Raw genomic sequence first — 457,073 nt, 5'->3', positions numbered from 1 at the left:
TTGTTGCGCTAGACCTATTCAAGCTTGCACACAATTTGGAGGTGTCGGCATGGGAATACGTTCCGTGCGGGTGCGAGCCGTGGCAGTGCTCGCCGTGGCGAGCGTGTCGCTCGCGGCCTGCGGCGCCGACGATGCGGGGAAGTCTGACGCCGGCACCGGCCAGGCGCTGACCATCGCCGCGCCCGGGGTGCTGTCGAGTCTCGACTCCGAGCGCTACCAGGGCTTCATCTCGATCGACCTGCTCCCCAACACCGCCGGGACCCTGGTGCGCTTCAAGAAGCCCGAGGCCGGCGCTACCAAACTTCAGACGCCGGACCAGATCGAGCCCGAGTTGGCCGAGTCCTGGACGCTTGACGACGGCGGCAGGAAGATGTCGTTCACGCTGCGCGAGGCCAAGAGCCAGTTCGGCAACCCGATCACCTCGCAAGACGTGAAGTGGTCGGTGGACCGGATGGTGAACAGCACCGGCGTGCCGATCGCCAAGATCCTGATGGGCGTCGGCGGCTGGGACACCGCCAACCCGATCACCGTCACGGACGACAAGAAGTTCACGATCAACGTCGCCAAGCCCAACGCGGTGAGCGTGTCGATCCTGAGCACCTTCTTCATGACCATCTACGACTCGGTGGAGGCCAAGAAGCACGCCACCGCCGACGATCCGTACGCCTACAAGTGGCTCGGGGAGAACACCGCCACCTTCGGGGCGTACCAGGTGCGCTCGTTCGACCCCGGCAAGGAGGTCCGGCTCACCGCCAACGAGAACTACTTCCGCGGGAAGCCCAAGGTCACCGACGTGGTGGTCCGCGCCGTCCCCGACACCTCCAACCGGCTCCAGCTGGCCCAGAGCGGGCAGGTCGACGTCGCCACCGCGATGACGTTCGACCAGCTCTCCTCGCTGGAGGAGAGCGACCAGGCCCGGCTCGAGCGTGTGCTCTACCCGAACATCGACGTGCTGGTGCCCAACCTCAAGGCCAAGCCCTTCGACGACAAGCGGGTCCGCGAGGCCATCTCCTACGCCGTCGACCGCAAGGCGATCGTCGACTCCGCGTACCAGGGCTACTCGGCGCCCTCGAACGACTTCATCCACGACGACTTCGGTGCCCCGGCGGCCAGCCAGCCCTTCGCCCAGAACCTCGACCGGGCCAAGCAACTGCTGGCCGAGGCCGGCCTGCCAAACGGCTTCCCGATGGAGTTGGCCTACAACGCGGCCAACGTCGGAGCGCACAGCGAACAGGTCGCCGTCCTGCTGCGCTCGCAACTGGCCAAGGTGGGCATCCAGGTCAAGCTCAACAACGTCGCCTCCGGCGCGGACTTCGACACCGCCAAGCGTGAAGGCAAGCTGCAGAGCTGGCTGGCCACCAGCACCCCGCTGGTGCCCGACCCCGCCTACTACCTGCAGGTCTTCTACTCCACGGGTGGGCTGACCAACCTGCAGAACTACAGCTCGCCGACCCTCGACGACCTCTCCCGGAAGATCCTGGAAACCCAGCCGGGTCCCGACCGCGACGCGTTGATCAAGCAGGTCAACGACTTCCTGGTGGGTGACATGCCGGCCATCCCGCTGGTCGATTCCCAGAAGTACTACGTCTTCAAGAAGGGCGTGACCGGGTTCGTCAGCTATTCCCAGGGCCACGTCAACTATTACGACATCAGCGGCTCCTGACCTCGCCGGCGTCCCACCGGCGCGGTGATCCCCGGCCCCGGTGGGCAGCACCCCAGGGGCCGGGGACCACGCAGCGACGACGCAGAACGGCAACCCGAGAAGAGCCGGCACTCGAGAAAGCAGGATGTGCACTGATGTACCGCCTAGGAGTCGATGTCGGTGGCACGTTCACGGACGTTCTTCTGATCGAGGAGGCGACCGGGAAGACCCGACGGACCAAGGTGCCCTCGACGCCTCAGGACCAGTCCGTCGGCGTCATCGAGGGCGTAACCCGGGTGCTGACCGACGCCCGGGCCCGCGCCGCGGACGTCCGCCAGTTCCTGCACGGCACGACGGTGGCCACCAACGCCGTCCTGGAACGCCGGGGCGCCCGGGTGGGCCTGGTGGTGACCGTCGGCTACCGGCAGATCCTGCACATCGCCCGCTCGTTCGTTCCCGGCGGCCTGGGCGGCTGGATCGTCTGGGACCGGCCGGCCGAGATGGTCGCGCTCGAAGACGTCCGCGAGGTCCGGGGCCGCATGGACGCCCGAGGCGAGCAGGTCGAGCCCCTCGACGAGGCGGCCGTGCGGGCCGCGGTCCGCCAGCTGGTCGACCAGGGCGTGGACGCCCTCGCCATCGGCTTCGTCAACTCCTACGCCAACCCCGCCCACGAACAGCGGGCCGCCGAGATCGCCGCCGCCGAGGCCCCTGGTGTGCCGGTCTCCACCTCCGCCGGGGTCCTGCCCGAGCTCGGGGAGTACGAGCGGACCCTGACCACCGTCGCCAACGCCTACGTCCGCCCCGGCGTCAGCTCCTACCTGAGCAACCTCAGCGCGAAACTGGTCGCCGAGGGACTCCTGGGCGAGCGTCGCGTGCTGCGCTCCGACGGCGGACTGATGACCTTCGAGCGGGCCGAGGACATCCCGGTCAGTCTGCTGATGAGCGGACCCGCCGGCGGGGTCGCCGCCGCCGTGGCGCTGGGCCCGGCCGCCGGCCACCCGGACCTGCTCACCCTGGACATGGGGGGTACCTCCACCGACGTAGCGCTGATCGAGAACGGCACCCCGGCCATCCGGCGCGAGACGACCGTGGCCGACCTCGCCGTCCGCGCCCCGTCGATCGACGTACAGACCGTGGGCGCCGGCGGCGGCTCCATCGCCCACGTCCCCGAGCTGACCGGTGCGTTGCGGGTGGGCCCGGCCAGCGCGGGTGCCCTGCCCGGTCCGGCGACCTACGGACGCGGCGGCGAATTGCCCACCGTCACCGACGCCAACGTCGTGCTCGGCTACCTGCCGCACGCCCTGCTCGGCGGCGCCATGCCGCTGGACGTGGAGAAGGCCCGCACGGCGGTCGGCACCGTTGCGAGCAGGCTGGGGGTGTCGGTGGAGGCCGCCGCCGCCGCGATCATCGACATCGTCAACGAGAACATGCTCGGCGCGCTGCGGCTGGTCTCGGTGCAGCGCGGCTACGACCCCCGGCGCTTCGCGCTGTTCGGCTTCGGCGGCGCCGGCCCGTTGCACGTCAACGCGCTCGCCAAGCTTCTCGGCTCCTGGCCGGTGGTGATCCCGCAGTCGCCCGGGGTGCTCTGCGCCTACGGTGACGCTTCGACAGGTGTGCGGGCCGAGGCCAACCGGTCCCTGGTGCGCCCTCTCGACGACGTCGACGAGGAACTGCTGCGGCGCGAGTTCACCGACCTCGCCGCCCAGATCGACACCGAGTTCGACCGGGCCGGGGTGCCAGGCGACGCCCGGTCGGTGCGATACGAGGCCGACGTCCGCTACCACGGCCAGGGCTTCGAGGTCTCCGTCGAGGTCGACGCGGGCCGAGGCATGGCTGTGATCCCCGGCCTGCGCAGCGGCTTCGACGAGGCCCACCAGCGCCTGTTCGGCTTCGCACTGGATGAGCGGCACGAGGTCGTCAACATCCGGGCGGTCGGGGTCTCCCACGCCGAACGGATCACCCCGGTCGAGATCGAATCCGGTGACCGCGACGCCGCGCAGGCGATCGTCGGCCGTCAGCAGGTCTACGTCGACGGCGGCTGGCAGGAGGCCACCCTCTACGACCGCACCGCCCTGCGGGCCGGCAACGAGCTGTCCGGGCCGGCGATCGTGGTCGAGATGGATTCCACCAGCCTGGTCCTGCCGGGCTGTGTCGCGCGCGTCGACAGGCTGGGCAACCTGCTCATCCTGCCCGCCGAGCAGGGAGGGAACCGATGAGTGCGGTCATCGTCGAGACAGTACGCCCGGAGCGTGGCGTCGAGGTCGAGACCGCGGTGCTCGACATCGTCGAGAACGCGTTGCGTAACGCCCGTTTCGAGATGGACGCGGTGGTGATGCGTACCGCGATGTCACCGGGCATCCGCGAGCAGCACGACGCCTTCCCGTTGATCGCCGACCGGCGCGGGCGCATGGTCGCCGGACAGTTCGGCTCCTTCATCGACGGCTTTCTCTCCGGATACGACGGCACGGTCGAGGAGGGCGACGTCTTCTTCACCTCCGACCCGTACGCCTGTGACGGCGCCATCAGCCACGCCAACGACTGGCTGGTGCTGCTGCCGATCTACTTCGAGAAGGCGCTGGTCGGCTGGGCGGCGATGTTCGGTCACATGAGCGACGTCGGCGGGAAGGTGCCCGGCAGCCTGCCCACCGACGCGGTGTCCATCCACGAGGAGGGCGTCATCGTCCCGCCGGTGAAGTTGTTCCGCGGCGGCACCCTCGACCAACAGCTCCTGGACACCGTGCTCAACCAGGTGCGCCTGCCGAGCTGGAACCGCGCCGACCTGAACGCGGTCCTGGCCTCCTGCCGCACCGCCGAGACCCGGGTCCGTGAGCTCTGCGAGCGCTTCGGCGCTGACACCTACCTGTCCACCCTGGAGCTGCTGCTGGAGCGCAACCGGCAGGCGATGGCGAAGCTGTTCCGCCAGGTCGTGCCCGAGCAGCCGGTCACCTTCGAGGACTTCGTCGACGACGACGGACGCGGCGAGGGACCGTTCCGCATCCGCTGCTCGCTGTGGCGCGAGGGCGACCGGGTGGTGCTGGACTTCACCGGTACCAGCGAGCAGGCCGAGGGGTCGATCAACTTCCTGCTCAACGAGAACGTCCTACGGATGTTCTTCGGGGTCTACACCATCATGGCCGTGGACCCGATGATCCTCTTCAACGACGGGTTCTACCCCCTGGTCGACGTCCGCATCCCCGAGGGCAGCCTGCTCAAGCCCCGGCGCCCGGCGGCCGTCTCCTGTCGTACCCACGCCCTGGGTCGGCTCTTCGACGTGCTCGCCGGGCTGCTGGGGCAGTGTCAGCCGGACTTCCTCGCCGCCGCCGGGTTCTCCTCCAGCCCGCACCTGATGTACTCCGGCCTGGATCGGCACGGCAAGTGGTTCCAGCTCTACCAGATCGGTTTCGGCGGTGTGCCCGCCCGACCGGTCGGTGACGGGTTCGACGGGCACTCCATGTGGCCCTCGTTCACCAACGTGCCCAACGAGTACCTGGAGGCCTACTACCCGCTGCGTATCGAGTCCTATGAGACGGTCCCCGACTCCGGGGGCATCGGTAGGCACCGGGGCGGCAACGGCATCCGGGTCGGCTACCGGTTCCTGGAACCGGGTGAGGTTTCGATCCACGACGACAGATGGTTCACCAAACCCTGGGGCGTGCTCGGCGGCGAGCCCGGCGAACGCGGCACGAAGATCCTGGAACGCGCCGACGGCTCCCGGCAGGTGGTACCGGCCAAGTGTGACCACGTCGCGGTCCGCCCCGGCGACCTGCTGTACTTCGTCACCTGGGGCGGCGGCGGTTGGGGCGACCCGCTCGAGCGCGACCCGGAGCAGGTCCGCCACGACGTCGAGCGGGGCCTGGTCACCGTCGACGGCGCCCGGCGCTACGGAGTGGTCCTGGTCGACGGCCGGGTCGATGCCGAGCGCACCCGGACCCGGCGCGCGGAACTCGCCGCCGGCCGAGGCGACCTGCCCCGCTTCAACCGGGGCGGCACGGTGGAGGAACTCCGGGCGCGCTGCCTCGCCGAGACCGGACTGACCCCACCCCGGGAACCGGCGGGCGCCGGGGCGCGGCCGGAGCCGGCGCCTCCCGGCCGACGGCCCGGTGCGACGCCGGCCCGCCATCGCGACGCCGGGCCCGCAGGCGGCAGCGACCGGCCCGCCCGCGCCCAGCGACCGGCGCAGTCCCCGCTGGAGGCGCTCGTGCACCACATCGCTCGGCAGGTGACCGTGCGATGAGACCACCCCACTTCCAGACCACCACGGTCCTGGGCAACGGCGGGCACCCGCACGCCAACCAACTCGCAAAGGAGAACTGTCATGGCTGACCTGCAGATGTCCGCGCTGGGCATGATCGAGACCCGGGGCCTGGTCGCGGCGGTCGAGGCCGCCGACGCCATGGTCAAGGCCGCCACCGTCGTCCTGGTGGGCACCGAGTACATCGGCGGTGGCCTGGTCACCGTCGTCGTCCGTGGCGACGTCGGCGCGGTCAAGGCCGCCACCGACGCCGGTGCGGCCAGCGCCTCCCGGCTCGGTGAGGTCGTCTCGGTGCACGTCATCCCGCGCCCGCACAACGAGGTCGAGGCGATCCTGCCGACCGGTTCGAGTCGAGGCGGAACGAAGTCCTGACCGGAGCCCGCGTGCTCATCGAAGGAGCTGAGACATGAGTCGGGTGTGGACTGCAGTCGATATCGAAGACATCGCCCGGTCGGACGGACCGCGCGAAGTCCTGCTGGGCCCGGGCGACCTGATCTCCCCGCACGCCCAGGACATCGCCCAAGGGCTGGGCATCGACGTCCGGCGCGGGTCGGCGGCACCGGCGTCGGCCGCCCCCGCCGGGGCCGGCCCCGGCGGGGGCGAGCCCCAGGGCGGCTGCGACGACGCCGACGGCTGCTCGTGTGGCTGCGAGGCCGCGGAGGAGGCGGAGCGGACCATCCGTACCATCGCCGCCGCGGTCGTGTCGGCCAACCCCGACGCGGACGCCTCCACTGTCGCCACCGAGACGCTGCGGGCGCTCGGCGCCTACGGCGGGCCCGGGGTGGGCAGCCCCGAGCAGGCCCAACCGCTGCCCGGACAGTTGCTGCCCAAGAAGGCCAAGGGCGCCCGCCCTCAGTTCTTCGCTGAGCCGGGTATGGAGGCCCTGGTCTCGACGATGGTGACCCTCACCTCGGAGGTGTGGGTGCTGCGTGAGCGGGTGATGACCCTGGAACAACTGCTGGCCGACCGGCGGGTTGTGGAGGGGGGCGCGGTGGACGGCTTCACGCTCTCCGCCGAGGACGCCGAGACCAGGGACGCCGAGGCGGCGGCGTTCGTCGCCCGGGTGCTGCGGGTCTTCTACGAGTGGCGTGAGGAGATCGTGCGGGAGGAGACCCCGGAGTCCTACCGGGAGGTCATCCGGCGGGCCTTCGCACAGGTGGGGGAGGACAAGTGAAACAGCAGCAGCGACACGGCCTGTTGCCGACGGAGAACCACGACGAACTGGCCCGGGAGACGTTCGTCCGGGCCCTGAAGTCGCACATTTCCACCGAGGTGACCCCGGGGGTACGGGAGCTGTACACGCACCGCGTCCTGCCCAGGTACCAGCAGGAGATGGGCGTCCCGCCCCGGGACCGGGAGACGGTCCGCCGGGCGATGGAGCCCGAGCCGTACTACCAGCTCTGGAGTTCGGTGCGGCGGGCGAGCCAGGACCTGCTCTGGAACGTGGTGGCCGACAGCATCGGCCGGCAACTGGACGACCTGCGGGCCAGGGCGGAACGGACCGGCCGTACCCTCGGCTCGCTGGAGCTGGATCCCGACTTCGTCCTGCCCTGGTATTTCTGGGGCATCGACATCCACGCCATGCCCGGCGGCTACCGGGGCGAGTACGTCCCCGGCGACGTCACCGCCGGGGCGCTCTACGACCGCGGCGTCTACGTCTACGCCATGGGCCAGATGGGCGAGCTCAACGACGACTACGGCCAGTCGGTGGTGAACAACTACCTCAAGACCGTGCACAAGGACTTTCGCCCCAGGCGGATCCTGGAGATCGGCTGCGGAGTCGGCAACTCCACGCTGCCCTACGTCGACGCCTATCCCGAGGCGGAGGTGCACGGCATCGACGTCGGTGCCGCTCTGTTGCGCTACGCCCACGGCCGGGCGGAGTCCCTGGGCCGCAAGGTGCACTTCGCGCAGCGCAACGGCGAGGACACGGGCTTCCCGTCGGGGCACTTCGACCTGGTCGTCTCGCACATCCTGCTGCACGAGATGCCGCCGGAGGCGGTCCGCGCCGTCCTGCGGGAATGCCACCGGCTGCTCGCCCCGGGCGGGATGATGATCCACGCGGATTTCCCGGGCTACGCCGGGTTGGACCCGCTGGTGCAGTTCCTCATCGACTGGGACACCTGGAACAACAACGAGCCGTTCTGGGGCCCGATGCGGGACATGGACCTGGTCCAGGCCGCCCGGGACGCCGGGTTCACCGGCGACTGCACCGAACTGTCCTGCAAGCGGGAGTGCGTCGAGGAGGTCTCCACCCCCACCGGCCGGGTGCTGCAGAGCGGTGAGCGGCGCAGCAGCGGCACCCTCGCGCTGCTCGTGGGCCGGCGCTGACATGGCCCACAACGACGTCGAGTTGCGTACCTTCGCGTTCGTCGACCGACTCCAACCGCAGATGGCCGCCCTGCTCGGCAGCGTGATGTCGGGTGACCCGGTGGTCGAGGGCATGTCCGAGCTCTACCTGGAGATCTCCCCGGGCAGCGACGTGTACGCCCTGGTCGACGCCGCCGTCAAGGCCACCGGGGTGCGCCCCGGCTCCCAGGTCGTCGAGCGGCAGTACGGCATGACCGAGTTGCACTCGATGTCGCAGGACGCGGTGCGCCAGGCCGGTCAGACCATCCTGGACCTGCTCGGGATCACCGAGGCCGACGCGCAGCCGGCGGAGCTGGTTTCGGCGAAGGTCGTCTCCAACATCGACGCCTACCAGGCGCAGCTGGTCAACCGTTCCCGCAAGGGCTCCCTGCTGGTGGCCGGCGAGTCGATGCTGGTGGTCGAGTGTCAGCCCGCCGCCTACATCTCCGCTGTCGGCAACGAGGTGGAGAAGTCCGCCAGTGTGAAGATCATCGACGTCCGGGGCGTGGGCCAGTTCGGCAGGTTGTGGATCTCCGGACTGCACTCGGAGGTGGAGGCGGCGCGCGACGCGGTCCGTCGAGCGTTCGAGACGAAGCCCTGGTCGCACCGACGCTAGAGAAACGAGGTGGTGTCGGCATGCGTGTCGCCCGCGTGATCGGCTCGGTGGTCAGCACCGTCAAGTCGGAGGCGCTGACCGGGGCCAAGCTGCTCGTCGTCGCGCCGCTGGGCGATGCGCCCGCCGGAGAGCCCTACGTCGCCGTCGACACCGTCGGCGCCGGCAGGGGAGAGGTCGTCCTGGTCGCCACGGGTGGCGCCGCGCGGCTGGCGCTGCGGCAACCCGGTCAGGCGCCCGTGGACTCCAGCATCGTCGCGATCGTCGACCGGCTGGAGACCGAGGCGTGGCTCAACTACGTGAAGGACTGACGTGGATCTGTGGGATGCGGGTGCGCTCGGCATGGTCGAGACACAAGGGCTGACCGCCTCGATCGTCGCCGTCGACGTGATGGGCAAGGCGGCCGAGGTACGGCTGATCGGCGTGCAACGCATCGGCGATGGAATTGTCACGGTCTCCCTCGTCGGCGACATGGCCTCGGTCACGTCCGCGGTGGAGAGCGCCCGGCAGGCCGTGGCTGCGATCGGCGGGACTGTCGTGACGACCGTGATCGGTCGACCGGCCGTGCCGACGGACCTGCTGCGCGAGCCCCGGACAGGCGGGGCGCCGAAGCCACCGGCCACCGCTCCACCGTCCGCCGCAGGCGGGGCCGAGTTGGAGCCCGGACCCGCCGCGGCGCCGCCGCCCACCGTGCCCGCCCGCCGATCGGCCGAAAAGGCCGGCGGGAGCCCCACCCGGCGCGCCGCGCGCTCGACCGCCCCGAAACGGCGTCCGCCCGCCGCCGGGCCGTACGAGCCACCACCCGAACCCCCCGCCCCCCGAGCCCGAGGAAAGTGACATGCGCGGATACGTCGGCCCGCCCGGCGGGCAGATCCACTACCGCACCGCCGGCACCGGCGGGCCTGCCCTGGTGCTGTTCCACGAGTCGCCGCAGGCATCGAACGTCTTCGCCCCGGCCCTGCCCGCCCTTGGCCGCACACTGCGCGCCTTCGCCTTCGACACCCCCGGGTACGGGCTGTCCGACCCGCCCCGCGACCCACTGGAGATCCCCGGCTACGCCCGCCTGCTGCTCGACGCCGTCGACGCCCTCGGTATCACCGAGTTCGCCGTCGCCGGACAGCACACCGGAGCCTCGCTGGCCCTGGCGGTCGCCCAACTCGCCGGGCCGGACCGGGTCACTCACGCCATCCTGTCGGGGCTGGTGCTGGACCAGGCCGAGCGGGAGCGCCTCGGCGCCTCCTGGGCGCCGGACAAGCCGATCGACCCGGCCGGCCGGCACCTGCAGGATCTCTGGGCCCGCTACCTCGACATCTGGGAGGGGCCTCCGGAGTTGGTGAACCTCGCGGTGGCCAACATCGCCTCGGTCTTCGAACGGTACAACTGGGCGTACCGGGCCGCGTTCGCCTACGACCCGACCGAGCCGCTGCGCGCCCTGCCCTGCCCGGTGCTGCTGCTGACCGCCGCCCGGGACATGTTGGCCGACGGCGACGCGTTGGCGCAGGCAATCCGTCCGGACGCCGTCGCCGTGCGGCTGACCGACACCACCGGCCAGTTGCCCTGGCGGGTGCCCGAGGAGTTCGCCGCGGTGCTGTCGTCCTTCGTCACCACGGGCCGGCTGGTATCCGACCGGGCAAGCGCGCGATGAGCGGCGAGGTCGACCTGCTGGTGATCGGGGCCGGCACCGCCGGCCTGCCCTGCGCGATCGAGGCGGCGCGGGCCGGGCTCCGCGTCGAGCTGGTCGACGGGGGCACCGACATCGGTGGCACGCTGAGCGTCTCGGCCGGGCACATGAGCGCCGCGGGCACCCGCCGGCAGCGCCAGGCGAGTATCGACGACGACCCGGACCGGCACTACGCCGACGTGCTGCGCATCGGTCATCACCGCGGCGACCCGGCGCTGATCCGGCTGGCGGTCGACGAGGCGGCCGGCGTCGTGGACTGGCTCGACGAGCATGGTTTCCCGTTCGCCCCGGGCACACCTGTGGTCTACCACGGGCACTCCCCGTACTCCCGGCCGCGGACCTACTGGGGGATCGGGCACGGTCGGTCGATCCGAGAGACGCTGCGTCCGCTGCTGGACAAGCAGGTGGCCGCGGGCCGCGTCGCCCTGCGGCTGCGCTCGCGGGCCACCCGGCTGACCAGCGCCGCAGGCACGGTCACCGGCGCGCTCCTGGACACCCCCGAGGGCCCCCGCGAGGTCCGCGCCGGGGTCACGGTGCTGGCCTGCGGCGGGTACGGCGCCAACCCGGAGCTGTTCCGCGCGCTGACCCCGGGCGGCCCTCGGCTGGTGACCAACGCGGTGCCGACCTCCACCGGCGCCGCGATCGAGATGGCCAGGCCCCTGGGGGCCGAGGTCCGCTTCGCTGATCTGCACACGCCCCGGCTCGGCCTGCTCGAACGCCGCTCCCAGCCGGGGCGGGTGGACTTCTGGTCGGAGTTGGCGCACCTCGCACCGGTCGAGCGCCCGCCCCGGGAGATCTGGGTCAACGCGGCCGGGCAACGGTTCGTCGCCGAGGACCTCGACGACGTCACCGGACACGAGCGGGCCGTGCAGGAGCAGCCGGGGGGCGAGTTCTGGATCGTCTGCGACTCCGAAGCCCTGGCGGCGGGGCCGCCTCTGGTACCGGCCTGGGGGCACGAGCGGTTCCGGGTCGAGGCGCAGCGGGGGGACGTGGCCTGGGTCGCCGACGACCTTCCTGGACTGGCCCGCCGGGCGGGCATCGACGCGCAAGGGCTGGTCGACACCGTGCGCTCCTACAACCTCGCGGTGCGGCAAGGGGTGGACCCGCTGGGCCGCCGGGCTCCCGCGCATCCCCTGGTCCGGCCGCCCTACTACGCGCTTCGCTCGGTGGCCGCGCTGCTGTGCAGCTTCGGCGGACTGGATGTGGACACCGAATTGCGGGTCCGGCGGCCCGGTGGCGCAATAGTGCCCGGGCTGCACGCCGTCGGTGAGGCCATCGGCATGGGGGCCACCAGTGGCGCGGCGTTCTGCGGGGGGATGGCGGTGACGCCGGCGCTGGCGTTCGGGCGGCTGCTCGGCCGTCGGCTGGGCGCACGGGCGTGACAGGCGTCGGGGCCGCCCGGGCCACTTCTGTATGCAGGAACGTGGGAATGTGAGCGCGCTGGCGCGCGGCTGATCGGCCCAAACTGCTGTTGACAGCGAGTCCCGACTCCCTGTTGTATACAACGACCACTGAGTGGCTGCTATGAGAGGTGTTCATGTCTAGCGATCTGCACCATGAGGGACCGCTGCACGGCGTACGCGTGGTCGAGTTCGGCTCCCTGCTCGCGGGGCCGTTCTGCAGCCAACTCCTGGCCGACTTCGGCGCCGAGGTCATCAAGTGCGAACCCCCGCGCCAGGGCGACCCGATGCGCGAGTGGGGCCGGGAGAAGCCGTACGGCAAGTCGCTGTGGTGGCCGATCGTGGCGCGCAACAAGAAGTCCATCACCGTGGACCTGCGCACCCCCGAGGGCCAATCGGTGGCCCAGCGGCTGATCGCCCAGTGCGACGTGGTGGTGGAGAACTTCCGGCCCGGCACCATGCAGCGCTGGGGCCTGGGCTACGAGCAGATGTCCGAAACCAATCCCGGGCTGGTCATGGTCCAGGTCTCCGGCTTCGGTCAGAACGGTCCCTACTCCGCCCGCCCCGGCTACGGCTCCGTCGGCGAGGCCATGGGTGGCCTGCGCTACGTCGTCGGCGACCCGCAGACGCCGCCCAGCCGGGTCGGCATCAGCCTCGGCGACTCCCTGGCCGGCACCTTCGCCGCCCTGGGGGCCCTGCTCGCGCTGCGGGTCCGCGACCGCACCGGCCGGGGCCAGATGGTCGACTCGGCGATCTACGAGGCGGTGCTGGCGATGATGGAGTCGCTGCTGCCGGAGTACGCCCTGGCCGGTCACGTGCGCGAACGCACCGGTGCCATCCTGCCCAACATCGCCCCCTCCAACGTCTATCCCACACGCGACGACGGGCTGGTGCTCATCGCGGCCAACCAGGACACCGTCTTCCGGCGGCTGGCCGCAGCCATGGACATGGCCGAACTCGGCACCGACGAGCGCTTCGCCACGCACTCCGCCCGGGGCCGCCACCAGGTCGAACTGGACGCCATCATCGCGACCTGGTCGGCGCAGCACGACACCGAGCACCTGATGGCCACGATGGTCAAGCACGACGTCCCGGTCGGCCGGGTCTACCGCGCCCCGGAGATGCTGGAGGACGAGCACTTCGCCGCCCGGGAAGCCATCGTCCGGGTCGCCCACCCCGAGTTCGGCGAGTTCCCCATGCAGAACGTCGTACCGAGACTGTCGGCGACCCCGGGGCGGATCAAGTGGGCCGGGCCGCGGCTCGGGGAACACACCGACGAGGTGCTCACCGACATCGTCGGGTTGGAGTCCGCCGAGATCGACGCGCTGCGAACCAGCGGCGTCATCTAGGGGTGGACACGGTGGATGACCTCCAGGGCGACTACCGCAGGGCCGGCTTCGGCGGGGACCTGGGTCGCGGATCACGTCGAGCTCTGCTCCTGGTCGACCTCGTCCGGGCCTACCTCGACCCGGCCTCACCGCTCTACGCCGGCGACACCGACCCACCGGCCCTGCGGGCCTGCGCCGCACTGCTCGACACCGCGCGCCGCCACGGCGTGCCGGTGATCCACACCCGGGTGGAACTGAGCCCGGGCGGGGCAGACGGTGGCCTCTTCGCCCGCAAGGTGCCCGCCCTGCGGGTCTTCGAACACGGCAGCGCGTTCGCCGACGCCCCGCCGAGCCTGGCCCCGGCGCCCGGCGAGACGGTGGTGACCAAGCAGTACGCCAGCGCCTTCTTCGGCACCAGCCTGGCCAGCACCCTGCGTGTCCTGGGGGTGGACGCCCTCGTCATCGGCGGCGCGTCGACCAGCGGCTGTGTCCGGGCCAGTGCGGTGGACGCCCTGCAGCACGGCTTCGTCCCCCTCGTCGTCGCCGAGGCATGCCTGGACCGCGACCCGCGACCGCACCAGGCCGCCCTGTTCGACCTCGGCGCCAAGTACGCCGAAGTGCTGGCTCTGGACGAAGCCACGGCGCTGCTCGGACCGGGAGGTTTGTGATGCGGGTCCTCGGCTACGCCCGACGGCGGGTGCTCTTCCTGCCCGTGGGGCTGCTCTCGGTCGTCGTGCTGGCCTTCCTCCTGGTCAACGCGTTGCCGGGCAACCCGGTCGGGGTCATCGCCGGGCCGGCCGCCGGCCCGGAGGAACTGGCCGAGATCGAGCGACGTCTCGGTCTGGACCGGCCACTGTGGGAGCGGTTCGTCGACTACCTCGGCGGCCTGGTCCGCGGCGACCTCGGATCGTCGTACTACACCGACCGGCCGATCCTGTCGGAGATCCTGCGCTTCGCCCCGGCCACCCTGGAGTTGGTGATCCTCTCGCTCATCGTGGCCGCGGTGCTCGGTGTGGGCCTGGGCACCCTGGGCGCCTACCACAAGGGCAGGCTGGCCGACCGGGGCTCCCGATTTGTGGTCACCACCTTCCAGTCGATCCCCGACTTCTTCCTCGCCCTCCTGTTGATCTACCTCTGCTTCTATCTCGCCGGGTGGGCTCCCGCCCCGGTCGGCCGGCTCGGTCTGATGGACGAGCCGCCGCCGGCGGTGACCGGGGCACTGCTGGTCGACTCGCTGATCGCCGGTGACATGACGGTGTTCCGTTCGGCGGTGGCGCACTCGATGCTGCCGGTGCTGACCCTGGGCATCTACTACTCGGCGTACTTCGCCCGCAGCACCTACGCCTCGCTGGTGCCCGCCCTGGAGTCCAAGCAGGTCGAATTCGCCCGGGCCTGCGGTCTGCCCGAGCGGACCGTGCTGGCCTACGCCTTCCGTCAGGCCCGCACCCCGATCCTCACCTACGGCGGCATCCTGCTGGCCGCTCTGCTCGGCGGTGCGGCGATCATCGAGACGATCTTCTCGTGGGGTGGCTTCGGGGAGTGGGCGATCGACTCCATCCTCCAGCTCGACATGCCGGCCGTGCAGGGCTTCATCCTCGCCGCCGGCCTGGGAACCCTGTTGGCCTTCACCGCACTGGACATCCTGGTCGCGGTGCTCGATCCGAGGGTGCGCTATGACTGAAACCTTGGCCGCCGATCCCACCACGGTCACCGCGCCGAAGGGTCGCAAGCCCCGCCGTGGCCGTCGCCGCCTGCGCCTGTGGGTGCCCAGCGGCATCCTCGCCGGCATGCTGGCGGCGGCCTACCTCGCGCCGCTGCCCTACGACCCGGCCGAGCCGCTGCCCGACACCCTCGCCGCACCCGACGGCGAGCACTGGATGGGCACCGACAAGTTCGGCATCGACGTCTTCAGCCGCCTGGTGGCCTCGGCCGGAGTGGACATCCCGCTGGCCCTCGCCGGCATGCTGATCTCGCTGGTGGTCGGCGTACTGCTCGGGCTGGCCGCCCTGCACCGAGGGCCGTGGGGAGAGCGCGTGGTCCGCGCGCTGGACGTCTTCCAGGCCTTCCCCCTGCTGGTCCTGGCCATCGCACTGGTCGCCCTGATGGGCAACAACATCGAGAACGTCGTGGTGGCCATCGCCATCATCAACGTCCCCCGGTTCGTCCGTCTGGTCCGCAGCGAAGGGCTGACCATCCGGGAGAGCCGCTACGTCGAGGCCGCCCACGCCATCGGCGCGACCGGGCCGCGGGTCATGTTCCGTCACGTGCTGCCGAACATGACCGGCATCATCCTGGCCCAGGCGTCGCTGGCGGTGGCCCACTCGATCGTGGTGATCGCCTCGCTGTCCTTCCTCGGCATCGGCATCAACGCCGCCGACGCCAGCTGGGGAGCGATGATCCAGACAGGAGCGCAGAACATGACGACCGGCCAGTGGTGGGTATCGGTCTTCCCCGGACTCGCCATCTTCCTGACCGTGCTCTGCTTCAACGCCATCAGCGACGAGCTGCAGGACTCCTTCGGACGGGCGAGGCAGCGATGAGCGCCCCCCGCCCGGCGCTGAGCCGCCCCACCAACACCGGCCAGGGCGCGGACCGGGAGCCCCGCCTGCTGGAGGTCAGCGGCCTCACCACACGCTTCGACACCCCCGACGGGCTGGTACACGCGGTCAACGGCGTCGACTTCCACGTCGACCGGGCCGAGATCGTCGGTGTGGTCGGCGAAAGCGGATGCGGCAAGTCGGTGACGATCCGGTCGATTCTCGGCCTGGTCCGTCCCCCGGGGCGGGTGGTCGAGGGCACCGCCCGATTCAACGGGGTCGACCTGCTCGGTCTGCGTGCGGCCGAACTGCGCCGGCTGCGCGGCGCCGAGATCGGCTTCATCGCGCAGAACCCGTTCAGCGCGCTGAATCCGGTGATGCGCATCCACCGGCAGTTCGCCAACATCCTCGCTGCGCACGGCATCCGCTCCGACGCCATCGCCCGGGACCGGGCCCGCGACGCGCTGGCCGACGTCGGCATCGCGGGCCCGGACCGGGTCCTCGACGGTTACGCCCACCAGCTCAGCGGCGGGATGGCCCAGCGCGTCGTCATCGCCATGGCCATGCTGCTCAACCCGGCCTTCGTCATCGCCGACGAGCCGACCACGGGCCTCGACCTGACCGTGCAACGGCAGATCCTCGACCTCATCCGGGGCCTGGTCCAGCAGCACGGCCGTTCGATGCTGCTGGTCACCCACGACCTCGGCGTGGTGGCCCAGTACTGCGACCGGGTGGTCGTGATGTATGCCGGCAAGGTGATCGAGCACGGCTCGGTCCGTGACGTGCTCACCAGCCCGCAGCACCCGTACACGCAGGCGCTGGTCCGGGCCGTTCCCCGGCCGGGCCATCCGTTGGTGCACCTCACCGGGAGGCTGCCGGATCTCGTCGACTATCCGGCCGGCTGCCCCTTCCAGGCCCGCTGCCCGCACGCCTTCGAGCCCTGCGGGCAGGTGTTCCCGGAGCCGACGACCTCTGCGTCGGGCCGGACGTACTGGTGTCACCTGTCGCAGGAGAGGGAGGCCGCTCGGTGAGCCTGCTGGAGCTGACCAACGTCAGCAAGGAGTTCTCCGTCGGCGGGACCACCACGGTCTACGCCCTCGACGACGTGTCGCTGACCGTGAACGCCGGCGAGACACTGGCCGTCATCGGCGAGAGCGGGTCGGGCAAGTCGACGTTGGGCCGGCTGGCCCTACGCCTGATCGAGCCGACCCGGGGCTCGGTGCACTTCCAGGGCACCGACATGCTCGCGCTGCCCGCAGCCGGACTGCGCCAGCTGCGCGCCAAGGCGCAGATCATCTTTCAGGAACCGTTCGAGTCGCTGAACCCGCGTATGCGGGTGGCCGACATCGTCGGCGAGCCACTCGCCATCCACCAGCCGAAGACCCCGGCGGCCGACCGCCGGAGCCGGGTCGCCAGGGTCATCGACCAGGTGGGGCTGGCACCCGAGATGGCCCGCCGATTTCCCGGTGAACTCAGCGGGGGACAGCAGCAACGGGTCGGCATCGCGCGGGCCATCGTCACCGAGCCCTCCCTGATCGTCCTCGACGAACCCACCTCCTCGCTCGACCTGTCGGTCCGCGCCCAGATCCTGCAACTCCTGGCCGACCTGCAGACCGAACTCGGCATGGGGTATCTGTTCATCTCCCACGACATCCACACCGTTCGCTACGTCAGCGACCGGATCGCGGTCATGTACCGGGGACGGGTGGTGGAGACCGGCCCGTCGGATCGGGTGTTCGCCGACCCGCAGCACCCCTACACGCGCGCTCTGCTGGCCGCAGCGCTGCCCGTCGACCCCGACCAGGAGCTGCCGCCGGCCCGCCTGGTCGGCGACCCGGTGAGCCCGACGGAGAAGGTGAGCGGCTGCGTCCTCTACGGTCGGTGCCCGGTCGGCGAGGACCGGTGTGTACAAAACGAGGTGCGCCTGACCCCCTTCGACGCCGACCGCGCGGTGGCCTGCATCAAGCCGGGCGCACCCGGGAGCTGACCGGGCCCGGAGGCCCGTCCAGCCTCCGGGCCACCGGGCCCGGAGGCTGGACCGCGGTCGGAACGGCGCGCCCCGAGCGCTCAGAGATCCGGGTTGTCGGACATGGCGTCCAGCAGCACTCGCCGGGCGGCCAGCACGTGCGCGCGCATCGTGCTCGACGCCCATTCGGCGTCGCGGGCGCGGAGGGCTGCCACCAGGTCCCGGTGGTGGGCCATGCTGCGGGCCAGCGCTTCCGGGGTGTAGAGGCGGAACGCCCGAACCACGAGGGGGACCTCCACCACCGCCGAGAGCAGGGAGGTCAGTCGAGGGCTGTCGGCAGCGCCGATGACCAGACCGTGCAGTTCGGCGTTGAGGTCGGCGATGTCGTCCAGATCCTGCGGGGTCATCCGCTGCGCCCGCTGATCCATCTCGTCGCAGAGCAGGCTCAGCCTCGGCAGGCAGTCGGCGTCGATGCGCTGGGCGGCCAGGGCCGCGCCGTAGCTCTCCAGCCGGGCCCGGATCTCGTAGGTGTCCTCCAGATCGCTGAGCGACCACTCGGCCACCCGGGCCCCCCGGTTGGGCTGAAAGACGACCAGGCCCTCGGCGGTGAGCCGGCGCAGGGCCTCCCGGATCGGGGTCCGGCTCACCCCGAACTGCGAGGACAACTCCACCTCGCCCAGCCGCTCCCCCGGGCGGATGGATCCGTTCAGGATCGCGCTCCGCAACGCCTCGTAGGCGTCCTGCCCGGCATTGGTCACCCGTGCCTCCGTGGTCTGAAGCGATGTCGCGACCGGTACCTTGCCGACCGCCTGCCGCTCTGAGATTGTATACAGATGATGGTGCGCGTGGTGGAAGTGTCCCCCCGGGACGGGTTGCAGAACGAGTCCGAGGTCCTCCCGACAGCGAGCAAGATCGAGCTGATCCGGCGCTGCGTCGAGGCCGGAGCGCGGCGGATCGAGGCGGTGTCGTTCGTCCGCGCCGACCGGGTGCCCCAGATGGCCGACGCGGAAGCCGTCATGGCCGAGGTGCCGCGCCGCAGCGACGTATCGTACATCGGTCTGGTGCTCAACCGACGCGGGCTCGACCGTGCCCTCGCCGCCGGGGTGGACGAGGTGAACTGCGTCGTGGTCGCCACCGAGACGTTCAGCCGGCGAAACCAGGGCGCCTCGGTCGACACCATGGTCCAGGCCTGGTCCGACATTGCCGCAGCCGCCCACGCCGCCGGCCGTCGGGCCAGCGTCACCGTCGCTGCGGCGTTCGGCTGCCCTTTCGAGGGCGACGTCGCCCCGTCGACGGTCGGTGAGCTCGTCGCCCGGCTCGCCGAGGGCGAGCCGGACGAGATCGCTCTGGCCGACACCATCGGTGTGGGAGTGCCCGCCCAGGTGCGGCACCTGGTGGCCGCAGCCGGCGCGGCCGCGCCGGGCGTACCGCTGCGCCTGCACCTGCATGACACCCGTAACACCGCAATCGCCAACGCTCTGGCTGCTGTCGAGGCCGGCGTGAGCGTGCTCGACGCGAGCGTCGGCGGCATCGGTGGCTGCCCCTTCGCCCCGGCGGCCACCGGCAACGTCGCCACGGAGGACCTGGTCTACGCCCTGCACCGCTCCGGCCACCAGACCGGCCTCGACCCGCGTGCGGTGATCGAGACGGCGGCCTGGATCGGTGACCGGCTCGGCAAGGCCAGCCTGCCGGGTGCCCTCGGCCGGGCCGGCTGGTTCCCGGACGAGCCGGCCTGAGGTCATCGGGACTGGCTGTGGGCCGGCCCGCCCTTCACTACTCGACGCGGTCGCCGGGCGAGCGCTGTTCCGCTGGAAGTTCGACCAGGTGGACGAGGTCTTCATCCCGGCGCAGGTGCCGCCCGCACCTGTCGCCGTCGCGATTACGGATGAAGCGACCACCCCGGCTGCCCACGGCGCCGGGGCGGAAAGTCAGCCGGGCCGAACCTCACGCCCCGCCCCGCGCGTCACACTGCGTCAGTGAGGTGAACCGGTGACGAGTCCCGAGGTCGACCGGGGTAGGTCCAAGGCCACTTCACCGAGAAGTGAGGAGCATGGGAGATCCACGTGTGAAGAGTCTAGGTACCGTCGACGGGGTGGCGGCCGGCTGATTCGCCAGGCCCCTTGAGCCGGGAGCGGCGTGGCCTGTCGCTTCGGTCTCTCGGGCAACTCGCTCACCGGAGCAAGAGCCATCTCCACAAAGTTGGAGGCAGGGCTCGAAGCTCCGACGGTCGACACAGCCCGCCACCTGGACCGGATCCTTGACGCCGGGGGAGTGCTCGCCGGCTGGTCGATGTGCCGATCGACCAGGCGGCCGAGGCAGGCGAGTTGCGGGCGAGAGTCGCCGCCAGTGATGTCAGCAACGACATGCTCGAACGGATCGAGCAGGGCGTCGACGACCTCGCCAGCTTCTATCCGACGATGGCCCCGGCGGATCTGTTGCCGTTGGCGCGACGGCACCTCTCCTATGTGGTGCGGTTGCTGCACTGACGGGTAACAGTTGCTCAACAGCGTCGGCTGTTGGTTGCCGGCGGTTGGTTGGCGGTGCTGCGGGCCACGGTTCACATCGACCTGCGGCAGCGAAATGCTGCGGCTGCTCAGCTGCGAGCTGCTCGTGACCTTGATTGGCGGCGAACTTGCCGCAGGTGGCGCGGGCGGTACTGGCCGATCTGGATCCGCGCGGTGACGGGGGAGCGCGGCCTCGACCTCGGACTTGCTCTCGTCGCCGCCGGTCAGCCGGACGAAGCGGTTGCGCTCGGGGCGCAGGCCGTGGCATCCGGGCGAGTGGTGCCGTCGAACTGGTGCCGACAGCTCACACCGAAGCGGTCGGCGTTGGTTCCGCGACCCGGGCCTGCGGGCGTCGGTCAGGTGCCGACGCGGCGTGTCTCGTAGGCCCACATCACGATCTCGACGCGGTTGCGGGCGTTGAGCTTGCGCATCAGGGCGGCGATGTGGGTCTTGACGGTGCTGAGGCTGATGGACAGCTCATCGCCGATCTCGCTGTTGGTCCGCCCGCGAGCGGCAGCCAGCAGAACCTGTTCTTCGCGAGCGGTCAGCGGCTCGACAGGCTCAGGTGGCACCGAGCGCGGGCGGCTGTTCGCGAAGGAGGACAGGAGCCTCGCGGTGATGTTCGGTGCGATCAGGGCGTCGCCCCGGGCCGCGGCATGGACGGCCTGGGTGAGCATCTCGGCGCCGGCGTCCTTGAGGAGGAAGCCGCGGGCGCCTGCCTTGAGCGCGCCGTAGACGTACTCATCGAGGTCGAAGGTGGTGATGACGACGACGGCCAGAGGATCGGCGACGTCGGCCCCGGCGAGCCGGCGGGTGGCTTCGATCCCGTCGACCTCGGGCATGCGGATGTCCAGCAGGCACACATCGGGACGCAGCGAACGGGCCATGGAGATCGCCCGGCGGCCGTCGGCGGCGTCGCCGACGACGGCGATGCCCGGTTGGGCGTTCAGGATCATGCAGAGCCCTGCCCTGACGATGTCCTGGTCGTCAGCGACCAGCACGCGGATGGTCATGACGCGCGCGCTGTCCGAGGCAGCGAGGCGTCGACGCTCCAGCCGCCGTCCGCGGCAGGTCCCGCCCGGAGGGTGCCGCCGAGCAGGCTCGCCCGCTCGGCCATGCCGCGCAGCCCGTAGCCGGCGTGCGAAGAGCTGGTCGTGGTCGCCTCGCCGTCATCGCGTACCCGCAGGTGCACCTGGTCGCGGGATGCGGTGACGTCGACGGTGACTCCGGTGGCGCCGCGGGCGTGGCGGGTCGCGTTGGTGACCGCCTCGGCGGCGATCAGGTAGAGCGCGGTGCCGACTGCCGGCTCAACGGCCTCGGCGTCACCGGAGACCTGCACGCGGACGCCCAGCACCTCGCCGCCGGGACGAGCGAGTCGCTCGATGTCCGCCACTCCTCGCCGAGGGGTGAGATCGGCGTCCGTACCGTCGCGCAGCACGCCCACGAGGGCTCGCATCTCCCTGAGCGTCCGGGACGCCTCTTCCTCGATGGTGACCAGGGTGGCCAGCGCGCGCTCCGGATCTGCGGCGGCCAGCGCGCGACCTGCCTGTGCCTGGACGGCGATGGCCGAGACGTGATGGCCGACCGTGTCGTGCAGCTCGCGGGCGAGTTCGTTGCGCTGGTGGAGCCGGACCTGCTCGACGTCGCGCTCGTGGCTTCTGGTGCGGTAGCGCACTGCCGCTCCGAGCGCGGCAGAGCACAGGAAGAAGCCGTAACCGGCGACCTTCTCCGCGGGCGAGGTCGACTCCGCGACGAGGGTGACGGGTAGCCAGATGAGGATGATGCCGAGTCCGAGGGCAGCCTCACGACCTGCTCCCCAGCGCAGCAGGGCGTAGGGCAACACGAGCAGCCCTGCGATGCCCAGCAGACCGGTGGCGTCGATGACCGCGATCCTCGCGATGTCGAAGAGGAGAACGGCTCCGAAGGCAACGCTTACCGCGGCCAGCGGTCGCGTGCGTCGATACAGCAGGCACGCCGCGACCACGACGCTGACACCGACCAGCAGCGGCGCCCATGCCCTGTCGTCGCGCAGCAGCATCTCGACGACCGAGATCACGACAAGAGCCGAGGACAGCGCCCAGTCCCGCCACAGACGCACCGGCGCACCTGTGGGGCGAGGCTCAGCCCAGATCCCAGCAAGCATGCTTCCCCCTTTTCCGAGAACGTAAGGGGGCCGCCCCTCGGGCGGATCAGCCGAAAGTACGGCGAGTTTCCCGCGCCCGGGGCCAGGACAGCCCGAGCCCGCAAGCGGATGTGACGCCCGCCGACGCTGGTCAGTGTGGAGACATCGAGTGAGCCGACCCGGCTGACGCCAGCAGACAGGAGACGTGATGACCAGAACCGACAGACGGGCCGGTGCGCTCCAGGAAGCGCACCTCCCGGTCCAGGCGAAGCTTGCCGCGGCCTGGGCCAGCTTCATGTTCCTCTACATCTACGTCGACTACCTCGCCCTGTACAAGCCCGGCTTCATCGACGACATCCTGGCCGGCGCCGTGCACGAGTTCGACACGGGCCCGACCTTCGTCGCCCTCGCGCTCACACTCATGGCCGTCCCGATCCTCATGATCCTGCTCTCCACGACGCTCCCCGCCCGTGTCAACCGCGCCACCAACCTCGTCGTGGCAACGCTCTACATCCCCGTCACGGCGTACAACGCGGACGGCGAGTCCTGGGCCTACCTCTACTTCTACGGCTTCTCCATCGGGCTCGAACTGCTGCTCCTGGCCTTCATCCTGCGCGCCGCATGGACCTGGCCCCGGGCCATTCGAGCCACCGCCGGCCGCGACCTCGCCGACGTGGCGGGGAATTCTGCCGTCACCGCCGGTTAGGCAGGGGGAACCAACGGGCAGGTCCAGGTCCCTTAATGAGGTATGGGCTTGCTTCGCAGAGCGGAACCCGCCGGCTACGAGGACTTCGTCGCCAGCCGGTACCGCGAGATCGTCCGCTTCGGCGCGCTGCTGACCGGTGACGGCCGGCTGGGCGAGGACCTCGCCCAGGAGGGTCTGATCGCGGCCTACCGGTCGTGGCACCGGTTGGGCGTGCCGGAGGGGCGGCCGGAGGCGTACGTCCGGCAGTGATGGTCCGGGCCACGATGCGGGCCAGGCGCCGGCGCTGGCGCGACGAGGCGCCGACCGGGGAGCTGCCGGACGCGTCCCGTGGTGGGTTCGCGGATCAGTCGGATCTCAGCGTGCAGGTGCTCGCCAGTCTGCGCCGGTTGCCTGCCGACCAGCGGGTGGTGCTGGTGCTGCGGTTCTGGGCCGACGCCTCCGAGGCCGAGGTGGCGCAGACCCTCGGCGTTGCGGTGGGAACGGTCAAGAGCCGCACGTCCCGTGCCCTGGCGGCGTTGCGCGCCAGCGGCCTGTTCGTCGAATCTGCCAAGGAGACGCCGTGAATACCACCCACGTCAGCGAGCTGCTCGACCGCGCGGCCGCCTCCGTGACGCCGGCCGAGACTGATCCCGCCACCCGGCTGGTCCGCCTCGGACGGCGTAGCGTGCAGCGCCGCCGCCGTGCCTGGGGATCCGCTGGGTCCGTCGCCGTCGCCGTCGCCGTCGCGGCCGCGGCCGTCGTGGCCCTGCCCCAGCTAGGTGCGCCCCCGAAGGGGGTCCGAGGCCGCCGGGGCCACGGTGAGCCTGGGTGGCCTGTCGGTCGCCGTCCCGGAGGGCTGGCGCACGAGCGAGGTCCGACCTTTGACCCCTGCACCGCCGAGCCGCGCATCGTCTACCTCGTGGCGGGGTGGGGTCCCCAGGCCACGAGACCGACGGCTGGCCCGCCCGGGGCCTGCAACTCTGAAGGCCAGGCGTGGATAGCTGTCGTGCACCAGGGCGTCGCTCCGCTCGTCAACCCGAACCGGCTGGTGGTCAAGGATGGGCAGCTGCTCCAAGTCGAGCAGTCCGACCAGCACGTGCTCCCGTCCGTCTGGACCTACCGTGCTTTCAGCAACGAGATTCAGGCGACGACGGCCTTCATCTCCGGGGACGACAAGAGCCGCGAGCAGCTGCTCAAGCGCGTCACCTGGCCCGCCGGCCCGCCGGCCCCGGCCTCCGGCGGGAGACCTCGCCCACGTCGCGGATCGCGCGACCGGAATCGAGCACCAGCGCTGCGGCCGGGCGGCACAACTCCTCGGGGTACGTGCGAGAGGCGTAGTGATTCGTGCGCCGACCATTCCTCGACGGTCGATGGTCAGCGGGTCCGTCCCAGTTTGACGCGCGCCTCGGTTGGGAAGTTTCGCGGACACCTCGATGAAGGAGGGTGTATGGAGACGTCCGCTAGCGTCGGACGCAGTTGTCAACAGCCGACAAGGCCATGCGTGGCGGCGCCTGCTGCAGCGCCGACGCCGAGGGGGCGAGCCTGATGGCCCGCGTCGGTCGCTACGGGATCCCAAGGTTCGTGTGGACCCTGATCTGGATCGTCGTCTGCATCTTGATCGTCATACTTCTGGCCCTGCTCATTCACAACTTCGGAGGCGCCTCTCTGTCGCTCAAGCTCGGCCACTTCTACCTGAACGTCGGCGTCAACTGACCTGACACCGCGTCGACACTCCGTCGTCGGTATCGCCCGGGCAGTGCTGGCCATCGCCTTCGGTGACGGCTAGCACTGCCTGACGTGCCACGCGGCATCGGCGCGGCCGATCGTTGTTTGTCGTCTACCGTGCTCGCTGGGGTCGGTTGCTGTGGCCGGCTGGATCTGTTCGGTTGTATCGATCATCTGTATATTGCTGGCGTGACCATGCGGGAACCCACCTTCCTGACCCTCGCCGCGTTGGCCGGTCCGCCGTTGCACGGATACGGCGTGATGCGCCAGGTGGCGATCCTGTCCAAGGGACGCGTGAAGCTGAGCGCCGGCACGCTGTACGCGGCGTTGGACCGCTTGACCGCCGAAGGGCTGATCGCCATCGACCGCGAGGAGACGGTCGATGGTCGGGCGCGGCGCTACTACCGGCTGACCGAACAGGGCGGTGCCGCACTGCGGCAGGAGACTGCCCGGCTACGCAGCAATGCAGAGATCGCCGTCAACCGTCTCGCCGGGTGGACATCGCGGCCCGGTCTCCTTCCGTCCTGATCCCTCTGATCAGCAGTGCTCACGTATCGGCAAGGAGTGCAGATGCCAGAACCAGGCGCTCGGGCGAGGCTCACCTGCCGCTACCGACGGTTGCTGCTGACGTACCCGCGGTCCTACCGACGCCGACGCGGCGCCGAGATCGTGACGACACTGCTGGACGCCGCTCCAGTCGACAGGACCTGGCCGACCCGCGCCGAGGTCGTCGACCTGCTCACCGGTGGTCTCCGATTCCGATTCCGGGTGTGGGGTGCAGCCGGAATAGTCGGCGTGATCTGCGCTGCCACAGTCACGGCCGTGGCGCTCGGCGCGCTCGGCGGCTATCTGGGTTGGCAGACCGCGCAACCCTTGCCGAGCAACTCCGACGCGCTGCGAATGGTTGAGCCGGCGTTACCGCCGGGGATGTCGGCTGTGCCGCAACGGTGGGACTTCATCTACGACGACAACCCCGACTACACCGATCCGCGATGGGTGTACCTGATAGGCGGAACCGACGAGTACCGGGCGGGGAAGGTCTTCTTCCAGTTCACCTACCCCAACGACAGGCCGGTGCGCCAGTTGGTTGACGGGGCAGAGCAACGCATGCGGGCGGCCGGTTGGCGGCCAGCCAAAACGGATCTGTCCGGTTGCTGCCCGGAGTCAGCGGTCTATCGGGATGGGTGGCTGGTGGAGGTTTTCTCTGAGGGCGCCCTCGACGAATCCCACTATGGGTTGCAAGTAGCCGTCAGCCGTACGACGCCCGTCGCCGTGCTCCCACTGACCACGGCTGGGCTACTCGCCGGCGCTGCCGCCGGTTGGTTGATGGCGGCCTGGGCGTTCCGGCGGATCAAGGAAGCCACTCCAACGCGGCGGGCCCTCACGGTAGTCGTAGCCGGCGCAGGACTGCTCGCCCTTCTCCCCGCTACTGCGCTGAGCGCCCTGGCGCTGGTCGCCAGCTACTTTGCCCCGCACCAGCCAGCAGGACCGGCCTGGATCGGGTATACGTTCATGCTCTTCCGGCCGCTGGCCTACCTCGGCGCGGCTGCCGTCGTCGGCGGGCTGCTGATCACCGCAGTGCCTGGCCACAGGCGCCGGCGAGGGCTGGCCGGCTGAGCGAAGCCGCGGCCACCCGCCAGGCACTGCCGTGATGCTCGCCCTCGCCCGGTCCGCCCCACCAGAAGGCCCGGCAGTCCAGACCCATGCGCGTTGCCCTCGGTGACCTGGTCCCGGACGTCGGGAGCGAAGTGGGAGAGGAACGTGTCGATCTCGTCGCGGCCAGGGTGCTGGAAGGGGTAGTCGGTGGAGAAGATCCGACGGTCGACCCGGTCACGGTCAGCGCGTGCTGCAGGAGCGCCGGGTTCAGCATCCCCGACGTCGTGATCCAGATGTTCGTCCGGATGTAGTCGGAGACCGGCTGTCCCAGCCCCTCGGCCGCGGCGAAGAAGTCCTCGTACACCGGGTCGTCCAGCAACAGGTCGCCGGACCGTCCGTAGACCATCGTGCCGACGTGCCCCTCCGCCGCCGCGCGCTCCGGCTCGGGCACGACCCGGTCCGGAGCCGACATCGGCAGCTCGACATCGCGCGCAGCCGACGTGGGTGACGGCTCACGGCCTCGGCGGCCGTCTCGTTCGCTATCCGGCTGAGCCGTACCGCGTCGTCGGGTGCCAGCGACTGGGTGCCGGGCGGTGTCAGCGCGAGCACGAACGGGAGACTGTCGTCGCTGCCCTGAACAGCGGCGGTCAGCGCGGGCGTGATCCAGTGCTCTTCGATCGCGATCAAGTTGCCTATCACCACCCATCCTCCCTCTGCCCGGTACTGGTGCGTCGGCCTCCTCACCCGGCCGAGAAGGCATGACGTCGATGAACGTGATGACGAAGGCCTCCCGGTTGTGGAGTGGAGCTGTCCAGCAACCGCTCCGGCAACCGGGAGGCCTTCTCTCAGCTCGTGGGGCCGGACGCCGCCCCGCCGAGGGTCACCTTGAGGACTCTCTCGTTGCTGTTGTTCGGGGTGCTGTCCTTGTCCCCGCCGGTGCTCGTGGTCAGCCACAGATTGCCGTCGAGGGTCGGTTCGACGGTGCGCAGCCGGAAGTACGTCCCGACGAAGTACTGCTGGACGTTGGTGAGCGTGTCGCCGCTGATCTCCGCACGGTACATCCGGTTGCCACGCAGGCAGGCGATGTAGAGCACGTCCCGGACGATCGCGATGCCGCTGCACGAGGCCTCGGCCACCGGGTACGTCCGGATCGGGGCCCTGAAGCTCGGGTTGGCGCAGTCGCCGGAGGTGCCTTCGCAGGCGGGCCAGCCGTAGTTGCCGCCCTTGACGATGATGTTGGTCTCGTCCATGACGTTGTTGCCGAACTCCTGCTCGAAGAGCCGGCCCTGGGAGTCGAAGGCGAGTCCCTGCGGGTTGCGGTGGCCGTAGCTCCACACGTGGTTGCCGAAGGGGTTGTCCGCCGGCACCGTGCCGTCGGGGTTGAGCCGCAGCACCTTGCCGCCGAGATTGTTGGTGTCCTGGGCCACGTCGGGGTTCTGTCCGTCGCCGGTGGCGGCGTAGAGCTTGCCGTCGGGGCCGAAGCGCAGCCGGCCGCCGTTGTGGTACTTGTTGCGCGGGATCCCGGTGACGAGCACCTGCCTGGTGCCGGTCTGCAGCGTGCCGTCGTAGCGGATGCGCACGATCCGGTTGTCGGTCGTGGTGGTGTGGTAGATGTACAGCCAGCGGTCGGTGGTGAAGGTGGCCGAGACGGCCAGCCCGAGCACGCCGCCCTCGCCGCTGGTGCCGGCCACGTTCGGCACGGTGCCGATGCTGCGTTTGTCGGTGCCGTCCGGGTTCATGGCGACGATGTCGAACAGGTCGCGCCGGCCGTAGAGGACCGTGCCGTCGGGCAGTTGCACAAGGCCCCAGGGCAGGTCCTTCTCGGTGGTGACCACCGTGGCGCCGCACACCGGGCTCGTGCAGCCCGAGCCGGTGTGTGCGGTGACCGCGGCGCTCGTCCCCGAGACATTGCCCTGGGCGTCGCGGGCGGTCACCGTGTACCGGTAGTCGGTGTCGGGCGTCAGCCCGGTGTCGGTGAACGTGGTCGCCGGCGGGTTGCCGCCGGTGCCGGTGGTGGAGCCGACGGCCGTACCGTTGCGCAGGATCGTGTAGCCGGTGACCGCGACGTTGTCGGTGGAGGCCGACCAGGTGAGGGTCACGGCTGTGCCGTTCACCGTCGCGGCCAGGTTGGTCGGCGTGCTGGGCGGAGTCGTGTCCTGCTGGCAGAACGGCGGGGTGACCGAGAGCGTGGAGCTGGCCTGCGAGACGTTGCCGGCGGCGTCGCGGGCGTTGACGTACCAGCCCCAGGTGACACCCTGCACGACGCTGAGCGTGGCGGTCAGCGTCCGTCCCGAGACCGAGGTGACGAGCTGGCCGTCGTGGTAGATGTCGTAGAAGGCGACGCCGACGTTGTCCCGGGACGCGTACCAGGAAAGCGTGACGGACTGGCAGGTCAGCCGGCTGCTGCGCAGGCCGGTCGGCCGGGTGGGCGGGCTGGTGTCGGCGGCGAGCCGGGCCGCCGGCCGGCTGCCGGCCGCCGGCGCGGCCGCCGCGGCGTTTGCGGGTACGCCGGTCAGGACGGTGCCGGCGCAGATCAGCAGGGCGAGCGGTACGCGGTGTCGGAGCTGGTGAGGATTGGTCCGCACGGGTGCTTTCCTTCCCGGGGTTCTTGGTCAGTACGGGTAGCCGGGGACGTTGAGCCGGATGCTGTACAGGCCGGAGTCGTTCGTCCGGCCGGAGGTGATGTAGAGGGTCTGCCGGTCGGGTCCGCCGAACGCCACGTTCGTGGTGCCGGCGCCGCCGGAGCGGATCGTGCCGAGCTGCGCGCCTGAGGGCGAGTAGACGTGGATCAGCCCGTCCGAGCCGGAGGCCCAGTACACGTTGCCGGCGCAGTCGACGGTGACGCCGTCGGGACCGCCGAGGTAGTTGACGAAGACGCTGCGGGCGCCGGTGCTGCCGTCGGGCTGGACGACGTACTTGTAGATCTTGTTCTCGGAGTAGGCACCCACGTAGAGGGTGCCGCCGTCCGGGGAGAGCGCGATGCCGTTGGGTTGCCGCAGCCGGTCGTCCACCAGCGAGACCTGGCCGCCGGAGACGCGGAAGACACTGGTACGTCCGCTCATCTGGTCGGGTCGGTTGCCGCGCTGGAAGTTGGGGTCGGTGAAGTAGACGACACCGTCGGAGCGGACCGTGACGTCGTTCGGTGAGTTGAACGCCCGGCCCTGGTAGTCGGCGGCGACGGTGCTGCGGGTCCGGTCGCTCAGCCGGTACGTGGAGACGTTCCGCTGGTCGTGGGTGGCGGCGATGATCTGCTGGGCGTCGGGGCTGAGTGCCAGGCCGTTGCTGCCGGAGTCGGCGATGAAGGTGTCGAAGGTCGAAGGCGGGGTGAACCGGCGGATCGTGGAGGGCTGCACGTTGTACGGCCCGGTGCCCGCGGCCATGTCGGACATCAGCAGGTAGCCGCCGTCGGCGATCCAGACCGGTCCTTCGAGGAACGAGAACCCGCCCTGGATCTTCGTCGCGGACACGGAGCCGGCCGGCAGCGGCGGGCCGTACCCGGTGCCGGCCGGGCAGACCCCGGGGGGCGCGCCGGGCGGCCCGGCGAGCGGGTAGGTGTGAACGTTCACATGAGCGGCGCGCCGAGGTGCCGGGGGCGCGGCGCCGGCGGGGCCTGGTGCGGTGGTGAGCGCGAGGCACAGGCCGGTGAGTGCGGCGATGGTTGGACGCCAGGTCATCGGGTACTCCAATCGGAGTCGGTGAATGCGAGGCCCGTGGCTGCTGGACCGGCCCCGGCTGCCGACACCTGCTATTGATTGGTATCGATGTATTCGGATGCAGCTTAGGCGAGGAAGCGGCGCCCCGCATCAGTTCCCCACGATCGCCTTCGGCGCATGCCCCGAAAGGCGGCCGATGACGTGACCGGGTTGAGCGCGGACACCCCGTACACCTTCTGCCGATGTTCGACATGACCCGCGCGTCTACTCACGATTCCGTCCCGGTGTCGTACTGCTCCCGCCGCCGGGCTCCTACCCGAGCTTGCTGTCCGCGCGGGCGGCGGCGAGAGCGGCTGCCATCCGGGTCAGGCGTGCGCCCTGGAAGCAGGCCGTCTCGAGGACAGCTCTGGCGTACTCGGGATCCCGGCTGGCGCGGCTCTCCACCTGGCTGACGCCGTACGGGTTTCCGCCGGCGACGTGAGCGGTGTCGTAGTTCAGGTAGCCCGTAGGCAGGATGATCGACCCCCAGTGGTGGAAGGTCTGGTAGAGGCTGAGCAGAGTCGCCTCCTGGCCGCCGTGTTCCTCGTAGCTGGCGGTGAAACCGGTCGCCGGCTTGTCGGCCAGTTCCTCCGCCTGCCATGGGCCGGTCGTGGTGTCGAGAAACTGGCGCAGCTGAGAGCAGATGTTCCCGAAACGGGTCGGCGTGCCGAAGGCGTACCCGTTGGCCCACCGGAGGTCGTCCAGGGTGGCGACCGGAATGTCGCCAGTGGCGTCGAGGTGGGCTCGCCACTGCGGCTTGGCATCAATGACGTGCTCCGGCGCCAACTCTGCCACCCGGCGCAGGCGGACCTCCGCGCCGGCGTCCGCGGCTCCGTCGACAAATGCCTGCGCGAGCCGGTGCACGGTGCCGGTGGCGGAGTAGTAGATGACGGCGATCCTGGCATCGGTATGCATGCTGCCTCCTGGGTCGGCTCGGTACTCGGTCAACCGTGCCGAGCAGGCTTACCGTTCGCTGACCACCCCCTTACCGACGCCGCTGAACGGCTGTTCGTCGAGGTCGAGCTGTGCGCCGCGGCTCATCTCGGCAGCGAGTTCGTCGCTGCCGAGCGCCTCCCGGAGGCGGGCGGTGATGCGCTGGACGTCGTGTTGCTCGCTGGGAGGCAGCGGCGCGCCGGCGGCCTCGCGCAGCGTCCGTGCCGCGGCGAGCAGCCGCGCGGCGGGCCGACTGTCACCGCCGAGGCTGATGGCCCCGGCCAGGCCCTCGAGAGCCAGGGCGACCGCCCGTTGATCACCGGTGGCGCGCGCCGCGTCGAGCGACTCACGGTGGTGGCGCTCGGCGAGGACAGCATCACCGCGGTGCTCCGCGATAAACCCCAACTCGGCCAGCGCGAGCGCGCAGCCCGGCAGGAAGCCGGCACGGCGGTTCCAGTCGAGCAGGTCCCGCTGCCGGGTCTCGGCGGCGTCGAGGTCGCCCCGCCGTCGCGCGATCATTGCCAGGCCCGTGCCGGCGAAGGCGACGGCGGAGGAGCTCGACTGTTCCTGGGCCACCTGTAGCGCGCGGTCGTGACTGACGACGGCCTCGTCGAGGTCGCCTCTCAAAATGGCGAGCCGGCCGATGCATGCCAGCTGCCGGGACACCGACGTCCACAGCCGCAGGTGTTCGGCGATGCGCAACGCCTCCCGGTAGCGCGTGGCGGCGCGATCGTAGTCGCCGTGGATCTCGGCCAGGGTTCCCAACAGGCTCGTCGGATGTACTTGGCCCCAGCGGTCGCCCAGTTGCTCGAACAGCGCCCGGCTGGTCTCGCAGTCACGCTGCGCCGCGGGCAGGTCGCTGCGGAGTACGAGCGCGAGGTCCGCTCGGATGGCGCAGGCGGCAGCGATGCCCCACCGGTCCCCGCCGGCGCGGAACGCCGCCAGCGCCGCGTCGACCAGGACGGCCGCCGCGCCCGGATCTCCGGAGCCGAGCATCATGGAAGCGAACAACCACTGCGCGAACGCCTTCTCCGGCCCCTCGTGGTCCTGGTAGCTCTCCAGGATCCGCTGCCGGGGAGCGGTCGGATCGCCGTCCCGGGTGGCGAGAGCGGTCAGCCACATCTCCGCATGCCGCCGCAGGCCGTCCGGTGCGACGTCGACCTCGCTCCTCGGGACGATGTCCAGCGCCGTTCGCAGTGACCGGCTCACCTCTCCGAACCGACCCCGGAGCAGCCGGTACCAGGACAACGAGGTGGCGAGCGCCAGGCCCACGCGGGCCTGACCGTCAGTGGCGGCGACGTCGAGCGCCGCCCGGAAGTTCGCGTTCTCGGCGTCCAGCTCGCGTAGCGCGCGGCTCTGATCGTGACCACGTAGCCGCCCGGCGGCCTGCTCGGCGAGACGGGCGAAACACGTGACGTAACGGCGACGAGTTGCGGGCAGCTCGGCGGCGCTGTCGAGCTGTTCCAGACCGTAGGCAGCCACCGTCTCCGGCAGCCGAAAGCGTCGCGGACTCTCACCGTGCCGCACCATGACCAGCGACCGGTCGATCAGGCGTGCCAGCACATCGAGGACCTCGTCCGCTGCCACCTGGCCGCCAGCGCACACCTGCTCGGCGGCGGCCAGGGTGGCGCCGTCGGCGAAGACCGCGAGCCGGCGCAGCACCGCGCGTTCGGGAGGCGCCAGCAACTCCCAACTCCAGTCGATCACGGCGCGAAGTCCCTGCTGACGCGGGGGCGCGGTGCGCCGGCCGGATGACAGCAGCCGGAAGCGATCGTCGAGCCGTGCCGCCAGCTCGTCCGGGTCGAGAACGGCCAGACGGGACGCGGCCAGTTCCAGCGCCAGCGGTACGCCGTCGAGACGCCGGCAGATGACGGCGACCGCGTCCGTGTTCCGCTGATCGACGGTGAACCCCGGCTCGGTGGCGCGGGCGCGGGCTACGAAGAGCCGAACCGCCGGAGCCTCGGCGATCTGCCGCGCGCCGGCTCCGGGCTCCGGCAGGGCCAGCGGCGGCACCGGAATGACGACTTCGCCGGGGATCCCGAGCGGTTCGCGGCTTGTCGCCAGGATGCGCAGGTCGGCCGCGGCGCCGAGAAGTTTCTCGGTCAGTTGAGCGACTGACGCCACCACGTGTTCGCAGTTGTCGAGCAGCAACAGCATCCGCCGACCTCGCAGCGCGGCGACCAGCCGGTCCATCGGCTCGCGGGGTGGTCGATCACCGGGCAGGCCGGGCGGACTGTCGTCTCGGATCTCGAGCGTCGCCGCCACCATGTCGACGATCTCGGTGCAGGTCGCGTGGTCGCCGCTGTACGGCCGGCCGGCCAGCTCGACGAGCCACACTCCAGCGGGGAACGTGTCACCCAGCACCCGAGCGGCCTCGATCGCCAACCTGCTCTTTCCCACCCCACCCAGACCGGTCAGGGTCACCAGCCGCTCGTTCGTCAGCCGTTCCCGTACCGCCTCGACGGCCGCGTCGCGCCCGATCAGTCCGCCGTACGGACCCGGCGACAGAGGCGCCGGCAGGTTGGTTCGGGCCGGAGCCGACGCCGGTGCCGGCGGCTGGAGGGCGGGATCCTGGCGCAGGATCGCCCCGTGCAGCTCGACCAACTCTCTGCCGGGATCGACGCCGAGTTCGTCGCGCGCCTGCCGACGGAACTGCTCGTAGGCGAACAGCGCCTCATGCTGCCGTCCCGAGCCGTACAGGGCGCGCAGGTGCGCGGCCCGTAGTCGCTCACGCCACGGGTGGCCTGCGACCAGGTCGGTCAGTTCCCCGGCGAGCAGGTGGTGCTGGCCAAGATCGAGCCGGGCCTCGGCCAGTTCCTCCAGCGCGGTCAGGCGCTGGTCGTTGAGCCGCTCGACCGCCTGGCGGACGAATCGCTCGTCACTGAAGTCGGCGTACGGGGAACCGCGCCACAGCGACAGAGCCTCGGTCAGCGTCGCCGCCCGCACAGCGGGCTCCCGCTGCGCGCCCGAACGTAGCAACAGAGCGGCGAAGCGACCGGCGTCGACCGATTCCGACGACGTCCGCAGCCGGTAGCCGGCCTCACCGGACTCGACCAGCGCACGGCCACCCGCCTCGCCCGCCTCCAGGGCACGCCGCAACTGCGACACCTTGGTCTGGAGCGCCCCGAGCGCGTTGCCCGGCGCCTCGTCACCCCAGAGATCTTCGATCAGCCGGTCGGCGGTCACCGGGCGCCCCTCGTGAACCAGCAGGTCAGCCAGCAGACCACGCACTTTGAGGCCGGGCACGGCGACAGGTGTGCCGTCCGACGTCCACACCGCAACGTCGCCCAGCACTCCGAACCTCATCGCTTCACACTAGCCAGCCGGCTGTCCCGCCCCGCGAAGGTCCGCCGGCCGTCGATCTGCTCGGCGGGAAGCGACGCGGGGTCACCGACGCGTACGTCAGCCGGCCATCAGCCGATGGTAAGGAGCCCCGGGAAGGCTGAACCGAGCCGACACCGGAGGAACGACATGGATCAGCTACAGCGGCGCCGAGCCGCTCACCGCGACAGGCAACTCGCACCGGGGCGGGTGGCCACACCCTGGCTCGCCCTGCTGGCCGGTCCGCTGTCGTTCGGGATTGCCGCACCGGCACTGCTGCTCGACGACCTGGCGCGCGCGACGGGTGGTGGGGAACAGGCCGCGGCCGCCGGTGTGACCGCCTTCGGCTGGGGGATCGCGTTAGGGACGCCGCTGCTGGCGGCGCTGCTCGCCCGTCGCGGCGTACGAGCGGCCCTGACCGTCGCGTCCGCGCTGGTGGCAGCGGGGACGCTCATCCTCGTGCTGATCCCGAGCGTGTCGGCGATGGTGGCCGGTGCGGCGGTGCAGGGACTGGGGTCTGCCGGCCTCACCGTGACCGCGATGAAACTGGCCGACTCGGCCCGGCAGATGGGCGTGGTCGCCGCGTCGCTGGCGGTCGTCGGGGCCACCGGTCCGCTGACCGGCGCACTGATCGCCGACCTCTCCTCGTGGCAGGCGGCGCTGGCGTTGCCGCTGCTGGCGGTGCTCGCCGTGCCCGCGACTCGCCGCGGCACCACCGCACCGGACGCGGCGCCGGCGCCGTTCGACTTCTTCGGGATGACCATCCTGGCCATGCTGGTCACCGCAGCCGTCCTCATTCCGCACCGGCCGCTGGTGGCCGGCCCGGCCACCGTCGTGCTGCTGCCTCTGCTGGTGGCCTGGACCAAGGTCCGCCCGGACGGCTTCCTGCCTGCTGCGGTGGCACGGAACGGCCGGTTCCTCGCGGCGTGCGCGCTGGCCTTCGCGCTGGGAGCGGGGAACTTCGCCCTGCTCTACGCCGCGCCGGACCTGCTGCGACAGCACGCGGGATGGGCAGGCACCCAGAGCGGGCTCGTGCTGCTGGCGCCGTACCTGATCGGCGGCATCTGCTCCGGGTTCCTGGTCGCGGCATCCGTGCGAGTGCCACGCCGCGTCGCGGTCGCCATGTTGCTCCTCACCGGCGCCGCCGCGCTGCTGCTGGCGACGGTCACCACCGCTGTACCGCTGCTGCTTGCGGCGATGACGCTCGGCTCCTTGGCCGCCGCGACCGGCCAAGGCGTACTCGCCCTGCACGCGGCCGGCGTCGTATCCGGCTCCCACCGGGCCGAAGCACTGGGTCTGTTCAACCTCGCCTACCTGCTCAGCGTCGCGATCGGACCAGCCATCGCCGTGGCGCTCTCCCATCCGACCGCCTGATCACCCCACGTTACGTCGCGGTCGGCACTATCGTGACATTCAGGTCCGGCAGGCCGCGCCGTACGATCCGGTCCTCCACGGAGGGAAGTCCACGTGCCTTCAGACGTACATCCGGCCCGGGATGTGTTGATGCCCGCGGCGTTCCTGGGCCACGGCAACCCGATGAACGCCCTCGAGGTCAACCGGTACACCTCCGCGTGGAGAGCCTTCGGCGCCGCGGTGCCGCGTCCCCGCGCGATCCTGGTGGTCAGCGCCCATTGGTACATCAACGCCACGGCCGTCACCGCGATGCCCCGGCCGAGGACCATCCACGACTTCTACGGGTTTCCGCAGGAGCTGTTCGAGGTGCAGTACCCGGCGCCGGGGCTGCCCGAGCTGGCTGAGGAGGTCAGTGACGTCGTCCATCCGACCTGGGTCGGGGCGGACGTCGACAGCTGGGGCATCGACCATGGCACCTGGTCGGTGCTGATGCACGCCTTTCCGGACGCGACGATTCCCGTCGTCCAGCTCAGCATCAACGCCGACAAGCCGATGGACTACCACCTTCAACTCGGCGCCCGGCTCGCTCCACTGCGTCGGCGCGGCGTGCTGATCGTGGCGAGCGGCAACGTCGTGCACAACCTGCGCGGCATGGACTGGACGCTGACCGACGACGGCTTCGACTGGGCGCGACGCTTCGACGAGGACGCCAAGGCCCGGATGTTGACCGATCCGGGCGAGTACGCGACCCTCGACGCCCACGGGGACTTCCGCCGTGCGGTACCGACACCGGATCACTTCATCCCGGCGTTGTATCTCGCCGGTCTGGCCGCCGCCGTGGACACTCCCGACACCGAGGTCCTCGTCGACGGCTACGCCTACGGCTCGTTGTCCATGACGGCCTACACCCTGGGCATGTCCTGTCCACCGGCTGCCGGCCGGGGCGGATCCCCGCAGCCACCGCCCGGGCTGCCGCCGGACGGCTCCAACATCTGAGCACCGGCTGTGTTCGATGGTTCCCCATGTTTGTGCCCGGGTGACCTGGGGCGCGGTCGCCCGGGCACCGCGGGCTACACCGTCGGCCTGGCCTCGTGCAGGATCCGGGCCAGCTCGGCCGGTCGGCTGAGCATCGGCCAGTGCCATGTCGGCAGTTCCTCGTACCGCCACGAATCGCCGGCCATGTGCCGGCACAGCGGCACGGTGGCGGCCATCTCGCGTGCCTGCTCGGCGGTGAAGCTCGACAGCACGCCGAGGCGGGGCAGCTTCTCCCACGCGCCGGTGAGCCGCACCGGGGTGGTGGCAGTCGCCCACGGCTGGGCCACCGACCGCTCATCGAGCAACGCGACGACCGACTCATCCACGTCTGCTGCGCTCGCCGCCAGCCCGGCCCACGGCGGGGGTGGCAGCCGCCAGCCGTCGCCGTGTTCGGCCACCATCGCCGCGTTGCGGTCACGCTCCGAGGGCGGGCTGAAGTCCTCGTTCGCCGCCCCGTCGGGCAGCGGGCCGGTGTCGACGAAGACCAGTTGGGCGATGCGGTCGGTCATGCGGTCGGCAACGGCGGTCGTCACGACCGCGCCGGCGTAGCTGTGCCCGACGAGCACCACGTCGTGCAGGTCCTCGTAGCGCAGCAGGTTGACCACGTCGGTGACGTGGACGTCGAGGTCGGTGTCCGGGCGGGCCAGGTGGGCGCGCTCGCCCAGACCGGTCAGGCTCAGCGGGTACACCTCGTGGCCGTGCCCGCGCAGGGCGGCGGTGACCGGGCGCCAGGCCCATGCGCCGAGCCAGAACCCGGGAACCAGTACGAAGGTCGTCATGCCTGACACGCTACGATCAATACCGGACAGGTTCCGCCCGGATTGGAAGTGGGGATTCGTGACCCGGCCGACCGCGCGCGTACTGGCGTTGCTGGAGATCCTCCAGGCCGGCGGCGGCTTCACCGTCGCCGAACTGGCCGGTCGGCTGGGCGTCGACGAGCGCACGGTCCGCCGCTACGCCGCGCACCTCGCCGACCTGGGCATCCCGGTCGAGGCCCGGCGCGGCCGCTACGGCGGATACCGGCTCGCGCCCGGATACAAGCTGCCGCCACTCATGCTCACCGACGAGGAGGCGGTCGCCGTCATGCTCGGGCTCGTCGCCGCCCGCCGGGCCGGGCTGGTCACCGCCGAAGGCGCGGCCGCCGAGAGCGCGACCGCGAAGATCCGCCGGGTGTTGCCGGCGGTTCTCGCCCGGCGGATCGATTCGCTGCTGGAGACCGTGGACTTCACCGCACGGGTCCGGAAGTCCGCCCCGCCCGGCATCGAGGTGCTGCTGGTGCTCGCGGAAGCGGCCCGGCATCAGCAACCGGTGAACATCACCTACACCACCTGGCGTGGCGAGGCCGGCGAGCGCCGACTCGACCCGTACGGGCTGGTCTTCCACGCCGGCCGGTGGTACGTCACCGGCCACGACCACAACCGCCGGGCCGTACGGACGTTCCGGCTCGACCGCATCGGGACCGCCCGCCCCACCCCGGGCAGGTTCGACATCCCGGCCGGCTTCGATCCCACCACGCAAGTACTCACCGGGCTGGCAGCAGTGCCGTACGCACACGACATCTCCGTGGTGCTGCACACCAGCCCGGAGCAGGCGCAGCGACGGATCCCGCCCTCGGTCGGCACGCTCACCGAGGTTCCCGGCGGAGTGCGCCTCACCGCCCGAGCGGAACGGCTCGACGGCGCGGCACAGATGCTCGCCGGGCTCGGCTGGTCGTTCACGATCGAGCGCCCGGACGAACTCAAGGACGAGATACGCTCCCTGGCCGCCCGGCTGCTCACCGACACCGACGCCTGATCGGGCACTCACCCCGCGTACCGGCCGGATCGCTTCGGGCGCGCTGTCCCTGGCGGCGAGGCAATCGGCGGGGAATGATCGGGGTACACCGCGGGCTGCCCGCAGCAGTCCACGGCGCAGCAGAAGGGCGGGTCGACGCCGATGACTCCGACGCAGCTACGGGCCTACGTCGCTGTCGTCCGGCTGGGATCCGTCAAGCAGGCCGCCGCGCAACTGGAGGTCTCCGAGTCGGCGGTCTCGCTGCTCATCGGCCAGCTCCGGCGGGAGTTCGGAGACCAGTTGTTCACCCGGACGGCGGCGGGGCTGGCCTTCACCCCCGGCGGGCTGCGGCTCGCCAGCCGCGCGGCCGAGATGCTGGGCCTGCAGGACCGTACGGTCCTGGAGGTCAGTTCGGCGGCGCACGGCCGCCGGATGCTGCGGGTCGCCGCGTCCAGCGAGTTCGCCGAGTTCGCCGCGCCGAGACTGATCGAGCTGTTCGCCAGACGCGCCGCCGACCTCGACATCGAGCTGAGCGTCTGCGACCCCGGCTCCTTCGAGTCGCTGCTGCTGACCCGGGCCGCGGACGTCGCGATGGGGCCGCTGCCGCCGGTGGCTGATCCGGCGATCTCCGGCCGGCCGATGATGAACTACCGGCTGGTGACTGTCCTCGGCCCGGACCATCCGCTGGCCGGTGTGCCGGCCTCGCCGGGGCAGCTGCGTGACCAGACCTGGCTGCTCGGCCCTTCGGCCACCGACACCGTGGGCGCTGTCCCGGCGATGCTGCGCCGGCTCGGCGTACCCGAGGAGCGGCAGCAGATCTTCCAGAGCCACGCGGCGGCGCTGGGTGAGGCGCAGCGCGGCCGGGGGATCGCGCCCGCGCTGTCGTTCACCGTCGCGCCGGATCTCCGCAGCGGCCAACTCGTGGCGTTGTCCGGGCCGCACGCCAAGGCCGAGGCGGTGTGGCATTCGCTGGTGCTCGTCACACCCGGCACACCGTCCGTGGCAGCGGAACTGTGCCGCTTCGCGTCGACGCCCCGGGCGATTCAGGCGATGATGCGCGGCGTGGGCGTCGCGGTGAACCGCTTCCGGCCCTCGGTGCACGTGACGCTCTGGAGCTGACCGGCGGCGTCCAGCAGGTCCCGGAACGTCGCGGCCGGCAGCAGCCGGTCACAGTAGGGCAGGGCCGCGGCCATGCCCGCCACCAGGGGAGCGAAGCCGGGGGCGCCGGCCCGTGGGTTCAGCCAGACGATCCGGTGGGCGCGGCGGCTCAGCCGTGCCATCACGGCGGCGAGTTCGTCCGGGGGGTCGCTGTCCCAGCCGTCCGAGCCGATCAGCACCACCGCCCCGCGAACCGCGTCGCCGTGCGGGGACGCGAGCAGTGCCCGCAGGTTCGTCGCGATGCGCGTACCCCCGAACCGGTCGGTCACGGCGGCGCCGGCGTGCGCGATCGCCGCGGACGCCGACGTGTGCCGCAGCGCGACGGTGAGCCGGGTGAGCGTCGTGGCGAAGGCGAACACCTCCGCGTCGGTGCTCACCGCGAAGGCCCGCAGCAGGTGCAGGTACGCGTGGGCCTGGGCCCGCATCGACTCGCTGAGGTCGCACAGCAGCACCACCCGGCGCGGTCGGCGTACCTGTCGCTCGCGGACGACCTCGACGGGCTCCCACGCGGTGCGACGGGCCCGGGCGATAGTCGGACGCAGCGCGACCCGCCGCCCGGCCGGACCGACGGCGTGCCGCCTGGTGCGCCGGGACGGCCAGCGGGCGACGGCCTCGCGCAGGGCGTCGCCGAGCAGCGCGAGCTGGGCGGCGTCGAGGTCCTCGAACGGCCGGTCGGCGAGCCCGGCGAGGGCGCTGGGCCGTCGCTCGGGCAGCCGCACCCCGGCGTCGGAGGGCTCCGCCTCGGCGACGGGCGCCGGCAACGTCGCCCACGGCAGCCCACCACCGTCGCCGGTGGCGTCGGTGTCGGCGGGCACCGGCAGGTGCACGTCGTCACGAGCGGCCGGCGGGGCCGCGGACCGGGTGAGCGGCAGCGGCGGCGCGTCGGCGAAGACAGCGGCGAAGACGCGGTCGAAGGCGGCGAGGTCGGCGTGCCGCCGCACGAAGCTGATCCGGGCGGCCCAGTAGAGCGCGGTCGTCTCACCGGGCGTCCACACGCCGAGCGCCCGGACGAAATCATTGGCCTCGGTGAGCCCGGCGGGTACGCCGGCCCGCCGCAACCGGTCGGCGAACGCCGTCGCGAACGCCGCGCGGTCGACGCCGCGCAGCACACCGCCGCTCACCGGCGGGCGACCCACCAGGCGATCATCCCACCGACGACGACGATCCCGACGAGCACCGGCACGAGGCGCTTGACGACGGCCCCACCGGCGATGTCGAGCAGGTCCAGCGTCTCCGGTTCGGCGTCGGCGTCGGCATCCGGTCGACCGGTGGGCGCCGAGACGGCCATGGGGGTGCCGGCCACGGTGGTCCCGGACGGGGTGGCGTCCGCGTCGGCCGCGAGGGTACGGGGCAGGGCCGTGGAGGCGTCGGGCCCGGTCGCGGCGGACGTGGCGCGGTCGGGCGTGGCGGCGACGGCCGGCGCGGGCTCGGACGCGTCAGGCGCGGTGGCCGCGTGCGGGTCGCCGGTCTCCTCCGCCGCCAGCCTCGCTTCGAGGTTGGCGACGAACTGGGCGAGCAGCTTGCCGGACACCTCCTTGATCATGCCGCTGCCGAACTGGGCCAGCCGCCCCGAGATCTTCAGATCGGTGTCCACGTTGACGACTGTGCGCTGACCGTCCGGCCGCAGCTCGGCGGTGACCAGGGCGGACGCGTTCGCCGCGGACCGCCGGTCGCGGCCCTTCGCCTCGATCACCCCCCGGTAGCGCTCCTCGTCCTTCTCCACGAAGCGTGCGGTGCCGGCGAACTCGGAGACGACCGGGCCGACCTTGACCTTCACCGTGCCCTGGTGGACGTCGCCGTCGACGCCGGTCAACTGGGCGCCCGGCAGGCACGGCGCGACGCCCTCCAGGTCGGTGAGGATCGCCCACGCCTGCGCGATCGGAATGTCGACGGTGAACTCGTTGGTGATCTTCATGCCGGCCTCTCCTGGTGTGCGCCGAGCGCGGCGGCGACGGCGGCGCGGTCGTCGGGGGTCTTGGCGATGGTGCCGATGGTCCGGCCGACGTCGTCGGCGGAGAGGTCGGCGGCGCCGAGCACTGACAGCGCGGCGACCCAGTCGATGGCCTCGGCCATGCCGGGCGCCTTGTCCAGGCCGAGGGCACGTACGTCGCCGACGAAGGCGGTCGCCGTGCGGATCAGCCCTTCGGTGGCGCCCGGCACGGCCCGCCGGACGATCTCGGTGGCCCGGTCCATCTGCGGAAAGTCGATCCAGTGGTACAGGCAGCGGCGGCGCAGCGCGTCGTGCAGGTCGCGGCTGCGGTTGGAGGTGAGCACCACGACCGGCGGCGTGGTCGCGGTGAACGTGCCCAGCTCGGGGATGGTGATCCCGGACTCGCCGAGGAACTCGAACAGCAGCGCCTCGAACTCGTCGTCGGCCCGGTCGATCTCGTCGATCAGCAGCACCGGCGGGACCGGCCCCGGGTGGCGTACCGCCCGCAGGATCGGCCGTTCCTGCAGGAACTCCGCGGCGAACAGGTCGGCGTCGGTGAGCGAGGCGTGCCGGGCCTCGGCCAGCCGGATGGCGAGCAACTGCCGCTGGTAGTTCCATTCGTACAGCGCCTCGCCGGGCGTCAGGCCCTCGTAGCACTGCAGCCGGATCAGCGTCGTGTCCAGCGCCCGCGCCAGCGCCTTGGCCGCCGCGGTCTTGCCGACGCCGGGCTCACCCTCGAGCAGCAGCGGCTTGCCCAGCTCCAGCGCGAGGAAGACGGCCATCGCCATGCCGTCGTCGGCCAGGTAGTCGACGGCGTCGAGCCGGCGCCGCACGGCCAGGGGGTCCTTCACCGCGCCTCGCCCGAGAGCAGCCGCCGGTAGTCCGCGCGGGTGTCCACGTCGATCGGCACCGGCCCGTCCACAGGTATCTCCGTGACCGGGTGGCGGCCGGAGTGCAGCAGCTTCCACACCGCCTTGTCGCCGTGCAGGACACGCAGCTCCGGCAGGACGTCGCGGGCGAACCAGAACGGGTGTCCCAGGCCGTCGGCGTACCGGCACACCGCGAGCGGGGTGGTCGCCGCCGCGACCCGGCGTACGTCGGCGGCCCGTACGCCTGGTTGGTCGCCGAGCAGGAGCACGAGCCCGTCGGCGCGCGGGTCCACCGCCTGCGTCGCGGCGCGGACCGACGATCCGCAACCAGTGCTGAACTCGGCGTTCTCGACGACCTGGACCCCGGTCAGGTCCACCCGTTCGCGGATCAGGTCGGCGGCGCCGCCGAGGGTCACCAGCAACTGGTCGAAGGCGCACGAGCGGGCCAGGTCGAGGGTGGCGTCGAGCAGCGTCCGCCCGCGGTACGGCAGCAGCTGCTTGGCCTCGCCGAGGCGTACCGAGGCCCCGGCGGCCAGAACCAGGCCGGTCACGAACACGGCTACGCCGCCACGTGCCGGTCGAGGCAGCCGGGGCAGCAGAACCAGTGGTCGGTGCCGTCGATCCGCACGTGCGGGGTGTCCGGTCCGATCAGGACCGTCATCCCGCACACCGGGTCGACTGCTTGCTGGGGGAGCGCCGCGGGTGGTGCGGGGGAGGAGGCGAGGCCGTCCACCCGCAGCGCCCGCACCACCTCGGCCATGATCGACAGTGCGATCTCCTGTGGTGAGCGCGCCCCGATCTCCAGCCCGGCCGGGGTCCGGACCCGGGCGCGCTCCGCGTCGGACAGCGCCAGTTCGTCGAGCACCGCCGCCCCGCGCTTTCGGCTGGCGACCAGCGCGATGTGCCCCACCCCGGCGTCCAGGGCGGCGCGGATGGCGTCCTGCTCGCCCCTGCCGAGGCCGGCCACCACGACCGCTGTCGCGCCGGCGTAGTCGCCGGACGTCGCCACCTCGAAGTCGAGGAAGGCCGCCAGGGTGGCCACCGCCGCGCTGATCGGCGTGTCGCCCACCAGACCCAGCACGGGTACCGGTAGCACCGGGCGCAGGAAGATCTCCAGCGCCCCGCCCGAGTGGCACGGGTTGACCACGACCCGTGCCCCCGGCGTGTCGGGAAATGCGGGCGTGCCGTCCGGCAGGACCCGCAGCAGCAGCGCCTTGCCGTCGCGGAGGGTGTCCAGGGCGGCCGCCCGCACCGAGTTCTCGGCGCACACCCCGCCGACGAAACCCTCGATGGTGCCGTCGGGCAGGATCACCGCGTCGTCGCCGGGCCGGGCCGACGTCGGGTCCTGCGCCCGGACCACCGTGGCGTGCACGAACGGCGCGCGCGAGACGGTCAGATCCCGCGTACGGCGGGCGATAGTCGTCATGGCCACCTCCCCTAGATCGGCGGGCGGGCGTTGCCGCGCATCGCGTCCCAGACGCGCGACGGCGTCAACGGCATGTCGGCATGCCGTACGCCGAAGGGTTCGAGCGCGTCGACGATCGCGTTGACGATCGCGGGCGGGGAGCCGACGGTGGCCGACTCGCCCACGCCCTTCGCGCCGATCGGGTGGTGCGGCGACGGGGTGACGGTGAAGCCGGTCTCCCAGTCGGGCACCTCCAGCGCGGTGGGCAGCAGGTAGTCCATCAGCGACGCGCCGAGGCAGTTGCCGTCCTCGTCGAACGCGATCATCTCCATCAGGGCCATGCCGACCCCGTCGGCCAGCCCGCCGTGCACCTGCCCCTCGATGATCATCGGGTTGATCCGGGTGCCGCAGTCGTCGACGGCGATGAACCGCCGCACCTTGACCTGCGCGGTGCCGGGGTCGATGTCCACCACGCAGATGTACGCCCCGTGCGGATACGTCAGGTTCGACGGGTTGTAGCAGATCTGCGCCTCCAACCCGCCCTCGACGCCCTCGGGCAGGTCACCAGCGCCGTGGGCCCGCATCGCGATGTCCTGGATCGTCACGCTCTTACCCGGATCGCCCTTGACCCGGAAGGAACCCTTGTCCCACTCCAGGTCGGCGACCGAGACCTCCAGCATGCCGGAGGCGATGATCCGGGCCTTGTCGCGGACCTTGCGGGCCACCAGGGCCGCCGCGGCGCCGGAGACCGGGGTGGACCGGCTGCCGTACGTGCCGAGGCCGAACGGCGTGTTGTCGGTGTCGCCGTGCAGCACGTCGATGTGGTCCGGCGGAATGCCGATCTCCTCCGCGACGATCTGCGCGAACGTCGTCTCGTGCCCCTGCCCCTGGGACTGCACGCTGAGCCGCACCACCGCCTTGCCGGTCGGGTGCACGCGCAACTCGCAACCGTCGGCCATGCCCAGGCCGAGGATGTCCATGTTCTTGCGCGGCCCGGCGCCGACGGCCTCGGTGAAGAACGCGATACCGATGCCCATCAGCTCGCCCCGGGCCCGCTTCTCCTGCTGCTCGCGCCGCAGGTCGGCGTAGCCGGCCATCTCCATCGCCAGCCGCATCGTCGGCTCGTAGTCGCCGGAGTCGTACACCCAGCCGGTCTTCGTGGTGTACGGGAACTGCTCCGGCCGGATGAAGTTCTTCAGCCGCAGCTCGGCCGGGTCCATGCCCAGTTCGTCGGCGAGGCAGTCGACGATCCGCTCGACGAGGTAGACGGCCTCGGTGATGCGGAACGAACAGGCGTACGCCACACCGCCCGGCGCCTTGTTGGTGAAGACCGCCGTCATCTTGCAGTACGCGGCCTCGATGTCGTAGCTGCCGGTGAAGACGCCGAAGAAACCAGCCGGGTACTTCACCGGCGCGGCGGTGCCGTTGAAGGCGCCGTGGTCGGCGAGGACGTTGGTGCGGATGGCCAGGATCCGGCCGTCCCGGGTCGCCGCGATCTCACCACGCATGATGTAGTCGCGGGCGAAGCCGGTGCTGATCAGGTTCTCGAAGCGGTCCTCCATCCACTTCACCGGCTTCCCGGTGACGATCGACGCGACGATCGCGCAGACGTATCCCGGATAGATCGGCACCTTGTTGCCGAAGCCACCGCCGATGTCCGGCGAGATCACCTGGATCTTGTGCTCGGGGATGCCCGCCACCAGGGCGTAGAGGGTGCGGTGCGCGTGCGGCGCCTGCGTGGTGGACCAGAGGCGCAGCTTGCCCTCGACGGCGTCGAAGTCGGCGACCGCGCCGCACGTCTCCATCGGCGCCGGGTGCACCCGCGGATAGACCAGGTCCTGGGTGACCACGACGTCCGCCCGGGCGAACACCGCCGCGGTGGCCGCCTCGTCGCCGGTCTCCCAGTCGAAGCAGTGGTTGTCGGTCTTGCCCTCCAGGTCGTCGCGGATCACCGGGGCGTCCGGCTCCAGCGCGCGGCGGGCGTCGACGACCGGATCGAGGACGTCGTACTCGACGTCGATCAGCTCCAGCGCGTCCCGCGCCGCGTACGGGTCCTCGGCGACGACGAACGCCACCTCCTGGCCCTGGAAGCGCACCTTGTCGGTGGCGAGCACGGCCTGCACGTCGTTGGAGAGCGTCGGCATCCAGGCCAGACCCTGCTCGGCCAGCATCGCCCCGGTCACTACCGCCTTGACGCCGGGGGATGCCTCGGCGGCGCTCGTGTCGATGCTCAGGATCCGCGCGTGGGCCACCGGCGAGCGGAGGATGGCCAGGTGCAGCAGCCCGGGCAGCCGGACGTCGTCGACGAACCGGCCCCGGCCGCGCACGAAGCGCGGATCCTCCTTCCGCAGCATCCGGCCGTAGCCCACCGGCTTCTGGTCGTTGTCGTGGAAGGTGTCCACGCGCTCGTGCACAGTCGTCATACGACGCTCCCGGCGGGCCGGCCGGCGTTGTCGATCTCGCCGGCTTCGGGTGATTCGGTGGTCTCGGTGACCGCGGCGGCCGCGTTCGCCTCGTGCACGGCGGCCCAGCGCACCGAGCGCACGATGGTGGCGTAGCCGGTGCAGCGGCAGATCTGGCCGGAGATCGCTTCGCGGATCTCCGCCTCGGTCGGGTCCGGGTTGCGGTTGAGCAGCGCCCGAGCGGTCATCATCATGCCGGGCGTGCAGAAGCCGCACTGCAGGCCGTGGCACTGCATGAAGCCCTGCTGGACCGGGTCGAGCTCCGCGCCCTTGGCCAGGCCCTCGACGGTACGCACCTGGTGGCCGCCGGCCATCGCGGCCAGCACGGTGCACGACTTCACCGGTTCGCCGTCGAGCCAGACGACGCAGGTGCCGCAGTTGCTGGTGTCGCAGCCCGAGTGCGTGCCGGTCAGGCCCAGCACGTCGCGCAGGAAGTGCACAAGCAGCAGCCGGCCCTCGATCTCCCGGGTGACCTCGACGTCGTTGACGGTCATGGTGACCTGCATGCTCAGCTCCTCGCCCGTTCCACGGCCCGGCGCAGGGTCCGTCTGGTCAGCTCGTCGGCCAGGTGCCGCTTGTAGTCCGCGCTGCCCCGCTGATCGGTGGCCGGATCGCAGCTGCGCGCGGCGATCGCACCGGCCTGCGCGAAGAGGCTCTCGCTGGGTGTCTGCCCGCGCAGCGCCGCCGAGATCTCCGGGATACCTGTGGTGTTCGGGCCCACGGCGGCCAGCCCGACCCGCGCGTCGGAGATCACGTCGCCGTCGAGCCAGACCGCGGCGCCGGCCGAGACCACCGCCCAGTCGCCGGCCCGGCGCTCCACCTTCTCGTAGGCGCTGCCGCAGCCGGGCCGCACCGGCAGCCGGACCTCGACCAGGATCTCCCCGTCGCCGACGGCCGTCTCGTACGGCCCGACGTGGAACTCCTCCATGGACACCACCCGTTCGGCGCCGCCCGGCCCGCGGATCACGCAGCTCGCGCCCAGGGCGGTGCAGACCGCGGACAGGTCCTCCGACGGGTCCGCCTGGCACAGGGAGCCGCCCAGTGTGCCCCGGTTGCGCACGATCGGATCGGCGATCACCCGTTCGGCGTCGGCGAAGATCGGGAAGGCCGCCGTCAGGGTGGCGGACTCCAGCAGCTCCCGATGCCGGGTCAGCGCACCGATGCGTAGCTCGTCCGGGCCCGCCTCGATGTAGCCGAGCTCGTCGTGGAGATCGTTGATGTCGATGAGATAGTCGAAACTGGCCAGCCGCAGCTTCATCATCGGCAGCAGGCTGTGCCCGCCCGCGATCAGCCGTGACGTGCTGCCCAGCCGTTCCATCAGGCTGATGGCGTGGTCCACACTGGTTGCTCGTTCGTACTCGAACGGGGCCGGCACCTGCATATCGCACCTCCGGAAGTCGTCAATGTGGTGCCGGTGCCCGCGGAAGTCAACGCCGACCTAAGCAAGTCCTTAGGTCGGCGTTGACGGTGCCGCGGCTGCTCACGGATCGTGCGGCAATGCGAGACATCGTCGACGGGTTGAGCGCGTGGCGCGCCGCCGGCGTCCGGTTCGCCGTCGCGACGGTGGTGCGGACCTGGAAGTCGGCGCCCAGACCGCCGGGCGCGGCCATGGCGGTCTGCGCCGACGGTGAGGTCGTCGGCAGCATCTCCGGAGGGTGCGTCGAGGGCGCGGTGTACGAGCTGTGCCGGGAGGCCATACGCACCGGCCAGGTGCGCACCGAGACGTACGGCGTCGGCGACGACGACGCCTTCGAGGTGGGCCTGACCTGCGGCGGCACCATCGAGGTCCTGGTGCAGCCGGACGTCGTGCTGACCGAGCCCGACGCGGTGCTCGCCGCGATCCGCACGGGTACGCCGGTGGCGACGGCGTCCGCCGGAATGGCCCAGATGGTGGTCTGGCCCGACCGGGTGGCCGGCACCCTCGGCGACGCCGACCTGGACCGCGCGGTGACGCAGCAGGCCGAGGGGATGCTGGCCCTCGGCACCACCGGAACCGTGCGACTCGGTACGCGCGGGCAGCAACGGCACGACGAGGTGTCCGTGTTCGTCCAGTCGTACCTGCCGCCACCACGGATGATCGTGTTCGGCGCGATCGACTTCGCCGTCGCGGTGGCCCGGATCGGCCGCTTCCTCGGATACCACGTCACGGTGTGCGACGCCCGGCCGGTGTTCGCCACCCGCAAGCGCTTCCCCGACGCCGACGACCTCGTCGTGCAGTGGCCGCACAGATACCTGGAGTCGACAGCCGTCGACGAGCGCACCGTGCTCTGCGTCCTCACCCACGACCCGAAGTTCGACGTCCCGCTGCTGGAGGTCGCCCTGCGCACCCGGGCCCGCTACATCGGCGCGATGGGCAGCCGCCGCACCCATACCGACCGGCTGCGCCGCCTGCGCGAGGCGGGCGTGGACGAGGCCGCCCTCGCCCGGCTCTCCTCACCGATCGGACTCGACCTGGGGGCGCGGACGCCGGAGGAGACCGCCGTGGCGATCGCCGCCGAGTTCGTCGCCCTGGCCGCCGGAGGGTCCGGCCGGCGGCTGACGGACCTCGACACCCCGATCCACCACCACTGAGCGGACCAGCGGCGAACGTGTCACCCACGGCTCAGGCCGAGCGCCTCGTCCACCCGGTCCAGCACCGTCACGTCGTCGTGGCCGACACCGCGCAGCAGGTCGATCGCGGTCGCCCGGATCTGCCCAACGATCATGGTGACCGGCAGCGGCGGATCGGTCCGCAGCAGGCCCGCGGCGATCCGGACCGCCTCCAGCGCCGCCGCGTCGGCCCGCTGCGCGTGCCGGTCGGCGTCGGCGCCGGTGAGGTCGTGGGCCATGGCCTCACCAGCCGACCGTACGGCGGAGGTCAGCGCGCCGATCGCGGCGGCCAGCTCCGGCGGCGTGGCGGTGTGCCGGCGGGTCAGGGTCACGCCGGCCCGGGCCAGCACCCGGATGTTGCGGGCGGCGTAGTCGAGCTGCCGCAGCGTGGCCTCCACCTCGGCGAGCTTGCCCAGGTGCCGGCGGCGCAGTCCCAGCCGCAGCGTCTCGCCGGTGGCGAGCACGGCGGCCTGCATCTCGGCGACGCAGTCGTCCACCTGCCGCGCCCGGTCCAGCGCGGTGCGGGCGGCGTCCTCGTCGCAGCCACGCAGCGCCGCGTTGACCTGGTCGAGCAGGTCGGCCAGGTCGGTGTAGCTGCGCCGGGCCTGGGCCACCAGTGGTGCCAGCGGGTCACGGGCGGCCATCAGCTGGCTGGCGGCGAGCGCCACGGCGCCGCCGATGAGCGCGTCGACGAAGCGGAACGGCATCAGCGTCCCGTTCGGCGCGGAGACCACGACCAGGTACATCGCCGAGACGGTGGCCTGCACGACCAGGGCACGGCGGGCCCCGATCACCACGAGCGTCGTGGTGGTCAGCAGCAGCACCAGCAGGACCGTCTCGGTGCCCGGGCCCAGCGCGTACACCAGCAGCTCCGCGACGAGCACGGCGGCTGCCACGGCGAGCAGGATCTCGACGGTCTGCCGCAGCCGTCGCCCGCGGGACTCGCCGAGCACGACGAGCGCGGCGGTCGGCGCGAAGAACGGATCCGGGTGACGGATCACCACCGCCGCCACGATCCACGCGACCACAGCGGCGGCGGTCAGCTCGACCACTGTCATCCCGTCGCCGCGTAACCGCGCGACGGCGTCGCGTACCCAGCTCCGCACCGGTCGTACCCCTCTCGCCGGACAGGCCGGGACCCGGCCGCCGATTGATCTTCCGCGAGGAGGCCCACTACCCCGGCTGTGACCTGCTCAATCGCTGACGCCGGTAGCCGGCGCGGCCGACGACCCGCACCTGCCCGGGGTCAGCGGCGGATGAGGCCGAGTTCGGTGGCGGTGGCGACGGCAGCGGTACGCGACTCGACGCCGAGCTTGGCGTAGATGCGGGCCAGGTGGGACTTGACGGTGCCCTCGGTCAGGTGCAGGCGGGCGCCGATGCTGTGGTTCGACAGACCGTCGGCGACCAGGGCGAGGACCTCGGTCTCGCGTCGGGTCAGGGCGGTGCTCGGCGTACGCAGGCGGTTCATCAACCGGTTCGCGACGGTGGGCGCCAGCGTGGTGCGTCCGGCGGCGGCGGTGCGGACAGCGGCGGCCAGGTCCTCGGGCGGGGCGTCCTTGAGGAGGTAGCCGGTGGCGCCCGCCTCGATGGCGGGCAGGGTGTCGGCGTCGGAGTCGTACGTGGTGACGATCAGCACGCGCGGCGCTTCCGGGCCGGCGGTGATCCGGGCGGTCGCCTCGGCGCCGCCCATGCCCTTGCCGAACTGCAGGTCCATCAGCACGACGTCGATGTCGCCCGCGGCGGCGCGGGTGACGGCCTCCTCGGCGGTGGCGGCTTCAGCCACGACGACCAGGTCGGGTTCGGTTTCCAGCACGGCGCGCAGTCCGGCCCGTACGACCGGGTGGTCGTCGGCCAGGAGGAGGCGGATGGGAACGTCGTCGGTCACGGTCGGCCCTCGGGCTCGGTCCTGGTGGTCGGGGCGAGGGGAAGCTCGGCGGTCAGGGCGGTGCCCCGGCCGGGCGCGGACGCGACGGCCAGGGTGCCGCCGAGGGCGGCCATGCGGGCGCGCATGGCCGCCAGGCCGAAGCCGCCGCCGTCGACGTCGGGAGCGGGCAGCTGTTCCGGGTCGAAGCCGCGCCCGTCGTCGACGACGTGCAGGGCGATGCGGTCGCCGAGATAGCTGAGGGTGACCTCGGCCGTCGTGGCCCGGGCGTGGCGGACCGTGTTCGCGACTGTGGACTGGGCGATACGCAGGAGCGCCACCTCGTGGGCGGTCGGCAGCGACACGGGGTCGCCGGTGAGGTGGAAGCGGGCGGTGAGGCGGTGGCGGGCGCTGGTGGTGCTGCACAGGCGTTCCAGGGCCCCGGCCAGGGTGGTGCCTTCCAGGGTGGGCGGGGTGAGCGCGGCGACGAAGCGGCGGGCCTCGGCGAGGTTGTCCACGGCGACCTGACGGGCCGCGTCGACGTGACCGGAGGCGGCGTCGGGCCGGCCGGGCAGGGCGCGCTCGGCGGCGCGCAGCAGCAGCTGGATGCTGGACAGGCCCTGGGCGAGGGTGTCGTGGATCTCGCGGGCCAGGCGCTCGCGCTCGGCGAGTACGCCGGCGGTGTGCTCGGCCCGGGCCAGGTCGGCCCGGGTGGCGGTGAGTTCCTCGATCAGCTGCCGGCGCTGTTCGCTCTCCCGGTACAGGGCCTGGTATCCCCACACCACCCCGACGGCGACGGCGGCGCCGAGCGCGGGACCGATCACCGTGGCCGGGGTGAAGGAGCCGGTGTGGGCGCCGAAACCGGCGACGGCCGCCACGGCGGTGACGATCACGGCGGCCAGGCCGGCGCGGCGCGGCAACAGGTGGAGCTGGAGGAAGTACAGCGGGAACGCCACCCAGATCGCGTCGGGGGACAGGCCCAGCAACACCAGCCACACGGCGCCGACGGCGGCCAGCCACCACGCGGCGGCCCGCCGCGAGCGCCGGATGCGGGGGAGGAGCGGCCCGACGGCGTACGCCAGACCGCACGCCACCGCCACCGCCACGATCGATCCGGCGTGCGGCCGGTCGTCGGCCACCGCCCGGCCGGCGGCCAGGACGAGCAGGCCGATGATCAGCAGGTGCAGGCACCAGGCCAGGGCTCGGGTGGTCGGGGTCAGGGCAGGGGCAGCGGTGCTCACAGTGCGTCCCACGTTACCGAGGCCGGCGCCCCGGGGGCCTCTATCGAAAGTTAGAACCCGGGCCTCGCCTTTCGGCCCGCGAAGTGCTGTCCCACGCCGGACGCGCGCGCCGGCGCCGGCCGCGATCGTGGATGCATACCGTTCCACCGCCCGAAAGGACAGGCCACTGCCGTGTTCGTCGCCTGGAGAGACCTGAAGTTCGCCAAGGGGCGCTTCGCCCTGATGGGGACCGTCATCGTGCTGATCACCCTGCTGGTCGGGCTGCTGTCCGGGCTGACGGCCGGACTGGGCCGGCAGAACATTTCCGCCATCACCGGCCTGCCCGCCGACAGGATCGCCTTCCAGGCGCCCGGCGACGGCCAGGACGTGTCCTACTCCAACTCCACTGTCACCGAGCGGCAGTGGCAGCAGTGGGCCGAGGCCCCCGGCGTGACCGGCGCCGAACCGCTGGGCATCACCACGACCAGGGCCACCGCCGGAAACCGGAGCGTCGGGGTCTCCGCCTTCGGCGTCCGGCCCGGCTCCCGCCTGGCCCCCGACAGCGGCCGGATCGACGACCGCTCGGCGGTGCTGTCCACCAAGGCCGCCGCCGACCTCGGTGTGCGGGCCGGCGACTCCGTCACCCTGGCCGGGCAGCAACTGACAGTGGCGGCCGTACGCGGCGACGCCTCCTTCAGCCACACCCCCGTGGTGTGGATCAGCCTGGACGTGTGGCAGAAGAGCGCGCCTCCCACCGGCACCGGCGACGGCAGCCAGACGGCCACCGTCGTCGCCCTCACCATCACCGCGGACGCCGACCTGGGAGCCACCGACCGGCAGGCGGGCACCAGGACGGTCTCCGTGGCCGACTCGCTGTCCGCGATCGGCTCCTACACCTCCGAGAACGGCTCCCTGCAGCTGATGCGCGGCTTCCTGTTCGCCATCTCCGCCCTCGTCATCGGTGCCTTCTTCACCGTCTGGACCATCCAGCGCAGCGGCGACGTCGCAGTGCTCAAGGCACTCGGCGCCCCCACCGCCAACCTCCTCAAGGACGCCCTCGGACAGGCCGTCGTCCTGCTCACCGGCGGCACCCTGCTCGGCACCGGCATCGCCGCCGCGCTCGGCGCCCTCGTCGCCGGGTCCACGGTGCCGTTCCTCCTCACCCCGGTAACCGTCCTCCTTCCCGCGGCCGTGATCGTCGTCCTCGGCGCCCTCGGCGCCGCTCTGGCCATCCGCCGCATCACCTCCGTCGACCCGCTGACCGCCCTGGGGAGCGCCCGATGAGCCTGAACCTGACCGACGTCACCCTCACCTACCCCGACGGCGAGGGCCGCCTGACCGCCCTCGACCGCGTCACCCTGGACGTACCCAAGGGCAGCCTGACCGCCGTGATCGGCCCCTCCGGCTCCGGCAAGTCCAGCCTCCTCGCGGTCGCCGCAACCCTCATCACCCCCGACTCCGGCACCGTCACCATCGACGGCACCCCCACCACCGGAATGACGCGGGGCGAACTCGCCGACCTGCGCCGCCACAAGATCGGCATCGTCTTCCAGCAGCCCAACCTGCTGCCCTCCCTCACCGCCGCCGAGCAACTCCAGGTGATGGTCCAGATCGACGGCCGCCCACCGGCCGGAGCCCGTACCCGCGCCGTGGAACTCCTCGACGCGGTCGGCCTCGCCGGTCAGGCCGACCGCCGGCCGCACCAGCTCTCCGGCGGCCAGCGCCAGCGCGTCAACATCGCCCGCGCCCTGATGAACGACCCCACAGTCCTGCTCGTCGACGAACCCACCAGCGCGCTCGACCACGAACGCGGCGCCGCCGTCATCGAGCTGATCACCCGCCTCACCCACCAGCAGAGCACCGCCACCGTCCTGGTCACCCACGACCGCACGAACCTCACCGCCGTCGACCAGATCGCCGAGGTCCACGACGGCCGCCTCCACCTTTCGGCGCCGGCCCGCTGAGATACGGGTCGGAGGTGGTGCCTGCTGTACCCGGACTGGGCAGCCCGCTGGATGGTCGCCGTTCCCCCAGCTCAATAGCGTTTCTGGTGCGCGCAGTTCCTGCCGAGCACACGGAGAGAGGCCACCAGAATGGGACAGACCGTCGAACCGGCGGTACGCGTCGAACAACTCACCCGCGTGTACGGCGCCGGCCGCAACCAGGTGACCGCGCTCGCGGGCGTCGACGTCAGCTTCGGCCGGGGAACCTTCACCGCGGTGATGGGACCGTCGGGCTCCGGCAAGAGCACGCTGCTGCAGATCGCGGCCGGGCTCGACCGCCCCACGAACGGCCGGGTGGTCCTCGGCGGCACCGACCTGTCCGGGCTGTCCGAGACGCGCCTGACCGAGCTGCGGCGTACCCGGATCGGGTTCGTCTTCCAGGCGTTCAACCTGATCGGCGCGCTCACCGTCGAGGAGAACATCGTGCTGCCCCTGCGTCTGGCCGGCGTCCGTCCGGACCGGGCCTGGCTGACCCACGTGGTCGAGCGGGTCGGCCTCGCCGACCGGCTGCACCACCGGCCGGCGGCGCTCTCCGGCGGCCAGCAGCAGCGGGTGGCGATCGCCCGGGCGCTGGCCACCCGCCCCGAGGTCATCTTCTCGGACGAGCCCACCGGCGCCCTCGACTCGCGGACCGCGACGGAGGTGCTGACGCTGTTACGCGCGGTCGTGGACGAACACGGGCAGACGGTGGTGATGGTGACCCACGATCCGATCGCCGCGTCGTACGCGGACCGGGTCCTCGTGCTGGCCGACGGCGCGATGGTCGCCGACCTCCCGCAGCTCGGCGCCGTCCGGATCGCCGAGCACCTGGCGTCGCTGGACGGGCGGGTCCTCCGATGACCGGCCTCGCCGCCCGCCTGCTGCGGCACCGCACCGGCCCCGCCGCCGCGACCCTGCTGGCCCTGATCGTCGGCGTGCTGATCCTGGTGGCGATGGGCACGCTCGTCGAATCGGGGCTGCGGTTCCGCCCAGAGCCGCGGCTCTGGGCGAGTGCCGACGTGGTCGTCGCCAACCGCACGATCAGCCACACGTTCCGGGAGTTCGACGGTGACACCACCACGAGCACCGTGGCGCTGCCCGAGGGCGGCACCGTGGACGCCGACCTGGTGGACCGGATCCGCCGGGTGCCGGGCGTCGTGGCCGTCACCGGCGACGACCGGGTGCCGATCGGCTCACCCGCAGCCGTGGGACACGGCTGGGACACGTACGTCTTCACCGGTCGTCGCCTCGCCGCGGGCGCCGCGCCCCGGACCGACGACGAGGTGGTGGCCGACACCCGGCTCGGGGTGTCGCCCGGCGACCCCATCGAGCTGGTCGTCGGCGGAATCAACCGGTCGTACCGGGTGAGCGGAACCGCCGAGACCGGTACGGCGGCGGTGTTCTTCACCGACGCGCAGGCCGCGCGCCTGTCCGCCCACCCGGGCCGGGTGGACGCGATCGGCGTACGGATGGCGCCCGGCGCCGACCTCGGCGCGGTGCGCGAGATCGCGACGGCGGCCGGCGCCACGATGTACGCCGGAAAGGACCGCGGGAAGGCCGAGCAGTCGGAGAACCTGGCCGCCCAGAGCCTGCTGGTCGGGGCCGGGGCGGCCTTCGGCGGGTACGTCGTCCTGTTGATCGTGTTCGTGGTGGCCGGCACCATCGGGCTGTCCGTCCGGCACCGTCGACGTGACCTGGCGTTGCTGCGCGCGGTCGCCGCCACGCCGGGGCAGGTGCGCCGCATGCTGGTCGCCGAGGCCGCGCTGCTCGCCCTGGCCGGCTCCGCGATCGGCGGCCCGGCCGGCCTGCTGGCGGCCCGCTGGGTGCACGGCGAACTGGTCGGGCGCGGGTTCGTGCCGGCCGGCTTCCCGATGGCGGGCGGTCTGTTCGCGGTGCCGGCCGCCATCGGTACGGCCGTCCTGGTGGCGGTGGTCGCCGCGCTGATCGCCGCGCGCCGGGTCACCGCCATCAAGCCGATCGAGGCGCTCGGCGAGATCGCCGTCGAGCCCCGGCGCAGCGGCCCGGCACGGATGATCGCCGGCATGCTGACGCTGATTGCGGCCGGCAGCGCCGGGGCGTTCACGCTCGGCGGCGCCGGGTCGGCCGGGGCGCTGGCCGGCGCGGTCGGCATGCTCTACCTGTTCGTCATCGCGGTGGCGCTGCTCGCACCGATGATCAACGCCTACGCGGCACGCCTGCTCACCCCGGTGCTGCCGCGCATCTGGCGGGCCGGCGGCTACCTGGCCGCAGCCAACCTGCGGGCCAACGCGCAGGGCATGGCCACCGTCCTGACCGCCCTCGTGCTGTCCGTCGGGTTCGGCGGCTCGGTCTGGTTCCTGCAGGACAACCTGGAACGGCAGACCGCCACGCAGAGCAGCGCCGGAACGCTCGCCGAGCGGGTGCTCACCGCTCCGGGCGGACTGCCGGCGGACGCGGCGCGGGAGATCCGCGAGCTGGCCGGGGTGCAGGCGGCCACCGGGGTACGCCGCACCCAGGTCGTGGTGCGGGCGCTCGGCGGCATCGAGCCGGTCGGCGCGCAAGCGGTCGACCCGGAGGGCCTCACGTCGACGATGGACCTCACCGTGCGCAAGGGCACCCTGGCCGACCTGCGCGCCGGTACCGTCGCACTGTCCACGATGCAGGCTTCCTCGTCCGGCTGGGACGTCGGCGACAAGGCGGAACTCTGGCTGGGCGACGGCACCCCGGTCACGTTGGACGTGATCGCGATCTACGACCGTGGCCTGGGCTTCGGCGACGTCACGGTGGCCGCCGAGACGGTCGCCGGGCACACCGCGGCGAACACCGTCGACGAGGTGCTGGTCCGCGGCGGCCCGGACGCCGGCACCGCGTTGGCCACGTGGGCGGCGGCGCGGCCCGGCGCCGAGATTCTCGACGCCGCCACCCGTACGCGCCTGCTCAGCACCGATCTGGCGCTCGGCGCCTGGCTGAACCGGCTGCTGATCGGCGTGATGGTCGGGTACGCGGCGCTGGCGGCGGCCACCACGATGGTGATGGCGGCGCTGGCCCGCCGCCGCGAGCTGGCGTTGCTGCAACTCGTCGGGGTCACCCGCCGTCAGATTCGCGGGATGGTCCGGGCCGAACAGGCCGGGCTGCTCGGCACCGCGGTGCTGATCGGCGCGACGATCGCGGTGCTGACGCTGGCCGCGATCGTCAACGGACTGACCGGCAGCCCGATCCCGTACGTGCCGCCGCTCGGGTGGGCGGCGGTGCTCGGCGGTACGGCACTGCTGGCGCTGGTGAGCACGGTGTGGCCCGTCCGGCGGCTGCTCGGCGCTCCGCCGATCGACAACATCGGCCTGAAGGAGTAGGTCCATCGGGACGTGCGGCAGCCTGATCGTCAGGGCGTCGAACTACAGGTGTCCGCCGGATGCTTCCGCCTTGCGTTCCTCGGCCAGGACGGTGGCGCTGACCTCGTGCACGAACGCCCGGACCTCGTCGAACCGGCCGGGATCGCTGTCGTGGCCGGAGTCGTACCACCAGTCGCGCGCCCAGACGATCAGGTCCGCCCATCGCGGCAGGACGTCGGCGGTCTGCTCGGCGGCCTGCCGCTTGGACAGTTGCCGCCCGTCGCACAGGCGCTGGTAGGCGCGGCAGAGCGTGAGCACCGCGTACGACTGGGCTCCGGGTGGGGTCATGTCGAGCACCCAGTCCGGCCAGTCGCGCACGTGGTCCCGCAGGGCGGCGCGCACGAGGCCGGGTTCGACGGCGGGCAGCAGCCCGCCGGCCGGCGGTCCCAGCAGCGTACGGCCGTAGTCGTGCACGGCGGCCCAGGTCACGACGCGGTGGGTGGTGGCGGGCAGCAGGTGCAACGACTCCCCGGGACTGATCCGGGCGATCACGTGGTCCCGGCCGGGAACGAGGCGTACCGCGTCCAGTGACACGTATTCCACCTCGATCCGGCCGGCCCACAGCGGGTGCCGCCGGTCGAGGTCCGCGTGCAGTTCGGCGAGGACGCCGAGGAGCTTCTCGTCCGGGTCCCTCGCGAGCACCGCGAGCAGGTCGAGGTCGCTGCGGTTCATGTCGAAGTCGCCTGCCACGAGCGACCCGTGCACGTACAGGCCGAGAAGGTCGTCCGTCAGCGTGCGGCGCCACGCCTCGCGGAGGTCGGAGAGAACCGTGTCGGGTGGGACCACCGGGTGATCCTGCACGGTGGATCACCGCGGGGCCACCGATAAAACCGGCCCGCACCGCCGGTCGTGCCTACGTGCTCGGCGGGTTGCGGTGCCGCTCGGCGAGGCCCGACGCGATCTGCCGCTGCGCGTCGTGCCGGTGCTGGTCGGCGCCGGCCTGGCGAACCGCGGCCGGATCCTCGTCCGACGGGCGCCTCGTCCGGTCGCGGCGGGCGACGAAGACGACGAGCGCGAGCACCACCACCACGATCACCGCGAGCGACACCAGCATCGTTCTCATGCCGTCGACGCTACGGCGTACGCGCCAGCCCCGCCGTGGTGACGGTCGGAGGGCTGCTGCGTTCGCCGCAGAACGGCAGGCTCACGTGTCGTGATCGATGACGTCGCGCAGCGAAGCCGGGCCGTTCCGCCGATGACCGACTCCCGGCCCGGCGAATGAACGCCCGGTCTCCCGGGGCGTCATTCGCCGGCTCGTTCGGTCCCTTTTGGCCGCCCCAGCACTGCCTCACCGATGACGGCGCCGGTTCGGATGCCCTCTCCCAGTCCCGCGGTCGTCGCGAAACCTCCACCCATCGGGCAGAAGGACAGCCCTCGATCGGCGCTCACCAGGGCCATGGCCTGGAGCGCGGCACCCACCTCTTTCAACGCGGTCGCATAGACTATGGAGTCGTAGGAACGGGCGGGGCGGGCGTAGTCGAGCACGAACAGCACCATCGCCTGAATCGACGTGTGCGGGATGCCCGTCAATCGATGGGCGAGGCCCAGCCACCGGTCGATCGCCGGCGCGGGTCCTGACGCCGGCGCGAGTTCGTGGCTCACGGCGTCGTATTCATATGCCCCGCGTTCCAGGTCATGGGCCGAAGCCGCGATGACGACGGCGGACAGCCCCGACAGCGCCCCGCCGGTCGGCATCGAACGCCACGCTCGCTCGCTCGCGACGGTACGCTCCAAGCGGCGAATCCGAAGTGACGCATCGAGGACGGCGCTGATCTCCGCGCTCCCGATGGGCGGACCGCCATGGTCGCGCAGCGATGACCTGGCGGAAATCGCCTCCTGGAGCGTCATGCCCTCCTGTGAGCGGTCGTCGTGGCCGAGAGCGATGCGCTCCGCTGTCATCGGGCGCCTGACCGGGTTGTCGATCTCCCAGTGAGTTGTTCCGATCTTGGCACCGTACAGCCCGAAGCTCGTGTCCAGGCGCGTCGCCCCGTGGAAGAGTGAATCGTGAAACTCCCACTCCTCCGAATGCTGGTTCCTCCCGGTGACCAACAGGCCGGCCCGGCTCAGCAGGTCGAGCAGTTCGCTCTCCGGGGCAGAGTCGACCTCGACATCCGCCCGTGCGATCAGACGTGCGGCGAACTCGACGGCCCATGTCGAGGTCAGGACGACGCGATCTGCCGAGTTCCCGCCGGCCAGTTCCGGTCCGTCGGGACCGAAGCGCATGTGGGCCGACGGAAGGGCGCGAACCGGCCGCACGTACGGCGACGGCGGGGAGTGGCGGACCCGGCGGGCGCCCGGTTCATGCCGCGCGAGTACGTGCTGTTCACGGACGACTTCTACGCCGAGGACGCCGCGGGCGTCGAGTTTGGCCAGCTCCTCGCCACCTCGCGAGGTGAGCTCCCGGGCGGACGACAGCCCGCCGACGGCCGCGACGATCTCCCTGCCGACCTCGGGCGGCATGCGGACGGTCATCCGGCGGCCGCTGTGGGTCAACGCGAGGCCGTCGGCGTCCGGTTCGATGCTCCACCCCGCTGCCGGGGCCCAGCGCCTCATGAGGTCGACCCGATGGGCGGAAGGACTGTGCCCGGAGCGGAGGACACCGCCATTCCGTGTAGCCGCGACAGTGTGTCCAGGCGAACGAGACGCCCGGCCTGGATCACGGCTTCGACCTCTCTGCACGCGGATATGTCGACGAGCGGATTCGCGCGGAGCAGAACGACGTCTGCCACCGTGCCATCGCTCAGGGAGCCCAGATCCGGACGACGGAGGGCCTCGGCTGCCCTGCACGTCGCCGCCGCGAGCGCTTCGTGCGGGGAGGCGCCCCAGTCAACCATGGCCTCCAGCTCGGACGGCAGGGAGTCGAAACCCACACCGGCGGCTCCGGCGTCCGTCCCCGCGATGAGGGTGACGCCGGCCGCCAGAGCTCGCTCGAAGCTGCGTCGTGCCTCCGGGAGTTGACTGACGGCCATCTCCACCAGACTTTTGCCTCCCTGCCGGATCCAGAGCTGCGGACGCCTCACTATCGATTGGAGCGCTACAGCGGTGGAGCAGAGGGCGGTGCCTTGTTTCGACATCGCACCGGCAGCGGCCTCCGATATCGCGAAGCCGTGCTCCAAGGTGTCGCAGCCGGCTTCCACGGCCGCGTCGATCGAACGCTCCGAGAAGTTCGCGTGTACGGCTACGGGGATGTCCAGCCAACGGGCCTCGGCGACCGCCTCCCTCAGTTCCTCCGGCCGGAGTTCCATCCGGCGCGCCGCGCTGCGCATCACCAGCTTGATCACATCCGCGCCGTCGGCGGCGTTTCGACGCACGAGCGCGCCGATGGATCCGGCTCCTTCGGACTCGACACCGAGCCAGCTTCCGTGCCCGCCGACTGCGGTGATGACCGGACCGGCGACGAACGGCCTGGCCCCGACGAACAAGTCCCGGGCCCAGGCGTTGCGGATGGAGTACCCGAGGTCACGCGGAGCACCCAGGTCGCGGATCGTCGTGATCCCACTGCGCAGCGCAGTCGCCAGATTCGCGACAGCCGTCAGCGTCATGGTGGTGGCCGAGATGTCCGACCAGCTCGACGCGGTCCGGCCATGAGGATCGCTGGTCGCGTGGACGTGCATGTCGATGAGCCCGGGAACGGCGAACAAACCGGTGCCGTCGAGGTGTGGGAGGTCGGCATCTGCGGTGGTGCGTGTGCTGACTGAACCGGAGATGATCGACAACGAGCCGAGGGTGGTGGTGCCGGAATCCGGATCGATGACGGTGCAGCCGGCAATGGTGAAATCCGCGGTCGGCGTGGCCGTCACGACGATCCTTCGGAGACGCGGGCAGCGCGCACTGCCTCCCCGTGCCATCCCCGCGCGCGCGACAGATTCACGGCCAAGTCCACCAGTTCGTCCGCCTCCCGGCCGCGGCCGGCCATGTGGTGCCAGCGCGCCAGCTCTGCCAGCGCGAGGATCCGGGCGCCCAGGTAGGCGTGCCGGCCGGTGCCCGTATCAACAGGCGACGTCATGGCGTCGGTCGCCTGACGGACGGCAGCGAGCAGCCATGACTCCGGGTCTGGAGCGATGCCCACCAGCGCCTCGAGCGCGTTCGCCTCGTCCTCGGGCACCTCGCGGGAAGCGGCTAGGGCGATTCCCGGCGCGAGGTAGGCGTAGACCGGCTCACGGTGGGCGCCGGTAAGCCGGACGTGGTCGAAGTATCGTCCTGTCGCTTGAAGGGCGGCGCGGGCCGAGTCGTGACGTGCGGCGGCGAACGCCTGGTGCGACAGGATGAAACCGAACTGGCGGAACGCCTTCGAGGCGAGTTCGGTGTCGCCGCCGTCGCGAACCTGACGGAGGAGATCTGTCGCGTGCTCGTACGAGGACCAGGCGCCCGCGACGTCACCGGATGCCAACTGGACGTATCCCATGTTGTGCCACGACTGGGCGGCAGCCATCAGATCTCCGGTGCCGAGGCGCACCTGGATCGCCTCGCGGAAGTCGTTCACGGGCGGATCGTCGTCGAAGTGGTGAAACCGCCATACGCCGATGGAGTGGCAACATTCGGCGAGAGCCGACAGGGCCTCCGAATCACGGAGAAGATGTCTCGCTGTCTCCGCCAGCTTGATTGCCTCCGCCCCTCTGCCCTGCTTCTCCACCGCCCACGCCGTGTTGAGCAGTGCTCGCCCCTCCCCGGCGACATTCGCGGAAGCGGCGCATTCCGAAGCGGTCCGGGAAAACCGTTCCTCTGCCTCGACGTAGCGAGCGGGATCGTCCAGACCTAGCTGAGCTGGCGTGAACAAGGGCGGTCACCTCGACGTCGTCGACTGATTGTTGAGATTGACGCCGATCGTAGCGTTCGGGTGGCTTGTTCACGAGGGTGTGCGACCTGTCGGCAGTTGATGCGCGCCGTGCCTGTGAGGCGCGTTCACCACCCACTTTCGCGTCCGTCATCCTCCTTGCCGCCGCCATCGGCCGAACGGCGCGATGGGCTACACTGGCCCGGAAAGGCGTCGATAGGGACGAGTACCACTGCACGCAGCCAGCAGAGACCCGGGGATGGTGGAAGCCCGGGGGTGTGCGCAGCGGGAAGATCACCCTGGAGCCGTCGGAAGAAAGGCGTCACGCCGAGTAGACCCGACCACAACTTAACGAGAGGGCCGCGCGCTGTGGCCAAGGAGGGTGGTACCGCGGGGCCCGGGCCTCGTCCCTCCACCGAAGTTCGGTAACCGCTTCGTTGGAGGATCCATGTACCGCGCTGTGCCCGCGCAGGCGAGCTTTCCCGATATCGATCACGGCATCCTCAAATTCTGGAGTGATCGTAAGGTCTTCGCCCTCAGCCTGGAAAGATCGCAGGGGCGGCCGGAATGGGTCTTCTACGAGGGTCCCCCAACGGCGAACGGTATGCCAGGGGCGCACCACATCGAAGCCAGAGTGTTCAAGGACGTCTTTCCCCGGTACAAGACGATGAAGGGCTTCCATGTCGCGCGGAAGGCCGGCTGGGACTGCCACGGACTTCCGGTGGAACTGGCTGTCGAGCGCGAACTCGGCTTTTCCGGTAAGCGCGACATCGAGGCCTTCGGTATCGCGGAGTTCAACGCCCGGTGCCGCGAGTCGGTGACCCGGCATACCGACGAGTTCGCCCGGCTGACCGAACGCATGGGCTACTGGGTCGATATGGACGACGCCTACCGGACGATGGACCCGGAATACATCGAGTCGGTGTGGTGGTCGCTGAAGCAGATCTTCGAAAAAGGGCTGCTCGTCGAGGACTTCCGCGTGGCGCCCTGGTGTCCTCGTTGCGGGACGGGGCTGTCCGATCACGAGCTCGCCCAGGGGTACGAGGTGGTCACCGACCCGTCGGTGTTCGTGCGGTTCCCACTCACCTCGGGCCCCCTGGCGGGCCAGGCTTCCCTGCTCGTGTGGACCACGACCCCATGGACGCTGGTCTCCAACGTCGCGGTCGCGGTCAATCCCGACGTCACCTACGTCGTAATGACCGACGGCCAGGAGCAGCTCGTTGTCGCGGAGGCGCTGGCGGGCAGCGCACTCGGTGAGGGATGGACCGTCGTCGGCGACTCCTTCAGTGGCAAGGACATGGAACGCTGGACCTACCGGCGGCCATTCGACCTGGTCCAGGTCGAGGACGCGAACTTCGTCATCCTCGGGACGTACGTGACGACCGAGGACGGCACCGGCCTGGTGCACCAGGCGCCGGCATTCGGCGCTGACGACCTCGCCGCGTGCCGTGCGTATGGTCTTCCGATGGTCAACCCCGTCCGTCCGGACGGCACGTTCCAGTCCGACCTCGCGCTCGTCGGCGGCACGTTCTTCAAGAGTGCCGACGCGGTCCTGGTGGCGGATCTCGCCGAGCGGGGACTGCTCTTCCGCGAGGAGGCGTACGAGCACAGCTACCCGCACTGCTGGCGTTGTCACACGGCGCTGTTGTACTACGCGCAGCCGTCCTGGTACATCCGCACCACGGCCATCCGGGAAGCGCTGCTGCGCGAGAACGAGGCGACGACCTGGCAGCCGCAGAACATCAAGTACGGCCGCTACGGGGACTGGCTGAACAACAACGTCGACTGGGCGTTGTCCCGCAGTCGGTACTGGGGCACGCCGTTGCCTATCTGGCGCTGCCCGGACAACCACCTGACCTGCGTCGGCTCGCTGGCCGAGCTGAGCGAGCTGGCCGGGACCGACCTGTCCGAGCTGGATCCGCACCGTCCCTATATCGATGACGTCACCTTCGACTGCCGATGCGGCGCCACCGCGCGCCGGGTGCCCGAAGTCATCGACGCGTGGTACGACTCGGGCTCGATGCCTTTCGCGCAATTCGGGTATCCGCACAAGAACGTCGAACTCTTCGAGAAGCGGTACCCGGCGAACTTCATCTCGGAGGCGATCGACCAGACCAGGGGATGGTTCTACACCCTCATGGCGGTGGGCACCCTCATCTTCGACAAGTCGGCCTACGAAACGGTCGTCTGCCTGGGCCACATCCTCGCCGAGGACGGCCGCAAGATGTCGAAACACCTGGGGAACATCCTCGAACCCATCCCGCTGATGGACGAGCACGGTGCCGACGCGGTGCGCTGGTTCATGGCCGCTGTCGGTTCCCCGTGGTCGGCCCGGCGCGTCGGGCACAACACGCTTCAGGAAGTCGTCCGCAAGACTCTTCTGACCTACTGGAACACCGTGTCCTTCGGGGCGCTGTACGGCCGTGCCGCCGGCTGGTCGCCGTCGGCGGCAGATCCCGCGCCCCGTAGCCGCCCGCTGCTGGACCGATGGCTGTTGTCGGAGCTCAACAGCCTGGTACGCGACGTGGACGCCGCGATGGAGCGCTTCGACACCCACGAGGCCGGCCGGCTGCTGTCCACGTTCATCGACGATCTTTCCAACTGGTACGTTCGCCGCAGCCGCCGGCGTTTCTGGCACGGCGACCCGGCCGCCCTGGCCACGCTCCACGAGACGTTGTCCACCCTGACGCTCCTCCTCGCGCCGATCACACCGTTTGTGACCGAGCGGGTATGGCAGGACCTGGTGGTTCCGGTCACGCCCGGTGCGGCGGAGTCCGTGCACCTCGCCGCATACCCCACCGGCGACCTGTCCCTGATCGACCCGGAACTGTCGGCGCAGATGCTTCTCGTGCGTCGGCTCGTCGAACTCGGCCGCTCCGCCCGCGCCGACTCCGGCATCAGGACGCGCCAGCCGCTGTCCCGCGCGGTCGTGTCCGCGGCAGGTTTCGCCGACCTGCCGGCGGAACTCCTCGCCGAGATCGCGTCGGAGCTCAATGTCGTCTCGGTGGCACCCATCACGGCCACCAGCGGTTCACTCGTGGACACGACGGTGAAGGCGAACTTCCGTCCCCTGGGCAAGAGGTTCGGCAAGGCGGTCCAAGGCGTCGCCGCGGCGATTATGGCGGCCGAGCCGACCGCCCTCGCCAACGCCCTCCGTACGAGAGGTGAGGCGACCGTCGACGTGGACGGTGAGGCGGTGGTCGTCACGGTGGACGAGGTCGTCATCACCGAGACTCCACGTGCCGGATGGGCGGTCGCCAACGACGCAGGTGCGACGGTGGCGCTGGATCTGGACATCACGCCGGAACTCCGCCTCGCCGGGATCGCGCGGGACGTGATCCGCCAGATCCAGGAGGCCCGCAAGGCCACCGGCCTGGAGGTCGCCGATCGCATCGAACTCCGCTACGAGGCGACCGCTGACACCCTGACGGCGTTGACGGAGCATCAGAAGCTGGTGGCCGACGAGGTGCTCGCGACGGACTTCACCCTCGGGCGGCCGACGTGGGCAGACGCGACGTCCTTCACCGACGAGACGCTCGGCCTGACGTTCTGGCTGCGTAAGGCATGAGGAGCGCCGGGGCCACGAGCACGCCGCCCGTTCGGCCGTGCGTCGTGGCCCCGGCCCTTCGTATCGGCCGGCGGCGGGCCGAGCGGCGGGTCAGCGAACCCCGTGGACGTCCGTGGCCAGAACACTGAACCGCCCGGTGTGGAACACCAGTGCGTCGGTGCGGTCGCCGTGGCCGATGTCCAGCACCGAGCCGAGGAATATGGAGTGGTCACCGCCCTCGTACACGGCGGCGAGCTCGCACTCCACCCAGCCGAGGTTGCCCTCGATGATGGGGGAGCCGGTGTGCTCGCCGGGCCGGAAATCGACGGTACGGAACTCCCGCTCGTCGCGCGGCCGGCTGGGACTGGCGAAGTAGCGCGCCAGTTCTTCCTGTCCTGCGGCGAGGATCGACACCGCGAACATCCCGTTCGTCAGGATTGTGCTGTGCATTGCGGCGGACTGCTTGACGCACACCAACACCATCGCCGGGTCGAGCGAGACCGACGTGAACGCGTTGGCGGTCATGCCGTGCGGGAGTTCCCGCCCGGACGTCACCACCGTGACGCCCGTGGCGAACGCACCCATCACCGCCCGCATGTCGACGTGACGGTCACCGCCGCAGCGGTCGCGGGACACGGGCTTCTGCTTCGCGGCTGTCACCGTTCACCTCTTCCGTCAGCCACCGGGGCCGTCAGCACGTCGCGCATCATCCACAGCGCTCCCTTCCCCGTCAGGTGAGTGGTCGGCGGCATGCGCGCACCGGCCTCGGCTCAGTCGCCGGAGCCGGCATCGATCGCCGACCGGGTGGAACTCCTCGCCACTATCTGCTCGGCGGTCGCTCGTATCGTCAGCCAGCCGACGTTCGCGGGGTCGTCGAAGCCGGCGTCGGGGAAGGTTCCTTCCAGCCGCGCCAACAGCTCCACTGCGAGGAGGGAGTCTCCACCCGCCGCGATGAAATCGTGGTCGACGTCCACCGCATCCGTCTCCAGCAGTTCCCGCCAGAATCCGCTAACTGTTTCGAGTACCTCAGACGAATCCACGTCGCTCTCCTCAGCGAAGCTCCGAAAGCGTGCCCTCGGCGCGCGCAATCGAATTCTTTAAATCGTTCTTCAGGATCTTGCCGTTCTCGGTCACGGGCATCGATCCGACAGCGAACACGCGGCGCGGTATCTGCTTCGGTGGCAGACGCTCGAGCAGGTGCACGCGAATGTCGTCCAGGCTCGTCCGGCCCGGCCGGAGCACCACGACCGCGGCGACGTACTCACCCAGCCGGGGATGCGGGAGTCCGAGCACGGCCGCGGCCTCGACCATCGGGTGCGAGAGGAGGGCGATCTCGACCGGGCGTGCCGAGAGCTTCTCCCCGCCGACGTTGAGGACGTCAGAGACGCGGTCGCTCAGATGCAGGTTGCCCTCCTCGTCGAGATGACCGATGTCTCCGGTCGCCGTCCAGCCGTCCGGAAGGAAGGTTTTCGAGGGCACTGAGTCGTGCAGGTAGGAGCGGCGTCCGCGGAACCGCGGACAGGACATCTCCACGCGGCCGTGGACGCCCGGGCCGACGACGAGCCCCGTCTCCAGGCTCCTGATGCGGATCCGGGTGCCTCGTGCCGGTCTCCCGACGACATCGGGATCCGCGCCCGCTGACGGCATCTCCACCATCGCGGGCCAAGCCTCGGTGGTTCCGTACGCGTTGACCACCCGAACGGACGGCAGCATCCGGCGGATTCGTTCCACATGAGCCGGATTCAGCGGCGCCGAACCGCAGTGGATTACCTCCAGAGACGCGAGCATCTCACGTTGCGACGAGGTGAGCGTCGTGAGATGTGCCAGCATGGCAGGCGTCAGGAACAACAGGGTGACCTGACAGTCGGCGACCGCCTTGCACACGTCATTGGTGTTGAACTCCGGCAGCGCCGCGACCGCCCTGGTGATGGGATGCGTGAGCCCGGGCCCGTCGATGCCCTGGAACGGGGCGTACAACATCATGAGCGCGGCCGCCGTACCGATCGGGAAGGCGTGCAGGATCGGCGGGCCGATGCCGCCGTGAGCGGACGGCGGGCGGGCGTAGACCTCCGTGAAGAGCGCGTGCGGCGTCACGACCGCCTTGGGCAGGCCGGTCGTGCCGGACGTGTAGAGGATGTCGGCCGTCTGCTCGGGGCTGGTCGTCGCCGGCGGGGGAACCCGGTCCCCACAGCGCGGAGGCTCGACCGGAAGAACCTGATACGGATCGCCGCCCGGGCCGTTCCCCACCGGCGACGGGTCCGCAGCGATCCATGCGGAGATGCCGGCGTCCTGGGTGATGAAGTCGCGGACGGACGCCGGAGCTCCCGCCGAGACGGTGACAGTGACCGCGCCCAGCCGTTGCACCGCGAAGTAGGCGACGCACAGATCGATCCAGTGCCTGCGGTCGAACAGCAGACCGACACGCATGCCACTGGTGATCCCTGCCTCGGAAAGGCGCGCGGCCAGCGCCACCGAGTCGTGCAACCACTCCGCGAAGGTGAGACCACGCACGAACGGTTCGACCAGCGCGAGGCGGTCGGGAACCTCCCCGGCGACGCGCTCGAGCAGCCCGAACGTCCCCGTGCAACGGTCCGTCGCGCCACCTGCCCCTCTCGTCGTCACGGTGCCACCCGGGTCGCGACGTATCGGTGGCCGGCGCCCTCCTCGTCCGCGACGTAGGCGGCCGCGAGGTGATGGACGAACGGCCGGAGGCCGAGCGCTGACAGAAGAGCGGGGTCGGTGAAGCCCGTGCGGGTGGTCGAGCTGACGCCCTTGGCGCGAAGAGCGCGAGCGACTTCCGCGCTCAGCCGTCCGCCGTCGACGAGGAAGCCGCGGAACGCCTTCTCGTGGCGATAGCGTCTCCGGTAGGCGGCGAGATCGCCGAAGACCCCGATGGCGAGGGGAGCCAGGACGTCAAGTCGCGGATCCGCCGCGGCGTCCATGGACGCCAGGCGGACTCCTGAACCGTACGAGGCGGGGTCGGCCACAGTGACCAGGACGCGACCGTCCACGCGCGACACGATCAGTAGCCCGTGGGCCGCTCCGTAGCTGTAGAGCAGCTCGGCCGGGTGCACCGCCTCGCGCAACCGCCGGCGATTGGCGCGCACCCGGGTGAGAGCGGTCCAGACCACCGCTGCCCACGGTTCGGGAATCTGCTCCCGGCGACCCTGGGGGGCAGCCGGCTCGCGCAGGGCATCGAGGTCGTCTTGCGAGAACAGCCGCAGCGCCGATGCCCGGAGGCCACCAGTCGAATCCGCTCCGTCGCGAAAATGATCGATTCCGCTCCAGGCATGGTAGCGGCGCACCGGCCCCCACGACGTGCCGTCGGCACCTTCGCGTTCGACCAGGAGACCGAGGCGGATCAACTGCTGTACGGCCGGGTCATCGAACTCCTCGGCGACGACCTGGTGCAGAAGCCGCTCGACGCGGCCCGCGTCCAGGCGCCACGACCGGCCCAGCGCCGGTGCGCTGATCCGGATGGTGTCGGAGCCCTCGTTCTCCATGGTCGTTCCCGCAGCCCACGTGTATGCGGCTCCCATGTCACAGCCCTGCCCAGCAGACAGCACCGACAGCCAACTGTCTGCCGGAGTCCAGCCCGACGACGTCATGGAACCCGGCGAGCACCGCATAGTTGCCGCGCGTCGCCCATCCCAGGTCCGAGCCGTACCCTTCGAGCTCGCCTATCGCGAGTCCTCCGATCCAGAGTTGCTCCATGTACTCGTCGGCAGCGTCCCGCTCGGCGTCGACGGACACTGATACGACGACCGATGCGCCGACGTCGAACTCCGCCCGGCCGTACGCGACCGGAAGAAGGGAGGACAACTCCTCGCCGAGGTCGTGCCGGCTTCTCGGGATCAGCAGGGTCCCGTCCGGGCTGTACCACCCGGGACCCAGTTCGCCGGCGTCGACAACCGCGACGTGGAACCCGACCCCCTTCGCCGCATACCGCCGGCGGCACCGACCCACCGCGCCGAAGAGTTCTGCGGGCGACAGACGTGCCCCGCTCACGACAGGCGGGTAGTGCTCGACCACCGCTCCCATGTTCGACGGGTCGGGAAGCGCCTCGGGCATCGACAGCGTGCGCGGCGACGAGCCGTTCCTCATCGCGTCGCTGACGAGGTCGAAGGCGGCGCCCCATCCGTGCTGCTGCCACGGTGCCCGATCACTGCCGGACGTGGGATATGACCGCCACCCACCCGACTCGAAGACGACGACGGCCTGATCGGTCGGCAGCACCGGCCGGCCTCCGCCATGCCGCGACGCGCCAGGCACCCCGCCGCCGGTGAACGGCGCGTCGGCGATCTGGCGCTCCTCGACGACCGCGGGCACCGGTTCCGCCGGAGTTCCTGGACTAGACAAACGGATGGTCATTGTTCACCCCGCCACCCGAGCGACGGAGGAACGCCTCTACCTCGGACGGGAAGCGCGGAGCGTAAAGCAGCGGGAACGGATTGATCTGGAGATGGAGCAGGGCAGGGACCACCGCGCGAGCGACCACGGCGCCGGCGGCCCATGCCGGGGTGATGTCGCTGTACGCCCAGCGGAACCCCTCTGCGGAGATGGCATCGCCGATCTCGGTCCAGGTACGTCCGCCCGAGGTCGGGCCCTGGGCTTCAGCCACCTGGTCGACGAAGTAGTCGCCCAGGTGGGCGCGCCCGTGCCTCGCCCACCACAGCGCCCGGGTGTTGATGCCCACCGGCCGCTCCTCGGGGTCTCCCCGGCGGAGCAGACGCCAGCCGAGGTGAAAGATGTGCACCGCTTCGATCGCCGCTGAGCGGATCGCATCCGCCGCGTCCGCATGGGCGGCCGACCCGAAGGCCACCTCCGGCAGTCCGTCGCGGGTGCCGACGATGGCGGCCAGCGCGACCTGCAATCCGAAATGGCTGCCGGGCAGCAGCCCGACGACCACGTCAGCCGCACCGCCGAGAATTTCCGCGATGTCGTGAACGGAGTACCGGTCGTCGCCGGGACGGACTCGGGCCGCGCGGCGCCCGGAGTAGACGGCCGCCGCAACGGCGTGCCGTTCCACGACCTCAGTGAGCGCGCGGGTGAGGGCCGTGTCCCAGTCGACCCCGCAGGCGGCGCCGATCGAGGTCATCGGTTTGACGCGGGTCGGATCCGAGTCGTGGACCCGCATCCGCTCGACGTCGGCGGGTACGAACACCTCGCCGGCCGGAGACTGCATCGTCACCCAGGTGTTCTGGGAGTGCGCGTTCCATGCGAACGGGCGGAGCAGCGGCTCTTGCGAGCACTGTTCCGGGCTGAAGGTCGCCCGGTCGTCGAGACGGATGGCCTTCGAGCCGAGCTCGTTCGCGGACGCACGCACAGGTGCGAGGGCTGGCTCGTGCAGCGCGGCGCGCTCGACAGCCTCACCCAGTGCTCTCTCGTCCGCCCGTGCGGGGTCAAGATCCCACGCGACGCCGAGCACGTCGTCGTCCGCCTCGACGACAGAGCCGAAGAGCCCGTCGAAAGGACTCGTGAATCGGACGCATTTCCAATCATCGCGGACGACCGCAGCGGTGAGTGCCATTTTTTGTGGGTCAGCCTTTCCTGCTGGTCTTCCGACCGAAGGTGATGGTGTAGACCGGTGCCTCGTCATCCGAGAGCCCGAGCAACTCCGCCAGCACGTTGTCATTTGTCGCCGGGGTGATCAGCGCGCCGCAGTCGTACGACTCCGCCGCGATGATGAATTTCTGCGCGACTCGACCTACCTCGACGTACAGTTCGCGCAAGGCCCTCTCGTAGGGGAACATTTCCTGGCGGCGGGGGAAGTCGACGATCAGCACGATCGTGGCACTTGCCGTCATGGGTGCCTGCATGCCGCACATCAGATCGGCCATCTCCTGGCGGAAGCTGCCGGAGGTCAGCTGATCGGCTCGCTCGCCGGCGAGGTCGAGAGCCCAGATGCCCGAATCGACGCCGTTGATCGCGTACACGACGGCGGCCATACGCACGCCTGCCAGCGAGCCGGACGGCTCGAAGGGTGCCATGAGCGCGGAGAAGCAGCGGAAGATGGCGGCGACCGTCTCCCGCGACAAGGGCTCCGGCTCGAATTGGCGGGCCGTGCGTCGTCGTACCAGCAGTTCACCGACGCTGACCCCGCCGGTGCCGGCCGTAGTGCCTTCTTCTGCCCAGTTCCACTGCGGCGTCGACGTCGCTGGACGCGTCGGCTGAGCCTGACTGCCGCGTGCCGGATACCGGGCCTCCCGCCTGCTCTCCGAGATCTGCTCGGACCAGTTGAAGTAGTCGAGGCTCGGACGCCACCCGTTCGTGACCCAATCGGTCGAGATCGAATCGAGGTCGTCCGACGGAGACAGTTCGCGGGCCCCGACCTCGGGGGCGTCCGACACGAGTTTCCGGGCGAGTTCGGCGGCGTCGAAGCGGACCGACTGCGCCGACTGGGAGTCTTCGAGAACGGCGGCGTCACGGTCGGGTCGGATGACGAGGAGTGGCGACCATGTCGTGGACATCAATCCCGGCTTTCTGCAGGCTGATCGGCTGCGTGTACGAGAGTCGCTGCGATTGTCGCCTCGACGCGGTGGTCGGTGCCGAGCGCGTCCGCGACCTTTTTGCCGTCGAGGTGCTGGGCATGCCGGACCGCCCAACCGTTCGCGCGGCTCAGGTACTCGGCAGTACCCATGAGGTGGCCCACATCCATGTGCACCGTCCGGAAGGTCCTTGGTTCCCGGTAGCGGTAGCGGTTCCGGGCGAAATAGGAGTTGAAGAATATGAGTGCGTAGGGGCGGTTGTCGTCGGCGATACCCGACAGGTCCGCCAGGTCGCGTGACGAGGCGTCGAGGTGATCCATGCGGTCCAGCGCACCGTCGACGGTCGCGACTTGGTAGACACCGTCGTCGATCCCGTCGACGGCATGCGTGACGACGGAGAACTCCGTCGGATGACGACTACCGCCGGAAGGGCTCGTCTTCCGCAGCAGGTTGGCCGATTCCGCGAACGGCATCCTGGCCTGACGAATCGGTCGGGTCAGCAGGGAGAGCAGCGACGCAAGGCGGTCGTAGTCCAGCGGCTGCGCCGCTACCGCAAGGTTCGTCGCCGCCGAAGCGGTCGCGGGGAACAACTCCGGGGCGGGGTCCGGCAGTGCGTACACCTTCTCCTGGTCGTGCAGCCGGGGCCGGGCCCGATCGACGTCGGGCTGCTGCGCGTTGTACGCGACCATCCGGCGTACGTCCTCCGCGGAGTTGCCGTCAGCCTCGTAGAACTCGAAGGGGTATCCGTAAGTACGCGCGTGATAGTGGGAGGCGGCCCGCCATCCATTCTCGGCCCACGACTCCAGCCACCGCCGCGTCTTGATCGCCTCGGCGTCGTCATCGCGCACCAGGTACTCGTGGGCGACCAGCCACTCGGCGATCAGCTCGGCCCTGCGCACGGAGCCGATCGCCGTCATGATCGGCTCCGACAGGGAATAGATGGTTCCCGGAGCGAAGGCGGCAACGAGCAGACCCGCAGCCGACGCGGGAACCTTGTGTCCGTTCAACCTGTCGTCTCGGCTGATGAGCCACAGGTCACTGGCCGCCGGCTCGATGCGCACAAGAGGGTGCGCGCGATACGTTGCGGAACGGGCGTCGGTGCCGTTTTCTGCGGCAGCCTCAGCTAGCGTCTCCAAAGCAGGGTCCTATCTCTTGTACGCTCCGACCGGTTGACTTTCTGGACAACCTGAATGATTGACATCCTGTCGGCGTTCCCGGATACGGCTGCCCGATGACAGGAAAGCGCGTGCTAACCGGCCGAAAGACGGCCGGTTAGCACGCGACAGTTGGATCACAGGGACGTGAAGCCGCCGGTGCAGCCGCCCTGGATGAGGGCCGTCGAGAAGAGGTCGACCTCCTCGAAGAGACCCTCGATGTTGTCGATGGACGATTCCTCGGCGGTCTCGTTGAGGGAGACCTCTGCGTTTTGCGCGGACATTTCCTGCGCGGTGGTTGTCATCATGCAAAAAGCATTACAGGGCTATTTAGCTATGTCAATGAGTGCAGCTGCGGCGGGCGGAGTCCTGGCTCTTCCGGACATATTTGCGCCTCGACGTCGACGCGACGAGCGAGCGTCCGGCCACCGCCCGGCGCCGGGCGGTGGCCGAAGAAGTGCCAAGGCTGAGGTGCGGTGGGGCGGACGATCGCGGCGTGTGGACGGTCGGCGGGTTTGGCCGCTCAACCCACCTCGGTCTGGACGCGGATCGCCGCTCGCGCGGAGAGTTGCTCCCACTGCTGCGACAGTCCGCGACTGAGGCGGGCCACCAGCGGGAGGCAGTGCGGTGGAAGAGCGTTGATGATGTCGTGGTCGGAGACGAGGCTGAGTTGTTGATGCAGCATGCGCAGCAGGGTGCGCCCGGCCTCGGTGTAGCGCACGGACGGATCCTTGGCGAGGTTCTCCAGCGCCAACGCGGTGACGTCCCGGCTCGGCTCGGGCGTGCCGGGCGGCTCCTTGACCGCGGACAGTGCCCGTGCCGGCGACGGTGAACCCGCCGCACCGTCGTTCTGTTTGCGGCGTATGGTGCGGACCGTGTTCGGTGAGACGCCGGCCAACCGGGCGATTTCCCGCAGCGAAGCATCAGGTCGTTCGGCCAGGAGCGCGACGACAGCTTTCCGGCCGGCGTCGGCGTCTGTCGGCCGGACCCGTCCGTCCCGGCCGGTCCGCTCGGCCGGCATCGGCTGGCCGCTGCGTTGCCTCAATGTGCTGATCGTCTTGGCCGACAGCCCGGTGGCGCGGCCGAGTGACCGGTCCGACCAATGCGCGAACATCTCCAGCAGACGTTCGGCCGCCGCCCGGCGGTCGGCCAGGGTCAGCGGCAGGCCGTGCTTGATGTTGCTCGTGACGCTGCGCAGGAAGGCCATCTGGTCGTCGTCGTCGAGCATCAGCGCGTGAATCGAGTCCGCACCACGGAGCAGTGCCGCCTGCAGACGATGCATCCCGTCGATGACGCGCATGGTGCTGCGCTGCACCAGGATCGGCGGGTGCTGGAGTTCGGACTGGGCCAACAGCTGTACGTGCGTCTCGTCGACCCCGTGCCGGCGGGGGCCCTGACCGGGCAGGAGGGACCGGATCGGTACCGATACGGCCTCCTGCTGGCTTCCTTCGGTCCAGCTCTCCACAACCTGCAGCGGATCGTTGGCGTCGATCAACCTGTCCTCCCCGTGAACAGCTGCTGATGCCTCGCTGACCGGCTCTTCTTGGGCTCAGTCGTCGCCTCTCGTGAGTGGAACCGGTCCGATAAGTCAGAGAACAACTTGTCGGAAATTTCGGGCTCCGGTGATGCCGCTGGTAGTGGGCCGATCCTGAGTGCTCTGGCGGCCCGCGGCATGTGCAACTGTAGCTTCTGACCGCTTGCACAGGTGCCCCGCGGCACCCGGAAATTTCTCGGATTCAATGCGTCGACGCTCTTTTCCCTGCTTGGCGGTCGGTCTCGCTGTGGTGTAGGGCAGGGGGTCACCTACGCGGTCGCGGGTGGCATGCCGTGCGACCCGGTGTCGCGTGCGCAGCTGCGGAACCGCATCACTGCCGCGCCGGGATTCTCGGTGCCTTTCCGTAACTTCCGGGAGTGAGAGGGCCATGGCGACCTGGGCGCCGCCGACCGGTTCGAGAGCGACTGCGGCCTGCTGTCCTCGCGTGCCCGGGCACCCGGGCCGCGAGGCGGTCCACGTCGCTGATCAGTCCTGTACATCCCCTGCCCTCGAGACGAACCGGTGCGGGCGCATGCCGACCCGGCAGCCACGAAGCGCCTCGACGACAACGGTGTCGGAAGGAGCGCTGGTCTCGCGGCCGCTCCGAGGACTGGCCACCATCGCCACCAGGGAAGCCTCACCACCGGGAGTCTCAACCGCAAGTCGTAGGGTCATGCCCGGAAGCGCCGCATGCAGGCGTGCCGCCGTGGTGGGTAGGTGGATCCAGCTGTGGTCGATCTTGACCCAGTCGTCCGTCGTGCGGAACGACACGACGCCGGTCTCCGCGACGAGAGCGTCCGCGCTGAGCTCCGGTCGCAGGACCGCGGTGACGAGAATCGACTCGAACGCACGCAACCACTGCTCCGCCTCGGCGGGAGCGACATAGGCGGTGTCGACGAGCATCAGCACTTCGAGTATGTCGTCGCGGCGGTCCAGGTAGCAGAAGAGGGTGCTCGTGCTGCACTGGTCGCCGCCCAGCCACCGGACGGAGGTCCTGGCCGCTTCCTCCCGTATCCGCGCGGCGTTCGGTGCCTCCGCGGGGAGCGGCACGAACAGTCGGCTGTTGAGCCAGTAGGAGAGATCCAGCGGGAAGCCGCGTCGCTTCTCGACGCGCTCGCGCACCTCCATCAGGCCTCGGTGCGGGAAGCGCCCGGTCAGTGTCGCGTGGTGGATGGCGCCGGCGGATCGCCGCAGCAGCGCGTCGAAGTCGGCGTCGTCGATCGCCACGCAGGTGGGAACGTCCTGGGTGAGGCAACCCACCACGGCAGCCGTGTCCCGACCGGCCCGGTTGCTGACGCACACCTGGAGGTGAGCCCGGCTCAGCCCGCTGACGTGGGCCAGCACGAGGGAGAGGGCCGCGTGGCCGACCGCCGTCTCGCTGACCCCGTGCCGCTTGGCCAGGTGACTCAGGCACCACGCGCCGGCTGACGTCTGCATCACCACGTACCGATAGCGGGGATGCAACGGCTCGACCGGGAGCCGGGGCAGCATGCTCTGAGGCATGCGTGCAAGGCTCCGTTCGTGCCGGAGCAGCGCACGGGCCCCTTCCCGCCGGCCGGCCTCACTGCTCTCCCAGTGGCTGACATCGACGGGGTGGATCGCCGACGGCTCGCCGTCGGAGAAGTCAGCCTGGAGGACGTGGCGGAGGTGCCAGGTCATCCAGTGAGCGCCGAGGTAGTCCGACGCGAGATGGTTGATGGCCAGCAGGACGAAGGCCGGGCCACTCCGATCGGTCAGGATGCCCACGCGAACGGGGAGGTCGTCGGCCCCGAACGGGGTGCCCGCCAGCTCGGCTGCCGATTCGAGAGCCGATGTGAAGGTGGCTGTCACGGCGGTGATCACCGCGACGTGCAGGACTCCCTCGGTTGTGACCCTTTGCTGTGCGGAGGGCGCGTCCGGCTCGAACAGGGTTCGCGCGGACTCGCAGGCCTCGACCATTCCTCTGATGGCGGACGCGACCTCGTCGGCTTTCAGACCCGGCTTGATCCGGTGAGCGAACTTGAGGTTGAGTGAGGCGTTGTTCGGCTGGAGATCCGCCATCAGTTGCGCCATCCTCTGCTGTCCCCAGGTCAGATCGGCGGTTCGCCCGGACGGCGCACGAAAACGAATTTCCAATTTTTCTCCGTCCCGCAGTGACATCTTCTCCGTTGAACAGGACACCGAAAACAATTCGATTCAGAGAGAGGCTTGCGTCGAAGGCTATCGCTGGCATCCGTGCGGGGCAAGGTGGTTGGCGCGGCGATGGAAATGGTGCATGCTCGTCCGGTGACATTGATCCAAGTCGCAGGACTGCGTAAGGTCTTCCGCAAGCCGGAGAAGGCGCCGGGGCTACGCGGTTCCCTCCGGCACCTGCTCCAGCGTAGATTCTCCGAGCACGTCGCTGTGGACGGCATCGATCTGTCTGTGGCACAGGGCGAGGCAGTGGCCTACGTCGGTCCGAACGGCGCCGGCAAGTCCACCACGGTGAAGATGCTTTCCGGGATCCTGGTCCCGACCGCTGGACAGGTCCTCGTCGACGGCTTGGTGCCGTACCGGGCGAGGGTGGAGAACGCGCGACGCGTCGGCGTCGTCTTCGGGCAGCGAACGCAGCTGTGGTGGGACCTGCCCGTACGTGACTCGCTCGAACTGCTGCGGGACATGCACGGTCTGGGCGCCGCGCGGTACCGGGAGACACTGGCCCGCCTCGACGACGTCCTCGGCTTGGCCGACCTTCTCCCGGTGGTCGCCCGTAAGTTGTCGCTGGGGCAACGCATGCGGGCCGACCTCGCCGCGGCGCTGCTCCACGAACCGCGGATCGTCTACCTGGACGAGCCGACGATCGGCTTGGACATCGCGGTGAAGGACCGGGTGCGTTCCTTCGTGCGTCGGCTGGTGGCGGACGGGACGACGGTCATGCTCACCACCCACGACCTCGCCGACATCGAGGACATCTGCCGGCGCATCGTGATCATCGACGCGGGACGTGTGGTGTACGACGGTGACCTGCAGTCGGTGAAGGACACCCATGTCCGCGAGCGGTCGATGTCCTTCGAGCTGGCCGCCGGCTTGGCGGGCGTCGATCGGATCGCCGCGCGACTGCCGGGCGCTCAGGTCCGCGCGGGGTCGGACGACCGCGAGCTCACGGTCACCTTCGACCGGATGACGCTCGGCGCGCGAGAGGTGCTGGCGGCAGTGCTCGCCGAGGCGGAGATCGTCGACATGCACATCGACGAGCCGGCCATCGAGACGGTCGTCCGGAAGGTGTACGCGGGGCAGTTGCGGCCCGAGCCCGGCGGCGGGGTCGATCGGGAGACCGTGTCATGACATTCGTGACCGCCGGTGCGGTGCCGTTGCCGGCTGATACCCGATCACGCCGGATACGTGCCTATCGGAGCATGGCCCGGATGGCGCTGAAGAGCCTTCTCGCCTATCAGACGAGCTTCCTCTTCGGCATGCTGGCCTCGGCGTTCGGCGTCCTGTCCATGCTGTACCTGTGGCGCTCGGCACTCGCCGCCGGCCCTCGGCAAGGATTCGACTGGCCGCAGATGAAGGCGTACCTGCTGGTGGCGTTCGTCGTCGGTTCGCTGGTGTCCAGCTATACCGACTATCGAATGGCCAACCGCATCCAGCAGGGCGACGTGGCCATGGACCTGGTTCGGCCGGTCGACTACCAGTGGTCGCGCCTGGCCGAGAGCGTCGGGTTCGCCGTCTACGAAGCCGGCACGGCGATCGTGGTCGTCCTGGCAGCCGCCGCGATCTTCGGCGGCATGCCGCCGCCGGACCGGGACACCGTGCCGCTGTTCATCCTGTCCGCCTTGCTGGTGCTGCCCCTGCGGTTCGGAATCGTGTACCTGAGCGGTCTGCTCGTCTTCTGGACACAGAACTACGTGGGTGTGCAGGCCGCCCGGATCGCCCTGATCACGCTGTTCTCCGGGGCACTCGTACCGCTGGCCTTCCTGCCCGAGTGGATGCGGGTCATCGCCACGTACCTGCCGTTCGTCGGAATGGCGTCGACCCCGGCGCTGCTCTACACCGGCTCACTGGACGGCAGCGACGCGACGACCGCCGTGCTGGTGCAGGCGGCCTGGGCGGTCGTGCTGTGGTGGCTGGCGCGGTTGATGTGGTCGGCCGCCGCTCGGAAGCTGACGGTCCATGGTGGCTGAAGCACGACGAGCGCTGTGGCTCTACCGCCGTCTGCTCGGTGCCCAGGTGCGCGCCACTCTCCAGTACGAGGCCGACTTCTGGATCATGAGCCTGTCGGCAGTTCTCGTGCAGGCCGTCGGCGTGGTCTTCCTGTGGGCGATCTTCCGGAGCATCCCGGAGATCAACGGCTGGCAGTTCTGGGAAGTCGTGCTCATCTACGCGCTCGTGGTCGTCGCGGAAGGGCTGAGCGTGCTGGTCGCGCAGGGAGCCTGGACTCTCGCGGTGACTGTCAACTTCGGACAGCTGGACGCGATGCTGTTGCGGCCCTATCCACCGGTCCTCCAGGTGCTCAGCTCCGCGGTGGGAATGAACGGACTGGGCAATCTCGTCCTCGGCACCGGTCTGCTGATCGCCGCGGTGCGGCACGTCGACGTCAGTTGGAACGTCGGTCGCGTCGCGCTCGGGCTGCTGCTCGTGGTTGCGGCGGCCGGTGTGAAGATCGGGCTCAACCTCCTCACGAACTGCGCCGCCTTCTGGTTGCGTTCCCCGTACTCCATGTTCGCGTTCTCCATGCACAGCTTCGGGGAACTGGCTCGTTTTCCGGTCACCATCTACGGCCTTGGGGTCCGGATCACCCTTACCGTCGTCCTGCCCTATGCGTTCATGAGCTTCTTCCCCGCCGCGGCTGTCCTCGCGCACGGGCCGGCTCGTTGGCTGGGGCTGCTGACACCGGTCGTCGCCATCTACTGCCTGTGGATCGGGACGACCGTCTTCCGGTACGGGCTCTCACGATATGAAAGCTCCGGTCACTGATGTGCGAACACATCGGCCGCCACGCCGATTCCGTCGTCCAGTCTCTCGGAGCCCTCGGATGAGTCTCGTCGGAGGGCTGCGGGACGTCGTGCCGACTCCACCCGAGCACCGGGTGTGGATCAGCAGGGCCGAGGCGCTGGACACCTTGCGGTGTACGCCCGAGGAACTGGCGCAACTGGTTGCCGCCGGCCTCGTGGAGGAGGACGGCCGACACGACTACTGCGACGTGTGGAACGTGGGCCTGCTCAGCGGCACCGGACGCAGCAGTCCGGAGCGGATCATGATCTTCTTCGCGAGGATGCTGAAGTCGTACGGCGCGGACTGGGTCTCCGCGCGGGCCTACGAGATCGTCGGCTGGGCCCAGTGTCCCCGCGCGGAGCACTGCCCGTCGTCCGAGTGGAGCGCGCCTGTCCTACCGGACGTGCAGTGGCAGCATGAAGAGATCCAGGCCGGCAGGGCGGAGTGGCGCGGCAGGGTCGAACTGACCGGGAACACCGCCACGGTGCGAGACCCGAGGGTGCGGGAGGTCTGGGACGACCTGCTGCGGCGGTACCGCTTCCACTTCACACCCATGACCCTGTCCTCCGATGTCGCCGGCACCAGGCACCGGGGCGTCGGCGACTGCGACTCGCTGTGCCAGGTACTGATGTCTGAACTGCTGGACCGTGGTGTGGCGGCCGAGCAGGAGTCGGGTTACATCTTCGGAGGCGCACGCCTGGGCCTGCATTCCTGGGTACGGCTCGTGGACGCCGACGGGGAGGTCAAGATTCTCGACCCGGCCATGGCCCTGTTGTCCGACCTCTTCTTCACGCCCGAGTACAAGGCGTTCTGCTGCGGGTCCGGCAGTAACCGGGTGCTACGTCGCGCGAGTCGCGAGGGCATGTTCGCGGCTCATCCGTGCGTCACCGAAGACGGCAGGATCTTCTACGAGTTCACGCTCCGGTCGATCCGCCCCGGTCGGGCGCCGGGCCCGCGGTGCAGTGAGGGAGCAGGATGAACGGTCCTGAGGGGGAAGTCGCAGACCATGACGGGACGCGCGGCGGAGCGGGGGCCGCTGCCGTCGGTCGTCCGGTCGTCATCGACGGCCGGTCTCCGCCGCTCACCTCGCACGACCTGCACGCTGACGTTCTCGGCCTGCGACGTCGCGTACCCCGGGGTGCGACCGTGGCCCTGGTGGGGCAGAGTTCCCGCCTGGTCGCCTCAGCCATCGTCGCACTCGAGGGCTGGGCCGCCCGGGTCGAGTTCGTGGGTGACCTGAGTCCGACCGTAGGCTCGGCGGAGGCGGTGGTCCTGCGCGAGGCCGGGGATGATGCCCCAGCTGCCGCCTACGCATCCCACGGCGAACTGTCGGCCGGGGACGCGAGCACCGACGTGCGTACGCTCTGGCGTGTCTTCTCCTCAGGCACGACGGGGACGCCCACCCCGACCGACCACAGTCTCGACTCGCTGACGCGGCGGATTCGCCCGGTACGCCCGGCGCGGAATCCCGGCGACCGCGAGCAGCGGCGGTGGGGTCTCCTGTTCTCTCCTACCCGAATGGCGGGCATCCAGGTCGTCCTCCAGGCGATCCACGGCGACACCCTGGTGGACGCCCACCACGCCGCCGGGCTCGACGAGCGCCTCCAGCTGTTCGCCGGAGCCGGCGTCGACGCACTGTCCGCGACCCCGACGATGTGGCGGATGATTCTGCGCAGCAGGGCCTGTGACGACCTCCGGCTGCAACAGATCACGCTGGGTGGTGAGATCGCGACACAGTCGCTGATCAATGCGTTGCGGCGGCGGTTCGATGCGCGCGTCACGCATGTCTACGCGTCCACCGAGGCCGGTGCCGCCTTCTCGGTGAGCGACGGCAGGGAAGGTTTCCCCCGGCATCTTCTCGAGCCGGCTCCCGGCCGTGTGGCACTGGAGATCCGCGACGGCGTCCTGTTCGTCCGGGCGCCGGGAAGCAGCACGGCGCAGCCGGACGGATTCGTCTGCACGGGCGACCTCGTCGAGCCTCGCGGTGACCGGGTCTACTTCGTCGGCCGGAAGTCGCAGACGGTGAACGTCGGAGGGGACAAGGTCTCGCCGGAGCGGGTCGAGGAGCTGATCCGGCGGCATCCCGCAGTACATGATGCCGTGGTGACGCCCAGGCGCAGCCCGATCACGGGCTGGATCCTGACCGCCCGGGTTGTGCCTTCGCCTCTCGGCAGTGGGCTCGACCCCGACGAACTGCAGTCGGCCCTGCGGTCATTCGTCGCCGACCATCTGCCCCGGTCGCATACTCCCGCCTCGATCACCGCGGTAACCGAGTTCTTCTTGTCGCCCACCGGAAAGGTCAGCAGAGCGTGAACGAGGCGGAATCCCGCGGCGACTGTCCGTACGCGGTAGTGACCGGAACCAGCAGTGGCCTGGGGCGGGCGGTGGCCCGGCGGCTCGGCGGCGACGGATACCGGGTGGTGGGCCTGGCCCGCCGCGAGGTCGAGCCGGAGGAGGTGGGTCCGGGCTATGTCCACGTCCGTGCCGACCTGAGTGATCTGGAGTCCTTGCCTGGCCTGGCACGCGCAATCGTGGAGGCGCACGGCGCCCCCTACGCGCTGGTGAACAACGCCGCTCGCGGCACCGACGGTCTCCTGCCGCTGGTGAAGGACAGAACCATCTGGGAAACAGTGCAACTCGACCTTGTGTCGCCGATGGTTCTGACGAAGCATCTTGTCCGCTCGATGATCTCAGCGGGCCGGGGACGCGTGGTCAACGTCTCCTCGATCGTTGCCTCGACGGGATTCCGCGGTCTGTCCGTCTACGGGGCGGCGAAAGCGGGTTTGGAGGGGTTCACCCGTTCGCTGGCCCGCGACGTAGGGCGGCGCGGCGTGACGGTCAATGCGGTGGCGCCGGGCTTCCTTGACACCGAGATGACCGGCGCCCTGGGGGCGGAGAGCCAGGCGCGCATCAAGGGGCGCAGTCCGATCGGCCGGTTCGCACGTCTCGACGAAGTGGCCGCCGCAGTGACCTACCTTCTTTCCCCGGATGCCGCCGGTGTGACCGGAACGCTGATCACCGTGGACGGCGGCTCCACCGCATGAGGCCCGGACCGGAAATGTGGACGGACAAACACGTAGGGAAGGTGGCGCAGTGCTCGAGCGGGAGCGTGTAGCGGAGATCGTTCTTCGTGAAGTGGTCAAGCTGATCAAAGAGGAAGGGGGCGAGGACGGCGACGTCAGCCTGCAGAGCGGCCTGGCCGACAGCGGCTTGGACAGTCTCGCCTTCGCCGTCCTCGTTACGCGGCTCGAACAGTCGATGGGATTTGATCCCTTCCTCGCGTTGGAGGACGAGATCTTCCCCCGGACGGTGGGGGAGTTGGTGGAGGTCTACGTCGGCAATCAAATGGAGAGCGTCCCACCTCACAGGTGATGACTGCCGCTCCCCGGCAGGTTGGACGACTTCCCAAGGGAGCCCATCGGCGCGCCGTCGTCACGGGCGACGGCCGGGCTACTCGGTGTCGCCGTCGCGGAGGTGGTCCAACTCGGCGAGGTACATCGCCTGCAGGCGGTCGTGGTGCCGGACCAGCAGCCGGACCTCCTCGGCGCTGTAGCCCTCGACGAGCCGTTCCGCCCGCTCGGCGAAACGCTCGTACGGCCGCTCCAGGTCGGCGATCCGTTCCGGCCGTATGGTGACGACGACCCGCCGCCGGTCTGCCGGGTCGCGCTCGGCCGTCACGTAACCGGCCTGCTGGAGCCGGCGGAGCATGCTGGTGACCGCACCGGTGGTGAGGCTGGTCCGCTCGGCGATCTGCCCCGCGGTGGCGGAGCCGATGTCCGCCAGGTAGTCCAGGCACTCCAGGTCGCTCACGGCGAGGCCCAGCCGCTCCGCGATGGCGTACCGGAACACCATGGACAGCCGCGACGTCTCCCGCCCGGCGCGCATGAGGTCGGTGATCGCGGAGGCGCGGGCCGGATCGTGGGACATGCGGGCAATCATGCCTCCGGCACGGTGACCCGGTGCAGCCGAGGTAGCACGCGGGTCAGCACCCAGTGTGGCGCGGCCGCGCCCCCGGTGAGGCGGCGCATCAGCCCGGAGGCGGTGTCGACGGCGCGGAAGGCGTAGTCCGTCATCTCGTCCTGGTAGGCGGCGATCGCCTCCTCCGCCGAGGTGGCGCCCGCCCGCGCCTCGACCAGCCGGCGGCCGAGCAGGGCGGCGTCGCGGAGCGCGGTGTTGCCGCCGTGGGCGCCGAACGGTGGCATGACGTGTACGGCGTCACCCATCATCGTGGCCCGTGGCACCGCCCACCGGTGCGGCCGTCGGCCGGTGGCGAAGAGGTTGAGCACCGTGGCGTCCAGCTCGGCGGTGTCGACCAGGCGCCGGATGAGCGGATGGAAGTCCGTACTCAATCGGTCGGCCAGTTTCCACAGCGCCAGCAGGTTCCCGCGGACGTCGGCCGGCAGTTCCTCCTGCCGGAGCAGCAGGCCCCACATGACGTAGTCGTCGCCGCTGGGCGCGTAGTTGCCCGGGGCCAGGCGTGCGAACGCCGCCTGCGGGCTCTCGCCGAACCGCATGGAGGTGAAGAAGAAGGCGCTGCCGGGCCGGTCGGCGATGGCCAGGACCCCGCTGGTACGCAGTGCGTCGGGGATGACGCTCTCGCCGTTGCGCAGCAGGGGAGAGCGGCCGTAGATGCCCGCCATCGAGGTGTTCGCCGGGTCCGCGTCCGGCATGAGCTGCGGTCGCAGGGCCGAGCCGACGCCGTCCGCGCCCACCACGACGGTTGCCGCGGCGGCCTCGCCGTCGGAGAACCGCAGTCGAAGCCCTGCCGGGCCGCCGCTCTCCACCGCGACGGCGTCCTTGCCGTAGTGGATGCGCCCGTTCAACCCGGACTGCAGGATCGACCGCAGGGTCAGCCGGTCGACCTGGCGGGTCGCGCCCGGCTCGTCCTTGAACGTGATGGTGAAGGCGTCCCGCAGCCGGCTGTTGGTGAAGCGCAGGTGACCGCCGGGCTCGTCGCCGGTGGCCAGCGCCAGGTGGTAGAGCGAGCGGGGCAGGCTCTCGCGAAGCGCCTCCAGCCCGTACCGGTCGAGAATGATCCGGTAACCCTGCCGCCGGATGAAGGGGCCCGGGTCCCGCTCGTAGACGTGCACGTCGATGCCGGCGCGCGTCAGGTACTGGGCGAGGCAGAGGCCGGAGAGGCCGGCGCCGGCGATCGCCACCGAGAAGTTCGTCGATGTGCCCATGCAATTACCTTAATCATTAAGATAATTTGAGCAAGGGTCACTTTGAACAGTCACCTTGGACGGATACTCAAGTTGGTTGTATATTCGGCTCATGGGATCGGCTTCGCGTCCCGCGCTACGGGAACCGTCGTACTTCGTCCTCGCCGCTCTGCTCGGCGGGCCGCTCCACGGCTATGCCGTGATCAAGCGGGTCAAAGAGCTGTCCGACGGGCGGGTGACCCTCGCCGCCGGATCGCTGTACTCCGTGATCGACCGGCTGCTCGGCGAGGGCCTCGTCACCGCCGATGGTGAGGAGATCGTCAACGGGCGTGCCCGTCGCTACTACCGGCTCACCGACGAGGGCTGTCTCGTACTCACCGAAGAGGCCGACCGGCTCGCCCAGGCCGCCCGGGTGGTCATGGACCGCCTGCCGCGCCGGGTCCAATCGCAGGCAAGTGCCCGTCACCCTTCTACCGCGAGGATCAGACCAGCATGAGTTCCGATGTCCTGGAGAAGCGCTACCGGATGCTGCTGCGGGCCTACCCCGCCGACTACCGCCGCGAACGCGCCGACGAGCTGATCGACACGCTGATCGGCGACGAACCCACCACCCGCCGCTGGCCCAGCGCCCGGGAGGCGGCCTCGCTCGTCCGGGGCGGCCTGCGGGTGTACGGCGGCGGCGCCGCGCCCCGGCCCACCGCCGTGCTGTTCTGGCAGGGCATCCACCTCGGCGCCCTCGCGGTGCTGGCGCTGGGTGTCCTCATCGGCCTGGACGACATCGTCGAGGCGTTCCAGTTCGGCGGACTCTCGGACCCTCTGACCGTCCTGCGGAATCAGGGCATCCACGAGATCGTGCTGATCGCCGCGCTGGTGGCGCTCGTCGCGGGCCGCGCCCGTACCGCCGCCGTTCTGGCGGTGACCGCGGCGGTGGTGCCGACCGTGATCTCGCAGTACCTGTTCCTCAACGGCCTGCCGCAGTGGTGGGCGCCGGTCGTCGCCGCGCCGCTGATCGTGCTGGGGCTGCGGCGCCCGGCGGACGTGCCGCCGGCGCCCCGGGCCAACGCCGTCCTGGTCACCGCCGGCATCCTCGCCCTGCATCTCATCCCCGCGGGCGGCCTCCGCATGGCCGACGCCGGTCCGCGGATCGTCGTCGCCGTCATGGTCGTCGCCGGGATTGCCGCATTCCTGTGGGTGGCCACGGCCGACCAGCGGCTGCTGATCGCCGTCGTCCCCACCCTCCTGCTGGGTACGCTCCACCAGTTGGACAACAGCGGGTTGACGGGGGAGTTGCTGCGCCGGCCGGACGCCCTGCCGTCCCTGGTCGTCGCGGTCCTGATGGCTGTCGTCGCGGTCGTGTCGACCCGGCAGCGGCAGCGCACCCGAGCCTGACCAACTCGCGGGTGGTCCACAACGGCGGCCGGCAGGGATCTGTAGCCGACTGTGGCACACGGCCACCGCACGTTCATCGGCGGTCCTCAGACCATCGATGAACGTGCGGTGGCCGTCCTCATGGCTCGCCACACCCAACGCCGAAGTCGAGCGACGCCGGAGTACTACGGCTTGCCTGTCAGTACAAGGTGCCCATCCCGGTAAGATCACCGCTTCGCTTGACTCGCTTATTCACTCCCGTGCCGAGCGTCGGGAACATCACCGGATAAGAGCTGCCCGTGTAGTGCGCCAAGCCAAAGCCGTGCCCAGCCTCATGCGTGGCAACGGAGATGAGGTCGAAACGCCCCGCAGGGACAGTCCCGGAAAGGCCGGTGAACCAGTTCGTGACCCGGTTGTTGAATGCTATGTCGACCTCCACCCTGAGGCCGGAGCCGTCGACCCACGAGTAGGTGGCTCCCAAGATGTCCGGATCAAATCCGGCCCATCCGACTACATTTCCGTTGTCCCTCGTTCCCCACGTGTAGCGGGTGGTTGACCCTCGATAGTCGGCGAAGGCGAACGTGTAGTACGTGCCGCATGCGGAAGAAGTGTCAGTTATGAATTGGAAGCCGTACTTGATGGCTTGAAGCGCGTCCGAGGCCGGCTGCGACCGGCTGTTGTAGGTCCACGGAAACACAGATTGCTGCCATACGCCGCCGCTGAAGTTGTATTCGTAGGAGCTTCCGCAGTACGCAGGCACAGCTGCGAGCCCAGATGACTGAGTCTTCGCTGCCCCGGCTGATTCTGGGTGCTTGGTGGCTGGTTCTGCGCGTTTGGCGAGGATGCGCTTGAGAGCGCCCGCTGTGGCAGTGGATCCAAGCGCGGGCGTCTCGTCGATCTGCAACGCCAGCTGACCGTCGGTCGCCCGATAGACAGAAGCAGCGCTCGGGCCCGTCGAGCCGGGCGTCCGCAGAACCTGCACGATGGCGACCATGCCTGGCTCCGGAACTGCAACCTCGAGACCCTCGGCGACTCGGACGACGGTGTCCGAAGCCAATTGGCAAGAAGTGCCGACCGACTTGATCTCGCTTGGTGACAAGGTTGAGCTGCATGGAATCTCGGCAGCGAACGACGGCGTCGTCGGCATCAAAGCGACCGCAGGCATCAAAGCGGTTAATGCGATTACGGTGCCAACTGACCTACTACGGCCTTCTTTTCGAGCCATGGAACACCCAACCCCCGTTGAGAGACATAGTCTTAAATTTTTGGATGTCTGGACACTGTACGAGGCCGGGTTCCCTTAGTCAAGATTCAGGTCCTTCGCCCGTGCGCGACAACTGGACAGGACGAGGCAGCAGGAAGCTCCTCAGTGCGGAAATTGCGTCTGGTCGATCATGTGTCCACGCAGGAGCTTCGGCGGCACGAGCGACAGAGGGCTGTTCAGCGTGACGCTCCTGATAACCCCGTACGCGATGAGGCCGCCGCCTCCACCTGCCTTCGGGCGGACGGAGGCGGCGGCCTCTTTGGTCGTTTCCGCGCCGGCTGCCGCAGCATGCCCGCGCGCCATCTCCGAGCGGCGGGCGCGTAGCTGGCCGACGTGGGCGGCGACGATCGCAGCCACCCGGCTCCTGCGGCGCGCCAGCTGGCACCACCAGGTTCCGGTCCGGGTCGGCGGTGCCGCCGGTTGAGCTACTGGATCACCGCAGCGCGCTGAAGAAGGCGCGCAGGTCGGCAGCGAGCAGGTCGGGCTCTTCCTGGGCGAAGAAGTGGCCGCCGACGCTGGGCTCGCGCCAGTGGGCGAGGTTGGCGTAGGTGCGTTCGGCGAACGACCGGGGCAGGCCGGCATCCTCCACGCTGACCGTGATACCGGCGGGCACGTCGATGATCGGCAGCGGTGGGGCCAGGTGGTCGTCACGGTAGGGTCGGAAGGACGTGCCGATGCAGTTGGTGACCCAGTACAGCATCACGGTGGTCAGCAGTTCGTCGAAGCCGAACCGGCGCGAGATGTGGCCGCCGCAGTCGCTCCAGCGCTGGTACTTCTCGATGATCCATGCGGCCAGTCCGGACGGCGAGTCGCTCAGTGCGGCCGCAAGGGTGTCGGGCCGTGTCTCCTGGATGATTCCGTAGCCCCAGTCATCCTGGGCCTTCGCGTCGAGCATGGCGACGAACGCCTCCTCGGCTGGGCTGAGGTCGCCCCTGCGGTCCGCCGGCGGGAACTTGATGTGCTGCGAGAAGACCCCGATGACCCGATCTGCGTGACGGGCGCCGAGCCACGTCGACACGCCGGACCCGATGTCGCCACCGTAGGCGCCGAAGCGGTCGTAGCCCAGACGGGTCATCAGCTCAGCCCACACGTCCGCGACAGCCGCCTCGGTCGTCGGGCCCTCGGCGAGTGGTCCGGAGAAGACGAAGCCCGGCAGGCTCGGTATGACGAGGTCGAAGTCTGCGAGCCGGGACACCAGGGGCAGCATCTCCGTGTACGTGCTGGGCCAGCCATGGGTCAGGATCAGCGCCGTGGCGTCGGGCGATGCCGAGCGGACATGAACGAAGTGGACCGGCGCGCCCCGGACCGTGGTGACGAACTGAGGGTGCCGATTGATGGCACGCTCGACCGCACGCCAGTCGAATCCGTCGAGCCAGTACCGCACCAGATCTGCCAGGTACCCAGGGTCGGTGCCGGCGGCCCACGGCTCTCCTGGGGCGGCCGGCGCGAGCCTTGTCCGCGAGAGCCGAGCCCGCAGGTCGTCCAGGACGGCTTCGGGCACATCGATGTGGAAGGGCGTCACCTGATCATGATTCCATCGCAAGGAGTCACTCGGCAGCCGCCCGAATGGGCAGGCCGCAGACTCGATCTCCGATCCGGGCGAGACATCCCCGACACCGAGGTCCTCGTCGACGGCTACGCCTACGGCTCGTTGTCCATGACGGCCTACACCCTGGGCATGTCCTGTCCACCGGCTGCCGGCCGGGGCGGATCCCCGCAGCCACCGCCCGGGCTGCCGCCGGACGGCTCCAACATCTGAGGGAGCGCCGGCTGCTCGGTGGCACCACCGATGAAGCCGACCTGCATCAGCAGCGCGAACACGGTCAGCACCGGGGCGGGCCGGTCCGCGAAGTCCGCTGCGTCAACTCGGTTGTGTGCCGCTGCCCCGGCCTGGCAGCCTGGCTGCCTCGATCTGACGAGAGGCGGCCATGACGCGGACCTTCCTGCAGCCGGACGATCTGCACGACCTCGTGTCGGACCAGTTCGGCTCCGACCGGCGGCTCGCTGCCCTGGACCGGCTGACGGGCGGCACCAAGAAGGGCGTCTACCGGCTCCGGCTGGACGACCGGACAACAGTGATGCTGTACGTGTGGGCCGCGGACGAGAACTACTGGCCCCCGTCACCGACCATCCCGGACGACCCGTTCACCGATGCGTCGGGCGCGGATCTCTTCGCCGCCGGTCACGCGGCGCTCACCGCGGCAGGTGTGCGTGTCCCGCATCTGATGATGATCGACCGGGACGGCCGTCACCTCGAGGCCGACATCGCGCTCGTCGAGGACGCCGGCGCGCGACGGCTGGAGGCGGTGCTGGAACACGATCCGGCCACCGCCGCCAGGCCGCTGTCCGCGCTCGGCGATGCCCTGCGCCGCATGCACACCGCCTTCGGACCGCACTACGGCAAGGTCGCGGCCGTCGCGCGAGGTGAGGCGTCCCAGACGCGGCGCACGGAGGACGTTGTCGTCGACCGAGCGCTCGGCCACCTCGACGCGGCAGCGGCCCGCGACGCCCGGCTGGCCGACGCCCATCACCGGATCGCCGCCCACGTACGCCACCTCAGGAGCGCGGTCACCCCGCGCGTGGAGTACGGGCTGGTGCACGGTGAACTCGGCCCGGATCACGTGCTCGTCACGCCGGCCGGCGAGGCCGTCATGATCGATTTCGAGGGGCTGACGTACTTCGATGTCGAATGGGATCATGCCTGGCTGCAGATGCGCTTCGGCGAGTCGTACCCGGCGCTGCGCCCGGTCGATCTCGATCCCCACCGGCTGGAGCTCTACCGATACGCGCAGACGTTGTCCTTGATCGAAGGGCCACTACGGATCGCGGACACCGACTTCCCGGACCGGAAGTGGATGCTGGACCTGGCCGAGTGGAACATCACCAAGGCGCTCGCCGCGACCTGACGGCAGCCTCAGTCGGCCGCCGGTCTACCAGGGGAGCGGGCCCTCGGCGTCGAAGTAGCCGCCGGTGGGGCCGTCGGGGCCGACCAGTGCCATCCGGACGATGATCTCGGCGCCCTGCTCGACGGTCTGGATCCCGGTGTTCCCGTTCAGGTCGGTCCTGGTGAAACCGGGCTCGACCGCGTTGATCCGCATGTTCGGGAACGCCTTCGCGTACTGCACGGTGATCATGTTGACCGCGGCCTTCGAGGCCGGGTAGGCGACACCGGGGTACGCGTACGCCGGGGTGACCGGGTCGGTGACCCGCGTCAGCGAGGCCAGCCCGCTGCTGAGATTGACGATGACCGGGGCCGCCGAGCGCTGCAGCAGCGGCAGGAACGCGCCTGTGACACGGACGGTGCCGAAGACGTTCGTCTCGAACGTCTCCCGCATCATGTCGGCGGTCACCTCCGCGGCGCCGATCACCCGGTTGCCGGTGCCCCGGCCCTCGACGCCCGCGTTGTTGATCAGGACGTCCAGCCCTCCGTCCGCCTCGACGGCTCGCGCCGCGGCCGCCACTGACGCGCCGTCGGTGACGTCGAGCTGGACGGCCCGGGCACCCAGCAGCTCGGCGGCGCGGCGCCCGCGTCCGGCGTCCCGGCTGCCGACGTAGACGGTGTGGCCGGCGGCGACGAGCCGACGGGCGGTCTCGAAGCCGAGTCCCTTGTTCGCTCCGGTGATCAATGTCGTGGTCATGGCTCCATGCTGCGGCGCGGCGGCGCGGTGACCCAGTCGTCCGGTTTTCCTGGGACTGCCGGTACCAGGCAACGCCCCAGCTCGGCGGCGCACACTGGGGGCATGGCGACGGAGTTCGGGCAGGCGGTGCGCCGCTGGCGCGACCGGGTCCAGCCCGCAGCCGCCGGGCTGCCGGCCGGCGGGCACCGGCGTACGGCCGGCCTGCGTCGGGAAGAGCTGGCGCTGCTGGCCGGGGTCTCCGTGGACTACGTCACCCGGCTCGAACAGGGCCGCGCGTCCCACCCGTCGGGGCAGGTGGTCGAAGCCCTGGCCCGGGCTCTGCGACTGTCGGCGACCGAGCGCGCCCACCTGTTCCGGCTGGCCGGGCTGGCGCCGCCGGGCGCGGAGACGGTGCCCGCGCACCTCACCCCGAGCGTCCAGCGGATGCTGGACCGGCTGGCCGGTACGCCCGTCGCCGTCTACGACGCGTCCTGGACGCTGCTCGTGGCCAACGTGCCATATGCGGCGTTGATGGGGGATCCGTCCGGGTGGCGTGGTCACCAGCGCAACGCGGTCTGGCGGCATTTCCTGGGCCCGGGCACCCGGGCCCGGCACACGCCGCAGTCACTGCGAGCGTTCGAGATGGCGCTGGTCGCCGACCTGCGCGCGGCGGCGGATTGCTACCCGGCCGACCAGCGGCTCCGGCGGCTCATCGCGGAGCTGCGGGCCGGCAGCGACCGGTTTGCGAAACTGTGGAAGTCCGGCGCGGTCGGCCGCCACGAGGCCGCCCGCAAGACCATCGACCACCCGAACGTCGGCCCGCTGACGCTGGACTGCGACGTGCTCACCGTGGCGGGCAGCGACCTGCGCATCATGATCTACACGGCCGAGCCCGGCACCGAGGACGCCGACCGCCTCGCCCTGCTCACGGTGCTTGGCACCCAGGCCCTGGTCGGCTAGCCGCCACTCGCCCGGGACGCCGTGGCATCGTCAGCGCTTGGCGACGGTGAGCAGCACCGCGGCGTCCTCCAGTGCCTCCAGCGTGTGCCGTCGGTCCGGCACGATCAGCAGATCGCCGGGTGCGCCGTCCCAGGACGTCTCGCCGGCGCCGAGCCGGACCCGGCCGTGCAGCACGTGGACGGTGGCCTCGCCGGGGTTCTCGTGCTCGCCGAGCGCCTGGCCGGCGGTCAGCGCGATCATCGTCTGGCGGAGCCTGTGCTCGTGGCCGCCGTAGACGGTGGAGCTGCTGCGGCCGCTGGAGGAGGCGTGCGCGAGCTTGAGCTGTTCGCGGGCCAGTGCGGTCAGGGATGACTTCTGCACGAGGGTCACCTGCTCACGGCATGGTGGCTTTCGGGGCGCCCTTGCCCGGGTCGATCCGGGTCGGACCGGCGGCCGAGGGCCGGATGTCGAAGTCGAAGATCTCGGTGGGCAGGTAGACGGTCGCGCAGGAGTTGGGGATGTCCACCACGCCGGAGAGCCGGCCCTCGATCGGTGCGGCGCCGAGCAGTAGGTACGCCTGTTCCGGCTGGTAGCCGAAGCGGGTCAGGTAGTCGATGGCGTGCAGGCACGCGCGCTGGTAGGCGAGCTGCGAGTCGAGGTACCGCTGTTCGCCGTCGAGGGTGACCGAGAGCCCGGAGAAGGCCAGCCACTGGGAGTACTGCGGCGGCGTGTCACCCGGCATGAAGATCGTGTTCTCGGCGACGCCGTACGTCTGCATGCCGTTCTTGATCAGGTCGACGTGCAGGTCGACGAAGCCGCCCATCTCGATGGCGCCGCAGAAGGTGATCTCTCCGTCGCCCTGGGAGAAGTGCAGGTCGCCGAGGGACAGGTTGGCTCCCGGCACGTACACGGGGTAGAAGACCCGGCTGCCGACGGTGAAGTTCTTGATGTCCTGGTTCCCGCCGTTCTCCCGAGGCGGCGCGGTTCGCGCCGCCTCCGCGGCCACCCGGTCGAAGTCGGCGCCGGTGAGGCTGCCGAGGATCGCGTCCTGCGGCTCGGGGGGCAGGGCCAGGGGCGGCACCCGGTCGGGTGCGGTGGCGATCAGCGCCCCCTCCCGCTGGTTCCAGGTCGCGAGCAGCGACGCGGACGGGGCGGTGCCCATCAGTCCCGGGTGGGCGATCCCGGTGAACGAGACCCCGGGGATGTGCCGGGAGGTGGCCTTGCGGCCGGTGAAGTCCCAGACCGCCTTGTACGCGTCGGGGAACTGTTCGGTGAGGAAGCCGCCGCCGTTGCCGGTGGGGAAGATGCCCGTGTAACCCCAGCCCTGACCGGCCAGCGGACCGGACTCCTGCGGGATCGGGCCCATGTCGAGGATGTCGACCATGAGCAGGTCGCCCGGCTCGGCGCCCTCGACGGCGAACGGGCCGCTGAGCGCGTGGACCCGGGTCAGCGGAGCGTCCCGGATGTCCTCGGCGGAGTCGTCGTTGTGGATCGCGCCGTCGAACCACTCGCGGCAGTGGACGCGGAACGACTGTCCGGGCCGTACCGTCGCCACGGGCGGGATGTCGGGATGCCAGCGGTTGTGCCCGACCTTCTCCTGGTCGGTGAACCTCTTCGTGGAGTCGAGGGGGAACAGCAGTTCAGGCACGGTCTTGAGCCCTTCTCGTGGTCACCATCGGGGCAGTCGGGCGTGGGCCGGGTTCGTCGAGCGGCGCGCCGGGCGACGGCCGGGCACCTGCCCGACCACCTCCGGCTGTTCCGCGCTGCGTTCGGTCCGGTCGATGGCCTCGCGCAGCGCCGCCGGCGTGCGGGTGAGCCGGGGCGCGGAGAACACCCGGGTCGCCGGGCCGTCACATCGGGGGCAGCTCGTCGACGGGCCCGCGGTGCCGACGGGCATCACGACGTCGAAGCTGCCGTCCTGCGGGCAGCGGTACTCGAAGGTGGCCATCGCCGATTCCCGTCCAGCCTTCGTGTGTGCGGTGGCCGTTCCGCAGCGGCTCACCCTGTCTCTCCGATTGTGGCTGATTGCTCAGATAGGCGGCGCAAAACGACGAATCAGGCAAAGGTGGTGCCTTGGTCGCCGGGTTGCCGCCCCGACCGAGGTGTGGGATACGTTGGCGATCATCGATGCGTTGGCGGCATCGTCGGCGTATGGCTGCCGTCTCCTCGTCCTCACTTCTGCGCCGTCTGCGGCCGGGTCTGCCGGCGGCCGTCGTGGTGTCCACGGCGGTGCTCGGCGCCGCCCTGACCGCGGTGCCGCCGGCGGGCGCCGGCGCCGCGTACCCCGCTGTCGCACCGGCGCCCGGCGGGGCCGCGGCGCCCGTCGCGGACCCGACCGGGACCGTCTCGCCGCCCACGTCGACGCCCAGCACGCCCAGCACCACGCCGTTCCCGCCGAGCCCGCCCACGAACCTGACCGCCACCCAGGTGCGGACCACCTCGGTCACCCTCACCTGGACGGCCGCCACGCGCGGCTGCTGCCCGGTCGTCGGGTACGACATCACCTACTACCAGGCGTTCGACGACGTGATCTACAGCCTCAGCCTCGGCGACGTCACCACCACCACGATCACCAACTACATCCAGCCGGGCCGGCAGTACTCGTTCCGGGTGTCGGCCCGCGACGGCGACGGCCGCCGCTCGGCCGCCACCGACGCGCTGACTGTGGTCACCCCGGTGACCGACACCGGCCCGGACACCACCCCGCCGAGCGCGCCGCAGAACCTCACAGTCGGCGAGGTGACCGGCTCCACCGCCACGCTGTCCTGGGCACCGTCGACCGACAACGTCGGCGTGCTCGGGTACAACGTCTACCGGTTCGACGGCTGGTTCACCTCGACGCTCGTCGCCACCGTGCCGGGGACCACGTACACCGGGCCGCTGCCCCCGTCGACGCCGCTGCGCACCCTGTACTACGTGCGGGCCCGGGACGCCGCCGGCAACGTGTCGATCGCCTCCAACACCGTCACCGTGCCCACGACGACCACTCCGCCACCACCGCCGCCCTCGACCTGCCGGGTGACCTACCGGAACCAGTCCGAGTGGGCCGGCGGCTTCGTGGCCACGGTGACGGTCCAGAACACCGGGACGGCGGCGGTCGACGGCTGGATCGTCACGTTCGGCTTCCCCGGCGACCAGCAGATCACCAACGCGTGGAACGCCACGGTCGGGCAGACCGGCGCCACGGTGACCGCCCGCAACGTCGACTGGAACCGCGTCATCGCCCCGGACGGATCCGCGACCTTCGGCTTCCAGGGACGGTGGGGCGCCAGCGACGCGCCGCCGACCGGCTTCTCGCTCAACGGCGCCCCCTGCACAGTCGGCTGAGAGGAAGTCCTGTGACCACACGCCACCGCCGCCGCGCCCTGGCCGGGGCCGTCACGGCCGTCGTCCTCGCCGTCACCACCACGATCGGGGGTACGCCGGCGCCCGTCGCCGCCGCGAACACGCTGAGCATGCGGGGCGCGGACGTCTCGTCGTTGCAGCGCAGCCTGGACCTGGGGGCGAAGTACTACGACGCGGGCGGGGTCGCCCGTGACCCGCTGGACATCCTCAGGTCCGCCGGCGTCAACTACGTCCGGCTGCGCGTCTGGAACAACCCGGCCAGCGGCTACAACAACAAGAGCAAGGTGCTGGTCCAGGCGAGAGCGGCCAAGGCGAAGGGCCTCAAGGTCCTCATCGACTTCCACTACTCCGACACCTGGGCCGACCCCGGCAAGCAGTACAAGCCGGCCGCCTGGGCCGGCCACAGCCTGAACCAGCTGCGCAACGACGTGTACGCCTTCACGTACGACGTCTGCGCCGCCCTGCGCGGGCAGGGCACGCTGCCGGACAGCGTGCAGATCGGCAACGAGATCAACGTCGGGATGCTGTGGAACGAGGGGAAGGTCGTCAACAACGACTTCGCCCCGCTGGCCGGCCTGCTGAAGCAGGGCTACAACGCGGTGAAGGCCTGCGGCGGCGGCATCCCGGTCATGATCCACACCGCCAACGCCGACAGCAACGCCAACGCCCGCTGGTTCTACGACGGCATCCGCGCCCAGGGCGTGCAGTGGGACATGACCGCGCTGTCGTACTACTGCATGTGGCACGGCAGCCTGGCGAACCTCTACAACAACATCGTCGACCTGCGGAACCGCTACGGGAAGCCGGTGGTGATCGTGGAGACCGCGTACCCGTTCACCCGGGACGACGCGGACGGCCAGCCGAACGTCATCGGCGACGTCACCTGCGACGGGATCAGCGCGACCTGGGCCGGGCAGGCCCAGCAGTTCGACTGGGTCCAGAACACCGCCCGCAATGCCGGCGCCATCGGGGTCTTCTACTGGGAGCCGACCTGGTACGCCGTCCCCGGCAACGGCTGGGACCCGGCGAACATCAACGGCACCGGGAACGGCTGGGACAACATGGCCGTCTTCGACTGGTTCGGGCGGGTGAACCCGGGGGTGCGCTGGACGCCGTGACCGGCCGCCGGCCGCACCCCGGGTGGACCCGCCTGCTCATCGCCTGAAGAGGCGGCCTATCGAGTCGCGCCGGCCCCAGGCGATGAACACGAACAGGAAGAACAGCACCACCGGGGTGATGACCAGCGCGCCGCCGTCCAGGATGAACGCCTGGGTGATGGCGGCGCCGACCATGAGCAGCGCCAGCCCGACGGCGGCCAGGCCGGCGAGCCGCGGCACCAGCAGCCCGATGCCACCGGCCAGCTCCACCAGGCCGATGAAGTAGCGGAACCAGGGCGCTGCGCCCATGTCCTCGAAGGACTGGACGGTGTTCGTCTCGCCGAACAGCTTGGGGCCGGCCGAGGCGACGATGAAGAAGACGCCGAGGAAGCCCTGGAGCACCCACAGCGTGCGGTGCAGCCCACGGGTGACGGGCGGGGGAGTGGTGTCGACAACGCTCATGGCTCTCGTCCTCCTGAAGAATCAGCTGGTGCATCCGAACGGATGCACCAGCTGAGACCGGCCGGGACATGTGAACTCATCGGTGATCCGGCGGACCGCTACCAGGCCTTGCCGCGGATCGGGGGTACGTCGAGATCGTGCTCGCCGCCCCGGTGCTCGGCGAGCAGTCGGCGGCGGATCGATCGCCAGGCGACGCGCTCCTGGCGGCGGCCGAGCCTGCGGCAGGGCTGGAACGTGCAGAGCCGGCAGCCGCAGAGGTTGGGCGCGTGCGCCGACACCTCGCGGTGGCAGCGGGTGCGGATCCACTCGGGCGCGGCGAGGAACTCGGCCAGGTCGCAGGCGCCCCGGTGGTGCCGGTGGATGTCGGTGAACCAGCGGCGCAGGTACGGATCCCGCTGCTGCACACGCTCGGGTCGGTGGATGTCGGTACGGGCCATGTGACGACCGCCCTTCCGGCCGCCCGCGCACCATGCGCGGGACTAACGCCTCTCTGGCATGCCGGTCACCTCCCGTCGCCGGTGGACGCCCTCATTCTGCTGATCATGGATCGGGCCAGGCATCCGATTTCCGGGGCCGCCCAATGGGTCGATCAGGCCGTACCATCGCCCGGTGAAGCTGCGCCGCCGGCTCGTCGCCGCGTCTCTGCTGCTGGCGGTGGAGACGATGGCGCTCGCGCTGCTCGTCACCGAGTCCCTGACGGGTGCGATCGCCGCCGCCGGCCTCACCTGCCTGTCGTTGTGGCTGCACCTCGCCCTGCACGAGGGCGGCCACCTCGTCGCGGCGAAGCTGCTGCGCCTGCCGGTCGTCGCGGTCCACATCGCGCCCTTCACCGGATGGCGCAACGAGGTGTCGGTCCGGCCGTCGGCGTCGATGCCGGCGTTGCCGCTGCGGATGGCGCTGTTCCATCTCGGCGGCCCGGTGGCGAACCTGGGCGCCGCCGCGGCGCTCGTCGTCGTGGCGACGCACACGGCAACGGTGTCGACGCGCCTGGCGCTGTTCAGCGCCGCGTTCGTCGGAGCGCTGCTCGGCCTGGGCAATCTCGTTCCGGGGAGTTCGCCCCGCAGTGACGGCCGCAACCTGCTCCGCTGGCTCGGGGCTCCGGCGGCCGCCCGGGCCGGACTGCGGGCGTACTACCACCAGGACGTGCGGCGGCCCGCCGAGGACGGTCCGAAGATCATCGGGAGTCCGCCCGGGCGGTAGCGCGGTCGCGGCTCAGCCGAGCGGGCCGGTCACCGCGGTGACCGTGCCGCCGGGCAGGAAGCCGGACCGGCCGTGCCCGCCGTGCGCCACCGGGCCGGGCAGCGAGACCGCGGCCGCCGCGTACATCCGGGCCGGCCCGGCGGGCGCGCCGCCCTGCCAGGCCAGGTAGCCGGAGACGGTGGCGGGTTCGCCGGGGAAACGGCGGGCCAGCTCCGCGACGTACCGGGACACCGGCTCCGCGCGCGGGTCGAACCGGAGCGCGAGCATCTGCCCGGTCGCGGGGCGCAGCACCGCGGCGGTGAGCAGCCAGGGCGCCAGATAGGTGCCGGCCGCCGCGCCCGGCCCCCGCGCGGCGTCGCGCAGCGCCGCCTCCGCCCCGGCCCAGCCGGTGACCACGAGCGTCGGATGCCGTCCGGACCCCGGGGGTACGACACGCAGTCCGGCGCGGCGCGCGGCGTCGGTGACGGCGGCGACCGCCGCGACGGAGCGGGCCGAGGAGTCGCCCACGACGCCGAGGGCGCCCTCGGCCCGGGGCGCGAGGAAGGCGACTGTGGCGTCGAGGTCCTCGCGGTCACCGGAGGTGAGGGCGTCCGCGGGGCAGCGCGACAGCGGCTGCGGGTCGTCCCGCAGGAGCACGCCGAGGGCCGCGCTGACGCACTCCGGCCCGTCCGGACCGCGCAGGTCGGGACCGGGCGCGTCGGCCGCCCCGGCGTCCAGCCGTATCACGGCCTGGCGTCCGCCGTACGCGACGTGCAGCCGGCTCGGGCCGGGCGGAAGGTGTACGAGGGCCCAGCCGTTGGTGGCACCGGGCAGCCGGACGGCGGGGGAGAGGCGGTCCGCCCGCGTCCCGACCGAGACTCCCTCCGCGCCGACGTGCACGAGGTTCCAGCCGGGCCGCTGCGGCGCCACCACCAGCGGGAGGCCCCGGCCGCCGTTGTCCACTGCGACCAGCAGCGGCGCGCCGGGGCGGCCGGGCGGCGCGGGCAGCGCCACGGCGGTCGCGGTGGCGGCGACGATGACGACCGCGGGCAGCACGACCGCCTGTCCCCGCAGCAACGCCCGGTCCGGCTGCCGTCGGCGTCGCAGGCCGGCGCCCAGGCCCACGGCTCCGGCCACGGCGACCGCAAGGCAGACCCAGCGTGCCGGGCCGGCCCATCCGGGGCCTTCCGGGCCGAGGGCGGCGTGGTCGGTACCGAGCCGCACCGCGCCGGCCGCCGCCTCGGCGGTGACGGCGGCGAGCATCCAGGGCGCCGCCCGGTGGGCGACGCGCCGCCGGGCCGAGTCCGCGCCGAGCACTGTGGCGACGCCGCCCAGCAGCACCGCGGCGGCGAGCCCGTGCCCGGCGGCGGCCGTCGCCTCCGCGACTGTCGCGGTGGGCAGCGCCAGCAGGCCGGCCCCGGCGGACACGAGCAGAGCCAGGGGTACGCCGACCGCGCGCCGCCCGGCGCACCCGGGCAGGGCGAGGCAGGCCGCCGCGAGCACGAGCGTTCCGGCGGCGGGGGCGTCCCCGCCCAGGCCGAGGGTGAGCAGGTGCGCGACGGCGGCGGTCACCGCCGGGGCGGTGAGGCGGCGGGGCGCCGGGGCGGCGAGCGGTCGCAGCAGCACAAGCCCGGCCGTGGTGGCCGTCGCGGCGAGGGCGAGCAGCGCGGCGAACCCGGTGGCGGCCGGCGCGACGCCGCCGCCGTCCGCGGCGTGGGCCGGCCCCGCCGCCAGCAGCGTGGCCGCCACTGCGGCGAGGGCCGCGCCGGTGAGCCGTCCGGCCGATCGGGGTACGCCCCGGCGACCGTCGGCGGTACGCGGTGTCGCGGTGCGGTCGGGCACTCGTGTCTCCTCGGCTGTCACACGGGTCGATCGGCCGGGTCGGCAACCGGGGGATACGTGTTGGCGGCGTACCAGTCGCCGCGGCCCCGCGGCAGCAGGTCGAGCACGTTCCACACCGGGGAGAGCAGGTCGATGCCGCGCTCGGTGCCGTCGACGAAGTTGGCCGGCTGGCTGTAGAAGTGCCGGACGCCGTCGCCGTCGCGGACCAGCACGCTGACCATCGGGCGCTGGTCGCCGTTCGGGTGCTCGGCGCGCAGGTCGGCGTTGAAGTCGGTGCCGTGGCTGGAGAGCAGCCGCAGGCCGGCCCAGCCGCGCCGGGCGCCCCAGGCGCGCAGCTTCTCCGCCGGGGCCTTGCCGACCACCACGAACGCGGTGTGCTGCTGGAGGTGGTGGGCGACGCCGTGGAACCCGTCCACCCACATCGAGCACATCGGGCAGGCGGCGTCGGCGTCCGGGTGGAACATCAGGTGGTAGACGAGGAGCGTGCGGTGCGCGCCGAAGAGCGCGGACAGCCGGACGGGGCGCAACGGGCCGGGCGCGGTCAGGTCGGCCGGTCCCTCGGTGAGCGCGACGTCGGCCACCGGCGCGCCGAGCGGCAGCTCCCGCCGGGCGGCGGCGACCTGTTCGATCTGGTCACACAGGCGGCGTTCGGCCTCGGCGAGGCGCAGCCGCGCGGCCACGTATCCGGCGTCGGCGCCGTCCGGCCACATCGGCAGCGCCGGCGCGCTCGCGTCCTCAGTCATCCTCTCGTCCTTCCTCGACCCGCGCTAACGCCGGCCGTCCGCTATAGGATATAGAAGTGATCAACGGGTAGGTGTCGACAAAGGGGGTACGCGCGTGACGGAGACGACCGCGCCACCAGGGCTGCCGCAGCACGGCCGGTTCGCCACCGCCGACCCCGACGCCGACATCCACGAGTGGCTCGCCGACTGGCGCCGCCAGGCCCCGATGCGTGTGGACGTCGTGCCCCTGGCCGGCCTGCGCGGCTGGCGCCAGGACGCCGACACCGGAGTCCTGGCCCACCGCAGCGGCCGGTTCTTCCGGGTGGAAGGGCTCTCCGTCGAGGTGCCGGGCGCGGCCGTGCCCCGCTGGGACCAGCCGGTGCTGCACCAGCCGGAGGTGGGCATCCTCGGGCTGCTCGCCCGCCGCGACGGCGACACGCTGCGGGTGCTGGTGCAGGCCAAGGCGGAGCCCGGCAACCAGGACGGCCACCAGCTCGCGCCCACCGTCCAGGCCACCCGGAGCAACTGGACCGGCGTCCACGGCGGCCGCCCGGTGCCGTTCCTGCACCACTTCCGCGACCCGGACCCGCGCCGGGTGCTCGTGGACGTCCGCCAGTCCGAGCACGGGTCCTGGTTCCTGCGCAAACGCAACCGCAACATGGTGGTCCTCACCGACGAGGACATCGTGCCGCCGCCCGGGTTCCGCTGGCTCAGCCTCGCCCAGCTGCACCGGCTCCTGCGCCACGACGACCTGGTCAACATGGACATCCGTACCGTGCTCTCGTGCCTGCCGGCGGAGCTGACGGCCCGGGCGGCCGGCCCGGCCGGGGACGCCTTCACGGCCGCGCTGCGCCGCTCCTGCCGGCCCGGGCCGGGCAGCCGGCACCACACCGGCGAGCTGCTGCACTGGATCACCGACGTCCGCAGCCGGACCGAGGTGGACGCCGACCGGACGGCGCTGCGCGGACAGGCGGCGTGGCATCTCGGCGAGGTCTCCCTGCGACACGACAGTGGGCTGTTCTTCGAGGTCATCGGCGTGGACGTGGACGCCGAGGGGCGCGAGGTGGCGAGCTGGTCGCAGCCGATGCTGCGGCCCTGCGGCCAGGGGGTGGTGGCGTTCCTGGCCACCCGTCTCGACGGTGTGCTGCACGTGCTGGCGCACGCCCGGGTCGAACCGGGCTTCGTCGACGTGGTGGAACTGGCGCCGACGGTCCAGTGCACGCCCGCCACGCTCGACTACCTGCCCGCCGCCGCGCGTCCGCCCTTCCTGGACCAGGTGCTCGGCGCGCCGCCGGAGCGGGTCCGGTTCCGCGCGCTCCTCTCCGAGGAGGGCGGACGGCTCTACCGGGCCCGTAGCAGCTATCTGGTGGTGGAGACCGACGACGTCGACCTGGAGAGCGACCAGTACCGCTGGGTGACGCTGCACCAGCTCTCGGAACTGCTGCGGCACAGCAACTACGTGAACGTCTCGGCCCGCAGCCTGATCGCCTGCCTGCGCGGGCTGCTGGACGCCGGCTGAGCGGGCGGACCGGGTCACGCCCGGTCCGCCCGCCGCGACGGCGGTCAGTCGCCGAAGCCGGTCGGGTGGGCGTCGCCGACCGCGTTGAGCAGCACCCCCTGCTCCAGCAGCGCCTTGCAGGCGCAGAGCACCATGGTGAACCCGCCCATCGAGTCGATCGCCTTCGCCACGGCCTGGTCGGCGCTGCCGGCGAAGCCGGTCTCGGTGACCCGGACCAGCGTCGTGTCACCCTCGCCCGGCAGGAACCGCCATTCGAGCTGGGTGGGGGACTCCGGATCCCACTCGGCCAGGATGCGGCTGTTCTTCTCGACGTCCTTGACCGTGACGACGGTGGAGACGCCGTACATCTCCCAGTCCCAGGTGACGGTGGCGCCGGGTTCGAGCCGGCCGCTGCTCTTGGTGAACCAGAACTTCGTGGTCACCGCCGGGTCCGCGAACGCCTCGAAGACCTCGGCGGCGGGCCTGCGGATGAGCATCTGCGCGGTGACGGCAGGCGGTTGAGTCAAACGGTCGCTGTCCACGGGGTAGCCGTGTTCCCTTCTCGTGTCATCGGCACTGCGTACAAACGGTGGCGGGGTCAGGCCCGCCGGCGGTACAGGAACATGGAGAGCGGGGCGAAGACGGCCACCAGCGCCGCGCAGCCGGCCAGCGCCGCGCCTACCTCACCGGCGGTCGCCGTGCCGTGGGCCAGGCCGCGCGCGGCGGTGACCGTCAACGCGAACGGGTTCAGGCCGACCACGGCCTGCAGCCAGCCGGGAAGCGTCTCCTGCGGCACGAAGAAGTTGCTGACGAACGACACCGGGAAGACGATCGCCTGGCAGGCGCTCAGGGCGGCGGTCGGTGACTTCAGGGCGAGCCCGAAGACCACGTACACCCAGGAGAAGGAGAAGACGAAGACCAGGGTGATCAGGATCGTGGCGAGGACGCCGAGCACGCCACCGTCGGGCCGGAAGCCGACCGCGAGCCCGACCGCCACGGCGACCGCGCAGCCGACGACGTAGAGCACGTTGTTGCCGAGCAGGGTGCCGACTATCGCGGCGGGCCGCCAGATGGCCAGCGCGCGGAAGCGGTCGGTCACCTCCCGGGAGTTGTCCAGGTTGACCACCGCGCCGATCCGCATGCTGATCATGATCCCGGTGAACACCACGATGCCCGGGATGTAGAACTGCATGTAGCTCGACGTCGAACCGGCCAGCGCGCCGCCGAACAGGAAGCCGAAGACGAGCGTGAACATGACCGGCACGCCGAGCGCCTCGAGGATCTGCGTCGGGTCGCGGCGTACCTTCTGCACCGCCCGCCACGCGAAGGTCAGCGTGGACGACAGCGCGCCGGGACGTGCCGGCCGCGCCGCGGACGGCGCCGAGGCGCCACGGCCGGTGCCGGTCTCCACCATGCTGCTCACGCCGCCTCCTCGGTCTCGGTCCGCGAGCCGTCCGCCCGGTGCCCGGTGAGGGCGAGGAACACCTGGTCCAGGGTGGCGTGGCCGAAGGCGTACTCGGCCAGGCCGACGCCGGCCCCGGTGAGGGCGGCCAGCGCCCGGGTGGCCTCCTCCTCGGCCGCGACCTGCGCGGTCAGCTCCATCCGGTCGGCGCCGGCGTGCACCGCCGTGCCCAGCGCCTCCGCCAGCATCCGCTCGGCCGTCTCCCGCTGCCCGGCGTCGCGCAACCGCACCCGCAGCACGCTCGCACCGATCGACCGCTTCAGCTCCACCGGCGTGCCCTCGGCGATGACCCGGCCGTGGTCGACGACCGCGATCCGGTCGGCGAGCTGGTCGGCCTCGTCGAGATACTGCGTGGTGAGCAGGACGGTGGCGCCCTCGCCGACCATGCCCCGGACGAGTTCCCACACCTGGTTGCGGCTGTGCGGGTCCAGCCCGGTGGTCGGCTCGTCGAGGAACATCAGGTCGGGTGTCACGATCATGCTGCTGGCGATGTCGAGCCGACGGCGCATGCCGCCGGAGTAGGTCCGCACCAGCCGGGCGGCGGCCTCCTCCAGGCCGAACGTGGCGAGCAGTTCCTCGGCGCGGCGGCGGGCCGCGCTCCAGGAGAAGCCGCGTAGCCGGGAGAGCAGGACGAGATTGTCCCGGCCGGACAGTTCCTCGTCGACCGACGAGTATTGCCCGGTCAGCCCGATCCGGTCGCGGATCGCCCCGGCCTCGCGCACCACGTCGTGGCCGAGCACGCGGACCTCGCCGCTGTCGGGCGGGACGAGCGTGGCGAGGGTGCGGACGATCGTCGTCTTCCCGGCGCCGTTGGGGCCGAGCACGCCGAACACGCTTCCGGCCGACACGCGCAGATCGATCCCGTCGAGCGCGCGCACCTCGCCGTAGGATTTGCGCAATCGTGTGATCTCGATGGCGGGAGTGTCGGTCTGCTGTGCGGACAACCCAGCCGTACGCGACATTGTGTTCACAAACATATAGTAGCAGGACGTTTCGCTCCGGTCACGCCTCTTGATCCGCGCGTCGCGCGCGTTCCGCCACCACGTGATCGTCGCATGGACACCCGTCGGTCGATAGCTATAACATTCTCAAGCAGCAACTTGCCGCCGAGAGTGGAGGAGCGGACGTGTCCACACGCGAGCTGACCGAAATCGACGAGGTAGCGGAGATCTACGACGACGGCGCCTGGGCCGTCGAGGTGCTCGGCGGAAACATCCACTTCGGATGGTGGGAGGACGACGACGACCGCACGCCCTTCCTGGAGGCCATCAACCGGTTCACCGACATCGTCGGCGACCGCCTCGGCCTGCGCCCCGGCGATCGGCTGCTGGACGTCGGCTGCGGCGCCGGCGAGCCGGCCATCCGGCTCGGCCAGCGCAGCGACGCCGACATCACCGGCATCACCAACAGCGCCGAGCACCTCAAGCGGGCCCGGGAACGGGTCAACGAGTCCGGGCTGCGTGGCCAGGTCCGCTTCGAGCTCGGCGACGCCGCCGCACTGAGCTACCCGGACGCCTCCTTCGACAAGGTGCTCGCCTTCGAGTCCCTGGTGCACGCGCAGGACCGCCGGCAGTGGCTCGCCGAGATCCGCCGCGTACTCAAGCCCGGCGGCCGGCTCGTGCTCACCGACCTCGCCGAGGACGCCCCGCTCACCGAGCGGGACCGGCAGATCCTCACCGACTTCACCCTCGCCCCGCCCGGCCCGCCGATGGCCGCGTTCGACCTGGTCCGCGACGCCGGATTCGTGGTGGACGAGTTCCTCAGCTGCGGCGACAAGATCAGCCGTTCGTTCCCCGCGTACCACGAGCGGGTGCAGCAGCGGCGCGACACGCTCGCCGCCGCGCACGGCGCCGAGAAGATCGACGCCTTCCTCGCCGAGATGCCGGCCGTGCTCGACGTCCTGCGCACCAAGGTCGGCTGCGTCGTCATCGCCGCCCACAAGCCGCGCTGACCCGCCCGGCACCGGTGACCGGAAGGAGCAGGCAGATGACCGCCCCCGCCGTCACCGGCTGCCGGATCTGCGGCGGCCCGGTGACCGAGATGCTCGACCTCGGCCGCCAGCCCCTCTCCGACGCGTTCCCCCGCCCGGCCGACCTCGACGGCGAGTTCTTCTACCGCCTCGCGGTGGGCCGGTGCGCCGACTGCACGATGGTCCAGCTCGTCGAGGAGGTGCCGCGCGAGCGGATGTTCCACCACGACTACCCGTACCGCTCGTCGCTGTCGTCGGTGATGCGCGCGCACTTCACCGGCACCGGCCGGGAACTGCTCGCCACCGAGCTGACCCGGCCCGGCGCGTTCTGCGTCGAGCTGGGCTGCAACGACGGGGTGATGCTGCGGACCGTTGCCGCGGCCGGCGTACGCCACCTCGGCTTCGAGCCGTCCGCCGGGGTGGCCGAGCTGGCCCGTGGGCAGGGCGTACGGGTGCGTACCGACTTCTTCGAGGAGGAGACCGCCGCCGACGTGCTCGCCACCGACGGGCCGGCCGACGTCATCTACGCCGCCAACACGATCTGCCACCTGCCCTACCTGGACTCGGTGCTGCGCGGCGCGCGGCTGCTGCTCGCCCCCGGCGGCGTCCTCGTCTTCGAGGACCCGTACCTCGGCGACATCCTCGCCCGGACCGCCTTCGACCAGATCTACGACGAGCACTTCTACTACTTCACCGCCCACTCGGTACGGGCCGCCGCGGCCCGCTTCGGGCTGGAGCTCGTGGACGTGCGGCGGCTCCCGGTGCACGGCGGCGAGGTGCGCTACACGCTCGCCCGCGCCGGGGCGCGTACCCCGTCCCCGGCCGTCGCCGACCTGCTGCGCCAGGAACGGGAGCAGGGAGTGACCGGGGAGGCGGCGCTGCGCCGGTTCGCCGCCGCCGTCGCGCGTACCCGATCCGAGCTGGTCGCGCTGCTGCGCTCGCTGAGGGAGGAGGGCCGCACCGTCGCGGCCTACGGGGCCACCGCGAAGAGCGCCACCGTCACCAACTACTGCGGGCTCGGGCCGGAGCTGATCTCGTACGTCTGCGACACCACCCCGGCCAAGCAGGGCCGGCTCACCCCGGGCGCGCACATCCCGGTCCGCCCGCCCGAGGCATTCGCCGACCCCTACCCGGACTACGCGGTGCTCTTCGCCTGGAACCACGCCGAGGAGATCATGGCGAAGGAGACCGGCTTCCGGGCCGCCGGAGGCCGGTGGATCCACTACGTGCCCACCGTGCGCGTACGGTGACGGCATCGGTGGCGCGCGGCTTCTACCGCGCCGGATACCCGGAGATCTACGACCTGGTGATGCGGCACCGGGGCCGCGACCACATCGCCGAGGCCGCCACGCTCGCCCGGACGGTCCGGCGCCGGAACCCGGCCGCCGCCTCGCTGCTCGACGTGGCCTGCGGCACCGGGCTGCACCTGGAGCACCTGCGGACCCACTTCGCCCCGGTGACCGGCGTGGACCTGTCCGCGGAGATGCTGGCCCGAGCCGGCGCCCGGGTGCCGGACGTGGCCCTGCACGAGGGCGACATGCGCGACCTGGATCTGGCCGACACCTTCGACGTGGTGGTCTGCCTCTTCGCGGTGCCGCACCTGCGCGGCGCCGCCGAACTGGACCGGACCGTCGCACGGCTGGCCGCCCACCTGACGCCGGGCGGCGTGCTGGCGGTCGAGCCCTGGTACACGCCGGAGACGTTCGTCCCCGGCTACGTGGCCCGCGACATGGTGCAGGAGCAGGACCGGGTGGTGGTCCGGCTGTCCCACTCGACGTGGCTCGACGACGCGCGGGACCGGATCCGGATGACAGTGCACCAGGCGTACGCCGACCCGGAGGCCGGCATCCGGCACGACACCGCGACGACCGATCTGACGCTGTTCCGGCCGCAGCACTTCGCCGCCGCGTTCGCCCGGGCCGGGCTCGCCGCCGCGCACGTCACGGCGCCGCCGTTCCGGTGGGGTCTGTGGATCGCCCGGCCCGCAGGTGCGCGGTGACCGGCGACCGGCCACGCGCGGTCGTGCTCGGCGGCACCGGGTTCGTCGGCGCCCATGTCGCGGACGCCTTCGCCGACGCCGGCCACGACGTGCTCACGGTGGCCCGCCGCGCCCCGGCCGGCGACCGGCACCGGTTCACCGCGCTCGACCTCGGCGGCACCGATCCGGGGACGCTGGCGCGGCTGCTGGACGCCGAGGACCCGGTCGCCGTGGTCGACTCCACCGGCAGCAGCTGGGGACTGGACCCCGGCCGGATGGCGGAGCGCTGCACCCGGCTCAGCGCGCTGCTGCTCGACGCGCTGCGCCGCGCCGCCTGCCGCCCCCGGCTGGTCCATCTCGGCTCGGTGCTGGAGCACGGGCCGCAGCCGGCCGATCCGCGCGGTACGTCCGCGCCGGACACCGCGTACGGCCGGGCGAAACTGGCCGCGACCCGGGCCGTACTGGCGGCGGCCGACGCCGGTGAGGTCGACGCGGTGGTGCTGCGGCTGGTGAACGCGCTCGGCCCGGGGCTGCCCGCGACCAGCCTGCTGGGCCGGGTCGCCGCCGCGCTGGCGCCGGCCGCGCGGGCCGGCGTCGCCGCGCGGGTGACGCTCGCCCCGCTGGAGGCCCGGCGTGACTTCGTCGACGTCCGGGACGCCGCCGAGGCCGTGCTGGCCGCCGCCGGGCGCCCGGTGACCGGCCGCGTCCTCGACATCGGCCGCGGCGAGGCGGTGCCGGTGCGGACGCTGGTCCGGCTCCTGGTGCAGGTCAGCGGGGTGCAGGCGACAGTGGTGGAGCGTGCCGGCCCGGCCGGCTGGCGGGCCGGGACCCGGTGGTCGTGCGTCGACCCGGCGCCCGCCGCGGCGGCCCTCGGCTGGCGGCCGCGCCGCGACCTGCGCCGGGCGGTCACCGACTTCTGGCACGACGAGCTGCGCCGCTACTCCGGCGACGGGGAGCCGGCGGCGGCGGGGCCGCCGCGTCAGCGGGCGCCGTAGCGCCGGCGGGGAATCGACAGGTGGCGCGACCGGCGTCACCGGCTCGGCGGTACGGCGTCGGCCGTGCCGCCGCGACGACAGGGAGGGCAGGAGTCATGCGCGTACTGTTCATGCCGGGTCCGGCCATCGGCCACGCGTTCCCGCTGGTACCGCTCGGGTGGGCGTTCCGCGCCGCCGGGCACGAGGTCGTCTTCGTCACCGCCGGCGACGCGCTGGCGGTGGCCCGGGCCGGGCTGCCGGTCCTGGACGCCGTGCCCGGACGCACCACCTCGGACATGCAGGCGCAGTTCATCCGCGACGTGCCGCGCCTCTTCGAGCCCATCGGCGCCGACCCGATCGCGGAGATGGAGGAACGCAAGCCGTACATCGTCTCGGCCTGGGACCCGTTCGTCGACGCCCACGTCGCGCTCGGCGAGTGGGTCCAGCCGGACCTTGTGGTGTACGACCCGATCTTCGCGGTCGGCCCGGTCGTCGCCGCCCGGCTGAAGGTGCCGGCGGTCGCGCACAGCCTCGGGCTGGCCCGGTTCACCCCCGACCTGCTGCGCGAGCTGCCCGGCGCGGTGGCGATGCGCCGGCACGGGGTGACGCTGCCCGAGGGCATCCGGACCGTCGACATCGCCCCGCCCAGCCTGGTCGAGGGCGGACCGGCCGACATCTCCATGCGCTACGTGCCGTACAACGGCGGCGGGGTGCTGCCCGACTGGCTGCGGGAACCGGTCGCCCGGCCCCGGATCGCCGTCACGTTCGGCACGCTCGGCGGGCCGGACCGGTTCGCCGCCGGCATCGCGCGGGTGCTCGCCGCCGCGCCCGGGCTGGACGCCGAGTTCGTGCTGGCGATCGGGGAGTCGGCCGCTCCGCCCGACCTGCCGCCGAACGTGCGGACCACCGGCTGGGTGCCGCTGAACCAGTTGCTGCGCGGCTGCGCCGCCGCGATCCACCACGGCGGCGACGGCACGACGCTGACCTGCGCCGCGCTCGGCGTCCGCCAGCTGGTGCTGCCCGGCTCGCCGGACGAGCTGGTCACCGGCGAGCTGCTGCGCGGCCGGGGGCTGGCGCACGTGCTGGGCTCGGTGGACGAGCTGGACGCCGCCGCGATCGGCCGGCTGCTCACCGACGCGGAGCTGGGCCGGGTGACCGGCGAGGTGCGGGCCGAGATCGCGGCGCTGCCGTCCCCGGCCGAGGTGGTGCCCCGGCTGACCGCGGCGGTGTGAGCCCGGCGGCGGGCGGCTCGTCGCCGCCCGCCGCCGGTTGCGGTCAGCGCAGTTGCGCGTCGGCCACCGCGAAGAGCAGCCCGTGCGGGTTCGCCTTGCCGGTGTCGCCGTGCGGCCAGCTCGTCCGGTCGAAGCTCACGCAGCGCCGGCCGGTGTGCTCGTCGCGGAACGCGCGGTCCTCGGTGAGCCGGCCCGCCGGGTCGACCAGCGCCATGCAGATCCGGGCGTCACCGTCGAGCCCGGTGGGCGCCACGAAGTAGTTCGAGGTGACCACCCGGGAGACCTGGTCGGTCTGGCGGAAGTGCTTCCCGCCCGCCACCGGCCGGAACGTGTCCATCGCGCCCCAGTGCGGCCCACCGAGCGTGGTGTCCACGATCGGCAGCGCGCTGACCAGCGCGGGACAGTCCGGCTCGGCGCCGCCGCGTACGGTCTCCGCGATCGTGTCGATGCGGCACGAGGTCCGGCTGCCGGCGGCCAGGAGCCGGCGGATGTCCAGCACGTACACCATGCCGGACTCGGCGTTGACGGCCGGTGAGTTGTTGCCGCCGAACATCACCGTGTGGAACAGGAAACGGTCGTCCGGGCTCACCATGAGCCAGCTGCCGCCGTCGGCCGCGCTGGTCGGGGTGTCACGCGGGTAGATCCGGCGGAAGGCGGTCGCGTCGTCGAACACCTGCCGCCAGGTCAGCTCCCGCTTGGTGATGTCCGGCGTGTAGTAGACCGCGCCCATCCCGGTGGCCACGAACGCTCCCTTGTGCCGGGGCTGGTGCGTCACCGCGGGCTCCATGGCCAGCAGACCCTCCCGGCTGTACTCGTCGTCGACCCGGGGCCCGTCGGGCAGGTAGGACAGGGAGAGCAGGCGGGGCCGGTTCCGGTCGCTGATGTCGTACGTGCGGACCGTGCGGCGCTGAAGGTTGGGGTCGGTCACCAGGCCGGCGACGACGTGCCGCACCTCGACGAAGTCGCTGGTGACCAGCCGGTTCAGGTCCTCGCGCAGCGCGATGCCGTGCGGGTTGGCGCAGGTCGGCACCGGCAGCGCCGGCTGGTTGGGGCAGGAGACCGGGTCCTCGGCGGTCTTCTTCGCCGCCGGCATCTCGGCCAGCACCCGGCCGTCGGCGCCGAGCCGGACCACCTCGCCGGGGGAGCCGGCGAACCCGTTGCCGACGCGGGTCTGCCCGTCGGAGTAGGTGCAGGGCCCGGCGACGTCGGGCCCGCCCATGTACGACCCGTACGCGGTGCCGTCGCGCAGGACGGTGAACGCGTCCGGCACCGAGCCGCACGGGGTGTCGTGCGGCAGCGTCACGCCGCTGAGCGAGACCCGGGGCAGCCGGCTGACGTCGAAGACGTAGACGGTGTCGCTGAGCAGGCCGCCCGCGTACACCTTGTCGCCCTTGCGCCAGGTGTACTGCATGTGGTGCGGCTCGTTGCCGAAGACCGAGTCGACGGTGACGGTGTTCGCCACCCGGCCGTAGTCGGGGGAGCCGGGGGTGGCGTCCACGACGGCGAGGAAGTCGGGGTCGGGCCTGCCGTCGGGGCCGGGCGCGGCGTCACCGGTCCAGACCAGCAGCCACTGGCGGGCGGGCGCGCCGGGACGTTCGGCGGCCTGAGCCGTGCGGGTGAGGTGGTTGGTGATCCGGTACGGCTGGCCGTCGCTGCCGGTCACCGTCGAGGTGACCCGTCGCACGGACGCCCCGGCCGCGGCCGGGGGTGGCACCAGGCCGCTGCTGACGGCGACGAGCGCGATCACTCCGATGTGGGCGGCACGCCGGAGCGGACCGCGCAGTTGTGGACGGGGCATGGACGTCCTCCTGGTCACGTGCGGGATTGAGGCCGGAACATGCCAGGCGTCGCGGTCGAGGGGGACGGAGAAGTGCCGGGGAGCGGCGCCCGCGGCAGCGAGCCTACTATCCGAATTGCAACTGTCAATTGGCGGGAAGTCGACTGCAGGGAGATCCACTGCGCGCAATTTCCATCGATTGCCGGAGGTGCCGCGGCGGTCGACAGTGGCCGATGTCGGGGCAGGTCAGCTCAGTCCTGAGGGCTTGCCGGGAAAGGCTGTTCGCGCGCCCCGCAGGGTTGGTGCCAAGTCCGCGGCGACGGCGTCGCGGCGACGGTGATTCCGTCCGTTCGGGCCAGTGGCCGGGAGCCGCCGGTACCGACGTCGGTTGACGAACGTGTAGCTAGCCGATGGGGCGGCGACTAGGATGCGGGGTGGTGATGCCGGGGTGAGGCGCCGCGGCGACGACGCTCCCGGGGAGGTCCGCCGCCATGACCGTCGGAGTCTGGAACTACCTGGCCGAGTACGAGAGCGAGCGGGAGGACGTCCTCGGCGCGGTGGACCAGGTCTTCTCCTCCGGCCGGCTGGTGCTCGGTGAGAGCGTGCGCGGCTTCGAGCGGGAGTTCGCCGCCTACCACGGCGTGCCGCACTGCGTCGGGGTGGCCAACGGCACCGACGCCATCTCGCTGGCCCTCTGGGCGCTGGGCGTACGCCCCGGCGACGAGGTGGTCACCGTCGCCAACACGGCCGCGCCGACCGTGCTCGCCATCGACGCGGTGGGCGCGGTGCCGGTCTTCGTCGACGTGGACGAGGCGACCTGCCTGATGCGCGTCGACCGGGTCGCCGACGTGATCACGCCGCGTACCCGGGTGCTGCTCCCGGTGCACCTCTACGGGCAGTGCGTCGAGATGGCGCCGCTGCGGGCGCTCGCCGCCGCGCACGGCCTCGCGGTGCTGGAGGACTGCGCGCAGGCGCACGGCGCGCGCCACCACGGCCGCGTGGCCGGGTCGCTCGGTGACGCCGCCGCCTTCTCCTTCTATCCGACCAAGGTGCTCGGCGCGTACGGCGACGGCGGCGCGACGATCACCGCCGACCCGGACGTGGAGCGGCGCCTGCGCCGGCTGCGGTACTACGGGATGGAGGACCGCTACTACGTCGAGGAGACGCCCGGCCGCAACAGCCGCCTGGACGAGGTGCAGGCGGAGATCCTGCGCCGCAAGCTGCGGCGGCTGGACCGCTACGTCGCCGCCCGCCGCGCGATCGCCCGCCGCTACGACGAGGGGCTCGCCGGCACCGGCCTGGGCCTGCCGGTCACCGCGCCCGGCAACGAGCACGTCTACTACCTCTACGTGGTGCGGCACCCGCGGCGCGACGAGATCCTGGCGGCGCTGCGTCGCCACGGCATCGAGCTGAACGTCAGCTACCGCTGGCCGGTGCACACCATGCGCGGCTTCGCCCACCTCGGCTACACCGAGGGGTCACTGCCGGTGACCGAGCGGCTGGCCGGGGAGATCTTCTCGCTGCCGATGTACCCGTCGCTGGACGAGGGCGCGCAGGCCCGGGTGATCGACGCGCTGCGCACGATTCTGCGGGCCTGGTGACGCTCCGAAGCGGGCACCGCAAGAATTGAGAATCATATAGCAAACTGCGCTCGCGCGGATCTACCATCTCGGCATGGAGCCTTCCACGTTCAGCACCCCGGTCGGCGACTTCGCCGACCTCCGTGACGACTTCCTGCGGCTCACCACCGAGATCGGCTGGTGCACCGTCGCCACTGTGGACGGACGCGACCGGCCGCGCAGCCGGATCATGCACGTCTCCTGGGAGGTCGGCGACGCCGGCCCGACCGGCTGGGTCAGCACCTCCCGCACCCCGGTCAAGACCGCCCACCTGGCCCGCAACCCGTACGTCTCGTGCAGCTACTGGACACCCGCGCACGACGCCGTCTTCGTCGACTGCCGCGCCACCTGGCTGGAGCCGGGCGACACCAAACGCCACGTCTGGGACCTCGTCGCCGCCGAGGCGACCCAGCGCGGCTTCGACCCGTACGCGGTCTGGCCCGACGGCCCCGCCGACGCCGGCTTCGAGGTGCTCCAGTTCGACCCCTGGCGGGTCCAGATCACCCTTCAGGACCTGGCCAACGGCCAGACCATCGGCTCGTCGCGGGTCTGGCACGCCGCCGGGCGGCCCGCGTCCACCGGCGCGCTGCTCTCCCGCTGATCCCGACCGGGCCGCCGCCGCACGACGGACCGGCCCGTCACCGCCGACGCGGCGAGCCGCGCGGCCCGACACCGAGGGAACGCACCATGACCACCACCCTGCGCACACCCGCGTCGGCGCCCGGCCGCCTGCCCGTGCTCGGGCACGGCCTGCAGATGAAACGACGACCCGCCGAGTTCCTGCTCGAACTCCAGTCCGGCGAGCCGGTCGTCACCATCGCGCTCGGCAAGCGCCCGGCGTACGTGGTGAACGACCCGACCCTGATGCGGGAGCTGCTGCGCGACGGCGACACCTTCGTCCGGGGCGGGCCGATGACCGAGCGCTTCCGGTCCATGTTCGGCAACGGCCTGGGCATCTCCGAGGGCGAGTTCCACCGCCGGCAGCGGGCGCTGATCCAGCCCGCCTTCCACCGCAACAAGGTCATCCACTACACCGAGCTGATGAGCCGGACGGTCGCCGGCAAGCTCGACTCCTGGCGCGACGGCCAGCGCCTCGCGGTCGAGAAGGAGATGGACGAGCTGGCCCTCACCAACGTCGTCGAGGTCGTCTTCGCCGGTGACCGAAGCCTGGACCGAGCCCGGTTCATGGCCGCGACCACCACCGTCCTGGGCGGACTGTTCCGCCGGATCACCGACGTGACGGGCGTGCTGACCCGCCTGCCCACCCAGGCCAACCGCGACTACGACGCCGCGGCCGAGTACCTGCGGGCGACCATCCGCCGGGTCATCGCCGAGTACCGCGCGGCCGGCACCGACCACGGCGACCTGCTGTCGATGATGCTCTTCGCCCGCGACGAGGACGGCCGGCCCGCGATGAGCGACGAGCAGGTCCACGACGAGGTGATGACGTTCTTCATCGCCGGCAGCAACACCATCGCCAACACGCTCTGCTGGGCGCTGCACCACGTCGGCGCGGACCCCGAGGTGCAGCGGCGGCTGCACGCCGAGGTCGACCGGGTGCTCGACGGACGGGCCGCCGGCTACGCCGACGTGCCGGCGCTGGAGTACACCCGCCAGGTGCTCTCCGAGACGCTGCGGCTGCGCACCCAGGGCCTGTTCAACAACCGGGTCACCGCCCGCGACGCCGAGCTGGGCGGCTACCTGATCCCGGCCGGCTCGGACGTGCTCTACAGCTTCCACGCCGTGCACCACAACCCGCGCATCTACCCCGAGCCCGAGCTCTTCGACCCGGACCGGTGGCTGCCGGAACGGGCCCGGACGCTGCCCCGCGGCGCGTTCATGCCGTTCGCCACCGGCGTGCACGGCTGCATCGGCGACCAGTTCGCCTGGACCGAGATGATCGTCTCGCTGGCCAGCATCGCCGCCCGCTGGCGGCTGGAGCCGGTGCCCGGCCACGAGCCGAAGCCCGTGCCGGCCATGACCATGCCCGTCGACGCGCTGCCGATGACCGCGCGCCGCCGTACCCGCTGAACGACCGACGCCCGGCCACCGGCCCACACGGACCGGCGGCCGGGCGTCCGGCCGCCGGTCAGAGCTCCCCGGCGATCACGTTGCCCGGCGCGTCCGGGTCGGCGCTGAGGTAGAACTCGTGCGCCGCCCGGCCGTACTCCTCGCTGGTGAGGTAGCCGTCCCGGTCGGTGTCGAGCCGGTCGAAGATCCGTTGCGTGTCCTCCGAGCGCATGCCGCTCTTGCTCTGCGCCGCGAACATCTCCGCGTGGTTGATGCGCCCGTCCCGGTCCGCGTCGGCCACGTCGAACACGGCCAGGCTGAACGGCACCGCCGCGTTCGTCACGAACTCCGGGAACTCCGGCTTGTCGGCCCACGCCACCCACTCGGCGACCGTCACCCGCTTCTCGCCGTCGGGCCCGTCGCTGCCGCGCATCCCGCGCCACATCCGGGCCGCCGCGCCGTGGATCCGCCGCCAGCCCGGCGAGTACGGCGCCACGCCGTACGTGTCGCACCAGATCTGGGCCATCGCGGTGATGTCCAGCCCGTCGATGACGCCGTCCCCGTCGGCGTCGTACGAGGCGAAGACCTTCTCCAGCTTGCGGCGTTGCAGTTCGGTGGTCATCTCGGTCCTTTCGTAGCGATGGATGGGGGTCAGGCCGGGGCGACCGCGCGGACGGTGAGCGCGGTCGAGGTCAGGTCGACCAGTCCGTCCGAGCCGGCGCGTCCCTCGGCGGCGGCGGCCACCTCCGCCCAGAGCGCGTCCCGCCCGGCTGGATCGAGCGCCTCGACCCGGCGGCGTACCGGTGGCGGCGCCACCGCCCGGGTGAACCGCGCGTACTCGGCCGGGTCGTGGAACCGGAACGGGACCGGGTACTCCTCGACTGTCACCTCCCGCAGGCCGGCGTCGGTCAGCCCGGCCGCCAGCGCCTCCGGATCGCACAGGCGGTACGGGCCGGGGGCGTCCGGTGGCCCGGACGGCAGGTCCAGCCGGCGCGCGAGCACGCCGTACCCGAGCGACATCAGCGGCACCCGCGGCGGTGGCGCCCACACCGCCGCGGCGAGCACGCCGCCCGGGACGAGCAGCCGAGCGATCCGGCCGAACGCGGCGCCGGGGTCGACGGCGAACATCAGGCCGAGCCGGCTGAGCACCACGTCGAACGCGTGCGGCGGCAGCTCCACCGTCTCCAGGTCGGCGACGAGGAAGTTGACGTTGCGCCGGCCCTCGGCCCGGCGGCGGGCCACGGCGAGCATGGCGGGGGAGAGGTCGACGCCGGTGACCGTGCCGGCCGGGCCGACGATGTCGGCGGCGCTGAGCGCCGGCTCCCCCGGACCGGTCGCGACGTCCAGGACGCGGTGCCCCGGCCGTACGCCACCCAGGGCCAGCAGCCGCGCGGTGAGCGCCGCGCCGCCCCGCTCGAAGGTCTCCCACTCGCGGGTCCAGCCGTCGCTGACGGCGTCCCAGGTCCGCCGCTGTTCGGCCTTCACCGCGGCGGCATCTGTCGATACGGACATCGCTTTCCCTCCTGTGGTCCGTCAGGTCACCCGCCCGGCCGGGCCGGTTCGCGGTCGGCAGGCCGGTCGCCGGCGTCCTCCGGCTCCCGCAGCACCCAGGCCCGCCGTCGCCCGCCCGGCCCCGGACCGGCCGACGAGGGCGTGCCGCCGGCGGGCCGGTCACGCCGTCCCCGCGCCATCAGCACGAGCAGGACCGCTCCGGTGACCACCGGCGCCAGCAGCAGGGCCAGGCCGGCCGCTCCGCCCGTACCCCCGTGGTGGCCGCCCCCGGCGGACCCGTCCGGCGGCGCGGTGGCCGGCGGGGACGCGGCCGGGGCGGCCCGCGGCGGCGCGCCGAGCCCGGCGGCGACGGTGAACGGGACCACGCCGGTGGCGGTCTGCCCGGTGGCGAGCTGGGCGTGGTAGCCGACCCGGTAGCGCCCGTCACCCACGACCGTCACCGGCACCTCGACGCCGTTGTCGCGGTAGCGCGGCGCGCCCGTCGCGCCGAACGCGCCGCCCGGGCCGATCAACCAGACATGGGTCCGCTCGGCGTCGAGCGGGCCGTTGAAGGTGAGCGTCACCGCCGCCGGCGCCGTGGTCAGCCGGGCGCCGGCCGGCGGGTCGGTGGTCACCAACCGCGCCGGCCGCAGCTGCGCCGCCAGGGTCAGCCCGGCCAGGCCGAGCGCGAGCAGCGTGAGCAGACCCGCCGCCAGCCACCTCAGCCCCGGCCCGCGCCTCACCGGACTTCGGCCACCCGGCGGCAACTGCACCGCATCCGGGCCAGTTCGTCGGCGAGCGGCGTGCGGTGCAGGTACATCGCCACCACCATCGGCAGGAACACCACCGCGTTGTAGAACAGGTGCAGCTCCACCCGGGGCGCCACCAGTTGCAGCAGGCTCGTCGGCACCGGCTGCCCGGCCAGGTTGCTGCCGGTCAGCGACTGCACCAGCAGCAGCAGGTGCTCCAGGTGGTGCCACACCTGGATCAGCAGCGCCGCCATCCACCAGGTCCGGGCGCGGCCGACGAAGCCGCCGCGCAGCAGCCAGAAACCGGCGAGCATGACGAGCGCGTACCCGTAGTGCAGCCACTCGCTCTCCACCAGCCACGGGAACGGCATGCCGAGTACGCCCCGGGCCTCCGGCCGGGACCAGCCGAACACCCAGATCTGCGCGGCCTGCACCAGGTGCTCGGCCCAGTGGGCGATGACGACGACGAGGAAGATCTGCAGGGCCGCCCGGTGCCGGCTGCCGTTCAGATCGAGCCCCGAAGCGCCGGCGTCGCGCTTCTCCGACAGGGTCACTGCGCCTCCTTCAGGAGCGGTTGGACGTGCCGGCGGCCGGCGGCCGGGTGGGAGTTCCCGTACCTGTCGAACCGGCCTCGCCGGAAGATCAGGGCGTCGCTGTCGGCAGCCGTGCGCGCGGCCACCAGCCGGCCCACCACGATCACGTGGTCGCCGCCGTCGTGGCAGCGCCACGGCCGGCACTCCAGCCAGGCCAGCGCCCCGTGCAGCAGCGGCGCGCCGGTCCGCTCGCCCGGCGACCAGCCGACAGTGGCGAACTGCGCGCGCCCGGGCCGCCGGCGCCGGTCGGCGAAGTGCCGGGCCAGGCGCTCCTGCCCCCCGGCCAGGACGGAGATGCCGAACCCGTCCGCGTCGGACAGACAGGCGGACATCAGGCTGTCCCGGCTCACGCAGAGCAGCACCAGCGGCGGGTCCAGCGAGACCGAGGTGAACGAGTTCGCCGTCATCCCGTGCGGCAGCGGACCACCGACCGTCAGCACCGTCACGCCGGTGACGAACTCGCCGAGCACCGTACGCAGCGCGGCGGTGGCCGGCGGCGCGTCCACGGCGCGCTCAGGCACGGCCGGCCACCCCCTCGGCCGCCCGGTACGGCGCCAGCGCCCGCACCAGCGGCGTCGGCACGCGGGTCGGCACCACCTGCCCCGCGACCTCCCGCATGCAGGCGATCCGCTGGTGGCCCCGGGCCACCGGGACCAGCCCGCCCGGGCCGTCGCGCAGGTAGTCGAAGGCCAGGCCGAGCTGCGTCTGGGTCAGCTCGGTCAGGCTCATCCGGATGCGCAGCTCGTCGAACGCGTCGAGCTCGGCGAGGTACTCGCAGTCCACCCGCAGCGTGAACAGCTTCAACCCGGCGCGCAGGTCGTCGACCACCGCCGGTGCGCGCTCGCGCAGGAACATCTCCCGGCAGCGGCCCTGCCAGCGCAGGTAGTTGACGTAGTAGACGTTGCCGACGAGGTTCGTCTCCTCGAACCCGACCACGTGGCGGTACTCGTACCAGGCGGACATGTCACACCCCCGTCGCGGTCAGGACGGCGACGACCACCGGCTGTGGCTCGCCGGTCAGACGGACCGGGCCGGTGGCCACCGTGACCCGGCCGCTGCGCACCAGCACCCACTCGCCGTCGCCGCCGGCCACCGTCAGCGGGGCGTCCACCGGCAACCCCGCCTTGACCAGGCACTCCTTGGCGCACCAGACCCGGGTGGCGGCGACGTCGGCGTCCTCGCCGAGGTCGGCGGCGATCTGCCCGGCCAGCCCGGCGTGCCGGCCGAGCAGGTCGGCCCACACCTCGGCGGGCCGGGGCCGGACCACCTCCAGGTCGCAGGCGAGCGGCCCGGCGCCGGCCACCAGCAGGCTGGCGACGTCGCTGTGGGCGGCGGAGACGTGCCGGCCGTTGACCTCCTCGGGCCGCCCGTCCGGCCGGTACCGCAGCCGTACCGGCCGTCCCACGGCCCGTCCGACGGCGACGGCGGTGACCTCCCGTCGTGCTCCGCCGGTCCGGTCCGGACGCGGTTCCACCACCACCGCCAGGTCGGCGTCGAGCAGCCGGCCCAGCCGCCGCTCCAGCGCCGGTCCGAGCAGCGCCGGCGGCCACGGCAGGGCGGCCGGGCGGTGGCGCACCGCGCGCAGGCGCAGACCGAGCCAGCGTTCCACCACCGTCCCGGCCGCGCCGAGGACTGTCACGTCGTACCGGTAGGTGTCGTCGCGGTGCTCCCGCTCCACCGCCACGAAGCGGACCTGCTCGGTGGCGGCGAGCTTCGGCCCGGCCGGCTCCACCCGGTCCACGGCGATCGGCAGCAGCGTCGCGTCCGGCACGCAGACCTGGATGCCGTGCAGGAAGGCGTCCCGCGCGCCCGCGTCGCCGAGCAGCAGCCGCTGCGGCAGGAACGCGTGGAACCAGCGCATGTCCTCGGTGGTGGCGACGTCCGCCTCGGCCCGCCGGGACGCGACCCGGTGGTAGCGCACCAGCCGGCGGAACCGGTCGCCCTGGAAGAGCAGGTCACCGTAGAGGTCCCGGCCCGGCTCCAGCGGCACCGGCGGCAGCCCGCCGGTCACGCCCGGCGCCTCCCGGTCGCCCTCGTCCGGCTCGAAGCGGACGGTGCCCCGGAAGTGGTCGGCCGCGAAGCCCGTCTCGTCGCTGCGGATCGCCACCTCCACCACGCCCGCCTCGGCCTGCACCGCGGCGATCCGGACGGTGACGCGCCCGCCGCGGGCCACCACCACGGGCCGGGGGAAGCTGACGCCGGTCAGCACGGGCACGCCGGTGGCGCCGGCGAGCGCGGTGGCCACCTGCGCCATCGCCTCCATGCCGAGCACCGCGGGCAGCAGGAGGTTGCCGTCCAGGTCGTGCTCGGCGAGGTACGGGTCGCTCTCGGCCGACAGGTCCGCCTCGACCACCAGCTCCACGCCGTCGTACTGCACCAGCGGACGTTCCAGGAAGCGCAGCAGCGGCAGCTCCCGCCGCTCGTGCCGCAGCGTGTCCAGCCCGTCGGTGCGGCCGGTGACCACCACCGAGGCGGGCAGCCGGGGCAGCGCCAGCACCTGGCGCAGCAGCCGGACGCCCTCGTCCGGCGGGATGGGGGTGATGCCGGCGCGCAGCAGCGACTCGACGGCGGAGAGCCGTTCACCCATGCCGACGCCGGACCAGACCGACCATTCCAGACAGACGGCGCGGCATCCGGTGAAGCGCCGGCCGGCCTCGGCGGTCAGCCGGGCCAGCCAGTCGTTGGCCAGCGCGTAGTGCGCCTCCCCGGGCAGGCCGCCGCGCCCGATCACGCTGCCGAACGTCACCAGCAGCCGCAGCTCGTCCGGCTCTACCGCGGCGAGGACGTTGGCCAGGCCGTCCACCTTCGGCGCCAGCGTGGCGCGCAGGGTGTCCGGGTCCAGCGCGCCGAGGGCGGCCGGCCGGTTGACCCCGGCGCCGTGCAGGACCCCGGCGACCGGGCCCAGGTGCGCGCGTACCTGCGCCACCGCGGCGCGTACCGCCTCCGGGTCGGTGACGTCGGCGCGCACGTACCGCAGGCGCACCCCCGCCTCCCGCATCCGGGTCAGGTTCGCGGCCAGCTCCGGGTCCGCGGCCGGGTCGGCCCGGCCGAGCAGGGCCAGCCGCGCCCCGGTGTCCCGGGCCAGGGCGAGCGCGCACTCGGCGGTGATGCCCTTCCCGCCGCCGGTCACCAGCAGGACGTCGTCCGGCCGCAGCGACGGACCGGCCGGACCCGGGCGTGCCGGGCCGGGCGGCGGCAGCGGCCGCAGCAGGGGGACCCGCCGCCGGCCGTCCGGGCCGAGGTGCGACTCGGCGTACCCGTCGGTGGCCGCCACCTCGCGCACCACCCGGTCCACCAGGTCGTCGGCCGGGGCCGCCTCGACCAGCGTCACGTGCAGACCCGAGCCCTCCAGCCGGGCGGTACGGGCCAGCCCGGCGACGCCCCGGCCGTGCTGGACGACCACCAGGCGGGCACCCGGAGGCTGGGCCACCGCCGCCTGGACGGCGCGCAACGCGAGGTCCAGGTCCACCTCCTCGCCCGGGCAGAGCAGCACGCCGCCGCCGACGCCCGCACCGGCGAGCGCGTCGCGCAGCGCCTCCGCGTACGGGTGCCCGGCCGGCGCGTACCACTGCCAGGCACCCGGGCCGCCGGGGCCGGCGCCGGCCGGCTCCACCGGTTCCTCGACCAGCTCGACTGTGAAACCGCGCACCCACGGGGCGACGCCGTCCACCCGCCGGTCGGCAGGCGGGGCGGCCGGGTCCAGTTCCCGCAGCGCGTCGGCGATCTCCCGCAGCGTGGCGGTGGCGAAGTTCGTCGGCGCCTGCACCGCGGGCAGGCCCAGTTCCCGGGCGGCCTCGTTCACCAGCTGACCCACGGCGATCGAGCTGAGGTGCAGACCGTCGAGGAGCCGGGTGTCCGCGCCGACGCTCTCGGGCGGCAGCTCCGCGCGGGACGCGGCCAGCCGGCGCAGCACCGCCAGCGGGTCGGCCGCCGGTCCGCCTCCGGCCGGGGCCGTCTCGTCGACGGTCACCGGCCCGCCCGCGGCCTGCGGGGTGGCCCCGGTCGGGGACGCCGCCGCCACGGCCACGGCGGGCGCGGCCTCGCACGGGTTGGCGAAGAAGCGCCGCCGCGCGGCCAGGTCGAGCGGACGGATCGGACGGTCGCTGACCAGCGCGGCGTGGTCCACGGGCGCGCCCAGCGTCCAGAGCGCGCCGAGAGTGCCGAGGAACCCGGCGAGCGTCGGCGCGTCCGTGCCGGTGGCGAACACCGGCACGTCGACCAGTTCCCGGGCCATCCGCGCGAGCACCTGGCCGGGACCGACCTCGACCAGCGCGTCCACCCGCCGGCCGGCCTCGGTGACCGCCGCGGCGAAGCGCACCGGCTCGGTGATCTGCCGGCGCAGCAGCGCCGCCAGGTCGGTGCCGGAGGTCAGCTCCGCGCCGGTGACTGTGGAGACCACCGGCCGGCGCGGCGGGGCCAGGCGGACCCCTTCCAGCCAGTCGCCGAACTCGCGGGCGGCCGACGCCATCAGCGGGGAGTGGAACGCGTGCGAGACGGCCAGGTCCGCCCAGTGCACACCGGCGTCGGTGGCCCGCTCGCACACCCGCCGGACCGCGTCGGACGGGCCGGCGACCACCGTCTGCCGCGGCCCGTTGTAGCCGGCCACCACCACCGGTTCGGCGCCGATCAGCCGGGTGGTGGCGGTGTCGTCGGCAGCGATGCCGGCCATCGTGCCCGGTTCCCGGCAGCCGGCCATGACCGCGCCGCGCGCCGCGGCGATCCGCAGCAGCGCCTCCGCGTCGACGGTGCCGGCCCAGTGCAGCGCGGTGATCTCGCCGAGGCTGTGCCCGACCGCCACCCGCGCCTCGACGCCCAGTTCGGTGAGCACCCGCAGGCCGGCCAGGGAACCCGCGGCGATGCGCGGCTGGGCCACCTCGGTGGCCACCGGGTCCGCGTCGGCCGGCAGCGCCGCCAGGCGGTGCACCTCGGCGGCAGCCGGGAAACGCCGGGCCAGCGCGCCTCCGTCGACGCCGCGGCCGGAGCCCTGGCCGGGGAAGAGGAACCCGAGCCGGGCCGGGCGCAGCGTGCGCCGCAACGCCAGCCCGTCGGCGAACAACTCCTCCTCGCCCCGGTCGAGCGCCGCCAGGGCACGCTCGAACCGGTCCACCGCCTCGGCGGGGGAGGCGGCGACCACCGCCAGCCGCATCGGCCGGCCGCGTACCTCGCCGGCCAGAGCGCCGGCCAGGTCGGTCAGCTCGCCGTACGACAGCCGGGCCAGCGGATCCAGCAGCGCGGCCACCCGTTCCCGCAGCGCCACCGGGTCGGCCGCGTCGAGCAGCAGCAGCTCGGCGTCCTGGGTGTGCCGGGCCAGCCGCAGCTGCTGCCGCCGGACACGTTCCGGCACGGCGGACGGGCCGGCCTCCAGCACCAGGTGGGTGTTGATCCCGCCGAAGCCCATCGCGGTGACCCCGGCGCGCAGCGGCGCCCCGTCCGGCCACGGCTCGGCCACCGGCGCGGCGCGCAGCGTACGGTCCGCGGCGGTCAGCTCCGCGCGGGGACGGGCGCACCCGGCGGTGGGCGGGACGATGGCGTGCCGCAACGCCATGGTCGCCTTGATCAGCCCGGCCACCCCGGCGGCGGCCTTGGTGTGCCCGATGAGCGCCTTGATGGAGCCGATGGCGGCCGGATCGGTGGCCCCGGCGTCGCGCCGGGCGGCGGAGAGGGCACGCAGCTCGGTGGCGTCGCCGACGGCGGTGCCGGTGCCGTGCCCCTCGAAGAGCGGGACCGTGCCGATGCCGAAGCCGGCCCGCTGGTACGCCCGGTCCAGCGCCAGCCGGTAGCCCTGCGCCTCCGGCCGGGTCATCCCGCCGCGCCCGTCGGAGGAGACACCCCAGCCGGCGATCGTCGCGTGCACGACGCGCCCCTGCGCCACCGCGTCGTCGTGACGCATCAGCACGACCATGCCGCAGCCCTCGCCCGGCCAGAAGCCCTGCGACCGCTCGTCGTACACCCGCATCTCGTCGCGGGCGAGCGCGCCGGCCTTGGCGAAGCCGACCATCTCGAACGGGTCGATGGACAGGTCCACCCCGCCCGCCACCGCCACGTCGACCTCGCCGTCGGCCAGGGCGCGCGCGGCGGTGACCACGGACAGCAGGCTGGAGGCGCAGGCGGCGTCCACCGTCCAGCCGCCGCCACCGAGGTCGAAGTGGTTGCAGATCCGCCCGGCGATGGTGTTGGAGAGACCACCGGCGAGCGTGTCCTCGTCGATCGGCGGGAACGGGCTCTTGTACCGCTCCTCGGTCAGCGCCAGGAACTCCGCGATCCGCCGGTCGGGCCACCCCTGCTCCTGCAGCCCGGCGGCCAGCACCCGGCGCACGTACGGCCAGCGCAGCCGCAGCACGTTGGCGCGGGAGAACTCGCCGGTGAGGGTGTTGCCGACCACCACGGCGGTACGGTCCCGGGGCAGCCCGGCGCCGTCCGGCCAGCCGGCGTCGGCGAGCGCCTCGCCGGCCACGTCCAGCGCCAGCCAGTGGGTGAGGTCGGTGGAGCGGTAGGTGCTGCCGGCGATCCGGTGCCGGATCCGGTCGAACGTGTACCCCTCGATGACGGCGGCGTGCCGGTTGTAGAAACGGTCCGGGGTGGCCGGGTCGGCGTCCCAGTAGTCCTCCAGGCTCATCCGCTCCGGCGGCAGCCGGCGGAACGCGCGGCGTCCGCTGAGGGCGTTGCGCCACAGGTCGGCCACCGAATCGGCTTCCGGGTAGCGGCAGCTCATGCCGACGACCGCGATTCTGCTCATGTCGTCACTCCTGGGGTTGTGCGATTCGCGGATCAGGCGGGCACGGGCCGCTTGCCGTTGTCCGCGGAGACGGGACCGGCGGTGGCCGGTGTCCCGGGCGTTGCGGGCGAGACGGGTTGGTCCTGCTCGCGGCGCCGCTGCTCGCGGCGCGAGGCGTGCAGCGACCAGAGGAAGGTGCCGCGGACCAGGCAGACGATCGCGGTGGCGAAGAAGAGCCCGTACGTCACCGAGGCGCCGGTCAGCACGCCGTACACCAGCGCCACGCCGCCACCGAACGCGAACTGGGCGGCGGGCCGGCTCGGCGTGGTGCCCGGATCGGTGATCATGTAGTTGGTGAACAGGACGAACGCGGTACCGGTCATGGTGGCCAGCGCGGCCACGATCGACGTGTCCAGCACCAGGCCCCGGACCACCGACTGCACCACGAAGATCGACAGCCAGCCGGCGATCAGCCACATCCGGCGGGTGAGCTTCGCGTTGAGCATCGTGCCCAGGACGAGGATCACGGCCACGATCGCCCAGTCGGCGGGGCCGGAGAGGTTCTCGGTGAAGTGGTACGGCGGCGCGATGGAGACCCACGGGAACAGCAGCAGCACGATCGCGATGCCGAAGTTCGACGGGTTCATGAAGTGCCGCAGCCGCCCGTTGACCGGCGCCCGCAGCAGCCACTTGCCGCTGATCGCCACCAGCACGCCGAAGAGCATCACCAGCACCCGGTCGTTGGTGTAGAGCAGCATGTTCACCGCCAGCGCGGTGATGTGCGCGGGGAAGAGGAACTCGACCAGGTTGCGCACGCCGCCGGCGTACCGGGGGGCGCGGCCCTCACCCCGGGCGCCCACCGCCTCCAGCAGCAGCTCGGCGGCGTACGCGGTGAGCACGGCGTACACCGGCCAGAGCGCGGGCTGCTCGAAGCCGAGGACCGTGTAGCCGAGGATGTTGAGGACGGTGATCGAGATCGCGAAGCGGCGCAGCGCTGTCACTCGCGGGTCGCGTGACTTCGTCATGAACTCGCCTCCTGTGCCTGGGTGCCGAGGGTGAGCGCGTGCCGGCCGGGGGTGAGGGTCACCGTCTGCGCGCGTGGCGCGCCGGTGCGGTCCCGCCAGGCCAGGTCGACCTGGACCGGCCCGGTGACGTCGCCGAGGCCGATGTGCACCTCGAAGCTGCGGCGGCCGGAGTGGCCGCTGCCGCCGTCGACCCGGCCGCGCAGCACACGGCCGTCCGGGGTGCGGACGGTGACGTCCGCGCCGATCACCGGGGAGCCGGTGGCGGCGTCGCCGGCCGGCGGCCGGTTCAGCTTCAGGGACAGCTGCGATCCGGTGCCGGGGCTGTCGTTGCGGTAGAACACCGGCGCGTCCCACTGCCGGGCCACCGCCATGTCCAGCCGGCCGTCGCCGTCGGCGTCGCCGAGCGCGATGCCCCGGGTCGGGATGGGCACCGCCAGGCCGAGCTGGCCGGCGATGTCGGCGTAGGCGCCGCCGGGCATCCGGGCGTGCAGGCGCAGCGGCTGCCCGCCGGCGATGTCGTCGCCCTGCCGGACCCGTGGCCACGCCGAGGTGTGCTCCAGCAGCGTGTCGTTGGCGGTGGCCAGCTCCTGCAGCTGCGCCCACCGGTTCACCTCGCCCTTGACGAAGCCGCTGGTCTGCACGATGTCGGGCCGGCCGCTGTTGGTCAGGTCGGCGATCTTGACGTCCCAGCTCCAGCCGCTCCAGGCGAGGTTGAGCGGGGCGCTGCGGTCGACGAACGGCGCCCGCCCGTCGGCGAGCCGCTGCCGCAGGTCGTCGGTGTCCCGGGCCTGGTTGACGAAGGCGAAGTTGCTCTCCTGGATGCCGAACGAGGTGGTGATGTTGCCGACGTACATGTCGTAGAGGCCGTCGCCGTCCAGGTCGCCGACGTCCACGCCCATGCCCTTGAAGGAGTCGTGCCCGAGGATCTTCGACTTGGGCACGGTGAGCCGGCTGCCCTCGCCCTCGACCAGGGCCAGCCGCACCCGGCCCGGTGTGGAGCGGTTGTGCAGCAGCCGGTCGGGGCCGAAGTCGTTCGCCACGTACAGCTCGGGCAGCAGGTCGCCGTCGAGGTCGGTGGCGGTCGACGCGAGTGCCCAGCCACGGGAGACGTCGTCGTCGAAGAGGTCCGGCACGTCGGCGAAGGTGACGCTGTCGGCGGTCGCGCCGGTCCAGCGCAGGACATGGTCGCGCCCGCCGTTGTACGCGGCCGACATGGACCTGTTCATCGCCACGCCGCCGCTGACCGTGTGGTCGAGCACCGGGCCGTCGGGGAAGTAGTTGCCGACGAACACGTCCTCGTGACCGTCGCCGTCGAAGTCCGCCACGCTCACCGTGTTGGTGTTCCACCGCGGCCCGGTGTAGCCGCCGTCGGCGGCGGCGGGCCGGGGGACCAGCTCGACCGGCTGGAACGCCGCCGCGGACAGACCGGTGGCGTCCGGGCGGGCCAGGAAGATCACCGGTGTCCGGCCCCACCAGTAGACCAGCAGGTCGGTGCGGCCGTCCTCGTTGAAGTCGCCGGGCGCGCAGCCCATCGGCGCCATGTGCGGCCCCATCGGCAGCGGCGCCGGGTCGAGCACGAACGGCTGGTACCGCTCCTGGCGCGCCCCGGGCGTCGGGGTGACCACCACCCGGTCGATCCGCGGGTCGGTGACGCAGAGGTCGTTGGCCAGGCCGTCGCCGTCGATGTCGTTCATGGCGACCCCGGCGCCCACCGACGAGATCCACGCGTCGATGTGCGTGTACTCCTTGTTGACCCGGCGGATGCTCTGCTGCGGCAGACCACCCGGGATCGCGATGGACAGCGGCGTGAACCGGTAGCCCGCGGCCACCCGTCGCCGTTCCTCGTCGGTAGCAGTGGCCGGCTCGGCGATCAGGAACAGGCCGACGATCAGCAGCAGGGCGGTCAGCCCGGCGAGATGACGTCGGCCCCAACCCAGGATCATGGACACCCGGTCAGCACCTCCCCAGCAGTACGAGATGGTCGGCGATCCGCTGACGCCACACCGCGAAGGCGGGCAGCGACGCCGAGTCGGTCAGATCGGTCAGGGCGGCATCGGTGATCGCGGCGGCCTGCTCGATGCTGGTGACGCAGAACGCGCCGACCGCGACAGCGGTGTGCGTCGGCACGTGTCCGGCCCGCATCCGGGCCTTGGCCGCGAACGCGGCGCCCTGGCCGAGCGCCGCCCGGTGCTCGCCGGCCGCCTCGCGCAGCGTTCGCAGTTCCGTCAGATCGGCGCCACCGGCGTAGCTGGCGGCCAGGCCGACCCCGCTCCACAGGTCGGAGTGCCGGTCGGCGGGGAACCGGTGGAGCAGCCGGACCAGTTCGGCCGGGTCGGCGCCGGCGACGAACCACAGCGCCCGGCCGATGCCCTGGTCCACCGCGTGCGGCGCGTAGTGCCGCAGCTCCGCCGGCCAGATGTGCGCCGGGTCGCGGTGCCGTGCGTGGACGTACCGGCCGGTGTGGAAGTAGGCCTGGTGGAAGCCGTAGCCGTCGAGGGCGAGCCAGCGCAGCAGCGGGTCGGGCGGGAGGATGGCCGGCCGGCGCCAGCGGGGCAGCCGGGCCATGGCCCAGCCGGCGCCCACGTGGGCCATGTAGACGTGCGCGTCGCCGCGCCCGGCCAGGAACCGCGCCATGCCCCGGCCGCCGCCGGGGCGGAGGCCGTCCATCAGGGCGTACGCCATCGCGGCGCCCTCGTAGGCGAAGCCGCGCAGCGGCGCCGGCCGGCTTTCCAGCAGTTCCTCGGCGGCCCGGGGCTCCGGCGCCCCGGCGGCGTCACCGAAACCGCCGATGAAACTCTGCCCGGCGCTTTCCAGGGCCTGCCGCGCGGCGTCGTTCTTGACATGGAAGCCGCGTTTGTCAAACAACGCCTCGCGCTTATCCGGCGTCAGGATTCGTTGTCGCAGTGCCAACAATATTCGGGCCATGGCAAGTCCAATTCGCCGTGGGTGTACGCGTGCGGATCCTGCTCGCCTGCAGAGAAGTTCTTCGATTGGCGTGCCCGCTCTGGCCAATACTCGCGGAACGCCTCGGCGACTGTCTTCTCGCAGGTTGCTGTGTTGCCTCAGGTGACCGTCGGCACCGCTTCGGCGGGCGCGCGAAGCCGGGTGCGCGCAAGCCTGGAAGTGGGTCCCGCACCGGCTCCGGCCAGCACGTATCGCCCGCCGCCGAGGGCGCCCGAGCGGCCCGCGTGCGGCAAATCAAGACTCGTTCAAGAGCCGCACAGCACTATTGGTCACGGTTTCCGGGTAGCGATGGAGGGGCCATGGGGCAGTTTTCAGGTGCCGACTGCAAGGAACATGACGGCCGGTCGGCCGCCATTGTCCGGGTGATTGAGCACATGAAAAGAGAGCTCGGCAGGCCGTTGCCGCTGGAAACGCTGGCGCGCCTTGCCCCGTTCAGCCCCTTCTATTTCCATCGCGTGTTCAAGCAGGCCACCTCGATGACACCGGCACGTTTCCTGGCCGCCCTGCGGATGGCCGAGGCGCGGCGGCTGCTGCTGCGTTCCTCGCTCACCGTCACGGCGATCAGCGCCCAGGTCGGGTACTCCAGCGTCGGCACGTTCACCACCCAGTTCCGGCGCTGGGTGAGTCTGCCCCCGGAGCGGTTCCGCCAGCTCGCCCGGCAGTTGGCGGGCGTGTCGGTGGCGGCGCTGCTGCCGGTGATCCGCAGCCGCGCGATAGTCGCCGGCCAGGGCCCCCGGGCGCTGATGCACCTCGACACCGTGGACCTGCCGGGGCTGCTGCTCGCCGCGGTGGCGCCCCACGACGGGGGGCGCAACGAATGGTGGACGGCCGCGCCGCGTCCACTGCCGGCCGCGCTGCCCGCCACCGTGCCGCCGGGCGAGCACCGCGCCCGGGTCCTGCTGCTGCGCCCGGACCGGGACGCCACCTCGGCGCTCGTCGACGGCGCGCCGGACAGCTTCCTGATCGGCGACGCGGACCTGCGGATACCGGCCGAGACGGGCAGCGCCCAGCGCATCACCGTCGCGCGGGCCACGCTCACGGTGCCGGTGCGGCAGGTGCGGGTCACCGATCCGCCGTTGCTCTCCGCCACGCCGCTGCGCTGGCTGCTGGGCGTGTCGCAGGCCGGCTGGCGGGGGCGGACGCCGGTGATGGCCGAGCGGCGCGCGCTCCGAACCGCCTGATGGCCGTGCCGGCCCCGAAGATCGAGCTGCACGTCCACTTCGAAGGGACGGTACGGCCGGAGACGCTGCTGGTCATCGCCCGCCGCAACGGTCAGCGGCTGCCCGCGGAGACGGTCGAGGGTCTGCGTCAGCTCTACGAGTTCACCGACTTCGACCACTTCGTCCGCACCTGGGTGTTGACCACCAACTGCCTGCGTACGGCCGACGACTTCCGGCGCATCGTGGTGGCGTACGCCGCCGAGGCGGCCACGCACGGCGCTGTCTACCTGGAGGGCATCTTCTCGCCGGCCGAGCGGGTGCGCCGGGGCGTCGGCTGGGCGGACATCTTCGAGGGGTACGCCGACGGCGCGGCCGAGGCGTACGAGCGGCACGGCGTACGGGTGCTGTTGACGCCCGACGTGGACCGCGAGCTGGCGCCGGCCGACGCCGAGGAGTGCGCCCGCCAGGCCGTGCGGTACCGGGACCGGGGCGTGGTCGGGTTCGGTCTGGGCGGGCCGGAGCTGGCCGCGCCGGCGAAGGCGTTCGCCCGGGCGGTGGCGATCGCCCGCGACGGCGGTCTGGCGTTCGTCCCGCACGGCGGCGAGGCGGGTGGGCCGGATTCGGTACGCGACCTGCTGGAGCTGGCTCCGGCCCGGATCCGTCACGGCATCCGGGCCGCCGAGGACGACGACCTGCTCGCCGAGCTGCGGGACCGGGGTGTGGTGCTGGACGTGTGCCCCACGTCGAACTTGCGGACCCGGGTGGTGGAGTCCGAGGCCGCGCATCCGTTGCCCCGCCTCGTCGCCGCCGGTCTGCGCTGCTCGGTCGGGACCGACGACCCGGCGATGTTCGGTACCGATCTGGGCCGTGAGCACGAGTTGGCGGCGCGTCTCGGGCTCGGGCCCGAGCGGGCGTACGCCGCCGGGGTGGCCGGGGCGCTCTGCGACGACGCGACGCGTGATCATCTGATGGCGGTGGGCCGGCGGGCCTACGGCTGACCCGTCGGCACCGGCTTGCCGGCCCGGAAGACGAGTGTGGACGTGTCGGTGTCGTCGGGGTCGCCTTCGCAGTCCACGACGACGATCTGGCCGGGGGGCAGTTCGTTGAACAGGATCCGTTCGGACAGGTTGTCTTCGATGTCGCGTTGGATGGTGCGGCGTAGTGGCCGTGCGCCGAGGACGGGGTCGAAGCCCTTCTTCGCGAGGTACTTCTTGGCGTTGTCGGTCAGTTCCAGGCCCATGTCCTTGTTGCGGAGCTGGGTTTCGATGCGCTGGATCATGATGTCGACGATGGAGAGGATCTCGGTCTCGCGCAGCTGGTGGAAGACGATGGTGTCGTCGATCCGGTTGAGGAACTCGGGCCGGAAGTGCTGCTTGAGTTCGTCGTTGACCTTCTGCTTCATCCGGTCGTAGTTCGACTCGGAGTCCTCCGACGCCTGGAAGCCGAGGGAGACGGCTTTGGCGACGTCGCGGGTGCCGAGGTTGGTGGTCAGGATGATGACCGTGTTCTTGAAGTCCACGATCCGGCCCTGACCGTCGGTGAGGCGTCCGTCTTCCAGGATTTGCAGGAGCGTGTTGAACACGTCCGGGTGGGCCTTCTCGATCTCGTCGAAGAGGACCACGGAGAACGGCCGGCGGCGTACCTTCTCGGTCAGCTGCCCGCCCTCGTCGTAGCCGACGTAGCCGGGAGGGGCACCGACGAGGCGGGACACGGTGTACCGGTCGTGGAACTCCGACATGTCCAGCTGGATGAGGGCGTCCTCGCTGCCGAACAGGAACTCCGCCAGGGCCTTGGACAGTTCGGTCTTACCGACGCCGGACGGGCCGGCGAAGATGAACGAGCCGGACGGGCGCTTCGGGTCCTTCAGGCCGGCCCGGGTACGGCGGATCGCCTTCGAGACGGCCTTGACGGCGTCTTCCTGGCCGATGACGCGCTTGTGCAGCTCGTCTTCCATGCGCAGCAGCCGGGAGGTTTCCTCCTCGGTCAGCTTGTAGACCGGGATACCGGTCCAGTTACCGAGGACCTCGGCGATCTGCTCGTCGTCGACCTCGCTGACGACGTCCAGGTCACCGGCCTTCCACTCCTTCTCCCGCTGCGCCTTCTGCCCGAGCAGCTGCTTCTCGGTGTCCCGCAGCTGGGCGGCCCGCTCGAAGTCCTGCGCGTCGATCGCGGACTCCTTGTCGCGGCGCACCTGGGCGATGCGCTCGTCGAAGTCGCGCAGGTCCGGCGGCGCGGTCATCCGGCGGATCCGCATCCGAGCGCCCGCCTCGTCGATCAGGTCGATCGCCTTGTCCGGCAGGAACCGGTCGGAGATGTACCGGTCGGCGAGCGTCGCGGCGGCGACCAGGGCGGCGTCGGTGATGGAGACGCGGTGGTGGGCCTCGTAGCGGTCCCGCAGGCCCTTGAGGATCTCGATGGTGTGGGCCAGCGACGGCTCACCCACCTGGATCGGCTGGAAACGACGCTCCAGAGCGGCGTCCTTCTCCAGGTGCTTGCGGTACTCGTCGAGCGTGGTGGCGCCGATGGTCTGCAGCTCACCACGGGCCAGCATCGGCTTGAGGATGCTGGCGGCGTCGATCGCGCCCTCGGCCGCGCCCGCACCGACGAGCGTGTGGATCTCGTCGATGAACAGGATGATGTCGCCGCGGGTGCGGATCTCCTTGAGCACCTTCTTCAGACGCTCCTCGAAGTCACCGCGGTAGCGGGAACCGGCGACCAGGGCGCCGAGGTCGAGGGTGTAGAGCTGCTTGTCCTTCAGCGTCTCGGGCACCTCGCCCTTGATGATCTTCTGCGACAGCCCTTCAACGACGGCGGTCTTGCCGACGCCGGGCTCGCCGATCAGCACCGGGTTGTTCTTGGTGCGGCGGGACAGCACCTGCATGACCCGCTCGATCTCCTTCTCGCGCCCGATGACCGGGTCGAGCTTGCCCTCGCGGGCGGCCTGGGTCAGGTTGCGGCCGAACTGGTCCAGCACGAGGCTGGTCGACGGCGCGGCCTCACCCGGCGCGGCACCGGCGGCGGCCGGCTCCTTGCCCTGGTAGCCGGAGAGCAGCTGGATGACCTGCTGGCGGACCCGGTTCAGGTCGGCGCCCAGCTTCACCAGGACCTGGGCGGCGACGCCCTCACCCTCGCGGATCAGGCCGAGCAGGATGTGCTCGGTGCCGATGTAGTTGTGGCCCAGCTGCAGCGCCTCGCGCAGCGACAGCTCCAGCACCTTCTTCGCCCGCGGCGTGAACGGGATGTGCCCGCTCGGCGCCTGCTGGCCCTGGCCGATGATCTCCTCGACCTGCTGACGCACACCCTCCAGGGAGATGCCGAGGCTCTCCAGAGCCTTCGCCGCGACACCCTCACCCTCATGGATCAGGCCCAACAGGATGTGCTCCGTACCGATGTAGTTGTGGTTGAGCATCCGGGCCTCTTCCTGGGCCAGGACGACAACCCGTCGCGCTCGGTCGGTGAACCGCTCGAACATGCCCTCGTGCTCCTCACCTGAGTCATCCGGCCACCAGAATACTAAGATTTCATATAGCATTCTGTCTATCCTGGATGCGCGACACGGGCCTCCAGGTGGGCGACATCCCTTTCAGGGTGGGCCTTCGTCGGAACCGGGTCACGCAACCCGGCACGGCCCGCAACTTCTATCAATAGCTTCGCCATATGAAAAAGAACTCCCCGCCGTCGTCGTTCCGCCCGGCGGCCTTTACGCACGTCCCGGGCGGTGATCACGCTGCTCGGGCGGGTTGGCGGCCTGGCCTGCCGAGTTTCCTGAGCAATAGCTGAGTGTGGCGACGTGGTAACCGGATGTGCCAGTCTCGGGCTCACGCTGAGCCTGGGGGGATAGATGATGGAGAGTCGCGCCTGTTACCGGGTCGACCTGTTGGGTCCGCTGCGCGTGCGGCGGAAGGGGCATCCGGTGGAGCCCGGACCGGCCAAGCAGCGGGCGGTGCTCTCGCTTCTGGCGTTACGCCTGGGCGACAGCGTCCCGGTGAGCGAGGTGGAGGAGGCGGTCTGGGGCGGCGTAGTCCCGCCGAGCGCCCGGTCGCTCGTGCACACGTACGTGGCCCGGCTGCGCCAGGTCCTCGAACCGGAGCATCCGCCGCGGCGCCGGGTACGGGTCATCGCCTCGACCGTCACCGGGTACTCGCTGCGCGCCGAGACCGTCGAGACGGACGTCGCGCGGTTCCGCCGCTGTGTCGCCGAGGCCGAGAAGCGGATCGGCGAGGGCTGCCGCGAGGAGGCGTTCCACCTGCTCGGGCAGGCGCTGGACCTGTGGCGCAGCCCGACCCTCGGTGAGCTGCGCTCGCTGCTGCACGACAACATCGAGGTGGAGGCCCTGGGTGCGGCCTGGGTGGCGACCTCGCACAGCTACGTCGGTCTGGGGCTGCGGCTGGGACGCGCTGCGGCGGTGCTCGACACCGCCACCCGGCTGGCCCGGCTGGAACCCCTGCACGAGGCGATCCAGGCCGACTATCTGGCCGTGCTCGGCAGCAGCGGGCACCGGACCGTGGCCCTGCACCGGTACGCCGACATCACCGAGCGGCTCCGTACCGAACTGGGCGTCGACCCGGGGGAGGAACTGCGGGCGGTGCACCGGGCGCTGGTGCGCCCGGCCGGCCGTCCACCGGTGCCCCGGCCGGCGCCGGCGGTGCCGGCCGCAAGGCGCAGGCCCGGCTGCGGGCCGATCTCCGGGCCGCTGCACTGGCGGGCCGGGGACATCGCCGACCTGGCGGCCCTGCTGGCGAAGTACCGCGCGGTGACCGTCACCGGCGCGCCCGGCTGTGGCAAGTCGGCGGTGACCCTGCGCGCCGCCCACCAGGCCGCCCGCGTCTTCACCGGCGGGGTCCTGACGGTGGACACGCTCGATCTCAGTGACCGGCGGCAGCTGGAACGCCGGCTGGCCCGGATGCTCGGGGGCAACGGCGCCGAGGATCCGGTCGAACTGCTGCGCGACCAGCCGACACTCGTGGTGCTGGACAACGCCGAGCACCTGGTCGACGCGTGTGCGGTGGTCGCCGACCGGCTGTTGCTGGCGTGCCCGGACGTGGCGGTGCTGACCGGCTCGCGTCAGCCGCTCGGGCTGCCGTACGAGCGGGTCCAGCGCCTGCATCCGCTCCCGGTGCCGCAGCCGGGCGGATGGCCGTCGGTCCTGTCCAATCCGGCGGTCGCGCTGCTCGCCGAACGGGCGGCCCAGGCCCGCCCCGGGTTCCGCCTCGACCGGCGGGACGCGGAGGTCGCGGTGGAGATCTGCCGCCGGCTCGACGGCCTGCCGCTGGCCCTGGAGATGGCGGCGGCGTGCCTGGCCACCGAGAGTCTGGACGGGGTGCTGCGCAAGCTGGAGGGACCGCTGGACGGACTGCGCCCGCCCGCCGCCGGACCGGAGTCACGCCACACGTCGCTGCGGGCGATGCTCGACCGTAGCGTCCAGCGCCTCGACGTGGCCGAGCGTTGTCTGTTCCAGCGCGTCGCGTTGCTGCCGGGGGTGTTCGACCTGGCGGCCGCCCAGCGGTTCTGGCGGCCCCATCCGTCCGGGCCCACGGACGTGCGGGTGGTGCTCGCCGCCCTGGTGGACAAGTCCCTGGTGATGCCGGTCGGGACGACCGGCGGCCGGTACCGGATGCTCGGCCTGCTGCGCCGGCTGGCGCTGGAGACGGGCACCCCGGGGGCCGTGACGAGTCCCGCCGCCGAACTGCCCCTGCCGCTGTCCCGGCCGTTGCTGCCGGCCGGCGCGGCGGCCGTGCCGGACTGACCGGCGGCCGCCGCGACGGCCCGCTCCCCGCCGGGGGAGCGGGCCGTCGCGTTCTGGAGGCCGATGACACCTGACGATGCTTCAGGCATTGACAGCACGCTTTAAAAACACATAGCTTGAAGTTCGGCGGGACCGGTCGGGTCCGGTCCACCAGCGGCCCTCAGACCGCCGCTGACCCCTGCCGACAGACATTGGAGGTGTCTGGCTTGAGCACCAGAGAGACCTACGAGTCCCTGAACCTCGAACCCAAGCCGATCCGCCCGCACATCCTCGCCGCGGCAACCGTGGTCTTCGGCGAGGACTACTACTCGGGCCGCCGCGAGACGATCAACCTGTCCGGCTTCGTGCAGCTCAACAAGTGGCCCATGCCGGGCTTCGAGCACAAGGTCGACGAGAACGGCTACGCGCAGTTCGCCACCGAGCTGATCAGCGCGCCCGAGGTGGGCATCAAGGGGTTCAGCTACGAGTTGGACGACCGCATCCAGGTCCTGTCCAACCCGTTCCTGCCCAACAGCGGGCACGTGCGGCAGATCGTGCCGGGCAAGAACTTCCCGGCCGAGTTCTACATCCGCCGCTTCGGCATCCTGGAGTCGAGCACGCTGCGGCTCGCCCACCGCAACGTCATCGACATCTACGGCGTGGTCGACAGCGTCCCGCCGTTCAAGAAGCCGCTGACCGGGCCCTACCTGGGCAAGCCGCGCGGTGACGGTCCCTTCGACGTGATGGCCGCGCCGAACGTCGTCAAGGGCACCACGCTGCCGGAGGCGTGGTACCCGGCCAACGACGAGAACCAGCCGGTCGGGATCACGCCGAACCTGTTCTTCGCGCCCAGCGCCGGCCCGTGCATGTCCATGCTGGTCGACCCGTCCATGATCATGCAGACCTCGCTGGAGGGGCAGATCGAGGTCGAGGTCAACGGCAAGACGGTGCGGGTCGACCTGGCCGGGGACTACCGCAAGGCGGCCGGTGCCGAGGTGCTGCTCTTCGGCCCGGACAAGCACGACGAGGGCCCGGGCGTGCTCGCCCAGCTGGCCCGCGTCGCGGTCGTCGGACACAGCCCGGAGCTGGGTGGCCGGGTCATGCTGCGGGCGAGCTGGCCGCGGGTCTCCGGCGGCACGCTGGGCGAGGGCAACGAGGACAGCCTCAGCCGGCTCAAGTTCCCCGGCGACCTGCACATCGACGCCGAGTTCGAGCTGGTCACGCCGCACGAGACGCTCTACGCCGCCAACTCCGTGCACGTCAACGGCAAGATGCGCGGCATGGAGGCCACCGGCACCGAGCTCAAGCTGGACGGCTCGGACACCGCCCTGGTCACCGTGGACGAGCAGCCGAAGGCTCGCCTCACCGGCGTCAACCTGGTGATGCGGGACGCGCTGGTCGGCGAGCACGCCGCGGTGAACGCCTGACCGACGGGTCCGCTTGACGGGCTTGCCGGCCAGAGGTTCTACTAGTAAAACCAATAGCAACGTACCGTCACGATGTCCCTCCCGGCTGCTACGGCGGTCGGGAGGGACGCGCGCTCAGGGGGTACCGCGTGGACCAGCGGCTGCTGCTCATGCACCAGATGATGCTCGGCGACGCGCCCCGGCTGCGGGCGTACGACAGGGCGCTGGAGGAGGCCGTCACCCCCGGCGACGTGGTGGTCGACGTGGGCGCGGGGCTGCTCGCGCTCTCCCTGCTGGCGCTGCGGCACGGCGCCGAGCACGTGTACGCGGTCGAGGCCGACCCGGCCACCGCCGCGGCGGCGGCCCGCATCATCGAGGCCAACGACCTCAAGGGACGGCTCACCCTGGTCACCGGCGACGCCCGTACGGTCCGGCTGCCCCGCAAGGCGGACGTGCTGGTCTCCGAGATGATGGGAAACCTCGGCCCGGAGGAGGAGATGGCCGAGGTGCTGCACGTGATCGCCCGTCGCCACCTGCGCCCCGGCGGCCGGGTGGTGCCCCGGCGGCTGCGGACCTGGCTGGCCGCGGCCGAGTTCGCCGACGAGGGCTGGGGGCTGTGGGGCGGCGACTTCTACGGCTACCGGCTCGACCCGGTGCAGGAGCTCGTGGCCCCGGCGGCCCAGCTGCACTTCTTCCAGCGTCCGCCGAAGCTGCTGACCGAGCCCACAGTGGTGCTCGACCAGGCGCTCGACGGCCGGTCGCCGTCCCGGCAGACGCTGCGGCAGCGGCTGCCGGTCATCGCGCCGGGGAGGCTGCACGCCGTGCTCGGCTTCTTCACCGCCGACTTCACCGACGACGTGACGCTGTCGAACTTCCCGTCGTACCCCGGATGCAACTGGGCGGTCTGGGTGTGGCCGCTGCGGCACACCGACGTGGCCGAGGGCGACGAGCTGTCCGTCGCCCTGCGCCGGCCGGCCCGGCGCGACGTCCGCGCCGTGACCGGCTGGCGGCTGGAGTGCGGCCTGTCCCGGCAGAGGAGGTCCTGATGCCCTTCGCGGTGGGTACCGTCCGCGACATTCCCGTCCGTGGCGCTCTCAAGCTCTGCGGCCTGACCTGGTCCGCGGAGTGCCTCTGGTTCTCCGAGGCGGTCTCCAGCCAGATCGCCTCCCTGGACCCGATCAGCGGCAAGGTGGTCCGCCGGCTCGACTGCCCCGGCGTGCGCACCGACCTGACCACGATCGGCGGGCGGCTGCTGCAGGTGGCGGGCGACGACCGTGTGCTGCGGCTGGTCGATCCCGAGGACGGCGAGCTGCTCGGCGAGTTCGGCAACCCGCGCCCCGGCAACGTGCTGTGCGGGCTGGAGGCGACCCGGCACGGGCTCTGGCTGGGCTACGAGGACCTGCGCCAGGTCGACCTGCGCGACCCGGACGGTTTCGGGCTGATCGACACGTTCCCGGTCCGGCAGCCGATCGCCGGCCTGACCGTCTCCGACAGCTACCTCGTCTACTCCGACCGCGACGCGGCCACCATCAACCTGTACGACGTGGCGGCCCGCCGGGAGGTGGCCGCCTACTCGGTCGCGGGCAACCCGACCGGCATCACCTGGGACGGCCGCCGCATCTGGTACTGCGACTTCACCACCCTGCAGCTCCGGGCGATCGAGGTGCCGGGCATCACGAAGGGTTGACGTCCATGGCGACCACGCGCGCTCTGCTGGCCCGCTCGACCCGGATCGGCGCGGTCGGCGCCGCCCACCTGCTGCCGGTGCTGCCGGCGGCGCTGGTCAAGGCGGTCCGAGGTGACCGGGCGGCGGCCCGCCGGCTGCTGTACCGCCGTCTCACCACGTTGCTGATGCGGCTCGGCCCGACGTTCGTCAAGGCCGGGCAGGTGCTCGGCACCCGGCGCGACGTGCTGCCGGCCGCGCTCTGCGACGAGCTGTCGGTGCTCCAGGACCGGGTCGACCCGATGACCCCCGAGCAGACCAGCCGGGCGCTGGCCGAGGCGTACGGCAGCGAGACGCCCGCGGAGTTCGCGGAGATCGACCCGACGCCGGTGGCCAGCGGCAGCGTGGCCTGCGTCTACCGCGGCCGGATGCCCGACGGCGCCGAGGTGGCGCTCAAGCTGCGCCGTCCCGGCATCGAGTCGACGATGGCCCTCGACCTCGCGCTGATGCGGCACGGCGCCCGGGTGATGGCCCGGCTGCCGATGCTGCGCGGCGTCCCGGTGCGGGAGGTGGTCGAGAACATGTGCGGAGCGGTGTTCGGCCAGCTCGACTTCGCCCGGGAGGCGGAGAACCTGCGCCGGCTCAAGGAGAACCTCGCCGTGGTGCCCCGGGTCCGGGTGCCCGGCGTACGCGACGACGCCTGCCGGCCGCGCTGCCTGGTCATGGAGTTCATGCCGGACCTCGACGTGGACGTGGCGCGGTCGATGTCGGCGGCCGTGCGAAAGCGGTTCGCCGCCTCCGCGATGACAGCGATCTACCACATGCTCTTCGTGGACGGATTCGTCCACTGCGACATGCACCCGGGCAACCTCTACTTCACCCGGGGCGCCCAGGTGGTGGTGCTCGACGCCGGGTTCAGCGTGCAGCTCACCGAGGAGCTGCGCCGGTTGTTCGCGGAGTTCTTCATGAACATGTCGATCGGGCGCGGCCGGTACTGCGCCGAGATCGTGGTGCGCAGCGGCACCGGCCTGCGGCCGGACGCCGACGTGGAGACGTTCCTGGTCCGGATGGCCGACCTGGTGGAGCGCAGCCACGGGCTGCCGGCCCGGGAGTTCAGCCTGATCGCGTTCGCCGCGGAGATGTTCGACCTGCAACGCCGCTACGGCGTGCACGCCGCGCCGGAACTCATCTTCCCGCTGCTGTCGCTGCTGGTGATCGAGGGGACGGTACGCGAGCTCGACCCCGACCTCGACTTCCAGGAGCTGGCCAAGCCGGTGCTGATGCGCGGGCTCTTCGGCCGCCGGGCCGCCGCCTGACCGCTGGCCGAACGGTCCGCCGGGCCTGGCCGGTCGCTTCGACAGCGCGGCCCCACCTGCGCAAACAGCCGACTAAAATATACGATAGCGGAATGGCACAGACTGGCCTCGCCGGCAAGCGCTCCTACCACCAGTACTGCGGGCTCGCGTCCGCGCTCGACGTGCTGGGCGAACGCTGGACGCTGCTGATCATCAGGGAGCTGCTGATGGGTCCCCGGCGCTACAGCGAACTGCTCGCGGACCTGCCCGGCATCGGCACGAACCTGCTCGCCGACCGGCTCAAGTTCCTCGTCGACTCGGGCGTGCTGCGGCAGGTCGACGTGCACGGCACCGGCGGCCGGCTCTCCTACGAGCTGACCCCGACCGGGCAGGCGCTGCGGCCGATGGTGCTCGGGCTCGCGCACTGGGGCCTGGAGTTCGTCGGTGACCTGAACGCCGAGGACACGGTCCGCCCGCACTGGGGCTTCCTCGCCGTGGAGGCGATGTTCCAGTGGGACAAGATCTCCCCGATCGACGAGAGCTACCAGTTCCAGGTCGACGACGAGGTCTTCCGCATCGACGTCGCCGGCGGGGTGCCGCGCGTGGCGAAGGGGCCGTCCGACGACCCGGCGATGGTGGCGACCACCGACGCGGCCACGTTCGTGCGCATCGGCGCCGGGCGGGTCACGCCGCTGATGGCGATGGTCGGCGGGCAGCTCAAGCTGGAGGGCGACATCGACGCGGTGCTGCGCTGCTGCGAGCTGCTCGGCCTGGACGCCGGCGCCGCGCCCGCCGCTCAGACGACCTCCGGTCACTGACCCGCGCCAGGGGGTGACGGGACCGGATCACTATATTATTCTGAACTAGCCTCGGCGTTCGTCGGGGCCCGTCGTCGTCCGGCACGCCGCGCCCGTGCGGCACCTCCCGAGCACTGTGGTCCCACGGGGACGACCGGTCCGCCCTCCGTCGCCCGAGCGCCTGACGGCGTCCGTGCGCGTCGCGGGGGCGACCCCGCGCGGCGCGTACGCCGGCACCGACGACCGGCCGTCAAGCGACAGGAGCCGGCATGACGGACACGGTGCGACACGATCCGGAGGCGCTGCCCAGGGCGGTACGGGACGACTTCCCCCTGCTGGCCCGCCGGGCCGGCGACCTCGTCGCCTACCTGGACAACGCCGCCACCACGCAGAAGCCCCGCGTCGTCCTGGACGCGATGACCGACTACTACACCGGGGCGAACAGCAACGTCGGGCGCGGCTACCACCGGCTCGGCCTGGAGTCCACCGAGCGGTACGAGCAGGCCCGCGAGAGCGTCGCGCGGGCGATCGGCGCGGCGCAGCCGGAGGAGGTGCTCTTCACCGCCGGCACCACCGCCGCGGTCAACCTGGTCGCGGACACCGCCGGGCAACGGGTGGCCGGGCCGGGCCGGCGGGTCGTGGTGACCGGCATGGAGCACAACAGCAACCTGCTGCCGTGGCGCCGGCTCTGCGACCGTACGGGCGCCACGCTCACAGTGGTGCCGGCCGGACCGGACGGGCGGGTCGGGGCCGACCGGTTCGCCGCCGCGCTCGGCCCGGACACCGCGCTGGTGGCGGTCACCCACGTCTCGAACGTGCTCGGCACCGTCAACCCGGTACGGGAGATGACCGCCGCCGCCCGCCGGGCCGGCGCGCTGGTGGTGGTCGACGGCGCCCAGGCCGTACCGCACCGGCCGGTCGACGTGCGCGACCTCGACGCCGACTTCTACTGCTTCTCCGGGCACAAGGCGTACGGGCCGATGGGCGTCGGCGTGCTGCACGGCCGCCGGGACCTGCTCGCCGGGCTGCCCCCGTACCAGGTGGGCGGCGGCACCGTGAAGGGCGTCGCGGCCGACCAGCCGGTCCGCTACCTCGACGGGCCGGCCCGGTGGGAGGCCGGCACGCCGCACGTGGCCGGCGCGGTCGGGCTGGCCGCCGCCCTGGACTACCTGCGCGACCTCGGCTGGGACGCGATCCGCCGGCACGACCGGGCGCTGGTCCGGCACGCCGTCGACGTGCTCGCCGCGATCGACCGGGTGCGGGTGGTCGGTGACCCGGCCGCCGACCCCAGCGGCATCGTCTCGTTCGTGGTCGAGGGCATCCACCCGTACGACGTCGGGGCGCACCTGGACCGGCACGGCGTGGCGGTGCGCTGCGGCGTGCACTGCGCCAGCACCTTCCTCGACGAGATGGGCCTGCTCGGCACGGTCCGGCTCTCCTTCGGCGTCTACAACACCACCGCCGAGATCGACCTCGTCGGCGAGTTGCTCGCCGGCGTACGACCGGGTCCCTGGACCACCGACCACCCCGACGTCCGGTTCCTCTGAGCAGCGCCCGGAAGGGAGCGTCATGAGGTTCGACACCCGGCTGGTGCACGTCGGCCAGCGACCAGTGCCCGGCACCGGCGACGTGGTGCCGCCGATCCACCTCGCCACCACCTACGACCGCACCGCCCAGGACCCGCCGCGCTACTTCTACGCCCGGGGCGAGCAGCCCAACCGGGAGGCGCTGGAGGAGTGCCTCGCCGCGCTGGAGGACGCCCGGCACGCGACCGTGTACACCAGCGGGCAGGCCGCCGCCACGACGGCGCTGTCGCTGGTGCCGCCGGGCCGGCTGGTGCTCGCCTCCGACGACGTGTACGGCGGCACCCACCAGCTGCTCGCCGCCGCCGCCGAGCGCGGCGTGACGGTCCGGCCGGTGGATTTCGCCGACCCGGCCGAGCGGGACCGCGCGCTGTCCGAATGCGGCCCGGAGCTGGCCATGGTGTGGCTGGAGACGCCCACCAACCCGCTGCTCAAGGTCGCCGACATCGCCGCGGTGTCCGACCTCGCGCACCGGCACGGCGCCCTGGTGGTGGTGGACAACACGCTGGCCGGGCCGGTGCTGCAACGACCGCTCGCGCACGGCGCGGACATCACGCTCTACAGCACCACCAAGTCCGTCGCCGGTCATCTCGACGTGCTCGGCGGCGCGCTCGTCTACCAGGACGAGGAGCTGCACCGGCGGTTCCTGGCCTACCGCACGGTGGCCGGCAACGCCCCCGGCGGCTTCGACTGCTACCTCACCCACCGCGGCCTGAAGACGCTGTCCCTGCGCACCGCCCGGCAGGTGGAGAACACCCGCGCGGTGGTGGCGGCGCTGCTGGCCGAGCCGAGCGTCGCGACGGTCAGCTATCCGGGCCTGCCCACGCATCCGCAGCACGCGGTGGCGGCCCGGCAGATGACCGCGCCCGGCGCGCTCGCCGCCTTCGAGTACCGCGGCGACCCGGCCAAGCTGCTCGACCGGGTACGCCTGTTCACCGCCGCGGTCAGCCTCGGCGGCGTCCGCTCCCTGATCGAGTGCCCGGCGCTGATGACCCACCGCCCGGTGCCGCCCGAGGTACGCCGGCGTCTCGGGTTGACCGACCGGCTGATCCGGATCTCACCCGGCATCGAGGACCCGGCCGACCTGGTCGAGGACCTGGTCACCGCGCTGCGTGACGGCGCCTGACCCGCTGACCGGCATTACCGCCCCGCGAAGGAGGAGACATGTCCGCATTCACGACCGGCGGCGCCCCGGTGGTGCTCGACGGAGGACTCGCCACCGAGTTGCAGCGCGCCGGGCTGCCGTACCAGCCCCCGTGGTGGGGCACCGCGGCGCTGCTGGCGGACAGCCGGCGGCGCGTGCTGCGCGACGTCCACGAGCGGTTCCTGACCGCCGGGGCGCAGGTGCTCACGGCGAACACGCTGCGCTGCAACCTGCGGGCGCTGCGCCGCGCCGGACTGGAGGACGCCGGCCTCGGCTGGATGGTGCACGCGGCCGTCGGCGTCGCGCTCGCCGCCCGCAACACGGCCGGCGCGCCCGGCACCCGGATCGCCGCGTCGATGGCTCCGGTGGAGGACTGCTACCGGCCGGACCTGGTGCCGGCCGACGACGAGCTGCGTGAGGAGCACCGCTGGCTGGCCGTGGAGCTGGTCCGGGCCGGGGTGGAGCTGGTGCTGGTGGAGACCATGAACACCGCCCGCGAGGCACGCATCGCGGTGGAGCAGGTACGCGAGGTGGGCGCCCGGGCCTGGGCCGCCTTCGTCTGCGACGACCAGGGCCGGCTGCTGTCCGGCGACTCCCTGGTGGACGCCGCCCGCGCGGTGCGCGCCGCCGGGGCCGAGGTGGTGCTTGTCAACTGCACCGCCCCGGAGGCGACCGAGCGGTGCCTGCGGGCGCTGCGCGACGCCGACGACGGCCCGATCGGCGCGTACCCGAACCTGGAGGACCGCCGCGACGGCGCGCCCGGGCCGCGCCCGCTGCTCGACCCCGCCGAGTTCGGCGACCTGGTCGCCGGCTGGGCGGTGGAGTACCGGCTCGCCGTGGCCGGCGGGTGCTGCGGCGCGTCGCCGGCGCACATCGCCGCGCTGACGGCCCGGCTGAACGCCCCGGTGGCGGCCGTCGACTGACGCCGCCCGCAGGTCCGCCGGCCCGGCGCGGGCCGGGTCAGCCAACGAAGGGAGAACGAGACGGTGAGCGGCTCGACGATCGCACCGCCCGTCGAGGTGGTGCGCAGCCTGCCCGGCCCGGCCGGCTACATGTGCGGCCTGACCTGGGACGGCACCTGGCTCTGGCACTCCGACCAGGACGCCGCGCGGATCTTCGCGATCGACCCGGCGGACGGCGCGGTACGCCGGTCCTTCGCGTACCCGGACGTGCGGGCCGACCTGGGATACGCGGACGGAAAACTGTGCCAGATCGGCGGCCGGCCGAAGCGGATCCTGCTGATCGACCCGGCCACCGGCCAGACCGTCGGGTCGAAGCCGGTACGGCCCTCCAACGGCCGGGTCACCGGCATGGAGACCGGGCCCGAGGGCGTGTGGCTCTGCCTGCGCGCGCCCGCGGTGATCCAGCTACGGGACTTCGAGACCATGACGGTGCAGCGGGAGCACCCGGTCGTGGGGTCGCCCTCGGGCCTCACGTACGCCGAGGGTCACGTGCTCTACGCCGAGTTCGAGGACGGCCTGCTGCACGCGGTCGACGCGGAGTCGGGCCGGCTGGTCGCCACGGTGCGGCTGCCGGGGCATCCGACCGGGCTGGCCTGGGACGGCGAGCTGGTCTGGTACTGCGACTTCGCCGACCGGCGGTTCAAGGCGGTCCGGCTGCCGGACGTGCTCGGCGGCTGACCGGCCCGGTGGGGGCGGCGGCCCGGCCGCCCCCACCCGCCCGGCGTCAGGGCACCCGGTCGCGCGCGTCGAACTGCTCCTGCCGGCGGTCGCGCTCACCGCCGGCGCCGGCGGACGGCGGCCGGCAGCGGCCGGCGCAGCCGCACGAGCAGCCGGAGGCAGCCGGCTCCGTCCGCTGAGGATCTTCGGTGTCCGGCCAACCGCCGGTGTGGCACGCGATCATCGCTTCTCCCTGCTCTGCGGTGGGACGCGCCGGAGAGCCCGGCGCGGTCGGACGGGGCGGGCAGCGGGTCGACTATTTACTTGAGAATCATATGGTAAATTCGCTGGCGGGTGCCAGCTCCTGACAGGAGGGACGCCATGCGCGTCAGCGTGACCGACGACCCCGCGACCACGACGGCCTCCCGCACCGGCGGGCCGCCCGCACCGGCCGACCCGCTGCGCGCCGCTTCCTTCGCGGAGCTGCGGTCGCTGTTCGCGATGGAGCCCGACGCGGTCCACCTCAACACCGGCACCATCGGCGTGATGCCGTACGAGGTGCTGGATGTCAACGACCGGGTGACCCGGGAGTGGAACGGCGGACTGCGCAACGTCTACCCGCCCGGCATGTACCCCGAGCACCGCGCCGCCATCGGCCGGGCGTTCGGCGTCGACCAGGACGAGATGGTGATCTGCCACAACGCCACCGAGGGGGTGGCCCGCGTCATCAACGGGCTCGACCTGCACGAGGGCGACGAGGTCATCACCACCAGCCACGAGTGCTACTCGGTGCTGTCCAACTTCAACCTGCTGCGCAACCGGCACCGGATCACGCTCACCGTGCTGACCCCGCCGGTCGGGCCGGACGTCACCGCCGAGGAGATCGTCGACATGTTCGCCCGGGCGATCACGCCGCGGACGAAGGTGCTGGCGTTCGCCGCCGTCACGCTGTTCACCGGCACCCGGATGCCGGTGCGCCAGCTCTGCGACCTGGCCCAGCAACACGGCCTGACCACAGTGGTCGACGGCGCGCTGCTGCCCGGCCTGTTCGACACCGACCTGCGCGCGCTCGGACCCGACTTCGTCACCTGCTCCGGCTCGAAGTTCCAGTGCGGGCCGCTCGGCACCGGGCTGCTCTACGTCCGCAACAAGGTCCACCCCGAGCACAACCCGCTGCCGCTGCCGACGTTCTGGCCGGTCATCTCCACCTGGTACCCGATGATGGGCGCCCCGCCACCGCGTACCACCACCCGGGTGGAGAGCTACAACATGGGCGACTACCTGCAGAGCGCCGGCAGTGCCAGCATCGCCCGGGGCGCCGCCCTGGCGAAGGCGTGCGAGCTGTGGGACCGCATCGGCCGGGACCGGATCGAGCGGCGCGCGGTGGCGCTCGGCGCGCACACCCGCGCCCGGATCGTCGAGCGGTTCGGCGTCGAGTCGCTGTACTCACCGCTCACCGACGACCGGCTGACCGCGCCGCTGGTGGCGTTCAACCCGTTCCCCGACCGGGCCGACGGCTGGAACATCACCAAATTCGCCCGCCTCGTCGACGAGCTGGAGAGCCGGCACCGGATCTGGACCCGGTGGACCGAGTTCGACGTCGCCGGCTCACCGCACCAGCACTACGCCGCCCGGATCTGCACCCACCTCTACAACACCGCCGAGGAGGTCGACCTCGCCGTCGACGCCATCGCCGACCTCGTCCGGGAGCTGTCATGACCGTCGCCCCGTACCGGCCGGAGCCGGCCACCGCGCGGCGGCGCGGCGGCGTGCTGCGGGTGGTCGCGCCCACCGACGCCGCACCGCTGGACCCCAGCTGCGCCCCCGCGTCGGCGGCCCCGTTCGTCCGGCTGCACACCCGGCAGCTCGTCACCTGGCAGACCGCCCGGGACGTCCGCGACTGGCAGGCCGTCACGCCGGTGCCCGACCTCGCCCTGGAGGTCCCCTCCACCTGGAACGCCGGGCTCGGCGCCAGCCACCGCAGCTACGTGTTCCACATGCGCCCCGGCGTCCGCTGGGACACCCCCGACCGGCGTCCGGTCACCGCGCACGACGTGGTCCGCGGCTTCAAACGGATGTGCAACCCGGTCCGGCCCTCACCGTCACTCGCGTACTTCGCGAGCACCGTGCGCGGCCTCGCCGACTTCGCCACCGCCTGGGCGGCGGAGGCCACCCACCAGGCCGGGGACGCGGCGACGCTGGCCGCGTACCAGAACGCGCACGAGATCCCCGGCGTCTTCGCGCTCGACGACGAGACGCTCGTCATCGAGCTGGCCCGGCCGGCGCTGGACTTCGTGCACATGCTCGCGCTGCCCGCGGCGTCGGCGGTGCCCGTCGAGCACGACGCGTTCGTCCCCGGCAGCCCCGAGGCCGCCGCCCACCTGCGCTCCAACGGGCCGTACCGGGTGCGGCGGCACCGGCCCGGCGAATGGGTCGAACTGGTCCGCAACCCGGCCTGGGAGCCCGCCGCCGACCCGTACCGGCGGGCCGAGGCCGACCGGGTGGAGCTGCGCCTGAGCGACGGCGCCGGCCGCGCCGACGCGGAGCCCACCGACGCGCCGGCCGAGGTGCCGGTCGTGCCCGCAGTCGGCGGGCTGCCGGCCGCCGAGCCGGTCGACGGCGACGGCGCGCTCGGCTGGGCGCTCGACCCGTACCTCCTGCTCAACCTGCGCGACCCGGTCTGGGCCGACCCCCGGGTACGGCAGGCCGTGGCGCTCGCCGTGGACAAGGCCGCGGTGGCCGACCTGTACCGGCGGCACCGCCCCGGCGTGCCGGTACGGGTCGCGGGCTCGCTGATCCCGCCGGGCAACGCCGGGCACGACACGGCCGATCCGTACCCCACCGGTGATCCGGCGCGGGCCCGTGAACTGCTCGCCTCGGCGGGCCACGCCGACGGCACGCCGCTGGTCCTGATCCACCCGCACTCCGGCCTCGGACCCGAGGTGGCGCACGCCTGCGCGAGCGACCTCACCCGGGCCGGCCTGCCGACCCGGGCGGTCGGGCTCGCCGACGCCGCGTACACCGAGGCGCTGCGCGCCCCCGCCACCGCCGGCGGCTGGCAGCTCGCGGTGGCGGCGCGCGTACCCGACTGGCTGGAGCACAACGGGCGGGTCTTCGCGCAGGCGATGCTTCAGGCGACCCCGGTGCCCGGCGGCGCCAACCACGGCGGCTACGCCGCACCCGAGGTGGACGCGCTGATCGAGCGGGCGCTCGACGCGCCGGAGCCGTGGCGGGCCGACGCCGCCTGGCGGGCCGCCGCGGAACGCGCGGTCGCCGACGTGGCGGTGGTGCCGATCCTGCACCGGGCGCCGGTGGCCGCGCCGAGGCGGCCGGACCGGGTCGACGGGATCGCGCCGCTGCCCCCGCAGGGGTACGCCGTGGACCTGACCGCCGCCCGCCCGGAGGTGGCCGGGTGAACCCCCTGGTCCGCGACTACCTGCTGCTCGGCCTGCGCCTCGGCCGGCTGGTCGACGGGCTCGTCGACTGCTACTACGGTGACCCGGCGCTGCGCGACCAGGTCGCCGCCGAACCGCCGCCCGACCCCCGCGAGCTGTCCCGCCAGGCCGGCCGGACGCTCGCCGCCCTCGACGACAGCGACCTCGAACCGGCCCGCCAGCGGTACCTCACCGCCCAGCTCGCCGCGCTGCGCGCGGTCGCCGACCGGCTCGCCGGCACGCCGATGTCCTTCCGGGACGAGGTGCGCGCCTGTTACGACGTCGACGTGACCCGCACCCCGCCGGAGCGGTACGCGGCGGTGCACGACGAGATCGACGCGCTGCTGCCCGGGCCGGGACCGCTCGTGGACCGGGTGGAGGAGTTCTACCGGCGCAACACCGTTCCGCCGGACCGGCTGCACCGCTGCGTGCAGGCGGTCTCCGACGCGCTGCGCGAGCGGACCCGGGACCGGTTCGGCCTGCCCGGGACCGAGCGCGTCGAGTACACGGTGGTCCGGGACGCGCCGTGGAACGCGTACAACAGCTACCTGGGCGGCTTCCGCTCCGCCGTGGCGCTGAACGCGGCGAGCGGCCGGTCGGTGGCCGCGCTGCCGATCATCGTGGCGCACGAGTCGTACCCCGGCCACCACACCGAGCACTGCCTGAAGGAGGCCGGCCTGGTCCGCGACGGCGGCCAGGACGAGCACACCATCGCCCTGGTCGACACACCCCGATGCCTGGTCACCGAGGGCCTGGCCGAGGCGGCGGTCGACGCGGTGCTCGGCCCCGGCTGGGGCGAGTGGACCGCCGGCATCCTGGCCGGGGAGGGCGTCCACGTCGAGGGCGAGCGGGTCGAGCGGATGCGCGGCCTGATCGTGCGCCTGCTGCCGGCCCGCATCGACGCCGCCCTGCTCCTGCACGACGAGGGCGGCGACCGGGCGGAGGCACTTGCCTACCTGCGGCGGTGGATGCTGCTGCCACCCGACCGGGCCGAGCAGATGGTCACGTTCGCCGCCGACCCGCTGTGGCGCGCGTACTCAGTCACCTACTCCGAGGGCGGCCGGCTGGTCGACGCCTGGCTGGCCGCCCGCGAGCCGGACACCAGCCTCGCCGACCGCTTCGACACGCTGCTGCGGGAGCCGCTGCTGCCGTCGCAGCTGCGCGCCGACGTGGCGGGGACCGCAGAGACGACGAAAGGTGTGTGTCGATGAACGGCGGCCAGCCCCGGTACGGGGGAATCCTGCGGCTCTACGGGCCCGGCAGCATGGACCATCTCGATCCGGCCTGCGCCTACTACATGCTCGGCGGGCAGATCATCCGGCTCTTCGCCCGCCAGCTGTTCACCTACCGGCCGGTCGCCGACCTGCGCGACCCGTCGGCCGTCACGCCCGTGCCCGACGTGGCCGAGGCGGTGCCGACAGTGGACAACGGCGGCATCAGCGCCGACCACACCCGCTACACGATCCGGCTGCGCCCCGGCGTGTACTGGGACACCGACCCGCCCCGCGAGGTGACCGCCGGGGACTTCGTGCGCGGCTTCAAGCGGATGGCCAACCCGGTGCTGCAGGCCGGCGGGATCGGCTACTTCACCAGCACCATCCGGGGGATGGCCGAGTACTGCGACGCGTACGCCGCCGCGATCACCTCGGCCGAGCCGGCCGCCGCCGAGCTGGCCGCGTTCCAGAACAACCACGAGATCGCCGGCGTCCGCGCCGTCGACGACCGGACGATCGTCTTCGACCTGATCCGCCCGGCGGTGGACTTCCTGCACATCCTGGCGCTGCAGTGCGCCTCCGCCGCCCCGGTCGAGTACGACGAGGTGCTGCCCGACAGCGCGGAGTTCCGGCGGCGGGTGCGCTCCAACGGGCCGTACCGGATCACCCACTACGCCCACGGCGAGTCGGTGCGGCTGGACCGCAACCCGGTGTGGCGCAAGGCGTCCGACCCGGTGCGCCAGCAGTACCTGGACGGGGTCGAGGTGACCATGGAGATCGCCAGCCCGCAGCAGGTGGGGGAGGTGATCGACAGTGGCCGCGCCGACCTGTCCTGGGCGTCACCGATCACCGAGCCGTACGACGTGGCGCCCACCGACCCGGGCAACGACCTCGGCTACGCGCTCAACCCGTACCTGGTGTTCAACCTGCTCAGCCCGAACGCCGACCGGGCGATGAGCAAGCTCAAGGTGCGTCAGGCCATCGCGTACGCGATAGACAAGGCGGCGATCGCCGAGATCTACCACGGCCTGGAGGCCGGGACGGTGATGTTGTCCGGGCACACGGCGATCCCGCCCGGCAACGACGGGCACGTCGACTTCAACCTGTACCCGACACCGGGGGACCGGGGCGACCCGGAGCGCTGCCGGGCGCTGCTGGCCGAGGCGGGCTACCCGGACGGGCTCACCCTCACCGCCGTGCACCGGGACGTGGACGCCAACCCGGAGGTGGCCCGCTCCTACGCCGCCGACCTGGAGAAGGGCGGTATCAGCGTCCGTCTGGTCTCGCTCGGCCACGCCGAGTACTACCAGTTCCTGCGCGACCCGGCCAACGCCCGCGCCGGCGCCTGGGACATCTCCGCCCCGTCCTGGACGCCCGACTGGTTCGGCCCGAACGGGCGCACCTACGTCCAGCCGATGTTCCAGACCAACACGTCCCGCGGCACCAGCAACTACGGCGGTTACAGCAATCCGGAGGTCGACCGGCTGATCGAGGAGGCGCTCGGCGCCACCGACCGGGCCCGCGCCACCGAACTGTGGCACCAGGTCGACCTGTGCGTCATGCGGGACGCCGCGATCGTGCCGATCCTCGTGCACGCCCCGACCATCCCGCACCGCAAGGGCCGGCGGGTCCGCAACGCGATCGCCATGCCCACGGTGGACCGCTGGTTCGACCTGTCCAACCTCTGGCTGGAGGAGTCCGCATGACCACGGCAGACGCATCGACGGACCTCGGACTGATCCCCGGCGCGGACGGCCCGCGCCGCGGCGGCACGCTCACCCTGGTCGGCGCGGGCGACGTCGACCACCTCGACCCGGCGCTGGCGTACCACACGGTCACCCGGGGGATCGTCCGCGCGTACACCCGGCAGCTGGTCACCTACCCGTCGACCCGCGACCACCGGCGGGCCGGGGACCTGGTGCCGGACCTGGCGGTGGCGGCGGACGGGCCGTACGACGCCGAGGGCCGCCGCTACCGGTTCACGCTGCGCGACGGGCTCCGCTGGGACCTGCCCAACGGACCCCGGCCGTTGACCGCCGCCGACGTGGTACGCGGCATCAAGCGGCTGGCCCACCCGATGGCGCCCAGCCCCGGCCTGCCCTACTACCTGAGCACCGTCGAAGGGCTTGCCGAGTTCCGCGACGACCTGCTCACCCTGCCCCGCGACCTCAACGTGGTGGCGCCCTACCTGGAGGCCGCCGAGGTGCCCGGGCTGCGGGTGCTCGACGACCGGACGGTGGAGCTGACCACCCGCCGCCCCACCTCCGACTTCCTCAACCTCCTGGCGTTGCCGTTCGCCTCCCCGGCGCCGGAGGAGTACCTCTGGTTCGTGCCCGGCAGCCCCGAGCTGGACCAGCGACTCGGCTCGATCGGGCCGTACCGGATCACCGCCTACGAGCCGGACCGGCTGATCACGCTGGAGCGCAGCCGCACCTGGGACCCGGCCACCGACCCGGTCCGTGCCGCCCACGTGGACCGCATCGAGGTGCGGCAGGGGCTGGACGAGAAGACCTGCCACGACATGGTGATCCTCGGTGACGCCGACATGTTGTGGGACATCCAGCCGCTGACCGAGCGGCTGCCGGAGATGTTCGCCGCCGGGGACCCCCGGCTGGAGGTCTGCCCGGCCGGTCTGTTCAGCCCGTACCTGGTGATCAACGTGCTCAGCCCGAACGAGGGCGGTGCGCTGGGCCGCCGGGAGGTCCGGGAGGCGTTGCAGTACGCGATCGACAAGACCGCCGTGGCCGAGGTCTGGGGCGGGCGTCGCCTCAACGACATCGCCGAGCAGATCCTGCCGCCGCTGTGCCGCGCGCACCGGCCGTTCGCGCCGTACGCGGCGAACGACGGCGCCGGCGACCCGGAGCTGGCCCGCCGGCTGCTCGCCGACGCCGGCTACCCCGACGGGCTCACGTTGAAGCTGGTCTACCGGGACCGGGACATCCACCCGGAGACCGCGCGGGTGGTCCGGTCCGCCGCCGCCCGGGCCGGCATCACCCTCGACCTCGTCCCGGCCGGCATCACCGAGCTGTTCGGCACATACCTGGGCCGGGCCGACGGCGCCCGCGAGGGCCGCTGGGACGTGGCGCTGTCCGGCTGGGAGCCGGACTGGCACGGCAACAACGCCCGCGTCTATCTCCAGGCCCTCTTCGACAGCTCCGGCGTCTCCGGCAACGACGACTGGGGGTCGAACTTCGGCCACTACCACAACGAGATCGTCAACGAGCACATCGACGCGGCGCTGAGCTGCGCCGACGAGAGGGCCGCGAACGAGCACTGGCGGGCCGCCGAGCGGGAGGTGCTGCGCGACTGCGCGGTGGTGCCGATCCTCTTCGCCCACCAGTACTGGCTGCGCGGGCACCGGGTGCGCAACTGGCTGCCGTACCCGGTGCTCAACGGCGACCTGACCAACCTGTGGCTGGGGGAGGACTGACGCCCGGGCCGATGAGCGGCGACGACCACCGTCTCACCGTACGTCTCGGCGAGCTGGCCCAGGCCCACGCCGACCGGGCGGCGGCGCGCGCGGGCGTGCCCGCCGTCCGGCTGGACCGGCTGGCCGCCGAGCCGCTGCGCCTGGACGAGGACTTCTGCCGGGAGGTGGCCGACCGCTACGACGCCGCGCCGATGGTCACCGCCGGCACGGCCCGCGGGTACGCCCGGCTGGCCGCGGAGAACCTGCGGCAGTTCCGGCTGATCGGCGAGGCGGGCATCCGGGTGCTGCCGTGGACCGGGCCGGGGCAGCCGTACCGGGACTCGCGGGACCTGGTCGCGCGGGTCCGCGCCACCGGCCTGCTGCACGTCTTCCTCACCCGCCACGGGCACGGACCGGCCGGCGCGGACGGCGACCATCCGCTGCGCGCCCCCGCCGGAGTCCGGGCCGGCGGGGAGGAACTGCTGCACAACGACATCTTCCGGGCGGTGCACGACGTCTTCGGACACGTCCTGTTCGGCAACACGTTCGGGCCGCGCGGCGAGTTCCGGGCCACCCGCTGCCACCTCGCGATGTACCCGCCCGACCTGCACCCGCTGGTCTTCGCCGAGCTGGTCGGCCAGCTCTGCTGGTTCTTCCACGGGCCGCACCTGCGCCGCCCGGACGGGACGCTGCCCCGGCGCGGCGAGCCCGGGTACGTGCCGCCGCCACGGCGTCCGTACCCGCCGCAGAAACAGCTCGTGTACGACCGGCGCACCCTGGACCGGTTCGCCGCGCTGTTCACGTCGCCGGGCTGACCGCCGACATCAGGAAGTCGGGCACCCGCAGCGGCGGCATCACCATCCGGGTGAAGTAGTCGCCCCACTCCCGGGGCAGCGCCGGCACCGGCCGCCCGGCCTCGGTGGCCCGGGCCAGCAGCGACAGCGGGCTCTCGTTGAACCGGAAGTTGTGCACAGTGCCGACGATCTCGCCGTCCTCGACCAGCCGCACGCCGTCGCGGGTGAGGCCGGTCAGCAGCAGCGACGCCGGGTCGACGTCGCGCAGGTACCACAGCGAGGTGAGCAGCAGGCCGCGCCGGGTGGAGCGCACCATCTCGGGCAGCGTCGGCGCGTCCGGCCCGCCCTCCAGCACCAGGTTGTCCACCATCGGGGTGAGCGGCGCGCCGGTCTGCTCGGCGGTGTGCCGGGTCTGCACGAGCGCGGTCAGCACACCCTCGTCGATCCAGCGGGTCGGCCGCAGCGGCAGCCCGTTGTCGACCACTGCGGTCAGGTCGTCGGTGCCCCGGCTGACCGTGAACGGGGCGCAGGGCAGCAGCGGATGGTCCGGGTCGCTGCGCAGCGTCAGCGGCAACGCGGTGAGGCGCTCGCCGAGCGGCAGCCGGCCGTCCGGGCGGCTGAACGCGGTACGCCCGTCCAGCGCGCCGCGCGCCCCGGCGGCCAGGTAGAGGTGGAGCATCAGGTCGGCCACGCAGTTCGGGGTGAGCAGCACCTCGTACCGTCCCGGCGGCAGCTCGACCCGGCGGCCGGGCCGCGCCAGCGTGGCGGACAGCTCGGCGGCGAGCGCCGGCACGTCCAGTCCGGTCAGGTCGGGCGCCGTCACACCGGCCCACGCCGAGTCGTCGCCGTCGCGCACGCTCAGGTCGAACAGGCCGGTGGACTGCGCGTGCCGCAGGCGGGCGCCGGTCGACGCGGCGAGGTAGGTGGTGACCACCCGGTGCTCGGTGTAGCCGTAGAGCCGCCGCTGCCCGGCCGCCGCGAACGCGTCGGCCAGGCCGGGCAGCACGTCTCCGAACGCGTCGACCGAGGTGCCGCCGGGCGGTTCCGCCCAGGACGGCGTCCGCCACGGCTCGGGCAGCCGCGCCGCGTCGGCGGCGGGCGGCGCGTCGCGGGCGGCCCGCTCGGCCGCGCGGACCAGGCCGGGCAGCGCGTCGCCGAGCGCGCCGCCGTGCCCGACCAGCCCGACGTGTACGCCGGCCGCGCCGTCGCGTACCGCCACCGCTGTCACCCGGCGGGACCGGACGCTGCCGTTCGTGGTCAGCGCGTCGCCCGCCCAGCGCAGGTGCGCGGCGGCCGTCTCGTCCGCGATCAGCAGCAGCTCGTCGGCGTCACGCCGGTGCCGCAGCGCCGCTTCCAGGGCGTCCTGGATCCCGCTCACCCGTCCCGCCCTCCGGTGTCGACGACGTCGATGCCACGGAACACCGCGGACGGGCAGCCGTGGCTGGCCGCTGCCGCCTGCACCGGCTGACCCTTGCCGCACATGTCGGCGCCGGAGAGCAGCCACGTGCCCTCCCCGCCCAGCCCGCACAGCGCGGACCAGAACGCGGTGGTCTCCGCCTGGTACGCGGCGCCGGACACCTGCCCGGCCAGCCGCCCGTTGCGGATGCGGTGCCAGCGCTGGGCGGTGAACTGGAACTGCCGCCGCCGCATGTCGATCGACCAGCTGTCCGAGCCGGCCAGGTAGAAGCCGTCCGTCACGCCCGCGATCAGGGCCGCGGTGTCCGGCCCGTCCACCGCCGGGCGCAGCGACACGTTCGGCATCCGGGCCATCGGCGTGTGCCGGTACGACTCGGCGTACGCGCAGCCGGCGGAGCGCGGCAGGCCGGCCCGCGCGGCCGAGGCGCGGTCGTGCTGGAACCCGACGAGCACACCCGCCTCGATCAGCGGCCAGGACTGCGCGGCCACCCCCTCGTCGTCGAACCCGACCGTGGCCAGCCCGTGCGGGGCCGACCGGTCGGCGTCCACGCTCATCAGCGCCGAGCCGTACCGGAGCCGCCCGGCGGCGTCGGGCGTGGCGAAGGTGCCGCCCGCGTACGACATCTCGTGGCCCAGGGCCCGGTCGTACTCGGTGGCGTGCCCGACCGACTCGTGGATGGTGAGCCAGAGCTGCGACGGGTCGATCACCAGGTCGTACCGGCCCGGCCGCACCGCCGGCGCCTGCGTCTTCTCGGCCAGCAGCGCCGGCAGTTCGGCCAGCTCGCCGGCCCAGTCCCAGCCCTCGCCGTGCAGGTACTCCCAGCCGCGGGCCACCGGCGGGCCGACGGTGCGCAGCGTCTGGACGCCGCCGTCGCGCGGGCGCCGGCCCACCGCCAGCACCTGCGGGTGCACCCGGACGCGCTGCTGGGTGACGCGGGTGCCGTCCAGGTCGGCGTAGTACGTGTTCTCCTGGGCGGCGGTGGCGCGGGCCAGCACGTGCGCCACCGACTCGTGTGCCTGCAGCCCGGCGCACCAGTGGCTCAGCAGCTCCACCCGTTCGCTCTCCGGCACCTCGAACGGGTTGATCCGGTACGGCGAGCGCCAGGTCGCCTCCGGGTACGCGGGCTCGGGCGCGAGCGCGACGGGCGCGCCGCCGACGTCGGCGCAGGCCCGGGCCAGCGCCAGCGCGTCGTCGCAGGCGCGTACCGCCGCCTCCGGCGTCAGCTCGGGCGTGGCGGCGAAGCCCCACGCGCCCCGGTGCAGCACCCGTACCGCCAGGCCGGTCTCGGTCTCCTCCTCGCTCGCCCGCAGCGCCCCGTCGTGCACGACGGTGCGCCCGGAGCGGACCCGCTGCACCCGCAGCGCGGCGTATCGCGCGCCCCGCTGCCGGGCCCGGGACAGGGCGGCGTCGGCGAGGCGGGCCAGCGGAAGAGCGAGGAAGGAGTCGTCGATCTCGTCGGGCACACGCGCCTCCGGTCGCCGGGGTGCCGCCGTCCGCGCCGGTGGCGCGGCGGCCCGGGGGTTGCGGTGAGGAGACTAGTGCCGCGTGCCGCCCCGGCACAGGGCCCGCGTGGCGGCCGGGCGGCCGACCAGCGCCGTCGCCGCGCAACAGAGCAATCGGGAAGAAGACCGCTGCCGCGCCGGGGCGCGCTTGAATTGATCGGCGTCGCTCAATAGATTGAGGGCGGGCGCCGCCGAGGTCCGCACGACCGGGCCGCCGGCGGCTGACAGGTTTGTCCCGAGCCGGGCACGTCGGTCGTACGCACCGACTTCTCACAGTGGCGCATCGACGCGCCGCCACCCGAGCGCGTCGCCGCGCCGCCGTCCGTCCGGACGCGCGTCGTCGCGTCGCGCCGCCCGACGCAGAAGGACTTCCCATGACGATTCTCCGTACCCGTTCCGGCCCGGCCCTGGCGGCGGTGACCGCGCTGGCCGCCGTTGTGGCGGCCACCGCGACGGCCCTGCTCGCCGGCCCGGCCACGGCGGCGCAGGGCTGCCGGGTCGACTACACACCCAACCAGTGGCCCGGCGGGTTCACCGCGAGCGTCAAGGTCTCGCCCGGCGACACCGCCGTCTCCGGGTGGACGGTCACCTGGACGTACGCCGGCGACGAGCGCGTCACGAACGGCTGGAACGCCACCGTCAGCCAGTCCGGCGCGACGGTCACCGCCCGCAACATGTCGTACAACGGCAGCATCCCGGCGGGCGGCTCCACCGAGTTCGGCGTGCAGGGCACGTTCAGCGCCGCCGGCGGCGCGCCGGGCGGGTTCACGCTCAACGGCGTGCCGTGCAACGGCGCCGCGCCGTCGCCGACAGTCGTGCCCACCACGGCGGTGCCGACCACCGCCCCGCCGACGACCGCCCCACCCACCACCGCCCCGCCGACCACCGCGCCCCCGACCACCGCGCCGCCCACGACGGCGCCGCCCACCAGCGCGCCGCCGACCACCCCGCCGCCGAGCGGATGCGCCGGGGCGGTGCTCTGCGACGGCTTCGAGAACCAGACCGGCTCGACGCCGTCCGGCGACTGGAGCGTGGTGAGCCCGGACTGCTCCGGCGCCGGCACGGCCACGGTGGACACCACCACCACGCACAGCGGCAGCCGCGCGATCCGGATCAACGGCGCCGCCGGCTACTGCAACCACGTGTTCGTGCGGACCACGAAGAACCTCAGCGCCCTGGGCAGCGTCAGGTACGCCCGGATCTGGGTGCGGCACACCACCGCCCAGCCCACCGACCACACCACGATGATCACCATGTCCGACGCCGCCGACGGCAACCGGGACCTGCGGCTGGGCGGCCAGAACGGCGCCCTGCAGTGGAACCGCGCCTCCGACGACGCCACGCTGCCCGAGCAGAGCCCGGCCGGGGTGGCGCAGAGCGTGCCGCTGCCCACCAACCGCTGGGCCTGCCTGGAGTTCATGGTGGACGGCTCGGCCGGTCAGCTCCGCACCTGGCTGGACGGCGTCGCAGTCACCGGGCTGACCGCCGACGGCGTACCGACGCACGACATCGACGGCCAGTGGTACAACCGCACCTGGCGACCGCAGCTCACCGACCTGAAGCTGGGCTGGGAGAGCTACGGCGGCGGGGCCGACACCCTCTGGTACGACGACGTGGCGATGGGCGCCACCCGCATCGGCTGCTGACGGTCCGCCGGGGCGGCCGGGTCAGCGCTCGGCGGTCATGCGCTGGGTGCCGATCACGGAGAGCAGCCGCAGCGCCTCCTCCGAGGGCGAGCCGGGCGTGGCGGTGTAGATGACCACCTGCTGGTCGCGGTCGGTGATGTCGAGGACGTCGCAGTTCACAGTCACCGGCCCGACCAGCGGGTGCCGGAACGTCTTGCACAGCGTCCGCGCGCCGCCGACGTCGTGGGAGGCCCACAGGCGGGCGAACTCCGCGCTGCCGGCGAGCAGGTCCGCTATCAGCGCGGCCATCTCCGGGTCGTCCGGATAGCGGGCCGCGGCGGCGCGCAGCCGCCCGACCGAGTGGCGGGCGAACTCGCTCGCGTCCGACACGCCGTACATCAGGTGCGGGCCGAGGAACGCCCGACGGACCAGGTTGCGATCCCGCCGGGACACCGCGGAGAAGTCCTCCATGAGCGCCGCCGCGAGGTCGTTCCAGGCGATCACCTCGAACGTCGCCGAGGTCACGAACGCCGCCGCCTGCGGCAGCCGGTGCAGCAGGTCCAGCACGCTCTGCCGTACCTCCCGGGGTGGCCCGGGCGGCGGCGCGGGCGGCTCCCCGGCCAGGTGGTGGAGGTGTTCGCGTTCGGCGTCGGACAGCCGCAGCGCGCGGGCCAGCCCGGCCAGCACCTCCCGCGACGGACGCGGAGCCCGGCCCTGCTCCAGCCGGGTGTAGTACTCGGTCGAGATGAACGCCAGCCGCGCCGCCTCCTCGCGGCGCAGCCCCGGGGTGCGGCGACGCCGCCCGGCGGGCAGGCCCACGTCGGCCGGGGCGATCCGCTCCCGCCTGCTGCGCAGGAACACTGCCAGCTCACGTCGGTCCACGACCCCAGTGTGCCCGTGCACGGCGGCTCGTAGCCAGGTACCGCCGGTGCCTGGATGGGCTCCGCGCCCGGCCGCAGGCTTGCCGCATGGACACCACACGAACCACTGAGGGCCTGCTCGCAGACAAGGTCGCGTTCATCACCGGCGCCGGGCGGGGCATCGGCGCCGCGGCGGCCCGGCTGTTCGCCGCCGAGGGCGCCCGGGTGCTGCTCGCCGCCCGGACCGAGGAACAGTTGAAGGCGGTCACCGAACAGGTCCGGGCCGCCGGCGGCACCGCCGAGTACGTCGTCTGCGACCTGGCCGACGCGGCGAGCGTGCGCGCCGCCGTGGACCGAGTCGTCGAGGTGTACGGCCGCCTCGACGTCGCCTTCAACAACGGCGCGACGATCGTGCCGCCCGGACCGATGGACCAGGTGCGCGAAGAGGACTTCGACCACCTCTACACCGTCAACCTCAAGGGACCGTGGCTCGCCATGGTCGCCGAGGTCGCCGCGATCCGGGCCACCGCCGGCACCGGCGCGATCGTGAACAACTCCAGCGTCGGCAGCCTGATGGGCAACCCCGCGCTGCCCGCGTACGGCGCGATGAAGCGCGCGGTGAACAGCCTCACCGAATCCGCGGCGATCACCTACGGCCCGGAGGGCATCCGGGTCAACGCGCTCGCCCCGGGCAGCACGCTCACCGAGATGATGCGCGCCTGGGACGCGGAGTCACCCGGGATCATCGAGCGGCTCGCCGCCGCCAGCCCGTTGCGCCGGGCCGCCGAACCCGACGAGATCGCCCAGGCCGCCGCGTGGCTGCTCAGCGACCGCGCCTCCTTCGTCACCGGTACGGTGCTGCGGGTCGACGGCGGCGCGCGGGCCTGACCGGCTCAGACGGTGGCGTCCTGGACCGGTCGGGGCGCGACCGTGCCGTCCGTGACCGGCTTGAAGCCCTTGACGACCAGGTAGACGCCGAGCGAGAACTCCCACACCGCGATGGGCAGCGCGGCGACCGCCGCCACCGGGGACAGCCGGTCCCAGGCGCCGAACAGCGTGCCCAGATCGGAGGCGACGAGCAGCGGCGCCCCGGCGAGCCCGAGCACCGGCAGGATGCGCGGCACCAGGCGGGACTGGTAGAGCAGGGAGCCCAGCAGCAGGGCGTTCACGGCCGGGAGGAGCGCCTGGCTGAGCAGGAACACCGAGTCGTAGAAGGCGACGAGTGTCCGGCCGGTGACCAGCGCGTCCGGTTCGGCGCCGGCCCGCCGCAGGGCGACCAGGGTCAGGATGCTCGCGACGCCGATGAAGATGCCGGCGGCCTCCAGCACGCGGGCGGCGACGAAGCCCAGCGCCCGCGCCTCACCCTGCCGCTTGAGCACCGGGTGCAGCGCGATCGCGGTGCCGATGCAGGCGAGGGCGACGATCACCTCCAGGACGCCGCCGACGACGACCGGGGTGTCCGGCGTGCCGCCGAGTATGTAGTCCGCCTCGCGTATCGGGGCGTACAGCGTGAGGGTCGGGATCGAGACGAAGGTGAGCAGGTAGAACCCGCCCGCGACCAGCGACGTCTTGCGCAGTGAGTCCATCGGGGCTGCCCTCCGCCGCTCGGCCGGTGGTCGTTCCCTCACTCTGCGGCGGATGGGCGCGGCGGCGAATCGGCCGCTCGGTCAAACTCCTCGCGCGATGCGCACGGGCCACCGGTAACGGATACCGGTGGCCCGTGGGCGTACGACAGCGCGGCGACGCTAACGGTTCATCATGAGCGCCACCACTACGGCGACGAGCACCAGCGCGGCGAACACCGCCGCCGCGATCTTCGCGGCGCTGTACGGTCGCTCACCGATCACCTCGCCGGTGCGCGCGTTCACCAGCACCTGGTACGAGCGGCCGGCGTGCAGGTACGCGGCGATCCACACCGGCAGCAGGATCAGCTTGTACGACACGTCGGAGTACGTGGTGTCCACTGCGGACACCCGTTGCTCGTCACCGCCGATGTCCGACCGGCAGTCCCCCTCGATGACCGGCGCCATCCGCGCCTTCGCCTCGGTCAGGCCCGCCTCGGGCTCGGTGTCGTACCGCAGCGCCTGGTATCCGGCCAGGTAGTCGCCGTGGTACGCGGCCGCCTCGGTCAGCGGCCACGGCGCCAGCTTGTCCAGCTGCTCGGTGGGCAGGTGGGTGGTGGCGGGCACCAGCACGTCGTCGAAGTCCCGGCTGACGGTGCCGGCGGCCGGATGCCACCGGGTGTGCCGCACCTGCCGGGTCCGCGTCTCCTGCTTGCCGTCGACGGTCACCGTGTACGTCTCGGTGACGTAGTAGTACTCGCCCCGCTGACCCCGGTAGTCCGACACGGTCCGCGCGTCGAACGTCCAGTGCGGCAGGTACGTGCCCTTCAGCGTCTCCGCCTCGCTGACCTTCTTCAGGCTCCCCGGCGCGAACCAGCGGCTGCGGCACCACTGGCCCAGCGCCGTCCGTACGCCGTTGCGGTCCACCGCGAACGGCAGCACCGCCTCCGGCGCGATCAGCTCGCCCGCCGCGGCGTCGGCCACCAGCGGCGTGGCGCAGAACTGGCAGCGCTGCGCCAGCACGTCGCTCTCCGTCCGGGCCCCGCAGCCCGGGCAGACGAACGTGTGCGCCCCGACGCTCGCCACCGGCTTGCGGGGCAGCGACGCGAGATCCGCGTACGCGTGCTCGCGCACCTCGCGGCCCGCGCCGGCGATCTCCTGCCGGTGCCCGCAGTACGGGCAACTGAGCGTCGTCGTGCCCGGCGCGAACTCCACCCTGGCCCCGCAACCCCCGCACCGGTACGAGGGCGGGGAGACAGTCGTGTCGCTCATGCCGGCACCTGCCCGGTGCGGGGACGACTCACCCGCTGACGTGCGTTCATTGCGGCGGCAGCGGCGGCGGGACGCTGGCCAGCACCGACGCCAGCTCCGGCACCTGTCCGGCGGGCTGCCACTGCGCCATCCCGGCACGCCAGACCAGCGTGTCCGGGCCGAGCGCGCCGGCGCCCGCCTGCTCGGCCAGCCCGCCGAGGTCGTACGGGCCCTGCCGCTGGCCACCGACGCCGACGTACCACTGGGCCTGGCCCGGCAGCGGCGGCGGCTCGGCGGCGCCCGGCTGCGCGGCCGACGGCTGCGCGGGGGCCGGCGCCGGCTGCGTGGCCCCGCCGCCGCCGCCCATCGTCCGGGCCATCTGCTGGCCCATCGCCATGCCCAGGCCCAGGCCGATGCCCGCGCCCGCCTCGCCGCCCGGGTTGTTCGCCGCGGCCTCCATCGCGTTCGCGGCCTGGAAGCGGGTGTAGCGGTCCAGGTCGCCGACCGCGCCCATGCTGGTCCGCTTGTCCAGCGCCTGCTCGACCTCCGGCGGCACCGACACGTTCTCGATGACGAACTTGGGGATCGCGATACCGACCTCGGCCAGTTCCTCGGTCAGCACGGCGGCCAGCCGCCGGCCGATCGCGTCCTGGTGCGCGGCGAGGTCCAGCAGCGGCACGCCGGCCGTGGCGAGCGCGCCGCCGAGACGGCCCACGATCAGCTGCCGCAGGTACTCCTGCACCTCCTCGGTGCGGAACTGCGGGTCGGTGCCGACCAGCTCACGCAGCAGCTGCGCCGGGTCGACCACCCGCGCCGCGAAGGCGCCGAACGCCCGCACCCGGACCACGCCGAACTCGGCGTCGCGCAGGATCACCGGGTTCTGGGTGCCCCACTTCATGTCCGTGAACTGCCGGGTGTTGACGAAGTACACCTCGGCCTTGAACGGCGAGTTGAAGCCGTACTTCCAGCCCTTCAGGGTGGACAGGATCGGCAGGTTGCGGGTCTCCAGCGTGTACGTTCCCGGCGGGAAGACGTCGGCGATCTTCCCCTCGTTGACGAACACCGCCGTCTGGGACTCCCGGACGACCAGCTTGGCGCCCATCTTGATCTCGTTCTGATACCGGGGGAACCGCCAGACGATCGTGTCCCGGCTGTCGTCCAGCCACTCGACGATGTCGATGAGCTCGCCCCGGAGCTTGTCCATCAGCCCCATCGCAACCCTTTCCTCGGCGCCGTTCTCCGGCGTCGCGGGCGACGATAGCAACCCCCCGCCACCTGCGAAAAGAGAACAATGGTGCGCTGATCGGCACCTACCGATCGCCGTCGTTCAGCCGGTTTCGCCGCTCATCGATTCCCCGCCCCCGTGACGCCGGGAGGCATCTCGGGACGGATCCTCCCAAGCCGGCGCCGCACGTGGACCCCGGTCGGTGGACCACGCGGCGCGCTGGTTCGGCAGCCGGGGCGGGCCGCCGGTCTCCGGGACCGGCCGTTCGGTCTCCTGCACCAGATAGTGCGGCCGGCGTTTGGTCTCGTAGTAGATCCGGCCGATGTACTCGCCGATCACGCCCAGGATCATCATCTGAATCCCGCCGAGGCCGATCACGCTGACGATGATGGTGGTGTAACCGGGCACGTCGATGCCCTTCTCCACGGCGTCGGCGACCACCCACGCCATGTAGCCCACCGCGATGAGCGTGAGGAAGAGCCCGCCGTAGATCGCCAGGCGCAGCGGCCGGTTGTTGAACGACAGCAGACCGTCGAACGCGTAGTTGAACAGCTTGCCGAACGTCCACCGGCTCCGCCCCGCCTGCCTGCTCTCGTTGCGGTGCGCCACCACCACGGTGCGGAAGCCGATCCACGAGAACAGGCCCTTGGAGAAGCGGTTGTACTCGGGCATCGCCAGGATCGCGTTCACCGCGAGCCGGGACAGCAGGCGGAAGTCACCCGCGCCGTCCAGCAGGCGGACGTCTATCCACCAGTTGACCAGGCGGTAGAACGAGCGTGAGGCGACCATCCGGATGAACCGGTCGCCGCGCCGGTCGCGGCGGGCGATCACCTGGTCGAAGCCCTGGCGGTAGAGCGCGACCATCTCGGGCAGCAGGCGCGGCGGATGCTGCAGGTCGGCGTCCATGATGACGACCGCGTCGCCGGTGGCCCGGTGCAGCCCGGCGAGCATGGCCGCCTCCTTGCCGAAGTTGCGGCTCAGCGACGTGTAGCAGACCGTCGGGTCGGCGGCGGCGAGCCGGCGCAGCGCCGCGAGCGTGCCGTCCTCGCTGCCGTCGTCGACGTACACCACCTCGACGTCCACGTCGGGCAGCTCGGCGAGCGCGGTGCTGAGCATCTCGTGCAGCCGCTCCACCGACTCTTCCTCGTTGAAGCAGGGCACCACCACCGACAGCCGCATCGGCGTCGTCCCGCCCGGCCCGGCGCCCGGGCGCGGGCCTCCGGCGCCGGCGGCGTCAGAGCCGGTAGACGAGCGTGCCATCGAGGTCCTCCCGGGTGATGCCCAATCCGTCGACGGGCCGGTTCTCGATGCCCTCCCACGGCGTGCCCGCCGCGCGGCTCGGCACCGCGACGACCGACCGGACGCCGATGCCGCGCAGGTACGCCACGCTGCCCGCGTCGGGGAACGTCGCCACGGCGACCCGGGTCTGCGCCTGGGTGACCGGCTCGAAACCGCCGAGCCCGTTGGTGATCCGGGGGAACCCGTCGGTGGACCAGAGCATGTAGTTCAGGTCGCCGATCCCGCCGGCGGGCAGCACCAGCATCGGCTCCGGCGCGGTACGCATCGCGGCCGGCGGCGTCGGCACGACCGGGTGCGGCGTGCGGTTGACGCCCTCCAGCGTCACCAGCGCGAGCGGCACCAGCAGGACCAGCGGCGCCACGGCCCGGGACCAGCGGTGGGCCGAGGGCCGGTGCCAGGACTCGGCGAGCGCCGTGACCAGCCCGGCGGCCAGCACCGCCAGCAGCAGGCTGGTCCAGTGCATCATCCGGCCCGGCGTGCGCAGCGCGTCCCAGCCGGGCAGGAGCGTGGACAGCGTCAGATAGCCGGGGTCGCCGTCCCCGCCGAGGGTGGCGCCCAGGCCGAGCAGCACGGTGCCGAGCACGCCGAGCCCCAGCGCGACCCGGTGCCGCACCGGGAACGACGAGACGAACAGCCCCGCCGCGGCCAGCCCGATCAGCGTCATCCCGGGCAGCAGCGCCATCTCCGGCGGCCAGGTCAGCTGCTCCCGGGCGGCGGCGTGCCGTTCCCCCCACAGCCACGAGTCGCCGGGCGCGGTGATGAACCCGATCAGCGGAGGGGAGAACATCTTGGTCCAGTCCAGCGAGCGGACGGCCTGCGGGTTGAGGTCGACGACGCGCAGGTAGACCAGGCCGAGCAGCAGCGTCACGGCGCCGAACACGGCGCCGCCGGCCAGGTCCGCGATCAGCAGCCGGCGGCCGAACGGCGGACGCTCCCGCTTGCGCCACCAGGACCAGCCGTAGCAGCCGGCCGCCACCAGCACGGCGGCCAGCAGGAAGTAGACGAGCGGCAGCCCGATGCCGAAGCCGAGCGTGACCTGCCAGGCGGCGACGAGCCACCCGGCCACCGCCCAGCCGGGACGGCGGCGCTCCGGCCGGTAGCCGTGGCGCAGCGACCAGCCGTGACCCCGGGCCAGCATCGCCAGGGCCAGCGCGATCCCGCCGCTGGACAGGATGTTCAGGTGGCCGGAGTGCGCCAGCCGCCAGGGCGCGTACGCCCACGCGATCCCGGCGACCGCGCCGCCCCAGCGGTTCGCGCCGAGCTGCCGGGCCAGCGCGTACGCCCCGAGGAACGCCAGCGCGTGCAGCAGCACGTAGAGCACGTTGTAGCGGATCACGGCGGCCTCGAAGCCGGAGCCGACCATCCCGAACGGCGCGTAGCCGAGCAGCGTGTCGCTGTAGGCGTAGGTGTAGCGCTCCGGGAAGAACGTGTTCGAGTGCCAGAGGTTGGCCGGGTCGTTGAGCAGGGCGTGCCCCGACCAGGCGACCTGCCACGCCTGCAACGTGGGGTCGCCCAGGTCGCCGGGGATGGTGGTCGCCGGGTGCCGCATCGTCGGCCAGGTCAGCACCACCGCCAGCAGCAGGCTGCCCAGGATCGCCAGCGTCCACTCCGGGTTCGGCCGCCATCGGCGTCTGCCGTCCACAGGCCGTTCGTCGGAGGGGCGGTCGTCCGAGGGCCGGTCGGCGGGAGGCTGCTCGGGGCCGGTGTCCTCAGCGGTCGGCGGGGCGACGGCGGGCCGGATCTTCATGGGATAGATGCTTCACGATGCTGCTGGTCCTGTCGATCCACTGTCCGAAATGTGGTTGAAACTTCCGGCCGCATTACCGGAAAACCGCCTACGCGAACCGGTCGGCGAGCGCCGACAGCCGGTCGACGTACGCCGGCCAGTCGTAGCCCTCGGGGACGTTCCGGTTCTCCTGCCCCAGCCCGATCGCGGCGTCGTGCTGCTCGCGCAGGATGTCGGCGTGCCCCGCGTGCCGGGCCAGGTCGACGCAGACGTGCACGAGGACCTGGTGCAGCGTCACGTCCTGCCGGCCGGGCAGCCACCACGGCACCCGCCCCGGCGCGTCCAGCGGCAGCGTGTCGATCGTCTCGTCCGCGAACGCCGCGACGCGGCGGTACAGGTCGATCAGCCCGTCCTTGGTCTCGTCCTCGCGGGCGTACCAGTCGGCCTGCGGGTCGGCGTCGAACGTCTCGGTGGCGACCAGCTCCGCCGGTGTGGGGAACTCGCGGCCGAACGTCGGCCCGAAGTAGCCGGCCTCGACGTTCAGGCAGTGCTTGAGCACCCCCAGCAGGTTGTTGCCGGTCGCGGTGCGGGGAAGCCGGGCCTCGCGTTCGCTCAGCCCGTCGAGCTTCCAGATCAGATTCTCCCGGATCGCGCGCAGGTAGTGGTGCAGCGCTGCCTTCGGGTCGTACGGCTCACTCATGCCCGACACTCTTCCGCATGGGTCGGACATCGTGGGGGCGCCGTCAGCCGGTCTGGCTGTTGTCCTTGTGCGCGCCCCACCCGTGCCAGCGCTCGATCTCGATCCACGCGCTGACCCGCTTGCGGTCCCGCCGGGGGTAGGGGCGCCCGGTGTAGTGCTGCGAGATCCGGTCGATGTCCGCCAGGCCCTCGTCGTCGCGCAGCTCGACCACCCGCCCGATCAGGCTGACGTGGGTGTACCAGTTCCCCTCGTCCAGCACGGTCAGGGAGACCCGGGGATCGCTGCGCAGGTGTGCCAGCCGGCGGCGGCCCTCGTCCATGTTCACCAGGACGCGGCCGTCCTCCCAGAGGTACCAGGTGGCCGCGGACACCGGCTGGCCGTCGCGGAGCGTGGCGATGACGGCGGGATTCGGCTTGCCCAGCATGGCGACGGCGGGCTCGGGCAGCGGCGGCTTCGACATGGCTCTCACTCTACGTACCCGCCGGGCCCGCCGCTGGTCATGCGGCGGGCGCCGCCCGGACGGGCTCCCCGGCGGCGTCCGCCGGGGAGCCCGTCGCACGCCGGTCAGGCGCGCGCGCTCCACTGCTGGTTGGTGCCGCCGTGGCAGTCCCAGAGGTTGATCCTCGTCCCGTTGGCGGTGCCGTAGCCCGCCGCGTCCAGGCAGCGCCCGGACTGGACGCCGCTGATCGTGCCGTTGGCGTTGAGGTTCCACTGCTGGTTGGGCTGGCCGTTGCAGTCCCAGATGATCACGCTGGTGCCGTTCGCGGTGCCCCGTCCGCTGGCGTCGAGGCACTTGTTGCCGAGCACCTGCAACTGCTTGTCCGAGGTGTAGGTCCAGCGCTGCATGGTGCCGCCCCAGCAGTCGTACAGCTGCACCGCGGTGCCGTTCGTGGTGCTGCCGTTCGGCACGTCCAGGCACCGGCCGGAGCCGGCGCCGACGAGCTGCACGTTCTGGTACGTGCCGCCGCCGCTGCCCGGGGTGCCGATGCTGCCGGACACCGACTGCAACGCCCGGTACCAGACCGCCGCCATCTTGTCGTAGCCGGTGGCGGTCGGGTGGATGCCGTCGATCAGGTCGGCGGTGGTCAGCGCCGAGTACTGGTCGACCAGGTGGACGCGCTTGCCGGCGTTCACCTTCGACTGCACGATGCCGGGCAGCGCGGCGTTGAACGTGCGTACCGCCGCCGCCTGGCCGGAGTTGGCGAGCGGGATGATCTGCGCGACGAACACGTCCGCGTTCGGCGCGGTGTTGGTGATGCGGTCGATGAGCGAGGAGAGCCGGTTCGGCGCGGTGGAGACGTTGTAGTTCTGCAGGATGTCGTTGGTGCCGATGTGCAGCAGCACGGTGCGTGGCTGGTAGGCGTTCAGCCAGCCGGTGATGTTGGCGTCGATCTGGTCGATGCGCCAGCCGGGGTGGCCCTCGTGGTCGTGGTCGCCGAGGTTGCCCGGCCCGTTGAACTGGGAGCCGACCAGGTCGGCCCGGTAGCCGCCGCCGGCCAGCCGCTGCCACAGGCCGATCCGGTAGCCGCCCGGCACCTGGGTGCCCTCGGTGATGGAGTCACCGAGCGGCATCACGCGGGTGCCGCCGTTGGACTCGGCGGCCGCCGGTCCGGTCGCCGTCAGCACACCGGCGGCCAGCACGGCGAGCGCGGCGCCCGCGGTGAGCCATCTCCGCACAGTGGTACGCATGTGTGCTCCTTTCACGGGGTGGTGCAGGTCAGGGACGGGGTGGTCGGCGAGCCGTTGGCGATGAAGCCGAACGTGGTGGAGCCGGACGCGGGCACGGAGCCGTTGTACGCGGCGTTGCTGACGGTCGCGGTGGAGCCGCTGGTGCTCAGCGTGCCGCTCCAGACCTGGCTGATGCTCTGGCCACCGGCCAGGTTCCACCGCACCGACCACCCGTTGAGCGCCGCGGCGCCGGCCGTGACTGTCACCTCGGCCTGGAAGCCGCCCGACCAGGAGTTCGTGGTGCGGTAGGTGGCGGTGCAGGCGCCACCGCCCGGCGGCGGCGTGGTGGGCGGCGCAGTGGTCGGCGGGGGATCGATCGGCGGCGGCGTGGTGGTCGGCGGGTCGGTGGGCGGCGGCGTGCTCCCGGCGGGGGTGAACCGCCAGTGGTCGATGTTGAACAGCGAGCCGCTGCCGCCGGTGAACCGCAGGTAGAGGTCGTGGGTGCCGGTGGCGCCGCTGACCGCGCAGGTCGTGTCGGCCCAGGTCTGCCAGCCGCCGGTGCCGGACACCCGGCAGGTGCCCACCACCGGGCCGCTGGTGCCGTCCAGCCGCAGCTCGATGGTGCCGCCGCTGCCCGCGGAGGCCACCCGGGCGGTGTACGAGGTCGCGCCGGACCCGAAGGCGACGCCCTTGATCTTGAGGTAGTCGCCGTTGTCGATGAAGCCGACGTTCATCCCGCCGCCGCTGGCCGGCTCGGTCTCCACGCCGGACGCCCAGGCGCTCGTCTCGGCCTCCTGCCGGATGTACGGGTTGAGCGTGCCGATCTGCGGTGCGCCGGTGGTGGTCATGTTGATCGTCGGGATCGAGCCGTCAGCGCCGTAGGAGAACTTCTCCACCGCCACCGACCTGGTGAAACCGCCGCCGCCGGGCAGCGCGCCGTTGTGGTAGAAGAAGTACGAGCCGCCCTTGTAGTCGGTGATGCCGGGGTGGTTGGTGAAGCTGCTGCCCTGGGTGGGCATGACGGTGCCGCGGTACGTCCACGGCCCCAGCGGCCCGGGCGCGGTGGAGTAGGCGATGAACTCCGAGCAGCACTTGGCCGCGAAGACCATGTAGTAGAGGCCGTTGCGCTTGTACACCCACGGACCCTCCTCGTAGAGGGTCGGCCGGTTCGCGTCACCGGTCCGTGCGCCGAATCCCGCCGCGGTCAGCGGGATCTGGGTCGGGCTGCCCGAGTACGAGATCATGTCCGCGTTCAGCTTGACGTACCACAGGCGGGGGTTGCCCCAGTACAGGTACGCCTGGCCGTCGTCGTCGATGAACACGGTCGGGTCGATCTCACCGTTGCTCACCAGCGGGCGCCCGATGGCGTCCCGGAACGGCCCGGTGGGGCTGTCCGCCACCGCCACCCCGATGCCCATCTGGCCGGTGGCCCGCACGACCATCGGCACGTACCAGTAGAACTTTCCGTTGCGGTGGACCGCCTGGCCGGCCCACGCGTCCTGCTTGGCCCAGCTGAACGTGGCGAGGCTGAGCGGCGATCCGTGGTCGGTCCAGTTGACCATGTCGTCGGACGAGTAGACCCGCCACTCCTTCATGGTGAACCAGGTCGAGTTGTCCTCGTCGTGGCCGGTGTAGAGGTAGACCCGGTTGTTGTACACGAGCGGGGCCGGGTCGGCCGTGTAGATGGTCTGCACGATCGGGTTGTCCGCCCGGGCGGCGGTCGGGTTCAGTCCGCCGGCGATGGCCGGGGCCAGCCCGAGCAGGGCGAGCAGGGTCACCGCCAGAGCGAGCCATCGTCTGGTCCGGCGGTCGGTTCTCCATAGCGTTGACGTCACAGGTCATCTCCCGGGGTAGGCCGCGCCGCGGCGGATGGTGTGGTCGGCGAGGGTCGGGCCGTCACGCCCGGCTCCACTTCTGGCTGTTCGCGCCGGTGCAGGCGGACAGGACGATCGAGGTGCCGTTGCCGGTCCCGCCGCCGTTCGGGCTCAGGCACAGTCCGGACTGGACGCCGGTGATCGTGCCGTCGGTGTTGACGTTCCACTGCTGGTTGGCGCCGCCGTTGCAGTCCCAGATGATCACCCGGGTGCCGGACGAGGTGCCCTGCCCCTCGGCGTCCAGGCACTTGCTCCCGTACACCTGGAGTTGCCGGCTCGACGTCGCCGTCCACTGCTGGTTGGTCCCGCCGTTGCACTCCCACAACGTCACCTGGGTGCCGTTGGTCTGGGACTGGTTCGGCACGTCGAGGCAGCGGCTGGAGTTGGGGTTGAGCCACGCGCCGCTCGTACCGCCGGGGTTGCCACCCGGGCCGGCGACCACCGACAGGTTGTCGAACTGCGCGGTCTCGCCCTGGCTGGTGCCGAAGCCGACCTGGCCGGAGCCGAAGGTGGAGTCGGTGGCCGTGCCGACGGTGGCGCCGTCGATGGTGGCGGTGATGGTGGTGCCGGCGAAGCCCAGCGCGAGGCTGTGCCAGCGGTTGGTGCCGAGCGCCGCCACGTTCCCGCTGCGCAGCGTGGTGAGCTGCCCGGCGGTGTTGTTGCGCAGGATGGACCACGCGCCGGCGTCGGTGACCCGCAGGAAGTAGGCGTTGTAGCGGCCGATCGGGTCCAGGTTGGTGCTGCCGACGCGGCCCTGGATCTGGGCGTAGCCGGACTGTTCGAGCAGGACGTCGGCGGAGACCGTGTAGTTGCCCCAGCTCAGGTTCCCGCCGTAGGTCGCCGGGTCGGCGAGGGTCTTCCAGGTGATGGGCGCCTGCGCGGACATCTGGCGCAGGCACATGCCGGACCGGCCGCCGCCGCAGCCGACGATCTCGAACGCGCCCTGCATGTCCTGGAGGTACTTCGGGAACCGCCCGCTGGCGTAGCTGTCGAAGTCGTCGCGGTACGGCAGGCCCAGCGAGCCCTGCGCCGGGCTGGTGGCGGTGCCCTTGCCCTGCCCGGTCGTGGTGGTGACGGTGTAGAGGTGGCCGGGCTGGGCGGTGAACGTGAACGACCCGCCCGACGGGGTGACGTCCGCGGTGCGGACGAAGAAGTCGTTCGGGTTTGTCGAGTTCAGGTTCGTGGCCCAGATGTGCGCCTGGCCGGTGGACAGCCCGCCGGTGACGGTCATGGTGACCTGCTGGGCCGCGGTGGCGTCCATGGTCTCGATGACGGTGCTGTAGTCGCCGGTGGTGGGCGAGCGCAGCGACACGTAGCTGCCGTTGTTGCGGTTGCCGCCCAGGTAGCCCGAGGCCGAGTCCAGGTAGCGCCAGCCGGGTGCGGTGAACTGGGTGGTGTGGGCCAGCGCCCAGGTGTTCTTGCCGACCGAGTACCAGCCGGACCAGGGCTGGTTGGCCAGGATCAGCCCGACCGTGGACCAGGGCAGGTTCGGCGTGATGGCGGCGATCAGGTCCCAGTTGAGGTAGGCGACCATCCGGCCGTCGATGTAGCCGCGGTTGATGCCGCGGGCCAGCGGCTTGGCGCCGTCGTTGTAGTCCTGCGAGCCGCCCTCGCTGTTCCACAGCGTCTTGCCGGTGGAGGTGGCTGTCGAGGACACGGTGCAGGTGGTCTGCGCGCTGAGGTAGCCGCACGGGTAGTGGCCGCTGAGCACGTCGATGCTGTTGCGCAGCGTGGCGTTGCCGGCGACGGCGTTGGCCGGGCCCCAGCTACCGGGGTAGTCGTCCCCGTAGATGATCTTCACGCCGCTGTAGCCGTTGGCGTTCAGCGCCTGGCGCAGGCTGATGGTCCAGTTCGCGTCCGTCCGCTTCTCGTTCTGGGCGGCGGTGATGTAGTCCATGGTCAGGTTGTGCTGCCGCGCGCAGCCCAGCCAGTCCACGAAGTAGTTGATCATGTCCTGGGACATGAAGTTGCCGTTGCCGATCCACCCGGGAGCGCCCCACGGCAGGGCTGCCAGCTTGATGGCGGGGTTGCGGGCCTTGGCCTGCTCCATGATCCACCACTGGTAGCCGCGGTTGCAGTTGAGATCGCCCCGGACGTGCTCGTGACTCGGCTCGGACCCGCTGGTGGAGTTGGTGTCGCCGCCCATCTCGACCTTGAGGATCTGCAGCGCGGCGCCGTATCCGGGCTTGAACAGGTAGTCCAGGATCTGCCCGCGCTGCGGCTCCGGATAGTCGATCAGCAGCCGGCTGTTGCCGCCGCCGCCGCTGACCGCGCCGACCCCGTCGAACGTCTGGCCGCCGGAGGCGCCGTTGACGGTGATCGAGGTGGCGGCCTGTGCGGGGCCGGCGGTGAGGATCAGGCCGCCGGCGGCGGCCAGGACGGTGACGGCGAACGCCGCCAGCAGTCGGCGTATCCATCTCGGCTCGGACATGACGAGTCCTTTCGGGAGATGCGGAGTGTGGTCGCCGAGTGGCTCGCCGGTCAGCGGTAGCCGGCGGCGACGATGTCGGCCTGGACGGCGTTCTCGGTCGCGTCGGACGGATAGCCCGCGACCATGGCGCCCTCGTAGAAGGTGCCGGCGCTGAGGTTCGCGCCGCCGCCGGGCTTGCAGCAGTCGCCGCCGCTGCCCAGGATGATCGCGCCCTGCTTACGCATCGGGCTGTAACCGGCCGGCAGCGACCCGTCGTAGAGCGTGTAGAGGCCGCCGGACTGGGCGTTGCTGCCCTTGATGGCGAACCGCGAGGTGCCGTTGTTCTTCAGGGTGGCGGTGACGAACCGGTTGGTGAACGCCCGCTGGTTCGGGTTCCAGGACTGGCTGCCGCCCGGGTAGAGACCCCACTCCAGGTCGGCCTGCACCCAGGGGCCGCTGCCGGAGCAGCCGCCGAACCAGCAACTGGTGCTGAAGTTGATCGCGTCCATCGCCCCCGCCGCGTCGGCGCTGCGGGTGGTCTCGCTGTTGCCGTAGTCGAAGCAGCAGCCGCTGTTGACGTGGGTGCCGCTGGTCACCATGTACATGCCCTCGGGGGCGGAGCCGGTGGGGACGCCGGTCAGGTGGCCGTCCCGCCAGTAGCTGTTCCCAGGGTTGATGTAGAGGGAATACGCCCGGGCGCCGCCGACCGTCAGCGACTCGCTCGTCGCGTTCGCGGGCCGGCTGGAGGTGGAGCCGGGGACCTGCGCGGAGCCCTGGTACCACAGGTCGTTACCGCGTCCCGACTGGTCGAACACGGCGGTGATCACGCAGCTCGTACCGGAGCAGAACGCGTCCTGCGCAGCGGCGTCGGCGTAGCCGCCCGCACTCACCAGCCCGATGTTGCGGGTGGCATTGTCCGAGGATCGGCGGACCTGGTAGAGGTTGCCGCCGTACGCCGAGAACAGCGCCCGGGTGGTGCTGTGCGCCGCGACGCACGGGGTGCCGCCCGCGGCGTAGATGTCGCACGGCCGGCCGCCGGGCGGCGGCGTCGAGGTGGGCGGCGGTGACGACGGTGTGGTCGAGACGTTCCACCGCTGGTTTGCCTGTCCGTTGCAGGTCCACAGGATGATCCTGGTGCCGTTGGCGGTGCCCGCGTTCGTCGCGTCCAGGCACAGCCCGGACTGCTGACCGGTGACGGTGCCGGCCGAGGTGATGTTCCACTGCTGGTTGGCCTGGCCGTTGCAGTCCCAGATGATCACCGTCGTGCCCGGGCTGGTGCCCTGGCCGTTGGCGTCCAGGCATTTGTTGCCGTACACCGTGAGCTGCTTCGCCGACGTGTACGTCCAGCTCTGCGGCGTGCCGCCGGTGCAGTCGTACAGCTGGACCTGGGTGCCGTTCGTGGTGCTGCCGTTGGGGACGTCGACGCAGCGGCCGGACTGCACGCCCACGATGGAGCCGGGCCCGGGGGCGGCCACGGCGCTTCGGGTCTGCGCGGCCACGGCGGCGCCGGCGACGGCCAGGACGAGCACCAGGGCGGAGATGGTCATACGCGGTGGTCCGGATCGGACGGACCGGGGACGGGGGATCACCATGACGGCTCCTCGGATACGCGCGAGCACCCGACCGTCCGGCACGGTGCCTCGCGAGTTGTGGATGGCCGTCGGTGTAAGCGCTAACAGTGGTGTGGCGGCGGCCCCGACATGTCGGTGGTGGTGGCCTGTGGGGTCGTAAATGTTAGCGCGAACATCGACCAAAGTTAATTAGAGCACATCCCGGCGTCCGGCGGGACCTCAGTTGTCCCGGCGGTGCCGGGCCGAGGGCGGCGGCGTGCCACCCACGGCCCGGCTCCCCGTGCGGGGGTTCGGCGGTACGGAGATCAGGGACTGGTGCAGCTGACTCCGCTGGGCGCGGTGGCCCCGTTTCCGGTGGCGGTGAACCCGAACGTGGTCGAGCCGTTCGCGCCGACCGTGCCGTTGTAGTCGGCGTTGCGGACCGACACCGAGCCGGTGGTGCCCGTGTTGACGCCGTTCCAGAGGCTGCTGATCGCCTGGCCGGAGGCCAGGGTCAGGCGTACGGTCCAACCGTTGAGCGTGGTGGCGCCGTTGTTGGCCACGGTGACCTCGGCCTGGAAGCCGCCCGGCCAGGTGTTCACGGTCCGGTAGGTCGCGGTGCAGGCGCCCGGCTCACCCGGCGGCGGGGTCGTGACCGGCGGCGTCGTGGGCGGTGCGGTGGTGACCGGCGGCGTGGTCGGCGGCACGGAGGTCGGCGGCGCCGTGGTCGGCGGCGTGGTGGACGCGAACTGGCTGAAGAACCGCCAAATCTCCCCCGAGGTCCAGGTCCGGGAGTCGTTCGGGCTGGACGACCCGTCGACCGGGCTGGGGGTGTGGTCGCCGTCGAACGCGGCCCACTGCACCGGGTAGCCCTCGCGGCAGCCGGAGTACGTGGTGGTGATGTGGGTGAGGCTGCCCCGGCTCGGCTCGCGCGGACTCTGCGCGGTGCAGCCGTTGTTCCGGACGAACGTGTCGCGCAGCGAGCGGCCCATGGAGATGTTCAGCACGCTGTCGTAGATGCCGTGGATGCCGAAGTAGGCGACCGGCTGGGTGCCGCCGTTGCAGCCGCTCAGGTTCGCGCCGGAGATGACGGTGACCGCGCGGACGACGTTGGGCCGGGCGCAGGCCACCGCGTAGCTCATCGCCCCGCCGTAGCTCCAGCCGAGCGCGAACCGCTGGGACGTGTCGACGCAGAGGTCGTTCTCGATCTGCCGGGAGATGTCGTCGAACAGCGTCAGGTCCCGGCCGTTGGTGTTGGCCCAGCCGTTGTCGATGCCCTGCGGCGCGACGAAGATCGTGCTGTTGTTCGACAGCGGCAGCAGGCCGTAGTAGCCGGCCGAGGCGACGTTGTTGGCCGAGCCGTTCAGCCAGTGGAACCCGAAGATCAGCCGGTACGGGTGGTTGCGGTCGTACCCGTCCGGGATGCGCAGGATGTAGCTGCGGTTCTGCCCGCCGCTGGAGATGGTGCGCGTTCCGCTGGACAGCGTCGGCGCCTTGCCGCAGCCGGCGGTCGCCGCGAGCGTGCCGTTTGTCGACGCCTGCGCCGTCTCGCCGAGGTCGGCGCTGAGCGCGCCGCCGGCCGCCGCCGCGAGGAGCACGGCCGCGGCGGCGACGGAGGAGAGAAGGGATGTTCGTTTCGCCATTGCTGGACTCCTTGCCCTGGGTGGTGGTGCAGGCCGGGCCGTCCGTCGATGCCGACGTCGCCTGCGAAGAGGGCGTGGAGCCGTGCGTGCGGCTGGGCCGAAGTCGTCCGGTGGCCGCCTGCGTCGGCGTGCATCGGCGGAGCGGCCCGGACTGGTCACCGATCGGCCGGACGGCGAGGGGACCCTCGTGCGCCGTGCCGATTGCGGGGGTGACGGGGAGCGTGCCCTTCGCTCCCGTGCCGGAACATAGCAGGTTATCGATAACATGTTCAACCGGTCGGTTCCGGAGAAGGAGCGGGCCGGCCGCCGGGTGAACGCTCACAGCAGCGCCCGGCGGGGGCGCTGCCGCCTGCTCAGGCGTGGTCGGCCAGGGCCGGCAGGTCGCAGCCGGCGAGGGCGTCCGGCTGGGGAACGCGGGCGAGGTCCGCCTCGGCGAGCCCGAGCCGCCGGTACGCGGTGTGCAGCGCCGCGACCACGGCGCCCAGCGCGCCGGAGAGGTCACCGAGTTCCGCGCCGTGCACTGCCGCCTCGGCGGCCGGCACGATCTCGTGCAGCCGGCCGCGTAGCCGGACCAGGTCGGGTGTGAGCGCGTGGGAGACGCCGCCGCCGAGGACGATCACCTCCGGTTCGTAGGCGACCACCGCCGCGGTGAGGACCACCAGCAGCGCCTGCTCGACGTACTGCTTGACCGGCGCCAGTCGCGGGTCGGCCGAGCGGAACACGTCGGCCGCGTTGTCGAACGACAGGCCGAGTTCGCGGGCGCGGGCGAGGATGCCGGACCCGCTGATGATCCGTTCGAGCGGCGCGCCGAGCGGGCCGGCCGGCAGGTGGCCGAACTCGCCCACCAGGCCGCTGCGGCCCCGGAACAGCCGGCGGTCGATGGCGACGCCGGCGCCGAGTCCGGCCCCGATGGTGAGCATCACCGCTGTCTGCGCGTCCCGGGCGGCGCCGAAGCGCAGCTCCCCGAGCAGCGCGTAGTTGGAGTCGTTGTCGACCTCGACCGCGGCGCCCAGGTGCTTCTCCAGCAGCCGCAGGAACAGCGGGTCCTCCACCTGGGGCAGGTTCGGGGCGTTGGAGACGGCGCGGTCTCCCTGCCGGACGGCGCCGGGCAGGCCCACCGCTACGCAGTCGAGCCGCTCCCGGTCGGCGCCGACGGTCCGCATGATCAGGTCGGCCAGCCACTGGGCCAGCCGGGGCGCGTCGTAGTCGGCGGGTGTGGGCACGGTCCGACCGGTCAGCGGCCGGGCGGCGAGATCGGCGACCACCAGCCGGACGTTGGAGCCGCCGACGTCGACGCCGCAGACCACGCCGCGTCCGGCGGCGATCGCGACCTGGGTCGCCCGGCGGCCCCGGTTGGTGGTGGGTGCGCCGTCGGTCTCGGTCAGCAGCCCCTCGTCGAGCAGCTGTTCCACGATCCGCGACACGGTGGCGGGGGAGAGGTCGGTCTCGTGGCCGATGGCCGTGCGGCTCACCGGGCCGTGGGTCAGCACGTGGGCCAGCACTGTGGACCGGTTCGCCGCCCGTGGTGCTCGAGATTCCACGCCCACCTCCGCCGATTTTCTTTCCGCCCGAATGTTAAAGCCACGCCGCTGGATGAGCAACCACCCGGACCATGTGGCCTTCCGGCCCGCACCCGGGCGACGGATCCCACTGAATTCCGAGGTGAGGCCGGTGGTGACGGTTGAACCGAGTGGGTCGAATCTCTGACCAGCGCTCTTGACGGACTGTGATGACCGCGATAATACTTTCACCCTGAACGGAAATAGAGGTTGCCGGCCCCAAGGAGGCGGCGCGTGCCCCCGTACGCGCCGTGCCGGTCGCATCGGACCCCCGTGTCAGTCCGGAATCCCGGTTCCGGACCCCGTTGCTGTGAAGGGAAGAGCAATGATTCTCAGCCGTAGACGTGGCGCCGCCCTCGGCGCGCTCTGCGCCCTGGCGCTCATGGTCGGCGCCTGCTCGAACGAGACCTCCGGGAGCGGCGGCGCGTCGAGCGGCCCGCGTACCGAACCCAGCCTGTCGTTCGTCGGCCCCGGCGGCGAGACGCCGACCGCCGCCGACCAGCTCTCGCTGACCGACGAGGAGCGGCAGAAGGTCAAGGACGGCAACTACTCCGCCGCCTTCGTCTGGCACGAGGGCTCCGCGCTGACCAAGGCCGTCGAGTCCGGCGTCCGCAAGGAGTTCGACCAGCTCGGCATCAAGGTGCTCGCCAGCACCAGCGCCGAGTTCGACGCCGCCCGGCAGGCCAACAACGTGCAGACCGTGCTGGCGCTCAAGCCCGACCTGATCGTCACCATCGCCGTCGACCCGACCGCGGCGGCCGCCGCCTTCAAGCCCGCCGTGGACGCCGGCGTCAAGCTCGTCGTGATGACCACCCCGCCGAAGGACTACAAGTCCGGGCAGCAGATCGTCGGCATCGTCACCGCCGACCTGACCGCGTTCGGCAAGGCCAACGCGGAGATGCTCGGCAAGGCGCTCGGCGGCAAGGGCAAGGTCGGCTACGTCTACCACGACGCCGACTTCTGGTTCACCAACCAGCGGGACAAGGCGTTCAAGGACTGGCTGGGCTACCTCTACCCGGACATCGAGATCGTCGAGGAGGCCGGGTTCTCCGACCCGGCGCGCACCGAGGACATCGCCACCGCGATGCTGACCCGCCACGCCGACCTCAAGGGCGTCTACGTCGCCTGGGCCACCGCCGCCGAGGGCGTGCTCGCCGCGACCCGGCAGCAGGGCCGCACCGACGTCAAGATCGTCACGAACGACCTGGAGGCGAACCTCGCCGCCGACATGGTCAAGGGCGGCAACGTCGCCGGCATCGTCGCCAACGGCTCGACCCGGCTCGGCCAGAACCTGGGCGTCGTCGCCGCGTACGGCCTGCTCGGCAAGAAGGCCCCGGAGCTGGTCGTCGGATCGCCGATGGCCGCGACCAAGGACAACATCGCCGACGCCTGGCGCGACGACTACGGCCAGGAGCCCCCGGCCGAGGTGCTCGGCAACTGACGCCGGGCGGCGAGGTCCGGGGCCCGGCCGAACGGGCCCCGGACCTCGCCGGGCGCGGTCCGGCCCACCGCCGGGTCCGCGAGCACCGCGAGACGAGAGGAAGAAGCACATGGGGTACGTCCAGACAGTCCTCGGACCGGTGCCTCCCGAGTCGCTCGGCCGGGTGCTGAGTCACGAGCACCTCGGCGCGCTGGTGCCCGGGCCGTGGCTGTCCGGCGGCGTCGCCGACGACCGCGCGGACCTCGCCGCCGGGGCGGTACGCGACCTGCCCGAGCTGGGCTTCGGCACGATCGTGGACCTGTCCCCGTACGAGGTGGTCGGTCACGACGTGACGCTGCTGCGTGAGGTGGCACTGCGTACCGGCCTGCACGTGGTCGCCGGATCGGCGATCTACCTGGAGCCGTACTCGCCCGGCTGGGCGCTGCGCGCGAGCGTCGACGAGATGCGGGAACGCTTCGTCGCCGACGCCACCGTCGGTGTCGGGGACACCGGGATCAAGGTCGGCATCTTCGGCGAGCAGGCCACCGGGCTGAACGAGATCACCGCGCACGAGGAGAAGTGCCTGCGTGCCGCCGCCCGCGCCGCCGTCGCCACCGGCCTGGCGCTGAACACGCACACCACGCACGGCACCATGGCGCTGGAGCAGGTCGAGATCCTGCGCGAGGAGAAGATGGACCCCTCCCGCGTCGTCATCGGCCACCTGGACATCAACCCGGACCCGGACTACCTGCGGGCGGTGCTGGCCACCGGCGTCAACATCGCCTTCGACACGCTCGGCAAGCAGTTCTGGGACTTCGTGCTCGCCCCGCTGCCGGAGAACCCGCCGGAGGGCGAGTTCGGCAAGCGGGCGTACCACCGGCCCGACCGTGCCCGGCTCGACATGCTCGCCGGGCTGGTCCGCGACGGCTACGCCGACCGGATCCTGCTCTCGATGGACCTGACCGGCGCGGAAGCGTACCTGAACCCGCGTACGCACGGCCGGCTCGGCTACTCCTACCTCGGCCGGGAGATCGTGCCGGGTCTCACCCGCCTCGGTGTGCCGCCGGAGGCGATCGACCAGATGCTGGCGGCCAACCCGGCCCGACTCCTGACGGTCGGCTGATGGCCGCGCATCCGCGTCCGTCCGGCTACGTCGCCGGCGTCGACCTCGGCGGCACCAAGCTGCGGGCCGCGCTGGCCGACCTCGACGGTCTCGTCGTGAGCGAGCAGGTGCAGCCGACCGACCCCCGGGGCGGCACGGCGGTGGCCGCGCAGATCGACACGCTGCTGCGCCAACTGGCCGACCGGGCCGGCGTCGACTGGTCCGACGTGCGGGCCAGCGCGATCGGCCTGCCCGGCGTGCCCGACCCGGCGACCGGCGCGATCGAGCTGTCGCCGAACGTCTCCGACCTCGAGGCGCTCGACGTGCGGGCCGAGCTGACCCGCCGCCTGGGGCACCCGGTCGTGCTGGACAACGACGTCAACATGGCCGCCGCCGGGGAGCGGTGGCTGGGCAGCGGGCGTACCCACCGGCACTTCGTGTTCGTGGCGGTCGGCACCGGAGTCGGCATGGGCATCGTGCTGAACGGTGAGCTGGTCCGGGGCGCGCGCGGCGCGGCGGGGGAGATCTCCTACCTGCCGCTGGGAACCGACCCGTTCGACCCGGGCAACCAGGTGAAGGGCGCGCTGGAGGAAGCCGTCGCCGGCGCCGCCCTCGCCGCCCGGTACCGGGCGGTGTCCGGCGAGCAGGCGAGCGTGCCCGACGTCTTCGACCGGGCCGCCGCCGGCGATCCGGTCGCGCTGGCGGCCATCGACGAGGAGGCCCGGCTGATCGCCCTGGCGGTCGTCGCGGTCACCGCCGTCCTGGACCCGGAGGCGGTGATCCTGGGCGGCGGCATCGGCTCCCGGACCGAGCTCGTCGAGCCGGTCCGGCGCTGGGTCGCCGCGCTGAGCACGGGCGTCCCGTTGATCAAGACCAGCCTGCTCGGCGACCGGGCCGGCCTGCTCGGCGCCGTCGCGGTCGCCCGCCGGGAGGCCGGCGTCCACGACGGCACGACCACCTCTTTCCAGACAGCGGAGGGACGATAGATGACCCACACCGATGCGGCGGTGAAGACCAGCGCCGCCCCGGCCTGGCGCCGGATCAACTGGCGCGACTACGTGGTCTACATCGGCTTCGCGGTCGTGTTCCTGTTCTTCGCCGTCACCCAGGGCAGCAACGGCTTCCTGACCACGAGCAACCTCACAAACATCGTCATCCAGACCGCGCCCATCACGATCATGGCGGTCGGGCTGGTCTTCGTGCTGGCCGCCGGCGAGATCGACCTGTCGATCGGCTCGGTCGTCGCGCTCTCCGCGCTGGTCGGCGCGGTGACGCTGCGGGAGACCGACAACATGCTGCTCGGGGTGGCCGCCGGTCTCGCCGCCGGCGCGGCGGTCGGCCTGGTCAACGGCGTCTTCGTCACCCTGGTCCGGCTGCCCTCCTTCCTGGTCACGCTCGCCACCATGGGCGCGGTGGCGGGCCTGGCCCGCGAGGTCACCGGCCTGCAGTCGGTGCCGGTCAGCAACGACGCGTTCCTCTCCTTCTTCGGCCAGGGCGAGATCCTCGGCATCCCCGGGCTGGTGCTCTGGTCGGTGGCGGCGGCGGTGGTCGGGTACCTGGTGCTGCGCCAGACCCGGTACGGCGCGCACACGCTCGCCATCGGCGACAACGTGGCAGCGGCCCGGGTCAGCGGCATCAAGGTGATCCGCGTCAAGATCATGGTGCTGATGGGCAGCGCGATGTGCGCCGCCCTGGCCGGCCTGCTGTACGCCGGACGCCTCCAGGGCGCCCGGTACACCCTCGGCGAGGCCGACCTGATGTCCGTGATCGCCGCCGTGATCGTGGGCGGCACCAGCCTCTTCGGCGGCAAGGGCTCGATCGTCGGCGCGGTGCTGGGCAGCCTGCTGATGGGCATGCTCAACAACGGCCTGATCCTGGCCGGCCTGTCCGTGTCCCAGCAGATGATGGCGCGCGGCGCGATCATCCTGGTGGCCGTCTCCCTCTCGCTGCGCGAGCGGCGAAGCTGACCCGGAAGGAAGCAACCGCATGTTTCTGGACCTGCTGCGACGCCGCAATCCGGGCCTGCTCGCCGCCGCCGCGCACCTGCACGACAGCGGTGACCTGCCGGCGAACTCCTACGCGCTGGACCTCGACACGGTCGCGGCGAACGCCGCCGCCATCCGCCGCGAGGCCGACCGCTTCGGTCTGTCGGTCTACGCGATGACCAAGCAGGTCGGGCGCAACCCCGACTTCTGCCGGACGGTCCGCGACGCGGGCATCACCGAGGCGGTCGGCGTCGACCTCCAGTGCGCGCTCGCCGACCGGCACGGCGGGCTCGGCATCGGTCACCTCGGTCACCTGGTGCAGATCCCCCGGCACGAGGCGGCGGTCGCCGCCGCGCTCGCGCCCGCGTACTGGACGGTCTTCAACGACGCCAAGGCCGCCGAGGCGGCGGGCGCGAGCGCGGCGGCCGGGCGGGAGCAGGCGCTGCTCGCCCGGATCGCCGCGCCCGGCGACCGCTTCTACCGGGGCCACGAGGGCGGCTGGGCGGCCGACGAGATCGTCGCGGTCGCCGACCGGCTCGACGCCCTTCCCGGCGCCCGGTTCGCGGGTGTCACCAGCTTCCCGACCCAGTTGTTCGACACGGCCGCCGGACGGGTCGTGCCGACGCCCAACCTCGGCACCCTGCGACGCGCCGCCGCCGCGCTGCGCGCCGCCGGGCGGTCGCACGTCGAGATCAACGCCCCGGGTACGACGTCGGCGGCGATCCTGGCCACGCTGGCCGAGGCCGGCGTGACGCAGGTCGAGCCCGGCCACGGGCTCACCGGCACGACGCCCTGGCACGCGGTGACCGACCTGGTCGAGGAGCCCGCCGTGCTCTACGTCAGCGAGGTGTCGCACCTGTGGGACGGTCGGGCGTACGTCTTCGGTGGCGGCCTCTACGTCGACCCGGTGCTCGGCCTGGGCGGCACCCGGGCGCTGATCGTGCCCCGGGGCGGTGGTCTCGACGACGCGTACCTGGTCGACGTGGAGATGCCCGCGCCGGAGGCGATCGACTACTACGCGATGGCCGACGTCAGCGCGGCGCCGGGGTGCGCCCCGGGTGACACGGTCCTGTTCGGTTTCCGGCCGCAGGCGTTCGTCACCCGGGCGCTGACCGCCGGCGTGACCGGCATCCGGTCCGGCGCGCCGGCCGTGGCCGGGGTGTACGCCGCCGACGGCTCGGCGCCGATCAGGTTGGAGGACACCGCCGCGGGCGACGGCCCCGGCATCCAGGCGGCTCGCCGCGCAGGGAGGGCATGATGAGCACCGTCACCCACAAGGACGACGCGACCCGGGCGGGCGCCCCGGCGCTGCGGTTGCGCGGCATCCGCAAGCAGTTCGGCGGCGTCGTCGCGATCGAGCGTTTCGACCTGGAACTGGCCGCCGGGGAGATCACCGCCCTGGTCGGCGACAACGGCGCCGGCAAGTCCACCCTCGTGAAGATCATCTCCGGCGTGTACCAGCCGACCGAGGGTGAGCTGGAGATGCACGGGCGGCCGGTGACGTTCCGGGACGCCTCCGACGCCCGCCGGCAGGGGGTCGAGGTGGTCTACCAGGACCTGGCCCTGGCCGACTCGCAGCCGGTCTACATGAACATGTTCCTGGGCCGGGAACTCACCCGTGGCCCTCTGCGCCTGCTCGACCGGCGCCGGATGGCCCGGGAGACCCAGGATCTGGTGGACGCGCTGGACGTACGCATCCCCAGCGCGAAGGCGACGATCCGGGACCTGTCCGGCGGCCAGCGGCAGGCGGTGGCGATCTGCCGCGCCACCCACTGGGCCAGCGGCCTGGTGCTGATGGACGAGCCGACAGCGGCGCTGGGCGTGGCCGAGACCGCCAAGGTGGAGGAGCTGATCCTGAAGCTGCGGGAGCGGGGCGCCGCCGTGCTCGTCGTCAGCCACAACCTGGACCAGGTGTTCCGGATCGCGGACCGGGTGGCGGTGCTGCGCCGGGGACGCCAGGTCGGCGTCCGCGGCATCACCGGGACCAGCCGCAACGAGATCGTCTCGATGATCACCGGCGCCTCCGAGGAGACCGCCCGCCCCTGAACCGCGCGGCCGGCCGCGCGCACGATGACCCCGGGTGTCCCTCCCGGGGTCATCGGCGTTCCGCGTCCGGTTCGCGGGGCGGCACTCCATGATCAACGCCGATGGCGGACGGCTCGTGCGTAACGGTCGTGTGAACTTGTGTGAACGCGGCTTCGTGCGTTGTCTCGCAGTTCGGGAGCGTTATCAAGCCGAGTCCATGAGGGCTCAGTGAACGCCGTTCACCCTATTGTTCACTGCTGCTAAATCCGGTAGAACTCCTGATAGGTCCGCTGCTCGGGCCATCTGCCTCGTGCTTCTAGGAGGACTTCTCATGGCTCGTTCACCCCGTCCGGGCGCCTCCTCGCCCGCGCTCTCCCGCCGCGGCGTCCTGCAGCTTGGGGGTGGCGTCGCGCTCCTGCTCGCCACCAGCGCCTGCGCCGCGGACAGCGGCAACAAGTCCACCGACGGCAAGTCCGGCGGCGCCGCCGCCAAGACGCTGCGCATCGCCGTCTCCAGCTACCTGTCGAGCTGGGACCAGGACTTCGTCGGCTTCGACCTGACCGCGCTGATGCTCTACAAGAACGTCTTCCCATACCTGATCGACTACGGCGTCACCAACGCCGGCGGCAGCCAGATCCTCGACACCCAGAACATCACCCCCACGTTCGCCGAGTCCTTCGAGCCCGACGCCGAACAGAAGGTGTGGACGCTCAAGCTGCGCCGCGGCGTGAAGTTCGCCAGCGGCAACGAGATGAAGGCCGCGGACGTGAAGTGGTCGAAGGACCGCGCGTTCGCCGCCCAGGCCAACGTGGCCGGCGTCTACCGCACCATCGGCCTGACCAGCGCCGACCAGGTCAAGGTCGTCGACGACTACACGGTGGAGTTCCACCAGGCCTTCCCCAGCGCGCTCACCCGGCAGATCCAGGCGATCTCGCTGTACGTCTTCGACTCGGTCGAGGCGAAGAAGCGCGCCAGCTCCAGCGACCCCTGGGCCAAGGAGTGGTTCGCGAAGAACCCGCCGACCGGCGGCTACTTCAACGTCGCCAAGGCCACCCAGGGCCAGGAGATCGAACTCAGCGCGAACACCGACTACCCGGGCCCGGACCCGGCCAAGACGCCGACCATCCGGATCTCGGTCGTGCCGGCCGCGTCCAACCAGCGGCTGCAGCTGCAGGCCGGTGACATCGACATCGCGCTGGGCATCAGCCAGCGCGACATCCAGGACCTCAAGAAGGCCCCGGGCATCAAGGTCATCTCGGCCGCCAGCAACCGCCAGGTCGCGATCCAGATGTCGGTGACCGCCGCGCCGTTCAACGACGTGAACGTGCGCAAGGCGCTCGCGTACGCGGTGCCCTACGAGCAGATCATCAACAACGTGTACGGCGGCGACGCCCGCGCGGCCAAGAGCCCGGTCCCGCTGGACATGCCCGGCTACGACGAGAGCGGCTACCCGTTCACCTACGACCTGGACAAGGCGAAGGCCGCCATGGCCGCCGCCGGCCGGTCGTCGCTCGACTCCGAGCTGGTCTTCGAGGCCGACAACGAGGAGCAGCAGAAGATCGCCGTCCAGGTGCAGAGCGAGGCGGCGAAGGCGGGCATCCGGCTCAAGCTGACTCCGCTGGACCCGGCCACCCTGGGTGAGCGGCGGACCAAGAAGAACATCCCGCTGCAGATCACCTCCGGGCAGCTCTGGGTGGACGACGTCGAGTACATGCTGGCGACGAGCTTCGTCAAGGGCGCCAACCTCAACTACTCCAACTACAGCAACCCGGAGATCGAGCAGATCTACGAGAAGTCGCACACCACCGTCGACACGGCCGCCCGCAACGCGCTCTGGAAGCGGGTCCAGGAGATCCTCGCCGCCGACGTGCCGTGGGTGGTCATCTGCCAGCCCAACTTCAACCTGCCCGTCCGGGAGTCCGTCGCCGGCTGGGTGCAGCCGATGGACGGCCTCGCCCGCCTGCGCTACCTGAGCGCGTCGGCCTAGGAACGTCAACCGCCCATGCGAATCTTCCGCTTCGTCGTCAGGCGACTGCTCCAGCTGATCCCCGTTCTGCTCGGAGTGGTCGTCCTGGCGTTCCTCCTGGTCCGGGTGCTGCCGGGCGATCCCGTCCGCAGCATCCTCGGGCAGAACGCCACCGAGGAGGACGCCGCCGCCGCCCGGGCCCGCTTCGGGCTGGACCAGTCGCTGTGGCAGCAGTTCCTCGACTACCTCAGGGGACTGGTCACCGGTGACTTCGGGACCTCCATCCAGAGCGGCAACTCCGTGGGATCGGAGATGGCGCTCCGGGTGGGGCCCACCCTGGAACTCGTCGTCATCGCCGTGAGCATCGCGCTCGTCGTGGCGACGGTCCTGGGCATCTGGTCGGCCAAACGGGCCAACCGGGTCGGTGACCACAGCGTGCGGATGTTCGCCCTGGTCGGCAACTCGATCCCCGAGTTCTGGCTCGGCCTGGTGCTGGTGCTGGTCGGCTACAGCATCCTCGGCTGGTTCCCGGCGCCGAACGGGCGGGTCGACCCGGACACGAACCTGACCCCGCTCACCGGGGCCGATCTCGTCGACGCCGTGCTCACCGCCAACGGCCCGGCGATCGCCTCCGCCGCGGCGTACCTGGTGCTGCCCGTGCTGACCCTGGTGGTCGGCGTGGTCGCGCCGCTGCTGCGCAGCGTCCGGGCCTCCGCGCTGGAGGTGCTGCACTCGGAGTCGTACGCCGCGGCGAAGGCGCACGGGCTGCGCGACCGCACGCTGCACTACGGCTACCTGCTGCGGGCGACGCTGGTCCGGCTGCCGTCACTGGCGGCGCTGGTCTTCGGCACGGCGATCGGCTCCACCGTGCTCGTCGAGTACGTGTACTCGTGGCAGGGCTTCGGCCAGTGGGCCCTGCGCGGCCTGCTCTACCGGGACTACCCGGTGGTTCAGGCGTCGGTGCTGGTCATCGCGTTGTGCTACGTGCTGGTGTTCCTCATCGCCGACGTGGTCCACGCGATCCTCGACCCGAGAGTGAGGCTCTGATGGCCGAGTTGCGCGCCGCCGTCAGCGGCGACTCCGCACAGACGCCGGTGGTCGTCGCCGGCGGCGACCGGGACAGCCGGTTCGCCCGCCGCATGATCATCGTCGGTGCGACCATCCTGTCGGTGGTGGCGCTGGTGGCGGTGTTCGCGCCGCTGCTGAGCCCGTGGGGCGAGACCGAGATCGACCCGGCGAACACCCTGGTGGCGCCGGGCGGCAACCACCTGCTCGGCACCGACGGCAACGGCATGGACATCTGGAGCCGGGTGCTCTACGCCGCCCGGCTCGACCTGGGCATCGCCCTGGCCGCGGTGGCGCTCGCGGTGGTCGTGGGCACGCTGCTCGGCCTGGTCGCCGGCTACTTCGGCGGCTGGCTCGACGACGTGCTGATGCGGGTGGTCGACATCTTCCAGTCGTTCCCCACGTTCATCCTGGCGCTGGCGGTCGCCGCCCTGCTCGGCAACGGCACGATCAACCTGATCATCACGATCGCGGCGGTGAACGCGCCGGCGTACGCCCGGCTGGTCCGCGCCGAGGTGCGGTCGCTGCGGGAACTGCCGTTCGTGGACGCCGCCATCACCTCCGGGGCGTCGCCGGTGGGCGTGCTCTGGCGGCACCTGCTGCCCAACAGCCTCACCCCGGTACGGGTGATCGCGCCGCTGAACTGCGGCTGGGCGATGCTCACCCTGGCCGGGCTCTCCTTCCTCGGCCTGGGCGTGAGCATCCCCGAGGCGGAGTGGGGGGCGATGATCAGCCTGGGCGCCGCGGACGTGGTCGGTGGCCGCTGGTGGACCTCCGTCCCACCCGGCCTGGCCCTGTTCGTCTGCGTCCTCGGGTTCAGCCTGCTCGGCGAAGGCCTGCAGGACCGCGCCAACGCGAAGCGGCGGTGACCATGCTGTCGATCGAGAACCTCTCGGTGACCATCCGGCGACCCGGCCGGCAGGTGGCCGCGCTCAGCGGCGTCACCTTCGCCGTACGCCCCGGTGAGGTCGTCGGCCTGGTCGGGGAGAGCGGCGGCGGCAAGAGCATGGTGGCCCGCGCCATCGTCGGGCTGCTGCCCGGCGGCTCGCACGCCACCGGCCGGGTGCGCTTCGGCGACTCGGACGTGCTGCGCATGGACGACGCCGCGCTCGCCGCACACCGCGGACGCGGCGTGGCGATCTGCTTCCAGAACCCGCGCGGCGCGCTCAGCCCCACCCGCACCATCGGCAAGCAGCTCGTCGACCGGCTCGCCACGCACCAGGACATGTCCGGCGACCGGGCCCGGGAGGCGGCGCGCGAGCTGTTCGAGGCGGTCGGCATCCGCAGCCCGCAGCGGCGGCTCGACGCGTACGCCCACGAGCTGTCCGGCGGCATGGCCCAGCGGGTGATGATCTCGCTGGCCACCGGCTGCGCGCCGGACCTGCTGATCGCCGACGAGCCGACCACCGGCCTGGACGTGACGCTGACCCGGGAGATCCTGCGCCAGTTCCGGCACGCCGCCGACACCGACGGCCGGGGCGTGCTGCTGATCTCCCACGACCTCGCCTCGATCGCCGAGGTCTGCGACCGGGTGGTGGTGCTCTACGCCGGCACGGTGGTGGAGAGCGGCCCGGCCGCGCAGGTGCTGCGGGAGCCCGCGCACCCGTACACCCGGGCGTTGCTGCGGTCGGTGCCGGACGTCGGCGGCCGGCCGGTCGTCGCCACCCCCGGCGCCATGCCCCTGCTCACCGAGGCGCCGGAGAACTGCCCGTTCGTCGCCCGCTGCGCGCACGCCGACCGCACCTGCTCGTCCCGGCGGCCCGGCACCCAGCCGATCCCCGGCGGCCGCGAATGGTCGCTGGCCTGCTTCCACCCGCAGACCCGGCCGCTCGACGCCGACCTGCCGTCCACGCCGCACACACCGGACGCGGGCGGCGCCCAGCCGGTGGCTGCGGACCCGAAGCCCGCCGTGCTGGAAATCGAGGACGCCCACGTCGTCTACCGCAGCCGGTTCGGCTCCGGCGGTCACCACGCGCTGCGTGGCGTCACGCTGCGGCTCGCACCGGGTGAGACGCTGGGCGTGGTGGGCGAGAGCGGCTGCGGCAAGAGCACCCTCGCGAAGCTCGTGATGGGCCTGGTCGCGCCCACGTCCGGCACCGTCACCGTCGCCGGTCAGGCCCTGGTCAAGCAGCCGGGCCGGCCCCGCCCACGCGGCCGGGCGCTGCGCCGGGCCCGCACCCGCGCCCAGCTGGTGTTCCAGGACCCGATCGGCTCGCTGAGCCCGCGCCGTCCCGTCGGCGACTCCATCGCCGAGCCGCTGCGCGCCGCGGGCCTGTCCCCGGCCCAGCGGGAGGAGCGCGTCACCGCCGTGCTGGACCGGATGGAGCTGGACCGGTCGATCCTCCAGCGCTACCCGCACGAGCTGTCCGGCGGCCAGGCCCAGCGCATCGGCATCGCCCGCGCGCTGGTCGGCGAGCCGGACCTGATCGTCTTCGACGAGCCGACCTCGGCCCTGGACGTCACCGTCCAGGCGCAGATCCTCGACGTGATCGCCGACGTGGCCGCCGACGCCGACCGCGCCTCGGTGTTCATCTCCCACGACCTGGCCACGGTGCGCGGTTTCGCCGACCGCGTCGTGGTGCTCTACCTCGGCCGGGTGGTCGAGGAGGGGCCGGTGGACGTCGTCTTCGACACGCCCCGGCACCCGTACACCCGCGCGCTGCTGGGCAGCGCCCCCCGCCTCGGCGGGACGGCCGGGTCCGACGGCGAGGCCGTCGAGCTGGTCAAGGACCTGGAGGAAGCCGACGCCGCAACCGGGTGCCCGTTGGCCGCCCGGTGCCCGTTCGTCACCGACCGGTGCCGATCGGAGCAGCAGGAGCTTCAGTCGTACGGCGAGAGCCGGGCCGCCTGCTGGCGCGTTCCCGAGCTTCCCGCCCTCATCGGAAGGCAGGCTGTCACGCCATGACCCGTCGCCCCATCCGGCTCGCCGTCGACATCGGCGGGACCTTCGTGGACGCCATGGAACTCGACACGCGCACCAACCGGGTCCGCTTCCGCAAGGCGGCGACGACCCCGGCCCGGCCCGCGGACGGTGTCCTCAACGCGATCAGCGCGCTCGGCACCGACCTGTCCGAGGTGGAGCTGTTCATCCACGGCACCACGCTCGGCCTCAACGCGGTGCTGGAGCGTCGCGGTGGCCGTACCGGAATCATCACCAACGAGGGCTTCCGGGACATCTTCCTGATCGGGCGCGGCAACGTGCCCTCCGACCACATGTACGACTTCCAGTACCAGCGGCCGGAGAGCCTGGTGCAGCGCCGCTTCACCGCCGGGGTGCGGGGCCGGCTCGACTACCGCGGCCGGGTGGTGGAGCCGCTGGACCCGGACAGCGTCCGGGCGGCCGCGCGCACGCTCGTGGTGGACCAGCAGGTCACCTCGATCGCCATCTGCTTCCTGCACTCGTTCCTCGACCCGAGCCACGAGCGGGAGGCCGCGCGCCTCATCCACGAGGAGTTCCCCGAGGTCAGCCTGTCGCTGTCGACGGACATCGTGCGCGAGTACCGGGAGTACGAGCGGACCAGCACCACGGTGCTGGAGGCGTACATCCGGCCGATCTTCGAGCGGTACGTCGACGAGCTGGAGTCCGGCCTGGCCGAGCGCGGCTTCGCCGGGCGCTTCCTGATCATGCGCTCCGGCGGCGGCTCGATGACCAGCGCGGTCGCCAAGACCGCCCCCACGCACACCGTGCTGTCCGGGCCGGCCGGCGGCATCGTCGGCGCCGCGTACGTCGCCTCCGAGCTGGGCCGGGACAACGTGCTCACGTTCGACATCGGCGGCACCTCGCTGGACGCCTGCGTGATCGAGCGCGGCAACCCGGTCGCCGCGTACGAGGCCCAGCTGGAGCACTTCCCGCTGCTCATCCCCACGTACGACATCCGCACCATCGGCGCCGGCGGCGGCTCGATCGCCTGGCTCGACCACGGCCTGCTCAAGGTCGGCCCGCAGAGCGCCGGCGCCGACCCCGGCCCGGTCTGCTACGGCCGGGGCGGCACCAAGCCGACTGTCACCGACGCCGCTGTGGTGCTCGGCTACATGGACCCGGAGCGCTTCCTCGCCGGCACCATGGGCCTGCGCGACGCCGAGGCGCGCGCCGCAATCCAGGAGCAACTCGCCGAGCCGCTCGGACTCACCGTGGAGAACGCGGCCGCCGGCGTGTTCGACGTGCTGCTGGCCCGCACCGTCGGCGCGGTCCGCCAGATCACCGTCGAGCGGGGTCACGACCCCCGGCAGTTCGCGCTGCTCGCGTTCGGCGGCGCCGGGCCGCTGCTGGCCCCGCTGCTGGCCCGCGAGATGGGCATCGGCGAGGTCATCGTGCCGTTCGCGCCGTCCGGCTTCTCCGCCTGGGGCATGCTCTCCGCCGACATCGTCAACGACTTCAGCCGTACCGTGATGGCCACGCTCGACGACGCCGACCTGGCGGAGCTGGAGCAGCTGTTCAAGGCCGTCGAGGCCGAGGCGGTCGCGTCGCTGGTGGCGCAGGGCGTGCCGGCCGGCGAGGCGGTGCTGGAGCGGCAGTTCGAGCTGCGCTACCTGGGCCAGGAACACAGCCTGATGGTCACCGTCGGGCGCGAGCTGGACCGCGACGCGATCCGCGCCGCGTTCGACGAGACGCACCGCGCCCGGTACGGCCACACCATGGGCAACCCGCTGCAGATCCTCAACCTGCGGGTGCGCGGCATCGGGCGCACCGACCGTCCCGAGCTGCAGACCCTGCCGCGCGGCGACGGCGACCCGTCGCAGGCGCTGCTGACGCACCGCGACGCCTACGACTTCGGGCAGCACGCGGTGGTGCCGTTCGCGGTCTACGACCGGGCCCGCCTGGAGCCGGGCGACACCTTCGACGGACCGGCGTTGATCGACGAGGGCACCTCCACCACTGTGGTGCCCAGCGGCCAGCGGGTCACCGTCGACGACCACGGATACCTGCTCGTCACCCTGGAGGAAGCCGCATGACCACGCTGGACGGAGCCCAGGTCGAGGTCGTCCGCAGCTATCTGCTGTCGGCCGCGGAGGAGATGCGGGCCACCCTCATCCGTACCTCGTTCAACCCGGTCATCTACGAGGTGCACGACTTCGGCCTGTCGATGTACGACGCCGACCTGCGGCTGGTCGCCGAGGCCACCGGATTGACGTTCTTCCTCGGCGCGAACGACTTCTCGCTGCGCAAGGGCGTGGAGTACGTGGGCCGGGAGAACCTGCACCGCGGCGACGTGGTGCTGCTCAACTACCCGTACTGGAACGCGGCGCACGCGTACGACGCGACGCTGTTCGCCCCGGTGTTCCGGCCGGACGAGGCGGACCCGGACGCGGACGGCGACCTGGTCGGCTTCCTCTGCGTCCGCGCGCACTGGATGGACCTGGGCGCCAAGGACCCGGGCTACGTGCTCGACTCGACCGACATGCACCAGGAGGGGCTGATCTTCCCGGGCACCAAGGTCGTGTCCCGGGGCGAGCCGGTGCGCGAGATCCACGAGCTGATCCGCTTCAACTCGCGGATGCCCGACGCGGTGCTCGGTGACCTGCACGCGCAGATCGCCGCGCTGCGCACCGGCGAGCGCCGGATGCTGGAGATCATCGAGAAGTTCGGCCGGGACACCGTGGACCAGGCGATCGACCGGATCATCGCCGACGGTGAGGCCCGCGCCCGCGCGGCGCTGGCTACGCTGCCGCAGGGCACCTGGACCGCCGAGGACTGGGTGGACGACGACGGCATCACCGACGACCCGGTGAAGATGCGCGTCACCGTCACCATCGACGACGGGCGCTTCATCGTCGACTTCGCCGGCTCGGCCCCGGCCACCCGCGGCCCGATCAACATGCCGTTCGGCGCGACCGAGGCGATCTGCAAGGTCGTGCTGAAGTCGCTGACGTCGCGGGACGAGCCGTCGAACGCCGGCACCGTGGCTCCGCTGGAGGTGCGGGCCGAGCCGGGCAGCCTGTTCCACGCCGTCTACCCGCAGCCCACGTTCACGCTCTGGACCGGCATCGTCGCGGTGGAGCTGATCCTCAAGGCGCTGGCCCAGGGCATGCCGGACCTGCTGCCCGCCTCCTCCGGCGGCGACGTGCCCGGCTTCATGATGGTCGGCCTGCACCCGGACACCGGGAAGATGTTCGCGGTCAGCAACAACGACCTGGTGGGCTGGGGCGGCACCGCGACGCACGACGGCATGGACGCCGCCACGCACGTCTCCGGCAGCACCGGCCGGGGTACCCCGATCGAGGTCATGGAGGCCAAGACCGGGATGTTCTTCGAGCGCTGGGAGATCCGCGCCGACTCCGGTGGCGCGGGCCGGTTCCGGGGCGGCTGCGGCCTGCGCCGCGACATCCGGTTCGTGACGCCCGGTGAGTTCCTGACCGTGATCAAGAAGACCAAGAGCGCGCCGTGGGCGCTGGCCGGCGGCGAGCAGCCGGAGCCGAACCAGGTGGTCGTCTTCCCGGGCACCGACCGCGAGCACCGGGTGAGCACCAAGCGCACCGTGGTGGCCGCGGGCGACCGGGTCACGCTGCTGACCGCCGGTGGCGGCGGGCACGGCGACCCGCGCAGCCGCGACCCGGAGGCGGTACGGCGGGACGTGGCCGAGGGCTACGTCTCCCGGGAAGCGGCCCGGGACGTCTACGGAGTGGACGTCGATGGGTGAGCCGACGGTCGACGGGGCAACCGTCGAGGTCGTCCGCAGCCATCTCGTCTCGGCCGCCGAGGAGATGCGGGCCGCGCTCGTGCGCACCGCGTTCAACCCGGTGATCTACGAGGTGTACGACTTCGGCATCTCCATCTACGACCGGCAGCTGCGGCTGGTCGCGGAGTCCACGGGGCTGTCCCGCTTCCTCGGCGCCAACGACTACTCGCTGCGCAAGGGCGTGGAGTACGTCGGCCGGGAGAACCTGCGCCGCGGCGACGTGGTGCTGCTGAACTACCCGTACTGGAACGCGGCGCACACGTACGACGCGACGATGTTCGCGCCGGTCGTCCTGCCGGACAGCGAGGAGCTGATCGGTTTCCTGTGCATCCGGGCGCACTGGATGGACCTGGGCGCCAAGGACCCCGGGTACGTGCTCGACTCCACGGACATGCACCAGGAGGGGATCATCTTCCCCGGCACGAAGGTGTACGACCGGGGCGAGCCGGTGCGCGAGATCCACGAGCTGATCCGCTTCAACTCGCGGATGCCGGAACTGGTCATCGGTGACCTCAACGCGCAGATCGCCGCGCTGCGTACCGGCGAGCGGCGGGTGACCGAGCTGTACCGCGACTACGGCCCCGCAGTGGTCGACGCGGTGATCGACCGGGTGATCGACGTCGCCGCGCAGCGCGCCGGGGAGGCGGTGGCCGCGCTGCCGCAGGGCAGCTGGACCGCCGAGGACTGGCTCGACGACGACGGCGTCAGCGACGATCCCATCCTCATGCGGGTCACCGTCACCGTAGCCGACGGCGAGTTCACAGTGGACTTCGCCGGCTCGTCGCCGGCGGTGCCCGGGCCGGTGAACCTGCCGCTGGGCGCCACCATCGCCACCTGCCGGGTCGCGTTCAAGGGCGTCACCACGCCGCACGAGCAGACGAACGCCGGGCACTTCGCGCCCCTTCGGGTACGCGCCGAGCCCGGCACGCTGTTCCACGCGCAGTACCCGGCCGCCACGTTCACCCAGTGGACCGGCACCGTCGCGCTGGAGCTGATCCTCAAGGCGCTGGCCCAGGGCATGCCGGACCGGCTGGCCGCCTCCTCCGGCGGCGACGTGCCCGGGTTCATGATGGTCGGCCGGCACCCGGACACCGGCGACATGTTCGCGGTCAGCAACAACGACCCGGTCGGCTGGGGCGGCACGCCCCGGCACGACGGGATCGGGCCGGCGAACCACCTGTGCCAGACCCAGGCGCGCAACACGCCCGTCGAGGTGCTGGAGTCGAAGACGGGCATGTTCTTCGAGCGGGTGGAGATCCGTACCGACTCCGGTGGCGCGGGCCGGTTCCGGGGCGGCTGCGGCCTGCGGCGGGACATCCGGTTCGTGACGCCCGGCGAGTTCCTGACCGTGATCAAGAAGACGAAGAGCGCGCCGTGGGCGCTGGCCGGCGGCGCACAGCCGGAGCCGAACCAGGTGATCGTCTTCCCGGGCACGGACCGGGAGCACCGGGTGAGCACACGGCGTACCGCGGTGGCGGTGGGGGATCGGGTGACGTTGCTGACCGCCGGTGGCGGCGGGCACGGCGACCCGGGGAGTCGGGATCCGGAGGCGGTGCGACGGGACGTGGCCGAGGGCTACGTCTCCGCGCGGGCCGCCCGAGACGTTTATGGAGTGATCGCGTGAGTGCCGCCTATTCGCCCGAGCAGCCGAGCACGCTGCTCGGCAACTGCACAGTGCTCGACGCCCGCGTGGTGGACGGCATGGCGCCGGTGACCGGCGCCGGGGTGTGGGTCCGGGGTGACCGGATCGCCGCCGTCGGGCCGTACGCCGAGGTGGCCGAGCAGGCGCGGGCCGCCGGCCGGCTGACCGAGGTGGACCTCGACGGTGCCTACGTGACGCCCGGCCTGGTCAACATGCACACCCACTTCTCGTTGTCGCTGCCCGGCTCCGCCGGCGAGGGCGTCAAGGGGATGGGCGCGTACGACCTCGCCCACTACATGGCCGACGGGGCGCGGCGCACGCTGCACTCCGGCGTGACCACTGTGCGCTGCGTCGCGGAGAAGGACCACGCGGACTTCGCGCTGCGGCGGGCGATCAACGCCGGGCGGGTCCCCGGTCCGCGCATCTACACCGCGGGCCGGGCGCTGGTGTGCACCGGCGGGCACGGGCACGAGAGCAACGACACGCTCGAGTGCGACGGCCCGGTGGGCTTCCGCCACGGCGTGCGCAGCCAGATCAAGGCCGGCGCGGACCTGATCAAGGTGATGATCTCGGGCGGCATCGCCGGTGAGCACGAGAGCATCCACACGCCCCAGTTGTTCGCCGACGAGATGACGGCGGTGATCGAGACGGCGCACGCGTGGGGCCGCAAGGTGACCGCGCACGCCGGGCCCGCCGACGTGATCGGCGCGGCGGTCGAGCTGGGACTGGACTGCGTGGAGCACGGCTACCAGCTCACCCCGCAGGTCGCGGCGCGGATGGCCGAGCGCGGCACGGCGCTCGTGCCGACGCTGCTGGTGACCCGCTGCAAGGAGTTCTTCGACGAGCTGGGCGTGCCGGAGTGGATGCAGTGCCGCTCGCTCGGCGCCGGCCCCCGGCACCTGGAGAGCTTCGACATGGCGATCGCCGCCGGGGTGGAGGTCCTGCTCGGCAGCGACATGCCCCCGTTCTGGGAGTTCGAGGGCACCACCGCCTCGATCCGGGAGCTGGAGTACATGTCCGAGCGGATCGGCGCCGCGCGGGCCATCCACGCCGGCACGCTCGGCCCGATCCGGTGGCTCGGCGCGGAGTCCGACCTCGGCACCGTCGAGGTCGGCAAGCTGGCCGACCTGATCGCGACGGACGCCGACCCGCTGGCCGACACCTCGGCCTTCCGGGACGTGCGGTGGGTGATGAAGGGCGGGCAGATCGCCCGCGACGACCGCAACCAGGAGGAGACGCGATGACCTTCGCGCAGGCAGGCGCGGCGGAGATCGCCGCCGGCATCGACGACATGTACGACGCGTTCCTCGCCGGGGACCAGCAGCGGTTCGACACGCACCTGGACCCCGAGGTGACCACCTGGGAGACGCACCTGCCGGGACCGCTGCGGACCCGGGCCGAGCTGGACGAGTACCGCGCCCAGCGGGACGCCGCCGGTCAGCGGCCCCGGCTGGCGGTGCTCGCCGCGCGGGGCAAGCGCATCGACGTGTGGGACGACTTCGGCGTGGCCCGGTACGAGCTGGTCGCGCAGCTCGGCCCGGACGACGAGCCGGAGATCACCCGGGTCACCGACGTGGTGCGCCGGGTCGACGGCCGCTGGGTGATCGTGCACCACCACGCCGAGCTGGTCCGGGAACCGGTGGGCGCGGCATGATCCGGCGGCTGGTCGCCGGGCGGACCGGTGAACCGGCGGACGTGCTGTCGGTCGCCGAGCTGCCCGACGACCCGCCGCCCGGCCCCGGCCAGGTGCGCCTCGCCGTCCGTACGGTCGGGCTGAACTTCCTGGACGTCATGCTCTGCCGGGGCGAGTACCCGGTGCGGCCGGATCCGCCGATGACGCCGGGGGTGGAGGCGGCCGGGCGGGTCGTCGCCGCCGGCGACGGGGCCGGGCACCTGCTGGGTCAGGAGGTGCTGGCCTGCCCGGCGCTGCCGCGCGGCGCGCTCGGCACCACAGTCACAGTGGACGCCGCGGTGGTGGTGCCGCGGCCGTCCACCGTCGACCCGGTCACCGCGGCGGCGTTGCCGGTCACCTATCAGACCGCGTGGTTCGCGCTGGAGCGGGCGGGCGTCACCGCCGGGCAGACGGTGCTGGTGCACGCCGGCGCGGGCGGTGTCGGCATCTCCGTCATCCAGCTCGCGGTCGCCCGCGGCGCCCGGGTCCTCGCCACCGCCGGCGGCCCGGTCAAGACGGCGATCTGCCGCGACCAGGGCGCCGAGGTGGCGATCGACTACACGGCGGAGGACTTCGTGGCCGCCGTGCGGGAGGCCACCGGCGGGCGGGGCGTGGACGTCGTGGTGGACCCGGTGGGCGGCGACGTGTTCGCCCGCTCCTGGGAGTGCCTCGCCTTCGAGGGCCGCCTGGTCGCGGTGGGCGCTGCCGGTGGCGCGCCGCCGCCCGTCGATCCGCTGCGGCTGATGGCGGCGAACGCGACGCTGGTGGGCCTGTCCTGGGGCTCGCAGTACCCGTGGCAGCGCCCGTCCGCGGTCGAGGCCGCCTACCAGGAACTGTTCGACATGTGCGCCTCCGGCGCGGTCCGGCCGCCGGTCAGCCGCCTCGTGTCGCTGGACGAGACGCCCGCGGCGCTCACCGAGCTGGCCGAACGCCGGACCACCGGCAAGATCATCGTACGGATCGACGAAGGGGAGGGGCCGTGAGCGACACCGCCGACGGCGACATGGAGATCTACGACCTGAAGGTGACAGTCGACCGGATCGAGGGCCGGTCGGTGTGCGGCATGGCCGTGGGCGACTCCTTCGAGCTGACCAACAGCGCCCACCTGCGGCTGCCCGAGGGCAAGCACTTCTGCGTGTACGCGCTCGCTTCCGTGCTGCCCTTCCTCGCCGCCAAGCAGCGTGACCTGGCGCCTGGGGACTGGCTGGCCCAGGACTCCCACTTCATCTGCCCCGACCCGGAGGAGCGGCTCGTCATGAAGGTGGAACGGACCTGCCGGCGCACGATGAACTCGGCGGACCTGACATGACCGTCGAGATCGGACTCGGCCTGCAGAGCGACAAGCCGGCCGGCGCGTACGCCCGGCTGGCCCGCGCCGCCGAGGCGCACGGCTTCGACGTGCTCACCGTCTTCGGCGACCTGATGTACCAGCCGCCGATCTTCCCGCTGCTGGAGATGGCGCAGGCGACCGAGCGGGTACGCCTCGGCGCGGCCTGCCTGAACCCGTACTCGATGGCGCCGTACGAGATCGCCGGTCAGCTCGCCGCCCTGGACCTGGCCTCGCACGGGCGGGCCTACCTCGGCCTGGCCCGGGGGACCTGGCTGGGTTCGGTCGGCCTGCCGCAGCCGCGGCCGCTGACCACCATCGAGGAGGCCGTCCAGGTCGTCTACCGCCTGCTGCGCGGCGACCGCAGCGGCTTCACCGGAAAGGTCTTCTCGCTGGAGGCCGGCACCGCGCTGCGCTACGACGTGCAGCGGCCCGACCCGCCGCTGCTCCTGGGCGCGTGGGGTCCGCAGGGCGCGGCGCTGGCCGGCCGGATCGCCGACGAGATCAAGGTGGGCGGCAGCGCCAACCCGGACATGGTCCCGGTGATCCGCGAGCGGCTGCGGACCGGCGCGGAGAAGGCCGGGCGCGACGTGGCGGACGTCGGCATCGTGCTCGGCGCGGTGACGGTCGTCGACACCGACGGCGCGGCCGCCCGCGCCAAGGCCCGTACCGAGGTGGCCATGTACCTGGCCGTGGTGGCGGAGCTGGATCCGACCGTCGTGCTCCCCGACGACCTGGTGAAGCGCGTCGGCGACCTGGTCGACGCGGGCGAGGACGAGGCGGCGGGCCGGTTGATCCCGGACGACGTGCTGGACCGGTTCGCCTTCTCCGGCACCCCGGAGCAGGTCGCCGCGCAGGCCCAGGCGCTCATCGACGCGGGCGTGCGCCGGGTCGAGTTCGGTACGCCGCACGGCCTGACCGACGAGCGCGGCGTGGACCTGCTCGGCTCCGCCGTCCTGCCCCTGCTGCGCAGGTGAGCGCGGTGCGGCTCACCGTCGTGGTCGGCCCCGGCCTGGTGGCCGACACCGAACTGCTGGCGTCGCTCGTCGCCACCAGCAGCGCCGAGCTGGACAGCACCGGCACGGTCGTCACCGCCGCCTCGGCCGACGAGCTGCGCTCGCTGCTCGCCGCGGCGCAGGGCCCGACTGTGGTGCTGCCCGGCCCCACCACACCGGCCCGCGCCCTGATCGGCGCGCAGCCGCCGCACGCGGTCTGGTACGACCTCACCGTCGAGACGCCGGTCCCCGGCGCGGTCCACCTGGCCGGCCGGGGACTGTGGGGCGTGACCTGGGCTATCCGGCACGCCGTGCACCGCTTCCGCGCGCCGGCCGATCGGATTGCCTACGGTCCCGGCCCGGAGCAGTGGGGTGACCTGCGGCTGCCGTCGGGCCCGCACACCGGGCCGGCGCCGGTCGCGGTGCTGCTGCACGGCGGATTCTGGCGGTCGGTCTGGGGCGCGGACCTGATGGACGCGCTCGCCGTCGATCTGGCCGCCCGAGGCTACGCGTCCTGGAACCTGGAGTACCGGCGTCCGGACCGGCACGGCTGGGACGCCACCACGGAGGACGTCGAAGCCGGCCTCACCGCGCTGCGGGACATCGCCGCCGACCGGCCGATCGACCTGGAGCGGATCGTGGTGCTGGGCCATTCGGCCGGCGGGCAGCTCGCGCTGCGCGCCGCGGCGGACCTTGCCACGCGTACGGGCGGTCCGCGCGTCGCGCTCGCGGTGTCGCTGGCCGGGGTGCTCGACCTCACCGAGGGCGAGCGGCGCTACCTCGGTGACGGCGCGATCGCCGCGGCGCTGGGCGGCTCACCGGCCACGGCCCCGCGCCGGTACGCCGAGAGCGACCCGATGCTGCGGCTGCCGACAGGGGTGCCCACGCTGCTCGTGCAGGGGACCGCGGACAGTCTCGACCTCGTCGACGCCAACCGGCGTTACGCCGCGGCGGCGGCAGCCGCGGGCGACGAGATCCGCCACCTGGAACAGCCGGGGGACCACTTCGCCGTCATCGACCCGGCGTCGGACATCTGGCGGGACACCATGACGGCAGTGGACGCCCGCCTCGGTCGCTGACGTCGCGCCCGCAACCGAATCGCCCTCCGAGTTCACGTAGGTGAACACGGAGGGCGGTTGGTGGCGCCGGTCAGAACAGCCGGGGCGTGACCACCGAGACCACTGTGGTGACCGAGTCGGTGTCGTTGTACATCTGGTGCGGCACCGACGAGCGCAGGTGCACGCTGTCGCCCGGGCACAGCCGGTGCTCCACGCCCTCGACCTCGTAGAGCAGCTCGCCGGAGATGACGTAGGCGAACTCCTCGCCCCGGTGGCCGTACGCGTTCTCCCGCCGCCCGCCCGGCGCGATGTGCACGAGCATCGGCTCCAGCACCAGGTCCGGCCCCCGGTCCGAGAGCATGCGGTAGGTCTGCTGCCCCGACACGTACTGCGTTGCCGACGTCTCCGCCCTGGTCAGCGTGAAGTGCCGGGGAAGCTGGGAGACGTTGCTGTCGGACGTGCCGTTGCCGGCGTCGAAGAAGTCGGCCACCGACTTGTCGAGGGCCTTGGCGACGCTGCCCAGCGCGGTCAGGCCGATCGAGGAGATGCCGCGCTCGACCTGGGACAGGAAGCCGATCGACAGGCCGGAGCGGGAGGCGAGGCCGCGCAGGGTGAGCCCGCGCTCCTTGCGGTAGCGCCGGATCCGGGCGCCGACCACCCCCACCGGGGTGCTCTCGTCCGCGGGGCCGCCGGAGGCGGCCTGCTCCGACGGCGGCTGACTGTCCATGGACCGCACGGGGACCTCCTGTTGCGGTGGCGGGGGGATCCGCCCGGGATGTTCGATCCTATCGAACATGCCCGCACTTGTGCGAGGGGTGGAGCGCCGGCATTTCCGGTCCGCCGCGGCGGCGAAGCCGTGGTGCCGGCACCGTCGCGTCCAGCGCGATCGTCTGTTCGCAGTCGTACGGCCGGCCATCCGCTGCGGTCCACTGTGCGCGCTCCGGCACGAGTGCCCGTCGCGACTGTGCCTACTTGTCGTCCATAAGGGTCTTCTCGCGCTATGGCGGATTCGCGCCGGACGGGCGCCCTCGATCGGTTTGCTAGAGCTATAACGACGAAATTCGTCGCTTCAAAGCTGTCTACCGACGAGTTGCTGAGATTTCATGGACAATAACTGGCGTGGCTCGTAGAGTCTCGGCATCTTCCGATGATCTGGAGATGACGTGAAGACTGCCGCCACCGCCCAACCCGTTCGTTCCGCCGCCGACCTGCACGCCGCCGCAACAGTGGTGGACGGAAGCACGGTCATCGAGCTGAGCGACGCCCACCTCGACCGGATCCGGCGAGGAGGCGTCACCGCGGTCAACCACACGGTCACCCGGCCGTACGCGGACACCGTCACCGCCCTGCGCGAGGTCAACCGCTGCCGCAGGTGGATCGACGCGCACCCGGACGAGGTGCTGCTCGCCCTGACCGTGGACGACATCCACCGGGCCAAGGCCGAGGGCAAGGAGGCCGTCATCCTCGGCCCGCAGGACACCGAGATGATCGGGGGTGACCTCGACCTGCTCGGCACGTTCCACGACCTGGGCGTCCGCATCCTTCAGCTGACCTACCAGCGGCAGAACCTGCTCGGCGCGGGCTGCGGCGAGGACACCGACTCGGGGCTGACGCACCGGGGCCGCGCCTTCGTCAAGGCGATGAACGAGCTGGGCGTGCTGGTCGACGTCTCGCACAGCGGCGAGCGCACCGGCCTGGACGCGATGGACGCCTCGGACAAGCCGGTCGTCGTCACGCACGCCTTCTGCGACGCGCTGTCGCCGCACATCCGCGCCAAGTCGGACGGATACCTGCGGCGCCTCGCCGAGCAGGGCGGCGTCATGGGCATCACCACCCTGTCGGGGTTCCTGTACCACCCGGAGGACCCGTCCCGTCGTCCGGACCTGACCCGCTTCGTGGAGCACGTCTGCCGAGTGGTGGAGGTGGCCGGCGTCGACCACGTCGCCGTCGCCACCGACTACGACGAGACGTGGACCGAGGAGATGCGGATCGCGCAGCTCAAGAGCATCGCGCAGGCGAACTCGAAGGAGCACCAGAACCTGCTCGGTGACTTCGGATGGGAGGAGCGCCGGGCGATCGGCATGGACGACGCCGCGGACTTCCCCAACATCACCGAGGCGCTTCTGGCCGGCGGATTCTCGCCGGAGGACGTGATCAAGATCCTCGGCGGCAACTGGCTTCGGGTCTATGGGGAGGCATGGAAGCCGGCCGCGCGATGAAGCGCTAATCGTGACACTGCCAAGGAGACTGATGCGTACCCGAATTCTGATGAGAGCGCTGGCGGTGGGCGTCGTGACGACGCTCGCGGCCGGCTGCGGAGGCGGCGAGCCGCCGTCGGGCAAGTCCGGTGGCAACGCCAGCGACGGCCTCACCAGCAACGTCAAGCTCGAGGACGAGACGCAGGCCGCCGGCACGCCGAAGTCCGGTGGCCGCCTGCGGATCATGATCCGGCTGGACGCCAACGAACTCGACCCGCACCGGATGTCGGAGACCTCGGCCTTCGTCATCAACGAGCAGATCTACGAGTCGCTCGTGCAGTCGTACCGGGGCGAGATCAAGCCGGCGATCGCCGAGTCGTGGGAGCTGAGCGCGGACGGCCAGACCGTGACGTTCAAGCTGCGCGACAACGCGTACTTCCACAGCGGCCGCAAGGTGACCGCCGCCGACGTGAAGTACTCGATCGAGCGGATCAAGGACCCGGCCACCCGGGCGCCGCGCGCCCGTAGCTACGAGGGCATCACCTCGGTCGAGGCGCCCGACGAGCGCACCGTCGTGATGAAGCTGGCCAAGCCCAACGCCGCCATCCTGACCCTGCTGTCCACCGCCGCGTCGTCGATCGTCGACCGGACCGTGGTCGAGAAGCAGGGCGACCTCAACGGCAGCGTCGACGGCGGCAGCGGGCCGTTCAAGCTCGCCGCCCGGACCACCGGCCAGGCCATCAAGCTGGACAAGCACGACAAGTACTGGGAGTCCGGGGTTCCGTACCTGGACGGGCTGGACTTCACGTTCAACCCGGACGACAACGCCCGCGCCGCCGCCGTGCGCAGCGGCACCGTGGACTTCCTGTGGCGGCCCGCGCCGGAGTTCATCGACGCGCTCAAGCGCGACGAGAAGCTCAAGTGGTACGGCGGCTCCGGCTCGCTGTCGCTGCACCTGCGGCTGAACACCTCGAAGGCGCCGTACGACAACGTCAAGGTCCGGCAGGCCATCTACCTGGCGCTGGACCGGCAGGAGATCCTGAACGTGGCCAACTCCGGCTTCGGCACCGCGCTCAACGCCGGCTACCTGCCGCCGGACCGCTTCGGCGCGCTGAAGGAGCCGGTGTACGGCAAGCCCGACATCGAGAAGGCCAAGGCGCTGCTGGCCGAGGCGGGTTACCCGAACGGCTTCGACGCCAAGCTCATGGTGATCGCCACCTCGGCGTTCCAGGTGCGCTCGGCGGAGGTGGAGCAGCAGCAGCTCGCCAAGATCGGCATCAAGGTGACGCTGGAGTCGGTCGAGTCCACCATCGCCGACACCAAGACGAAGTCCGGGGACTTCGACATGTACCAGTCCGGCTTCGGCCTGACCTACGACCCGGACGAGCGGTTCACCGCCAGCTTCCTCAAGGGCGGCGGCCTGAACTACGGCAACTGGTCCGACCCGGAGTACGAGGACCTGATCGTCAAGGCCCGCTCCGAGCTGGACAAGGACAAGCGCGCCCAGCTCTACCAGCAGGCCGAGAAGATCCTGGCCGAGCGGGGCCCGGTGGCCATGACCTTCCTGAACGCCGACTTCGACGTCGTGCAGAAGGACGTCATGGGTTACCGGGGTGACCCCACGCCGACCTACCGCTTCTACCGGCACCTCTGGCTCGACCGCTGACGAGTCGCGGAGGGGACGCCGGCCCACGGCGTCCCCTCCGCCGCACCGCGACGAAAGGCAATCCATGACGGCCGTACCCCTGACCCATCGCTACGTCATCGCCGCCCGGCTGAAGGGCTACCTCGGCAAGCACGAGGAGTCCGTGGCGCTGCTCACCGAGGCGCTCGAACTGGAACCGGACAGCCCGCGCCTGCTGCGTTTCCGCGGCCACCGGCGGATCTCCATCAGTGACTACGCCGGCGCGATCGCGGACCTGCGCGCCGCCGCCGACCAGCTCGCCGGCGTCGAGGACGAGTACGAGATGTACCAGCCGGAGGTGGAGAAGGACGTCGTCAGCCTGATCCTCGGCCGGCCCGAGGACGTGCGCCCGCAGCACCTCAGCGACACCGACGCCGCCGCGAACCCGGAGATCCTCGGCCGCTACAACACCACGCTGCACGCCTCCGTCTGGTACCACCTGGGCGTCGCCCAGTACCTCGCCGGTGACCTGGAGGGCTGCCTGCCCAGCTTCGCCGAGTCGGAGAAGGCGTCCCGGCACCAGGAGGGCCTGGTCGCGTCGCAGGACTGGCAGTACATGGCGCTGCGGCGCCTCGGCCGGACCGCCGAGGCCGAGGAGGTGCTCGACCGGTTCCGCACTGTCGACCTGGTCGACGAGCCGCACCTGGTCGGCTACGAGGGCCGGATGAAGCTCTACACCGGCGAGATCGGCCCGGACGAGCTGTGGGCGATGTGCGACGGCAACAGCCTCAAGACCGTCACCCAGGGGTACGGCCTCGGTAACTGGCACTACTACAACGGTGACGTCGACAAGGCGCGTGAGGTGTTCGACGGGGTGCTGAAGACCCGCGTCACGCACGCCTTCGCGTACCTGGCCGTCAAGGCCGAGTACGAGCGCAACCCGGACTTCGCGACCACGAGCAAGGAGAACTGAGATGGCAATCATCCGTGCCGAGATCGGCAAGCGGGACCAGGCCACCAAGGAAGCGATGATCGCCGACCTGACCGACGTGCTGGTCAAGTACGGCTCGCCGCGCGAGAACACCCACGTCCTGCTCTACGAGGTGTCGTACGACAACTGGGCCAAGGGCGGCGTGACGTACAACAACCGGAAGCGTGCGCAGGAGTCCTCGTGACCGGCGCCGCCGCGGGACCGCACATCCTGCTCACGCCCAACCTGTCGGACCTGCTCCCGCAGCTGCGGGAGCGGTTCCCGCAGTGCCGGTTCAGCCCGGTACCGGACGGTGAGCCGGTACGCGACGAGTGGCTCGACGCCGAGGTGATCCTGCGCAGCGCGATGAACGAGGACACCTTCGACGAGCTGCTGGCCAAGTGCGACCGGCTGCGGTGGGTGCAGATCACCGCGGCCGGGTTCGACTGGGTGGGCGGCGAGCTGATGCAGCGCCGCCTCGCCGAGGGGCTGCTCTACACCCGGTCGCCCAACTCCTACAACGTGCCGATCGCCGAGTACGCCATCGGCGCGGTGCTGATGCGCTTCCGCGCGTTCCCGGAGCACCGGGAGGCGCAGGAGCGCCGGGAGTGGGTGCGGATCACCGGCCGGGACTTCATCGGCAGCACGATGCTCGTCTTCGGCACCGGCGGCATCGGCGGCGAGGTGGCCTGGCGGGCCCGCGCGCTCGGCGTCGACGTGATCGGGGTGAACCGCTCCGGCACTCCGGCCGAGGGCTTCGACCGGGTGATCCCGTACGCCGAGCACATGGCCGTGCTGCCGGAGGCCGACTCGGTGGTCCTGGCCATGCCGCTGACCACCGAGAACCGCTACTTCTTCGACGCCGAGCACTTCGCGGCGATGAAGGAGTCGGCGGTGCTGGTGAACGTCGGGCGGGGCGCTCTCGTGGTGGAGGACGCCCTGGTCGACGCGATGCGGTCCGGCCGGATCGCCGGCGCGGTGCTCGACGTGTTCGAGGAGGAGCCGCTGCCGGCCGACCACCGGCTGTGGGACCTGCCGAACACCACCATCACCCCGCACACGTCGTTCCGCGGCACCGGCAACCTCCAGCGGCTCTACGCCGACTTCTGCGTCAACCTGGAGCGTTACCTGGCCGGCGAGCAGCTGGCCGGCCTGAAGCGGCAGCCCGACCTGGGGTACTGAGGCGGCCGAACGAGAGGCGGCCCACCGGATCGATCCGGTGGGCCGCCTTCGTCGTGCCGCACGTCAGTCGAGCAGCGCGCGGGCCGCAGTCAGCACGTCGTGCTCACCGAGCAGGACGTGGTCGGCCGCCGGGCCCAGCGGGACGTAGCTGTCGACGCTGTTGACGCGGGAGATCCGCCCCGGGTAACCGGCGTCGACCAGGGCGGCCACCACCGCCTCGGAGACGCCGCCGCCGGCCCGGGTCTCGTCCACCACCAGCACCCGGGGTACGCCGTCGAGCGCGGCGAGCATGCTCGCGGCCGGCAGCGGCGCGAGCCACTGCAGGTCCACGACGCGGGTGCCGGCGCCCCGCTCGGCGGCCAGCGTCTCGGCCACCCGCAGGCTCATCGGCACGCCGTTGCCGAACGTGACGAGCGCCAGGTCGTCGCCGTCGCGTACGGTCCGGACCTGTCCGAGCGGCGTCTCGGTGGCCGCCCACTCGTCCGGCGGGGCGTACCGGGCCAGCCAGCCGCCGTCGCCGTCGCTGTGCAGGTCACGGGTGTGGTAGAGCGCGATCGGCTCCAGGAACACGCAGACCCGCTTCTCCTGCTCGGCCAGCGCGAGGCACTGCCGCAGCAGCGCCGGCGCGGTGGCCGGGTGGGAGGCGACAGCCAGCGCCAGGCCGGGGATGTCCCGCAGCACCGCCACCGAGTTGTCGTTGTGGAAGTGCCCGCCGAACCCCTTCTGGTACGCCAGCCCGGCGATCCGGACCACCATGCCGTTGCCGTACTGCCCGTCGGAGAAGAACCGCAGCGAGGCGGCCTCGCCGCGCAGCTGGTCCTCGGCGTTGTGCAGGTAGGCGAGGTACTGGATCTCCGGGATCGGCAGCGTGCCGGCCAGCGCGCCGCCGAGCGCCACCCCGAGGATGGTCTGCTCGTCCAGCAGCGTGTCGAACACGCGGTTCGCGCCGAATGCCTTGCGCAGCCCGCGGGTGGCGCCGTAGACGCCGCCCTTGCGCGCCACGTCCTCGCCGAAGACCTGCGCCTGCGGCCAGGTGAGCAGCGCGTCGTGCAGCGCGGCGTTTACCGACTGGGCGAGCGTGAGCGGTCCGCGCGACTCGGGGAGCCGGCCGCCGAACACCTTCTCCCGTCCGGCGCCGGCCCGTCCGGCGGCCGCGCTGACCCGGTCGGTCCGGCGTTCGGTCAGCGGAGCGGTCACCGCAGCCGCGTCGGGCAGCCGCTCGACCCGCCCGAGCATCGCCTCGGCCTGGTCCATGACCAGCTTGCGGGTCTGCTCGTAGCGGGCCAGACTCTCGGCCGGGGCGAGGATGCCGCGCCGGGCCAGCACCGCCGCCGTGGCCAGCAGCGGGTCGCGGGCGTAGTCGGCGAGGATCTCCGACCGGGACCGGTACGCCAGCTCGGCGTCGGAACCGGCGTGGCCCATGAACCGGACCGTGCGCAGGTGCAGCACGGCGGGACGGCGTCCGGCGCGTACCCGATCGGCCACCTCGCCCGCGACGGCGAGCAGCCGCGCGGGGTCGGCGCCGTCGACGGCGGTGTAGTCCAGGGCTGGTAGCGCGGACAGCATCCGGTCCACCCAGCCGTGCGGGGACCGGGTGCTGATGCCGATGCCGTTGTCCTCGCAGACGAACAGCACCGGCATCCCGAGCCCCTGGTGGGCGGCCCACCCGACGGCGTTCAGCGCGCCCGCCGCGGTGGAGTGGTTGGCCGAGGCGTCGCCGAAGCTGCACACCACCACCGCGTCGGCCGGGTAACCGGTGTCGCCGACGCCCCGCTCCAGCGCGAACGCCATGCCCATCGCGCGGGGCAGGTGCGAGGCGATCGTCGAGGTCTGCGGGATGACGTTCAGCGCCCGGTGCCCGAACACTTTGTGCCGGCCGCCGGAGATCGGGTCCCGCCGGGACGCGGCGGCGGAGTGCAGCACGTCGGTGATCGGGGTGGAGCCGGGGACCTGCCCGGCCCGGGCGGCGTAGAAGCCGCCGGACCGGTAGTGCAGCAGCGCCGGATCGGTCGGTCGCAGCGCCAGCGCGACGGCGGCGTTGCTCTCGTGGCCGCTGGATCCGATCGTGTAGAAGCCCTCCCGTTTCGACTGCAGCCAGCGCAGCGCGAGGTCGAGGTGGCGGCTCTGGATCTGGGCGTCGAAGTAGTCGAGCAGCAGGCCGGCGTCGATCTCGACGTCCGGCGACGGGTCGGCGGGCGCCGCGGCGCCCGCCGACCATTCCGACAGTTGACGAACCAGGTGTTCGTCGATGGTTTCCACGTTGCTCCTTGCCGGGGGTGCGAGGGGTCAGCGGCTGGAACGGCCGCGCAGTCGCGGGTCGAGCACGTCGCGGAGGGTGTCGCCCAGCAGGTTGAAGCCCAGCACCGCGATCATGATGCAGACGCCGGGGACGACCGACGGCCAGATCGACATCTCCATGAACGCCTTGCCGCTGGAGAGCATCGACCCCCAGGACGGCTGGGGCGGCTGCACGCCGAGCCCGAGGTAGCCCAGGGACGCCTCGACCAGGATGGCGGTGGCCAGGCTCGTGGTGAACTGCACCGCGATCGGGGCGACCGAGTTGGGCAGGATGTACTTGAAGATCAGCCGGGCGTTGGTGAGCCCGACCGCCTGGCCGGACTCCACGTACGGCTCGCGGCGCACCGACATCGCCGTGCCGCGTACGACCCGGGCGAAGCTCGGGATGAACACGAGGATCAGGGCCAGGATCAGGTTCTCGGTGCCGGGGCCCCGGGCGGCGACGACCGCCAGCGCGAGCAGCAGCGTGGGGAAGGCGAACATGATGTCGGTGGCCGGGGTGATGATCGCGTCGAGGAAGCCCCGGTAGAAGCCGGCGAGCAGTCCGAGCAGGACGCCGATCGCGCCCGCGCAGGTCACCACGATCAGGCTGACCGTCAGCGAGGTGCGTGCGCCGTACAGGGCGCGGCTGAGCAGGTCGCGGCCGGCCTCGTCGGCGCCGAGCAGGAAGTCGCCGCCGGGCGCGGCGAGCCGCTGGTTGGACATGGCGGTCGGGTCGTACGGGGCGATGAGCGGGGCCAGCGCCGCCGCGCCGACCATCAGCACCACGATGACCAGGCCGATGGCGCCCACCCGGTCGCGCCAGATCAGGCGTAGCAACTCCAGGCTGCGGGGGGTCCGGCGAGTGGACGCCGCCTCGGCGGGGCGGCGGTCGGGGGCGGTGTCAGTGACCACTGCGCAACCTCGGATCCAGGTAGGTGTAGATGAGGTCTACGAGGAAGTTGACGACGACGTAGAAGAAGGCCAGGAAGAGCAGGGTGCCCTGGACGACCGGGTAGTCGCGCTGGGAGATGCCGCGGATGACCATCGTCCCCAGGCCCGGCCAGGCGAACACCTGCTCGACGATGACCGTCCCGCCCAGCAGCGCGCCGGCCTGGATGCCCAGCACCGTCACGACCGGGATCAGCGAGTTGCGCAGCGCGTGCCGGGTCATGACCACGCGCTCGCCGAGGCCCTTGGACCGGGCGGTGCGTACGTAGTCCTGGTTGAGCACCTCCAGCATGCTGGAGCGGGTCATCCGCATGCTGATCGCGGCGAGGCTGGAGCCGAGCGTCACGGCGGGGAGGATGAGGTGCTTCAGGGTGCCCCAGAAGCCCTCACCCTCACCCGCGCCCTGGGACGGCAGCCAGCCCAGCGACACCGAGAAGACGTACACCAGCAGGATGCCGAGCCAGAAGTTCGGCAGCGACAGCCCGACCAGCGAGCCGACCCGGGTGGTGGCGTCCAGCAGCCCGTTGCGCTTGGTGGCGCTGAGCACGCCGAGCGGGATGGAGATGAGGATCGAGACCAGCAGCGCCGACACGGCCAGCAGCAGCGTGGACGGAAGGCGCTGCATGATCTCTTCGAGCACCGGCTGGCCGGTGCGCATCGAGGTGCCGAAGTCGCCCTGGACCAGGGCGCCGAGCCACCTCAGGAACTGCTCGTACACGGGCATGTCGAGCCCGAAGTAGCGGCGCATCTCCGCCTCGATCGCGGGGTCGCCGAAGTCCTGACCCATGATCGAGCTGATCACGTCGCCGGGGATCATGCGGATGACCAGGAATGAGATCACCGAGATCCCGAAAAGGACTGGAATAACCGATAAGAGACGGGTCAACGTGATGCGCAGCATTGCGGGTTTCTCCGGTCGGTCAGGTGTCAGCGCCGGGTGTGCCGGGGTCGGCTTCCGCGTCCCAGCCGGCTTCCTCGTCCCCCGTGACGGCGATGTCGCGCGCCCATTCGTGCGCGCGCTTGGCGACCCGTAGCACCATCACCGACCGGCTCTCCATCACCCCGTCGAGGTTGCCCAGCCGCTCCGTCCAGAACCGCCGCATGGCGTTGCTGGAGGCGAAGTAGCCGACGGCGATGATGTCGAACTGGCCGGTCACGTGGTAGACGTACGCGATCTCCGGCATCCCGGCGAGCTTGTCGATGAGCCTTTCTGTGGCACCCGGAGCGCTCTGGATCTCGAACAGCGTGTGCACCGGCCGCCCCATGAAGGCGGCGCTGGGAATCGCGGCGAACTGCAGCTGACCCTCGGTGACAAGCCGTTCCACCCGGCGTCGTACGGATCCCTCGGAGAGGCCGACCTTCGCCGCCAGCGCGACGTTCGTCTGCCGTGGATCCTGAACGAGCTCCCGGATGATGCTGCGATCTTTCTCGATCGAGCTCTTGGATGCCATCTCGCTCCAACTCTTAGTGACGGAATTCGTCGCTGCCGGGAGCCTAGACGACGAACATCGTCTGTGCAACACTCCCGGATGACGAATGGTGGCGTTCGGGAGTCTAACTCAGGGGGATCGATGGCCTTGTTGGAGGTCCGGGACCTGCGCACCGAATTCCGCGGCGCGCGGGGCTCGGTGACGGCGGTGGACGGGGTGTCGTTCACTGTCGACGCAGGGGAGATGGTCGCCCTCGTCGGCGAGTCCGGCTGCGGAAAGTCGGCGACCGCTCAGTCCATCATGGGGCTGATCGTGCCGCCGGCCGGCCAGGTGACCGGTGGCCAGGTGCTCTTCGAGGGGCGGGACCTGCTGAAACTGTCCGCACGGGACCTGCGCGCGGTGCGTGGCAAGGGCATCTCGATGATCTTCCAGGATCCGATGACCTCGCTGAACCCGGTGCTGACCGTGGGCCGGCAGATGACCGAGGCGCTGGAACTGCACCTCGGGATGAGCCGCCGGGCCGCGCGCAAGCGGGCGGTCGAGCTGCTGGACATGGTGCGGATCCCGGCGGCGGAGACCCGGCTCAGCTCGTACCCGCACCAGCTCTCCGGCGGCATGCGCCAGCGCGTCATGATCGCCATGGCGCTCTCCTGCCGGCCGCGGCTGATCCTCGCCGACGAGATCACCACCGCGCTCGACGTCACCATCCAGGCGCAGGTGCTGGACCTGCTGCGGGAACTGGCCCTGGAGACGCGCACCGCGGTCCTGTTCATCACGCACGACCTCGGCGTGGTCGCCGGCATGGCCGAGCGCGTCAACGTCATGTACGCCGGCCAGATCGTCGAGCGCGCCGGGACCGTCGACCTGTTCCACCAGCCGCAGATGCCGTACACCTGGGGTCTGCTCGGCTCGGTGCCCCGCCTCGACCAGGCCCGCGGCGGCAAGCTGCGCCCGATCGCCGGCCGCCCGCCGGAGCTGTCGGAGATCCCACCCGGCTGCCGCTTCGCGCCGCGCTGCGTCCACGCCCGCGACGTCTGCCAGGACCAGGCGCCCGGCCTGACCACCGTCCCGGCCCGCGACCAGCTCACCCGCTGCTGGGGCATGCGCCCGGCGGACCAGGGCGGCTGGCTGACCACCGAGGACCGCTTCGCCGACCAGAGCGCGGAGGTGCGCTGATGACGACCCCTGCCCCCGACACCGCCCCGGACCCGCTGCTGCGCGTGCGTGACCTGGCCGTCGACTTCAAGGTGCCGGTACGCGGCTCGATGCTGCCGGCCCGGCTGCGCGCGGTCTCCGGCGTGGACCTCGACGTCCGGCGCGGCGAGATCATCGGCGTGGTCGGTGAGTCCGGCTGCGGCAAGTCCACCACCGGCCGCGCCATTCTCCAGCTGCTCAAGCCCAGCCAGGGCACCGTCACGTTCGACGGCACCGAACTGACCACGCTGGACCGGCGGCGGATGCGGGCCATGCGCCGGCAGATGCAGATGATCTTCCAGGACCCGTTCGCCTCGCTGAACCCCCGGATGACCGTCGGCGAGCTGATCGAGGAGCCGCTGCTCGTGCACTCCGACCTGCCGGCGGCCGGGCGGCGGGCCAAGGCGCTGCAGACCATGCAGATGGTCGGGCTAAGCGAGAAGTGGCACGACAGGTACCCGCACGAGTTCTCCGGTGGCCAGCGCCAGCGCGTGGGCATCGCGCGCGCCCTGGTCAGCAACCCGCAGTTCATCGTCGCCGACGAGCCGGTCTCCGCGCTCGACGTCTCGGTGCAGGCGCAGATCGTCAACCTGCTGGAGGAACTCCAGGAGGAACTGGGCCTGACCATGATGTTCATCGCCCACGACCTGGCCGTCGTCCGGCACCTCTGCGACCGCATCGCGGTGATGTACCTCGGCTCGGTCGTGGAGGTGGGGGAGTGCGAGGACATGTACGACCGGCCGCGCCACCCTTACACCCAGGCCCTGCTCTCGGCGGTGCCGATCCCCGACCCCCTGGTCGAGACCGAGCGCCGGCGGGTGATCCTCAGCGGTGACGTGCCCAGCCCGCTGAACCCGCCGTCCGGCTGCCGCTTCCGGACCCGCTGCTGGAAGGCGCAGGACATCTGCGCGACCGAGACGCCGAAGCTCACCGGCGCCGGGCACCAGGTCGCCTGCCACTTCCCGGAGAACACCGACCCGCGGGGCGAGCCGCTCGCCGCCGCCGGCGCGGGGCGGTAGACGTGTCCGTTCCGTACCACCGCAACCTGGTCGACGGCGAGTGGGTCGACGGCGAACGCCGGCCGAACCTCAACCCGGCCCGCCCCGGCGAGGTCGTCAGCGAGTACGCGGTCGCCGACCGGGACACCGCCCGCGCGGCGGTCGAAGCGGCCCGCCGGGCCGGTCCCGGATGGGCGAAGCTGCCCGTCGGCGACCGGATGCGGATGCTGGACCGCATCGGCGCCACCATCCTGGACCGCGCCGACGACCTCGCCACGCTGCTCGCCCGCGAGGAGGGCAAGCTGCTCGCCGAGGCCCGCGGCGAGGTCGTCCGTGCCGGCCAGACGTTCCGCTACTACGCCCACCAGCTGCTCCAGCCCACCGGTGAGGTCTACGCCTCCACCCGCCCGAACGTGCACGCCGAGGTCCGCCGCCGTCCACTGGGCGCGGTCGGGATCATCACGCCGTGGAACTACCCGCTGGCGATTCCGGCGTGGAAGGTCGCGCCGGCGCTCGCGTACGGCAACACCGTCGTGCTCAAACCCGCCGAGCTGGTACCCGCCAGCGCCGGGGAGCTCGCCCGGATCATCGCCGACGCCGGTGTCCCGCCCGGCGTGTTCAACCTGGTCGTCGGCGCCGGCTCGGTGGTCGGGGAGGAACTGCTCACCAGCGACGGCCTCGACGGCATCTCGTTCACCGGCGGCACCCGCACCGGCGCGCACGTCGCCCAGCGCTGCATCGCCCACGGCAACAAGCGGTTCCAGCTGGAGATGGGCGGCAAGAACCCGCTCGTAATCTGCGACGACGCCGACCTGGACGTGGCGGTGCGCTGCGCGCTGGACGGCAGCTTCTTCAGCACCGGCCAGCGCTGCACCGCGTCCAGCCGGCTGATCGTGACGGCCGGCATCCACGACCGGTTCGTCGCGGCGCTGGCCGAGGCGACGCAGGCGCTGCGGGTCGGCGACCCGCTCGACCCGGACAGCCAGCTCGGCCCGGTGGTCAGCACCGGCCAGCTCGACCAGAACCTCGACTACGTCCGGATCGGACGCGACGAGGGCGCGGCGGTGGCGGCCGGCGGTACGCACGACGGGCAGTTCATGCGGCCCACCCTGCTCGTCGGCGCGCACAACGACATGCGGGTGGCCCGGGAGGAGATCTTCGGCCCGGTGTCCTGCGTGATCCGCGCCGAGAACCTCGACGAGGCGATCGAGCTGGCCAACGACACCGACTACGGGCTGTCCGCCGGGATCGTCACCACCTCCCTGTCTGCTGCCGAACGGTTCAAGCGCGACGCCCGCGCCGGCATCGTCACCGTCAACCTGCCCACCGCCGGCACCGAACTGCACCTGCCGTTCGGCGGCACCGGGGCGTCCAACCACGGCCCCCGCGAGCAGGGCGGCTACGCCCGCGACTTCTACAGCGTGCCGGTGACCTGCTACACCGGCTGGTAAGGACGGCAATGTCCCCGCAGATCCTGCTCACCGAGCCCATCGCCGAGGCCGGGATGCGGCTGCTGCACGCCGCCGGTGAGGTACGCGTCGCCCACCTCACCGACCCCGCCGCGCTCGCCGCCGGGCCGCTCGCCACCGCCGACGCGCTCGTGGTGCGCTCCTCACCGGTGACCGCCGCGATGCTGGAGGCCGCGCCCCGGCTCAAGGTCGTCGGCCGGCACGGCGCCGGGCTGGACGGCATCGATCTGGCCGCCGCGCAACGGCTCGGCGTCCCCGTCGTCGGCACGCCCGGCGCCAACGCCGAGTCGGTGGCCGAGTTCGTCGTGCTGGCCGCGCTCGCGCTCGCCCGGCAGCTCACCCCCGCCGTGACCACGCTTGCCGCCGGCGGCTTCCCGCCCGGCCGGTCACTGCCCGGCTCGGTCGTCGCCGCCGGACTGACCGGCACCATGCTCACCGGCCGCACGCTGGGACTCGTCGGCCTCGGCGCGATCGGCCGGGGCGTCGCCGCCCGCGCCCGCGGGATGGGCATGACGGTCCTCGGGTACGACGTGGCGGTCACCGAGCCGCCGGACGGCGTACACCTGGTGGACCTGGACCGGCTGCTCGCCGAATCGGACGTGGTCAGCCTGCACGTGCCCCAGACGCCGCAGACCACCGGCCTGATCGGCGCCGCCGCCCTGGCCCGGATGCGGCCGCACGCGCTGCTCGTCAACACCGCGCGGGCCGGCGTGGTCGACGGCGCGGCGGTGCTCGCCGCGCTCGACGCCGGCCGGCTGCGCGGCTACGCGGTCGACGTGTTCGCGCCCGAACCGCCCGCCGCCGACGACCCGATGCTGCACCACCCCCGCGTCCTCGCCACCCCGCACATGGCGGCGATGACCACCGACGCGCTCGACGCGATGGCCGTCGCCGTGGCGCGCGGCGTCCTCGCCCACCTGGAAGGAACCCGTACGTGACACTGACCGTCCCCGCGTCCGCCCTCGACTACTTCGGTGTGGACACGCTCGTCGACGACGACACCCGGGAACTCCAGGCCGCCGTGCGCGGCTTCGTGGACCGGCGGATCCGGCCGGAGATCGCCGGCTGGTACGAGGCGGGCCGGCTGCCGGTACGGGAACTGGCCCGGGAACTCGGTGAGCTCGGCGTGCTCGGGATGCACCTGGAGGGCTACGGCTGCGCCGGCACCTCGGCCGTCGCGTACGGCCTGGCCTGTTTCGAACTGGAGGCGGGCGACTCGGGCCTGCGGTCCCTGGTCTCGGTGCAGGGCTCGCTGGCCATGTACGCGATCTGGCGGTTCGGCTCCGAGGAGCAGAAGCGCGAATGGCTGCCCCGGATGGCCGCCGGGGAGGCGATCGGCTGCTTCGGGCTCACCGAACCGGACTTCGGCTCGGACCCGGCCGGCATGCTCACCCGGGCCCGCCGCGACGGCGGCGACTGGGTGCTCAACGGCACCAAGATGTGGATCACCAACGGCTCGGTGGCCGACGTCGCCGTGGTGTGGGCCCGCACCGACGAGGGCATCCGGGGTTTCGTCGTACCGGCCGGCACGCCCGGGTTCACCGCGCCGGAGATCACCCGCAAGCTCTCCCTGCGCGCCTCGGTGACCTCCGAGCTGGTCCTCGACGACGTCCGGCTGCCCGCCGACGCGATGCTGCCCGGCGCGGCCGGCCTGTCCGGGCCGCTGACCTGCCTCAACGAGGCCCGCTTCGGTATCGTCTTCGGCGCGCTCGGCGCCGCGCACGACTGCCTGCAGACCACCGTCGCGTACGCCCGCAGCCGGCAGATCTTCGACAAGCCGCTCGCCGCGTACCAGGCCACCCAGCTCAAGCTCGCCGACATGGCGCTGGAACTGGGCAAGGGGATGCTGCTGGCGATGCAGATCGGCGCCCTGAAGGACGCCGGCACGCTGGACCACCGGCAGATCAGCCTGGGCAAGCTCAACAGCGTGCGGGAGGCCATCGCCATCGCCCGCGAGTGCCGGACGATCCTCGGCGCGGCCGGCATCACGCTCGACTACCCGGTGCTGCGGCACGCGAACAACCTGGAGTCGGTGCTCACCTACGAGGGCACCTCCGAGGTGCACCAGCTGATCATCGGGCAGACGCTCACCGGTCACGCGGCCTTCCGCTGACCGGCCGCGCCGCCGGTGACCGCGGGCCCGGCCCGTGATCGGGCCGGGCCCGCGGCCTACCGCTTGACCAGGTTGCGCAGCGCGGACAGCAGCGACCGGTGGCTCACCTCGGCGTAGATCTTCTTGTCCGGTCCGAACAGGACCACGTACGGGCACTGCTGGTCGTCGCCGCCCATGGTCTTGTCCAGCAGCCGGCGCCCGGTCGCCACCTCGTACGCCCGCAGGCGGTAGGTGGCCTTGAGCAGCGTCAGCGTGTCCGGCTTCGGGTCGTCGTAGCGGCACTTGCGGATCGTCGTGCCGGTGCTCGTCCGGTCGAGGCAGGCGACCATCTGCACAGCCTTCGGGTCCTCCGACGCCCAGGTCCGTTCCACCCGCTTCGACAGGCCCTCGTCGTAGTAGTAGACCTGGTCGTGGCGGCGGCCCGTGCCCGTGTCGGTGCCGACGAGCAGCGCCACCGGGTGCGGCGCCGCCCCGGCGCGCTTCGGCGACTGCGGGAAGTAGAGGACGCCGTCGCACACGTCGTTCAGGTCGGAGATCTGCGCCGCCGGGAAGTCGCTGGGCTGCGGCCCGCGCGTCGAGGGCTCCACGCTCGCCGTCGCACCCGGAGTTGGCGTCGCGCCGGACGACCGCCAGGGCGCCACCGGCGGCGCGGCCGGCTCCGGCTCGGCCACCTCGCGTGGTGAGGAACCCAGCAGGAACGCGCCGCCGATCAGGCCCGAGCACGCCACCAGCAGCAGCACGCTCAGCGCCGCGACGGCAATGACCAGACCGCGGTTGCGGCCGGTCGACGGCGGACCGGGCGGAGGGTACGGCCCGTACGGCGGGGCCGACCACGCCACCACTGCGGGTGGCTCCGCGTCCCCCGCCGCTCCCTGATCCGATCCGGCCCCCGTGTCGGACATGCGCATTCCCCCGTCGAACCCGTGCGAGCGCGCAACTTATCAGGATCCGCCGCCCGGGGATGCCCGTACTAGATGGTTGCGCTACCTAGATGGCGGCGCTACCGTCGTCCGGTGTGAACGTCGCGTCAGGAGCGGGATGAACCAGGAACGGCGGGCGCAGTGGCTGCGCGGAGTGCTCGACCTCTGCGTGCTCGCGCTGCTGAGCCGGGGCGAGTCCTACGGCTACGAGCTGTCCCAGGCGCTGCGCGCCCACGGGCTGGGCGCGGTACAGGGCGGCACCCTCTACCCGGTGCTGTTGCGGTTGCAGCGCTCCGGCCTGCTCACCGCCCACTGGCGGGAGGGCGGAACCGGCCCCGCGCGCAAGTACTACCGGATCAGCCCGGAGGGCAGCGCGGCGTTGCGGGCGGCCGCGAACGACTGGAGCGCCTTCGCGTCGAGCGTCGGCACGATACTGAGCGAGGAGCCGAAGCGGTGAACCACGACCTCTGGCTCGCCGCCCTCACCGGCGAGCTGCGCCGGCACGGGGTGGGGCCCGACCTGACCGGTCACGTCGTCGCCGAGGCGGCCACCCACCTGCTCGACAGCGGGGAACCGCCCCTGCGGGTCTTCGGCGCGCCGCAGACGTACGCCCAGGCGGTGGTCGACAGCCTCGGCGGCCCCGACGTGCGTCCGCCGCGCCGCCAGCCCGGACCGGTGCGGCTCGCCGCGCGGGGCATCACGAAGCGCTACCGGGGGCGGACCGTCCTGGACCGGGTCGACCTCACCGTCCGGGCGGGCGAGATCGCGGCGGTGGTCGGCGCCAACGGCGCCGGCAAGAGCACGTTCCTGCGGATCTGCGCCGGCCTGCTGAGCCCGGACGCGGGCACCGTCGACGTGCACGGCACACTCGGCTACTGCCCGCAGGACGGCGGCACCGCCGAGTTCCTCAGTCCCGACGAGCACTTCGTGCTGATCGGCGCCGGCCGAGGGCTGGGCCGCACGGCGGCGCGGCGGGCCGGGCGCGCGGAGGCGGCCGGCCTGGAGTGGACGCCGCCGCGGCGCACCCAGGCGCGGCACCTCTCCGGCGGCACGCGGCAGAAGCTCAACCTGGTGCTGGCCCGGCTCGGCGAGCCGGACGTGCTGCTGCTCGACGAGCCCTACCAGGGGTTCGACAGGGGCACCTACCTCGACTTCTGGCACGAGGTGTGGCGGTGGCGCGACGCCGGCAAGGCCGTCGTGGTCGTCACCCACCTGCTCAACCAGCTCGACCGCGTCGACGTCGTGCTCGACCTTTCCGGGGAGCGGAACGCATGAGCCGGACCCTCGTGGTGGCCGAGGCCGCCCTGCGCGAGCTGCTGCGCCGCCGTACCGTGCTGGTCATCCTGCTGTTGATGCCGCTGGCCTTCTACCTGAGCCGCCGCGGCGACTTTCTCGGGCAGTCGATCCGCTTCGTCTGCCTCGGCCTGGGCTGGGCGCTCAGCACCGCCGCGCTGTTCGCGGGCAGCGCGGCGCGGGGCATGGAACCCCGCCTGCGGCTCTCCGGCTACGGCAGCCGGCACCTGGTGCTCGGCCGGCTGCTCGCGCTCTGGACCGTCGGCGTGCTGCTGTCCACGCCGTACTTCCTGCTCGTCCTGGCCGACCAGCGCGACGTCCGGTACGGCGCGATCGCGCTGATCATGGTGCTGACCGTGTTCGTGTCGGCGCCGTTCGGCCTGCTGCTGAGCGCCGTGCTGCCGCGCGAGCTGGAGGGCACGCTGGTGCTGCTGACGGTGGTCGGTCTCCAGATGGTGATGGACCCGGCGGGCAGCGCCACCCGGGCGCTGCCGTTCTGGTTCAGCCGCGAGCTCGCCACGTACGCCGTCGACCACACCGACGGCGGCTACCTCACCCGGGGCCTGACCCACGGGCTGGTCTTCGCTGTCGCGCTCACGGTGCTGGTCGTGGTGGCCGCCGCGGTGCGACTGCGGCAGCGCCGGCACCTGCGCCTGGCCACCTGACCCCCGCGCCCGGCGGACCGGATCGAACCGCGGGGCGTGGCAGGATCGGCCGGGTGCAGATCGGGTTGCTCGGGCCGTTCCAGGTCACCCTCGACGGCGGCGTCCCGGCCGACGTGCCGGGCGCGCGGCTGCGCGGGCTGCTGGCCGCCCTCGCGCTCCAGCCCGGCCGGGTGGTTCCGAAGGCGACGCTCGTCGACTGGATCTGGGGCGAGCACCCGCCCGCCGACGCCGCCAACGCGCTGCAACGCCTCGTCTCCCGGCTGCGCAAGGCGCTGCCGGCGGGCGTCGTCGACGGGTTGCCCGACGGCTACCGGCTCGCCGTCGAGCCCGACGCCGTCGACGCCGTACGGTTCGAACGCCTGCTGCTGCGGGCCCGCGACGGCGACGGGCCGCAGCGGGTACGGCTGCTGCGCGAGGCGCTCGGGCTGTGGCGCGGCGACGCGCTGCGCGACATCGGCCTGCCCGACAGCCCGGCGCTCGACGCGGCGGCCACCCGGCTGGAACGGCTGCGCCTGACCGCAACCGAGGACCGGTACGACGCGGAGACCGGGCCCGACCTGATCCCGGAGCTGACCGACCTGGTGGCCGCCCATCCGGTGCGCGAGCGGCTCGCCATGGCGCTGATGCGCGCGCTCGTCGCGGGCGGCCGGGACACCGAGGCGCTGCTCGTCTACCGGCGCACCGCCGACGCGCTCGCCGACGCCTTGGGCGCCGACCCGTCCCCGGAACTGTCGGCGCTGCACGTCGCGCTGCTGCGCGGCGAGACGGTACGCCGGGAGGACACCCGCCGGACCAACCTGCGCGCCGAGCTGACCAGCTTCGTCGGCCGGGACGCCGACCTCGCTGCGGTCGGTGCGCTGGTGGCCGAACACCGGCTCACCACGCTCACCGGCCCGGGCGGCTCGGGGAAGACCAGGCTGGCCACCGAGACCGGGCGCCGGTTGACCGGCGACCTGCCGGACGGCGTGTGGCTGGTGGAGTTCGCGGCCGTCAGCGCCGACGGGGACGTGGTGCAGGCGACGATCTCCGGGCTCGGCCTGCGGGACGCGCTGCTCGGCGACGCGGGCAGCGCGGAACCGCTCGACCGGCTGGTGGCGGCGATCCGGGACCGGGAGATGCTGCTGATCCTGGACAACTGCGAACACGTCGTCGAGGCGGCGGCGACGCTGGCGTACCGGCTGCTCGGCGAGTGCCGGCGGCTGCGGATCCTGGCCACCAGCCGGGAGCCGCTGGGCATCACCGGGGAGGCGTTGTGGCCGGTCGCGCCGCTGGGCCTGCCCGGCGGCGACGCCGCTGCCACCGAGGTCGAGTCGTCGCCCGCCGTGCGCCTGCTGCGGGACCGGGCCGCCGCCGTCCGCCGCGACCTGGCGTACGACGGCCACACGTCGGTGACCATGGCGCGGATCTGCCGCGCGCTCGACGGCATGCCGCTGGCCATCGAGCTGGCCGCGGCACGGTTGCGCGCCATGTCCGTCGACCAGCTCGCCACCCGGCTCGACGACCGGTTCCGGCTGCTCACCGGCGGCAGCCGGACCGCCCTGCCCCGGCACCGGACGTTGCGCGCGATGGTCGACTGGAGCTGGGAACTGCTCAGCGACGCCGAACGCGCGGTGCTCCGCCGGCTGTCGGTGTTCTCCGGCGGGGCGGGCCTGGACGCGGCCGAGCGGGTCTGCGCCGGCGGTGCCGTCGCGCCGGGCGACGTGCTCGACCTGCTCACCGCGCTGACCGAGAAGTCGCTGCTGGTCGCCGCCGGCGACGTCGCGCCGCGCTACCGGATGCTCGGCACGATCAAGGAGTACGCCGCGCAGCGGCTCGCCGAGGCGGGGGAGGCGGACACCGCGCGCCGCGCGCACCTGGCGTACTTCACCGCGCTGGCCGAGACCGCCGAGCCGCGGCTGCGCCGCGCCGACCAGCTCACCTGGCTCGCCCGGCTGGACGCCGAACACGACAACATCACCGCCGCGATGCGTGGCGCGCTCGCCGCGGGTGAGGGACCCGAGGCGATGCGGCTCGCGGCCGGCGCCGGCTGGTACTGGTGGCTCGGCGGACACCGCACCGAGGGCATGGAACTGATCACCGCGGCCACCGAGGCGCCCGGTGAGGTGCCCGACGACACCCGGGCCGTGGTGTACGGACTGGTGGTGCTGTTCCTCAGCTCCGGGCCGGGCGACGCGCAGCACGCGGCCGAGTGGATCCACAAGGCGTACCGGCTGAGCGGGGAGGGCCGCGGCGGCCACCCGGAGCTGGCCCTGGTCGTGCCGATGGAGCGGATGCTGCGGGAGCCGGACGCGCTGCTGCCCGCCTGGGAGTCGCTGCTCGACCACGACGACCCGTGGGTACGCGCGCTGGCCCGGCTGCACCTGGGCAAGCTGCGGGTCATCCTCGGCATGGAGGCGGCGCAGGCGGAGGCGTGCCTGCGGCAGGCGCTCGCCGAGTTCCGGGCGGTGGGCGAACGCTTCGGGATCTCGTTCGCGCTCAGTGAGCTGGCCGAGCTGATCGCCGTGCGCGGTGACGTCGCCGCCGCCTGCGACTACTACGAGCAGGCGGTCACGGCGGTCACCGAGGTCGGCGCCGTCGAGGACGTGATCCGGATGCGGGCACGGCTGTCCTGGCTGTACCGGCTGGGCGGCGACGAGGCGGCGAGCGCCGACGCGCTGGCCGAGGCGCACCGGCTCGCCGCCGGGGTCGCCTGGCCGGGGGCGCTGGCCGAACTGGCGCTGGTCCGGGCGTACCTGGCCCGCCACGACGGTGACGCGGACGAGGCGTACGCGCAGCTGCGGTCCGTGTCGGCGCTGCTCGGCGACGAGGCGGACCTGGCCAGTGTCCGGGCGGGCACCCAGGATCTGCTGGGTTACCTGGCCGAGGACGTCGAGCTGTCGCGTACCCATCGGGCGGCGGCGTGCCGCGCGGCGCGCGAGGGCGGCTACGCGCCGCTGACCGCGCAGGTGCTCGTCGGTGTCGCGGACCTGGCGGTGCGGCTGGACCGGCCGGACCAGGCGGCGCGGCTGCTCGGCGCCGCCACCGCGGTACGCGGCCAGCCCGACCGCACCCACCCCGACGTGCCCCGGATCGAGGCGGCGGCGCGCGACCGCCTCGGCGACGCGGGGTTCGCCGAGGCGGTCGCGCAGGGCCGGGAGACCGGCTGGGAGCGACTGGTCGAGGTCACGCTCGCTTCGTGAACGTGGACCGCGCCCACAGGTAGCCGACCACCGCGATGCCGGCGCACCAGGCGAGCGCGGGGATCACGTCGCCGGCCGACGGTGCGCCCTCGAGCAGGCCGCGCAGCGTCTCGATGATCGGCGTGAACGGCTGGTACTCGGCGAACTGCCGCACGCCCGGCCCCATCTTGTCGGCGGGCACGATCGCGCTGCTGAAGAACGGCAGCAGGACCAGCGGCACGGAGGCCATGCCCGCCGACTCCGGCGACTTGGCGAACAGGCCCAGCGCGACGGTGAACCAGCTGACCGCGACGCTGAGCAGCACCACCACGCCAGCCGCGCCGAGCCAGTGCAGCGGCTCGGCGGCCGGGCGGAAGCCGAGCAGGAACGCCACCCCGACCAGGGCCGCGACCGCGAGGACGTTCGTCAGCACGGTGGCCACGACGTGGCCGGTCAGCACCGCGCCCCGGGACACGTGCATGACCTTGAACCGGTTGATGATGCCCTTGGTCATGTCGGAGTTCACCGACGTCGCGGTGCCGCCGAGGCCGTAGCAGACCGCCAGCAGCATCAGGCCCGGCGTCGCGTAGTCGACGTAGTCGACGCCGACGGAGAACGCGTCGCCGAGCATGTAGACGAACATCAGCATCACGATGATCGGCATCAGCACGGCGTTGAACACCGAGGTCGGGTTGCGGCGCAGGTGCGTCAGGTTGCGGCGCAGCATGACGACCGAGTGGTTGCTGCTCATTTGGCGGCCACCTCCGGGGTACGGCCGGTCAGGGCCAGGAAGACGTCGTCGAGGTCGGGGGTCTGGACGGACAGGTCGTCGGCGCTGATCGCGTGCGCGTCGAGCCGGTCGAGCAGGGCGCGCAGCGCCGCCGTTCCGCCGTCGGTGGGCACGCGCAGGGCCAGCGCCTCCTCGTCGCGTACCGCCTCGGGCAGCACCAGCGCCGCCGCGTCCAGTTCGGCGCCGGTGCCGAACCGCAACCGCACGTGCGTGCCGGGGATCCGGCGCTTCAGCTCCTCCGGCGTGCCCTGGGCGACCAGCCGGCCCTGGTCGAGCACCGCGATCCGGTCGGCGAGGCGGTCGGCCTCGTCGAGGTACTGGGTGGTGAGGAAGACTGTCACGCCGCCTGCGACCAGCTCCCTGATGATCGACCACATGGTGCGGCGGCTGCGCGGGTCCAGCCCGGTCGTCGGCTCGTCCAGGAAGATGATCCGCGGCTCGCCGACCAGCGTCATCGCGAGGTCCAGTTTGCGGCGCATGCCCCCGGAGTACGTCGACACCAGCTTGTCGGCGGCCTCGACCAGGTCGAACCGTTCCAGCAGTTCGGCGACGACCCGCTTGCCGGTCACCCGGTTGCGCGGCCCGAGGTCGACCATCAGTTGCAGGTTCTCCCGCCCGGTGAGCAGTTCGTCCACCGCCGCGAACTGCCCGGTCACGCCGATCGCCGCGCGTACCGCCCTGGCCTCGGTGACCACGTCATGCCCGGCGACCCGCACCGATCCGGCGTCGGCGCGGATCAGCGTGGTCAGGATGTTCACGGTCGTGGTCTTGCCGGCCCCGTTCGGGCCGAGGAGGGAGAAGATCGTGCCGGCGGGGACGTCCAGGTCGATGCCGTCGAGCACCACCCGGTCCTTGTACGCCTTGCGCAGCCCGGAGACCGCTATCGCTGAACTCGTCATGCGACCACCATGGGCGGCCGTACCGCCACCGCCCTGACACGGCGCTGACACGGCCGCTGACAGCTTGTCGGTGGGGCGGCGTACGGTCCCGCCGTGGATCGGGAGACGTTCCGGGAGGCGCTCGACGCCGCCGACCGGGCTGCTCCCGTCCCGGCGTCGCCGAATCGGCTGGCCCCGGCGCGCCAGGTCGGCGAGCATGTCGGCATGGCCGGTTCGACGGGTGCGAGGCTGCCGCTTCAGGGCGGGCTGCCACCCGGCGAGGCGCTGACCGGCGCGGTGCGGGAGATCGCCTGCGACGAGTCCGGATTCTCCGGCACCAACCTGCTCGACCCGGCCACCCCGGTGATCGTCCACGCCAGCGTCGACCTGGGCCGCGACGAAGCCGCCGAGCTGATCCGTACGCTGCGGTCCGGGTTCCGGTTCTCGCCCGACGAGGTCAAGTCCCGGCAGTTCCTGCGCCGCCGCGAAGCCGCCGAGGCGGTGCAGTGGTTCCTGTCCGCGCTACGCGGCCGGGCCCACGTGCACCTCGTCGACAAGGAGTTCTTCCTCGCCACCCGGGTCGTCGACCTGCTGCTGGCCGAGCCCTCGTACGCGGCGGGCACTCGCCTCGCCGGTGACCGGCGTCCGGCCGCGGCGGCGCTGCACCGGGCCGGGCGGGCGGCCGGGCCCGACTGGGCGGCCTTCCTCGCCGCAGTGGTCGAGATGCTGCGCACCAAGCGGCGGGACCGCGCGGACGACCGTAGCGTCGAGCGGTTCTTCGCCGCGCGCGACGTGCTGCGGCGCCACGTCGACGACACGCGGGCCGGCGCGGTCCTCGACGCGCTCGACCCGGCCCGCGTGGCAGCGGTGCAGGCCCGGTTGTACGCGGGTGACCGGACGATTCCGCCACCGCTGGAACCGCTGCTGCCGGCGCTGGCCGAGACCGTCCTGCACTGGAGCGCCGGCCGGCGGCGGGTGCTGGTGATCCACGACGAGCAGAGCGCGCTCACCGAGGACCGGCTCCGCCGCCTCCAGGCGGCGCTGGCCGCCAGCGACCCGGCCGGCCCGTCGCCGCTGGCCGGACTGGTGATGACCGACTCGCGCGACGACCCGCGCGTCCAGGCCGCCGACCTGCTCGCCGGGGTGGCCCGCCGGATGCCCGGCGTCCCCGGCGACGGGCCGTTGCGCCCGCTGCTGTCCCCGCCCGGCGCGAACGCCGCAGCCGTGCCGGCGGAACAGGAGGCTACGTGATCCTGAGTGGCGTGACGCCTCGCCCCGGGGTGCACTGCGAGACCACCACGCTCGGCGTGCTGACCCGGCACGCGGGCCTGGACCTCTCCGAGCCCATGCTGTTCGGCCTCGGCGAGGGGCTCGGCTTCGTCTACTGGGACGCCAAGAGCATGGACGTGCCGTTCCTCGGCGGGCGCACCAAGCCGCTGTGCGTGACCCGCGCCGCCGCCGACCGCCTCGGCCTGGACCTTCGGGTACGGGAGACGACGTCGGCGGCGAAGGCGTGGCGCGACGTCACCGACGCGCTGGACGCCGGGCAGCCGGTCGGCCTGCAACTGGACTCGTACCACCTGGACTACTTCACCACCCGGGTCCACTTCGGTGGGCACACCGTCGCGATCTATGGCTACGACGACACCCACGCCTACCTGGTCGACACCGCCCAGCAGGGCGGCGCGGTGACCACCACGCTGGACAGCCTGGCCCGGGCCCGTGCCGCGCGGGGGCCGATGACCGCGCGCCACCTGTCGTACACGCTCACCGCGCCCGGCGGTCCGCCGGACCTGGGCACGGCGATCCGCGCGGCGGTTCGCGCCAACGCCGGGGCGTTCCTCGACCCGCCGATCGCCAACCTCGGCCACCGGGGGATCGCCACCGCCGCCGCCCGGGTGACCCGCTGGCTGGACCGCGCCGCCGACCCGGCACGTGACCTGCCGCTCGCCGCGACGCTGATGGAACGCGGCGGCACCGGCGGCGCGCTGTTCCGCGCCATGTACCGGGACTTCCTCGCCGAGGCCGCCACCGTCACCGGCGACGCCCACCTGCGCCGGGCGCAGCTGATGTACGCCGACATCGCGCCGCTGTGGACCGCCGTCGCCGACCACATCGCCACCGCCGGGCGGACCGGCGACGCCGGCCACCTGGCCCGCGCGTCGGCGGTCCTGGCCGACCTGGCCGTACGCGAACGCGAGGCGATGACGGTGCTGGCCGCGGTCGACGCGCGGTAGGCGTCAGCTCAGCTGCTCGGCCAGCGCCACGATGACGCCCGCCGGGCCGCGCAGGTAGCACAGCCGGTAGACGTCCCCGTAGTCCGCCACCTCACCGATCAGCTCACCGCCGTGGGCCCGCAGCCGGGCCACCGTGTCGTCGACGTCGTCGACGGCGAACATGACTGACCGCAGGCCGAGCGTGTTCGGCGGCGCGGCCGGCGGTTCGGCGGCGACGAGTGCCGGCGCCCGGAACCGCGTCAGTTCGAGCTTGCCGTGGCCGTCCGGCGTCCGCATCATCGCGATGTCGACACGCACGCCGTCGATGCCGTTGACCCGGTCCACCCAGGCCCCCTCGACCGGCATCTCGCCCTCCACCTCCATGCCGAGTTCGGTGAAGAAGGCGATCGCGGCCGGCAGGTCGTCCACCACGACGCTGACGTGGTCCATCCGCTGAAGCGTCACGCCCCGAGCATAGGGCGACGTCCGGCCTGGTCAGCTCATGTCGAGCGTGTACGCCGCCTCCCGCACGTCGGTGTCCGGATGGCGGCGCAACCCGATCAGCAGGTCCCGCCACGGCGTCTTCCAGCCGAACTCCGACCCGTGTGCGACGAGCGCCACCGCGAACAGCCCGCCGGCGAGGTCGCCGCGCCCGCCGAGGTGGGCCACCGTGTCGGCGAGTACCGCCGGGTCGGGCCGCTGCCGCAGGTCGCGCAGCCGGTGGCCGACGTGTTCGGCGGTGCGGACCGCTACCACCGGGCGGCCGGCGCAGAGCGCGGCGACCTCGTCCAGGTTGTCCAGCCGGCCGAGGTCGACGAGCAGCCGGGTGGCCGTACCCATGAAGCCCTCCCGGCCGGCGAGCCACCGCGCGGCCGCGACCAGCCCGGCCCGGTCGGCGCCGGCGGGCCGGCTGGCGGACCACAGAGCCGCACCGATCGCGAGCAGCTCGATCCGCCGCCGGGCGGGCCGGTCGGTCACCGGACCGCCCGGATCGTCGTCGGCCGCGTCCCGCTGGACCAGCCGCTCCAGCGCGGCCCGGAAGACCGTGTCACCACCGGCTCGCAGCAGGTTCGCCACCCCGATGCTCGGCGTCGTCTCGTCCGGGTCGGTGAGCCGGTCCACGACCAGGTCGGTGACGCCGGTCAGCCACGGCCACCATTCCCCGAGCGCGGCGAACGCGGCCCGCCGGACCTCCCGGTCCGCGGCCCGGCACGCCGCCACGAGCAGCGCCGCGTAGGCGCGGCGGTGGCGTTCCGAGATCCCGGACGGGTACGCGCCGAGCACCGCCCGCCGCTCCTCGCGGCCGGCGTGCACCGCCGCCCGCAGCACGGTCCAGCTCGCCTCGGGCCCGAGCCGCTGCCGGGCAGCGGAGACGATCGCCGCCCGCACGTCGCGGTGCGTCTCCGGGTCGGCGTACGTGTCGGCGAGCGTCGCCAGCACGTCCACCGGCGCGTAGCGGGCCAGGAGCCGGGCGGCCTCCTTGCGGCTGGTGACCTTCGCGGCGCCGGTCAGCACCCCGCCCAGCAGTTCGGCGAGCCGGGCCGGTGGGACGTGCCGTGCGGCCCGCCCCGCGGCGTACAGCGCGACGCGCGCCCGGTCGCTGTCGGCGTACCGGAGCAGCACCGGGAACGCCTCGTCCGGCCGGTCGGTCCGGACCAGCGCGCCGAGCGCCGCCTCGGCCACCGGCACCTCGGGCGCGTCGAGGTGGCGCAGCACCAGCTCCCGTCCGGCCGGGCCGACCACGGCGGCGGCGTGGACCGCCGCCGCCCGCTGCCACACCCGGTGACCGGAGTCGGCGACGACGCGCGCCTGCAGCGACACGAAGCGTTCCTGCTGGCGGGGGAGCCATCGCCGGGCGTGCGGCGCGGTGTCGGGCACCCACCGCTTTCCCTTCTCCACGAACCGGCCGCGCGGGGGCCGGTCCAGCACCCGGTCGAGCAGGTCGGTGCGGGACGTGCAGATCGTCGTCCACACCTCGTGGATCGCCACCGCCGAGGCGTCGACGTCGAGGACCTCCTCGACGCGCCGTGCGCGGGTATGCGGGTCGGCGAGCCAGAGCGCGACCGCCGTCCGGGCCACCGGGGGCAGCGTGTCCGGCCCGATCGCCCGGCGCAGCAGGTCCTGGAGCTCGGGCAGGCGCCAGGCGCGGCGGCCGAGCGCGTGGGTGAGCGCGAACAGCAGCCCGTACCGCGCGCGTGTCATGCCGGACTCGAGCCGGTCGCGCAGCCGGCCGAACACCACAGTCTCCTGGCCGCGCCGCAGCACCGTGTCGAGCCGGTGCAGGATCGGCACGTTCGCGTCGCTGCTCACCAGGTCGATGGTGAGCAGCGCCCACTCGGCCAGTTCCGGCACGTCGACGTGGTACGTGAGCGTTTCGGCGGCGAGGCGGCTCAACGCGTTGGTGGTGGCCGCCGAGGTGTCCCGGGCGTCGACCACGTCGGTGGTGAGCCCGGTCAGCCCGCCCGCGGTCGTGGCGGTGAGCAGCGGCGCCACAGTGGCGAGCGCGGTGAGCGCGGCCGCGCGTACCGGGTCCTGCTCGTTGCGCAGCCGGCCGAGCCGGACCACCACCTGGGCCACCGTGCGCGGGTCGCGGGAGCGTCGCGCGGCCGCCACCAGCAGCCGCCAGCCGTCCGCCCGTTCGTCCGCGTCGCCCGAGCGCAGCGCCGCGCTCGCCGACGCGGACGCCGCCGGCCACGGCAGGTACGCGCTCCAGAACCGCACCTGCTCCTCCCGCTCGCGGACGGACGGCAGGGTCAGCACCCGGCCCGCCTCGCGCGCCCGCACCGCCGCCGGCAGCACCTCCATCACCTGGGCGCCCGGCAGCAGCGCGGTGGTGTCGGTGTCGGCGAGCGCGGCGTCGTACAGCTCGGCGCGGCGGCTCGGCGCGACCGCGCGCAGCAACGCGGCCAGCGCATGGTCGTGCTCCCGCAGCCGGGCGGCCAGCGGGATCAGGTCGCCGGTGGGCAGCGCGGCGAGGCGGCGTAGCAGCGCCCGGGGCAGCGCGATCCGGGCCAGCCAGGCCGCGCGCCCCGGCGGCGTGAGCAGGCGTACGACCCGGCTCGCGTCGTGCGCGGCGAGCCGCCCGTACGCGATGAGCGGGCCGGGCAGTGAATCCTCGGGCGCGTACCGGTCGAGCAGGTCCAGCGCCCGCGCCGGATCAGCCCGCAGCACCGCGCCGGCGACCTCGCCCCAGATCCGCCCGCGCGACTCGGGCGGGGCCGTGGCCAGCCGCTCGCCGGCCCGTGCGAGCACGATGTCGGCGTGCCGGCGCATCAGCCGTTCCGGGTTCAGCGCGTGTTCCAGGTCGGGCAGCAGGGCGCGTACCGTCTCGGCGCCGCAGGCCGGCAGCAGCGCGGCGGCCTCGTGGTCGCCGAACCGGTCGCGGACCGTGGTGATCAGCGCGTCGGCGAGGACCGGCGCCGGGCGGCGGCGCAGCGCCCGGTAGACCCGCCGGCGGGTGGCCGCCGGCCGGTCGGTCAGGTCGGCGGGCGTCACGCCGGCCCGCACGGCGGCGGTCAGCGCGGTGGCGGCGATCGACGGATCCCTGTCGGACGTCGCGGCCAGGACGGCCGCGGTGTCCCGGGTCGCCAGCGCGGCGAGCAGCGCGAGACGCCGCTCGTAGGGTCCGTGCCGGCGCAGGTCGGCACAGACCTGTGCCCGGTTGGGCGCGGTGCGTGCCCACGCCACGAGGCGCCGCGTCCGGTCGCGGTGGGACAGCGGATCGAGGGCGGTCAGCAGGTCGCGGGCGGGGGTGAGCACGGCGCTCATTGTGCCGGTGCGCGAGTCGCCGTGGGGCCCGTCACGCCCATTCCGCAATTCCTATGGAAATTGTAGATTTTCAGCGTTCTCCCAGGTGACCGGGATTGACATTAATCGGACCGTCGGGGATATTCCTAGCGGCGCGTCGGGGCGCGGGGCGGAGCAGGCGAGGTCTGCGGATTTCACCTGCGTGGCGTGCGGAAAGGTGTTCGTGCTGCCCCTGCTCCGCGGGGTCCGGATGAGGTTGGGAAATGATTAATCGGGCCGTTGAATTCGCCAAGCACAATTCGCCGAATTCTCTGCGCGTCAAGGCCCGGCGGGCGCAGATGGAAGCGCGCAACGCCCGTATGCGACTCACCGTTCCGGTGGCGGCCCGCAGCGAGTTCGCCAACATCTTCCACTGCACCGTCCGCAAGACCGGCAGCCAGTGGATCAAGGCGCTGTTCAGCGATCCGGCCGTCTACCGCCACTGCGGGCTGCTGCCCTACGACCCGCGCTTCTACTCCGGCGGCGCGACCGCGCCGGTGCCCGCCGGCCGCATCGGCCTGGCCATCTTCCTCTCCCACAAGCGGTTCGAGGCGGTGCCCAAGGCCGGCAGCTACCGCGCGTTCTTCGTGATCCGCGACCCGCGCGACGTGGTCGTGTCCAGCTACTTCTCGCTGCGCAACTCGCACGCCCCGATGGGCGACATCCCGCAGGCGCGCAAGGCCCTCCAGGAACTGCCGAAGAAGGAGGGAATGCTCTACGTCATCGACCGGCTGCGCGACAAGAAGCAGTTCGGGCAGATGCGGTCCTGGGCGGTCGCGCCGAGCGACGAGACGTTCCGGCTGTTCCGCTACGAGGACCTGACCGGCGAGCGGCAGGCCGAAGAGGTCGACCAGCTTCTGCGGCACTGTGGGATCACGCTGCCGCCGGCCGAGCTGGAGGCCCTGCTGGCCCGCTACAGCTTCACCAAGATGAAGAAGTCGAAGGAGACCCCCGGGCGGATCTCCCACTACCGCAAGGGCGCGTCCGGCGACTGGCGCAACCACTTCGACGACGACATCTACGCCGCGTACACGGCCGCCGCCGGTGACCTCGCGGAGATCCTCGGCTACCCCGCCCGGGACGACGAGCGGAACGGGCAGGAGTCCGCCGCCCGGTAGTGCGGGCGACAGGGCTGGGTGAGAAGCATGCCGAACCGGGGGATGATCATTGCCTCCCTGGATACCGCCGGGGTGGAGGTAATCGACTTCCACTGGGACTCCGCCGGGCTCCCGGCCTTCGCGGCCTGGATGCTTTCCGCCTGCTCCACCGAGGACGGCAGGGAGGAGGTCGAGTTCATGTTCGACGACTCCCGCCTGATCGAGGGCGCCAACGCGGCGTGGTGGGACTTCGCGTACACGGGCCGGTTGTTCGACGAAGAGGGGTGCTTTCTCGTCTCGGTCGGGCCGGTCGACGGAGAGCCGTCAGCGAGGCCGCACTGGGCCCGGGTGCGGCTGCGCGACGCATGGGACGTCATCGGCAAGGGCGTGGACTGGGGTGTCCTGGGAGGCCCTTCGGGGCGACCCGGCTTCGTCATGATGGCGCTGGACGAGCGTGTGATCGTCGGCGCGACCACCTGGAACGGCTTCATCAGCGTCATGAGGTTGGCAGATCCGACGATGGCCGAGCCGATCCGCCGGGCGATGGGTTTGCGCGACTGAGTCGGAGAGCCAAAACGGCCGTTCCCCGGGCGCCCGACTGCTCGTACCCCGTGGTCGCCGTATGCTCCTGCCGTGGAGCTGCGGTTCACCACGCGCGCGTCCGACTCGGCCTGGATCGACACCGTGTGGACCTGCGTCAGCGACCGGGTCGACGAGATGACCTCGGTGGCGACGCCGTGCTGGGGGCTCGTGTTCTGGCAGCGCGACGGGCGCTCCTACGCGGCCGTCTCCGGCCCCGAGACCGCCACCGGCGCCGCGCCGGTGCCCGAGGGCGCGAGCTTCGTCGGTATCGAGTTCGCGGTCGGCACCTCGCTGCGGCTCGTACCCACGCCTGAGCTTGTGGACAGCGGCGCCGAGCTGCCCGACGTGAGCCGCCGGACGTTCCGCCTCGACGGCGGTTGGTGGGAGACACCCGGCCCGGACGACGCCGAGGCCCTGGTCGAGCGGCTGGTCCGGGCTGGCGTGGTGGTCCGCGACCCGCTCGTCACCGAGACCCTGCGCGGCGGCCGTCCACCGGCGTCACCGCGTACCCTCGAACGCCGCTTCCGGGCCGCGACCGGGCTGACCCGGGGCGCGGTGCGGCAGATCGACCGCGCGCGCCGCGCCGCCGTGCTGCTGGCCGCGGGCGGCCCGCCCGCCGACGCGGTCACCACCTTCGGGTACGTGGACGAGCCGCACCTGGCCCGCGCGCTGCGCCGGTACGTCGGACGGACGGCCGGTGAGCTGCGCGCGGGCGCCGGTGGCGCGATCGCGCTGGACCCGGCTCAGCGGGTCACGTCGTAGATCAGCTTGACGACGCCGTTGGGGTAGGCGGCGCTGTCGCGCAGCCGCAGCGTCTGCCGGTCCCGGTCCGCCCGGGTGAACAGGCCCTTGCCGGCGCCGAGCAGCACCGGGAAGACGAGCAGGTGGTACCGCTCGATCAGGTCCGCCTCGGCGAGACGGCGGGCGAGTTCCGCGCTGCCGTGGATGAAGATGTCGCCGCCGTCGCCCCGCTTGAGCGCGGCCACGTCGGCGGTGGAGCGCAGGATCGTCGTCGGTCCCCAGCCGTCGACCAGCGCGTCGTCGGGCAGGCTGGACGACACCACGTACTTCGGCAGGTCCCGGTAGGCGGCGTGGTCCTCGGAGTCGCGCCAGGTCGGCGCGAACGCCTCGTAGCTGCGCCGCCCGAACATCAGCGCCGTGGTCTGCTCCAGCTCCTCGCCCTTGAGGGAGAACGCCTCGGGCAGGAACTCGACGTCCTTGACGACCCAGCCGCCGCTGCGGTGGTCCTCGCCCGGGCCGCCGCCGGGGGAGTCCACCACGCCATCGAGCGACATGAATCCGGTGTAGACAAGATCACGCATGCGGCAATGCTAGGAACGCCCGCCACCCGGTGTCTTGTACGGAACCGACACGCCCTCAGCAGCCGCACGACGCCCCGGCCGGCGCGGTGAGGTCGTCGGCGGGCCGGCGGACGAGCCCCGCGTCGGTGCGTACCGGGAAGCCCTCCCGCACCCAGTACTCGTATCCGCCGATCATCTCCTTGACCGGCCGGCCGAGCCGGGCGAACTCCAGCGCCGCACGGGTGGCGCCGTCGCAGCCCGGTCCCCAGCAGTAGGTGACCACTGTGGCGTCCGCCGGGATCAGCTCGGCGGCCCGGTCGGCGATCTGCGCGGTGGGCAGGTGGACGGCGCCGGGGATGTGCCCCTGCCGCCACGCCGGGAGGCTGCGCGAGTCGACCACGACCAGGCCGGTCACGCCCGCTTCCAGATCGGCGTGCACGTCGCTGACGTCGGCCTGGAAGGAGAGCCGGGCCGCGTAGTGGGCGACGGCGTCGGCGGGGCGGGCGGCGGGAATGCGCAGGACGTTCGACATGGCACCCATCGTGCCGACCGCCGTCCGGCCGCCCCAGTGGCGTGAGCGCCGCCCTTCGCTAACATCCCGCCATGAACCGTGCCACTGTGGCGGTGCTGGCGTACGAGGGCATGTCGGTGTTCGAGACCGGGATCGTCACCGAGGTCTTCGGCCTGCCCCGCCCGGAGTTCGACGTGCCCTGGTACGAGCTGACCGTCTGCGCGGAGACACCCGGCGCGGTGCGGCTGGTCGGCGGCGCCACGCTGCACACCGACCACGGCCTCGACGTGTTCGCCGGCGCCGGCACGCTGATCGTGCCCGGCGTCGCCGACGTGCACGCCGACCCGTCGCCCCGGCTGACCGCCGCGTTGCGTGCCGCGCACCGGCGGGGCGCCCGGATCGTGTCGATCTGCTCGGGCGCGTTCGCCCTGGCCGGCGCGGGCCTGCTCGACGGCCGCCGGGCCACCACCCACTGGCGGTACGCCGACCTGCTCGCCCGGCGGCACCCGGCGGTACGCGTCGACCCGGACGTGCTGTACGTCGACGACGGGGACGTCCTCACCGGCGCCGGCAGCGCTGCCGGTCTCGACCTCTGCGTCCACCTGGTACGCCGCGACCACGGGCCGACGATCGCCAACGCGGTCGCCCGCCGGCTGGTCGTACCGCCGCACCGCGACGGCGGCCAGGCGCAGTTCGTCGAGGCGCCGGTCCCGGCCGACCCCGGCGACGACCGGCTCGCCGCGAGCATGTCGTGGGCGCTGGCGAACCTGACCGCCGAGATCACCGTGGCCCGGCTGGCCCGGCAGGCGCACATGTCGCCCCGCACGTACCTGCGGCACTTCGCGCGGGCCACCGGCACCACGCCGATCCGCTGGCTGATCGACCGGCGCGTCCAGGCCAGCCTGCCGCTGCTGGAGACGACGAGCGCGCCGATCGAGGAGGTCGCCGCCACTGTGGGGTTCGAGACGGCGGTGACGTTCCGGCACCACTTCACCGCCGCGATGCGGACCTCGCCGTCGGCGTACCGGCGGGCCTTCACCGGGGCGTCAGGCGGCGCTCACGCCCCGGGCAGCGGTACGACGTAGGAGTCGACGCGGGCGATGAGCCCGTCCCGGAACGTGAACAGGTCGTTGAAGGCGAAGCGGAACGGCCCGTGCGCGACGGTGGCGCCCCGGCCCTCGCCGGTGACCACGACGACCGGCCCGTCCTCGATCACGCGCTCGACGTCGAGCCGTGGACTGCCGGTGAACGCGGGGTTCTCGATCTCGCCGTCGAACTCGGCCCGGCCGCGGGTGGTGCGGTGGCCGTGGATGACCCACTCCACGTCGTCGGTGAGGGTGGCGAGGATGCGCTCGTGGTCGCTCGCCCGGAAGCCGGCGAAGTATTCCGCGACCAGGTCACGCTGGGTTGCTCGGGGCACTGTCGTCTCCATCGTCGTGGTGTCGGAGGTGGGCGGCGAGCGCGTCGAGGATCGAGGCGAGCCCGTCCGCGGCCTGATCGGTACGCAACTCGGGCGGAAGCTTGCGCTGGTGCACCGTGAGGTCGGTGCCGTCGCGCGCGGGCCGGAGCGTGACGGTCGTACGCAGGCCGGTGACCGGCTCGTCGAAGACCAGCTCCCGTGGCGGGTCCACGCTGACGTAGACGAACCGGAGCCGCCCGGTCCGGCCGTCCGGCGCGCGTGTGTCGAGGGCGAACTCCCCGCCCGGCCGCAGGTCGACGGTCACCGAGCCCGGCGGCACGCTGGCGTGCGAACCGCCCCAGAACGCGGCGATGCTCGCCGGCGAGGTGAAGGCCGCCCAGACCCGGTCCGGCGCGGCGGGCAGGTGCCGCCGGGCGATCAGCTCGTCGCCGTGCCGTTCGACGCGCGTCCTCACCGGGTCGCCTCCGGGTCGGAGAGGTGCGTCTCCAGCGCGTCGAGACGGTCGTCCCAGGCGCGGCGTTGCTCGTCGATCCACGAGCCGAGCCGGGTGAGCTGGTCGACGCGCAGCCGGCAGGGTCGCCGGGTGCCCTCCCGCCGCTGCTCGACCAGGCCGCACCGGCGCAGCACGCCGACGTGGTGGGAGATCGCCTGCGGCGTCAGGTCGAACGGCTCACCCAGCTCGCCCACGGTGGCCTCCCCGCGCGCGAGGCGGGTCACCAGGGCGCGGCGGACCGGGTCGCCGAGCGCGGCGAAGGCGAGATCGAGGTCCGGATCGGAGCGCATGCCCTCACGCTAGCGCAAATACAGGTTTGCGCAAACAACCATTTGTTTATGCTGGCGCCGGGTCAGAGCGCGCCGCTGCGGACGGCCTCGTAGATGGTGCTGATCGTCGGTGTGAAGCCGAGGCTGCGGGCGAGGCTGATGTCCATCTGCCCCCGCCACGGCTGACGGAGCGGTTCGGCGGAGGAGCCGTAGGAGTAGCCGACGAGCTGGGACATCTCGTAGATGCTCAGGGGCGACTCGTCGGCGATGTTGACGGTGCGGTTGTCGAACGCGCCCGTGAGGGCCAGTGCGAACGCCGTGGCGATGTCGGCGTGGTGGCAGACGCTCAGCCTCTGTGCCGGGTGCCACCCCATGCCGGCCGCGAGTTCGGGCAACGATTCGAGGTGCCCGTCCCGGTCGCCGTAGATGAAGGGAAGGCGCAGGATGCCCCAGGTGAGCCCGCTGGCGCGAAGCAGCTGCTCGGCTTCGATCTTGCTGGCGGGGTAGGCCAGCGTCGGCGCGACGGGGTCGTCCTCACGCCCGGGGTGGGTGCTGTCGGCGCCGTAGACGTGGGAGGTGCTGGCCAGCAGGAACCGGGCCTGCGGCGCGTGCTTCTCGACGGCGGCGATCAGGTTGCGGGTGCCGTCACGGTTGACGGCCCAGATCTGCTCGTCGTCGCGGGTGCGGAAGACGGCGGCCAGGTGGATGACCGCGGTGACGGCTTCCACGGCTGCCGGCAGGGATTCGGGGCTGAGGACGTCACCCTCGACGCGCCGTACGCCGTCGGGCACTGCTTTTCCGGGACGGACGAGGGCGCGGCACTCGATACCCGCCGCGGTGAGTCGCCCGAGCAGGCGGGGGCCGACCAGGCCCGTTCCGCCGGTCACGAGAACGGTCATGACCCGTGCTCCTTCCGGTAGTCGATCAGTCGTCTGGTCGCGCCGCTGAGGACGCGATTCATGGTCTCGATGTCCGCGGGGTCGACCCCGCCGAAGGCGACCTCCGCGATCAACGCCATCGGATCGGGGAGCGAGTTCCACAGGTTCACGCCGGCCGGCGTGATGTGCAGCTGTTTCTGACGCTGGTCGTCCGGGTCGGGCACCTGTTCGATCAGGCCTTTGCGGACGAGCGCCGCGATCACCGCGCTGAGGGTCGCCCGTTCGACCTCCAGTTCGCGGGTGAGGGTGCGCTGGCCGACCGGCCGGCCCTCACTCAGCCGGTACAACACGTACCACTGGGTGTTCCCGAGATCGTAGGGGCGCAGCACGGACTCCATCAGGGCCCGGCTGGCGAGGAAGTATTTCTTCGCCCAGACGCCCGGAGCGGCCAGCTCGTAGGCGTTCATGTCGTTAGGCACCTGACAACATTGTCAGGTGCCTAACGACATGTCAAGAGGTGGCTGCGCGCCGGAACGCCACGGGGCGCCCGGCAGTTGGGGGAGCAGGGGACTGGCACGCCGTTTCGGGCGGCGTGGCATCGGGAACGTCGTCGGGACGGGCACGGGACGGAGGTCGACATGAGGACACCGAGTCGCCGTAGGCGGATGCTTGGCGTACCCCTGCTCGTCACCGCGCTGCTGGCCGGCGCGTGCGGCGACGGCGGTGGGGACGACGGCGGCGCCGCGGACCCGAGCGCGACCTCGGCCACCGCCCCCGCGACGCCGGAGACGTCGCAGTCGTCCGGCGGGCGCGTGACGATCCCGACGTCCGCCTTCGCCGACCTGCCACCGGAGCTGCGCAAGACCGAGGCGCAGCCGATGGAGGTCACCGACGCGCTGCCCGAGTTGTGCGACCAGGAGTTCCGCAGCGGCGGACGGTCGGTCACCGCGAGCGCCGCCATGACGAGCGCCTACAAGAAGCCGACGGATCCGCCGGAGAACGTCCCCTTCGGCACGCTGCACCAGACCGTCTTCGCGTTCGAGGGCACCGGCGCCGCCGACTACCTGCGCCGGGTCCGCGGGGCGATGGAGTCCTGTCGGTCGTTCCAGGAGTCGGGCGGCACCGTCACCGTCCGGTCCGAGCCGATGGCCCGAACCGGCGACGAAGCCCTGCTGGTGACGGTGACGCGACCGGCTACCGGCCTCGACGGCAGCCCGGCCGAAGGGCAGGCCACCAGCCAGATCATCGTGATCCGGGTCGCCGACGCGGTCACCGTCGTGCACGACCAGGGCTGGGAGGGCACCAGCAACGACCCCGGCCTGTCCGACGACATCGCCGCCGCCGCGGTCCGCGGCCTCGACTCCTGGCAGCGCTGAGCGACTGACGGCGGCCGGACGGGGCAAACGGGAGCGGGATCGCCGGGCAGAATGGGCGGGCGACCGCAGCCGCGACGCGATGGGGGCCCGCCATGACCGTACATCCGGACGTCGTCGTCCTCGGAGCCGGCGTGAGCGGGCTCAGCACCGGCATCCGGCTGGCCGAGAGCGGCGCCCGGGTGCTCGTCCGCACGGCGGCGCCGCCTGCCCGCACCACCTCGGCGCTGGCGTCGGCGCTCGTCGGCCCGAACCTGTCGCCACCCGGCGACCCGCAACGCGCCTGGACCGACGAGACGCTGCGGGTGCTCGGCGCCGAGCCCATGCCGGGCGTGGTGTGGCGCGACGGCACGCTCGCCGCCCGGCCGGCCGGGGCGACGCCCCCGTACGCCGAGCAGACGCCGGGCTTCCGGCAGCTCGGCGACGACGAGCGGCCGGCCGGCTTCGGCACCGCGTTCACCGTCCGCCTGCCGCTGGTCGACATGCCGGTCTACCTCGCGTACCTCCTGGAGCGACTCCGCGACGGCGGCGGCGAGGTGCGCCAGGAGCCGGTCGGCTCGCTGGACGAGGCGGCGACGCTGGCCCCGGTGGTGGTCAACTGCGCCGGGCTGGCGGCGCGGGCCCTGACCGGCGACACCGGCCTGTACCCGGTGCGCGGCCCCCGGATCGTGGTGCGCAACCCCGGCCTGGAACGGTTCTTCATGGAGGCGCCGATGGCGCCGGCCTGGGCGTCGATCTTCCCGCACGGCGACCACGTGGTGCTCGGCGGCGGCCAGCGACGCAGCGACGACACCACCCCCGATCCGGCCGAGGAGGCCGACGTCCTCGCCCGGTGCGTCGCGATCGAACCCGCCCTGGCCGCCGCCGAGGTCCTCGAACACACAGTCGGGCTGCGTCCCGGCCGGGCGGCGCCGCGCGTGGCGGCGCAGCGGCGCGGCGACGCGCTCGTCGTGCACAACTACGGCCACGCGGGCAACGGCGTGATGCTGTCCTGGGGCTGCGCCCGCGACGCCGCCGCGCTCGCCCTCGGCGCCGCGCCGTCCGCCTGACGGCACGGTCAGGACACGGCGGTACGCACCAGCTCGGCGAGCTTCTTCTCCACCTCCGGGCTCCACCGCACCAGCGCGAACGACGCCGGCCACATGTCGCCGTCGTCGAGGTTCGCCGCCTCCTGGAAGCCCACCGTCGAGTAGCGGTACTTGAACTTCCCCGCGTCCTGGAAGAACACGACGATCTTGCCGGCGGCGTTGGCGTACGCGGGCATGCCGTACCAGGTCTTCGGCGCCAGCTCCGGTGCGGCGGCGGTGATCGTGGCGTGCACGCGCTCGGCCAGCTTCCGGTCCTCCGGCGCCATCTGCGCGATCCGGTCGAGCACCGCCTGCAGGTCGTCGGCCTTCTTCGCGCCCTTCCTGCCCTCGGCGCGCAGCTCGGCCGCGCGCTCCTTCATCGCGGCGCGTTCCTCGGCAGTGAACCCGTCGGACATCTCGATCCCCCCTCGTGACTCGCGGTCCGCGTGGTGCCGACCGCCTGGCAGCAACGCTATGGCCCGGCGGTGGGCGCCCGCTTCTCGATTCCTGACCACCTGCCGGGACCACGGCGACCCGGCGCGGCACCTACCATCGCCGCCATGGCAACCCGGCTCGTACAGATCAACATGAAGGCACACGACGAGGTCGCGCTCGGTGATTTCTGGGCGAAGGTGCTCGGCTGGGAGATCTCCAGCGAGGAACCCGGCGTGACGAACCTCGAACCCGCGGGCCTCACCTACCCGGACCCCCGCGCCCTCTACGTCGACCTCGTCGTCTCCACCGAGCCCAAGACGGCGAAGAACCGCGTCCACGTCGACCTCGCGACCACCTCGCCCGCGCACCACACGGAGCTGGTCGCGCGCCTGACCGCGCTCGGCGCCACCCCCGCAGACGTGGGCCAGGGCGACGTGCCGTGGACGGTCCTGGCGGACCCGGAGGGCAACGAGTTCTGCGTACGCGAGCCGGACCCGCGGCACGCGGACACCGGGCCGATCGGCGAGGTAGTGGTCGACTGCGCCGACCCGCGCGCCATGGCGGACTTCTGGGGCCGGGCCACCGACTGGACCTTGCACGAGGTGACCGACCGGCAGGCGGTGTTGCGCTCCGCTCAGGGCGTCGGCCCGTACGTGCGGTTCGCCCGCAGCGCCGACGCGAAGACCGGGTGGAACCGCGTCCACCTCGACGTCCGCCCGTACCCGTCGGACGACCTGGACGCCGAGGTCGCCCGCCTGCGGACGCTCGGCGCCGCCGACGCGGACCTGGGCGGGGCCGACATCCCGTGGCGGGTGCTCGTCGACCCGGAGGGCAACGAGTTCTGCGTCCTCACCCCGGGCTGACCCGCTGGCGGCGCCGGGCGGGTACGACCGCCCGCCCGGCGTCGGTCAGGCCGGCCGGTTCTCCGCCCGGAACTCGTGGACCACCTCGATCGGCCCGACGATGTGCCGGTTGAACTCGTCGAGCTCCTCGGCCGGCACCCACAGCTCCAGGATGTCCCGGCCACCCACCTGCCGGACCGGGTAGCGGGCGGCGAACGCGCGCTCGACGTGGAAGCGCGTCACGTAGCCGGCGCCGGACGCCGGCACGTTCCAGTCCCGGGCGATCATGACGGCGTACTGCTCGTTGAGCACCGGGTAGAAGATCGGCTGGTCCGGCAGCCGCGGCGGCCAGGCCCGCCAGCCGGAGGCGCGGACGAGGTCGAGCTCCCGTGGGCCGGTCGGGCGCCACAGCGTCGTCGTCTCCGTCACCACGCACCCCTTCTGCCACGGTCATGGCACCGTACCGGCGGCGCGCCGCGACCGGCCATCGGGTTTCGGCAGCAGAATCGACAGCGGGTGCGATGAGTTCGCGAAGCCTCGGCGGTCCACCCTTCGACATCCCAGACAGACAGGTAGGGAGCACCGCGATGGCCAAAGTCATCTCCACGCTGTTCATCTCGGCCGACGGTGTCGCCGAGATCGACCCCGACTGGCACTTCCCGTACTTCGACGACAACATGGGCCGCGCCGTCACCGAGGACTACGACACCTCCGACGTGCTGCTGATCGGCCGGGAGACGTACGACAGCTTCGCCGGCGCCTGGCCGGACCGGGAGGCCGCCGGCGGTGAGGACGCGCCGTTCGCCAAGCAGCTCGGCGACATGCGCAAGGTCGTCGTGTCCCGCCAGCCGCTGGAGTTCTCCTGGCGCAACTCGGAGCTGATCCAGGGCGACCTGACCGACGCCGTGCGCGCGCTCAAGGCCGACGCCGGCATCAAGGGCATCCTCATTCCCGGCTCGATCTCGGTGGTGCAGCAACTGCTCGCCGCGGGCCTGGTGGACGAGCTGCGGCTGCTGGTGCACCCGGTCGCCGCCCGCAAGGGCCGCCGGCTGTTCGACGAGGGCGACGCGCCGTACCACCTGCGGGTGGCCGCGACGGAGGCGTACCCGACCGGCGTGATCCGGGTGATCTACACCCCGGCGCCGGCGCCGGGCGCGGCCGGGTACGACGACATCAAGGACCAGGTGCCGGCCGGCAGCTGACGATCACGGGGCGGTGGCGGCCCGGCGTGCCGTGAAAGGATCCGCCGGTGCGTCGTGCTCCGCTGCTGCTGATCCCTGCGGCCGTGGCCGCCGTCGCCCACGTCGTCGGCGTCCTGGTGGCCGCACCGCTCTGGCGCGGCGCGGAGGTGCTGAGCCTGGCGCTGCTGCTGGCGTACGCCGTCGCCGCCGGACTGCCCGCCCCGCGCTGGGCGGTGCCGGCGGCGCTCGCACCGCTGATCGTGGACGCGGTCCGCACCATGCCGGCCGGGCCGGGCACCGGGGACTTCGGCTGGACGGTGTACGGCAGCGGCGACAGCGCCGTCGACCGGACGGCCGGCTTCGACGCGGCGCTCGCCGGGAGCTGGGCGGCGCTTGTCGCGGTGGCGGGGCTGCTGGTCGCGTGCCGGGGCCCTGGACGGCGCCGGCACCTGATCGCCGCCGCGGTCGCCGCCGCACCCGTCGTCGGGTACGCGGCAGTCCGGGTCACCGACATCGGCGTCGCCGTCGCCGCCGTCACCCCGGGCCTGGAGATCCGCACCGAGACCACGCTGACCCGGGTGGACGGTTCGGGGTACGACCAGGCCGACGTCGTGCCCGCGCTCGTCCTCGCGGTGCTGCCGCCGCTGGCGCTCGCACTCGCCGCGCTGGCGCTCGCCGTGCTGCTGGCCGGGCGGGGCCGACGGCTCGCCGCGACCGGCGCGGCACTGCTGGCGGTGCTCGCGTTGCCGCTGCTCGACGCGGGCATCGAGGCCGTGCACCTGCCTGTCTCGGCTGACGGCACCGCCCTGTTCGCCTGGTACGCCATCCCGCCCACCTTGGCGATGCCGCAACCGGTGGCGGCGTTGACGGTGGCGGTGGAGTTGGCCGCGTACCTGCTGCTCGTCGCCGGGCTGACCGGCGCGGACCGGGCCGCACCGGCGGCCGGTTGACCTCAGGCGGTCGACTCCAGCTCGTCGAAGGCCATGTTCCACCACGACTCCGGCTCGGCGAACGCGACCGGGTCGACCGGACGCAGGTCGTCGCGGATCGCCGCCGCGCGGGCGGCCCGTTCCCGCCCGCCGGGGTCGGTGGCGATGAGCTGGCCGAGCCGGTAGAGGAACTCCACGAACGCGGCGAACGTGCTGTTCACCGTCTCCAGGTTCGGTGTCTCCAGGTCGAGCAGGATCACCGCGCCGGTGCCCGCGTCCAGGCAGAACAGCAGCGCCGGGTCCTCCGGCGAGGCGCCCAGCACGACGTACGGGCGGGGGCCCTGGTCGCCCAGCTCGATCGACAGCGTGGAGAACAGCTCGACGTCGGGGACCGAGACGTCCACTGTGAACAGGATCGGCACCTCGACCGGAAGCGCGCCGTCGGGCGGGAACACCTCCGGCCCGAGCGGCCCGAGGATCGCGTCGAAACGCTGGTCGGGGAAGTAGATGACGCCCCGCTCACCCCACAGCGCGGTGAGCTGCTCACGGGTGACTGTCACGGCTGCGCCTCGTCCTCGTCCTCGGCTTCGGCCTCGTCGAGCAGGCCCTGCCGGTCGAGGAACGCGTACCACCCGTCGTCGTCGGTGACCAGCTCGGCGTAGCCGGGGCCGAGCACGTAGTAGTGCACGAACGAGTCGAGGTCGGGCGCCAGTTCCTCGAAACTGTCGCCCATGAACCACTCGGTGCCGGTCGGCGGGAAGTACCAGACCGCGCCGGTGGCGCGCTCCAGGAAGATCGGCTCGTCGCTGCGTGTGCCGACGACCAGCCAGCCGCCCTTGTCCTGGCCGATGGGGGAGAAGTCGGGCGCGTAGTCGAGGAAGTACTGGACACCGGGCAGCCGGCCGGTCGAGGCCAGCTCGAACGCGCCGGCCCGCAGCCCGTCGGCCACGAGCAGGAACTCGCGGACGACGTCCGGCAGCTCCGCTGGCACGTCGCCCTCGTCGGCCGGGTCGCCGATCTGCCCGTACGCGAGACTGGCCGGCTCGTCCGCGGCCAGGTCGGCGCGGAGTTCGGCGAGAAGCTGCGCGAGATCGGAAGTCAATCCACTACCTCTATTCGGATCGGGGTTCCGTCCGGCAGATTCTGGATCTGCCCCCAGATCTGGGAGCCGATGTCCGTGTTGGTTCTACCATGCAGCAGCTTGAGGTTGTCGACGGTGTCCGGCCCGCCGAGCTGCAGTTCCCACACGTGGTCGGGGTGGTAGTCGCTGAGCCGTTGACTGAGCCGGTTGGCGAGGTCCTTGTCGTGCGGCCAGTACTTGTCCCAGATCTTCTGGCGGATCCGGTCCTTGTACCCGTCGGTGAGGTTCTTGTCGCGGGCCACCGGGTTGGTGGCCTTGTAGAGCTTGCCGTCGTCGCTGAGCTTCTTCAGCGCGGCCATCTTGCGCCGGAACTGGGCGGTGGCGTGGAAGTCCCGGCGCTGCACCCGGACGACCTTCGTCGGCAGGCTCCGGTTGGGCCCGGTGACCCGGACGATCGGCTTCTCCAGCTTCTCGACCGCCTTGCGGACGATCTTGCCGGCCGCCGGTTTCGCGGCGGCGCCCCGGCCGCGCCTCGGGCTAGGCATCGAGCAGTCTCCCGATGACCTGGTCGATGAGCGCGCCGACGATCTCCCGGGTGATGATCTGGAAGATCGGGATCTCGGCCAGCGAGGCGCCGAACGTGACCACGGCGGTGGCGATCGCCTGGGCGACCTCGAACGCGAGGATGGCGAGCTGCACGATCACCGCGATCTTCAGCGCCAGGACGATCGCCGCGCAGATGATCAGCCCGGCGCCGAGCAGCATCGCCGCGGGCATGCTGTCGTGCAGCACGACCGGCCCGTTCTGCTCGCCGCCCCACCACTTCTGGAACGCCGCGATCGCCGGACCGACGTTCTGCGTCCACACCTGCGCGGCAGCCGCGTCCGCCGCGCCGGCCGCCGCCCCGATCCGGCCGCCGAACTCCAGCCACGCCTGGCCCATCTCGAAGAGCTTCTCCTCGTCGGCGGCCGGCCAGGTGTAGCCGATCCAGCCGAGCGCGGTGACCAGCTCACCCGGTAGTTGCAGTCCCACGGCTCAGCCCAGCCCGCCGGCCAGCGAACGCATGGCGCCCGCGCCGTCCTCGTCGACCCGCTCGTACGAGTCGGCCATCCCGGCGATGTCGGCGCCGGCTGCGGTGAACTCGTCGGCGGCCATGCCGACGCAGTCGAAGATGTAGTTCGCCACCTCGGTGTAGGCGATGCCGATGAGCGACCCGATGTCGTCGGCGCCCCACGGCTCGCCGTAGCCCTGCATCCGTGCCTCGAACGCCTCCAGCTCGCCGGTGAACCGCTTGGCCGCGTCGGTGACGCCCCGCCCGGCGGCCCGGATCAGCGGCGGGTGCACCTCGAAGCCGCCGCCGCTCATCGCTGCCCGCCGCGTGCCATCCGCTCCTGCGCCTCGGTCAGCGCATCGAGGAACGACCCGAGCCGGGGAACGGCGGTGTCCCGTACCTCCTGCAACTGCTCCCGCAACTGCGACATGTCCGCGACCTGCGGATTCTCGCCGGTACGCAGCCCGTCGATCGCCGCGTTCACCGCGCTGACGATGTGCGCGGTCAGCTCCTCGGAGCCGAGCCGCATCAGCCGCGGCTCGACGTGCAGCGCGTGGAGCTTGCCGTCGCGCCCCATCTCGGCGCGTACCTGCCCGTCGGCGGCCTCGCCCACCGCCGGTGTCTCCGCCTCGTCGGCCGGCGGTGGACCCACTGTCCGAAGTGCCGCCATCGTCGCGTCGAGCATGCGCGTGAAGTCGCCGCTCATCGAAGGATCCGCACTCATGAGACCTCCCCAAGGCCAAACGCCACGAGCGTAACCGAGACGGACAAAGCGATTTGTCCCGTGCGCCGCCCGATCCGTCTTGGACACCGGGCGTCCGGGCGGCCACCATCGGCAGGAACACACGGGTACGGGCGACGGGAGCGGAACATGACCGAGGCGGACGTGGTGGTGGTCGGCGGCGGCGTCGTCGGGCTGACGACAGCGCTCACGCTCCAGCGGCGGGGTGCCCGGGTCACCGTGCTGACCGCCCACGACCCGGCCGACACGGTCTCCACCGTGGCCGCCGCCGTCTGGTACCCGAGCCACACCGACGAGGACCCACGGGTGCTGCGCTGGGCCCGGGACACCCACGCCGAGCTGCGCCGCCAGGCGGCCGACGGCGTGCCGGGGGTGGTCGACCGGCCCACCCGGATGTGGTTGCGCCACCGCTACGCCGGGCCGCCCTGGTGGGCCGACGCCTGCGGCGACCTGGTGGTCGAGCCGGCGGAGCCGCCGTACACCGCGCTGCTGCGGTTCACCGCCCCGTCGGTGGAGATGACCCCGTACCTCACCTGGCTGCGGGAGCGCCTGGAGTCGGGCGGCGGCCGGGTCGTCCGCCGTGCGCTGGGCACGCTCGCCGACGCGTACGAGGTCGCGCCGGTCGTGGTCAACGCGACCGGTCTGGCCGCCGGGCGGCTCGCCGCCGACCCGGCCGTGTACCCGGCGCGCGGGCACGTCCTGCTGGTGGCGAACCCCGACCTGACCGTCTCGGTTCGCGACGAGGGCGACCCGGCCGGCATCACGTACGTGCATCCGCGCCGCCACGACGTGGTGCTCGGCGGCACCTACGAGGCGGGGGTGTGGCACACCCGTCCCGACCCGGAGGAGGCGGCGGCGATCCGCCGCCGGTGCGTGGCGCTGGTGCCGCAACTCGCGGACGCGCCGGTGCTGGGGGAGCGGATCGGGCTGCGGCCGGCCCGGCACGGCGGCCCCCGGGTCGAGATCGACCCGGCGGACGGGCGGCTGGTGCACGCGTACGGCCACGGCGGCGCCGGGGTGACGCTGTCCTGGGGCTGCGCGGCCGAGGTCGCCGATCTCGCCCTGAGTGTCTGACCGCGCGGTGCGGGCGGCCCCCCGCCGGAGCGCGCGGGCGGTAGCCTCGGCCCGGTGTCCGCCCGCCGCGCCGCACTGTCCGCCCTCGTCGCCCTGATCGCCGTCCACATCGGCTGCACCCTGGTCGCGCTCGCGGCCTACCGCCACCGGATCGGCGTGGTGACCCACGACGGCGCCAGTTTCCCGGTGGAGCTGCTCGACGCCGTGGTGCCCCTCCGCGACCTGCTGCCCGCCGTGCTCTGGCTGCTGCCGGTCACGCTGCTCGTCACGTTCGCGGCCCTCGGCTGCTGGGCCGCCCGGCGGACCGTCAGTCCCGGCGACGAGCGGCTACCGAGGGCGGCCTGGACCGCCGGCATCGCCGCGGTGCTGCTCAACCCGCTCGCGGCCGTGCGCTACGCGTCGGCCACCGCGAACGGCGGCGAGTACATGCGTACGGTGCAGGTGGAGACCACCCTCCTGGTGCTCGCCGCTGCCGTGGCCACCACGATGAGCGCGCTCGCCGTCGCCGGGTTCGTGCGGCGCTCTGAGACAGCGAGGTCGCCGTCGCGGATGCGGGTGGACGACTGGTCAGCGGGCCCGGCGGGACGAGAGTGACCTGTCCGCTCAGGTGTGTCTCGTCCACGCGACGAACCGGTGGAACAGTTCGTCGGGACGTGGGCCCGGATCGGGGTTGAGTCTCAGCAGGTCGGCGGCGGCGTCGAACAGGCATGTCGCCATGTAGATCGACAGCGCCACCCGGTCCCGCCGGTATTCCAGCAGCAACAACAGGCGCGCGGGCTGGCACGGCCACGGGCCGGCGCAGACCCGGCAGAGCCACAGCGGCCGGATCGCCACGTGCGGCCGGATCGCTCTGGGCGGGCGGCCCGGCGGCGAGGATGTCGGCATACCCCATACGGTGACCGAGGCGTTGACCCGAGTCAAGGAGCCAGGTCAACTGTCTAGCGTCCGGCGTATGGAGCTGGTGGGCGCAGCCGAGATTCGCGTGATGCTGGGCGGCATCAGCAAGCAGCGGGTCTACGTGATCACCAGTAACCGCAACTTCCCGGAGCCGGTGGCCGACCTCGTGCAGGGCAAGGTCTGGTTGAAGTCGGACGTCCAGGAGTGGATCAAGGAGCACCGGCCGGAGCTGGCCGCCGATTGAGCGTCCGGCTCACCGCTCCAGAACGGTGAGCCATTCGGCTGCGCGAGGCCGGTATCCGTGCAGCTCGAAGAGCCCGCGCACGATCGCCGGCACGTGCCCGGCGCCGTACACGACCGCCACGTCGATGCGCTCGGAGGACCGGGTACGGATCAGCTCGGACAACGCGGCGAGCAGCCGCTCGTCGCGTTCGCCGCCGAACGCGCGCTCGGCGTGCTCGGTGAACTCGTGGTCGGCGTACCGCTCGTCGGCGGCCGACGGCAGGTCGTTCACCTCGATCTCCGGTGAGAGCAGACGCCGGGTGCCGCCGAAGAACTGCATCACCGTCACGAACGGGATCACCAGCCACATCTGGAGGCGGTACCGCAGCGGCATCGCCCGCCAGCCCTCGGCGAACTCCGCGGCCGACACGTCCGGGTTGAGCACCTCGACGCCGAGGGACGCGTACGGAATGGGGTCCGTCACCAGGCCGGAGCGCCGGTTGGCCGGCATGGCCCGGTAGGTGAGTGTCAACGCCGAGCCGACCACCGACCGGCCGCTGACGCCCTCGACGACGAGCAGGTCGCATTCGCGGAGTCGCTTCGTGACCGCTGCGTAGAACCCCGGGCTCGCCACGTGGAGCATCGGGAACACCAGGAACTCCAGCCGGCTGCCGGGCCGGCGTAGCCGGAGCACGGCCGAGCGGGTGCCGATGACGCTGTGTTCGATGATCTGCATGCCTGCCCCCCGTGGCTCGGCTGCTCTTGTCGGCAGGGTAGGGCGGCCGGGCAAAGGGTCCCGTGCGCGCGGCGGCGCGGACCGGTCAGGAATCGAGAAGCCCTGGGCGGGCGCCCCGACCTAGCGTTTCCGGCACGGGCCTCCCCGCCGGGGAGGCCACCGCCGGGAGGTAGGCATCAATGGATACGCGCATCCGCCAACTGCACCGCTGGCTCTCTGTCGCCTTCACCGTGACCGTCGTGATCACCTTCGTGGCGCTGGCGCAGAAGGACCCGATCGTGTGGGTCTCCTACGTGCCGCTGCTCCCGCTCGCCCTGCTCCTGATCAGCGGCCTCTACCTGTTCGCGCTGCCGTACCTGCGGCGCCGCCGCGCCGTCGCGCGCCCGCGCTGACCTGGGGGATTACCGGGGCCGGTCAGCGGGCAACACTGGCGGATGGACCAGAAGGTGATGGTGTTCGCCCCGGCCCCGCTGTTGACGGTGACGATCGAGCAGCAGGGCGAAGCGACCGAGCTGCATCTGCACCCGGGCGGGCAGGGCGTGTGGCAGAGCCGGATGATCGCCGCGCTCGGCGTGCCGGTGACCATGTGCGTGGGCCTCGGCGGCGAGGTCGGCGACGCGGTCCGCAAGCTGCTCGACGACGAGGACGTCACGGTACGGATGGTGCGGCGCGAGTCCGGCACCGGCTGGTACGTGCACGACCGGCGGGACGGCGAGCGGACCGAGATCGCCGAGAACCCGGGCGTGCCGATGGTGCGGCACGACATCGACGAGCTGTACACGGTGACGCTCACCGAAGGGCTGCGTGCCCCGGTGAGCGTGCTCAGCGGACCGGCCGACCCGGGTGTGGTGGACCCGGACATCTACCGGCGGCTCGCCGCCGACCTGAGCGCCAACGGCGGAACCGTGGTGGCCGACCTGTCCGGGCCGTACCTGGAGGCGGTGCTCGACGGCGGGGTGAGCGTGCTGAAGGTCAGCCACGAGGAACTGCTCGACGACGGCCTGGCCAAGGACGACAGCGTGGAGGCGCTGCGCGACGCCGGCCGGCGCTGCCAGGATCGGGGCGCGCGGACGGTGCTGATCAGCCGGGCCGGGGAGCCCGCGCTGGCGCTGCCGGAGGACGGCGAGGCGCTGCTGGTGCACGCCCCGCCGCTGGAGCTGGCCGACCACCGGGGCGCCGGTGACTCGATGACCGCCGGGGTGGCGGCGGTGCTGGCCCGGGGCGGCGACATGCGGGAGGCGCTGCACGTCGGGGCCGCCGCGGGCGCGCTGAACGTGACCCGGCACGGGCTGGGCACCGGCCGGGCCGAGGCGGTACGGGAACTGGCCGGCCGGGTGCGGCTGACCCCGCTGGACGGTGACGACGATGACGGCTGACCGGCCGCCCCGGGTGCTGGTGACGAACGACGACGGCGTGCACGCCCCCGGCATCCGCGCGCTGGCCCGGGCCGCGTACGAACGTGGGTTGGACGTGGTGGTCGCCGCGCCGCGGCACGAGGCGAGCGGGATGAGCGCGGCGCTGTCCGCGGTGACCGAGGACGGGCGGCTGGTGTTCGGCGAGACGGAGCTGGACGGCCTGCCCGACGTGCCCGCGTACGCGGTGGCGGCCTCACCGGCGTACATCGCGGTGCTGGCCGGGCTCGGCGTGTTCGGGCCGGTGCCGGACCTGCTGCTGTCCGGCATCAACCGGGGCGCCAACGCCGGCCACGCGGTCCTGCACTCCGGCACCGTCGGCGCGGCGCTGACCGCGGGCAACAACGGCATCCGTGCGCTGGCCGTGTCGCTCGACGTGCTCACCCCGGCGGCGGCGAGCGCGGGCAGCGGTGGCGCGGCGATAGCGGTGCTGGACAGCGTGGACGACGAGTCCCGCCACTGGGCGACCGCCGCCGAGCTGGCCGCGACGCTGCTGCCCTGGCTGGCCGAGGCGGACCCGGGCACGGTGCTCAACCTCAACGTGCCCGACCTGCCGGCCGATCAGGTGGCCGGGCTGCGGCAGGCGACACTCGCGCCGTTCGGTCAGGTGCAGGTGTCGGTCGCCGAGCGTGGCGAGGGGTTCGTGCGTACGGCGGTGGAGGAGAACGCGGTCCGCGCGGTCCCCGGCACCGACATCGCCTGGCTGGCCGACGGGTACGCCGCCGTCACCGCGATCCGGGCGCTCGGGCACCTGCCCGACGTCGAACTGCCGGTCGACCGGTGAGGGACGGCTCCGCCCCGCCACCTCGTGCGGGCGGCGGGGCGGAGAGCGTCACTCGCCGGCGGCGCGCCGCCGGTCGGCCTCGGCGTCGGCGGCGCCCACCGGGGTGCCGTCGCTGTCGCGGTCGGCCCCGGACAGGTCCACGTCGGCGCCGGCCCGGGCGGCGTCGGCAGCCGCGTCGTCGGCGCCGACGACCTCACCGCCGCCGGTCTGTCCGTCGTCGGGGACCAGTTGCCCGGCGGTGGCCAGCCCGATCGGTGCGTACCTGGGGTCGGTCATCTCGTCCTCCTCACCGGTGTTCCTCCGGAAGCGGTACCCCGGTACGGGACGCGGCACACGCGCGGGTCAGCGGTCCCGGTCGAGGAAGTCCAGGGTGACCGCGGCGAACAGCGGCGACTGGTCGATGTCGTAGTGGGTCAGGCCGGGCAGGATCGCCAGCGCGTGCCCGCCCGCCGGGCGGCCCTCGCCGGTCCAGCCGCCGTCGCGCCGGCCACCGTCGAGCAGCTCGAACACCTCCACGAAGTGGCTCGGCGGGGCCATGTCGGCGTCGGCGGCGACCACGAGCGTCGGCACCCGCAGGGCACGCACCTGGTCGGCGAGGTCGAAGTCCTTCCGCATCGCCTCGCCGATCTTGTCGAGCAGCCGGGGGAAGTCCTCCGGACGCGGCGCGACCCGCTGGTACAGCTCGTACATCGGGGTGTCCTTCAGGTACTCGGCCGCCGCGCCGTTGACCTGGCCCTGCTGCGCCAGCATGTCCGGGTAGACGGCGTCGCGGCGGATGTGCGCGGACGCGGCGACCAGCCGGCCGATCTTCTCCGGGTGCCGGAAACCGACGTGCAGGGCGACGCCGCCGCCGAGGGAGAAGCCGACCACGTCCGGCCGGTCCAGCCCGAGGTGGTCGATCAGCGCGGCGACGTCGTCGGCCATCAACGCCATGTCGAGCGGCCGGTCCACGTCGGCGGTGCGGCCGTGCCCCTGCAGGTCCACCACGACGACCTGGTGTTTCGCGGTGAGCACGGGCAGGATCGGCGCGAACATCTCGCCCGAGGTGAGGCCGCCGTGCAGCAGGATCATCGGCCGTCCGCTGCCGTGTGTCTCGTGGTAGAGGCGTACGCCGTTGACGTCGGCGTACCGCCCGGGGGCGTGGGTCTCGTCGCGCTCGGTGGTGGTCATCGGTGCTCCTCGGATGTGCTGACCTGACCACCGGTGGACCGGGCGGACGGGGCGTACTCATCGCCGCGCGCCCGGGGTACTCGCGTTCATGCAGCATGTGGGCTAGTTTCAGCCGGGTGAGCGAGGTGGCGAGCGTTCCCGTCGAGGCACAACTAGAGGCGTACCGGTCGGAGCTGACCGGCTACTGCTACCGGATGCTGGGTTCGGCCTTCGAAGCCGAGGACGCGGTGCAGGACACCTTCGTCCGGGCCTGGCGCAACTTCGACAAGTTCGAGGGGCGGTCCGCGCTGCGGACCTGGCTCTACCGGATCGCCACGAACGTCTGCCTCAGCATGGCCACCAGCGCGCAGCGCCGGGTCCGGCCGATGGACCTCGGCCCGGCGGGCGTCGGCACGGCCACCCATCCCGGCGAGCCGCGCCCGGAGCAGATCTGGGTCGGCCCGGCGCCCGACGACCGGGTGCTGCCCGAGGTCGCCGACCCGGCCGAGGTGGTCGCCGGCCGCGAGTCGGTGCGGCTGGCGTTCGTCGCGGCGTTGCAGCACCTGCCGCCCAAGCAGCGCGCCGTGCTGATCCTGCGCGAGGTGCTCGCCTGGTCCGCCCAGGAGGTCGCCGATCTGCTCGACACGTCGGTGGCGAGCGTCAACAGCGCGCTGCAGCGGGCGCGGGCCACGCTCGCCTCGGCCGACACCGAGGCCGACGCGCGCCGTCCGCTCGACGAGGAGCAGCAGGCGCTGCTCGCCCGCTACGTGCGCGCGTTCGAGGCGTACGACCTGACGGCGCTGACCGCGCTGCTGCACGAGGACGCGACGCTGTCGATGCCGCCGCTGCCGCTGTGGCTGCGCGGCCCCGCGCACATCGCGGACTGGATGGCCGGCACCGGCAGCGGCTGCCGCGGGTCCCGGCTGGTGCCGACGGCCGCCAACGGAATGCCCGCGTTCGGGCACTACCGGCGTGACCCCGACGGCTCAGGACATGTGCCGTGGGCGCTGATCGTCATCGGCGTCTCCGGCGGCCGGATCACGTCGCTCAACAACTTCCTCGACGTCGACCGCCTGTTCCCGCTGTTCGGGCTGCCCGACCGGCTGGAGGAGGGCGCCGGCCAGCCCGAGCAGGCCGGCCAGCTCGCGTAGGTCGTCGCCCGCCCCGCGTACCTCCAGCCCCCAGCCGAAGCGGCGCGCGGTCAGGCGCAGCCGCGCCAGCACCTCGACCGTGACCAGGTCGGGCGCGGCGACAGCGGACACGTCGCACACCACCACGCCCCGGTCTCGGCCGCGCAGCGCCTCGGCCAGTTCGGCGCAGCGGGCGGCGATGTCCGCGCGGGTCGGCGTCCCGCCGGCCAGGGAGAGCATGTGCGTGATCACACGCATTGGACCGGCGTACGTCCCGGCTCTCATCGGTACGCGCGTGCCGAACCGCGTGCAGTTACATCGACGTTAACTGCTATACCAATCATCGGTGCTCGGCTATATGATCCCGGTAGTTCACCCCGAAGCCTCACGAAACCGCAGCTCCCCGCACCCCTCGGGTCGAACTCCGCAAGCCAGGTGCCCCGCATCGTCGTGCCTGGCGACCGCCCGGCGTTGCGGTTCAACCTGCCGGAAAGGTGGGAACGGATGACAGGGATGCCGTCCTTGGTCATCGGCGTCGCGTCCTCGTCGGCCGAGCGACGGCAGCTCGCCCAGCTGCTCGGCGGCACCGAGGCGTTCCTGATCGTCTCCAGCGTCCACCAGGCCCGCCGCTTCCTCGACCTGGTCCGTCGTCCGTCCGGCCCGCCGCCGTCCGGCCCGCCGCCGTCCCGGCCGCAGCCCGCCGGTGAGCCGCCCGCTCCGTCGTCCGGCGCGTCCTCCGTCCCGTCGTCCGGGCTGGAGCTGGGTGTCGACTCCGACCGGCGGGTGCTGCGCTGGCGGGAGCGGGAGGTCGGGTTGACGCCGCTGGAGCACGACCTGCTGGTCTGCCTGGCCGGCACGCCCGGTCAGGTGTGGACGTACGCCCGGCTGCACCGCGCGGTCTGGGGCAACGACCACCTGGGGCGGGGCTCGGACATGCACTCGGTGGTACGCCGCATCCGGCGCAAGCTCGCCCGCCTCAACGTCCCCGCCACCATCCACGCCGTCCGAGGCGTCGGCTTCCGCCTGACCCCACCCTGACCCCGCCCTCCCCCACCCTGACCCCGCCCGGCCCGCGCCCCGCGCCGCTGATCTTGCACTTGCGGCCCCTCGGGTGGGGCTTTTGTGCGCCTTGCCCGGGCGTCAAGTGCAAGATCGCGGGGGAGAGGGGGTGGCGTGGGGCGGCCCGCCCGGTGCGGGGCACCGGGCGGGCCGACTCATGTGTGTTTCGGGTCAGCAGCGGGTGGGGGAGAGGGTGAAGTCCTCCACCGTGGGCGTGCTGCTGTTGATCTTCGTTTGGCGCGTCTGGGGCTTCCAGCCGTCCTTCGCGACGATCAACGTGAGCGGGTTGTTGCGCCGGTCCATCCAGTAGGCGTACCGGCCCTGGGCGTCGGTCGTGAAGGTGTAGGAGTTCGCCCAGGAGTCGACCTGCACGGTCACGCCCGCCAGTGGCGCCGTCGCGCCCTGGCAGCTCTTGCCGGAGACCGTGCCGGACAGCTTGCCCCAGGTGTTCGGCGGCTGCGCGATCATGGTCACCGCCACCGGCTCCACGGTGTACGGCGTGTCCTCCTTGATCGCCACCGACGCCGAGTACGTGCCCGGCTGGTCGACGTTCGCCGTCATCGTGAGGGTGACGGTGACCTTCTCACCGGGCGCCAGCGTGACCTTCGACTTGTCGACGGTCAGCCAGCTCACGTCGGCGGCGGCCTCCGAGCACTCGGAGAAGCCGGGCAGGACCTCGCTGTCCTTGGTGGCCGTGAAGCTGCCCGACGAGCCGCCGATCTTGTAGAACCCGCAGGCCGCGCCACCCCGGTAACGGGGGGTGTTGGCGTTGGGCAGGTTCGCCCACGAGTTGGTCGCCGGGTCGAAGGCGAAGCCGGCGTTGGTGATGGCGCCGCCCTGCGACCCGCCGACGACCAGCAGCTTGCCGTTCGCCACCGCGTACGAGGAGGCCCAGCTGTCGGCCGGCGCGTCCGGGATGGCGGTCCAGGCGTTCGCGGACGGGTCGAAGGCGTACCCGGCCTTCTGCGACGTGGTGCCGTCGTTGCCGCCGGTGCAGTAGACGGTGCCGTCGATCCCGCCGCAGGACAGGAACGCCACCGACTTCGGGTACGCGGGCAGCGTCTCCCAGGCGTCCGCGCCCGGATCGTAGCGGACCACCGAGTTGGACATCGGCGTGCAGCTGGCGGTGGTGCAGCCGCCGATCGCGTACAACTTGCCGCCCGCGACCGCCTGGCCGGCCGCCGAGCGCGGCGCCGGGTTGTCGGCCTTGCGGGTCCAGGTGTTCGCCGCCGGGTCGTACGAGAAGGTGGCGGCGTCCGGTCCGGCGGCACCCCAGCCACCGGTGGCGACGATCTTCCCGTCGAGCACGCCGACCGTCATGGCGTTACGCGCGCCGGGCAGGTCGGCGATGCCGGTCCACGCCTGGGCGATCGGGTCGTACCGGTAGTTCTTGGCGCTCGACGTGGTGCCGTCGCCACCGGCGATGGAGTAGACCTTGCCGTCGACGCTGACGACCCGGTTGTCCATCACGTTCGACGGGTAGCCCGGGATGGTGGTCCACGGGTCCGCCTGCGGGGCCGCCGCCGCGCCGATGCCGGTGGACGACTTGCCGGACGAGCGGGCCGCGAACGACGTCGCGGCGGTCAGCCGCTGGACCGGCGCGCCGGTCGAGCCGAGCAGCGCCTGCTGGGACAACTGGGAACCGTCGGCCCGTTGCAGCACGAACCCGCCGTCGCGTTCGCTGAACTCGGCGTTGACCGGCACCCCGCCGGTGTTCGTCACGGTGAACGTCTTGCTGACCTTCCCGCTGGGCATCCGGACCGTGCCGGTGATCGAGGCCGGCTTCACCGACAGCCGGCCGGCGGCGAGCTGGAAGTTGGCCGCGGTGGCCCAGTCCTCCTCGACCGTGACCTGCTTGGTCTGGCTCACGTAGTTGCCCGCGCCGGCGGTGAACGGGTGCTTGCCGGTCAGCGACGAGAACATCCAGTAGAAGCCGTCGGGCAGTTCGGTGTCATCAGGCGTGGCCACCGTGGTGGCCTTCTCCGCCGGGCGGTCCTTGCTGGTCACCGTGGCGCCGTTGACGTAGCTGTTGTCGTTCTTGTCGCGGACGTGGCCGAGCACCAGGCCGCCGTTCACCGGCTTGCAGACGAGCGTGCTGCCGATGAGGACGTTGTCGACCTGCCACCACCATTCCCAGCTGGCCTCGTAGTAGTGGAAGCGCACCCGCACCTGCGACTGGCCGGCCGCCTGCGGGATCGGCACCTCGGTCACCCGCGGGCCGCGCACGTCGGCCGCCTGCCGCAGCACGTTGCTCCACGTGGTGCCGCCGTCGAGGCTCAGGTCGACGTCCGCGCGGTCGCTGTTGAGCCAGTTGTAGTCCTGGTTGAACCGGATCACCGGCGTGGTCACGCCGGTGAGGTCGACGACCGGGCTGACCAGCGAGGTGTCCTGCTGCCCGCCGCTGCCGTAGTTGTCGCTGTCGATGATGGCGAAGTTGCCGCTGCCGCCGGTCAGGTTGCCGCGCTCACCGGCGTCGGTGAACTCCCAGACCTGGCCGGTGCCGGCGTTGTCCACCACGGTCCAGCCGTCCGGCACGCCCGTGCCGTCGAACGTCTCGTACTCGCCGTCGGAGCTGACGGTGTAGCCGGGGGCGGTGGTGCACGCCTCGGGGTTCGCCTGCACCGCGATGTTGGCGACGGCGTTGCCCGATCCGACGGTGACCTCCTTGGTGGTGGTCAGGTAGCCGGCGTACTGCGGCTCGACAGTGAGCCGGTAGGTCGCCCCGGACGGCAGCGACAGGCTGTAGCGGCCGGTGGTGGGCGTGGTGTAGTCGGAGATCGGCGTGCCCTCGACGCTCACCTTCGCGTACAGCGGCCAGCCGTGCCCGGACCCGTCGGTGACCTGCCCGCTGACCGTCACGCTCGGCACCGCGGTGAGCGCGACGTCCAGCGTGGTGGTCGTGTTCGCGGTGACGGTCGCGGACAGCGTGCGCGTGGCGTACCCGAAGGTGGAGACGACGACCTGGTAGTCGCCGGCCGGCAGCAGCGAGGAGTACGTGCCGTCGGCGCCGGTGGTCAGCGTGCGGTCCGCCGCGCCGGACAGCGTGACGGTGGCGCCGGCGATGCCCGCGCCGGTGGCGGCGTCGGTGACCTTGCCGGCCAGCGTGCCGTTGTCCCCGATCGGGGCGGCGGCGAGCAGCGCGAGCGCGTCCAGCCGGCCCTCGCCGTAGACGTTGTTGTCGTCGGTGGTGCCGCCGCACTGGGTGTCACCCTTGTCGATCGCCGCGTCGTCGAGCAGCGCGCGGGTCGCCGGGACGTCGCCGACCAGGGTGGGCGCCGCCGACCAGAGCAGCGCGATCGCGCCGGCCAGGTGCGGCGCCGCCATCGAGGTGCCGCTGATGCTGGCGTACGAGTTGGTCGGCACGCTGGAGCGCACGTTGACGCCGGGCGCCGAGATGTTCGGCTTGATCTCGCCGTTCTGCCCGGTGCCCCGGGACGAGAAGCTGGCGATGTTGTTGTTGACGTCGTACGCGCCGGCCGAGTAGTTGCTGGCCAGGCTGCCCGGCGAGCCGCTGGTCTGGCAGGACGGGCCGTTGTTGCCGTTGGACCAGACGCCGAAGATGCCGGACGCGGTCCAGGCGTTCGTGACGTCCTCCATGAACGGCTCGTTCGACGGCGTCCTGGTGCCCCACGAGTTGTTGATGATGTTCGGCCGCTTGCTGGCGTCCGGGTTCTGCCCGTTGAGGTCGGTGGGCTCCAGCATCCACTGGCCGGAGGAGACCAGCGCGGCGTCGGACGGGCAGCACCCGTTCGCGGCGATCCACTTGACCTCGGGGGCGACACCGATCTGGTTGGCCCCGTCGGCGCCGGCCATGGTGCCCATGGTGTGCGTGCCGTGGCCGTCGGAGTCGCACGGCGCGGTGGCGCACTCGTCGGCCGCGTCGAACCAGTTGTAGTTGTGGTCGAAGGTGCCGTCACCGTTGTTGCCGCGGTACGAGTTCACCAGCGCCGGGTGGTCGAACTGGACGCCGCTGTCGATGCTGGCCACCGTGATGCCGGCGCCCTTGACGCCGTACTGGGACCAGACGTCGTCGGCGTTGATGTTGGCGATGCCCCACTCCAGCGCGTTCGCCGACTTCTCGTCGGTGCCCGGGATGGTCTCGGGGAGCTTGTACTCGATCGGCGCGTACAGGCCGTCCACCTCGGAGTGGGCGGCGAAGTTCTGCGCCATGGTCAGCGAGCCGTCGGTGACCTTGATGGCGTTGGTGGCCCAGAAGCTCTGGTACTTCGTGCCCGAGCGGTCCAGCTCGGCGCGGATCTTGGCCTGGCTCTCCGCGGCGGTCTTCTTCAGCGCCGCCGCGACGGCGGCGCCGCGCTCGTTCCAGTCCTTGATCGCGGTGGCCTTGCCCAGGTCCGCCTTGCCCGAGAAGTGGATCCAGAAGTCGCCCTCGCTCTTGCCCTCCAGCTGCCGGGTGAGTTCGGGGCGGATCTTGTCGCCGGCCGACGCGCCGGTACCCGTGCCGGCCTGTGCTCCAGTGCCGGTGGCGGCCAGCGCGGTCGCGGCGAGCACCAGGGCGGCGCCCGCGCTCACCAGCCGCCGGGCCGGGCCCCATCTGTGTGGACGTCTCAGCATCGGTGCTGCCTCCTGTTCCGATGACCCGCTGATGATCGAGCCATGGCAGAAGGGCCAGGAGACGCGCTCTCCCGACTGGTCGCACCGGTATTACCAGAACCCCCCAGGCCCCCTAGGTGTCCGTGCGGGTCTACGCCGGTCACCTGAATGGACACTATGATCGACATGAGGGAACGATCAATGACCGTACGTGAGCAACATGTCACCAACAGGCCCCCGGACCGGATGGCTTGTTGACAGTTTTTGTCACGGTGGGGCGCGGTGACGACTGACGGCACGAACGCGGCGAACTCCGGCACCGAGCCGCCGGAGCGGCCCTTCTCGCTCGTCATCGGCGTGACGTTGTCCCCGGCCGAACGGCTGCGGCTGACCGAGCTGCTCGACGGCGTCGCGCCACTGTTGATGGTCGCCGATCTGGACGAGCTGCGCGAGTTGATCACAGCGGACGCGCCGGACCCGGCCGGCGCGCCGGGTCCGCCCGTACCCGAGCCGAAGCCCGCGCCGGACGGCGCGCTGGTGATCGACGCAGCGCGCTCCACCGCCCGGTGGGGCGACCGCGAGACCGCCCTGACCCGGCTGGAGCGCGACCTGCTGACCTGCCTGACCGCCGAGCCGGTACGGGTGTGGAGCTACGCCGAGCTGCACCGGGCGGTCTGGCGCGACGCGCCGACGCACGGCCGGGCCGACGTGCAGTCCCTGGTGAAGCGGTTGCGACGCAAGCTCGACGAGCTGGGCACCGGCGTCACCATCGCGGCGGTACGCGGTGTCGGCCTGCGGCTCACCGACCACCGCCACCCCCGGGTGCGGGGCGACTGACCGCTGCGGCGGCCGGACGGCGGCACGGGTGACCCGATCGGAGGAGCGGGCCTGCCGGTGTGGCCGGAATTGATGGCGACCGGTCGATTACCGGTGCGGCACGTATCGCGAAATGTCTTTGCCTCCTACGGTGGCGTCCGGCACGCGGACGGAGGGACCCGGGAATCACCCGAGGGGGGCCGTCCCGGCGGACAGGGAGAGTCATCTCGATGCGAGTTTGGAGTCGCGCGGTGGCGGTCATCGCCGCCGGCGCGGTCGTGGTGGTGGGCGTACCGGCGCTCGCCGGCACCGTCGTCGTGCGGGACGCCGGCGCGGCCGGCCGGACCGGCGCCCAGGCGACCGGGAGCAGCGCCGCGCTCGGCGCCGCGCGTACCACCGCCACCCGGGCGCTGGTCACCCCCGGGGACACCCGGCTGATGCCGACCACGCCCCGCACCGACACGCCGCGGATCACCAACGGCGAGATCACCGACATCGAGGTGATCGGCAACCGGGTCTTCATCGCCGGCACGTTCACCTCGATCGCGAACGTCGGCGGGTCCGCGATCGCGCAGAAGTCCCTGGCGTCGTACAACCTGGACACCGGCAAGGTGGACACCGCGTTCAAGCCGGTCATCGACGGGGCGGTCACCGCGGTGGAGGCGTCACCGGACGGCTCGTCGCTCTACATCGCCGGCACGTTCAACACGATCAACGGCGTCACGAAGCGCAAGATCGCCCGGCTGAACCCGACCACCGGCGCGCCGATCGCCGCGTTCACCGCCACCGCCAACGCGCGGGCCACCGCGCTCGCGGTGAGCGGCAACGCGGTCTACGTCGGCGGTCAGTTCGCGACCGTCAACGGGGTCAGCCGCAGCGGCCTGGCCGCCCTCAACCCCACCACGGGCGCCGTCGACACCGGCTTCAACCTGCCGCTGACCGGCGGCATCGGCGTCGGCGGCATGCTCACCGTGCAGCAGCTCAAGCTCACCCACGACCGCAGCAAGCTGCTGGTCGTGCACACCGGCCGCCAGATCGCCGGCCAGGACCGCTACGGCGTGGCCCTGATCGGTACGGCCAGCAAGGCGCTGCTGCCCTGGCGTACCCGGCTGTGGGAGGACAACCTCTCCTTCGTCGGCGGCATCCAGCGCGTCTTCGCCGGTGACATCGCGCCGGACGACTCGTACTTCGTGGTCACCAGCGGCTCCGGCGGCGACCGGCCGCCGATCAACGACACCGCCATCGCGTACCCGCTGACCGGGAACGACCACGTCGAGCCGCTCTGGATCTCCCGGCACTTCGACAGCATCTACTCGGTCGCGATCACCGACACCGCCGTCTACGTCGGCGGGCACTTCAGCTGGCAGGAGTCGCCCACGTCGAACGTGCCGTGGCCCGGCCTGGACAACGTCGGCTACGGCACCGGCCAGGGGCTCAGCGGCTACGGCCTCGGCGACCAGGTGGTCCGCCGCGACCACCTCGGCGCGCTGGACCCGCTCACCGGCACCGCGCTGGAGTGGAACCCCGGCTCCAACTCGTACGAGGGCGAGAAGGCGATGATCGCCACCTCGCGCGGCCTGCTCGTCGGCGGTGACGGCAACGTCAAGGGCGGCAAGACCACCGGCCGGGTGGCCTTCTTCGACCTCTCCAAGGAGCCCGCGCCCGCGCCGCTGGACACCACAGTCACCACGCCGATCGAGGGCGCGGTGAAGCCGGCCGGCGAGGAGTTCACCATCAGCGGCCAGGCGCTCGCCCCCGCCGGAGTGGCCCGCGTCCAGCTGGAGATCCAGGACCGCAACAGCGGCAAGTACCTCCAGGCCGACATGACCACCTGGGGCGCGTTCAAGGCGATCAACACGACGCTCGCCGCGCCGAACGCCACCTCCACCACGTGGAGCCTGCCGGTGACGCTGCCGGCCGGCGTCTACCAGTTGCAGGCCAAGACGTTCGACCGCAACGGTGCCGGCGACACCACAAAGGCGGTCAAGAAGATCGAGACGTTCCGCTTCGACGACCTGCCGCCGTCGACCCGGATCAGCTCACCGTCGGCCGGCTTGCTCGCCACGCAGACGTTCGTGGCCTCCGGCACCGCCACCGACGACAAGGGTGTCAACTCGCTGATCTACTCGTTCCGCACGCCGGACAACAGGTACCTGCAGGACGACGGCACCGTCGCCGCCGTCTACAACACGTTCCGCGGCGAGCCGGACGTGATCGGCGCGACGTCCACCACCTGGCAGTACGAGGTCACGCTGCCCACCGAGGGGCAGTGGAAGATGACCGCCACCGCCGTCGACACCACCGGGCAGAGCGACCTGCGCGGCGACACCCGCGACTGGACCGTCTCCGCCAACGGCGTACCGCCCACAGTGGCGATCACCTCGCCGGTGGCGATGACCCCGCCGGGCAACCCGGCGCCGCTCACCGTCGCGCCCGGCGGCACGATCACGTTCGCCGGCACGGCGAACGACGACGACGCGCTCAAGTCGGTGGAGATCTACCTGCGCAACAACACCACCCGCGAGGCGCTGGCCAGCGACGGCACCTGGGGCGCCGACTCGGTCGCCGGCTACCACCGGATCTCCCCGGCCAACCTCGACGCCGCGACGTTCGACTGGTCGTTCACCACCGTGCCGCTGACCCCGGGCGTCTACGACTTCCGGGTACGCGCCACCGACAAGCTCGGCCTGACCACCTCCAGCAACAACATGGGCCGGCTCACCGTCACCGCTCAGGTGCCCGGCGACGCCTTCCCCAACGGGTTGCTCAGCTTCACCGGCACCAACCAGGACATCGACCAGCTGCACCTGGACCTGGCCGGCACCGCCACCGACGACAAGGGCGTACGGGCGGTCCGGATCGCGCTGCGCGACCTGGACACCGGCCGGTACGTGCAGCCAAACGGCACCATGGCCGCCGCGTTCGCCACTGTCGACGCGACGCTCGCCTCGCCCGGCGCGACCAGCACCGCGTTCACGCTCTCGATCGACCTGCCCACCCGGGGCACGTACAGCGTCGAGGCGTGGGCCGTGGACACCGCCGGTCAGCAGGACAACTCGACAAGCGGCGCGACCGCCCGCTACCTGGTCTACCCGGGTGACACCGACCCGACGCTGGAGCCGAGCATCACGCCGGTCGAGGGCCAGGCGTACACCGGCGGCCGGATCGTGATCACCGGCCGGGCCGTGGACGACGGCGGGATGCAGAAGGTCGAGGTGCAGATCGGCAACAGCGCCGGGCAGGGCATGAACTCGGCCGGCACGTTCGGCCGGGCGGGCGCGCCGACCAGCTGGCCGTGGATCGCCACGTTCCTCACCAGCCCGGGCTCGCCGGGGTCGAACTTCGCGTACACGTCGCCGGTGATCCCGGCCGGCACGTACACGGTGACGATCCGCGGCATGGACAACCGGGGGCAGTACCAGCAGCCGCCTCGTACCGTCACGGTGACCGTCACCGACTGACCGGACGGCCTCGCGGGCCGGTCCGCGCCGGGTCTCCCGGCGCCGGGCCGGCCCGTGCCCGTTCTCAGGGGCGGATCAGGCACATCCCGGCGACGGCCGGCCGGTCCATGGTGGCCAGCGCGTCCGGCGCGGCGTCCAGGTCGATGGTGCGGGTGACCAGGTCGGCCGGGCGCAGCACCCCGGCGGTGACCAGCCGCAGCATCTCCGGGTACGCGTGGGCCGGCATGCCGTGGCTGCCGAGCAGCTCCAGCTCGTACGCGATCACCAGGTCCATCGGCAGCGCCGGGCGGCCCTGCGCGGCGGGCAGCAGCCCGACCTGCACGTGCCGGCCGCGCCGGCGCAGGCCCTCGATCGACGCCACGCAGGTGGCGTGAGCGCCCAGCGCGTCCAGCGACAGGTGCGCGCCCCCGCCGGTGGCGTCCCGGATCGCGGCGGCCACCTCGGCGGGACCGCCCAGCGTGCTCGCGTCCACGCAGACAGCGGCGCCGCTGCGGCGGGCCAGTTCCAGCGCGCCGGGCGACACGTCCACCGCCACCACCCGCGCCCCGCTCGCCGCCGCGATCATCACGGCGGACAGGCCGACGCCGCCGCAGCCGTGCACCGCCACCCACTCACCGGCTGCCACCCGGCCCTGCGCGATCACGGCCCGGAACGCGGTGGCGAACCGGCAGCCGAGCGCGGCGGCGGCCGCCTCGTCCAGCTCGTCCGGCAGCCGGACCAGGTTCACGTCGGCGTGCCGTACCGCGACCAGCTCGGCGAACGAGCCCCAGCCGGTGAAGCCCGGCTGCGTCTGCCGCTCGCAGACCTGCTGGTCGCCCGCGAGACACGACGGGCACCGCCCGCACGCGCAGACGAACGGCGCGGTGACCCGGTCGCCGGGCCGCCAGCCGCGTACGTCCGCGCCGGCCGCCACGACGACGCCGGCGAACTCGTGCCCCGGCACGTGCGGCAGGCGGATGTCCGGGTCGTGGCCCTGCCAGCCGTGCCAGTCGCTGCGGCACAACCCGGTAGCGCCGACCCGGACGACCACCCCGTCCGCCGCCGGCGCCGGATCATCCACCCGGCAAACCTCTGGCCGCTCCCCGAACCGCTCGAACACCACAGCACGCATGCCCCCGATCCTCACACCCCCACCCCGCGCCCCCTCCCGCCCCCTCCCCGCTCCCGCGATCTTGCACTTGCGGGCCGGTGGATGTCCTGAATGCCCCATCTGACCGGGCGGAAAGTGCAAGATCGCCGGCGAGGGCCGGTGCCAGCCTCGCCTGCCCGTCCCAGGCGCGTCGGGTCTCCCATGGCCCGAGATCCGTGGTCCGTATCCCGGGAGCAGTCGTAGATCTTGGTACGAGAGCGCCCCCATGGGGGCCGTTTCGTACCAAGATCTACGGGTGGCTCGGGGCGCCGAGGCGAGGGAGGGCGCGCGGGGCGGCTCAAGTCGGCGAACCAGGGAGCTCGGGGCGGGATGGGCTCTCACGCCCGGCCCCTCCCTTCCCGGTGATCAAGGAGTTTGTGTCCTTGTCGGGGCGGTGCCAGTCCGCAAACTCCTTGATCAACGCGCAAGACGCGGGGGAGGGAGCGGGCGGGTGGGGTTACAGGCGGTGGCCCTGGGGGTCTCGGGCGGTGATGCCGTCCAGGCGGGTTCCCGGAGTCAGGGTCTTCGGGTCGAACCAGAAGATCACCACCTGGGGGTCCTCGCTCCACCTGGCCAGCTTCGCGTCGACCTGCCGGCCGTCGACTGTCCCGACGATGCGGGCCGCCGGCCCGACGAAGTAGCCGAACGTCGGTATCGACGTGTCGGTGGGCGCCCGCTGCTGGTCGTACCCGATCTCGTGGAACCCCGCCCGGCGGTCGCTGCCGGTCACGTCGTTCACCAGGAAGTCGGAGGTCAGATGGCCGTCCGGCGCGCGGCGGCCGGCGACCAGGCCGATCGTCACACGCGGCAGTTCCGGCACGTCGATCGGGACCATGAAGAACACGCGCGCGTCGGCGCCGTACCGGATGCCGCTGTCCACGACGGTCCCGAGCGGTTGTAGCGGCGACTGGGTCGGGGCCGGCGCGGCCGTCGGCGTGGGCGCTGGAGGGCCGGCGGACGCGGTGGCGGCCGGCTCCCCGCCCGGGAGGTTCGGCGGGCCGGGCCGCGTCGCCACGGCCTCGACGCCGAACGCCACGGCGAGCACCGCCGTCATCGCCGCCACGGCTGCGCCGGCCCGCCGCCGCCGGCGCAGCCGCCGCCCCCGGCGCATGATGTCGTCGAGGTCCAGGCCGTCGGCCCGCTCGGTCGCCCGCATGGCCCGGCGCAGCTCGTCCATCTCGGTCACCGGCACGTCTCCTGCGGTCGGGGCGCGGACAGGCCGGCGGTACGCAGCTTCTCCAGCGCCCGGGACGAGGTGCTCTTGACGGTGCCGACGGACACGTCGAGTTCGCGGGCCACCTGGGCCTCCGGCAGGTCGAAGTAGTGACGCAGGACGACGACGGCACGTTCCCGCGCGGTGAGCGTGCCGAGCGCGGTGACCAGCCACCGCCGCGTCGCCACCTCCTCGGCCAGGTCGCCACCGCTTCGCTCCGGGAGGTCGTCGCTCGGGTACTCGCGGATCGGCCGCCGCCAGGTGTCGACGAGGTGGTTCACCAGCACCGACCGGGCGTAGCCGTACGGGTCGCCGTTGCGGATCCGGGACCAGGACGCGTACGTGCGCACGAGCGCGGTCTGGGCGGCATCCTCGGCGTGGTGGTGGTTGCCGGTCATGAGGAAGGCGGCGTGCGTCAGCCGCGCGGAGCACGCCCGCGCGAACTCGACGAACTCCGCGTCACCCCGGGACATGCGGGTCCTCTGCACCTCTCACCCCGGTAGGGACGTGCGGGCAGCGGAAAAGGTTGAGTCCCCGCCGCACCAACTTTCGCGACGGGCCACCCGTCCTCATCCCCGTGCCCCCGACCGGGCACCGAGGGGAGTCGAGATGACCAGGACAGTGGACCGGACACGCGGTGGCGCGGCGGTGATCGCGCTGGCGGTGGCGCTGGCCGGCTGCACACCGGCAGTGGCCGACCAGCCCGCAGCCACGCCGTCCGAGCCGGTCGGGCCGTCCGCTGCCGCGCCTGCAGCGTCGGCGGCGGCGCCCGTCCGGCCCCGGCCGGCGCGGATCGGCTATCCCGCCGAGGGCGGCAACCGGTGGCGGTTCGCCGCCGCCGAGCCGGCCACCACAGGGGGTACGGGCCGGCTGCTGCGCTACCGGGTGGCGGTGGAGCGCGACATCACGGGTCTGCCAGCGGCCGACTTCGGGGCGCAGGTCACCGGCATCCTCGCCGGCCCGGGTGGCTGGACGACCGACGGGCGGATCGCCCTGCGTCGCGTCGGCGCCGACGGGCCCGCCGACTTCACCGTCTACCTCGCGACCCCCGGTACGCGCGACTACCTGTGCGGGGACGGGCTGGACCGGTACACGTCCTGCCGCAACGGGAACCGGGTGGTGGTGAACGTGGCCCGCTGGGTACTCGGCGCGCCCGCGTACGGCAGCGACCTCGCCGCGTACCGCCGGTACGTGGTCAACCACGAGGTCGGCCACCGCCTGGGTCACGGGCACGAGCGCTGCCCGGGGCGGGGCCGCCCGGCGCCGGTGATGCAGCAGCAGACGCTCGGCCTGCACGGCTGCACCCCGAACCCGCTGCCGTTCCTGCGCGGCGAGCGGTACGCGGGCCGCTCCGGCGTGTACGACGACCGCCTGCCCCCGCCGGAGGGCGGCCGGCCGGGCTGAGGTCCGGGTCCGCGCGGCCGGGCACGCGCAGCCCGGCCGCGCAGGCGGACCCACGCCGGCGCTCAGAACAGCGTGGCCGGGCCGACCGGCTCCGGCTCCGGCAACGGCGCGAGCCCGGGCACGCGCTCGCGGACCTGGTCGTGGAAGCGGCGGGCCAGCTCGGGCGCGTCGGCGTTGTCCGGCGTGTGCACGAACACCGTCGGCGAGCGGCCCTCCCGCAGCCAGCCGGTGACCACGTCCAGCCACGGCTGCCAGCCCTCGACGGTGCGGGCCGGGTCGTCGCGGCCCAGGTAGCGCACGATCGGCCGGTCGGTCAGCGCCCGGGTACGCAGCGGCAGGCGCGGTTTGCGCGTCCACGCCTCCCGCTCCGCGTCGCTGGTGGGCGGCGTACGGAAGAACGCGGTGGTGTCGAACGGCACCCACTCCGCGCCGTGTCGGTGCAGCGTGGCCTCCAGCGCGCGTACCGCGCCGGGCTCGGTGAAGAAGGCGGGGTGGCGGACCTCGACGGCGTACCTGTGGGTGTCGGGCAGCGTGCGCAGGAACCGGTCGAGGTCGGGCACGTCGCCGGGGCCGAACGAGCCGGGCAGCTGGATCCAGAGCGCGTCCGCCCGGGGACCGAGCGGCTCCATCGCGTGCAGGAACGCCCGTAGTTCCGCCTCGCCGCCGGTGAGCCGGCGCTCGTGCGTGACCGCCTTCGGCAGCTTCGGCAGGAAGCGGAAGGCCGGGCCGGTCTGCTCGGCCCAGGACGCCACCGTCTCCCGGGCCGGGGTCGCGTAGAACGTGGTGTTGCCCTCCACGGCGTCGCACCACCCGGCGTACGCGCGCAGCCGCTCGTGCGCGGGCAGCGGATGCGGCAGGAAGCGGCCGGACCAGGACCTGTGCGTCCACATGGCACAGCCGACGTGCAGGCGCAGCCCGGTCACCGGTAGGGCCAGCTCGTCGAGTCGCCGCGCAGCGCCGCCTCCCGGTTCCATTTCCGGGTGAAGTACAGCGCGAGGCAGCCGAGCCCGGCGAGCACCGGGGCGAGCAGCATGAGCAGCAGTCCGGCGCCGAGCCGGAACCGGTCGCTCTGGATGCCCTCGGCGGTGGTCAGCGCGAACGCCTCCGCGCCGGCGCCGGTGCAGCTCACGAAGTCGGTGCCCATCCAGGCGATGCCGTCGGTGGCCAGCACCGGAGTGAACTGCCGCGGGTCGCCGCGATCGCGCATCACCGCCGCGGTCCCCTCGGGCCGGGCCCCGGTCAGCTCGCTGGACCGCTGCTCGCCGGTGGAGTAGACCCGGCTCTTCGCGGTGCACCGGACGGTGGCGGGGTCGACTGTGGCCGGGGTGGCGAGGATCAGGATGTTGCCGGGGCGTACGCCGGTGTCCCGCACCTTGATCTCGGCGCCGGGGGCGAACTCGGCGGCGGCGGAGAAGGTCGACGCGGCCGCGAACGGACCCGTCTGGGTCAGCAGTGCCAGGCCGAGGAACCCGGCCAGCAGGAACCCGCCCGCGCCGACGAAGATCCACATGGCGACCACGGCGCGGAAGCGCCGCACGAGCGGGCTCACTTGACGCGGTCCATGTCGCAGGCGCCGTCGGTGACCTGCCCCCGGTCGGAGGAGTACACACTGCGCTTGGCACCGCAAGAGGCGAGTGAGAGGGCCCCTGTCGCCAGCGCCGCCGTCAGACCGGTCCTTCTCCGTCGCATCCGTCCTCCTCGCGCTCGCGCCGCGGCGGGCCGGGGCCGCCCGGTCGCCGCGACCACGGTAGCCGGGCCGGTCAGCGACGTCGGATCGGGCCGCGTCAGGGCCGCTCCACCCGTACCGGGTCGCCGCGCACGAGGTCGTCGTGGATCCGCCAGTGGGCGTCGACGCCCGCGCGCCGGGCCGCGTCGTCGTCGGCGGCGATCCGCTGCCGCAGCAGCTCGACCGCGATCCGGCGGTTGAGGTGCAGGTGCCGTTCGGTGTCCACCACCACGGTCCGGCCGGACGGGCGGTGCGTGGCCCGGACGGCGGTGCTGGCCTTGTTGCGGTGCTGACCGCCCGGCCCGCCGGTGCGGCACGGCACGAACTCGACGTCCGCCTCGTGGAACGGCGTGACCACAACGTCGGTCCGGCACGGGCGCGCGGTGACGTACCAGTTCTTGCGCCCGTGGCCCGTCCGGTACGGGCTGGGCGCCTGCCAGCAGAGCGTGCCGGTCCACCCGGCCGCGAACGCCTCCGCCCCGGCGCCGGTGATCCGGACCAGCACCGACCGGTAGGTGCCGGCCCGGTCGCCGGGCACCGTCTCGACCCGCGCGGTACGCAGGCCCCGCCGGGCCGCCTCGGCCTCCAGGCGGGACAGCAGCCGGGCGAGCGCCCACGCGCACTCGGCGGGTCCGCGTCCGGCGGACAGCAGCAGCTCGGTCACCGGCGGCCCTTGCGGCCCACGTCCGGCGTCTTGTAGGTGACGAGCGGAACCGTGGTGGTGACCGGGGTGGCGAGGTCGTGCGTCACCAGGTCGCCGACGACCTGCTCGATGCGCTTGTACGCGGTGGGCGCCTCCTCGAACAGCAACTGCCGGTCGCCGCACACCACTATCGAGCCGACCGGCGTACGCCGCAGTTCCTCGACGGTGTGCTTGGCCCGGCCCCGGCGCAGCGCGTCGGCGCGCGACATCTTGCGCCCGGCGCCGTGCGCCACCGAGTAGCCGGCGTCCGGCCCGGCGTGCGCGGCCACCAGATAGGAGGGCGTGCCACGGGTGCCGGCGATCAGCACGTCCCGCCCGTCGCCCGGCGCCGCGCCCTTGCGGTGCAGGTAGCGCCCGTCGCGGATCTCGACCAGGTTGTGGCACTGGTCGACGACCGGCTCGGTGGGTTCGGCGCCGAGCGCGTACGCGACCCGCGCGGCCAGCAGCCGCCGGTTGAGCGACCCCCACCGCACGGCCGCGTCGTGCCGGGCCAGGTAGGCGTCCGGGTCGGGCGCGGGACCGGCGCCGTGCGTCTCGGTGTGCTCGCGCAGGATCCGTTCGCCCAGCCCACGTGATCCGGAGTGCACCACGAGCACCAGGTCACCGGCGTCCAGCCCGAGCCGCGTGGCGTGCTCCGCCGCGAGGATCGGCCCGACGCGGGCCAGCTCGACGAAGTGGTTGCCGCGCCCGACGGTGCCGAGCCCGTCGAGGTGCCCGGCCGGGATGTCGCCGTCCAGCACCGACCACGCCGGGTCGTCGGCGTCCGGGTCGAGCGCCCGGTCCAGGTCGGGGAACCGGGCCGCGAGCCGTTCCGGTACGACCCGGCGCAGCGCTATCGGGAACACCGCGATGCCGCACCCGATGTCGGAGCCGACCAGGAACGGATACAGCACCGTGGAGGACATCGCCGCGCCGATCGGCGCGCCCTTGCCGGGGTGCAGGTCGGGCATGGCGGCGACGTGCGCCATGCCGTCCAGGGCGGCGACCTGACGGCACTGGTCGAGCGCGGTGGACTCGATCCAGCTGCCGGGGGAGGAGAAGACGGAGACGGTGGCGGGCACGACGGCCCGCCCGGAGGGGTACGCGGACACAGACGCTCGTTTCTGCGGAAAGAGAGAGGCCGGGGAACGGCAGGCGGCGAGGAGGGGCCTGCGGGCGGGGTGTGATCCGTCAGAACGTCATGCCGCTCAGCCTCGCGGAGGTGGCGCGGGCGGGCAACCGACTTTCCCGGCGACCCGTGAGGCGTGCGCGTCGACATCACCCCACCCGATCCATAGACTCCGGTCGTTCTGGTACCACGAGTCCAGGGAGGACCACCGTGTCGAGCGAAACCCGAACGCACGCCGCATTACCCCTGCTGGCCCGCCTCGCCGGGGTGAGCGTGGCCGCCGCGACGATCGTCGCCGCCGCAGGTGTCGCCGCGACCGCGGCGCCCGCCGCCGACCCGGCGCCCACCAAGGGGCCGTGCGCGTACACGCCCACGCCGGACGAGCCGGCCGCCCGTCCGGTGCCGCTGCCGCCGGACCCGCGCCGCACGCCGGACCGGGGCACCGTGCGGGTCACGCTGCGCACCAACCAGGGGCCGATCGGGCTGACGCTGGACCGCGAGCAGGCGCCGTGCACGGTGCAGAGCTTCCTGCACCTGGTCCGTAAGCGCTTCTACGACCGGACGCCCTGCCACCGGCTCACCGCGTACCCGACGCTGACCGTGCTGCAGTGCGGCGACCCGTCCGGCACCGGCGAGGGCGGCCCGGGCTACCGCTACCGCGACGAGCTGCCCACCGACCTGCCGCCCGCGCCGACCGACCCGACCGGCGTACGCCGCCTGTACGCGCGCGGCACGCTGGCCATGGCCAACGCCGGCCCGGACACCAACGGCAGCCAGTTCTTCCTGGTCCAGGCCGACTCGGCGCTGCGCCCCAACTACACGGTGTTCGGTCAGGTCGACGCGGCCGGGCTGGCCACGCTGGACCGGATCTCGGCCGGCGGCATCGCGCCCACCCCGGAGGACCCGGCGCCGGTCGACGGCGCCCCGGCGGTGCCGGTGGAGATCTGCCGCGCCAAGCAGGGCCGCTGACGTGACAGCCCGGCGGGACGGCTGACGAGGCCGCCCGCCGGGCCCGCGTCGCCGCCGGTAGCCTGCGGCGATGACGCATGAGCGGGAGATCACCGAGCCGGTAGACCTGTGCCGGCCGGACGGGCGGCTGAACCCGGACGCGGTCGGCTGGAGCCGCCGGCCGCTGCACCGGGCGAACCTGCGCGGCTGGGGCCGGGCCAAGCGGTGGGAGCACTGGGGCGTGGTCACGCCGACGCACATCCTCGGCCTGGTCGCGTCGTCACTGGACTACGCCGGGGTGCAGAGCCTCTACCTGCTCGACCGGAGCACCGGCCGGGAGACCACGGCGGAGGCGGTGGTGCCGTTCGCCCGGGGCACCGTGCTGCCGCCGGTCAGCGGCGACGGCCCGGTCCGGGCCCGCGGCGGGAACCTCACCATCGCGGTGGACCAGGGCCCCGACGGCAGTACGCTGCGCGCCAGCGCGCCCGGCGTCGAGGTGGACCTGACCGTGCCGTTGCCGCCCGGCCACGAGTCGCTCGGCGTGGTGGTGCCGTGGAGCACCCGCCGGTTCCAGTACACGGTCAAGGACATCGGCCGTCCGGTGCACGGCACGATCACCGTGGACGGCACGGCGTACCCGGTGGGGGAGGGGTCGTACGCGGCGCTCGACCACGGCCGGGGCAAGTGGCGGTACGCGGTGCGGTGGAACTGGGCGGCCGGCAGCGGTCCGGGCCGGTCGATCCAGCTCGGCGGCAAGTGGACCGACGGCACCGGCTCGACCGAGAACGCGGTCTTCGTCGACGGGCGGCTGCACAAGATCGGCGCGGACCTGACCTGGGAGTACGACCGCGCCGACTGGCTGCGGCCGTGGCGGATCACCGGCGACCGGGTGGACGTCACGTTCCACCCGTTCCACGAGCGGGTGGCGCGCACCAACCTGCTCGTGCTGGCCGGGGAGACGCACCAGTGCTTCGGGCACTTCACCGGCTGGGCCGCTACCGACGACGGCGGGCGTGTGGACCTGGACGGCCTGGTCGGCTGGGCCGAGGAGGCCCGCAACCGCTGGTGAGGCCGGTCCCCGTCGGGCGGGCCGTACGCACAGCGTGGGGCGGCCCCGTCCGGGACCGCCCCACGCGCGACTTCGAGGTCAGGCGACCGAGGCCGGGAACCTCTCCCAGACTCGGTGCGCCGCCATCAGCCGCTGCGCCTCGGCGAGCACCTCGGCGCCGGAGCCACCGGTGACCACGCCCGGCGTGCCGGTGACACCGGCCTGGTTCAGCACCTCGGCACCCGCGCCCCAGGCGCCGATCACCTTCGCGTGCCGCCACGCCTCCTCGACCAGCAGCAGCACCCGCGGGTCGACGGTGGCCGAGCCCGCCGCGCCGGCCTTGGCGTCGCGGGCCGGCAGCGCGTCCGGCGCCGGGGCCGGTGCGCCGGCCAGCAGCACCGCGTCGAACTCGACCGAGCGGCCGGTGGCGAACGTGCGCTGCACCGGCAGCCCGTCGACGGTGCCGCCGTGCGCGGCGATCAGCAGCGGCACCATGCCGGCGGCGAACACCTCCCGGCGTACCTCGTGCACGTCGCCCAGGTCGGCCTGGGCGTCGACCACGATGCCGACCATCCGGCCGTCGGCCGGCCACTCCCGGCCCACCTGGGACAGCGCCGGGCTGGGCTGCACCTCGGCGAGCGGCACGGTGGGCTGCGGCACCGGCAGGCCCAGACCGGTCGCGACCTGCTCGCACAGCACCGGGTCGACATTGGCCAGGCACTGCAGCTGCCGCTCCTTGATCGCCTGGTGGTAGCACTTGCCCAGCTCGAACGTGTACGCCCGGATGATGTGCTCCTTCTCCACCGGCGACATGCTCTGCCAGAACAGGCGTACCTGGCTGTAGTGGTCGTCGAAGGAAGCCGGCGCGGCCCGCACCTTCGGCGCCTCGGCCACCGTCACCGGCGTGTCCACGAACGCGTGCTCCCGGTCGCCGGCCGGGAACGGGTTGCCGCCGTCGAGCGAGTTCGGCCGGTACGGCGCCACGCCCGCGTGCACCGCGTGCTGGTGGAAGCCGTCCCGCAGCATGTCGTTGACGTCGGCGTGCGGCCGGTTGATCGGGATCTGGGTGAAGTTCGGCCCGCCCAGGCGGGTGAGCTGCGTGTCCACGTACGAGAAGAGGCGGCCCTGCATCAGCGGGTCGTTCGTGACGTCGATGCCCGGCGGCAGGTGTCCGACGTGGAACGCCACCTGCTCGGTCTCGGCGAAGAAGTTGCGCGGCGTCTTGTTGAGGGTGAGGGTGCCGATCGCCTGCACCGGCGCCAGCTCCTCCGGCACGATCTTCGTCGGGTCGAGCAGGTCGATCCCGGCGAACGTCTCCTCCGGGGTGTCCGGGAAGACCTGGATGCCCAGCTCCCACTCGGGGAACGCGCCGGCCTCGATGGCGTCGTACAGGTCGCGGCGGTGGAAGTCCGGGTCCATGCCGCTGATCATCTGGGCCTCTTCCCAGGTGAGGGAGTGCACGCCGAGCTTCGGCTTCCAGTGGAACTTGGCCAGCACCGTCGCGCCGGCCTCGTCGACCAGGCGGAACGTGTGCACGCCGAAGCCCTCCATGGTCCGGTAGGACCGCGGGATGCCCCGGTCGGACATGTTCCAGATGGTGTGGTGCTGGGCCTCGGTGTGCAGCGAGACGAAGTCCCAGAACGTGTCGTGCGCGCTCTGCGCCTGCGGGATCTCCCGGTCCGGGTGCGGCTTGCCGGCGTGGATGACGTCCGGGAACTTGATCGCGTCCTGGATGAAGAACACCGGCATGTTGTTGCCGACCAGGTCGAACGTGCCCTCGTCGGTGTAGAACTTGGTGGCGAAGCCGCGGGTGTCGCGGACCGTGTCGGCCGACCCGCGCGAGCCCAGCACGGTGGAGAAGCGGACGAAGACCGGCGTCTCGCGCCCCTGCTTGAGGAAACCGGCGCGGGTGACCTTCTCGGCGGCGCCGTTGGCGACGAAGGTGCCGTGCGCGCCAGCGCCCCGGGCGTGCACCACCCGCTCCGGGATCCGCTCGTGGTCGAAGTGGGTGATCTTCTCCCGCAGGTGGTGGTCCTGGAGCAGGACCGGGCCGCGCGGACCGGCCTTGAGCGAGTGGTCGGTGTCGCGCAGCCGGGCGCCGTTGGCGGTGGTGAGGTACGCGCCCTGCTGCCCCTTGGCGATCTTCGGTACGCCGGTCTCGGCGCCGGTCGGGGTCCGGGTGTCCGGCGCGCCCTGCTCGGCCTTGGGCGGCAGCGGCCCGTGCGGCGTGGTCGGCTCCTCCAGCGGTGGTGGCGCGCTGCCGGGAGCGCCCGGCACGTCCGGAGTCAGCGCGTCGCCGACCTTCTCGACGGCGGCTTCGACGACACCCTTGACGATCTGGGCGGGCTTGCTGGATTCCATCAGGACCTGTCCTCCTACAGCTAAATGTCCAGGCCCCTTCGGCCGTACCCCAGCTGAGGGCGGGCAAACCGGAACAATCGCGGAATCACTGGTCAGGACCGGCGTGGCACCGTCACGCCGGTGAGCAGCCAGCGGCCGTCCAGGACGTCAGAGGATCCGCTTCATCGGAGCCGGCTCGCCGCCGCGACGCCGCCACTCGCGCGGGTAGCCCAGCGACACCTCCTCGAACCGCACCCCGTCGTAGTGGGTGGTGCGCGGGATGTGCAGGTGGCCGTAGACGGCGACGGCGGCGCGGTGCCGGACGTGCCAGTCGGCCGTCCGGTCGGTGCCGCACCACTGCGCGAACTCCGGGAACCAGAGCACCTCGGTGGGCTGGCGCACCAGCGGCCAGTGGCTGACCAGCACCGTCGGCAGCGCCGGGTCGGTGGCCTCCAGCCGCCGCCGGGTCGCCTCCAGCCGCGCCGCGCACCAGGACTCCCGATCCGGGTACGGGTCGGGGTGCAGCAGCATCTCGTCGGTGCACACCACACCGGCGTCGTACGCCACGCGCAGCGACTCCTCCTTGGTGGTGGTGCCGGGCGCGCGGAACGAGTAGTCGTAGAGCAGGAACAGCGGCGCCACGGTGACCGGGCCGCCGTCGCCCCGCCACACCGCGTACTCGTCCTCCGGGGTCAGCACGCCCAGCTCGCGGCACATCGCGACGAGGGCGTCGTAGCGGGCCACCCCGCGCAACGTCACCGGGTCGTTGGGGTGGGTCCACAGCTCGTGGTTGCCCGGCGCCCACACCACTGTCGCGAACCGGTCGCGCAGCAGCCGCAGCGTCCGCTCGATGTCGGCGAAGACCTCGCCCACGTCGCCGGCCACGATCAGCCAGTCGTCCGCCGTCTCCGGTCGCAGGCCGTCCACCACCGCGCGGTTCTCCGCGTACGACACATGGAGGTCGCTGACCGCGTACAGCCCACCCGTCACCCGGCCGATCCTGCCAGCGGCGCTTGCGGATGACCAGGCTCGCCGGCCGGGCTCTCGACCCTCGCGGTCACCTCGTCGAGCGCGCGCAGCACCTCGCGGGCGATCGCCGGCTCGGCCGCGGAGTGCCCGGCACCGGGCACGATCCGCAACGTCGCCTCCGGCCACCGGCGGGCCAGGTCGTACGCGGACACCGGCGGGCAGCACAGGTCGTACCGGCCGTTGACGATCACCGCGGGCAGGTGGCGGATCCGGTCCACGCCGTCGAGCAGCTGGCTCTCGGTGAGGAAGCCGCCGTGCACGGCGTAGTGCGACAGGATCCGGGCCACCGGCAGCGCGTGCTCGTCGGCGGTGAAGTGGGCGAGCAGCTCCGGGTCGGGGCGCAGCGACGAGTTGACCGCCTCCCAGCGTCCCCAGGCCCGCGCCCAGACCCGGGCCTGCGCCTCGTCCGGGCCGTGCAGCCGCCTGTGGTACGCGGCCAGCACGTCGTCGCGCTCGCCCGGCGGGACCGGGGCGACGAACCGTTCCCACTCCTCGGGCTGGAGATGCCGCAGTCCGCCCTGGTAGAACCAGTCCCGCTCGGCGCGGCGCAGGAGCAGCACGCCGCGCAGGACCAGGCCGGTGACCCGCTGCGGGTGCGCCTGCGCGTACGCCAGGCCGAGCGTGGTGCCCCACGACCCGCCGAACACCAGCCACGAGCCGATGCCCAGCCGCCGCCGGATCGTCTCCAGGTCGTCCACCAGATGCCAGGTGGTGTTGGCGCGCACCTCGCCGTGCGGGGTGCTGCGGCCGGCCCCCCGCTGGTCGAACAGCACGGCCCGGTAGCGCTCCGGATCGAAGAACCGGCGCGCGGCCGGCACCAGCCCGCCGCCGGGCCCGCCGTGCAGGAACACCACGGGTACGCCGTCCGGCCGGCCCACCTCCTCCACGTACAGGACGTGGCCGTCACCGACCGGGATCCGGTGGGTGGCGTACGGCTCGACCTGCCCGTCTTCAGCAGGCGACGTTGCCGCCGAGGTTGTCCAGCAGCGCGTCGGCGACCCAGCCGGAGACACCTGTGGTGACGTCCCGCAGGTACGTCCACGTGTAGGTGGTCTTGCCGTTGGCGGTGACCCGGTCGCCGCTGGCGAAGCAGTGGAAGTCGACGTTGTGGTTGAGCTGCCCGTACCCGAGCGAGGCGCAGGTGGTGTGCGGGCCGGTGCGGATGTTGACGTTCGTCGCGTTGAACAGCTGGCCGAACTTGCTGTCGACGTTGGAGTGCGAGTGGCTGCACCCGGCGCTCGCCGGTCCGGCCGTACCGGTCACCACGGCGCCCGCCGTGGCGACGGTCAGGACGACGGCGGCGCCGATGGAGGAGATCTTCCGCATACCCGTCAACCCCCGAATAAAGATCGAGATGCACCAGCAGATCGATCCAAATATTTGCATAGAGCAAGGTCGATGGGCAAGATGCGGCGCCACCGGCCCGGCCCGGACCGGTGGCGCCGATCGCTCAGGCGGTAGCCGGCACGCCGTTGTCCGTACCCGTGGTCTCCACCTCGGGCGCCCCGCGCGGAGCCGGCGTGCGGACCGCGAACGCGTCGAAGCTCGGCCCGTCCAGCCGCTCGACGAACGGCTCCACGACGGGCTGCTCCGGCTCGGCCGCGTCCGGTTCGGTCCGCCCGTCCCCGGTCCGCGGCGCTGCGTCGGGCGCGACGGTGACCGCCGGACGCGCCGACACCTGCGGGTACTCGGCGGTCTCCCCGCCGCCCGCAGCCGCCGCCATGACCGCCGCCGCGGCGAGGTCGGCGACCCGCTTGGCCTCCCGCTGCACCCGGGCCCGGGTCTCCTTGGCGTGCTGCTCGGCCAGGTCCGCCGCGCGCCGCGCCTCGTCGAGCCGCCTGCTCTCGGCGGCCAGCTCCCGGCGTACGCCGACCAGCCGCTCCTCCAGCTCCGCGCCGCTGCGCTCGATCGTGCCGATCTCCCGGCGGGTCTCCTCCAGCTTCCGGGAGACCGTCTCCAGCTCCGCCTTGAGCCCGGTCAGCGTCTCCTGCCGCTGCTGGATCTCCCGCTGCACGCCGGCGAGCTGCTCCTGGTGCGCCGTCGTCTCCTCGTCGGCCCGCTCCCGGACCTCCGTGGCGTACTGCTGCGCCTCGGCGACCAGCGCGGCGATGTCCTTCTCCGCGGCGGCGGCCCGGTCGGCCAGCTCCTGCTCGGCGGCGGCCCGCCGCTCGTCCAGCTCCTTGGCCATCGTGGCCTGCCACTGGGCCAGCTCCTGCTGGGCCTTGCTGCGGTTGGCCTGGACCTCCTGCTGGATCTGCGTCCGCGCGGCCTTCACCAGCGCCTCGGACGCCGAACGCGCCTGCTCGACCTGCTGCGCGCTCTGCTCGGTGATCCGCTTCGCCTCCTGCTGGGCCCGGTCGTGCGCGGCCTGCCCCTCGACGCGCAGCTTCTCCGCCAGCTCCCGCACGGCGGCCAGCTCCGCCTGCGCCGCGGCCAGCCGCTCCTCGTCCACCCGCTCCTGCTCGGCCCGGCGCGCGGACAGTTCCTCGTCCAGCTCGCGCCGCTCCCGCGCGGCCTGCTCCTGCGCCGCAGCCAGCAGCTTCTCCGCCTGCGCCTGGAACTCCTCCGCGCGCCGGGTGGCCACGTCGGTGATCTGCCCGGCCTGCTTCTCGGCCAGGTCCAGGATCTGGTCGACCATCGGGCCGAGGTCCCGGAAGGACGCCCGGTCCACCGCCGCCGCCGGACGCTCGCGCAACTCGGCCGCCTCGGCCTGCGCCCGCTGCGCCTGCGCGGTCAGGTCACGCACCTGCGCGTACGCCCGGTCCCGCGCGGCGGTGAGCGCGCTGACCTCGGCGTCGACCTGCTCGACGTACCGGTCCACCTGACGTTTGTCGTAGCCGCGCAGCGCCGGATCGAAGCGCGGGCGCGCGGACACGTCGTCGTGGGGTGCGAACGGATCGTCGCCGTTGGACATGCGCCATCCTCCGTCGGTTCGCCAGCGCCAGGCCGGCGGATGACCGCCCCGCAGGGCACGATGAGGCGCTACGGTACCGCGTCCGCGCGCGCGTCTCGCCCCGCCCCGCCCCTGCCCGGCCGACCGGCGTCGCGGTCAGACCGGGAAGTGCGGGTTCCCCGCCGTCAGACGGATGGTGAAGCCGCCCGCGTCGCGGTGGTGCGTCACGTGGTCGCAACTCTGGTGGCTGATCCAGAGACCCAACCCGCCGTCGGAGCCGTCACCGGCCGGCAACAGTCCGGCGTACGGATCCTTCGGCCCGGGGCCCCGGTCGTTTACGGTGACCACGATCCGGTCGGGCGCGCGCCACAGCCGCATCCGCACCGGCGGCTCGCCGTGCCGCAGCGCGTTGCTCACCACCTCGCTCACCGCGATGACCAGCCCGTCGGCGCTGTCCGGCGCGAGCAGGCCGTCGTCGGCGGCGCGCACCTCCGCCCGGGCCCGGGCCGGCGTCGGGTCGATCAGCTCGACGAGCGGCGTCGTCCGCTGCACCGGGTCCAGCGGCACCGGGCGGGGCTCGGTCAGGTAGCTCATCGGGTCGGTGTAGAGATCGGCCGTCTCGTGCCCGCCGTCCGGCCGCGCCACCCGGGGGTGGGTACGCGCCACGTCCGCCAGCACGTGCGACGGGGTGCTGCGGCGGTCGTAGGCGCAGATGCCCCAGAGCGGGAAGTCGTCGTAGACGTGGTTGATGGCCGACTCGTAGCGGGCCCACCAGTCCCAGGTCGAGCCGAGCAGCACCGGCGGCAGCTGGCCGACCATCCGGATCTGCGCCGCGCCCGCCGCCACGTAAGACGCGAGCAGTTCCCGGTAGGAGCGCAGCGCGACGCTGGGCCGGGCGTAGAGGTCCCCGACCGGCAGGAACGTGACCTCGGCGCCGGTGGGCAGCGCCCGGCGCACCAGCTCCGCGTTGCGCTCGTCCAGATTCACCGCCGTCGGCTCGCCGGCCGCGACCCCGTCCAGCAGGAACGGCAGCGCCACCGCCAGCAGCTCCTCGTCGGAGTCGTAGACGAACGCCTCGTGGAAGTAGCCCACGTGACCGGAGGCCGCGCCGCTCCTCATCCGAGCACCTCCACCCGTACCCCGGTCAGGCCGAGCAGCTCGACCAGCCGGGCCGGGGTCCGGTGCGGGGTGCGCAGCACCGCGACGGCGTCGTAGCGGCGGGCGTGGTCACACAGGTGCAGCAGGCTGCGGTGATCCACGAAACGCAGCTCGGCGGCGTCGAACACGACCCGGCCCGCCACCGGCCGCGGGTCGGCCCGCTCCAGCGCGGCGGCGAAGTCCCGGTGGTTGGTCGGGTCCAGCTCGCCGGCCAGCGCCACCACCGAGTCGCCGTCGCCGGCGTGCAGCCGGAACAGCACGTCCGCGTTCGTCACCGGGTGCAGGCAGGCCAGCTCGGCGATTGCCGCGTCGCCGAGCTGCCGGCGGTCGTAGGCGCAGATCGCCGACATCGGCCGGTGCCGCATCCAGTGGTCGATGCGGTGCTCGTAACGGGCGAAGGCGTCCCGCTGGGCCGGGGTGCGGACCAGGCTCGTCGCCTCGGCCAGCACCCGCAGGCCGGTGTGCCCGGCGGTCAGCGCCTCGGTGGTGGCCCGCACGTACGCCCCGACCTGCCGGTTGGGGTCGACGATCTCGTCGTGCCGGTACGCCTCGCCGACGGGAACCAGCCGTAGCGCGTCCCGCCGGCGCGCGGCGTCGAGACCGGGAACCGAGGCCAGCCAGCCGGTGACAGTGGCACGATCCTCCGGACAGACCACCCAGACCTGCTCACCGGCGGCGAGACCGGCGCTGACCTGCTCGACCGTCAGCGCGCGCAGCGCCGCCGGGTCGTCGTAGGCGAGGCAGCCATGGGTGTAGCCCGGGTACGACACGCTCCCGCTGGTCACCGACTCCGCCTCATCGGCCCAGTCTATGCCGGGCCCACCTGGAGATCGCGCCAGGCCGTGGCCTCCGGCGGCGGGTCGCCCAGCTCGAACTCGGCCCAGTTGTTCCAGTACGCGATCGCGTCCACGTCGTTCTGCTGGCGCAGCCAGGTGACGTGGTCCCGGATCGTGCGCGCCCGGCCCGCGCCGGTGGTGTCGGTGGCGACGCGGGTCAGCCCGTACTCGGGGACCAGCAGCCGGATGCCCGGGTACGCGGCGCGCACCTTGCCGAAGGCCACCCCGAACATCCGCGAGGCGGGCCAGTACGCGGCCGTGTCCCGCGAGTAGCAGTCCACGCCGTAGTGGGTCATGCCCGGATAACCCCAGTCGGTCGGGTTGCCGCGTCCCTCGTCCAGCCAGTAGCGGGTCACGATCGGGCCGTGCCCGAGCACCCACCGCCGGTTGCGGTGCGCGGCCACGATCTGGGTCACCCGGCTCGCCGTCGCCCGGTACGTCGCCGGAGCCACGTCGCCCATCGGCTCGTGGTACCAGGTCAGGTAGATCGGGCGGCTCACGCCGTCGAGCCAGCTCGCCAACTGCTCGACGTCGTCCTTCCAGCTGACGTGCATGACGGCCGACGGCGCGTCGGCGAACTTGCCGGCGTTGAGCGCGGGCAGCTCCGGCAGCGTGTCCGCGTCCGGACCGTCAGTGCCGAAGTCGCGCATGTAACGGATGCCCGGGTAGTCGGCCACCGCCCGCTGGGTCCGCGCGCCCTTCTCGGCGCTCATCCCGACCAGCAGCGGCACGGTCAGCGTGGTGGTGCCCGTGCCGGTGCGGCCGGCGCCGTCACGCGCCGTCGCGGTCAGCGTCACCGTGCCCCGGCCGGCCAGCACGGTGACTGTGAAGCGGCCCGGTTCGGCGCTGCTGGGTGTGACCGTCACCCCCGGCGAGGCGCTGGCGAGCTGGACGGTGAGTGGCACGCTCAGATCCACCCGGACCGGGCTGTCCCAGGTGACGCCGGTGGGGTCGCTGACCCGGCCGGCGAGCGTCAGCAGCCGCGAGTCGGGGTGGTAGGCGTCGACCCGTACGGTGGTCGACTGCCCGGGCAGCAGGACGGTCTGGTCGGGGGTGACGGAACGGACGACGGGTGCGGCCATGAGGCTCTCCTTCGACGTGTTTCGCTGCCGCTCCAGCCGCACGTCCTCGGGTGGCCAGAATGGCTCTGACCTGCGCTTTTACCAGCTTGCGTCGGTTTTGCCGCGATCGTCAGGGCAGCCGCAGATGGCGCGAAACCCGGTCCCGCCACGCTGTCGCGCCCGCATCCTGAACCGAGGTCGGGCACCGTGCGGGGAAGGCGCGTACCGGACTGGCCGGCGCTGTGGCCGATGCTGCGGGACATGGGCGTCGGCGACTCACCGCCGCAGGTCCACCGACGCGCACCGCACCGTACGCCTGCACGACCGGTACGTCGTTCCGGACGGCGACGTGACGGGGTGGGCCGTTCCTTTTTCACGGCGGTGCGCCGCCGGGCCGGCGGCCGGGCGGGCGGCGCGGTTCTACGAGCGGCTCGGTCATCGGGGCGACCCGTGCCCACAGCCGGACCACCCGACGTTCCTCCTCGACCTCACCCCGCAGTGACCCGCCCAAGATCGACACCGGTTCGGGGAGGTGGCTGCATCGGAGGTGGTCTGATGCGGCCAGCTCGCCGAGATGGTGTGGATCTTGGTGGGAGAGTGCGTCAGGGGAGGGGGTGGGAGATGTCTCGGGCGTGGTCGGCCACCGCCGCGCCGACCACCGTCGCGGTCAGCGGCAGCACCTCCAGGCACCGTCGCACCGCCGCCCCCATCAGCGGGTTCGGCACCCGCATGGACAGCGTGCAGTGCGGCACCCAGCGTCCCGGCCGGTAGTGCTCCACCACCTCGACACCGGCCCGGGCCAGCCGGTCGTGCACCTCGGCGTGGTGCGCCAGCAGCTCGGGCGTCGGCGCGAGACCGAGCCAGAGCACCCGGCCGACGAACTGCCCGGCGTGCTGGAACTCCAGCCGCAGCGGCGCGGCCACCACGGTTCCGGCGAGTGCCTCGGCGACGCGGTGCGGGTCCAGGCGGGGCGCCACCGCGAGCGAGACATGCGGGCGGTGCCGCTGCGCCAGCAGTGACCGCAGGCTCGGCACCCCGTCGGACTCCAGCAGGTCCCACAGCACCCGGATCCGCCGGGTGGCGTCGGTGTCGAGATACAGCTCCAGCGCCGCGACCACCCGATCACAGTAGATGTCGGGTCCCGCGACGAGGTTTGCCGGGCACGCTGGGCGGTACTGCCCGGAAAGACGCACGAGACGGCAGGGGAGTGAGGTGCGCGTGGACGCGACGGACGTGCTGATCGAGGCGTACGGGCGGTTGCCCGATCTGGTCGCCGGGGCGCTCGACGGGCTCGACGCGGCCCAGCTGCGGCGGGCGCCGGCCGACGGGGCGAACCCGGTCGGCTGGCTGGTCTGGCACCTGACCCGGATCCAGGACGACCACGTCGCCGACGTGATGGGCGAGCCACAGCTCTGGGCCGGCGGCGACTGGGCGGCGCGGTGCGGTCTGCGGCCCGACCGCGCCGACACCGGCTTCGGGCACGGCCCGGAGCAGATCGCCGCGGTACGCCCGGAGAACGGCGGCGTGCTGCTGGACTACCACCGGGCGGTGGTGGACCGGAGCCTGGACTACCTGCGCGGGCTGCGCCCGGCCGACCTGGACCGGGTGGTGGACGAGAACTGGGATCCGCCGGTGACGCTCGGGGTGCGGCTGGTGAGCGTGCTCGACGACGACTTCCAGCACGTCGGCCAGGCCGCCTACGTGCGCGGGCTCATCCTGGGCTGAGCGCCGCCCGGCCCCGTCCCAGCGGGCCCGTCCGGCCGCTGCCGGGTCACCGCCGCGGCTCACCCGGACCGGGTGAGTTCGCCTCACCCGGGGCGGGGGGATCCTCGCGGCACGGGCGGCGCCGTCAGGCGGGTGGCCGCGACGACCGACGAGGAGGCCCGATGAGCGTCTCGGCCGCGGAACACCTGACCCGGGCCGCCGCCGGCCGGAACCCCGACCTGCCCGAGACCACCTGCGGCACCATTCGCCTGGACCTGCACGACGACGGCCGCACCGAGCACTGGTACCTGACCGTCGACCGTCAGGACGTCCGGGTGGACCGGCTCTCCGCGGACGCCGACCTGGTGGTCCGCGCGGACCGGGAGGTGTTCGACCGGATGGCGGCGGGCCTCCTGCATCCGGCCGCCGCGCTGCTGCGCAACGACATCGCCGTCGAGGGCGACCTCAAGCTGCTGATGGCGCTACGCCGGATCTTCCCCGGGCACCCGGACGCCCGGCATCCCCGGGAGGCGGCCGGGCAGGCGGTGGCCCGATGAAGCAGGAGCTGGTCCACGTCCTCGCCGGAAACGCCTTCGCGGTCAGTGACGCGCAGGGCGACATGGAGATCGACCCCAGCGCGCCGATCGGTCTCTTCTCCTTCGACACCCGGTTCCTGAGCCACTGGGTGCTCACCGTCGACGGCGAGCGGCTGAACGCGTTGTCCCGCGACGACCTGACCTACTTCGAGACCCGTTTCGTGCTGGTGCCCGGCGCAGCCAGCCACTATGTGGACGCCGACGTGTCGGTGATCCGGCACCGCCTCATCGACGAGGCGTACCACGAGAGCATCACGGTGCTCAACCACTCACCCGAGCCCGCCGAGTACACGGTGCGGCTGGAGATGGGCAGCGACTTCGCCGACACGTCGGAGATCCTGCGTCCCGGCCCGCGCCGGCCGACGATCGTCCCCGATCCGGCCGGGCAGCGGTTGTGGATCCGGCACGAGCGCGGGCGGTTCTCCCGGGGGACGTGCGTCTCCAGCTCGGCCCCGGCGCAGGTGGACCGGAGCGGGATGACCTTCCGGATCCGCGTCGAGCCGCAGGGCGCGTGGCACGTCGACCTGCACGTCGAGATGATCATCAAGGGGGCCCGGGGGCGGGACCTGCGGGCGAGCATCGACTCCCATCGGCAGCAGGTCCGGCAGGACATGCGCGACGACCTGCGGCGGTGGCTCGACCAGGCCCCGCAACTGCTCTCCGACCGCCCGGCGCTGACCGCCGCCTACCGGCAGGCGCTGAACGACCTGGCCGCGCTGCGGTACACGCCGCTGGCGTACGTCGACCGGGTGCCGGTCGGCGGGCTGCCCTGGGCGATGACGCTGTACGGGCGGGACGCGCTGATCACCTGCCTCCAGACGCTCCCGTTCACGCCCGAGCTGACCACGGCCACGCTGCACATGCTGGCGATGCTGCAGGGCGGCCGGCTCGACGACCTGCGCGAGGAGGAGCCCGGCAAGATCCTCGCCGAGCTGCGGTACGGCGAGGCGGCCGCGTTCGACGAGCAGCCCACCGCGCTCTACTACGGCGCGGCCGACACCACGCCGCTGTTCGTGATCCTGCTCGACGAGTACGAGCGCTGGACCGGTGACGTCGACCTGATCCACGAGCTACGTCATCCGGCCCGGATGGCGCTGGACTGGCTGACCCGCTACGGCGACCTGTGCGGCGACGGCTACCTGCGTTACCACCCGCGCAACACGGCGAGCGGAGTGGCCAACCAGACCTGGCGCAACTCCCCGGACTCGGTGGTCGACCGGCACGGCGTCGTGCCGCCGTACCCGCGCGCCACCTGTGAGCTTCAGGGGTACGCGTACGACGCGCGGATCCGCGGTGCCCGGCTGGCGCGGGAGTTCTGGGGCGACCCGGGCTACGCCGAGCGCCTGGAGGCCGACGCGGCGCGGCTGCGGGAACGGTTCGATCGCGACTTCTGGCTGCCGCACCGGGGCTACTACGCGCTGGCCCTCACCCCGGACGGCGAGCCCGTCGACGCGCTCACCTCGCATCTCGGCCACCTGCTGTGGAGCGGCATCGTCGAGCCGGAACGCGCCGACTCGCTGGCCGGGCACCTGTGCGGGCCGGACCTGTACTCCGGCTGGGGCATCCGCACCTACGCCGAGGGGCAGTTGCCGTACAACCCGGTGGGCGCGCATCTCGGCGCGGTCTGGCCGTGGGACAACGCGATCGTCGCGGCGGGCCTGCGGCGGTACGGCTACGAGGCGGAGGCGGGCGACATCGCGGCCGGCGTGTTCGCGGCGGCGGAGACGCTCGGCGGCTCGATCCCGGAGGCCTTCGCCGGCTACCCCCGCGGGGTCACCAAGTACCCGGTGCAGATGCCGGATGCCGGGCGGCCGCAGTCGTGGGCCGCGAGCGGCCTGCTGATGCTGCTCTCGACCATGCTGGGGCTGCGCCCCTGCGGAGACAACCTGCTGGTGAACCCGGCGGTCCCGGCCGGGTACGGGCGGATCGAGCTGCTCGACGTGCCGGGCCGGTGGGGACGGGCCGACGCGTACGGCCGGGAGCGCGGCACGAGCCGGCGGCTGCGGGCGGGCGTGGACGCCCGGCGGGCCGCTTGACCCGCCCGGCGTCCGTCAGCCCGAGCCGGTGGGTTCCCGCGAGGCGGGCCGGACCGGCGCCGGCGGGTCGGCCGACGCGGGCGCGGACGGCGGGGACTGCGCCGTCCCGGCCCGGGCGAGCAGCCGGTCCACGCCCACGAACAGCAGTCCCAGCAGCCAGAACGCGAGGGCGAACCCGATCGCGCTCACCGTCACGCCGTCGTAGCCGAGTTGGCCCGCGTCCAGGAACGGGTACGGGTAGCGGTCCACCACCAGTCCGCGTACCAGCGCGAACCCGAGATACGCCAGCGGGAACGCCAGCCACCAGGCGGCGTAGCGCGGGCGCAACCGGCCGCGTCTGTCGAACAGCGCCCAGTCGGCGATCGCCAGCAGCGGCACCACCGTGTGCAGGAACTGGTTGCCCCACCACTCGCCCGGTTGCCGGTCCGGCTGCGCCATGGCGAACGAGCTGGCCGGGTTGGCCAGCACCAGGTGGTAGACCGTACCGGTGATGGTGATGTAGAGGGTGACCGCTCCCTTGAGGACGCTCGGCGGCTCCGGCCGACCGCGCAGCGCGCACCAGGCGGCGTAGCCGGCGAGCACGCCGACAGCCACGTTGCTCTGGATGGTGAAGTACGGCAGCAGGCCGGTCAGCGTGGCCGGGCCGAGCGCGGTGAGCACGATGCCGGCCAGCACGGCGAGCACCTCTGCGAGGCGGAGGAGGATCGCCGGTCGGCGACGCCGGGGGGTCACGGAGGCACAAGTTACCAGCCGGTCGTCAGCCGGTACGCCGCCCGGGCGGGGTGCCATCGGGCCGCTTCGCCTGCCCCGGCGGGAGGACGTCCGCCCCCGGCGGCCCGACCGACGGCTGGACCGGGTGAGCGGACCTGCCGCCGCCCCGCCCGCCGTCGGCCTTCCCCGGCGGGTCGTCGTCGCCCAGCAGCGCGGCGCAGTAGTCCGGCACGCGCTCGCGGCCTTCGGCGGCGGCGACGAGGTCGCTGAACGCGGGTGTCTCCAGAGCGCGTCCCCGGTCCGCCTCGGCGAGGGCCCGGTACGCGACGCAGAGTCCGGGCGGCGCGGACTGCTGCGCCGCCCGGGTAGCCGGTGAGAGGGCCGGCCGGGCGGGGCGGGCCGACGGCACGGGCGGCGCGGCGTCGTCCGGCGTCGCCGCCGGGCGCGCGGCGTGCGGCAGGTTGCCGGTCGCGGCGAGCGCGACGCCGCTGGTGAGGGACGCGGCGAGCGCGGACACGGCCACCCGTACGCCGAAGCGGACGCGGCGGCGACGGCGTGCCCGCCGGGCGTCCCGGAACCCCGCGACGGCTGCCGCCTCCCCGTCGAGTTCGCCCGTGCCGGGCGCGGTCCGGACCGCGTCCAGTACGGCCACCAGCCCCGGCGGAGCGGACGACGTGTCGCCGGGGCGGCCGGCGAGCAGCCGCTCGACGGTTTCCTGGTCCAGGCCGGATGCGTCCATCTCGTGACCCTCAGCGCCGCCACCCGGCCCCGCGTCACACTTCGGCGCGGCGGAACGCCGGTGAGGTCGGTCACCCCGGTGCCGGTCAGGGCCCGCACGGCATCTCCGGTTGCCGATGTCCGGCGGTCGCGGTGAACTGAATTACATGGGTGTCATCAAGGTGGGCACGTCCTCCTGGGCCGACCAGATGCTGGTCCGTTCCGGGTGGTATCCGCGCGGCGTCAACACGCCCGCCGGCCGGCTGGGTTTCTACGCCGAGCGCTTCGGGCTGGTCGAGGTGGACACGTCGTACTACGCGGTGCCGGCGCCGGAGACGACGGCGGGCTGGGCGGCCGCGACGCCGGACGGATTCACCTTCGACGTCAAGGCGTTCCGCCTGTTCACCGGCCACCACACCCCGATCGACGCGCTGCCGAAGGATCTGCGTCCGGCCGGCGGCCCGAACCGGATCCGCTGGCGCGACCTGCCCGCCGGGGCGTACGACGAGTTGTGGGACCGGTTCCACGCGGCGTTGGCGCCGCTCGCGGCGGCCGACCGGCTCGGCGCCGTGCTGTTGCAGTTCCCGCCGTGGCTGGCCCGCGGCGACGCGGCCCGGCGGCGGATCCTGGACGCGGCGCGCCGCTGCCGCCCCTGGCCGGTCACCGTCGAGCTGCGGCACTCCTCCTGGTTCGACGGGGACGCGATGGCCGAGACGGTGACGTTCCTGCGCGAGCACGACCTCGGGTACGCCTGCGTGGACATGCCGCAGGGGCACGTCTCCTCGGTGCCGCCGGTCCTGGTCGCCACCACCGATCTGGCCGTGATCCGGTTCCACGGGCACAGCACGGCCTGGGAGAGCGGCGACAAGCAGGAGCGGTTCCGCTACGCCTACGGCGAGCGGGAGCTGCGGCACTGGTCGGTGCTGCTGCGCGAGCTGGCCGACCAGTGCGCCGAACTGCACGTGCTGATGAACAACTGCTGCGGCGACCAGGCCCAGCGCGACGCCGCCCGCCTGGCTGGCCTGCTCGGCGTCGCCCCGGCCGCCGCGCGCGCCTGAGGTTTTCCCGGCTTCCTCCCGGGTACCGCCGGGTTCGTGGACGACCGCGAAGGGGGATCGGTGGAGAAGCGGCGCGACGAGGACGAGCGGGACCTGCGGGCGACCCGGGAGGCCGAGGAGGCGCACGGCGGCAGCATGGCGCCGAGCCTGGTCGACGACACCGGGCACCCGGTGGCCGAGTCACCGGTGCCGGACAACGAGCCGTCCGCGCTCGGCAGCCCGGACGAGGACGGCACCGGCTCCTGAGCTCTCACTGACGCGTCTCCGGACGCATCCCGGTCGCCTCCTCCAGCGCGTTGTCGCCGAGGTCGCCGTCCGCGCGGTCGTCCGGGAACGTCCGCGCCGACGGGGCCGGGTCCGGCGGCGCGCCCGGCCCGGCCTCCGGCGTCCGGGTGGGTTCGACGGTCCCGAACCCGTGCCGGCCCGTCTTCGGCCCGCCCCGTCCTGCGCCGGCCGCCCGGCGCTCACCGAGCCGTCCCTCGGGCACCGCCGTCTCCTCGCTGCCCTCGTCCATCGGGTCGTCGTCGCCCGCGCCCCACGGCGGGTCGGCGTCGAAGCCGCCGGTGCTGCCCCACGGCGCGGCCGACTCCGGCCCGCGCCCGTCGCCCGTACCCGGGCGGTCCCTGCTGGTCATGGTCACCTCACCTTGGCTGCTGGCCACCGGCGTGGCCGGTCCGGTCCCGGTGCACCGCGCGGCCGGCGACCCACCCCGATGTGGGTCGTCGGCCGCGCGGTGGTCAGCGGGTCGCCCCGACCAGGTGACGGCCGGCCGCGCCCACGGCGGCGACCTTGCCGATGTTCTTCGGCGCGGCCATCAGCCCGCCCGCGCGGTCCAGCATGCCCCGGAACACCTGCCCCGGCTTCTGCTGCTCACCCATGTACGCCGACACCACTACCAGCGCGCCGGTCATCGCCGGCACCGCCCACTGGAGCAGCTTCATCTGCCGCTGGCTGGCGGCGACGTTCGCCGGGGTGTGGTGGTTCGGCTCGGTGGTCCCCTCGACCGGCGGTCCGCCGGCCCGCTCCAGCCGCCTGCCGACCAACCGGCTGTAACCGGTCACCGCCAGCGCGCCGACCGTCAGCGCGGTCTTCACCGCGCTCATCTTCCCCACGCCCGCCTGGCGGGCCATCCGCGGGCTCTCGGTGACCAGCTCACCGACCGCGCCGGCCAGGTGCGCCCCGATCGCCGCCGCGTTGACCGGCGTCCACCGCGCCCACCCGGCCGAGGCCACCGGCAGCCGTTCGGTCGTGTCGTTGATCCGCGCCGCCGCGCCGTTCACGCCCAGCGCCCCCATCAGGGAACCGCCGAACCAGGCCGCCAGGCCCAGGTCGTGCATCGAGCGCAGCGTGGTGTGCCGTTCTGACATCAGATCCCCCTCCGCCGTGTTCGGGCGGTGCGGCATACCCACGATCGGGCGACTCACGCCCGGGCGTGGCTCACCGGCGGGGAGCGTGCCGGCTCGGCTCAGCGGCGGGGGAGCGTGCCCGCGAACGCGGCGATCCGGGCGGCCAGCGGCGCCGACGCGCGTACCCAGGTGAAGTGGTCGAGCGGCGCGCCCGCCTCGGCGACCGTGTAGCGGTGCCGCGTCACCGGCGCGCCGGCCAGCTTCCCGCAGAGGTGGTCGAGCGTCTCGTGCGGCGTGTACTGGTCGTCGTCGACGCTGACCGCGAGCACCGGCGTGCGGATCCGCCGCACGGCGGCCTCCGTGTCCACCCCGTCCAGCGCCGGGAACCGGCCGGTGCGGGCGGTGTGCGCCCAGTCCCGGATCACGCCGGCGGCCTGCCGGCCGCCGAAACCCCAGCCGGGCCAGACGCCGAGCAGCCGCGCCGTCGCGGCGATCCCCTGGGTGTACGGCAGCACGCCCCACCCGCGCAGACCCGGGTACGTCCGCCACCACGGCAGCCCCACCGCCACCAGGGCCAGCCCGTCCACCCGGTCGTCGTCGTCCAGCGCCTGGTGCAGCACCGCCACCTGACCGCCCAGGGAGTGCCCGAGCAGCAGCCGGGTGCGGCCGTCCAGCCGGGGCTTGAGCGCGTCGAGCACGGCGCCGACGTCGGCGGCCATCTCCTGGTAGCCGTACCGGCAGGCGCGCGACGGCGCGGGGGTGCTCTCGCCGGTGCCGCGCAGGTCGGCCACGATCACCGCCAGCCCGGCCTCGCGCAGCGCGGCGGCGAACGGCCGGTAGTAGCGGGCGCGCACACCCATCGCGGGCCAGATCAGCACCACCGGCGCGCCGGGCGGACCGGCCGGCTCCGGGTAGACCTGCACGCCGATGCGCGCGCCGTCGACGTCCACGAACTCCTGGATGTAGTCCCCGCTCACCCGGATCAGGGTACGGCCCGAACCCTACCGGTGGGTAGCAAGGGGTCGCCTCACGCCACCGCCGGTGCGGGCCGGGCCGCGGTCGTCAGCGCGCCGTAGACGGCGACGAGCTGCTCCGCGCAGCGCCTCCAGGAGTACCGGCTGCGGACGCGGTCGAGCGCGGCGGTGGCGTACGCGAACCGGCGCACGTTGTCGCCGAGCAGCCGCCGCAGCGCGGTGCCCAGCGCGCGGGGGTCACGCGGCGGCACCAGGTCGCCGGTGAGCCCGTCCACCACGCTGTCGGCGATGCCGCCCACGTTCGTGCCGATCACCGGCACACCGCAGGCCATGCCCTCCAGCGGGGTGAGCCCGAACGGCTCGTACCAGGGTGCGGCCACGAGCACGTCCGCCGACCGGTACCAGGCGGCCATCTCCTCGCGCGGCACGCCGCCGAGCAGCCGTACCCGGTCGGCCACGCCGCACGAGTCGGCGAGCGCGGACAGCCGGCGGGCGAACGTGTCGGCGGGCAGCAGGTGGGCCGGCGGGCCGCCGACCACCACGCACTCCGCGTCCGGCACCGCTGGTAGCGCCCGGACCACGTCCAGGAAGCCCTTGCGTTCGACCATCCGCCCGACGGTGAGGATGCGCGGGCGGGCCGGGTCGCGGGGCGCGACCGGGCCGTCCGGGCGGAACACCGCCTCGTTGACGCCGGACGGCACGAGGGCCATCCGGGACCGGGGTACGCCCATCCGGACCAGTTCGGCGACCTCGTCGGAGCACTGCACGACGACCCGGTCCACGGCCCTGCCGAGCGCCCGCTCGTAACCGGCGCGCCCCGGTGGACCGGTGTCCGGCACGCCCTGGTGGCGACGCTTGACCGTGCCGAGCGAGTGGTACGTCAACACGGTCGGCACGCCGGTGCGACGGCTCGCGTGCACGGTGGCCAGCCCGCTCGTCCAGAAGTGCGCGTGCGCCACGTCCGGGGTCCAGCCGCCGCGCCGCCAGGTGTCGGCCAGCCGGCCCCCGAACTCGCCCGTGTACGGCAGCAGGTCGGCCTTCGGCACCCGCCGCGCGGGACCGGCCGGCACGTGGCACACCTGATAGCCGTCGGGCGCGTCGACCGCCTCGGGCAGCGCGGGGGAGTCACGACGGGTGTAGACGCGGACGTCGTGGCCGGCGACGGTGAGCGCGGACGCGAGTTCCGCCACATGCGTGTTCTGGCCGCCCGCGTCCTCCGCGCCGGGCGCGGCGAGCGGGCTGGCGTGCTGGGAAATCATCGCGATGCGCATGTTCTCGTCCTCCAGGATCCGGTCCCAGTCGGCGAGTAAGCGGTCCGGACCGGACCGCTTACTCGCCACCTCGCGTGCCCGTGCGCCGAGTCGGTGCGCGGCGTCGGCGCCCTCGGTCAGCCGGCGCGCCGCCTCCACGAGCGTGTCGACGCGGGTGGCCGGCGCCCCGGCTTCCGGTGGGACGGCGTCCACCGCTTCCGTGGGGGCCGGAAGATCGCGTTGATGCCGGGGACGCGCATGGAGGGACCCGTACCCTCGGCTTGCGCCCCTAACCAGGAGATCGTCGACTTCTCCGCGCGCCGCCCGCTCCGCTGTGGAGGCTCGCGGCCCTGGCCAGGGCATCGACGCGTGCCCCGTACCGAAGAACGGGTCCACGGAGGTCCTGTTTCGCCGCCGGGCGTCAGCCCGGCAGCATCCCCGGGCCGAACACCTCGTAGGCGATCCGCTCGCCCGGCACGCCCCGGCGCAGCAGGTTGGCCCGGACCAGGTTCATGAACGCCACCGGGCCGCACAGGTGCGCGGTCACCCCGGCGGGCAGCGCGAGCCGGTCCGGGTCGATCAGTCCGGCGGACACCTCGGCCTTCAGGCCGGGCAGGTCGGCCCCGGCGGCGTCGAGATACCAGAGGTGGAGGGCCAGGTTCGGCAGCCGCTGCTGCAGCGCCGGCAGTTCGTGGCGCAGCGCGTGCGCCTCGGCGGCGCGGTCGGCGTGCGCCAGCGTCACCCGGCGTCCCGGATCCCGGTCGGCCAGGTGGGCCAGCGCCGCCATCGCCGGCGTGAGTCCGATCCCGGCGCTGACCAGCAGCAGCGGCCCGTCGCCGCCGGCCGCGTCAACCTCGCCGAACGCCGGGCTCAGTCGCAGCGTGTCGCCGACCGCCACCCGCTCGTGCAGGTGACCGGAGACCATCCCGTCGGGCGCGCCGCCCTCGCCGCGTACCCGCTTCACGGTGATCCGCCACTGGTCGGCGCCGGGACGGCCGGAGAGGCTGTACTGGCGGATCTGCTGTCCCCGGCCGCCGTCCAGGTCGACGGCGACCGAGACGTACCGGCCGGGGGTGAAGCCGGGCGCGGCGCCGCCGCCGGCCGGCGCGAGGGTGAGCGAGACGACGTCGGCGCTCTCCCGGGTCCGGCCGGTGACCCGCCAGTCCCGCCACACCGGACCGCCCTCCGGTACGCCGGCGCCCGCGTAGAGCCGCGCCTCGCGGGCGATCAGCTCGCAGGCCAGCAGCCAGTAGACCTCGTCCCAGGCGGCGGCCACCTCCGGGGTGACGCCGTCGCCGAGCACCTCGGCGACGGCGGCGAGCAGGTGCCGGCCGACGATCGGGTACTGGGTGGCGGTGATGCCGAGGGAGGCGTGCTTGTGCGCGATCCGGTCCAGGACCGGCCCCCACGGCATGCCGCCGTCGCCGGTCAGGTGCGCCGCGTACGCGACCACCGCCGAGGCGAGCGCGGCCTTCTGCGCGCCGGTGGCCTGGTTGCCCCGGTTGAACAGGTCCAGCAGGTCCGGGTGGGCGTCGAACATCCGCTGGTAGAAGCGGCCGGTGATGGCCTCGCCGTGTGCCCGCACGACGGGCAGGGTGGCGGTCACGATCGCTGCTGAGGATTCCGTGAGCACTACCGAATCTCCTTCCGGGGCTCGAACAGGTCGATCCCCACGAAACAGGATTTCTGGATTCCTCTTTTAGGGTCGAAGGTCCCGGGAGTGCGGTGGCATGGGTCACCGTGAATCTGCCTGTGTCGCCGAGGGCACCGAATGGCTAGGGTCGGTGCGTGAGGCTCAACCGGTCGACAGACATGGCGCTGCGGATCGCCATGCTCACCGCCGCGTCCCCGGTCCGGGCCACAGTCGACGAACTCGCCACCCGGCTCGCGCTGCCCCGCAGCCACGTCGCCAAGGTGGTGCAGCGGCTGCAACGCATCGGCGTCCTGGTCACCATCAGAGGCCGCTCCGGCGGCGTCGCCTTCGCCGAACACGCCGGTGACCTCACCGTCGGCCAGGTGGTCCGCGCCTTCGAGGGCGACGGCGAGGTGGTCAACTGCGCGCAGCCGGTCTGCCCGCTCATCGCGGAGTGCCGGCTGCGCGGCGAGCTGCGCCGCGCCCAGGCCGCCTTCCTCGCCGTGCTCGACGGCGTACGCCTCGGCGACCTGGTCGACGGATCCGCCGGCCCGCTCCTGCTCAGCCTCGGCGCGCCACCGGCCGGTCGCTGATGGCCGTCTCCCATCCGATCTTCGCCCGGCTCTTCGCCCGCGCCAGCGTCGCCATGGACCAGGCCGGCGTGGCCGGGCACCGGGCCCGCCTGGTCGCCGGGCTGCGCGGCCGGGTGGTCGAGGTCGGCGCCGGCAACGGGCGCAACCTCGCGCACTACCCGGCGAGCGTGACCGGCGTGCTCGCCGTCGAGCCGGAACCCCACCTGCGCGCGCTGGCCCACGCCGCCGCGCCGGGCGCCCCGGTCCCGGTCACCGTCGCCGCCGGGCTGGCCGAGGAACTGCCGGTCGCCGACGGCGCCGCCGACGCGGTGGTGGTGTCACTGGTGCTCTGCTCGGTGCCGGACCAGGCGGTCGCGCTGCGCGAGGCGCGGCGGGTGCTGCGGCCCGGCGGCGAGCTGCGCTTCTACGAACACGTGGTGGCCGCCACGCCCGGCCTGCGCCGGGCCCAGCGCCTGGCCGACGCCACGCTCTGGCCGCTGTTCTGCGCCGGCTGCCACACCGCCCGGGACACGGTGGCCGCGATCCGCGCCGCCGGTTTCGAGGTGACCGCGCTGGACCGCTTCCGCTTCCCGCCGACCGGGCTGCCGGCCCCGGCCTCGCCGCACGTGCTCGGCGCCGCGATCCGGGCCTGACGCCGGACCGGGCCGGTTCGTCCCGGCCCGGTCCGGCGTGCTCAGCTCACATTCACCGTGCCGTCCGGGGCACGGACGCAGGAGACGGTACGGGCGCCGGTGGCCGCCGCCCCGGCCAGGCACCGGCCGAGCACCTTGTGCCCGGCGGCGTTCGGGTGCCACGACTCCTGGCAGGTCTGGAAGTACGTGCCGCAGGCGTTGGCGATCCGCTGGATGTCGAGCTTGTCGAACCCGGAGAGACTGGTGACGAACGTGCCGGTCGGGCCGTCCATCAGCCGGATCGGCGTGGCCAGGGCGTTGCCCGGGCTACCGGTCGACTCGCAGAGCCGGGCCCCGTCGAACGCGCGCTGCACGTTCAGGTAGACCAGGTCGTCCTGCGGGAACTCGTTGGCGAGCGTGCCGCGCACCGAGCTGACCAGCGTGCCGAGCCCCTGCGAGAAACGGTGCCCGGGCGCCAGGCTGGCCCGGTGGATCGGGCACCCGGCCGCGTACCGCTCGGCGCCCAGCGCGCGGAACTTGTCCCGGGTGTCGTCCCGGCTGTCCTCGGTCCAGTAGCTCTGCTCCAGCTCGAACGGCAGCGGGTTGGTGTAGTCCTGGAACACCACCCGGTGCTGGCCGTCGGCGTCGATCTCGTCCAGCGTGGTGAGCAGTTGCCGCAGCGCCGTGGTGGTCTCCGCGGTGGCGGCGGCGAACTGCGCGGCGGTGCCCAGGTCGGCGTCGGTGCACGGCTTCTGCTCCACCGGCCCGCCCAGGTACGCCCAGAACTCCCACCAGCCGGTCCAGGCGTCGGCGATGAACCGGTTGGCGCACTTCTCCGCCACGCTGCCGAAGGTGAACGAGCTGTTGTTCGAGCCGAGGCCGACGAGCACCAGGTCGATGTCGTGGGTCCGGGCCACCGACCGGAGCTGGTCGAGCTGGGCGGCCACCTGCCGCCCCTTGGCCCGCGTCGACGAGGCGTTCGCGATGTCGTACGGCTGGCCGCCCGAGCAGGCCAGGTTGAACCGCGCGGAGATGCCGGGCAGGTTCGCCTGGAACAGCGAGGCGTTCGGCGATCGGTGGCAGAAGTAGGCGTTGGCGTTGGCGGCGGACCAGCCGGGGAAGCCCTGGGCCACCCCGTTGACGTCCACCACCGGCGCGTACGCCCCGGCGCCCTCGCCGCTGATGAAGCTGTCTCCCAGCGCCACCGCGGCGGTGGGCAGCGCGGCGGCAGCCGGCTGGGCGGGCGCCGCGGCGGCGGGTAACGCCACCGCGGCGAGCGCCAGCGCCGCCGCGAGCGCGGAACGACGGAACACGGACATGCCCGACCTCCCAGACATCGAAACGTGAAAGATTCTTTGGGATGGCGATCAGATCACGCGCGTGTGACGGGCGTCAATGCCCTGACACCTGCGACGGGTCGCCGGGGAAGACATCGGGCGTGCGGATCGTTGTGCCGCCTGGACGCCCCGTCCGCCCGCCGGACCGCCGTACGCGGCGGCGGCGCGGACCCGGCCGCGAGGCCGATCGCGCAACGCACCGCCCCGGTACCGCCGACCTGTCAGGGCATCCGGCTAGGCTCGCTCCGGCGCGCCGCGCCCGGCGATCATCGTGGGGGAGTCACACGGTGAACGGCACCACACCGCCGAGACCTGGGAGTACGACCAGTTGACCGCACAGCCTGAGACCCTCTACGGGGCCGACGACCTGACGCACCTGGAGGGCCTCGACGCCGTCCGCAAACGCCCCGGCATGTACATCGGCTCGACCGACAGCCGTGGCGTGGGTCACCTCGTCAACGAGATCCTCGACAACTCGACCGACGAGGGTGTCGCGGGTCACGCCACCACTGTCGACGTGATCCTGCACGCCGACGGCTCGGTCCAGGTCGACGACGACGGCCGCGGCATCCCCACCGACGTGCACGCCAAGTCCGGCATCTCCGGCGTCGAGCTGGTGCTCACCCGCCTGCACGCGGGCGGCAAGTTCGGTGGCTCCGGCTACAAGACCTCCGGCGGCCTGCACGGCGTCGGCGCCTCCGCGGTCAACGCCCTGTCCCGCCGCTTCGACGTCACCGTCCGGCGCGGCGGCAAGATCCACGCGATGTCGTTCCGCCACGGCGTGCCGGGCGTCTTCGACGGAGCCGGCCCCGACGCGCCGTTCACCCCCGGTCCCGGCCTGCAGATCGTCGGCGCGATGAAGCGCGGCCAGCGCACCGGCACCTCGATCCGCTGGTGGCACGACCCCCGCTACTTCGAGACCGGCGCCGCGCTCGACACCGAGGCGGTCCGGCTCAAGCTGCGCAACACCGCCTTCCTCGTCCCCGGCGTGGCCTACCGGCTGCGCGACGAGACCGGCGAGGAGCCGGTCGAGGAACGCTTCCACTTCCCCAACGGCCTGACCGACATGGTGGAATACCTCGCCCCGGCCGGCGACCGGCCGGTCTCCGGCACGCTGCTGGTCACCGGCGAGGGCACCTACCGGGAGAACGCCGCCGACGCCAACGGCGTCATGCAGTCCAACGTGCAGCGCCGCGCCGAGGTCGAGGTGGCGTTCCGCTGGGGCACCGGCTACGAGCGCACCGTCGAGTGCTTCACCAACACCATCCGCAACGCCCACGGCGGCACCCACCGCAAGGGCTTCGAGCGGGCGCTGGCGCGTACCCTCGCCGACGCCGCCCGCAACGCCCGCGGCCTGCTCAAGCCCAAGGAGGACGCGCCCACCCTGGACGACGTCCTGGAGGGCATGACCGCCGTGGTGCACGTGCGCATCCCGGAGCCGCAGTTCACCTCGCAGACCAAGGACGAACTGTCCACCGCCGGCATCACCAAGGTGCTCCAGGGCCTGATCGAGGCGCACCTCAAGAGCTGGCTGGACGACCGGCGCACCAAGGCCGAGGCCCGGACGGTGCTCCAGAAGATCGTCGACGCGGCCCGGGTACGGCTCACCCAGAAGCAGCAGAAGGACGCAGCCCGCCGCAAGACCGCGCTGGAGGGCGCGGCCATGCCGGCCAAGCTCGTCGACTGCCGGGCCGCGGGCATCGAGAGAAGCGAACTGTTCATCGTGGAGGGGGACAGCGCCCTCGGGACAGGGCGCCTCGCGCGGTCCTCCGAATACCAGGCGCTGCTGCCGATCCGCGGCAAGATCCTCAACGTGCAGAAGGCCAACCTCCAGCAGGTGCTGGACAACGCCGAGTGCGCCGCGATCGTGCAGGTGCTCGGCGCCGGCTCCGGCCGCACGTTCGATCTGTCCTCCCTGCGCTACGGCCGGGTCCTCATCATGGCCGACGCGGACGTCGACGGCGCGCACATCCGTACCCTGCTGATCACGCTGTTCGCCCGGTACATGCGGCCGCTGATCGAGGCCGGGCGGCTCTTCGCGGCGATGCCGCCCCTGCACAAGATCACCACGAAGGGGCGCAACCCGCAGACCGTCTACACCTACACCCAGGCGGAGATGGAGGCGACGGTCCGCAAGCTGGAGAAGGCCGGCAAGCAGATCGTCACGCCGATCCCGCGCTTCAAGGGCCTCGGTGAGATGGACGCCGACGAGCTGTGGGAGACCACCATGAACCCGGCTACCCGGGCGGTCCGCCGCATCACGCTCGACGACGTCGACGCCGCCGAGCGGATCCTCGAACTGCTCATGGGGGAGAAGGTCGAGCCCCGCCGCAACTGGCTGATCGACTCCGCCGACCGGGTCGACCGCGACGCCATCGACGCCTGACCAACGGGTTCGTCTCGGAAGGAAACCGCACCATGGCACGCCGCAAGGACGACCGCGCGAAGGCGGATCTGGCCGCCTTCGACCAGGCCGGCGCTCGCGTCTTCGACAACCCGCTGGTCACCGAGGTCTCGGACTCCTACCTGGAGTACGCGTTCTCGGTCATCCACTCCCGCGCGCTGCCCGACGCGCGCGACGGGCTCAAGCCGGTGCACCGGCGGATCCTGTGGTCGATGTACGAGCAGGGCCACCGGCCGGACCGCGGCCACGTCAAGAGTGCTCGAATTGTCGGGGATGTGATGGGAAAGTACCATCCGCACGGCGACACCGCGATCTACGACGCGATGGTGCGGCTGGCACAGGACTTCTCGCTCAACGTCCCGCTCATCGACGGGCACGGCAACTTCGGCTCGCCGGACGACGGCCCGGCAGCGGCGCGCTACACCGAGGCCCGGATGTCCCGGGAGGCGATGCTGCTCACCGGCGAGCTGGGTGAGGACACCGTCGACGTCGAGCCGAACTACGACGGCTCGCTGACCCAGCCCACGGTGCTGCCGGCGGCGTTCCCGAACCTGCTCGTCAACGGCGCATCCGGCATCGCGGTCGGCATGGCCACCAACATGATCCCGCACAACCTCGGCGAGGTCGTCCAGGCCGCCCGCTGGCTGATCAACCACCCGGACGCCACGCTCGACAAGCTCATGGAGTTCGTGCCCGGCCCCGACCTGCCCACCGGCGGGCTGCTGCTCGGCCTGGACGAGGTGCGCCGCGCGTACGAGACCGGGCGCGGCGTGGTGCGCATGCGCGGGCGGGTGGAGATCGGCCCGCTGGAGGGCAGCCGCGGCCGGCAGGCCATCACCGTCACCGAGCTGCCGTACGGCGTCGGCGCCGAGAAGGTCATCGCGGCCATCACCAACGAGGTGAACAAGACCAAGCGGCTGACCGGCATCGCCGATGTCAAGGACCTCACCGACCGGGAGAACGGCACCCGGCTGGTGGTGGAGTGCAAGGTCGGCGTGAACCCGCAGGCGCTGCTGGCCGACCTCTACCGGCTCACCCCGTTGGAGCAGTCCTTCGGCGTGAACAACCTGGTGCTCGTGGACGGGCAGCCGCGCACGCTCGGGCTCAAGGAACTGCTCGACGTGTTCCTGGCGCACCGCTACGAGGTGGTGACCCGGCGCAGCGCGTACCGCAAGCGCAAGCGGGAGGAACGCCTGCACCTGGTCGACGGCCTGCTGATCGCCCTGCTCGACATCGACCGGGTGGTCAAGCTGATCCGCGCCAGCGAGGACGCCCAGGCCGCCAAGGACGGCCTGATGCAGAAGTTCAAGCTCTCCGAGATCCAGGCGAGCTACATCCTGGACACTCCGCTGCGCCGCCTGACCAAGTACGACCGGCTGGAGTTGGAGGCCGAGCAGGAGAAGCTGCGCGGCGAGATCGCGGAGCTGTCGAAGATCCTGGACGATGACAAGGTGCTTCGGAAGGTGGTCTCCGACGAGCTGGCCGCGGTGGTCAAGCAGTTCGGCGCGCCGCGGCGCACCACGCTCGTCGACGGCGACCTCAAGGAGGTGCTCGCCGCCTCGGTGCCGGCCGGCCCGCTGGAGGTGGCCGACGACCCGTGCCAGGTGATCCTCTCCGCCACCGGGCTGGTGGCGCGGACCGCGGCCGAGTCGGAGGAGGCCGCCGAGGCGCGCCGGCGCAGCGGCCGGGTCAAGCACGACGCGGTACGCGCGATCGTGCACTCCACCGCGCGGGGCCGGGTGCTGCTGGTGACCAGCGCCGGTCGCGCCTTCAAGATCGACGTGCTGCCGTTGCCGGTGCTGCCGGAGCAGTCCGGCACGGTGTCGCTGCGTGGCGGCATGTCGGCTGCGGAACTGGTGCCGCTGGAGCCGGGCGAGACAGTCGTCGGGCTGGCCCCGCTGGGGCCGTCCGCGCAGGGCTCACCCGGGCTGGCGCTCGGCACCCGGGCCGGCGTGGTCAAGGTGTGCGCGCCGGACTGGCCGGTCCGCTCCGACGAGTTCGAGGTGATCTCGTTGCGGGACGGCGACGAGGTGATCGGCGCGACCTGGCTGACCGACGGCGCCGAGACACTGGCGTTCGTCTCCTCGGAGGCGTCGCTGCTGCGCTTCGCCGCCTCGGTGGTGCGCCCGCAGGGGCTCAAGGGTGGCGGCATGGCCGGCATCAACCTGCCCGCCGGGGCGCGGGCGGTGTTCTTCGGCGCGATCCGCACCGACGACACGGCGCACGGTGAGCCGATGGTGGTCACCTCGACCGGCGCCACGGTGAAGGTGACGCCGTTCAAGGCGTACCCGGCGAAGGGCAGGGCGACCGGCGGCGTACGCGCGCAGCGGTTCCTCAAGGGTGAGGTGGACCTGTCGGTGGCCTGGATCGGCCCGCGGCCGGTGGGCGCGACCGCGACCGGCGACCCGGTGGACCTGCCGCCGGCCGACCCGCGCCGGGACGGCTCCGGTTTCGCCGTGATGCTGGGCCCGACGGTGGTGGGTCACCACATCGATCGCGACTGACGAGCCAGCTGGGGGAGGGCGGCGGGAGACCGCCCCCTCCCGCCCCGACGCGTTGATCAAGGAGTTTGCGGACTCTTCGTGTCCTCTGCAGTCCCTAAACTCCTTGATCACCGAGGTGAGCGCGTCAGCGGGCCGGGCACCCGGAGCTGCTGACGGGATCCGTGCGCTCGTGTGCCCGGCTGCACCCCCATCGCGCGTTGATCAAGGAGTTAGCGGCCTTTTCGCGCTCTCCGCAGTCCCTAAACTCCTTGATCAACGCGCCCGGGCGCTCCGGGGGCAGGGCTGCCCCAGGGTAATGGGGCACATTCCGGGTGTTTTGGCGGAAGACCTCGGCCCTGCACGGTCGATCATGAGGTTAGCGGCGACAAAACGGATACCGAGCGCCGCTAACTTCATGATCAACGAGGCCGGGCCGGGCCGGGCGGAAGGGGAGGAGAGGGGAGGGGTCAGAGTTCGGGGTCGGGGGACTGGCGGGACTCGGGCGTGGTGCCGCGCAGCCGCGCGATCAGGCGCATCCCGTGGTAGATGATCAGGGCGGCCGCCGTGCCCAGCGCGATGCCGTTGAACGACAGGTCACCGGCGGTCAGCGTGTAGTTGGCGGCACCGATGATCACCGCCACCGCCGCGGTGAACAGGTTGATCGGGTCGTGGAAGTCGACCCGGCTCTCGATCCAGATCCGGGCGCCCAGGATGGCGATCAGGCCGTACAGCGCGGTGGTGGCGCCGCCGAGCACGCCGGCCGGGACGGTGAGGATCAGCGCGCCGAACTTCGGGCACAGGCCGAGCAGGATCGCCGTGCCGCCGGCGATCCAGTACGCGGCGGTGGAGTAGACGCGGGTCGCCGCCATCACGCCGATGTTCTCCGCGTACGTGGTGGTGCCGGAACCGCCCCCGGAGCCGGCCAGCACCGTGGCGACGCCGTCACCGAGCAGCGCCCGGCCCATGTCGCGGTCGAGGTTGCGGCCGGTCATCGCGGCGACCGCCTTGACGTGCCCGGCGTTCTCCGCGATCAGCACCAGGATCACCGGGATGACCAGCACGACGGCGCGCGCGTCGAAGCTCGGCGTGTGGAACTCGGGGAAGCCGACCCAGGCGGCCTGCCGCAGCCCGCGTACGGCCTGCTGGTCGAGGTTGCCGGTCAGCGCGGCGAGCACCCAGCCGACCACCACGCCGACGAGGATCGACAGCCGCGCCACGAAGCCGCGGAACAGCACAGTGGTGAGCAGGATCGCGACGAGCGTGACCACGGCGATCAGCGGCTGCGCCTTCACGCCGGTGCCGGCGCCGCCGCCGTCCCAGGCCACCGGCGCCAGGTTGAGGCCGATCAGCATGACGATCGCGCCGGTGACCACGGGCGGCATCAGCGCGTCGATCCAGCGGGAGCCGGCCACCTGTACCACCACGCCGACGAGCGCGAGCGCGACGCCCGCGACGACGATGCCGCCGAGGGCCGCGCCGATGCCGCCGTCGGTCTTCGCGGCGAGCACCGGCGCGATGAACGCGAACGACGAGCCGAGGTACGAGGGCAGCCGGTTGCCGGTGATCAGCAGGAACAGCAGCGTCCCGAGCCCGGAGAAGAGCAGCGTGGTGGCGGGCGGGAAGCCGGTGATCAGCGGGACGGTGAAGGTGGCGCCGAACATGGCGACCACGTGCTGCACGCCCACGCCGACGGTGCGCGGCCAGGAGAGCCGTTCGTCGGGCGCGACCACGTCGCCGGGGCGTACCTGGCGGCCGTCGCCGTGCAGTGTCCACGGGGACCAGCGGGAGGTGGGGGACTGGGTCATCGGTCGCCCTTCGCGTCATCGGGTGACGGGGGCGTGATCGACCCTGGGAGTTGTTTCTAGCACGTGCCCAGCGCGGATGTGGGCCCGCCCCGGGCTCAGGCGACGCCGGTGGGACGGAACTGGACGCTGACGCGGGGGCCGACCGGGCGGGTGGTCTTCGGTACCGCGTGTTCCCAGGTGCGCTGGCAGGAGCCGCCCATCACCACGAGGTCGCCGTGGCCGAGCGGGAACCGCAGGCTGCCGCCGCCTCCGCCGCGAGGGCGGAGCAGCAGTGCGCGCGGGGAGCCGAACGAGACGATCGCCACCATGGTGTCGGTGTGCGCGGAGCGGCCCAGCGTGTCGCCGTGCCAGGCCACGCTGTCGCGCCCGTCGCGGTAGAGGCACATGCCGGCGGTGACGAACGGCTCGCCCAGCTCGGGCGCGTAGTGCCGGGTGAGCGCGTCGCGGGCCGCGGTGAGCACCGGGTGCGGCAGCGGCCGGCCGGCGGGGTACCAGCAGAGCAGCCGGGGCACGTCGACAGCGGTGTCGTACATGGTGCGGCGTTCGGCCCGCCAGGGCACGTCGTGGCGCAGCGTGTCGAGCACCGCGTCGGAGCCCCGGACCCAGCCGGGCAGGTGGTCGACCCAGGCGCCGCGGCTCAGCTCGTGGCGGCGCACTGCCCCGGCGAGCGGGCCCAGGGTCGGGCCCTGCTCGGCCAGGTCGAGCATCGAGGGCTGGTACGCGACGTCGGGCACGCCGCCGATCGTACCCTGTTTAGAACAGGCGTACGACGATCAGCGCCGCAGCATCCGGCGGACCTTGCCCGGGACGGCCTGCTTGATCCGCTCCCGGAGCTGCTGCGAGCGCAGCGCGTCGATGGTCCCGGTGAGCTTGGCGTTCTCGTCGCGCAGCCGCTCGATGCGGGTCAGCAGCTCGGCCGGCGGGGTGGCGGCAGCGGGCCGGACGGCCGGCGGGAACACCGTCTCGCGGACCCGCTGGTCGAAGCGGGCGGCGCTGTCGTCGTCGTCGAACGAGATGCCGAGGTCGTGCTTGCGCAGGAACGCGGTGATGGTCTCGAAGCGGGCCTTGTGGCCCTCGGTGAGCGCGGTGTAGTCGGCCTCGGCGTAGAGGTCGGCGGCGTCCACGTCGGCCGGCACGTCGCGCATGATCCGGTGCGGGATGTCGAAGTAGCGGGCCAGTTCCAGCGTGCGCGAGTCGTGCGCGAACAGGTAGCCGGGCGTACCGGCGACGAGCGCGGTGATGGTGCCGTGGATGCGGGTGCCGAACGCGAAGTCGTACCCGGAGAGGTGGTCCATCCAGGTCCACGGGTCGACGAACATGCGCACCTTGTCCTCGACGAACAGTGGGTGCGAGGTGTGCAGCGGGATGTCGCTGCTCTGGCCGCGGTGCTCGGGCGCGTCGCCGTAGAGCAGGGTGCCGAGCGTCCGCAGGTCCTGGGGCACGTAGCACAGGTTCGGGTAGCGCTCGTGGTGGTGGCGGACCACCGAGGCCATCGAGCGGACGTACGGCGAGATGGTGAGCGCGACCTTCGACTCGGCGGTCAGCTCCGGCTGCTTCTTCGCCAGCTGGAACGTGTCGCCGTGCAGGAACATCGACGGGCAGCCGATCTGCTCCACGTCGGAGAAGCCGAGCGTGTTCAGGTAGCTCGCGGTCACCTCGCCGCGTACGCCGATGCTGTGCGACCGGTCCAGCACGGCCTTGCAGAACGCGCGCACCGGCTCGTCGATCGGCCGCAGGTACTCGCGGTCGCCGTCGACGTTCGTCTGCACGCCGACACCGAGCACCACCACCGGGATCTTCAGCCGTTCGATCAGCCGGGTCAGCGGGGCGAGGCGGTGCACGAAGCTGCGACGGAAGGCGTTCGCCAGCGGTACGACGAACACGTCGTACCGCTCGTTGATCTCGTCGGCGAGGCGCGGGTCGGCCGGGGTGCGGGTCGCGGTGATCTCCGCCGCGGAGGTGGCCAGCAGCTTGTGCGCGGCGTGGCTGAAGACCAGGTTTCCGCTGTTGTCCCCGATCCAGTTGCCGGCGAACGTCTCCTCCGGCGTGAGGACGTCGAACGGGCCCTTGCGGGCGCGGAGCAGGATCCGCTGGTGCATCCGGTTCGCTCACCTTCCGTACGGCACGGCGTGCCGGCGGGCGTCGCCCGCGCGTGCAGGAACGGAAATCCTATCCGCCGTCCCTGGGTGACCCGGCGGCCGTCGGCTCGCCGGGAACGTCCCGGTACTCCGGGGTAGGGTGCCCGGAATGACCAGCGCGCCGACTGTCACCCGTGCCCCGCGCCTGCCGTCGCTGACCGGATTGCGGTGGATCGCCGCGCTGCTGGTCTTCGGTTTCCACGCCGGGACCATGGGGATCGTCGCCGAGCCGCACCTGAAGGCGGTGGTGGACAAGGCGTTCAGCCTCGGCCTGTCCGGCGTCGAGTTCTTCTTCATCCTCAGCGGGTTCGTCCTGGTCTGGTCGTACCGGGACGGGGAGCGGGCGTGGACGTTCCTGCGCCGCCGGCTCGCCAAGATCTACCCGAACCACGTGGTGACGTTCGTGGCGGCGCTGGCGGTCGCGGCCTGGTTCGCCGACCCGGTCCTGCCGTGGGCGGCGATCGGCAACTTCTTCCTGGTCCAGGCGTGGATCCCGCTGAACGGCTACTTCTACAGCGTCAACAACGTGAGCTGGTCGCTCTCCTGCGAGCTGGCGTTCTACCTGTGCCTGCCGCTGGTGGTGCCGTGGCTGCGCCGGGCCCGTACCGGGGTGCTCCGGACCGTGCTGGTCGCGGCGCCGCTGCTCATCCTGGCGCTGTGGCCGGGCCAGCAGCTCGTGCCGGAGGAGCAGCGGTGGTGGTTCACCCAGATCTTCCCGGTGACCCGGTCGCTGGAGTTCTGGATGGGGGTGGCCGCCGCCGAGCTGATGCGCCGCCACCGCTGGCGCGGACCGAACCTCGCGGTCGCCACCGGCCTGTTCGTCACCACCTGGGTGGTCGCCGCGCTGTGGATCCCGGCCGAGTTCTGGGCGGCGCTGCTCGCCGTGGCGTACCTGCTGGTCATCGCCGCGGCGGCGGACGCCGACGTGCGCGGCCGGCCCACCCCCTGGCGGTCCCGGCCGATGATCTGGCTCGGTGAGGTCTCGTTCGCCTTCTACCTGGTGCACGTGCTGGTCATGGTCACCGTGCTGCGGCTGACCGGGGACTGGGGGACCGGCCTGCCCGGCTGGCGGGGGCCGCTGGCGGTGCTCGGCTTCCTGCTGCTCACGCTCGCGCTGGCCGCCGCGCTGCACCGCTGGGTGGAGGTGCCGATGATGCGCCTGCTCGGCCCGTCCCGCCGGGCCCGCGCGGCGTCGCGCGCACCGGCCGTGCCGGCTCCGCGCGGGCCCGCCGAGGGCGCGGCCGCCGACGGCGCCGCGCGGTCCGTCTCCGGTCCGGCCGAGGACATCGAGTACGCCGGGCGGCGTCGCCCGGACTGACACGCGCACACGCCGGCCGGTCGGTCCGCGACACGCCGTGCGGCGGTGCGTCAGTGGGGGTTCGGCGGTAATTTGTACCCGTGCTTCCGATCGCGCTCACCTGCCCCGTGTGGTGGGTGGCGCGCTGGACCGCCCGGATGCTCGCCAGTCTCGCCGTGGTCGTCGCCTGTTCGTTCGGCGCGGTCACGCTGCCGGCCGGCGCCGCCGCGCCAGCCGGCCCGGCGTACGTGAGCACGCCGGCCGCCCCGCGACCGGAATCCGACCGCGCCGCCGAGCGGCAGGCCCGTCCCGACGGCGCACCCGCGCCCGCCGCACGGGCCACCGACACGCTCCCGAACGACCCGCAGCCGGTCCCGGCCGGCCGGATCACCGCGCCGGTCGGCCTGCGGGCCCCGCCCGCCCGCTGATCCGCCCACGGGCCGCGCCCGTCACCGCACCCACCGAACGTCATCCCGCACCCGCCCCTCGCCGGCCCGGCGCCCCCGCGCCGCGCCCCGACCGGCCGTGCGGAGTCTCCCGCCAGGTTCTTCCCGTGAGGTGCCGACCATGTCGCAGACCGCTCTCTACCACTTCCTCACCGCGGTCCCCGAGGCCGCCGCCATCTGGTCCTTCCTGATGCTGCTCGCGTTCGGCCTGCTCGCCGCGCTGGTGGCCCGGCCCGAGCGCGACGGCGTCGCCGAGGCTGCCGCCGATCCGGTGGACCAGGACGCCGCGCGCCGCGACGACCTCGTCCGGTACGCCGAGGAGGTGGCGGTGGCCGCCGCCGGGGCCGCCCAGACGGCCCGTCGCCGCCGGGAACGGTGGCTGGCCGCGCAGGACGAGGCGGAACGCGCCTGGACCGCGTACGACGAGGCGGACAGCGCCGCCCGCCGCCTGGCCGGGGCCGCCGCGCTGGCCGCCCCGCGCACCCCGCGCACCCCGGCGGAGTACGCGGCCCGGGAGCGCTGGCTGCACCACGCCGCCATGACGGCGCACTGGCGCGGCGACCTGTCCGCCCGGCAACTCGCCGACGTGCTGGCGCGCCGCAACGGGTGGGACCCGCGCCGGCACCCGGCCGAGCAGGAGATCGTGCTGGCCCGGGCCGTACGGGACCGGCGCCGGACCGGCTGGGAGAGCGCCGCCGAGCGGGAGCGGCAGGCGTGGCGGGACGCCGAACTGGCCGCCGAGGCCGCCCGTACGCTCGCCGCCGAGGCGTACGCGGCCACCCTGGCGGTGCGGCCCGCCCCGGTGTCCCGCGGCGTGGCGACGATCCCCCTGCCGGTCGGCGCGTCCGTCCGCAACGCCCGCTGGCGTCCGGCCCGGGTCGGCTGAGGCGACCGAATTGTTACCCGGAATGTGGTGAGCCGGCTCACCCCCGGCGCCGAAACGGGCGTGGAGCGCAGAACAGGCCAATGAGCCGCGCCATTGCCGGTCAGGCGCTCGCCGTCTGTCCCCTTTTCGCCTCCCGGGCGCCGTCACCACCGCTTGTCCCATTGAGTGAAGTGAGTAACCGGCTGTTCCGAAATCCGTTACCGGGGATCATGTTTACGCAGGTGGGAGCGCTTGGCAGGGGCAGTACCCGCCGGTAGTGTCGGCGCGTCCGGTGCGGTAACCGATCGCAGAAGGCGACGCCGCGCCGACCCGCCTAATCGTGTCATCACGAACCGGGGAACCATGAGCACCATCGGGGTGAATCCGCGGCCACTGCCGCGGTAGGGCGTACTTCCCGCCCGAATCCGTCAGCTAACCCGGTCGGCGGCCACGGAAGGAGTCCCATCCTCGTGCCCACCCCTCGATCGTCCCCCCGCCTCCACGGCTCCGCGGTACCCGCGCTCGCCTGACGCGACCGGCAAACCGCCCCTGGGCGCCCGGCATCGCGGGCGTACCCGTTCCCCCGGCCCATCCGGCCTGCCAGCACGTGTGAACCCCTCCACGTGCCGGGCCGGCGTGTGCCGATCACGCCCCCCGTGGAGGATTTCGTGAAGCACCACCTGAAGCGTCAGCTGCGGCGGATCGCCACCGAACGCCCGTACCAGATCATCGCCGGATCGGCCGCGGCGCTCGTGCTGGCCGCCGGCGCCGGCACCGCCCTCGCCGCCGGTGAGGACGCCCCGGTCCGGCAGGAGAACACCGCCTCGGTCGCCGAACTCGGCGCACGGCTCGGCGAGCCCGCCAGCCGCGGCGAGGCGCGCATCGTCGTCCCGCCGGCGTCGCCGAGCGCCGAGCCCAGCAAGTCGCCCAGCGCCTCCCCGTCGGCGAAGAAGGCCGCGGCGGACCCGGACGTCACCAAGGCCGCGCCGAAGCCGCCGTCGAGCAAGACGCTGGACTACGACTACCAGGCGCAGATCAACTACTACTACTGCGGCCCGGCCGCCGTGCGCAACGCGCTCAGCGCCACCGGCATCGAGCGCAGCCAGGACGCCCTCGCCGGCCCGCTCGGCACCACCGAGATGGGCACCAACTCGGCCGAGGACACCACGCGCGTGCTCAACCAGCAGGTCAAGGGCAACCCGTACCGGACCCGGATGATTCCCGGCTCGGCCAGCCCGGCCCAGATGGACCGGCTCCAGGCCGACGTGGTCGAGGCGATCAGCAACGGCCGCGGGGTCGTCGCGAACGTCGCCGGCACCGCCACCGACACCAACGGCGGCTGGCACTCGTTCCCGGGCGGCCACTACGTCGCGGTGATCGGTTACAAGGACGACGGCCGGATCGTGCGGATCGCCGACTCGGCCGACCCGTCGCTGCCGTCGTACTGGCTCACCACCATCGACCTGGCGCACTGGATCGCCAGCCGCGGCTACTCCGCCTGACCCTCCGCACCCCCGGAAGGCCGGCACCCCTCCCGGGGCGCCGGCCTTCCCCGTCCCCACCCGCCCTGGCCCGCCGCCCTCTCGGCGCGTCGATCTTGGACTTGTGGCGCCTGGTATGCCCGGCTCGCCCGCTATGGAAGGCACCACAACTCCAAGATCGGCGGCGAGGGCGAGGGCGAGGGCGAGGGCGGGCGGCGTGGGGCGTGGGGGCGGGTCGGTCGGGTTTGGTCTCGCGTGTCCGGGGCGGGCGGTGGCAGACTGCGCCAATGGGTGAAGCGACGGGGAACCGGCACCTGATTCTCCTGCACGGCATGGGCGCCACCGGCGAGGTGTGGCTGCCCTGGGCGCCGCTGCTGGAGCGCCGCTGGCCCGGGCGCTGGCTCGCCCCCGACCTGGCCGGCCACGGCTGGTCGCCGCCGCTCGACGGCTACTCTTTCGACGCCCTGGCCCAGCGCGTCGCGGACGGGCTCGGTCCGCTCCGGCTGGGCCCGCACGACCGGCTGGTGCTGCTCGGGCACTCGCTCGGCGGGGTGGTGGCGCTGGCGCTCGCGGCCCGGCAGCGGGCTCTTCCGGTGGACGCGGTGGTGGGGCTCGGCATCAAGGCGGTCTGGTCCCCGGCCGAGCTGGCGAAGGCGAGCGAGCTGGCCGCCCGGCCGGTCACCTGGTTCGCCACCCGGGACGAGGCGGCCCGCCGCTACCTGCGCGTCTCGGGGCTGGCCGGGCTGTTCGCCCCGGACCACCCGGTGGTGGAGGCGGGGCTGCGGCGGGTCGACGGCCGCTGGCGGCTGGCGATGGACCCGGCCGCGTTCGCGGTCGGCGAGCCTCGGCTGCCCGCCCAGCTGGCCGCGACCGGCGTGCCGGTGCTGCTGGCCCGCGGCGAGCAGGACCCGATGGTGAGCGACGCGCAGCTCAAGGAGCTGGGCGTGCCGGTGGCCACCCTGCCCGGCCTGGGCCACAACGCGCACGTCGAGGACCCGGCCGCCGTGCTCGCCCTGCTCGACGCGTACCTGTAGAGCGGGGCCTACACGACGGCGCGCTGCGCCGGGACCGCCCAGTCGGCCTCCAGCTCGCGGCGGGCGGCGGCGAGGAACGCCTCGGCGTAGGCGTCGGCGGGGAAGTCGCCCAGGTAGCGGGTGCGCGCCGCCCAGCGCTGCGCGGCCTTCGGGTCGGCGTCGAGCAGGTCGGTGATCACCTGGTCCACGTTGGACATGTCGCGCCGCAGCACGTAGCCGGACGCCGCGAGCGGGAACCGCTCGACGAAGTGCTCGCCGTCGGCGCCGGTGTCGGTGAGCGCGTACGGCTTGCCGGAGTAGAGCCAGTCGGAGATGACGCCGGAGACGTCGGAGACCAGCGCGTCGGCGCGGTTGACGCACTCGGTGAGCGTCAGCTCGCGGGCCGCGGCGGCGCCGAACAGGTGCGGGCGGCCGGTCTTGGCCCGGTCGGCGGCGAGCAGCTCGGTGAGCCGGGCGAGCTGGCGGGCCGAGGCCGGGTTCTTGTCGGTGTACGGGTGGGCGCGCAGGATCACCGCCGCCCCGCGGTCGATCAGCCGGCGGATCAGCGTCTCGGCCACCGGCAGCGAGCAGTAGTTGGCGTCGGCGTGGTGCCCGGTCCAGGTCGGGGTGTAGAGGACCGTCGGGTGCGCCGAGGCGGCGACCGGCTCCCGGCGTACCTCGATGGCCTCGACCTGGGGCCGGCCGACCACGACGAACTTGTCGGCGGGGATCTCCACGCCGGCGCGGGCGTACCTGTCGATCGCGGCCTGCCCGGCCACGAAGATCTTGTCGAAGATGGCCGAGACCGGGTTGGCGCTCGGGGCCTTGTCGCTGTCGCCGTGGTGCAGCTGCACGTGGGTGAGCTGGTTGAACCGGATCAGGTGGGCGTTCTTCGCGCCGTGGTTGACGTAGAAGGCGACGCGCAGGCTGGGCACCAGCGCCTCGTCGAGCGCCTTCAGGGTGGGGCAGAGGACCACCGGGGCACGGGTGGCGGCGGCGACGGCCGGCAGGAGCTCCGGCTCGCGCAGCACCACCATGAACGGGCGGCCGATCCGTTCCAGGTACGGCAGCCACATGGTGACCTGGTACTCGGAGCCGGGCGGCGCGGAGAAGTGCAGCACGAACTCGGGCTGGTGGCGGCGCAGCGCGCGGCCGACCGGGCCCCCGCCGGCGGGCGGCCGGAACCGGCGCCGGGCGAGGTCGAGCGCGACCGCCCCGCAGCCGGCGCCGACGAGCAGCGCGGCGGCGAGCGCCGTGAAGGCGGGCAGGGCCAGCGCGGCGGCGAGCGCCACCACGGCGAGCAGCACCAGCAGCGCGTCACCGAGCCGGGCGGCGACCAGCGGCGTCCACGTGCGTACCGGAAGGTTCGCCGCCCGGATCTCCAGCGCGCCGGCCTGCCGCAGCGGGCCGACCAGCAGCACCAGGCCGAGCAGGACCAGCGCGGTGGCCGCGAGGGCCGGGTCGAAGCCGTCGTCGAGGCGCCGGGCGTAGCCGACGAGGATGCCGGCGGCGACGAGCACCGTCTCGGCGAGACCGTCGGCGGACGGCCGGACCCGGCGTTCCCAGGCGGTGGCGGCGAGCGCCGCGACGGCCAGGGCCAGGCCCCAGCCGGTGGCGCCGGTGAGCGCCACGACGAGGAAGGCCAGCACCGCCAGCCCGGTGGTCAGTACTCGGGCGAGCAACTTACGGACCAGGTCACCACGCATCTGGCACGTCCCGTCGGTCTCAGGCGCCGGTGGACAGCTCGGACCGGTCGGCGCCGGGCTGCGCCGGTACGGCGGCGACCTGCTCGCCGGGGGACCGGCGCACGTCGACCACCTGGCCGGTCAGTTCGGAGATCAGCACGTCCAGGGACGCCTGCGCGACCGCCTCGGAGGAGAGCAGCGTGTGCTCCGGCTCCTCGCCGAACGCCCGCGTCCGCATCGGGGTGGCGGTGCGCTCCGGGTTGACGCAGTTGACCCGTACGCCGAACTCGGCCCACTCGTCGGCGAGCGCCTGGGTGAGATTGACCAGCGCGGCCTTGGTGGCCGAGTAGAGCGCGTAGCGGGCCCGGCCCCGGGTGTACGAGCTGGACGTGTAGAGCAGCAGCTGGCCCTTGGTCTGCTGCAGGTACGGCAGCGACTGGCGCGCGATGGTGACCGGGCCGACGAAGTTGACGTGCAGGAGACGGTCCATCGTCTCGGAGTCCATCTCGGCGAGCGCGCCCTTCTCCAGGATGCCGGCGGTGACCACCACGTGGTCGACCCGGCCGGTGGCCTCGAACGCGGTCTTCAGCGCGGCGGTGACGTCCTCGGCGCGCTCGACGTGGGTGCCGGTGGTGGAGCGGCTGAACGGGAAGACCTGCGCGCCGTAGCCGCGGGCCAGCTCGGCGAGGTCGTGGCCGATGCCGTAGCTGCCGCCGAAGACCACGATGGTCCGGCCGGTCAGCTCCTCGGCGTAGCCGCGGTGGGTCAGCCGGGGCGCCTGGGCGGCGGCGAGCTGGAACAGCTTGTCGGCCAGGTGCACGTCGACCGGGTGGGTGACCTTGATGTTCTCGTCCGAGCCGTCGATCACCTTGATCGGCGTGCCGGGCAGGTAGCGCAGCACCACGCCGCAGTCGTCGGTGGCGGCGAAGTCGGGGTCGCCCTCGGCACGGCGGTACGCCTCGCGGATGGTGCCGGAGCGGAACGCCTGCGGGGTCTGGCCGCGGCGCAGCCGGGAGCGGACCGGGATGTCGGTGATGCAGTCGTCCGCGTCGACCTGGATGATCGTGTCGGCGGACGGGATGGCCACGTCGACGGCCGAGTACGTCCAGAGCGCGTTCACGCACTCGCGCACGATCCGGGCGCTGACCAGCGGGCGTACCGCGTCGTGGAAGAGGATGTTGACGTCGCCCTCGCCGACCGCGTCGAGCGCGATCCGGGTGGTGTCGTTGCGGGTCTCGCCGCCCTCGATCACCTTGGTGACCTTGCGGAAGCCGGCGTCGGCGACGATGCGCCGCGCGTCGTCGACGTGACCGGTGGCCATCAGCACGATGATCTCGTCGATCTCCGGCGCGGCCTCGAAGACGGCCAGGGTGTGCTCGATGATCGGCTTACCGGCGATCTTGAGGAGCTGCTTCGGGATGCCCAGCCCGAGGCGCGTGCCGGTCCCCCCGGCGAGGATCACGGCCACCGTACGCGCGGGTCGCCAGGGTGCCGGGCTCGCCGGCGCGGCGTCCGGTGCGGTGGTGTGGTCCTGCGTCATTGCCGTACCTCACTCTGGGTGAAAGGGGATGGATCCGAAAACCTTAACGCGGACGGCGGAGCGCACCGATCCGGGCGATCCCGGGACCGGTGCGCTCCGGCGGGCTACTTCTGGCCCTCGTACGCGTCGCAGACCTCCTTGGTGGGGCCGTCCATCCTCAGGACGCCGCCCTCCAGCCAGATGGTCCGCTCGCAGGTGTCCCGGATCGAGCCGATGGAGTGGCTGACCAGGAACACGGTGCCGGCGCTGTCGCGCAGCTCGCGGACCCGCTGTTCGCTGCGGACCCGGAACTTGCGGTCACCGGTGGCCAGCGCCTCGTCGATGAGCAGCACGTCGTGCTTCTTCGCCGACGAGATGGCGAAGCGCAGCCGGGCGCCCATGCCGGAGGAGTACGTGCGCATCGGCAGCGAGGCGAAGTCGCCGCGCTCGTTGATGCCGGAGAACTCGATGATCTCCGGGGCGATCTTCTTGACCTGGTCCGGTTGCATGCCCATGGCGAGGCAGCCGAGCACCACGTTGCGCTCGCCGGACAGGTCGTTGAGCAGCGCGGCGTTGACGCCCAGCAGGGACGGCTGGCCCTGGGTGTAGACCGCGCCGCGGGCCGGCGGGAGCAGCCCGGCGATGGCCCGCAGCAGCGTCGACTTGCCGGAGCCGTTGCTGCCGATCAGGCCGATCGCCTCACCCTGGTACGCGGTGAAGCTCACGCCCTTGACCGCGTGCACCTCGCGGATGTTCGGCGCCTTGGTGCGCGAGACGATCCGCTTGAGCGCGGAGACCGGTGTGGTGCCGCCGCTCGCGCCCTTGTGGATCCGGTAGATCACGTGCACGTCGTCCACCACGACTGTGGGCACGCGACCCGAGTCGATCACGGGACCGGCGTTCAGCGGCAGGGTCTGCTCAGCCACGGCCGTACTCCTTCTCTCCGCGCCAGAAGTAGACGAACCCGCCGATGCCCATGACGACCGCCCAGAACAGGCCCAGCGCCCAGAGCTTCGGCGGCGAGCTGACCAGATCGGGCTGGTGGGAGTTGAGCAGCGAGAAGCGGGCCAGCTCGATGAAGACCAGCGGCGGGTTCCACTCCAGGAGGCTCGCGGCCCAGTGCGGCAGGTGCTCGCGGAACAGCGCCACCGGGTAGAGCACGCCGGAGGCGTACAGCCAGGTGCGCATCACGAACGGCATGATCTGCTTGAGGTCGGTGATCTTGGAGCCGATCCGGGCCATGATCATGGTGAGGCCGATGTTGAAGACCGTCTGGAGCAGCAGCGTCGGGGCGAGCAGCAGCCAGCGCCAGGTCACCGGCTCGCCGGTGAACAGCACGATCGCGCCCAGCACCACCATCGACATGAGCAGCTGCTGGAGCTGCACCAGCGTGACCGTGATCGGCAGCGCGGCCCGGGGGAACTGGAGCGCCCGGATCAGGCCCAGGTTGCCGGTGATCGCGCTGGTGCCGTTCGACACCGCGGTCTGGGTGAACATGAAGATGAACACGCCGGTGCACAGGTACGCGATGAAGTTCGACACGTTCCGGTTCTGCGACAGGATCACGCCGAAGATCAGGAAGTAGACCGCCGCGTTGGTGAGCGGTGTCAGCACCTGCCAGAGCTGCCCGAGCTGGGTGTTGCTCAGCGAGGACGCGACCTTCGCCCGCGAGTACGCGGTCATGAAGTGCCGGTACGCCCACAACCGGCGGGTGTACTCGCCCAGTGGTGGTCGTTCCCCGGCGACCCGCAACCCGTACCGCCGGGCCAGTTCGGCCCGGCTCAGTCCGGATTCGGGGTCGGCCACCGCGGTGTTGGCCATGATCAGGCGCTCCGATCTTTCGTGCTGATGGGGAGCAGTGCGGTGAACAGATCCAGCGTGGCCCGGCGGGGAGGAGCCGCCTCGCTGCTGCATGGAAGGTAGTCCACCGAACGTCGGGACGCAACCGTACCGTCGTTGCGCTACATTGTTCCACGTGACGACCGAGAAGAGGCGTGCCCCGGCCGGCGCGGCGGTGCTGCGCGGGGAGATCACCAGCGCCATCCGTACCGCCGTGATGCAGGAGTTGGCCGAGGTCGGCTACGGTCGCCTCTCCATCGAGGCGGTGGCCCGCCGGGCCGGTGTGAGCAAGACCGCCATCTACCGCCGCTGGCGGTCCAAGCTCGACCTGGTGCTGGACATGGTCTCCGCCGTGGCGGGCCGCAACATCCCGCTGCTGGACACCGGCAGCCTGCTCGGTGACCTGGAGATCCTGCTGCACGTGATGGCGCGTGCGCTGCGTCACCGGCTGGCCGCGCAGATCATCCCGGACCTGCTGGCCGAGGCGGCCCGCAACCCGCAGATCGCGGAGAAGCTGCAGGCCGCCCTGGACGACTACCAGCAGGCGGTGGGGCGGATCCTGATCGGCCGGGCGGTCGAGCGCGGCGAGCTGTCCCCGGACACCGACCGGCGGGCCGCCGTCGATCTCATCGTGGGGCCGGTGTACTGGCGGATGGCGATCTCCCGGGCCCCGCTGGAGCCCGCCGAGGTGCCCCGGATGGCGGCCGCGATCGTCGCCGCCCTGCGGGTAGCATGCGTGGGGCCTGTGCGCGACGAGGTGGAAGTCTGACCCGGGTCGCCCCCGGAGGGCCGTCGTCGATCATGAACAGAACGTCACATTCAGTCGGACAATCAGCGCGACCCGATTGTTTTCCTGACAGAGCGGTAGCATCCCCCGAAATGTCTCCCATGAACCACGTGTCGACAGGAGGAAGCCCCATGGCCGGGCCGCATCCAGAGTTCATTCCCCCCGCACGGCCGATCATCGGCGAGGCCGAGATCGAGGCGGCCGTCCGGGTGCTGCGGAGCGGCCGGGTCGTGCAGGGCCCCGAGGTCGCGGCGTTCGAGGAGGAGTTCGGCGACCTGGTCGGCGGCCGGCACTGCGTCGCCGTCAACTCCGGCACCTCCGCGCTGCAGCTGACGCTGATGGCGTTCGGCTTCGGCCCGGGCGACGAGATCATCGTGCCCTCGTTCTCCTTCGCCGCGAGCGCCAACGCGGTGCGGCTGGTCGGCGCCGAGCCGGTCTTCGTGGACATCGAGCCGGGCAGCTTCTGCGTCGACCCGGAGGCGGTCGCCGCCGCCGTCACGCCGAAGACCGTCGCGATCATGCCGGTACACCTCTACGGCCACCCGGCCGCGATGGACCGGATCATGACGATCGCGCAGCAGCACGGCCTCGCCGTGGTCGAGGACGCCGCGCAGGCGCACGGCGCCGAGCTGAACGGCACCCCGGTCGGCGCCTTCGGCACCGCCGGCTGCTTCAGCTTCTACCCGACGAAGAACATGCACGCCCTGGAGGGCGGCATGATCAGCACCGCCGACGCCGAGCTGGCCCGTACCCTGCGGCTGCTGCGCAACCAGGGCATGGAGCAGCGGTACGCCAACGAGATCGTCGGCGCCAACATGCGGATGACGGACGTGGCCGCCGCCATCGGCCGGGTGCAGCTCACCCAGCTCGGCGAGTGGACCGAGCAGCGCCGCGCCAACGCCAAGTTCCTCGACTCGGCGATCACCGGCATGGTCACCCCGCCGGTCGCCGACGGCGCCCGGCACGTCTACCACCAGTACACCGTGCGCGTCACCGGCAACCGGGACGCCGCCCAGGCCCGCCTCACCGAGCTGGGCATCGGCAACGCGGTCTACTACCCGACCCCGATCCACCGGCTCAAGCCGTACCTCGTGGACGGCAAGCCGGGCGCGTGGGACCTGCCGGAGACCGAGCGGGCCGCCGCCGAGGTCGTCTCGCTGCCGGTGCACCCGTCGCTGAGCCAGGCCGACCTGGAGCGGATCGCCGAGGGCGCGAACCTGGCCGGCGGTGCCCGGTGAGCGCGAGGAGTGAGTCGGGTTTGCGAGCCCCGCAGTCGCGAACGAAGGACAGCTCAGTGAGTGAAGGTCGCAAGCTGCGCGCCGGTCTGATCGGCCTCGGCGCCATGGGGCGCAACCACGCCCGGGTGCTGTCCAACCTCGACGGCGTCGAGCTGGTCGGCGTGGTCGATCCGGCCGGCGACGTGACCGGGACGCTGCGCGCGCCCGTCGTACCCGAGCTGAGCGACCTGCTCGCCCTCGGCGTCGACTACGCGGTGGTGGCCTGCCCGACGGCGCTGCACGAGCCGATCGGAATGGAGCTGGCCGCCAACGGCGTCTGCGCGCTGATCGAGAAGCCCCTCGCGCAGTCCGTCGACGCGGCGACCCGGCTGGTCGAGGCGTTCGAGGCCGCCGGCCTGGTCGCCGGCGTCGGCCACATCGAGCGCTACAACCCGGCGCTGCAGAGCCTGCGTACCCGCCTGGAGGCCGGTGAGCTGGGCGAGGTGTTCCAGGTCGTCACCCGGCGCCAGGGCCCGTTCCCGCACCGGATCGCCGACGTCGGCGTGGTGATGGACCTGGCCACCCACGACATCGACCTCACCGCGTGGGTGACCGGCCAGGAGTACACCTCGGTCTCCGCCCGCACGGTCTCGCGCAGCGGCCGGCTGCACGAGGACATGGTCGCCGTCGTCGGCCAGCTCGCCGACGGCACCATGGTCAACCACCTGGTCAACTGGCTGAGCCCGCTCAAGGAGCGGTCCACCGTCGTCACCGGCGACAAGGGCTGCTTCGTGGCCGACACGCTCACCGCCGACCTCACCTTCTACGCCAACGCCGCCATCGACACCGAGTGGGAGGCGCTGCGCGCGTTCCGCGGCGTGGCCGAGGGCGACATGGTCCGTTACGCCATCCCGAAGCGGGAGCCGCTGCTGGTCGAGCACGAGCGGTTCCGCGACGCGGTGGAGGGCAAGCAGAGCGACATCGTCACCCTGCGGCAGGGCCTGCGTACCGTCCAGGTCGCCGCCGCCCTGCTGGAGTCCGCGTCCGACGGCCGTACCGTGGCCGTGGGCCCGGCCGCCGCCGACCGGGACGGGCGCGGCCTGCAGCCGACCCCGGCCTGACACCGGCCCGGCCGGGCGTCACCGACGCCCGGCCGGCCCGGTCAGTCGATCCCCAGCAGACGGTCGAAGCCCGGTGCGTTCACCGACCAGTCCCAGGTGGCCGAGGCGTGCTTGGCCGCGGCCTCGCCGGCGGCCCGCCAGACCTGCTCGTCCGCGGTGACCGCACGGACGCGGGCGGCGGCCTCGGCCGGCGTCGCGACCACCCAGTCGGCCGGGAAGACGGTACGCGCACCGTGTTCCCCGCCGGCGAAGAACGGCCAGTCCCGCACCACCGGCACCGCGCCGCTCGCGGCGCCCTCCACCACTGCACAGTGGAAGCTCTCCCGCACCGAGCTGCTGAGCACCACGCCGATGCCGGTCAGCACACCCGGCACGTCGTCGGTGTGGCCGAGCCGGGTCACCGCGCCGGAGGGCGCCAGCTCGGCCAGCTCCGTCTCCAGCGCCGCCGCGTAGTCGCGCGCCGCCCGGCTCATCCCGGTGTCGATGCTCCCGCCGACCAGCAGCAGGCGGTACCGCTCGTCGGCGGCGCGCAGCAGCCGCAGCACCTCGATCGCCCACCGCGGGTCCTTGGCGACCGCGCTGGTGCCCACCAGGCCGAGCGTGAACCGGGCCGCGGAGTCCTTCGGCCGCGCGAACGGGGCCAGGTCCATCGCGTTGCACAACACGTGGGTACGCGGCGCGTGCGCGCCGGTGAGCCCGGGCGCCACCCGGAGCGTGAAGTCACGCAGGTGCTCGGAGACGAAGACCACGTCGTCCACCCGGCTGAAGTCGATCAGGTTCGGCCACCTGCCGAACGCCTCGTAGCTGTGCAGCCGGACCACCACCCGGGTGTCGCCGGGGTCGACCAGGCCGACCATCACAGCGGTCGCCACGGCCCAGTCGACGAACACCGTGTCGGCCCAGTCCAGGTGCGGGCGCAGCCAGGCCTCGACCTGCCTGCCGTACTCGGTGTCGCGCAGCAGCGCCTCGGCGGTCATGCGCCTGGACTGCCGGATCAGCGGCCCGGCCACCGGGTCGTCGTCCAGCCGCACGTAACGCAGCTCCACATCGGGGTGGGCGGCGTAGCGCTCCCGGATCGCCTGCACGAAGTGCGCGCTTCCGTTGAGCAGCAGCAGCACCCGTTGCGGCCGGTCCGTCGGCGGCGGCGCGGCCGGCTGCCGGCGGCCGCGCGGCGTCAGCAGCGCCCGACCCACGGCGCTGCCGTGCAGCGGCGCGAGGAACGCCGCCGGATCGTCCGCCAGCGGCGAGTCGAGCTGGTCGAAGTGGATCACCCGGTGGAACTGGGTGTGCAGCACCCGGTGCAGCCGCCGGGCCGCCGCCTCGCCGTCACCCCGGGCGTACGCCCGGTCCGCCTCGGCCAGGTCGGCCTCGACGGCGGCAGTCAGGTGGGCCGGGGTGCGTCCCTCGGCGATCTCGTCGGCGGCCTCCTGCGCGAGCAGGTCGGCACGGGCGGCCGGGCCCACGCCACCGGCCACCGCGACCAGCGCGGCCCGGGACTCCGCCGCCGGCCAGCCGGCCCGGACCATGCCGGCGCGCAGGCGGCGGGCCAGCGACGACCGCGCGCCGGCCGGCAGCAGCGGCGCGGCCGCCAGGCCGTGGATCAGACGGGCCGCCGCGCGGTGACGCACCACCCGGGGAGCGGTGACGCGACGGAGCACGCCGGCTGCGAGCTTGCTGCCCATCTGGGCTGGGTCCTTCCGATCGCGGAGGCTGGCGCCGCAACGCCGACCCGCGTGGTCGGCGAGCGCGGTTCGTGCATGTTAACGTGGCGCGGTCCCTACTTGCGGCGAGGAAGGTTCGGGTGCCGGCAACTTCAGCACGGGACGTCGTCGTCCTCACGCCCTGGTTCCCGACCCGCGAACTGCCCTTCCGCGGCTCGTTCGTCCAGGCGATGGTCGACGCGACCGCACCGGTTTCCGACCGGATGACCGTCTATCACTGCGACGCCTGGGTGGCCGCCCTCGATCCGGCGGCTGAGCGCCGGGTCAAGGACGCCCACCGCGTCCTGCTCGGCCACGCCCGGCACCGCACCCCGACCGTCGGCGGCGCCGACCTGGTCTACGTCCCGGTGCCGGTGCCCCGCGGGCTGGGGCACGCGGAGATCGCCGACCGGCACGACGAGGCGCTGCGCGCGGCCCTCGGCGGCCGTCCGCTCACCGCACCGGTCGTGCACGCCCACGTCGGGCTGCCCAGCGGCTGGGCGGCGATCCGCAACGCCGGCCCGGACACCCGGGTCTACGTGACCGAGCACGCCAGCTTCCTGGACAAGGTGCTCGAGACCGCCCGCGGCCGGGAGATGTACGACGAGGTGCTCGACCGGTGCGCCGGTTTCCTCGCCGTGGGCGAGGGCGTCCGGGCCCCGCTGGTCGAGGCGTTCCCGCACCACGCGGACCGGATCGGCGCGATCGCCAACCCGATCTCCTTCGACCGGCCCCGCCCGACGCCGATCACCGCGCTGCGCCGGTGGCTGTTCGTCGGCGCGCTCTCCGAGCTCAAAGGCGTACCGCTGCTGCTGGAGGCGTTCGCGCGGTGCCGGCAGGACGACCCGGCACTGACGCTGACGCTGGTGGGGGAGGGCGCGCTGCTGGCGAGCCTGACCGCCCGGGCGGCCGAGCTCGGGGTGGCCGACGCGGTCACGTTCACCGGGGCGGTCCCGCCCGAGCGGGCGCTGGAGCTGATGCGGGAGCACGACCTGCTGGTGCACCCGAGCCGCCGCGAGACGTTCGGGGTGGCGGTCATCGAGGCGATCGCGGCCGGGCTGCCCGTCCTGGTCACCCGCTGCGGCGGTCCGGAGCGGACGCTGGCCGGCATCGAGGACGCCGCCGGTCAGATGATCGACGTGACAGACGACCCGGAGACGATCGTCGCCGGATACCGGCGGCTGCGGTCCCGGTTCCCCGACGACCTCGAACCGGCCCACGCCCGTAAGGCGCTCGCCGACCGGTACGGCTACGCCGCCGTCGCCGAGACGCACCGCCGCCTGTGGTTCTCCGACGAGGCCGACCCGGCGGTCTGACGCCGGGCGCCGCAGCTGATGGAGTGAGATGCACGTCCTTTTCCTGTCCGTCGGGTCGGTCCGGCGGCGCGCGGTCGTGGAGGAGTCCCGCCAGGTGATCGCCGACGGGGGCGCCGCCACCGTGGTGGTCGACAAGATGGGCCCCTGGAGTCGTGAGACGTTCGCCACCGGCGTGCGGGTGATCGACCTGGCCGCCCTGCAACGTCGGCTGCCGGCCGACCGGGTCGAACAGGCGGCGCTGTACAAGGCGCCCCGCAAGCTGCTGCGGACCATCGGCCGCGGTCCGCTGCGGAAGGTGTCGAAGCGGGCCGAGCGCGCGTTCCAGCGGCGCCTCGCCGACCCGGCGCACCGGGCGTTCGTGCGGATGCGCGGCGACCAGCGTGACCGGCTTCTCGCCCGGGCCTGCGCGCGTCCCACGGTGGATGTGCTCGTCGTCACCGATCCGGTGGCGATGCCGTACGCGGTGCGCCTGCTGGAGCGCCGACGCGGTCACGCGAGCCCGAGAGTCTGCTTCAGTTACGACTACTCTGGAGTGGCGACCGATGGCCAGAACCGACCCGACCCGGATTCCGCCCAGGGGGACAATCCATGACGCGCCCGACGCGCCGACCGCGCATCCTGTACCTGTCCTTCTACTTTCCGCCGTCGCGGGCCAGCGGCGTGTACCGGGCCCGGGCCACCGCGAACTACCTGGCCGAGCACGGTTGGGACGTGACCGCCTTCGCGTCGCCGCTGTCGTTCCTGCACCGCGTGATCGGCTCGGTCGACGAGCAGCTGGCCGAGACCGTGCACCCGTCGGTCCAGGTGGAGCGGCCCAACATCAGCCACTTCGCCTGGGAACGTGACCTGCACGCCTACGGCCGGTTCCGGGGCATGTCGCCGATCCTGGCCCGCAACCTCTACAACTTCGGGTTGAAGAAGTTCTTCCCCGAGCACTACCTGTCCTGGGCGCTGGCGTCGGTGCGCAAGGCGCTGCGGATGCACGCCCGGCGGCGCTTCGACGTGGTGCTCGCCACCGGCAACCCGTTCGCCTCGTTCGCCGCCGCCTGGATGATCCACAAGGCCACCGGCGTGCCGTTCGCCGTCGACTACCGCGACGCCTGGACGCTCAACATGTTCACCGAGGAGCCGGGGTACGAGCCGGGCCACCCCGCCTGGCGCTGGGAGCGCCGGATCCTGCGCGACGCCTCCGCCTCGATCTTCGTCAACCAGCCGCTGCTGGCCTGGTACGCCGACCGCTACCCGAACGCCGCGGACCGGATGATGGTGGTCCCCAACGGCTGGGACCCGGATCTGCTGACCCAGCTCGACGCGCCCACGCCGCCGTCCGAGTCGGACCGCGACCGCCCGCTGCGCTTCTCCTTCCTCGGCACCATGAACAGCACCCAGCCGGTGGAGCAGATGGCCGAGGCGTTCCAGATCGCCCGGCGGCATCCCGACCTGGCCGACGCGGAGCTGAACATCCACGGTCACCTCGGCTACTTCAAGCAGGGCAAGACCGACCTCATCGCGCGGCTCGGCCTGGTCGAGGGCGAGCAGGGGCACGCGCTGCCCGAGTACGGCATCCACTACCGGGGCCCGGTCTCCAAGACCGAGGTCGGCAAGGTCTACCAGGACAGCGACGTGCTGGTCTTCCTGGCCGGCGGCGCGCGGTACGTCACCTCCGGGAAGATCTTCGAGTACATGGCGAGCGGCAGCCCGATCGTCTCGGTGCACGCGCCCGGCATCGCCGCGCAGGACGTGCTGGCCGGCTATCCCCTCTGGTTCAACCCGGAGAGCCTCGACGTGCACGACATCGCCGAGTCGATGATCGCCGCCGGCAAGGCGGCCCGGGACATGTCGGCGAAGCAGCGTGCCGAGGCGCGCGCGCACGCCGACACGTTCACCCGGCAGGCGGTCACGGCACCGCTGGAGGCCAGGCTGCGCTCGATGGTGCGGCGCAAGATCGAGGCGGGAAGGATCGCATCGTGACGTTCGACGACGCAGCCGGCAACCAGCCGCCCACCGCGGGCGCGTCCCGCACGCCGCGGGCGCTGCTGCTGGCGTTCAACCACAAACCGCACGAGAAGGTCGTGGCGCTGGCCGAGCGGCTCCTCGACGAGGGCGCCCGGCTGGACGTGGTGGTCCTCAGCGACACCAACTGGGCGGACCTGGCCGGCCGGCCCAACGTGCGGCTGTTCACCCTCGGCGCCGCGGAGAAGCGGCATCCGCTGCTGCGTACCGAACGGATCGTGGTCACCAGCGGGCCCCGGCGAGTGGCCCGCGGGCTGAGCCGGCTGGCCGGCGGCGGCACGGCGAGCGGGCTCAGCCGGCGGCAGGAGCGCCTGAGCCGGGCGTTCCACAAGCGAGTGTTCATGAAGGCGTACTCGAACGTGCGCCCGCTGGTACTGTCCCGGCTGGCCGACAAGCGGCTGTCCGAACTGGACCTGGAGCGCGACCCGGTCGACCTGATCGTGGCCTCCGACGCGCTGTCCATCACGCTCGGCTGGCGGCTGGCCCGCCGATTCCCGAACGTGGTCGCCACCACCTCGCTCGACCCGCCCCCGTTGGCGCAGCTCACCGCGGCGGCCTGACGCCGCCTGCCGCACCACGTGAAGCGGCCCGCCGGCACCGTCGATCGCGACGGCGCCCGGCGGGCCGGTCCGATTTCAGCGGGCGTGCTCGGCGAGCACCCGGACCACGTTCTCGGCCGCGTGGCCGTCACCGTACGGGTTGCCGCGCGCGGCGGCCGGCCGGGGCCGGGTGGCGGTCCGCACCCAGCCGTCGGCGCCCAGCGCGGACGGGTCCGGAACCAGCCGGTTCCAGTCGTCCGCGAGGGTCTCCACCCACTCCGTCTCCGGGCGCAGCGTGGTGCAGGGCCGGTCCAGCAGGTACGCCTCCTTCTGCAGGCCGCCCGAGTCGGTCACCACACCGACGGAGCCGAGCACCGCGGCCACCATGCCGCCGTACGGCAGCGGCCGGCCCACGTGCAGCGCGCCGCCACCCAGCTTGATGCCGTGCTCCTCGGCCCGGGCCAGCAGGCGCGGGTGCGCCAGCAGGGCGACCGGCACCGGCAGCTCGGCGAGCGCGCCCACCAGTGCGGCCAGCCGCTCCGGGTCGTCGGTGTTCTCCGCCCGGTGCAGCGTGGCCAGCAGGTACGGCGCGTCCGGGTCGATGCCGGCCGGCAGCTCGGGGCGCGGCTGGTCACCGGCCAGCACCGCGTCACGCACCCGCAGGCAAACGTCGACCATCACGTCGCCGACCAGCACGGAACGGGCGGCCAGGCCCTCGGCGGACAGGTGGCGCACCGCCTCCTCGGTGGGCGCCAGCAGCAGGTCGGCGCAGTGGTCGGTGAGGACGCGGTTGTGCTCCTCCGGCATCCGGCGGTTGAACGAACGCAGCCCCGCCTCCAGGTGGGCCACCGGCAGGTGCATCTTCACCGCGGACAGCGCGCCGGCCAGCGTGGAGTTGGTGTCGCCGTACACCAGCACCCAGTCGGGTCGTTCGGCCGCGAGCACCGGGTCGAGGGCGGCCAGCGTCTTGCCGGTCTGCACGCCGTGGCTGCCGGAACCGATGCCCAAATGCACGTCCGGGTCGGGGATGCCGAGCCCGGAGAAGAAGACGTCGGAGAGGTCGGCGTCGTAGTGCTGCCCGGTGTGCACGATGACGTGCTCGTGCTCCGTGGCGGCGAACGCCGCGGCGATCGGTGCGAGTTTGACCAGCTGGGGCCGGGCGCCAACGATGCTGACGACCTTCATGTGGGTGATCCCTCCGATTGACTGTCCGTCCGACCGGGGCGGCGTCCGTGGGCGCCCCGCGGAACCGGCTGCGCCGGCCGGTGAGGGGAACCCCCACGCGGGCGATCCAGGCTAACATCGGGGCATTCCGCTTCTGGACGCCGACAAGGCCGGCACGAGCGCGAGGAAATCCCGTCATGGTCGAGTCGTCGGTCGTTCAAGAGCGCCCGCAGGAGCCGGCTGAGCCGCCCGCCGCCCGGCGGCCGCGTCCCCGGCCGCGCCCCGCGCAGCTCGTGCTCGCGGGTCTGGTCGTCGCGTTCGTCGCCGCGCGGCTGAGTATCGCCGCGCGGGCCGAGGCGTTCCGCACCTTCGACACCCGGTCGTACGCCGGGCTGCTCGACGGGCCGAACCCGACCGCGACGCTCTCCTTCACCGGGCACGCGCCGCGACTGTGGGGCACGCCGCTGCTCTACACGCTCGCCGGCAGCGATCCGGCCCGCGCGTGGGCGCAGGCCCTGATCAGCACCGCGGCGTGGGTGGTGCTCGTGCTGGCGCTCTGGACGATGCTGCGCGGCACGACCGCCCGGGTCTGCGCCGGGGTCGCGCTGTTCGTGCTGGCGCTGACCCGCGCGGTCTACGTGTGGGACCACACGCTGACCGCCGAGTCGCTCTCCATCAGCCTCGGCCTGCTCGCGTTCGGCCTGCTGGTGCTCTGGGTACGCCGGCGCTCGTGGCCGCTGCTCGCCGCCACGGTCGTGGTGACCGTGTGGTGGATGTTCGTCCGGCAGGACATGCTGCTGTTCATCGCGCTGGTGCCGGCGGTGCTGGCGGTGCTGGCGTGGCGCAGCCGCCCGCACCGCTGGGCGGCGGTGGTGGCGCTGGTCGCGATCGGCGCCGGGCTGGGCTGGAACGCGGCGCTGCTCGGTCCCACCGACGAGACGTTCGCCAAGTGGAGCGCGTCGGGCCGCTCGCAGACCGACGAGACGTTCCTCTACCGGCTGATGGTCGAGGTGCAGCGCGACCCGGAGATTCGGCAGGTCTACCACCGCGAGCTCGGCATGCCGCGGTGCGTGGCGATCGAGGACCCGAGCCTGGTCCGGCGGTGGAACGTCCGCAAGTTCTCCGAGGCGTACGCGAACTGCCCCGAACTGCAGCGGTGGGCCGAGGAGCACGAGATGGCAATCGGCTTCCGGTACGCGATGGCCGAGCCGGATCACTACCGCGAGATCATGGTCGGCCGGATCCTGCCGATGGCGCTGGGCAGCACCGAGTTGCACACGTACGGCCGCCCGGTGTCGATGCTGCCGGACGCGGTCGAGAGGGTCTGGTACCCGCGCCGCGACCTGGTGCTTCCTCTGCTCGCCGGCGCCGTCGTGGCGACAGTGCTGGCGTGCGTGCTCACCGGCGCGGTCCGCCGGCGGCCGTGGCTCGTCGTGGCCGGCGTGCTCGGTGTGGTGGTGAGCCTGGTCAGTGTGCTCGCCAGCCTCATGCTGTCCGCCGGGGAGTACAGCCGGTTCGGCATCCAGGAGGCGATCTACCTGCGGATCAGCCTGGTGGTGCTGGCCGTGGCGGCGCTCGACGCGGCGCTGACCAGGCCGTGGAGACGCGCCGGGCGCGCGGCCCGGGGGGTGCCGGGCGACGACGCCGCGCAGCCGTAAACTCCTGCCTCATGACCGTTCCGGACACCCGTCCCACCGACCCCGCTGCGGCCACTCCCGGCGACACCTCGCCCGGCGACACGGAGGTCCGCCGGGCGCCGGAGCCGGCGGAGACCGCGACGGACGACGGCGGCCGCACCGAGGCCGGCGACGGGACCGGCGAGCGGCCGGTCCGGCGGTGGAGCCGGTGGGACGGCGTCGTCGCGGCGGTCTACCTGGCCTGGGCGCTCCTGGTGACCGCCCGCGGGTGGCGCAACCCGGACGGACGCCTGCTCGGCAGCCGCCCGGACGACCAGGGATTCAACGAGTGGATGCTGGCGTACGCGGCGCACGCGGTCCGGCACCTGGAGAACCCGTTCTTCACCACCGCGCAGAACGCCCCCGACGGCGTGAACCTGATGACCAACGTCGGCATGCAGCTGCCCGGGATCCTGCTGTCGCCGGTGACGCTGCTGTTCGGCGCCCCGACGGCGTACGTGCTGCTGATGACGCTCAACCTGGTCGGCACCGGCTACGCCTGGTACCACGTGCTGTCCCGGCACGTGGTGCGATCCCGTGCCGCCGCATTCGTCGGCGGCCTGTTCTGCGCGTTCGCGCCGGCGCTGGTGTCGCACAGCAACGGGCACCCGCACATGACCGCGCAGTGGCTGGTGCCGCTGATCGGCTGGCGGGTGCTGGCACTGGCCCGGGGCGGTCGGGTGCTGCGGGACGGGCTGGTGCTCGGCGCGCTGATCGCGGCACAGTTCTTCATCAGCGTGGAGATCCTCTTCCTGCTCGCGCTCGGCTGCCTGCTCGCCGCGCTGGCCCATCTCGCGCTGGCGCCGAAGGTCGCGTTGCGGCGCGCCCCCCGGCTGCTGGGCGGGCTGGGGGTGGCCGGAGCGCTTGTCGCTGTCGTCACCGCGTACCCGCTGTGGATGCAGTTCTTCGGGCCGCAGCACCGGATGGGGCACCCCGGCGGCCCCGACGTCTACGCCCTGAAGCTCGGCTCCTACGTGCGCTACGCGACCGAGTCGATCGCCGGCAGCCCGACCAGCGCCGGCGGCTGGGGCCCGAACACCACCGAGCAGGTCAGCTTCTTCGGCTGGTCGCTGGTGGTGGTGGCGGTCGCCGCCGCGTGGTGGCTACGCAAGGAGATCACCGTCCGGGTGCTGACCCTGGTCGCCGTGGTGTGCGCGCTGCTGTCGATGGGCACCACCTGGACCTGGGGCACCGAGCGGACCACGATCCCGGCGCCGTTCGCGTTGCTGCAGCACCTTCCGGTCTTCGACGCCGTGGTGGTGGCCCGCTTCGGGTTCATCACCACCATGGCCGTGGGTGTCCTGCTGGCGCTGGCTCTGGACCGGGTGGCGAGTCTCGCGCGTGACGGGGACCGGCTGCCGGCCCGGATCGCTGTCGTCGCGGTGGCTGCCGCGCTGGTGCCGATCCTGCCCACCCCGCTGCCGGCCCAGGGCCGTCCCGCGGTGCCGGACTTCGTCACCGCCGGCACCTGGCGTGACCACGTGGCCCCCGGCCGCACCCTGGTGCCGGTGCCGGTGGCGAACATGACCTCGGTCTACTGGGGCTCGGCGGCGCTGGCCGAGTTCGCGGTCCCGCAGGGCTACTTCCTCGCCCCCACGTCCAAGGAGGACCCGACCGGGCGGTGGGGCGTCGAGCCGCAGCCGACGGCGAAGCTGCTCACGCTGGTCGCGGAGGGCAAGCGCGGCACCGACGTGACGCCGGCTGAGGTCGCCCAGGCCCGCGCCGACGCCCGCTACTGGCGGGCGGACGCGGTGGCGCTGCCCAAGCACCGCCGGCAGGAAGACCTGCGCGTGGTGCTCGACGCCCTGTACGGGCCGGGCCGCCAGGTCGACGACGTGTGGCTCTGGGACGTGCGGCCGTTCAGCAACTGAGCGGCGCGCCTCACGGCGACCGGTTCCAGATGATCAGGACGTAGCCGCCGAAGTAGGCGGAGACGATCAGCAGCGGGGCCAGCACGGTGACGGCCCGGGCCCAGCCGGCCCGGGCCAGCGCGACGGCGACCGGCAGCAGGAGCGGGAACGCGGGCAGCAGGAAGCGCGCCTTGGCGTGGTAGTAGCCGGCCGCGCCGAGCGTGGTGAGCAGGATCAGGCCGCTGTAGAGCAGGAGCTGCCAGGGCTGCCGGTCGAGGGCGCTGAGCACGAACAGCGCCAGCGCGATCAGTACCACGAGCGTCACCACGTACATGGTCAGCGCCGTGGGCTGCGCCAGCACGCGCTGCGCCACCCGGACCGTGTCGGCGCCGAAGTCGAAGGTGGTGCCCCAGCCGGCGTCCTGGATGTGGAACCAGCCGTCCGGCCGCCCGGTCTGCCAACCCACCCAGGCCAGGTACCCGACCCAGCCGGCCGGCGCGATCACCAGCGCGGCCCACGGGCGCCAGCCGTCGCGGCGGCGCAACGCCGCGATCAGCGCCGCGAGACAGACCACGGCGAGCAACGCGGAGCCGGTCGGCCGGGTCAGTCCGGCGCACAGGCTGAGCACGGCGGCGAGCAGCCACGAGCGGCGCAGCAGCGCGTACAGGGACCAGGCGGCGAACGCGGTGAAGATCCCCTCGCTGTAGCTCATGTTCTGCACGATGCTGTGCGGCAGCACGCCCCAGAGCACGGCGAGCAGGATGCCGACGCGGCGGTCGTACAGCCGCTCGCCGACCGCGAACAGACCCCAGGCGGCGGCGAGCGCGGCGACGGCGGCGACCGCCAGCGCGGTGGCGCGCGCGCCGAGCGGGGTCAACGGCTCCAGCGCCCCGACCAGGCGGGGATAGAGCGGGAAGAAGGCCATGTCGCTCTGGACCCGGGCGTAGCCGTCGTAGCCGTCGCGCGCGATCCGCAGGTACCACACGCCGTCGGACCCGGTGAGCAGCGCGGCCGGCCGGGCCCCGGTGGCGCGGGCCCAGAGCCAGAGCGTGACCAGCCCGACGGCCCGCACGGCGACGTAGCCGACGAGCGCGGGCAGGGCGTTGCGGAAGGCGGTCGCCAGCCGGTGCCCGAAGGAGGCCCGGTGCTGGGAAACCGTCTCCGCGGGCGGCTGTTGGCCGCGCGTCGGTGCGGTCATGCGTGGTCCTGTCCGAGTGATCTTCGCCCCCGGCGTCGGCGTCCGGGGCGTCGGCGACCGGCGGGAGCGCTGCCCCGGAGCCGGGTGCAGGGTAGCAACGGCGACACCGGCTTCCCGGCACGGCCGGGCATCGGCCTCCCGCGCCGCGCTTGTCGTACACTCGCTCGGGTCGCACGTGCGACAGTGGTTGACACGGAGACGGACGGGCATGGGTTCTGACGGGGCGATCTCTGCGGCGGACCTGGGGGCGGCAGCCGCGGCACGGGGCGCCGTCACGACCGACACCTCGGCCCGGACGGCGGCCGGGCGGTGAGCCGACCGGACGTCACGGTCGTCGTCGCGGTGTACAACACCATGCCGGACCTCACCACCTGCCTCGAGTCGCTCGTCAACCAGACGATCGGGCACGACCGGCTGCAGATCGTCGCGGTCGACGACGGCTCCACCGACGGCAGCGGCGCGGAGCTGGAGCGGTTCGCGGCGGCGTACCCCTCGGTCCTGACGGTGGTGCACCAGCCCAACTCCGGCGGGCCGGCCGCCCCGAGCAACCGGGCGCTGGACCTGGCCACCGGCCGGTACGTGTTCTTCATCGGGGCCGACGACCACCTGGGCCGCGAGGCGCTGGAGCGGCTGGTGTCGGCGGCCGACCGGTGGGGCTCGGACGTGGTGCTCGGCCGCATGGTCGGCGTGAACAAGCGCTACGTGCACCAGGAGATCTACGACCGGACCCGGTCCGACATCGACCTGTTCGACTCGCCGCTGCCGTTCTCGCTGTCGAACACGAAGCTGTTCCGGCGGGACCTGATCGAGCGTCACCACCTGCGCTTCCCGGAGGACATGGCGGTCGGCAGCGACCAGCCGTTCACGTTGGAGGCGTGCCTGCGGGCGGCCCGCATCTCGGTGCTCGCCGACTACGACTACTACTTCGCGGTCAAGCGCCTCAACTCCACGAACATCACCTACCGCAGCGACCATCTCGCCCGGCTGGAGTGTGTGGAGCGCATCGTCCGGTTCGTGGCCGACATGGTGGAGCCGGGGCAGCGGCGCGACGCGGTGCTGCGGCGCCACTTCGCCTGGGAGATCGCGAAGCTGTTCCGCCCCGACTACCTCAAGCTCGACGCCGAGACCCGGGAGCAGGTCCGGTCGCGGGTCGGCAAGCTGGTCCGGGAGTACCTCACCGACGGCATCCGCGACCGGCTCGACGCGGCCACCCGCGTGCTCGTCGGCACGGCCGCGTACGGCCGGCCGGAGGACCTGGTGGCGATCATCCGGCTGACCGCCGCCGACGGCCTGCCCTCGACGGTGGTCCGCGACCAGCGCTGGTTCGCCGCGTTCCCGGGCTTCGGTGAGGCGGGTGGCCTGAGTGACGAATGGTACGAGTTGGAGCCGGCGGCGAGCCGGTGGCTCGCCGCGCTGACCGCGGTTTCGGTACGCTCGGTGACCGGGCCCGACGGTGACCGGCGGGTGCAGATCCTCGCCCGCAGTCCCCGGCCGGATCTCGCCGACCTGGTCGGCGGGGACATGTCCGTGCGGGTGGGCGAGGCGGAGGCCGCCGTGCGGCTGCTGCCGGCCGACCCGATGGGCACGACTGTGGAGGCCACGTTCCGGCTCCCGGATCTGGCGGCCGACCTCGGTCCGGCGGGAACGACCCGGGCGGTCCGGGTCCGGGTGGCGGACAGCGCCGCCGTCCCGGTGCGGGGGTTCCGGCCGCCGCTGATCCACCGGGTGGTGTACCGCGACGGCACCCGACTGCATCTGGTCACGATCAACAACAACCACAAAGGTCACTTGGCGTTCACCGTCTGGCCGGTGACGCTTCGCCGGGTCGCGGCCCGTCTTCGGCGCCGGCTCCCCCGAGGAGGAAAGTAGTTCATGAACATCTGCGTCGTCGCGCTCGGCAAGATCGGTCTGCCGCTGGCCGTGCAGTTCGCGTCCAAGGGGCACCGGGTGATCGGCGCCGACGTCTCCGAGCGGGTCGTCCAGCTGGTGAACGACGGTGCGGTGCCCTTCCCGGGCGAGGCCGACCTGGACGTCAAGCTGAAGGAGACGGTCGCCGCCGGCCTGCTGTCGGCCACCACCGACACCGCCGCCGCGGTCGCCGAGTCGGAGGCGGTCGTCGTGGTCGTGCCGCTGTTCGTGGACGCCGAGGGCGTGCCGGACTTCGGCTGGATGGACGACGCCACCCGGGCCATCGCCCGTGGGCTGAAGCCGGGCACGCTGGTCAGCTACGAGACCACGCTGCCGGTCGGCACCACCCGCAACCGCTGGGCGCCGATGCTCGCCGAGGGTTCCGGCCTCACCGCCGGCACCGACTTCCACCTCGTGTTCAGCCCCGAGCGGGTGCTCACCGGCCGGGTCTTCGCCGACCTGCGCCGCTACCCGAAGCTGGTCGGCGGCATCGACGAGACGTCGGCCGCGCACGGCGTCCGGTTCTACGAGGCGGTGCTCGACTTCGACGAGCGGCCCGACCTGAACCGCCCCAACGGCGTGTGGGACCTCGGCTCGGCCGAGGCGTCCGAGCTGGCCAAGCTCGCCGAGACGACCTACCGGGACGTGAACATCGGCCTGGCGAACCAGTTCGCCCGCTTCGCCGACACCGTGGGCGTGGACGTCACCAAGGTCATCGAGGCGTGCAACACGCAGCCGTACAGCCACATCCACTCGCCGGGCATCGCGGTCGGCGGCCACTGCATCCCGATCTACCCGCGGATGTACCTGTGGAACGACCCGGCCGCCACCGTGGTGCGCTCGGCCCGCGAGGCCAACGCGGCCATGCCGGAGTACGCGGTCGACCTGCTCGCCGCCGCGTACGGCGACCTGACCGGGGTCGGCGTGCTGGTGCTCGGCGCCGCCTACCGCGGTGGCGTCAAGGAGACCGCCTTCTCCGGCGTCTTCCCGACCGTCGAGGCGCTGCGCCGCCGGGGCGCGGTGCCGTACGTGTCGGACCCGATGTACAGCAACGAGGAGCTGGCCGCGCACGGCCTGCCCGGCTACGACGGCGAGCCGCTCGGCGCCGCGGTGATCCAGGCCGACCACGCGGAGTACCGCACGCTGTCCCCGGCCGACCTGCCCGGCGTGACGGTGCTCGTGGACGGCCGGCGGGTCACCGACCCGGAGCGCTGGACCGGCGTGCGCCGGGTGGTCATCGGAGGCTGACCGCACACGCGCGTACCGGGCCCCGGCCGTGATCACGGCCGGGGCCGTCGCGTGTCGCACCAGCCGATCGGCGTCCGCCGTTCACCTGCCGGACACCCCGGCAATACTTGTGTCATGTGACCCGTTTAGGGTCGCAGCGGTCCGAATCGAACCTGGCCGACGTCGGGGCAGACAGGGAGCGTGTCGTTGTTGAGCAGAATTCGCAGCCAGCAGGGTCTCGCCGCGGTGGGCGCGACGCTCCTCGGCTACGCGGTCATGGTCCTCTCCGGAGTACTCGGCCTGGTGGTGCCGTTCGCGGTGGCCGCCGTGGTCGCCTTCGCCGGTGAACTGGCCCTGGCCGGGCGGCACACTCCGACCGCCGAACTGCTCGACAAGGCCGGGCTCGGCGAGACCTTCCGGCAGCTGGTGCGGGACCTGTCGGTGGTCCTGCTGGTGGTCGTCTCGGCCCGCCCCGGCGTGGCCGGCACGATCGCGGTGCTGCTGCTGCCCGCCGCGCTCTGGACCGTTGCGGTAGCCACGAACGCGGTGACGAAGGTGATCGACGGGCGGGTCGACCCCCCGGCGTACACCCGCAACATCGACCTCGGCGCGCTGCGGCGCGTCCCGGTGCCGCCGGCCTGGGCGCGGCGGCTGGCCGGGCTGAACATGCCGCTGCTCAACGTGCTGCTGGTGCCGGCGGCGGTGGCGGCCGCCGCGCTCGACCGGGTCGCCCCGGTGGTGGTCACCGGCCTGGTGACGCTCGCCGCCGGCCTGGTCACCGCCGCGGTGCTGGCGCTGACCGCGCTGCGCGGCCGGGGCAGCCAGCCGGGCGTGCTGCCGGCCGTGCACGACTGGATGGCCCGGGAACGGCCCGAGGTCGCGCTCTACTTCGCCGGCCCGGCCAAGGACGTCTACCAGGCCAACATGTGGCTCGCGCCGGTGGAGGCGACCGGCCGCCGCGCGGTGGTTCTGCTGCGCGCCGCTGACGCGTTCGAGCAGCTCGCCGACACCCGGCTGCCGGTCATCTGCGTGCCGGCCGGCGTCGACTTCATGAACCTCGACCTCAGCTCGCTGCGCGTGGCGCTGTACGCCGCGAACGTCGGCGCCAACATCCACCTGCTGCGGGAACCGGGCGTCAAGCACGTCTTCGTCGGCCACGGCGACAGCGACAAGCAGGCGAGCGTGAATCCGTACAGCAAGGTGTACGACGAGGTCTGGGTGGCCGGGCCGGCCGGGCGGGAGCGGTACGCGCGCGCCGACGTCGGCGTGCTGGACCGCGACATCGTGGAGGTCGGCCGGCCGCAGCTCGCCGGGGTGCACACGTTCGGCTCCGGCGCCGCCGACCACCGCTTCACCGTGCTCTACGCGCCCACCTGGGAGGGCTGGCTCGACGACGACCCGTACCACACCTCGCTGGTGCTGATGGGGGAGCGGATCGTCTCCGGGCTGCTCGCCGCCGGTGACGTGCGGGTGATCTACAAGCCGCACCCGCTGACCGGCAGCCGGTCGGCGAAGGCGCGGGCCGTGCACGAGCGCATCGTGGGCCGGATCAAGGCGGCCGGCGGCGACACCGATCCGTCCTCGCTGGACGGGACCGCGCACCTGGTGGTCACCGGCCGCACGCCGGGGCTGTTCGACTGCTTCAACGTCACCGACCTGCTGGTCAGCGACGTGTCCAGCGTGGTCTCCGACTTCGTGCAGAGCGAGCGGCCGTACGTGGTGGCGAACCCGGCCGGCCTGTCCGAGGACGAGTTCCGCCGGCAGTTCCCGACCGCGCGCGCGGCGTACCTGCTCTCGGCGGACTGCGGCGAGCTGGCGAAGATCCTCGACGTGACGCGGTCCGGCGACGACCCGATGACCGGGGCGCGACGGGAGCTGAAGGAGTACCTGCTCGGCCCGGCCGGGTCGAACCCGATGGACCGCTTCCGGGACGAGATCGGCCGGCTCTGCGGCTGAGGCGTACCGGGAAAGGGGCGACGACCGGCGCGGTCGTCGCCCCTTTCTCGTCGATTCAGCCCTGGTGCGGCGGGTTGTCGACGTCGCGGGAGACGACCTCGCCCTTGGCGTCGACCCAGCCCTTCGGCCGGGCCGGGTTGCCGGCCACCAGCTGGTACGGCTTGACGTCGCGGGTCACCACCGAACCGGCGGCGATCATCGCGTACTCGCCCACCTCGATGCCGCAGACGAGCGTGGCGTTCGCGCCGATCGAGGCGCCACGCCGGATCAGCGTCGGCGTGATCGTCCAGTCCGGATTCTGGGCGCGCGGGCGGAAGTCGTTGGTGAACACGGCGCAGGGACCCACGAACACCTCGTCCTCGATGGTCACGCCCTGGTAGACCGAGACGTTGTTCTGGATCTTCACCAGGTCGCCCACCGTGACGCCCGCGTCGACGTAGACGTTGCGGCCGATCACGCAGCCGGCGCCGACCTGCGCGCTCGACCGGATGTGCGCCAGGTGCCAGACCTTGGTGCCGTCGCCGACCTTGGCGCCGTCCTCCACGTCGGCCGTCGGGTGGACGAAGACGGAGGCGGACCGGTCGTTGCTGTCAGTCATCTCAACTCGCATCGTGGCAGGGCGCGTCGCGCCGTCGGGCGGGCTCGACGCAGCATAACGAGCGCTCACCCGAGCAGTTCGGCCACCGCGTCGGCGGCGGGCCGGTCGGCCGGCAGCGGATGCGCGGCGACGACAGCGTCCACCGGCAGCGCGGCGTACAGGTGCGGGAACAGCGCGCCGCCGCGGGAGGCCTCCCAGCGCAGCGCGTCGCCGAGCCGGGACTCGTCCACCGCGAGCACGGTCAGGCCGGTGACCCCGGCGAAGAACCTCCGCGCCGTCTCCACCACCTGGTCGGCGGCGGACAGGTGGACGTAGCCGTCCTGCCGGTCCATCGCGGTGCCGGCGAACCGCCCGTCCGCCCGTGCCCGCGCCCACTCGTCGTCGGAGAGAATCTTGTAGATCACGCCAGCAGCCTAGAGCGGCCTCGCGTCCCGGCGGCGCGTCTGCCACCATTCGCAGGGCACACGTCGAGCGGAGGGAGGAACGGGTGCGGATCCTCCTGGTCGAGGACGACCGTCGGGTCGCCGCCGCGCTGTCGTCCGCGCTGACCCGGCGCGGCTACCAGGTGGAACACGCCGCCACAGTCGCCGCGGCGCTCTCCGCCGCCCCCTGCGACCTGGTGCTGCTCGACCTGACGCTGCCCGACGGCGACGGCACCGAGGTGTGCCGCGAGCTGCGCCGCCGCAGCAGCCAGCTCGGCATCATCGCGGTGACCGCCCGTGGCGAGGAACGCGACCGGGTGCTGGGCCTGCGGCTGGGCGCCGACGACTACGTGGTCAAGCCGTTCTCGATGGTGGAGTTGCAGGCGCGCATCGAGGCGGTGCTGCGCCGCGCCGCGCACACCGTCCCGGAGCGTCACCTCATCGAGGCCGGGCCGGTGCGCATCGACGTCGGCGGCCGGACGGTGAGCGTGGACGGCCGGGACGTGTCGCTCACCCGCAAGGAGTTCGACATCCTGCTCTCGCTGGCCCGCCAGCCGGGGGTGGCGGTGCCGCGCGAGCGGATCCTGCTCGACGTGTGGGGCACCACCTGGGCCGACCGGCACACCGTGGAGGTGCACGTCGGGTCGCTGCGCGGCAAGCTCGGCGACGCGACGCTGGTGGAGACCGTGCGCGGGGTCGGTTACCGGCTCCGCGGCGCGTGAGGAGGGGCCCGTGCGGCGCCGACTGGTGATCAGCTACCTGCTGCTGATGGTGCTCGTCCTGATCGCCCTGGAGACGCCGCTGGCGTTCACGCTGGCCTCCCGGGAGACCGACCGGGTACGCGCCGACCGCCTCGCCGACGCCACCCGGTTCGCCTCGCTCGCCGGCCCGGCGCTGCGCGGCGGCAGCCCCGGTCCGCTCGACGGGGAACTGGCCGCCTACGACGCCCTCTACGGCATCGGTGCTGCGGTGGTGGACCGGGAGCGCCGTACCGTGGCCGCCTCGTCGGCCTGGGAGCCGGGCGCGGGCACCGGCGCGGCGCTCGACACCGCGCTGTCCGGGCAGCAGTTCAGCGGCCCCGAGTCGGTCTGGCCGTGGGACGGCGGGCCGGTGGTGACGGCCGTGCCGATCAACGACGGCGGCGAGGTGCTCGGCGCGGTGGTGACCACCAGCCCGGCGGACGGGGTGCGCCGCACCGTCAGCGCGTGGTGGCTGCTGCTGGCCGGCATCGGCCTGCTCGCGGTGCTGGCCTGCGTCTCCACCGCGTTCGGGCTGGCCGGCTGGGTGCTGCGCCCGGTCACCGAGCTGGACGCGGTGACCCACGAGATCGCCGAGGGCCGCCGGACCGCGCGGGTGCGCCCCCGGCTCGGCCCACCCGAGCTGCGCCGGCTCGCGACGAGCTTCAACGACATGGCCGACGCGGTCTCCGACGTGATGGACCGGCAGCGCGCCTTCGTCGCGCACGCCAGCCACCAGCTCCGCAACCCGCTCACCGCGCTGCGGCTGCGGGTCGAGGAACTGGGTCCCAGCCTCAGCGACGCGGACGGGCGGGCCGAGCACCGGCTGGCGCTGGAGGAGACCGACCGGCTGGCCACCGTGCTCGACGCGCTGCTGACCCTGGCCCGCGCCGAGCGGGAGGAGAACCAGCGGGTCACCGTGGACGCCGCCGCCACCGCCGCGTCCCGGGTGTCCGCCTGGCTGCCGCTGGCCCGGCACTGCGACGTCGCGCTGCGCCTGGACGCGGACGGCGAGCCGGTGTACGCCCGCACCGTACCCACCGCCATCGACCAGGCGCTGGACGCCCTGATCGACAACGCGGTGAAGTTCAGCGGGGCCGGGGGAGAGGTGACGGTGACGGTCCGCGCCGCCGAGGGCGGTACGACGCTCACCGTCCGGGACACCGGCCCGGGCATGACGGCCAGCCAGCTCGACCAGGCCACCGAACGGTTCTGGCGGGCGCCGGACGTGCAGAACGTGGACGGCGCGGGCCTCGGGCTGACCATCGCGGCGGTGCTCGTGGACGCCTCGGACGGCCGGCTCACCATGCGCCGGGGCGAGCCCCGGGGCCTGGTCGCCGAGTTGTGGTTCCCGGCGCCCGCCGACGATCCGGGTGAGGCCGGCGGGGAGGCCGAGACCGCCGAGCCAGTGGGCCCGCGACACGACGGCGAGCCGGCCACCCGCTGACCGCGCGCGAGCTCAGGGCTTCGCGGCGCGGTACCACTGCGCCGCGCCCGGGTGCAGCGGCAGCGGGGTGGTGACGATCGCCGACCGCTGGCTCATCCGGCCCGCCGCCGGGTGCGCGGCGGCCAGTTCCGCCCGGCGCTCCATCAGCAGCCGGGTCACGTCGCGCACCAGCGCGGCGGGCAGGTCGGCGCGGACGATCAGGTAGTTCGGGTTCGCCACCGTGCTGACCGGCTCCGCCTGGTACATGGAGCGGGGGATGTCCCGGGTCACGTAGACCTGCCCGTACCCGCGGCGCAGCGCCTCGGTCCACTCGCCCAGGTCCACGATCCGCAGCGAGGTCCGCTCGGCCAGGTCGGCGACGCCGCGTACGGGCAGTCCGCCGGAGAAGAAGAACGCGTCGATCCGGTCCTCCCGCAGCGCGGTCATCGAGTCGTCCAGCCCGAGGTGCTCCTGGCGGATCCGGTCGCCGTCGAGCTGGGCCACCTCCAGCAGGCGGGTGGCGGTGATCTCGGTGCCGGACCCGTCGGCGCCCACCGAGACCCGCCGGCCGCGCAGGTCGGCGAGCGTGCGGATCGGGCCGCCGGCGCGGGTGACCAGGTGCAGCAGGTCGTCGTAGACGCGGGCCACGGCGAGCACCGACGGATGCTCGGGTTCACGTGCCGGGAGCACGTCGGCCTGGGTGAAGCCCAGTTCCGCCGCGCCGGACCCGACCAGCCGGACGTTCTGCGCCGAGGCGGCGGTGACCACCACCTCGGCCCGTACCCCGGGCAGCTCCCGGTTGAGCACGGCGGCGAGCGACTGGCCGAAGGCGTGGTAGACGGCGGTCGGGCTGCCGGTGGCGATGCGGATCCGGGTCGGCTCGGCCGGCTCGTCCCGGCATCCGGCCAGGCCGGAGACGAGCAGCAGCACCAGCACGAGCGGGGCGGCGGCGCGCACAGGCCAGTGTCGGCTCACGGGCTGCACTCTGCGCCGTGCACCCGCCGCCGCGCAAGCCCGCCGCCGGGCCGGTCAGCCGGCGGCGGCCAGCTCCGCGCTCTCGGTGATCCGGGTCCGGTGCTCCCCGTTGGGCACGATCACCAGGAAGCAGCCCGCGCCCGGCCGCAACGCCGCCGGCACCTCCAGCAGCGCCGCGCTGCGGACCAGCACCGCGGCCAGGTCACGGTCGGCCAGCCGGATGCCGAGGCAGTGCCGGCGTACGTGCCGGCCGCCGGCGAGCAGCGCCGCCCGCCAGGCCGCCGCCGCCAGCCGGGGCCGCCAGAGCCGCCGCGCCGCCGAGGCGCCCGGGAACGGCCCGCCGAGCAGTTCCCGGCGGCCCTGCCGCCAGCCCGTGGTGAGCAGATTCGCGTACGCCGCCCGGTGCTGCGGCGGCACCGCCAGCCGGTGCAGCTCGTAGCGGCGGCGCAGGCCACCGGTGGTCAGTTCGTGCTGCACCGGCACGTCGAGTCGACCCAGCAGCTGCCGCATCCGGTGCGCCGCGTCCTCGCGGTTGAACTCGGCGATCCCGCCCCGGTGCGGTCCGGGGTCCAGGCGGCGTACGTCGGCGGCCGGCGGCGGCGTGCAGCGCACCATGCAGGCGATCTCGAAGGCGTCGGTCAGGGTCAGCCAGTCCAGCGGCGGGGACGGGCGGGGGCGGTCGAGCAGCGAGGTGGGCTCGGCGAGCATCGGCGCAGCTCCTCGGTCAGAGTCGGGGTACCTCTACCGTTGCCGCCAACGGCCGGGTCGGGAACCGATGCGGCCGAGCCTTGAGCAAAATTTGCGGGAAGCCCGCCGGTCAGAGTTCGGTGACCACCAGGTCGACCTGCCGGGGCCGCCCGGCCGCCCGGGGCGCCTCCTCGACCGTGTACTTCAGCTCCCGCAGCGCCCCCACCAGCGCGTCGGCGGTACGCGGCCGGGCGTCGGCGAGCAGCAGATCCCGTACCAGCCGGCCCTTCGTCGCCTTGTTGAAGTGGCTCACCACCGACCGGGTCGGCGTGCCGTCCACGGTCCGCTCGTGCAGCACCCGCACCGTCACCGTCCGCTCGGCGAGCGCGCCGCGCGGCGTCCAGGTGGCCGCGTACGCGCCGGAGCGCAGGTCCAGCACCGGGCCGCGTCCGGCGGCGGGCTCCAGCACCGGCCCGAGCGCGCCACGCCAGTACGCCGACAGCGCCCCGAGCCCGGGCAGCCGCGCCCCGATCGGGCAGCGGTACGGCGGGATCCGGTCGGGGAGGCGTACCGCGCCCCACAGCCCGGAGCTGATCAGCACCTGGCGGCGGGCCGCCCGCTGCGCCTCGGGCGGCAGCGTGTCCAGGCCCAGCGCCTCGTAGAGCACCCCGGTGTAGAGCCGCCCGGCCGGGGCCGTCGCCGCCTCCCGCAGCCGGGCGTTGCGGCGCAGCTCGCCGCGCTGCCCCGCGGTGAGGCCCAGCGCGGCCAGGGCCGCCGTCTCGTCCGGCCCGGCGCACAGGTCGACGAGCGCGGTCAGCACCGCCTCCCGGGCCGGGTTCAGCTCGGTCAGGGACAGCCGGGACAGGTCCAGCCGGCGGCCGGTGCCGGCCTCGGCCTTCCCCTCCGACGGGGGCAGCAGGATGAGCACCGGCACAGCGTACGGGCCGGGCTCAGCGCCACGGCCGCACGGCACGGTCGGGGTGGTACACGCGACTGCCGCCCACCTCGGCCACCACCGCCGCGTCGGCGCGGTCACCAAGCAGCCGCCGCAGCGTGCGCTCGGCGGGGGAGCCGATGTCCAGCACGTACCCGGGCCGTTGCGCGCGCGCTACCCGCTGCCAGTACGCCGGATAGCGGTTCTGCCCGGGCGTGAGCGCCCCGTCGAGCACGCCGCACGCGACCGTCTCCCCGGTGTTGAAGATCAGCCGGTTGCAGGTCCAGTAGTCCCCGTACACCTCGTGCAGACCGGCGTTCCGCACCGTGTCGGCCAGGCGGCGGGCCGTGCGCTCCTCCTCCCGTACGCCCGGCACGCCGGCCAGGAACGCCACGGTGCCGGCCAGCGTCGCGGCGGTCAGCCCGGCCAGCACCACGGCCGCCGTGGCGCCGCCGAGCCGGGCGGCCGGACCGGCGGTTCTGCGCAGCGCGTGCGCGGCGGCCAGCCAGAGCGGCCACAGCACGGCCGGCAGCGAGATCTGCAGCACCGACAGGTACCGGGAGTTGCCGAGTGGGTCGGTCGCGGCGAGCGGGCTGCGCACGTACGCCAGCAGGGTCAACGCCGCGCCCACTACCAGCGCGAGGATCGCCGCGGCCCGGACCCGCGCGGCGTGGTCGGCGGCCCGGCGGTACGCGACCAGCCCGAGCGCGGCGGCGGCCACCAGCAGCACCGGGTAGAGCACGCCGAACCACTGCGTCCAGCGCGCGCAGCCGTCCATCGGGCACAGGCCGGACGCCAGCGGCACCCCCTCCAGCAGTCCGCCGCGCAGCCGTTCGGCCAGCGACGGCGCGACGCCCTCCTTGGTGCTGATCTCCCGGAACACCGACAGCGAGTCCTGCCCGGCCGGCGCGACGATGTTGTCCTTCACCACCGGCGCGATCCCGGCGGCGAAGCCCGCCACCAGCAGCACGCCCGGCCAGCCGATCAGCTCCCGGGGCATGGCCAGGACCAGCACCACGCCCGCCACCAGCAGGTACGGCGCGATCAGCCAGTCCGACCAGAGCGCCAGCCCGGCGAGCAGCCCGAACGCGCCGGTGGCCAGCCAGCGGTGCCGGACCCGCTCCTCGCCGAGCGCCACCGCGAGCAGCAGCATCGCCAGCACCGCCGGCTTCACCTCCGGACGGCCGCCGACCACTGTGAGCTGGTCGCGGACCACCCGCTCCGAGCCGAGCGCCAGCAGGCCCACCACGACGACCGCCAGCCAGGGGGAGAACAGGCGGCGGGTCAGCCGGTACGCCAGCCACAGGAACACCGCGAAGAGCGCGAGCAGCGGCAGCCGCAGCACCGGCCAGCTCGGCCCGGCCCAGCCGACCAGCGGCGCGGCCAGGTAGGACTCCAGCACGCCCATGTAGCGCTGGCCGTAGAGGAAGACCGGCCGCTCACCGCGCTCGGCGATGTGCAGCGCGGCCAGCCCGAACGTGGCCTCGTCGCTGTTCGACGCGGGCACCGTGAGCAGCGTCAGCACCAGGCGGTAGCCGACTCCGGCCACACCGAGCAGCAACGCCACCAGCGCCGGCGCGTCCGGACGCGGCCGCACCCGGTCCCGCTTCGTCGTCGACACGACCAACGCCCCCGTCGTCGCCCCGACCGCAGTCTGTCACGGCGGAACGCGGCTCCGAGGGCCGATCGGTGTGGATCACTCGCGTGGCCGGGCCCGGCCGGGTGTGGCAGTGTTGCAGCGTGCCACCCACACCACCGGACCAGCTTGCCGTACCGCGACTGCACCGCGCCGCGCGCTTCGAGGACGCCGTGCACGGCCTGGTCGAGCGCCGGTTGCGGCGCACCGGGTGGCAGCCCAACATCATCGCGTACGCGGGCTACGGCGCCCCGGGCTGGGCGCGGGTGCTCTGCCGGGTGCTGCTGGGCCGCCCGGACACCCGGCGGCGGGGCCGCCTGGACAAGGTGCGGGGCTGGCGCAGCTTCGCCACGCTGCCCGCCAAGCACATCCGGGTGACCATCGAGGCCGACGGCGTGCGCCAGGAGGTGACCGCCGACCGCAGCGGGTTCGTCGACACCGTGATCGAGGCCGACTTCACCCCCGGCTGGGGCTGCGTACGCCTCAGCGTCGCCGACGCCGAACCGGTGGAGGCGCTGGTCCGCGTGCTCGACCCGGCCGTCCGGTTCGGCATCCTCTCCGACATCGACGACACCGTCATGGTGACCGCGCTACCCCGGCCGCTGCTGGCCGCGTGGAACACGTTCGTGCTGGACGAGCACGCCCGCACCGCCGTGCCGGGCATGGCGGTGCTGTACGAGCGGCTGGCCACCGCCCACCCGGGCGCGCCGGTGTTCTACCTGTCCACCGGCGCCTGGAACGTCGCGCCGACGCTGACCCGGTTCCTGTCCCGCCACCTCTACCCGGCCGGGCCGCTGCTGCTCACCGACTGGGGGCCGACCGCGGACCGGTGGTTCCGCAGCGGCCGGGAGCACAAGCGGGCCACGCTGGCCCGGCTGTCCCGGGAGTTCCCCGAGGTGCGGTGGCTGCTGATCGGCGACGACGGGCAGCACGACCCGGAGATCTACCGGGAGTTCGCCGCAGCGCACCCGGACCACGTAGCAGGGGTGGCGATCCGGCAGCTGTCGCCGACGCAGTCGGTGCTGGCGGGCAGCCTGCCCGCCCCCGCCGGACGGTCGTCGTCCGGCCCGGTCGGCCAGAAGTGGCTCAGCGCCCCCGACGGCGCCGGCCTCTGGAAGCTCCTCCGAGAAGCCGACCTGGTCTGACCGCCGGCCCCTCCTCTTCGCGTCGATCATGAGGTTGACCGCCTTGTAGAGATCAACAACTGCCGTCAACCTCATGATCGGCGGCCGACTGTCACGGCGTCACCACGATCTTGCCCGTCGCCGTTCCCTTCTCCAGGTACCGGTGCGCCTCGACGATGTCGTTCAACGTGAACACCCGGTCCACCATCGGTTGCAGCACGCCGGTGCGGACACCAGCGGCCAGGAACGCGGCGACGCGCCGGGCGGTCACCGGGTCGACCATGTCCGCAAAACTCATGTAGCGATAGATGGTCAGTGACGGATTCGCCGGGAACGACGCCGGGCGCGGGTCCAGCCAGCCCACCGTGGCCAGGGTGCCGCCGAGCTTCGCAGCCAGCGACAGCTCGGCCAGGCCCGGGCCCATGACAGCGTCCAGGATGATGTCGGCGCCCACCCCACCGGTGTGCCGCCGGGTGGCCTCCCCGATGTCCTCCCGGTCGGTGGCGATCACCGCGGCGGCTCCGGCGGCCAACAGGCTCTCCACTTTGGCGCTCTGCCGGGTGACCGCGATCGGCACGGCGCCGATCTGGTTGGCGATCTGGATCGCGGCCCGCCCGACACCGCCCGACGCCGCGGTGATCAGGACCTGGTCCCCGGGCCGCATCCCGGCTCTGTCCACCAGCGCGCCGTAGGCGGTGAAGTACGACACCCAGAGCGCCGCCGCAGCGACGGGCTCCAGCCCGGCGGGCCGTGGCACGACCCGGTCGGCCGGCAGCACTGTGTACTCGGCGTACGCGCCCCTGGTCTCGAAGTCGGGTATCGCACCGAGGATGACCGGGTCGCCGACGGCCAGCCCGGTCACCCCGGACCCGAGCGCGTCGATCACACCGGTCCCCTCGACGCCCAGCCGCGCGTGCGGCAACGGCACGGGCCGCGGGGACTGCCCGGCCCGGACCATCTGGTCGAGCGGGTTGACCGCGAAGGCCTCGATCCGTACGCGTACCTCGCCGGCCGCGGGCTCGACGACCGGCTCGTCGACGACGCGCAGAACGTCCGGACCGCCGGTCTCGTCGAACACGACTACTCGTGGCATGAATGGCTCCTTGCGTTCCTGAAGGGCTTCGCCGCAAGACGCTACGGAGCCGATAGGAACCCGCTGGTACCTTTCGACTTTGTGCACGACACCCCGGGCCCGGTCTTCCTCGCCGATTGCCCCACCCGCCTGGCCGTCGAGATCATCACCGAGAAGTGGGCGGTGATCGTGCTGTTCGCACTCAGCCTGCAACCCCGGCGCCCCGGCGAGCTGGCCCAACTCATCGGCGGCATCTCCCACAAGGTTCTCACCCAGACCCTGCGCCGCCTGCAGGCATACGGCCTGGTCGAACGCCACGCCTACGCCGAGGCACCCCCACGCGTCGAGTACAGCCTCACTCCACTCGGGCAGACCCTGGTCGAGCCGATCAAGGTTCTGACCGACTGGGCTCGAGACAACGGCGAAGCGATCATCGACTTCCAGGAACAGAACGAGCGCTGAACCAACCCGCCCAACCGAAGACGCTGTCTCAGTGCCGGCCGCCGTGGCTGTTCTGGCGGTACTCGCACTCAGGCAGTTGCGGGTAGGAGCCAGAGAACGCCCAGCGGCGGGACCCGCAGGGAGACCGACGCGGGCAGGCCGTGCCACGGCACGTTCTCCGCGTGCACCTCGCCCAGGTTGCCCACGCCGGAACCGCCGTAGTGGTGGGCGTCGGTGTTCAGCGCCTCGGCCCACGTACCTGCTGCCGGCAGGCCGATCCGGTAGTCGTCCAGCGGCAGCGCGGAGAAGTTCGCCACGCACACCAGCGTCTGCCCGTCCGGCGCGATCCGGATGAACGACACCGCATTGTTCGCCACGTCGTCCCCGGCGATCCAGCGGAAACCGGCCGGGTCGGTGTCCTGCGCCCAGAGCGCCGGGCTGGCCCGGTAGACGCGGTTCAGGTCGGCGACCAGCCGCTGCACACCGGCGCGGGCCGGGTCGTGGGTGAGGTACCAGTCGAGGCCGCGCTCCTCGCTCCACTCCCTGTCGTCGGCCAGCTCGCAGCCCATGAAGAGCAACTGCTTGCCCGGGTGCGCCCACATGTATGCCAGCAGCGCCCGCACCGTGGCCAGCCGCTGCCAGGTGTCGCCGGGCATCTTGCCGGCGAGCGAGCCCTTGCCGTGCACCACCTCGTCGTGGCTGATCGGCAGCACGTAGTTCTCGCTCCACGCGTACGCCAGCGAGAACGTGAGCTGATGGTGGTGGTGCTGCCGGTAGATCGGGTCCTTGGAGGTGTAGAGCAGGGTGTCGTGCATCCAGCCCATGTTCCACTTGAACCCGAAACCGAGCCCGCCCTCGGAGGTGGGCTTCGTGACGCCGGGCCAGGCGGTCGACTCCTCGGCGATCATCAGCACGCCCGGGTGGTGCCGGTAGACGGTGGCGTTGACCTCCTGGAGGAACGCGATCGCCTCCAGGTTCTCCCGGCCGCCGTGCACGTTCGGCGCCCACTGCCCGTCGGAGCGGGAGTAGTCCAGGTAGAGCATCGAGGCCACCGCGTCCACGCGCAGCCCGTCGATGTGGAACTCGTCCAGCCAGTACAGCGCGTTGGCGACCAGGAAGTTGCGGACCTCGTTGCGGCCGAAGTCGAAGACGTACGTGCCCCAGTCGGGGTGCTCGCCGCGACGCGGGTCGGGGTGCTCGTACAGCGGGGTGCCGTCGAAACGGGCGAGGGCCCACTCGTCCTTCGGGAAGTGCGCCGGCACCCAGTCCAGGAGCACGCCGATGCCGGCGGCGTGCAGCCGGTCCACCAGATACCGGAAGTCGTCCGGGTCGCCGAACCGGGCGGTGGGCGCGTAGTAGCCGGTGACCTGGTAACCCCACGAGCCGCCGAACGGGTGCTCCATCACCGGCAGGAACTCCACGTGGGTGAAGCCCATCTCCAGCACGTATGCGGTGAGCTGCTCGGCCAGCTCCCGGTAGCCGAGGCCGGGCCGCCACGAGCCCAGGTGCACCTCGTACACGCTCATCGGCTCCTGGTGCGGCGCCTGCCGCGACCGGCGCGCGAGCCAGTCCGCGTCGCCCCACTCGTACCGTGACTCGTGCACCACCGACGCGGTGGCCGGCGGCACCTCGGTGCGCGCGGCCATCGGGTCGGCCTTGTCCCGCCACCTGCCGTCGGCGCCCAGGATGCGGTACTTGTAGCGGGTGCCCACCGGCAGGCCGGGCACGAAGATCTCCCACACGCCGCTGGACCCGAGCGACCGCATCGGCCAGCCGTCGTCCGGCGCCCAGCCGGTGACGTCGCCGATCAGCCGCACCGCGCGGGCGTTCGGCGCCCAGACGGTGAACGCGACGCCCTCGTCGAAGACCCGGGCGCCGAGCGCCGCCCAGAGCCGCTCGTGCCGGCCCTCGCCGATCAGGTGCAGGTCGAGGTCGCCGAGCGTGGGCGGATAACGGTACGGGTCGTCGTGCGTCGTGCCGTCCACCTCGACCCGGTAGTCGAGCACCTCGCCGGGGAGCACCGCCTCGAAGACACCGGCGTCGTGCACCCGCTTCATCGGGTGCGCCTCGCCGTCGACGAGCAGCGTCACCTCGCCGGCGCCCCGGCGCAGCGTCCGGATCGTGGTGCTCCCGCCGGCCGGGTGCGCGCCGAGCACGGCGTGCGGGTCGTGTACCTCGCCGGTGATCAGCTGGTCCATCGGGCGTCGTCCTTGTCGGCCGGTGCGGTCGGGGCGGTGCCGCCGGAGAGGTCGGCGGGTACGTCTTCGACTGTCAGGTCTGGTGCGGCCGGCTGCTCCGGTTCGGCGGGGGCCGGTGCGGCCGGGCGGCGCACGGTGAGCACGTGCGCCGGTTGCAGGTACGGGTCGAGGCGTACCGCGTTGCGCTGCCCCCAGTCGTACTCGGCGCCGGTCAGCTCGTCGCGCACGGTGAACCGCTCGTGCCAGTCCAGCCCGAGCGCCGGCATGTCGAGCGTGGTGTTGCCCCACTGCACCTCGCGGGAGTCGAACGAGCAGACCACGATCACCGTGTTGCCGGTCTGGAGGTCGTGCTTCGACCAGCACAGCAGCGCCGGGTTGTCGATGTCGTGGAACCGCAGGTTGCGCAGCCGGTGCAGGGCGGGATTGTCCCGGCGTACCCGGTTCAGCGTGGTGATGAACGGCGCCAGCGACCGGCCCTGCGCCAGCGCGGCGTCCCAGTCCCGGGGCCGCAGCTCGTACTTCTCGTTGTCCAGGTACTCCTCGGCGCCCGGCCGGGCCACGTGCTCGAACAGCTCGAACCCGGCGTACATGCCCCAGGAGGGGGAGAGCAGCGCGGCCAGCACCGCCCGGATCTTGAACATCGGCGGGCCGCCGTGCTGCAACGACGAGTGCAGGATGTCCGGCGTGTTCGGCCAGAAGTTCGGCCGCATCCAGTCGACCGAGGCGACCAGCTCCTCGCAGTACTCCCGCATCTCGGCCGCCGTCGTGCGCCAGGTGAAATAGGTGTACGACTGGGTGAAGCCGATCTTGCCGAGCCCGTGCATGATCGCCGGCCGGGTGAACGCCTCGGCCAGGAACAGCACGTCCGGGTCGACCTTCTTGACCTCGGCGATCAGCCAGTGCCAGAAGTCGAACGGCTTGGTGTGCGGGTTGTCCACCCGGAAGATCCGGATGCCCTCGCCGACCCAGTGCAGCACCACCCGCAGCACCTCGGCCCGGATGCCCTCGGGGTCGTTGTCGAAGTTCAGCGGATAGATGTCCTGGTACTTCTTCGGCGGGTTCTCCGCGTACGCGATGCTGCCGTCGGCGCGGGTGGTGAACCACTCCGGATGCTCGGTGACCCACGGGTGATCCGGCGCGCACTGCAACGCCAGGTCCATCGCCACCTCCAGGCCCTGCTCGGCGGCGGCCGCGACGAAGTCGCGGAAGTCTTCAGGCGTACCCAGGTCGGGGTGGATGGCGTCGTGGCCGCCCTCGGCCGCGCCGATGGCCCACGGCGAGCCCACGTCGTCCGGCCCGGCGGTGAGCGCGTTGTTGCGGCCCTTGCGGTTGACCCGGCCGATCGGGTGGATCGGCGGCAGGTAGAGCACGTCGAAACCCATCGCCGCGACACCCGGCAGCCGCTCCATGGCGGTGGCGAACGTGCCGGAACGGGCGGGCGCGTCGACGGTGGCCGGGACCGCGCCCTCGGAGCGGGGGAAGAACTCGTACCAGGCGGAGAAGAGCGCCCGGGGCCGGTCCACCCAGAGCGTGCGCTCCTCGCCGGTGGTGACCAGCTCGCGCACCGGGTGCTCCCAGAGCAGGTCGGCCAGGTCCAGCGCCGCGCTCACCCGCCGCGGCAGGTCCCGCTCGTCGTCGGCCAGGGCCCGCGCGGCTTCGCGTACGCGATCCCGGTCGGCCTTCGGCACCAGCTCCAGCGCGGCGGTCAGCACCCGTACGCCCTCGGCCAGGTCGTTCGCCAGCTCGGCCGGGCCCTGGCCGGCGGCGAGCTTCTTGGTGACCGCGTTCTGCCAGGTTAAGTACGGATCTTGGAACGCCTCCACGGCGAAGCGCCACAGGCCAACCGCGTCCGGGCGGATGGTGGCGTGCCAGCGGTCCTGGCCGGGTTCGCCCGGGCGCATCCGGGTGAACGGGCGGGCCGCGCCGTCCGGGCCGAGCCAGACCACGTTGCACCCGAGCGCGTCGTGGCCCTCGCGGTAGGCCCGCGCCGACACCGGCACGACCTCGCCGACCACCGCCTTGGCCGGGTAGCGACCGCAGGAGACGACGGGGGAGACGTCTTCGATCGGGAACCGTCCAGTCACCCGCTCAACCTACTGCGCGAGATCCTCTCGCGCTCGGCGACTTCACCTGAGCCCTCAACCCGCTCACGAGGGCGTCGAGTTCGTGCCGGTGAGGCACCCGTGCCGTTCCACCGAACGAGCGTGGGCTGCGGTGAGTGGAACGCTATGGGTGTCAAAAGGGCGCTGAGGCACCCATGGCGTTCCACCGAACGGGTGGCGGACTTCCGGCGGCCGGCCCCGTGCCACGAACGGCCTCTTTCCGCGCCTCGGGCACAGGGTCGGCGGGCTGCGGGCGCTCTGGCCCGCCGACGGCGACGTTCAGGTCGACCGCTGGGCGACGAAGACGAACTCCCGGCCGGCGCGGTCGGGCGCGTCCCGCACGTCGAGCACCCGGTAGCCCGCGGCCGCCAGGCTCGCCTCGACCTCGTCCCGGTCGCGGAACCGCAGCGTCGAGTCCGACGTGACGACGGCGCCGTCGGCCGGGAACCGGTACGTGAACCGGAAGGACACGAACGGCAGGTCCACAGCGGTGACCTCGAGACGTCGTTCCACCGGCCCGACGCCCGGCACGTCCCGGGTCACCGGCGCGGTGTCCGCCGCCCACTCCTCCCACGCGCGGCGCTCGGGACGCCGCGTCTCGAACACGAGATGCCCGCCGGGCCGCAGCGCCGCGTGGACGCCCCGCAGGGTGCGCGCCCAGTCGTCGTCGGCGCAGAACACCTGCGCCACGTTGCCGGTCATCACGGCCAGGTCGGCGCGCAGCGGTGGCAGCGTCGTGGCGTCGCCGTGCACCCAGCGCACGCGGCCTTCGCGGTCCTTCGACCGGGCGACGGCGAGGGACGCCCTGGCCGGGTCGACCCCCACGACGGTACGGCCGTGCCGGGCGAGCAGCAGGACCAGGTTCCCGGTGCCGCAGCCGAGGTCGAGCACCACGCGCGCGTCCAGCTCGTCGGCGATCGCGAGGTACGCGTCCAGGTCGCCCCGGTCGCCGTCGAACGCGTCGTAGACCGGCGCGAGCCGAGGATGGGCGAAGATCGCATCCGGCATCCGGGGACTGTATCCGCCGCCGACCGCGAGGGGCGGGCTGTTGAGAAGGGGCCCTTCCTCTACCGCAGGCGTTAAGAAGGGGCCCTTCCTTACACGCCCACGGAGCGGTAGACCTCGAGCGTCTGGCGGGCGATCGCGTCCCAGGAGAAGTGCTCCACGGCCCGCCGCCGCCCCGCCGCCCCGAACGCGGCGATCCGCTCCGGGTCGGCCAGCAGCTCGTTCATGCGCGCGGCCAGGTCGGCCACGAAACGCTCCGGGGCCAGCGGCGTGCCGGAGCCGTCGCCGGCCTGCTCGATCGGCACCAGCAGCCCGGTCTCGCCGTCTGCCACCACCTCCGGGATGCCGCCCGTGGCGGTCGCCACCACCGCCGTCTCGCAGGCCATCGCCTCCAGGTTGACGATGCCCATCGGCTCGTACACGGACGGGCAGACGAAGATCGTGGCGTGGGTGAGCACCTGGATCACCTCGTGCTTGGGCAGCATCGCCGCCACCCAGACGACCCCCGACCGCTTCGCGCGCAGCTCGGCGGCCAGCTCCTCGACCTCCGCGCCGATCTCCGGCGTGTCAGGTGCGCCGGCCAGCAGCACCAGCTGGACGTCGGCGGGCAGCTCGCGGGCGGCGCGCAGCAGGTACGGCAGGCCCTTCTGCTTGGTGATCCGCCCGACGTAGACCACGCTGGGCCGGGACGGGTCGATGCCGAGCCGGTCGAGCACGTCGGTCTTCCGGTCCGGGGCGTACTGCGCCGTGTCGATGCCGTTGTAGACCACGCGGACCCGGTCCGGGTTAACCGCCGGGTACGCGGTGAGCACGTCGCGGCGCATCCCCGCGCTCACCGCGATGATCGCGTCGGCCGCCTCGAACGCGGTCCGCTCGCACCAGGAGGAGAGCGCGTACCCGCCGCCGAGCTGCTCGGCCTTCCACGGGCGCAGCGGCTCCAGACTGTGCGCGGTCACCACGTGCGGCACCCCGTGCAGCAGCTTCGCGGTGTGCCCGGCCAGGTTCGCGTACCAGGTGTGGCTGTGCACCACGTCGGTGCCGGCCGTGCCGGCGGCCATCTCCAGGTCGACGCCCATGACCCGCAGCGCGGCGTTCGCGCCGGCCAACGCGGCCGGCTCGGCGTACGCGGTGACGCCGGGCTCGTCGCGCGGCGCGCCGAAGCAGTGCACCCGCACGTCGGCGAGCCGGCGCAGCTCGCGGGCGAGGTATTCCACGTGCACGCCGGCGCCGCCGTACACCTCCGGCGGGTACTCGCGGGTGAGCAGGTCGACGCGCATCGGTGCCATGCCCGCACCCTAGTGCAGAGCGGCGTGTCGCACGCGGTGCGCAAGTGTGGGCGTCCGAGTGGTGAAGTCGGTTCCGGGTCGTTAGCGTCTGAGCATGGCTGCCAAGGTGCTCGCGATCGTCCTGGCCGGCGGGGAGGGCAAGCGCCTGATGCCCCTGACGACCGACCGGGCGAAGCCCGCCGTCCCCTTCGGCGGGATGTACCGCATGGTCGACTTCGTCCTGTCCAACCTGGCGAACGCCGGCTTCCTCAAGATCGTCGTGCTGACCCAGTACAAGTCGCACTCGCTGGACCGGCACATCACCAAGACCTGGCGGATGTCGACGCTGCTCGGCAACTACGTCACGCCGGTGCCGGCGCAGCAGCGCCGCGGCCCGTGGTGGTTCGCCGGCTCGGCCGACGCGATCTACCAGAGCTTCAACCTGATCAACGACGAGCAGCCCGACTACGTGATCGTCTTCGGCGCCGACCACATCTACCGGATGGACCCCCGGCAGATGGTCGACGACCACATCGCCTCCGGCGCCGGGGTGACGGTCGCCGGCATCCGGCAGCCGCTGTCGATGGCCGACCAGTTCGGCGTGATCGAGGTCGGCGAGGACGGCAAGCGCATCCGCGCGTTCCGGGAGAAGCCCACCGACGCGGTGGGGCTGCCCGACGCGCCGGACCAGATCTACGCCTCGATGGGCAACTACGTGTTCACCACGAAGGCGCTGTGCGAGGCGGTCGAGCGCGACGCGGCGGACAAGACCAGCAAGCACGACATGGGCGGCAGCATCATCCCGATGCTGGTCGAGCGCGGCGAGGCGAACGTCTACGACTTCAAGGACAACGAGGTGCCGGGCAGCACCGACCGGGACCGCGGCTACTGGCGGGACGTGGGGACGCTCGACTCGTTCTACGACGCGCACATGGATCTGATCAACGTGCACCCGGTGTTCAACCTCTACAACTTCGAGTGGCCGATCTACACCGAGCAGCCGCCGTACCCGCCGGCCAAGTTCGTGCACGCCTGGGGCGAGCGGGTCGGCCGCGCGGTCAGCTCGATGGTGTCGCCCGGCTCGGTGATCTCCGGCTCGCTGGTGGAGAACTCGATCGTGTCGCCGAAGGTGAAGGTCCACTCCTGGGCGCACGTCGACGGCGCCGTGCTGATGGAGGGCGTCCAGATCGGCCGCCACGCGGTCGTCCGGCGCGCGATCCTGGACAAGAACGTCCACGTTCCGGAGGGCGCCGAGATCGGCGTCGACCTGGAGAAGGACCGCCAGCGCTACACCGTGTCCGACAACGGCATCGTCGTGATCGGCAAGGGCCAGCGCGTCGAGCCCTGAGCAGCACCACCGCAACCCGAGGAGGATCCCGCAGTGGCCCACCCCCGTGCCGGCCAGCCCGCGCAGCCCGACGATCTGGTCGACGTGCCCCGGCTGGTCACCGCCTACTACGCCGAGCACCCGGACCCGGACGACCCGGCGCAGCAGGTCTCCTTCGGCACCTCCGGGCACCGCGGGTCCAGCCTGCGCCACGCGTTCAACTCCGACCACATCCTCGCCGTCACCCAGGCGCTCTGCGACTACCGGCGCGAGCAGGGCCTCGACGGGCCGCTGTTCCTCGGCCGGGACACCCACGCGCTCTCCGCGCCGGCCGAGGCCGACGCGCTGGAGGTGCTCGCCGCCAACGGCGTCACCGTGCTGCGCGACAGCCGCGACGGCTACACCCCGACGCCCGCCGTCTCGCACGCCATCCTCACCCACAACCGGGGCCGCACCAGCGGCCTCGCCGACGGCATCGTGATCACCCCGTCGCACAACCCGCCGTCCGACGGCGGGTTCAAGTACAACCCCACGCACGGCGGGCCCGCCGACACCGACGCCACGAAGTGGATCCAGGACCGCGCGAACGCGATCCTCGCCGCCGGGCTCAAGGAGGTGAGACGCATCCCGTACGCGCGGGCGCGCGCCGCCGACACCACCAGGGGGTACGACTTCCTCGCCCGGTACGTCGACGACCTGCCTGCCGCGCTGGACATCGACGCGATCCGCGACGCCGGGGTGCGCATCGGCGCGGACCCGATGGGCGGGGCGAGCGTGGCGTACTGGGGGGAGATCGCCGACCGGCACCGCCTCGACCTGACGGTGATCAACCCGCTGGTGGACCCGACGTGGCGGTTCATGACGCTCGACGGCGACGGCAAGATCAGGATGGACTGCTCGTCGCCGAACGCGATGGCCTCGCTGATCGCCGCCAGGGACGACTACGCGGTCTCCACCGGCAACGACGCCGACGCCGACCGGCACGGCATCGTCACGCCCGACGGCGGCCTGATGAACCCCAACCACTACCTGGCCGTGGCGATCGGCCACCTGTTCCGTACCCGGGAGCAGTGGGGCCCGGCCGCGGCGGTGGGCAAGACGCTCGTCTCCTCCTCGATGATCGACCGGGTCGCGGCCGACCTCGGCCGCCCGCTGCTGGAGGTCCCGGTCGGGTTCAAGTGGTTCGTGCCCGGCCTGCTCGACGGCGCCGTCGGCTTCGGCGGCGAGGAGAGCGCCGGCGCGTCGTTCCTGCGCCGCGACGGCGGCACCTGGACCACCGACAAGGACGGCATCCTGCTCTGCCTGCTCGCCGCCGAGATCATCGCCACCACCGGGCGTACGCCCAGCGAGCACTGGGCCGAGCTGGCCGACCGCTTCGGCGCGCCCGCGTACGCCCGCATCGACGCCCCGGCCGGGCGCGAGGAGAAGGCGGTCCTGGCCAAGCTGTCGCCGGAGCAGGTCACCGCCACCGAGCTGGCCGGCGAGCCGATCACCGCGATCCTCACCACCGCACCCGGCAACGGCGCCGCGATCGGCGGCCTCAAGGTGACCACCGAGTCGGGCTGGTTCGCCGCCCGCCCGTCCGGCACCGAGGACGTCTACAAGATCTACGCCGAGTCGTTCCAGGGCCCGGAGCACCTGGCCCGGATCCAGGAGGAGGCCAAGGCGCTCGTCGACGGGGTGCTCGGGGCGTCCTGACGGTCACCGGGGCGGGGGCAGCTCCCGGCGGTTGAGCTGCTCCCGCAACCCGTCCGGCAACAGCTCGCGCAGCTGGTCCGGCAGCAGCGGCAGGTCCAGCAGGCTCAACTTGAGCTGGTTGCGCTCCTGGTAGCGGCGCGGGTCGAGGCGGACCACCCGGCCGGCGTCCTTGACGTACCGGATGCGCACCGAGCCCTCGGTCGCCGCCTGCCGGATCAGCAGCCCGTCCATCTCCACCGCCACCGGCGCCGAGTCCGCGCGCAGCTCCAGGTGCACCGTCTCGTGCGCGGAGAGCAGCACCGAGCGGGAGATCCCGGCCATCGGCGCCGACGGCGTCACCACCATCGCCTCCGTGGCCGGTGAGATCAACGGGCCGCCGGCGGCGTAGCTGTACGCGGTCGAGCCGGCCGGCGTGCTCACCACCAACGCGTCGCAGCGGTAGTAGCCGTACCGCTGGCCGTCCACCGCCAGGGTGGCCGTGACGAACCCGGCGCCGGGCTGCCGGACCAGGGCGATGTCGTTGAACGCCACCACGTCGTCGCCGCAGACGTCGCAGGCCAGGCAGGCGTGCGACTCGACTGTGAAGTCGTGCTCCACCAGCCGCTCCAGCGCCCGGGGCAGGTCCGGCGGCTCCACCTCGACCAGGAAGCCGACCCGGCCCAGGTGGACGCCGAGCACCGGCTTCGGGTCGCGTACGGCCATCCGCAGCGCGCCCAGCATGGTGCCGTCGCCGCCGATGCTGATCAGCGCGGCGCAGCGGTCGGCCAGCTCGTCCGCGGCGACCGCCTCCACCGCGGCCGGCACGCGCGTACGGTCCTCGGCGCGTACGGCGAGGGTGATCCGGTGCCGGGCCGCCCAGTCCACGATGATCCGCACCACCTCGGAGACGTCCCGGGTGGGGTGCAGCACCAGCCCCAGCACATCTCCCGCCACCGGTACAGCTCATCACACGGACGGTGGGCGTGGTGGGCGTACAAGCACTCGGTCGAGACCGGATCGCCGTCGCCGTCGCGACGCGGCGTGACCTGCCGGGGGAGCGGTCGTTGAGCCTGTGTGCCGCCGTGGTGGGGCGAGCGGAGCGTGCGCGCTCCCACGGGACGACTCCAGAAAATGAACGGATTCCGCAAGTCATGATGTTGCTTCTCGTCGCGGTGGTTCTGCTGGCCGTCCTGCACTACGTCGTCGCGGTTCGCACGTACGGTCTGCTCACCCCGGACGGGCTCTTCGTCGTCTCGCAGCTGCTGATGGCCCTCGGGACGGTGCAACTGGTCGATCCGGACTCCACCACCGAGACCTTCTACGGCCGGCTCGTGCTCGGCGCGGTGGCGGTGTACCTCCTGGTGAGCATGGTGACGTTCATGTGCCTGCGGGCCGGCCGACGTTCGGTACCGCGCAAGGTGGGCGACCGCGCGCCCTACACGTTCCGTCTGGTGCGCCCGACGGCCAGCGTGCTGATCGTGACGGCGCTGTCGATGGCCGCCACCGCGGCGTACTTCGCCGCCGTGGGCTACAGCGCCTTCGTCGTGGGCCTGCGGGGAGTGCTCACCGGTCAGACGGAGAACGTCAGCACGCTCCGGCTCCAGTCGTACGCGGGAGAGAACTACTTCTTCCCCGGGTACGCGAACCAGTTCCGTAACGTCCTGCTGCCCTCGCTGGCCGTGGTCCTCGCGGTGTGGTTCTTCAACCGGCGGGGCCTGGCGGGCCGGGTCTTCGCGCTCTTCCCGCTCGGCTTGGCGACACTGGCGCTCATCGGCACCGGCCAGCGCGGAGCGTTCTTCCTGTTCCTGCTGACCCTTGTCGTCTACTCGTTCCTCGCGGTCGGGCGCGCGATGTCCCGGTGGGTGCTGCTCGTCCCGGTGCTCGGCGCACCGGTGGTCTTCGTCGCGACGCAGGTGCTGGGTCGCAGCGGCGACGGGGACGGGCATCCGGTCACGGCCGCCGCGCGGGAGCTGTACCGGCGTTTCATGGAGGACAACCAGCTCTCCGGGCTCGCCGCCTTCAACTACACGTCGCAGCTACCTGTCCGCCACGGCGGCGAATGGCTCCGCTCGCTGTCCGGCATCCTGCCCGGCGACCGGGGCAGCAGCCTGGCCAACGAGGTGTTCGCGACGCTCTACGGCTCGACGGTCGGCACGTCGCCACCATCGCTGTGGGGATCCATCCACCACAACTTCGGCACTGTCGGCGTACTGGTGGGCGCGGCGGCCCTCGCCCTGCTGCTGCAGAAGATCACCTTCAACGGACTGCGCCGGCCCAGCTACAACTCCCTGGAACTGATGGGGTACGCCGGCATGACCGTCGTCCTGGGGACCTGGGCTGTCGGTGGTCCGGAGACGCTCCTCAACACCGGGCTCGTCGCCTACCTGGCGCTCTGGTACTGGGGCGGCCGGATCAAGCCGGAGCAGACGGCGCTGTCGGCGCGGGCGCGGCGGGCCGCGTCCGCAGCGCCGGTCGCCCCGGGCCACGAGCCGGTCAGGTGGCAACCGGGACGACCGGTGGCCGGGCCGGAGAGACGCACACCGGTCGGGGCGGAACGATAGCGCGTGCGCGCCGAACAGCCTCGGCGGGCAGGACGCCCCGGCGTCTCCCGGTCGCGTCTGACCGGAGCGCGTCGCGGCGTACTGAGCATCGCCTCGGGCACCGTCGGCGGGCAGGTGCTCCTGCTCGCCGCGGCGCCGGTTCTGGCGCGCCTCTACACGCCGGCGGACTTCGGCGTCTTCACCGTGATCGCAACGCTGGTCGCCACCGTCGGCGCGGTCGCGGCACTGCGCCTGGAGATGGCCGTCCCACTGCCCGCTGAGGACCGGGACGCCGACGCGCTGGTGGCGCTCGGGCTCGTCTGCGCCCTGGTGACCGGCACGTTCGGCACGCTGGCGGTGGCGCTGGCCGGTCGGCCGATCGCCGACGCCTACGATCAGCCCGCCCTGCGCGTCTGGCTCTGGCTGGTCCCGTGGGCGGCGGCCGCGATGGGCTGCCTCCTGGTGCTCAACCAGCTCGCCGTCCGCCACCGCCGTTACGCCGCGATCGGGCGGCGCAACTTCCTTCAGGCCGTCGCCACGCTCGCCGCGCAGGTGCTCTTCGGCGCGGCCGGCGTACGAGCGGGCGGGCTCTCCCTCGGCCTCGCGGCCGGGCAGGTGACCGGTGCGCTGATGCTGGCGCCCGGCGCTCGCCTGCGTGATCCCGCGACACGTGCCGGGTTCCATCCCCGGCGGCTGTGGCGGACCATGCGGCGCTACCGCCGGTTCCCGCTCGTGCTCGCGCCGTCCGGGCTGGTCAACGTGCTGGGAAACCAGCTTCCGGTCCTGCTCATCGCGTTCTGGTACGGCGGCACCGTGGCCGGATGGCTCGGGCTCACCCAGCGGGTCCTGGCGGCGCCGGTGGCCCTGGCGGGCACCGCTGTCGCCCAGGTCTACCTCGGCGAACTCGCCCGGCTGGCACGGGAGGCGCCGCAGCAGGCCCGGGCGATGTTCCTCCGGGCGAGCCGGCAACTGATCATGATCGCGGTTCCGGCGGCGGTCGTCGCGCTCCTGGCGGCGCCCGCGATCTTCCGGTTGGTGTTCGGCGCCCAGTGGGCGAGCAGTGGCGCCTACGCGCAGGCTCTGGCCGTCGGCGTGGCCGCGCAGTTGGTCGCGTCCCCGCTGTCGCAGACGCTGGTCGTGTTCGGCCGGCAGAATCTGCAACTCGCCTGGGACACCGGCCGGGTCGTGGTCGTCGTCGGCGCGGTCGCGGGCACCTGGCTGCTCGGCGGGTCGGCTCTCGCCGCCGTCTGGGCGTTCGGGATCGCCGCCGCCGTGTCCTACACCGCCTGCTGGCTGCTCTCGCTGACGACGGTACGGGCGCACGCGCGCGTCGCGGACCGGCCGGACGCGGGCGCGACGACGCCGAGGCGGGCCCGGGAGCCGGTGTGAACCGCCCACATGACGACAAAAGGTCGGCATCACCGCGTACGCCTCAGGTCGTTGAACACGGGGAGAAACAGTGACCTTTGAGAGGCGAGCCCGAGTTGCATCCGCGACCCCGCGTTCTGATCATCGCGTACGTCTTCCCGCCGTCGGAATCGGTCGGCGCCCGCCGGCCCGGTGAGCTGGCGCGCTTCGCCGCCGCCCAGGGGTGGGACGTCCGCGTCCTGACGGCGACGCCGCCCAGCGCCGGATCATCCGGCGTGCCCGAGAGCGACGTTCTCCGGGTGGCGCCGGTGCCCGACTCGACCTGGGTCGTGTCCTCGGTACGCCGGGCAGAGGCCCAGGCCAGGGTGGGCCGGCGGCCTGCGTTGACCGTCCTGGGGACGCTGGGACGCGAGGTGCTGATCCCGGACGCCTGCGTGAACTGGGTCGTGCCCGCCGTGCGCGCATTCCTGCGCGACCGGGGGGACTGGCGACCCGACGTCGTGATGGTGACCGGCCCGCCGGCGTCGGCGTATCTTGTCGCCGCTGCCATCGCCCGCCGCCTGAAGGTGCCGTGGGTGGCGGACTACCGTGACCTGTGGACGGTCGGCAACGACTACTGGCCGTACGGCCGGACCCGGATACGGCGGAAGCTCGACCACTGGATGGAACGGCGCCTGCTCCGGTCCGCCGCCGCATGCGTCACGATCTCCGAGCCGCTGGCCGACATCATGCGCTCGACGTTCGGGATCGGCACGACTGTGGTCATGAACGGCATCGACCCGCGCCCACCAGGCCCGGTGGGCGGGCCGGCCGAGCAACCAACCACCGTGGACGCGTACGGATCGCCGCCCCTGACGCTGACGCACACCGGGCGGCTCAACCCCGGGAAGCGAGATCCCTCGCCACTGCTGGACGCGGTGGCGCTCCTCGGCCCCGAGGCCCGGCGTGTCCATGTCGTCTTCGCGGGTGAGGACAACGGGGTGGCGCAGGCCGCCACCGAGCGCGCCGGCGTCTCGGACTCGGTGACCAACCTGGGTGAGGTGTCGGCGGAGAAGTCGTGGCGGGTGCAGGCGGAGGCCGACGTCCTGGTGCTGGTGATGTGGAACGACCCGCGCGACGCCGGCACGGTGCCGGGGAAGTTCTTCGACTACCTGCGTGCCCGGCGTCCCATCCTCATGATCGGGCACCCGACCGGAATCGTGGCGGACATCCTGCGCTCCCGTGACGCCGGCGTCGTCCTCAGCGACCCGGCGCGCATCGCCGAGCAGTTGCGGATCTGGCTGGCCGAGAAGGACCGGAACGGACGCCTCGCCGAGATTCCGCCGTCCGCGCTCGACGGGCTGTACCGGGACGACCAGTTGGCGCGCTACCTGGACCTTCTCTCCGACGTTGCCGGCGCACGTCGGGCTCGTACCTGATCGGACCGTGGGCGCCGCGCCGCCGGGCGGCGCCCACGGCTCAGGCCGTCGCGCCCGTCCCCGTCACGCCCGCCGGCAGTTGCCAGCGGGACCGGGCGGCACGCAACTCGGTGACCATTTGCGGCCAGGAGGGCGGCCGGTAGCCGGCCGCGGCGGCGAACGCCTCGGCCGACAGCGACCGGTCGCAGACGAAGCCGTCGTAGGGGACGATGTCGCCCGTCCACCGGTATTCGGACGCCACCAACCGAAGCAGGTCGTACTTGGTGATCGGCGCCGCCGCGACGTGGTAGAGCCCCGCGAGATCGGTACGCGGAAGCACCACGGTGCGCAGGACGCGGGCGAGTTCCACGGTGGTCACGCCGCTGTACACGGCCTTGGTGTAGCCACGCACCGTGCCCACCTGACTGAGGAACCAGTCGACCAGGGAACGGCTCGACGCGAGCTCGTGACCGATGATCGAGGTCCGGAGCGTCAGCGCGTGCGGGCCGCCGACCTCGCCCAGCAGCTTCGACCGCCCGTACAGGTCGGGTGGGTCGGGCAGGTCGGTCTCGACGTAGTTGCCGCGGTCACCCGAGAAGACGCAGTCCGTGCTGACGTGGACGAGACGCGCGCCCGCCGTCTGGCACAGGCGGGCCAGCAGATGGGGGAACAGCGCGTTGAGCCGTACCGTACCGACGGCGTCCTGCACCTCCGGACGCTGTTTGACGACTCCCACGCAGTTGACCACCACGTCCGGCCGTACGCGCTGGAGCAGCGAGTCGACGCCGTCGACGTCGTCCGCGTCCACGCCCGTCTCCACCCGGGCGGCGAGCCCGGGCGGCAGCAGGCCGGTCAGGTCGACGGTCCGGCAGGCGCCGTGCACGGCGATGCCGGGATCCCGGTCGAACTCCCGCAGGAGGGTGTGCCCCAGCATCCCGGTGACACCGAGAACGAGTACGCGTGTCATGGCTTCCTCCTCCGGCCGCGGCCGTCGCCGCGCCGCCGGACGGCGTCGGTCAGCAGATCGGCGAGCACCTGCGCGTTGATCTCTTCACTCATGTGGGCCAGATAGTGGCGCCGGGCGGCGTGGCCCATGTCGCGCAGCCGGTCTGGTGGGGTGGAGCGGGCCTGCCGGATCACCGCCGCCAGCGCGGCGGGATCGCCGGGAGGCGCCGCGAACCCCGCCTCGGCGCCGGTCACGATTCGGGCGGCGTCACCGGGAGCGCACACCAGAGCCGGCTGGCCGCTCGCCAGGATCGCCTGCACCTTCCCCGGGAGGGTGATGTGGAACAGCGGCTCGTCGGCGAGCGAGATCAACTGCAACTGGGCGGCCGCCATGGCGGCCGCGATCCGCTCCGGAGCGATCTGGTCGGCGAAGTGCACCGTGGCGAGCCCGCCGGCCTTGACCCGTTCCCGCAGCGACTCCCGTTCCACTCCGCCACCCACGAGTACGAGGTGTACGTCGGGCAGGTCCCGCAGATGCTCCATCGCCGTGACCGCCACGTCGAGGCGCTGCGCGGCGCCGAGGTTGCCGGCGTACATGACGACGAAGTCGTCCCGGCCGAGGCCGAGCCGGGCCCGGAACGTCGGGTCCGGCTCGGCCGGCTGCATGACCTTCTCGTCGGCCCAGTTGTAGACGACCGACACCTTGTCCGCCGGGATGCCTCGCTCGATCAGCGTCCTCCGTAGGCCGGGGGAGGGGACGGTGATGTGGTCGGCCCAGCGGTGGACGCGGTCGGTCAGCCCGCCGAGAGCGGCGGCCGCCAGCCGTCTGCCCGCGCCCTCGGTGAGGAAGCCGGTGGCGAAGACCGAGTCCGGCCAGAGGTCCATCACCATGAGGACGTACGGGGTCCGCCAGCGCATCCGGGCGGCCATCGCAGCGGTGGCCGCGGTGATGGGGGAGCCGTAGACCAGGCTCGCGTCCGCCGAGCGCAGCAGCCCGCGACCGACGACAGTGGAGGAGGCGGCCCAGCTGAGGTAGTTGGCGGCCCGCCTGACGGTGGACCGGTCGTGGCTCGGGTAGAGGGGGGCGCGCAGCACGCGCAGCCCGTCGAGGTCCTCCACGCTCCGCCGGTGCGCGCGGTAGCCGGCGGGCACGACGCCGGTCGGGTAGTTCGGCACCCCGGTCAGCACGTCCACCGCGAAGTCGCGGTTTTCGAGCGACCGCGCGATGCCCAGCGGGATGCCTGTCGGCTCCGGCGGGAACCACTGCGTGACGAGGGCGATCCGGGTGGCGTCGACGCCACCGCGGTCCAGGTCGGCGCTCATGCCGGAGCGGCGGCGGTCGGCAGGCCGGCCTGGTCGAGCTGCGCGCGCAGCTCCGGCAGGCTGACCAGCAGTTCCATCACTTCCGCGACGTCGAGCCGGCGCGCGTTGTGGGAGTGGTAGTCGACGCGGTGTTCCCGGTTCGTGTCGCCCTCGTCGAAGTACAGGCCGTAGTTCAGGTCGCGGCTGTCCACCGGCACCCGGAGGAAGTCACCGAAGTCCTCGGCGCGGGCCAGGTCCTCGCGGCTGGCCAGCGTCTCGTACAGCTTCTCGCCGTGCCGGATGCCCAGCACGTCGAACTTCGCCGGCACGCCGAACAGGTTGCACAGGGCCACGGCGAGGTCCTCGATCGTGCAGGCGTCCGCCTTGCGGATGAACACGTCACCCGGCTGGCCGTGGTGGAAGGCGTGTTCGACGAGTTCGACCGACTGCTCCAGCGACATCAGGAAGCGGGTCATCGTCGGCTCGGTCACGGTGAGCGGCACGCCGCCGCGGATCTGCTCGACGAACAGCGGGATCACCGAGCCGCGGGAGTACATCACGTTGCCGTACCGGACGCAGCAGACCCGGGTACGGGCACCGGGGTTGTTGCGCGCGTGGGCCTGCGCCACCTTCTCCATCAGCGCCTTGGTCATGCCCATCGCGTTCACCGGGTAGACGGCCTTGTCGGTGCTGAGCAGCACCAGCGCCTCGACGCCGTTGCGCTCGCAGGCGTCCACGACGTTGGCGCTGCCCAGGACGTTGGTCCGGACCGCTTCGAGCGGGAAGAACTCGCAGGAGGGCACCTGCTTGAGAGCCGCCGCGTGGAAGACGTACTCGACTCCCCGGGTGGCCTTCAGCGTGCTGTCGTGGTCGCGGACGTCGCCGACGTAGTAGCGGACCCGGTCGTCCCGGAGCCGGTGCCGCATCGCGTCCTGCTTGGACTCGTCACGGCTGAGCACCCGTACCTCTTCGGCGCCGGCCTTCAGCAGGCGGACGACCATGGTCTGGCCGAACGAGCCGGTGCCGCCGGTGATCAGGAAGCGCCGGCCCGAAAGCGAGGAAGCCACATCTCCTCCAGTCTCCCCCGTGCCTGACGGGAGCTCACATCGCAACTGCACGTTACTTCCTCATAACGAGCCAAAGCTGGAGATAGCGGCAATAAGCGGCGTAATCCGTCGGCTGCTCCCGTCCGGCCGCCACCGGGCGCGTCGCCTGCTCGTTGATCCAACGAGCAGAGGTCGCTGGTGGAAGCTGGGCCGGCTGGGCGAAAGGCAGTTCATGACACGGGTGATGACGGTGGTGGGGACCAGGCCGGAGATAATCCGGCTCTCCCGGGTGATCGCGCGCCTCGACGACACTGTGGAGCACGTGCTCGTGCACACCGGGCAGAACTGGGACAGCACTCTTTCCGACGTCTTCTTCAAGGAACTGCGGATCCGCGAGCCCGATCGTTTCCTGCAGGTAGACACCGCGTCCCTGGGGCGCGTACTCGGTGGCGTGCTGATCGGCATGGAGTCCGCGATCGCCGAGTTGCGCCCGGACGCCCTGCTCGTTCTCGGGGACACCAACAGCAGCATCGGCGCCCTGATGGCGCGGCGGATGAAGGTGCCGGTCTACCACATGGAGGCGGGCAACCGGTGCTTCGACCTGAACGTGCCGGAGGAGACCAACCGTCGCCTCGTCGACCACATCGCCGACTTCAACCTGGTCTACAGCGAACACGCGCGTCGTAACCTCCTGGCCGAGGGCCTGCATCCACGGCGGATCCTGCACACCGGCTCGCCCATGCGGGAGGTGCTGGAGCACTACCGGCCCGCGATCGCGGCGTCCACGGTGCTGAGCCGGCTCGGGCTGAACGCGGGCCGGTACTTCCTCGTCAGCGCGCACCGCGAGGAGAACGTCGACCGCCCGGACCGGCTCGCCCGGCTGCTGGAATGCCTGTACGCGGTCCGGGACGAATGGGGGTTCCCGGTCCTCGTCTCCACGCATCCCCGCACGCGCAACCGGCTGGAGGCGCTGGCGCCGGAGGCGGACCTGCTCGACGGCATCGTCTTCCACGAGCCCTTCGGCCTGCCCGACTACGTCCACCTGCAGACCAGCGCGTACTGCACGCTGTCGGACAGCGGGACGATCAGCGAGGAGGCGGCGATCCTGGGATTCCCCGCCGTCACGCTCCGGGAGTCGATCGAGCGTCCGGAGGCCCTCGACGCCGGAGGCATCATCATGACCGGGCTTGATCCCGCGGGCGTGACCGAGGCGGTCCGGGTGACCGTCCGCCAGCACCAGGCGGAGGGCGTGCCCTGTCCGGCCGACTACCAGGTCACCGACACGTCACGCCGGGTGGTCGACTTCATTCTCTCCACGGTCCGTCGGCACCACGACTGGGCGGGCATCCGTCGCTGACCCCGATACGGCGGGCGGTGCCGGCGCCGCCCGCCGCGGGAGCGCCGGATCAGCGGGCCGGCACACCCTTCACGACCGTCCGCTCGCCGACATCGCGTACCACGCAGGCACCGGCGCCGACGGTGCTGTCCCGGCCGACCCGCAGGCCCTGGAGCACCGCGGCGTTGGTGCCGACGAGCGTCCCCTCGGACAGGTGGCAGTCACCGGAGACGGCGGCGAGCGGGTTGACTGACACGAAGTCGCCGAGGGTGCTGTCGTGCCCGACGGTGACGTTCTGGTTGAGGTGGACGTGCCGGCCGATGGTGACGTTCGTGGTGACACGTGCGCCCGCGAAGGCGACGAACCCCGGGCCGTACCGGTTGTCCGGGCCGATGGTGGCGTCCGGGTGCACGAGGCTGGCGGCCGGAAGGTCATAGGCGTCGATCCTCGCCGCCACCGCCCGGCGGATCCTCGGGTCACCGATGCCGATGACGTGATGAGTCTGCGGCGGTGCCTCGCGCAGCCACGCGACACCGCCGAGGTACGGCACGTCCAGGCGCTGCACCCGCTTGAGGTTCTCCTCCGAGGGGTGGTCGTCGACGAAGCCGATCAGCTGCCAGTCCGGTCCGCCGGCCGCCACCACCGCCCGGGCGATGGTCAGCAGCTCCCGCCCGTGGCCACCGCACCCCACGATCAGCAGGGGCGTCATGCGGCTACGTCCCGATCCGGGCGGACAGGAACTCGCCGATCGCGGCCAGCACCGTGCTGATCTGCGGCTCGGTGAGCGCGCTGCCGCTCGGCAGGGTCAGCCCCTGGACGAACAGGTCGTCGGCGGCGCCACTGAGGACGCTCTCCGCCCCGGCGAAGGCCGGCTGCTGGTGCATCGGCTTCCAGACCGGCCGCGTCTCGATGTCCCGCTTCCGCAGCTGTTCAGCCAGCTCGGCCGCCTGCCATCCGGCGCGGTCGGGGCGTACCCGGATCACTGTCAGCCAGCAGTTCGAGGTGTCGTCGGCCGCACCGACGAGTTCGACGCCCGGAACGGACGCGAACAGCTCGGCGTAGCGGTTCCGCAGACGCCGGCGCCGGCCGATCATGCCGTCGAGCCGTACGAGTTGCGCGCGGCCGAGGGCGGCGAGCAGGTTGCTGAGCCGGTAGTTGTACCCGGTCTCGCGGTGCTCGTAGTGGGGCGTCTGCTCGCGTGCCTGCGTCGCGAGATGCCGGGCGCGGGCCAAAAGGGACAGGTCGTCGGAGACGAGCATGCCACCGCCGGAGGTGGTCATGATCTTGTTGCCGTTGAAGGAGAGCGCGCCGACCCGCCCGAACGAGCCGGCGGGCCGGCCGCGGTGCGTCGCCCCGAGTGCCTCCGCGGCGTCCTCCACCACCGGTACGCCCGCCTCGGCGCAGATCGGAAGCAGCCGGGTGTAGTCGGCGCAACTGCCGAACATGTCCACCGGAACGACAGCGCCCACCCGTTCGCCCCGGCCGCGTAGCCGGTCCAGCGCCTCGGCCAGCAGCAACACGTCGATGTTCCCGGTGCCCGGGTCGCAGTCGACGAAGACCGGCCGTGCGCCGGTGTACCGGACCGCGTTCGCGGTGGCGACGAATGTCAGCGTGGGTACGACCACCGCGTCTCCGGCGCTCACGCCGACGCCGAGCAGGCCCAGGTGCAGCGCGGCGGTGCCGGAACTGACCGCCACCGCGCCCCGCGTGCCGACCCGCGACGCGATCTCCCGCTCGAACTCCTCGAGGTCGGGGCCGATGGGCGCCACCCAGCCGGAACGCAGCGCGGCGATCAGGTAGGACTCCTCCAGCGGACCGACGTCCGGCGCGGACAGGTGGACCAGGCCGCTCATGACAGCCTGCCCGGCCGCACCGTGGTACGCGCGGTGTCTCCCGCCGCCGCTCCGTCCGGCACGGTTCCGAGGAACTCCGGCGCGGTGGCCGAGCCGGCTGCCGAGATGCCCTCCCGCCGCAGCACGGTGCGGACGGTGGCGGCGAGGATCGCGAGGTCCAACCGCAGTGAGCGGTTGTCGACGTACTCCACGTCGAGGGCGAACTTGTCCTCCCAGCTCAGCTCGTTGCGGCCGCTGACCTGGGCCAGGCCGGTGACGCCGGGTCGCACCTCGTGCCGGCGCGCCTGGGCGGGGGTGTAGCGGCCCAGGTACTCCGGCAGCAGGGGGCGCGGGCCGACGAGGCTCATGTCGCCGCGGAGCACGTTCCAGAGCGTGGGCAACTCGTCGAGGCTGGTAGCGCGGAGCCGGCGACCGAACGGCGTCAGCCGGTCGGCGTCGGAGACCAGGCCACGCCGGTGGTCCGGCTCCCGCATGGTCCGGAACTTGACCACCTCGAACAGCGCGCCGTGGCGCCCGGCGCGCCGCTGGCGGAACAGCACCGGGCGGCCCAGCCGGACGGCCACCAGAACGGCGACGGTCGCCAGCACCGGTGCCGTCACCGCGAGCAGAACGACGGCCGCGAGCACGTCGAGGAACCGCTTCGACCGGTCGGACCGGCCGGTCGAGAGCGATCCGTGACGCACATCGGGAAGCGACATGCCCCCACCTCCGCACAGGTACCCGACCACCCGTCCGGGCGCGGCAGGAAGCCGCGATCGGGAACAGGTGGTACCGATCTCTCGGATCAACCGTGCGGGACCGCGCGAGGACACGGGTGCGGGAGATCGACACTTCGCCTGGTCAGGTGGCGGGCGTCAACCCGTCGGCGGCCGGCAGCCAATACCCGGCGTACACCCCGGCCGTGATCTGGTAGCTCATCGTCCCGTTCACCCAGGCGGTCGCGCCGAACGGCGCGGCCGAGCTGCGGGGGAAGGTGAACGTCTTGCTCTCGGTGACCTGCCAGCCCGGCCCGTACATGTGCGCGGTGTAGGTGCCGGGACCGAACGACAGGGTCCGCTGCGGCGTGTAGGTGTGCCGCACGACCGCGCCGAGCAGATATCGCTCGCCTGGCGTCTCAGGAATGAGGAACCCGGCCAAGGCCCCGTTCGTGATCCGGTAGTAGATGCCGCGCCCGAGGATGCGGACGCGTTGGTCGGCGTTCGCCTGGGACTGCCGGGACAGAGTCAGGGATTTCTGCTCCAGCACCGCGCCTGCGGAGGAGAACCGGTAGCCGACGTGCGCCCCACCGGAGAAGATGACGGTGCCGGACACGGCCGGCGCCGGGTAGTCCTCGCGGAACAGGTCGGCCATGGCGGCGAAGACCGGAGCGCGGGTCATCTCGTACGTCTTCAGCAGTTGTCCGATGTGCACAGGGTGGTAGCCCGCGTACGAGGAGGGACAGCCGATCGAGTAGCGGCTGGCCCACTGCGGCGCGCGAAACGTGGTCGGCACGTGCCGGCGCAGCGTGGTGGCGGCGCCGTCGAACAGGGCGGCGGCCCGCTGGTCCGAGGTGTGCCGCCAGTAGTCGTACACGCCGTAGAGCGCGAAGATGTGGCCGTTCAGCACGCGTTCGCCGGTCACTCCCGGCGTCAGCGGGTACTCCTCGAACCACAGGTGCCCGGCGTCGTCCACCCAGCTGGCCCAGGGCAGCCCGGTCTCCGGCGGAAGCAGGAGGCTGGCGAAGGTCCGGTCCGCGGCCTGACGCCACTTCTGCTCCCCGGTGACCGCCGCCAGGCGGGTGAAGAGGCTGAGCAGCTGTCCCTGCGCCATCGCGCTGAACCACGGCGCGTGGATCACCGGCATCTGGGCGCACCGGGGGAAGTCGAACTCGTAGGGGTACCACCAGGCCGAGCGCGACTCGACCCTGCGGTCGATGTTCCGCTGAGCCTGCGCCACCGCCCGGTCGAGGAAGAGCCGGTCGCGGTTGGCGAGATAGGTGCGCAGGTTGCTCAGTCCCCACTGCGCCTGGGCGACGGGATGGTCGTACGTCTGTCCGTTGTACTGGAACAGGCGGACACCGTGCTCGTCGTGCGGGTTCGGATCCACCCGCGGCGCCAGCGCGCTGTCGTTGTACGGCAGGCCGGCGTCCGGGATGAACTGTGGCCGGAACCCGTCGCGCGCATAGCCGCTCACGTCCGCCGCGCCGCGGACCGCCGGGACGCCGGCCGCTTCCGCCGGACCGGCTGTCGAGGCCACGGCGCCCATGGTCAGCGCCAGTGCCAGCAAAGTCTTTCTCATGTGGGAGAACTGGGTGCCCATAAGGTGACGGTAGGGACGAGATCCGCCAGAGCCGTGGAAAATATCGGCTTTCCGACATGCTTCTGCGCGTTGTCGCCCCGCAGTAGAGTGCGCCGGTGCTGCACCTGCGAATCATCGCGCCGGGCGACCGCTCGTCGGCCGTCGTGGACCTGCTCGGCGCCGAGCCCGGCGTGACCCACCTGGTAGTTCTCACCGGGGCCGCCCGCCGGCCCGTCGGCGACCTGATCCTCTGCGACGTGGTCCGGGAGAGCGCGGACCACGTCCTGCGCCGCCTGCAGGACCTCGACGTGGACGTACGCGGCGGGATCGCCGCCGACGACGTCGAGCTGACCCTGTCCGAGGCGGCCGACCGGGCCGCCGAAGAAGCCCCCGGCCACGGGGAGGACGCCGTGGTGTGGGACGAGATCGCCGCGAAGACCGGCGAGCAGACGGTGCTCACCGGCACGTTCCTCGCCCTGATCGTGGTGGCCACCATGATCGCCGGGATCGGCGTGCTGCTGGACCAGCCCATCCTGATCGTCGGCGCGATGGTGGTCGGCCCCGAGTTCGGTCCGCTCGCCGCGCTCTGCGTGGCGTTGCTGCGGCGTCAGCCGCGCGTGGTCGGCCACTCGGTCAAGGCGCTGACGGTCGGTTTCCTCGTCGCCATGGCGGCCACCGCGCTGAGCACCTGGGCGCTCACCGCGGCCGGCCTGGTCGACCGGGAGATGCTGCTCGCGGAACGGCCGATGACCGACTTCATCTGGCGTCCGGACGCGTTGTCCTGGGTGGTGGGCCTGCTCGCCGGCGTGGCCGGCATGCTGTCGCTGACCTCGAAGAAGTCCGGCTCGCTCGTGGGTGTGCTGATCTCGGTGACCACCGTGCCGGCGGCGGCGAACGTGGCCGTCGCGTCCGCGTACGGCGTGTGGCACGAGGCCGCCGGCTCCGCCCTCCAACTGGTGATCAACCTGGCCGCGATCGTGCTCGCCGGGCTGCTCACGCTCGTGGTCCAGCTGTGCTGGTGGCGGCACGTCGCCCGGCGGGCCGCGCACGCGGTGCCCCGGCAGCGGGCAGACCGGCGTCCGGCCCCGGTCAGCGCCAGTCGTCGCCCGCGTCGAGACGACGGCTGAGCAGGGTCGCCAGCGGCACCGACTCGCCGTCCCGGCCGCCCCGGCCGACCACGAGCGGCGGCGGACTGGGCGGCGGGTCCGCCCCGAGCAGCCGCGCCCGCAGGCCCGGCGGCACGGTGAGCAGGTAGAAACGCCCGTCGGTGTCCACCGCGCGGCTGTGCGCCCGGTCCACGTACCAGCCGGTGATCCGCGTGCGGTAGCGACCGCGCCCGTCGTGCCCGGTCGCGGTCAGCCGGCCGGCGCGCAGCCCGCGCCGCAGCGCCTCGGCGGCGAACCGGGCCACCAGCTCCGCGGCCTCCGCCTGCTCGGCCTCGCGTTCGCGGGCGGCGGCCTCCGCGTGCGCCCGCACCGCGTGGCGTCGCCGCTCCCGCCACCGCTCGTCGTCCTCACCGCCCACGACCGCGAGGGTACGCGGAACCGGCCCCGCCCGGCGCACAGGCCGTCGGGCCCGGCGCGCGCACCGCCGAGGCTGCGGCGATCAAGGGGTTTGTGTCAGTCGAACGCCCTGAACAGGCCACGAACTCCTTGGTCGACAACGCGCCTGGTGAGTGGTGTTCGCGGCTCCGGCAGGCGTGACCCGTCCCTTTCCCGGCGCGCTGCCCGGTGTGATCAACTCCAGCTCGCCGAAGTGGTGGTGTCGCGGAGCCTCTGATGCCACCACCTCGGCGAGATCGTGTTGATCAAGGGTTCCATGCCGGTGCCTCGGCCCGTCCCCGCGGCCGTCGCCCTGCCGGGGCGCCTGACCGCGACACGGGCCGGCGCGTCGCTGTTCCCCGCCGGGGCTGCCGGGCTGAGGCGTTCGTGACCTCGGCCCGGCAGCGGGACGTGTCAGGCCAGGCCGGCGCGGCGCAGCGCCTCCGCCATGGCGTCGTTGAGCGGGGCGCCGCCACCGCGCCCGGGCCGCTGCTGCTGGCCACCGCGCGACGTGCCGCCCTGTCCGCCACCGCGTTGCCCGCCGCCGCCCGAGCCGCCGCGCTGGCCGCCCTGCTGGCCACCACCGCGCTGCCCGTTCTGCTGGCCGCCGATGCGTCCCTGGCCGCCGCCGCGTGGCCCGCCGCCCTGACCGCCCCGGTCCCGTCGGCCGTCGCCGCCCGCCGGGCGCCCGCCGCCGGCCGGCGCCTCGTCGTCCAGCCGCAGCGTCAGCGAGATCCGCTTGCGCGGCACGTCCACGTCGAGCACCCGGACCTTCACCACGTCGCCGGACTTCACCACGTCGCGCGGGTCCTTGACGAACGTGTGCGACATGGCCGAGACGTGCACCAGACCGTCCTGGTGCACGCCCACGTCGACGAACGCGCCGAACGCGGCCACGTTCGTGACCACGCCCTCGAGCACCATGCCCGGTGTCAGGTCGCTGATCTTCTCCACGCCCTCGACGAACGTGGCGGTGCGGAACTCGGGGCGCGGGTCGCGGCCCGGCTTCTCCAGCTCGGCCAGGATGTCGGTGACTGTGGGCAGGCCGAACGTATCGTCGACGAAGTCGGTCGCGCGCAGGCCGCGCAGGATCGCCGACTTCCCGATCAGCGCGCGCAGGTCCTGCCCGGTGGAGGAGAGGATGCGGCGCACCACCGGGTACGCCTCGGGGTGCACGCTGGAGGAGTCCAGCGGGTCGTCGCCGCCGGGGATGCGCAGGAAGCCCGCGCACTGCTCGAACGCCTTCGGCCCGAGGCGCGGCACCTTCTTCAGCTCGGCGCGGGTGCGGAACGGCCCGTTGGCGTCGCGGTGCAGCACGATGTTCTCGGCCAGCCCGGCGCCGATGCCGGAGACCCGGGTGAGCAGCGGAGCGGAGGCGGTGTTGACGTCCACGCCGACGGCGTTGACGCAGTCCTCGACCACCGCGTCGAGCGAGCGGGACAGCTTCACCTCGGACAGGTCGTGCTGGTACTGCCCGACGCCGATCGACCGCGGGTCGATCTTCACCAGCTCGGCCAGCGGGTCCTGGAGGCGGCGGGCGATCGACACCGCGCCGCGCAGCGAGACGTCCAGGCCGGGCAGCTCCTGCGAGGCGTACGCGGAGGCGGAGTAGACCGACGCGCCCGCCTCGGAGACCACCACCTTGGTCAGCTTCAGCTCGGGGTGCTGTTTGATCAGGTCGGCGGCGAGCTTGTCGGTCTCCCGGCTGGCGGTGCCGTTGCCGATCGCGACCAGTTCGACGCCGTGCGCGGCGGCGAGCGTGGCGAGCGTGTGCAGCGAGGCGTCCCACTGCCGGCGCGGCTCGTGCGGGTAGATCGTGTCGGTGGCGACCACCTTGCCGGTGGCGTCGACGACCGCCACCTTCACACCGGTGCGCAGGCCCGGGTCCAGACCCATGGTGGGGCGCGCGCCGGCCGGCGCCGCCAGCAGCAGGTCACGCAGGTTGGTGGCGAAGACCCGCACGGCCTCCTCCTCGGCCGCCTGCCACAGCCGCATCCGCAGGTCCGCGCCGAGGTGGATGAGGATCCGGGTACGCCAGGCCCAGCGCACCGTGTCGGCCAGCCACTTGTCGGCGGGCCGTCCCTGGTCGCTGACGCCGAAGCGTCCCGCCACGGCGGCCTCGTACCGGCTGGGGCCCGGGTTCGCGTCGGCGTCCCCGTCGGCCTCCGGATCCATGGTCAGCTCCAGCACGCCCTCCTTCTCGCCCCGGAACATGGCGAGGATGCGGTGCGAGGGCAGCTTCGGGTACGGCTCGGCGAAGTCGAAGTAGTCGGCGAACTTCGCCCCGGCGGTTTCCTGACCCTCGCGTACCCGGGAGACCAGCCGGCCCCGCGACCACATCTGCTCGCGCAGCGTGCCGATCAGGTCGGCGTCCTCGGCGAAGCGCTCGATCAGGATGGCCCGCGCGCCGTCCAGCGCGGCGGCGGCGTCCGCGACGCCCTTGTCCGGGTCGGCGAACCCGGCGGCGACCGCCTTCGGGTCCTGCGCCGGGTCGGCGAGCAGCGTGTCCGCGAGCGGCTCCAGCCCGGCCTCGCGGGCGATCTGCGCGCGGGTGCGCCGCTTCGGCTTGTAGGGCAGGTAGATGTCCTCCAGGCGCGACTTCGAGTCGGCGGCGAGGATCTGCGCCTCCAGCGCCTCGTCGAGCTTGCCCTGGCTGCGGATCGACTCCAGCACCGCCGCGCGCCGCTCGTCCAGCTCGCGCAGGTAGCGCAGGCGCTCCTCCAGTGTGCGCAGCTGCGCGTCGTCGAGCAGGCCGGTGGCCTCCTTGCGGTAGCGGGCGATGAACGGCACTGTGGCGCCGCCGTCGAGCAGCTCGACTGCTGCCCGCACCTGACGTTCGGCGACGCCGAGTTCCTCGGCGATCCGCTGGTGCACTGACTGGGTCACGATTGTCATCCGCCTTCTCGGGTGGTTTCCGCCCTGCATTGTGCCGTTCGCCTCCGACCGGCTGTGCCCGGCCCGCCGTCCGCTGCGCTAGCGTGGCGATCATGGAGGCACCTGCGGATCCGCGGGCCCGGCGGCTCTTCGGGGGCAGCGCCCGGGCACTCGGCGACCTGGCGGCCGGCCCGTTCCGGGCCGACCGGGACCGGATCGTCGGCTCGCCGTTCTTCGCCCGGCTGAACGGCGTCACCCAGGTGATCAGTCCCGGCGGGTCGGGGCTTCTGGTGCACAACCGGCTCACCCACAGCCTGAAGGTCGCCCAGGTGGCCCGGGCGATCGCCGAGCGGCTCATGGCCGACCCGGCGTACCGGGACCTGCTGGACAAGCTCGGCGGCTGCGACCCGGAGGTGGTGGAGGCCGCCGCGCTCGCGCACGACCTCGGCCACCCGCCGTTCGGGCACCTGGGGGAGCGGGTGTTGGACCGGCTGGCCCGGCAGCGGCTCGGGCTGGCCGACGGCTTCGAGGGCAACGCCCAGTCGTACCGGATCGTCACCAGCACCGAGATCCGCGGCGCGGCGACCACCGGGCTGGACCTGACCGCGGCGGTCCGGGCCGCCATGCTGAAGTACCCGTGGACCCGGCTGGACCATCCCGACCCGCACCCCCGGCACCTCGAACCGGCGCCCCGCGGCGCGGCGGCCCCGCCGGAGGACCCGGAGAGCGGGTCGGTGAAGTTCGGCGCTTATCGCACCGAGCTGGACGACCTGCGCCAGGCGCGGGAGCCGTTCGCCGGCCGGATCCCGGACTGGCAGCAGACGCCCGAGGCGTCGGTGATGGACACCGCCGACGACATCGCGTACGCGATCCACGACGTGGAGGACTTCTATCGCGTCGGCGTGCTCCAGCAGGGCGCGGTGGCGGCCGAGCTGATGGCCTGGCAGCGCGAGTGCGGGCACCTGCGGTCGATCACCGCGTCCGCGCTGGAGGCGGCGGGCCGGCGCCCCGGCGCGGCGATCGAGCGGCTGCGCCGGCAACTGCACCGCAAGGACGGCTGGATCGCCGACGACGAGGCGTTCGCCGCCGCAGTCGAACACGTCCGCGAGGAGCTGGTGGAGGGGCTGCTGGCGCTGCCGTTCGACGGCTCGATCGAGGCGGAGCAGTACGTCGCCCGGTTCTCCGCGCGCTGGTCCACCCGCTTCGTGGACGCCATCACCGTCACCCCGGACCCGCACGTCCGCTCCGGGTACGTGCTGCTGGCCAAGGCGCAGTGGCACGAGGTGCAGGTGCTCAAGTTCGTGCACCACCGGTTCGTGCTGGCCCGCCCGGACCTGGCGCTGCACCAGCGCGGCCAGGCCCGGCTGCTGGGCACGCTGGTGGAGGCGCTCTGGGAGTGGCTGCTGGACCCGGACGAGGAGTCCCGGCTGCCGCGCCGGCTGCACGACCTGGTGGAGCTGGCCGAGGCGGAGCTGCACCCGCGTACCCCGGACCGGATCGGCCGGGCCCGGGGCCGGGCGATCGTCGACTTCGTCGCGCAGCTCACCGACGGTCAGGCGGTGGCCATGCTGGACGCGCTGTCGGGCCGTTCCGGCGCGCTCTGGACCGACGCCTTCGTGCTCTGAGCGGGGTCAGAGCGCGAGGTGCGGCAGCGCCGGGTCAGGCGACCGACTGCCACCAGCCGTCCGCCGCCGGCGGCTCGTCCACGACCACCCGCTCACCGGGGCGCGGCACTGCGAGCCGCACGTCGCGCGCCTTCGCCTCGGCCCAGAGCCGGTCCACCGGCTCGGACCAGTCGTGCAGGGCCAGGTTGAACGTGCCCCAGTGCACCGGCACCAGCAGTCCGCCGCGTACGTCGAGGTGGGCGGCGACCGCCTCCTCCGGGAACATGTGGATGTGCGGCCACGCCCTGTCGTACGCGCCGATCTGCATCAGCGTCACGTCGAACGGGCCGTGCTCGGCGCCGATCGCGGCGTACCCGTCGAAGTAGCCGGAGTCGCCGGTGTAGAAGACCTTCCGGTGCGTACCGGTGATCGTCCAGGAGCTCCACAGCGTGCCGTCGCGGCGCAGTCCGCGCCCGGAGAAGTGCTGCGCGGCGGTGGCGGTGAGCGTAAGCCCGCCGGCCCGGTGGCTCTCCGACCAGTCCAGCTCGACGATCCGGTGCTCGGGTACGCCCCAGCGGGCCAGGTGGGCGCCGACGCCGAGCGGCACCACGAACGGTGCGGACTGGAGGTCGGCCAGCGTGCGGACGGTCTCCATGTCGAGGTGGTCGTAGTGGTCGTGTGAGATCAGCACCGCGTCGAGCGGGGGCAGGTCGGTGAGGCGGACCGGCGGCTCGTGGATGCGCCGCGGGCCGACCAGCCCGGACGGGGAGCACCTGTCGCTCCACACCGGGTCGAGCAGCACCCGGTGTCCCTCGATCTCGACGAGCGTGGAGGCGTGGCCGTACCAGACGACGTTCAGCTCGCGGGCCGGGTCGGCGGCCGGTGCGGCGCCGGGGCGCACCAGCGGCACCGGGCTGCCCGGCCGCCGCTTCTGCTTGCCGAAGACCAGCTCCCGGAGCAGGTTGCGGCCCGGGTCGGCGACCATCGTGGCGCTGGCGCCGGCCGGGTTGTGGAAGGTGCCGTCGCGGAAGCGCGGTGACCGGGCCGCCCGTTCCGCCCGGGCGCCGGTGAGCCGTCCGCCGAGCTGCGCCGGTACGTCCCGTGCCGCCCAGGCCAGCCCGGCGACGGCGGCCAGCCCGGCGAGCTTCCACACCCGCCCGCCGCGCGTCCGGTCCGGTTCCTGCCCCGTTGCTTCCCGCATATTCGTCCCTCCGCCGTGTCCCGCCGTACACGGTAACCACAGTCGTCCCGGTCCGCCCGCACGCCGGCCACCCGCGCCACGGTCAGGGCAGCCGGCGGCGTACCGCGGACGCCACAGTCGCCGCGCGTCCGCCCACGGCCCGGACCACCTGGGACACCTCCGGCAGCCACCCGCCGCGGACCGCCTCACCGGCCGGGTTCGGCGTGAACACGATGCCCCGGTGGGCGGCGATCGGCTGCCGGGTCAGCCCGGCCCGGCGCATCAGCGGTCCGACCAGCGCGTCGTACACCCCGGGCAGGGCGGTGAAGCCGAAGCGCATGACCACGTTGAGCCGCCCCACCGACATCTCGCGGCGCGGCCGGTCGAGACAGTGCGCGATGGCCCGCGCCACCCGCTCGGGCGAGGCGATCGGCGGCGGCGGACGGCCGACCCGGCCCAGGTAGTTGGCCGCCTGCCGGTAGACGGGCGTGTCCACGCTGCCCGGGTTGACCAGGCAGATCGCGACGCCCGGCGTCTCCCGTGCCTCCTGCTGGAGCGTGCGGGCCAGCCCCTGCAGGCCCCACTTGGCGGCCACGTAGCCGCTCATGTAGGGCGCGGTGATGTGCCCGAGCACCGAGCCGGTGAGCACGAGCGTGCCGCCGCCGGCGTCGCGGAACCGGAGCAGCGCCTCCCGGGCCACCGCCGCGGCGGCCAGCAGGTCGGTGCGGACCACCTGCTCGAACACCTCGGCCGGCGTCTCGTCGAAACGGCCGTAGGACATCACCGCGGCGGTGTGCACCCAGGCGTCGACGCGGCCGTACTCGGCCTGCGCCGCGTCGGCCAGCGCGGCCACCGCGCCGGGCTCGGTCACGTCCATCGGTACGGCGATCGCCGCCGCGCCCGCGGCCCGGCACTCGTCGCGCACCTCGTCGAGCGTGGCGGGGGAGCGGGCCGCGAGGACCAGCCGGTCCCCGCGGCCCGCCAGCTCCAGGGCGGTCGCCCGGCCGATCCCGCTGGTCGCGCCGGTGACGACCACCGTCCGGGTCACGGCGCGAGCACGACCTTGACGCAGCCGTCCTCCTTCTTCTGGAACATCTCGTACGCCCGCGGCGCGTCGGTCAGCGGCAGCCGGTGGGTCCGCAGGTCCTCGACGCCCAGCGGGTCGTCGTCGCGCTCCAGCAGCGGGATGATCTCGTCGACCCAGCGGCGTACGTGGCACTGGCCCATGCGCAGCTGGATGCCCCTGTCGAACATCTCCATCAGCGGCATCGGGTCCTGCTCGCCGCCGTACACGCCGGAGATCGACACGGTGCCGCCGCGCCGTACCGCCTTGAGCGCGGCGTGCAGCACCACGAGCCGGTCCACGCCGGCCTTGTCGGTCATCGCCTGGGCCAGCTTGTCCGGCAGCAGCCCGGCGGCGGTCTGGGCCATCTTGCCCAGCGGCGCGCCGTGCGCCTCCATGCCGACCGCGTCGATCACCGCGTCCGGGCCGCGCCCGTCGACCAGGTCGATGAGCGTGCCGGGCACGTCGTCGAGCTGGCTGACGTCGAGCACCTCGATGCCGTGCCGGCGGGCCATCTCCAGCCGCTCGGGGACCAGGTCCAGCCCGATCACCCGGCCCGCGCCGAGGTGCCGGCCGATCCGGGCGCTGAACTGCCCGACCGGGCCGAGCCCGAACACGGCGAGCGTGCCGCCGGGCGGGACGTCCGCGTACTTCACCGCCTGCCAGGCGGTGGGCAGGATGTCGGAGAGGTAGAGCCAGCGCTCGTCCGGGCCGGTGTCCGGAATCGTGATCGGGCCGAACTGGGCCTGCGGCACGCGCAGGTACTCGGCCTGGCCGCCGGGGATCGAGCCGTACAGCGAGGTGTAGCCGAACAGGGACGCGCCCTTGCCCTGGCTCTTGACCTGCGTGGTCTCGCACTGGGCGTAGAGCTGCCGCTCGCACATCCAGCACGAGCCGCAGGAGATGTTGAACGGGACGACCACCCGGTCGCCCTTCTTGAGCCGGGTCACCCCGGGCCCGACCTCCTCGACGATGCCCATCGGCTCGTGCCCGAGGACGTCGCCGGGCTTCAGGTACGGCCCGAGCACCTCGTACAGGTGCAGGTCGGAACCGCAGATGGCGGTCGAGGTGATCCGGACGATCGCGTCGGTCGGCTCCTCGATCCGGGGGTCCGGGACGTCCTCGACGCGAACGTCCCGCTTGCCGTGCCAGGTCAGTGCCTTCATGCCTGTATGTCCCCTCTCCGGTGCCGTCCATCGGACTGCTACCCGCGAGAGGCGGCTTGAATCGGCGGCGGCCCCCCGTACGAGCGCGACCGCCGCACCCCTGGATGCGGGGTGCGGCGGTCGCGTGGGTCGTGCCGTGTCCGGTCAGGAGCCGGCGCGCTTGGCGGTCGCCTTCAGGTAGTCCCGGTTGAGGCGGCCGATGGTGTTCAGCGGGATGCCCTTCGGGCAGGCCGCCGCGCACTCGCCGATGTTCGTGCAGCCGCCGAAGCCGGCCTCGTCGTGCGCGTCCACCATGCCGATCACCCGGGTGTAGCGCTCCGGCTGGCCCTGCGGCAGCAGCGAGAGCTGGGTGATCTTCGCGGCGGTGAACAGCATGCCGGAGCCGTTCGGGCAGGCGGCCACGCAGGCGCCGCACCCGATGCAGGCGGCCGACTCGAACGCGGCGTCGGCGTCGGCCTTCGGCACCGGCACCGAGTGCGCCTCCGGTGCGCTGCCGGTCGGCGCGGTGACGTAGCCGCCGGCGGCGATGATCTGGTCGAACGCGTTGCGGTTGACCACCAGGTCCTTGACGACCGGGAAGGCCCGGGCCCGCCACGGCTCGATGTCGATCGTGTCGCCGTCGGAGAACTGCCGCATGTGCAGCTGGCAGGCGGTGGTGCCGCGCTGCGGGCCGTGCGCCTCACCGTTGATCATGAGGCTGCACATGCCGCAGATGCCCTCGCGGCAGTCGTGGTCGAACGCGACCGGCTCCTCGCCGTCGAGGATCAGCCGCTCGTTGAGCACGTCGAGCATCTCCAGGAAGGACATGTCCGGGGACACGTCCTGCACCGGGTAGGTCACCATCCGACCCTTGTCCTCGGGGCCGTGCTGGCGCCAGATGCGCAGGGTCAGGTTCACTTGTAGCTCCGCTGCGTGGGGTGGACGTATTCGAAGGTCAGGTCTTCCTTGTGCAGCACGGGCTCACCGGTGCCGGTGTACTCCCAGGCCGCCACGTACGCGAACCGGTCGTCGTCGCGCTGCGCCTCGCCGTCGGGCGTCTGGTGCTCGGCCCGGAAGTGACCGCCGCAGGACTCCTCGCGGTGCAGCGCGTCGATGCACATCAGCTCGGCCAGCTCGAAGAAGTCGGCCACCCGGCCGGCCTTCTCCAGCGACTGGTTGAGGCCCTCGCCGTCGCCCGGCACGCGCACCCGCTGCCAGAACTGCTCGCGCAGCGCGCGGATCTCGTCGATCGCCTTGCGCAGCCCGGCCTCGGAGCGCTCCATGCCGCAGTGCTCCCACATGATCTGGCCCAGCTCACGGTGGAACGAGTCCACGGTGCGGTCGCCGTTGATCGCGAGCAGCCGCTTGATCCGGTCCTCGACGTCGGTACGCGCCGCAACCGCCTCGGGGTGGCTCGCGTCGACCTTGTCCAGCGGGCCGGAGGAGGCCAGGTAGTTGGCGAGCGTGTTCGGCAGCACGAAGTAGCCGTCCGCGAGGCCCTGCATCAGCGCCGAGGCGCCGAGCCGGTTCGCGCCGTGGTCGGAGAAGTTGGCCTCACCGATCACGAACAGGCCGGGGATGCTCGACTGCAGGTCGTAGTCGACCCAGAGGCCACCCATCGTGTAGTGCACGGCGGGGTAGATCCGCATCGGGACCTCATACGGGTCCTCGCCGGTGATCCGCTCGTACATCTCGAAGAGGTTGCCGTACTTGGCCTCGATGGCCTTGCGGCCGAGCCGGTTGATCGCGTCGGCGAAGTCGAGGTAGACGCCGAGGCCGGTCGGGCCGACGCCGCGTCCCTCGTCGCAGACGTTCTTCGCGGCGCGGGAGGCGATGTCGCGGGGGACCAGGTTGCCGAAGGACGGGTAGATCCGCTCCAGGTAGTAGTCCCGCTCGTCCTCGGGGATCTCCCGGGGGCTGCGCTGGTCGCCCTTGGCCTTGGGCACCCACACCCGGCCGTCGTTGCGCAGCGACTCGCTCATCAGGGTCAGCTTCGACTGGTGGTCGCCGGAGACCGGGATGCAGGTCGGGTGGATCTGCGTGTAGCAGGGGTTGGCGAAGTACGCGCCCTTGCGGTGCGCCCGCCAGGAGGCGGTGACGTTGCAGCCCTTGGCGTTCGTGGAGAGGTAGAAGACGTTGCCGTAGCCGCCGGTGGCGAGCACCACCGCGTCGGCCATCTCGGTGCTGATCTCGCCGGTGACCATGTCGCGGACCACGATGCCGCGCGCCCGGCCGTCGACGATCACCAGTTCGAGCATCTCGTGGCGGGCGTTCATCTCCACGTTGCCCAGGCCGATCTGCCGCTCCAGCGCCTGGTACGCGCCGAGCAGCAGCTGCTGGCCCGTCTGGCCCCGGGCGTAGAAGGTGCGCTGCACCTGCGCGCCGCCGAAGGAGCGGGTGTCCAGCAGGCCGCCGTACTCGCGGGCGAACGGCACGCCCTGCGCCACGCACTGGTCGATGATGTTGACCGACACCTCGGCCAGCCGGTGCACGTTCGACTCGCGGGAGCGGAAGTCACCGCCCTTGACCGTGTCGTAGAAGAGGCGGTGCACCGAGTCGCCGTCGTTGCGGTAGTTCTTGGCGGCGTTGATGCCGCCCTGCGCGGCGATCGAGTGGGCCCGGCGCGGGCTGTCCTGGTAGCAGTAGGACCGCACCTGGTAGCCCTGCTCGGCCAGCGTGGCGGCGGCGGAACCGCCGGCCAGGCCGGTGCCGACCACGATCACCGTCATCTTGCGGCGGTTGGCCGGGTTGACCAGCTTCATCTCGAAGCGGTGGCGCTCCCACCGCGTCTCGATCGGGCCGTCCGGGGCCCGGGTGTCGGCGATCGGGTCGCCTTCGCGGTACAGATCCATGTCAGGACACCAATCCGGTGATCACGGCGAACGGGACCAGCAGGTAGCCGCCGACGAGCGCGACGGCGAAGACGAGCGCGGCGATCCTGGCCCGGCGCTCGCCCTTCGGGGTCTGCTGGCCGAGGCTGCGGAACGCGCTGAACGCGCCGTGGCGCAGGTGGAAGCCGAGGGTCACCAGCGCGAGGGTGTAGAAGAGCGTGACGTACCACCGCTCCGGCGCGAAGTCGGCGACGACGTTGCCGTACGGGTTGGCCGGGTCGCCCTGCGGGTTCAGGTGACCCGTGGTCAGGTCGAGGATGTGGTAGATCACGAAGAGCAGGATGATCACACCACCCCAGCGCATCGTGCGGGCCGCGTAGTTCACGTGGATCTTGCGGCGGTGCGCGTACCGCACCGGGCGGGCGGCCCGGGACCGCATCGCGAGCAGCGTGGCCGCGCCGATGTGCCCCAGCACGGCGACGGTGAGCACGGTGCGCTGGATCCACAGGAACCACGTCGTCGGCAGCAGTGGCGTGCCGATGTCGCGCAGCCAGTGCGCGTAGTGGTCGAACGAGGTCTCGCCCGTGAAGATCTTCAGGTTGCCGAGCATGTGCGCGATCAGGAACAGCACCAGAATGATGCCCGTCACCGCCATGACGGCCTTGAGGCCGACATTGGAGCGGATGGGCGACCGAGTTTTCGTGATTACCACGCGAACGACGCTAGGAGCACTTCGATCAGGCGTCCAATGCATCGAAATCGCAGCGTTGATAGCCGTAGGCTATGTAGATGCAGCTCCATCAGCTTCGGTACTTCGTGGCGGTCGCCGAAGTACGACATTTCACCCAGGCGGCCGATCTTGTCGGCATAACCCAGCCCTCGTTGAGTAAGCAAATTCACGCGCTGGAGGCCGACCTGGGGGCCCCGCTGTTCGAACGGGTAAGGGGCAACATCACCCTCACCGCGGCCGGCGAGGTGCTGCTGCCGCTGGCCAAGCGGATCCTCGCCGACGTGGAGACCGCCACCCGCGAGGTGCAGGAACTGGTGGGGCTGCGCCGGGGCCGGGTCCGGCTCGGCGCCACGCCCAGCCTGGCCACCTCGCTCGCCCCGCCGGTGCTGCGCCGGTTCCGCGACGCGCACCCCACGATCGACCTGCGCGTGGAGGAGGGCGGCTCGCAGGATCTCGTCCGGGACCTGCTCCGCGGCGACCTCGACCTCGCCCTGATCATCATGCCGTCGGCCGGCACCGACCCGGGGCTGCGCGCCGACCCGATCCTGCGCGAGAGCCTGGTGGTCGCCTCGGTCGACCCGCTGCCGGGCGCCTCGGAAGCCGGGGAGCTGCGCATCACCGACCTGCGCGACCAGCCGCTGGTCATGTTCCGCGAGGGCTACGACCTGCGCGACGCCACGCTCCAGGCGTGCCGGGCGGCCGGGTTCGAGCCGACCCTGTCCGTCGACGGCGGAGAGATGGACGCCGTGCTCAGCTTCGTCGAGGCCGGGCTCGGCGTCGCGCTGGTGCCCGGCATCGTGGTGGCCCGCCGCGCCGGCATCCGGGTCACCCGGCTCGTACCGCCCGGGGTCCGCCGGACCATCGCGGTGGCCCGCCGCCGCGACGTGGTCCCCACCCACGCCGGGCGCGAGCTGCGCCGCATCCTCCTGGAGTACGTCCACGACGCCACCGCCGCCGACCAGCTCCCCGCCGGTGTCGAGCCGCTTGCCGCCATTTGACGGATCTCCGACATGTCGCGACGAATGTCCTTGCTCGTCCCGGCCGACCGGAACAGCATGGGAAGGCTGATGCCCAGCATGTGAAGACACGGGAGGTTCGCATGCGCCATCAAGACCCGTCCGGGGCCGCCGGCCCGACACCTGCACTGAGCCGGCGTGCCGTCGTCGCCGGCTCCCTGGCCGCCGCCTCGGTCCCGCTGCTCGGCGGTGGCCCCGCCTGGGCCGCGGCGTCCCCGGCGACCTCGCTCCTGGCGCCGGCGGACCCGGTCATCGACCCGGCCCTGGAGATCGGCCCGCCGGGGCCGGTCGAGCCACTGCCGAATCTGTCCGCGATCCCGGCCCGGGACATGCCCCGGCTGGCCCCGCGCGCGGCCTCCACCCCGGGCGCCGGACGCGTCGGCGGACCGACCCGCCGGTACGCCGGCGCGGCGTCGGTGCCGTTCCAGTTCCGGTACGACGACTTCGAGATCCGGGAACTGCCGATCGGCATCGAGCCGTACCACATGACCTCGCCGGTCCCGCTCGTCGATCCCGGTGTGCACGACTCCACCGGGGTGCGCATGGTGCGCCTCGGCGGCCGGCTCTACGACCACCCGGTCGCGCAGGCGCAGTACGGCCTGCACCTGATGGAGGCCCACCGGATCACCGGGAACCTGACATACCTGGACCGGGCGAAGCGGCAGGCGCAGCGCCTGATCGACCGCCGCACGCTGCGCTCCGGCGCGTGGTTCTATCCGTACCCGTTCGACCACCGGCTGCACGGCGGCCCCGACCTCTACCCGGCGCCCTGGTACTCGATGATGGCCCAGGGGCAGGCGCTGAGCCTGTTCACCCGGCTCTACCAGCGCACCGGCGAGACGAAGTGGAAGGGCGCCGCGGACGCCACCTTCGCCTCGTACCTGCTGCCCGCGGTGGCCGGCCAGCCGTGGGGCGTGTACGTGGTGGACGGTCTGCTGTGGCTGGAGGAGTACCCGCACCCGAAGGCGGTCCGCGGCGACCGCACCTACAACGGGCACATGTTCTCCGCGTACGGCCTGTACGACTACTGGGTGCTCACCCGCAACGCCGACGCCAAGCTGATGCTGCAGGGCGCGATCACCACCTACCGGGACGTGTGGGAGAAGACCCGGGTGCGGCACTGGCGCAGCCGCTACTGCCTGACCCACGGCATCGACGCCGGCCAGTACCACTCCACCCACATGTTCCAGTTCGTCCAGCAGTACGCCATCACCGGTGACACGTACCTGGCCCAGCTCGCCGACCTCTGGTACACCGACTACCCGCCCTACGGCGTGAAGGGCAACATCCGGTTCTCCTCCGGCACGCACACCGCGTACAAGTTCAACAGCGCCGGCACGGTGACCGCGCGGACGAAGATGACGCTGGCCCGCGCCAGCGCCGCGCCCTCCGGCGACCGCGTGAAGATCATGCGGCAGACCGGGATCTGGTACGCGATCACCGCCGGCACCCTGGCCGGCTACTACGTGCAGGAGTACTCGCCCTACCGGTACCAGGTCGGCATCTGCGCCGGGTTCGGCTACAAGCTGCACCGGCCCGGCACGATAGCCGTCGACGCGCCACCGGCGTACTCGATCGACGCCGCCGGGCTGATGAAGTCGGTGCCCACCACCTACCGGGTCGGTGACGCGGTGGCCATCGACGGCCGCTCGGTGCTCAACGGCCGCGAGCACGTCCGCCTCGTGGAGGGGCCGTACGCCGGTCGCTGGCTCGGCTTCGGCGCGGTGATCCGCCGCTGACCGGAACCGCCGCGCCGGCGTCGGCCGGCGCGGCGGCTCAGCGGCCCTCGGCGTCGTCCATGGCCCGGTAGATGCGCTGCTCGGAGACCGGGTACGGGGTGCCGAGGGCCTGGGCGAACACGTTCACCCGCAGCTCCTCGATCATCCAGCGGATCTGGCGGGCCGCCGGGGTCGCGCGCCGCGGCGGGGGCAGCGCGGCGAGCATGTCCTGGTACTCCTTCTGCACCACCGCGATCCGGTCCTGCTGCTGTTTGTCGCGCTGCGGGTTGCCGGGCAGCCGGTCCAGCCGCCGCTCGATCGCGGTCAGGTAGCGCAGCAGGTCGGGCAGGCGCGCGTAGCCGGTCTCGGTGATGAAGCCCTTGTGCACCAGGCCGGTGAGCTGGGCACGGATGTCGGCCAGCGCGGCCACCACCGCCAAGTTGCGGGTCGCGCCGAGCCGCTGCTCCACCGTGTACGCGGCGGCCAGCACCCGGCGGACCCGGTCCATCACCTCGACCACGGTGTCCACCAGGTCGGCCCGCACCTTGTCGCGCAGCGCGGCGAAGCCCTCGGCGTCCCAGGCCGGGCCGCCCGCGTCGCCGATCAGCTTGTCGATCGCCGCGCCGGCCGCGTCCTCGATCAGCTCCGGCACGCTGCCGTGCGGGTTGCGGGACAGCGCCAGCTTCGCCTCGTTGCTCAGCCGTCCCTGGAGGAACTTCGCCGGCGACGGCAGCGTCAGCCGCAGCAGCCGCCGGGTGCCCGCCCAGTGCGCGGCCTCCTGCTCGGCGGCCGAGTCGAACACCTTCACCCCGACGGTGGCGCCCTCGTCCACCAGCGCCGGGTACGCGGTCACCGCGAAGCCGGCGCGGACCTGCTCGATGGTGCGCGGCAGCGCGCCGATCGACCACTCGGTCAGCCCGGAACGGGCCACGTCCGGCGCGGCGGCGGCCACGACCTGCCGTACCTCCTGGCGCAGCTCGCGTTGCAGCGCCGGCAGGTCCTTGCCCTCGGCGACCGGTTTGTCGTCCTCGCCGAGCACCCGGAACGTGACCCGCAGGTGCGGCGGCAGCTTCCCCGGGTCCCAGGCGTCCGGCGGCACTGTCACGCCGGTCATCCGGCGCAGCTGCCGGGTCAGCGCGGCCAGCAGCGGCTCCTCGCCCGGCGTGATCGCGGCCAGCGCGGCGCGCGCGTAGTCGGGCACCGGCACGAAGTTGCGCCGCACCGGCTTGGGCAGCGACCGGATCAGCGCGATCACCAGCTCCTCGCGCAGCCCGGGCACCTGCCAGTCGAAGCTCTCCGCCGGCACCTGGTTGAGCAGCGGCAGCGGGATGTCCACAGTGACGCCGTCGGTCGGCGCGGTCGGGTCGAACGTGTACGTCAGCGGCAGCGTCACGCCGTCGGCCCGCCACTCGTCCGGGAAGTCCTCCTCGTCCACCCCGCCCCGGCCGTCGTTGACGAGCAGCTCGCGGGTGAACGTGAGCAGGTCCGGCTGCTCCCGGCGGGTCTTCTTCCACCACGAGTCGAAGTGCCGGCCGGAGACCACGTCGGCGGGGATGCGCTGGTCGTAGAAGGCGAAGATGGTCTCGTCGTCGACCAGGATGTCGCGGCGCCGGGCCCGGTTCTCCAGCTCCTCGATCTCGGTCAGCAGCTTCTGGTTGTCCCGCCAGAAGTGGTGGTGGGTCTGCCAGTCGCCCTCCACCAGGGCGTGCCTGATGAACAGCTCCCGGCTGAGCACCGGGTCGATCCGCCCGAAGTTCACCTTGCGCGAGGTGACGAGCGGGATGCCGTACAGCGTGACCTTCTCGTAGGCCATCACCGCGGCCTGCTTCTTCTCCCAGTGCGGCTCGCTGTAGCTGCGCTTGACCAGGTGCTGGGCCAGCGGCTCGACCCACTCGGGCTCGACCCGCCCGGCCACCCGCCCCCACAGCCGGGACGTCTCCACCAGCTCGGCGGCCATCACCCAGCGCGGCGGCTTCTTGAACAGCGCCGACCCGGGGAAGATCCCGAACTTCGCGCCCCGCGCGCCCAGGTATTCGTGCTTCTGCGCGTCCTTGAGGCCGAGGTGCGACAGCAGGCCGGGCAGCAGCGACTGGTGCACCTTCGGGGTGTCGATCTCCTCCGGCAGGTCGGCGCCGGCGCCGCGCCGGCCCTCACCCTTGTCCGAGGTTCGCAGCACCTGGCGCAACTGGCTGACGATGTCCTGCCACTCGCGTACCCGGAGGTAGTTGAGGTATTCGGCCTTGCACATCCGGCGGAACGCGCTGGAGGACAGCTCCCGCTGCTTCTCCCGCAGGTAGCGCCAAAGGTTCAGGTACGCGACGAAGTCGGATTCCTTGTCGGCGAACCGGGCGTGCGCCTGGTCGGCCTGGGCCTGCTTGTCGGCCGGGCGTTCGCGCGGGTCCTGGATGGACAGCGCGGCGGCGATCACCACCACCTCGGTGGCGCAGCCGTTGCGTTCGCCCTCCAGGACCATCCGGGCCAGCCGGGGGTCGACCGGGAGCTGTGCCAGCCGCCGGCCCAGCGCGGTGAGCCGTTTCGCCGGGTCGGTCTCGGCCGGGTCGAGCGCGCCCAGCTCGTGCAGCAGGTTCACGCCGTCGGTGATGTTGCGCCGGTCCGGCGGGTCGATGAACGGGAACGCGGCGACGTCGCCGAGCCCGATCGCCGTCATCTGCAGGATGACCGAGGCCAGGTTGGTGCGCAGGATCTCCGGGTCGGTGAACTCGGGGCGGGAGGCGAAGTCCTGCTCGTCGTAGAGGCGGATGCAGATGCCGTCCGAGGTACGCCCGCAGCGGCCCTTGCGCTGGTTGGCGCTGGCCTGCGAGACCGGCTCGATCGGCAGCCGCTGCACCTTCAGCCGGCTGGAGTAGCGGGAGATCCGGGCGGTGCCCGGGTCCACCACGTACTTGATGCCCGGCACGGTCAGCGAGGTCTCCGCGACGTTGGTGGCCAGCACCACCCGGCGGTTGGAGTGCGCGGCGAAGACCCGGTGCTGCTCGGCGGTGGACAGCCGGGCGTACAGCGGCAGGATCTCGGTGCCGAGCAGCGACCGCTTCTTCTGGACCAGCTTGCCCAGCGCGTCGGCGGTGTCGCGGATCTCCCGCTCGCCGCTGAGGAACACCAGGATGTCGCCCGGCCCCTCGGCGGCCAGCTCCTCGACCGCGTCGCCGATGGCCTGGATCTGGTCCCGGACGTTCTCCTCGTCGGCCTCGTCCTCCTCCTCGGCCTCGGTCACCTCGACCAGCGGCCGGTAGCGGACCTCCACCGGATAGGTGCGTCCGGACACCTCGACCACCGGCGCCGGGTTGCCCTCGGCGTCGGCGAAGTGCTTCGCGAACCGGTCGGTCTCGATGGTCGCCGAGGTGATGACCACCTTGAGGTCGGGCCGGCGGGGCAGGAGCTGCCTGAGGTACCCGAGGATGAAGTCGATGTTGAGGCTGCGCTCGTGTGCCTCGTCGATGATCAGCGTGTCGTACTGCCGCAGCATCCGGTCGGTCTGCAACTCGGCCAGCAGGATGCCGTCGGTCATCAGCTTGACCAGGCTGTTCTCGCCCACCTGGTCGGTGAAGCGCACCTTGTAGCCGACCACGTCGCCCAGCTCGGTGCCGAGCTCGTCGGCGATCCGGTCGGCGACCGTACGGGCCGCCAGCCGGCGGGGCTGGGTGTGCCCGATCAGGCCGGTGATCCCGCGCCCCAGCTCCAGGCAGATCTTGGGGAGCTGGGTGGTCTTCCCGGAGCCGGTCTCACCGGCCACGATCACCACCTGGTGGTCGCGGATCGCGGCCGCGATGTCGTCCTTGCGCTCACTCACCGGCAACTGCGCCGGGTAGGTGATCGCCGGCACGGCCGCGCGGCGCGACTCCAGCCGGGCCTCCGCGCGGGTCACCTCGGCCGTGATCTCGGCCAGCGCCGCGTCCCGCCGCTGCGGGTCACGCAGCCGCCGCACGCCGTCGAGCCGCCGCTGGAGGCGGCGCTGGTCGCGGAACATCAGCGGGGCGAGGCGGCGGTGCAGGTCGCGGGCGGTGTCAGGGGCGGCGGGTACGGCTGGCTTCTGCATGTCGTCGCCAAGGATAGGCAGCCGCGCGGCGGACCGCCCCCGGGTTACCGGCGACGGGCGCGCCGTCACCGGCGGGCCGCCCGGCGGGGATAAAGTTGCCGCCGACGGGGGCCGACGGGGCCGACGAGGGGCGGGGATGATCATGCGGGACACCGACCGGGCGCTCGTGCAGGCCGCCACCGCCGTGGCGAAGCTGCGCTGCCGCAGCGACAACCACACCGTCGCCGCCGCCGTACGCAGCACCGACGGCCGGGTGTTCAGCGGCGTCAACGTCTACCACTTCACCGGCGGTCCGTGCGCCGAGGTGGTGGCAATCGGGGCCGCCGCGACCCAGGGCGCCGGCGAGCTGGAGACGATCGTCGCGGTGGGGGACCGGGGCCGGGGCGTCATCCCGCCGTGCGGGCGCTGCCGTCAGGTGCTGCTCGACTACTTCCCGTCGATCCGGGTGATCGTCGGGCCGCCCGACGGGCTGCGCGCGGTCCCGATCGCCGACCTGCTGCCCGAGACGTACGTCTGGTCCGACCAGCAGGTCGAGGTGCCGGCCGGGCCGCGTGCCCCGCTGTGGCCGACCCCGGTGGTGCCGGGTGTCCGGCAGGCCGCGGAGGACTGACCGGCGCTCCGGTCCGGCGCGCTGAGCCGCAACGCTCAGTCGCCGGCGGCGGCCTCCAGCATCGAGCGGGGTACCGGCACCTGCTCGAAGCGGACCTGACCCTCCGGCACCATCCAGCTGCTGACCTGCGCGACGAGCCGGCCCGCGCGGACCGCCGGGTCGTTCGCGTACAGCTCGCGGGCCATCTGCGGGTCCACCGACAGCACCACGAAACCGCGGACGCGTCCGTCGTCGCCGTCCAGGAACGGCCCGGCCGCGAGCACCGCGCCCTGCTCCACCAGCCCGGCCTGGTGCGCCAGGTGGGCGTCCTGGATCCGGTCGAGCGCGTCCTGCGGCAGGTCCGGCGCGTCGTCCGGACGGACCAGGAGCACCACCGTGTGCCTGTCGAATCGCATGCCCTCAGGCTAGGGGTTGCCGGGCATCGACACCGGCGGGTTAGGTGCGCCTTACCAGGTCAGCTAAGGTGAGGCGTACCTAACCGGAAGGCGTGCCACCCCGTGACCACCGTCGCCGTCCGGCCCGCGCGGGCCGGGGCCCCCGCCCGCCGTGGCGCACCCCGCCGCATCGCGGTCACCCTGGCGGCGGCGCTGCTGCTCCTGCTGGCGCTGCTGGCCAGCCTGGCGCTCGGCAGCCGGCACATCCCGGTCGACCAGGTGTGGCACGCGTTGGTGTCACCGGACGGTGGCGACGCGACCACTGTCGTCCGGGACATGCGGCTGCCGCGTACCGTCCTCGGGCTGGTCGTCGGCCTCGCGCTGGCGCTGGCCGGGGTGCTGTTCCAGGCGGTCACCCGCAATCCGCTGGCCGAGCCGCGCATCCTCGGCATCAGCGCCGGGGCCTCGTTCGGCGTGGTGCTGGCCATCGCCGTGTTCGGGGTCGGCACGCTCGCCGGGTACGTCTGGTTCGGCATCGCCGGCGCGCTGCTCACCGGGCTGCTCGTGTTCGCGGTCGCCAACCGCGCCCGCGACGGCGCCAGCCCGGTCACCCTCGCGCTCGTCGGCGCGGCCCTCGACGCCGGTCTCGGCGCCATCGTGTACGCGCTGCTCAGCATCGACGCCCGCACGTTCGAGGAGTACCGCTTCTGGGTGGTCGGCGGGCTGACCGGCCGGGGCGTCGGCGTGGCCGGTCAGGTGCTCCCGTTCGTGGCGGCCGGCGTGCTGCTGGCCCTGCTGGCCGCCCGTGGCCTGGACGCGCTCGCCCTCGGCGACGACGTGGCCCGGGGGCTCGGCCACCGGGTCGCCCTGGTCCGGCTCGCCGCCGGCGGCGGTGGCGTGCTGCTCACCGGCGCCGCGGTGGCCGCAGCCGGGCCGATCGCGTTCGTCGGGCTGGCGGTGCCGCACCTGGCCCGGGCGCTCGTGGGCGCCGACCACAGGTGGACGCTGCTGGTCGCCGCGCTGCTCGGCCCCGCGCTGGTGCTGGCGGCCGACGTGACGGGCCGCCTGGTCGCCCCGCCCGGCGAGATCCCCGCGGGCATCATCACCGCCCTGCTGGGCGCCCCGCTGCTGGCCTACCTGGTCCACCGAGCCAAAACGGTGACGACATGACCACCCCGGTCCCCCGCACAGACTCCCGCGATCTTGCACTTGCCGCCCCGGCGAAAGGGGCGATCCCGGCGCGGTCGGGGCAGCAAGTGCAAGATCAACGACGTGGGCCGCTGGGGGCCGGGCGCGGGGTTCTGCGGGTCGGGGCGGCGGTGGTGGTGCCGTTCCGGTGGCGTCCTGTCGTTCTGGCGCTGGTGCTGTTCGTGCTGCTCTGCCTCGCGGTGGTGGTCAGCCTGTCGCTGGGGACGCCGTACGTGGCCCCCGTCGACGTGGTGCGGTCGCTCTCCGGCGCGGGCACCCCGTACGACCTCGTGGTGCGCGACCTGCGACTGCCTCGCGCGGTCCTCGCGGCCGTGGCCGGGGCGGCCTTCGGCGTGGCCGGCACGCTGATCCAGAGCGTGGCCCGCAACCCCCTGGCCAGCCCTGACGTCATCGGCGTCACCCAGGGCGCCGGGCTGGCCGCCACGATCGCGCTGACCAGCGGGGCGGCGGCGGTGCTGGTGGCGCCGGCGGCGCTGCTCGGCGGCCTGGCCGCGGCGGTGCTGGTGTTCGCGCTCGGCGCCCGGCACGGCCTGGCCGCCCAGCGGTTCGTGCTCGCCGGCGTGGCGGTGGCGTTCGCGTTCCGGGCGCTGATCGAGGTCGTCATGCTCACCGCCGACCCGATCGACGGGCTGCGCGCGCAGATCTGGCTCATCGGCACGCTCGCCGGCAAGGGGTGGAGCGAGGCGGCCTGGATCGCCGGCACGCTCGCCGTGCTGCTGCCGGTGCTGCTCTGGGCCGGCTGGGCGCTGCGCAGCAGCACGCTCGACGACGACACCGCGCGGGGGATCGGCCTGCGGCCGGTGGCCCGGCGCATCGGCCTGGCCGGCACCGGCGTGCTGGCCGCCGCGATGGTCACCGCCCAGGTGGGCGCGGTGGACTTCGTGGCGCTCGTGGCCCCGCAGGTGGCCCGCCGGCTGGCCCGGACCGAGCGACCGCCGCTGCTCTGCGCCGCGCTGCTGGGCGCGTTGCTGCTGGTGCTCGCCGACCTGGGCGCCCGGCGGCTGCTGGCGCCCACCCAACTGCCGGCCGGCGTGCTGACCGCGGCGATCGGCGGGCCGTACCTGATCTTCGTGCTGCTGCGCACCCGAGGGAGGCGCTCGTGACCGCGCTGCTGTCCACCCGCGACCTGGTCGTCGGCTACGAGGGCCGGACCGTGCTGGACGGACTGGACCTCGACCTGCCGGCCGACACGTTCACCGTGATCGTCGGCCCGAACGCCTGCGGCAAGTCGACGCTGCTGCGCACCATGGCCCGGCTGCTCACGCCCCGGCGGGGCGCGGTGCTGCTCGACGGCGCGGCGATCCGGGACCTGCCCACCCGGGACGTGGCCCGGCGACTCGGCGTGCTGCCGCAGAGCCCGCTGGTGCCCGAGGGGATCACCGTGGCCGACCTGGTCGGGCGCGGCCGGCAGCCCTACCAGCGCTGGTGGCGGCAGTGGTCGACCGAGGACGGCCGGGCGGTCGAGGAAGCCATGCGGCTGGCCGACGTCGCCGGGCTGGCCGACCGGGCGGTGGACACGCTCTCCGGCGGCCAGCGCCAGCGGGTGTGGATCGCCATGACGCTGGCCCAGGACACCGACGCGCTGCTGCTGGACGAGCCCACCACGTACCTCGACCTGGCCCACCAGGTGGAGGTGCTGGACCTGCTGCACCGGCTGCGCGCCGAGCGGGGCCGGACCGTGGTGGCCGTGCTGCACGACCTCAACCAGGCGGCCCGGTACGCCGGTCACCTGATCGCCATGCGCGACGGCGCGGTGGTCGCCGCCGGCGAGCCGCGCGAGATCCTCACCGCCGACCTGGTCCGCGACGTGTTCGGGCTGGACTGCGTGGTCGTGCCCTGCCCGGTCAGCGGCGCCCCGCTCGTGGTGCCGGCCCTCACCCAGACCTCGGCCGTTCCGGCCGCCACGCCGGCCACGGCCGGCGTCCCCGTCGGCGACGCCTGAGCGCGCCGACCCGCACCACCGAAAGGAACACCATGCGTCGTCTCGCCGTCGCACTCACCGCCGCGCTCGCCCTCGGCGTCGGTCTCACCGCCTGCGGGGAGAGCGATCCCGTCGGCGGCGCCGGCACCGGGGAGACCCGGGAGATCACCCACGCCATGGGCACCACGAAGGTGCCGGCCGAGCCGAAGCGCGTGGTCGTGCTCGACACCGACAAGATCGACACCGCGCTGTCGCTCGGCGTCACCCCGGTCGGCGCGGCCACCGCCGGTGAGGCGAAGAGCTGGCCCACCTACTTCGGCGCGGACAAGCTCGCCGGCATCACCGAGGTCGGCGTGCTCACCGAGCCGGACCTGGAGGCGATCAACGCGCTCAACCCGGATCTCATCCTGGGCAGCAAGTTCCGCCAGGAGAAGTTCTACGACGAGCTGTCCAAGATCGCCCCGACCGTCTTCACCGAGAAGGTCGGCATCACCTGGAAGGAGAACTTCCTCCTCGACGGCGCGGCGCTGGGCAAGGAGCAGCAGGCCAAGGACCTGCTGGCCGAGTACGAGAAGCGGGCGAAGGACTTCGGCGCGAAGCTCGGCGACGCCGCGTCCCGCAAGGTCTCCATCGTGCGCTTCATGCCGACCGAGATCCGCCTGTACGGGCCGGACTCCTTCTCCGGCATCGTCGTCGGCGACACCGGCCTGGGCCGCCCCGAGCGGCAGATGCTCGCCGGCAAGGAGGACAAGCGGATGGACCGGGTCAGCCCGGAGCGCATCGCCGAGGCCGACGGCGACGTGGTGTTCGTGACCGCGTACGGCGAGAAGGCCGCCGCCGAGCAGGCCAAGGTCACCGGCGGCACGCTGTGGAAGGGCCTGTCCGCGGTCAAGGCCGGCAAGGCGCACGTGGTCTCCGACGAGATCTGGATGACCGGCATCGGCGTGGGCGCCGCCAACAAGATCCTGGACGACCTGGAGAAGTACCTGGCCGCCTGAGCCCCGATCACCGGCGCCCGTCCAGCCCCACCGGGCCGGACGGGCGCTGGTGTGTTTCAGGCGGTCAGCTGCCAGAGCAGGAACGCGTTGAGCGCCACCACGAACGCCGTGATCGCCACCGCCGCCGCAGTGGTGGCCCGCCGGTTGACCAGGCTGCCCATCAGGTCCCGGCGCCGGGTGAACATCACCACCGGGATCAGCGCGAACGGGATGCCGAAGCTCAGCACCACCTGGGACAGCACCAGCGCCCGGGTCGGGTCGACGCCGATCGCGAGCACCGCCAGCGCGGGCAGCAGCGTGATCATCCGGCGGATCAGCAGCGGGATCCGGCGGCGCAGGAAGCCCTGCATGATGATCTCACCGGCGTACGTGCCGACGCTCGTGGAGGCGAGGCCGGACAGGAGCAGCGCGACCGCGAAGCCGACCGCCGCGGCCGTACCGAGCGTGGTGGCGAGCCCGGCGTGCACGCCTTCGAGGGTGTCGGTGCCCGGGATCGACGTGCCGTGGAAGCTGCTCGCCGCCACCAGCAGCATGGCCAGGTTGACCGCCCCGGCGACGCCGAGCGCGATCAGCACGTCGACCCGCAGGCCCTTGGCGATCACCCGCCGCTGCGCCTCGCCCTCGGCGGGCAGGCGGTTCGGCGTCAGCGCCGAGTGCACGTAGATGACGTGCGGCATCACCGTCGCGCCCAGGATGCCGGCGGCGAGCAGCATGCTGTCGGTGCCCTGCATGCGGGGCAGCAGGCCGGCCGCGGCGTCGGACACGTCCGGCTGCGCGGTGACCAGGTTGACCGCGAACGCCAGCACGATCACCCCGAGCAGCACCGCGATGGCGATCTCGAACGTCCGGAAACCTCTGGAGCGCAGCGCCAGGATGGCGAACGAGGCGGCGCCGACGATCAGGCCGCCGGGCAGCAGCGGGACGCCGAACAGCAGGTACAGCGCGACCGCCCCGCCGATCACCTCGGCCAGGTCGGTGGCCATGGCTACCAGTTCGGCCTGCGCCCACATGACCCGGTTCAGCGGCCGGGGCAGGTGCTCCCGGCACAGTTCGGGCAGGCTGCGCCCGGTGGCCAGGCCGAGCTTGGCGGTGAGCGTCTGCACCAGCATGGCGGCCAGGTTCGCCGCCACCACCACCCAGACCAGCAGATAGCCGTACCGGGCCCCGGCGGTGGAGTTGGTGGCGAAGTTGCCGGGGTCGACGTAGGCGACCGCCGCTACGAACGCGGGCCCGAGCAGGATGAGGCGTCCGCGTACCGGGCGCGGGGCGCGGGCGGTCCGCAGTGGGGGTACGACAGGCGAGTCGTTTGTTACCACTGGTGCTCCTCGACGGACGACGGGCGGCGGGACGAGACGACGACCGGCGGGGGCGAGGCGGAGTCAGGCGGGTTGTTCCCGACTACTACTCACATATGCCACTAACCTGAGCACGGAGGGGAAAGCGCACACGAGGGACGGTGTCGCCCCGCCGCGGCGGCTGCTCCGGCCCGGTCGGTCGCCCCGGGCGCAGCACGCCGAACGGCCGTCCCGGGTGCGGGACGGCCGTTCGGTGGGGCGGCGGTGAGCCGGATCGGATCGGTCGGTCAGGCGGCGGTGGACCAGATGGCGCGGAACGCGGCTGCCTCACCGGCCAGCCACTGCTCGATCTGCTCGGGCTTGACGTCGGCGGGCATCCGGTGCGCCTCGCCTCGCCGCACGTCGACCAGGACCGGCTCGGCGTGCGGCAGCACCGCGTCCATGTGCCGGGCCATCAGGTGCAGCGTGGCCAGGGTCGCCTCCTCGCTCGGCGGCGCCTCGTCGAAGTGCAGCCGGATCGCCTCGGCCCGGCCGTCGGCGTACCGCACACCGAACTGCGGGTTGATCTTCACGGGCAGGTCACCCAGCATCGCCAGCGCGTCGCGGGTCTGCGCCAGGTCGACGCCGGCCGGCTCGCCCAGCGACTGCAGCCAGCGGGTCGCGCCCGGCACCAGCGCCTCGTAGAGCGGGCGCCAGCGCGGCTTGACCAGGTCGGCGACCTGCGCGAGGTGGGTGCCGCCGGTGTGGAACGCGACGTCGGCCTTGAGCGCCTTGACGAACTGGCCGTGCGGGTTGAAGCCGTGCCGGCTGGCCCGCTGCCGGCGCAGCCCGCCGACGAAGGTGGCCTTGGTGGGCCCGGTGCGGTCGACGTACCGGGTGAATCCGAGGAGGGTGGCGTAGGGGGTGACAGGGGTCGCGGAGGTGGGCGCAGTCACGAGCATCCTCCCAGGTCAACAGCTCGATTAGTACATACATTCTAATCGACGGGTCTGACAATCGCCCAGGGCACGAAAAGGGCCGCCCGGACATCCCGGGCGGCCCTTTTTCGCGTAGTCCTACAGCTGGCCGACGTCGGTGATCCGGACCGCCGCCGCGCCGATCTCGTCGGAGGCGGCGAGGTCGATCTCGGCGCTGATGCCCCAGTCGTGGTCGCCGTCCGGGTCGTCCAGGATCTGCCGTACGGTCCACTTCTCGCGGCCCTGCTCGATCATCAGCAGCGCCGGCCCGCGCGCGTCCGGCCCCACCCCGATCGCGTCGTACGTCTCGAAGTACGGCTCCAGCGCGTCGGCCCAGGCGTCGGCGTTCCAGCCGTCGCCGGCGTCCAGCTCGCCGAGCAGGTCCCAGCGGCGCAGCGCGGCCAGCTCGACGCGACGGAACATCGCGTTGCGCACCAGCACCCGGAACGCCCGCGCGTTGCGGGTGACAGCCGGCGGCCGGTCGTCCAGCGAGGCGGCGACCTCGGCCACGTCCGACGGGTTGCGCAGCCGCTCCCACTCGTCGATCAGGCTGGAGTCGACCTGGCGGACCAGCTCGCCCAGCCACTCGATGAGGTCGACCAGCTCCTCGGTCTTCGCGTCCTCGGGGACGGTCTGCCGCAGCGTCTTGTACGCGTCGGCGAGATAGCGCAGCACCAGCCCCTCGGAGCGGGACAGCCCGTAGAACTGGACGTACTCGGGGAACGTCATGGCCCGCTCGTACATGTCGCGGACCACCGACTTGGGGGAGAGCTGGTGGTCGGCGACCCAGGGGTGGCCCTGCCGGTACATCTCGTACGCGGACTCCAGCAGCTCCGCCAGCGGCTTGGGCCAGGTCACCTCGTCGAGCAGTTCGAGGCGTGCCTCGTACTCGATGCCTTCGGCCTTCATCGCGGCGACCGCCTCGCCGCGGGCCTTGAACTGCTGCGCGGACAGCACCTGGCGCGGGTCGTCCAGGATCGACTCGATCACACTGAGCACGTCGAGCGCGTACGACGGCGACTCCCGGTCGAGCAGTTCCACTGTGGCCAGCGCCAGCGGTGACAGCGGCTGGTTGAGCGCGAAGTCGAGCTGGAGGTCGACGGTGAGGCGTACCCGGCGGCCGGTCTCGTCCGGCTCGGGCAGCTCCTCGACCACGCCGCCGGCCCGCAGCGCGCGGTAGATGGCGATGGCCCGGCGGATGTGCCGGCGCTGCGCGGCCGGGTCCTCGTGGTTGTCGGTGAGCAGGTGCCGCATCGAGGCGAACGCGTCGCCGGGACGGCCGATCACGTTGAGCAGCATCGAGTGGCTGACCTGGAAGCTGGACGTGAGCGGCTCCGGCTCGGCCTCGACCAGGCGCTGGAACGTCGGCTCACCCCAGCCGATCGAGCCCTCCGGCGGCTTCTTCTTCACCACCTTGCGACGCTTCTTCGGGTCGTCACCGGCCTTCGCGAGGGCCTTCTCGTTCTCGATCACGTGCTCGGGGGCCTGCACCACGACCCGGCCCAGCGTGTCGAACCCGGCCCGTCCGGCCCGGCCGGCGATCTGGTGGAACTCGCGGGCCTTCAGCAGGCGCGTCCGCACCCCGTCGTACTTCGAGAGACCGGTGAACAGCACGGTGCGGATCGGCACGTTGATGCCGACGCCGAGCGTGTCCGTACCGCAGATGACCTTGAGCAGGCCGGCCTGGGCGAGCGTCTCGACCAGGCGGCGGTACTTCGGGAGCATGCCGGCGTGGTGCACGCCGATGCCGTGGCGGACCAGCCGGGACAGCGTCTTGCCGAAGCCGGAGGTGAACCGGAAGTTGCCGATCGCCTGCGCGATCATGTCCTTCTCCGCGCGGGTGCAGACGTTCACGCTCATCAGCGCCTGGGCGCGTTCCAGCGCGGCGGCCTGCGTGAAGTGCACCACGTACACCGGGGCCTGCTTGGTCTCCAGCAGTTCCTCGAGCGTCTCGTGCAGCGGCGTGGTCGCGTACGAGAAGAGGAGCGGGACCGGCCGCTCGGCCGAGCGGACGACGGCGGTCGGCCGCCCGGTGCGCCGGCTCAGGTCGTCGACGAAGCGGGTGGTGTCGCCGAGCGTGGCCGACATCAGCACGAACTGGGCCTGCGGCAGCTCGATCAGCGGCACCTGCCACGCCCAGCCCCGGTCCGGCTCGGCGTAGAAGTGGAACTCGTCCATGACCACCTGGCCGACGTCGGCGCGGCGGCCCTCGCGCAGCGCCAGGTTGGCCAGGATCTCCGCGGTGCAGCAGATGATCGGCGCGTCCGCGTTGACGCTGGCGTCGCCGGTGAGCATGCCGACGTTCTCGGCGCCGAAGACCTCGCAGAGCGCGAAGAACTTCTCCGAGACCAGCGCCTTGATCGGCGCGGTGTAGAAGGTCGTGCGATCGTCGGCCAGCGCGGCGAAGTGCGCCGCGATCGCCACCAGGCTCTTGCCCGAGCCGGTCGGCGTATTCATGATCACGTTCGCGCCGGAGACGATCTCGATGACCGCCTCCTCCTGATGGGGATAGAGATTCAGGCCGCGCTCGGACGCCCAGGAGGCGAACGCGTCGTAGAGGGTGTCGGGATCGGCGGTCTTCGGCAGCGCGGCGGTGAGAGTCATGGCGGCTCCCATCGTGCCTGGATCACACCGCGCCGCGCCAACCGGGTTCAGCGCAACGGGTTCAGCGCCGCCGGTGGATCAGGTCGAAGACCTCCCGGCCGGCGGTCAGCGCGCGGCGTTCGAACTTCGTCACCGGCCGGTGCGCCGGACGCGGCGCGTAGCCGCCGTGTACGTCGACCAGCTCCGGGTCGGCGGTGAGCGTCTCGCGCATCGACCCGGCGTACTCGGCCCAGTCCGTCGCGCAGTGCAACGTGCCGCCCGGCGCCAGCCGGGACCGCAGCAGCGCCACGTGCGCCGGCTGAATGATCCGCCGCTTGTGGTGGCGTGTCTTCGGCCACGGGTCCGGGAAGAAGACGTGCACCGCGTCCAGGCAGCCCTCCGGCATGGCCCGGACCAGGTCCAGCGCGTCGCCCTCGGCCACCCGTACGTTGTCCAGACCGTGGCGTTCCACCAGGTCGAGCAGGTTGGCGATTCCCGGCGTATGGACCTCGACCGCCAGATAGTGTCGGTCCCGGTCGGCCGCCGCCATGGCGGCGGTGGCGTCGCCCATGCCGGAGCCGATCTCCAGCACCAGCGGCGCCCGCCGTCCGAACAGCGCCGCCGGATCGCACGGCCCGTCGAGGGCGGCGATCCTGAGGCCGTACGCGGGCCAGAGCCGGTCCAGCGCGTCGCGCTGCCGGTCGCTCATCCGCCCGCGACGCGGATGGAAGGTGCGGATGCGGGCGGCGGGAAGGTCGGTGAGGGTCACAACGAGCCGAGCCTAGCCCGGATCGGATGTGATGTGCGGCCGGGGGTGAGAGGATTCATCCCGTACGCCGGGAGGGGTCATGGGGTCGTTCAGGGTACGTGAGGCGCTGCTGGTCGCGGTCGCCGCGTGCGCCGCCCCGCTGGTCGGCGCGCTGCCCGCCCAGGCCGCGCCGCGCGCCGCCGAGCCGGTGCCGGAACAGCCCCCGGCCGACGTGATCTTCGTGGAGGTCACCCCGGGCACCGTGTCGCCCGGCTACCTGGTCGGCATCCGGGCGAGCTGCCGGAACAACACCGTGCCAGCGATCGTCACCTCGGACGCGTTCGGCAAGATCCAGGTGCAGCCGCAGCGCGGCCTGCTCACCGCCACGCCGATGGTCCACGAGCGCACCCGGCCCGGCAACTACCGGGTCAAGCTGGAGTGCCCGGGCGGGGAGACCGCCTCCACCATGCTCCAGGTGGTCAAGCAGGGGCAGCCCACCCGGCAGCCGACCCACCCGCCCAGTCACCTGCCCAGCCGCGGCCCGGCGACCGGGTTCGGCGGCACGGCCGGTCCCGGCCTCGGCGGCCTGCTGGTGCCGGTCGGACTGGCAGTGACCATGGTCGGCGCCGGGCTCGGTGTGGCCGCGTCCCGCCGCCACGCCCGTGGCGCCGCCGGACGCTGAGGCCCGCCATGGCCGAGCACTTCGTCCCGCCGCCCGCCGCATCCCGGCGCTCCGGCTGGCCGTTCGTGGCTCTGCCCCCGCCCGCCGCGCCGCCCACGGGCTCGGCCCGGCCGTCCCGGGCCGGGCCGCCCGCCGACGCCGCCCGGTTCTCCAGGGCTGATCCGGCCGCCGCGCCCCGGACCGGCCCGCGCTCGGGGAGTGGGTCTGCCGCCGGGACGGGTCCGTCCGCCGGGACCGGATCGTCTGCCGTGCCGGTCTCCGGGTCGCGGCCGTGGATGCCGCCGCCCGCCGCGTCGCGACCGTGGTATCCGCCGTCGGCCGATCCGCCGGCCCTGCGCCCACGCCCCGCCGGGCCGCCGCCTGTCGAGCCGCCACCGGCATCGCCGGGCGGGCGGGGCCGGGGCCGGGGCTCCTGGTCGAAGCCGCTGGCAGTGGTGCTGGTGCTGGTCGGTGTGTTCGCCACCGGGGCCGGGCTGGGGCGCACAGCCGGGCCGTTCGACTTCGCCGACGCGTCGACCGAGTCGAGCGGATCGGGCGGTTCGGGCGCGGCGGCGGCCCCGGCGAGCGCTGCCGCTCCGGCCCGGAAGCCGGCGAGCCGGCCGGTACGCCTGGCGGTGCCGGCCATCAAGGTCAACGCGCCGGTCACCCCGGTCGGGCAGGCGAAGGACGGCTCGGTGGACGTGCCGCCGCTGACCGAGCACGACCAGACCGGCTGGTACGACAGGGGAGCGGTGCCCGGCGACCCGGGTCGGGCGATCATCGTGGGCCACGTCGACACCAAGAGCGGCCCGGCCGTGTTCTACCGGCTGCGCTCGCTCAAAACCGGCGCGCGGATCCAGGTGACCCGCGCGGACCGCAGCGTGGTGACGTTCAAGGTGGACAGCGTCGAGTACTTCGACAAGGCGAACCTGCCCGCCGCGCGGGTCTACGGCGACTCAGGTCCGGCCGAGCTGCGCCTGATCACCTGCGGCGGCGAGTGGGTCGGCGGCCGCACCGGCTACCAGGACAACGTGATCGTCTTCGCGTCCCTGGCATCCTGACGGGCCACCGCCCCGTCGATCATGAGGTTGGCGGTGACAAAACGGACGTCGAGCGCCGCCAACTTCATGATCGACGGAGAAGGGGGATGGGGAGGGGGAGGGGTCAGGGCTTGGCGGGGACCTGCTGGACGACCTCGAACTCCAGCAGGTTCGCGCCGGTGGCGACCGGCTTGCGCGGCTCGCCGCCCTCGGCGTGCGCGGCCCGGGACGGGCCCTGCGCCCACGCCTGGTACGCCTCCTCGCTCTCCCAGCGGGTGTACACGAAGTAGCGGCTCTCCCCGGCGACCGGGCGCAGCAGCTCGAAGCCGAGGAAGCCGGGGGAGTTCTCCACCGCGCCGGCCCGGGCCGCGAACCGCTTCTCCAGCTCCTCACCGGCGCCGGGCGGGACGTCGATCGCGTTGATCTTCACGACTGCCATACGTCCACCCTAACGAGCCTCGGACTCAGAACGTCTCGACGGCCGGCGTCAGGTCGGCGTCGACCACGACCGGGGCGTGGTCCGAGGGACCCTTGCCCTTGCGGGCCTCCCGGTCCACGTACGCGGAGCGGACCGCGCGGGCGAACGGCGCGCTCGCGTACACCAGGTCGATCCGCATGCCCTTGTTCTGGTGGAACATCCCGGCCCGGTAGTCCCAGTACGTGAACGGGTGCGGCCCCTTCATCGGCGTCGGCACCACGTCCTCCAGCCCGAGGTCACGCAGCGCGGCCAGGGCGGCCCGTTCGGCCGGGGTGACGTGGGTGGAGGTGGCGAACAGCGCGGGGTCCCAGACGTCGGCGTCGGTGGGCGCGACGTTGAAGTCGCCGCAGACGGCCACCGGCAGGGGCCCGGCGACCTCCGGTTCCAGGGCGTCGCGCAGCGCCGCGAACCAGGCCAGCTTGTACGCGTAGTGCGGGTCGTCCGGCGTGCGGCCGTTCGGCACGTACACCGACCAGACCCGCAGCCCGTCGCAGGTGGCCGAGATGGCGCGGGCCTCGGGCTCGGGGAAGCCGGGCTCGCCCGGGAAGCCGACCGCCACGTCGGCGAGCCCGACCCGGGACAGGACGGCGACGCCGTTCCACCGGCCGTCGCTGTGGCTGGCCACGTCGTAGCCCAGCTCGCCCACCTCGGCGACCGGGAACGCCCCGTCGGGGCACTTGGTCTCCTGCAGGCACACGACGTCGGGTTTCGTGGTGGCCAGCCAGTCGAGCAGCCGGGGCAGGCGGGCCTTCACCGAGTTGACGTTCCAGGTCGCCAGGCGCATGGCCCCAGCCTGCCGCATCGCCGCCCGTCCCGCCGCCTCAGCGCTCCGGGGTGTCGCCGGGGCGGGTCTGCTCGGCCAGGAAGCGCTCCAGCTCGGCGCCGAGCTCGTCGGCGGTGGGCAGCGGACCGGTCTCGCCGGCGAGCAGGCTCTTCTCGCCCCGGCCGCGGGCGAACGCGTCGTACTGCTCCTCCAGCGCCTGCACCAGCGTGGCCGCCTCCTCGGTCTGGGTGACCTGGCGGTCGATCTCCACCCGGACCGCCTCGGCGGCGGTGCGCAGGTCCTCGACCGGCAGCAGCAGGCCGGTGCTGCGGGACACGGCGGACAGCAGCGCCTCGGCGGCGGCCGGGTACTCGGCCTGGGCCACGTAGTGCGGCACGTGCGCGGCGAAGCCGAGGGCGTCGCGGCCCTGCTCGCCGAGGCGGTACTCCAGCAGGTGACCGACGCTGGCCGGCACCTGCACCTTCTGCAGCCACGGCTCGTGGCCGGCGATCAGGTCCTTGCGCGTGGCGTGCGCGGTGACGCCGCTGGGCCGGGTGTGCGGCACCGCCATCGGGATCGAGTTGAGCCCGACGGTGAGCCGGACGTCGAGGCGGGCGCAGAGGCCGGCGACGGCGGCCACGAAACGCTCCCACTGCAGGTCCGGCTCGGGGCCGGTGAGCAGCAGGAACGGGGTCTCGTCGTCGTCGCGCAGGAGGTGCAGCTCCAGCGCCGGGGCGTCGTAGTCGGCCCAGTGGTCCTCGACGAACGTCATCACCGGGCGGCGCGAGCGGTAGTCGAAGATCTGGTCGACGTCGAAGCGGGCGATCGTCCGGGCGTCGAGCGAGGTGAGCAGCTGTTCCCGGGCGAGCCGGGTGGCGTTACCGGCGTCGACGAAGCCGGTGAGCGCCTGGATCAGCACCGGCTGGCCGAGCTCGGGCAGCTCGTCGGTGAGTTCGTAGAGCTCGTGTGGATCGAGCACCGGTGGGGTCCTCCCTGTCGACGCGTACGGGGGAGCGCCGAACGTGCGGTCTCCCCGGTTCGGCAAACGTACCGGGGGGTGTGGTCCATTCCGTTACGGACACCTCTGATGCCCGGATGGTGATCACGATTCGGCTACGCCCCGGTCCGGCGGCCGACATCCGGATCGTCCGAACGGACGAGTTAGTCGATCACCGGGCGGGAGCGGGACATCTACGAGGTTCGTGCCGGGAGAGTTTCGGCGCGTGGCCGGCGGGTGATTCGCCGGGTTCCCGAGGTCTGTCGTCGGCTGGGCGCGGCAGGCCGCGAGTGTCCGGCCCGGGTCGGCCGAAGTGTGGCGAGGGCCACTCAACAGGCCTGGGTGATCCCGGTTTGCCCCGCCTAGCCTCGTCGGATGCGTAGCGACGGCACCCTCGACGACCCGTTCGGCCCCGGCCGCCCGGCTGACCGTTCGGACGATACCCCCTCCACCAACCGTTCGACGAGGCTCCAGGGACTCTTCCGGCGTACCCGCTTCTGGGCCCCCATGAACCCCCGGCCCGGCCGGACCAAGCTCGCGGTCGCCACCGGCGCGGCCTGCTGCCTCGGCCTGGTCGGCGTCAGCCAGGCCGGCTTCGGCGCGCCGGAGCGCGCCGCCGCCCCGGCGCCCTCGGCGGAGGTCGCCGAGCGCGCGGAGGCCGACGTCGCCTCCCGCGCGAGCGCCCGCCCGACCACCGCGCCGACCACCGCCGCCCCGTCCGCGACGGCGAGCCCGAAGGCGACCGCCAAGCCCAAGCCGAAGCCGACGAAGACGGTCCGGCAGATCGTCCCGGTCGCCGGCCTGGACCGGACCCAGATGAACAACGCCAAGAAGATCGTGCAGGCCGGCAAGGAGATGGGCGTGCCGCGCCGGGCCCTGGTCATCGCGGTGGCGACCGCGATGCAGGAGAGCACGCTGCTCAACTACGCCAGCGGCGTGCTGCCCGAGTCGCAGAACTACCCGCACCAGGCCATCGGCTGGGACCACGACTCGGTCGGGCTGTTCCAGCAGCGGCCGAGCAGCGGCTGGGGCACCGTCGAGCAGCTCATGGACCCGGAGTACGCGACGAAGGCCTTCCTGTCCGCGCTGGAGGAGATCCCCGGCTGGCAGGACCTGCCGCTGTCGGTGGCCGCCCAGGCGGTGCAGATCTCGGCGTTCCCGGACGCGTACGCCCAGCATGAGTGGCGGGCCGGCGAGGTGGTGGCCGAGATCCTGGGCTGAGCCGGACGAGTGGTTGCCGAAGGGCCGATTCGGGTATCACGGGGCTTGCCGGTCCCAGGTACACATGAAGGGGACCGCGGGACGGAGGACACCATGTCGCTGATGCAACGGATCACCGCCTTCCTGCGGTCGCCGCGGGGCCAGCAGTTGGTCGACCGCGGCCGGCGTGAGATGTCCAAGCCGGAGAACCAGGCCCGGCTGCGGCAGATCGCGACCCGGCTGCAGTCGCGCCGGCGCTGACCCGCGTCACCCCCGCCGCACGAGCCCCCGGAGCCCTTCGTGACCGACCCCGCCCCCGTCGGGGAGCCCGACGCCGTCCCCGCCGCCCCCGCCCCGCCGGTGGACGCGCCCGAGGCGCCACCGGCCAAGCTCTGGGACCGGATGCGGGAGGACCCGCAGTACGCCCCGGAGCACCTGGCCCTGGAGGCGGTACGCCGGCTCGGGCCGGAGGCCGCGCAGTGGGCGGCCCGGGAACGCGCCCTGCGGCCGGACGCGCCGCCCGAGCAGCTGGCGGACCAGGCGGTCCGCAAGTTCGTCAACCACGCCCGGCTCTCCGGCGCGGTCTCCGGCGCCGCCGGGCTGCCCGGCGCGGTGATCGACGTGGGCGTGCTGGCCTGGACCCAGGCCCGGCTGGTGCTGCACGTGGCCGCCGCGTACGGCGCCGACCCGACGCACGTCGACCGGGCCACCGATCTGCTGGTGCTCCAGCGGGTGCACAAGGCCGCCCAGACCGCCCGCCTGGCGCTCGGGGTGGCCGCCGGCCGGGAGCGGGCCGGCGCGTTGTTCGGCTCCGCCGCCGATCGGGCGCTGGGCCGGGTGATGCTCCAGCTCGGTGTCCGGCTGGCCCGGATGGCCGGGGTACGCGCCGCCAAGCGGATGTTCGCCAAGGTCGTGCCGGGCGCCGCGATCGTGCTCGGCACCTGGGCCAACTCGTCGGCCACGAAGGAACTGGCCGACCGTACGCGCGCCCTCTACCGGGCCGGTGGTCCCCGGCCGCTTCCCGGCCCGCGTCAGCCCTGACCCTCCTCGGCCCTGGGTCCGTCCGTCCGGCCCGCGCCGGTCAGCTCGCCCAGCCGGACGAGTTCCAGGCCACCTCGGCCAGCCGGCCCTGCCCGGCCGCGTTCGGGTGGAACCAGTCCAGCGCGTTCACCTGGTCCAGCGTGAAGCGGTGACGGTGCACCGCGCCGCCGTCCCAGCGGCAGCGTGACCCGTACGCCCGGCAGGCGGCGCGCAGTTGTCCGTCGTACGCCTCGATCCGGTCCCGGACGCGGGCCCGGCGGGCCACCGCGGCGGGCGCGGTCGACGTGGCGTCTGCGAGCAGCGCCGGGCAGACGCCACGCGACCAGGCCCGCACGGCGCGGGGCTCGGTGTGCCCGATCTGCCAGAGCCGGTGCAGGTCCGGGATGCTGACCATCAGCACCCGGGCCTTCGGCCGGCCCTCGCGCAACACGCCGAGCGCCGCGTCGACCTGGTCGCGGAACGTGGCGACGGGCGTCATGTCGTCGACGTCGCCCCGGCAGGCGTCGTTCGCGCCGATCAGCACGGTGACCAGGTCGGCCTTGTCGCGTACCGCGGACCGGGCCTGGCCGGTCAGCGCGGACGCGCGGGCCCCGGGCACGGCCCGGTTGTACGCCCGCAGCCCCGGCGCGTCGGCGCGCAGCCGCCGGTAGATGCTCTCCACCCGCAGGCCGTCCCCGGTCGACCAGGAGTTGCGTTCGCAGCTCACCAGCACCAGGCAGGAGCCGTAGCCGGTGGTGACCGAGTCCCCGAGCGCCGTGAGGACCCGGGGCTCGCCGGGGCTGGGTGTGCCGGAGGGCCGGGGCGACGCCTCGCCGGAGCCGTCACAGGCGAGCGCGACGAGCGCCGCCAGGCAGGCCAGCGCGGCGATCCAGCGTCGAGGCATGGGTTCCCCCGTCGGGCGGCGGCAACGGGCGCGTCGACCCTATGCCCCGGCGGGGTCCCGGAAGCGGTTCTGTCGGCTATCAGGCATAGGCCACTGTCGTTCACATCTGTCGGGTCGGCGCAGGCCGGCCGTGCAGCCACCGGTGCAGCAGGCGGGTGATCCGGGGCAGCACCAGGTAGGTCATCAGCGGGGTGAGCACGAGCGTCATCAGCAGCGTCCGCCCGGCCAGCGGCACGTCGGCGAGGAACCGGGCGGTCAGCAGCGTGGCGGCCAGGCTGAGCGGGAAGAACGCCAGCCAGATCGTGACCGCCTGCTTCCAGCGCGGCGGCGCGGCCGGCTCCGGCTCGCCGAACGTCTCGACCACGTGGTCCACCGGCGGGTCGAACCAGCCCTCGATGCCGGTGCGCCGCTCGACCCGGGTGTGCTCGACGATGCCCTGCGCCGAGCTGAGCCACCAGCGCCGCTGCGGCGAGTCCTCCCACCCGCGCAGCGTGTCCGCGTCGGCGAAGCGGTACATCACGTGCCACTCGCCGGAACCGGGGGCGCTACGGACGAAACCGGCGCCGAGGAAGCCCGGGAAGCTCTCCGCGAGCGCCGTACCGGCCCGCATCCACGCCACCACCTCGTCGGTACGCGCGGGGTCGGCGCGCCGGGACACGGCGACGGTCACGGGTACGGCCTGCGTCGTGGTCATGCCATCCTCTCCACCGGCCCGCGGGATCTCCGCCGGAAACCGGCACCCCGAAGTAACGCACCCGCCCGCAGCGCGCATCCGGCGACCGCCCGCCGGGTGTCCCGGATCACCGGCGTTCCCGCCCCGGCCGGTTATCCCCGCCCGTGCCGGGGTAGGCCCCAGGAATGACCCGATCACAACCCCGGCGCGCCCGCGGCACGGTCGGCCACGCGAACAGCGCCCTGAACCTGCGGCTCGTGCTGGCGACGTTCGGTCTGGTCGTGATGACCGTCTTCGCGGTGCTCGCGTTCGCCGCCGGCATCGCCTGGCTGGGCGTGGTCTGCGCGCTGCTCGCCGTGGTGGCGGTGGTCGACCTGGTCGTGATCCAGCGCCGCCGCGCCGCGCGCCGCCGGGAGGAGCCGGGCGTGCGGCACTCGCTGTTCGAGTGACAGGAGGACGACATGCCCATCGCCACCACCAATCCCGCCACCGGACAGGTGCTCAAGACGTACGACGCGATGTCGGACGAGCAGATCGACGCCGCGATCGAGCGGGCCGACCTGGCCTTCCGGCAGTTGCGTGAGACCACCATCGCGCAGCGGGCCCGGTGGCTCACCACCGCCGCCGACCGGCTCGACGCCGAGCGCGACGAGACGGCCCGGCTGATGACCACCGAGATGGGCAAGACGTACGCCGCCGCGAAGGCGGAGGTCACCAAGTGCGCCACCGCGTGCCGCTTCTACGCCGACAACGCGCCGGCGATGCTCGCCGACGAGCCGGCCGACGCCGCCGCGGTCAAGGCCAGGCGGGCGTACGTGCGCTACCAGCCGATCGGCCCGGTGCTCGCGGTGATGCCGTGGAACTTCCCGCTGTGGCAGGTCATGCGCTTCGCCGCCCCGGCCCTGATGGCGGGCAACACCGGCCTGCTCAAGCACGCCTCGAACGTGCCGCAGACCGCGCTCTACCTGGAGGACCTGTTCCGGCGGGCCGGGTTCCCCGAGGGCGCGTTCACCACGCTGCTGGTCGGCTCCGACGCGGTCGACCGGATCCTCAGCGACCCCCGCGTCCGCGCCGCCACGCTCACCGGCAGCGAGCCGGCCGGCCGGTCCATCGCCCAGATCGCCGGCCGGGAGATCAAGAAGACGGTGCTGGAGCTGGGCGGCAGCGACCCGTTCGTGGTGATGCCCTCGGCCGACCTGGACACCGCCGCCGAGGTGGCCACCACCGCCCGCTGCCAGAACAACGGTCAGTCCTGCATCGCCGCGAAGCGGTTCATCGTGCACACCGACGTGTTCGACGCGTTCGCCGAGAAGTTCGCCGCCCGGATGGCGGCGCTGCGCGTCGGCGACCCGATGGACGACGGCACCGACGTCGGCCCGCTGGCCAGCGAGCGTGGCCGCGACGAGGTGCACGCCCAGGTCACCGACGCGGTGGACCAGGGCGCGACGGTGCTCTGCGGCGGTGAGAAGCCGGCCGGGGACGGCTGGTACTACCCGCCGACCGTGGTCACCGACCTGCGCCCGGAGATGCGGATGTGGTCCGAGGAGGTGTTCGGGCCGGTCGGCGGGCTCTACCGGGTCGGCTCGTACGACGAGGCGATCGAAGTGGCCAACGGCACCAGCTTCGGCCTCGGCTCCAACGCCTGGACCAACGACCCGGCCGAGCAGGAGCGCTTCGCCGTCGACCTGGACGCCGGCAACGTGTTCATCAACGGGATGACCACGTCCTATCCGGAGCTGCCGTTCGGCGGCGTGAAGAACTCCGGGTACGGCCGCGAGCTGTCCGCCGCCGGCATGCGCGAGTTCTGCAACACCAAGACCGTGTGGATCGGCGAGGGCCAGGCCGGCGCGGGCGCCGGCGCGCACTCCGAGTAGACGCGATTGGCCGGACGCCGTCACGGGTAGGAGTGCCCACCATGACGGCGTTCGGCTTCCACGCATCCCACGAGCAGATCCACCCGGCCCGGCTGCTGGAGGCGGTGATCCACGCCGAGCGCGCCGGCTTCGACGCGGCCATGTGCTCCGACCACTTCTCGCCGTGGAGCGAGCGGCAGGGCCAGTCCGGGTTCGCCTGGTCCTGGCTCGGGTCCGCGCTCCAGGCCACGAACCTGTCCTTCGGCGTGGTGAACGCGCCCGGCCAGCGCTACCACCCGGCGATCATCGCGCAGGCCATCGGCACGCTCGGCGCCATGTACCCGGGCCGGTTCTGGGCCGCGCTGGGCACCGGCGAGGCGGCGAACGAGCACATCACCGGCGAGGTCTGGCCGCGCAAGGACGTCCGCTCCGCGCGGCTGCGCGAGTGCGTCGACGTGATCCGGGCGCTGCTGGCCGGCGAGGAGGTCAGCCACGACGGCCTCGTCACAGTGGACCGGGCGAAGCTGTGGACCCGGCCGGAGGAGCCGCCCGCGCTGGTCGGCGCCGCGGTCAGCGTCGCCACCGCACGCTGGTGCGCCGAGTGGGCGGACGGGCTGATCACCGTCAACGCGCCGGTCGAGCACCTGCGCCGGATGATCGACGCCTACCGGGGCGCGGGCGGACGCGGCCCGCTGCACCTGCAGGTGCACGTGAGCTGGGCGCCCGAGCAGGCCGAGGCCGAGGCGATCGCGTACGACCAGTGGCGCAGCAACGTGTTCGCCCCGCCGGTCTGCTGGGACCTGGAGACCCCCGAGCACTTCGACGTGGCGAGCGCCGACGTGCCGATGTCGACGGTCGCCGAGACCGTGAACGTCTCCGCCGACCTGGGCCGGCACATCGGCTGGCTGGAGGAGTACGTGGCGCTGGGCTTCGACCAGATCGCGCTGCACCACGTCGGGCAGGAGCAGCGCGCGTTCATCGACACGTTCGGCGCGGAGGTGCTGCCGAAGCTGCGCTCCGCCGCCTGATCACACATCGACGCCGCGGCGCATAGGCTCGACGCTCGTGGATGCTCTGTTCGAGGTCGTGGTCTTCCTGGCCATCGCCACGTTCGGCGCGGCGCTGGCCCGCAAGCTCGGCCTGCTCGCGCCGATCCTGCTCGTGGTGCTCGGTCTCGCGCTGTCCTTCCTGCCGTTCTTCCCGCACGTGCGGCTGGACCCGGACCTGGTGCTGGTGGGCATCCTGCCGCCGCTGCTGTACGTGGCGGCGGTGGAGACGTCGGTGCCGGCGTTCCGGCTCAACCTGCGGCCGATCCTGCTGCTCGCCGTCGGGCTGGTCATCTTCACCGCGTTCGTGGTGGGCACCGTCGTGCACTGGTTCCTGCCCCACCTGCCGTACGCGATCTGCCTGGCGCTGGGCGCGGTGGTGGCGCCGCCGGACGCGGTCGCCGCCACCGCGGTGGCCCGCCGGGTCGGCCTGCCCCGGCGGATCGTCACCATCCTGGAGGGCGAGAGCCTGGTCAACGACGCCACCGCGCTGGTGCTGCTGCGGGTCGCGATCGTCGCGGCGACCGCCACCACCGGCGGCGTCGGGTTCGGCGACGTGGCCCGGGAGGTGGTGGTCGCGGCCGGCGGCGGCGTCCTGGCCGGCCTGCTCGGCGTGGTGGTCTTCGGCTACCTGCACAAACGCGCCACCGACCCGGTGCTGGACAACGCGCTGTCGCTGATCGTGCCGTTCGCCGTGGTGTTCGCCGCCGAGGAGATCCACGCCTCCGGGGTGGTCGCGGTGGTGGTGACCGGCCTCGGCATCGGGCACAAGCTGCCCACGCTCATGTCGGCCGCCTCCCGCCTGCAGGTGACGGCGTTCTGGCGGCTGATCCGGTTCCTCCTCGAAGGACTGGTGTTCCTGCTGGTGGGTCTGCAGCTGCCGGAGGTGGTACGCGACCTGGAGGAGCCGCTCGGCTCGCTCGCCGCGATCACCGCCGCGGTGCTGGCCGCCGTCTTCCTGGCCCGGTTCGTCTGGGTCTTCCCGGCGACCTACCTGGCCCGGCTCGTGCCCCGGATCCGTCACCGTGACCCGGCGCCGCCGGTGCAGTTCCCGGTCGTCATCGGCTGGGCCGGCATGCGGGGCGTGGTGACGCTGGCCGCCGCGCTGGGCCTGCCGCTCACCCTCGCCGGCGACACGCCGTACCCGCGCGCGCTGCTGATCTGGCTGGCGTTCGCGGTGATCGTGGCGACGCTGGTCGGGCAGGGCGCCACGCTGCCGTGGCTGGCCCGGCGGCTGCGGCTGCCGCCGGACGACCCGGTGCAGGACGCGCTGTCCGCCGCCGGGGTGCAGCAGCGGGCGAGCCGGGCGGCCCGGGAACGCCTCGACGAACTGGCCGGGGGCGCGCCGGAAGCGGTGGTGGAGCGCCTGCGCGGGCTGACCACCACCCGGGCCAACCTGGCCTGGGAACGGCTCGGCGGCACCGAACGGGAAACCCCCTCCCAGGCGTACGCGCGCCTGCGACAGGAGATGATCGACGCCGAGCGGGAGGTGTTCCGGGCCGCCCGCGACTCCGGCCAGATCCCGGAGGAGGTGCTCACCCGCGCCTATCGTGACCTGGATCTGGAGGAGTCACTGCTGCGACAGGAGGTCGTCGAATGAGCTGCCGGCACCTGGCCGAGGCGGGCACGGCCGAGCCCGCCACCACCACCGAGTGCCCGGACTGCGTGGCGATCGGCAACCCCGACTGGGTGCACCTGCGCGCCTGCCTGACCTGCGGGCACGTGGGCTGCTGCGACTCGTCGCCGTACCAGCACGCCACGAAGCACTTCGAGTCGGCCGGGCATCCGGTGATGCGGTCGGTCCAGCCGGGGGAGTCGTGGCGCTGGTGCTTCGTGGACGAGGAGATCGGCTGACTCAGCCGACCCGGCGCTCCAGCACCTGCCCGGTCCACGTCGGGCGGCCCGGCCGCTCCACGGTGAACGGCTCGGTGGCGGTGAACCCGCAGCTCTCGTAGAACCGGACGAGCGCCCGGTCGGGGCTGCGGAAGCAGTCCACCCGCAGCAGGCCGACGCCGCGTTCACGGGCCAGCTCCGCCGCGTACGCCAGCAGCGCCGCACCGACCCCGCGCCCCGCGTACGCCCGGTCGGTGACCAGCAGGTTCACGTACAGCTCGGGTTCGGTGGCCGGCGGCACGTAGTTCGTGGCCGCGCCCACCACCAGCGCACCCGCGACCGTCGCGTCGATCTCGGCCAGGTACAGGCCGTCCCCGGCCGCCCACTCCTCGGCCTGGGCGATGCGGCGCGGGTCGATCGACGCCGGCTCGGCGCCCCACTGGTCGGTACGCCCGAGTTCGGTCAGCCAGGCGGTGGCGCTGTCGAGCAGCCGCAGCAGCGTCGGGGCGTCGCCAGGTCCACCGGGGCGGATCGTGATGCTCTGCTGGTCGGTCATCCCGTCATGCTGCTACACGCCGTTCACCCCGGCACACCGGCGGGCCGGGTTTCCGGTGCCCGCCGGTTCGCGATCGCCCGGCGGGCCAGCGCCGGGGCGGCCAGCCCGGCGGCTGCGAAGATCCCGCCGAGCACCAGCCAGCCGACCGGCCCGCCACCGAGCACCAGCAGCGTGAGCAGGCCCCGGCCGAGCGCCTGGGCCAGCCCGGCGAGCAGGCCGTCCGCGCCCTGGTAGGCGCCGATCGCGTCGGGTGGGGCCAGGTCGTAGGCGAGGCCCGCGCCGGCCGCGCCGTGCCACAGGTCGCCCACCGTCCACACCGCCGTCGCGACGAGCAGCAGGACGACCGCCGGGAGCACCGGCAGGGCTGCTGTCGCCGCGTACAGCGGTGTGGCCGCCGCGAGCACGAGCCCGGCCCGGCGCAGCTTCCGCGCGGCCGGCGCGGCCCGCTCGGCGCCCCGGCTCAGCCGGACCGCGAGCAGCACGGTGAGGACCGTGTTCGCCAGCAGCACCGCCGACACCACTGGTGGCGGCGCGCCGGCGCGGTCCACCGTCCACAGCGGCACGACGAGCACGAGCACCGTCACGTGCGTGCTCAGCACCGCCGACGCGCCGCTCACCGCGAGGAACCGTCCGTCCCGCAGCGGCCCGCCACGCCCGCCGCGCCGCGGCGCGCCCGGCGTGCGTCGCCCGCCGTCGGTGGCCGGCTGCGGCGGCAGGCGCAGCAGCAGCGCCGCCGACAGCAGGTAGCTGGCCGCGTTTCCGACGACGAGCACCTGGTAGGCCCGGTGCGTGTCCACCGCGAGCGCGATCCCGGCCAGCGCGGTACCGACGGTGATGCCCAGGTTCGCCACCGCGCGCAGCGTGGCGAAGGCGTGCACCCGGCCGTCCGGGCCGCCCACCGCGGCCACGAGCGCCGCCCGTACCGCCAGGTTGCCGGCCGCGAGCAGCGCCTCCGGCACCGCCAGCGCCAGGAACGCCGGGAACGAGCCGACCAGCAGGTACGCGAGCGCGGCGAGCGCCTGCCCCACCTGGAGGACGGCCCGGAGCGTACGCGGGTCCCACCTGTCCGCCAGCGCGCCCAGCGGCACGCTCGCAGTCAGTCCGCCCAGCCCGGCGACGGTGAGCCCGGCGCCAACCGAGGTGGCGGAGAGGCCCACGTCCCGGGTCAGGTAGAGCGCCCCGCCCGCCAGCCACAGCCCCGCGCCGACCGTGTTGACAAGCGTGGCGTACGCGAGTGTGCGCAGCGGCCCGGGCGGCGGGAGCGGCGAGACGCGCCCCATCAGCGGGGTCCGGCGAGGGCCATGTGATCGACGCTAGGGCCGTTCCCCCGCCCCCGGAGCCCCGCCAGGGGCGACGCCCGTCACACCGCGAGGCGGCGCTGGGCCTCGACCCGGGCCGAGCGTGTCACGACGGCGGCCGGTGGCCCTCCGGAAAGGTGAGGCCTCGAGCGATATGACTCTCAGGCATATTTATGCCCCACAGTCATATCGCTTTTTGGATGTTCCTTGTTCTCGCCACGACACGCCGGGCCGCCACGTCGCGAGGGGCGTCGTCGCGAGGCGGGCCGGGAGCCGTTAACCGGTCGACCGGGGGCGCGGGCCGTGCCACGATCGCGCGATGCCTGCCTCCGTGACCGGCCTGCTGCGCTGGCAGTTCGACCTGACCTGGGCGCTCGCCGAGTACCACTTCGACCGGCTGGAGCCGGCGGATTTCCTCTGGGAGCCGGCCGCGCTGTGCTGGACCATGCGCCCCGGCCCGGGCGGCGGGTGGCGTCCCGACTGGGCCGACAGCGAGCCGGACCCGGTCCCGGCGCCCACGATCGGGTGGCTGACCTGGCACATCGGCTGGTGGTGGTCGGTCGCGACCGACCACGTGCGGCAGCGCCCGGCGCGGGAACGCGACGACATCCGCTGGCCCGGGCCGGGCGCGGAGACGGTCACCTGGCTGCGGGAGCTGCGGACGGAGTGGGCGGGCGCGCTGGCCGAGGCCGACCTGGACCGGCCGTCCGCGTACCCCTGGCCCGCCGACGCCGGGCTCACCGTGGCGCACCTGGCCGCGTGGGTGAACGCCGAGCTGATGAAGAACGTGGCCGAGATCGGGCAGCTCCGGCTGCTGCGCGCGGCGGGGCCGCCGGGCTGAGCCGGGCCGCGCTCAGTGGGCGCCGCCGAGGTTGAGCACCACCACCCCGGCGATGACCAGCCCCGCGCCGACCACCTTCGCCACGCTCAGCGGCTCGCCCAGGAACGCCGCGCCGATCGCCATGATGGCGGCGGTGCCGAGGCCGGACCAGACGGCGTACGCGACGCCGACCGGGATGTCCTTCACCGCCAGCGAGAGCAGCCCGAACGCGGACAGGTACGCCACCGCCAGGCCAAGTGTGGGCCAGAGCCGGGTGAAACCGTCTGTGGCCTTGAGCAGGCTGGTGCCGATCACCTCGGCGGTGATCGCGCCGAGCAGGAAGAGGTACGCCATCGCAGGACCGTACCCGGTCCTGCGATGGCGTCCGGTCAGCTCGGTCAGGAGACCGTGCAGGCCTTCCCGTTCAGGGTGACCAGCCCCGGATCCGGGTTCGGGAACCGGGACGCGGTGCCGTTGAAGCCGAACGTGGTGGACGCGCCCGGTGCCAGCTTCGCGTTCCAGGACAGGTTCTTCGCGGTGACCGTGGCGCCGCTCTGGCCGAGCTGCGCCGACCAGGCGTGGTCCACCTTCTGGTCGCCGAGGAACGCCCACCGCAGGCTCCACCCGTTCACCGCCGTCGTGCCGGTGTTGCGCACCGTCACCTGGGTGGTGAAGCCGGACGGCCAGCTCCCGTGCGTGGTGTAGGTGACCGCGCAGGACGGCGCCGGCACCGCGCCGGCGTCACCCTGGTCGGCCAGGAACGACGCGAGCCACGCCAGCGCCGAGTTCCAGTTGATCGCCACCTCGTTCGTCGCGTACGAGTTGATGTCGTCGACGTAGCAGAACATCGGCGCGCATCCGGCGAGCAGGTTCGCCGCGAACGGGTCCTGCAGCGCCGCGTTCGGGCCACCGGCGAGCGAGCCGGCCGGCGGGCGCGGCAGGTCCGGGTTCAGCTGGTGGCCGAAGATCCGGCTGTGCTGGTTGCGGGCGTGCTGCTCGCCCCACCCGGTCACGTACGACATGTTCAGCGCGTTGCGGCCGAACAGGTAGTCGGCGGCCTGCACCGCGCCGTCCCGGTACTTCGCGTCCCGGCTCAGGTCGAACGCGGTGGCCAGCACGATCGCGTTGTTCACCAGGTTGCTGTTGCTGCCCCAGACGTACGCGTCGGCGCTGCCCGGGAACGGCAGCCCGTACGCCTGGCCGGCGATCGTGGCCAGGTAGCTGTCGGCGGCGGCGGTGATCGACTCGCGGATCCGGGTCTTCTCCGCGGCGGGCAGCGTGTTCGGCACGGTGGCCAGGTCCAGGCGGCCCAGCGCGGCGACGCTCTGCCAGCCGAACGCGCCGTTCGGGGCGAACACGTCGGCGGTGTGCAGCGGCGAGCCGGTGACGTCGGCCAGGTACGCCTTGTCGCCGGTGGTCAGCCACAGCTCGACAGCGGCCCAGTAGAACTCGTCGCTGACGTTGGAATCGTCGTACGCGCCGCCGCCGGTGCCGTCGCTGGCCGAGGCGTAGATCGCCGGGTGCTCCTTGGCCGCCGCGTACGCGGTCTTCGCGGCGGTGCCGCAGCGCGCGGCGAAGGCGGCGTCGTACGGGGCGTACAGGCGCTGGCACTGCGCGGCGACGGCGGCCAGGTTCAGCGTGGCGGCGGTGGACGGCGCGTGCAGCTCGCGCGGCTCCGGGTCGTCCTGGGGCTGCAGCGGCAGGCCGGTCCAGTTCCGGTCGTGGATCTTGTGGTGGACCATCCCGGCCAGCGGCTTGCCGGCCGGCACCTGCATGCGCAGCAGGAACTCCAGCTCCCAGCGGGCCTCGTCGAGCACGTCCGGCACGTCGTTGCCGCGTTCGGGCAGCCGCAGCGTGGAGTCGCCCAGGGCGGCGCCGCCGTCGGCGGTCTCGGCGGTCTTGGTCCGCTCGAAGGTGCTCAGGAGCTGGTAGGTGGCGATGCCGCCGTTGACCACATACTTGCCGTGGTCGCCCGCGTCGTACCAGCCGCCGCGCACGTCCAGCGAGTAGTCGCAGACGCCGGCCTGGCACGGCACGTCGGTGTCGCCCTGGTTCGGCGCGACGCCGAGGTGGCCGGCCGGGCGGGCGTACTCCTCGCCGATCAGGTCGCCGTCGATCTCGATGCCGCTGCGCTGGGCGTAGAAGAACTGCAGCGAGTCGGCGCGCAGCCGGTCGTAGAGCGTGCCGGAGATGTCGAACGGGTGGCTGGTCTCGCCGTCCACGGTCAGCGTGTAGCCGGTGCCCGGCTTGCGGTACGCGGAGAAGTCGACGGTCTGCACGTTCTGCCCGGAGGCGGCGTCGGTGCCGCGCGGCGTGGTCTTCCCGCTGGCGACCACCGCGCCGCTGCCCGACTTCAGCTGCCAGGGCAGCGCGTCGGTGGCCTCGGTGACCACAGTGGCGTGCTTCGGCCCGCCGGGCAGGTAGCCGACCTGGTTGACCCGGACCCGGGGCCCGGTGTCCGGCTCGTACGGCGGCGCCGGCTCCCCGCCGCGCAGCGACACGTTGTCCAGGCAGAACGTCTGCGCCTCGGCGCTGCCGCCGACCTGGAAGATCAGCTGGGCGGTGGGGTTCTCGGCCGGGGAGGTGAACGTGGTGGTGACGCGCTTCGAGGTGCCGGTGGCGGTCGCGTCGACGCTCGCGTACGTGGTGTAGGGGGCGCTGCCGAGCTGCAGCACCGCCTTGACGGCCGCGCCCGGGGTGGCGGAGACGTCGAAGGACAGCTCGTACTCGGCGCCCTGCATCAGCGGCACCGCGTCCTGGCCGATGCCGGCGTCCCACGGGTTGGCGGTGCCGGCCGCGACGGTGGTGCAGAGCCGGCCGTCGACGACAGCGAGGTCGCCGGTGCCGTAGGAGAACCAGGGGGAGACACCGGCGCTGAAGTCGCCGTTGCGGAGTTGTTCGGGGGCGTCCGGCGGCACCTCGGCAAGGGCCGGGCCGGCGGTGAGGCCGGTGAGCGCCAGCGTGGTGGCCGCGAGCGCGGCGAGCCGACGTCGGGATCGGGTCACGGAGGTTCCTTCCGTGCTCGGGGGTGGTGGGGGAGACCGGGAACTGGGAGCGCTCCCAATATCAGGCCGATGTTTCCACCGCGTTCCGTCGCTGTCAATCGATCCGGCCCGATGCTCGGCCGAGCGCCCGCTCGCGGAGGGGTCCGGCGCGCCACGTACGATGTCGGTGATCTCCTACAGACAACCGAGCCCTCGACCTGGCAGGCTGCGACCCATGACCCTGAAGCTTCGTTCCGTCGGAGCGAGCGACCGTGGGCTGATCCGCAGCGGCAACCAGGACGCCCAGCACGCGGGCCCCTGGCTGGTCGCGGTGGCCGACGGCATGGGCGGCATGGCGGCCGGCGACCTGGCCAGCCGCATCGCGATCGACGCGATCGCCCCGCTGGACGTGGAGACGCCGGAGGACGCGCTCGTCGCCGCGCTCCAGGGCGCGATCGAGCTGGCCACCGCGCGGATCCGCCAGGCGGTGGAGGAGGACCCGGAACGTCAGGGCATGGGGACCACGCTCACCGCGCTGCTGTTCGCCCGTACCGGCAGCTGCCTGGCGCTGGCGCACGTCGGTGACTCCCGCGCCTACCTGTTCCGCGAGGGCGTGCTCAAGCAGGTCACCCGCGACGACACGTTCGTGCAGATGCTCGTCGACCAGGGCGTGATCACCGCCGAGCAGGCCAGCAGCCACCCCCGGCGGGCCGTGGTCACCCAGGCGTTGCAGGGCGACCAGGTCTCCCCGTCGTACGCGACGATGGTGCCCCGGGCGGGCGACCGCTGGCTGCTGTGCAGCGACGGCCTCTCCAACGTCGTCCGCGCGGACACGCTCACCGAGGTCCTCAACGAGCAGATGGAGCGGGACGCCTGCGCGGCCCGGCTGATCGACCTGGCGTTGCGGGCCGGCGGCCCGGACAACATCACCGTCGTGATCGCCGACGTCGTCGAGGAGTAGCCCTCACCGGCGGCGCGGAGCGGCCCGGCGGGTCGGCTCGGCGGTGGTCGGGTCCTCCGGCCACGGGTGACGCGGGTAGCGGCCCCGCAGCTCCGCCCGCACCTGCGGATAGCCGGTGCGCCAGAACGACGCCAGGTCGGCGGTGACCGCCACCGGCCGCCCGGCGGGGGAGAGCAGGTGCAGCAGCACCGGCACCCGCCCGTCGGCGATGCGCGGCACGTCCCGCCAGCCGAACGTCTCCTGGAGCTTCACCGCCAGCACCGGCGCGGCCGGATCGGCGTAGTCGACACGTACCCGCGACCCGCTGGGCACCGCGAGCCGTTCCGGGGCCAGCTCGTCCAGCCGGGCGGCCTGCCGCCAGTCCAGCAGCCGGCGCAGCGCCGCCACCACGTCCACCCGGCTCAGGTCGGCCCGGCGGCGGGCGCGGACCAGCTCCGGCCCGAGCCAGTCGGGGGCGCGGTCGAGCAGCGCCGCGTCGGAGACGTCCGGCCAGTCCCCGCCGAGCGCCTGGCGGCAGAACGCCATCCGGCGGCGCAGCCCGGTCGCCTCCGGCGTCCAGCGCAGCAGTCCCGGCCCCTCCTGCCGCAGCCCGTCCAGCAGCGCCGCCGCGACCAGCTCCGGTTCCGGCGCGGTCAGTTGCCGCTCGCGCAGCTCGATCGCGCCGAGCCGGTCCACCTCCCGGGCCACCACGTCGCCGCCGGTCCAGGCCACCTCCCGCCCGGAACGCAGCAGCGCCGCCCCGGCCTCCCGGGCGGTCGCCTCGTCGATCGGCGCGGCCAGCCGTACCCGCGCGGCCGGCGCGCCGGGGGAGCGGTCGGCCACCGCGACGGCCAGCCACGCCGCTCCGGCCAGCCCCGACCCGGGCGTCAGCTCCGCGGCGGTCCCGCCGGCCATCAGGTACGCGGACCCGCCCGGCCGCCGCGTCCGGGCCAGCCGTTCCGGGTACGCGAGCCCGGCGAGCAGCCCCGCCGCCAGATCGTCGGGCAGGCGCTCCCGTTCGGCGCCGTCGGCGGGCAGAGCGGCGCGCAGGCGGCGTACCTCGGTGCGCCAGCGCGCGGTGGCGGCCGGGTCGACGCCGTCGCGCAGCCGCCGCCAGCGGGCGGGCAGGTCGTCCCCCGTCCCGCCCAGCGTGTCCTCGCCGAGGATCGCCACCACCTCGGCGGCCCGGTCCGCGCCGACCCGGGGCGCGCCGTCCAGCAGGGCCCGCGCCAGCCGGGGATGCGTGCCCGCCGCCGCGACCGCCCGGCCGCGCGCGGTGATCCGGCCGTCGTCGTCCACCGCGCCGAGCGTGCCCAGGGTCTCCCGCGCCACGGCCAGCGCGGCCGGTGGCGGCGGATCGGGCAGCGCCAGGCCGGCGCCGTCCGGGGTGCCCCAGGCCGCCAGCTCCAGCGCGAACCCGGTCAGGTCGGCGGTGGCGATCTCCGGCTCGGGCTGCGGGGCGAGCCGCTCGTGTGCCGCCTCGGACCAGCAGCGGTAGACCGCGCCCGGCGCCTCCCGCCCGGCCCGGCCCGCCCGCTGCGTCGCCGCCGCCCGGGACACCGGCACCGTCACCAGCGAACCCAGCCCTCGGGCCAGGTCGGTGCGGGGCACCCGGCTCAGGCCGGCGTCCACCACGACCCGGACGCCCGGCACGGTCAGGCTGCTCTCCGCCACCGCCGTCGCGAGAACCACGCGCCGCCCGGCGGCGGGGGTGAGCGCCGCGTCCTGGGCCGGGCCGGGCAGCCGTCCGTGCAACGGCAGCACCGTGACGTCGCGCAGGTCGGCCAGGCGGCGCGCGACGGCGCCGATCTCACCCGCGCCGGGCAGGAAGACCAGCACGTCGCCGTCGCGTTCGCGCAGCGCCCGGCGGGCCGTGGCGGCCACGTGGTCCAGCAGCGCGGGATCGACCCGGCCACCGCCGGGTGGCGTCACCGGGCGCGGCGGCGGCGCCCACACCCGCTCGACCGGGTGCAGGGCGGCCTCGGCGCGTACCACGGGGGCGGGGTCGCCCGCGCCGAGCAGCGCGGCGAAGCGGTCCGCCTGCGGGGTGGCCGACATCGCCAGCAGCCAGAGGTCCGGGCGCAGCGTGCCGCGCGCCTCGACGCTGAACGCCAGCGCCAGGTCCGCGTCGAGCTGCCGTTCGTGGCATTCGTCGAGCAGCACCGCGTCCACGCCGGGCAGCTCCGGGTCGTGGTGCAGACGGCGCACCAGCAGACCGGTGGTGACCACCTCGATCCGGGTACGCGGCCCGGCCCGGCGCTCGCCGCGCACCGCGTAGCCGATCCGGTCGCCGACCCGTTCGCCGAGCAGCGCGGCCATCCGGTGCGCGGCGGCGCGGGCGGCGACCCGCCGTGGCTGGGCGATCACCACCCGTCCGGCGACGGCGTCGGCGACCGCGAGTGGCGCGGTGGTGGTCTTGCCGGTGCCCGGCGGCGCCACCAGCACGGCGGCGCCCCGGTCGCGCAGCGCCTCGACGAGCGCCGGCAGCACCGGCCGGACCGGCAGGTCGAGGGCGACGTCGGCGAGCACCGACCCACTCTCGCACCCGCCCCCGGCGGGCTGTCGCACCGGCCCCGGTGGGCGGACACGGAACGGCCCGGCCGGCGCACCGCCGACCGGGCCGGGTGGACCGCTGCGCCGGGTCCGCCGACCCGGCCGCCGCCACCTGCTAGTACGTTCCGTCGAGCTGACCGCGCAGCTTGGTCAGGGCCCGGGCCAGCAGCCGGGACACGTGCATCTGCGAGACGCCGATCTGCTCGGCGATCTGCGACTGGGTCAGGTTGCCGTAGAAGCGCAGCGTGAGGATCTTCTGCTCGCGCTGGTCGAGCGTGGCCAGCGCCGGGCCGAGGGCGACGCGCGTCTCGGCCAGCTCGAACTCGCCGTCCTCGCCGCCGAGCAGGTCGCCCAGCTCGGTGGCCCGCTCGCCGTCGCCGGTCGGCGTGGACAGCGACACCGCGTTGTAGGCGCGGGCGCCCTCCAGGCCTTCGAGGACCTCTTCCTCGGTGAGCTTGAGGTGGGCGGCGATGTCGGCGACCGTCGGCGAGCGGCCGAGCGTCTGGAGCAGCGTGCTGTTGGCGTCGGAGATCGCCAGGCGCAGCTCCTGCAACCGGCGGGGGACGCGGATGTCCCAGGTGCGGTCGCGGAAGTGGCGCTTGAGCTCACCGATGATGGTGGGGATCGCGTAGCCGGCGAAGTCGACGCCGCGCGACGGGTCGAACTTGTCGATCGCCTTGATCAGGCCGATCGCGGCGGTCTGCGCCAGGTCGTCGTTCGGTTCGCCGCGGCCGCTGTAGCGGTGGGCCAGGTGGTTCGCCAGCGGCAGCCACGCCTCGATGGCGCGGTCGCGCAGCGCGGGCCGCGAGGGGTGGCCGGCCGGCAGCGCGGCCATGGCGGCGAGCAGGTCGGCGGCGCTGTCGGTGAGCGAGCGGGGGTCGAGCTTCGCGGAGCCGGCCGGCGTGGTCGCCGGGGCGCTGATCGTGTGGGCGGTCATGGGTGGTCCTCCCTGCACCTCGTCCGCGGAAGAAAAAAGACGTGACGCTCAGGTTTAGGTGACGGTAGTACGTTCGGGAGCCACCATAGCCCGATCGTGCTGCCGAAATCTAGCCGAAAGTACGATGTACTTAAGGTGTGGCGGGGTATGGACCTCGTTTTTCCGGGCATAGCGCGCCCCGATCGGTCAACGCGGAATCCGACAGGTGGGCGAAGTGTCGCCTTTCTGTCGTTGTCCCGCCGACGGGACCGCCCGTACCGTCCGTAGCGACACGTCAACGGAGGCACCGTGCTGGATCCCGCCGCGCCGCAACTCGTCATCAACGCCCGGACGCTGCTGTTCAGCTGGCTCCCGGCGGATCCCGGCGTGGTCGAGACCCTGCTGCCCGCCGGTCTGCGTCCGCACCCGCAGCGTCAGGTCTTCGTCAACCAGTACGTGGTCGACGACGAGACACAGACCTCCGGCTTCGGCGCGTACTCGCTCACCTACCTGGGTGTCTCACTGACGGACATGGATCCGCCCGACGGCGGGACGCCGGGTGGCTGGTGGACCCACTACTTCTCCTCCAGCGAGCGGGTCCGGCGGTACGCCGCCGCACGGGGCGCGCCCGCCGCCGCCGGGGAGACGCGCCTGGACCTGCGGGGCGACCGGCTCACCGCCGAGACCCGGGCCGGCGACGGCACGCTGCTGATCCGGGTCACCGCCCGGGTCGGGCACACCGGCACCGAGGTCCACAACGGCCACCACCGCTACCTCACCGGCCGCGACGGCGAGCTGATCGTCACCGACTATCCGTACGTGGCCGAGCCGGTGTCACCGTTCGAGGTCGAGTCGGTGGAGTTCCCGGCGCCGGACCATCCGGTCCACGCGCTGCGGCCGGCCAACCCGCTGCACGTGTGCTGGGGGTTCTACTCGCCCCGGGTCTCGTTCGCCTATCCGGCCCGTCCGAACGTGCCCGACGAGGTGAGCGACCGTCACCAGGTGCCGGCCCGCCGGGCGCGCAGCGGCCTGCCGTCCGGGTCGTAGACCAGCCGGTACGCGGGCAGCGCCCAGAGCCGCGTACGCCAGGGCAGCCGCTCCGGGCGGTGCGGCCGCAACCGGCCCGGCGGACGGGGACCGGCCCGGCCCCCGGCGTGCCAGCGGTCCAGTTCCTCCGCCGCCGTGGTGATCGCGGCCACCGCGTCCGCCGGGTCCAGCAGGTCGTCGTCCTGCGTGCCGCCGGGATCACGGTCCAGGTGCTCGCGCCACAGCCGCAGCCGCAGGTCGCGGGCGAACACCCGGGCTCCGTCGCCCATCCCGGCCGGGTCGGCCGGCGCGCGGGTGTCGCGGGTGTCGTCGAGCACCGCGCAGGACAACTCGCTGTCGTGCGTCCAGGAGCGGCGGTTGAAGTTGTCGCTGCCCACGCTGGCCCACACGTCGTCCACCACGCAGATCTTGGCGTGCACGTAGACCGGCGTGCCGTCGTGGTTCTCCACGTCGAACACGTGCACCCGCTCCGGCGCGGCCCGGTGGCACAGCGACAGCGCCTGCTCCCGGCCGACCATGTTCGGCGGCAGCGCGAGCCGGCCGTCCACGTCCGGGTGCCGGGGCACGACCGCCACCAGGTGCAGGTCCGGATGCTCGTGCAGCGCCTGCGCGAACAGCTCGGCCACCTCGGTCGACCAGAGGTACTGGTCCTCCAGGTAGATCAGCCGCCGGGCCCGGCGTACCGCCTTGGTGTAGCCGCGGGCCACGGTGCGCTCGCCGTCCGGGGCGAACGAGTAGCGGGGCCGCACCGCCGGGTAGGTGCGCAGCACCTGCACGTGGTGCGGCCCGCAGGGCGGCGGGTCGGCGGGCTGTTCGGGCAGCGGGTCGGGGCGCAGGTCGGAGCCGCGCAGCCGGTCCCGCAGGTAGGCCATCGGGTTCTCCGAGTCCAGCGGCATCGGGTCGGTCCACCGCTCCCGGAACGTGGTGTCGAGCGCGCCGACGACCGGCCCGCGCACCGCGAGCTGCACGTCGTGCCAGGGCGGCGTGGGGCCGTACCGGGGGGACATGCCGATCGGCTGCGGGTCGCCGGCGTGGCCGGCGTCGTCGCGGCGGCTGTGGCACAGGTCGATGCCGCCGGCGAACGCGATGTCCCGGCTCGGGTCGCCCGGATGGCGCAGCACCACCAGCTTCTGGTGGTGCGAGCCACCGCGCCGGACCCGCTGGTCGAGCAGCACCTCGCCGCCGGCCGCCCGGATCGCCTCGCTGAGGTCGCGGTTCTCCGCCTCGCTGTAGGACAGCGTGTCGAGGTGGGAGCGCCAGACCAGGCCCTTGACGATCACCCCGCGCTGGGCGGCCCGCGCGAACAACTGCGCCACCGTCGGGCCGTCCGGGCGCATCCGCTCGTCCGGGTCGCCGCGCCAGTCGGTGAAGAACAGATGATCGCCCGCGGTGAGCGATTCCACCTCGCTGACCAGGCGGTCGAAGTACGCGGCTCCGTGAATCAACGGCTCGGCGAGGTTTCCATCGGTCCAGACGGGTAACTCAGACCCCGGGTTGGCGCGTTCCTGTGCGGTGAGGAACCAGTCCCGCAGAGTCACGTTCCACCCCCGAGGTCGACGACGTCCTCACACGGTAGGACCCCCGGCAGGACCCCGCACGGCGAGCAGCAGGTCGCGTGGGTGCCGCGCGCCAGGGGTACGCCGGACCCCTGGATCGCGACACCGAGGAGGCACCGACATGCCCGCCGAGACGACGAACACCGTGACCGACGACCGCGACCAGGCGGTGGAGGGGGAGCGGGGTGCGCTGGTGGCGGTCCTGTTGATGGTGATCCTCGGCGTGGCCGGGATCTTCGCCGTCTCCTGAGACCGCGGCCGGGCGCCCCGGCGGACCGGGGCGCCCGTGGCAGGTCAGGGCCGGTCGCCCTGGCCGTCGCTGTGCGGCACCCGCCCGGTCGGGATCACCCCGAGCCGGCCGGCCTGGAAGTCCTCGACCGCCTGGATCAGCTCGGCGCGGGTGTTCATCACGAATGGGCCGTAGTGTGCCACCGGCTCGCGGATCGGCTGGCCGCCCATCAGGTACAGCTCCAGCGCCGGGGCGTTGGAGTCCTGCGTCCGGTCGGCGGTGATCCGCAGCGCCTCGCCGGGCCCGTGCACGGCGAGCTGGCCGAGGTGGATCGGCCGCCGGTCGGTGCCGACGGTGCCGCGGCCGGCCAGCACGTACACCAGCGCGTTGAAGTCCGACCGCCACGGCAGGCTCAGCTCGGCGCCGGGCTGCAACGTGACGTGCGCGATGGTGATCGGCGTGTGCGTCGAGCCGGGACCCTGGTGCCCGGCGACCTCCCCGGCGATGACCCGGATCAGGCCGCCGCCGTCGGGCGTGGTGAGCAGCGCCGACTCCCGGCCGCGGATGTCCTGGTAGCGGGGCGCGCTCATCTTGGCGATGCTGGGCAGGTTGACCCAGAGCTGCAGGCCGTGGAACAGCCCGCCGCTCATCACCAGGTGCTCCGGCGGCGCCTCGATGTGCAGCAGGCCACTTCCGGCCGTCATCCATTGAGTGTCGCCGTCGGTGATGGTGCCGCCGCCACCGGTCGAGTCCTGGTGGTCCATGATCCCGTCGATCATGTAGGTCACCGTCTCGAAGCCGCGGTGCGGGTGCCAGGAGGTACCCTTCGGCTCGCCCGGCGCGTAGTCGACCTCGCCCATCTGGTCGAGGTGGATGAACGGGTCCAGCTCGGTCATCGGCACGCCGGCGAAGGCCCGGCGGACCGGGAAGCCCTCGCCCTCGTACCCGCTGGGGGCAGTGGTGACCCGGCGGACGGAGCGGTATTCGGTGGCCTCGCCGAGCTTCGGCAGGCGGGGCAGGACGAGGACGTCGTCGACGGTGATCGCGGGCATCGCGGGGCTCCTTACTTGTCGGCCGGGACGGACGACGCGGTGCGGTCGGCGCGCAGGCGCCGGCCGAGCCGCTCGAAGACCCGGGTGAGGCAGGCGACCTCGGCGTCGTCGAGGTCGTCGATCAGGTGGGCGCGCACGGAGCGCAGGTGGTGCGGCGCGGCCTCGCGCAGGGCGAACAGGCCGGCCGCGGTGAGCACTGCCTCGCTGCCGCGCCGGTCGGCCGGACACGCCTCCTTCGCCACCAGTCCGCGCTTGCGCATCGTGGTGATCTGGTAGGTCAGCCGGCTCGGCGAGAACACCAGCCGGTCGGCCAGCTCCCCCATGCGCAGCCGCTGGCCGGGCGCCTCGGAGAGCAGCACCAGCACGTGGTAGTCGGCGAAGCTCAGGTCGCTGTCGGCGCGCAGGTCGTCCTCGAGCCGGGTGAACAGCCGCTGGCTCGACTCGATGTACGCGCGCCAGCAGGCCATCCGCTCGGCGTCCAGGCTCTCCGTCATGGCTCCGAGAGTAGCACTATTTAAAATTTAAACAAGTGGCCCTGGCGTGCGCGGACCAGCGCGCCTTAGGGGGCTTCTTAAAACCTGAACGGGCCGCCCGGCTAGGGTCGGGGAATGGACGATCTCGACCTGCTCGACTGGCGGGAGCGGGTGGCGGCGCTCTACCTGTCCGACCTCGACCTGGCCGGCTTCCGGGCCGCCCGCGACGAGCTGTTCCGCACCCACCCCAGCAGCCCGGTGCCGCCCGCCGAACGGCCCGGCTTCACCGGACTGCGCTGGTACCCGCCCGACCCGTCGGCAGTGGTCGAGGCGCCGCTGCGCGCCGCCTCCGGCGAGCTGCGCATCGACACCGGCGGCCCGGACGGCGTGGTCGCGTACCGGCGGGTGGCCGTCGCCGACACGCCGTGGGGACCGCTCACGCTCTGGTGGATCGAGGCGTACGGGGGTGGGCTCTTCCTGCCCGTGCGTGACGCCACCTGCGGCGACGGGTCGTACGGCGGGGGCCGGTACCTCACCGACACGGTGAAGGGCACGTTCGGCCGCGGCCTGACCGTGCTGCCCGGCGACCGGGTCCGGCTGGACGCCAACTACCTCTACAACCCCAGCTGCGCCTACGACGACAGGTGGGCCTGCCCGCTGGCCCCGCCGGAGAACCGGGTGGACGTGCCGCTGCGCGCCGGCGAGCGCGCGTACCACGAATGAGGGGAGGGCCGCCCGGCCCTCCCCTCATCGCCCTGCCGGTCAGCGGGCGGTGGCGCCCGTCGGTGTCAGGTGCATCCGGCTGAGCAGCTGCTGGGCCTGCCCGGCCATCTCCGCGTCCACCGTCACCGCGTACTGGGCGGCCCGCAGCGAACTGGCCGACGTGAAGTCACGCTGACCGCCGCTCATCGCGTGCGCGACAGCGCCGAACACGGCACCCCAGATCGCGCCGATCACGAGGCCGACCAGGATCACCGCGAGCCAGTTGCCGGCGGTGAAGATGCCGAAGAGCAACCCGATGAACAAACCGAACCAGGCGCCGGTGCCGGCCCCGAGCAGGGCCGCCCGGCCCGTGGTGAGCCGTCCCATCACGGTCTCCACGAGCGTGAGGTCCGTACCGACGATCGAGGTACGTTCCACCGGGAACCGGTTGTCGGCCAGATAGTCCACCACCCGCTGGGCGGACGGATAGTCCGGGTACGAGCCGATTGTGACGGTCGCCGAACCGGTCTGCGGTCCGTGCCCGTCCCCGCTCGGCGGCGTCGGGCGACCGCCCGGGCCGGACGGGAGGTTGTCGCTGCCCGGCATGCCGGGTTGCCAGGCCGTGGTCGGAGTCGAGGGTCTGGTCATGAGCATCCTCCTTCGTCAACCCGCCGCGTTCCCGTCGCCGGGCAGCGGTAACGCACCGGCCCGGACCGATGTGGCGAGGCATGCCGACGCCCCGCGCCGGGTAGCCACACCCGTGCCGACCCGACACATCAGCGAGCACGGCTTCCTCGCCGACGGGCGCAGCGCGGCCCTGGTCGACCGCGACGGCTCGGTCGACTGGTGGTGCCCGCCCCGGTTCGACGCGCCGTCGGTGTTCGGCCGCCTGCTCGACGAGGACGCGGGGCACTGGAGCATCCGCCCGGAGGGGGAGTCGACGAGCACGCGCTCCTACCTGGACGACGCGCTCGTGCTGCGTACCGTCTTCGCCACCGCGACCGGCACGGTGGCCGTCACCGACGCGCTGGCGCTGGAGCCCGGCGCGCGCGGTCACGACATCGGGATGCGCTCGCCGCGGGTGCTGGCCCGGCTGGTGGAAGGGCTCACCGGCGAGGTGACGATGCGCGTCGACTACGCGCCCCGCTTCGAGTACGGCCGCGTCGGCGCCTACCTGACCGAACGCGACGGCGTGATCCGCGCCACCGCCGGCGCCTGCCGCCTGGAGTTGCGCGCCGACGTCCCGCTCACCATCGCCGGGGGAGCCGCCACCGGGCGGTTCACCGCCCGCGCCGGCAGCACGCACCGCTTCACCCTCGGGTACGCCCCGACGTACGCCGGCGCCGAACCGGCGCTGCCCGACGCCGCCGAGGTGATCGCCGAGACGGTGGCCGGGTGGCGGTCCTGGTCGGCGCTGCACGACTACCAGGGCGAGTACCGCGACGAGGTGCGGCGCAGCGCGCTCGCGGTGCAGGGCATGACGTACGCGCCCAGCGGCGCCGTCGTCGCGGCGGCCACCACCTCGGTGCCGGAGCGGCTCGGCGGCGACCGCAACTACGACTACCGCTACGTCTGGCTGCGCGACTTCAGCCTCACCCTCCAGGCGCTCTGGCGGGCCGCCTGCCCGGACGAGGCGGACCGGCAGTTCACCTGGGTGGCGCGGGCGATGGGCCGGATCGGCGACGAGCCGGTGCCGATCATGTACGGCGTCGAGGGGGAGCGGGACCTGACCGAGCACGACCTCGACCACCTCGCCGGGTACGCCGGCAGCCGGCCGGTGCTCGTCGGCAACGACGCCTGGCGGCAGCGGCAGAACGACGTGCTGGGCGAGGTGCTGGATGCGGCCTGGCTGATGCGCTACTACCTCGACCCCATGTCACCGGAGGTGCGTGACCTGCTGCGCACGCTCGCCGACCAGGCCGAGCGCGGCTGGCACCGGCCCGACGCCGGCATGTGGGAGACGCGCGGCCCGCAGCGGCACTACGTCTCCTCCAAGGTGGAGTGCTGGACCGCGCTGGACCGGGCGGTCCGGTTCGGCTCCCGCATCGGCGAGCCGGCCGACGTGGCCCGCTGGGCCGCCGCGCGCGACGAGGTGCGGGCGGCGGTGCTCGCCCGGGGCTGGAACGAGCGGGTCGGCGCGTACACCGGTGCGTTCGGCTCCGACGACCTGGACGCCTCGGTGCTGGTCATGCCGCTGGTCGGCTTCCTGCCGGCGGGCGACCGGCGGATGCGCGCCACGATGGACCTGCTGGAGCGGCGGCTGTCGCGTGACGGGCTGCTGCGCCGCTTCGACGGCGACCCGGCCGGGTTCGTGATCTGCTCGTTCTGGCTGGCCGCCGGCCTGGCCGAGGCGGGGGAACTGGACCGGGCGCGGCGGCTGTTCGAACGCCTTGCGGCCCGCACCAACGACCTCGGCCTGTACGCCGAGCAGATCGACCCGGGCACCGGCGAGCAGATGGGCAACTTCCCGCAGGCGTACTCGCACATCGGCCTGATCACCGCCGCCGGCCGCATCACCGACGCCGCCGCCCGCGCCGCCGCCCCCGCCCGCGCCGCCTCTCCGCGTTGATCATGAAGTTGACGGCGTAGTCGATCTCCCCGAGTGCCGCCAACCTCATGATCGGCGCGGGAAAGAGGGGGGTGGGGGAGGATGAGGGGGTGGATCTGGTGATCATGGCGGACACGCACGTGCCCAAGCGGGCGCGGGATCTTCCGGGGCCGCTGTGGGCGGCCGTGGAGGCCGCGGATGTCGTGGTGCACGCCGGGGACTGGGTGGACGTGGCGCTGCTGGACGCGCTGGAGGCGCGGTCGCGCCGGCTGGTCGCCGTGTACGGCAACAACGACGGGCCGGAGCTGCGCGCCCGGCTGCCCGAGGTGGCCCGGGTCAAGCTGGACGGCCTGCGCGTCGCCGTGGTGCACGAGACCGGCCCGAAGACCCGCCGCGAGGAGCGCTGCGCCGCCGCGTACGGCGACTGCGACCTGCTCGTCTTCGGGCACTCGCACATCCCCTGGGACAGCGTCGCCCCGGGCGGCCTGCGGCTGCTCAACCCCGGCTCGCCGACCGACCGGCGGGCGCAGCCGCACGCCACGTACCTGACCGCGCGGGTGGCGGCGGGGCGGCTCGACCGGGTCGAGCTGCACCGCCTGCCCCCGCGCTGACCGCTCAGCGGCCCCGGCCGGTCTCCGCCTGCAACTCGTCGATCCGCCGGGACGCCTCGGCCTTGGTCATGCCCTCCGGCACCGGCTCGCCCGCCTCCTGCGCCAGCGTGTGCAGGTACGACTCCTGGGCGGCGGTGGGCGGCTCGTCGCCGGTGACCCAGTCGTCCGGGTCCTTGACGGCGGCGTCCGGGTTCACGTTCCTGCCGTTGGTGTTGGCGCGGTCGGCCATGCTCATCACCTCTCCTCGAACAGGTGTTCCACTACCCCCGGGCCGCCGGGTTCATGCCGGCCGCCGCCTACGATCACCTGGTGACGACGGACCGGGCGGGCGTGGTGGTGGTCGGCGCGGGCATCGCCGGAGTGGCGTGCGCGACCGAGTTGGCGCGGGCCGGGATCCCGGTACGGCTGCGCGAGCGCGCTCGGGTCACCGGCGGGCGGATGGCCAGCAAGCGTTTCGACGGCCGCCCGGCCGACCTGGGCGCCGCGTACTTCACCGTCGACGACCCGGACTTCGCCGCCGTGGTGGACCGGTGGCGGGCGGCCGGGCTGGCGCGGGAGTGGACCGACACGCTCGCCGCGTACGGGCCGGGCGGACGCGAGCAGGTCACCGGCCCGATGCGGTGGGCCGCCCCACGCGGGCTGCGCTCGCTCGTCGAACACCTGGCCGGCGACCTTCCGGTGACCCACAACCGGCTGGTGATGACAGTCGAGCCGGGCCCCCGGGCCGACGGCGCCGAGGCCGAGGCGGTGGTGCTCGCCATGCCCGGCCCGCAGGCCGCGCTGCTGCTGGACCCGGCGCTGGCCGAGGCGACCCGGGCGGTGGCCGCGCAGCGGTGGTCGTCCGCGTTGACCGGGGTGCTGCACTTCCCGGCCCGCCGCTGGGCGGACTTCCGGGGCGCGTTCGTCAACGACCACCCGGTGCTCAGCCTGGTCTGCGACGACGGCGACCGGCGCGGCGACGGCGCGCCGGTGCTCGTAGCGCACACCACCGCCGGGTTCGCCGCCCGGCACCTGCTCCAGCCCACCGCCGCCCGCGAGGCGATCGAGCAGGCGGTACGCGACCTGCTCGGGCTGCCCGAGCCGGCGCTGTCGACCCACGTGCACCGCTGGACGTACGCGACCCCGGCCGCGCACGCCGGGGATGCCACGTTCCACCTGGACGACGACGGCATCGGCCTGGCCGGCGACGCGTTCGGCCGCCCGCGCGTGCAGACCGCCTGGCGCTCCGGCCGGGACCTCGGCCGCGCGCTCGCCGCCCGGCTGGGCTGAACCGGGGCGCGCTCAGCCGGTGGCGCCCACCGGCTGCGCCGCCGACCCGGCCCGCGTGTCCTCGCCGGTGCGTTCACCCTCCCGGTCCAGCAACTGCATGACCGGTGTCGCGGCGATCCCGTGCGCCACCACCGAGACCACCACCACGAGACCGACTGTGGCCCAGACCAGCTCCGCCTGCGGGAAGTCGGTCTTGCTGGTGGCGTACGCCAGGTAGTAGAACGAGCCGACGCCGCGGATGCCGAACAGCGAGATCACCCAGTGCTCGGCCGGCTTGCCGGGCGCGCCGCGCAGCGACAGCCACCCGGCCAGCGGCCGGATCACCAGCACCAGGGCCAACCCGGCCAGCGCGGCCGGCCAGGTCAGCGGCGCGAGCAGCCCGCCGATCACCGCGCCGCCGAACAGCAGCAGCAACAGCACGGTGAGCAGCCGCTCCACCTGCTCGGCGAAGTCGTGCAGCACGGAGTGGAACTCGTGGGTGCGCTCGGCGGCCCGGATCGCCCGGGCGGCCACGAACACGGCCAGGAAGCCGTACCCGCCGATCACCTCGACCAGCCCGTACGCGAGGAACGTCGCGGCCAGCGCGAGGAACCCCTCGGAGTGCCGGGCCAGCCGCAGCTTGCTCGGGGCGCGGAAGAACAGCTTGCCGAGCAGCCAGCCGACGAGCAACCCGCCGCCCACCCCGGCGGCGAGCTTGTAGAGCACGTCGACGGCGAACCACTCGCCGAGCCAGCCGGACGGCGCGAGCCCGGTGGTGGCGATCGCGATGGCCGCGTACACGAACGGGAAGGCCAGCCCGTCGTTCAGGCCCGCCTCCGAGGTGAGCGCGAAGCGCACCTCGTCCTCGGAGTCCTCCACGTCGGTCGGTTCGCCCACCTGCACGTCGGAGGCGAGCACCGGGTCGGTGGGCGCGAGCGCCGCGCCGAGCAGCAGCGCCGCGGCCGGCACCAGCCCGGCCCACCACCAGCCGAGCAGCGCCACCGCGGCGATGCACAGCGGCATGGCGATCGCCAGCAGCCGCCACGTCGACGACCAGCGGGCCCAGCTCAACGGACGGTCGATCTTCAGGCCGGCGCCCATCAGCGCGACGATCACGCCGACCTCGGTGAGGTGGGTGGTCAGCTCCGGCCAGCGCAGCGGATCCGGTGTGGGCAGACCGGTGGGCAGCACGAAGACGAGCATGCCGAGCCCGAGGAACGCGATCGGCATCGACAGCGGCCGTCGCTCCAGGACCCGGGGCAGCACCCCGGCCAGCAGCGCACCGACGCCCAGCAGAGCGAACGCGACATCGACCGGTTCCACGGCACCACCCTTCCGACGCCCGGCGGCCGGGCGGTGGAGTCCAGCAGTGCCCCGAAGCGGACCCGGCTAAGCCTGCGCGCGCCCGCCGGTTGACCGCCGCTCAGCCGAGCGAGGCGATGGCGCTGTCGGACAGGGCGTCCAGCAGCGCGGCCGGGTCGTCGTACACCGCGACCGCGCCCGCGCCGGCCAGCTCCGCGCGGCCGGTGCCGCCGCAGGTCAGCCCGATGCAGGGGATGTCGAGCTTGCCGGCGGCGGCGACGTCCCAGACCGAGTCGCCGACGAACACCACCCGCTCGGCGGCCAGCCCCGACTGCTCCAGCGCGGCGACCAGGATGTCCGGCGCCGGCTTGCTCTCCCGCGCGTCGGCCGACGAGGTGACCGAGTCGATCACGTCGTCGGCGTCCAGCGCGGCCCGTAGCGCGGTCACCTCGTGTTCGGCGGCCGAGGTCGCGAGCACCACCCGCAGCCCGCGCTCCGCGCAGGCGCGCAGCAGCTCCCGCGCCCCGGGCAGTGGCGTGAGGCGCTCCCAGTACTCGCCGTAGAGCGCGTCGTGCGCGTCGCGCAGCCGGCCGTCGGCGTCCCGGTCGCGCTCCGCGCCGAGCAGGTGGTCGAGGAGCTTGTCCGAGCCCATGCCGATGGACCTGTGGATCCGCGCCATCGGCACCCGGTGGTCGGCCTGGCGCAGCGCCTCCCACCAGCTCACCGTGTGCAGGTACGTGGTGTCGACCAGGGTGCCGTCCACGTCGAAGAGGACACCGCGGCGCTTGTCGTCGGTCATGTCCGGCTCCTACCCGGCCGGGGCGTCGCCGACGCGCGGTCCGTCCGCCGGGATGAGGATCTCGAACCACACAGTCGATCCGCGTACGGTCGGGTCGGTCCCCCAGGCGTCGCTCAGCTCCTCGATCAGGCCGAGCCCACGGCCCCGGCTGCTGAGCGTGTCGGTCTGGGCGCGGGTCACCTGACCCCGGGTGCCCGAGTCGGCCACCGACACCAGCAGCCGCTCCGCGGACAGGTCGACCTCGACCCGGGCGGCGGTGCCGGCGTGCAGCAGCGCGTTCGTGGTCAGCTCGCTCGTGCACAGCACCGCCGCGCCGATCACCGCCTCGGGCACCTGCCACTCGGTGAGCTGCGCGGTCATCCAGTGCCGGACCCGGCTCGGCGCGGTCGGCTCGGCCGGCACCTCCATGCTCGCCGACCGGCTCGGCCGGACCGCGTACTCCACCGCGAGCACCGCCACGTCGTCCTCGGTGGCGCCCGGCACCGCGGCGGTCGCGACAGCGCACAGCGCGCGCGGGTCCCCGCCGGCCGCTCCGGTCACCGCCGCGCCCAGCCCCGCCATCCCGGCGGCCACGTCCTGCCAGCGGCGCTCCACCACGCCGTCGCTGTAGAGCAGCAGGGTGTCACCGGGGCGGAACGGCACGGTGGCGGTACGCGCCCGCCCGCCCAGGCCCAGCGGAGGAGCGGGCGGCACGTCGACGAACTCGGCCACCGCCGCGTCGGGTCCGGCGCGCCGGATCAGCGGCGCGGGATGCCCGGCGCTGGCCAGCGTGACCAGTTCCCGGTCCGCGTCGACCACGCCGAACACCACTGTGACGAACAGCTCCTGGGTGCCGCCCTCGACGCCGAGGCTGGCGACCAGCCGGTCCAGGCCGTCGAGCACCGCGTCCGGGCGAGGGTCGACCAGGGCGAGCGCGCGCAGCGCGGCGCGCACCTGGCCCATCCGGGCGGCGGCCTGCACGTCGTGCCCGGCCACGTCGCCCAGCACCACCCCGAGCGCGCCGGTGGGCAGCAGGAACGCGTCGTAGAAGTCGCCGCCGGCGGCGTTGCCGTCCACGCCCGGGTCGTACCGGGCGGCGATACGCAGCCGGGGCAGGTCCGGCAGCCGCTCCGGCAGCATGCTGCGTTGCAGCATCTGGGCGGTGCCGTGCTGGGTCTCGAAGCGGCGGGCCCGCTCGGCGGCCTGGCCGACCAGCTCCGCCGACGCGGCGAGCAGCGCCCGTTCCGCGGGGGACCACGGACGCGGCTCCCGGTAACCGATGGTGAGCGAGCCACGGACCACACTCGTGCGCAGCGGCAGCGCCGCCAGCGCGCGGATCTTCTCGTCGTGCCGGTCCGCCGCGACGCCGCGCAGCGGCTGGCCGTCGGCGGTGAACGAGGCCACGCCGCTGCGCGCGGACACCACCGCCGGCAGCGCCGACTCGGCGGACATCCGCCGCCACAGCGGCGGCAGCCGCTCGTCGGCCTCGTCGAGCAGTTCGCCGCGGATGCGGCGGACCAGCCGCCAGGCGCTGCCCTCGTCCACCGCGAACGACACCCGGTCCGCGTCGAAGGAGTGCAGGCAGTAACGCAGCGTCACCCGGGCCACGTCGTCCAGGGTGAGCGTGCCGGACAGCGCCGCCGCGAAGTCGCTCAGGCTCTGCAACTGCTGGGTCAGCTGGGTGGTCTGCGCCGAGACGGTGAGCACGCCGACGATCCGGCCGGTGGAGTCGCGTACCGCGCAGTGCCCGCGGGTGAACACGGCCGGCTCGGCCGGACCCTGCCGGTCGGCGGGCAGCACCGCCTCCCGCTGCAGGAACGGTTCACCGTGCCGGTAGACGCGCTCCAGCGCCTCGCCGGCGCCGGGATCACGCCACACCTCGGCGAACGCCTCGGCCGCCGGCCGGCCCAGCGCGTGCGGGTGCCGGTCGCCGATCAGCTCGGCGTACCCGTCGTTGTAGAAGACGACGAGGTCGTCGCCGAGGAGCAGCGCCATCGGCACCGGGGAGGCGAGCACCACGTCCATCACGGCGCGTACCGCCGGATCCCAGCCCTGCGGTGCGCCCAGCGGCGTGCCGGCCCACGGATGACCGGTCTGCGCGGGCGGCCCGTGGACGACGGGATCGGCGGGCGCTCCCGGTGCGGGGGCGGGCGGTGTGGGAACCCGACCGACGGTGCCTGGCATGACCGCAGCCTAACCGGAGCGTGGCGGGCTGGTTCCGATCATGCGTTCGTGGCGGGTCCCGGCTTCCGGCGGCGCGGACGTTCGGGCAGGTCACGGCCGGTTCGATCACCCATGTCGGGAAATTGGCCCGGTCCGGCTCGGAGTGCTGCCCAGGTCACCGGGTATGCGGGCGGCGCAGTTCACGCGACAGGAGGGACATCATGCCGAAAACCCTCGCGGTCGGGCAGGTCGACATCGGTGCGGCCTGGACCGACTTCTGGAGGTCGGTGCTGCTCTTCGTACCGCGGGCGATCGCGTTCATCGCGATTCTCGTCGTGGGTTGGCTCATCGCTAGAGCCGTACTCAAAATCGTGGACGCGGCACTGGAACGGGTCGGGTTCGACCGCGCCGTGGAACGGGGCGGTATCAAACGGGCCCTGGAACGCACCAAGTACGACGCCAGCGACATCCTGGCCAAACTGGCCTACTACGCGGTCCTGCTGTTCACCCTGCAGTTCGCCTTTGGGGTGTGGGGGCCGAACGCGATCAGCGACCTGATCCGCGGGGTGGTGTCCTGGCTGCCGCGAGCCTTCGTGGCGATCGTGATCGTGGTGATCGCCGCCGCCATCGCCAACGCCGTCCGGGACCTGGTCTCCGGCGCGCTCGGCGGGCTCTCGTACGGCCGGGTGCTGGCCGACGTGACAGCGATCTTCATCCTGGCGCTCGGCATCATCGCCGCGCTGAACCAGGTGGGTATCGCCACCACGGTGACCACACCGGTGCTCGTGGCCTTCCTCGCCACCGTGGCCGGCATCCTGATCGTCGGTGTCGGTGGTGGTCTGGTCAAGCCGATGCAGGACCGCTGGGACGGCTGGCTGCACCGGGCCGCCGAGGAGTCCCGGGCGATCCGGCAGCAGCGGCAGGCGCAGCAGGCCGGCCGGGGCGACTACGAACGCAAGATGGCCGACCGGGGCGGGCAGCCGACGCCGGCCGCGCCGCAGTCGTCGATGTCGGGCGCGGGTACGTACCGCTCCGGCGAGATGGGCGACGAGACGCAGCAGTTCCGCCGGCCGGGAGGCTGACGGCAACGGGTGACGGGGTGTCCGCGGGATGGTGGCGGGCGCCCCGAAACCGTGTCCGGGTCCGGCCGGCTGCCGGTCAGGCCAGGTGACGCGGGTCGAGTCCGCGGGCCAGCAGGCAGACCGCCAGCAGGCGGGTGAGCACCCAGTCCGGCGCGGACCAGTCCACCGGCTCGGCCGGCGGCGTCCAGCCGTGCTCCGCCGCCGCGTCGCGCAGCCCCTCGGCGTATCCGGCGAGCGCCGCCACGGTGAGCGGGTGGCGGTCGCCGTGGAGGCTGTCGCGTACCCCGGCGGCGTGCTGGTCGACCTCGGCGAGCAGCCCGGGGTTCGCGTGGGCCGCGGCGAGGCCGGCGGTGCCGACGGCGGCGGTCAGCGTGGTGAGGGTCGACCGCGCGGCCACTGCCGCGGAGCGGGTCGCGACCCGGTTGTTCGGCACGCGCATGGTGTCCGAGGCTAACGCCGCCCGGTGCGGACCGACCTCGGCCGACCGGCGGACTGCGGGGTCGTCCGGGAGAGCGGCCACGTCGTCCGCGGGGATTGAGTCGCCCGTGCGGGGGCAGAAGTCCGGCACGAGGAGCACGCAGCAGCCCCACGGAGGGACACCATGGGACATCTGGCCGACGGACCGGACCGGGCGCACCGCCGCCCCGACGGGGTGAGTGACGCCACGGTCGAGGCGCTGGGCAGGCTCAGCGAGGCCCTGGAGTGCGTCGAGCGGGCACGCGGGCACCTCTACGAGCTGCATCAGCTGATCGGCCACGCCGATCTGATGCTCGACGACGCCGTGGAGATGTTCCGCCGCGCCGGGCACCCGGGCCTGGCCGAGCGGATCGACCGGGAGCTGCTCGGGCGCAACGTCATCGCCGGGCGGTGGACGTTCCAGATCGTCGAGGACTTCGACGACGGGTACTACGCGCTCTTCCGGGAGCTGGACCGGCAGGCCCGCGACGAGCTGGTCGAGGGCCGGCGGCACCTCTACGAGGCCGAGATGAAGGAACGCCGCCGCAGCCGGGGGATGCCGGGGCACGAGGCGCGCCCCGGCACACGCTGACTCAGTCGGAGGAGCGGGCGTCGGCCGGACGGCGGCGCGCGCCGTCGTCGGCGATGATCACGGTCGCGACCATCAGCGCGACCACCAGGCTGAACAGCCAGGAGCTGTCCTCGGTGAACCGGGCGGAGACCGGAGCCTGGATCGCGGCGAGCAGGAAGCCCAGCCAAGCGAGCTTGCGCTGACGGTTGGAGAGGAAACCGGAGCCCTGTTGCATCCCGAAAGTCTTGCGCGCGACAGGGGGAGTGCCGTCAGCCGTTCGGCCGATTCTGGATGGGCTGTCCGTTTTCCTGGCTGTCCGTACCGCACTTTTTGTCGTATCGGCCGAGCATGAATCCGGCGGCCACGGGCATCGGCGCGGGTGCCCGCAGCCGTCCGGGGATCACATGCTGTCCGGGCCGGTCCGCCCGATCGTCGACGGCCGGTAGGCCCGGTCCGCATCGGTCATCTCGCGCCGCTCGGCCTCCGGGCCGGCGCCCCGGTCCACCGCCTCCGGGCCGTGCCCGAACGCGGCCTCCTCGCCGGCGTCGTTGGCGGTGACGTCGTCGCCCTGGCCGTCCGTGGCCGACCGGGCGATGGCCTGGTCCAGCTCGTGCAGGGGAGTGCGGTCCTCGTCGCGCCACACGTGGCGGTCGTTGTCGGTCATTCCCCTGCGGTACCCGGACCGGATGATCGCAAACGGCCGGGCACGGCGACAGCCGCGGTCCCGGCTCGTTTCGATCCCGATGCCCGGTGGCCCGGAACGCTTCCCGGGCCACCGGGCATCGGCGATGGCGCTACTTGGCGCCGGTGAGGGCCACCAGGGCGTTGGCGGTGCGGAAGTACGGGTTGCGGCCGAGGTCGCCGACGGTGGTGATGTTGAAGGCGTCCTTGAGCAGCTTGGCGTCGCCGTCGCTGACCCCGGCGAGGGCGGACACCGGGGCGTCGACGATCTCGGTGAGGGTCTTGTCCTGGTAGGCCTTGTCGACCAGCTTGGTGAGGTCGGCGGTGACGGGCATGCACACTCCTTCGAGTTCCGGCCAGACAATCCGACCGGTTGCGGACAAACCTGACGGAATTAGATCATGAAGCGATACCAGAGATCCACTGTGGATCCCCGGGCTCACTCCTCCTCGTCGCCGCCCTCGTCGTCGCCGAAGGAGTCGAACACCTCGTCGGCGAGCATCCCGCCGGCGAAGCCGAGCGCGGCGCCGCCGACCACGCCCGCGGCGACGGCGCCCATGCCCGGGCCGCCGTGCCGCTCGTGGTGCTCCTCCTTGTGGTGGCCGTACGCGGCGTGCCCGTAGCCGGGCGCGCCGTAGGCGGGCTGTCCGTAGCCGGGTGCGCCGTAGGCGGGCTGCCCGTAGCCGTGGCCGGCGTGCATGCTCTGGTAGCCGTCGAGGGCCTGGCGGACCCACGCGTCGACCTGAGCGGCCCAGTCGACCTGGTCGGCGTCGGTGTGCGCGACGTGGTAGCGGCCGAAGGAGTCATGGCCGCCGGAGAACAGGCCACCGCGCTTGTCGAACTCCAGCACCACGTCGACGCCGTACTCGTTCGCGACGAAGGTCAGCTCGACCTCGTTGACGGCGTGGGCGTACTGCGGGGCGGCGTAGTACTCGATCTCCTGGTAGAACGGCAGGCTCTGGCGCAGGCCCGAGATGTGCCCGCGTTCCAGGTCGGCGCCCTTGAACTGGAATCCGAGCCGGCCGAAGCCCTCCAGGATGCGTTCCTGCACCGGCAGCGGGTGCACGTACACCGGGTCGAGGTCGCCCTTGTCCACGGCGCCGCGGATCGCCACCTCGGTGCGCAGTCCCATCGTCATGCCGTGCAGGCGCTGCCCGTACAGGTCGGTCACCGGCGTCTCCCACGGCATCGCCACCTGGAACGGCAGCGACATCTGCTGTCCCTCGGACAGGCGCAGACCGCCGGCGACCTGGACCCGGTGGAACTCCACGAGGGCGTCGTACTCCTGCTCGGCGCCCTCCATCTCCACCCGGGTGACCAGCCCGACGGTGATGTGGTCGATCTCCACGTCGTGGCTGCCGCCGGTCAGGTTCACCTGCCCGCCCAGCATCAGCCCCGGGCGGGTACCCGGGTTGGCCAGGACCGTGTCGACAGCGGGGCCGCCCACCCCGAACGCGCCCAGCATCCTCTTGAACACCACGAACATCTCCCTTGACGGCCACCGGACGTGCGGCACCCGGGATCCGGGGAGAGATTCACCTGGAACCCTTGTGCCGCAACGAGATCAACGGCGTCCATAATGGATCACGCCGCGCGGGGAGACTACCAACGCCACCTGAGAGGTAGCTGAAAGCATTCGCTTCGTCACTGTGGGCCATCGGCCGGCGTGGGGCGCCGGAACAGCCGCAGCAGGCGGGCCGCGACCTCGCCGTCGCCCCGGACGACGACGTCGGCGGCATGCAACGGCACGCCACCGAAGATGAGCGAGCGGAAGGTCCCGGCGCCGGCCCGGATCACCAGGTCGGGATCGGCGGCGTCGGCGCGTACCACGTCGACGCGTCCGTCCTCGACGGTGACGAGCAGGCTGTCGCCGTCGAGAAGAAGCTGACACCGTACGGCGAAGTCGCGCGCCGCGGCCGGGTCGAAGGTGGTCTTCATGGCGAGGGCCAGCGCGTCGACGCTCAGCTGCGCCGACGAGGTCAGCGGACCCCGGCTGCCCCACCTGGCCAGCCCCAGCAGGGCGGGTTCGAGGTCCCGCCCCCATTCGGTCAGCTCGTACGCCCGGACGCCCGCCGGTGGCCCGAGACGCCGCCGGCGCACCACTCCCGTCTCCTCCAACTCGGCGAGCCGGGCGGTGAGCATGCTCTGACTGGCGCCGGGCAGGCCGCGCCGCAGGTCGGTGAAGCGCTTCGGTCCGAGCAGCAACTCACGGACGATCAGCAACGCCCATCTGTCGCCGACCAGGTTGAGCGCCCGGGCCAGACCGCAGGGATCGTCGTATGCGCGCGCCATCCGCTGATGGTATCGCTACAGCACTCTCTGGTGCTAAATTCGCACCGTGACGACGTACATCCTGATCCCGGGAGCCGGCGGCGACGCCTGGTACTGGCACCGCCTGGTTCCCCTGCTGGAGCAGCGCGGCCACGAGGCGATCGCCGTCGACCTCCCGGCCGCGGACGACAGCGCGGGACTGCCGGAGTACGCGGAAACAGTGGTCGAGGCGGCCGGTGACCGTGGAGACCTGGTGGTGGTGGCCCAGTCGATGGGCGGCCTGACCGCACCACTGGTCTGCAGTCGGCTGCCGGTCTCACGGCTGGTCCTGGTCAACGCGATGATCCCGGCGCCCGGTGAGACCGGCGGCGACTGGTGGACCAACACCGGGCAGGACCAGGCCCGCCGGGAGTGCGACAGGCGCGAGGGCCGCTCTCCCGACGGGCCGTTCGATCCGCTGGTGTACTTCTTCCACGACGTGCCGCAGGACATCACCGACCAGGCCATGGCGGGTGGGTCACCGCAGTCGGGCACGCCGTTCGCGCAGCCCTGGCCGCTTGATGCGTGGCCCGACGTGCCGACCGAGGTCCTGAGCGGCGGCGCGGACAGGTTCTTCCCGGCCGAATTCCAGACCCGGGTGGCCCATCAGCGGCTCGGCGTCACGCCCGAGCGCCTGCCCGGCGGGCATCTGCTGGCCCTCAGCCGGCCCGAGGCGCTGGCTGCCGCGTTGGACCGCTGAGGGCGGGGGAGGTTGCCTCAGGGGATGGGCCGGTCGACCGCACCGCGCCAGGCGCCCGTCTCCTGACCGCGCCGCTCGATGAACTGCTTGAACCGCTCCAGGTCGCCCTTGGCGCGCCGGTCGACCACGCCGAGCTTGTCGCCGGCCTGCTCGACCGCGCCGTGCGGCTCGAACTCCATCTGCAGCGTGACCCGGGTGTGCCCCTCGTCGAGGCGGTGGAAGGTCACCACGCCCGCCTGCTGGGTGCCCCCGGTGGAGCGCCAGGCCACCCGCTCGTCCGGCAGCTGCTCGGTGATCTCGGCGTCGAACTCGCGCTTCACGCCCGCGATCTCGACGGTCCAGTGGGTCATCGTGTCGGAGAGCTGCCGCACCTCCTGCACGCCGTCCATGAAGTGGGGGAACTCCTCGAACTGGGTCCACTGGTCGTACGCGGTCCGGATCGGGACGTCCACGTCCACGTGCTCGGTAACGCCACTCATGTCGGGGTTCCTCCTGTTCCGCCGGTGTGTGTCTCGTACGGGCCGTGGGCCGGCCCGCTCACCAGCGCGTCGTCTCGTTCCTGTGCCCGAGTGCGGCCCACACCTCGGAGATCGTCTGGTAGTGGGCGTCCGCGGGCAGGGTCTCCAGAGCGGCGACGATGTCCGTCGGCGCCTCGTTCTCCCGCGCGTTCGCCAGCAGCGCCTCCCGGTCGCCGGGCAGGGCGGTCATCGTGATGAACCGCCCCAGACGGCTGCGCGCCTCGACGTCCTCGGAGCTCATGCCCTGCGGCGTGCCGCTGCGCAGCTCCCCGGCCGGCGCCGTGGTGGCCTCCGGCTGGTCCTCGCCGGCGGGCTCCGGGATCCGGAACTCCTCGGCCCGCGAACCGCCGGTGCCGGCGCTCTGGACGAGACCGCTGACCTCGCTGCTCATCTGGTCGTCGACCCTGGGCGAGTGCTTGCTGCTGCCACGTTCCATGCCTTGGGAGATGCCCCGGGGGACCGCCGGTAAACCGGCGCCGGCCGGGAGAGCCGGTCATCCGGGCGGCAACCGGTCGGCCGGCCGCTGCCCGTCCGCCTTCTCGTCGTCGGCCGGGGCGCGCGGCGGCAGCACCGGGTCGTCCGGCTCCTCGACCCCGGCCTGCATCGCCCGCCCGCGCTGCAGCTCGGCGTTGACCTGCACGCCGAGCATCAACGCGCAGTTGGACAGGTAGAGCCACACCAGGAACGCGATGACCGCGCCGAGACTGCCGTAGGTGACGTCGTACGAGCCGAAGTTGGCCACGTACAGGCCGAAGCCGAAGGACGCGAGCACCCAGGCCACGAGCGCCAGCGCGCCGCCCGGGGTGAGCCAGCGGAACCGCGGCTGCTGCACGTTCGGCGCGATCCAGAACAGCAGCGACAGCAGCGTCATGGCGACCACGGCGAGCAGCGGCCACTTCGCCACCGACCACGTGGTGCGGGCCACCGCGCCGGCGTGCAGCAGGTCACCCACCGCGTCGGTGACCGGGCCGCTGACGATCAACCCGGTGGCCACCACCGCGAGCAGCACGATCGTCACCGCGGCCATGCCGATCTGCAACGGGCGCAGGCGGTAGAACGGACGGCCCTCCCGCACCCCGTAGATCGCGTTGGAGGCGCGGGTGAACGCGCCGATGAACCCGGACGCGGACCAGAGCGCGCCGAGCAGACCGAAGCTGAGCAGCACCTTCGCCGAGCCCTGCTGCTCGACCACGTTGCGCACCACACCCACGAACGCGTCGTTGCCGACCACCGAGCCGGCGCCGATCTCCCCGGCCAGGTCGATCACGGTGTCGACGGTGCGCGGGCCGTCGGAGACCAGGCCGACCAGCGCCACCACCACGATCGTGGACGGGAACAGCGCCAGCACCCCGTAGTAGGTGAGCGCCGCCGCCCAGTCGGCGCAGTTGTCGGTGACGAAACCCTTGCCGCTGCGCACCAGCACGCCCCGCCAGGTACGCCAGTTGAGCTGGCGGATCCGGCGGGGGAGACGGGACCGCGTCCGGCCGCCGACCGTCTGTGGTGTCGTCACGGTCATGTCCGCCTCCTCCAGGCTCCGCCACCGGGCGTGGCCGGGCGGTACCCCCGGGGGGAAATCGACAAACCGGGGCGCCGGTTTGCCCGCCGGACGGGAGGGAACCACACCAGGCAGCCGATCGAGACTCCAGGAGGAGGACGAGATGCCCGGGCGCGAGGTACTGCCCAGCACGCTGCGGCGCTCCCCGGCGAAGGCGCAGCGGACCTGGGAGAAGACGCACGACTCGGCGGTCGAGACGTACGGCGAGGGGGAGCGGGCGCACCGCACCGCCTTCGCCGCGGTCAAGCACGAGTTCGAGAAGGTGGGCGACCACTGGGAGCCCAAGGGCCGTAAGGGGCCCAGCGACGAGCAGGCCGAAGGCGGCGGCCCGGCCCGGCGCGCGCCGACGGCCGGCGGGGTGGACGCCAACGCCAGCAAGGACCACCTCATGGAGGTGGCGAAGAAACTGGACGTGCGCGGCCGGTCCCGGATGACCAAGCCGGAACTGGTCAAGGCGATCGAGAAGGCAAACAACAACGCGACCCGCAAGGCCCGCGGGGGTCGCTGACCCCTGGGGGTACGCGTCGAGCCCGGGACCGCCTCGGTCCCGGGCTCGTGTCGTGCCGTCTCACCAGTGGCCGCCGCCCGGCGCCTGAAGGTGCACCGCCTTGACGGTGCTGAACTCGTCCAGCAGTTCCGGGCCGTACCCGAAGCCCTGACCGCTGCCCCGGCGCGGCTGGGCCGCGCCCCCCGGTGCCCCGCCGAACACCGAATTGATCTTCACGGTGCCGACCGGCAGTTCCCGCCAGGCGCGCTGGGCGTGGCTCATCGAGCCGGTCAGCACGGTGGCGGCCAGGCCGTACGGGGAGTCGGCCGCGCAGCGCAGCCCCTCGCTGAACGAGTCGACCACCACCACCGCGGCGACCGGCCCGAACGTCTCCTCGCGGACCAGCGCCATGTCGTGCCGGCACCCCTCGACCACTGTCGCCGGGTAGAACGCGCCCGGCCCCTCCGGCAGCACACCGCCGGCGCGTACCCGGGCGCCGTCGGCGAGCGCGGCCGTCACCTGCCCGTGCACGTGGTCCCGGTGCCGCCGGTCCACCAGCGGGCCGAGCTGCGTTTCCGGGTCACGGCCGGGGCCCACGGTGAGCGCCTCGGCGCGCGCCACGAGCGCGTCCAGGAAGCCCTCGGCGACGTCCCGGTGCACGTAGACGCGTTCCACCGCCACGCAGATCTGACCGGCGTTGGCGAAGCACCCGAGCGCCGCCTGCTCGGCCGCCCAGACCGGGTCGACGTCCGCGTCCACCACCAGCGGGTCGCTGCCGCCGTTCTCCAGCAGCACCTTCGCGCCGGTACGGGCGCCCGCGGCGGCGATCGCCCGGCCGGTCGCAGTGGAACCGACGTGGGCGACGACGTCGACGTCCTGCCCGGACAGCGCGGCCCCCACCTCGCCGCCGCCGCTGAGCAGCGACAGCACCCCGGCCGGCAACGCCGAGTCCAGCGCGCGGGCGAGCAGCCAGCCGGTGGCCGGGGTGCGCTCGCTCGGCTTGTGGACCACCACGTTGCCGGTGACCAGGGCCGCGCCGAGCAGGCCGCACGACACCGCCACCGGGTCGTTCCACGGGGTGATCGCGGCGACCACGCCGCGTGGCTCGGGGGCCATGAAGTCCAGCGCGTCGTGCGCGCCGTGCAGCGTCCGGCCGCCCCGGACCGGCGCCAGTTCGGCGTACTGTCGCAGCGTGCCGATGCCCGCCGCCACCCCGCCCCGCGCGTCCTCCAGGGGCTTGCCCATCTCCGCGGTGGTCGCCTCGGCCAGCTCTCCGGCCGCCGCCTCGACCGCGTCCGCGGCCCGGTGCAGCGCCGCGGCCCGCTCCGCGGTCGGGGTCGCGGCCCATTCCGCCGCCACGCCCCGGGCCGCCTCCACCGCCTTGGCCACCTCGTCGGCGGTCGCCACCGGCGTCCGGGTCACCGGCGACCCGTCCGCCGGATCGTGGACGACAAGCTCGCCGCCCTCGCCGCCGGCACCCCACACTCCACCTATGAGCTGCGCAACCGTGTACATGCGGCCCTGCTTGCCCCGGCCTGGGCCGGGCAAACGCGTTTCGCCCGGTGACCGGCCGGGTAGGCGGATCCGATGACCTCGACCGCCGACGCCGTCGTCATCGGAGCCGGGCACAACGGGCTGGTGGCCGCGAACCTGCTGGTGGACGCCGGCTGGGACGTCACCGTCCTGGAGGCCACCGGGGCGCCCGGTGGGGCCGTCCGCTCCGCGTACGTGACAGCGCCCGGTTACCTCAGCGACCTCTACAGCTCCTTCTACCCGCTCGGGTACGCATCTCCGGTCCTGGACGGGCTGGGCCTGGAACGGCACGGCCTGTCCTGGACGCACGCCCCGGACGTGCTGGCGCACCTGCTTCCGGACGGCCGGGCCGCCGTGGTCAACCGCGACCTGGACACCACAGCGGCCTCGCTGGAGGCGTTCGCGCCCGGCGACGGGGAGCGCTGGCGGCACGCGTACGCCGACTGGCGCCAGGTGGCCGAGCCGATGCTGCAGACCATCACCACCCCGTTCCCGCCGGTACGCGGCGGGCTGGGCCTGCTGCGGCAACTCCGGGTCGGCGGCGCGCTCCGCCTGGCCCGCCGCCTCCTGCTGCCCGTCCGCAAGCTCGGCGCGGAACTGTTTGAGGGCGAGGGCGGCACGGTCCTGCTGGCCGGCTGCGCCCTGCACACCGACCTGTCCCCGGAGGACGCCGGCTCCGGCGTGTACGGCTGGCTGCTCGCCATGCTCGGCCAGCAGGTGGGCTGGCCGGTGCCGGTCGGCGGCGCCCAGCGGATCACCGACGCGCTGGTGGCCCGGCTGGTCGAGCGGGGCGGGCGGATCGAGTACGGCGCCCGGGTCGAGCGGGTGCTCACCGCCCGGGGCCGCGCGATGGGCGTCCGTACCGCCGGGGGAACCGACTGGCGGGCCCGCCGCGCGGTGCTCGCCGACGTGCCCGCGCCGGCGCTCTTCCTCGACCTGGTCGGCGCGGCGGCGCTGCCGCCCCGGATGGTCGAGGACCTGGCGCACTTCAAGTGGGACGGCTCCACGCTCAAGGTCGACTGGGCGCTGTCCGCGCCGGTGCCGTGGAAGAACCGGGAACTGGCCGGCGCCGGCACCGTGCACCTGGGCGCGGACCTCGACGGGCTCACCACGTACGCGGCCGAACTGGCCCGCGGCGAACTGCCCCGGGACCCGTTCCTGCTGGTCGGGCAGATGTCGGTGGCCGACCCGAGCCACTCGCCGCCGGGCACCGAGTCGCTCTGGTCCTACACCCACCTGCCCTTCCGCCGGGACTGGCGGGCCGAGGACGTCGTGGGGCACGTGGAGCGGATGGAGGGGGTTCTCGAGGCGGCGGCGCCCGGCTTCCGGGCGTCGATCGTCGGGCGGCACGTGGCCGGCCCGGCCGACCTGGAGGCCGCCGAGCCGAGCCTGGTGGGCGGCGCGCTCGGCGGTGGCACTGCCGCCGCGTACCAGCAGTTGTTCCTGCGGCCGATCCCCGGCCTGGGCCGCGCCGACACCGCGGTGGACCGGCTCTACCTGGCCAGCGCCTCCGCCCACCCCGGCGGCGGTGTGCACGGCGCGCCGGGGGCGAACGCGGCGCGGGCCGCGCTGGCCCGCGACCGGGCCGTCACCGGCGCGGTGTACGCCCGCACGATCGCCGCCGCCCACCGCGCCGTCTACCGCTGACCGCTGACCAGGTCTGCGCGGCACCACCCTCGCCGCTGCCGTCCTCCGCGCCCTCGCGGGAGTGGGGCCCGGCCCGCGTCAGCGCACCCGCTGCGGCTGACCTCCGCCGACGTCCGCTCGCCCTGGCTGACCTCCGGTCGCACCCATTGCGGCTGACCGCCCGACCCGCCAACCGCAGGACGCCTGGCACCGGAAGCTCGCCCACCGACAGGCGGGGTGCCGCTTCCAGCCCTCGTCTCGCCAAGTGAGATCAGCAGCCCGCATCCCGGGAACTGGTGTAGATCTTGGTACGAAATGGCCCTCATGGGGGCCCTTTCGTACCAAGATCTGCGGGCCGCGCCTGGCGTGGCCGCGGTCTCGTGCCCGCTGACGTACTGACTGCGGTTAGGTGCCTGATCGTCGCGCGGGTGTGTCACGGGAGTGTTCGGCCAGCCTGCTCCTCGCCAGCCGCCACGCCGCACGCCCACGTCCCGCGCGATCTTGCAGTTGGCGCCCGAGGGGTGCCGGTTTTGCCAGGCTTTGCCGGGCACCAAACTGCAAAATCGCGCCTGTGGCGGGGTGGCGGGGTGGCGGGGTGGCGTGGAGCGGTGAGGCATGCGGGGTTGGTTACGCAGCGTGCTTGATTGCGCCTGGGGTGGGGCCGTGGCGCCGGGAGAGCGCCCCAGGTCAACGCGGTGCTGCGCCGGTGGCGGCAGAGCAAAGGTGCGGGGTAGGGGAGGTGGCGGGGCGAGCGCGCCCTCACGCGCCGTGACAGCGGCGTGAGGGCGCGTTGCGGGCGCGCGGCAGGGCAGGGCGGATCAGGAGTCGAGGTTGCGGTGCCGGCTGCGCAACTTGAACGGCATCAACGCGCTCTCGATCTTGGTGGCGGTGGTCATCTTCGAGTCGCCGTCGCGGCGCTCCTCGAAGCGGATCGGCACCTCCAGGATGGTGTGGCCCAGCTTGGTGGCGAGGTAGTGCATCTCCACCTGGAAGCTGTAGCCGTTCGACTGGACCCGGTCGAGCCCGATCGCGCGCAGCGCCTCGGCCTGCCAGATCTTGAAGCCGGCGGTCAGGTCACGGATGCGCACGCGCAGCAGCGTGTGCACGTACAGGTTGGCCCAGCCGCTGAGCGCGCGCCGGTACAGCGGCCAGTTCTCGTCCAGCTCACCGCCGGGCACGTACCGCGAGCCGATGACCACCGAAGCCTGCGTGGACAGCAGCGCGCCGAGCATGCCGGGCAGCGCCTCCGGCGGGTGCGACAGGTCGGCGTCCATCTGGGCGACGAAGTCCGCGCCGTCGTCGAGCGCCCGGCCGATGCCGTCCACGTACGCCCGGCCGAGACCCTCCTTGCCCGGGCGGTGCACCACCGTCACCCGGTCCGGGTGCTCGATGGCCAGCTTGTCGGCGACCTCACCGGTGCCGTCCGGGGAGTTGTCGTCCGCGACCAGCACCTTCAGCCCCGGCAGAGGCAGCGCGAGCAGGCGCTCGACCAGCACCGGGAGGTTGCCCGCCTCGTTGTAGGTCGGAACGACGACGGTCAGGCGCGCATCCCCCCACGGGGAGGGTAACTGCACGGGTTCGATCATCACGGACATCCTCGGTCAGCGGACAGGTTCATCTGAGAGGGTATCCAGTGGGCCGTGCGGCGGCCGCACAGACGCCCCGCCGAGGGATCGATCCCGCTCCGGCTTCTGCCGGGTCGCGATGTCGGACAGCCGGGCCAGCGTCTCCCGGTTGCGAAGATGCAGCACCAGGTCGTTGAGCTTGGTCCGGACCCACCGCAGCGGCCCGGCGGCGAAGTCCTCGCCGATGGTCACCCGGGTCCGGCCGTCCTCCAGCGGCTCCAGAGCGAACGCCACTGTCGCCTCGCCGGCCGGCCACAACCCGGCGCGCAGCACGAGCCGGTGCGGCGCCTGGCACTCCAGCACGGTGGACTTGTCCTGCAGCGAGAACGGCCAGGGCCCGGCCCGGTGGTGCAGGTTGCTGCCGACCCGGGGCCACGTGTCGTCCACGTCCCGCACGTGCACGGTGCCCACCACCCAGTCGCTGTACGTCCACCCGTCCGCGAGCACCTCGAAGACCTGCTCCGGAGGTGCGTCGATCACTTTCTCCACAACCGCCATCACCAACCGGTACCCCGCCCCGGGCCGCCGCTAACGGCGATGCGGGTTAGCTTCTCGGGGGCGGCGGGTATCGCCGGACCGGAACGGTCGTGGCAACGTGTGCGCCGGCACCGGCGGGGCGCGCCTGGCGCCGACGTCGACGTTTACTCCTCGGGGGCTCGGGAACCCGCCGCCCGTGCGACGGGACCAGGAGCGGGATCAGTGCAGGTCAGCCCGGGTTGACCCGGGTGCTGACCGGTTCCCGTCCGGCCTCTACGACGCGGTGCTGCTGGACCGGGACGGCACGCTGATCGAGGACGTGCCGTACAACGGCGACCCGGAGAAGGTACGGCCGGTGCCGGGTGCCCGGGAGGCGCTGGACCGGTTGCGGGCGGCCGGGTTGCGGCTCGCCGTGGTGACGAACCAGTCCGGCCTGGCCCGCGGCTGCTTCACCGCGGACGAGCTGAGGCTGGTCAACGCCCGGGTGGAGGAACTGCTCGGGCCCTTCGACCACTGGGCGATCTGCCCGCACGCGGAAGCCGACGGGTGCGCCTGCCGCAAGCCGGCGCCCGGGCTCGTACACGAGGCAGCCCGCGCGCTCGGCACCACACCGACCCGGTGCGTGCTGATCGGCGACATCGGCGCGGACACGGCCGCCGCCGCGGCGGCCGGCGCTGCCACGATCATGGTGCCCACGCCGGCCACCCGGGCCGCCGAGGTGGCCGCCGCGCCGACCGTCGCCGCCGACCTGCCGGACGCGGTGAGCACAGTGCTGGCCAGGATGCGCCTCACGGCCGCGCCGCAACGCGCGGGCCGTAACCGCCGGGGCACGATCCTCGTCGTCCGCAGCGACGCCGCCGGTGACGTGCTGGTGACCGGTCCCGGCATCCGCGCGGTGGCGGCCGGCGCGCAGCGGGTGGTGCTGCTGTGCGGGCCACGCGGCCGGGCGGCGGCCGAACTGCTGCCCGGCGTGGACGAGATCATCGAAGCGCCGCTGCCGTGGATCGACGCGCCCGCCCCACCCGTCGACCCGGGTGACATGCGCGCGCTCACCGACCGGCTCGCGGCCGTACGCGCCGACGAAGCCGTCGTCTTCACCTCCTTCCACCAGTCCGCGCTGCCGCTGGCGCTGCTGCTGCGCCTGGCCGGGGTGCCCCGGATCAGCGCGATCAGCGACGACTACCCGGGCAGCCTGCTCGACGTGCGCCACCGCGTCCCGGCCGGCGTACCCGAACCGGAACGCGCCCTGTCCCTCGCCGCCGCCGCCGGATTCGCGCTGCCCGGCCACGACGAACCCGCCCTGCGCATCCGCTCCGACCGGCTTCCGCCGCCCGCGGCCGAGGCCGGGGCGCCCGGCTACGTGGTGCTGCATCCCGGGTCCTCGGTGGAGACCCGCGCCTGCCCGGAGGAACTGGCCACGCGAGTGGTCCGGGTGCTCGGCGCGGCCGGTCACCGGGTGGTGGTCACCGGCGGGCCGGACGAGCGGGAGCTGACCGCCCGGGTCGCGGCGGCGGGCGGCGTCGACCTCGGCGGGCGTACCGGGCTGGCTGAGCTGGCCGCTGTGGTCGCCGGGGCCGGCGCGCTGGTGGTCGGCAACACCGGCCCCGCGCACCTGGCCGCCGCGCTCGGCGTGCCGGTGGTGAGCCTGTTCGCGCCCACGGTGCCGTTCGGGCAGTGGGGGCCCTACCGGGTGCCGACAGTGCGCCTCGGCGACGCGGCGGCGCCCTGCCGGGACACCCGCGCCACCGTCTGCCCGGTCCCCGGGCACCCGTGCCTGTCGGCGGTCGAGCCGGGCCGGGTGCTGGAGGCGTTGCGGCTGCTCGGCGTGCCGGCGCCGGTGGCGGGCGGGGTGGTCGGATGAACATCCTGCTGTGGCACGTCCACGGGTCGTGGACGACGTCCTTCGTGCACGGCAAGCACCGCTACCTGGTGCCGGTCACGCCGGACCGGGGCCCGTACGGGCTGGGCCGGGCGCGCACCTACCCGTGGCCGGACAGCGCGGTCGAGGTCACGCCGGAAGACCTGCGCGGCGCCGACGTGGACCTGGTGATCCTGCAGCGCCCGGAGGAACTCGACCTGGCCGCCGAGTGGCTCGGCCGCCGCCCCGGACGCGACGTCCCGGCGATCTACGTCGAGCACAACACGCCGAAAGGCGACGTGCCGAACACCCGCCATCCCATGGCCGACCGCGACGACCTGCTGCTCACCCACGTCACCGCGTTCAACGAGCTGTTCTGGGACAACGGCGGCACCCGCACCACGGTGGTCGACCACGGCGTCGTACCGCCCGCCGTCGAGTGGACCGGCGAACTCGACCGCCTCGCCGTGGTCATCAACGAGCCGGTACGCCGCTGGCGCGTCACCGGCACCGACCTGCTCGCCCGGTTCGCCGCGCTCGCCCCGCTCGACGTCTACGGCATGAAGGTGGCCGGTCTCGCCGCCCACCTCGGACTGCCCGAGGACCGGCTGACCAGCCACGACGACGTACCCCAGCACGCCATGCACGCCGAACTCGCCAAACGGCGCGCCTACCTGCACCTGTGCCGCTGGACCTCACTGGGCCTCAGCCTCGTCGAGGCCATGACCATGGGCATGCCGGTGGTGGCGCTGGCCACCACCGAAGCGGTGGAAGCCGTCCCGCCGGAGGCGGGCGCGCTGTCCACCCGGGTCGACACGCTCGTCGAGGCCGCCCGTGGCCTGCTGGACGACAGGGAGTCCGCCCGCCGGGCGGGCGCCGCGGCGCGGGCCGCCGCCCGGGGCCGCTACGGCCTGGAGCGTTTCCTCGCCGACTGGGACCGGCTGCTGGAGGAGGAAGTATGCGCATCGCGATGATCTCGGAGCACGCCAGCCCGCTCGCCGTCCTCGGCGGGGAGGACGCCGGTGGCCAGAACACGCATGTCGCGGAGCTCTCCGCCGCGCTCGCGGCCGCCGGTCACGACGTACGGGTCTACACCCGGCTCGACGCGGTGGACCTGCCGGTGAGCGTGCGTGCCCCGGACGGGTACGAGGTGGTGCACGTACCGGCCGGGCCGGCCGAGCCGGTGGCCAAGGACGACCTGCTGCCGTACATGCCGGCGTTCGGCAACTGGCTGGCCGACCGGTGGCGCACCGGCGACTGGCAGCCCGAGGTGGTGCACGCGCACTTCTGGATGAGCGGGCTGGCCGGGCTCGCCGCGGCCCGCCGCGCGGGCGTGCCGGTGGTGCAGACCTACCACGCGCTCGGCACCGTCAAGCGCCGCCACCAGGGCGCGCAGGACACCAGCCCGCCGGGCCGGGTCGAGCACGAGCGGAAGCTGGGCCGCTCGGTGGACCGGGTGGTCGCCCAGTGCCAGGACGAGGTCGCCGAGCTGGTCCGGATGGGTGTGCCCCGCTCCCGGATGACAGTCGTGCCGTCGGGGGTGAACCTGTCCACGTTCGCCCCGCTCGGCCCGGTCGCCGACCGTGACGGCGGCCGGGCCCGCATCCTCACCGTCGGCCGGCTGGTCGAGCGCAAGGGCTTCCAGGACGTCATCCGGGCCGTCGCCGAGGTGCCGGACGCCGAGTGCGTGGTGGTCGGCGGCCCGCCGGCCGGACTGCTGGAGACCGACCCGTACGCGCTGCGCCTGCGGACGCTGGCCCGCTCGCTCGGCGTCGCCGACCGGGTACGGCTGGTCGGCGCGGTCCCCCGGGAGGAGATGGGCCGCTGGTACCGGTCCGCCGACGTGCTCGTCGCCGCACCCTGGTACGAGCCGTTCGGGCTCACCCCGCTGGAGGCGATGGCGTGCGGCGTGCCGGTGGTCGGCACCGCGGTCGGTGGGCTCATCGACACGGTGGTGCCCGGCCGCACCGGCGACCTGGTGCCGGCCCGCGATCCGGCGGCGCTCGGCGCGGCGATCCGGGGCCTGCTCGGTGACCGGATCCGCCGGTTCGCCTACGCCACCGCGGCGCTGGAGCGGGCGCGCACCCGCTACTCGTGGGCCACCACCGCCGACCGCCTCACCGAGTTGTACGGCGAGGTGGCCAGCGTCGGCCGTCCCACCCGGGTGGTCGCCTGATGACGGCGACCCCGCCGGCCGCCGGCGGCACGCTGCTGGAGGACCATCTGGCGCTGCTGGCCGCCGCGCTGCTGCCGCTGCGGGAGTCGGAGCGGATGCTGGCCCGCTGGGGTGAGGATCTGGCGCAGCGGCTCGCCGCCGGCGGGCGGCTGCTGGTGGCCGGCAACGGCGGCAGCGCCGCCGAAGCCCAGCACCTCACCGCCGAACTCGTCGGCAAACTCCGCCACGACCGCCAACCCCTGTCCGCCATCGCCCTCCACGCCGAAACCAGCGCCCTCACCGCCATCGCCAACGACTACGGCTACGACGAAACCTTCGCCCGACAGGTACGCGCCCACGGCCGACCCCACGACATCCTCCTGCTTCTCACCACCAGCGGCACCAGCACCAACCTCCTGACCGCCGCCCACGCCGCCCACCAGACCGGCCTGCGCACCTGGGCCTTCACCGGCCCCGCGCCCAACCCCCTCGCCGACCTCTGCCACGAGCACCTGGCGATCGACTCGCCGGACGGGCAGGTGGTGCAGGAACTGCATCTGGTGGCCTCGCACGTGCTCTGCGAGTACGTCGAACGGGCGCTGCCGGCGGCGCTCGCCGCCCCGGCGCCGGCCGAACCGGTGCGTACCGGCGTCGAGGTGGTGCTCGGCGACCCGGACCCGGCGGCGCCCGCCGGACCGGGAGGCCGGGCATGAGGGGGCCGGTGGTGGTGCTCGGGGACACGCTGCTGGACCGCGACGTCGAGGGTCTGGTGAACCGGCTCTGCCCGGACTCCCCGGTGCCGGTGCTGGACGAGACCTCCTCCGTCGACCGTCCCGGCGGCGCCGGCCTGGCCGCGGTGTTCGCGGCCGCTCAGGGCGCCGAGGTCGCGCTGGTCACCGCGGTCGCCGACGACGCCGGCGGGGCCCGGATCGGCACGCTGCTCGCCGCCGCGGGGGTGCGGTTGTACGCGCTGCCGCTGGCCGGCGCCACCCCGGAGAAGGTCCGGCTGCGGGTACGCGGCCGGGTGCTGCTGCGCCACGACCGGGGCGGTACGGCCGGTGTGCCCGGTCAGCCCAGCGACGCCGTGCTGCGGCTGATCGCCGACGCGTCCGCCGTGCTGGTGAGCGACTACGGCCGGGGCGTGGCCGGGCATCCCGCGCTGCGCGCCGCGCTGGCCGCCACCCGGGCGCCGGTGGTCTGGGACCCGCATCCGCGCGGACCGGCAGCCGTACCCGGGGTGCACCTGGCCACCCCGAACGAGCCGGAGGCCCGCGACCTGGCCAAGACGCCGCCGGGCGGGTCCCGCCTCGCGGCCGCGTCCCGCAGCGCGCAGGCGCTGCGCCGCCGCTGGCAGGCGCGCGCGGTAGCGGTGACGCTCGGCGGGGACGGCGCGCTGCTCTGTCACGCCGGATCCACGCCCCTGGTGGTGCCGGCGCCACCGGCCGAGGGGGACACCTGCGGGGCGGGGGACCGCTTCGCGTCCACCGCGACGCTCGCGCTGGCCCGTGGGGCGCTGGTCTCCGAGGCGGTGCAGGAGGCGGTCGCGCAGGCGTCCGCGTACGTGGCCGGGGGTGGCGTGGCCGCCGCGCTGCCGGCCCCGGTACGGGCGGTGGCCCCGGCGGTGGTCACCGGCGGCGGCGACCGGGTCGGCGCCGGGGCGGCCGGTGAGGTGGTGGCCCGGGTACGCGCGGCCGGCGGCACCGTGGTCGCCACCGGCGGCTGCTTCGACCTGCTGCACGCCGGGCACGTGGCGACGCTCCAGGCGGCCCGGCAACTCGGCGACTGCCTGGTGGTCTGCCTCAACTCCGACGCCAGCGTGGCCGGGCTCAAGGGCCCGGAGCGCCCGGTCGTGCCGCAGGGCGACCGGGGCCGGCTGCTCGCCGCGCTCGGCTGCGTCGACGCGGTGCTGATCTTCGACGAGCCGACCCCGGAGGCGGCGCTGTCCTGGCTGCGTCCGGACATCTGGGTCAAGGGCGGCGACTACGCCAGCGGCGGCGGCGCCGAGACGTTGCCCGAGTCGGAGATCCTGGCCCGCTGGGGCGGGCACACGGTGGTGGTGCCGTACCTCGACGGGCGCTCGACCACCGACATGATCGCTGCCGCGCGGGCGGGACGGGGCAGCGGCGGCTGGCCGGCCCCGACGCTCGACCCGGCGGAGGCCGTCGCGCAGACGGTGGTCCGGTCCACGGCGAAGGGAGCACGATGAACGAGCGACGCATCCGATCCGGCGCGGTCGCGCGGGCGGCGGCATGAACGCCCCCGCTCCCGGCGCCGGGCCCGCGGTCCTGGTCACCGGCGGGTCGAGCGGGCTCGGCGCGGCGGTGGTCGCCGCGGTGGCCCGCTCCGGTGGACGCCCGCTGGTGCTGGACCGGCAGCGTCCCGCCGACGGTGTGCCCTGGGCCGAGTGCGACCTGGCCGACACCCGAGCCGCCGAGGCCGCCACGCGCGATCTCGCGGAACGCTCCGGCGGGCTGGACGCCGTGGTCACCGCCGCCGGCATGGACGTGCCGGGGAAGCTGGCCGACATCCCGGCGGAGACCTGGGAACGGATCGTCACTGTGGACCTGCTCGCCACGGCCGCGGTGATCCGGGCCGCGCTGCCCTGGCTGGAGGCGTCCCGCGGCAACATCGTCACGGTGGCCTCGACGCTGGGCGTGAAGGCGGTGAGCGACGCGACGGCGTACTGCGCGGCGAAGTTCGGGGTGGTGGGCTTCACCCGGGCGCTCGCCGCCGAGCTGGCCGGCACTGTGGGCGTGACGCTGCTGATCCCGGGCGGGATGCGGACCGCGTTCTTCGACGAGCGGGACGCGCAGTACCGCCCCGGCCCGGACGCGGTGCTCAACGAGCCGTCCGACACCGCCGCCGCGGTCATGTTCGCGCTCTCCCAGCCGGCCGGCTGCGCGGTACGCGAGATGGTGGTGTGCGCCGCGCAGGAGTCCTCGTACCCGTGATCCTGGTGCTGCGGGCGCTCGGCGTCGGCGACCTGGTCACCGCCGTGCCGGCGTTGCGTGGCCTGCGCGCCGGCCTGCCGGGCCGGGAACTGGTGCTCGCCGCGCCGGACTGGCTGGCGCCGCTGGCGGAGCTGACCGGGGCGGTCGACCGGGTACTGCCCACCACCGGACCGGACCGGATCGCGTGGACCGGACCGCCGCCGGAGGTGGCGGTCAACCTGCACGGCCGGGGGCCGCAGTCGCACCGGGCGCTGGCCGCCGTACGCCCCGGCCGGCTGCTCGCCCACCGCAACCCGGACGCCGGGCACCCGGACGGCCCGGCCTGGGACGACGACGAGCACGAGGTGCGCCGCTGGTGCCGCCTGCTGCACGCGTACGGCCTGCCGGCCGACCCGGGAGACCTCGCGCTGCGCCGTCCGGCGGCGGGCGGCGTACCGGCCGGGTTGACGCTGCTGCACCCGGGCAGCAAGATCCCGGCGAAGCGCTGGCCGGCGCGGCGGTTCGCCGGGCTGGCCCGGGAGCTGACCGCGCGCGGTCACCGGGTGGCGGTGACCGGATCTGCCGGCGAGCGGGCGCTGGCCGAGCGGGTCGCCCGCGACGGGGGGCTGCCGCCGGAGGCGGTGCTGGCCGGCCGGACCGGGCTGGCCGAGCTGGCCGCGCTCGTCGCGGGCGCGCGGCTGGTGGTCAGCGGGGACACCGGCGTGGCGCACCTGGCCACCGGCTACGGCACCGCCTCGG

General features: G+C 72.8%; 417 protein-coding genes, 2 pseudogenes and 1 riboswitch (1 of these 420 running past the window's edge). Of the genes and pseudogenes, 210 read left to right on the top strand and 209 right to left on the bottom strand.

Going from position 1 to position 457,073, the window contains the following annotated elements; genetic code table 11:
* Positions 1-49 precede the first annotated feature (49 nt).
* From O7542_RS17135 to O7542_RS17055, 17 genes are all read left to right on the top strand, one after another.
* Positions 50-1,663 (top strand): ABC transporter substrate-binding protein, encoded by a 1,614-nt coding sequence (locus tag O7542_RS17135; protein WP_083664652.1) that lies wholly within the window; start codon positions 50-52, stop codon positions 1,661-1,663.
* A 134-nt stretch (positions 1,664-1,797) separates the two neighbouring features.
* A complete protein-coding gene (locus tag O7542_RS17130) occupies positions 1,798-3,858 on the top strand; it encodes a hydantoinase/oxoprolinase family protein (RefSeq protein ID WP_281604879.1) in 2,061 nt (686 codons plus the stop codon).
* On the top strand, positions 3,855-5,876 hold the full coding sequence (locus O7542_RS17125; protein WP_281604878.1) for a hydantoinase B/oxoprolinase family protein: 2,022 nt from the start codon (positions 3,855-3,857) through the stop codon (positions 5,874-5,876). Before O7542_RS17130 ends, O7542_RS17125 begins: the two co-directional genes overlap by 4 nt.
* A 90-nt stretch (positions 5,877-5,966) precedes the next feature.
* On the top strand, positions 5,967-6,266 hold the full coding sequence (gene eutM, locus O7542_RS17120) for an ethanolamine utilization microcompartment protein EutM (RefSeq protein WP_104114777.1): 300 nt from the start codon (positions 5,967-5,969) through the stop codon (positions 6,264-6,266).
* Positions 6,267-6,300: 34 nt separating this feature from the next.
* Positions 6,301-7,068, top strand: a complete 768-nt coding sequence (locus O7542_RS17115; protein ID WP_281604877.1) for a hypothetical protein — start codon at positions 6,301-6,303, stop codon at positions 7,066-7,068.
* Entirely contained in the window at positions 7,065-8,225 is a 1,161-nt protein-coding gene (locus O7542_RS17110; protein ID WP_281604876.1) for a class I SAM-dependent methyltransferase, read from the top strand. Before O7542_RS17115 ends, O7542_RS17110 begins: the two co-directional genes overlap by 4 nt.
* A 1-nt stretch (position 8,226) precedes the next feature.
* The gene (locus tag O7542_RS17105) at positions 8,227-8,859 is read left to right on the top strand and encodes a hypothetical protein (RefSeq protein ID WP_043325405.1); all 633 of its coding nucleotides are present in this window, start codon (positions 8,227-8,229) and stop codon (positions 8,857-8,859) included.
* A 20-nt stretch (positions 8,860-8,879) separates the two neighbouring features.
* Complete coding sequence (locus O7542_RS17100; RefSeq protein ID WP_043325403.1) at positions 8,880-9,167, top strand: EutN/CcmL family microcompartment protein; 288 nt, start codon at positions 8,880-8,882, stop codon at positions 9,165-9,167.
* Position 9,168: 1 nt separating this feature from the next.
* Positions 9,169-9,693 carry a BMC domain-containing protein gene (locus O7542_RS17095; RefSeq protein ID WP_281604875.1) on the top strand — a complete coding sequence of 175 codons (525 nt, stop codon included), beginning with the start codon at positions 9,169-9,171 and terminating at the stop codon, positions 9,691-9,693.
* A 1-nt stretch (position 9,694) separates the two neighbouring features.
* Complete coding sequence (locus tag O7542_RS17090) at positions 9,695-10,501, top strand: alpha/beta hydrolase (RefSeq protein WP_051611133.1); 807 nt, start codon at positions 9,695-9,697, stop codon at positions 10,499-10,501.
* Entirely contained in the window at positions 10,498-11,919 is a 1,422-nt protein-coding gene (locus tag O7542_RS17085; protein WP_281604874.1) for an FAD-dependent oxidoreductase, read from the top strand. Before O7542_RS17090 ends, O7542_RS17085 begins: the two co-directional genes overlap by 4 nt.
* A gap of 155 nt (positions 11,920-12,074) precedes the next feature.
* Complete coding sequence (locus tag O7542_RS17080; protein WP_043330443.1) at positions 12,075-13,286, top strand: CoA transferase; 1,212 nt, start codon at positions 12,075-12,077, stop codon at positions 13,284-13,286.
* 11 nt (positions 13,287-13,297) lie between these two features.
* Complete coding sequence (locus tag O7542_RS17075; protein WP_043330441.1) at positions 13,298-13,933, top strand: isochorismatase family protein; 636 nt, start codon at positions 13,298-13,300, stop codon at positions 13,931-13,933.
* Positions 13,933-14,946: an ABC transporter permease gene (locus tag O7542_RS17070; protein ID WP_043325400.1), complete on the top strand. Its 1,014-nt coding sequence runs from the start codon at positions 13,933-13,935 to the stop codon at positions 14,944-14,946. Before O7542_RS17075 ends, O7542_RS17070 begins: the two co-directional genes overlap by 1 nt.
* On the top strand, positions 14,939-15,805 hold the full coding sequence (locus O7542_RS17065; protein WP_073827217.1) for an ABC transporter permease: 867 nt from the start codon (positions 14,939-14,941) through the stop codon (positions 15,803-15,805). The genes O7542_RS17070 and O7542_RS17065 overlap by 8 nt, the downstream gene beginning before the upstream one ends.
* Positions 15,802-16,833, top strand: coding sequence for an ABC transporter ATP-binding protein (locus O7542_RS17060; protein ID WP_281604873.1), 1,032 nt, complete (start codon positions 15,802-15,804; stop codon positions 16,831-16,833). The genes O7542_RS17065 and O7542_RS17060 overlap by 4 nt, the downstream gene beginning before the upstream one ends.
* Positions 16,830-17,789, top strand: coding sequence for an oligopeptide/dipeptide ABC transporter ATP-binding protein (locus O7542_RS17055; protein ID WP_281604872.1), 960 nt, complete (start codon positions 16,830-16,832; stop codon positions 17,787-17,789). Before O7542_RS17060 ends, O7542_RS17055 begins: the two co-directional genes overlap by 4 nt.
* Before the next feature lie 80 nt (positions 17,790-17,869).
* On the opposite strand, the gene O7542_RS17050 is transcribed toward O7542_RS17055, so the two are convergent.
* The gene (locus O7542_RS17050) at positions 17,870-18,526 is read right to left on the bottom strand and encodes a GntR family transcriptional regulator (RefSeq protein ID WP_043325395.1); all 657 of its coding nucleotides are present in this window, start codon (positions 18,524-18,526) and stop codon (positions 17,870-17,872) included.
* Positions 18,527-18,604: 78 nt separating this feature from the next.
* Between O7542_RS17050 and O7542_RS17045 the strand changes: the two genes are divergently transcribed.
* Both O7542_RS17045 and O7542_RS17040 read left to right on the top strand, forming a co-directional pair.
* Positions 18,605-19,504, top strand: coding sequence for a hydroxymethylglutaryl-CoA lyase (locus O7542_RS17045; protein WP_281606481.1), 900 nt, complete (start codon positions 18,605-18,607; stop codon positions 19,502-19,504).
* A gap of 384 nt (positions 19,505-19,888) precedes the next feature.
* Positions 19,889-20,572, top strand: a pseudogene (locus tag O7542_RS17040) (helix-turn-helix transcriptional regulator); the annotation flags it as partial.
* Positions 20,573-20,628: 56 nt separating this feature from the next.
* On the opposite strand, the gene O7542_RS17035 reads toward O7542_RS17040, so the two are convergent.
* Both O7542_RS17035 and O7542_RS17030 read right to left on the bottom strand, forming a co-directional pair.
* Positions 20,629-21,285: a response regulator transcription factor gene (locus O7542_RS17035; RefSeq protein WP_043325390.1), complete on the bottom strand. Its 657-nt coding sequence runs from the start codon at positions 21,283-21,285 to the stop codon at positions 20,629-20,631.
* The gene (locus tag O7542_RS17030) at positions 21,282-22,328 is read right to left on the bottom strand and encodes a histidine kinase (RefSeq protein WP_247301363.1); all 1,047 of its coding nucleotides are present in this window, start codon (positions 22,326-22,328) and stop codon (positions 21,282-21,284) included. The genes O7542_RS17035 and O7542_RS17030 overlap by 4 nt, the downstream gene beginning before the upstream one ends.
* 274 nt (positions 22,329-22,602) lie before the next feature.
* Between O7542_RS17030 and O7542_RS17025 the strand changes: the two genes are divergently transcribed.
* The 6 genes from O7542_RS17025 to O7542_RS17000 all read left to right on the top strand — a co-directional run bounded on the left by O7542_RS17025 (position 22,603) and on the right by O7542_RS17000 (position 26,421).
* Positions 22,603-23,100, top strand: a complete 498-nt coding sequence (locus O7542_RS17025; protein WP_051611129.1) for a DUF6326 family protein — start codon at positions 22,603-22,605, stop codon at positions 23,098-23,100.
* Positions 23,101-23,148: 48 nt separating this feature from the next.
* Complete coding sequence (locus O7542_RS17020) at positions 23,149-23,349, top strand: sigma factor (RefSeq protein ID WP_158629855.1); 201 nt, start codon at positions 23,149-23,151, stop codon at positions 23,347-23,349.
* A 14-nt stretch (positions 23,350-23,363) separates the two neighbouring features.
* A complete protein-coding gene (locus O7542_RS17015; RefSeq protein ID WP_158629854.1) occupies positions 23,364-23,663 on the top strand; it encodes a sigma factor-like helix-turn-helix DNA-binding protein in 300 nt (99 codons plus the stop codon).
* An 892-nt stretch (positions 23,664-24,555) separates the two neighbouring features.
* On the top strand, positions 24,556-24,792 hold the full coding sequence (locus O7542_RS17010) for a hypothetical protein (RefSeq protein WP_124778790.1): 237 nt from the start codon (positions 24,556-24,558) through the stop codon (positions 24,790-24,792).
* A 207-nt stretch (positions 24,793-24,999) separates the two neighbouring features.
* Positions 25,000-25,332, top strand: coding sequence for a PadR family transcriptional regulator (locus O7542_RS17005; protein WP_043330437.1), 333 nt, complete (start codon positions 25,000-25,002; stop codon positions 25,330-25,332).
* Positions 25,333-25,473: 141 nt separating this feature from the next.
* On the top strand, positions 25,474-26,421 hold the full coding sequence (locus O7542_RS17000; RefSeq protein ID WP_043325384.1) for a hypothetical protein: 948 nt from the start codon (positions 25,474-25,476) through the stop codon (positions 26,419-26,421).
* Here the strand turns inward: O7542_RS17000 and O7542_RS16995 are convergent.
* From O7542_RS16995 to O7542_RS16975, 5 genes are all read right to left on the bottom strand, one after another.
* Positions 26,375-26,851 (bottom strand): hypothetical protein, encoded by a 477-nt coding sequence (locus tag O7542_RS16995; RefSeq protein ID WP_281604871.1) that lies wholly within the window; start codon positions 26,849-26,851, stop codon positions 26,375-26,377. The genes O7542_RS17000 and O7542_RS16995 overlap by 47 nt on opposite strands.
* A 394-nt stretch (positions 26,852-27,245) precedes the next feature.
* Complete coding sequence (locus tag O7542_RS16990) at positions 27,246-28,985, bottom strand: PQQ-dependent sugar dehydrogenase (protein ID WP_281604870.1); 1,740 nt, start codon at positions 28,983-28,985, stop codon at positions 27,246-27,248.
* Between the two features lie 27 nt (positions 28,986-29,012).
* Positions 29,013-30,074, bottom strand: coding sequence for an SMP-30/gluconolactonase/LRE family protein (locus O7542_RS16985; RefSeq protein WP_209960860.1), 1,062 nt, complete (start codon positions 30,072-30,074; stop codon positions 29,013-29,015).
* 291 nt (positions 30,075-30,365) lie between these two features.
* Positions 30,366-31,007 (bottom strand): NAD(P)H:quinone oxidoreductase, encoded by a 642-nt coding sequence (gene wrbA, locus O7542_RS16980; protein ID WP_064447314.1) that lies wholly within the window; start codon positions 31,005-31,007, stop codon positions 30,366-30,368.
* A 48-nt stretch (positions 31,008-31,055) separates the two neighbouring features.
* Positions 31,056-34,331 (bottom strand): BTAD domain-containing putative transcriptional regulator, encoded by a 3,276-nt coding sequence (locus O7542_RS16975; protein WP_281604869.1) that lies wholly within the window; start codon positions 34,329-34,331, stop codon positions 31,056-31,058.
* Between the two features lie 165 nt (positions 34,332-34,496).
* Here O7542_RS16975 and O7542_RS16970 point away from each other — a divergent pair, with 165 nt between their 5' ends.
* Entirely contained in the window at positions 34,497-35,720 is a 1,224-nt protein-coding gene (locus tag O7542_RS16970) for an MFS transporter (RefSeq protein ID WP_281604868.1), read from the top strand.
* Positions 35,721-35,849: 129 nt separating this feature from the next.
* Complete coding sequence (ygiD, locus tag O7542_RS16965) at positions 35,850-36,695, top strand: 4,5-DOPA dioxygenase extradiol (protein WP_281604867.1); 846 nt, start codon at positions 35,850-35,852, stop codon at positions 36,693-36,695.
* Positions 36,696-36,769: 74 nt separating this feature from the next.
* On the opposite strand, the gene O7542_RS16960 is transcribed toward ygiD, so the two are convergent.
* On the bottom strand, positions 36,770-37,513 hold the full coding sequence (locus O7542_RS16960; RefSeq protein WP_187692795.1) for an alpha/beta hydrolase: 744 nt from the start codon (positions 37,511-37,513) through the stop codon (positions 36,770-36,772).
* A gap of 58 nt (positions 37,514-37,571) precedes the next feature.
* On the opposite strand from O7542_RS16960, the gene O7542_RS16955 reads away from it, so the two are divergent.
* Both O7542_RS16955 and O7542_RS16950 read left to right on the top strand, forming a co-directional pair.
* Positions 37,572-38,528: a YafY family protein gene (locus tag O7542_RS16955; RefSeq protein ID WP_113973339.1), complete on the top strand. Its 957-nt coding sequence runs from the start codon at positions 37,572-37,574 to the stop codon at positions 38,526-38,528.
* A 141-nt stretch (positions 38,529-38,669) separates the two neighbouring features.
* The gene (locus tag O7542_RS16950) at positions 38,670-39,626 is read left to right on the top strand and encodes a LysR family transcriptional regulator (protein WP_064447319.1); all 957 of its coding nucleotides are present in this window, start codon (positions 38,670-38,672) and stop codon (positions 39,624-39,626) included.
* Here the strand turns inward: O7542_RS16950 and O7542_RS16945 are convergent.
* The 8 genes from O7542_RS16945 to O7542_RS16910 are packed head-to-tail and all read right to left on the bottom strand — an operon-like array spanning position 39,551 to position 47,712.
* The gene (locus tag O7542_RS16945; protein ID WP_281604866.1) at positions 39,551-40,801 is read right to left on the bottom strand and encodes a VWA domain-containing protein; all 1,251 of its coding nucleotides are present in this window, start codon (positions 40,799-40,801) and stop codon (positions 39,551-39,553) included. The genes O7542_RS16950 and O7542_RS16945 overlap by 76 nt on opposite strands.
* Positions 40,783-41,580 carry an SRPBCC domain-containing protein gene (locus O7542_RS16940; protein ID WP_281604865.1) on the bottom strand — a complete coding sequence of 266 codons (798 nt, stop codon included), beginning with the start codon at positions 41,578-41,580 and terminating at the stop codon, positions 40,783-40,785. Before O7542_RS16940 ends, O7542_RS16945 begins: the two co-directional genes overlap by 19 nt.
* Positions 41,577-42,446, bottom strand: a complete 870-nt coding sequence (locus tag O7542_RS16935) for a MoxR family ATPase (protein ID WP_274477858.1) — start codon at positions 42,444-42,446, stop codon at positions 41,577-41,579. The genes O7542_RS16940 and O7542_RS16935 overlap by 4 nt, the downstream gene beginning before the upstream one ends.
* On the bottom strand, positions 42,443-43,015 hold the full coding sequence (locus O7542_RS16930; protein WP_274477859.1) for a nucleotidyltransferase family protein: 573 nt from the start codon (positions 43,013-43,015) through the stop codon (positions 42,443-42,445). Before O7542_RS16930 ends, O7542_RS16935 begins: the two co-directional genes overlap by 4 nt.
* Positions 43,016-43,023: 8 nt before the next feature.
* On the bottom strand, positions 43,024-43,890 hold the full coding sequence (locus O7542_RS16925) for an XdhC family protein (protein WP_187692800.1): 867 nt from the start codon (positions 43,888-43,890) through the stop codon (positions 43,024-43,026).
* A gap of 11 nt (positions 43,891-43,901) precedes the next feature.
* Positions 43,902-46,292 carry an aerobic carbon-monoxide dehydrogenase large subunit gene (locus O7542_RS16920; protein ID WP_281604864.1) on the bottom strand — a complete coding sequence of 797 codons (2,391 nt, stop codon included), beginning with the start codon at positions 46,290-46,292 and terminating at the stop codon, positions 43,902-43,904.
* Entirely contained in the window at positions 46,289-46,837 is a 549-nt protein-coding gene (locus O7542_RS16915) for a (2Fe-2S)-binding protein (protein WP_043325358.1), read from the bottom strand. The genes O7542_RS16920 and O7542_RS16915 overlap by 4 nt, the downstream gene beginning before the upstream one ends.
* 2 nt (positions 46,838-46,839) lie before the next feature.
* Positions 46,840-47,712, bottom strand: coding sequence for a xanthine dehydrogenase family protein subunit M (locus tag O7542_RS16910; RefSeq protein ID WP_187692801.1), 873 nt, complete (start codon positions 47,710-47,712; stop codon positions 46,840-46,842).
* Positions 47,713-47,828: 116 nt separating this feature from the next.
* Here O7542_RS16910 and O7542_RS16905 point away from each other — a divergent pair, with 116 nt between their 5' ends.
* Positions 47,829-48,902 (top strand): XdhC family protein, encoded by a 1,074-nt coding sequence (locus tag O7542_RS16905; RefSeq protein WP_043325354.1) that lies wholly within the window; start codon positions 47,829-47,831, stop codon positions 48,900-48,902.
* 20 nt (positions 48,903-48,922) lie between these two features.
* On the opposite strand, the gene O7542_RS16900 is transcribed toward O7542_RS16905, so the two are convergent.
* The 3 genes from O7542_RS16900 to O7542_RS16890 all read right to left on the bottom strand — a co-directional run bounded on the left by O7542_RS16900 (position 48,923) and on the right by O7542_RS16890 (position 52,022).
* Positions 48,923-50,026 carry an FUSC family protein gene (locus O7542_RS16900; RefSeq protein ID WP_281604863.1) on the bottom strand — a complete coding sequence of 368 codons (1,104 nt, stop codon included), beginning with the start codon at positions 50,024-50,026 and terminating at the stop codon, positions 48,923-48,925.
* A gap of 140 nt (positions 50,027-50,166) precedes the next feature.
* Positions 50,167-50,805: a response regulator transcription factor gene (locus O7542_RS16895; RefSeq protein ID WP_281604862.1), complete on the bottom strand. Its 639-nt coding sequence runs from the start codon at positions 50,803-50,805 to the stop codon at positions 50,167-50,169.
* The gene (locus O7542_RS16890) at positions 50,802-52,022 is read right to left on the bottom strand and encodes a sensor histidine kinase (RefSeq protein ID WP_069087905.1); all 1,221 of its coding nucleotides are present in this window, start codon (positions 52,020-52,022) and stop codon (positions 50,802-50,804) included. Before O7542_RS16890 ends, O7542_RS16895 begins: the two co-directional genes overlap by 4 nt.
* A gap of 171 nt (positions 52,023-52,193) precedes the next feature.
* Here O7542_RS16890 and O7542_RS16885 point away from each other — a divergent pair, with 171 nt between their 5' ends.
* The 4 genes from O7542_RS16885 (at position 52,194) to O7542_RS16870 (ending at position 57,312) form a co-directional block, all read left to right on the top strand.
* A complete protein-coding gene (locus O7542_RS16885; protein ID WP_210885655.1) occupies positions 52,194-53,285 on the top strand; it encodes an ABC transporter permease in 1,092 nt (363 codons plus the stop codon).
* Positions 53,282-53,965 (top strand): ABC transporter ATP-binding protein, encoded by a 684-nt coding sequence (locus O7542_RS16880; protein ID WP_064447330.1) that lies wholly within the window; start codon positions 53,282-53,284, stop codon positions 53,963-53,965. Before O7542_RS16885 ends, O7542_RS16880 begins: the two co-directional genes overlap by 4 nt.
* Before the next feature lie 129 nt (positions 53,966-54,094).
* Positions 54,095-54,844 (top strand): ABC transporter ATP-binding protein, encoded by a 750-nt coding sequence (locus O7542_RS16875; RefSeq protein WP_064447331.1) that lies wholly within the window; start codon positions 54,095-54,097, stop codon positions 54,842-54,844.
* Positions 54,841-57,312 carry an ABC transporter permease gene (locus O7542_RS16870; protein WP_210885653.1) on the top strand — a complete coding sequence of 824 codons (2,472 nt, stop codon included), beginning with the start codon at positions 54,841-54,843 and terminating at the stop codon, positions 57,310-57,312. Before O7542_RS16875 ends, O7542_RS16870 begins: the two co-directional genes overlap by 4 nt.
* Before the next feature lie 42 nt (positions 57,313-57,354).
* Here O7542_RS16870 and O7542_RS16865 read toward each other — a convergent pair whose 3' ends face one another.
* The 5 genes from O7542_RS16865 to O7542_RS16845 form a co-directional block, all read right to left on the bottom strand.
* Positions 57,355-58,137, bottom strand: a complete 783-nt coding sequence (locus O7542_RS16865; protein WP_281604861.1) for an aminoglycoside adenylyltransferase domain-containing protein — start codon at positions 58,135-58,137, stop codon at positions 57,355-57,357.
* A 67-nt stretch (positions 58,138-58,204) separates the two neighbouring features.
* The gene (locus O7542_RS16860) at positions 58,205-58,414 is read right to left on the bottom strand and encodes a hypothetical protein (protein WP_043325343.1); all 210 of its coding nucleotides are present in this window, start codon (positions 58,412-58,414) and stop codon (positions 58,205-58,207) included.
* A 179-nt stretch (positions 58,415-58,593) separates the two neighbouring features.
* Positions 58,594-59,904, bottom strand: a complete 1,311-nt coding sequence (locus O7542_RS16855) for a nitroreductase family protein (RefSeq protein WP_104114727.1) — start codon at positions 59,902-59,904, stop codon at positions 58,594-58,596.
* Positions 59,901-61,151 carry an amidohydrolase family protein gene (locus O7542_RS16850; RefSeq protein ID WP_281604860.1) on the bottom strand — a complete coding sequence of 417 codons (1,251 nt, stop codon included), beginning with the start codon at positions 61,149-61,151 and terminating at the stop codon, positions 59,901-59,903. Before O7542_RS16850 ends, O7542_RS16855 begins: the two co-directional genes overlap by 4 nt.
* Positions 61,148-62,128 carry a hypothetical protein gene (locus O7542_RS16845; protein WP_147265147.1) on the bottom strand — a complete coding sequence of 327 codons (981 nt, stop codon included), beginning with the start codon at positions 62,126-62,128 and terminating at the stop codon, positions 61,148-61,150. Before O7542_RS16845 ends, O7542_RS16850 begins: the two co-directional genes overlap by 4 nt.
* A 445-nt stretch (positions 62,129-62,573) precedes the next feature.
* Between O7542_RS16845 and ileS the strand changes: the two genes are divergently transcribed.
* Positions 62,574-65,693, top strand: a complete 3,120-nt coding sequence (ileS, locus tag O7542_RS16840) for an isoleucine--tRNA ligase (RefSeq protein WP_043325338.1) — start codon at positions 62,574-62,576, stop codon at positions 65,691-65,693.
* 90 nt (positions 65,694-65,783) lie between these two features.
* On the opposite strand, the gene O7542_RS16835 is transcribed toward ileS, so the two are convergent.
* The 11 genes from O7542_RS16835 to O7542_RS16785 form a co-directional block, all read right to left on the bottom strand.
* Positions 65,784-66,308, bottom strand: a complete 525-nt coding sequence (locus O7542_RS16835; protein WP_281604859.1) for a flavin reductase family protein — start codon at positions 66,306-66,308, stop codon at positions 65,784-65,786.
* A 134-nt stretch (positions 66,309-66,442) separates the two neighbouring features.
* Positions 66,443-66,712: a phosphopantetheine-binding protein gene (locus O7542_RS16830; protein WP_069087898.1), complete on the bottom strand. Its 270-nt coding sequence runs from the start codon at positions 66,710-66,712 to the stop codon at positions 66,443-66,445.
* 10 nt (positions 66,713-66,722) lie between these two features.
* A complete protein-coding gene (locus tag O7542_RS16825; RefSeq protein WP_281604858.1) occupies positions 66,723-68,294 on the bottom strand; it encodes a class I adenylate-forming enzyme family protein in 1,572 nt (523 codons plus the stop codon).
* The gene (locus O7542_RS16820) at positions 68,291-69,175 is read right to left on the bottom strand and encodes a hypothetical protein (protein ID WP_281604857.1); all 885 of its coding nucleotides are present in this window, start codon (positions 69,173-69,175) and stop codon (positions 68,291-68,293) included. Before O7542_RS16820 ends, O7542_RS16825 begins: the two co-directional genes overlap by 4 nt.
* Positions 69,176-69,212: 37 nt before the next feature.
* Positions 69,213-70,001: a hypothetical protein gene (locus O7542_RS16815; protein ID WP_281604856.1), complete on the bottom strand. Its 789-nt coding sequence runs from the start codon at positions 69,999-70,001 to the stop codon at positions 69,213-69,215.
* A 22-nt stretch (positions 70,002-70,023) separates the two neighbouring features.
* Positions 70,024-71,202 (bottom strand): YcaO-like family protein, encoded by a 1,179-nt coding sequence (locus O7542_RS16810; protein WP_281604855.1) that lies wholly within the window; start codon positions 71,200-71,202, stop codon positions 70,024-70,026.
* 10 nt (positions 71,203-71,212) lie between these two features.
* Positions 71,213-72,142, bottom strand: a complete 930-nt coding sequence (locus O7542_RS16805) for a nitroreductase family protein (protein ID WP_064447342.1) — start codon at positions 72,140-72,142, stop codon at positions 71,213-71,215.
* Entirely contained in the window at positions 72,142-73,296 is a 1,155-nt protein-coding gene (locus tag O7542_RS16800) for a hypothetical protein (protein WP_281604854.1), read from the bottom strand. The genes O7542_RS16805 and O7542_RS16800 overlap by 1 nt, the downstream gene beginning before the upstream one ends.
* Before the next feature lie 155 nt (positions 73,297-73,451).
* On the bottom strand, positions 73,452-73,622 hold the full coding sequence (locus tag O7542_RS16795; protein ID WP_157539106.1) for a hypothetical protein: 171 nt from the start codon (positions 73,620-73,622) through the stop codon (positions 73,452-73,454).
* A gap of 215 nt (positions 73,623-73,837) precedes the next feature.
* A complete protein-coding gene (locus tag O7542_RS16790) occupies positions 73,838-74,809 on the bottom strand; it encodes a ParB/RepB/Spo0J family partition protein (RefSeq protein ID WP_281604853.1) in 972 nt (323 codons plus the stop codon).
* A 525-nt stretch (positions 74,810-75,334) separates the two neighbouring features.
* Positions 75,335-76,987 (bottom strand): condensation domain-containing protein, encoded by a 1,653-nt coding sequence (locus O7542_RS16785; protein ID WP_281604852.1) that lies wholly within the window; start codon positions 76,985-76,987, stop codon positions 75,335-75,337.
* A gap of 75 nt (positions 76,988-77,062) precedes the next feature.
* Between O7542_RS16785 and O7542_RS16780 the strand changes: the two genes are divergently transcribed.
* From O7542_RS16780 to O7542_RS16750, 7 genes are all read left to right on the top strand, one after another.
* On the top strand, positions 77,063-78,151 hold the full coding sequence (locus O7542_RS16780; protein ID WP_280841839.1) for an ATP-binding cassette domain-containing protein: 1,089 nt from the start codon (positions 77,063-77,065) through the stop codon (positions 78,149-78,151).
* Positions 78,152-78,231: 80 nt separating this feature from the next.
* Positions 78,232-78,990 carry an ABC-2 family transporter protein gene (locus tag O7542_RS16775; protein ID WP_281604851.1) on the top strand — a complete coding sequence of 253 codons (759 nt, stop codon included), beginning with the start codon at positions 78,232-78,234 and terminating at the stop codon, positions 78,988-78,990.
* Positions 78,980-79,783, top strand: coding sequence for an ABC-2 family transporter protein (locus O7542_RS16770; protein WP_064447346.1), 804 nt, complete (start codon positions 78,980-78,982; stop codon positions 79,781-79,783). The genes O7542_RS16775 and O7542_RS16770 overlap by 11 nt, the downstream gene beginning before the upstream one ends.
* 58 nt (positions 79,784-79,841) lie before the next feature.
* Positions 79,842-80,780, top strand: a complete 939-nt coding sequence (locus tag O7542_RS16765) for a hypothetical protein (RefSeq protein ID WP_069087890.1) — start codon at positions 79,842-79,844, stop codon at positions 80,778-80,780.
* A gap of 167 nt (positions 80,781-80,947) precedes the next feature.
* Entirely contained in the window at positions 80,948-82,114 is a 1,167-nt protein-coding gene (locus tag O7542_RS16760) for an AMP-binding protein (protein ID WP_281604850.1), read from the top strand.
* Entirely contained in the window at positions 82,111-82,845 is a 735-nt protein-coding gene (locus O7542_RS16755; protein ID WP_281604849.1) for an SDR family oxidoreductase, read from the top strand. The genes O7542_RS16760 and O7542_RS16755 overlap by 4 nt, the downstream gene beginning before the upstream one ends.
* A 49-nt stretch (positions 82,846-82,894) precedes the next feature.
* Positions 82,895-83,173, top strand: coding sequence for a phosphopantetheine-binding protein (locus tag O7542_RS16750; RefSeq protein ID WP_158559989.1), 279 nt, complete (start codon positions 82,895-82,897; stop codon positions 83,171-83,173).
* A 78-nt stretch (positions 83,174-83,251) separates the two neighbouring features.
* Here the strand turns inward: O7542_RS16750 and O7542_RS16745 are convergent, their stop codons facing one another.
* Complete coding sequence (locus tag O7542_RS16745) at positions 83,252-83,728, bottom strand: MarR family transcriptional regulator (RefSeq protein ID WP_231915556.1); 477 nt, start codon at positions 83,726-83,728, stop codon at positions 83,252-83,254.
* 8 nt (positions 83,729-83,736) lie between these two features.
* Complete coding sequence (locus tag O7542_RS16740; protein ID WP_187692320.1) at positions 83,737-84,984, bottom strand: NAD(P)/FAD-dependent oxidoreductase; 1,248 nt, start codon at positions 84,982-84,984, stop codon at positions 83,737-83,739.
* 91 nt (positions 84,985-85,075) lie between these two features.
* Here O7542_RS16740 and O7542_RS16735 point away from each other — a divergent pair, with 91 nt between their 5' ends.
* Both O7542_RS16735 and O7542_RS16730 read left to right on the top strand, forming a co-directional pair.
* Positions 85,076-85,459 (top strand): PadR family transcriptional regulator, encoded by a 384-nt coding sequence (locus tag O7542_RS16735; RefSeq protein ID WP_043325311.1) that lies wholly within the window; start codon positions 85,076-85,078, stop codon positions 85,457-85,459.
* Entirely contained in the window at positions 85,456-86,352 is an 897-nt protein-coding gene (locus O7542_RS16730; RefSeq protein ID WP_281604848.1) for a hypothetical protein, read from the top strand. The genes O7542_RS16735 and O7542_RS16730 overlap by 4 nt, the downstream gene beginning before the upstream one ends.
* Before the next feature lie 178 nt (positions 86,353-86,530).
* Here the strand turns inward: O7542_RS16730 and O7542_RS16725 are convergent, their stop codons facing one another.
* The 3 genes from O7542_RS16725 to O7542_RS16715 all read right to left on the bottom strand — a co-directional run bounded on the left by O7542_RS16725 (position 86,531) and on the right by O7542_RS16715 (position 89,117).
* Positions 86,531-87,478 (bottom strand): matrixin family metalloprotease, encoded by a 948-nt coding sequence (locus O7542_RS16725; RefSeq protein WP_124778781.1) that lies wholly within the window; start codon positions 87,476-87,478, stop codon positions 86,531-86,533.
* A 219-nt stretch (positions 87,479-87,697) separates the two neighbouring features.
* Positions 87,698-87,952, bottom strand: a complete 255-nt coding sequence (locus O7542_RS16720) for a hypothetical protein (RefSeq protein ID WP_281604847.1) — start codon at positions 87,950-87,952, stop codon at positions 87,698-87,700.
* Positions 87,953-88,028: 76 nt separating this feature from the next.
* Positions 88,029-89,117, bottom strand: coding sequence for an epoxide hydrolase family protein (locus O7542_RS16715; RefSeq protein WP_281604846.1), 1,089 nt, complete (start codon positions 89,115-89,117; stop codon positions 88,029-88,031).
* 406 nt (positions 89,118-89,523) lie between these two features.
* On the opposite strand from O7542_RS16715, the gene O7542_RS16710 reads away from it, so the two are divergent.
* Complete coding sequence (locus O7542_RS16710; RefSeq protein WP_281604845.1) at positions 89,524-90,501, top strand: phosphotransferase; 978 nt, start codon at positions 89,524-89,526, stop codon at positions 90,499-90,501.
* A 24-nt stretch (positions 90,502-90,525) separates the two neighbouring features.
* Here O7542_RS16710 and O7542_RS16705 read toward each other — a convergent pair whose 3' ends face one another.
* Entirely contained in the window at positions 90,526-91,233 is a 708-nt protein-coding gene (locus O7542_RS16705; RefSeq protein ID WP_104114708.1) for an SDR family NAD(P)-dependent oxidoreductase, read from the bottom strand.
* Positions 91,234-91,335: 102 nt separating this feature from the next.
* Here O7542_RS16705 and O7542_RS16700 point away from each other — a divergent pair, with 102 nt between their 5' ends.
* The gene (locus O7542_RS16700) at positions 91,336-92,172 is read left to right on the top strand and encodes a helix-turn-helix transcriptional regulator (protein WP_104114707.1); all 837 of its coding nucleotides are present in this window, start codon (positions 91,336-91,338) and stop codon (positions 92,170-92,172) included.
* A gap of 30 nt (positions 92,173-92,202) precedes the next feature.
* Here the strand turns inward: O7542_RS16700 and O7542_RS16695 are convergent, their stop codons facing one another.
* Genes O7542_RS16695 through O7542_RS16685 form a run of 3 tightly spaced genes read right to left on the bottom strand, consistent with a single transcriptional unit; the run spans position 92,203 to position 94,099 of the window.
* A complete protein-coding gene (locus tag O7542_RS16695; RefSeq protein ID WP_274477883.1) occupies positions 92,203-92,532 on the bottom strand; it encodes a cupin domain-containing protein in 330 nt (109 codons plus the stop codon).
* Positions 92,533-92,545: 13 nt separating this feature from the next.
* The gene (fmdA, locus tag O7542_RS16690; RefSeq protein ID WP_043325299.1) at positions 92,546-93,799 is read right to left on the bottom strand and encodes a formamidase; all 1,254 of its coding nucleotides are present in this window, start codon (positions 93,797-93,799) and stop codon (positions 92,546-92,548) included.
* 21 nt (positions 93,800-93,820) lie between these two features.
* Positions 93,821-94,099 (bottom strand): zinc ribbon domain-containing protein, encoded by a 279-nt coding sequence (locus O7542_RS16685; RefSeq protein ID WP_069087883.1) that lies wholly within the window; start codon positions 94,097-94,099, stop codon positions 93,821-93,823.
* Positions 94,100-94,302: 203 nt separating this feature from the next.
* On the opposite strand from O7542_RS16685, the gene O7542_RS16680 reads away from it, so the two are divergent.
* Together O7542_RS16680 and O7542_RS16675 are read left to right on the top strand one after the other, a co-directional pair.
* Complete coding sequence (locus O7542_RS16680) at positions 94,303-95,478, top strand: cellulose binding domain-containing protein (RefSeq protein ID WP_113973306.1); 1,176 nt, start codon at positions 94,303-94,305, stop codon at positions 95,476-95,478.
* Between the two features lie 11 nt (positions 95,479-95,489).
* Positions 95,490-96,614 carry a glycosyl hydrolase 53 family protein gene (locus tag O7542_RS16675; protein WP_281604844.1) on the top strand — a complete coding sequence of 375 codons (1,125 nt, stop codon included), beginning with the start codon at positions 95,490-95,492 and terminating at the stop codon, positions 96,612-96,614.
* Between the two features lie 36 nt (positions 96,615-96,650).
* Here O7542_RS16675 and O7542_RS16670 read toward each other — a convergent pair whose 3' ends face one another.
* On the bottom strand, positions 96,651-97,055 hold the full coding sequence (locus O7542_RS16670) for a DoxX family protein (protein WP_064447360.1): 405 nt from the start codon (positions 97,053-97,055) through the stop codon (positions 96,651-96,653).
* A gap of 98 nt (positions 97,056-97,153) precedes the next feature.
* A complete protein-coding gene (locus O7542_RS16665; protein WP_281604843.1) occupies positions 97,154-97,492 on the bottom strand; it encodes a hypothetical protein in 339 nt (112 codons plus the stop codon).
* A gap of 172 nt (positions 97,493-97,664) precedes the next feature.
* Between O7542_RS16665 and O7542_RS16660 the strand changes: the two genes are divergently transcribed.
* Positions 97,665-98,255, top strand: a complete 591-nt coding sequence (locus O7542_RS16660) for a hypothetical protein (protein ID WP_223201166.1) — start codon at positions 97,665-97,667, stop codon at positions 98,253-98,255.
* A 12-nt stretch (positions 98,256-98,267) separates the two neighbouring features.
* Here the strand turns inward: O7542_RS16660 and O7542_RS16655 are convergent, their stop codons facing one another.
* Together O7542_RS16655 and O7542_RS16650 are read right to left on the bottom strand one after the other, a co-directional pair.
* Positions 98,268-100,076 (bottom strand): hypothetical protein, encoded by a 1,809-nt coding sequence (locus tag O7542_RS16655; RefSeq protein ID WP_281604842.1) that lies wholly within the window; start codon positions 100,074-100,076, stop codon positions 98,268-98,270.
* A 17-nt stretch (positions 100,077-100,093) separates the two neighbouring features.
* A complete protein-coding gene (locus O7542_RS16650; RefSeq protein ID WP_051611111.1) occupies positions 100,094-100,819 on the bottom strand; it encodes a DUF899 family protein in 726 nt (241 codons plus the stop codon).
* Between the two features lie 94 nt (positions 100,820-100,913).
* Here O7542_RS16650 and O7542_RS16645 point away from each other — a divergent pair, with 94 nt between their 5' ends.
* Entirely contained in the window at positions 100,914-102,317 is a 1,404-nt protein-coding gene (locus tag O7542_RS16645) for an NDP-hexose 2,3-dehydratase family protein (RefSeq protein ID WP_064447364.1), read from the top strand.
* Positions 102,318-102,361: 44 nt separating this feature from the next.
* Here the strand turns inward: O7542_RS16645 and O7542_RS16640 are convergent, their stop codons facing one another.
* From O7542_RS16640 to O7542_RS16630, 3 genes are all read right to left on the bottom strand, one after another.
* The gene (locus tag O7542_RS16640; protein ID WP_176722772.1) at positions 102,362-102,793 is read right to left on the bottom strand and encodes an SRPBCC family protein; all 432 of its coding nucleotides are present in this window, start codon (positions 102,791-102,793) and stop codon (positions 102,362-102,364) included.
* A gap of 101 nt (positions 102,794-102,894) precedes the next feature.
* Positions 102,895-103,710 carry an ABC transporter permease gene (locus O7542_RS16635; protein WP_222948614.1) on the bottom strand — a complete coding sequence of 272 codons (816 nt, stop codon included), beginning with the start codon at positions 103,708-103,710 and terminating at the stop codon, positions 102,895-102,897.
* A 5-nt stretch (positions 103,711-103,715) separates the two neighbouring features.
* Entirely contained in the window at positions 103,716-104,720 is a 1,005-nt protein-coding gene (locus O7542_RS16630; RefSeq protein ID WP_051611109.1) for an ATP-binding cassette domain-containing protein, read from the bottom strand.
* A gap of 164 nt (positions 104,721-104,884) precedes the next feature.
* Between O7542_RS16630 and O7542_RS16625 the strand changes: the two genes are divergently transcribed.
* From O7542_RS16625 to O7542_RS16605, 5 genes are all read left to right on the top strand, one after another.
* Positions 104,885-105,709, top strand: coding sequence for a class I SAM-dependent methyltransferase (locus tag O7542_RS16625; RefSeq protein ID WP_043325280.1), 825 nt, complete (start codon positions 104,885-104,887; stop codon positions 105,707-105,709).
* Between the two features lie 35 nt (positions 105,710-105,744).
* Positions 105,745-106,977, top strand: a complete 1,233-nt coding sequence (locus O7542_RS16620; protein WP_069087877.1) for a class I SAM-dependent methyltransferase — start codon at positions 105,745-105,747, stop codon at positions 106,975-106,977.
* Complete coding sequence (locus O7542_RS16615) at positions 106,974-107,726, top strand: class I SAM-dependent methyltransferase (protein WP_233514704.1); 753 nt, start codon at positions 106,974-106,976, stop codon at positions 107,724-107,726. The genes O7542_RS16620 and O7542_RS16615 overlap by 4 nt, the downstream gene beginning before the upstream one ends.
* A complete protein-coding gene (locus O7542_RS16610) occupies positions 107,723-108,700 on the top strand; it encodes an NAD(P)-dependent oxidoreductase (protein WP_281604841.1) in 978 nt (325 codons plus the stop codon). Before O7542_RS16615 ends, O7542_RS16610 begins: the two co-directional genes overlap by 4 nt.
* 95 nt (positions 108,701-108,795) lie before the next feature.
* Complete coding sequence (locus O7542_RS16605; protein WP_043325278.1) at positions 108,796-109,911, top strand: nucleotide disphospho-sugar-binding domain-containing protein; 1,116 nt, start codon at positions 108,796-108,798, stop codon at positions 109,909-109,911.
* A gap of 43 nt (positions 109,912-109,954) precedes the next feature.
* Here the strand turns inward: O7542_RS16605 and O7542_RS16600 are convergent, their stop codons facing one another.
* Complete coding sequence (locus tag O7542_RS16600; RefSeq protein WP_197494921.1) at positions 109,955-111,709, bottom strand: hypothetical protein; 1,755 nt, start codon at positions 111,707-111,709, stop codon at positions 109,955-109,957.
* 470 nt (positions 111,710-112,179) lie between these two features.
* Between O7542_RS16600 and O7542_RS16595 the strand changes: the two genes are divergently transcribed.
* The 3 genes from O7542_RS16595 to O7542_RS16585 all read left to right on the top strand — a co-directional run bounded on the left by O7542_RS16595 (position 112,180) and on the right by O7542_RS16585 (position 115,338).
* Positions 112,180-113,289, top strand: coding sequence for a DegT/DnrJ/EryC1/StrS family aminotransferase (locus O7542_RS16595; RefSeq protein WP_187692308.1), 1,110 nt, complete (start codon positions 112,180-112,182; stop codon positions 113,287-113,289).
* 73 nt (positions 113,290-113,362) lie between these two features.
* Positions 113,363-113,908, top strand: coding sequence for a pyridoxamine 5'-phosphate oxidase family protein (locus O7542_RS16590; RefSeq protein ID WP_030503323.1), 546 nt, complete (start codon positions 113,363-113,365; stop codon positions 113,906-113,908).
* A gap of 86 nt (positions 113,909-113,994) precedes the next feature.
* A complete protein-coding gene (locus O7542_RS16585) occupies positions 113,995-115,338 on the top strand; it encodes a cytochrome P450 (RefSeq protein ID WP_209960936.1) in 1,344 nt (447 codons plus the stop codon).
* Positions 115,339-115,396: 58 nt separating this feature from the next.
* On the opposite strand, the gene O7542_RS16580 is transcribed toward O7542_RS16585, so the two are convergent.
* The 10 genes from O7542_RS16580 to O7542_RS16535 are packed head-to-tail and all read right to left on the bottom strand — an operon-like array spanning position 115,397 to position 128,815.
* Positions 115,397-115,939 (bottom strand): EF-hand domain-containing protein, encoded by a 543-nt coding sequence (locus O7542_RS16580; protein WP_030503321.1) that lies wholly within the window; start codon positions 115,937-115,939, stop codon positions 115,397-115,399.
* Between the two features lie 29 nt (positions 115,940-115,968).
* The gene (locus O7542_RS16575; protein ID WP_281604840.1) at positions 115,969-116,829 is read right to left on the bottom strand and encodes a class I SAM-dependent methyltransferase; all 861 of its coding nucleotides are present in this window, start codon (positions 116,827-116,829) and stop codon (positions 115,969-115,971) included.
* 26 nt (positions 116,830-116,855) lie between these two features.
* A complete protein-coding gene (locus O7542_RS16570; RefSeq protein ID WP_064447373.1) occupies positions 116,856-117,551 on the bottom strand; it encodes a copper resistance CopC family protein in 696 nt (231 codons plus the stop codon).
* Positions 117,548-118,111, bottom strand: a complete 564-nt coding sequence (locus O7542_RS16565) for a hypothetical protein (protein ID WP_166457153.1) — start codon at positions 118,109-118,111, stop codon at positions 117,548-117,550. Before O7542_RS16565 ends, O7542_RS16570 begins: the two co-directional genes overlap by 4 nt.
* Positions 118,108-118,671 (bottom strand): flavin reductase family protein, encoded by a 564-nt coding sequence (locus tag O7542_RS16560; RefSeq protein WP_233514703.1) that lies wholly within the window; start codon positions 118,669-118,671, stop codon positions 118,108-118,110. The genes O7542_RS16565 and O7542_RS16560 overlap by 4 nt, the downstream gene beginning before the upstream one ends.
* Positions 118,664-119,113: an acyl-CoA thioesterase gene (locus tag O7542_RS16555; protein ID WP_281604839.1), complete on the bottom strand. Its 450-nt coding sequence runs from the start codon at positions 119,111-119,113 to the stop codon at positions 118,664-118,666. Before O7542_RS16555 ends, O7542_RS16560 begins: the two co-directional genes overlap by 8 nt.
* A gap of 1 nt (position 119,114) precedes the next feature.
* Positions 119,115-124,886, bottom strand: a complete 5,772-nt coding sequence (locus O7542_RS16550) for a type I polyketide synthase (protein WP_281604838.1) — start codon at positions 124,884-124,886, stop codon at positions 119,115-119,117.
* Between the two features lie 32 nt (positions 124,887-124,918).
* Positions 124,919-125,890, bottom strand: coding sequence for an enediyne biosynthesis protein (locus O7542_RS16545; RefSeq protein WP_187692304.1), 972 nt, complete (start codon positions 125,888-125,890; stop codon positions 124,919-124,921).
* On the bottom strand, positions 125,887-127,839 hold the full coding sequence (locus O7542_RS16540) for a CRTAC1 family protein (protein ID WP_043325262.1): 1,953 nt from the start codon (positions 127,837-127,839) through the stop codon (positions 125,887-125,889). The genes O7542_RS16545 and O7542_RS16540 overlap by 4 nt, the downstream gene beginning before the upstream one ends.
* A gap of 4 nt (positions 127,840-127,843) precedes the next feature.
* A complete protein-coding gene (locus O7542_RS16535) occupies positions 127,844-128,815 on the bottom strand; it encodes a DUF1702 family protein (RefSeq protein ID WP_113973297.1) in 972 nt (323 codons plus the stop codon).
* Positions 128,816-129,228: 413 nt separating this feature from the next.
* Between O7542_RS16535 and O7542_RS16530 the strand changes: the two genes are divergently transcribed.
* Together O7542_RS16530 and add are read left to right on the top strand one after the other, a co-directional pair.
* Positions 129,229-130,035, top strand: coding sequence for an AraC family transcriptional regulator (locus O7542_RS16530; RefSeq protein WP_223201160.1), 807 nt, complete (start codon positions 129,229-129,231; stop codon positions 130,033-130,035).
* Positions 130,035-131,012, top strand: coding sequence for an adenosine deaminase (gene add, locus O7542_RS16525; protein WP_197494922.1), 978 nt, complete (start codon positions 130,035-130,037; stop codon positions 131,010-131,012). The genes O7542_RS16530 and add overlap by 1 nt, the downstream gene beginning before the upstream one ends.
* Here add and O7542_RS16520 read toward each other — a convergent pair.
* Complete coding sequence (locus tag O7542_RS16520) at positions 131,003-133,486, bottom strand: ATP-dependent Clp protease ATP-binding subunit (RefSeq protein ID WP_281604837.1); 2,484 nt, start codon at positions 133,484-133,486, stop codon at positions 131,003-131,005. The two genes, add and O7542_RS16520, sit on opposite strands and share 10 nt — an antisense overlap.
* 372 nt (positions 133,487-133,858) lie before the next feature.
* Between O7542_RS16520 and O7542_RS16515 the strand changes: the two genes are divergently transcribed.
* The 16 genes from O7542_RS16515 to O7542_RS16440 all read left to right on the top strand — a co-directional run bounded on the left by O7542_RS16515 (position 133,859) and on the right by O7542_RS16440 (position 154,118).
* On the top strand, positions 133,859-135,760 hold the full coding sequence (locus tag O7542_RS16515) for a BTAD domain-containing putative transcriptional regulator (protein WP_223201159.1): 1,902 nt from the start codon (positions 133,859-133,861) through the stop codon (positions 135,758-135,760).
* A gap of 206 nt (positions 135,761-135,966) precedes the next feature.
* The gene (locus O7542_RS16510) at positions 135,967-137,166 is read left to right on the top strand and encodes a DUF6004 family protein (RefSeq protein WP_030499571.1); all 1,200 of its coding nucleotides are present in this window, start codon (positions 135,967-135,969) and stop codon (positions 137,164-137,166) included.
* Between the two features lie 128 nt (positions 137,167-137,294).
* Positions 137,295-138,191 carry a 50S ribosomal protein L11 methyltransferase gene (locus tag O7542_RS16505; protein ID WP_043325252.1) on the top strand — a complete coding sequence of 299 codons (897 nt, stop codon included), beginning with the start codon at positions 137,295-137,297 and terminating at the stop codon, positions 138,189-138,191.
* Positions 138,191-138,832, top strand: a complete 642-nt coding sequence (locus O7542_RS16500) for a hypothetical protein (protein ID WP_043325250.1) — start codon at positions 138,191-138,193, stop codon at positions 138,830-138,832. The genes O7542_RS16505 and O7542_RS16500 overlap by 1 nt, the downstream gene beginning before the upstream one ends.
* Positions 138,833-138,837: 5 nt before the next feature.
* Positions 138,838-140,124 carry an AarF/UbiB family protein gene (locus tag O7542_RS16495; RefSeq protein ID WP_064447380.1) on the top strand — a complete coding sequence of 429 codons (1,287 nt, stop codon included), beginning with the start codon at positions 138,838-138,840 and terminating at the stop codon, positions 140,122-140,124.
* Positions 140,125-140,216: 92 nt separating this feature from the next.
* Entirely contained in the window at positions 140,217-140,921 is a 705-nt protein-coding gene (locus O7542_RS16490) for a crotonobetainyl-CoA--carnitine CoA-transferase (protein WP_043325247.1), read from the top strand.
* Positions 140,922-141,169: 248 nt separating this feature from the next.
* Entirely contained in the window at positions 141,170-142,447 is a 1,278-nt protein-coding gene (locus O7542_RS16485; RefSeq protein ID WP_104115333.1) for a cysteine desulfurase, read from the top strand.
* Between the two features lie 22 nt (positions 142,448-142,469).
* Positions 142,470-143,609: a PLP-dependent aspartate aminotransferase family protein gene (locus tag O7542_RS16480; RefSeq protein WP_064447382.1), complete on the top strand. Its 1,140-nt coding sequence runs from the start codon at positions 142,470-142,472 to the stop codon at positions 143,607-143,609.
* 38 nt (positions 143,610-143,647) lie between these two features.
* The gene (locus O7542_RS16475) at positions 143,648-144,550 is read left to right on the top strand and encodes a homocysteine S-methyltransferase family protein (protein ID WP_064447383.1); all 903 of its coding nucleotides are present in this window, start codon (positions 143,648-143,650) and stop codon (positions 144,548-144,550) included.
* Positions 144,551-144,613: 63 nt separating this feature from the next.
* Positions 144,614-145,267, top strand: a complete 654-nt coding sequence (locus tag O7542_RS16470; RefSeq protein ID WP_030499579.1) for a hypothetical protein — start codon at positions 144,614-144,616, stop codon at positions 145,265-145,267.
* A 360-nt stretch (positions 145,268-145,627) separates the two neighbouring features.
* Positions 145,628-146,965 carry an aminotransferase class V-fold PLP-dependent enzyme gene (locus O7542_RS16465; RefSeq protein ID WP_281604836.1) on the top strand — a complete coding sequence of 446 codons (1,338 nt, stop codon included), beginning with the start codon at positions 145,628-145,630 and terminating at the stop codon, positions 146,963-146,965.
* Entirely contained in the window at positions 146,962-148,662 is a 1,701-nt protein-coding gene (locus O7542_RS16460; RefSeq protein ID WP_281604835.1) for an ABC transporter substrate-binding protein, read from the top strand. The genes O7542_RS16465 and O7542_RS16460 overlap by 4 nt, the downstream gene beginning before the upstream one ends.
* Positions 148,659-149,891, top strand: coding sequence for a DUF885 domain-containing protein (locus tag O7542_RS16455; protein WP_281604834.1), 1,233 nt, complete (start codon positions 148,659-148,661; stop codon positions 149,889-149,891). Before O7542_RS16460 ends, O7542_RS16455 begins: the two co-directional genes overlap by 4 nt.
* Positions 149,888-151,600, top strand: a complete 1,713-nt coding sequence (locus tag O7542_RS16450) for an ABC transporter substrate-binding protein (RefSeq protein WP_043325235.1) — start codon at positions 149,888-149,890, stop codon at positions 151,598-151,600. The genes O7542_RS16455 and O7542_RS16450 overlap by 4 nt, the downstream gene beginning before the upstream one ends.
* Positions 151,597-153,324: an ABC transporter substrate-binding protein gene (locus O7542_RS16445; protein ID WP_210888484.1), complete on the top strand. Its 1,728-nt coding sequence runs from the start codon at positions 151,597-151,599 to the stop codon at positions 153,322-153,324. Before O7542_RS16450 ends, O7542_RS16445 begins: the two co-directional genes overlap by 4 nt.
* A gap of 11 nt (positions 153,325-153,335) precedes the next feature.
* A complete protein-coding gene (locus tag O7542_RS16440; protein WP_064447388.1) occupies positions 153,336-154,118 on the top strand; it encodes a hypothetical protein in 783 nt (260 codons plus the stop codon).
* On the opposite strand, the gene O7542_RS16435 is transcribed toward O7542_RS16440, so the two are convergent.
* Together O7542_RS16435 and O7542_RS16430 are read right to left on the bottom strand one after the other, a co-directional pair.
* On the bottom strand, positions 154,102-155,475 hold the full coding sequence (locus O7542_RS16435; protein ID WP_064447389.1) for a metallopeptidase TldD-related protein: 1,374 nt from the start codon (positions 155,473-155,475) through the stop codon (positions 154,102-154,104). The two genes, O7542_RS16440 and O7542_RS16435, sit on opposite strands and share 17 nt — an antisense overlap.
* Positions 155,472-156,977 carry a TldD/PmbA family protein gene (locus O7542_RS16430; RefSeq protein ID WP_043325233.1) on the bottom strand — a complete coding sequence of 502 codons (1,506 nt, stop codon included), beginning with the start codon at positions 156,975-156,977 and terminating at the stop codon, positions 155,472-155,474. The genes O7542_RS16435 and O7542_RS16430 overlap by 4 nt, the downstream gene beginning before the upstream one ends.
* A 413-nt stretch (positions 156,978-157,390) precedes the next feature.
* Between O7542_RS16430 and O7542_RS16425 the strand changes: the two genes are divergently transcribed.
* Complete coding sequence (locus O7542_RS16425; protein WP_069090017.1) at positions 157,391-158,662, top strand: cellulose-binding domain-containing protein; 1,272 nt, start codon at positions 157,391-157,393, stop codon at positions 158,660-158,662.
* A gap of 21 nt (positions 158,663-158,683) precedes the next feature.
* On the opposite strand, the gene O7542_RS16420 is transcribed toward O7542_RS16425, so the two are convergent.
* A complete protein-coding gene (locus O7542_RS16420; RefSeq protein WP_281604833.1) occupies positions 158,684-159,523 on the bottom strand; it encodes a helix-turn-helix transcriptional regulator in 840 nt (279 codons plus the stop codon).
* An 86-nt stretch (positions 159,524-159,609) separates the two neighbouring features.
* Between O7542_RS16420 and O7542_RS16415 the strand changes: the two genes are divergently transcribed.
* Complete coding sequence (locus tag O7542_RS16415; protein WP_281604832.1) at positions 159,610-160,389, top strand: glucose 1-dehydrogenase; 780 nt, start codon at positions 159,610-159,612, stop codon at positions 160,387-160,389.
* A 5-nt stretch (positions 160,390-160,394) separates the two neighbouring features.
* Here the strand turns inward: O7542_RS16415 and O7542_RS16410 are convergent, their stop codons facing one another.
* The 13 genes from O7542_RS16410 to O7542_RS16350 all read right to left on the bottom strand — a co-directional run bounded on the left by O7542_RS16410 (position 160,395) and on the right by O7542_RS16350 (position 177,950).
* Positions 160,395-161,087, bottom strand: coding sequence for a DUF4386 domain-containing protein (locus O7542_RS16410; protein ID WP_069090016.1), 693 nt, complete (start codon positions 161,085-161,087; stop codon positions 160,395-160,397).
* Between the two features lie 159 nt (positions 161,088-161,246).
* Positions 161,247-162,335, bottom strand: coding sequence for a hypothetical protein (locus O7542_RS16405; RefSeq protein WP_043325226.1), 1,089 nt, complete (start codon positions 162,333-162,335; stop codon positions 161,247-161,249).
* Positions 162,336-162,381: 46 nt separating this feature from the next.
* Entirely contained in the window at positions 162,382-163,527 is a 1,146-nt protein-coding gene (locus tag O7542_RS16400) for an SPFH domain-containing protein (RefSeq protein ID WP_348651580.1), read from the bottom strand.
* A 114-nt stretch (positions 163,528-163,641) separates the two neighbouring features.
* Positions 163,642-164,718 (bottom strand): glycosyltransferase family 2 protein, encoded by a 1,077-nt coding sequence (locus O7542_RS16395; protein WP_240925981.1) that lies wholly within the window; start codon positions 164,716-164,718, stop codon positions 163,642-163,644.
* 55 nt (positions 164,719-164,773) lie between these two features.
* Positions 164,774-166,585, bottom strand: coding sequence for a hypothetical protein (locus O7542_RS16390; RefSeq protein WP_187692477.1), 1,812 nt, complete (start codon positions 166,583-166,585; stop codon positions 164,774-164,776).
* Between the two features lie 88 nt (positions 166,586-166,673).
* Positions 166,674-167,264 (bottom strand): DinB family protein, encoded by a 591-nt coding sequence (locus O7542_RS16385; protein WP_113973288.1) that lies wholly within the window; start codon positions 167,262-167,264, stop codon positions 166,674-166,676.
* Between the two features lie 43 nt (positions 167,265-167,307).
* Positions 167,308-167,724 (bottom strand): PPOX class F420-dependent oxidoreductase, encoded by a 417-nt coding sequence (locus tag O7542_RS16380; protein WP_030499597.1) that lies wholly within the window; start codon positions 167,722-167,724, stop codon positions 167,308-167,310.
* 104 nt (positions 167,725-167,828) lie between these two features.
* On the bottom strand, positions 167,829-168,953 hold the full coding sequence (locus tag O7542_RS16375) for a ricin-type beta-trefoil lectin domain protein (RefSeq protein WP_281604830.1): 1,125 nt from the start codon (positions 168,951-168,953) through the stop codon (positions 167,829-167,831).
* A gap of 11 nt (positions 168,954-168,964) precedes the next feature.
* A complete protein-coding gene (locus O7542_RS16370) occupies positions 168,965-170,704 on the bottom strand; it encodes a family 43 glycosylhydrolase (RefSeq protein ID WP_223201431.1) in 1,740 nt (579 codons plus the stop codon).
* A 124-nt stretch (positions 170,705-170,828) separates the two neighbouring features.
* Positions 170,829-173,237, bottom strand: a complete 2,409-nt coding sequence (locus tag O7542_RS16365; protein ID WP_064447397.1) for a ricin-type beta-trefoil lectin domain protein — start codon at positions 173,235-173,237, stop codon at positions 170,829-170,831.
* 50 nt (positions 173,238-173,287) lie between these two features.
* Complete coding sequence (locus O7542_RS16360) at positions 173,288-174,763, bottom strand: arabinofuranosidase catalytic domain-containing protein (RefSeq protein ID WP_043325214.1); 1,476 nt, start codon at positions 174,761-174,763, stop codon at positions 173,288-173,290.
* A 329-nt stretch (positions 174,764-175,092) separates the two neighbouring features.
* Positions 175,093-176,409 carry a cellulose binding domain-containing protein gene (locus O7542_RS16355; RefSeq protein WP_281604829.1) on the bottom strand — a complete coding sequence of 439 codons (1,317 nt, stop codon included), beginning with the start codon at positions 176,407-176,409 and terminating at the stop codon, positions 175,093-175,095.
* Between the two features lie 353 nt (positions 176,410-176,762).
* Positions 176,763-177,950, bottom strand: coding sequence for an ROK family transcriptional regulator (locus tag O7542_RS16350; protein WP_274477902.1), 1,188 nt, complete (start codon positions 177,948-177,950; stop codon positions 176,763-176,765).
* Positions 177,951-178,293: 343 nt separating this feature from the next.
* On the opposite strand from O7542_RS16350, the gene O7542_RS16345 reads away from it, so the two are divergent.
* From O7542_RS16345 to O7542_RS16255, 19 genes are all read left to right on the top strand, one after another.
* Positions 178,294-179,409, top strand: a complete 1,116-nt coding sequence (locus O7542_RS16345) for a substrate-binding domain-containing protein (protein WP_043325211.1) — start codon at positions 178,294-178,296, stop codon at positions 179,407-179,409.
* Positions 179,410-179,518: 109 nt separating this feature from the next.
* Entirely contained in the window at positions 179,519-180,511 is a 993-nt protein-coding gene (locus tag O7542_RS16340; protein WP_043325210.1) for an aryldialkylphosphatase, read from the top strand.
* A complete protein-coding gene (locus O7542_RS16335) occupies positions 180,511-181,476 on the top strand; it encodes an ROK family protein (RefSeq protein WP_281604828.1) in 966 nt (321 codons plus the stop codon). The genes O7542_RS16340 and O7542_RS16335 overlap by 1 nt, the downstream gene beginning before the upstream one ends.
* Complete coding sequence (locus tag O7542_RS16330; protein WP_064447400.1) at positions 181,477-182,457, top strand: ABC transporter permease; 981 nt, start codon at positions 181,477-181,479, stop codon at positions 182,455-182,457.
* Positions 182,458-182,476: 19 nt separating this feature from the next.
* Positions 182,477-183,733: an alanine racemase gene (locus O7542_RS16325; protein WP_274477905.1), complete on the top strand. Its 1,257-nt coding sequence runs from the start codon at positions 182,477-182,479 to the stop codon at positions 183,731-183,733.
* Positions 183,733-184,521, top strand: coding sequence for an ATP-binding cassette domain-containing protein (locus O7542_RS16320; protein ID WP_043325207.1), 789 nt, complete (start codon positions 183,733-183,735; stop codon positions 184,519-184,521). The genes O7542_RS16325 and O7542_RS16320 overlap by 1 nt, the downstream gene beginning before the upstream one ends.
* A gap of 310 nt (positions 184,522-184,831) precedes the next feature.
* Entirely contained in the window at positions 184,832-186,487 is a 1,656-nt protein-coding gene (locus O7542_RS16315; RefSeq protein ID WP_043325206.1) for an ABC transporter substrate-binding protein, read from the top strand.
* Between the two features lie 15 nt (positions 186,488-186,502).
* Positions 186,503-187,513 (top strand): ABC transporter permease, encoded by a 1,011-nt coding sequence (locus tag O7542_RS16310; protein WP_043325205.1) that lies wholly within the window; start codon positions 186,503-186,505, stop codon positions 187,511-187,513.
* A complete protein-coding gene (locus tag O7542_RS16305) occupies positions 187,513-188,400 on the top strand; it encodes an ABC transporter permease (RefSeq protein WP_064447403.1) in 888 nt (295 codons plus the stop codon). The genes O7542_RS16310 and O7542_RS16305 overlap by 1 nt, the downstream gene beginning before the upstream one ends.
* Positions 188,401-188,402: 2 nt before the next feature.
* Complete coding sequence (locus O7542_RS16300; RefSeq protein ID WP_281604827.1) at positions 188,403-190,436, top strand: dipeptide ABC transporter ATP-binding protein; 2,034 nt, start codon at positions 188,403-188,405, stop codon at positions 190,434-190,436.
* Entirely contained in the window at positions 190,433-192,484 is a 2,052-nt protein-coding gene (locus O7542_RS16295) for a hydantoinase/oxoprolinase family protein (protein ID WP_043325203.1), read from the top strand. Before O7542_RS16300 ends, O7542_RS16295 begins: the two co-directional genes overlap by 4 nt.
* Complete coding sequence (locus tag O7542_RS16290) at positions 192,481-194,169, top strand: hydantoinase B/oxoprolinase family protein (protein WP_043325202.1); 1,689 nt, start codon at positions 192,481-192,483, stop codon at positions 194,167-194,169. Before O7542_RS16295 ends, O7542_RS16290 begins: the two co-directional genes overlap by 4 nt.
* A complete protein-coding gene (locus O7542_RS16285; RefSeq protein ID WP_281604826.1) occupies positions 194,162-195,832 on the top strand; it encodes a hydantoinase B/oxoprolinase family protein in 1,671 nt (556 codons plus the stop codon). Before O7542_RS16290 ends, O7542_RS16285 begins: the two co-directional genes overlap by 8 nt.
* Positions 195,829-197,094 carry an amidohydrolase family protein gene (locus O7542_RS16280; protein ID WP_043325200.1) on the top strand — a complete coding sequence of 422 codons (1,266 nt, stop codon included), beginning with the start codon at positions 195,829-195,831 and terminating at the stop codon, positions 197,092-197,094. Before O7542_RS16285 ends, O7542_RS16280 begins: the two co-directional genes overlap by 4 nt.
* On the top strand, positions 197,091-197,504 hold the full coding sequence (locus O7542_RS16275; protein ID WP_064447407.1) for a nuclear transport factor 2 family protein: 414 nt from the start codon (positions 197,091-197,093) through the stop codon (positions 197,502-197,504). The genes O7542_RS16280 and O7542_RS16275 overlap by 4 nt, the downstream gene beginning before the upstream one ends.
* Positions 197,501-198,505: a zinc-binding dehydrogenase gene (locus O7542_RS16270; RefSeq protein ID WP_210873609.1), complete on the top strand. Its 1,005-nt coding sequence runs from the start codon at positions 197,501-197,503 to the stop codon at positions 198,503-198,505. Before O7542_RS16275 ends, O7542_RS16270 begins: the two co-directional genes overlap by 4 nt.
* The gene (locus O7542_RS16265; protein ID WP_043325197.1) at positions 198,502-198,831 is read left to right on the top strand and encodes a TIGR04076 family protein; all 330 of its coding nucleotides are present in this window, start codon (positions 198,502-198,504) and stop codon (positions 198,829-198,831) included. The genes O7542_RS16270 and O7542_RS16265 overlap by 4 nt, the downstream gene beginning before the upstream one ends.
* A complete protein-coding gene (locus tag O7542_RS16260) occupies positions 198,828-199,826 on the top strand; it encodes an LLM class flavin-dependent oxidoreductase (RefSeq protein ID WP_043325196.1) in 999 nt (332 codons plus the stop codon). The genes O7542_RS16265 and O7542_RS16260 overlap by 4 nt, the downstream gene beginning before the upstream one ends.
* Positions 199,827-199,831: 5 nt before the next feature.
* Positions 199,832-200,923 carry an alpha/beta hydrolase gene (locus tag O7542_RS16255; protein ID WP_223201150.1) on the top strand — a complete coding sequence of 364 codons (1,092 nt, stop codon included), beginning with the start codon at positions 199,832-199,834 and terminating at the stop codon, positions 200,921-200,923.
* A gap of 70 nt (positions 200,924-200,993) precedes the next feature.
* Here O7542_RS16255 and O7542_RS16250 read toward each other — a convergent pair whose 3' ends face one another.
* Positions 200,994-201,629, bottom strand: coding sequence for an XRE family transcriptional regulator (locus tag O7542_RS16250; RefSeq protein ID WP_223201430.1), 636 nt, complete (start codon positions 201,627-201,629; stop codon positions 200,994-200,996).
* A 436-nt stretch (positions 201,630-202,065) separates the two neighbouring features.
* Between O7542_RS16250 and O7542_RS16245 the strand changes: the two genes are divergently transcribed.
* The 5 genes from O7542_RS16245 (at position 202,066) to O7542_RS16225 (ending at position 206,876) form a co-directional block, all read left to right on the top strand.
* Positions 202,066-203,121 carry a membrane dipeptidase gene (locus O7542_RS16245; RefSeq protein WP_043325193.1) on the top strand — a complete coding sequence of 352 codons (1,056 nt, stop codon included), beginning with the start codon at positions 202,066-202,068 and terminating at the stop codon, positions 203,119-203,121.
* A 31-nt stretch (positions 203,122-203,152) separates the two neighbouring features.
* Entirely contained in the window at positions 203,153-204,766 is a 1,614-nt protein-coding gene (locus tag O7542_RS16240) for an ABC transporter substrate-binding protein (protein WP_158559980.1), read from the top strand.
* Positions 204,767-204,830: 64 nt separating this feature from the next.
* On the top strand, positions 204,831-205,697 hold the full coding sequence (locus tag O7542_RS16235; protein ID WP_043325191.1) for a tetratricopeptide repeat protein: 867 nt from the start codon (positions 204,831-204,833) through the stop codon (positions 205,695-205,697).
* Position 205,698: 1 nt separating this feature from the next.
* The gene (locus O7542_RS16230) at positions 205,699-205,899 is read left to right on the top strand and encodes a tautomerase family protein (protein WP_018786431.1); all 201 of its coding nucleotides are present in this window, start codon (positions 205,699-205,701) and stop codon (positions 205,897-205,899) included.
* Positions 205,896-206,876 (top strand): D-2-hydroxyacid dehydrogenase, encoded by a 981-nt coding sequence (locus tag O7542_RS16225; RefSeq protein ID WP_064447412.1) that lies wholly within the window; start codon positions 205,896-205,898, stop codon positions 206,874-206,876. The genes O7542_RS16230 and O7542_RS16225 overlap by 4 nt, the downstream gene beginning before the upstream one ends.
* A gap of 63 nt (positions 206,877-206,939) precedes the next feature.
* Here the strand turns inward: O7542_RS16225 and O7542_RS16220 are convergent, their stop codons facing one another.
* The 4 genes from O7542_RS16220 to O7542_RS16205 are packed head-to-tail and all read right to left on the bottom strand — an operon-like array spanning position 206,940 to position 211,555.
* Positions 206,940-209,135 (bottom strand): thiamine pyrophosphate-dependent enzyme, encoded by a 2,196-nt coding sequence (locus O7542_RS16220; protein ID WP_069090002.1) that lies wholly within the window; start codon positions 209,133-209,135, stop codon positions 206,940-206,942.
* Positions 209,136-209,162: 27 nt separating this feature from the next.
* Positions 209,163-210,068 carry an ABC transporter permease gene (locus tag O7542_RS16215; RefSeq protein ID WP_274477921.1) on the bottom strand — a complete coding sequence of 302 codons (906 nt, stop codon included), beginning with the start codon at positions 210,066-210,068 and terminating at the stop codon, positions 209,163-209,165.
* The gene (nikB, locus tag O7542_RS16210) at positions 210,058-211,005 is read right to left on the bottom strand and encodes a nickel ABC transporter permease (RefSeq protein WP_030499628.1); all 948 of its coding nucleotides are present in this window, start codon (positions 211,003-211,005) and stop codon (positions 210,058-210,060) included. Before nikB ends, O7542_RS16215 begins: the two co-directional genes overlap by 11 nt.
* Positions 211,006-211,024: 19 nt before the next feature.
* The gene (locus tag O7542_RS16205; protein WP_030499629.1) at positions 211,025-211,555 is read right to left on the bottom strand and encodes an Lrp/AsnC family transcriptional regulator; all 531 of its coding nucleotides are present in this window, start codon (positions 211,553-211,555) and stop codon (positions 211,025-211,027) included.
* 120 nt (positions 211,556-211,675) lie between these two features.
* Here O7542_RS16205 and O7542_RS16200 point away from each other — a divergent pair, with 120 nt between their 5' ends.
* The 5 genes from O7542_RS16200 to O7542_RS16180 are packed head-to-tail and all read left to right on the top strand — an operon-like array spanning position 211,676 to position 217,308.
* On the top strand, positions 211,676-212,710 hold the full coding sequence (locus O7542_RS16200) for an ABC transporter ATP-binding protein (protein ID WP_199744090.1): 1,035 nt from the start codon (positions 211,676-211,678) through the stop codon (positions 212,708-212,710).
* Positions 212,710-213,747 carry an oligopeptide/dipeptide ABC transporter ATP-binding protein gene (locus O7542_RS16195; protein ID WP_043325187.1) on the top strand — a complete coding sequence of 346 codons (1,038 nt, stop codon included), beginning with the start codon at positions 212,710-212,712 and terminating at the stop codon, positions 213,745-213,747. The genes O7542_RS16200 and O7542_RS16195 overlap by 1 nt, the downstream gene beginning before the upstream one ends.
* A 2-nt stretch (positions 213,748-213,749) precedes the next feature.
* Complete coding sequence (locus tag O7542_RS16190) at positions 213,750-215,177, top strand: aldehyde dehydrogenase family protein (RefSeq protein WP_281604825.1); 1,428 nt, start codon at positions 213,750-213,752, stop codon at positions 215,175-215,177.
* A gap of 8 nt (positions 215,178-215,185) precedes the next feature.
* Positions 215,186-216,133 carry a hydroxyacid dehydrogenase gene (locus O7542_RS16185; RefSeq protein ID WP_064447416.1) on the top strand — a complete coding sequence of 316 codons (948 nt, stop codon included), beginning with the start codon at positions 215,186-215,188 and terminating at the stop codon, positions 216,131-216,133.
* Positions 216,130-217,308: an acyl-CoA dehydrogenase family protein gene (locus O7542_RS16180; protein WP_113973265.1), complete on the top strand. Its 1,179-nt coding sequence runs from the start codon at positions 216,130-216,132 to the stop codon at positions 217,306-217,308. Before O7542_RS16185 ends, O7542_RS16180 begins: the two co-directional genes overlap by 4 nt.
* Before the next feature lie 56 nt (positions 217,309-217,364).
* Here O7542_RS16180 and O7542_RS16175 read toward each other — a convergent pair whose 3' ends face one another.
* Positions 217,365-218,210, bottom strand: a complete 846-nt coding sequence (locus tag O7542_RS16175; protein ID WP_281604824.1) for a hypothetical protein — start codon at positions 218,208-218,210, stop codon at positions 217,365-217,367.
* A gap of 136 nt (positions 218,211-218,346) precedes the next feature.
* Here O7542_RS16175 and O7542_RS16170 point away from each other — a divergent pair, with 136 nt between their 5' ends.
* The 4 genes from O7542_RS16170 to O7542_RS16155 are packed head-to-tail and all read left to right on the top strand — an operon-like array spanning position 218,347 to position 223,365.
* Entirely contained in the window at positions 218,347-218,685 is a 339-nt protein-coding gene (locus tag O7542_RS16170) for a PadR family transcriptional regulator (RefSeq protein ID WP_174533405.1), read from the top strand.
* Positions 218,682-219,503: an ATP-binding cassette domain-containing protein gene (locus O7542_RS16165; RefSeq protein ID WP_174533404.1), complete on the top strand. Its 822-nt coding sequence runs from the start codon at positions 218,682-218,684 to the stop codon at positions 219,501-219,503. Before O7542_RS16170 ends, O7542_RS16165 begins: the two co-directional genes overlap by 4 nt.
* The gene (locus O7542_RS16160; RefSeq protein ID WP_274477926.1) at positions 219,500-220,186 is read left to right on the top strand and encodes a hypothetical protein; all 687 of its coding nucleotides are present in this window, start codon (positions 219,500-219,502) and stop codon (positions 220,184-220,186) included. Before O7542_RS16165 ends, O7542_RS16160 begins: the two co-directional genes overlap by 4 nt.
* Positions 220,187-220,239: 53 nt before the next feature.
* Positions 220,240-223,365: a BTAD domain-containing putative transcriptional regulator gene (locus O7542_RS16155; protein WP_281604823.1), complete on the top strand. Its 3,126-nt coding sequence runs from the start codon at positions 220,240-220,242 to the stop codon at positions 223,363-223,365.
* Here O7542_RS16155 and O7542_RS16150 read toward each other — a convergent pair.
* On the bottom strand, positions 223,349-224,095 hold the full coding sequence (locus O7542_RS16150; protein WP_281604822.1) for an ABC transporter permease: 747 nt from the start codon (positions 224,093-224,095) through the stop codon (positions 223,349-223,351). The two genes, O7542_RS16155 and O7542_RS16150, sit on opposite strands and share 17 nt — an antisense overlap.
* Positions 224,092-225,033: an ATP-binding cassette domain-containing protein gene (locus O7542_RS16145; protein ID WP_281604821.1), complete on the bottom strand. Its 942-nt coding sequence runs from the start codon at positions 225,031-225,033 to the stop codon at positions 224,092-224,094. The genes O7542_RS16150 and O7542_RS16145 overlap by 4 nt, the downstream gene beginning before the upstream one ends.
* A 93-nt stretch (positions 225,034-225,126) precedes the next feature.
* Here O7542_RS16145 and O7542_RS16140 point away from each other — a divergent pair, with 93 nt between their 5' ends.
* Together O7542_RS16140 and O7542_RS16135 are read left to right on the top strand one after the other, a co-directional pair.
* A complete protein-coding gene (locus O7542_RS16140) occupies positions 225,127-226,263 on the top strand; it encodes a DUF3800 domain-containing protein (RefSeq protein WP_281604820.1) in 1,137 nt (378 codons plus the stop codon).
* Positions 226,264-226,274: 11 nt separating this feature from the next.
* On the top strand, positions 226,275-227,249 hold the full coding sequence (locus tag O7542_RS16135; protein WP_281604819.1) for a BtrH N-terminal domain-containing protein: 975 nt from the start codon (positions 226,275-226,277) through the stop codon (positions 227,247-227,249).
* A 3-nt stretch (positions 227,250-227,252) separates the two neighbouring features.
* Here O7542_RS16135 and O7542_RS16130 read toward each other — a convergent pair whose 3' ends face one another.
* Positions 227,253-227,678: a VOC family protein gene (locus O7542_RS16130; protein WP_166457565.1), complete on the bottom strand. Its 426-nt coding sequence runs from the start codon at positions 227,676-227,678 to the stop codon at positions 227,253-227,255.
* A gap of 45 nt (positions 227,679-227,723) precedes the next feature.
* A complete protein-coding gene (locus tag O7542_RS16125; RefSeq protein ID WP_281604818.1) occupies positions 227,724-230,996 on the bottom strand; it encodes a hypothetical protein in 3,273 nt (1,090 codons plus the stop codon).
* 242 nt (positions 230,997-231,238) lie between these two features.
* Between O7542_RS16125 and O7542_RS16120 the strand changes: the two genes are divergently transcribed.
* From O7542_RS16120 to O7542_RS16110, 3 genes are all read left to right on the top strand, one after another.
* Positions 231,239-232,132 (top strand): sulfotransferase domain-containing protein, encoded by an 894-nt coding sequence (locus O7542_RS16120; protein WP_064447423.1) that lies wholly within the window; start codon positions 231,239-231,241, stop codon positions 232,130-232,132.
* Between the two features lie 27 nt (positions 232,133-232,159).
* Complete coding sequence (locus tag O7542_RS16115; RefSeq protein ID WP_274477933.1) at positions 232,160-232,672, top strand: hypothetical protein; 513 nt, start codon at positions 232,160-232,162, stop codon at positions 232,670-232,672.
* A 72-nt stretch (positions 232,673-232,744) separates the two neighbouring features.
* Positions 232,745-233,455: a helix-turn-helix domain-containing protein gene (locus O7542_RS16110; protein ID WP_043325179.1), complete on the top strand. Its 711-nt coding sequence runs from the start codon at positions 232,745-232,747 to the stop codon at positions 233,453-233,455.
* Here the strand turns inward: O7542_RS16110 and O7542_RS16105 are convergent.
* Both O7542_RS16105 and O7542_RS16100 read right to left on the bottom strand, forming a co-directional pair.
* Positions 233,437-234,015, bottom strand: a complete 579-nt coding sequence (locus O7542_RS16105; protein ID WP_043325178.1) for a dihydrofolate reductase family protein — start codon at positions 234,013-234,015, stop codon at positions 233,437-233,439. The genes O7542_RS16110 and O7542_RS16105 overlap by 19 nt on opposite strands.
* A 55-nt stretch (positions 234,016-234,070) precedes the next feature.
* Complete coding sequence (locus O7542_RS16100; protein ID WP_281604817.1) at positions 234,071-234,535, bottom strand: rhodanese-like domain-containing protein; 465 nt, start codon at positions 234,533-234,535, stop codon at positions 234,071-234,073.
* Between the two features lie 62 nt (positions 234,536-234,597).
* Between O7542_RS16100 and ftrA the strand changes: the two genes are divergently transcribed.
* On the top strand, positions 234,598-235,590 hold the full coding sequence (ftrA, locus tag O7542_RS16095; protein ID WP_281604816.1) for a transcriptional regulator FtrA: 993 nt from the start codon (positions 234,598-234,600) through the stop codon (positions 235,588-235,590).
* Here the strand turns inward: ftrA and O7542_RS16090 are convergent.
* From O7542_RS16090 to O7542_RS16070, 5 genes are all read right to left on the bottom strand, one after another.
* Positions 235,563-235,925: a nuclear transport factor 2 family protein gene (locus O7542_RS16090; protein ID WP_043325175.1), complete on the bottom strand. Its 363-nt coding sequence runs from the start codon at positions 235,923-235,925 to the stop codon at positions 235,563-235,565. The genes ftrA and O7542_RS16090 overlap by 28 nt on opposite strands.
* Positions 235,903-236,379, bottom strand: coding sequence for an SRPBCC domain-containing protein (locus tag O7542_RS16085; protein WP_043325174.1), 477 nt, complete (start codon positions 236,377-236,379; stop codon positions 235,903-235,905). The genes O7542_RS16090 and O7542_RS16085 overlap by 23 nt, the downstream gene beginning before the upstream one ends.
* Entirely contained in the window at positions 236,376-236,708 is a 333-nt protein-coding gene (locus O7542_RS16080; RefSeq protein WP_064447430.1) for a metalloregulator ArsR/SmtB family transcription factor, read from the bottom strand. The genes O7542_RS16085 and O7542_RS16080 overlap by 4 nt, the downstream gene beginning before the upstream one ends.
* Before the next feature lie 62 nt (positions 236,709-236,770).
* Entirely contained in the window at positions 236,771-237,586 is an 816-nt protein-coding gene (locus tag O7542_RS16075; RefSeq protein WP_281604815.1) for an NAD(P)-dependent oxidoreductase, read from the bottom strand.
* Complete coding sequence (locus O7542_RS16070) at positions 237,583-238,032, bottom strand: MarR family transcriptional regulator (RefSeq protein ID WP_043325171.1); 450 nt, start codon at positions 238,030-238,032, stop codon at positions 237,583-237,585. Before O7542_RS16070 ends, O7542_RS16075 begins: the two co-directional genes overlap by 4 nt.
* Positions 238,033-238,230: 198 nt before the next feature.
* On the opposite strand from O7542_RS16070, the gene O7542_RS16065 reads away from it, so the two are divergent.
* The gene (locus O7542_RS16065; RefSeq protein WP_104115274.1) at positions 238,231-238,941 is read left to right on the top strand and encodes a hypothetical protein; all 711 of its coding nucleotides are present in this window, start codon (positions 238,231-238,233) and stop codon (positions 238,939-238,941) included.
* 92 nt (positions 238,942-239,033) lie between these two features.
* Entirely contained in the window at positions 239,034-239,987 is a 954-nt protein-coding gene (locus O7542_RS16060) for an FAD-dependent oxidoreductase (protein ID WP_281604814.1), read from the top strand.
* Positions 239,988-239,995: 8 nt separating this feature from the next.
* Here the strand turns inward: O7542_RS16060 and O7542_RS16055 are convergent, their stop codons facing one another.
* Complete coding sequence (locus O7542_RS16055) at positions 239,996-240,421, bottom strand: hypothetical protein (RefSeq protein WP_187693334.1); 426 nt, start codon at positions 240,419-240,421, stop codon at positions 239,996-239,998.
* Between the two features lie 144 nt (positions 240,422-240,565).
* On the opposite strand from O7542_RS16055, the gene O7542_RS16050 reads away from it, so the two are divergent.
* Positions 240,566-241,303 carry a VOC family protein gene (locus O7542_RS16050; RefSeq protein ID WP_281604813.1) on the top strand — a complete coding sequence of 246 codons (738 nt, stop codon included), beginning with the start codon at positions 240,566-240,568 and terminating at the stop codon, positions 241,301-241,303.
* A 45-nt stretch (positions 241,304-241,348) separates the two neighbouring features.
* On the opposite strand, the gene O7542_RS16045 is transcribed toward O7542_RS16050, so the two are convergent.
* A complete protein-coding gene (locus tag O7542_RS16045; RefSeq protein ID WP_043325166.1) occupies positions 241,349-241,711 on the bottom strand; it encodes a hypothetical protein in 363 nt (120 codons plus the stop codon).
* A gap of 158 nt (positions 241,712-241,869) precedes the next feature.
* On the opposite strand from O7542_RS16045, the gene O7542_RS16040 reads away from it, so the two are divergent.
* Together O7542_RS16040 and O7542_RS16035 are read left to right on the top strand one after the other, a co-directional pair.
* Positions 241,870-242,484, top strand: coding sequence for a dihydrofolate reductase family protein (locus O7542_RS16040; RefSeq protein WP_069089984.1), 615 nt, complete (start codon positions 241,870-241,872; stop codon positions 242,482-242,484).
* Positions 242,485-242,531: 47 nt separating this feature from the next.
* Positions 242,532-243,413 carry a hypothetical protein gene (locus O7542_RS16035; RefSeq protein ID WP_281604812.1) on the top strand — a complete coding sequence of 294 codons (882 nt, stop codon included), beginning with the start codon at positions 242,532-242,534 and terminating at the stop codon, positions 243,411-243,413.
* Between the two features lie 2 nt (positions 243,414-243,415).
* Here O7542_RS16035 and O7542_RS16030 read toward each other — a convergent pair whose 3' ends face one another.
* Genes O7542_RS16030 through O7542_RS16005 form a run of 6 tightly spaced genes read right to left on the bottom strand, consistent with a single transcriptional unit; the run spans position 243,416 to position 246,248 of the window.
* On the bottom strand, positions 243,416-243,952 hold the full coding sequence (locus tag O7542_RS16030) for an SUKH-4 family immunity protein (RefSeq protein WP_013285189.1): 537 nt from the start codon (positions 243,950-243,952) through the stop codon (positions 243,416-243,418).
* Positions 243,949-244,494 (bottom strand): SUKH-4 family immunity protein, encoded by a 546-nt coding sequence (locus tag O7542_RS16025; protein ID WP_069089981.1) that lies wholly within the window; start codon positions 244,492-244,494, stop codon positions 243,949-243,951. The genes O7542_RS16030 and O7542_RS16025 overlap by 4 nt, the downstream gene beginning before the upstream one ends.
* Positions 244,491-245,018 (bottom strand): hypothetical protein, encoded by a 528-nt coding sequence (locus tag O7542_RS16020; RefSeq protein WP_043325163.1) that lies wholly within the window; start codon positions 245,016-245,018, stop codon positions 244,491-244,493. The genes O7542_RS16025 and O7542_RS16020 overlap by 4 nt, the downstream gene beginning before the upstream one ends.
* The gene (locus O7542_RS16015; RefSeq protein WP_043325162.1) at positions 245,011-245,505 is read right to left on the bottom strand and encodes a hypothetical protein; all 495 of its coding nucleotides are present in this window, start codon (positions 245,503-245,505) and stop codon (positions 245,011-245,013) included. Before O7542_RS16015 ends, O7542_RS16020 begins: the two co-directional genes overlap by 8 nt.
* A gap of 3 nt (positions 245,506-245,508) precedes the next feature.
* Complete coding sequence (locus tag O7542_RS16010; protein ID WP_043325161.1) at positions 245,509-245,838, bottom strand: hypothetical protein; 330 nt, start codon at positions 245,836-245,838, stop codon at positions 245,509-245,511.
* A complete protein-coding gene (locus O7542_RS16005) occupies positions 245,835-246,248 on the bottom strand; it encodes a YbaB/EbfC family nucleoid-associated protein (protein WP_281604811.1) in 414 nt (137 codons plus the stop codon). The genes O7542_RS16010 and O7542_RS16005 overlap by 4 nt, the downstream gene beginning before the upstream one ends.
* Before the next feature lie 147 nt (positions 246,249-246,395).
* Here O7542_RS16005 and O7542_RS16000 point away from each other — a divergent pair, with 147 nt between their 5' ends.
* Together O7542_RS16000 and O7542_RS15995 are read left to right on the top strand one after the other, a co-directional pair.
* The gene (locus O7542_RS16000; RefSeq protein WP_140946121.1) at positions 246,396-247,340 is read left to right on the top strand and encodes an FAD-dependent oxidoreductase; all 945 of its coding nucleotides are present in this window, start codon (positions 246,396-246,398) and stop codon (positions 247,338-247,340) included.
* Between the two features lie 54 nt (positions 247,341-247,394).
* A complete protein-coding gene (locus O7542_RS15995; protein ID WP_043325159.1) occupies positions 247,395-247,934 on the top strand; it encodes a hypothetical protein in 540 nt (179 codons plus the stop codon).
* A gap of 9 nt (positions 247,935-247,943) precedes the next feature.
* On the opposite strand, the gene O7542_RS15990 is transcribed toward O7542_RS15995, so the two are convergent.
* Positions 247,944-248,225, bottom strand: coding sequence for a hypothetical protein (locus O7542_RS15990; protein ID WP_043325158.1), 282 nt, complete (start codon positions 248,223-248,225; stop codon positions 247,944-247,946).
* Between the two features lie 67 nt (positions 248,226-248,292).
* Between O7542_RS15990 and O7542_RS15985 the strand changes: the two genes are divergently transcribed.
* Positions 248,293-248,481: a hypothetical protein gene (locus O7542_RS15985; protein WP_043325157.1), complete on the top strand. Its 189-nt coding sequence runs from the start codon at positions 248,293-248,295 to the stop codon at positions 248,479-248,481.
* A gap of 9 nt (positions 248,482-248,490) precedes the next feature.
* Here O7542_RS15985 and O7542_RS15980 read toward each other — a convergent pair whose 3' ends face one another.
* Positions 248,491-249,195 carry a hypothetical protein gene (locus O7542_RS15980; protein WP_210871482.1) on the bottom strand — a complete coding sequence of 235 codons (705 nt, stop codon included), beginning with the start codon at positions 249,193-249,195 and terminating at the stop codon, positions 248,491-248,493.
* Between the two features lie 179 nt (positions 249,196-249,374).
* Here O7542_RS15980 and O7542_RS15975 point away from each other — a divergent pair, with 179 nt between their 5' ends.
* The 3 genes from O7542_RS15975 to O7542_RS15965 are packed head-to-tail and all read left to right on the top strand — an operon-like array spanning position 249,375 to position 251,391.
* Positions 249,375-249,587, top strand: a complete 213-nt coding sequence (locus tag O7542_RS15975; protein WP_043325155.1) for a hypothetical protein — start codon at positions 249,375-249,377, stop codon at positions 249,585-249,587.
* Positions 249,588-249,629: 42 nt separating this feature from the next.
* On the top strand, positions 249,630-250,571 hold the full coding sequence (locus tag O7542_RS15970) for a PfkB family carbohydrate kinase (RefSeq protein ID WP_262419337.1): 942 nt from the start codon (positions 249,630-249,632) through the stop codon (positions 250,569-250,571).
* Positions 250,561-251,391, top strand: coding sequence for a 5'/3'-nucleotidase SurE (locus O7542_RS15965; protein ID WP_069090042.1), 831 nt, complete (start codon positions 250,561-250,563; stop codon positions 251,389-251,391). The genes O7542_RS15970 and O7542_RS15965 overlap by 11 nt, the downstream gene beginning before the upstream one ends.
* A 48-nt stretch (positions 251,392-251,439) precedes the next feature.
* On the opposite strand, the gene O7542_RS15960 is transcribed toward O7542_RS15965, so the two are convergent.
* Positions 251,440-251,667 carry a hypothetical protein gene (locus O7542_RS15960; protein WP_043330397.1) on the bottom strand — a complete coding sequence of 76 codons (228 nt, stop codon included), beginning with the start codon at positions 251,665-251,667 and terminating at the stop codon, positions 251,440-251,442.
* Between the two features lie 66 nt (positions 251,668-251,733).
* A complete protein-coding gene (locus O7542_RS15955) occupies positions 251,734-252,561 on the bottom strand; it encodes an alpha/beta fold hydrolase (protein WP_281604810.1) in 828 nt (275 codons plus the stop codon).
* A gap of 95 nt (positions 252,562-252,656) precedes the next feature.
* Between O7542_RS15955 and O7542_RS15950 the strand changes: the two genes are divergently transcribed.
* Positions 252,657-253,691, top strand: coding sequence for a sigma-70 family RNA polymerase sigma factor (locus O7542_RS15950; RefSeq protein WP_064447444.1), 1,035 nt, complete (start codon positions 252,657-252,659; stop codon positions 253,689-253,691).
* Between the two features lie 30 nt (positions 253,692-253,721).
* Here the strand turns inward: O7542_RS15950 and O7542_RS15945 are convergent.
* Positions 253,722-253,910: pseudogene (locus O7542_RS15945) on the bottom strand (hypothetical protein); the annotation flags it as partial.
* A gap of 273 nt (positions 253,911-254,183) precedes the next feature.
* On the opposite strand from O7542_RS15945, the gene O7542_RS15940 reads away from it, so the two are divergent.
* A complete protein-coding gene (locus tag O7542_RS15940) occupies positions 254,184-254,708 on the top strand; it encodes a winged helix-turn-helix domain-containing protein (protein ID WP_281604809.1) in 525 nt (174 codons plus the stop codon).
* Between the two features lie 192 nt (positions 254,709-254,900).
* Here O7542_RS15940 and O7542_RS15935 read toward each other — a convergent pair whose 3' ends face one another.
* Complete coding sequence (locus tag O7542_RS15935) at positions 254,901-259,301, bottom strand: S8 family serine peptidase (protein WP_281604808.1); 4,401 nt, start codon at positions 259,299-259,301, stop codon at positions 254,901-254,903.
* 261 nt (positions 259,302-259,562) lie between these two features.
* On the opposite strand from O7542_RS15935, the gene O7542_RS15930 reads away from it, so the two are divergent.
* Positions 259,563-260,117 carry a winged helix-turn-helix domain-containing protein gene (locus O7542_RS15930; protein WP_274477943.1) on the top strand — a complete coding sequence of 185 codons (555 nt, stop codon included), beginning with the start codon at positions 259,563-259,565 and terminating at the stop codon, positions 260,115-260,117.
* Between the two features lie 209 nt (positions 260,118-260,326).
* Positions 260,327-263,557, top strand: coding sequence for an Ig-like domain-containing protein (locus O7542_RS15925; RefSeq protein ID WP_274477944.1), 3,231 nt, complete (start codon positions 260,327-260,329; stop codon positions 263,555-263,557).
* Positions 263,558-263,621: 64 nt separating this feature from the next.
* Here the strand turns inward: O7542_RS15925 and O7542_RS15920 are convergent, their stop codons facing one another.
* From O7542_RS15920 to O7542_RS15910, 3 genes are all read right to left on the bottom strand, one after another.
* Entirely contained in the window at positions 263,622-264,668 is a 1,047-nt protein-coding gene (locus tag O7542_RS15920; RefSeq protein ID WP_281604807.1) for a zinc-dependent alcohol dehydrogenase family protein, read from the bottom strand.
* Between the two features lie 475 nt (positions 264,669-265,143).
* Positions 265,144-265,863: a hypothetical protein gene (locus O7542_RS15915; RefSeq protein ID WP_281606480.1), complete on the bottom strand. Its 720-nt coding sequence runs from the start codon at positions 265,861-265,863 to the stop codon at positions 265,144-265,146.
* A gap of 5 nt (positions 265,864-265,868) precedes the next feature.
* Positions 265,869-266,372: a SigE family RNA polymerase sigma factor gene (locus O7542_RS15910; RefSeq protein ID WP_281604806.1), complete on the bottom strand. Its 504-nt coding sequence runs from the start codon at positions 266,370-266,372 to the stop codon at positions 265,869-265,871.
* Between the two features lie 136 nt (positions 266,373-266,508).
* Between O7542_RS15910 and O7542_RS15905 the strand changes: the two genes are divergently transcribed.
* On the top strand, positions 266,509-267,303 hold the full coding sequence (locus O7542_RS15905; RefSeq protein WP_281604805.1) for a DUF3152 domain-containing protein: 795 nt from the start codon (positions 266,509-266,511) through the stop codon (positions 267,301-267,303).
* Between the two features lie 62 nt (positions 267,304-267,365).
* Here the strand turns inward: O7542_RS15905 and O7542_RS15900 are convergent, their stop codons facing one another.
* The 4 genes from O7542_RS15900 to O7542_RS15885 form a co-directional block, all read right to left on the bottom strand.
* Entirely contained in the window at positions 267,366-268,193 is an 828-nt protein-coding gene (locus O7542_RS15900; RefSeq protein WP_274479338.1) for a DUF72 domain-containing protein, read from the bottom strand.
* Between the two features lie 29 nt (positions 268,194-268,222).
* Positions 268,223-268,852, bottom strand: a complete 630-nt coding sequence (locus O7542_RS15895; RefSeq protein ID WP_281604804.1) for a hypothetical protein — start codon at positions 268,850-268,852, stop codon at positions 268,223-268,225.
* A 235-nt stretch (positions 268,853-269,087) separates the two neighbouring features.
* A complete protein-coding gene (gene prfH, locus O7542_RS15890; protein WP_281604803.1) occupies positions 269,088-269,693 on the bottom strand; it encodes a peptide chain release factor H in 606 nt (201 codons plus the stop codon).
* Positions 269,690-270,823 carry an RNA ligase RtcB family protein gene (locus O7542_RS15885; RefSeq protein WP_281604802.1) on the bottom strand — a complete coding sequence of 378 codons (1,134 nt, stop codon included), beginning with the start codon at positions 270,821-270,823 and terminating at the stop codon, positions 269,690-269,692. Before O7542_RS15885 ends, prfH begins: the two co-directional genes overlap by 4 nt.
* Positions 270,824-271,050: 227 nt before the next feature.
* Here O7542_RS15885 and O7542_RS15880 point away from each other — a divergent pair, with 227 nt between their 5' ends.
* Positions 271,051-271,809 (top strand): peptidylprolyl isomerase, encoded by a 759-nt coding sequence (locus O7542_RS15880; RefSeq protein WP_013474698.1) that lies wholly within the window; start codon positions 271,051-271,053, stop codon positions 271,807-271,809.
* Between the two features lie 70 nt (positions 271,810-271,879).
* Positions 271,880-272,857 (top strand): DUF2804 domain-containing protein, encoded by a 978-nt coding sequence (locus O7542_RS15875; protein WP_069089969.1) that lies wholly within the window; start codon positions 271,880-271,882, stop codon positions 272,855-272,857.
* 78 nt (positions 272,858-272,935) lie between these two features.
* Here the strand turns inward: O7542_RS15875 and O7542_RS15870 are convergent, their stop codons facing one another.
* The 9 genes from O7542_RS15870 to O7542_RS15830 form a co-directional block, all read right to left on the bottom strand.
* Positions 272,936-275,197 (bottom strand): catalase, encoded by a 2,262-nt coding sequence (locus O7542_RS15870; protein ID WP_274477954.1) that lies wholly within the window; start codon positions 275,195-275,197, stop codon positions 272,936-272,938.
* Between the two features lie 147 nt (positions 275,198-275,344).
* The gene (locus O7542_RS15865; protein ID WP_281604801.1) at positions 275,345-276,166 is read right to left on the bottom strand and encodes a metallophosphoesterase; all 822 of its coding nucleotides are present in this window, start codon (positions 276,164-276,166) and stop codon (positions 275,345-275,347) included.
* Positions 276,163-277,218: a prolyl aminopeptidase gene (gene pip / locus O7542_RS15860; protein ID WP_281604800.1), complete on the bottom strand. Its 1,056-nt coding sequence runs from the start codon at positions 277,216-277,218 to the stop codon at positions 276,163-276,165. The genes O7542_RS15865 and pip overlap by 4 nt, the downstream gene beginning before the upstream one ends.
* A complete protein-coding gene (locus tag O7542_RS15855; RefSeq protein ID WP_104115104.1) occupies positions 277,157-277,531 on the bottom strand; it encodes a hypothetical protein in 375 nt (124 codons plus the stop codon). Before O7542_RS15855 ends, pip begins: the two co-directional genes overlap by 62 nt.
* A 124-nt stretch (positions 277,532-277,655) precedes the next feature.
* Entirely contained in the window at positions 277,656-279,119 is a 1,464-nt protein-coding gene (locus O7542_RS15850) for a hypothetical protein (protein WP_104115105.1), read from the bottom strand.
* Positions 279,120-279,254: 135 nt separating this feature from the next.
* Entirely contained in the window at positions 279,255-280,217 is a 963-nt protein-coding gene (locus O7542_RS15845; protein ID WP_281604799.1) for a sensor histidine kinase, read from the bottom strand.
* Entirely contained in the window at positions 280,214-281,041 is an 828-nt protein-coding gene (locus tag O7542_RS15840; protein ID WP_281604798.1) for an MEDS domain-containing protein, read from the bottom strand. The genes O7542_RS15845 and O7542_RS15840 overlap by 4 nt, the downstream gene beginning before the upstream one ends.
* 23 nt (positions 281,042-281,064) lie before the next feature.
* Positions 281,065-282,174 (bottom strand): hypothetical protein, encoded by a 1,110-nt coding sequence (locus tag O7542_RS15835; protein WP_043330389.1) that lies wholly within the window; start codon positions 282,172-282,174, stop codon positions 281,065-281,067.
* A gap of 581 nt (positions 282,175-282,755) precedes the next feature.
* Positions 282,756-283,271, bottom strand: coding sequence for a 2'-5' RNA ligase family protein (locus tag O7542_RS15830; RefSeq protein ID WP_043325134.1), 516 nt, complete (start codon positions 283,269-283,271; stop codon positions 282,756-282,758).
* Between the two features lie 100 nt (positions 283,272-283,371).
* On the opposite strand from O7542_RS15830, the gene O7542_RS15825 reads away from it, so the two are divergent.
* The 3 genes from O7542_RS15825 (at position 283,372) to O7542_RS15815 (ending at position 286,489) form a co-directional block, all read left to right on the top strand.
* Positions 283,372-283,878 carry a DinB family protein gene (locus tag O7542_RS15825; RefSeq protein WP_043330388.1) on the top strand — a complete coding sequence of 169 codons (507 nt, stop codon included), beginning with the start codon at positions 283,372-283,374 and terminating at the stop codon, positions 283,876-283,878.
* Positions 283,879-284,039: 161 nt separating this feature from the next.
* A complete protein-coding gene (locus tag O7542_RS15820; RefSeq protein ID WP_043325133.1) occupies positions 284,040-284,414 on the top strand; it encodes an SCP2 sterol-binding domain-containing protein in 375 nt (124 codons plus the stop codon).
* Entirely contained in the window at positions 284,411-286,489 is a 2,079-nt protein-coding gene (locus O7542_RS15815; RefSeq protein WP_281604797.1) for a glycogen debranching N-terminal domain-containing protein, read from the top strand. The genes O7542_RS15820 and O7542_RS15815 overlap by 4 nt, the downstream gene beginning before the upstream one ends.
* A 15-nt stretch (positions 286,490-286,504) precedes the next feature.
* Here O7542_RS15815 and O7542_RS15810 read toward each other — a convergent pair whose 3' ends face one another.
* The gene (locus O7542_RS15810; protein WP_281604796.1) at positions 286,505-287,221 is read right to left on the bottom strand and encodes a Pr6Pr family membrane protein; all 717 of its coding nucleotides are present in this window, start codon (positions 287,219-287,221) and stop codon (positions 286,505-286,507) included.
* A gap of 25 nt (positions 287,222-287,246) precedes the next feature.
* Positions 287,247-287,939, bottom strand: a complete 693-nt coding sequence (locus tag O7542_RS15805; protein WP_281604795.1) for a hypothetical protein — start codon at positions 287,937-287,939, stop codon at positions 287,247-287,249.
* Between the two features lie 145 nt (positions 287,940-288,084).
* On the opposite strand from O7542_RS15805, the gene O7542_RS15800 reads away from it, so the two are divergent.
* Together O7542_RS15800 and O7542_RS15795 are read left to right on the top strand one after the other, a co-directional pair.
* Positions 288,085-288,975 carry a DUF72 domain-containing protein gene (locus tag O7542_RS15800; RefSeq protein WP_187693550.1) on the top strand — a complete coding sequence of 297 codons (891 nt, stop codon included), beginning with the start codon at positions 288,085-288,087 and terminating at the stop codon, positions 288,973-288,975.
* A 36-nt stretch (positions 288,976-289,011) separates the two neighbouring features.
* Entirely contained in the window at positions 289,012-289,221 is a 210-nt protein-coding gene (locus O7542_RS15795; RefSeq protein WP_187693551.1) for a GTPase activator, read from the top strand.
* 4 nt (positions 289,222-289,225) lie between these two features.
* Here O7542_RS15795 and O7542_RS15790 read toward each other — a convergent pair whose 3' ends face one another.
* The 5 genes from O7542_RS15790 to O7542_RS15770 all read right to left on the bottom strand — a co-directional run bounded on the left by O7542_RS15790 (position 289,226) and on the right by O7542_RS15770 (position 294,178).
* On the bottom strand, positions 289,226-289,609 hold the full coding sequence (locus O7542_RS15790; RefSeq protein ID WP_187693552.1) for a hypothetical protein: 384 nt from the start codon (positions 289,607-289,609) through the stop codon (positions 289,226-289,228).
* 103 nt (positions 289,610-289,712) lie between these two features.
* On the bottom strand, positions 289,713-290,342 hold the full coding sequence (locus O7542_RS15785; RefSeq protein ID WP_043330386.1) for a hypothetical protein: 630 nt from the start codon (positions 290,340-290,342) through the stop codon (positions 289,713-289,715).
* A 98-nt stretch (positions 290,343-290,440) separates the two neighbouring features.
* The gene (locus O7542_RS15780; protein WP_113973226.1) at positions 290,441-291,298 is read right to left on the bottom strand and encodes an alpha/beta fold hydrolase; all 858 of its coding nucleotides are present in this window, start codon (positions 291,296-291,298) and stop codon (positions 290,441-290,443) included.
* Between the two features lie 50 nt (positions 291,299-291,348).
* Positions 291,349-292,566: a glycosyltransferase gene (locus tag O7542_RS15775; RefSeq protein ID WP_113973412.1), complete on the bottom strand. Its 1,218-nt coding sequence runs from the start codon at positions 292,564-292,566 to the stop codon at positions 291,349-291,351.
* Between the two features lie 400 nt (positions 292,567-292,966).
* A complete protein-coding gene (locus O7542_RS15770; protein WP_274477965.1) occupies positions 292,967-294,178 on the bottom strand; it encodes a globin domain-containing protein in 1,212 nt (403 codons plus the stop codon).
* Positions 294,179-294,333: 155 nt separating this feature from the next.
* On the opposite strand from O7542_RS15770, the gene O7542_RS15765 reads away from it, so the two are divergent.
* Positions 294,334-294,771 (top strand): Rrf2 family transcriptional regulator, encoded by a 438-nt coding sequence (locus O7542_RS15765; RefSeq protein WP_064447467.1) that lies wholly within the window; start codon positions 294,334-294,336, stop codon positions 294,769-294,771.
* Complete coding sequence (locus O7542_RS15760) at positions 294,771-295,403, top strand: methyltransferase domain-containing protein (protein WP_043325126.1); 633 nt, start codon at positions 294,771-294,773, stop codon at positions 295,401-295,403. The genes O7542_RS15765 and O7542_RS15760 overlap by 1 nt, the downstream gene beginning before the upstream one ends.
* 41 nt (positions 295,404-295,444) lie before the next feature.
* On the opposite strand, the gene O7542_RS15755 is transcribed toward O7542_RS15760, so the two are convergent.
* Positions 295,445-296,701 carry a hypothetical protein gene (locus O7542_RS15755; RefSeq protein WP_043325125.1) on the bottom strand — a complete coding sequence of 419 codons (1,257 nt, stop codon included), beginning with the start codon at positions 296,699-296,701 and terminating at the stop codon, positions 295,445-295,447.
* 289 nt (positions 296,702-296,990) lie between these two features.
* Here O7542_RS15755 and O7542_RS15750 point away from each other — a divergent pair, with 289 nt between their 5' ends.
* Together O7542_RS15750 and O7542_RS15745 are read left to right on the top strand one after the other, a co-directional pair.
* A complete protein-coding gene (locus tag O7542_RS15750; RefSeq protein ID WP_176722910.1) occupies positions 296,991-299,105 on the top strand; it encodes a DNA topoisomerase IV subunit B in 2,115 nt (704 codons plus the stop codon).
* A gap of 32 nt (positions 299,106-299,137) precedes the next feature.
* Positions 299,138-301,627: a DNA topoisomerase IV subunit A gene (locus O7542_RS15745; RefSeq protein WP_281604794.1), complete on the top strand. Its 2,490-nt coding sequence runs from the start codon at positions 299,138-299,140 to the stop codon at positions 301,625-301,627.
* Positions 301,628-302,073: 446 nt separating this feature from the next.
* Here the strand turns inward: O7542_RS15745 and O7542_RS15740 are convergent, their stop codons facing one another.
* The 3 genes from O7542_RS15740 to O7542_RS15730 form a co-directional block, all read right to left on the bottom strand.
* Complete coding sequence (locus O7542_RS15740) at positions 302,074-303,411, bottom strand: solute carrier family 23 protein (RefSeq protein ID WP_043325123.1); 1,338 nt, start codon at positions 303,409-303,411, stop codon at positions 302,074-302,076.
* A 95-nt stretch (positions 303,412-303,506) separates the two neighbouring features.
* Positions 303,507-304,118 carry an alpha-ketoglutarate-dependent dioxygenase AlkB gene (locus tag O7542_RS15735; protein ID WP_281606479.1) on the bottom strand — a complete coding sequence of 204 codons (612 nt, stop codon included), beginning with the start codon at positions 304,116-304,118 and terminating at the stop codon, positions 303,507-303,509.
* Between the two features lie 66 nt (positions 304,119-304,184).
* Complete coding sequence (locus O7542_RS15730; RefSeq protein WP_043325122.1) at positions 304,185-305,510, bottom strand: polysaccharide pyruvyl transferase family protein; 1,326 nt, start codon at positions 305,508-305,510, stop codon at positions 304,185-304,187.
* Positions 305,511-305,658: 148 nt separating this feature from the next.
* Here O7542_RS15730 and O7542_RS15725 point away from each other — a divergent pair, with 148 nt between their 5' ends.
* The 5 genes from O7542_RS15725 (at position 305,659) to O7542_RS15705 (ending at position 310,672) form a co-directional block, all read left to right on the top strand.
* Entirely contained in the window at positions 305,659-306,867 is a 1,209-nt protein-coding gene (locus tag O7542_RS15725) for an acyltransferase (protein WP_210868855.1), read from the top strand.
* A gap of 80 nt (positions 306,868-306,947) precedes the next feature.
* Complete coding sequence (locus O7542_RS15720) at positions 306,948-307,274, top strand: hypothetical protein (RefSeq protein WP_281604793.1); 327 nt, start codon at positions 306,948-306,950, stop codon at positions 307,272-307,274.
* A gap of 139 nt (positions 307,275-307,413) precedes the next feature.
* Complete coding sequence (locus O7542_RS15715) at positions 307,414-308,178, top strand: hypothetical protein (protein WP_043325119.1); 765 nt, start codon at positions 307,414-307,416, stop codon at positions 308,176-308,178.
* 300 nt (positions 308,179-308,478) lie between these two features.
* Positions 308,479-308,619: riboswitch (cyclic di-AMP (ydaO/yuaA leader) on the top strand.
* 206 nt (positions 308,620-308,825) lie between these two features.
* Positions 308,826-309,659, top strand: coding sequence for a C39 family peptidase (locus O7542_RS15710; RefSeq protein ID WP_281604792.1), 834 nt, complete (start codon positions 308,826-308,828; stop codon positions 309,657-309,659).
* Between the two features lie 266 nt (positions 309,660-309,925).
* Positions 309,926-310,672, top strand: a complete 747-nt coding sequence (locus O7542_RS15705; protein ID WP_281604791.1) for an alpha/beta hydrolase — start codon at positions 309,926-309,928, stop codon at positions 310,670-310,672.
* An 8-nt stretch (positions 310,673-310,680) separates the two neighbouring features.
* Here O7542_RS15705 and O7542_RS15700 read toward each other — a convergent pair whose 3' ends face one another.
* The 4 genes from O7542_RS15700 to O7542_RS15685 form a co-directional block, all read right to left on the bottom strand.
* Positions 310,681-312,357, bottom strand: a complete 1,677-nt coding sequence (locus tag O7542_RS15700; protein WP_281604790.1) for a CDP-glycerol glycerophosphotransferase family protein — start codon at positions 312,355-312,357, stop codon at positions 310,681-310,683.
* 19 nt (positions 312,358-312,376) lie between these two features.
* A complete protein-coding gene (locus tag O7542_RS15695) occupies positions 312,377-313,876 on the bottom strand; it encodes a bifunctional cytidylyltransferase/SDR family oxidoreductase (protein ID WP_281604789.1) in 1,500 nt (499 codons plus the stop codon).
* Positions 313,877-313,980: 104 nt separating this feature from the next.
* Positions 313,981-314,781 (bottom strand): ABC transporter ATP-binding protein, encoded by an 801-nt coding sequence (locus O7542_RS15690; protein WP_030499725.1) that lies wholly within the window; start codon positions 314,779-314,781, stop codon positions 313,981-313,983.
* Positions 314,774-315,676: an ABC transporter permease gene (locus O7542_RS15685; RefSeq protein WP_281604788.1), complete on the bottom strand. Its 903-nt coding sequence runs from the start codon at positions 315,674-315,676 to the stop codon at positions 314,774-314,776. Before O7542_RS15685 ends, O7542_RS15690 begins: the two co-directional genes overlap by 8 nt.
* 154 nt (positions 315,677-315,830) lie before the next feature.
* Here O7542_RS15685 and O7542_RS15680 point away from each other — a divergent pair, with 154 nt between their 5' ends.
* From O7542_RS15680 to O7542_RS15670, 3 genes are all read left to right on the top strand, one after another.
* Positions 315,831-316,463: a TetR/AcrR family transcriptional regulator gene (locus O7542_RS15680; RefSeq protein WP_043325115.1), complete on the top strand. Its 633-nt coding sequence runs from the start codon at positions 315,831-315,833 to the stop codon at positions 316,461-316,463.
* A 149-nt stretch (positions 316,464-316,612) separates the two neighbouring features.
* Positions 316,613-317,719, top strand: coding sequence for a DegT/DnrJ/EryC1/StrS family aminotransferase (locus tag O7542_RS15675; RefSeq protein ID WP_281604787.1), 1,107 nt, complete (start codon positions 316,613-316,615; stop codon positions 317,717-317,719).
* A gap of 56 nt (positions 317,720-317,775) precedes the next feature.
* A complete protein-coding gene (locus O7542_RS15670; RefSeq protein ID WP_043325113.1) occupies positions 317,776-318,819 on the top strand; it encodes a Gfo/Idh/MocA family oxidoreductase in 1,044 nt (347 codons plus the stop codon).
* 41 nt (positions 318,820-318,860) lie between these two features.
* Here the strand turns inward: O7542_RS15670 and O7542_RS15665 are convergent, their stop codons facing one another.
* Positions 318,861-320,501, bottom strand: coding sequence for a glycosyltransferase (locus O7542_RS15665; protein ID WP_281604786.1), 1,641 nt, complete (start codon positions 320,499-320,501; stop codon positions 318,861-318,863).
* Positions 320,502-320,620: 119 nt separating this feature from the next.
* Here O7542_RS15665 and O7542_RS15660 point away from each other — a divergent pair, with 119 nt between their 5' ends.
* Genes O7542_RS15660 through O7542_RS15645 form a run of 4 tightly spaced genes read left to right on the top strand, consistent with a single transcriptional unit; the run spans position 320,621 to position 324,408 of the window.
* On the top strand, positions 320,621-321,835 hold the full coding sequence (locus O7542_RS15660) for a glycosyltransferase (protein ID WP_223201138.1): 1,215 nt from the start codon (positions 320,621-320,623) through the stop codon (positions 321,833-321,835).
* A 28-nt stretch (positions 321,836-321,863) separates the two neighbouring features.
* Entirely contained in the window at positions 321,864-322,427 is a 564-nt protein-coding gene (locus O7542_RS15655) for a hypothetical protein (protein ID WP_051611092.1), read from the top strand.
* Positions 322,424-323,806, top strand: coding sequence for a glycosyltransferase (locus tag O7542_RS15650; RefSeq protein ID WP_030499733.1), 1,383 nt, complete (start codon positions 322,424-322,426; stop codon positions 323,804-323,806). Before O7542_RS15655 ends, O7542_RS15650 begins: the two co-directional genes overlap by 4 nt.
* Positions 323,803-324,408, top strand: coding sequence for a hypothetical protein (locus O7542_RS15645; protein WP_064447476.1), 606 nt, complete (start codon positions 323,803-323,805; stop codon positions 324,406-324,408). The genes O7542_RS15650 and O7542_RS15645 overlap by 4 nt, the downstream gene beginning before the upstream one ends.
* A gap of 75 nt (positions 324,409-324,483) precedes the next feature.
* Here the strand turns inward: O7542_RS15645 and wecB (O7542_RS15640) are convergent, their stop codons facing one another.
* Positions 324,484-325,572, bottom strand: coding sequence for a UDP-N-acetylglucosamine 2-epimerase (non-hydrolyzing) (gene wecB / locus O7542_RS15640; RefSeq protein ID WP_281604785.1), 1,089 nt, complete (start codon positions 325,570-325,572; stop codon positions 324,484-324,486).
* 176 nt (positions 325,573-325,748) lie between these two features.
* Between wecB (O7542_RS15640) and O7542_RS15635 the strand changes: the two genes are divergently transcribed.
* Entirely contained in the window at positions 325,749-327,209 is a 1,461-nt protein-coding gene (locus O7542_RS15635; protein ID WP_281604784.1) for a hypothetical protein, read from the top strand.
* 11 nt (positions 327,210-327,220) lie between these two features.
* On the top strand, positions 327,221-329,098 hold the full coding sequence (locus O7542_RS15630) for a hypothetical protein (protein WP_281604783.1): 1,878 nt from the start codon (positions 327,221-327,223) through the stop codon (positions 329,096-329,098).
* Positions 329,099-329,108: 10 nt separating this feature from the next.
* Here the strand turns inward: O7542_RS15630 and O7542_RS15625 are convergent, their stop codons facing one another.
* Positions 329,109-330,275, bottom strand: a complete 1,167-nt coding sequence (locus tag O7542_RS15625) for a hypothetical protein (protein ID WP_064447479.1) — start codon at positions 330,273-330,275, stop codon at positions 329,109-329,111.
* Positions 330,276-330,584: 309 nt separating this feature from the next.
* On the opposite strand from O7542_RS15625, the gene O7542_RS15620 reads away from it, so the two are divergent.
* The 3 genes from O7542_RS15620 to O7542_RS15610 all read left to right on the top strand — a co-directional run bounded on the left by O7542_RS15620 (position 330,585) and on the right by O7542_RS15610 (position 335,366).
* A complete protein-coding gene (locus O7542_RS15620; protein ID WP_043325108.1) occupies positions 330,585-332,144 on the top strand; it encodes a glycosyltransferase in 1,560 nt (519 codons plus the stop codon).
* 3 nt (positions 332,145-332,147) lie between these two features.
* Positions 332,148-333,431, top strand: a complete 1,284-nt coding sequence (locus O7542_RS15615; RefSeq protein WP_187692571.1) for a nucleotide sugar dehydrogenase — start codon at positions 332,148-332,150, stop codon at positions 333,429-333,431.
* Between the two features lie 186 nt (positions 333,432-333,617).
* A complete protein-coding gene (locus O7542_RS15610; RefSeq protein WP_281604782.1) occupies positions 333,618-335,366 on the top strand; it encodes a CDP-glycerol glycerophosphotransferase family protein in 1,749 nt (582 codons plus the stop codon).
* Positions 335,367-335,421: 55 nt separating this feature from the next.
* Here the strand turns inward: O7542_RS15610 and O7542_RS15605 are convergent, their stop codons facing one another.
* Complete coding sequence (locus O7542_RS15605; protein WP_030499741.1) at positions 335,422-335,964, bottom strand: acyltransferase; 543 nt, start codon at positions 335,962-335,964, stop codon at positions 335,422-335,424.
* Between the two features lie 65 nt (positions 335,965-336,029).
* The gene (locus O7542_RS15600; RefSeq protein WP_043325106.1) at positions 336,030-336,368 is read right to left on the bottom strand and encodes a DUF952 domain-containing protein; all 339 of its coding nucleotides are present in this window, start codon (positions 336,366-336,368) and stop codon (positions 336,030-336,032) included.
* 83 nt (positions 336,369-336,451) lie between these two features.
* Here O7542_RS15600 and O7542_RS15595 point away from each other — a divergent pair, with 83 nt between their 5' ends.
* Together O7542_RS15595 and O7542_RS15590 are read left to right on the top strand one after the other, a co-directional pair.
* Positions 336,452-337,108: a response regulator transcription factor gene (locus O7542_RS15595; RefSeq protein WP_043325105.1), complete on the top strand. Its 657-nt coding sequence runs from the start codon at positions 336,452-336,454 to the stop codon at positions 337,106-337,108.
* Between the two features lie 10 nt (positions 337,109-337,118).
* Positions 337,119-338,570 (top strand): HAMP domain-containing sensor histidine kinase, encoded by a 1,452-nt coding sequence (locus O7542_RS15590; RefSeq protein WP_064447481.1) that lies wholly within the window; start codon positions 337,119-337,121, stop codon positions 338,568-338,570.
* 12 nt (positions 338,571-338,582) lie between these two features.
* On the opposite strand, the gene O7542_RS15585 is transcribed toward O7542_RS15590, so the two are convergent.
* From O7542_RS15585 to O7542_RS15570, 4 genes are all read right to left on the bottom strand, one after another.
* A complete protein-coding gene (locus O7542_RS15585; protein WP_083297126.1) occupies positions 338,583-339,524 on the bottom strand; it encodes a TAXI family TRAP transporter solute-binding subunit in 942 nt (313 codons plus the stop codon).
* Between the two features lie 54 nt (positions 339,525-339,578).
* Positions 339,579-340,232, bottom strand: a complete 654-nt coding sequence (locus tag O7542_RS15580; RefSeq protein WP_030499746.1) for a hypothetical protein — start codon at positions 340,230-340,232, stop codon at positions 339,579-339,581.
* Positions 340,233-340,341: 109 nt separating this feature from the next.
* Positions 340,342-341,145: a peroxide stress protein YaaA gene (yaaA, locus tag O7542_RS15575; protein WP_281606478.1), complete on the bottom strand. Its 804-nt coding sequence runs from the start codon at positions 341,143-341,145 to the stop codon at positions 340,342-340,344.
* Positions 341,146-341,161: 16 nt separating this feature from the next.
* Complete coding sequence (locus tag O7542_RS15570) at positions 341,162-342,766, bottom strand: hypothetical protein (protein ID WP_210870961.1); 1,605 nt, start codon at positions 342,764-342,766, stop codon at positions 341,162-341,164.
* Positions 342,767-342,849: 83 nt separating this feature from the next.
* Between O7542_RS15570 and O7542_RS15565 the strand changes: the two genes are divergently transcribed.
* Positions 342,850-343,926 (top strand): phosphatase domain-containing protein, encoded by a 1,077-nt coding sequence (locus O7542_RS15565; RefSeq protein WP_281604781.1) that lies wholly within the window; start codon positions 342,850-342,852, stop codon positions 343,924-343,926.
* Between the two features lie 91 nt (positions 343,927-344,017).
* Here O7542_RS15565 and O7542_RS15560 read toward each other — a convergent pair whose 3' ends face one another.
* Positions 344,018-344,998, bottom strand: coding sequence for a zinc-dependent alcohol dehydrogenase family protein (locus O7542_RS15560; protein ID WP_064447484.1), 981 nt, complete (start codon positions 344,996-344,998; stop codon positions 344,018-344,020).
* A gap of 81 nt (positions 344,999-345,079) precedes the next feature.
* Here O7542_RS15560 and O7542_RS15555 point away from each other — a divergent pair, with 81 nt between their 5' ends.
* Positions 345,080-345,439, top strand: a complete 360-nt coding sequence (locus tag O7542_RS15555; protein WP_069089950.1) for a helix-turn-helix domain-containing protein — start codon at positions 345,080-345,082, stop codon at positions 345,437-345,439.
* 68 nt (positions 345,440-345,507) lie between these two features.
* Here the strand turns inward: O7542_RS15555 and glgB are convergent, their stop codons facing one another.
* The 4 genes from glgB to glgA all read right to left on the bottom strand — a co-directional run bounded on the left by glgB (position 345,508) and on the right by glgA (position 352,009).
* The gene (gene glgB / locus O7542_RS15550; RefSeq protein ID WP_281604780.1) at positions 345,508-347,616 is read right to left on the bottom strand and encodes a 1,4-alpha-glucan branching protein GlgB; all 2,109 of its coding nucleotides are present in this window, start codon (positions 347,614-347,616) and stop codon (positions 345,508-345,510) included.
* Entirely contained in the window at positions 347,604-349,700 is a 2,097-nt protein-coding gene (locus O7542_RS15545; protein WP_281604779.1) for an alpha-1,4-glucan--maltose-1-phosphate maltosyltransferase, read from the bottom strand. Before O7542_RS15545 ends, glgB begins: the two co-directional genes overlap by 13 nt.
* Positions 349,701-349,997: 297 nt before the next feature.
* On the bottom strand, positions 349,998-350,726 hold the full coding sequence (locus tag O7542_RS15540) for a class I SAM-dependent methyltransferase (RefSeq protein WP_281604778.1): 729 nt from the start codon (positions 350,724-350,726) through the stop codon (positions 349,998-350,000).
* Positions 350,727-350,815: 89 nt separating this feature from the next.
* Positions 350,816-352,009, bottom strand: coding sequence for a glycogen synthase (glgA, locus tag O7542_RS15535; RefSeq protein ID WP_281604777.1), 1,194 nt, complete (start codon positions 352,007-352,009; stop codon positions 350,816-350,818).
* A 94-nt stretch (positions 352,010-352,103) separates the two neighbouring features.
* Between glgA and glgC the strand changes: the two genes are divergently transcribed.
* The gene (gene glgC / locus O7542_RS15530) at positions 352,104-353,336 is read left to right on the top strand and encodes a glucose-1-phosphate adenylyltransferase (RefSeq protein ID WP_043325096.1); all 1,233 of its coding nucleotides are present in this window, start codon (positions 352,104-352,106) and stop codon (positions 353,334-353,336) included.
* A gap of 33 nt (positions 353,337-353,369) precedes the next feature.
* Complete coding sequence (gene pgm, locus O7542_RS15525) at positions 353,370-355,013, top strand: phosphoglucomutase (alpha-D-glucose-1,6-bisphosphate-dependent) (RefSeq protein WP_187692578.1); 1,644 nt, start codon at positions 353,370-353,372, stop codon at positions 355,011-355,013.
* A gap of 3 nt (positions 355,014-355,016) precedes the next feature.
* On the opposite strand, the gene O7542_RS15520 is transcribed toward pgm, so the two are convergent.
* On the bottom strand, positions 355,017-355,946 hold the full coding sequence (locus O7542_RS15520) for an NAD(+)/NADH kinase (RefSeq protein ID WP_281604776.1): 930 nt from the start codon (positions 355,944-355,946) through the stop codon (positions 355,017-355,019).
* Positions 355,947-356,143: 197 nt separating this feature from the next.
* On the opposite strand from O7542_RS15520, the gene O7542_RS15515 reads away from it, so the two are divergent.
* The 3 genes from O7542_RS15515 to O7542_RS15505 all read left to right on the top strand — a co-directional run bounded on the left by O7542_RS15515 (position 356,144) and on the right by O7542_RS15505 (position 360,318).
* Positions 356,144-357,553: an O-antigen polymerase gene (locus O7542_RS15515; RefSeq protein WP_043325093.1), complete on the top strand. Its 1,410-nt coding sequence runs from the start codon at positions 356,144-356,146 to the stop codon at positions 357,551-357,553.
* 3 nt (positions 357,554-357,556) lie between these two features.
* Positions 357,557-358,921 (top strand): oligosaccharide flippase family protein, encoded by a 1,365-nt coding sequence (locus tag O7542_RS15510; RefSeq protein ID WP_043325092.1) that lies wholly within the window; start codon positions 357,557-357,559, stop codon positions 358,919-358,921.
* 95 nt (positions 358,922-359,016) lie between these two features.
* Positions 359,017-360,318: a glycosyltransferase gene (locus tag O7542_RS15505; protein ID WP_281604775.1), complete on the top strand. Its 1,302-nt coding sequence runs from the start codon at positions 359,017-359,019 to the stop codon at positions 360,316-360,318.
* A gap of 40 nt (positions 360,319-360,358) precedes the next feature.
* Here the strand turns inward: O7542_RS15505 and O7542_RS15500 are convergent, their stop codons facing one another.
* From O7542_RS15500 to O7542_RS15490, 3 genes are read right to left on the bottom strand one after another with little or no spacing between them, the layout of a single operon-like run.
* The gene (locus O7542_RS15500; RefSeq protein WP_281604774.1) at positions 360,359-361,264 is read right to left on the bottom strand and encodes an SDR family oxidoreductase; all 906 of its coding nucleotides are present in this window, start codon (positions 361,262-361,264) and stop codon (positions 360,359-360,361) included.
* A complete protein-coding gene (locus tag O7542_RS15495; protein ID WP_051611083.1) occupies positions 361,261-362,565 on the bottom strand; it encodes a glycosyltransferase family 4 protein in 1,305 nt (434 codons plus the stop codon). The genes O7542_RS15500 and O7542_RS15495 overlap by 4 nt, the downstream gene beginning before the upstream one ends.
* Positions 362,562-363,611 (bottom strand): polysaccharide biosynthesis protein, encoded by a 1,050-nt coding sequence (locus O7542_RS15490; protein WP_043325091.1) that lies wholly within the window; start codon positions 363,609-363,611, stop codon positions 362,562-362,564. Before O7542_RS15490 ends, O7542_RS15495 begins: the two co-directional genes overlap by 4 nt.
* Before the next feature lie 211 nt (positions 363,612-363,822).
* On the opposite strand from O7542_RS15490, the gene wecB (O7542_RS15485) reads away from it, so the two are divergent.
* Positions 363,823-364,947: a UDP-N-acetylglucosamine 2-epimerase (non-hydrolyzing) gene (gene wecB, locus O7542_RS15485; protein WP_043325090.1), complete on the top strand. Its 1,125-nt coding sequence runs from the start codon at positions 363,823-363,825 to the stop codon at positions 364,945-364,947.
* A 49-nt stretch (positions 364,948-364,996) separates the two neighbouring features.
* Here the strand turns inward: wecB (O7542_RS15485) and O7542_RS15480 are convergent, their stop codons facing one another.
* The 4 genes from O7542_RS15480 to O7542_RS15465 form a co-directional block, all read right to left on the bottom strand.
* Positions 364,997-365,635 carry an acetyltransferase gene (locus O7542_RS15480; protein WP_043325089.1) on the bottom strand — a complete coding sequence of 213 codons (639 nt, stop codon included), beginning with the start codon at positions 365,633-365,635 and terminating at the stop codon, positions 364,997-364,999.
* A 4-nt stretch (positions 365,636-365,639) separates the two neighbouring features.
* Positions 365,640-366,779 carry an aminotransferase class I/II-fold pyridoxal phosphate-dependent enzyme gene (locus tag O7542_RS15475; protein WP_043325088.1) on the bottom strand — a complete coding sequence of 380 codons (1,140 nt, stop codon included), beginning with the start codon at positions 366,777-366,779 and terminating at the stop codon, positions 365,640-365,642.
* On the bottom strand, positions 366,776-367,477 hold the full coding sequence (locus tag O7542_RS15470; protein WP_051611081.1) for a sugar transferase: 702 nt from the start codon (positions 367,475-367,477) through the stop codon (positions 366,776-366,778). Before O7542_RS15470 ends, O7542_RS15475 begins: the two co-directional genes overlap by 4 nt.
* A 142-nt stretch (positions 367,478-367,619) precedes the next feature.
* Positions 367,620-369,056, bottom strand: a complete 1,437-nt coding sequence (locus O7542_RS15465) for a D-glucuronyl C5-epimerase family protein (protein WP_197494925.1) — start codon at positions 369,054-369,056, stop codon at positions 367,620-367,622.
* 116 nt (positions 369,057-369,172) lie between these two features.
* Between O7542_RS15465 and O7542_RS15460 the strand changes: the two genes are divergently transcribed.
* Positions 369,173-370,183 (top strand): DUF389 domain-containing protein, encoded by a 1,011-nt coding sequence (locus O7542_RS15460; RefSeq protein ID WP_281604773.1) that lies wholly within the window; start codon positions 369,173-369,175, stop codon positions 370,181-370,183.
* Here the strand turns inward: O7542_RS15460 and O7542_RS15455 are convergent.
* Both O7542_RS15455 and O7542_RS15450 read right to left on the bottom strand, forming a co-directional pair.
* On the bottom strand, positions 370,146-370,580 hold the full coding sequence (locus O7542_RS15455; RefSeq protein WP_043325086.1) for a hypothetical protein: 435 nt from the start codon (positions 370,578-370,580) through the stop codon (positions 370,146-370,148). The genes O7542_RS15460 and O7542_RS15455 overlap by 38 nt on opposite strands.
* A 431-nt stretch (positions 370,581-371,011) precedes the next feature.
* On the bottom strand, positions 371,012-373,483 hold the full coding sequence (locus tag O7542_RS15450) for a Tex family protein (RefSeq protein ID WP_210869006.1): 2,472 nt from the start codon (positions 373,481-373,483) through the stop codon (positions 371,012-371,014).
* A gap of 101 nt (positions 373,484-373,584) precedes the next feature.
* On the opposite strand from O7542_RS15450, the gene dgt reads away from it, so the two are divergent.
* Complete coding sequence (dgt, locus tag O7542_RS15445) at positions 373,585-375,096, top strand: dGTP triphosphohydrolase (RefSeq protein WP_281604772.1); 1,512 nt, start codon at positions 373,585-373,587, stop codon at positions 375,094-375,096.
* Between the two features lie 34 nt (positions 375,097-375,130).
* Here the strand turns inward: dgt and O7542_RS15440 are convergent, their stop codons facing one another.
* From O7542_RS15440 to O7542_RS15415, 6 genes are all read right to left on the bottom strand, one after another.
* Positions 375,131-376,276 carry an MBL fold metallo-hydrolase gene (locus O7542_RS15440; protein ID WP_210869010.1) on the bottom strand — a complete coding sequence of 382 codons (1,146 nt, stop codon included), beginning with the start codon at positions 376,274-376,276 and terminating at the stop codon, positions 375,131-375,133.
* Positions 376,277-376,358: 82 nt separating this feature from the next.
* Positions 376,359-377,303: an SDR family NAD(P)-dependent oxidoreductase gene (locus O7542_RS15435; RefSeq protein ID WP_281604771.1), complete on the bottom strand. Its 945-nt coding sequence runs from the start codon at positions 377,301-377,303 to the stop codon at positions 376,359-376,361.
* Positions 377,300-378,484: a zinc-dependent alcohol dehydrogenase gene (locus O7542_RS15430; protein ID WP_043325082.1), complete on the bottom strand. Its 1,185-nt coding sequence runs from the start codon at positions 378,482-378,484 to the stop codon at positions 377,300-377,302. The genes O7542_RS15435 and O7542_RS15430 overlap by 4 nt, the downstream gene beginning before the upstream one ends.
* Positions 378,485-378,628: 144 nt before the next feature.
* Positions 378,629-379,381 carry a succinate dehydrogenase/fumarate reductase iron-sulfur subunit gene (locus tag O7542_RS15425; protein WP_030499798.1) on the bottom strand — a complete coding sequence of 251 codons (753 nt, stop codon included), beginning with the start codon at positions 379,379-379,381 and terminating at the stop codon, positions 378,629-378,631.
* A complete protein-coding gene (locus tag O7542_RS15420; protein WP_043325081.1) occupies positions 379,378-381,315 on the bottom strand; it encodes a fumarate reductase/succinate dehydrogenase flavoprotein subunit in 1,938 nt (645 codons plus the stop codon). Before O7542_RS15420 ends, O7542_RS15425 begins: the two co-directional genes overlap by 4 nt.
* A 1-nt stretch (position 381,316) precedes the next feature.
* Positions 381,317-382,048: a succinate dehydrogenase cytochrome b subunit gene (locus O7542_RS15415; protein WP_176722908.1), complete on the bottom strand. Its 732-nt coding sequence runs from the start codon at positions 382,046-382,048 to the stop codon at positions 381,317-381,319.
* 35 nt (positions 382,049-382,083) lie between these two features.
* Here O7542_RS15415 and O7542_RS15410 point away from each other — a divergent pair, with 35 nt between their 5' ends.
* Together O7542_RS15410 and O7542_RS15405 are read left to right on the top strand one after the other, a co-directional pair.
* Positions 382,084-383,022, top strand: coding sequence for a LysR family transcriptional regulator (locus O7542_RS15410; protein ID WP_043325079.1), 939 nt, complete (start codon positions 382,084-382,086; stop codon positions 383,020-383,022).
* Between the two features lie 101 nt (positions 383,023-383,123).
* Positions 383,124-384,779: a D-glucuronyl C5-epimerase family protein gene (locus tag O7542_RS15405; protein ID WP_064447500.1), complete on the top strand. Its 1,656-nt coding sequence runs from the start codon at positions 383,124-383,126 to the stop codon at positions 384,777-384,779.
* A 37-nt stretch (positions 384,780-384,816) separates the two neighbouring features.
* Here the strand turns inward: O7542_RS15405 and hrpA are convergent, their stop codons facing one another.
* Entirely contained in the window at positions 384,817-388,812 is a 3,996-nt protein-coding gene (hrpA, locus tag O7542_RS15400) for an ATP-dependent RNA helicase HrpA (protein WP_281604770.1), read from the bottom strand.
* A 142-nt stretch (positions 388,813-388,954) separates the two neighbouring features.
* On the opposite strand from hrpA, the gene O7542_RS15395 reads away from it, so the two are divergent.
* A complete protein-coding gene (locus tag O7542_RS15395; protein ID WP_231915568.1) occupies positions 388,955-389,422 on the top strand; it encodes a cytidine deaminase in 468 nt (155 codons plus the stop codon).
* 35 nt (positions 389,423-389,457) lie between these two features.
* Here the strand turns inward: O7542_RS15395 and O7542_RS15390 are convergent, their stop codons facing one another.
* Entirely contained in the window at positions 389,458-389,817 is a 360-nt protein-coding gene (locus O7542_RS15390; protein WP_013285335.1) for a YciI family protein, read from the bottom strand.
* Between the two features lie 102 nt (positions 389,818-389,919).
* Between O7542_RS15390 and O7542_RS15385 the strand changes: the two genes are divergently transcribed.
* The 4 genes from O7542_RS15385 (at position 389,920) to O7542_RS15370 (ending at position 393,924) form a co-directional block, all read left to right on the top strand.
* On the top strand, positions 389,920-390,966 hold the full coding sequence (locus O7542_RS15385) for an iron ABC transporter permease (RefSeq protein WP_187693611.1): 1,047 nt from the start codon (positions 389,920-389,922) through the stop codon (positions 390,964-390,966).
* Positions 390,967-391,118: 152 nt separating this feature from the next.
* Entirely contained in the window at positions 391,119-392,108 is a 990-nt protein-coding gene (locus O7542_RS15380; RefSeq protein ID WP_281604769.1) for an iron ABC transporter permease, read from the top strand.
* Positions 392,105-392,947, top strand: coding sequence for an ABC transporter ATP-binding protein (locus O7542_RS15375; RefSeq protein WP_113973193.1), 843 nt, complete (start codon positions 392,105-392,107; stop codon positions 392,945-392,947). The genes O7542_RS15380 and O7542_RS15375 overlap by 4 nt, the downstream gene beginning before the upstream one ends.
* A 32-nt stretch (positions 392,948-392,979) precedes the next feature.
* Positions 392,980-393,924 carry an iron-siderophore ABC transporter substrate-binding protein gene (locus tag O7542_RS15370; protein ID WP_043325074.1) on the top strand — a complete coding sequence of 315 codons (945 nt, stop codon included), beginning with the start codon at positions 392,980-392,982 and terminating at the stop codon, positions 393,922-393,924.
* A 56-nt stretch (positions 393,925-393,980) separates the two neighbouring features.
* Here O7542_RS15370 and O7542_RS15365 read toward each other — a convergent pair whose 3' ends face one another.
* From O7542_RS15365 to trmB, 4 genes are all read right to left on the bottom strand, one after another.
* Entirely contained in the window at positions 393,981-395,240 is a 1,260-nt protein-coding gene (locus O7542_RS15365; protein ID WP_281604768.1) for an Nramp family divalent metal transporter, read from the bottom strand.
* Positions 395,241-395,506: 266 nt separating this feature from the next.
* Entirely contained in the window at positions 395,507-396,154 is a 648-nt protein-coding gene (locus O7542_RS15360) for a hypothetical protein (protein ID WP_043325072.1), read from the bottom strand.
* Between the two features lie 120 nt (positions 396,155-396,274).
* Positions 396,275-398,779 (bottom strand): DEAD/DEAH box helicase, encoded by a 2,505-nt coding sequence (locus O7542_RS15355; protein ID WP_064447507.1) that lies wholly within the window; start codon positions 398,777-398,779, stop codon positions 396,275-396,277.
* Positions 398,780-398,840: 61 nt separating this feature from the next.
* Entirely contained in the window at positions 398,841-399,527 is a 687-nt protein-coding gene (trmB, locus tag O7542_RS15350; RefSeq protein ID WP_043325070.1) for a tRNA (guanosine(46)-N7)-methyltransferase TrmB, read from the bottom strand.
* 79 nt (positions 399,528-399,606) lie between these two features.
* Between trmB and O7542_RS15345 the strand changes: the two genes are divergently transcribed.
* Both O7542_RS15345 and O7542_RS15340 read left to right on the top strand, forming a co-directional pair.
* Positions 399,607-400,188, top strand: coding sequence for a hypothetical protein (locus O7542_RS15345; RefSeq protein WP_043325069.1), 582 nt, complete (start codon positions 399,607-399,609; stop codon positions 400,186-400,188).
* A 332-nt stretch (positions 400,189-400,520) separates the two neighbouring features.
* Positions 400,521-401,228, top strand: coding sequence for a class F sortase (locus O7542_RS15340; protein WP_223201427.1), 708 nt, complete (start codon positions 400,521-400,523; stop codon positions 401,226-401,228).
* 103 nt (positions 401,229-401,331) lie between these two features.
* On the opposite strand, the gene O7542_RS15335 is transcribed toward O7542_RS15340, so the two are convergent.
* From O7542_RS15335 to O7542_RS15325, 3 genes are read right to left on the bottom strand one after another with little or no spacing between them, the layout of a single operon-like run.
* Positions 401,332-401,646, bottom strand: a complete 315-nt coding sequence (locus O7542_RS15335) for an antibiotic biosynthesis monooxygenase (protein WP_043325067.1) — start codon at positions 401,644-401,646, stop codon at positions 401,332-401,334.
* Between the two features lie 25 nt (positions 401,647-401,671).
* Positions 401,672-402,469 carry an exodeoxyribonuclease III gene (locus O7542_RS15330; RefSeq protein ID WP_281604767.1) on the bottom strand — a complete coding sequence of 266 codons (798 nt, stop codon included), beginning with the start codon at positions 402,467-402,469 and terminating at the stop codon, positions 401,672-401,674.
* A 37-nt stretch (positions 402,470-402,506) separates the two neighbouring features.
* Complete coding sequence (locus tag O7542_RS15325; protein ID WP_043325065.1) at positions 402,507-403,427, bottom strand: PAC2 family protein; 921 nt, start codon at positions 403,425-403,427, stop codon at positions 402,507-402,509.
* Positions 403,428-403,820: 393 nt separating this feature from the next.
* On the opposite strand from O7542_RS15325, the gene O7542_RS15320 reads away from it, so the two are divergent.
* From O7542_RS15320 to O7542_RS15310, 3 genes are all read left to right on the top strand, one after another.
* The gene (locus O7542_RS15320; protein WP_281604766.1) at positions 403,821-404,666 is read left to right on the top strand and encodes a peptidase M23; all 846 of its coding nucleotides are present in this window, start codon (positions 403,821-403,823) and stop codon (positions 404,664-404,666) included.
* A gap of 93 nt (positions 404,667-404,759) precedes the next feature.
* Entirely contained in the window at positions 404,760-404,906 is a 147-nt protein-coding gene (locus O7542_RS15315) for a hypothetical protein (protein WP_166456378.1), read from the top strand.
* 39 nt (positions 404,907-404,945) lie between these two features.
* Entirely contained in the window at positions 404,946-405,686 is a 741-nt protein-coding gene (locus O7542_RS15310; RefSeq protein ID WP_064447511.1) for an EcsC family protein, read from the top strand.
* A 40-nt stretch (positions 405,687-405,726) separates the two neighbouring features.
* On the opposite strand, the gene O7542_RS15305 is transcribed toward O7542_RS15310, so the two are convergent.
* Both O7542_RS15305 and O7542_RS15300 read right to left on the bottom strand, forming a co-directional pair.
* On the bottom strand, positions 405,727-406,569 hold the full coding sequence (locus O7542_RS15305; protein ID WP_281604765.1) for a GDSL-type esterase/lipase family protein: 843 nt from the start codon (positions 406,567-406,569) through the stop codon (positions 405,727-405,729).
* Between the two features lie 100 nt (positions 406,570-406,669).
* A complete protein-coding gene (locus tag O7542_RS15300; protein WP_043325061.1) occupies positions 406,670-407,263 on the bottom strand; it encodes an antibiotic biosynthesis monooxygenase in 594 nt (197 codons plus the stop codon).
* Between the two features lie 164 nt (positions 407,264-407,427).
* Between O7542_RS15300 and O7542_RS15295 the strand changes: the two genes are divergently transcribed.
* Genes O7542_RS15295 through O7542_RS15275 form a run of 5 tightly spaced genes read left to right on the top strand, consistent with a single transcriptional unit; the run spans position 407,428 to position 411,995 of the window.
* The gene (locus O7542_RS15295; RefSeq protein WP_043325060.1) at positions 407,428-407,691 is read left to right on the top strand and encodes a DUF6343 family protein; all 264 of its coding nucleotides are present in this window, start codon (positions 407,428-407,430) and stop codon (positions 407,689-407,691) included.
* Between the two features lie 12 nt (positions 407,692-407,703).
* Positions 407,704-409,116 (top strand): NADP-dependent succinic semialdehyde dehydrogenase, encoded by a 1,413-nt coding sequence (locus tag O7542_RS15290; protein WP_281604764.1) that lies wholly within the window; start codon positions 407,704-407,706, stop codon positions 409,114-409,116.
* Positions 409,117-409,148: 32 nt separating this feature from the next.
* Complete coding sequence (locus O7542_RS15285) at positions 409,149-410,123, top strand: TIGR03885 family FMN-dependent LLM class oxidoreductase (protein WP_255423753.1); 975 nt, start codon at positions 409,149-409,151, stop codon at positions 410,121-410,123.
* 37 nt (positions 410,124-410,160) lie between these two features.
* Complete coding sequence (locus tag O7542_RS15280) at positions 410,161-411,741, top strand: Na+/H+ antiporter (protein ID WP_281604763.1); 1,581 nt, start codon at positions 410,161-410,163, stop codon at positions 411,739-411,741.
* Positions 411,738-411,995, top strand: a complete 258-nt coding sequence (locus O7542_RS15275) for a UBP-type zinc finger domain-containing protein (protein WP_043325056.1) — start codon at positions 411,738-411,740, stop codon at positions 411,993-411,995. The genes O7542_RS15280 and O7542_RS15275 overlap by 4 nt, the downstream gene beginning before the upstream one ends.
* 1 nt (position 411,996) lies before the next feature.
* Here O7542_RS15275 and O7542_RS15270 read toward each other — a convergent pair whose 3' ends face one another.
* Positions 411,997-412,530, bottom strand: coding sequence for a GNAT family N-acetyltransferase (locus O7542_RS15270; RefSeq protein ID WP_281604762.1), 534 nt, complete (start codon positions 412,528-412,530; stop codon positions 411,997-411,999).
* 23 nt (positions 412,531-412,553) lie between these two features.
* Complete coding sequence (locus O7542_RS15265; protein WP_281604761.1) at positions 412,554-413,810, bottom strand: MFS transporter; 1,257 nt, start codon at positions 413,808-413,810, stop codon at positions 412,554-412,556.
* Between the two features lie 337 nt (positions 413,811-414,147).
* On the opposite strand from O7542_RS15265, the gene O7542_RS15260 reads away from it, so the two are divergent.
* Positions 414,148-414,669 carry a DinB family protein gene (locus tag O7542_RS15260; protein ID WP_281604760.1) on the top strand — a complete coding sequence of 174 codons (522 nt, stop codon included), beginning with the start codon at positions 414,148-414,150 and terminating at the stop codon, positions 414,667-414,669.
* Positions 414,670-414,681: 12 nt separating this feature from the next.
* Here O7542_RS15260 and O7542_RS15255 read toward each other — a convergent pair whose 3' ends face one another.
* Both O7542_RS15255 and O7542_RS15250 read right to left on the bottom strand, forming a co-directional pair.
* Positions 414,682-415,002 carry a multidrug efflux SMR transporter gene (locus O7542_RS15255; protein ID WP_069089914.1) on the bottom strand — a complete coding sequence of 107 codons (321 nt, stop codon included), beginning with the start codon at positions 415,000-415,002 and terminating at the stop codon, positions 414,682-414,684.
* Positions 415,003-415,046: 44 nt separating this feature from the next.
* Positions 415,047-417,653, bottom strand: a complete 2,607-nt coding sequence (locus O7542_RS15250; RefSeq protein WP_281604759.1) for a glycoside hydrolase family 9 protein — start codon at positions 417,651-417,653, stop codon at positions 415,047-415,049.
* A 214-nt stretch (positions 417,654-417,867) separates the two neighbouring features.
* Between O7542_RS15250 and O7542_RS15245 the strand changes: the two genes are divergently transcribed.
* Positions 417,868-418,593: a protein phosphatase 2C domain-containing protein gene (locus O7542_RS15245; RefSeq protein WP_043325052.1), complete on the top strand. Its 726-nt coding sequence runs from the start codon at positions 417,868-417,870 to the stop codon at positions 418,591-418,593.
* Positions 418,594-418,596: 3 nt separating this feature from the next.
* On the opposite strand, the gene hrpB is transcribed toward O7542_RS15245, so the two are convergent.
* Both hrpB and O7542_RS15235 read right to left on the bottom strand, forming a co-directional pair.
* A complete protein-coding gene (gene hrpB, locus O7542_RS15240) occupies positions 418,597-421,101 on the bottom strand; it encodes an ATP-dependent helicase HrpB (protein ID WP_281604758.1) in 2,505 nt (834 codons plus the stop codon).
* A 139-nt stretch (positions 421,102-421,240) separates the two neighbouring features.
* Positions 421,241-422,062 carry a SigB/SigF/SigG family RNA polymerase sigma factor gene (locus tag O7542_RS15235; RefSeq protein ID WP_043325049.1) on the bottom strand — a complete coding sequence of 274 codons (822 nt, stop codon included), beginning with the start codon at positions 422,060-422,062 and terminating at the stop codon, positions 421,241-421,243.
* Positions 422,063-422,350: 288 nt separating this feature from the next.
* On the opposite strand from O7542_RS15235, the gene O7542_RS15230 reads away from it, so the two are divergent.
* On the top strand, positions 422,351-423,088 hold the full coding sequence (locus tag O7542_RS15230) for a hypothetical protein (protein WP_166456371.1): 738 nt from the start codon (positions 422,351-422,353) through the stop codon (positions 423,086-423,088).
* Here O7542_RS15230 and O7542_RS15225 read toward each other — a convergent pair.
* Positions 423,037-424,626: a phospholipase D-like domain-containing protein gene (locus O7542_RS15225; RefSeq protein ID WP_113973178.1), complete on the bottom strand. Its 1,590-nt coding sequence runs from the start codon at positions 424,624-424,626 to the stop codon at positions 423,037-423,039. The genes O7542_RS15230 and O7542_RS15225 overlap by 52 nt on opposite strands.
* Before the next feature lie 139 nt (positions 424,627-424,765).
* Between O7542_RS15225 and O7542_RS15220 the strand changes: the two genes are divergently transcribed.
* Positions 424,766-424,894 (top strand): hypothetical protein, encoded by a 129-nt coding sequence (locus O7542_RS15220; protein ID WP_255292629.1) that lies wholly within the window; start codon positions 424,766-424,768, stop codon positions 424,892-424,894.
* A 44-nt stretch (positions 424,895-424,938) separates the two neighbouring features.
* Here the strand turns inward: O7542_RS15220 and O7542_RS15215 are convergent, their stop codons facing one another.
* Together O7542_RS15215 and O7542_RS15210 are read right to left on the bottom strand one after the other, a co-directional pair.
* Positions 424,939-425,925: a pirin family protein gene (locus O7542_RS15215; RefSeq protein WP_069089910.1), complete on the bottom strand. Its 987-nt coding sequence runs from the start codon at positions 425,923-425,925 to the stop codon at positions 424,939-424,941.
* A gap of 11 nt (positions 425,926-425,936) precedes the next feature.
* Positions 425,937-426,419: a MarR family transcriptional regulator gene (locus O7542_RS15210; RefSeq protein ID WP_043325045.1), complete on the bottom strand. Its 483-nt coding sequence runs from the start codon at positions 426,417-426,419 to the stop codon at positions 425,937-425,939.
* A 114-nt stretch (positions 426,420-426,533) separates the two neighbouring features.
* Between O7542_RS15210 and O7542_RS15205 the strand changes: the two genes are divergently transcribed.
* The gene (locus O7542_RS15205; protein WP_113973177.1) at positions 426,534-427,121 is read left to right on the top strand and encodes a DUF1684 domain-containing protein; all 588 of its coding nucleotides are present in this window, start codon (positions 426,534-426,536) and stop codon (positions 427,119-427,121) included.
* A 39-nt stretch (positions 427,122-427,160) separates the two neighbouring features.
* On the opposite strand, the gene O7542_RS15200 is transcribed toward O7542_RS15205, so the two are convergent.
* A complete protein-coding gene (locus tag O7542_RS15200) occupies positions 427,161-427,748 on the bottom strand; it encodes a general stress protein (RefSeq protein ID WP_113973176.1) in 588 nt (195 codons plus the stop codon).
* A gap of 112 nt (positions 427,749-427,860) precedes the next feature.
* On the opposite strand from O7542_RS15200, the gene O7542_RS15195 reads away from it, so the two are divergent.
* Together O7542_RS15195 and O7542_RS15190 are read left to right on the top strand one after the other, a co-directional pair.
* Positions 427,861-429,669: a glycoside hydrolase family 15 protein gene (locus O7542_RS15195; RefSeq protein WP_210870554.1), complete on the top strand. Its 1,809-nt coding sequence runs from the start codon at positions 427,861-427,863 to the stop codon at positions 429,667-429,669.
* Between the two features lie 89 nt (positions 429,670-429,758).
* Positions 429,759-430,259 carry a YfcE family phosphodiesterase gene (locus tag O7542_RS15190; protein WP_064448760.1) on the top strand — a complete coding sequence of 167 codons (501 nt, stop codon included), beginning with the start codon at positions 429,759-429,761 and terminating at the stop codon, positions 430,257-430,259.
* Positions 430,260-430,263: 4 nt separating this feature from the next.
* On the opposite strand, the gene O7542_RS15185 is transcribed toward O7542_RS15190, so the two are convergent.
* Positions 430,264-430,488 (bottom strand): DUF3072 domain-containing protein, encoded by a 225-nt coding sequence (locus O7542_RS15185; RefSeq protein ID WP_281606477.1) that lies wholly within the window; start codon positions 430,486-430,488, stop codon positions 430,264-430,266.
* Positions 430,489-430,589: 101 nt separating this feature from the next.
* On the opposite strand from O7542_RS15185, the gene O7542_RS15180 reads away from it, so the two are divergent.
* Complete coding sequence (locus tag O7542_RS15180) at positions 430,590-431,528, top strand: FAD-dependent oxidoreductase (protein WP_043330356.1); 939 nt, start codon at positions 430,590-430,592, stop codon at positions 431,526-431,528.
* 12 nt (positions 431,529-431,540) lie between these two features.
* Here O7542_RS15180 and O7542_RS15175 read toward each other — a convergent pair whose 3' ends face one another.
* The 3 genes from O7542_RS15175 to O7542_RS15165 form a co-directional block, all read right to left on the bottom strand.
* Positions 431,541-432,830, bottom strand: coding sequence for a cation:proton antiporter (locus O7542_RS15175; RefSeq protein ID WP_043325040.1), 1,290 nt, complete (start codon positions 432,828-432,830; stop codon positions 431,541-431,543).
* A gap of 100 nt (positions 432,831-432,930) precedes the next feature.
* The gene (locus tag O7542_RS15170; RefSeq protein ID WP_043325039.1) at positions 432,931-433,608 is read right to left on the bottom strand and encodes an HAD family hydrolase; all 678 of its coding nucleotides are present in this window, start codon (positions 433,606-433,608) and stop codon (positions 432,931-432,933) included.
* A gap of 9 nt (positions 433,609-433,617) precedes the next feature.
* On the bottom strand, positions 433,618-435,771 hold the full coding sequence (locus tag O7542_RS15165) for a SpoIIE family protein phosphatase (protein WP_210886358.1): 2,154 nt from the start codon (positions 435,769-435,771) through the stop codon (positions 433,618-433,620).
* Positions 435,772-435,971: 200 nt separating this feature from the next.
* Between O7542_RS15165 and O7542_RS15160 the strand changes: the two genes are divergently transcribed.
* The gene (locus O7542_RS15160; protein WP_043325037.1) at positions 435,972-436,832 is read left to right on the top strand and encodes a hypothetical protein; all 861 of its coding nucleotides are present in this window, start codon (positions 435,972-435,974) and stop codon (positions 436,830-436,832) included.
* A 76-nt stretch (positions 436,833-436,908) separates the two neighbouring features.
* Here O7542_RS15160 and O7542_RS15155 read toward each other — a convergent pair whose 3' ends face one another.
* On the bottom strand, positions 436,909-437,271 hold the full coding sequence (locus O7542_RS15155) for a DUF6401 family natural product biosynthesis protein (RefSeq protein WP_064448772.1): 363 nt from the start codon (positions 437,269-437,271) through the stop codon (positions 436,909-436,911).
* Between the two features lie 162 nt (positions 437,272-437,433).
* Here O7542_RS15155 and O7542_RS15150 point away from each other — a divergent pair, with 162 nt between their 5' ends.
* Positions 437,434-437,880 (top strand): hypothetical protein, encoded by a 447-nt coding sequence (locus tag O7542_RS15150; RefSeq protein ID WP_030499855.1) that lies wholly within the window; start codon positions 437,434-437,436, stop codon positions 437,878-437,880.
* Between the two features lies 1 nt (position 437,881).
* Here O7542_RS15150 and O7542_RS15145 read toward each other — a convergent pair whose 3' ends face one another.
* From O7542_RS15145 to O7542_RS15125, 5 genes are all read right to left on the bottom strand, one after another.
* A complete protein-coding gene (locus tag O7542_RS15145; RefSeq protein WP_030499856.1) occupies positions 437,882-438,094 on the bottom strand; it encodes a hypothetical protein in 213 nt (70 codons plus the stop codon).
* Positions 438,095-438,259: 165 nt separating this feature from the next.
* Positions 438,260-438,523 (bottom strand): hypothetical protein, encoded by a 264-nt coding sequence (locus O7542_RS15140; protein WP_030270328.1) that lies wholly within the window; start codon positions 438,521-438,523, stop codon positions 438,260-438,262.
* 130 nt (positions 438,524-438,653) lie between these two features.
* The gene (locus tag O7542_RS15135; protein WP_018788305.1) at positions 438,654-438,875 is read right to left on the bottom strand and encodes a hypothetical protein; all 222 of its coding nucleotides are present in this window, start codon (positions 438,873-438,875) and stop codon (positions 438,654-438,656) included.
* A gap of 104 nt (positions 438,876-438,979) precedes the next feature.
* The gene (locus tag O7542_RS15130) at positions 438,980-440,020 is read right to left on the bottom strand and encodes a sporulation protein (RefSeq protein ID WP_210869990.1); all 1,041 of its coding nucleotides are present in this window, start codon (positions 440,018-440,020) and stop codon (positions 438,980-438,982) included.
* 164 nt (positions 440,021-440,184) lie between these two features.
* The gene (locus tag O7542_RS15125) at positions 440,185-440,832 is read right to left on the bottom strand and encodes a helix-turn-helix domain-containing protein (RefSeq protein ID WP_210869988.1); all 648 of its coding nucleotides are present in this window, start codon (positions 440,830-440,832) and stop codon (positions 440,185-440,187) included.
* Between the two features lie 46 nt (positions 440,833-440,878).
* Between O7542_RS15125 and O7542_RS15120 the strand changes: the two genes are divergently transcribed.
* Positions 440,879-441,550, top strand: a complete 672-nt coding sequence (locus tag O7542_RS15120; protein WP_166456364.1) for an alpha/beta hydrolase family protein — start codon at positions 440,879-440,881, stop codon at positions 441,548-441,550.
* 17 nt (positions 441,551-441,567) lie between these two features.
* Here O7542_RS15120 and O7542_RS15115 read toward each other — a convergent pair whose 3' ends face one another.
* From O7542_RS15115 to O7542_RS15105, 3 genes are read right to left on the bottom strand one after another with little or no spacing between them, the layout of a single operon-like run.
* The gene (locus O7542_RS15115; RefSeq protein ID WP_030499861.1) at positions 441,568-442,029 is read right to left on the bottom strand and encodes an SRPBCC family protein; all 462 of its coding nucleotides are present in this window, start codon (positions 442,027-442,029) and stop codon (positions 441,568-441,570) included.
* A 58-nt stretch (positions 442,030-442,087) separates the two neighbouring features.
* Positions 442,088-442,504, bottom strand: coding sequence for a DUF2795 domain-containing protein (locus O7542_RS15110; RefSeq protein WP_043325035.1), 417 nt, complete (start codon positions 442,502-442,504; stop codon positions 442,088-442,090).
* Between the two features lie 57 nt (positions 442,505-442,561).
* On the bottom strand, positions 442,562-443,584 hold the full coding sequence (locus tag O7542_RS15105) for a YihY/virulence factor BrkB family protein (RefSeq protein ID WP_064448758.1): 1,023 nt from the start codon (positions 443,582-443,584) through the stop codon (positions 442,562-442,564).
* A 142-nt stretch (positions 443,585-443,726) separates the two neighbouring features.
* Here O7542_RS15105 and O7542_RS15100 point away from each other — a divergent pair, with 142 nt between their 5' ends.
* Positions 443,727-444,131: a ChaB family protein gene (locus O7542_RS15100; RefSeq protein ID WP_043325033.1), complete on the top strand. Its 405-nt coding sequence runs from the start codon at positions 443,727-443,729 to the stop codon at positions 444,129-444,131.
* Positions 444,132-444,191: 60 nt separating this feature from the next.
* Here the strand turns inward: O7542_RS15100 and O7542_RS15095 are convergent, their stop codons facing one another.
* The gene (locus tag O7542_RS15095; protein WP_064448757.1) at positions 444,192-445,625 is read right to left on the bottom strand and encodes an aldehyde dehydrogenase family protein; all 1,434 of its coding nucleotides are present in this window, start codon (positions 445,623-445,625) and stop codon (positions 444,192-444,194) included.
* 72 nt (positions 445,626-445,697) lie between these two features.
* Between O7542_RS15095 and O7542_RS15090 the strand changes: the two genes are divergently transcribed.
* Complete coding sequence (locus tag O7542_RS15090; RefSeq protein WP_064448756.1) at positions 445,698-447,290, top strand: NAD(P)/FAD-dependent oxidoreductase; 1,593 nt, start codon at positions 445,698-445,700, stop codon at positions 447,288-447,290.
* 797 nt (positions 447,291-448,087) lie between these two features.
* Here the strand turns inward: O7542_RS15090 and O7542_RS15085 are convergent.
* Both O7542_RS15085 and O7542_RS15080 read right to left on the bottom strand, forming a co-directional pair.
* Entirely contained in the window at positions 448,088-448,855 is a 768-nt protein-coding gene (locus O7542_RS15085; RefSeq protein ID WP_043325031.1) for a polyprenol monophosphomannose synthase, read from the bottom strand.
* A 15-nt stretch (positions 448,856-448,870) separates the two neighbouring features.
* Positions 448,871-449,392, bottom strand: a complete 522-nt coding sequence (locus O7542_RS15080) for an SRPBCC family protein (RefSeq protein ID WP_307189071.1) — start codon at positions 449,390-449,392, stop codon at positions 448,871-448,873.
* A 262-nt stretch (positions 449,393-449,654) separates the two neighbouring features.
* Here O7542_RS15080 and O7542_RS15075 point away from each other — a divergent pair, with 262 nt between their 5' ends.
* The 7 genes in view from O7542_RS15075 to O7542_RS15045 are tightly spaced (at most 43 nt apart) and all read left to right on the top strand, a layout consistent with a single transcriptional unit that may run on beyond the window.
* A complete protein-coding gene (locus O7542_RS15075) occupies positions 449,655-451,232 on the top strand; it encodes an HAD-IIIA family hydrolase (RefSeq protein ID WP_197494993.1) in 1,578 nt (525 codons plus the stop codon).
* Complete coding sequence (locus O7542_RS15070; protein ID WP_064448753.1) at positions 451,229-452,203, top strand: glycosyltransferase; 975 nt, start codon at positions 451,229-451,231, stop codon at positions 452,201-452,203. The genes O7542_RS15075 and O7542_RS15070 overlap by 4 nt, the downstream gene beginning before the upstream one ends.
* Complete coding sequence (locus O7542_RS15065; protein ID WP_043325028.1) at positions 452,188-453,405, top strand: glycosyltransferase; 1,218 nt, start codon at positions 452,188-452,190, stop codon at positions 453,403-453,405. The genes O7542_RS15070 and O7542_RS15065 overlap by 16 nt, the downstream gene beginning before the upstream one ends.
* Positions 453,405-454,097, top strand: coding sequence for an SIS domain-containing protein (locus O7542_RS15060; protein WP_043325027.1), 693 nt, complete (start codon positions 453,405-453,407; stop codon positions 454,095-454,097). The genes O7542_RS15065 and O7542_RS15060 overlap by 1 nt, the downstream gene beginning before the upstream one ends.
* The gene (locus O7542_RS15055) at positions 454,094-455,590 is read left to right on the top strand and encodes a PfkB family carbohydrate kinase (protein WP_166456360.1); all 1,497 of its coding nucleotides are present in this window, start codon (positions 454,094-454,096) and stop codon (positions 455,588-455,590) included. Before O7542_RS15060 ends, O7542_RS15055 begins: the two co-directional genes overlap by 4 nt.
* Before the next feature lie 43 nt (positions 455,591-455,633).
* Positions 455,634-456,335, top strand: a complete 702-nt coding sequence (locus tag O7542_RS15050) for an SDR family oxidoreductase (RefSeq protein ID WP_043325024.1) — start codon at positions 455,634-455,636, stop codon at positions 456,333-456,335.
* Positions 456,332-457,073: the 5' portion of a glycosyltransferase family 9 protein gene (locus tag O7542_RS15045; protein ID WP_166456359.1), read on the top strand. Its footprint extends 218 nt past the window's final position; the window shows 742 of its 960 coding nt (coding positions 1-742); the start codon lies at positions 456,332-456,334; the stop codon falls past the right edge of the window. The genes O7542_RS15050 and O7542_RS15045 overlap by 4 nt, the downstream gene beginning before the upstream one ends.

This window comes from Micromonospora sp. WMMC264 (assembly GCF_027497275.1).
Taxonomy (GTDB): domain Bacteria; phylum Actinomycetota; class Actinomycetes; order Mycobacteriales; family Micromonosporaceae; genus Micromonospora; species Micromonospora chalcea.
The sequence above is the reverse complement of the archived record's forward strand: the minus strand, read 5'-3'. Positions and strand labels throughout refer to the sequence as shown.

What these genes read in the sequence shown, in the direction of transcription:
- O7542_RS16460 (WP_281604835.1), top strand. Translation starts at nt 146,962, where the DNA reads ATGACCGTCGCCCCGTACCGGCCGGAGCCGGCCACCGCGCGGCGGCGC.
- O7542_RS16250 (WP_223201430.1), bottom strand. Translation starts at nt 201,629, where the DNA reads ATGGACAGTCAGCCGCCGTCGGAGCAGGCCGCCTCCGGCGGCCCCGCG.
- O7542_RS16260 (WP_043325196.1), top strand. Translation starts at nt 198,828, where the DNA reads ATGACCGTCGAGATCGGACTCGGCCTGCAGAGCGACAAGCCGGCCGGC.
- wrbA (WP_064447314.1), bottom strand. Translation starts at nt 31,007, where the DNA reads ATGCATACCGATGCCAGGATCGCCGTCATCTACTACTCCGCCACCGGC.
- O7542_RS17065 (WP_073827217.1), top strand. Translation starts at nt 14,939, where the DNA reads ATGACTGAAACCTTGGCCGCCGATCCCACCACGGTCACCGCGCCGAAG.
- O7542_RS16160 (WP_274477926.1), top strand. Translation starts at nt 219,500, where the DNA reads ATGAGCCGGACCCTCGTGGTGGCCGAGGCCGCCCTGCGCGAGCTGCTG.
- O7542_RS15540 (WP_281604778.1), bottom strand. Translation starts at nt 350,726, where the DNA reads ATGCCGGATGCGATCTTCGCCCATCCTCGGCTCGCGCCGGTCTACGAC.
- O7542_RS16450 (WP_043325235.1), top strand. Translation starts at nt 149,888, where the DNA reads ATGAACGGCGGCCAGCCCCGGTACGGGGGAATCCTGCGGCTCTACGGG.
- O7542_RS15265 (WP_281604761.1), bottom strand. Translation starts at nt 413,810, where the DNA reads ATGGGGCGCGTCTCGCCGCTCCCGCCGCCCGGGCCGCTGCGCACACTC.
- O7542_RS16480 (WP_064447382.1), top strand. Translation starts at nt 142,470, where the DNA reads ATGAGGTTCGACACCCGGCTGGTGCACGTCGGCCAGCGACCAGTGCCC.
- O7542_RS16475 (WP_064447383.1), top strand. Translation starts at nt 143,648, where the DNA reads ATGTCCGCATTCACGACCGGCGGCGCCCCGGTGGTGCTCGACGGAGGA.
- O7542_RS16150 (WP_281604822.1), bottom strand. Translation starts at nt 224,095, where the DNA reads ATGAGCAGCAACCACTCGGTCGTCATGCTGCGCCGCAACCTGACGCAC.
- O7542_RS15805 (WP_281604795.1), bottom strand. Translation starts at nt 287,939, where the DNA reads ATGGACGCATCCGGCCTGGACCAGGAAACCGTCGAGCGGCTGCTCGCC.
- O7542_RS17125 (WP_281604878.1), top strand. Translation starts at nt 3,855, where the DNA reads ATGAGTGCGGTCATCGTCGAGACAGTACGCCCGGAGCGTGGCGTCGAG.
- O7542_RS16195 (WP_043325187.1), top strand. Translation starts at nt 212,710, where the DNA reads ATGACGACCCCTGCCCCCGACACCGCCCCGGACCCGCTGCTGCGCGTG.
- O7542_RS15065 (WP_043325028.1), top strand. Translation starts at nt 452,188, where the DNA reads ATGCGCATCGCGATGATCTCGGAGCACGCCAGCCCGCTCGCCGTCCTC.
- O7542_RS15960 (WP_043330397.1), bottom strand. Translation starts at nt 251,667, where the DNA reads ATGACCGACCCCAGGTACGCACCGATCGGGCTGGCCACCGCCGGGCAA.
- O7542_RS16410 (WP_069090016.1), bottom strand. Translation starts at nt 161,087, where the DNA reads ATGGACTCACTGCGCAAGACGTCGCTGGTCGCGGGCGGGTTCTACCTG.
- O7542_RS15695 (WP_281604789.1), bottom strand. Translation starts at nt 313,876, where the DNA reads ATGACGCAGGACCACACCACCGCACCGGACGCCGCGCCGGCGAGCCCG.
- O7542_RS15815 (WP_281604797.1), top strand. Translation starts at nt 284,411, where the DNA reads ATGAAGCAGGAGCTGGTCCACGTCCTCGCCGGAAACGCCTTCGCGGTC.
- O7542_RS16555 (WP_281604839.1), bottom strand. Translation starts at nt 119,113, where the DNA reads ATGTCCGCCTGGTACGAGTACCGCCACGTGGTCGGGTTCGAGGAGACG.
- O7542_RS16240 (WP_158559980.1), top strand. Translation starts at nt 203,153, where the DNA reads ATGCGTACCCGAATTCTGATGAGAGCGCTGGCGGTGGGCGTCGTGACG.
- O7542_RS17090 (WP_051611133.1), top strand. Translation starts at nt 9,695, where the DNA reads ATGCGCGGATACGTCGGCCCGCCCGGCGGGCAGATCCACTACCGCACC.
- O7542_RS16605 (WP_043325278.1), top strand. Translation starts at nt 108,796, where the DNA reads ATGCGCGTACTGTTCATGCCGGGTCCGGCCATCGGCCACGCGTTCCCG.
- O7542_RS17060 (WP_281604873.1), top strand. Translation starts at nt 15,802, where the DNA reads ATGAGCGCCCCCCGCCCGGCGCTGAGCCGCCCCACCAACACCGGCCAG.
- O7542_RS16550 (WP_281604838.1), bottom strand. Translation starts at nt 124,886, where the DNA reads ATGAGCAGAATCGCGGTCGTCGGCATGAGCTGCCGCTACCCGGAAGCC.
- O7542_RS16495 (WP_064447380.1), top strand. Translation starts at nt 138,838, where the DNA reads ATGGCGACCACGCGCGCTCTGCTGGCCCGCTCGACCCGGATCGGCGCG.
- O7542_RS16745 (WP_231915556.1), bottom strand. Translation starts at nt 83,728, where the DNA reads ATGTCCCACGATCCGGCCCGCGCCTCCGCGATCACCGACCTCATGCGC.
- O7542_RS15715 (WP_043325119.1), top strand. Translation starts at nt 307,414, where the DNA reads ATGTCGCAGACCGCTCTCTACCACTTCCTCACCGCGGTCCCCGAGGCC.
- O7542_RS16770 (WP_064447346.1), top strand. Translation starts at nt 78,980, where the DNA reads ATGGTGGCTGAAGCACGACGAGCGCTGTGGCTCTACCGCCGTCTGCTC.
- O7542_RS15345 (WP_043325069.1), top strand. Translation starts at nt 399,607, where the DNA reads ATGGGGTCGTTCAGGGTACGTGAGGCGCTGCTGGTCGCGGTCGCCGCG.
- O7542_RS15415 (WP_176722908.1), bottom strand. Translation starts at nt 382,048, where the DNA reads ATGCATTGGACGCCTGATCGAAGTGCTCCTAGCGTCGTTCGCGTGGTA.
- O7542_RS16940 (WP_281604865.1), bottom strand. Translation starts at nt 41,580, where the DNA reads ATGAAGATCACCAACGAGTTCACCGTCGACATTCCGATCGCGCAGGCG.
- glgB (WP_281604780.1), bottom strand. Translation starts at nt 347,616, where the DNA reads ATGGACCAGCTGATCACCGGCGAGGTACACGACCCGCACGCCGTGCTC.
- O7542_RS15515 (WP_043325093.1), top strand. Translation starts at nt 356,144, where the DNA reads ATGATGTTGCTTCTCGTCGCGGTGGTTCTGCTGGCCGTCCTGCACTAC.
- O7542_RS15295 (WP_043325060.1), top strand. Translation starts at nt 407,428, where the DNA reads ATGACCCGATCACAACCCCGGCGCGCCCGCGGCACGGTCGGCCACGCG.
- O7542_RS16170 (WP_174533405.1), top strand. Translation starts at nt 218,347, where the DNA reads ATGAACCAGGAACGGCGGGCGCAGTGGCTGCGCGGAGTGCTCGACCTC.
- O7542_RS17015 (WP_158629854.1), top strand. Translation starts at nt 23,364, where the DNA reads ATGCGGGCCAGGCGCCGGCGCTGGCGCGACGAGGCGCCGACCGGGGAG.
- O7542_RS15405 (WP_064447500.1), top strand. Translation starts at nt 383,124, where the DNA reads ATGCGCCATCAAGACCCGTCCGGGGCCGCCGGCCCGACACCTGCACTG.
- O7542_RS15800 (WP_187693550.1), top strand. Translation starts at nt 288,085, where the DNA reads ATGGGTGTCATCAAGGTGGGCACGTCCTCCTGGGCCGACCAGATGCTG.
- O7542_RS16765 (WP_069087890.1), top strand. Translation starts at nt 79,842, where the DNA reads ATGAGTCTCGTCGGAGGGCTGCGGGACGTCGTGCCGACTCCACCCGAG.
- O7542_RS15740 (WP_043325123.1), bottom strand. Translation starts at nt 303,411, where the DNA reads ATGACCCAGTCCCCCACCTCCCGCTGGTCCCCGTGGACACTGCACGGC.
- O7542_RS16810 (WP_281604855.1), bottom strand. Translation starts at nt 71,202, where the DNA reads ATGGCACTCACCGCTGCGGTCGTCCGCGATGATTGGAAATGCGTCCGA.
- O7542_RS16465 (WP_281604836.1), top strand. Translation starts at nt 145,628, where the DNA reads ATGCGCGTCAGCGTGACCGACGACCCCGCGACCACGACGGCCTCCCGC.
- O7542_RS15355 (WP_064447507.1), bottom strand. Translation starts at nt 398,779, where the DNA reads ATGACTCTCACCGCCGCGCTGCCGAAGACCGCCGATCCCGACACCCTC.
- O7542_RS16920 (WP_281604864.1), bottom strand. Translation starts at nt 46,292, where the DNA reads ATGACGACTGTGCACGAGCGCGTGGACACCTTCCACGACAACGACCAG.
- O7542_RS15845 (WP_281604799.1), bottom strand. Translation starts at nt 280,217, where the DNA reads ATGAGGAGCGGCGCGGCCTCCGGTCACGTGGGCTACTTCCACGAGGCG.
- O7542_RS15820 (WP_043325133.1), top strand. Translation starts at nt 284,040, where the DNA reads ATGAGCGTCTCGGCCGCGGAACACCTGACCCGGGCCGCCGCCGGCCGG.
- O7542_RS17035 (WP_043325390.1), bottom strand. Translation starts at nt 21,285, where the DNA reads ATGACCATCCGCGTGCTGGTCGCTGACGACCAGGACATCGTCAGGGCA.
- O7542_RS16375 (WP_281604830.1), bottom strand. Translation starts at nt 168,953, where the DNA reads ATGCGTACCACTGTGCGGAGATGGCTCACCGCGGGCGCCGCGCTCGCC.
- glgA (WP_281604777.1), bottom strand. Translation starts at nt 352,009, where the DNA reads ATGGCACCGATGCGCGTCGACCTGCTCACCCGCGAGTACCCGCCGGAG.
- O7542_RS15910 (WP_281604806.1), bottom strand. Translation starts at nt 266,372, where the DNA reads ATGTCCCGGGGTGACGCGGAGTTCGTCGAGTTCGCGCGGGCGTGCTCC.
- O7542_RS16355 (WP_281604829.1), bottom strand. Translation starts at nt 176,409, where the DNA reads ATGGCGAAACGAACATCCCTTCTCTCCTCCGTCGCCGCCGCGGCCGTG.
- O7542_RS16595 (WP_187692308.1), top strand. Translation starts at nt 112,180, where the DNA reads ATGACCGTCGGAGTCTGGAACTACCTGGCCGAGTACGAGAGCGAGCGG.
- O7542_RS15775 (WP_113973412.1), bottom strand. Translation starts at nt 292,566, where the DNA reads ATGCGCATCGCGATGATTTCCCAGCACGCCAGCCCGCTCGCCGCGCCC.
- O7542_RS15495 (WP_051611083.1), bottom strand. Translation starts at nt 362,565, where the DNA reads ATGAGCGCCGACCTGGACCGCGGTGGCGTCGACGCCACCCGGATCGCC.
- O7542_RS16125 (WP_281604818.1), bottom strand. Translation starts at nt 230,996, where the DNA reads ATGAGCGCCGTGCTCACCCCCGCCCGCGACCTGCTGACCGCCCTCGAT.
- O7542_RS15320 (WP_281604766.1), top strand. Translation starts at nt 403,821, where the DNA reads ATGCGTAGCGACGGCACCCTCGACGACCCGTTCGGCCCCGGCCGCCCG.
- O7542_RS16235 (WP_043325191.1), top strand. Translation starts at nt 204,831, where the DNA reads ATGACGGCCGTACCCCTGACCCATCGCTACGTCATCGCCGCCCGGCTG.
- O7542_RS16700 (WP_104114707.1), top strand. Translation starts at nt 91,336, where the DNA reads ATGGCGACGGAGTTCGGGCAGGCGGTGCGCCGCTGGCGCGACCGGGTC.
- O7542_RS16080 (WP_064447430.1), bottom strand. Translation starts at nt 236,708, where the DNA reads ATGCGCTCCGATCCGGACCTCGATCTCGCCTTCGCCGCGCTCGGCGAC.
- O7542_RS15920 (WP_281604807.1), bottom strand. Translation starts at nt 264,668, where the DNA reads ATGCGTGCTGTGGTGTTCGAGCGGTTCGGGGAGCGGCCAGAGGTTTGC.
- O7542_RS16710 (WP_281604845.1), top strand. Translation starts at nt 89,524, where the DNA reads ATGACGCGGACCTTCCTGCAGCCGGACGATCTGCACGACCTCGTGTCG.
- O7542_RS15055 (WP_166456360.1), top strand. Translation starts at nt 454,094, where the DNA reads ATGAGGGGGCCGGTGGTGGTGCTCGGGGACACGCTGCTGGACCGCGAC.
- O7542_RS15245 (WP_043325052.1), top strand. Translation starts at nt 417,868, where the DNA reads ATGACCCTGAAGCTTCGTTCCGTCGGAGCGAGCGACCGTGGGCTGATC.
- O7542_RS16445 (WP_210888484.1), top strand. Translation starts at nt 151,597, where the DNA reads ATGACCACGGCAGACGCATCGACGGACCTCGGACTGATCCCCGGCGCG.
- O7542_RS16775 (WP_281604851.1), top strand. Translation starts at nt 78,232, where the DNA reads ATGGCGCTGAAGAGCCTTCTCGCCTATCAGACGAGCTTCCTCTTCGGC.
- O7542_RS16910 (WP_187692801.1), bottom strand. Translation starts at nt 47,712, where the DNA reads ATGCAGGTGCCGGCCCCGTTCGAGTACGAACGAGCAACCAGTGTGGAC.
- O7542_RS15725 (WP_210868855.1), top strand. Translation starts at nt 305,659, where the DNA reads ATGACCAGCGCGCCGACTGTCACCCGTGCCCCGCGCCTGCCGTCGCTG.
- O7542_RS15470 (WP_051611081.1), bottom strand. Translation starts at nt 367,477, where the DNA reads ATGTCGCTTCCCGATGTGCGTCACGGATCGCTCTCGACCGGCCGGTCC.
- O7542_RS17070 (WP_043325400.1), top strand. Translation starts at nt 13,933, where the DNA reads ATGCGGGTCCTCGGCTACGCCCGACGGCGGGTGCTCTTCCTGCCCGTG.
- O7542_RS15160 (WP_043325037.1), top strand. Translation starts at nt 435,972, where the DNA reads ATGCCGAAAACCCTCGCGGTCGGGCAGGTCGACATCGGTGCGGCCTGG.
- O7542_RS16960 (WP_187692795.1), bottom strand. Translation starts at nt 37,513, where the DNA reads ATGACGACCTTCGTACTGGTTCCCGGGTTCTGGCTCGGCGCATGGGCC.
- O7542_RS15260 (WP_281604760.1), top strand. Translation starts at nt 414,148, where the DNA reads ATGCCTGCCTCCGTGACCGGCCTGCTGCGCTGGCAGTTCGACCTGACC.
- O7542_RS17045 (WP_281606481.1), top strand. Translation starts at nt 18,605, where the DNA reads ATGGTGCGCGTGGTGGAAGTGTCCCCCCGGGACGGGTTGCAGAACGAG.
- O7542_RS16075 (WP_281604815.1), bottom strand. Translation starts at nt 237,586, where the DNA reads ATGACCGTTCTCGTGACCGGCGGAACGGGCCTGGTCGGCCCCCGCCTG.
- O7542_RS17130 (WP_281604879.1), top strand. Translation starts at nt 1,798, where the DNA reads ATGTACCGCCTAGGAGTCGATGTCGGTGGCACGTTCACGGACGTTCTT.
- O7542_RS15050 (WP_043325024.1), top strand. Translation starts at nt 455,634, where the DNA reads ATGAACGCCCCCGCTCCCGGCGCCGGGCCCGCGGTCCTGGTCACCGGC.
- O7542_RS16185 (WP_064447416.1), top strand. Translation starts at nt 215,186, where the DNA reads ATGTCCCCGCAGATCCTGCTCACCGAGCCCATCGCCGAGGCCGGGATG.
- O7542_RS16390 (WP_187692477.1), bottom strand. Translation starts at nt 166,585, where the DNA reads ATGAAGATCCGGCCCGCCGTCGCCCCGCCGACCGCTGAGGACACCGGC.
- O7542_RS16520 (WP_281604837.1), bottom strand. Translation starts at nt 133,486, where the DNA reads ATGTTCGAGCGGTTCACCGACCGAGCGCGACGGGTTGTCGTCCTGGCC.
- O7542_RS16485 (WP_104115333.1), top strand. Translation starts at nt 141,170, where the DNA reads ATGACGGACACGGTGCGACACGATCCGGAGGCGCTGCCCAGGGCGGTA.
- O7542_RS16705 (WP_104114708.1), bottom strand. Translation starts at nt 91,233, where the DNA reads ATGACCACGACATTGATCACCGGAGCGAACAAGGGACTCGGCTTCGAG.
- O7542_RS15475 (WP_043325088.1), bottom strand. Translation starts at nt 366,779, where the DNA reads ATGAGCGGCCTGGTCCACCTGTCCGCGCCGGACGTCGGTCCGCTGGAG.
- O7542_RS15730 (WP_043325122.1), bottom strand. Translation starts at nt 305,510, where the DNA reads ATGCACCAGCGGATCCTGCTCCGCGCCCGCAAGGGCCCGTTCGACGTC.
- O7542_RS15430 (WP_043325082.1), bottom strand. Translation starts at nt 378,484, where the DNA reads ATGAAGGCACTGACCTGGCACGGCAAGCGGGACGTTCGCGTCGAGGAC.
- O7542_RS16070 (WP_043325171.1), bottom strand. Translation starts at nt 238,032, where the DNA reads ATGAACGCCTACGAGCTGGCCGCTCCGGGCGTCTGGGCGAAGAAATAC.
- O7542_RS16785 (WP_281604852.1), bottom strand. Translation starts at nt 76,987, where the DNA reads ATGTCACTGCGGGACGGAGAAAAATTGGAAATTCGTTTTCGTGCGCCG.
- O7542_RS17115 (WP_281604877.1), top strand. Translation starts at nt 6,301, where the DNA reads ATGAGTCGGGTGTGGACTGCAGTCGATATCGAAGACATCGCCCGGTCG.
- O7542_RS16315 (WP_043325206.1), top strand. Translation starts at nt 184,832, where the DNA reads ATGGCTCGTTCACCCCGTCCGGGCGCCTCCTCGCCCGCGCTCTCCCGC.
- nikB (WP_030499628.1), bottom strand. Translation starts at nt 211,005, where the DNA reads ATGCTGCGCATCACGTTGACCCGTCTCTTATCGGTTATTCCAGTCCTT.
- O7542_RS16415 (WP_281604832.1), top strand. Translation starts at nt 159,610, where the DNA reads ATGGACACCACACGAACCACTGAGGGCCTGCTCGCAGACAAGGTCGCG.
- O7542_RS15790 (WP_187693552.1), bottom strand. Translation starts at nt 289,609, where the DNA reads ATGACCAGCAGGGACCGCCCGGGTACGGGCGACGGGCGCGGGCCGGAG.
- O7542_RS15735 (WP_281606479.1), bottom strand. Translation starts at nt 304,118, where the DNA reads ATGCTCGACCTGGCCGAGCAGGGCCCGACCCTGGGCCCGCTCGCCGGG.
- O7542_RS15315 (WP_166456378.1), top strand. Translation starts at nt 404,760, where the DNA reads ATGTCGCTGATGCAACGGATCACCGCCTTCCTGCGGTCGCCGCGGGGC.
- O7542_RS17005 (WP_043330437.1), top strand. Translation starts at nt 25,000, where the DNA reads ATGCGGGAACCCACCTTCCTGACCCTCGCCGCGTTGGCCGGTCCGCCG.
- O7542_RS15925 (WP_274477944.1), top strand. Translation starts at nt 260,327, where the DNA reads ATGCGAGTTTGGAGTCGCGCGGTGGCGGTCATCGCCGCCGGCGCGGTC.
- O7542_RS15150 (WP_030499855.1), top strand. Translation starts at nt 437,434, where the DNA reads ATGGGACATCTGGCCGACGGACCGGACCGGGCGCACCGCCGCCCCGAC.
- O7542_RS15290 (WP_281604764.1), top strand. Translation starts at nt 407,704, where the DNA reads ATGCCCATCGCCACCACCAATCCCGCCACCGGACAGGTGCTCAAGACG.
- O7542_RS16105 (WP_043325178.1), bottom strand. Translation starts at nt 234,015, where the DNA reads ATGCGTGATCTTGTCTACACCGGATTCATGTCGCTCGATGGCGTGGTG.
- O7542_RS15785 (WP_043330386.1), bottom strand. Translation starts at nt 290,342, where the DNA reads ATGTCAGAACGGCACACCACGCTGCGCTCGATGCACGACCTGGGCCTG.
- O7542_RS15500 (WP_281604774.1), bottom strand. Translation starts at nt 361,264, where the DNA reads ATGACACGCGTACTCGTTCTCGGTGTCACCGGGATGCTGGGGCACACC.
- O7542_RS15305 (WP_281604765.1), bottom strand. Translation starts at nt 406,569, where the DNA reads ATGCCTCGACGCTGGATCGCCGCGCTGGCCTGCCTGGCGGCGCTCGTC.
- O7542_RS15100 (WP_043325033.1), top strand. Translation starts at nt 443,727, where the DNA reads ATGCCCGGGCGCGAGGTACTGCCCAGCACGCTGCGGCGCTCCCCGGCG.
- O7542_RS16740 (WP_187692320.1), bottom strand. Translation starts at nt 84,984, where the DNA reads ATGGGCACATCGACGAACTTCTCGGTGGCGATCGCCGGCGCCGGCCTC.
- O7542_RS15625 (WP_064447479.1), bottom strand. Translation starts at nt 330,275, where the DNA reads ATGACCGCACCGACGCGCGGCCAACAGCCGCCCGCGGAGACGGTTTCC.
- O7542_RS15390 (WP_013285335.1), bottom strand. Translation starts at nt 389,817, where the DNA reads ATGCGATTCGACAGGCACACGGTGGTGCTCCTGGTCCGTCCGGACGAC.
- O7542_RS17025 (WP_051611129.1), top strand. Translation starts at nt 22,603, where the DNA reads ATGACCAGAACCGACAGACGGGCCGGTGCGCTCCAGGAAGCGCACCTC.
- O7542_RS16175 (WP_281604824.1), bottom strand. Translation starts at nt 218,210, where the DNA reads ATGTCCGACACGGGGGCCGGATCGGATCAGGGAGCGGCGGGGGACGCG.
- O7542_RS16040 (WP_069089984.1), top strand. Translation starts at nt 241,870, where the DNA reads ATGGCCAAAGTCATCTCCACGCTGTTCATCTCGGCCGACGGTGTCGCC.
- O7542_RS15990 (WP_043325158.1), bottom strand. Translation starts at nt 248,225, where the DNA reads ATGCCGACATCCTCGCCGCCGGGCCGCCCGCCCAGAGCGATCCGGCCG.
- O7542_RS16395 (WP_240925981.1), bottom strand. Translation starts at nt 164,718, where the DNA reads ATGCGGCTGTCGGTGGTGGTGCCCTGCTTCAACGAGGAAGAGTCGGTG.
- O7542_RS15580 (WP_030499746.1), bottom strand. Translation starts at nt 340,232, where the DNA reads ATGCTCGCCGAGCCCACCTCGCTGCTCGACCGCCCCCGCCCGTCCCCG.
- O7542_RS15155 (WP_064448772.1), bottom strand. Translation starts at nt 437,271, where the DNA reads ATGCGCGTGCCGAACAACCGGGTCGCGACCCGCTCCGCGGCAGTGGCC.
- O7542_RS16665 (WP_281604843.1), bottom strand. Translation starts at nt 97,492, where the DNA reads ATGGCCCGTACCGACATCCACCGACCCGAGCGTGTGCAGCAGCGGGAT.
- O7542_RS16985 (WP_209960860.1), bottom strand. Translation starts at nt 30,074, where the DNA reads ATGACCTGGCGTCCAACCATCGCCGCACTCACCGGCCTGTGCCTCGCG.
- O7542_RS16620 (WP_069087877.1), top strand. Translation starts at nt 105,745, where the DNA reads ATGACCGCCCCCGCCGTCACCGGCTGCCGGATCTGCGGCGGCCCGGTG.
- O7542_RS15630 (WP_281604783.1), top strand. Translation starts at nt 327,221, where the DNA reads ATGACCGTTCCGGACACCCGTCCCACCGACCCCGCTGCGGCCACTCCC.
- O7542_RS16725 (WP_124778781.1), bottom strand. Translation starts at nt 87,478, where the DNA reads ATGCCGACGACGCCGTCGTTCGCTGCCGAGATTCCATGCAGCTCAACC.
- O7542_RS17105 (WP_043325405.1), top strand. Translation starts at nt 8,227, where the DNA reads ATGGCCCACAACGACGTCGAGTTGCGTACCTTCGCGTTCGTCGACCGA.
- O7542_RS15200 (WP_113973176.1), bottom strand. Translation starts at nt 427,748, where the DNA reads ATGACCAGACCCTCGACTCCGACCACGGCCTGGCAACCCGGCATGCCG.
- O7542_RS15835 (WP_043330389.1), bottom strand. Translation starts at nt 282,174, where the DNA reads ATGGCCGCACCCGTCGTCCGTTCCGTCACCCCCGACCAGACCGTCCTG.
- glgC (WP_043325096.1), top strand. Translation starts at nt 352,104, where the DNA reads ATGGCTGCCAAGGTGCTCGCGATCGTCCTGGCCGGCGGGGAGGGCAAG.
- O7542_RS16735 (WP_043325311.1), top strand. Translation starts at nt 85,076, where the DNA reads ATGGGATCGGCTTCGCGTCCCGCGCTACGGGAACCGTCGTACTTCGTC.
- O7542_RS15110 (WP_043325035.1), bottom strand. Translation starts at nt 442,504, where the DNA reads ATGGAACGTGGCAGCAGCAAGCACTCGCCCAGGGTCGACGACCAGATG.
- O7542_RS15965 (WP_069090042.1), top strand. Translation starts at nt 250,561, where the DNA reads ATGACGGCTGACCGGCCGCCCCGGGTGCTGGTGACGAACGACGACGGC.
- O7542_RS15655 (WP_051611092.1), top strand. Translation starts at nt 321,864, where the DNA reads ATGCACGTCCTTTTCCTGTCCGTCGGGTCGGTCCGGCGGCGCGCGGTC.
- wecB (WP_043325090.1), top strand. Translation starts at nt 363,823, where the DNA reads ATGACACGGGTGATGACGGTGGTGGGGACCAGGCCGGAGATAATCCGG.
- O7542_RS17100 (WP_043325403.1), top strand. Translation starts at nt 8,880, where the DNA reads ATGCGTGTCGCCCGCGTGATCGGCTCGGTGGTCAGCACCGTCAAGTCG.
- O7542_RS16020 (WP_043325163.1), bottom strand. Translation starts at nt 245,018, where the DNA reads ATGCCTAGCCCGAGGCGCGGCCGGGGCGCCGCCGCGAAACCGGCGGCC.
- O7542_RS16600 (WP_197494921.1), bottom strand. Translation starts at nt 111,709, where the DNA reads ATGCCCCGTCCACAACTGCGCGGTCCGCTCCGGCGTGCCGCCCACATC.
- O7542_RS15090 (WP_064448756.1), top strand. Translation starts at nt 445,698, where the DNA reads ATGACCTCGACCGCCGACGCCGTCGTCATCGGAGCCGGGCACAACGGG.
- O7542_RS16950 (WP_064447319.1), top strand. Translation starts at nt 38,670, where the DNA reads ATGACTCCGACGCAGCTACGGGCCTACGTCGCTGTCGTCCGGCTGGGA.
- O7542_RS16585 (WP_209960936.1), top strand. Translation starts at nt 113,995, where the DNA reads ATGACCACCACCCTGCGCACACCCGCGTCGGCGCCCGGCCGCCTGCCC.
- wecB (WP_281604785.1), bottom strand. Translation starts at nt 325,572, where the DNA reads ATGAAGGTCGTCAGCATCGTTGGCGCCCGGCCCCAGCTGGTCAAACTC.
- O7542_RS15300 (WP_043325061.1), bottom strand. Translation starts at nt 407,263, where the DNA reads ATGACCACGACGCAGGCCGTACCCGTGACCGTCGCCGTGTCCCGGCGC.
- O7542_RS16880 (WP_064447330.1), top strand. Translation starts at nt 53,282, where the DNA reads ATGAGCCTGAACCTGACCGACGTCACCCTCACCTACCCCGACGGCGAG.
- O7542_RS16635 (WP_222948614.1), bottom strand. Translation starts at nt 103,710, where the DNA reads ATGGTGGAGACCGGCACCGGCCGTGGCGCCTCGGCGCCGTCCGCGGCG.
- O7542_RS16440 (WP_064447388.1), top strand. Translation starts at nt 153,336, where the DNA reads ATGAGCGGCGACGACCACCGTCTCACCGTACGTCTCGGCGAGCTGGCC.
- add (WP_197494922.1), top strand. Translation starts at nt 130,035, where the DNA reads ATGGCCGTGCCGGCCCCGAAGATCGAGCTGCACGTCCACTTCGAAGGG.
- O7542_RS15760 (WP_043325126.1), top strand. Translation starts at nt 294,771, where the DNA reads ATGGCCGTCTCCCATCCGATCTTCGCCCGGCTCTTCGCCCGCGCCAGC.
- O7542_RS16010 (WP_043325161.1), bottom strand. Translation starts at nt 245,838, where the DNA reads ATGAGCGGCGGCGGCTTCGAGGTGCACCCGCCGCTGATCCGGGCCGCC.
- O7542_RS16580 (WP_030503321.1), bottom strand. Translation starts at nt 115,939, where the DNA reads ATGACCACCGAACTGCAACGCCGCAAGCTGGAGAAGGTCTTCGCCTCG.
- O7542_RS15220 (WP_255292629.1), top strand. Translation starts at nt 424,766, where the DNA reads ATGCCCGCCGAGACGACGAACACCGTGACCGACGACCGCGACCAGGCG.
- O7542_RS16145 (WP_281604821.1), bottom strand. Translation starts at nt 225,033, where the DNA reads ATGACGAGTTCAGCGATAGCGGTCTCCGGGCTGCGCAAGGCGTACAAG.
- O7542_RS16050 (WP_281604813.1), top strand. Translation starts at nt 240,566, where the DNA reads ATGGCAACCCGGCTCGTACAGATCAACATGAAGGCACACGACGAGGTC.
- O7542_RS15665 (WP_281604786.1), bottom strand. Translation starts at nt 320,501, where the DNA reads ATGGGCAGCAAGCTCGCAGCCGGCGTGCTCCGTCGCGTCACCGCTCCC.
- O7542_RS15070 (WP_064448753.1), top strand. Translation starts at nt 451,229, where the DNA reads ATGAACATCCTGCTGTGGCACGTCCACGGGTCGTGGACGACGTCCTTC.
- O7542_RS15105 (WP_064448758.1), bottom strand. Translation starts at nt 443,584, where the DNA reads ATGACCGTGACGACACCACAGACGGTCGGCGGCCGGACGCGGTCCCGT.
- O7542_RS15560 (WP_064447484.1), bottom strand. Translation starts at nt 344,998, where the DNA reads ATGCCACGAGTAGTCGTGTTCGACGAGACCGGCGGTCCGGACGTTCTG.
- O7542_RS15755 (WP_043325125.1), bottom strand. Translation starts at nt 296,701, where the DNA reads ATGTCCGTGTTCCGTCGTTCCGCGCTCGCGGCGGCGCTGGCGCTCGCC.
- O7542_RS15480 (WP_043325089.1), bottom strand. Translation starts at nt 365,635, where the DNA reads ATGACGCCCCTGCTGATCGTGGGGTGCGGTGGCCACGGGCGGGAGCTG.
- O7542_RS16515 (WP_223201159.1), top strand. Translation starts at nt 133,859, where the DNA reads ATGGAGAGTCGCGCCTGTTACCGGGTCGACCTGTTGGGTCCGCTGCGC.
- O7542_RS15950 (WP_064447444.1), top strand. Translation starts at nt 252,657, where the DNA reads ATGTGGGCTAGTTTCAGCCGGGTGAGCGAGGTGGCGAGCGTTCCCGTC.
- O7542_RS16055 (WP_187693334.1), bottom strand. Translation starts at nt 240,421, where the DNA reads ATGTCCGACGGGTTCACTGCCGAGGAACGCGCCGCGATGAAGGAGCGC.
- O7542_RS16335 (WP_281604828.1), top strand. Translation starts at nt 180,511, where the DNA reads ATGGCCGCGCATCCGCGTCCGTCCGGCTACGTCGCCGGCGTCGACCTC.
- O7542_RS15270 (WP_281604762.1), bottom strand. Translation starts at nt 412,530, where the DNA reads ATGACCGACCAGCAGAGCATCACGATCCGCCCCGGTGGACCTGGCGAC.
- O7542_RS16530 (WP_223201160.1), top strand. Translation starts at nt 129,229, where the DNA reads ATGAAAAGAGAGCTCGGCAGGCCGTTGCCGCTGGAAACGCTGGCGCGC.
- O7542_RS16380 (WP_030499597.1), bottom strand. Translation starts at nt 167,724, where the DNA reads ATGTCGAAGCCGCCGCTGCCCGAGCCCGCCGTCGCCATGCTGGGCAAG.
- O7542_RS15685 (WP_281604788.1), bottom strand. Translation starts at nt 315,676, where the DNA reads ATGGCCAACACCGCGGTGGCCGACCCCGAATCCGGACTGAGCCGGGCC.
- O7542_RS15210 (WP_043325045.1), bottom strand. Translation starts at nt 426,419, where the DNA reads ATGACGGAGAGCCTGGACGCCGAGCGGATGGCCTGCTGGCGCGCGTAC.
- O7542_RS16805 (WP_064447342.1), bottom strand. Translation starts at nt 72,142, where the DNA reads ATGTCCACGACATGGTCGCCACTCCTCGTCATCCGACCCGACCGTGAC.
- O7542_RS15125 (WP_210869988.1), bottom strand. Translation starts at nt 440,832, where the DNA reads ATGGCGCGCGCATACGACGATCCCTGCGGTCTGGCCCGGGCGCTCAAC.
- O7542_RS15080 (WP_307189071.1), bottom strand. Translation starts at nt 449,392, where the DNA reads ATGGCGGTTGTGGAGAAAGTGATCGACGCACCTCCGGAGCAGGTCTTC.
- O7542_RS15330 (WP_281604767.1), bottom strand. Translation starts at nt 402,469, where the DNA reads ATGCGCCTGGCGACCTGGAACGTCAACTCGGTGAAGGCCCGCCTGCCC.
- O7542_RS16290 (WP_043325202.1), top strand. Translation starts at nt 192,481, where the DNA reads ATGACCACGCTGGACGGAGCCCAGGTCGAGGTCGTCCGCAGCTATCTG.
- O7542_RS16300 (WP_281604827.1), top strand. Translation starts at nt 188,403, where the DNA reads ATGCTGTCGATCGAGAACCTCTCGGTGACCATCCGGCGACCCGGCCGG.
- hrpA (WP_281604770.1), bottom strand. Translation starts at nt 388,812, where the DNA reads ATGCAGAAGCCAGCCGTACCCGCCGCCCCTGACACCGCCCGCGACCTG.
- O7542_RS16360 (WP_043325214.1), bottom strand. Translation starts at nt 174,763, where the DNA reads ATGACCATCTCCGCCCTGGTGCTCGTCCTGGCCGTCGCCGGCGCCGCC.
- O7542_RS15850 (WP_104115105.1), bottom strand. Translation starts at nt 279,119, where the DNA reads ATGTCCAACGGCGACGATCCGTTCGCACCCCACGACGACGTGTCCGCG.
- O7542_RS17085 (WP_281604874.1), top strand. Translation starts at nt 10,498, where the DNA reads ATGAGCGGCGAGGTCGACCTGCTGGTGATCGGGGCCGGCACCGCCGGC.
- O7542_RS15675 (WP_281604787.1), top strand. Translation starts at nt 316,613, where the DNA reads ATGGCCGGGCCGCATCCAGAGTTCATTCCCCCCGCACGGCCGATCATC.
- O7542_RS15705 (WP_281604791.1), top strand. Translation starts at nt 309,926, where the DNA reads ATGGGTGAAGCGACGGGGAACCGGCACCTGATTCTCCTGCACGGCATG.
- O7542_RS15185 (WP_281606477.1), bottom strand. Translation starts at nt 430,488, where the DNA reads ATGGCCGACCGCGCCAACACCAACGGCAGGAACGTGAACCCGGACGCC.
- O7542_RS16640 (WP_176722772.1), bottom strand. Translation starts at nt 102,793, where the DNA reads ATGCTCATCCGCAGGCCCGCCGCCGAGGTCTTCGAGGCGTTCGCGGAC.
- O7542_RS16650 (WP_051611111.1), bottom strand. Translation starts at nt 100,819, where the DNA reads ATGACTGAGGACGCGAGCGCGCCGGCGCTGCCGATGTGGCCGGACGGC.
- O7542_RS15215 (WP_069089910.1), bottom strand. Translation starts at nt 425,925, where the DNA reads ATGCCCGCGATCACCGTCGACGACGTCCTCGTCCTGCCCCGCCTGCCG.
- O7542_RS16870 (WP_210885653.1), top strand. Translation starts at nt 54,841, where the DNA reads ATGACCGGCCTCGCCGCCCGCCTGCTGCGGCACCGCACCGGCCCCGCC.
- O7542_RS16425 (WP_069090017.1), top strand. Translation starts at nt 157,391, where the DNA reads ATGACGATTCTCCGTACCCGTTCCGGCCCGGCCCTGGCGGCGGTGACC.
- O7542_RS16205 (WP_030499629.1), bottom strand. Translation starts at nt 211,555, where the DNA reads ATGGCATCCAAGAGCTCGATCGAGAAAGATCGCAGCATCATCCGGGAG.
- O7542_RS15870 (WP_274477954.1), bottom strand. Translation starts at nt 275,197, where the DNA reads ATGGAATCCAGCAAGCCCGCCCAGATCGTCAAGGGTGTCGTCGAAGCC.
- O7542_RS15115 (WP_030499861.1), bottom strand. Translation starts at nt 442,029, where the DNA reads ATGAGTGGCGTTACCGAGCACGTGGACGTGGACGTCCCGATCCGGACC.
- O7542_RS16325 (WP_274477905.1), top strand. Translation starts at nt 182,477, where the DNA reads ATGTTTCTGGACCTGCTGCGACGCCGCAATCCGGGCCTGCTCGCCGCC.
- O7542_RS16130 (WP_166457565.1), bottom strand. Translation starts at nt 227,678, where the DNA reads ATGGACCACGTCAGCGTCGTGGTGGACGACCTGCCGGCCGCGATCGCC.
- O7542_RS16575 (WP_281604840.1), bottom strand. Translation starts at nt 116,829, where the DNA reads ATGTCCGTATCGACAGATGCCGCCGCGGTGAAGGCCGAACAGCGGCGG.
- O7542_RS15275 (WP_043325056.1), top strand. Translation starts at nt 411,738, where the DNA reads ATGAGCTGCCGGCACCTGGCCGAGGCGGGCACGGCCGAGCCCGCCACC.
- O7542_RS16500 (WP_043325250.1), top strand. Translation starts at nt 138,191, where the DNA reads ATGCCCTTCGCGGTGGGTACCGTCCGCGACATTCCCGTCCGTGGCGCT.
- O7542_RS15085 (WP_043325031.1), bottom strand. Translation starts at nt 448,855, where the DNA reads ATGATCGAACCCGTGCAGTTACCCTCCCCGTGGGGGGATGCGCGCCTG.
- O7542_RS16340 (WP_043325210.1), top strand. Translation starts at nt 179,519, where the DNA reads ATGGGGTACGTCCAGACAGTCCTCGGACCGGTGCCTCCCGAGTCGCTC.
- O7542_RS15165 (WP_210886358.1), bottom strand. Translation starts at nt 435,771, where the DNA reads ATGCCAGGCACCGTCGGTCGGGTTCCCACACCGCCCGCCCCCGCACCG.
- O7542_RS16310 (WP_043325205.1), top strand. Translation starts at nt 186,503, where the DNA reads ATGCGAATCTTCCGCTTCGTCGTCAGGCGACTGCTCCAGCTGATCCCC.
- O7542_RS15615 (WP_187692571.1), top strand. Translation starts at nt 332,148, where the DNA reads ATGAACATCTGCGTCGTCGCGCTCGGCAAGATCGGTCTGCCGCTGGCC.
- dgt (WP_281604772.1), top strand. Translation starts at nt 373,585, where the DNA reads ATGGAGGCACCTGCGGATCCGCGGGCCCGGCGGCTCTTCGGGGGCAGC.
- O7542_RS15465 (WP_197494925.1), bottom strand. Translation starts at nt 369,056, where the DNA reads ATGAGAAAGACTTTGCTGGCACTGGCGCTGACCATGGGCGCCGTGGCC.
- O7542_RS16915 (WP_043325358.1), bottom strand. Translation starts at nt 46,837, where the DNA reads ATGCAGGTCACCATGACCGTCAACGACGTCGAGGTCACCCGGGAGATC.
- O7542_RS16365 (WP_064447397.1), bottom strand. Translation starts at nt 173,237, where the DNA reads ATGTCCGAGCCGAGATGGATACGCCGACTGCTGGCGGCGTTCGCCGTC.
- O7542_RS16860 (WP_043325343.1), bottom strand. Translation starts at nt 58,414, where the DNA reads ATGAGAACGATGCTGGTGTCGCTCGCGGTGATCGTGGTGGTGGTGCTC.
- O7542_RS15060 (WP_043325027.1), top strand. Translation starts at nt 453,405, where the DNA reads ATGACGGCGACCCCGCCGGCCGCCGGCGGCACGCTGCTGGAGGACCAT.
- O7542_RS15410 (WP_043325079.1), top strand. Translation starts at nt 382,084, where the DNA reads ATGCAGCTCCATCAGCTTCGGTACTTCGTGGCGGTCGCCGAAGTACGA.
- O7542_RS15605 (WP_030499741.1), bottom strand. Translation starts at nt 335,964, where the DNA reads ATGACTGACAGCAACGACCGGTCCGCCTCCGTCTTCGTCCACCCGACG.
- O7542_RS16855 (WP_104114727.1), bottom strand. Translation starts at nt 59,904, where the DNA reads ATGAGGCGCTGGGCCCCGGCAGCGGGGTGGAGCATCGAACCGGACGCC.
- O7542_RS15370 (WP_043325074.1), top strand. Translation starts at nt 392,980, where the DNA reads ATGCGTCGTCTCGCCGTCGCACTCACCGCCGCGCTCGCCCTCGGCGTC.
- O7542_RS15940 (WP_281604809.1), top strand. Translation starts at nt 254,184, where the DNA reads ATGCCGTCCTTGGTCATCGGCGTCGCGTCCTCGTCGGCCGAGCGACGG.
- O7542_RS15395 (WP_231915568.1), top strand. Translation starts at nt 388,955, where the DNA reads ATGCGGGACACCGACCGGGCGCTCGTGCAGGCCGCCACCGCCGTGGCG.
- O7542_RS16905 (WP_043325354.1), top strand. Translation starts at nt 47,829, where the DNA reads ATGCGAGACATCGTCGACGGGTTGAGCGCGTGGCGCGCCGCCGGCGTC.
- O7542_RS15700 (WP_281604790.1), bottom strand. Translation starts at nt 312,357, where the DNA reads ATGCGTGGTGACCTGGTCCGTAAGTTGCTCGCCCGAGTACTGACCACC.
- O7542_RS15745 (WP_281604794.1), top strand. Translation starts at nt 299,138, where the DNA reads ATGGCACGCCGCAAGGACGACCGCGCGAAGGCGGATCTGGCCGCCTTC.
- O7542_RS16975 (WP_281604869.1), bottom strand. Translation starts at nt 34,331, where the DNA reads ATGAGGTTCGGAGTGCTGGGCGACGTTGCGGTGTGGACGTCGGACGGC.
- O7542_RS15140 (WP_030270328.1), bottom strand. Translation starts at nt 438,523, where the DNA reads ATGACCGACAACGACCGCCACGTGTGGCGCGACGAGGACCGCACTCCC.
- O7542_RS15905 (WP_281604805.1), top strand. Translation starts at nt 266,509, where the DNA reads ATGACCAGGACAGTGGACCGGACACGCGGTGGCGCGGCGGTGATCGCG.
- O7542_RS15985 (WP_043325157.1), top strand. Translation starts at nt 248,293, where the DNA reads ATGGAGCTGGTGGGCGCAGCCGAGATTCGCGTGATGCTGGGCGGCATC.
- O7542_RS16400 (WP_348651580.1), bottom strand. Translation starts at nt 163,527, where the DNA reads ATGGGGCTGATGGACAAGCTCCGGGGCGAGCTCATCGACATCGTCGAG.
- O7542_RS16115 (WP_274477933.1), top strand. Translation starts at nt 232,160, where the DNA reads ATGCCGAACCGGGGGATGATCATTGCCTCCCTGGATACCGCCGGGGTG.
- O7542_RS16925 (WP_187692800.1), bottom strand. Translation starts at nt 43,890, where the DNA reads ATGACGACTATCGCCCGCCGTACGCGGGATCTGACCGTCTCGCGCGCG.
- O7542_RS15170 (WP_043325039.1), bottom strand. Translation starts at nt 433,608, where the DNA reads ATGACCGACGACAAGCGCCGCGGTGTCCTCTTCGACGTGGACGGCACC.
- O7542_RS16405 (WP_043325226.1), bottom strand. Translation starts at nt 162,335, where the DNA reads ATGAGCGACACGACTGTCTCCCCGCCCTCGTACCGGTGCGGGGGTTGC.
- O7542_RS15980 (WP_210871482.1), bottom strand. Translation starts at nt 249,195, where the DNA reads ATGCAGATCATCGAACACAGCGTCATCGGCACCCGCTCGGCCGTGCTC.
- O7542_RS16295 (WP_043325203.1), top strand. Translation starts at nt 190,433, where the DNA reads ATGACCCGTCGCCCCATCCGGCTCGCCGTCGACATCGGCGGGACCTTC.
- O7542_RS15420 (WP_043325081.1), bottom strand. Translation starts at nt 381,315, where the DNA reads ATGGATCTGTACCGCGAAGGCGACCCGATCGCCGACACCCGGGCCCCG.
- O7542_RS16680 (WP_113973306.1), top strand. Translation starts at nt 94,303, where the DNA reads ATGGCTGCCGTCTCCTCGTCCTCACTTCTGCGCCGTCTGCGGCCGGGT.
- O7542_RS15235 (WP_043325049.1), bottom strand. Translation starts at nt 422,062, where the DNA reads ATGACCGCCCACACGATCAGCGCCCCGGCGACCACGCCGGCCGGCTCC.
- O7542_RS15915 (WP_281606480.1), bottom strand. Translation starts at nt 265,863, where the DNA reads ATGGACGAGCTGCGCCGGGCCATGCGGGCGACCGAGCGGGCCGACGGC.
- O7542_RS16730 (WP_281604848.1), top strand. Translation starts at nt 85,456, where the DNA reads ATGAGTTCCGATGTCCTGGAGAAGCGCTACCGGATGCTGCTGCGGGCC.
- O7542_RS15205 (WP_113973177.1), top strand. Translation starts at nt 426,534, where the DNA reads ATGGACGATCTCGACCTGCTCGACTGGCGGGAGCGGGTGGCGGCGCTC.
- O7542_RS16545 (WP_187692304.1), bottom strand. Translation starts at nt 125,890, where the DNA reads ATGACGAAGTCACGCGACCCGCGAGTGACAGCGCTGCGCCGCTTCGCG.
- O7542_RS16345 (WP_043325211.1), top strand. Translation starts at nt 178,294, where the DNA reads ATGATTCTCAGCCGTAGACGTGGCGCCGCCCTCGGCGCGCTCTGCGCC.
- O7542_RS16385 (WP_113973288.1), bottom strand. Translation starts at nt 167,264, where the DNA reads ATGAGTGAGCCGTACGACCCGAAGGCAGCGCTGCACCACTACCTGCGC.
- O7542_RS16275 (WP_064447407.1), top strand. Translation starts at nt 197,091, where the DNA reads ATGACCTTCGCGCAGGCAGGCGCGGCGGAGATCGCCGCCGGCATCGAC.
- O7542_RS15955 (WP_281604810.1), bottom strand. Translation starts at nt 252,561, where the DNA reads ATGACCACCACCGAGCGCGACGAGACCCACGCCCCCGGGCGGTACGCC.
- O7542_RS16100 (WP_281604817.1), bottom strand. Translation starts at nt 234,535, where the DNA reads ATGGGTGCCATGTCGAACGTCCTGCGCATTCCCGCCGCCCGCCCCGCC.
- O7542_RS16065 (WP_104115274.1), top strand. Translation starts at nt 238,231, where the DNA reads ATGCTTGGCGTACCCCTGCTCGTCACCGCGCTGCTGGCCGGCGCGTGC.
- O7542_RS15255 (WP_069089914.1), bottom strand. Translation starts at nt 415,002, where the DNA reads ATGGCGTACCTCTTCCTGCTCGGCGCGATCACCGCCGAGGTGATCGGC.
- O7542_RS16120 (WP_064447423.1), top strand. Translation starts at nt 231,239, where the DNA reads ATGATTAATCGGGCCGTTGAATTCGCCAAGCACAATTCGCCGAATTCT.
- O7542_RS16590 (WP_030503323.1), top strand. Translation starts at nt 113,363, where the DNA reads ATGGAGCCTTCCACGTTCAGCACCCCGGTCGGCGACTTCGCCGACCTC.
- O7542_RS16875 (WP_064447331.1), top strand. Translation starts at nt 54,095, where the DNA reads ATGGGACAGACCGTCGAACCGGCGGTACGCGTCGAACAACTCACCCGC.
- O7542_RS15650 (WP_030499733.1), top strand. Translation starts at nt 322,424, where the DNA reads ATGACGCGCCCGACGCGCCGACCGCGCATCCTGTACCTGTCCTTCTAC.
- O7542_RS16320 (WP_043325207.1), top strand. Translation starts at nt 183,733, where the DNA reads ATGAGCACCGTCACCCACAAGGACGACGCGACCCGGGCGGGCGCCCCG.
- O7542_RS15440 (WP_210869010.1), bottom strand. Translation starts at nt 376,276, where the DNA reads ATGCGGGAAGCAACGGGGCAGGAACCGGACCGGACGCGCGGCGGGCGG.
- O7542_RS16230 (WP_018786431.1), top strand. Translation starts at nt 205,699, where the DNA reads ATGGCAATCATCCGTGCCGAGATCGGCAAGCGGGACCAGGCCACCAAG.
- O7542_RS15875 (WP_069089969.1), top strand. Translation starts at nt 271,880, where the DNA reads ATGACGCATGAGCGGGAGATCACCGAGCCGGTAGACCTGTGCCGGCCG.
- O7542_RS15135 (WP_018788305.1), bottom strand. Translation starts at nt 438,875, where the DNA reads ATGCCCGTCACCGCCGACCTCACCAAGCTGGTCGACAAGGCCTACCAG.
- ygiD (WP_281604867.1), top strand. Translation starts at nt 35,850, where the DNA reads ATGCCCGCGGCGTTCCTGGGCCACGGCAACCCGATGAACGCCCTCGAG.
- O7542_RS16795 (WP_157539106.1), bottom strand. Translation starts at nt 73,622, where the DNA reads ATGATGACAACCACCGCGCAGGAAATGTCCGCGCAAAACGCAGAGGTC.
- O7542_RS15335 (WP_043325067.1), bottom strand. Translation starts at nt 401,646, where the DNA reads ATGGCAGTCGTGAAGATCAACGCGATCGACGTCCCGCCCGGCGCCGGT.
- O7542_RS16305 (WP_064447403.1), top strand. Translation starts at nt 187,513, where the DNA reads ATGGCCGAGTTGCGCGCCGCCGTCAGCGGCGACTCCGCACAGACGCCG.
- O7542_RS16270 (WP_210873609.1), top strand. Translation starts at nt 197,501, where the DNA reads ATGATCCGGCGGCTGGTCGCCGGGCGGACCGGTGAACCGGCGGACGTG.
- ftrA (WP_281604816.1), top strand. Translation starts at nt 234,598, where the DNA reads ATGAACCGTGCCACTGTGGCGGTGCTGGCGTACGAGGGCATGTCGGTG.
- O7542_RS16670 (WP_064447360.1), bottom strand. Translation starts at nt 97,055, where the DNA reads ATGAGCGTTGTCGACACCACTCCCCCGCCCGTCACCCGTGGGCTGCAC.
- O7542_RS16060 (WP_281604814.1), top strand. Translation starts at nt 239,034, where the DNA reads ATGACCGTACATCCGGACGTCGTCGTCCTCGGAGCCGGCGTGAGCGGG.
- O7542_RS16630 (WP_051611109.1), bottom strand. Translation starts at nt 104,720, where the DNA reads ATGTCGCGTACGGCTGGGTTGTCCGCACAGCAGACCGACACTCCCGCC.
- O7542_RS15855 (WP_104115104.1), bottom strand. Translation starts at nt 277,531, where the DNA reads ATGCGGAAGATCTCCTCCATCGGCGCCGCCGTCGTCCTGACCGTCGCC.
- O7542_RS16285 (WP_281604826.1), top strand. Translation starts at nt 194,162, where the DNA reads ATGGGTGAGCCGACGGTCGACGGGGCAACCGTCGAGGTCGTCCGCAGC.
- O7542_RS15145 (WP_030499856.1), bottom strand. Translation starts at nt 438,094, where the DNA reads ATGCAACAGGGCTCCGGTTTCCTCTCCAACCGTCAGCGCAAGCTCGCT.
- O7542_RS16330 (WP_064447400.1), top strand. Translation starts at nt 181,477, where the DNA reads ATGACCCACACCGATGCGGCGGTGAAGACCAGCGCCGCCCCGGCCTGG.
- O7542_RS15975 (WP_043325155.1), top strand. Translation starts at nt 249,375, where the DNA reads ATGGATACGCGCATCCGCCAACTGCACCGCTGGCTCTCTGTCGCCTTC.
- O7542_RS16685 (WP_069087883.1), bottom strand. Translation starts at nt 94,099, where the DNA reads ATGGCCACCTTCGAGTACCGCTGCCCGCAGGACGGCAGCTTCGACGTC.
- O7542_RS17080 (WP_043330443.1), top strand. Translation starts at nt 12,075, where the DNA reads ATGTCTAGCGATCTGCACCATGAGGGACCGCTGCACGGCGTACGCGTG.
- O7542_RS16005 (WP_281604811.1), bottom strand. Translation starts at nt 246,248, where the DNA reads ATGAGTGCGGATCCTTCGATGAGCGGCGACTTCACGCGCATGCTCGAC.
- O7542_RS16490 (WP_043325247.1), top strand. Translation starts at nt 140,217, where the DNA reads ATGGCACAGACTGGCCTCGCCGGCAAGCGCTCCTACCACCAGTACTGC.
- O7542_RS15095 (WP_064448757.1), bottom strand. Translation starts at nt 445,625, where the DNA reads ATGTACACGGTTGCGCAGCTCATAGGTGGAGTGTGGGGTGCCGGCGGC.
- ileS (WP_043325338.1), top strand. Translation starts at nt 62,574, where the DNA reads ATGTACCGCGCTGTGCCCGCGCAGGCGAGCTTTCCCGATATCGATCAC.
- O7542_RS16820 (WP_281604857.1), bottom strand. Translation starts at nt 69,175, where the DNA reads ATGGAGAACGAGGGCTCCGACACCATCCGGATCAGCGCACCGGCGCTG.
- O7542_RS15635 (WP_281604784.1), top strand. Translation starts at nt 325,749, where the DNA reads ATGGTCGAGTCGTCGGTCGTTCAAGAGCGCCCGCAGGAGCCGGCTGAG.
- O7542_RS15900 (WP_274479338.1), bottom strand. Translation starts at nt 268,193, where the DNA reads ATGTGGACGCACAGGTCCTGGTCCGGCCGCTTCCTGCCGCATCCGCTG.
- O7542_RS16970 (WP_281604868.1), top strand. Translation starts at nt 34,497, where the DNA reads ATGGATCAGCTACAGCGGCGCCGAGCCGCTCACCGCGACAGGCAACTC.
- O7542_RS16200 (WP_199744090.1), top strand. Translation starts at nt 211,676, where the DNA reads ATGGCCTTGTTGGAGGTCCGGGACCTGCGCACCGAATTCCGCGGCGCG.
- O7542_RS16000 (WP_140946121.1), top strand. Translation starts at nt 246,396, where the DNA reads ATGACCGAGGCGGACGTGGTGGTGGTCGGCGGCGGCGTCGTCGGGCTG.
- O7542_RS15935 (WP_281604808.1), bottom strand. Translation starts at nt 259,301, where the DNA reads ATGCTGAGACGTCCACACAGATGGGGCCCGGCCCGGCGGCTGGTGAGC.
- O7542_RS15970 (WP_262419337.1), top strand. Translation starts at nt 249,630, where the DNA reads ATGGACCAGAAGGTGATGGTGTTCGCCCCGGCCCCGCTGTTGACGGTG.
- O7542_RS17135 (WP_083664652.1), top strand. Translation starts at nt 50, where the DNA reads ATGGGAATACGTTCCGTGCGGGTGCGAGCCGTGGCAGTGCTCGCCGTG.
- O7542_RS16535 (WP_113973297.1), bottom strand. Translation starts at nt 128,815, where the DNA reads ATGGCCCGAATATTGTTGGCACTGCGACAACGAATCCTGACGCCGGAT.